This window comes from Janthinobacterium sp. 344 (assembly GCF_900112025.1).
GTDB lineage: Bacteria > Pseudomonadota > Gammaproteobacteria > Burkholderiales > Burkholderiaceae_D > Janthinobacterium.
Genome location: NZ_FOKL01000003.1, coordinates 226538 through 601242, shown reverse-complemented (window position 1 = coordinate 601242; position 374705 = coordinate 226538). Strand labels below are relative to the sequence as shown.

Here is a 374705-nt window from a genome sequence, read left to right as displayed (position 1 = left end):
CTGAGGCAAAAGCGGTAGCTGAGGCAAAAGCGGTAGCTGAGGCAAAAGCGGTAGCTGAGGCAAAAGCGGTAGCTGAGGCAAAAGCGGTAGCTGAGCATGTAAAAAATGTTCACTCAACTGAAATTGTTGAGGTTTCAGTGGACGTAGATTTTAATGCGGAGGTAAAGATGAGAAAATCATCAAGATGTAATGTAGTGAAATTTGTAGCAGAAATTGCAGTAGCAATGGCAGTGAGTGTGAGCATGCTTCCGTAAGCTGATTAGAATAGAAAAATTCCCGCGCTGCGGGTTTTTTTTTGCATGTATGACATAGAGCCGAAGGTTGAAAATTTCTTCCCCCGTTCGGTGTGCTTTTCTCATGACAGATACGAATTTCGCGCCAATCTGCGAGACAGCCCCATGCAGGGCGCCCTTCCGCCAACGCAATATGGTTCGTCCACCAATAGCTAGTTCGCTGAGCTTTGGAGATTGTAGTCGGTGAATTGGTTTGATCTAGCGATGCTGGAAGGGCATAGTAGTAGGAGCATACGTTTTATGTCATGCTCGATTACCCGTGGTCTAAGGATGGCGGGCTGGAAATGGCGACTGCTCGTATGAGCCACAAATCCAATGCCTCACGCACCGTTATGAGCAAGCTCGTCACTTCTCATGCACCGCCCAAGTTGGGGCGCAACGATCCCAGTTTTTGTGGTAGCGGCAGGAAAAGCAAGCGCTGTCGCCGACATTAGCGGTGCTGTTCAGCATTTGAAATCGTCGGCCCCGTCCGCGATAGTGTCAACAATCAAGACATGTTTGTGTGGGTGGGGAAGCAACTTGCCAGAGGCATATACCGATCGGTAGCGTGATCTATTTGGGGCCTCTGGCACTGTCGATCTACGTGCCACTTAGAACATTTAAAACGATGGCTTAAACTGGCTGTGATGGCGGGGCTGGATGGGTAAGCGAGGGTCAGAGCCCAAGTGCAAATTTGGCGCCACCCATTGTTGGTGCGTATTCCATGCCGATAGCAATAAATTCAGCGGCGAGGTCACCTTTCAAGCCGTTACCCGTTTCACCTCGATAGTCTTTAGTATTCGAAGATACAAAAATTCCTTTACCTTTCCAACCTGCCGAACGCAAGGTTTCGACAATGCTGAGATACGATTCAATTACCACACAATCTTTGCTAGACTCCTTGCCTTTAGTGGCTGGGGTTCTTCCTTGATTGACTCGAAGGAATGCCTTTGAGTGAATGCCGTGTGGCTCATCAAATGTTACAGCTATCTTTATCATGCGATCTACCGCTGCCCTTGATTTTTTAATGTGATTATCAAGATGTTTTAAGTCAGATTTACCGATTGATCCGAATGCTGCCGCAATAGCCTCGACGTTGGAAACTTTCGCCTTTAGCTTTCCAATCGCCTTCGTCGCTTCGTCCTGGACCTTCTGAAGGTTGTCCGTCAGTTCAAACTTAACTTGTGGGGCAAGTAGGCCGATGAGCGCGGACTTTGACTCCATTTTTGTCAATAGGAAAAGAGCGGCTGCCGAATCAGCCGCGTTGATCATATCTCTAGTTGGATCACGCATAGTATCTAAGACCGAACACGTGTCGAGACATAAGATAGGAGCCTGCAGTGCCACAATTCTCTCAATTTCTTGGGTGCTCATTCCCATCAGTGAAGCTCATCATATCGTTGAAGCAAATCGCGTGAGAATGCATAGTCCGACGCTAAGTCGTGAGCGATCTCCTGTGGAAACTGTTCGACTTCATAGAGCCACTTGAAAAGCAAATCGGTGTCCGCCTTACTCTCATTTCGATGTGCCGAAATGATGAAATCTATCCAGCGCTCGGCATCCTTGGGATGCGATGCTCCCGTAGACTTGTTCGCTAAGTTGCTGAATCGTGTAAAGGCATGAGATGTATGGGCATCAAACCAGTCTGTAATAGACTGGGTTGCTGCGCTGAGCGTGGCTGAGCATCCGATGCTGATGGCAGCAGGGGAGGCGACTAGCATCAAGAACTCTTGAAGTATTTGGTTATATAGACCGATGGTAAGAGAGCCAAGACTGGTTGGCACCACGTTTGATACAATATAGCCCACTTCTGTAGGCCACAACATAATTCTGGCTGAAGGAGTGCCTAAAGTCTCGGACCGTTCCATTAGGATTATTTCGCCTTGATCTTGCTGTTCGATAGGGGCATCCGAGACGTGGTTCCACGGCGATTTCGCATGAGAAATCAGTGCCTCTGCAAGTTTGCCGCGTTCAGCTTTATGAACGTAAATGTAAAGGTCTTGGAAAACTTCTAAAGATGATGACATGCCTTTTCCTCTTTCTAAATGGACGTTTATTTTAGCAGTGCATTGATAAAATCGGTGACTTATGGTTTCGCAGAAGGAGGAGGACGTGAAGCATTATTTTTTTGACTAGTCAGGTGCTAAAAGTGAGCCGTCAGACCGAATAAATCTTGCATGATGAATTAGAACGATTGCGCCAATATTGTTGGTTGCGCTGTGGACAACACCTGTAAATCGCCAACTAAAAACACCCGCAGCCGAATCTTGGACGGCAAAGGCCGGCGCACCACTGATACCTCCTAAATCGTATCCCTCGGCAGGAATACCGTGTCCGGTTGTGTCGATCCATTCATCGGGATCTAATGTGCATCCGAATTGCCGCTCACTAGAGGAAGATACAGGAGTGAGTGCCGCGTAAATTCCAAAGTTAATGGTTTCAAAATTAATCTGTTTGCGTTCTTTGCCGGGAAACCCGCCGAAAAAAATTCCGTCAGAAGGAGTAACGTCTTTTGGTGGCCAGTCCTTTCCATCAGATACAATCATTTTCCCCAATGTGGCTATCTCGTCCGCTTCAATTTTGAAAGTAGCGATGTCTAGAGTTTTCGATCCTAAGCTACAGATCAGCCTAGCCTCTAAATCAAATTCAGTTTGGCCCAGTTGGCAACGTAAGATAGATGATGACCTCTTGGCTTCTAGATATCCTTCGTATACATGGGCTGCTGTCACTAAGAACGGACCTTGACCGCAATCAAGAATGAAAGCTGTGCCGGCGTTCATCACCTGCCACTTAGAGTTATCAAACTTTCCCCATGCGATCGAGGTAGCATACCTCATCATAGTCCTGAGCAGTTCTCGCCCAAAATCCCCCCTCAGTAGGGATTGGGCCTCATTTTCTGTCATGTCATGTCCTAATGGTAACGGTAGCCTTTAGAAATATTCTGGATGGCTCTGTTAGGTTGGCTCGTAGAATGGTGTAAAGTGAGTTGCTAGCGTGTAATTTTTAAAGTCCATATTTTTGTTTACGATTTTTGAAGGCGGGTTCTGTTCCTTCGAGAATCTCAACTACTCTGGCCTTGATGGCGGGCGACTCAATGCCTCCTGAAATGTAGGTAAACCTGTTGCTCGCCTTATCGCAAGTCGCGCTTATGATTTGCTCAGCGTCACACACCACGGCGAGATTGGGGTTGTGCGTGACCATGATGACCTGGCGGCGCTTCTTGGCCGCCTTGATGCACTTGACTAGAACTTTGAAGATGGTTTGGTTGTCGAGATTCTCCTCGGGCTGGTCGACGATGATCGGGATGTCGTCCTTGTCCACCAAAAGATAGAAGACGAGTAGAAGAAGCCCACGCTCGCCGGGCGAGAGTTGGCTGATTTCCTGGTTGTCGAATGTGAGCGAATACCTAGGAACAAGATAGCCCATGCCGAAGATGTAGTCGAGCACCTCCTGCGGCTCGATCCCGCTGCGCAGTTGGTCGGATAGCTTAGCTTCGCGGCCTGCGGCCGAATCCCTGCGATCAAAGTGGAGCCTGTCATCGACCATGTCGAGAAATTTTAGTGTGGAGTCCACATCGTCGAAATCTGTCTCTGTTAGCAGAGCGCGCATGAGTTGGTTGCTTTCATCTTTGCCGTAAAAGCTACCACGCGACTGCCGACTGATTTTTGCGAAAAATTGATCTTGGAAGTTGGACTCCTCGATGCGCACGTCGAAATCCAACGGAAGATGCATGTCCATCTGAGCGGCGGATTTTACAAACGCCCGCACAGGCTCGTAGAGCCTGCGATACTCTTCAACGGTCTTGACGATCTGATCATGAACTCTTTTAGCCAATTCCACGCGGGTAGCTTTTAGATCGACAAGTTTCGCCGGCAAGAATTCGAGGGTGGCGATTTCATCCTTGAACCACTCGATTGACTGGACTTTGTCTTTGTTGCCCAACAGCTCCTGCTTGGCCAACTCCCATTTTGTCACTTGCTCTTTGTATATGATAAACAGTCGCTGCTTTTCTCCAAGCTTGCCTTTGATTTCGGTGACTCCGGCCTCAGCGATTTCGCGTCGCTTGTTAATTCCAGTTGGTTCCTGGCTGCTGAGGGCTGCATCGACGCTCGAGATCGAGTCCTTCAACGTCTTGCTGAGCTCTTCGATTTTTTTCGTATCGATCTTCAAATCCACCAAGTCCGACGCTTTCAAGTTTCCATCGACATCGGCCAGCATCACCGCCAATTCGGAAACAAATTGATCATGAGCCTTTCTGTGATTGCTGATAGCTTGGGTGACGCGGATTAGGACGGCTTGGCGCTTAGCCTGTGTTGCCTTTTTATCACGAAGCAGCCTCTCTTCTTCACGCATCTTTTTGAGCTCTGCTTCTAAGGCTTCGATTCTCTCCGTCGCTGCGTGGGACGCTTCCTTCGCTGCGTCCGAAGCCGTAGGGTCCTCGACCTGCGCCGGTCTTGCGCTATCGAGAGCCGTCAGCTCGGCGATCTTCATGTCGAGCTGTTGTTGAAGAGATTGTTTGAAATCCGGGGAGAGTCGTTTTTCAGCTTGTAAGATTTCGGCGTTCGTCTTTGACATTTCCTTGATGACCAGGGCACGCTCTGCCTCGATTTCCGCCACTTTAAAGTTGAGCAGCTCGTCCATCGAGTTGTAGCCTAAACGGGCGTCCTCCGGAACGTGCGTGTAGATAATTTTGCGGAGCTCAGTATCGAAAGTTGATGAGCCGCCATCGCCGAGTTCGTTGCACAGCGTTTCTAGATAGCTTTGCGGCAGATACTTGACTCTCTCCACACTGGTGTCCGATGGGTCTTGGTCCAACGCGCGCTCTGAGTGTGTTCCATCCATCCAGCCCAAGGCTCCGTTGAAATGGGACGCGAGCTTGTTGCGCCCATTTCTGAAGCGCTTCTCGTTGAGGAACGAAAAGCCCTTAAAATTCTTCGTGTCGCCCGCGAGGGCCGCAATGTCTGCGAGGGCGCTCTTGCCACTCCCCTTGTTCCCAATGATCGCGACCAGATCGTGGCTCAGTGGCATGTCCACATCGAACCATGTTTGGGCTATTGTCGAGCCTGGTTTTTGGCTGACGCGGATGCTGGATATATATTTTGTGCGATTGGCTTCGACCAATAGCCGCTTGGGTGGCATGTCGCCGACATACACCCGATCCTCGAATTCGGTGAGGGCTTGTTGGAGCCCCTCGAAGGTCGCGTCCGCCTTGATCCATGTGAAGCAATTGCCCACACGGTCCTTATCTGGAGAGTTGCTCAATGCGTGGGCGTCTGAACAGTCGAGCAGGGCGTTCTTGACGTTGGATTCAATTAGCTTCTTCCTTGCTGAATCGTATTTGGCGGGGTTTTCCGAGGCGGTGAAAACCAAGTCGGCCCTGTTGATGATGTTGCGTTTTTCCGCGATTGATTGATCGTCCCACTTCAGATTATCCCACTCAGTCTTGCCGACGGCGATCAAATACCTTCCAGCGAGGGCATGTTTGTTGAGGGCCTCCATGACCTTTTCCAAGCTTACGCACAGATTGTTGAATCCCTCATGGAGGGGCGGGGCGTAGGCAGCCCTCTTGTCGGCTGGCGCCGATTCGAGGATCATCGCGCCGAGCTCGGCAAGACTGTCGCGGGTGATGACGCTTTGCCACTTTCCTTTCCAGTCTGAAGAATCTGGGATCAAATCGTAGCTGGGCGCGAGAGAGCCAAGGAATTGCTGCCGAATGAGTTCGGGGTCCAAGGCATCGAAAATCACATGGAGGTTGATGCGGTTCCACCCGGATTGGGAATAGCTGCCATCCTTTTCCTTCTTGACAACGCCAGCAAACTTGTCCAGGCGCAGCTCGATCACGGGTAAGATCAGGTCGATATTTTTGAGCCGGCCATCTTCAAGCTTGGCCTTGCGCACGCGCTCATAGCCATCGATAAAAATGTAGTCATTGATCCCGACAACCTTAAATTCAGGGGGGAGGGCTTCAAGGTCTAGAAGAAATGCTTCCCACGCTTCTTCCTGCGATCCGGGATAATTGTGGACGACCGACGCCGGCGTGTGGACATGCAGGTCCCATTTTTTCCAAGTTGAGCCGGCTGGATCATTGGCCATTGATGCGTCCTTAATTTAGTAAGCGAGATTTGCAAATTACCGAACTATAACGTTGCAATATATTTTTAAACAATAATAGTTTATGGTTGTCCTTAAACACAACAACTATTGGCGAAACCTTATTAGTCATTTGTAGACGACCTAATCTAAGTATTGCTGTCCATGGGGAATCAATGAAAGCGATTGCCGTCTTCGGTGTCGCGCACGTAGCAGATCGAACTCCGGGGACTTGCTACGCGGCCCTGGTTTCAACAATAGCGGGCGGCGCTTAGCTCCCGGCGGCAACGGTTCCGCTGGACCGTCGGTACGCATACTGATGCTAAGCGGATCTGGCGTGGTCTCGGGCGTGGAGTAGGGAGCGCTTTCATCGACTTTGATCCAACAATGGTCGATGCCTCGGTGCATGGCCAAAGTGGTGAAAGCCCTTCTTGCTGGATCAAGAAGAATGCAGCCGGTTACTCCACCATTTCTGGCCTGGTAGGCGCTGAAAATGGGACTGCGTTCGAGTGACAGGGTATAGAGCTCGAATTGGCGCTGGCTGATCGGGGTGAGAAGTCGAGTCTCTCCGATTGGGAGCATGACCAGCCTGGTGGCCCATCATCTGTTTGGAACGCTCGATTAGATCGAGGATTTTGCAACCTGCTGGCTGTGGACTTACAATCACGACCGGCCCAACATGGCACTTGGCGGCATTACACCAAAACAGAAGCTTGCCTTGGCCGCTTAACCTCTACCTTTAGCACGATCTAAAAATGTGGGGATTACCGTAGTAACTATAAAACGAGTTTGGCCAGCGCTACAGCGGCGACGTCACTACGTAAATGACCATAATGCTTCTCGATCATTGCGACTGATGTGCCGCTAATTTGCGCAACGGTTAGAAGATCCAGCCCCCCATGGACAAGATCGCTGATAACACTGTGACGCAATGTGTACGCACTTGTTTCTGCCGGCAGAGCTGCGTTTTTTGCTGCGTTTTTGATGGGATCTTTCCAGGAGTCCTTGTTCCAGGCTTGTCCGTCGGCACGCGCCAGTAGGGGGGCGGTCGCTGTTTTGTTTGCGGCGGCCATCTCGAATAGCTGAGAAATTTCCGAAGGAAGTTTAATTTTCCTGTCCTTGCCGCCCTTGTCTTTGCCAATTTTCAGTACGCTCAGGCGCTGGTCAAAATCCGCCACGGTGAGGGCAGCAAGAGCCCCCGGGCGAAGTGGCAGTATGGATAATCCTCGCAGGAATGCTGCGAGATCGTCTGGCGCATGTCTGATGAGATTTCGCCGCTGCTCGCGATCCAGATATAAATCCCTTCGTTTGGCGACGTTCTTGAATGCTTTCAGAGTTTCGCTCCAGGAAAAGTTCGAATTGACCTTGCCGTCAGCGAATGCACAATTGAGGGCTGCGCGTACCGCCGCAATATCGCGATTGACGCTGTCCTTGGAACGCTCCCGGACATCACCAGCCTTGTTAATGGTGACGGGTTTAGCTACCATGCGACGACGAAAGTCGTTCATGTGGTCCCGGGTCAATTTCATCAGTTCTATCTTGTGTATAGGGTCCTGCGTGATCCACCGGCGATAACGTGCGGCGAGGTCTTGTCCTGGCTTGCTACCCTTCAGCTCCTGGATCCGCTTCACATACGCGTTACAGGCATCCAATACAGTTGTCGGTTGATGAAGGGCACCAATGTCACCTGTGGCCGCGTGAGAAAACCATTCACGTGCGGCTGCGACAGCCCTGTCAAAACGTTCATGATGCAAATGTTCATCTAACGTGCCGAGACTACTTTCGACTTCCTTTCCTGTCTCATCACGATGTCGAAGCAGCCACGTTCCGCTTGAGCTATCTGACATTTTGCGAAACCCGATATAGAAGCCTTTGCTGATTCTGTGCCAATACGGTTCACGCCGGGTTTTCAGCTTGTTGCGCGCTGTAACTGTATCGATTTTGTTGGCCATGCCATCCTCCGTAACGTGCAAGAATGTTGTATGTGTTCAACCGTAGAATCAGTGCTCAATGTACGGGAAAAGTACGGGAAACAGTAGCACATTTCGGCGGACGTTAGCAGATCAAGATGATGCTTTCTCCTATGAAGGAATAGTCCAGTGACATCCAAGCAGATGCACGTTTTCGTCATTCACACTGCAGGGGTCGCAAGTTCGAAACTTGCACTTCCCACCAAAATTTTCGTTTTTATTCAATGACTTAGGACTTCATATCTTGTCTGAATAAGAACTTGGGGCAAACTTGGGGCAATGGGATGTTCGTCCATTGTCCAGCCCAAAATGATACGGCCGCTTCCTGCGGCCGTTTTCACATCTAGCTGGTTTCAAGTGCCTATCCAACCTCCCCCTTGCTCTCAAAGCAACAGGTTCGTACACTAAGCCATGCAGGTCGTCCGCTATCGGTCAACAGCGGACCGCGTGGACGAGTACCTGCCATGGCATTTGCTTCGGCATTCAAACCCTGCCTGACCAACACCCGGCTTCCAGTGCTTGGAGGCCATCGGTCACATTGAATCACCGTTCAAGACGGTTGTGGTCCGACGCTTAGACGACGGAAAGGACCGCCGGATCCCCAGAACGCCAGACGTTGTCGACAGTGGTCTTCGTGATGACCCAGACGTTGTCGCTTCTTTTTAGCTCAACATCGTAGCGGTTCTTCATCAGATAGTGGCGAGTCGGATCTTGCCGTGGGACATGCTGGGCCTCTACGAGCACATCCAGTCGCGCTGTGTCGCCGTCGATGGTGACACGTGGGTTGGTCACGCAATGACTCGTATCCAACGCCGCGAGAGAGGCGGTGAGGGCAGCAACGATATAGTCTCTACCCTCGATCACAGGATATTCAAACCCGGCCTTGGCGGCAGCTGGGCGAAAGTCCGAAATGGCATTTTCTGCCAGTGCGGACGATAGAAGGTTCTTGTCTCGAAGGTCGATGCCAGCGGCGAAACGGTACAGAGTATCGACTACCGCAAGCTGGTCTGCGACCTCGTTGGCAAGTGATGGTGACATGGTCATAAGTAATTCCTTTGCTGACCCGGCGGCTTGCGAAATGCAGCCAGTCCCGGCATCGGCACCCTTGAAGGCGCCAATCATTGTTTTCTCTAATGGTTACTCGAGATCGGCGTCGATGCGTTCGATCAGACCGGCGGCGTTGGCCTGGATTCGGAGAGACCCAATCTCGTGGCCAAAGGTGCCGGTGAAGTCAATGCGAACAAGCGCCACCAGGTTGTGTGGTTGCTCTAGCGACAACAACTTGCTCGCAGTGTTATAACCGACGAAGAATTGTTCGAGGTAGCGACGAATACCTTCGATGCCGGCGAAAGCATTGCCAACCGAAACGTCTTCGATGACCGCATCGGACGTGAAGAGAGCCAACGTTCCCTCGACGTCAAAGGCATTGGCGAGTTGTATAAATTGATTAATTAGCTTTTCCATGGAATGCTCCTCAAGCATCGACGATCGTGGTGTCGGCGATGGTCTCGGCAAAACCATTGCCGAAAAGTATTGCAGGGGTCTGAAAACCAGAACGGTACTCGCCGCCGAGAACGCGCCGTCCTGCCTCGGCGGCGGCAGTAGCGGTGAACGTGTAGCCGTTGACTGTGTCGAGCACCGAGCGGACAACACTGCCATCTGAACTGGTGACCTCGGCGACGGCCTGATAACGATGGGCCAACCGTTCCTGCTCACTCGGCCCATCCGGCAGTGCCGAGAGATCACCTTGAGGGAATCCGTCACCGGTAACGTGGACGAACGTTTCAATGTCAGGAATGCCAGTTGACTTCCAGATCGTAATCAGATCGGGAAGGGTGACCTGAAAGCAATCCACTGCCCCCTTGCCAAAGTCGAGTTTTCGGACCGCTCCGTGCGGCCGCGCAACCAGCCCTCCGCCGTGGCGCGCAAGCGTCTCTGCGGTGACGCTGCCCATGGCGCTGACGGCCGATCCTCGCGACAAACCACCTGATACATGCATCGCCACTTGAATGCTCGATGGATTATTTGCCTTTGCGACGGCGTGTCCGGCAAGGCAGCCCAGCAATGCCACGCTGCCGCCACTGCCCGGCAGTAGCATCACACCTGCGGCTTTAGCCTCGCCGTCGAGCACTTCGGCCAGACGATAGCTGTCGAGTTCTGCGGCGACGTCAAGATAGTGCACACCTTGGCGAATACAGGCGTGCATCAGAACATTGGCAGTCCTTGCGAACGGACCTGCGCAATTGAGGAGGACACCGACATCGCCGAGTGATGATTCAACCACCGCGGTGTCTTCGAGTGCGAAGACGCGGTACTCCAGGCCGAGCATCGCGGACATTGAAACGAGCGTCGCCTCAATACGTCCAGCAAGGATAAGCGGCGTTTCTGCCGCTACGGCGTACTGCGCCGCCATGCGGCCGGTGTAGCCGGTCGCGCCATAAATCATTAATTTCTTCATATCAGTGCTGCCATTGCTTGTAGACGAATTCCAGGCTATAGCCATCCGGGTCGCGCACCTGCGCGGCGTAATAGCGTGGGTCATAGTGCAACTGCGGTCCGGGCGGATGGATTTCGGTGGCGCCGGCGGCCATCGCCGCGGCAAAGGCCGCGTCGACCATGCGCTGGCTATCGGCGACGAAGCCCACATGGGCGGCGCGGCCGTCCACCGTACCTTCGCGCAGCCAGAAGAACACGCGGCCGTTGGCGCCGAAACCCTTCAGGTCCGGGTGACCTGCCGGGCCTTGGCGGCCGTCGTAGTCAAGTGCATGGGCAATGCACAGCGGCGCCAGTGCTTTTTCGTAAAAGGCAATCGAGCAAGCGATATCGCTGACGCAGATAAAAACGTGATCGAGCATGATGCGTTCTCCTTGATTCAGATGATGTAGCCGCCCGCGACTTCGATGTTCTGAGCATTGATCCAGCGGTTCTCATTGGACAGCAAGCTGGCGATAACACCGCCGACTTCTTCCGCCTCACCGACCCGGCCGAGCGCCGTTTGGTCCGCCAGCATAGCCTCGAATTCCGGTGTCAGTCCACCGCCCAGCTCAGTACGGATCGCACCCGGCGCGATCGAGTTGGCCCGAATGCGGCGCGCGCCAAATTCCTTGGCCATGTAGCGCGTAAGTACCTCCAGACCTCCCTTGAAAGCGGCATACGGCGCCACGCCAGCCGTAGCTACCCGGCTCGTTGCACTGGTGATGTTGACCAGGTGGCCGCCGTCCTCGATGAGCGGCAGCAGCGCCTGAGTCAGGAAAAACGGTCCCTTGAGGTGGATGTTGAACAGACCGTCGAACTGCGCCTCGGTGACCTCTGCGATCGGCGCATACAGCCCGTATCCGGCGTTGTTGACAAGGAAATCGAAGCTGTTTCGGCCCCAGACGGCGGCCAGCTGGCCAGACAACGCCTGGCGGAAATCGGCGAACGATTGGCTGTTGCCAACGTCCAGCTTCAGCGCAACCGCCTTTCCGCCCATCCCGGTGATGGCTTGCACGACCGCTTCCGCTTTTTCCCGATTGCTGTTGTAAGTGACGACCACGCCCATGCCGCGCTTGGCGCATTCTAGTGCAGTGCTGGCGCCGATACCACGGCTGCTGCCCGTCACGATGACAATCTTCATTCGATTCCTCCAGTCGATTAGTGAGATCCATGGTAAGACTGCCGCCAGCAACGGACTCACCCGATCCTCCTCAAAACTTGCCTATTTCTGCTTTCCCATTGCATCCGGGGATGGCCCCTGTTAGGGTTTCAACATGGAACAGCAAATGCAAGAATTGAGAGCGCTGGCCGCAGGGGCCGAGAATCGCCGCACCGAAACCGGCATCCCACGTGTCGCCATGGTGCAGGGCGAAATTCCGGAGCATCTGCTTGCTGCCGTCTACGATCCAATGGTCAACTTGATACTGACGGGATCGAAAACGATGACGATTGGCGACCGCACTTTTCATTATGATCCGGCCACCTACTTTGTGATGTCAGTGGATCTCCCTGCAGTGGGTGCTGTACATCCTGCCGCGACAGGCGAACCGTATCTGGCTGTTAGCTTGACGCTTGATCCCGCTATCGTCGCCGCGCTTATCCGTGACTTGCCGGTTCGGGTATGTAGTACGCTGCTTGGTTCAGGATTCTCGGTTGCGCCGGTCAATGGTGAACTGCTCGACGCGTGGATCCGTATGCTGCGACTAATGGAGCGGCCGGACGAGATAGCCGTGCTCGCTCCTGCTTATGAGCGTGAGATATTGTTTCGTGTGCTTCAGGGACCTCTCGGTTGGATGCTACGAGACATCGCATCGCCTGACACGGCACTTTCACGTATTAGTGTTGCAATCAACTGGATACGTCGTAACTTTACCGAACAGATAAAGGTGGAGGCACTCGCTGAGATGGCGGCGTTCAGCGTTTCTGCATTCCATCGCCATTTTAAAGCGGTGACGGCATTGAGCCCCTTACAATATCAAAAACGTCTACGTTTGTTACATGCGCGCTCACAACTCATCTCCGGCCAAGGCAGCGCGACTTCGATTGCGTTCAGTGTAGGCTACGAGAGCCCTAATCAGTTCAGCCGGGAATATGCTCGCTTGTTCGGCCTACCACCTTCTAGAGATCTTGTGAAAGCCACCCGAGAGCTGCGGGGGGAATAGTAATCGAGCCGACAACCCTGGATGTTTGGCAGGCTTGGTCTTGGTCTATCAGATGGTGATTTAAAATTGCTCTCACCAAGCGGTTAGTCGGTCACCAGCCATTTGAAGGTCGGATCAATACGGTGCTGGGCTTACGCTTTCGGTTAAGCGGCCATGGCAAGCTTCTGTTTTGGCGTGACACCGTTTGGTGCCATGTCGCGCTGGCCATGAGCGCAACTCAACCGCCAGCGCGCAAAGTCCCCGATCTGGCCGAGCGCACGAAGCAGAAGACGGGCTAGTTTATCGTAGCCAACTGTGCCGCTATGGCGCGAAAAGCAGGCGCTCTGCCGCTGCCTCGATCGGATAAACCATCCTTCGCCGGCAGTTTTGGCTAGGGAAGGCCTGCTTGTGCTAGGGTGCGGCAGGAGTCTCTGCAGGGCAGGGGATAGACTGGCCAGCCCCGACATCGTCGTCGGGGCAAACAGCTACGAGATCGCACATCAGGTGCATGGCAGGACGTCCATGCCCAACACGATCTATCGGTTTTTCATCTTTCAAGAACTGTGGGTCAGAAGTGTCTTAGCTACTGGTGGCTATTCATATCTCCTATGTGACAAAAAGGAAATGTATGTTCAAGAGGATATTATTAGTTGTTTCGGCAATGACACTTGTCTCAAGTGCTTGGGCCAATGACGGAATATGCAAAACGATGGCAACGCTAGCCAAAACCTCTGCCGAGCAGCGAGATGCTGGAATAGCGCGCGTCGCTCTACTCCGACGTTTGGTTCAGGAAGGCAAGCTCGAAAAGGGAGACGCTGCTACACCGTTCGTCTTTAATACCGTGGTGTGGATCTACGATGAGAATATCTCTGCAAAAACGGCATATAGACAAATGTATGATAAATGCTTCAAGGCTCTTGCGAAAAGGCGTTAAATGTTAAATGTGTTGGGCTTGTCGTAAGCGTCTTGCCTGAGCCTTCTTGAGTTGAGCGTGGTATTGCGAGATGATGGCATCACACTGCAGGGAAGAGGCGTGTTTCAAACCGTTGGAACCTGCGCGGCGAAGTGCCAGTATAGGAATTCGTCGACCCGGTTGGCCCAGTGGTCAGCGATGCGCGCGAGCACATGGCGTAGCCAGGCCTCAGGATTGACACCATTGAACTTGGCCGCCCCGAACAACGAGCAGATCAGGCCGGCGCGCTCGCCGCCACTGTCGGCGCGTTCAATGAGCCCCGTGCAGTAACAACTACCCTTCATCCTCCCGTAATGATTTGACCTAAGATAGCTGCAAAGAAGATCCGGAAGCCAGACGTTCGCTATGTGATGACAATAGTATTTGATCGAGATCCTGACGTAGTCGCCGAAGTTTTAGAGCGCGCATGCGGTAAATGTGAAGGCTATGGGGCATTGGCGCCATTTATTAAAAAGGCGAATGGGGAGCCATACCTAGAAGTTCATCACATTGTCCCACTCGCAGAACATGGCGACGACATGCCCGAAAATGCACTAGCGTTATGTCCAAATTGTCATCGTCAACGACACTACGGGAAAAAGCCGTGGAGATCAATTTTCGTGGGAAGTTGTTAGTTGGGATGAAATCGACATTCGTTGTTGCGGCGCGCAGAGGCGTTGGTGCGGCAAAGAAGCACCAACGTGTGAATGAAAGCCCTGTTAAGCAAAATGGGAGATCGAGGTGTTTCGCGGCATCAGCGCGCTTTGGATATCAGCCCCCCCGCACTGTGCACATGCGTCTCGAAATGCTTTCCGCAAGTTGGACTGTTTGACGAGTGCTGTGGCTACGTTCAAGGTGCCGGCACTTCGGCTTCGGTGATACGGGCGAGGGCTGGGCTCAGTTTGTGATCCCGTGCGATTCTGTGCACACGCTATTTTTCGTCATAGGTTATGAATCGATGTCCTGCTGCGGTCAGCAGCGGTAACGCACGTTCGAGATCGCGTCTCTGAAGCAATAGATGATCGCCGTCGAAGGTTGATACAACGAAGATGCCGATCCCGCCGCGCGAGAGCGGCTCGATAACTGACAAGACAATGCCCGTGGCGCCGAAAGCGAACGGACCGACGAAACGCCAACATACCCAATCCTGTTCGGACTGAATGCCTGCGGGTACGCGGTCGGCCCTGCAGACGATCGATAGCTCCTGGCGCGAGCGGCTGATGGTGACAAAGCCTTTTCCGTCGACCCAATCGGGAATTACCGAATCATGCGCGAGGCGGCTGACTGCATAGGAGTATGGATCTTGTTCGAGTGTTATCTGATGCATATTAATCTTTGCCCCTGGAATGATGTTGAAGCCAGCATATACGATCGGGTGGCCTCTTGTAGTGAATAGTTTTAATCATCCATTCACGACTCTGATGGTAATCCCCCCATTTTTAGATTGGACTAAAAGTAGAGGTTAAGCGGCCAAGGCAAGCTTCTGTTTTGGCGTGACACCGTCTGGTGCCATGTCGCGCTGGCCATGAGCGCAACTCAACTGCCAGCGTGCAAAGTCCCCGATCTGGCCGAGCGCACGAAGCTAATGACGGGCTAGTCTATCGTAGCCAACTGTGCCGAGGTAGCGCTCAGAAGCAGGCGCTCTGCTGTTGCCTCGGCCAGCTATGCCATCCTTCGCCGGCAGTTATGGCTAGGGAAGGCCTGCTTTTGCTAGCGCGCGGTAGGAGTGTCTGCAGGGCAGGGGAGATAGACTCAGCCCCGATCTCGCCGTTGGATCAGGCAGCTAGGAGATCGCGCGCCAGGAGTCTGGTAGGACACCCAGGCTCCAAACACGATTCATCGGTTTTTCAACGCTCAAGACCTATGGATCAGGAGAGTCCAAGCGACCGATGGCGTTTTACCCTAATGGCACCGTCCGCTTCCACCCGGTAGCGGTCGTTCGCCACTTCTGCTTATTTGGCCTTCAAACGCAGCGCGTCTAGCACAAGCAAAAACGCCTGCGACGCATTGCGCCGGCTCGGATAGTACAAATGGTAGCCGGGATAGGTCGGACGCCAGTCTTCCAGCACCTGCAACAGGTGGCCAGATGCGATGTGCCGGTCAGCAACATCCTGCGGTATATAGGCCAAGCCATACCCTTCCAGCGCAGCTGTCACGATTTCCGGCGACGTATTCAGGATGATCTGGCCTTGCACGTGAACGTTCAGCTCCTTACCTGCTTTCTCGAACTCCCATGCAAACAGCCCACCATGTGTCGGTAGGCGCAAGTTGATGCAACTGTGTTCCGTCAGGTCTTGTGGGGCCAACGGCGGTTTTCGCGCCAAAAAATAAGAAGGCGAGCCGACCACGGTCATATTGAAATCCGGGCTGATCCGCATAGCGATCATGTCCTTGGCTACCTGGTCGCCTACTCGCACACCTGCATCGAATCGTTCGGCAACGATGTCGATCAGCCCGTAGTGTATCGAAAACTCGACTTTTAGGTCTGGATAAGCGGGGAGCAGTTTGGATAGCTTCGGCCAGAGGATCGTTCGAACCGCATGATCGTGCGAACTGATCCTGATCGTGCCAGCCGGCTTGTCGCGCTCCTCACTCAGTGAAGCCAGCTCGGACTCGATGGCTTCGCAGTAGGGGCCGACGCTAGCCAACAGGCGCTCCCCAGCCTCGGTGGGTGACACACCGCGCGTCGTCCGGGTCAGTAAACGCATCCCCATCTTCGCTTCCAGCGCGCTGATCGTATGGCTCAAGGACGACTGAGATAGACCGAGCTGGGCGGCCGCCCGGGTAAAGCTGCGCTCCCGCGCAACGACGACAAACGCTGCCACATTGTTGAGATTAATTCGTTCCATTTATCGAAATTTTGCATATCAGCAATCGAAGTATATGGCTTCTCGCAGGGATCGTGCAAGCTTATAGTTCGTTCATAGGTTCTGCCGGCTACCTCCACACCTCCTTAGCCGGCACTTTCAGGAGTACGGCATGCAACAACGTAAATTGGGAAATAGTGGTTTGGAAGTGTCGGCGATCGGACTCGGTTGCATGGGTTTGACGTTTGGTTACGGCCCGGCCACCGATAAAAGTGATGGCATCGCTTTGATCCGTGCTGCTTACGAGCGCGGCGTGACCTTGTTCGATTCCGCCGAAGCGTATGGCCAGGCCAACGAAGAGATGGTCGGCGAAGCAGTCGCGCCGTTCCGCGACAAGGTCATTATCGCCACGAAGTTTGGCTTCAAGGACGGCAACCCTGCCGCAGGCCTTGACAGCCGCCCCGAACGTATCCGGCAGGTCGCCGAAGAGTCGCTCAAGCGCCTGAAAACGGACTGCATCGACCTGTTCTACCAGCACCGTGTCGATCCAAACGTGCCGATGGAAGATGTGGCTGGCGCCGTACGCGACCTGATCGCCGCGGGCAAGGTCAAGTATTTCGGTATGTGCGAAGCCGGCGTGGATGCCATCAGCCGTGCCCATGCCGTGCAGCCGGTATCGGCCCTGCAGAGCGAATACTCGATGTTCACTCGTGAGCCAGAGCACGAAATCCTGCCGCTGCTGGAAAAGCTGGGTATTGGCTTCATTCCATTCAGCCCGCTCGGGAAAGGCTTCCTGACCGGCAAGATCGATGCCGGCACGACCTTTGCAACAGGCGACGTGCGCAACAACTTGCCGCGCTTTGCCGATGAAGCCCGCGAGGCCAACCATAATCTCGTGACCCTTATCGGGGAAGTCGCCGCACGCAAGAATGCTACGCCGGCACAGGTAGCCCTGGCTTGGCTGCTGGCCCAGAAGCCGTGGATTGCGCCGATTCCTGGCACAACCAAGCTGCACCGCCTAGAAGAGAACGTCGGCGGCGCCGATGTTGTTCTCACCCCGGAAGACCTCAAGGCGCTGGCAGACGTGCTTGCAAGGGTGCCGGTACAAGGCGAGCGCTACAACGCGCAGATGATGAAGTCCATCAACCGCTAAGCAGTCCCATTTACCGCGCGTCTGGCCTGACAGTAGTCACCGCAGGGCGCGCACCGCTCTCTTCCACTCTGGGAAATATCATGGTTACAAATACCCTCAACGGGCGCATCGCGCTCGTCACTGGCGGCACGACGGGCATCGGCTTTGGCGCGGCCCAATGCCTACTCGAAGCTGGCGCCACCGTCTACATCACCGGTCGTCGCCGCGAAGTGCTCGACTCCGCCGTGGCAAAGCTGGGCAAGGGCGCCGTCGGCGTCCAGGCCGATGCGTCGGTCAAGGCGGATATGCAGCGCGTGGCCGACACCATCAAGCAGGCGCATGGCCAGCTCGACATTCTGTTCGCCAACGCAGGCGGCGGACACGCCACACCACTGGTGGAACTGACGGAAGAGCAGATCGACAGCGAGCTGTCGATCAACGTCAAAGGCGTCGTGCTGACGATGCAAACTGCCTTGTCGGTGCTGCGCGACGGTGCATCCGTCATCCTGAACGCCTCCATCACCGCCGATATGGGCCTGAAAGGCTTCAGTGTCTACGCCGCGACCAAGGCGGCAGTACGCTCGCTCGCTCGCAGCTGGACCACAGACTTGCGCGACCGCGACATCCGCGTCAACACCGTCAGCCCCGGCGTTGTTCCCACCGAGGGTTACGGTAAGGAACAGAAAATGAGCGACCAGGACGTGGCCGATTACGTGGCCCGTGTGTCCACGGAGATCCCGGCGGGACGGGTCGGCACCACGCGCGACATCGGTAATGCCGTCGTGTTCCTGGCGTCCGATGCGAACAACTACATTCGCGGCATCGACCTAATCGTCGACGGCGGCATGACGCGCGTCTACGCTGGCAAGAACTGAAAGGCGAGCCATGAACAATGCTAAATCATACGAACGCCACATCATTTGCGAACTGCGCTGCGACTCGAAGGACCGCGAGCGCGTACGCGACCTGATTCTGCGATTCGTGGAGCCGGCACGTGCAGAGCCGGGGTGTCTGTATTACGACCTGTACCAGCGGCTCGACACGCCGAACACCTTCTTCATCCTGGACGGTTGGGTCGATGAGGCGGCGGTCAACAGTCACGCGACGCATCCCCATGTTGCCGACGTGATGAAAGAACTTGGACCGCTGTTGACTTTCGGACCGTCCATTACATTGGCCACGCGCACCAGCGATTAATCATTCATTGAAAGGCATTCCATGACAGACCTGAATCAACAAACGAACGCCGCAGCGTCGGAAGCGCGGCAAGCCACGCAGGCCATTTCACCAGCACTTGACAGCTACAGCGACAATGTCTTGTTCGGAAACTTATGGGAACGGCCGGACCTGTCGAAACGTGATCGCAACTCCACCGCCAGCGCGCAAAGTCCCCGATCTGGCCGAGCGCACGAAGCAGAAGACGGGCTAGTTTATCGTAGCCAACTGTGCCGCGATCGCGCGCAAAAGTAGGCGCTCTGCTGCTTCGGTCAGCTATGCCATCCTTCGCCCGCAGTTATGACTAGGGATGGCCTGCTTTGCTAGCACGCGGCATGAGTCTCAGCAGGGCAGGGGTGATAGACAGCTCAGAACCGATCTCGTCGTTGGATCGGGCCACAACGAGATCGCACGCCAAGCGCCTGGCAGAATACCCAGGCCTCAACACGATCCATCGGTTTTCATCTTTCAAGAACCATGGATCGGGAGAGCCTAAGCTACTGATGACGATTCAGTCCAAAAATGCCCGGTTCGCTCAGTAGTTAGGCGTCTCGCGGCCGGAGACGCCATGCGGTGTCTACATTGGCACAGTCTTTCAGAGGCGGTACAGACTGCCGGAGCCAACGCTGTCCACCGGCGTGCCGTCCGTGCAGCCGGCCATCGGCAAACCCTGTGCCCATCCTGCTGCCAAGGCATACACGTCACGCAAGGGATCGGACGCCTTGGCGCGTTCATTGCGAATGCGGCAGGTTTCAGGATCAGTGGCAAACAGCCCGCGCGCGAAAACGCGACCCTGCTCGGCCAGCTTCGCGGTCTTCGGCCCGCGGAGCTCCGCGAAGCGCAGCAAGGCTTCATCGAGGCAGCCGTCCGTCCCAACCAGACACCGAGCCAGATGCCAGGCGTCTTCCAGCGCCTGACAGGCGCCCTGGCCAGATGTCGGCAACGGCGCGTGCGCCGCATCCCCCACGAGCAGCACATTCGCCCGGCTCCACGTGTGCAGCGGCTCCAGGTCGTGCACGGCGATCAGTCGGACGGCATGCGCCGGTGTCGCCTGAATGATGCGGGTGACAGGCTCCGGCCATCCCGCGAACAGATCCTCAATCTCCTTACGCATATCCGCTACGGGCGCCGCCCCCGGCAATGGCCGTGCCTGCGCCGCCGCCCAGTAGACCAAATCCGGCCGGACCGCCACGCAACCGAAGCGATCACCCGAACCCCAATAATCCCGAATCGCGATATCGCCCACTAATGCACGCTCCCCCTGCGCCACACCCACCCAGTTCACGAAGCCCTGATAAACTGGCGTGTTGTCCCCCGCGACGAACCGGCGTGCCACCGAGTCCATGCGGCCATCGGCGCCGATCAGCAGATCTGGACGAATGCTTACCCCGTTTTCGAACCGCGCCAAGGCTTTGCCGCTAGCATCGAGGTCGATCGCCACCGCCCGATGCCCGAATTCTACGGGGATCCCGGCCTGTGCCGCATGATCCAGCAGTACCGCCTGCAAGTCCCGGCGCAAAATCGTATGGGTCGGATGTCCCATAATCTGGTCTAGCAGCGCAATATCGATGCCCCCCAAAGAATTGCCCGCGGCATCTTGACGGTGCATGGCCAATGGCCGGCCTCCCACTGCAGCTATGTCTTGCAGCAGCCCGAGTTCCTCTAGCACAAAGCCGGCGTTGGGCCAGAGCGTAACGCCAGCCCCCATCGTCGCAGGCCCCGTCCGGCGCTCATATACCCGGGGACTGTACCCCCGCTTGCTCAAGGCAAGCGCCACGCTCAACCCTGCAATGCCGCCGCCAAGTATTCCGATTTCCATGTTGAAACTCTCCTATTCAATCCGTCCCGATGCGCCGCCGGCGGCGATCCATCGGACGAGACGGCATCTTAGATTCCGCCACTGTGGAACACTAGTATGTGAAAATGGGCAGCTTTCATACCTTAATCGGGATAATCATGCGCAATGCCCTCGACCTGAATACCGTCCGTGTCTACGTGGCGGTCGTCGATGAACAAAGCTTTGCCGGCGCGGCCCGCCTGCTGACCCTGCCATCGTCCAACGTCAGCCGCCACGTCGCCTCGCTGGAACGCATGCTGGGCGTCCGCTTGCTGGAACGCAGCACCCGTCACCTGCGCATGACGGAAGCTGGCAGGCTACTCTACGAACGCGCAAAACCCTTGCTCGACGCCTTACTCTCCACTGAGGAAGAGCTTGGCGCAGTGCAGCGTGAACTTCGTGGCCCCCTCAGGATGTGCATGCCAGGCGAAGCGCCAAGGCTGCTAGCTCCTATCCTGGCCGAATTCTGCAGCCTCCATCCCGGCGTCGAGCTGGAATGCGATACGCGCCTGACCGGTCTCGAAGCTCTCCGGGAAGACATGGACCTGTCCATCGTCTTCCATCGTGGGCGCCAGGATGACAGTACCTTCATCACCCGCGAACTCGCTACGCTGCCCAGCATCGTGGTCGCGGCGCCCGCCCTGCTAGCCAAAACTGGAATACCGCGCCACGTGCGCGAACTTAGGTCATTGCCTTGCATTACCACCTTGAGCGCGTTAAAGGGCCAGCCCTGGCAGTTTCTCGACGCCACAGGCGAAGTCGTGAAGGTATCCGTGCGTAGCCGCTATCGTGTTAACAGCGGAGAACTGGCATTGGCGGGCGCGCGGCAAGGCATCGGCTTTGCGATAATGGCGGCCTATCCATGCCAGGAAGATCTTGCCGCAGGCCGATTGCAGGAGGTGCCGCTGGACTTGATCCCTGCGCCGCTGCAATTGCTTGGCGTGTACAGCCATCGGCATTCCGTGACTGCCCGGGTTCGGGCTTTACTGGAATTGATACAGGTGCGGTTGGAAGGAGTCGGGAGCGGCTCAAGATGAAAAACGAATTGAGGAACGCGCCCGAATAGCCGAATGTCTGCTCCGCAACTGCGGACTCAATCGATCAACGGAACACTTTAACTTAAATGCATCATTGCAGAATGGAACGATGAAAAAAAGAACTCGAATCGATTTCTCCGCGCCCCGCGAAACCCGAGATTAACGTTACAACGCGCTTTGCCATGGGAAAGTTAGTGTAGGAACGCGCCGAAGCCCAAGCAACTCTTGTTTGAGCGCTGCTGAAGTCTCTACAGGGCAGGGAGATAGACAGCTCAGACCCGGTCTCGTCGTTGTATCAGGCAGCTACGAGATCGCACACCAGGAGCGTGGCAGGACACCCAGGCCCCAACACGATCCATCGGGATCTCATTTCCCAAGAAATATGGATCCAGGGTTGCCGCGAAGTTCCTCGTCATTCACGCGACACTTCAAAAAAGGCAATATTTCCAGGTGTATTTTTGCACTGGATAACATTTTTTTTGTTATAATTATTGCACTATTTTCGCTTGCTGGAGCCATTATGAAACATCAACAATATGATGTCGACTTGCTGATAGCAGTCGTAACATCAACATTTCCAAACGCCACGCAAAGAGTACTTGGAGAAGTTGTTAATGCCCTGAATGCACTTGCAGCACCCAATGAAAGTGATGCTTGGAAAGAATTAGGTAATCGTTTCTTCGACAATGCTAAGGAAGCACGGGTAAATTCCGAGGCGTTCACCTATTGCCTATTTGGTGGAGTCTGCCTGGGACGCTCTGTTGACTTGGCCCGTGCTAAAAATGTGGCAGCGGGTGGTCAACACTAAGGCAAAGAGACTATTGCCGATAGGCTGTACCGGTTATGCCGCGGCAAGATCATCGCTACCAGCGCCGCCAAATACAGCACAGCTCGAACTGAGGCCTAGCCGGCAGAGCGCGAGGCGTCGAGCGCTTGCTGCAAGTGGTAGCGCGGCAGGCCACAGTCGCAGTCATTGAATCGGGGCTGGTCGGCACGCGGCCTTTGGTGACCAGCACGATGTGGCTTATTTCGCGGCAAGCACCGGCGCGGGGATCTGCCGCAGCATCAGGTTGCGGATAAGGATGGACGCGAAGGTCAGCGCCAGGAAGAGCAGGCCACCCAAGATGATCGACCGGATACCCATGCCAGCAATGAACATGCCGCCGATGGTGGTACCCAGCGTGATCCCGATATTGCCGAAGGACAGAAACAGGCCCGTCGCCAGTTCGGGGCTGTCGGGTAGAGCCGAGGCGATCCAGTATTGCTGGAAGTTGTTGCCGGCGCCGTAGACCACACCCCAGAGGCAGGCCAGCACGAGCATCGTCAAGGTGGAGGGGCCGACGAAATACAGGGCGATATAGATGACGCCCAGCACGAACGGGAAGAGAAACACGGCGCGCAGCGGGTTGGTGCTCAGTAGCCGGCCCGCCACTGGATTGCCGCAGATGCTGGCCAGGCCGAACAGCAGCAGGGTGAGGCTCAGCGTGTGTGGCGCCAGCTGCGCGACGTTTTTCAGATAGTCGGCCACGTAGCTGTACACGCTGGCCATCGAGGCGGCGATCAAGGCCACGGTAGCCAGGGAAATCCACGTCAGTCGGCTACGCAGCAGGCTCAGCTGCGTGCCGTAGGCAACCCTGGAACCCACCGGCATCGACGGCATGGCCAGCAGGGTGAGCATGAAAGCGACCGCATTGACGGCGGCGAAAAATAGCATGACGGCGGAAAACGAGGTCGCGCCTGCGAGCAAGCTGCTGACCGGCACCCCGAATACCATGCCAGCCGAGACACCCATCATGATCCTGGCCACAGCCTTGGAAGCGTCGCGCGGGCCTGCCGTTTCTGCCGCGATGGTGAAGGCCAGGGTGCAATAGACGGGGTGGCATAGCGCTGGGATCAGGCGCGCCAGCAGCAGTACGGTGAAATTGTCTGTCACCATGCAGACCAGGTTGCTGAGTACAAAGATCCCTTGTACCCCTAACATGGCTGTTTTCCGGTTGACGCCGGAGAACAGCAAGGGCATGACCGGTCCCGCCAGCGCCACGCCCAGCGCGAAGATACTCACCAGCCATCCCGCCTGCGTCACGCTGACGTGAAAGGTGTCCGCGATCAGCGGCAGGATGCCGACGACGCCCAGTTCCGTGATCAGGATGCCAAAAATACCAAAACTGAGTTTCCAGACCAGCGCCTTGTGATGATTTTCCATAATTTACATATCAATGTAAGAATTAATACCGGTCGGCCGGAGCCATGCTGGCGCCGTACTGTGCCTCGCTGACCTGCTCCAGCCAGGTGACGTTGTTGCCATCGACGGTGCCGGTCAGCGCCAGATGGGTCATGGGCGCCGATGGCGTGGCGCCGTGCCAGTGCTTGACGCCGGGAGCGCACCACAGCACGTCACCGGGCTGCAGCTCGATCACCGGTCCGCCCCACGCCTGGGTCCGGGCGGTGCCGGCCACGATCACCAGGCGCTGGCCGGTGGGGTGGGTATGCCAGGCCGACCGCGCGCCCGGCTCGAACGTGACGAAGCCGCCGGTGAGCGGTGCCTCGCGGGTCGGCTCAAACAGGGGCGTGATGCGCACTCGGCCCGTAAAAAAGCGTGCCGGCGCGTCGATGGTGGGACGCGTGGCTGCTGGTGAAATTTCCTGCCGCAGCGCTTGCGCGCTGGCGGCGAGAGGCGCGGACAGCAAGACGGAGACAAGCAGGGCGACACTGCCGGGGAGGTGAAATGGCATGCGCTTTCCTTTCTGTTAATGAGTATGCTGCGCGAACACTTGCTTGACGACGGGCAGTGCCGAAAAGACGCTGGGCCAGCCAGCGTAGAACGCCATCTGCGTCATCGCCTCTGACGCCTGCTCTTGCGTCAAGCCGTTGTCCAACGCGCGGTTCAGGTGGTAGCTCAATTGCGCCACCTGACCGTTGGCGACCAGCGCGCTGACCGTCACCAGGCTGCGGTCGCGCGGCGCCAGGCCTGGACGCCGCCACAGGTCGTGGAACACCACGTCGGTGGTGTATTCCACCACGCCCGGCGCCGTGGCACCGACGCTCTGCATCACGGCGGCCTCGCGCTGCGCCTCGCTTTCCAGGTCGAGCGGCAGTAGTTCGGGCCGGGCCGGCGGCAGTTGCGCCGGCCCGACGCCGCGCTGGGCGAACACCTGTTTGGCCGCCGTCACGGCGGCTGTGGCATTGCCCCAGCCGCAGTAAAAGGCCAGATGGGTGATGATTTCGGAGACTTCGCCTGGCGTCACACCATTGTCGAGCGCCAGGTTCAGCTGATAGGGCAAGTCGGCGGACTGGTTGCGGGCAATCAGCACGGCCAGCGTGACGACGCTGCGGTCCCGTGGCGACAACTGCGGGCGCGCCCATAGCCCACCATGCACGGTGTCCGTGGTGTAGCGGGCCAGGCCCGGCGACACTGCCTGCATGTCCTCCAGCGTGGACGCGTGCCGGGCGTCAAACGCCGTTGTGTGCTGCGGCATGGGGGCGCAGGCACCCAGGCTCAGGCAGGCCGCGATGGCAGGGGTTGCGTAGGATTTCATCACGCGCTCAGCAGGCATGGTCGGCGCACTCGACAGGCAGGCCGACGGCATATTCCGCGTCCGTGACTTTCTCCAGCCACACGACCGCTACGCCGTCGAGTGCTTCCTGCACCGCGATATGCGTCATGGCCGTGGTCGGCGTGGCGCCATGCCAGTGCTTGTGGCCAGGCGGACACCAGACCACGTCACCCGCCTGGATCTGCACGATCGGCCCGCCTTCGCACTGGGTCCAGCCGCAACCGGCCGTAACGATCAGCGTCTGGCCCAGCGGATGGGTGTGCCACGCCGAGCGGGCGCCAGGCTCGAATGTCACATTGCCGCACGAGGTGCGGGCGGGCGCCGCCGGGTTACTCAGCATTTGTACACGTACCTGGCCAGTAAAACAGGCCTCGGGACCCGCGACCGAGAGAAGCGTTGCTGCACGTTTCAGTTCCATGGAATGTCCTCTATGAATGAGTCGGCGAAACCGCCGCTATGTCTTATTTACTATAGGGACAAGGCGCTGATGCGACTAGTGGCTATAATCGGCAAATACTTATGAAAATGAATCATAAATGGCTCGCACAAACAATTTCAACGATCTGCTTTTCTTTATCGCGGTGGCGCGCGAGCACAGCTTTACGCGCGCCGCGGCGCAGCTGGGCGTCTCGCAGTCTGCCCTGAGCCACAGCGTGCGTGCCCTTGAGGCGCGGCTCGGCGTGCGCCTGCTGACGCGAACCACGCGCAGCGTTTCGGCCACCGAGGCAGGCGAGCGCTTGCTGCAAAGCGTGCCGTCGCACTTCGACGACATCGAGGCAGAACTGGCTGCGGTGGCCGAGTTTCGCGACAAGGCGGCCGGCAGCATCCGCATCACCTCGACCGATTACGCCACCCGCACCATCCTGCTGCCGCGCCTGGCACCCGTCCTGCGCGACTATCCACAAATCCGGGTAGAGATCATTAACGACTACGGCCTGGCTGACATTGTTGCCGAACGCTATGACATCGGCGTGCGCCATGGCGACCAGGTGGCCAAGGACATGATCGCGGCACGCATCGGTCCTGACCTGCAGATGGCGATCGTCGGCGCGCCCACTTATCTGCACGGAAGGCAAGCGCCGATGACGCCGCAGGACCTGATGATGCACAACTGCATCAATCTGCGCCTGCCCACGCACGATGCGTTTTATGTCTGGGAACTGGAAAAGGACGGGCGCGCCATCCAGGTCCGGGTCGAGGGGCAGTACGCATTCAATGGCGCCTATGAGATCCTCGATGCGGCCCTGGCCGGCATGGGTCTTGCCTACGTGCCGACGGACCTCGCCGAGCCGTATGTGGCGAGCGGCCGCCTGCGCCGCGTCATGGAGGACTGGTATCCGCGCGTGCCGGGTCTGCACGTGTATTACGCCAGCCGCCGGCAATCGTCGCGGGCGATGCAACTGGTGGTCGAGGCCTTGCGCTACCGTCCTGAACAAGCGTAGGGGCCTGGATCCGCCTGGCAGCTCGTTTCATGAGCCATTTTCATAAGTGCATGCGCTTTACCCGAATTGATCAATGTTCAGGATCTGGCTAACATCGTCCGCTGATGACAGTCAGGGGAAATGACATGGAGGGGGCAACGCAACACTGGAGGGTAGCGAGCGGCCCGCAGTCGCTGCGCACGGTGGCGATACTCGGCGTCCTGATGGCGTTTGCGTCGATCTCGACGGACCTGTATCTGCCCGCGATGCCGTCCATGGCCGAGGCGCTGGGCACCGACGCCGGGCACATGGAGTGGAGCATTGCCGCCTACCTGGCTGGCTTCACCCTGGGTCAGCTGGCATGGGGGCCACTGTCCGACCGCCATGGCCGGCGGCGGCCGGTCGCTGGCGGTCTGCTGGTGTTTATCCTTGGCTGCGCGGGCTGTGCCATGTCGGGCTCGGTGGGCGCGCTGGTCTGCTGGCGCGCCGTGCAGGCCGCCGGTGCCAGCGCCAGCGTGGTCATCGCCCGGGCCATGGTGCGCGACTTGTACCGGGGCCCGCGCGCGGCGCGGCTGATGTTGACCCTGATGACGGTGATGGCGGTGGCGCCGCTGCTCGGCCCCAGCGTAGGCGGCCTGATCCTGCAGGTGGCGTCGTGGCGGGCGATTTTCTGGACGCTGGCGGCGTTCGGCGGCGCCACGCTGGCGGCACTGTCATGGTTGCCGGAAACGTTGCCCCCGGCGCGGCGCACTTGCGCACCGCTATCGGCAGCGTTGGGCGCCTATGGCCAATTACTGCGCCATCGCGCCTTGCTTGGCTATGCCGGCGTTGCCGGATGCTATTTCGGCGCCTGCTTCGCCTACGTCGCAGGTTCGCCGTTCCTCTACATTGCCTATTTCCATGTATCGCCACAATGGTACGGCATGCTCTTCACGGCAGGCGTGTCGGGGATCATGCTGGCCAACCAGATCAACATACGGCTCCTGAAACGCTTTTCCGCCGACGCGCTGATACGTTTCGGCACCGGCATGGCGGCCCTGGCAGGCGCCGTTGCCGCGCTCGACGCATTCGAAGGCTGGGGCCACTTGTGCGGCGTCGCCATTCCCCTGGTTTTTGTGGTGGCGGCGAACGGTTTCATTAGCGCCAATGCCATTGCCGGCGCCTTGAGCCATTTCGACGAGGGCGCCGGTGCCATCTCGGCGCTGCTTGGCAGCGTGCAGTACGGCACCGGCATGGTTGGCTCCGTACTGGTGGGCATGTTCGCAGGCGCCCGCTCGACCTTGAACGTCATCGCCTGGATGTGCGTCGCCAGCATGCTGTGCGCGTGGCTGTTTCTGCCTGGCCGGGCAGGGAAGCGGCACGCGATTACATCGCCAGTGCCGACGCGGTGAGGTGGCGCGGCCCATGCGGGCGGCCGGAAAACAATTCCATGAATGAAGCGGAGAATATGCATGTCGACTGACAAAACCATGAAAGCAGCCGTGCCAGCGTTGATTTTGCTGGGCCTGCTGATCCTGCTGTACGGGTTCGCCATGCTGGCCGGCGGGGTGTATCTCATAGCGCTCGGCGGTTCCTGGTTCTTCGCCCCGGCGGGACTGGCACTGGCGTTGGCCGGCTGGCTCATTGTTCGGCGGAACCCGCTGGGAGCCGCGCTGTACCTTGCCGTGTTCGCCGTCACGGTCGCTTGGTCGTTGTGGGAAGCCGGCCTCGCTTTCTGGCCCCTGTTTTCGCGCCTGTTCGCCATGGCGGTGCTGGCTCTGCTGCTATTGCTGTTCATGCCAGCCTTCCATCGGGGCGGTGACGCGTTCCGGCGCCGCCCGGCCCGGCTGTTGGCCGCAGCCCTGGCAACTGCGCTGGGCCTGACTTTTTATGCCAGCTTGCAGCCGCGTCCTCTTGCCACGGCACAGTTGACACCGGCACCGGTGGCGGGCCTGGCTGTCGGCACGGTCGCGGCGGCAAGCTGGCCGTACTTCGGACGTACCGCCTCCGGCACCCGGCACGCGCCGCTTGAGCAGATCACCCCCGCCAACGTTGCCAGCCTGACAGTCGCCTGGACCTACCGCACGGGCGAGATTCCCAGCGGCAGCGCGGCGCACGTGGTGACGCCCCTGCACATCGACGGCACCCTGTATGGCTGCACCCAGTCGAGCAAAATCTTCGCCCTGGATGCGGAGACGGGCAAAGAGCGCTGGCGCTTCGATTCCCATGCCGCGCCGAATAAGGTCTATCCACGCTGCCGCGGCGTGGCCTATCACGATGCCGGCGCCGATGGCAGGGCCGCTGCGGGCGCGTCGGCGCCGGCATGCACGCGCCGCATCATTGCCACCACGGTCGATGCGCGCATGGTCGCGGTCGACGCCGCGAGCGGCAAACCTTGCGAGGATTTTGGCGAGCATGGCGTGGTCAGCCTGCGCCCGGGCATGCAAAATCCGAATCCCGAGCTGTATTTTCCCACTGCCGCGCCAACCGTGGTGCGTGATCTGATCGTCGTCGGCGGGCTGGTGTGGGACAACCAGAAGGTAGGCGAACCGTCTGGCGTGGTGCGCGCGTTCGACGTACGCAGCGGCGCCCTGGCCTGGGCCTGGGACCTGGGCAATCCCGCCATCACCCGACTGCCGCCGGAAGGCGGTTCGTATACACCGGGCACGCCGAATGTCTGGTCGATTCCGTCGTTTGACGAGAAGCTGGGTCTGATCTATCTGCCGACCGGCAATTCGACGCCCGATTTCTGGGGCGGCCATCGCAGCGCGGCCAGCGACCGCTATTCGTCCTCCGTCGTTGCGCTGGACATCGCCACGGGCCGGGAGCGCTGGAGATTTCAGACCGTGCACCATGACTTGTGGGACTATGACGTGCCATCACAGCCGGCGCTGTACGATGTCGCCGACGGCCACGGCGGCGTCATCCCGGCCCTGATCCAGACCACCAAGCGCGGCGAAATTTTCATGCTTGACCGCCGCAACGGCAAGCCGGTCGCAGCGGTCGAGGAGCGCCCCGTGCCGCAGGGCGGCATGGCGGACGACCGGCTTGCGCCCACCCAGCCGTTTTCGGTGGGCATGCCGTCCATCGGCACCGAGCCGCTCAGTGAAGCGCGCATGTGGGGACTGACCTTGGTCGACCAACTGGCGTGCCGCGTGGCGTTTCTCCAGTCGCGCTACGAAGGCATCTTCACGCCGCCTGGCGAACGCCAGACCATCCAGTATCCAAGCTGGCTGGGCGGCATGAACTGGGGTTCCGTCAGCATCGCCGAAAACCTGGGCTACCTGATCGTCAACGATACCCGCGTGGCCGTGACCAACAAGCTGGTGCGGCGTGAAGACTATGACCGCAAGGTGCAAGCCGATGGCGGGCACGAGGGCAGTGCGCCCCAGGCGGGTACGCCGTGGGGCGTCGAGCAGCGACGGTTCCTGTCGCCGCTGGGCATTCCCTGTCAGCAGCCGCCATACGGCACGCTCACAGCGATCGACCTGACAACGCGCCAGATCGTCTGGTCGGTGCCGTTAGGCACCACGCAGGAAACCGGCCCCTTGGGCATCGCCACCCGCATGCCGATCCCGATCGGCATGCCTACCCGCGGCGGACCATTGACGACTGCGTCAGGTCTCGTATTCATCGGTGCTAGCCAGGATTTCCGGCTGCGTGCTTTCGATGTGCGCACTGGGGCGGAGCGCTGGAGCGCGCAATTGCCGGTAGGCGCGGAGGCCACGCCGATGACCTACCTGTCACCGCGTAGCGGGCGCCAGTTCGTCGCCATCAGTGCAGGTGGAAACTCCGCGACTACGCAGAAGGGCGACTATATCGTCGCCTATGCGCTGCCGCGCTAGCTCCGTTTGGCGCCTGGCGTCGACCTGGTGCGGCAAGTGCCGCCAAGTTCCACGTCGGGCCGCCCCTGATCGCCAGCCCCCGGTCGCCGCCAGCGCATGACATCCGAGATTGAATCGCCGCGACCATCGCAGACCCTCCTGAGCCATCACGATCCTGTGATGGTTCCTGCAGATCGGGACTCGCCGTTTGCCAGCAAGGACTGGCGCGATTGCTTGCCTGCGCATCGGCTGGAAGCAAGCGTGCGCCGGCTTGGAAACCGTCACGACAATGCTGTCGCTGAAAGCCTCTTCCAGCTGCTGAAGCGTGAGCGCATGCTGCGCAAGCCGGTGCGTCCTAGAATATATCTTGCCCGAAGCCACCCTATCGCCACTTGGGCACATCATGGGGAAGGGGCGACGGCGCATCGAACGGCAGCAATTACCGCAAACCAAATCACAAATCAAGAAGGACCTTGGACAACGTGGGCGAGAATGGGATAGACGCGAGGGCAAAGGATTGGCTACAGGCCTCGCGGGCGTGTATTGCCCGGCGCGGCGATGGCGATTGGATCGATCCCCGCCACTGCCTGGTATGGTTGGTAATTCTCGCGTCAAACAGGCATTGCCGGTACGGGGCGGCTCAGCGTTGGCTGGCCCCGGCGTCGAATCGCCTGAAGCTCACGTCACGTCGCCGGGAGGCGGCGTGTATTTGGGCAGGTGCCAACTGCCCCGCGCAATACCAGGGCAGGAACTCGTCGACACGGATGACGCGGTGATCGGCGATGAGGGCTGGCACATGGCGCAAGCAGGCGTCGGGCCGACAGCGTTCAGCTTGGCCATCCGTGGAGGGATACCCACAGCTGAATACGCCGGATGGGCGGCGTGCTGAAACCCTCCGGCAGCTGAACCCATCGCGCGAGCGGCGAGCCGTGGGCGGGAGCTAGCTCAAGCCCGGCGATCCGTGTCTGGCGCTCCCGTACTCGCTCAGGGAAGGGGCTGTGAGCGATTTCACGTTGATGGATGGCCAAGGAGTAGCAAGTTCTTTTTTTCGTAGAGCACCAGCATGGCGGCACAGACGAACTCGATGTGCGACTGCAGGCTGATCGCCTTACTGCGGTCGCCACGGGCAATGGCAAGTTCGAATGGGGCCAATGAGGTGTCGAGATCGCGATACAGGCTGCGTAGCAGGCCGTCTGTGTCGTAAAGGCGGCCGCCCGCTTTGTTTGCCGGTGCAAGGTTTTCCACGGTTATGCCGGCAGGCTTTCGCCGAATTCCAAGTCGAACATGGCGCGCTGCACGGCGATATCGACAGCCGCTTCGCCGCAGGGGTAGCTATCGGTCGAAACAGCATCACGCATCGGCTCGTGGTCGCGTTTGTGGTCGAGGATCCTGTATTGCGGATACCAGGCCGACTCCAGCTTGTGGGCCGTGGCTTCGATGGTGAATTTTCCGTATTGGGCGAGGCGGGTAAATAATGTGGTGTCCATATGGTTCGCTTCCTTGTTGTTTGATTAAATTTTGAGGTGAAAGCCGTCGCTGGTCTGTGCGTTTCAACACATAGACCGCTGCGCCGCTATTTTTGGGGGATGGCATGAACGTGACGGTTGTCATTCCCGGCCAGCGTATGGCCTAGGGCTGGCCGAGGTGTCGCGCCGTCGTGCTGTGCTTGCATGACGGCTGGCGCTGCCGCCAGCGCGGTGCCGTAGCCGCTCTTCCGCCCGAAATCTTCGGCCCGAACAGCGTGGCGGGGTGTCGGCCCCCGGCCGGCCCACAGGTGCTAGAACCGCGAACGGGTGCCTGGCACTTGCCAGGAACAGGGAATGGTGGACGGCCGGCCGCTGGCCTTTACGCCGGTCCCGGCCATGGGTAATGGATGAAATGGATGAATATGCGCGGCGCCGGGTACCCGGGATTCGGCCGCCACCGGCAACGGGGAGCGTCCCCGCTGAAGGCCAGCGGCCGCAGCCCGCCGCGCCGCCGGTGACTCAGCCGGCTTTCGCGCGGTGCGGCTGCTGGCGCGCCGTGATGCGGAACAGGCTGGGCGTCTGGCCCACTTCCTTGCGGAAGAAGCGCGTAAAGTAGGCGGCGTCCGAAAAGCCCAGCAAAAAGGCGATCTGTTCCATCGACTGGTCGCCAAAGATCAGGTGGCGCTTGGCTTCCGTGATCAGGCGCGCATGGATCATCTTGGTGGGGCTTTGCCCCGTCGCCGAGGCGCAGGCGGCGCGCAATTGCACCAGCGACACGGCCATCATCGAGGCGTAGTCCTGCAGCGGCAAGCCTTCCTGGTAATGTGCGTCGATGAGCTCGCGGAAACGGTCGGCCAGGCGGATCTCGCTGCGCGTCGTGCCTTCATTGTCGACCTGCTCCAGGCGCGTGCCGCGCACCAGCATCAGCAGAAGCGAGGTCAGCAGCGCTTCCGTGCCGATCACGTGGCCGGTGGCGCGCAAGGCTACTTCCTGTTCCAGCCGTGAAATGAGGCTGAAGAATTCCGCCGCCGCCTCGTCCGCATACGAGAGGGGAATCACGCGCGGCATGGCCCATAGCTGGATGAATTCATGCAGTTTGCTGTTGACCTGCGTCAGATAGGCCACTTCGATGGTGACTACCCAGCGGTCCACGTCGACTTCGTAATCGAGGCCATGCACGCATTCGGTGGGCAGCAGCAGCGCGCATGGGCCTTCGAAGGGCACGCTGCTGCCTTCGAGGTTCATCACGCCGCGGCCATTGCGCACGAAGATCACCTGGCCATACTTGGGATGCGCATGCGGCTCGGTGCGCCAGCGGCCCCGTTCCGTGACGTGGCCGATATGCACGAACCAGCCCTCGCGTTTTTCCTGGCGTTCCACGTACAGCCGCACTTTCGGCACGGTGGTCAGGGTGACCCTGCCACCCGCATGATATTGATTCTTTGCTACCGCATTGTGTGTCATCTGGTCTCCTGGGCAAGGCGCAGCGGGATCGTTGTGTCGCAGCCGGCCATGCTGGCACCGGGCTGCGCGGGCCGATTTCTCGCGCTGGTCGGCGTCCATCATAGCCCTCGGGGCAGGCGAGGGCAAGCGCCCGGCGGCATCTGTGGCGATTGCACAAAAGTGCCAGAAAAAGTCCCAGCGAATCTCAATTTTGTCTAGGGACGGGGGCGCGGCCATCTCCTATTCTTGATTCCTCAAGACATGACGCCGGCCGGCTGGAGGTATTTTCAGCCCGAGGCGCGAGACATCCACAGGAGAATCAAGTTGGCCAAGAAAGTCCCCCTCAAGATCGCCATCGCCGAGCATCCGCACACCTCGGCCATCCGCAACGGCTCCATTCCCATCGAGGGCGTGGAGGCGGAATTTGTCACCGTGCAGCCGCAGATCGGCGCGTTTCGCCGCATGGTGCGCGACGTCGAATTCGACGTGTGCGAACTGGCGCCCACCACCTACATCATCGCCCGCGCCCATGGCGCGCCCTTCGTCGCGCTGCCGATCTTCGTCGTGCGCCGTTTCCACCACGGCGGCCTGCTGGTGCGCCCGGATGCCGGCATTGGCCACCCGAAGGAGCTGGAAGGCAAGCAGGTCGGCGTGCGCGCCTATTCCGTCACCACGGGCGTGTGGAACCGGCAGGTGCTGATCGACGAATTCGGCCTGGACGCGTCGAAGGTGACGTGGGTGGTCGATGACGAGGAACACGTGACGCAGCTGAAACTGCCGGGCAACGTCATCCACGCGGCGCCCGGCACCTCGCTGGCCGACATGATGGCCAGGGGCGAGCTGGTGGCCGGCCTGGAAGGGGCGGCGGGCATCGGCCGCACGGGCGCGCCGACGGGCGGCTGGAAGGAGGTCGAGGCCGACTACCCTGACCTGTTGCCCAACGCGGCCGAGATCGAGGCGGACTATTACCGGCGCACGGGCGTGTATCCCATGCACGGCACCATCGTGGTCAAGGATTCGGTCCTGGCCGAGCATCCGTGGATCGCCAAGTCCCTGTACGACGCCTTCGAGCGGGCCAAACAGGAATGGCTGGCGCGTCTCGACGCGGGCGAGGCCACCAGTGCCAGCGACAAGAAATACCTGGCGCTGCGCAAGATCGTTGGCCACGACCCGCTGCCGTACGGCTTGCAGGACAACCTGAAAACCATCGAAACACTGGAAGCGACGGCCTACCAGCAAGGCTTGACGCCGCGCCGCATGTCGATCGCCGAACTGTTTGTCGATCCGCTGGCACCTTGATCCGCAAATCCGCTGAACCGAACCGAGAGAACACCATGATTATTGATTGCCACGGCCATTTCACCACCGTCCCCGCCTCGTTTCGCAACTGGCGCGCGAAACAGGTCGAGTTTGCCAACGACCCCGTCAACGGACCGTCGCGCGCCGAAGCCTTTGTCTCCGACGATGAAATCCGCGAGGCGGTGGGCAACGGCCAGCTGCGCCTGCAGCAGGAGCGGGGCGGCGACCTGACCCTGTTTTCGCCGATCGCCGGCCTGATGAGCCATCACCTGGGCAACGAGCGCACCAGCCTGGAATGGGCGGAAATCTCGAACGACCTGGTGCACCGCGTGACGGAAATGTATCCGGAGAACTTCGCCCCCGTGTGCCAGCTGCCGCAGTCGCCGCTGGCGCCGCCGAAGAACAGCATTGCCGAACTGCGCCGCTGCGTCGAGGAGCTGGGCTTCGTCGGCTGCAACCTGAACCCTGATCCGACGGGCGGTTACTGGACCGGCACGCCCGTCACGGACCGCGAATGGTATCCGCTGTACGAGGCGCTGTGCGACCTCGACGTGCCGGCCATGATCCACGTGGCCGCCTCGTGCAACCCGTGCTTCCACGGCACGGGCGCGCATTACCTGAATGCGGATACCTCGGTCTTCATGCAGATCTTGCAGTCGGACCTGTTCAAGGATTTTCCCCAGCTGCGCCTGATCATCCCGCATGGCGGCGGCGCCGTGCCTTACCACTGGGGCCGCTACCGGGGCATGTCGCTGGAAATGCAGCAGCGTCCGCTGGAAGGGCTGCTCGACAACATTTTCTTCGACACTTGCGTGTACCACCAGCCGGGCGTGGAGTTGCTGACCAAGGTGATTCCGGCGGACAACGTCCTGTTCGGCTCGGAAATGATCGGCGCCGTGCGCGGCAAGGACCCGGCCACGGGCCAGTATTTCGACGACACCAAGCGCTATGTGGATGGCATCGCCTCGCTGACCGAGGAAGACCGCTACAAGATTTTCGAGGGCAATGCGCGCCGCGTCTTCCCCCGTCTCGATGCGCGCCTGAAGGCGCAAGGCAAATAAGGAGCCAGCATGACCAGCATCATCGATATTCACCCGCACATCATTTCCGGCGACGAAAGCCGCTATCCGCCGGCTCCCCTGTTCGGCAAGCGCTCGGACTGGTCGCAGGAGCGGCCCAGCACCGTCGAGGCGCTGATCGCCCAGATGGACGCGGCCGGCGTGGCCAAGGCGGCCGTCGTGCATTCGTCCACCACGTATGGCTTCGATAACAGCTATGTGGTGGAAGGCTGCGGCCAGTACCCGGGCCGCCTGGCGGCCGTCGGCTCCGTCGACGTGCTGCAGGAAGACGCGCCGCAGCGCATCCGCGCGTGGCAGGCGCGCGGCCTGGCCGGCTTGCGCCTGTTCACCGGCGGCAGCACCAAGGACTTCGATCCCAGCGAACTGGACGATCCGCGCTCGTTTGCCGCGTGGGAACTGTGCGCCGAGCTGGGCCTGACGATGTGCATCCAGACGGGACCCGTCGGCCTGCCGCAGGTGACGGCGCTGGCCAAGCGCTTTCCCACGGTGCCCATCATCCTCGACCACCTGGGCCGCCCGGACGTGGCCGACGGCGCGCCATACGCCCGGGCGCACAGCCTGTTCGAGCTGGCCGCCTTGCCCAGCATTTACCTGAAGCTGACGCCGCGCATCTTCAACGACGTGAGCAAGGACAAGGCCAGCGCCGAAACCTTCTTCCCCCGCGTGGTGGACGCCTTTGGCGCGTCGCGCATGGCCTGGGGCTCGAACTACCCCACTTCGCCGGGCAGCCTGGCCGACATCCTGGCCACGGCGCAGGCGGGCCTGGCCTGCCTCGGCGACGCCGACCGCGCCTGGATCTTCGGCAAGACGGCGCAGCAGCTGTACCCCGGCCTGGCCTGACGCCGGCGCCACGCCACTTTAACTCCGGGCAAGCCGCCGCAGAGCGGCCCGAAAACAGCACACATCAAGCACACATCACCGAAAGAGATAGATGGAGACAAGTAAGGCAAAAGGCGCAGGCGCCGTCAACCCCTGGGGCATCTTGCTGCTGCTGGCGCTGGGGCTGCTGATTTCCTTCGTGGACCGCACCAGCCTGTCATCGGCGCTGGCGGACAAGAATTTTGTCGCCGAATTCGCCCTCACCAGCGTCGAGCGGGGCTGGCTCAATTCGTCCTTCTTCTGGTCGTACGGCCTGTGCCAGCTGGGCATGGGCTGGGTGGTCGACCGTTACGGCGTGAAGTGGCCCTACACCGTGTGCTTCACCCTGTGGTGCCTGGCCTCGGCCGCCACCGGCATGGTGACGACGCTGGGGGCGCTGATCCTGATGCGCCTGCTGGTGGGCGCCGCCGAAGCGGTGGTGATCCCGGCCAGCTACCGCTGGATGGGCAACAATTTCCGCGAAAGCCAGAAAGGCCTGGCCGTCGGCATCTTCGCCATGGGCGGCAAGTTCGGCCCGGCCATCGGCGCGCCCATCGCCGCCTGGATCATCGTCAACCATTCGTGGCAGCTGATGTTTGTCGCCACGGGCCTGGTGGGCCTGCTGTGGCTGGGGCCGTGGCTGCTGATGGTGAAGAACGATTTTCCCTCGAAGGCGGAACTGGTCACGCGCCGCGACACGGCCGCCTCCGTCACCTTTGGCAGCCTGCTGGCCAGCCCCGTGGTGTGGGGCGGCATGATCAATAACTTTTGCTACGGTTATTTCACCTTCTATTGCATGACCTGGATGCCGGCCTACCTGGTCGAGCAGCGCGGCCTGTCGCTGGAAAAGTCCGGCCTGTACACCTTCTTCAGCTTTGCCGGCATCGCCATCGTCGCCACCATCGCCGGCTGGGCCGCGGACCGCCTGATTGCGCGGGGCAGGGATGCGGTGCGGGTGCGCAAGAGCTTTGTCGTCGCCGGCTTCATCGGCGGCACCACGGTCCTGCTGGGCGCGTATGCGCCGACCTTGCAGCAAGCGCTGTTCTGGAACGTGCTGTCGCTGTCCTTGCTGGGCCTGGTCACGGCCAACAACACCACCCTGTGCAAGCTGACCCTGATCCCCAAGCCGGCCATCGGCCTGAACACGGGCTTGCAGCAGGTGGCCACCAGCCTGGCCGGCGGCATCTCGGCCAGCCTGTCGGGCTGGCTGCTGCATGTCAGCGGCAGTTACACGGCGCCGATGCTGGCGATTTTCGTCTTCCTGCTGATCGGCGCCGGCAGTTCCGTCATCTTGCTGCAGCGCAAATGGGCACCGAAGGTCGGCGAAGCGGCGGCGCAGGAAGCGAAGGAAGCGCCGGCGCCGCTGCAGGACGCGCTGGGCAAGCTCTGATCTCCCATATAAAACACCTACACGAGGAACACGATGGCAAAAATTGTATTCGGCATGGCGGTACCGCATAGCGGCATGCTGGGCCAGAAGCCGGAAGACTGGCTGACGAATGGCGAGCGCGACCGCAATAACCCGGAACTGTGGTTCCGCAACCGCACCTGGACCTACCCGGAACTGGAAGCGCACCGCGAGGCGGCCTTCGAGCGCTACCTGACGCTGGAGGAGCGCACCGGGCGCGCCGCACGCTGCCGCGCGGCGCTCGACACCATGGCGGCGGCCTACCGCGAGGCGAAGATCGACGTGGCCATCATCCTGGGCAAGGATCAAAAGGAGATCTTTACGCAGTTCTCGCCCTCGATCGCCATCTACACGGGCGCCGAGGTGCACAACGGCCCGCCGCAACGCGCCGTGTATGCGCCGGACCAGCACGTGACGCACCCTTGTCATCCGGAACTGGCCGCCTACCTGGTCGATGCCTTCCAGAAGGAGGGTTTCGATTTGACCGACCTGTTCGCCTGGCCGGACAACGTGTGGATGAAGCCCTTGCCCGAGTATCCGGTGGCGCCGCACGCCTACAGCTTCGTCTACCACCAGATCATGCAGGACGAGGTGCCGCCGCACGTGCCCGTCATCATGAACTGCTTCTATCCGCCCACGCAGCCATCGATGGCGCGCTGCATCGAATTTGGCCGCGTGCTGCGCGACGCCATTACTGCCTGGCCGGCCGACGTGCGGGTCGGCATCTTCGCCTCGGGCGGCCTGTCGCACTTCGTCAATGACGAGGAGTTCGACCACAAGGTCATGCAGATGCTGGGCGACTACGACTACGACGGCCTGGCCGCCATCCCCGACGGCTACTACCAGTCCGGCACCTCCGAAATCAAGCTGTATGTCAGCGTCATGAAGGCCATGCAGGACACGGGGGCCGCCATGACGCTGGTCGACTACGTGCCGTGCTGGCGCACGCCGGCCGGCACGGGCGAGGGCATGGGCTTCATGTACTGGGACAGCAAACAGTAATCATCCACTTCAGACAACGAGGAACAGCATGAGCAACAACCGCCTGAACGGCATCATCCGCGCCTGGGAACAGGGCAAGCCCGCTTTCACCGCCTTTTCCAAGATCGACAAACAATCGGCCATCGACATGAGCGAGGCGCCGTACGACGGCATCGTGTTCGAGATGGAGCACAATCCCTACGATGTGGCCGCGCTCGGCGACGCGCTGCAGTACATGCTCAACCGCAAGCAGATCGCTGGAGCGGCGTCCGTGGCGCCAGCCGTCACGCCGCTGGCGCGCATTCCCGCCAACGGCGTCGAGATGAACCAGTCGTTCGCCAAGCAGGTGCTGGACCGCGGCGTGTATGGCGTGATCACGCCGCACGTGGCCACCGTCGAGCAAGCCTGGAACGCCGTCGCCTCCTGCCGCTATGCGCGGCCGAAGAACGCGCCGCTGTACGAACCGCGCGGCGTGCGCGGCGACGGCCCGGCCAATGCGGCCCGCTACTGGGGCTTGAACCAGCAGGAATACTATGCCAAGGCCGACGTCTGGCCGCTGGCGCCGCACGGCGAGATCCTGTGCGGCCTGATGATCGAGAGCACGCAGGCCATCGAGAACCTCGACGACATGCTGGCCAATGTGCCGGGCGTGGGCTTCGTGCTGATCGGCGAGGGCGACCTGTCGCAGGAACTGGGCCTGGCGCGCCAGTACGAACATCCGGAAGTGCTGGCGGCCATGGCGCAGATCGTCGCCACCTGCCACAAGCACCAGGTCAAGGTGGGCAATCCGCACGTCACGGGCAGCAATTACGAGCGCTTGCTGAAGGAAGGCTACGGTTTCCTGATGTCGGCCCCGCAGCGCAGCTACGGCGTGATCGGCAAGGCGCGCGAGATGGCGGGGTACTGACATGAATGGCGCTGAAAGCCTGGTCCAGACGCTCACCGAACAGGGCGTCGACATCTGTTTCGCCAATCCGGGCACCTCGGAGATGCATTTTTTGAAGGCGCTGGAAAACCCCCGCATGCGCAGCGTGCTGTGCCTGTTCGAAGGCGTCTGCACGGGCGCCGCCGACGGCTACTACCGCATGAAGGACACGCCGGCGTCGACCCTGCTGCACCTGGGGCCGGGCCTGGCGAACGGCCTGGCCAACATCCACAATGCCAAGCGGGCGTCGTCGGGCATGCTCAATATCGTCGGCGAGCATTCGGCGGCGCACCTGCAATACGATCCGCCGCTGATGTCCGATATCGAAGGCCTGGCGCGGCCCCTGAGCCACTGGGTGCGCCGCGTGGAATCGGCCGGCAGCGTGGCCTGGGACGTGGCCAGCGCGGTGGCGAAGGCCAGCGAGCAGCCGGGCCAGATCGCCACCCTGATCCTGCCCGGCGACGCCTCGTGGCAGCAGGCGGGCGCGCCCGCCGTGCCGGCCCAGGCGCTGCCGCGCGCCGACAGCCTGGCCAGGCTGCCGGACGCGGCGCGCATCGAGCACGTGGCCAGGGTGCTGCGCTCGGGCGAGCCGACGCTGATCATCCTGGCGGGCCGCGCCACGCGCGGGCGGGCGCTGGCACTGGCGGGCAAGATCAAGGCGGCCACGGGCTGCCGGCTGGCCACGCAGTTCTTCACGTCGCGCATCGAGCGCGGGGCGGGGCGCGTCACGCTGGAGCGTATTCCGTATGCGGTCGGCCCGGCCATCGACTACCTGAAGGGCTACAAGCACATCATCACGGTGGACACGACGGAGCCGATCGCTTTCTTCAGCTATCCCGACAAGCCCAGCCTGCTCAAGGCGCCCGGCACCAGCGTGCATGCGCTGGTCGAGAGCGGCGAAAGCTGCGAGGCGGGGCTGGAAATGCTGGTCCACGCGCTGGGTGCCACGCATACGCCGGCCGTGTTCCAGCCGCGCGCCGAGGCGGTGGCCCCCAGCGGCGCGCTGACGCCGGCCAGCATCGCCGCCGCGCTGGCCGCGGCCTTGCCGGACAACTGTATCCTCGTCGACGAATCGCTGACCACGGGGCGCGAAACCATGGGCCTGACGGTGGGCGCCGCGCCGCACGACCTGATCAACAACATGGGCGGCTCGATCGGCTACGGCACGCCGGTGGCGACGGGCGCCGCGCTGGCCTGTCCCGAACGCCGCGTGTTCTGCATGGTGGGCGACGGCAGCGCCATGTACACCATCCAGTCGCTGTGGACGCAGGCGCGCGAAGGCCTGGACATCACCACCATCATCTTCGCCAACAACAGCTACGCCATCCTGAAGGCCGAATACGCCAACATGGGCGCCGGCGCGCCGGGGCCGCAGGCGCTGGCCATGATCGACATCGACCGTCCGCGCATCGACTGGCAGGCCATGGCGAAAAGCATGGGCGTGCCCAGCGTCGCCGTCGACACGGCCGAAGGCTTCCACCAGGCCATGCTGGACCTGGCGCGCGAGCCTGGCCCCTCGCTGATCGAAGTGCGTTTATAACTCTCTTGAAAGGAAACCCCATGAGCCACGACTATAGCGGCGTGCCGACCTTGCGCATCAACCTGTCCGACTATCCCGTCACGCGCGCGCTGCGCGACGGCCGCGTCACCTCCGCGCTGTTCCAGCTCGATTTCTGCGGCCCGACGCCCGCGCACAACGGCTTCAAGGCGATGGTGCGCGAGAACGCCTTCGACGCGGGCGAACTGGCCATCGTCACCTTCCTGCAGGCCAGGGCCTACGGCAAGCCCTACGTGATGCTGCCGGCGCCCATCTCGGGCCGCTTCCAGCACCATTGCGCCGGTTTCAACAGCGATTTCGGCCACCTGGAGCCGAAGGATATCGAAGGCAAGAAGGTCGGCGTGCGCACCTACACGCAGACGACGGCGCTGTGGATACGCGGCATCCTGCGCCACGAATACGGCGTCGACCTGGACAAGGTGACGTGGATGACCCTGGGCGACGGCCACCTGGCCGAGTACAGCGACCCGGCCAATTGCGAGCGCCTGCCCAAGGGCGCGTCGATTCCCGACATGATGCTGCACGGCGAACTGGCGGCCGCGCTGCTGGGCGAGGACATGCCGAAGGATCCCCGCGTGCGCACCCTGGTGCCCGATGCGCATGCCGCCGCAAAGGACTGGTTCGCGCGCGAAAACGTGGTGCCGATCAACCACATGTTCGTCGTGCACGCGGAACTGTCGCGCCAGCGGCCCGACATCGTGCGCGAACTGTACCGCATGCTGGCCGAGAGCCGCGCGCTGGCCGAAGGCGTGCCGGCCGTCTTCCCCCCGCTGGGACTGGAAGCGAACCGCAAGGGCCTGCAGCTGGCCATCGACTGGTCGCTGGACCAGAAGATCATCCCGCACCGCCTGGAAGTCGATGCGCTGTTCGACGACGTGACGCGCGCGCTGGGGTGAAGCGTATCCAAAAGTGCCAGTGAATCTGTCTTTTGTGCAGAGACGCTGGCCGGCGCGTCCCCTATTCTATCCCTGCAGGACCGGGCCACCCGCCCACAGAGGCGGCGCTCGCCGGTGCAGTACCCAAAACTATAAGAACGATCAAGGAGACACGATGAAACAGCACGCAGGAAGCCGCACGTCCGCAGCACCGCGCCACGCGCTCACAGTCCTCGCCGCCATGCTGGTGGCCATCGGCGCGCCGGCCGGCGCGGCCGACCTCAATCCTGGCGGCGAGTGGCAAATCCGCTGGGACAACACCATCAAATACAGCGCCGGCTACCGCATCGACTCGCCTTCGACGGCCCTGATCAGCGGCGCCGCCAAGGTGAACAACGACGATGGCGACCGCAATTTCAGCAAGGGCCTGATCTCGAACCGCGCCGACCTGCTGTCCGAATTCGACGTGCAAAAGGATGGCTTCGGCCTGCGCCTGAGCGCCGCCGCGTGGTATGACACGGTCTACAACAGCGGCACCTCGAACACGTCCAAGGCGACCAGCAACAACGTCTCGGCGCCCTACAATGCATTTTCCCCTGACACGCGGCGCATCGGCGGGCGCAACGCGGAAATGCTCGACTGGTTCGTCTTCGGCAGGAACCAGCTGGGCGACGCCACCTTGTCCTACCGCCTGGGCCAGCATTCGCTGATCTGGGGCACCACGCTGTTCTTCGGCATGAACGGCATCGCCAAGGGCATGGCGCCCATCGACCTGTACAAGCTGTCGATTCCCGGCGCGCAGGCGAAGGAAACCACCATTCCCGTGCCGCAATTGTCGAGCACCTTGCAACTGAGTAACGACACCAGCGTGGAAGCCTATGTGCAGTTCAAGTACCGGCCCACGCGTCTGCATCCGGCCGGCAGCTACCTGAGCGCGACCGACATGCTGGGCGACGGCGCCGAATCGATGTATGCGGGTCCCTTGAAACTCAAGTATGCGGGCATGGCCAAGGGCGACTTGCCGAACAACTTCGGCCTGGCGCTGAACACGCGCAGCGAGCTGCTCGACGCCGATATCGGCCTGTATGCGATCCGCTACAACGATACCTCGCTGCAGATCGTCACGCAGGCGGCCAGCCAGCGCTACTTCCTGGCCGTGCCCAACCAGGTGCGCGCGTTTGGCGCCAGCATCTCGCGCCTGGTCGGCAGCGCCAACCTGGGGCTGGAAGCGTCGATGCGCTACGGCCAGCCGCTGGTGGCGCGCTCGGGCACGGTGAGCTTGCCGGCGGGCGCGGGCAGCAGCTGGCTCACCGACAATACGCCGTATCCGACGGGCCGCACGGCGCACCTGAACCTGTCGGGCACCATGATAGGCGGCGCCTCCAGCCTGTGGGACGGCTCCAGCCTGGTGGGCGAACTGTCGGCGAATCACCTCAACAGCATCGAGCGCAACGCGGCCAAGGTCGATACCACACTCAACAAGACCAGCTATGGCGGGCGCGTGGTATTCACGCCCACCTGGTACCAGGTGGCGCCGGGCCTGGACCTGAGCGTGCCGCTGAACCTGGGCTGGTCGTTCAAGGGCCGCTCCGTGATCGACACGGCGTTTCCGTTTTCCGGCAGCCCCGACCACGGTGGCGAATGCATCGTCGGCGTCACGGGCGTGTACCTGACCAAGTGGACGGGCAACCTGTCGTTCATCAATTACCGGGGCAAGGCCACGTCGCAGGCGCTGCTGGACCGCGATTACTTCCGCTTCAGCCTGCAAACCAGCTTCTAAAAAATACCAAGGAGACCAACCATCATGAACGCGTCCATCATGCATACCGCCAGCCTCGTGCTGGCCCTGACCCTGGCCGCCGGCGACGCCGCGGCGCAAGCGGGCGCCAGCCTGAAAGCGGGTACGCTCACGCCGTATGGCGCCGAACGTGGCGCCAGCAAGGATGGCAGCATTCCCGCCTGGGACGGCAAGCCCGTCGCCACGGCGGTCGGCGCCGACAACAAGCGCGCCGACCCGTATGCGGCGGAAAAGCCGCTGTTGTCGATTACGTCGGCGAATGCCGCCCAGCACGCGGAAAAGCTCACGGATGGCACCAAGGCGCTGCTGGCCAAGTGGCCGGGCATGCGCATCGATGTCTATCCCAGCCACCGCAGCGCCGTGTTCGCGCCGGCCGTGTACGACGCCGTGGCGCAGAACGCCACGCGCGCCAAGCTGGCCAATGGCGGCCTGACAGTGGAGGGCGCCTACGGCGGCATCCCATTCCCCGTGCCGAAGAATGGCCACGAAGCCTTGTGGAACCACATGCTCAGCTACCGTGGCCAGTTGACCAGCTTTACGGCCGATAAATACGTGATGACGGCCAGCGGCGACCGCGTGCTGACCAACCGCCAGCGCACCAGCCTGGCGTATCCGTATTACGACCCGAAGGGCAAGCCGGAAGCGTTCAGTGGCGAGTGGGCGCGCGCGCGCCTCGATATCACGGAGCCGCCCGCCAATTCGGGCCAGGCCATGATGACCATCGACTACGTCGACAATTACGCCAAGCCCAAGGATGGCTGGCAGTATGTGCCGGGCCAGCGCCGCGTGCGCAAGTCACCGTCATTGGTGTACGACACGCCCGACGCCTCGGCCGCCGGCCTGGCCAATTTCGATGACGTCAACCTCTTCATCGGCGCGCAGGACCGCTACCAGGTGCAACTGCTGGGCAAGAAGGAAATCTACATCCCGTACAACAACAACGGCCTGTTCCGCAAACCCGTCAACGCCGTCATCGGCAAGGGCACCTTGAACCCGGACGCCGTGCGCTGGGAGCTGCACCGCGTCTGGGTGCTGGAAGCCACGCTGGCGTCCGGCAAGCGCAACGTGGCCGCCAAGCGCCGCCTGTATCTGGACGAGGACACGTGGCAAGCCGTGCTGGCCGACACCTGGGATGCGCAGGGCAAGCTGTGGAAGACGGGCCAGGCCTACACCTTGCTGGCCGGCGACGAGCCGTCCGCCAGCACCCTCAGCTACACCTGGCACGACCTGCTGTCGGGCGGCTGGGTGTATGCGGCGGCCATCAATGAAACGGGCGGCGTGTCTTACCAGGACTTCGACAGCAAGCAGCTGAGCCGCTTCACTTCGGGCGCGCTGGCCAGCGGAGGCGTGCGTTGAGCAGCATGTCCTTCCTGTGCGCCGGCATGCTGGCGCTGCTGGCCGCTGCCGCCCCGCTGGCCCAGGCGGCTGGCGCCTTGCCGGCGGCCCTGCAGCGGCCCGCCCTGACGGTGGCCCGGCCGACGGCCGCCCATCTGCTGGCCATCGCGCGGGCCGGCGAGCGCCTGGTGGCTGTGGGCGAACGGGGCCTGGTCATCTACACGGACGATGCGGGCCGCCACTGGACGCAGGCGAAAGTGCCCGTCAGCGTCAGCCTGACGGCCGTGCGCTTTGCCAATGGCAGGGAGGGCTGGGCGGTGGGCAACATGGGTGCCGTGCTGCGCACCACGGATGGCGGCGCCAGCTGGACGCGCGTATTCGACGGCCTGCGCGCCGCCGCGCTGGCCGCACAGGCGGCACGGCAGGCATGGGATGCCGTCAAGCCGGATCCGGCGCAGGCCGACCACCCGCTGAATCTTCTGCTGCAGGATGCGCAGCGCTTTGTCGACGAAGGCGCCGACAAGCCCTTTCTCGACATCGGCTTGCGCGCCGACGGCAGCGTGCTGGTGGTGGGCGCCTACGGCCTGGCGTTTTCCAGCAGCGACGGCGGAGCCAGCTGGCAGGCGCAGATGCGCCACCTGCCGAACCCGGAGGGCGGCACCTTGTACGGCATCGCCGAACGCCAGCACGAACAGTTCCTGTTCGGCGAGCAGGGCTTGCTGCTGCGCGCGGCGGGGCAGGGCATGCCGGACGCCACGCCGTTTGCCGCGCAAGCCTCGCCGGCGAAAGGCAGCCTGTTCGGTGCCCTGTCCCTGCAAGACGGCACCCTGATGCTGTTCGGCCTGCGCGGCAAGGTGCTGCGCAGCGCCCGGCCCGGCGCGCCGTGGCAGGAAATGGCCACGCCCGTCGACGCGTCGCTGCTGGCGGGCCTGCAATTGCCCGATGAAACGGTGCTGCTGCTGGGCGCCGCCGGGCAGGTACTGGCCAGCCGCGACCAGGGCCAGACGTTCGCCGCGCTGCCCATGACCACCCGCTTTCCCTTCACGGGCGCGGCCCTGGCGCCCGATGGCGGCCTGCTGATCGTCGGCACGCGCGGCCTGCTGCGCCTGGCCCCGGCCGAACTGGCCCGCGCGCTGGCGCCGCAAAGCGCCAGCGCCAGTCTCACGAAAACCGCACAACCATGAACGCCATGCATCCCGATACTGAAGCAGCGCAAGCTGCATGCAATACGCCTTTCGATCCGCGGTCCGGCAGCCGCCTGGAGCGGTTCGTCTTCGGCCACCGCCGCTGGCTGCTGGCGCTGTGCCTGCTGTTGACGGTACTGCTGGGCTGGCAGGCGGCCACCATCGTGCCCAATGCCAGTTTCGACGGCATGCTGCCGATGAACCACCCGTACCTGCAAAATTACCAGGCCGAGCGGCAAAAACTCATGTCGCAGGCGAACAGCCTGCGCATCGTCGTCGAACACCAGGACAGCGGCGGCATCCTCGATGCGCGTTACCTGGAAATCCTGCGCCACGTGAATGACGACGTGTTCCTGCTGCCCAGCGTCGTGCGCGGCCAGCTCAAGTCGCTGTGGACGCCGTCCACGCGCTGGACGGCCGTCACGGAGCGCGGCTACGAAGGGGGCACGGTGATCCCCGACGATTACGACGGTTCGCCCGCCGCCTTGCAGCGCGTGCGCCTGAATATCGAGCGTTCCGGCGAAGTGGGGCAGCTGGTGGCGCGCGATTTCCAGTCCAGCGCGCTGATCGTGCCGCTGGCCGAGCGCGACGAGGCGGGCCATGAACTCGACTATGCGGCCCTGTCGCGGCAGCTGGAAAGCCTGCGCGCCAAGTACGCGGGCCAGCACGTGGCGCTGCACATCACGGGGTTTGCCAAGGTGGCGGGCGACCTGCTGGACGGCCTGCGCCAGGTGGCGCTGTTCTTTGGTCTGGCCGCGCTGATCGTCACGGTGGTCGTGTTCTGGTACACGCGCTGCCTGCGCAGCACCCTGCTGGTGGTGGCTTGCTCCCTGGTCGCCGTCGTCTGGCAGCTGGGCATGCTGCCGCTGCTGGGCTTTACCCTGGACCCGTACGCGGTGCTGGTGCCGTTCCTCGTGTTTGCCATCGGCATGAGCCACGGCGCGCAAAAGATGAACGGCATCATGCAGGATATCGGCCGCGGCATGCCGCGCCTGGTGGCGGCGCGCTTTACCTTCCGCCGCCTGTTCATGGCCGGCTTCACGGCCCTGGCCTGCGACGCCGTGGGCTTTGCCGTGCTGATGATGCTCGACATCGCTTCCATCCGCCGCCTGGCCATCACGGCCAGCCTGGGCGTGGCCATCCTGGTGTTCACCAACCTGATCGTGCTGCCGGTGTTGCTCAGCTATACGGGCGTCAGCCCCCGCGCCGCGCGCCGCGCCGCGCTGGCCGACAGCCAGGACGCGGGCGGGCGCACCCTGTGGACTTTCCTGTGCAAGTTTACGGGCCGGCGCTGGGCCGTCGCCACCATCGCGGCGGCGGTCTTGCTGGGCGGCTATGGCTTGCATGCCAGCCGCGCACTGCAGGTGGGCGACCTGGACGCGGGCGCGCCCGAGCTGCGGCCGCAGTCGCGCTACAACCTCGACAACGCCTACCTGACGCGCCACTACAGCACCAGCAGCGACATGCTGGTGGTGATGGTGCGCACGCCCGCGCAGGGCGCCATGCGGCACGCGGTGCTGGCGAAGGTGGACGAGCTGGAATGGCGCTTGCGCCAGGTCGAGGGCGTGGAAACGACGCAGTCGCTGGCCTCGCTGGCGCGCCAGACGGCCGTGGGCATGAACGAAGGCAATCCGCGCTGGTACGAGCTGCAGCCGAACCAGGCGGCGCTGAACACGGCCAGTTCGCGCGCGCCGCGCAGCCTCGTCGATGCGGGATTTTCCTTGTTGCAATTGCAGGTGTACCTGAGCGACCACAAGGCGGCCACCCTGCGGCGCGTCAGCGGGGAAGTGGCGGCGTTTGCCAAGGATAACGACAGCGCCGATGCGCAATTCCTGCTGGCGGCCGGCAATGCGGGCTTCGAGGCGGCGACGAATGCCGTGGTGGAAAAGGCCAACCATGAAATGCTGCTGCTCGTGTATGCGGCCGTCGTGGCACTGGCGTATTTCACCTTCCGTTCCTGGCGCGCCGTGGCCTGCGCCATCATCCCGCTGGCGCTGACCTCGGTGCTGGCCGAAGCCTTGATGGTGTGGCTGGGCATCGGCCTGAAAGTGGCCACCTTGCCCGTCACGGCGCTGGGCGTGGGCATCGGCGTCGACTACGCGCTGTATGTGCTGAGCATCATGCTGGCGCAGATGCGCCTGGGCTTGCCGCTGGCGCAGGCATATCACCGCGCGCTGCTGCTGACGGGCAAGGTCGTCATGCTGACGGGCGTGACCCTGGCGCTGGGCGTGGCCACCTGGGCCTTCTCGCCCATCAAGTTCCAGGCCGACATGGGCATCTTGCTGGCCTTCATGTTCATCGTCAACATGGTCGGCGCCCTCGTGCTGCTGCCCGCGCTGGCCTGTTTCCTGCTCAAGCCGCAGGCGGCCGTACAGGCGCGCAATGATGCGGTGCACGATGTTTATGACACAGTAAATACGTATAGTGGGGCACGAAAATAGTGCGCCAAAGCAATACCGTGAATTTAACAATGACTATAAAGGAGCACTTCATGGATCGTCGAAAAGTCTTGCGCCTGTTCGGCTCGGCCGCACTGGCCAGCCAGCTGCCGTTTGCCGCCCTGGCCAGGGCGCAGGGTATCGCCAGCGCGGCCGTAAAGAAGAAGGGCGTGATGCTGATGAACCGCATCGCCCCTTCCGTTTCGCAGCTGTTCATCGCCAGCCTCGATGGCAGCAACGAGCGCAAGCTGCTGGGTGACACTGCCTTCGAATACAACGCCAGCCTGTCGCCGAACGGCGCATGGCTGCTGTTTACCTCCGAGCGGCGCGGCGACGGCCAGTCCGACGTCTACCGCGCCTGGCCGGACGGCAGCGCCATCACGCCCGTGGTGGCCAGCGATTCCGTCGATGACGCGGCCGTGCTGTCGCCCGATGGCCGCACCCTGGCCTTCGTTTCCACGCGCAATGGCTACCGCGCGAATATCTGGCTGCAGGACATGGCGACGGGCCAGCTGCGCCAGTTGACGGGTATCGGCGCCGTGCAGGGCAAGGCCGGCAAGCCCGATTGTTATTTCCGCCCGGCATGGTCGGCGGACGGCCAATGGCTGGCCTTTTCCAGCGACCGCGACACGGAATGGACGGGCCACGACCAGGGCCACGGCTGGGAGCACACGCAGGAATTGAGCATTTATATCATCCGTCCCGACGGCAGCGGTTTCCGCCAGGTGGCCACGCGGCCCGGCTATTGCCTCGGTTCGCCGAAATGGTCGCCGGACGGCAAGCGCATCGTCTTCTATGAAATGACGGTGGAGGCGACCTGGGGCGCGCGGCGGCCGAACTACATCGGCAAGGCGTATTCGCAGATCGTGTCCGTCGATGTCGCCAGCGGCGCGCGCCAGGAGCATACGACGGGCACGGACCTGAAGCTGCAGCCGCAATACCTGGCCGATGGCGAGATCGCCTACCTGATCAAGTACGGCCCGAACGAGGGGCTGGCCTACACGTCGCAGCGCGCGCCCGTGAAGCAGGCCTTCATCCGCTCGCCGAGCTGGACGGCGGACGGCAAGTCCGTCATCTATGAAAAGGTGGCCTTCAAGCCCGTGCGCCCCTTGCTGAAACCGCTGTTCAGCTGGGACCAGGAGTGGGATTACCGCCATGTCGACGTGTATCCGCTGATGTCGCGCGATGGCTGGGTGGTGTTTACGGACAAGCAGCTGGGCAACAGTTCCATCTACGTCATGCGTCCGGACGGCAGCGAGAAGCGCAAGGTCTTCGAATCGCAGGGCAATGGCTTGAACGAGGCGAAGGTGCGCATGGGTCTGGCCGGCGCCTTCCAGCCGTGCTGGTCGCCCGATGGCGAGTGGATCGCCTTCGGCCTCGGCTACTGGTTCGCCGAGCGCAGCACCATGACGGCCGCCCTGTGGCGCGTGCGCCGCGACGGCACGGGCGCGGAACAGCTGACGGACGGCAGCCTGCACTCGGGCTTCCCCAGCTATTCGGCCGACGGCAAGGAGCTGGCCTACCGCGTCTTCAGCGCGCAGGAAAAGGGCATCCGCGTGCTGCACCTGGACACGCGCAAGTCGCGCGTGCTGACGACGGCGCTCGACAACATGCCGGGCTGGTCGCCGGACGGCCAGCGCATCGTGTTCACGCGCCGCGACGACACGGGCAACTACGATGTCTACACCATCCGCCCGGACGGCACGGGCCTGTACCGCTGCACCGACCATGAATCGAGCGATGGCCATGCCGTGTGGAGCGCCGACGGCCGCATCCTGTGGAGCGGTTCGCAGCACGGCTTCCGGGACGAGGCGGCCCTGTACGAGCAGACGTTCCAGCAGTATGGCCAGATCTATGTGATGAACGCCGATGGCTCGGATAAACGCATCGTGACGGACAGCAAGTGGGAAGATTCCATGCCGCTGTACCTGCCGCAGGGCTGAGCCGTGCCATCGGAGAAGCGGGCGGGGCTGGCGCACAGTCCATTGCGCACACGGGCGGCGGACAATCCCTGGGCCGTCCTGGCATTGCTGGCGCTGGGGCTGATGATCGCCTTCGTCGACCGCACCAGCTTGTCGTCGGCGCTGGCGGACCCCGGTTTCGTGCGCGAGTTTGGCCTGACGAACGTGGAGCGGGGCTGGCTCAGCTCGGCCTTCTTCTGGTCGTATGGCCTGGTGCAGCTGCCCATGGGCTGGATGGTCGACCGCTATGGCGTCAAGCGGCCGTACGCCATCTGCTTCGTGCTGTGGTGCCTGGCCGCCGCCGCCACGGGACTGGTGACGACCCTGTCGGCGCTGATCCTCATGCGTCTGCTGATCGGCGTGACGGAAGCGGTGGTGGTGCCCGCCACCTACCGCTACCTGGCCAACAACTTCGATGAAACGAAAAAGGGCACGGCGCTGGGCATCTTTTCCATCGGCGGCAAGATGGGCCCGGCGCTGGGCGCGCCGCTGGCGGCATGGATGATCGTCACGTATTCCTGGCAATGGATGTTCATCGTCACGGGGCTGGCCGGGCTGCTGTGGCTGGTGCCATGGCTGCGCCTGGTGCGTGACGATTTCCCCACGCCGGGTCAGCTGGCCGCGGCGGGCCGGCGCGCCGCCTGCGTGCCGCTGTCGAATCTGCTGGCCAGTCCCGTGGTCTGGGGCGGCCTGGTGAATAACTTTTGCTATGGCTACTTTACCTTTTACTGCATGAGCTGGATGCCCGCCTACCTGGTGGAGCAGCGGGGCCTGTCGCTGAAGCAGTCGGGGCTATATACCTTCTTCAGCTTTGCCGGCATCGCCATCGTGGCCGCCATCGCCGGCTGGGCGGCGGACCGCATCATCGCGCGCGGGCATGACGCCGTGCTGGTGCGCAAGTGTTTCGTTGTCGCCGGCTTCATCGGCGGCACCAGCGTGCTGCTGGGGGCGTATGCGCCCAGCCTGCCGCTGGCGCTGTTCTGGAACGTGCTGTCGCTGTCCCTGCTGGGCCTGGCCACGGCGAACAACCTGGCGCTGTGCAAGCTGACCCTGATTCCCACGCAGGCCGTGGGCCTGAATACGGGCTTGCAGCAGGTGGCGACCAGCCTGGCGGGCGGCGTCTCGGCCAGCCTGTCGGGCTGGCTGCTGCACGTGGGCGGCAGCTACGAGCTGCCCATGCTGGCCATCTTCGGCTTCCTGCTGACGGGGGCGACCAGCACCGTGGTGCTGATGCGGCGCAAATGGGCGCCCCGCGCCGACGAGCTGGCGCCGGAGGCCGCGACGCCAGCCATGCCTTTACCTGGAACCTACTAAATGACCATTCTCTCTTCGCCGGGCATCGCCCGGCGCCTGCATCTGGTGGCCGGCGCCTTGTCGCTGGCGTTCGCCGGCGTGGCCCTGTACGCCTGGCTGAACCTGAACCACGTCACGGCCGTGGCGCAGCGCACGCAAAGCGTGCGCGTGCCGCAACTGCAGCGCGTCTCGTCCACGGAGCTGGAAGTGACGCGCGTCCTGCTGCTGTTGCGTCACGCCGTGCTGGCGCGCAATGCGCCGGAGTTGCGGCGCGCGCTGGCGGGCATCGCCGAAAAGCGCGGCCAGGTCACGCAAACGATGGCCGACTACCAGCGCAATCTGTTGACGGACGCGGACCGCGCCCGCTTTGCCACGGTACCGCCCCTGCTCGATACCTTCTGGGCCGTGGCCGCGCAAGACGTGGCGCTGATCGAACAGGGGCAGGCGGCCGAGGCGTTCGCCTTCCTGGTCGACAAGACGGTGCCGGCCCGCACGCAATTGCTGGCGGCCCTGCGCGACGCCGTCAAGGCGCAGGAGGGCGCGCTGCGCGGCGAACTGGGCGAGGTGGTGGACGAGGCGCGCCGTACCCTGGTGGTGCTGCTGGCGCTGGCCGCCGGTGCCATCGCCGGGCTGGGCCTGTTGTCCTGGCACGTGGCCAGCGTGCTGGGGCGCCGCGTGGCCGTTTCGCGCGCCGTGGCCGAACGCGTGCGCGACGGCGACCTGACGGTGGCCGTGCACGACGATGCGCGCGATGAATTTTCTCCCTTGCTGGCGGCCCTGCACGACATGCAGGAAGCGCTGGCGCGCGTGGTGGGCGAGGTGCGCGGCAATTCGCAGGCCGTGGCCAGCACCAGCGCGCGCATCGCGCAGGGCAGCCTGGCCCTCAGCGAGCGCACGGAACAGCAGGCGGGCGCGCTGCAGCAGACGGCCGCCAGCATGGAACACCTGGGCGCCACCGTGCGCCACAACGCCGGCCACGCGCAGCAAGCCCGCCAGATGGCGCAGGGCGCGTCCAGCGTGGCCGAGCGCGGCGGCGCACTGGTGGAGCAAGTGGTGCAGACCATGCACGGCATCCAGGGCAGTGCCGCCAAGATCGCCGAGGCCATCGCCGTGATCGACGGCATCGCCTTCCAGACCTACATCCTGGCGCTGAATGCGGCCGTGGAAGCGGCGCGGGCGGGCGCACAGGGACGCGGCTTTGCCGTCGTGGCGGGCGAGGTGCGCAGCCTGGCGCAGCGCAGCGCGGCGGCCGCCAGCGACATCAAGACCCTGATCAGCGGCAGCGTGGCCCAGGCGGAGCGGGGCGCGGCCCTGGTGGGCGAGGCGGGCGCCACCATGCAGGAAATCGTATGGTCGATCCGCCGCGTGACCGACATCGTCGCCGAGATCAGCACGGCCAGCGCGCAGCAGGCCGGCAGCGTGGGCGACGTGGGGCAGGCGGTGGCGCAGATGGACAAGACGACGCAGCAAAACGCCCTGCTGGTGGAAGAAAGCACGGCCGCCGCCGCCGGCCTGCAACGCCAGGCCGCGCAGCTGGTGCAAGCCGTCGCCGTCTTCCGCCAGGCGCCGGCCAGGCATCTGCCCGATCATCGCTGGTTGACACTGGAGCTGCCATGAACATGTCTTATTGTCAGAAAATGCTGGCCCGCTGCGTCTGCCTGCTGGCCTTGGCCCTGCCGCTGATGCCGGCCGCGCAGGCCGAACTCGTGTATGTCGGCTCGCAGGGCCGGCAGATCCAGGCGCTGCGCTTCGACCCCGCCAGCGGCAAGCTGGAACTGATCGGCCCCGTGGCCGAGGGCTTGCGCCCCACCTGGACCCTGGCGCACCCGCGCCTGCCCATCCTGTACGCCGTCGATGACGACAGCGGCAAGGAAGGCACGGTCAGCGCCTTTGCCGTGCAGCGCGCCAGCGGCGCCTTGCGCAAGCTGAATCAGGCGCCCACGGGCGGCAACGGCGCCACGCACCTGTCGCTGGACCTGACGTCGCACACGCTGTTCGCCGCCAATTTCGCCGGCGGCTCCAGCGCCAGCATCGCCGTGCGGCCCGATGGCAGCCTGGGGCCGCTGGTCTCCGTGCTGAAGGCGCAGGGCGCCGGCCCGCACCGGCGCCAGGCCAGCGCGCATGCGCACGCCAGCGCCATCGACCCTTCGGGCAACTACCTGCTGGTGCCGGACCTGGGCGCCGACCGTGTCTTCGTGTATGGCTACGACGCCGCCACGCGGGTACTGTCGCCCGGGCAGGCCTTCAGCGCGCCGCCCGGCAGCGGCCCGCGCCATCTGGTGTTTGGCGCGGACGGGCGCTTCGTCTACCTGCTCAATGAACTGAGCGCCGACGTCATGGCGCTGGGCTGGGAGGCGGACGCGGGCCGCCTGTCGCTGCTGCAGACCGTGGCGACCAGCAGCGACGGCTTCGCCGGCGCGAAGAGCGGTGCGGAGCTCGCCCGCTCGGCCGATGGCCGCTTCCTGTATGTCGCCAACCGGGGCGAGCACGCGCTGCTCGTGTATGGCGTCGATGCGACCTCGGGCCAGCTGGCCCTGCTGCAGCGCATCGGCTCGGGCGGCGAGACGCCGTGGAGCTTCGCCCTGCATGCATCGGGAAAATGGCTGCTGGTGGCCAACCAGCGCAGCGGCGGCGTGCACGTCTTCGGCGTCGACGCGGCCAGCGGCCTGCTGTCGGACGCCGGCATGTCGGTGGCCGTGGCCACGCCCGTCAACCTCAGTTTCATGCCCTGAGTGGCGCACGATTTGGCGCACGATTTTATTTCACTGAAAGAAAATATGTCTGTTTCGACTGATTTACTCATCGGCGCCCGCCGTGTTGCGGGAAGCAACGGCGTCATCCACGCCACCGATCCCGCCACGGGCGCCATCCTGGAGCCCGCTTTTGGCGGCGCCACCCTGGATGACCTGGAACAGGCGTGCGCCTTGGCGTGGCAAGGCTTCGACGCCTACCGCGAGACCACGCTGGAAGAGCGGGCCGTCTTTCTGGAGCAGATCGCCGCCAATATCCTGGCCATCGGCGATGTACTGATCGAGCGCTGCATGGCCGAAAGCGGCCTGCCGCGCGCCCGCCTGGAAGGCGAGCGCGGCCGCACGGTGGGCCAGTTGCGCCTGTTCGCCGCCGTCGTGCGCGCGGGCGATTTCCTCGACCTGCGGGTGGACCCGGCCCAGCCCGCGCGCCAGCCGCTGCCGCGCGTGGACTTGCGCATGCGCCAGATCGCGCTCGGTCCCGTGGCCGTGTTTGGCGCCAGCAATTTCCCGCTGGCGTTTTCCGTCGCCGGCGGCGATACGGCCTCGGCGCTGGCGGCCGGCTGTCCCGTTATCGTCAAGGCCCATTCCGCGCATCCGGGCACGTCGGCGCTGGTGGGCAGGGCGATCCAGCAAGCCGTGTTCGACTGCGGCTTGCCGGAAGGCACGTTTTCGCTGCTGTTCGACAGCGGCCGCCAGGTGGGCCAAGGTCTCGTCAGCGACCATCGCATCAAGGCCGTGGGTTTTACCGGCTCGCGCAGCGGCGGCACGGCCCTGATGCGGCTGGCGGCGGCGCGGCATGAGCCGATCCCCGTGTATGCGGAAATGAGCAGCATCAACCCGGTGCTGCTGTTCCCGCACGCGCTGGCGGCCCGTGCCGAAGCCATCGGCACGGCGTTCGCCACGGCGCTGACCATGGGCGCCGGCCAGTTCTGCACCAATCCCGGCCTCATCCTGGCCGTCGACGGGCCGGACCTGGAGCGCTTCCTCGGTGCCGCCGTGGCCGCCTTGTCCGATATGCCGGCCGCCACCATGCTCACGCCCGCCATCCACGGCAGCTATGCGGCGTCCGTGGCGGCCCTGGCGAGTCATGCGGACGTGCGCGTCGAGGCGCGCGGCAAGGACGGCAGCGGCTGCCAATGCCAATCGGCCCTGTTTTCCACCACGGCCCAGGCATTTCGCCGCGACCCCGCCCTGCAGGAAGAAGTCTTTGGCGCGGCGTCGCTGCTCGTGCGCTGCCCCGACTTTGCCAGCATGCACGCCATCGTCGAGGCGCTGGAAGGCCAATTGACGGCGGCCCTGCACATCGATGCGGACGACCATGCGGCTGCGGCGGCGCTGCTGCCCGCGCTGGAACGACGCGTGGGCCGCATCCTCGTCAACGGCTTCGGCACGGGCGTGGAAGTGGGGCATGCCATGGTGCATGGCGGGCCGTTCCCGTCGACCTCGGACAGCCGCACTACCTCGGTGGGCAGCCATGCCATCGCGCGCTTTCTGCGCCCTGTCAGCTACCAGGACATGCCGGACGCGCTGCTGCCGGCCGCCTTGCAGGAGGACAATCCGCTGGGCTTGAACCGCCGCGTGGACGGGGTGCTGCGGCTGGCCGGCGGCCCGTGGCGCTGACGGACGCGTGGGGCGGCGCCTGCCGGTAGCGCCCCGGCCATTGCGCCGGCGAACGACAGGGTGTATGGTCTGCCCGCCTGCGGGCATTTGATTGCATCACCTGCGTAATAGATTAACGATGAAAAACACCAACAAGGCCACCCTGACCGGGCTGGTTGCCATCCTGCTGTGGAGTTCCATTGTCGGCCTGATCCGCAGCGTCAGCGAGCTGCTGGGACCTACGGGCGGGGCGGCGATGCTGTACAGCGTGGCCTCGGTGTTCCTGCTGCTGTCCGTGGGCTACACCCGGCCGAGCGAATTTCCGCGTCGCTACCTGCTCTGGGGCAGCGTGCTGTTCGTCACCTATGAGCTGTGCCTGGCCCTGTCGATCGGCCATGCCAGCACGGCGCGCCAGGCCATCGAGGTGGGCATGGTGAACTATCTGTGGCCCACATTTACCATCGTCGCGGCCATCGTGTTCAATGGGCAGAAAAGCAATTTCCTCATCGTGCCGGGTTTCCTGCTGTCCGTCGCCGGCATCTGCTGGGTGCTGGGCGGCGAACAGGGCTTCGACCTGGCCGGTACCGTGGCCAACGTGCGGGGCAACCCGCTCAGCTATGGCCTGGCCTTTGCCGGCGCGCTGATCTGGGCCGCGTATTGCACCGTGACGGCGCGCAGCGCGCAGGGCAAGAATGGCGTGACCCTGTTCTTCCTGCTCGTTTCGGCCAGCTTGTGGATCAAATACCTGCTGCAGGGCGGCGGCCCCATGGCGTTCAGTGCCGAGGCCGTCATGTATCTGCTGCTGGCCGCCGGCGCCATGGGCTTGGGCTACGGCGCCTGGAACGTGGGCATTTTGCACGGCAATGTCACGCTCCTGGCCGGCGCCTCGTACTTTATTCCCGTGCTGTCGGCCGCGCTCTCGTCGCTGCTGCTGCGCACGCCGTTGTCCTGGGCCTTCTGGCAAGGCGCGGCGATGGTGTGCGGCGGCGCCGTGCTGTGCTGGCTGGCGACGCGCACGAGGCGTGCCCGCCCGGTCATCGGCTGACGCCGCCCCGGGTGGGCAGGATCAAGCTAGCATCATCAGACAGTGTGGCAATGGGGGCCAGGCGCCGGTCTTGTTCACGCACCAGTGCTTGCTTCTGTCCGGCTCGCTGGCGTTAAAGCCGATGCCGCGCGCGTAATCGCCAACAGCCAATCGCCAATCGCCGTCCGGCGCAATGGGCTGCCAGCAGCACATGTCCCTGGGGTTTTTGGCGCCCCTGTCATGGATGGGAAAACTGACGCCCTGCGGATGACCCAGGGCGGACCTTGTGACTAGCTGTGCCCGCCAGCCTGGCCGGTGGTCCGCTGCCGGATCCAGCGCGCAATGTCCGCCACCACCTGTTCATCGCCGTAGATCTGCGAGTGACCCATGAGCAGCGCGGATGCCCCGACCGATTGCAGGCTTTGCGCGTGTTCCCACCGGCCTGGCGGCGTCTCGCTTGAACTGATCGCCACCGTGGCCGCCGCCAGTGCCGTGCTGGTGCCGACGACACGATGCAGCACCGTCATGCACGCCGCGCCCGCCAGCAGCTTGAGGAGATACTCGCACTGGGTGAGCGTGCCGACCTTGAAGTTCATGGGGTCAAACCGCGCCAGGCGCATCTGCTGGCTGATCCAGCCACTGATCAGCGCTGCAACCTTGATCGCGCCATCCGCTTCGTCGCCGGCCCGCGTGCAGATCAGGGTGCGGGAAGCCAGCGGCATGATCTTCCCGGGATCGGGCGTGGCCCGCAAGACGCGTTCCCGGTCGGTGTCAATGGCATCCCAGTCCCTGGCAAAAATATACAGTATCAGTATGAACATGATAAAGCCCGCCGCCAGCGATGCCAGGCCGAATGGCGCCATGCCGTACAGCGGTGCGATGAGTGCGAGCAGCAGCCAGCCGGCCAGGAACGAGACGATGACGCAGCAGCATCCCACGACGGAGATCAGGCGTTCCGCATCGGGACGGGGCTGGGCAAACAGGAATGGCGTTGCCATCGTGACAATATGCAGATTCTTGTGCCGGGTGAACGATTCCGCCGCCTTCAGGGCGATGTTGCCGCCGTGGCTGTGCGCCAGCAGGATCACGGGCCGCTCGGGACTGGACGTCAGCACGGTGTCGAGCGCCGCGTGCAGCAGGGCGACGGCCTGGTTGCGGTCCGTGACCCGGTTGCCGCCCGTCCAGGACAGGCAATGCCAGGCCAGCGTGCGTCCCTTGTTTTCAATGCCCGCCCTGATTTTCTTCGACAAGGCTGACGTCGTCTTCGTCCACTGCGCGCCTTGTGCGAACGTGCCGTGGATGGCGATCACGGTAATATCCGCAGTGGACTGGTCGAGGGGCAGCCCGTCCTCGCTGTGCACGCCCAGGCGCTGCTGTTCCCTGTTGCGCAAGAACAGCGTTTTCAGGCGGGTGTAGCAGCCGAGTCCGGCTGCCAGCAGGGCAGCGACGATCAGGAAGGCCGATATCAGCAGGTTCAGCAGGATCAGTCCGAGAATTTTGGGAATTTGCATACAGGGCGTGGCGAAGGAGTCAGGGGAAATCCAGGTCTGCATGCCGCTTGCGCATTGTTTAAAAGCGGCAACGTTGCAGAAAAGCACAAGTTTAAAGGAAATTGCGCGCCAGAATTGACCGGCTTGACGAATTTTCAATTTCCCGCACTGCCGGCATAAGGTCGCTGGCAAGATCGCCACCCGCGACAACAGGAGGAAACATGTCCGACCTCATCGCATTATTGCAATGGCCAGCCATGGCCGCCTCGCTGCTGGCGGCCTGGCTGGTGGGATCGCGCACGGCCGCGCGGCGCTTTGCGGGCTTCTGGGTTTTCTTGTTCAGCAACGTGCTATGGGTCTGCTGGGGCTGGCAAGACGAGGCCTGGGCGCTGATCGTCCTGAACGCCTGCCTGGCGCTGACGAATGTGCGCGGCATCGTCAAGAACGAGCGCTCGTGATACGGTTTGCGTGAATTTATTTTCAATAAAGCATTGGTTTCCAATGTCTCGCACATGCCGTGGCGGGCCGCTTGCACCTATTTCCCGGCGGAAAACCGTCACTGGGGCCTGTTAGCCCGGCATATTTGCTGTCTTATATAAGATTCCTCGCCATCGGATACACAAACAGCGGCAGGACAGTCTAAAATACGTGGTGGGCAAGCACGGCGTCACCGCCGGCACACTAGCCGTCCAAAGCAAGGCTAACCGTCCTGTGTTTGGAATGAAGAAAGTTAACCACCAGGCATCACCGCATACAAGGGAATGAACATGGCAACACAAAAATCCAAAATCATCTACACGCTGACTGACGAGGCGCCGCTGCTCGCGACGTATTCCCTGCTGCCAATTATCAAAAAATTCACCGCGCCGGCCGGCGTGGACGTCGTTTCCAGCGATATTTCGGTGGCGGCGCGTGTACTGGCTGAGTTCCCGGAATTCCTGACGGACGCGCAAAAAGTCCCGAACACCCTGGCTGAACTGGGCAAACTGACCCAGCTGCCGGACACCAACATCATCAAGCTGCCCAACATCAGCGCCTCGCAAGGCCAGCTGATCGCCTGCGTGCGCGAACTGCAAAGCCGTGGCTACAAGCTGCCGGATTACCCGGAAGACGCGAAAACGGACGAAGAAAAAGCCTTGAAAGCGCGCTACGGCAAGTGCATCGGCAGCTCCGTCAACCCGGTTCTGCGTGAAGGCAACTCCGACCGCCGCGCACCGAAGGCCGTCAAGGAATACGCGCGCAAGCACCCGCATTCGATGGGCGAGTGGAGCCAGGCGTCGCAGACCCACGTCTCGCACATGCACCATGGCGACTTCTACCACGGCGAAAAATCGCTGACCCTGGAAAAAGCGCGCGACGTCAAGATGGAACTGGTCACGGCCTCGGGCAAGACCATCGTGCTGAAACCGAAGGTCTCCCTGCAAGCGGGCGAGATCATCGACAGCATGTTCATGAGCAAGAAAGCGCTGCTGGAGTTCTACGAGAAGGAAATCGACGACGCCTTCAAGACGGGCGTGATGTTCTCGCTGCACGTCAAGGCGACCATGATGAAAGTGTCGCACCCGATCGTCTTCGGCCACTGCGTGCGCATTTTCTACAAGGACGCGTTCGCCAAGCACGCCGAACTGTTCGACAAGCTGGGCGTGAATGTCAACAATGGCATGAGCAACCTGTACGACAAGATCGAAACGTTGCCGGCGTCGCAAAAGGATGAAATCCTCAAGGATCTGCACGCCTGCCACGCCAACCGTCCGGAACTGGCCATGGTCGATTCGGCCAAGGGCATCACCAACTTCCACTCGCCGAACGACATCATCGTCGACGCGTCGATGCCTGCCATGATCCGTATCGGCGGCAAGATGTGGGGCGCCGATGGCCGTCCGAAGGACGTCAAGGCCGTGATGCCGGAATCGACGTTCGCGCGCATCTACCAGGAAATGATCGGCTTCTGCAAATGGCATGGCAACTTCGATCCGAAGACCATGGGCACCGTGCCGAACGTGGGCCTGATGGCGCAGCAGGCGGAAGAATACGGTTCGCACGACAAGACCTTTGAAGTGCCGGAAGGCGGCATCGCCAACATCACCGACCTGGAAACGGGCGAAGTGCTGCTGACGCAAACGGTGGAAGAGGGCGACATCTGGCGCATGTGCCAGGTCAAGGACGCGCCGATCCGCGACTGGGTCAAGCTGGCCGTCACGCGCGCGCGCAACTCGGGCATGCCAGCCGTGTTCTGGCTGGACAGCTATCGTCCGCACGAGAACGAAGTCATCAAGAAGGTACAGGTTTACCTGAAGGATCACGACACCAGCGGCCTGGACATCCAGATCATGTCGCAGACGCGCGCCATGCGCTACACGCTGGAACGCGCCTTCCGCGGCCTGGACACCATCTCCGTGACGGGCAACATCCTGCGCGACTACCTGACCGACCTGTTCCCGATCCTGGAACTGGGCACCTCCGCCAAGATGCTGTCGATCGTGCCGTTGATGGCCGGTGGCGGCATGTACGAAACGGGCGCCGGCGGTTCGGCACCGAAGCACGTCAAGCAGCTGGTGGAAGAGAACCACCTGCGCTGGGATTCGCTGGGCGAGTTCCTGGCGCTGGCCGTGTCGCTGGAAGACATGGGCATCAAGACGGGCAATGCGAAGGCCAAGATCCTGGCGAAAACCCTGGACGAAGCCACCGGCAAACTGTTGGACAACAACAAGTCGCCATCGCCACGCACCGGCGAGCTGGACAATCGCGGCAGCCATTTCTACCTGGCCATGTACTGGGCGCAAGCCCTGGCGGCGCAGAAGGATGACGCGGAACTGGCGGCCCACTTCGCGCCAGTGGCCAAGGCCCTGGCCGACAACGAAGAAAAGATCGTTGCCGAACTGAAGGCCGTGCAAGGCAAGGAAACGGATATCGGCGGCTACTACCTGCCCGATCCGGCGAAGACGGAAGCCGTCATGCGTCCGAGCGCCAGCCTGAACGCCGTGCTCGACACCATCTGATGTAATCTTGATCGGCAGTAAGTTCTTTACTGCTGCTGGATTAAAAAACGCCGCCGGAAGCGATTCCGGCGGCGTTTTTCATTTCCACGGCTTATTTATGGGTAGTGCTTGTAGACCGTGGTGCTGCCATTGTTTTTCACCAGCAGCACGTCGTAGGCGTCCTTGTGCGGGCCTTCCATGCCGGGCGAGCCCATGGGCATGGCGGGCACGGCCAGGCCTTTCGCCTTGGGCTTGTCGCGCAGCAGCTGCTTGATGTCGCTGGCGGGCACGTGGCCTTCGATGGCGTAGCCGTTGACGATGCCCGTGTGGCAGGAGCCGAGCGCGTCCGGAATGCCGGCCAGCTTGCGGTATTGCGCGGGCATCTCCACGTTTTTCGCGCGCACCGTGAAGCCGTTCGCTTCCAGGTGCCGTATCCATGCGGAGCAGCAGCCGCACGAGGCGCTTTTGAAGACTTCGATGACGGGCGTGGCCGCCATGGCGAGTACGGGCAAGCCCAGCATGCCGGCGAAGGCGGCGCGCAGTAACAACTGTTTGATCATGTTTTTACCTGCTCAAGTAAGAGAAAAGTGCAGTCGATGCAAGGGAACAAAGCGTGCCACGAGGCACGCTGGTGGCAGCCATCGCCGCGCGCGGCGTGCGCGCTGCGCTGGCGCAGGTCTCAGGCGCGCAGGCGCCGGGGAGGGCGGCGCAAGCCGTCGGGGATGATTCCGGTATGCAGGGGCATGGCGGCGATGCTGACGCGTTCCGCGCCGCGCAGGATGGGCAGCGCGCCAGGCATGGGCGGCGCCATGAAGGCGCCCATGCACAGGGCGGAGCAGGCGCTGCAGGCGGTATGCTGGTTTTGCCCGTCACTGTCGCCGGCGCGCTTTGCGGCCTCATCTGTCGAGGCCGGCATGACGGCATGGCGGTGGCACGGGGCCATCGGCATGGCCGCGACGGCCTGGGCCGGGGCGGATGCGCAAGGCAGGCCGAGGCCGGCAGTGGCCGCGTGCAGCGGGACCGCCGTGATCAGGAGCAGGATCAACCATGTTTTGAAGAGTCTGAGCATCGGCGCGCAGTATACCATGGGCGGCGGTGCGGTTTTCCTGCCGCCCGCGTACGTGTCAGCCGGCCGTGCGCGAGGACTTGGCGTCGTACATGGCGCGGTCGGCGTGGCGCAGCAGTTGCTGCATGGTTTCGCCATGCTCGGGATAGTGGGCGACGCCGACACTGACGGCGACGGGCAATTGCCGCCCATCGCCGAGGTGGACGGGCGCCGCCAGCGCCAGGTGGATCTTCCGCTCGATGCAGGCGACGTCGCTGTCGAGCGTGTGATGCTCGACAAGGATGACGAATTCGTCCCCGCCAAGGCGGGCCAGGGTGTCGCTTTCTCGCAAGCAATCCTTGATCTTGCCCGCCACCGCTTGCAGCAGCAAATCGCCGCAGGCATGGCCATGCTGGTCGTTGACGAGCTTGAAGTTGTCCAGATCGAGAAACAACAGCGACAAGCGGCCTTGCTGGCGCAGCGCGCGCGCGAACGCCGTCTGCAGGCGGTCGTGGAACAGGCGGCGGTTCGGCAGCCGGGTCAGTTCATCATGCATGGCCATGAAGTGCATCTGCTGCTGCAACTGCTGGCGTTCGATGGCGGTAGCCAGTTGCTTGGCGATGAACTGCAGCAAGTCCTGGTCTTGCGCCGTGCAGGCGGCGCCGTCCTGCGTGCATTGCAAGGCCAGCGCGCCGATGCAGCCGTGCGAGGCCTGCAGCGGTACGCCAAGGCAGCTGGGCGCCCGGGGGCCTGCTGCGGCCTGCAACGCCGCTGGCAGGTGCGCCATCCGTTCCGCGGGCAAGTGCAGTGGATTGCCGCTATGCAGGACTTCATCGCACAGCAAGCTGGCCAGTGGCGTGGGCGGCGGCGCCACGCCGGCATCGGCGCGGCTGGACAGCCTGACGGGGCGGCCGTGTTCATCCTGCAAAACAAGGGTCAGTGTGCCCACGGGCAAATGTTCGCCGATGATCTGCTGTATGGCGTGGAGCAAGTCGGGCAGCGCTTGCGCGGCATGTACCGCCTCCGAAATGGCATACAGCGCAGCCTGTTTTGCCTGCGCCTGCTTGAGCGCGCTGACATCGCGCGCCACGGCGACGCGCAGCTGGTCGGCGGCGGACCAGCGGGCCGACCACATGATATGCACGAGCCGGCCATCCTTGCGCAGGTAGCGGTTTTCAAAGTGCGTCTGCGCGTGGCCATCCATGATGGCCCGGGCGGCCGCCAGGGTGCGCGCGCGGTCGGCGGGGGCGACCAGATCGATCATTGGCAGGCCCACCATTTCCTGCTGCGTGTAGCCAAAGATGCGTTCGCAGGCGGCGCTGACGAACACGAAGCGGCCGTCCACGTCGACCATGCACACGGCGTCGAGCAACAAGTCGGTAAAGCTGGCCAGCGGCGCGCGCAGAATCTTGTGTTCCATAGACTTTCATTTTGAGACATTCCCAGCCGTGGCGCAACTTGTTCGGGGCCGCCGCGTCCGCCAGCATGAAAATGTTTCATTTCCCCGACGCTCAGGTTTTACAGTTTGTTGCCGTTAATACAGTATTGCCATGCAATGCGCGCCGCTACGCCGTACAACGGGGTGGATGATGTGCTTGCCATAGTTAATTGCAAAATATTTAACGATATCAATAGATTATCCATGCACCCACTTTTCCTTTGCCAGGCGACAGCGCCATGACGTCCATTTCCCCCCTCAACAGCTGGAGCAACCCTGCGGCGCGCGCCTCCGCCACCGGCAACCGGGTCGAGGCGCCGGCGGCCTCACGCGTGTCCACGCCATCGACCATCGTCGCGCTCAGTCCCGCAAGCGGGAACGCTGACGGCGCGGCCGCGCCGCAGCCGTCGCCGCTGGTGTGGGAGAGCGGCACGCGCGACAAGGTCAGCGAGGCCATGACGAAAAGTTTTGCGTCGTATGCGTTTGGCGGCCGCTTCAGCGGCCTGGGCGAGGCCATGCTGGGCCAGGTCAAGCTGGGCAACTACAATATGTCGCAGGCGCTGCGCCAGCCGCCGCCAAGCACGACACCGAATGTCTATGCGGCGGCCGCCATCGCACCGGGCGACCTGCATGGCAATGGCGAAGACAATGTGTCCCTCAGCATCACCACCCGCAGCGGCGTGGAAGTCAGGCTGTCGCTCGACAGCCAGGGCGATGGCCTGGCCGTGAAGATCACGGCGAGCGGCGACCTCAATGATGAAGAGAGCCGGGCGATGGGCGACCTGGCGAAGGGCTTCCAGGAAGCCATCGATGGCATGGGGCAGAGCACGCCAAGAATCGCGCTGGCGGGCCTGATGCAATTCGACCCGCAGGTGCTGGCGTCCGTCAAGCTGCATGCGGAAGTGAAGGTGCGCGGCGAACCGGAAAGCGTGCAAACCCTCGATTTCCAGGCCGACGGCGCGCAGCGCTCGGTCAGCTTCAGCGGCGAGGCCGGCAGCCTGGAGTTGAAAGTCGACGCCAGCCAGCTCGCCACGCTGGGCAGCAAGGAACGGCAAGCCAAGGCCTTGAACAGCTACATGAAGCAGTTCGACCAGGCGGCGTCGCGCGGCCATGGCGACGCGGGCCTGGTCGCCATGCTGAAGGACAGTTTTACCGCCTTGCACAGCAGTGCCGCCGCGCCCGAAGCCGCGACGGCCGTGCCCGCGACTGGCAAGTGGCGCCTGGCGGCCGAGGATACGGCCATCTTGACGGGGCTGGCCGATTTCAGCGCTTCCGTATCGCAGGCCGTGAAATTCAGCAATCCCATGCGCAGCACGGAGAAGGATGGCTTTGACTATGAGGTGTCGCAGAAGACGACGCAGGCCGGCCCCAGCCAGGATGAGCGGTCCATCCGGCAACAGCAGCAATCAAAGCTGAGCGCCAGCTACCATGAATCGCTGGTCGCCGGCGTGCCGCTGCGCCTGACGACCAACACGCAGTCGCAGAACTACACCTACCACCAGATCGAGGACTCGGCCAGCAGCGATGCGCAGGTGGCGTACAGGGATGGCAAGCTGGTGAAGGCGAGCTTGCGGCAGGAGGCCAGCCAGTCCGAGCACGTGATGAAATATTTCCTCGGCAAGCTGGAATCGGACAAGACGACGCCGGGCAACTATTCCGTGCTGCGCGACCTGCTGCCCGTGCTGGGACCGTACAAGACGGGCGAGAAGGACACGACGCCCGAGGCGCGCATCGAACAGCGCAAGCAGGCAATGTCTGCCTTGCGCGATGACGTGCTGCTGCAGTCGTATCCGGGCCGGACGATCGGCCTGTGGCTGGCCGACGCGCCGCCCGCCGATGCGGCCGGCCAGGCGAAGACTGCCGCCTGAGAATGAACAAGCCCGCCATGTAGGCGGGCTGGTTGAGCGCTGCGGCGTGACGCCGCCTATGCCTTGGCCTTGCTCTGCTTGATCGCGTAGCCGATGCCGAGGGCGGCCAGCCACACGGGGATCAGGTAGACGGAGATGCGCAGGCCCGGTGTCAAATACATGATCACCAGGATGCCGGCCAGGAACACCAGGCACAGGTAGTTGGTGAACGGGTAGCCCAGGCTCTGGAACAGGGTCGTCTTGCCCTCGGCCTTCTTCTGCGCGCGGAAGCGCAGGTGGATCCAGCTGATCATGGCCCAGTTGATGATCAGTGCCGAGACCACCAGGCCCATCAGTACTTCAAACGCTTCGCCCGGCATGAAGTAATTCACCACCACGCAGGCGCCCGTCGCCAGCGCCGACACGCCCAGCGCCACCAGCGGCACGCCGCGGCGGTTCAGGTGCAGCAGCGCCCGCGGCGCGTTGCCTTGCTTGGCCAGGCCGAACAGCATGCGCGTGTTGCAGTACACGCCGCTGTTGTAGACGGACAGGGCCGCCGTCAGCACCACCACGTTCAGCGCCGTGGCCACCAGGTTGCTGTCGAGCGCATGGAAGATCAGCACGAAGGGGCTGCCGCCGGTGACGACGTTTTGCCACGGATACAGCGACAGCAAAATGCCCAGCGCGCCGATGTAAAAGATCAGGATGCGGTAGATGGCCTGGTTGGTGGCGCGCGGTATCGTCGTGCTCGGATCATCGGCCTCGGCCGCCGTGATGCCCACCAGCTCCAGGCCGCCGAACGAGAACATGATGACGGCCATGGCCATCACCAGGCCCTGCCAGCCGTTCGGGAAGAAGCCGCCGTGCTGCCACAGGTTGGCCACCGACGCCTGCGGCCCCGCGTCGCCGGAGGCGAGCAGGTAGGCGCCGAAGACGATCATGCCGATGATGGCGACCACCTTGATGATGGCGAACCAGAATTCCATCTCGCCAAACGCCTTGACATTCAGCAAACTGATGGCGTTGATGGCGCAAAAGAACACCAGCGCCGAGACCCAGGTGGGCACGCCGGGCCACCAGTACTGCACGTAGATGCCGACGGCCGTCAGTTCGGCCATGCTGACGAGCACATACAGCACCCAGTAATTCCAGCCCGACAAAAAGCCGGGCAGATGGCCGCAGTATTTGTCGGCGAAATAGCTGAAGGAGCCGGCCACGGGTTCGTCGACCACCATCTCGCCCAGCTGGCGCATGATCAGGAAGGCGATGACGCCGGCGATGCCATAGCCCAGCAGCACGGAAGGGCCGGCCATCTTGATGGTTTGTGCGATGCCCAGAAACAGGCCGGTGCCGATGGCGCCGCCCAGGGCGATGAGCTGGATGTGGCGGCTCTTCAGTCCGCGCTTGAGCTCTTGTGGCTCGGTAGTCCCGACTGCCGTCATAGTGTGTGATCCTGATTTGCGGGGATAAAGTCGCTGATTCTAAAGCATGGCCGCGCAAAGCAGGAGCTAAATGCATGTTGCACTGCGGTGTCATCAGCGCCCAGGACCCTCCAGCGCATGGAACACCGCGTGCGCATCGTACTGGCGTCGCAAGCGCTGCAGCCGCTCCCAGCTCTGCGCGGAATAACAGCGCGCGATCCGGGCCTGTCGCCCTTCGAGGTCGAACTCGTTGACGTAGCTGCCCGTCGACAGGGGCGCCAGCCGGTCATACACGCGCGCCAGCCATTGCCGGTTGCGCTCATCGTCGGCATCCTCGTTCCATTGCAAATACGTGGAGATGAAGCAGCGCCCGCTGACCGAATACGCGGCATCGGGCAGGGCCTGCCGCCCGCGCCAGATCATCAGGGTCATGCCGGCGACGGCGGGCATGGCGGGCAAATGGCTGGCGAGGATGTCGGCGGCATCCTGTGGCCGGTCCGTGAATACATTGTCGGTGCGGTAGTTTTTCGACACCAGCATCGCTTCGCTCTGGCGATAGATGTCTTCGAAGCTGACCTGCGGCAGGGCCGCCAGCACGGTGAACAGGGATGGCGGCAGGCGCTTGGCCAGCGCCGCCTGCATGGCATCGGCGTCGGCGGCGCTGTCGCCGAAGGCCAGCACGTTGAGCACCAGCGCGTGCGGGTCGTTCTCGCCTTGCGGCCGGCCCATGCCAAGCATGATTTGCAGGCGCGGGTCCCAGTCGTGGCCGTCGATGGCGTCGATCAGCTGTGGCAGCGCGCGCGCGGGCAGGCCGTAAATGTGGTTGCTGATGGCGCGCGGCAGTGCATGGCAGCGCAGGTAAAAGCCGGTGACGACAAAAAACAGGCCAGGCCCGCCGCCGCGCGCGGCCCAGAAGAGATCCGGGTGTGCGTCGGCGCTGGCGTGCCTGACACTGCCGTCGGCCATGACGACGTCGACGCCGATGATGTTAAAGACGCTCATCGGACCCCATGCCGTGGAATTGATGCCCAGGCCGCCACCGAGCAGGAAGCCGCTCAGGCCGACATCGCCGCCATGTCCCGTGGGAAAGGCCAGGCCGTGCGGTAGCAGGGCGTTGGTCAATTGGCGGCCCGTGACGCCCGGCCCGATGCGGGCGACGGCGCGCTGCGGATCGACTTCGATTTCGCGCAATGCCGAGATGTCGAGCAGGATGCCATTATCCTGCAGGAAGCAGCCCGCATAGCTGTGACCGCCGGCGCGCACGCTCACGCGATGCTGGCGCTGCGCGGCAAATTTCACCGTGGCGACGATGTCGTCCACCGTGGCCGCGTGCACGATCAGCTCCGGGTAGCGTGAAAAATGGCGGCCGTTCCAGCTGGCCTGCCGGTGCCAGCTGGCGTATTCCGGATGGTAGCGCGAGCGTACCTTGCCTGGCAGCTGCGCGACAAAACGTCGGTATTCATCGGCGAATGCCGTTGCGGGGACTGCGGACATGGGAGTGCTCCTATAGACAGGCCGGGGCGGCGCTGGTGGCGGGTTGGCGCGCGTGATGCACGGCGGGTCGTGCGGGCAGGCGTTCGCTGGTGATGGCGTAGATCGGTTCGGGCACGAAACCCAGGCGCAGCTTGATGCGCGCGTTCAGGCGGCCCGCCTCGATGCGCTGCAAGCTGTGCGCGAACGCATATTCATAGGCCTTGGCGACGCCCACGGCGTAGGGACTGAAGTCGCTGCTGTCGTAGCGCATCCCGGCGGACCACAGGTGCAGCGTCTGGCGCTCCTCGAAGCAGATCATGCCCGAGACCAGCCGGCCCTCGTGTTCCATCACGTTCAGGCGCACCAGATCGCCGCACAGCCGGGCAAACCTGGCCAGCGGGACGGCGGGGAAGTACTGCGGCGTGCCGTGCTTTTCCGTCGTTTCAAAGCACATGCGGCACAGTTCTTCCAGGCGCGCGTCGAACGGCGGCGCGAGAAACCGCGCTTCGATGCTGCTGTCGGCGAATTTGCGTAGTTGCCGGTGCATCTTTTGGCGTGGTTCGCGCGGGAGGTTCCCGATGAAGTGGTCGAGGTCGCGGAACGGCGTCAGGTCCGCGTAAAAGCGGTCGAGCATGTGATTGACGCGCAGGCCCAGGCCGGCGGCGTGCTGGCGCAGGCGCGCATCGCCCACATTCAGGATGCCGTAGTAACTGGCGCCGGCGTCGCGGGCCAGGTCTTCGAGGGCGCGGAAAAATGCGCCGCAGATGGCGGCATACGCGTCGCCGTCGGCCACGCTGGGAATACTGCTGTCGAAACAATGCATGATATGGCTGAACAGCCCCGTGTCCGTGCCTTCATTCATGATATTCGCCGTCTCTTTTAATACGCCAAAAGGATCGACGACGGCAAGGTCCTGCAAATAGGACGGCATCAGCGCGCATAATTCGCCATTATCTGTTGCCATTATGTACCACGTTTTCTTCGTGGTTAATAGCGGTGATTTTTCGGCGGCCTGCAGAAAGCGCCAGTCATAAAAAAAGGATGCGCGACTCTTTTCATGAAAGCGAATATACGCATCGCGTGGAATATCATCGAGCGTATCGAGTATATGAATGGAAATGCTCATATTGTTATGCGGGGAATGAATGTGGTTGAAATGATTTCATTTTAATTAGGCGCATAACGACAATTGATCAGTATCGTGTGCGGTTTTTCCAGATAAGCCTGCAGTTCCGCTTGCGGGTTGGCGAGCGCACCGGCCGGCAGCGGGTCGGTCCAGGTGATGTTGTCGAAACCGGACTGCCGCAAGGCCTGCTCGAGGGTCGGCGCCGACCAGTACCAGGCGGTAATGTCGATCAGCGCCGTCGCCGACGGCAGGTGCAGATGCACTTCGGCGCCATCGGCATGGGGCTGTTCGCTGCTGAGCGAAAAGCCATACGGCGCGTAGTAGTTCTCCGGCAAGGCATAGCGGGGATGGATTGGCAGGGTCAGCAGGCGGCCACCGGGCTTGAGCAGGCGTGCCATGGCATCCGTCATGTCCGCCAGTTTGGCCCGGCTGGTGGCATAGGGCAGCACATACACGCCCAGCACGAGGTCGAATTGCCCGTCGAATGCTTCTGGCAGGCTGGCGCAATATTCGATACCCAGCTGTTCCTGCTGCTCGCGCCGGCGTGCATGGTCAAGCATGCCGCCGGCCGCATCGTAGCCCACCACGCGCGCGGCGCCGTGCTTTCTCAGCAGTCGCGCATAGTGTCCCGCGCCGCAGCCGAAATCGAGGACATGCATGCCCGCCATCTCGCCCAGGCTTTCCATGACGGCCGGTATTTCGATCTGGCGCCTGAATGGCAAGGTCACCATATGTTCATATTCCTCTGCCAGGCTTTCGAATTGTTCCTGCGGCGCCACTATATTCATCGTAGTAACTCTTTCTGCCGGATGGTATAAACCACTTTAATTCTGGCGTGCAATGGCATCACCAGTCCTGGGTGAAGATAATATGGTGCGCGCGGTGAGGCGGATGCTGTCGGTCGCGATAGGCAAGCGGGGTGCAAATGCGGAGTGCAAGATGAAACATAAGGTTTCTTCTGCTGAGTTAATTGTAGGGCTTTTTTTGAAAAGTAAACTCACCTATATTCACGCATCAGGAAATGGGCGGTTTTCGGGGAATATCCATACGCCTATGTCATTCTCATGACCGGCGGGCAGCGGGCAGCCTGGCTTGACGCATGCCAGCGACGCCACCACAGGTGCATGTATGATCTGCCTACTTTATTGACTGGAGCATTTATGAATGTTGCGCAGCGCAGCCGCATGCAGGGCATCAGCCTGGGATTTCTGGCCGGCTATGTCGATACCCTGGGCTTTGTCGCCCTGTTCGGCTTATTTACGGCCCACGTCACGGGCAACTTCGTGCTGATCGGCGCGGCGCTGGCGAAGGCCTCGCATGCCTCGATCGCATTGAAACTGCTGGCGTTTCCCGCCTTTATCCTGGGCGTGGCGGTGGCGCGGCTGTTGAGCGTGGCGGCGGAACGGCGCGGCGGGTCGGCCCTGCGCGTGGCGCTGCTGCTGGAGCTGGTGCTGCTGCTCGGTTTCATGGTGTGCGGCATGCTGGCCGAACCGCTCACCAGCGAACCGGGCGCGCTGGCCATGGCGGCCGGCCTGTTTGGCGCGGCCGGCATGGGCGCGCACAGCGCCATCAGCCGGCTGCTGCTGGCGCACCTGGCGCCCACCTCCATGATGACGGGCAATGTCACGCAGGTGGTGATCGACACGGTCGACGTGCTGCGCGGCGCGGCCGACGGTGCCACGCGCGAGCGCTGCGTGAAGTTCTTCTGGCCCCTGCTGGGCTTTGCCGTGGGCGCCGTCCTGGCCGCCTTTGCCTACCTGGCCGTGGGCTTTGTCGCGCTGGCCGTGCCGCTGGCGATCCTGCTGGTGCTGATCGCGCTGGAGCCGGCGCGCGGCGGCGCCGCGGTCCATTAACCTGGCGCCGCAGCAGTGCCTGCGGCGCCTGTTCCAGCGTCGGCGCGCGCGGCGCGAATATCCCATACGGCGTTTTCCATGCACCAGGCCGCGCGCAGGAACAGCGAGGCGCGGCTGCCGGAGGGCAAGCTGGTGGCGCTGTGCGCCGACTGGCGCGACGGACCCTTTCCCTGTACGCGGCATCCGTCGCGCCCCCATCCGCCGGCCAGGACGCGGGCCTTCCTCGATTGCGCGGTGGCGCTGCCGGCGCGCTCAAGGCGAGCGGCTAGCCGGCGGCCGTCACGATGGCCGGCTCGTACACGGCGAGGAATTGCGCCGGCAGGCGGCGCGCGCGGCCGCTGCTCAATTCGATGCAGATCAAGTCCCAGCGTCCGCGCACGACGGTGGCGCCGTCGCTGTCGCGGATCAGCTGGAAGCGCCGCTCCATGCTGGAGCGGCCATCGCTGGCGCTCAGCCAGGTGGCCAGGGTCAGCGCCTCGCCCGCGCGGGTGGGCAGCAGATAGTCGTACTCGCCGCGGCGTATCGCCATGGCCCGGTCCAGGCGGCGGTAGTCGTCCAGGTCCAGCCCCAGGCTGGCCGAATGGTGCCAGGCGATATGCTCGCACCAGCGCACGTAGACGGCGTTGTTGGTGTGCTGCAGGCCGTCGATGTCGGCCGCCTCGGGCGTGACGGGCAGGGTATGCGCCTGCGGATAATCCCAGTTCAATTCATGTCCTTTCGGTGGAGAGACGGCAAATTGTACGTGCCGGCGGCGTGCCGCGCCGTTGCCGCACGTTTGCAAGACAGTGTTTTTTTGCTTGATGTATGATGCATCATCATTTCAGGGAATGCCGCCACGCATGCACAGACCACTCGACACTCTCTTGCACGTCAATCTGGGCAAGTCCGTCTACGCCACGCTGCGCGAAGCGCTGGCGGCGGGGCGCTTCCAGCCCAACGACCGGCTGCGCATCCGCGCACTGGCGCTGCAGCTGGGCACCAGCGTCACGCCCGTGCGCGACGCCATGCTGCAGCTGGTGCAGGAAGAGGCGCTGGTCCTGCGTTCGCCGCGCGACTTCCGCGTGCCCGTGCTGAGCGTGGCGCGCTACCTGGAAATCCGCGCGCTGCGGTTGGAGCTGGAAGGGCTGGGCGCGGCGGAGGCGGCCCAGCGCATCGATGACGCCAGCCTGGCCGACCTGGAGCTGCTGCTGCAGGCGAATGAAGACGCCATCGCCCGGCACGACCTGGCGGCCGCCCTGCAATGCAACCAGGCGTTTCACCTGGGCCTGGCGCAGGCGGCCGGCATGCCGACCCTGAAGCGCTTCGTCGACCATTTGTGGATGCAGACGGCGCCCCTGATCGCCGCCGGCTACGCCGCCTTTACGCCGGACATGCGCGTGGGCCACCACCGCGCCATCATCGCGGCGCTGCGCCAGCGCGACAGTGCGGCGGCGCGGCGCGCCATCGAACAGGACATCCTCGACGGCGGGGCGCAGATGCTGGCGTATGTGATGCGCCTGGAGCGCAGCCACGCCGGCGCCGTTGAACATGACAAGGAAGCACATGACGCATAAGACCGAGCACAAGACCGAACAGAAAACCGCCATCGTCACGGGCGCCAGCCGCGGCATCGGCCACGCCGTGGCGGAGCGCTTCCGCAGCCTGGGCTGGCGCGTCATCACCGTCTCGCGCGGCCCGATACCGGGCGGCTGTCCGCGCAGCCAGGAGCACAACACGCACTTTTGCATGGATCTGTCCGACCTGAGCCAGATCGGGCAGATGGTCGACATGCTGCGCCCCATGCTGGGAGAATCGAAACTGCATGCGCTGGTGAACAATGCGGGCGTGTCGCCGAAGGGGCCGGGCGGCTCGCGCGTCAATTCGCTCACCACCGACATGCAGACCTGGCAAGCCATGTACAACACGAATTTCTTCGCGCCGCTGGCGCTGACGCGCGGCTTCGCGCAGGAACTGTCGAACGCGCGCGGCGCCGTGGTGAACCTGTGCTCGATCGCTGGCTACCGCGTGCACCCGTTTGCCGGCTCCGCCTACGCCAGCTCGAAGGCGGCGCTGGCCTCGCTGACGCGCGAAATGGCCAACGACATGGCGCCCATGAACGTGCGCGTGAACGCCATCGCGCCGGGCGAGATCGACACGGCGATCCTGTCGCCCGGCACCTCGCACATCGTCGACACGCAAATCCCGCTGCGCCGCCTGGGCACGACGGCCGAAGTGGCGGATCTGGTGGAGTTCTTGTGCAGCGAGCGCGCCTCCTACATCACGGGCGCGGAAATTCCCATCGACGGCGGCCAGCGCATTTAAGGAGCTTCATCATGACGCGGCATATCGGTATCGTCGGCTGTTCGGCCGAAGGCGCGGCGCTGTGCTACCGCACCATTTGCGAGGAGGGCGCGCATGCGCTGGGGCCGTACGCGCATCCGGAAGTATCGCTGCACACGCCATCGCTGGCGCGCTACGTGGCGTGCCTGGACGCGGGCGACCTGGCCGGCGTGGCCGGGCTGATGCTAGCCTCGGCGCACAAGCTGGCGGCCGCCGGCGCCGATTTCCTGATCTGCCCCGACAACACGATTCACCAGGCGTTTGATCTGGTGGCGCCCCGTTCGCCGCTGCCATGGCTGCATATCGCCGATGTCGTCGCTGCCGAAGCGCAGGCGCGTGGTTTCCGCAGCGTCGGCTTGACGGGCACGCGCTGGCTGGTCGACAGTGCCGTGTATCCGGACATGCTGGCCGCGCGCGGCATCGCCTGCGTGCGCCCCGGACAGGATGCGCGCAGCGACATCAACCGCATCATCATGGAAGAACTGGTGCCGGGCGTGATCAAGCCGGACAGCGTGCAGCGCTTTCAGGCCGTCATCGGCGGCCTGCGCGAGCAGGGCTGCGATGCCGTCATCCTGGGCTGCACGGAAATCCCGCTGATCATCGGCGACGCCAATTCGCCGCTGCCGACGCTCGATTCCACGCGCCTGCTGGCGCGCGCCGCCCTGCGCAAGGCGCTGGCAGCCTAGCCATTGCACGCAATGGCGCGGCTGTGGCGTCAGTGCGCGTCCAGCTGCGTCTGCAGCGCGGCCACCACCAGCGCGTGGTCGTCGGCCTGCGCCAGGCCCGAGACGGTGACGGTGCCGACCAGCCCCACGCCGCGGATCAGCAGGGGGAAGGCGCCGCCATGGCCCGCGTACTCGACGTCATCGAGGTATTTCACGTCCTCGAAGGTGCTGCCGCGGCTCTTGTAGGAAATGCCCATGTAATACGAGCTGCGGCAAAAGCGCCGTACCGTGTTGTTCTTGCGGCGTATCCAGTCCGCCTGGTCCGGCGTGGCGCCCGTCATGGCGTGATGGAACAGGACCTGGCCGTTGCGCGTGATATCGACGGTGACGGCCTTGCCCCGCCTGCGCACTTCCTCGACGATCCACAGGCCCACGGCCAGCGCGGTATCGTTGTCGAAGCGGTCGAACTGCAGGGATTCTTCCTGCTGCGCCAGGGTTTGCAGCAAATCGGCGTAGTGATCCATCGGAATAAAAGGCAAGAGTGGCTGGAAGCGCTACTGTAGCGCACCAGCGGGCCGGCGCGCGCGCTTTTTCTGCCGCGCGGCTAAAATACGCGGCATGAACCTGTCCCTGTTTGCCGATGAAGACATGGCACCCGCCGCGCCCGCGCCGCTGGTGCCGGGCACGAGCGCGTCGATGCTGCTGCGCGGTTTTGCGCTGCCGTACGTGGGCGAGCTGCTGCCGGCGCTGGACGCCGTCGCGCGCGCCGCGCCGCTGCGGCACATGCTCACGCCGGGCGGCCTGGCCATGTCGGTGGCCATGAGCAGCTGCGGGCTGCTGGGCTGGGTGACGGACCGGCGCGGCTACCGTTACGCCGCGCTCGATCCCGCCAGCGGCCAGCCCTGGCCGCCGATGCCGGCCGCGTTCCTGCGCCTGGCCCACGAGGCGGCGCTGGCGGCCGGCTATGCGGACTTCGTGCCCGATGCCTGCCTGGTCAACCGCTATGCGCCCGGCGCGCGCATGGCCCTGCACCAGGACCGCGATGAACGCGATTTTGCGGCGCCCATCGTCTCCGTCTCGCTTGGCCTGCCCGCCACCTTTTTATTCGGCGGTGGGGCGCGGGCCGACAAGGCGGCGCGCATCCCCCTGCTGCATGGCGACGTGGTGGTGTGGGGCGGCGTGGACCGTTTGCGTTTTCACGGCGTGGCGCCGCTGAAGGACGGAGAGCACGCGCTGCTGGGCGCGCAGCGCATCAACCTGACCTTGCGCAAGGCAGGCTAAGCCGCCTGGTCAATTCGCCGGTGTTTCGCGCGCCGCTGGCAGCGGGCCGGCGGCACGCCACGGGGCGCCCGGCCGCAGCACATACTGCGCGTAGACATGGCGCCACGGGATGGCCAGGTACACCAGCACCACCAGCGAACATTCGACTGCCGTGGCTGCCGTGGCCGGATCGACCTGGCCATTGAGCCATTGCGGCAGCGGCACGAGCAGCAGCCAGATGGTCTTCCACAGCGCTTCCCACAACAGCACGGGCAGCATCTGCAGCGGATAGCGCACACCCAGCAAGCATAGCAGCGAGAATGCGGCCAGCATGCAGTTGACGGTGCCCTGCGCCAGGCCCCATGGCTGGTGCGGCATGACAATGCCGGGCCACAGCACACTGCCCAGCCCCGCGACGACAAGCAGATACATGGCGCGCAGCGCATACAAACGGGCGGTCGATACAGTATTCATGGTCATGCTCCTTGGCGTGGGCTTGCGTGGGGTGTGAATTACTCGACTTCCTTGAGGATCTTTTCCAGGCCGCCCATGCGCGTTTCGATGTGCGCCAGCGAAGTCGCCAGCGCCGCCAGGGCGGCCGCCGTTTGCGCCTGCGAGGCGGCCAGGGACTGGGCCAGTTCCTGGTAGGCGCTGTCCTGCGCCAGCCGCGCGCGGGCCTGCGCCACGCCCGATGCGTATTTGAAAGCGAAGATGAGGACGGCGGCGGTGCAGCTAAAGAAGAACGCCGCGAAAAAAGCATTTTCAGTCATGATGGCCTCGGTTATTCAGGGTTGGGGGTAAGCGACGATGCCGCGGCGGCAATGCTGGCCGGCGTGAGCCGCAGGTCAAATGGGCTGGCTTCAAAGAAATTGAGAGCCTTGCCGTCGGGCGACAGTTCCAGCTGGCTGCTGACCAGGCCCGCGCTTTCCAGCTTTTGCAGGTGCAGGTGCAGCAGGGGCCGGCTGATGCCCAGGTCGCGCGCCAGCTGGCTGATGTAGTTGCGCCCGCCGGTCGCCAGCGCGGCGATGATGCGCAGCCGGTGCGGATTGTCGAGCGCCGCCAGCATGGCCAGCAAGCGGTCTCCAGTCGGTGGTGTGTTTGGATCTGTCATGTGTCAACATTATCTGACACATGACAGCGAGTCAAGCGAAATATGCGCGGAAGGGGCGCCTGCGGTAGCTAGCGGGCCATCGTGTGATCCAGCGCCTGGGCGAACGCGAGATGGTTGCCGTCCGGGTCGGTGAGCATGATGGTGCGCACCTGCGCCGTCTTCGTCAGCGCGCCATGCGCCACGTTCAGCTGCTGCAGATGCGTGGCCAGCAGGTCGATATCGTCGACGGCCAGGGTCACGGAGCCGCCGCCGGCACGCTCGGGCTGCTGGTACAGCTGCAGCCAGCCGCCACGGTCAAACTTCCATTCGGCAACTTCCGGCATGGGCCGCGCATCGGCTTCCCTGTCCAGCAGGCTGGCATACCAGGCGCTCGCCGCGTGCAGATCGCGCACGGGCAGGCTGGCGATGGCGTTCAGGATGGGCATGATGGTTCTCCTTGAGCGAGGGGGAGTCTCAGGATAGCGCCGGGATGCGGGCCACCTCCGTGCGCGCGCGCACGGTGGTTTTCTTTTACATGCAACTCACTTGCAAATATGGCGCGACTTCGTCATCATATGCAATTAACTTGCATATTCAGGATGGCCTTGCATGAAACGCGATAAACACATGGCCCCTTTGCCCGATGTCGCCGCCAGCGGCAATGCGGGCAGTCTCTTGCCGCTGGAATGGGTCGGCATGCAGGGCATCGCCTTGCCCTTGTGGCTGGAAGAGGGCGGTCAGGCGCAGCAAGTGCATGCCTGCGCCGACGTGCACGTGGATGTGCCCGACCCGCGGGTGAAGGGCATCCACATGTCGCGCCTGTACACGCTGCTCGACGCGTTTGCCGCCGCTGGGCCGCTCGACGCCGCCGAGCTGGCGGCCTTGCTGCGGCGCATGGTGGTCAGCCATGCCGATTGCGCCAGCACGCAGGCGCGCCTGGCACTGTCCTTCCCCTTGCTGCGGCGCCAGCCGGCGTTGCTGACAGCGGGGCTGGCGGGCTGGAAGGCGTATCCCGTGCGCCTGCAGGCCACGCTGTCGCCGCACGGCTTTGCCATGACCCTGGCGCTGGAGGTGGGCTATTCCTCGACGTGCCCGTGTTCGGCGGCGCTGGCGCGGCAATTGCTGGCCGACGGCTTTGCGGCGCAGTTCGGTTCCGGCCGGATCGACGCTGACGCCGCGCGTGGCTGGCTGCTGGAGCACGCCAGCCTGGCCACGCCGCACAGCCAGCGCAGCACGGCCACTGTCACCGTGCAACTGGCGCAAAATGCGGAGCTGGACCTGTTTGCCCTGATCGACCTGGTCGAGGCCGCGCTGGCGACGCCGCTGCAGACAGCCGTGAAACGCGCCGACGAACAGGCCTTCGCGCGCCTGAATGGTGCTAATCTGATGTACGTGGAAGATGCGGCGCGGCGCGTGCAGGCGGCGCTGGCGCCACGCTACGCGCAAGCCAGCGTTGCCGTACGGCATATGGAAAGCTTGCATCCGCACGATGCCGTGGCCCGGACGGGCGCTTTTTAATCACTCCCTGAAGAGGACAGCATGCCGGACAACATCAAGCAGGACGCCAGCGATGACAGCCTGGAGCACGAATTGGCCCAGGACCTGGAGCGCGAGCGACGCGAGCACGCGCTGATCGACGAGGAAAAGCTGGGGATGGACGAGCTGGAGGAAGAGCGCCTGAAACATGAGCGCCTGCCGCCGGCGCCGGCAAGCCGTCCTTAGCGCGCTTGGCCGTGCCCTCGCACGCCAGCGTACGCCTCCTTGAAACGCCTTGCCAGCCTGGACAACAAGCCGGCAGGCGTGCTGCACAGCTGCGCCATGTCGCTGGCGCCGCCGAAGTACAAAAAGCTTGGTGAAAAGCCCAGGTCGAGCGCGAGTTCCTGCCTTTCCCGGTTGGTCGCCGGAAACCAGAATTCGCCGATGCCCTGCACGCCCATCGCTTCCAGCTGCGCACGCTCAAGGGCCCACATCTGGACGGGCGGGCAGCCTTCGAATGCGGCTTCTTTTGCGGCAATGGTTTCTATGCCGAAATTGGCCTTGCGGTTGGCCAGGTAGCGCAGGTAAGCCTGGTAATTGTCCTGCCGTATGCCCAAGTCGCGGTAAAACGCCTGTTCGCGGCGCTGCGTGCGCTGGAATTGTTTGAGGCTGTCCATGTCGCCCCTGCTTTGAAACAGCCGGGCAGCATCGGTGGCCGGCACCAGGGCGACGGTACCCTTGTCCTGATAGGTGACGCGGATGTTGTGGATGCCGACGACGGAGCCGGGCAGCACGGTCTTGCGCGCGGCGGTGGGAAACAGGTAGTTGGCGCAGGCGGACAGGCAGCGCCCGTCGACGATCAGGTCGAGCTTCTTCGCGCGCAGGATGGCGGCGATATCCATGGCGCTGTCGATATTGCCGCCATAGGAGTCGACGACGACGGCGCGTAGGGGATAGCGGTCGGCATAGTCCTTGACGGCCTGCGCCATGCGCGCGTCGATGGTGCCGATCAACACCAATTCCATGCTGTCCTGCTCGATGCCAACGAGGCTGATGTTGAGGTGGCGCAAGCCATTTTCCCGCATGTGATGCGGTGAACGGACGTGGCTCCGTTGCGCGACCGAGTCGGGCGGCACGCTGTAGGCGGCGCCTGCCGTGGTACTGGCCAGCGACAGCAGCAGGGCGGGCAGCAGGGTTTTCATGCTTTGATGTTAGCAATAAAGTAAATTTCTGCATAGTATTAATTTCTTTTTATGCATCGCATTAACGCTCGCCTGCCATATCTTGCGCACGGGTGTTTCTTCACTGCCGCCAGCGCTTATAATTCTTGCGATTCCAATCTGGCACGCAGGCCAGCTGGGCGCGGCAGTGTCGGCCGCCCGCAGGCCTGGCGACCGACTTTATAGATGAGAACCCATGCCCATGCCACATTTGCGACTGATTTCCCTGGCGGCCTTGTCCGCCTTCCTCGGTACTGCGCCTGCCCAGGCCGCCACTATCTGCACGGCCATGGCCGATGCCAAGGCAGGCACGGTCCTGCTGCAGGAAGGTAATTGCATCGACCGCGTCACGCCCGCGTCCACGTTCAAGATCGCCCTCAGCCTGATGGGCTACGACGCGGGTTTCCTCAAGGATGAACACAAGCCGGTCTTGCCGTACCGCCAGGGCTATGTGGATTGGGGCGGAGCGGCGTGGCGCCAGGATACGGACCCGTCGCGCTGGATGCAGTATTCCGTCGTCTGGTATTCGCAGCAGATCACGCAGGCGCTGGGCGCCGAGCGTTTCCAGAAGTACGCCAGGGCTTTGCGTTACGGTAACGCGGACGTGTCGGGCGACCCGGGCAAGGACAACAGCCTGGAGCGCTCGTGGATCAGCTCTTCGCTGAAAATCTCGCCGCTGGAACAGCTGGGCTTCCTGCGCAAGCTGGTCAATGATCAATTGCCCGTGAGCAAGCAGGCGATGGAACACACGCGCCGCTTGACGCGGCTGGAAGACGTGGGCGGCTGGCAAGTGCATGGCAAGACGGGCGCGGCCTACCCGCGCAAGGCGGACGGCAGCGTCGATGAGGAACATGGCTATGGCTGGTTTGTGGGCTGGGCCAGCAAGGGCGAGCGCACGATCGTCTTCGCGCGCCTGGTGCAGGACGAGAAAAAGGGGACGCAATCGGCCGGCCTGCGCACGCGTGAAACCATGCTGAAAGAGTTGCCGGCATTGCTGGAGCAGGCGCAGAAGTGACAGCGCGCGAGGTGACGGCGACCTTCATCGCCAGCGACGGCGCCTATCTGGAAGCCATCATCGAGGTGGACGGCCAGCGGCTGCACGTCATGGACGAGTTCGGCGGTTCGCAACTGGCCGCCGGCACGCCATTCCAGGTCGAACTGTGGCCCATGGCCAGCGGGGACGATGACTGGGACGCAATCTTCAGCGCCAATCCCGCGAAAGAAAAAGCCTTGCGCCGCATCGACGGCTGGCGCTACCTGGCGCTCGGCGTCATCGTCAGCGTCGATCCCGTCGTCTGCGACTGTGGCGTGCTGCGCGTGGAAGACGCGTTTCATACGCGCGACGCGCGCTGCGTGGGCGCGTATGTCGGCGTGACACTGGCGCGGCTGGATGCTTGCCTGCCGTAAATTCCGGCCCGCTTTGTTGCCCGCCCTATATACTTGCTGAAACGGATCATCCGGCATCAGACAAGGTTACAAGCATGGCATCAGGCATGGAGCAGTTTCAGGAAAAAGCACGGCAGGCATTCACATGGGCGCGCGTGCAGGTCGTTCGCGTGGCGCGAATGGCATGGGTCAAGGCAGTGGCGCTGTACCGGCGCGGCCATGCGCATTTGATGACTTTGCCGCCCGTGCGGCGCGCGCTGGTGCTGGCCTTATGGTCGTTCCTGGCCCTGCTGGCGCTGGTCATCGTGTACATGCTGCTGCTGATTCCCTTGACGCCCAGCATCCACGACTTGCGCCAGGCGCGCGCGGCCGCGCCCAGCACCATGGTCAGCGCCGATGGCAAGGAACTGGTGCGCTTCGACCAGGGCTTGCAGGAAAGAGTCACCCTGCAGCAGATTTCGCCGAATGTGATCAGCGCGCTGATCGCGACGGAAGACCACCGTTTCTATGCACACCACGGCATCGACTTCACGCGCACGGCCGGCGCCATCGTGCACAGCCTGCAGGGCAATGCCCAGGGCGGTTCCACCATCACGCAGCAGCTGGCGCGCAATATGTTCCCAGAGGAAATCGGCCGCTCGCGCAACCTGAACCGCAAGCTGAAGGAACTCATCACGGCCCTCAAAATCGAGGCCACCTACAGCAAGACGGAAATCCTGGAAGCGTATTTGAACACGGTGCCTTTCCTGTACAACACCTACGGCATTGAAATGGCGGCCCGCACGTATTTCGACAAGCCCGCGTCGCGCCTCGATATCCTGGAAAGCGCCACCCTCGTTGGCATGCTCAAGGGCACGAATTACTACAACCCCGTCGGCAATCCCGAACGCTCTTTGCAGCGCCGCAATGTGGTGCTGGGGCAGATGCGCAAGCACGACGTCATCGACGAGGCGCGCTACAAACAGTTGATCAAGCGTCCCCTGCGCCTGCATTTCGAGCGCCAGAGCGAGCGCGTGCAGTCGGACAGCCACTTCACGGCCTATGTGCGCAAGTGGCTGATCGACTGGGCCGATGAAAACGACTACAACCTCGAGCGCGACGGCCTGGTCGTGCACACCACGCTGGACCACGATCTGCAGCAGGCGGCCGAACGCGCCGTCGAGCGCCAGGCGAATGCCCTGCAGGCGATCGCCGACGTGGAATGGAGCCGCGCCGGCGTGCCGTCGTCCACCTCGACGGGCATGTATGCGGGCATGCAGGCCGGCAGCGTGGCCTTTGATTATTTCTGGAAATCGCATCCGGGCTTGCTGGACAGCTTCGTGCGCGAGTCGGGCGACTACCGCAAGCTGACGGCGGCCGGCAGCACGCCCGACGAGGCGCTGGAAAAATTGAAGGGCGACCGCGCCTTCATGGCCGCCTTGCGCAAGTCGAAGACGCGCCTGGAAGCGGGCTTCACGGCCATGGACCCCGCCACGGGCGCCGTGCGCGCCTGGGTGGGCAGCCGCGACTTTGCGCGCGAGCAGTTCGACCACGTCTCGCAGGCGGCGCGCCAGCCCGGTTCCACCTTCAAGCCCATCGTATATGGCGCGGCGCTGGAAAAGGGCCTGAGCCCCGACCACGTCTACCGCGATGCCGTGATGGATATCAAGACGGCCGACGGCACCAAATGGCGCCCGACGGACATGAGCGGCACCACGGGGCGCGACATGACCATGCGCGACGGCCTCGTGTATTCGAAAAACACGATCACGGCGCAGGTGATGCAGGACGTCGGCTTGCCGCCGATCATCAAGCTGGCGCGCGCGCTGGGCATCCGCGACAGCAAGCTGGAAAAAGTGCCGTCGCTGGCGCTGGGCACCAGCCCCGTCACCTTGCTGGAAATGGTCAACGCCTACGCCAGCATCGCCGCGCAGGGCGAGGCGCGCCTGCCCTTCGTCGTCACGCACATCACCGACCGCGAAGGCAAGACCATCGCCCGCTTCGGCGAGGATAAACCCCAGCGCGCCATGAAGGCGGAGTCGGCCGCCACCCTGACGGACATGATGCGCGGCGTCATCGACCGCGGCACGGGCACGGCCATCCGCAGCCGCTTCGGCATCCGCTCCGACGTGGCCGGCAAGAGCGGCACCACGCAAAACAATGCGGACGGCTGGTTCATCCTGATGCACCCGCAACTGGTGGGCGGCGCCTGGGTGGGCTTCAACGACGCCCGCGTCACCATGCGCAGCAATTACTGGGGCCAGGGCGGCCACAACGCCGTGCTGGTGGTGGGCGACTTCTTCAAGACGGCGCTCGACACGGGCAAGCTCGCGCGCGACGCCATCTTCCCCGGCGGCAAGCCGCCACCGCCGCTGCGCCATGTGGAACCCGTCGAGGAACCGCAGGACGAGCCCGTGGAAGAGCCGGGCGACCTGGTGCCCGAAGGTGCGCCGCCGGCGCCGCTGGCCATGCCGGCCGAAGGCGAGGGCGGGCAGGAAGCGCATGGCAAGGCGGTGCCGGAGCCCGCGCCTGTCCCGGCGCCGCAGCCTATGCCGCAAGGCTAGCGGCCACGATGTAATTTGATACAGGACAATCATGTCACCGAAGCCCACCTTGCGCCTGATACTGGGCGACCAGCTCAATGCGCAGCACCGCTGGTTCACCGAAGTCGATGACGCCACCATCTATGTGCTGATGGAGGTGCGCCAGGAAACGGATTACGTGCTGCATCACGCGCAGAAAATCCTCGCCGTCTTCGCCGCCATGCGCGACTTTGCGCGCCAGTTGCGCCAGCTGGGCCACACCGTGCACTACATCGCCATCGGCGACGCGGCAAGCACGCGTTCGATACCGGAGAATATCGAAGCGCTGCTGGTCCAGTATGACGCCGGCGCCGTCGAGTATCAGGCGCCCGACGAATGGCGCCTCGACCAGCAGCTGTACCAGGCCGGGCGGCGCTCGCGCATCGCCTGGCTGATGGTCGACAGCGAACATTTCTATACGGCCCGCCACGAGGCGGCCGATATGTTCGCCGGGCGCAAGCAATGGCTGATGGAGTTTTTCTACCGCCAGATGCGCGGCACGTATCAGGTGTTGATGGAGGACGCGAAAAAACCCGTCGGCGGCCAGTGGAATTTCGATCACGATAACCGCAAGCCCTGGCGCGGCACGCCCGCCGAGCCGCAAGACCCGCGCACCGTGCATGACCATACGCGTTTATGGGAAAGCATCGTCGCCGCCGGCGTGAAAAGCTTCGGCGCGCCCCGTGCCGACCGGCTGGCGTGGGCGCTGAACCGCGCTGAGGCGCTGCAGCAGCTCGATGCCTTCATCGAGCGGGCTTTGCCGCATTTTGGCGATTTCCAGGATGCCATGAGCAGCAAGGCATGGCGCTTGTTCCATTCCTTGCTGTCGTTCGCGCTGAACGTGAAAATGCTCAACCCGCGCGAAGTCGTCGAGAGGGCGCAGGCCGCCTATCACGCCGGCCATGCTCCCCTGGCCGCGGTCGAGGGCTTCATCCGCCAGATACTGGGCTGGCGCGAATATGTGCGCGGCGTCTACTGGGCGCAGATGCCCGGCTATGCCGAGAAGAATTTTTTTGGCCACACGCGCCCGCTGCCGGCGTGGTTCTGGGATGGCAAGACGAAGATGCATTGCCTGTCGCAGGCGATCACGCAGTCGCTGGAGCAGGCGCATGCGCATCATATCCAGCGACTGATGGTGATCGGCAATTTCGCCCTGCTGGCCGGCCTCGATCCCGCCGAGGTCCACGGCTGGTACCTGGGCATCTACATCGATGCCTTCGAATGGGTGGAGTTGCCCAATACCGTCGGCATGAGCCAGTTCGCCGATGGCGGCCTGCTGGCCACCAAGCCCTATGTCTCCAGCGCCGCGTATATCGACCGCATGGGCGATTATTGCAAGGGATGTTATTACGACAAGAAGACGCGTATCGGCGAGCGCGCCTGTCCCTTCAATGCCCTGTACTGGGATTTTTTCCACCGCAACGCGGACACGCTGGCGCGCAATCCCCGCATCGGCATGGCATATCGCCAGCTTGAGAAAATGGACGAGGAGGCAATCGCCGCTTTCCGGCAGCAGGCGGCCACCATGCTGGCCAGGCTCGACGCGCTGTAAGGCAGGGCAACGGGGCAGGCGATGCGCCTGAACGCGATGGCGCCGCCGGTCCGCCTGCCGCACGAACCCGTGCCGGCAATGGCTGCATGGCCAGCGCCAGGCTATCCCCCTTGCCCAGCGGATACGCCGGATGGCGCATGGACGCGCCGTTTTCCACGGGCGGCCTGCCGATGTGGGCACGCCGTATCAGCGCCAGGTGCCGCATGTTCAGCACGATGGGCGGCGCATGGGATGGCGCAGGCGCGAGATCACTGTGCCGTCAAGTCCTGGCGCTGGAACTCGATGCGGTTTTTCTGATAGTCCCATGTGTCATGGGGGCCGAAGACGCGCCGGTTTTCCTTGCTGTTGGCATTCGAGACTTCCCGTTTCATGCGCCGCACCAGCGTCGCATCGGTGAGCGGCGCGGTCGTTGCGCTGAAGACGTCATGGCGCACGCTGGCCTTGGCATCGGCGCCGCGCGAAATGATGGTCAGCTTGCGCGACGCCGGATCGAAATACAGGCGCATGGCGAAGGTATTCATGTCCTGCAGGTACAGGCCGTCATCGCGCTGCTGGGCATAGAAATAATCGCCGCAGACGGCCTTCGGTTCGCGTTTCCATTCGCACGACAGGACGATCAGCAGGTGCCTGTCGTCGAGCGGCCGGATGGAAATGCGTCCCTTGGAATAGCCCCAGCTGCTGGCCGGCACGGTGGCCGACGAGGCGAGGTTGTAGTCGCCCAGCAGCGCGGACATGGGCGCTTGCGCCGCGGCGCCCGTGCAGACAGTAAAGGCGGCGGCCGCAGCGGCGGCGCGGAGCATGGAAAATGGTGTCATGATGGCCGTCAAAAAAAAAGTTGCCATATTATAAGTGGCAACTTTCTTTGGGCATCGCGCGATTGAACACGCCCGTGGCCTTTACTTCAGCTTGCTCAATTCCGCCACGTCGATCTTGACGGCCTTGCCTTCGGTGGCGGCCACCAGCGCGAGGAAGTGAGGCGTCGCGTAGTGCGCCGTCAGGGCCGCGTGGTCGGTCCATTCTTCCAGCATGATGAAGCGCGTGGGAATCTTGTTGTCGACATGCAGTTCGTAGCGCAGGCAGGCGCTTTCCGCGCGGCTGGGCGCCACGACGGCTTCCAGCGCGGCGCGCACGGCGTCGATATGTTGAGGTTGGGCATCGATGGTGGCGACGACGATCAGGGTCATGGTGGTCCTTGTGGAGTAAGAGGGCGGATGCAGCTTAGCGCAGTTTGCCCTTTCTTGTGCGCCATGCCCAGTCTGGCTGCGCCGAAACAGTTTCCGGCGCAGCCAGAGAATCCAGCCGAACCTATGCCGCCTGCAGCGCCCCGATCTGTTCAAACGCGGCGCTCAGGGCTTGCGCCCTGGCTTCATCGCTGACCTTGACGCCTTCGGCGCGCACGATCTCGAGCTGCGTGATGCCAAGGAAGCCGAGGAAGCTGCGCAGATGGCTTTCCTGGTGTTCCAGCGCGGCCATCGGCGTGTCGGCGCCGTAGTAGCCGCCGCGCGTCGAAGCGATGATCACGCGCTTGGCGCCCAGCTATGCGCTGACGGACCTGGGGCGTTCGCTATTGATTCCCATCAGCGCGCTGGGCGCCTGGGCGTATGGCCACCGCGACGCCATCAATGCGGCGCGCCAGGCGTTCGATGCCAGGGCCGCGCACCTGTTGCCTGCCGACGATTAAGCGAGGTCGATGACGGCCAGCATGTCGCAGCCATCGGCATCCAGGCCTTTTTCCACGAAACCCATGCTGGCATAGAACTGCTGCGCGTTTGCATTGCCGGGCTTGTAGCAGATTTCGATGCTGCGCGCATCGGGCCGGGCGCGGATGTCCGCCAGCGCCAGGGCGAGGGCGGCGCGGCCATGGCCTTGCCCCTGGCGCCGGTGGTCGATCATGAAGCGCCAGATCTGGTAGTGGCCGGGCGGGTCGTCGGCGTCGGGCGAGACGAACATCAGGAAGCCGATCACCTCCTCATCGCCATACACGGCGCGCGTATGCAGGATGGCGGGATGGAAACTCGCTTGCGCGATGGAATAGTCGTTGCTGGCCAGATACTCGCGTTGCTGCGGCAGCAGGGGCAAGTCGCTGATGAGGTCGAAATTATCGACGGTGACGGGGCGCAGGCTGATGAGCATAGGGGAAGGCAATGAGAGGCGAAGCCTGGCAGTATGCGGAAAAATTACCCAATTGGCAACACTGTCGCGTCCCCCGCCCCGAACAGCTGCGCCATCGTCTGGCGCAGCCAGCGGTTCGACGCATCCTGGTGGTAGCGCTCGTGCCAGTGCTGCTTGACTGAAAAGCTGGGCAGCTGCACCGGCAGGGGCAGGATCTGGAACGCTTCGTGGCCCTGCATTTGCAGCGCGTAGCGGTACGGTACCGTGACGATGTACTCGGTTTCGGCGACGATGCGCGACACGCCCAGGAAGCTGGGCAGTTTCAATACGATGCGCCGCTGCACGCCGGCCGCCGCCAATACCTTCTCGACGATGGAATGCCCGGTGCCCGAGCTCTTCACTTCGATATGTCCCTCCGCCAGGAACGCCTCCACCGTGATGCTGTCGCGGATGCGCGGGTGGCTGCTGGCCACCAGGCAGACAAAGTGCTGGTCGAACAGTTTCTGCTGATAAAACCCCGATTCTAGGTGCGGCATGAAGCCCACGGCCAGGTCCACTTCACCGCCTTCCAGCCGCGCCGGCGTGTCGGTGGCGATCTTCGACACGTCCAGGGTGATGCGGGGACCGGTCTGCTGCAGGTGGTTGAGCAGGGTGGGCAGCAGCACGATCTCGCTGATGTCCGTCATGCAGATGGCAAATTCGCGCGTGCTGGCGGCCGGGTCGAACACGGGCTGGTCGGCCAGCGCATGCTGCCAGGCGGCGATCGCGGCGCGCACGTCCTGCACGGCGTTTTGCGCGCGCGGCGTGGGCTCCATGCCTTTCGAGGTGCGCGCGAACAGGCGGTCGCCGAAATGCGTGCGCAGCTTGCCCAGGCCGATGCTCACCGTCGATTGCGGCAAGCCCAGGTTTTCCGCCGCACGCGTGACATTGCGGCTTTTATAGATCTCGTCAAAGATGAACAGCAGTTCGATATCGAAGCGCGACATAGGGAGCATTCCACCATTATTTAAAAAACTGATGACAGTTATTGTATTCCATCACTTTACCAAATATTGAGCCGTCCGGCACACTGTTCGCCATACCAAGAGCACCGCCAAGGTGCCTTGCACAAGCACACAGATCAATTGGAGGAAAGAAATGGAAACCACCCACAAGCCGTCCGTGCTGATCGTCGGCGGCGGTATCGGCGGCATGGCCGCCGCCCTGTCCCTGTCGCGTCTCGGCATGGCTGTCACCGTGCTGGAACAGGCGTCGACCCTGGGCGAGATCGGCGCCGGCATCCAGCTGGCGCCCAACGCCTTCGCCGCGCTCGATGCCCTGGGCGTGGGCGAACGCACGCGCGCCAAGGCCGTGTTCACGGAGCGCCTGGTGATGATGGACGCCGTCGATGCCGCCGAAGTGGGCACCTTCGTCGTCGACGCCGCCTTCCGCGAGCGCTTCGCCAACCCCTACGCCGTGATCCACCGCGCCGACATCCACGGCGCCATCCTCGATGCCGTGCGCAACTCGCCCCTGATCACGTTTGTCACGTCGTCGCACGTGACCGGCGTGGAAGAAGATGCGGACGGCGTCACCGTCACGGACGCGGCGGGGCGCAGCTTCCGCGCCGATGTGCTGATCGGCTGCGACGGCGTCAAGTCCGTCATCCGCGAGCGCATCGTCGGCGACACGGTGCGCGTCTCCGGCCACGTGGTGTACCGCGCCGTGGTGCCGGCCGCCGACATGCCGGCCGACCTGCGCTGGAACGCGCCCGTCGTCTGGGCCGGGCCGAACTGCCACCTGGTGCACTACCCGCTGCGCAACGGCGAGCAATACAACCTGGTGGTGACTTTCCACAGCCGCGAGAAAGAGGAATGGAGCGTCACGGACGGCAGCAAGGAGGAAGTGCTGTCCTACTTCGACGGCGTGCACGCGCAGCCGCGCCAGCTGCTGCACAAGCCGACGACTTGGCGCCGCTGGAGCACGGCCGACCGCGACCCCGTCGCCAACTGGAGCACCAAGCGCATGACCCTGCTGGGCGACTCGGCCCACCCGATGCTGCAATACCTGGCGCAGGGCGCCTGCATGGCGCTGGAAGACGCCGTGACCCTGGGCGAAGCCGTCAAGGCCTGCGACTTCGACATGGCCGCCGCCTTCCAGCTGTACCAGCGCTCGCGCATCGCCCGCACGGCGCGCGTGGTGCTGTCGGCGCGCGAAATGGGCCGGCTGTACCACGCCAAAGGCGTCGAACGCCTGGTGCGCAACGATTTATGGCGCGGCCGCACGCCCGCGCAATTCTATGAGGCGCTGGCCTGGCTGTATGGCTGGACGGCGCAAACCTGCCTGGCCGCCAACGAGAAGGAGGCAGCATGACTACCCATCAGACGCCCGAACGCGAAGCCCTGTACCAGGCCCTGAACGCCATGCATCTGTCGCCGCTGTGGCAGTCGCTGCACACGCTGGTGCCGCCGCACCCGACGGCGCCGTATGCGGCCGCCCTGTGGCGCTATGCCGATATCGCGCCGCAGCTGGCGCGCGCCGGCGAAGTGATCACGGCCCACGAAGCCGTGCGCCGCGTCCTCGTGCTGGAAAACCCGGCCTTGCCGGGCCGCGCGTCGATCACGCAATCGCTGTACGCGGGCCTGCAGCTGATCCTGCCCGGCGAAGTGGCGCCATCGCACCGCCACAGCCAGTCCGCGCTGCGCTTCGTCGTGAGCGGGCAGGGCGCCTACACCACCGTGGCGGGCGAGCGCACCACCATGCACCCGGGCGACTTCATCATCACGCCGTCGTGGACCTGGCATGACCATGGCAATGTGGGCGTCGATGGCGTGAGCGAGCCGGTGGTCTGGCTCGATGGTCTCGACATTCCCATGCTGCGCTACTTCGACTCCGGCTTCGCGGAAAACGACACGCAGGACAGCCAGACGGTCAGCCGGCCGGAAGGCCAGAGCTTCGCCCGCTACGGCTACAACATGGCGCCCGTGAAGCAACTGCACCAGGGCGCCACCTCGCCCATCTTCAACTACCCGTATGCCCGCTCGCGCGAGGCGCTGGACCTGCTGTCGCGCACGGACGCCCTCGACGACTGGCACGGCTACAAGCTCCAATACGTCAATCCGCTGACGGGCGGCTCGCCCATGCCCACCATGGCCACCTTCATGCAGCTGCTGCCCAAAGGTTTCAAGGGCAAGCGCGCGCGCAGCACCGACGGCACCGTCTACAGCGTCGTCGAGGGCCGCGGCACGGTGACGATCGGCGGCCAGGTATTCGACTTCGCCCCGCGCGACACGTTTGTCGTGCCGTCGTGGGCCCTTGTCTCCTTCGACTGCCCGCACGACGACGTCGTGCTGTTCAGTTTTTCCGACCGCCCCGTGCAGCAAGCGATGGCCGTGCTGCGCGAGCAGTTTTTAGATTAACTGCCGGGGTCAGACCCGACGGGTCTGACCCCAGATTTCAATTTCCCTCAATGGACCACTGAAAACCATGACCAACTTCATCTTCGCCCCCCAAGCCATCGCCGGCCTGCCCATCGTCGGCACCGACAGGCAGTTCCCCGTGCGCCGCATCTACTGCGTGGGCCGCAACTATGCCGCCCATGCGCGCGAAATGGGTTTTGACCCGGACCGCGAACCGCCATTCTTCTTTTGCAAGCCGAATGACGACAAATCCGTCGTCCCCGTCTTCCCCGGCGTGACGGCGACGGTGCCGTATCCGGCGCAGACCTCGAACTACCACCACGAGATCGAGCTGGTGGTGGCCATCGGCAAGGGCGGCAGCAACATCGCGCTGGAAGACGCGGCATCGCACATCTTCGGCTACGGCGTGGGACTGGACATGACGCGGCGCGACCTGCAGATGCGCATGCGCGAACAGGGACGTCCGTGGGAAATCGGCAAGGCCTTCGACTATTCCGCGCCCATCGGCGCGCTCACGCCGATCGCCGACAGCGGTGAAATCACCACGGGCGCCATCGTGCTGGAAGTCGATGGAAAAATCGTGCAGACGAGCGACCTGACGCATTTGATCTGGTCCGTCAATGAAGTCATCGCCAACCTGTCGACCCTGTTCGAGCTGCAGCCGGGCGACATCATCATGACGGGCACGCCCGAAGGCGTGGGCGCCGTCACCAGCGGCCAGACCATGGATGCGCGCATCGCCGGCCTGACGCCAATCACCGTCGCCGTCAAGTAAACAACACGGGACCAGCGCGGCGCAGACCGCGCAGTCCACGCGAACCATAACAACGGAGACAAGACCATGACTACCCGCGCCGGCACCGACGTGCAGCACTTCCTCGACACGCAGCCGTTTTCCCGCTACCAGAAGCTGATCCTCTGGCTGTGCTTCCTGATCGTCGCCATCGATGGCTTCGACACGGCCTCGATCGGCTTCATCGCGCCCGCCATCCGCGCCGAATGGAGCTTGACGCCGGCCGCGCTGGCGCCCCTGTTCGGCGCCGGCCTGTTCGGCCTGATGGCCGGATCGTTCCTGTTCGGCCCCCTGGCGGACCGCTATGGCCGCCGCCCCGTGCTGATTTTCTCCGTGGCGTTCTTCGGCGCGGCCAGCCTGCTGTCGGCCTGGTCGACGGATTTGACGATGCTGCTGGTGCTGCGCTTCTTGACGGGCCTGGGCCTGGGCGGCGCCATGCCCACGTCCGTCACCATGACCTCCGAATACTGCCCGCAGCAGCGCCGTTCCGGCCTCGTGACCCTGATGTTCTGCGGCTTTACCATCGGTTCCGCGCTGGGCGGCCTGGCGTCGGCGCAGCTGCTGCACCTGATCGGCTGGCGCGGCGTGCTGATGCTGGGAGGCGCCTTGCCGCTGCTGCTGGTGCCCGTGCTGCTGCTGGCGCTGCCCGAATCGCTGCGCTGGCTCGTGCTCAAGGGCCGCGACGGCAGCCAACAGATCATGCGCCGCATCGCGCCGACCCTGGCCAGCCTGCCGCATCTGGTGGTCAGCGACAAAAAGCTGGCCGGCTCCCCCATGGCCGAACTGTTCCGCCCCGGCGTGATCGGAGGCACCCTGCTGCTGTGGTCCACGTTTTTCATGAGCCTGCTCATTATCTATCTGCTGTCGAGCTGGATGCCGACACTGCTGAGCGGCAATGGCCTGTCGCTGTCGAACGCCTCGCTGGTGACGATGATGTTCCAGGTGGGCGGCACGGTGGGCGCCATCCTGCTGGGCCGCTGGATGGACCGCCATAGCCCCCACAAGGTGCTGAGCATCGCCTATCTGGCCGCCGCCGGCTGCATCGTCGTCGTCGCCCTGTCGGGCAGCAGCCTGGCCCTGCTGGTGCTGGCTGTGTTTGGCGTGGGCTTTGGCGTCAGCGGCTCGCAGGTGGGCGCCAATGCGCTGGCCGCCGCGTTTTACCCCACGTCGAGCCGCGCCACGGGCGTCAGCTGGGCGGCCGCCGTGGGCCGCAGCGGCTCCGTGCTCGGTTCCATGGCCGGCGGCCTGATGCTGACCCTGAAACTCGATAACGAAACCATCTTCTTCCTGCTGGCCATTCCCGCCGTGCTGGCATCCCTGGCCTTGCTGGCCATGGGACGCCTGATGCGCGCCCGGACTGCGGCCGGCGCCGTTCCCGCCACCCTGAAAGAAAGCACCGTATGAAATTGCATGGCTATTACCGCAGCTCCGCGTCCTACCGCGTGCGCATCGCGCTGAACCTGAAGCAGCTGCACCCCGACACGGCCTATGTGCACCTGAGCCGCAACGGCGGCGAGCAGTTCACGCCCGCGTTTTCCAGCCTGAATCCGCAGCAGCTGCTGCCCGTGCTGGAGGATGGCGGCGCCGTGCTGACGCAGTCCCTGGCCATCATCGAGTACCTGGACGAGACGCAGGCGGGGCACAAACTGCTGCCCGCCGACGCCCTGGGGCGCGCCAGGGTGCGCCAGCTGGCCATGATCTGCGCCTGCGACATCCACCCCTTGAACAACCTGCGCGTCCTCAATTACCTGACGGGCCCCCTGGCCCTGTCGCAGGAACAGAAGAACGCCTGGTACCGGCACTGGACGCACCTGGGCCTGGCCGCGCTGGAAGCGGAACTGGCGCATGGCCCGCACACGGGCTTGTTCTGCCATGGCGACACGCCGACCCTGGCCGACTGCTGCCTGGTGCCGCAGGTGTATAACGCGCTGCGCTTCCAGTGCGACCTGGCGCCATATCCGGTGATACGCCGCATCGTGGCGCAGTGCGAAGCGCTGCCGGCATTCCAGGATGCGCATCCTGAGCGTCAAGCAGACGCCGAATAAAAAGACAAAACCAAAAACGGAGACACGCATGAAAAAACTCAACGCCATCACCGTGGCGCTGCTGGGCGCGTGCGCCTGCGGCACGTGCATCAGCGCCTGCGCGCAAAGCGGCGTCACGCTGTATGGAGTGCTCGACAGTTCCGTGGCCTACACGAGCAATGTCAATGCGGCCGGCGACAGCCAGGTGAAAATGCCGACATTGACGGGTTCATTGCCGTCGCGCTTCGGCTTCAAGGGCGTGGAAGACCTGGGCGGCGGCTTGCAGGCGATCTTTGCGCTGGAATCGGGCTTCGGCGTCGACACGGGCATCGCGGGGCAGGGCGGGAGACTGTTCGGCCGCCAGGCCTGGGTGGGCCTGAAAGGGCGCTATGGCAGCGTGATGCTGGGGCGGCAAATGAACATGTCGTTCTGGGCCACGCAAAAGTCCGACATCATGGGGCCGGCCCTGTTTTCCATCAGCAGCCTTGACCTGTACCTGCCGAATGCGCGCAGCGACAACGCCATCGGCTACCTGGGCACGTTTTCCGATGTCACCTTGGGCGCCACCTACAGCCTGGGACGCGACGGTTCGGCGGCAGGCGGACCGGCCGCCACGGGCTGCGCGGGCGAAGTGGCGGGCAATGCCAAGGCTTGCCGCCAGATCACCGCCTTGCTCGGCTACGACACGGGCCGCTACGGCGCCACGGCCTCGTACGACATCCTGCATGGCAACGCGGGCGCGGCCAACGGCCTCACGTCGAGCCGCCATTTCGACCGCCGCGTGATCGCCAGCGCCTACGCCATGGCGGGCCAGCTGAAAATCGGCGGCGGCGTCATCGATCGCACGATCCGCGCCGCCACGGGGCCGGTCGACTCGCAGCTGCTGTACTTCGGCGCCGCGTATCCGCTGGCCCCCGCGCTGGTGCTCGATGGGCAGCTCGCCAAGCTGGCCGTCAAGGCCAGTGCGAACGATTCCACCCTCGCCACCGTGCGCCTGACGTATCATTTATCCAAACGCACGGCCGTCTACGGCGCCATCGGCCGCATGGACAACAGCGGAGCGGCGGCCGTGGCGCTGGACGCGGGCGGCAGCGTGGGCGCGGGCCGCACGCAACATGGCGCGATGGCCGGGATGCGCCACTTCTTTTGACGCGGCGCGTCTAATTGCTCTGCATGTCGTGCCGGTAGCGCGCCGGCGGCAGTTCGAACTGGGTCTTGAAGAAGCGGGTAAATGCGCTTTGCGAGGAAAAGCCGAGGCGCTCGCCGATTTCGGCCACGCTCATGCTCGTTTCGCGCAGCAGGCGGCGCGATTCGCGGCTCTTGGCACGCAGTTCCAGCGCGCGGAACGAGGTCTGCTCCTGCTGCAGCTGGCGCTGCAAGGTCCAGCGGTTCATCGCCAGGCCGTCGCACAGGGCCGGCAGCAGCGAGGCGCCGTCCGTGTCCGCGTGCCGGCCCAGCAAATCGATGATGGCTTGTTCCACGCGCGCCGAAAACAGCTGCGCGCCCCGCAGTTTCTGCAATTGCCCCTGCGCGTGGCGCAGCGCGTGCGGCGCCAGCATGGCGTTGAACTGGCCGAAGGGCTGGTCCAGGCCCGGCGCGTCGAACACCAGGGTATTGCGCGCCTGGCCAAATGCGGCGCCGGCGCCGAAGCACTCGGAAATGGCCGGCGCAAAGCGGGGCGCCTTGCCGCGAAAACTGGCGCGAAAGGCCGTTGTCGCGCCCGTATCGTAGGCGCGCGTCACCAGCGACAGCATGCGGAAATTGGCCAGCGCCTGCATGGCGCCGCCCACCGGGCAGAATTCGGACAGGTATTCGATCTCGATGCGCGTGCCGCTTTCACTCATCAGCATGAAATCGAACTCGCCGATCAATCCCCGCAAATGCAGCAGCTCGTGCAGCGCGCTGCGCAGGGTGGGGCGGTTGAAGCAGACGTGGGCGATGCCGGAAAAATGCGCGAACCAGTGCGTCACGTCGAGCTCGAGGATGCCGCGGTGCGGCGCCAGATGCTGGGCGTAGGCCGTCATGCGGCGGTGCCGCTCGGCGTTGATGCGGCCACCCGGCTGGTCCAGCTGCGCCGCGGTGATGCCCGTCTGGCGGAAAAAGTCGGCGGGGTCGTGGCCATCGGCCTGCCTGGCGCGCGCGAACTGCTGCGCGATGCGGTTTGAAACCGTGCGCGTGTCGGGTTTGTGCAAGGGTGTCTCCTGCTTATGCTGCTTGTTGTAGTAATTTTTCACAAATATTAGCACTTTGTAGGAAATTGTTGGTTGTCCTGCCACCTAACCAAAAATTGTTTTCGCGGGTACAAAACGCGTGCTGCGCAGTCAAGAAACTCACGCATTCTCACGCTATATTGATTCCGGGCCGGTCCTGATACCGCCCGGATACCTACAAAAACAGTCTTGGAGATAATGATGAATTGCACAATGAAACCGATGGCCCGCGTGGTCGCCGGCTGCGTCGCCGCGCTTGCCCTGGCCGCCTGCGGCAACGATACCGTCAGCGAGGAATACACGCAGCCCGTGTTCGGCGCCACCACGTTCAATCTGCTGAAGGTCGACGGCTACACCTTCAAGGACATGAACCGCAACGGCAAGATCGATCCGTACGAGGATTGGCGCCTGTCCGCCGAGGCGCGGGCCGACGACCTGCTGTCGCGCATGAGCCTCGATGAAAAGGCCGGCCTGATGATGCATGGCACGGCGCCCACCGTGGCCGACCCCTCCGGCATCGGCCTCGGCGGCGCATACGACCTGGCGGCCCTGCAAGAGCTGGTCGTCAAACAGTACGTGAATACCTTCATCACGCGCATGGCGGGTGACACGGCCAACATGGCGGCCCAGTACAACAAGCTGCAGGCCCTGAGCGAAACGTCGCGCCATGGCATCCCTGTGTCCATCAGCACGGACCCGCGCCACCATTTCCAGTACACGGTGGGCGCCAGCGCGGCTACCTCCGGCTTCTCGCAGTGGCCGGAAACCCTGGGGCTGGCGGCCATCGGCGACGATGCGCTGGTGCGCCGTTTCGGCGACATCGCGCGCCAGGAATACCTGGCTGTCGGCATCACGCAAGCGCTGTCGCCGCAGGCGGACCTGGCCACCGAGCCGCGCTGGTCGCGCATCAACGGCACCTTTGGCGAAGACGCCGACCTGGCCAGGCGCATGGTGCAGCACTATATCGAAGGTTTCCAGGACGGGAACACGGGCCTGCATGACGGCAGCGTCGTGGCCGTCGTCAAGCACTGGGTCGGCTACGGCGCGACGAAGGAGGGCTTCGACGGCCACAATTACTATGGCCGCTACATGACCTATCCGGGCAATAATTTTGCGTACCACGTGAAGCCGTTCGAAGGCGCGTTCACGGCCAAGGCGGCTTCCGTCATGCCGACCTATGCCCTGCCGGACGGCAATATCACGATCGACGGCATCACGCTGGAGCAGGTGGCGGCCGGCTTCAGCAAGACCATGCTGACGGATCTGCTGCGCGGCAAATATGGTTTCGAGGGCGTGATCCTGTCCGACTGGGGCATCACCTCCGATTGCGACGCCAACTGCCGCAACGGCACGGCGCCGGGCGTCGCGCCATCGTTCATCGGCTTTGGCACGCCGTGGGGCATGGAAGACGCCACCAAGGCCGAGCGCTACGTCAAGGCCGTCACGGCGGGGATGGACCAGTTTGGCGGCGTGACGGAAGCGCCGTACCTGACGCAAGCCGTGCAGCGCGGCCAGCTGACGGAAGCGCGCATCAATGCGTCGGCGCGGCGCATCCTGGTGCAGAAATTCAAGCAGGGCCTGTTCGAGCATCCGTTTGTCGATACGGCCAAGGCGGCGGCCACGGTGGGCAAGGCGGACTTCGTCGAGGCGGGCCTGGATGCGCAGCGCCGCTCGCTGGTGCTGCTGGAAAACAAGGACAAGGTCTTGCCGCTGGCGGCCAGCGTCAAGAAAGTCTACCTGTACGGCATCGACGCCGCCGTGGCGAAGCAGTATGGCTACACGGTGGTGGCCACGCCGCAGGAAGCCGACGTGGCCTTGCTGCGCGTGTCCGCGCCGTATGAAACCCTGCACCCGAACTACATCTTCGGCAGCATGCAGCACGAGGGCCGCCTCGATTACGTGGACGGCAACGCCGACTACGAGGCGATCAAGAACGCGGCGAAATACGCGCCGAAGACGGTGGTCACCGTGTACCTGGACCGTCCGGCCATCCTCGGCAACGTGCAGGACAAGGCCAGCGCCATCCTCGCCAACTTCGGCGTGAGCGACGGCGCGCTGTTCGATGTCCTGACGGGCAAGGCCAAGCCGCAAGGCAGGCTGCCGTTCGAGCTGCCGTCGTCGATGGCCGAAGTGCAGGTGCAGAAGTCGGACGTGCCGTATGACACGGCCCATCCGCTGTACAAGTTCGGCTACGGCCTGGCTTACTAACAACGCCTAACAAAACCGTGGCGAGCGGAAGGGAGGCTCGGCGCCCCCGTTGGTTCGAGAAGCGCAACTGTACGAAGGTGGGGGGGCGCCGAGCCAGTGAGCATCGGAGGCCGTAAATCACGACGCGCAGCAGGTTTTGACAGGTGTTCAGCGCAGGGTAATCCAGCTGCGCTCTTGCACGGAGCGCAGCGCGGCGTCGATCACCTTGTCCACTTCGTAGCCGTCGCGGAAGGTGGGCCAGACCGGTTCGCCGCTGGCGATGGCGTGCAGGAAATCGCGCGCCTCGATGACGATCTGCTCGTTATAGCCCGTGCCATGCCCCGCGCCCTGGGAAAATGCCAGGTAGTCGGGGTGGGCAGGGCCCATCAGCAGGCGCTGGAAGCCCTGGCGCTGGGCGGGACGGCCGGCGTCGTACAGCCACAGCGCATTCTGGTCTTCCTGGTCGAAGGCAATCGCGCCTTTCGTCCCCGTGATGCGGTAGGTGTAGCCCATCTTGCGCCCGGCCGCCACGCGGCTGAAGGTCAGCGCGCCCAGCGCGCCGCTGGCAAAGCGCAGCATCAGGTTCCCCTGGTCGTCATTTTCCACCGCTTCCATGTCCTGCGGGCCCTGGCGCCGCGCGTGCACGGTGTTCATGTCCGCCACCAGCGCCTCGACGGGACCGCCCAGGCGCAGCGCCAGGTTGATCACATGGGAACCCACGTCGGCCAGCGCGCCCGCTTCGGTCGCCGTCGCCGCGCGCGTGCGCCACGAGGCAGGCGCGCGCGGGTCGTGCAGATAGTCTTCCACGTGTTCCGCGGCGACGTGGATGATTTCGCCTATCTCGCCCGATGCGATGATCTGCCTGGCCAGCTGGCTGGCCGGCGTGCGGATGTAGTTATAGCCGACCATATTGGCCACGCCCGCGCTTTCCGCCGCCTGCGCCAGCTGCAGCGATTCGGCGGCGGAAAAGCCCAGCGGCTTTTCGCAGAACACGGGTTTGCCCAGGGCCAGCGCGGCCAGCACGATCTCCTTGTGCGTGGCGGGCGGGGTGGCGACGAGGATGGCGTCTATGGCGGGATCATGGACCAGCGCGCGCCAGTCGCCCGTGGAGCGCCGCCAGCCCAGTTCCCGCGCGCTGCGCGCCGCGCCTGCGTCGCTGCTGGTGGCGATGCAGTCGCACACGGGGTTCAGGGCCGAGGGAAAAATGCTGCGCACGGCCTTGTAGGCGATGGTGTGGGCCTTGCCCATGTAGCCGGCGCCGATCAGGCCGATGTGGATGTCTTGCATATGCGGATACTCCGATGGTGATGTGGTGGGGCTCAGGCTTGCTGGCGCCAAGCGTGGCTGTCCAGCGCATCGCTCAGGCGCGCGGCGGGCCAGTCCTGCGCCAGCGCCTGCAGCATGAGTTGCTGCTGCGTGGGCGGCGCCATGCCGGCTATGGGCTGGTCGCGATCGAGGTTGCAGGGAAAGGCATAGCCTTCGGCGCAGGCGGCCACCGCGTGCGCGATGCCGTCGGCGGACAGGGTGCCTTGCTTGCGCAAGGCTTGCAGGGCGGGGTACAGGGCGGCGCTCATGGCGCGCCGGTCCAGCGCTTCCATGGCACGGCCGAATGGCGACGACACCTGCAGCAGCGTGGCCATGCGGTGGATATCGGGCGAGCGGTTATGCCCGGCCGCGTGGAACAGGGCGGGGTTGAAGAACACGGCGTCGCCTTTGGCGAGGGGCAGCTGCACGCAGTGCCGGGCGAAATAGTCGCGGAACGGCCGCTGCTGCCAGGCCAGGAAGCCAGCGCGATACCGCTGCGAATACGGCAGGTACAGGGTCGGGCCGGATGCCAGCGGCATGTCGCAGTGGGCGACGGCGCCTTGCAAGGTGAGCAGGGCGGACATCTGGTGCACGGGAGCGGGATAGGCTTCGCAACTGGCCGCGCTCTGGAAGCCCAGGTGATAGTCGCGGTGCGGCGCCTGGGCGGCGCCACCGGGATTGACGACATTGACCTGCGCCGTCATCTGGTAGGCGGGACCCAGCCAGGCCTGGCAGATCCAGGCGAAGACGGGATTGGCGTAATAACGGGCGAACGCTTCCGGCGCGCGCAGGCACAGCTTTTGCTGGGCGTTCCAGATGCGGTCATTCGCGCCCGGCTTGGCGAAATGGTCGCCGCCCGCCTGGCCGCTGGCATGCTGTTCGGCGATTAGCGCGTGAAACACGCGATTCACCTGTTCCAGGCACACCATGTCGGCGACGGCGCGTTTCAGCACGACGACGCCCGGGCCGTCCAGCAGGGCCTGGCCCCATTCGGCCTGCAGCGCGCGCAGCGCTACCGGGTCGCTGGCCAGGGCGCGCACCTGGTCGCAATCGTAGACGAGGATATTTTCCTCCACTGCGGCGGCGTGGGGATAGGCGGCCAGCGCCGTGCGGCGCTCGACGGTGCGGATGAACTCATCGAGGTGGCAGTCTTGCTGCGACAGCCAGAAGGGGGCGGGCGGCGCGGCGGCGTCGGTGGTGTGCATGCGGTGTCTCCGTTGTTTAAACTGTAGAATCAGTATAGGGATGGAAAGCAGCATTTTTCATCAAGAAATCCATCAAAAAACCATCAATTCGAATTGGACACCGCATGACCCATCCTTTCCCCGTCAAGGTGGTGGCGCTGCAGGCCGGCGTCAGCGTGGCCACCGTCGACCGCGTGATCAAGCAGCGCGGCGGCGTGCATGCCGGCACCGTGCGCCGCGTGATGCAGGCGCTGGACGAACTGGCGCGGCAAAGCACGCAGGTGGGACTGTCCGGCAGAAAATTCATGCTCGACGTGCTGATGGTGGCGCCGCGCCGCTTCACGGATGCCGTGCGCGCCGCGCTGGAAGCGGAACTGCCGTCGCTGCAGCCGGCCGTGCTGCGGTCGCGCTTTCACCTGCACGAAACCCTGGCGGCGGAGGGCATCGTCGGCCTGCTCGATCGCTTCCGCAAGAACGGCAGCCACGGTGTGCTGCTGAAAGCACCGGACTTGCCGGCGGTGGCGGAAGCGGTGAACCGGCTGGCGGCGGCCGGCATTCCCGTCGTGACCCTGGTGACGGATTTACCCGCTTCCGCGCGCCGCAGCTACGTGGGCATGGATAACCGCGCGGCGGGCGAGACGGCCGCCTACCTGCTCGGCCAGTGGCTGGGCGGCCGTAAAAAACAGCAGGTGCTGGTGACTCTGAGCAGCAACCGTTTTCATGGCGAGGAAGAGCGCGAGATCGGCTTTCGCCGCGCGCTGCGCGAGCGGCACCGGCATGTGAGCATCGTCGAAGCGAGCGAAGGGCAGGGCATCGATGGCGCCACAGGGGCGCTGGTGCGCCAGGCGCTGGCCGCGCATCCGGGCATCGCCGCCGTGTACTCGATCGGCGGCGGCAATGCCGCCATCGTGCAGGCATTCGCGCAGGCGGGGCGGCGCTGCCAGGTCTTCATCGGCCATGACCTCGATGCGGATAACCTGGCGCTGCTTGAGGCGGGCGCCATCCACGCGGTGCTGCACCATGACCTGGGCCAGGACATGCGCCGCGCGTGCCAGGAGATATTGCGGGCGCAGGGCGCGCTGCCGGCCCTGGCGCAAGCGCCGCCACTGTCCGCCATCCAGGTCGTCACGCCCTGGAATCTGCCGCCCCTGAATGGTCTGAATTGACAGGCATGCGGCGCTGGCCGATACTCGTCGCTTCGCTCATCGCTCACCTCAGGAAGGAATCCCCCGATGTCCGTCATCCCGAAATTGCACCAGACCGTACTGGCCGCCTTGCTCTCCACCGCGTTTGCCATGCCTGCCATGGCCGCTGCCCCCGCAACCCCGGCCGCCGCCAGCGCGTCGTCCGCCTGGGTCGACGCCAGCAACCGCAATGCGGCCATCGTGCTGGCGGCGCAGGCGCGGTTCTCGCCTGAAAACGCGTCGGACACGGGCTTGATCGAATATGACGGCCTGGCCGCCGACCTGGGACCGAAGATCACGGAGCGCTACGTGGCCGCCATGCAGCAGGCGCGCGCGCAGCTGCAGCAAAGGCTGGCGGCGGAAAAGGATGAGCGCATCCGCCAGGACCTGCAGATCCTGACGAACGCCGTCGACCAGGAAATCGCCGGCGCCCAGCTCGAAGCCAAGCACAGCTTGCCGTGGGTCGACGTGCCGCAAATGGTCTTTGGCAGCATGCAAAGCCTGCTGCAGGAGCAGCGCCCGGCGGCGCGCCGCGCCAAGGCGCTGGAAAGGCTGCAGCGCTACGTGGGCCAGTATCCGGGCAGCACGCCGATCACGCAGCAGGCGAAGGCGCGCTTCACGGAGAAAATCGGCCAGAAGGGTCTGGCAGGGCCCGTGCGCCTGCAGGTGGAGCAGTCGCTGGAAAACGTGCCGACCTATGTCGCCGGCATCCGCAAGCTGTTCGCCGACATGAAAATTGCGGGGGCGGACAGCGCGCTGGCGGCCATGGAGCAGCAGCTGAACGATTATGCGGCATGGGAAAAGCAGGTCGTGCTGCCGCTGTCGCGCACGGATTTCCGCATGGCGCCCGAGCTGTATGCATTCCGCCTGAAGCAGGTGGGCATCGACATTGAGCCGCGCGCGCTGGTGGAACGGGCCGAGGTGGCCTACCTGGAAACGCGCGCCGCCATGCAGGCGCTGGCGCCCGTGGTGGCGGCCAAGCTGGCGCTGAAGGGCGTCGATGGCAGTGACTACCGCCAGGTGCTGCGCGCGCTGAAAAGCGATTCCATCCCCGACGCGCAGCTCGAAGCGCACTACAAGGGCGTCAATACGCAGCTGGAAGAACGCATCCGCGCGCAGCGCGTGGTCGACGTGCCGCAACGCGCCATGACCATGCGCCTGGCGTCAAGCGCCGAATCGGCGGCCCAGCCGGCGCCGCATATGCGTCCGCCTCCGCTGATCGGCAACACGGGGGAACACGGCCAGTTCGTCCTCCCCGTCAGCAATCCGACCAGCAGCGGCAAGGGCGAAGCGTATGACGACTTCAATTTCGCCGGCGCCGCCTGGACCCTGAGCGCGCACGAGGGCCGTCCCGGCCACGAGCTGCAGTTCAGCGCCATGGTGGAACGGGGCGTGTCGCAGGCGCGCAGCCTGTATGCGTTCAACAGCGTCAACGTGGAAGGCTGGGCCCTGTACGCGGAAGCGGAGATGATCCCCTACGAGCCGGCCGAAGGCCAGTTCATCGCGCTGCAGTTCCGCATGCTGCGCGCGGCGCGCGCCATGCTCGACCCGATGCTGAACCTGGGGCAGGTCACGCGCGAGGAAGCGGGGCGCATCCTGACGGACGAAGTGATGCTGTCGAAACCGATGGCGCGCCAGGAACTGGACCGCTACACCTTCAACATGCCGGGCCAGGCGGGCAGCTACTTCTATGGCTACACGCGCATCCTGCAGTTGCGCGCGGAAACGGAGCTGGCGCTGGGCGACAAATTCGACCGCCTGGCCTTCAATAACTTCCTGCTGGGCCAGGGCTTGCTGCCGCCGGACCTGCTGGCCAAGGCCGTGCGCGAGCATTTCATCCCCGAGCAGAAAAAAGCCAGGGGCTGACGCGCTGACCGCACGCGGCGCGCCGCGTGCGGTCAGCGCGCCGTAGACAGGACGAGGGCAGGCGGCGTGCGGGCAGCGGGCGTATTGCTCCGCCGTATTGCCGCGCATTTCCGCCTGCCATTCCCCCCGGGCGAGTCGTATAATGACACCCATTCGCTGGCCACCCCGGGAGTTCCGCTTGCAGTTACCGATCCGTTATCCGAACATGCCGCAACTGCTGCTGAAGGCGCGCGAAAGCCTGCTGCAGCACTTTCGCCCCATCCTCAATCACTTCGGGGTGACGGAGCAGCAGTGGCGCATCATGCGCGCGCTCAATGAAAGCCCGACCTTGGAGCCGCGCGAGCTGTGCGACATCTGCCAGATCTCCAGTCCCAGCATGAGCGGCATCCTGGCGCGCATGGAAGAAATCGGCCTGATCGGGCGCAGCAAGTTCGAAGGCGACCAGCGCCGCCGCAAGGTGCACCTGTCGGAGGCGGGCGCCAGCCTGTTGCTGCAGATGGGCAAGCTGATCGACTTGCAGTATGCCAGCCTGGAGGCGGCCTACGGCAAGCAGGTGTTCGACGACATGCGCCGCGCGCTTGACGCTTTTATCGCCCTGGAAACCTTGCCCGTGGCGCCCGCCATCCTGCGCTGAGCGCCCCGCCGCCGCGCCCCGTTTTTCTCCCTTCCCGGATCTGCCCGGCGCGTGGTTTTCGACACGCGCCGCCGCTGCTTTTTCCATGCTGTTTTTGATAATTTCCACGCCCTGCGGGGCTTGCGCCCGTGCGTTCGCATCTTTTGCTATAAGACAAAGGAATGTTTTGCTATAAGACTATGCCTTACAGTCAATCACTTATATGTGAGTAAATCAGCGTATAATTTGCCTCACTTGATCCAAATCAAGAAGAAAAGCGGACCTTCCCGTCGTCAGGCGGGATGGCAATGCGGCGCCTCAGCCCGTATTTCCGCATCAGGCGGAAACACTCGGCCGGCGTACAATAAAACAGGAAAGTCAGGAAAAATGAAAAATACTCGCATGCGCACCATCGCGCTGGCCCTCTCCACGCTCGTCGGCGCAAACGTTTGCGCGCAGGGCAATGTCAGCATGTATGGCGTGGTCGACGCGGCCATGGCGTACACCAGCAACCAGGGTGGCAACTCGAATACCTACATGCGCAGCGGCAGCTTGTCCGCCAGCAAAATCGGCTTCCAGGGCGTGGAAGACCTGGGCGGCGATATGAAGGCGCTGTTCTTGCTGGAAAGCGGTTTTGAAAGCGACACGGGCGCGCAAAGTTCCGCCGGTTCGCTGTTCAACCGCCAGGCCTATGTGGGCTTGCAATCGCATGCCTACGGCACCGTGACGGCTGGCCGCCAGTACACGCCGTACTACCTGCTGGTCGGTTCCCTGGCGTCGAGCAATATCCTGACGGGCGCCACCGGTGCCCATCCTGGCGATATCGACGGCCTCGATACGACCGTGCGCATCAATAACTCCGTGAGCTACAGCATGCCCGCATGGCGCGGCCTGCAGGCCAGCGCGCAGTATGGCTTCGGCGAGGCATCCGACGGCAACGCCGTGGGCAGCAGCTTTAGCGCCGCCGTCAAGTACAGCACCGCGCCGGCCGAATTCGCGCTCGGCTACCTGAAACTGAAAAATGGCGAGAACGGCACGGGCTGGAGCAGCAACGCCTCGGGCAGCTTCGGCATCTCCGCCCTCAACGAGGGCTATGCCACGGCCGACAGCATCGAGTTCATCGCCGCCAGCGCGCGCTACACCATGGGCAAGTGGATGGTGGGCGCGAACGCCAGCAACGTGCAGTACCAGGCCGGCACCCGCTCCGCCTTCCGCGACACGGCCATCTTCAACACGGCCGGCCTGATTGCCAGCTACCAGCTGACGCCGCAGTGGTTCCTGGCCGCCGGCTACAGCGATACCTTCGCCAGCCGCGCCAACGGCATCAGCGACCGCGCGCGCTACCGCCAGCTGTCGTTCGAGCAGAACTATGCGCTGTCGAAGCGCACCGCGATCTACCTGATCGAAGCGCGCCAGGTGGCGCGCGGCCAGACCCTGGGCCAGAACGGCGCCATCGTCGATGCCGTCGCCTCGGTCGGCGATTCGCAAAACGGCACGCCATCGTCGAACGGCGGCCAGACGGTGGTCATGGTCGGTCTCAAGCATTCTTTCTGAACGGTTGCTGAACTCACGGGAGCTTCAATTGGACGCTACACATCACAAGGAGGGCCGCGGCCCTCTGAATCCCGGCCGCCGCATGGTGCTGGCCGGCCTGCTGTCGGCTTCGGCCGCGGCGCTGATTCCCTGGGCGCTGGCCGAACCGGTCGCCAACGCGGAGCAGGGCGCCTTCCTGGGCGTGTCGGCCATGCTGGTCGGGCGCCAGGTGCTCGACCCGGCGCTGGCCCGGCGCCTGTACGACGCGCTGGTGGCGCAGGACGCCGCCTTCCCCGCCAACGTGCGCGCGCTGCTGGCCCTGATCAACGCGCAGGGCTTGCAGGCGGCCGGCCTGCAGCAGGCGCTCGATGCGCTCGATCCGGCGCAGTCGCCGCTGGCGGCCTTGCCGCGCCAGATCGCCAGTGCCTGGTACCTGGGCATCGTCGGCACGGGCGAGGCGGCCGTCTGCGTCGCCTATGAGCAGGCGCTGAACGCGGCCGTCGTGGCCGACGTGCTCAAGCCCCCCACGTATTCCTACGGCGCCTACGGCAGCTGGGCCAGAAAACCAATTTAAGGAGCCATCATGGCTGAACAACTCTCCGCCGATTACCTCGTGATCGGCTCCGGCATCATTGGCTCCCTGGCCGCGCGCAAGCTGGCGCTGGCGGGCGCCTCGGTGCTGATCCTGGAAGCGGGGCCGCGCGTGTCGCGCGGTGAAATCGTCGCGCGTTTCCGCAACACGACGCGCCGCAGCGACTGGATGTCGCCGTATCCGTCGGTGGCCACGGCGCCGCATCCGATCTACCAGCCCAAGGACAACGGCTACCTGGTGCAGGCCGGCCCGTATCCGTACCCTGCCGAATACATCCGCCAGTTCGGCGGCACGTCGTGGCACTGGGCCGCGCAGGCCTGGCGCAACGTGCCGAACGATTTCCGCATCCACAGCCTGTACGGCGTGGGCGTCGACTGGCCGATCAGCTACGAAGACCTGGAGCCGTTCTATCAGGAAGCGGAAGAAATCATGGGCGTCTCGGGTGCCGAGAATACGGGCTCGCCGCGCAAGCAGCCCTTCCCGATGGATTCCGTGACGGAGCCGTACGCCATGCGCCGCATCCGCGAACGCCTGGACCCGTCGTTCAAGGTGGTGGGCAACACGGTGGCGCGCAACAGCGTCAGCTACGATGGCCGCCCGGCCTGCTGCGGCAACAACAGCTGCCAGCCGATCTGCCCCATCGACGCGCAATACCACGGCGGCATCGCCGCGCAGCAGGCCGAAGCGGCCGGCGTGACCATCGTCTGCAATGCCAACGTGTACAAGCTGGAGCACGACGCGCAGGGCCGCATCACGGCCGCCCTGTACTACGACGTCGACAAGAAGAGCCACCGGGTCACGGCCAAGACCTTCATTCTGGCCGCCAACGGCATCGAAAGCCCCCGCCTGCTGCTCGTTTCCGCCTCGGAGAAATACCCGAACGGCCTGGCCAACAGCAGCGACATGGTGGGCCGCAACCTGATGGACCACCCGAGCACCTCGATCACCTTCGACGCCGATGAAGACCTGTGGCTGGGCCGCGGCCCGCAAAGCCCGAACTCCATCAACACCATGCGCGATGGCGATTTCCGCAGCCAGCATTCGCCGTACCGCCTGGACTTCACGAACATCTCGCGCGTCGATGGCGCGACCAAGGAGCTGATCGGCAAGGGCGTCTTCGGCGAGGAATTCGAACAGCAGCTGCGTTTCCGCTCGGCCCGTGAAATGAGCCTGAAGAACGTGCTGGAAGTGCTGCCGAACCCGGAAAACCGCATCGCCCTGAGCAGCGAAAAGGATGCCATGGGCATCCCCAAGCCGCAGGCGCATTACTCGATCGACGAGTACACCCGGCGCGGCCACGAGCGCTCGAAGCAGGATTTCGAGCAGATCGCCAAGCTGATGGGCGGCACCAACCTGCGCCACAGCAAGGAAGGCGTGTTCGCCAACAACCAGCACATCTGCGGCACCCTGTCGATGGGTTCCGATCCCGCCAAGGCCGTCTGCGACCAGTGGGGCCGCACCTTCGACCATGCCAACCTGTTCCTGTGCAGTACCGGCGTGCTGCCCACGTCCGGCACCTGCAATTCGACGGAAAACGGCCTGGCCGTGGCGCTGCGCACCGTCAAGCATATCCTCGACGAACAACAGGGAGGCACAGCATGATGGCGACCTTCAGAATGGCGGCCGGCGCCGCCTTGCTGTCCCTGGCCTTGCCCGTGCTGGCGGCCGATGTGGCCGGCGCGGCCGGCCCGGATGCGGCGGCGATCGAACGTGGCCGCTACCTGGCCACGGCCGGCGACTGCATCGCCTGCCACAGCGTGCCAGGCGGCAAACCGATGGCGGGCGGCCTGGCCCTGGCCACGCCGCTCGGCGACATCGTCGCCACCAATATCACGCCGTCGAAAACGCACGGCATCGGCAACTACACGCTCAAGCAGTTTTCCGACGCCGTGCGCCATGGCGTGCGCGCCGATGGCGCCAACCTGTACCCGGCCATGCCCTACACGGCCTATGCCAAGGTGACAGACGAGGACACGGCGGCCCTGTATGACTACTTCATGCATGGCGTGGCGGCCGTGGATACGGCGCCGGCAAAGCAGACGGACTTGCCGTTCCCGTTCAACATCCGCCTGTCGATGGCGGGCTGGAACCTGCTCTTCCTGGACAAGAAGCCGTTCGTCGTCGATACGGCCAAGAGCATGGAGTGGAACCGCGGCGCCTACCTGGCGCAGGGCCTGGCCCACTGCACCACCTGCCATACGCCGCGCAATGCGCTGATGGCCGAGCAGCTGTCGAAGGAGCTGGGCGGCGCCGACCTGGGCACCTGGTATGCGCCGAACATCACCTCGGACATCCACAGCGGCGTGGGTGGCTGGAGCCAGCAGGAACTGGTCGACTACCTGCGCACGGGCCGCGCGGCCAACAAGGCGCAGGCGGCGGGACCGATGGCCGAAGCCATCGACCATAGCCTGAAGCACCTGAGCGACGCCGACCTGAACGCCATCGCGCACTATGTCAAGGGCGTGCCGGCCATCCGCGACAAGGCGGACACGCAGCCGGTGACGCAATGGGGCAAGGCGGGCGACGAGCTCAGTTCCATCCGTGGCGTGCCGCTGCCGCAGAACCTGAACAAGATGTCGGGGGCGCAGTTGTACGATGCGCAGTGCGCCAGCTGCCACCAGGCCAAGGGCGAGGGCAGTTTCGATGGCAGCCTGCCGCCGCTGTTCCACAACTCGGTGACGGGCCGCAGCAACAGCAACAACCTGGTGATGGCCATCCTCGATGGCGTCGAGCGGCAGGATGGCAAGGGGAGCCATGCCGGCCACCGGATGCCCGCCTTCCGCCAGACGCTGTCGGACGAGCAGATCGTCACCCTCGGCAATTACGTGCAGAAGATGTACGGCAATCCCGACGTCAAGGTGACGGCGGAACAGGTGACGACCCTGCGCAACGGCGGTCCAGCCTCGAACCTGATCGGCCTGGCCCGCGCCGGCATCATCGTCGGCGTGCTGGTGCTGCTGGCATTGCTGCTGTGGTGGCGGGGACGGCGGCGCAAATCGGTGTAAAGGCGATGTAAGCACAAACCCTGCGGCAAAAGCCGGGGTCAGGCCCATAGGGTCTGGCCCCTTTTTTTGTTTACGCCGCGAAGCCGCCGTCGATCTTCAGTCCGGCGCCCGTGACGAAGGCCGCCTCGTCGCTGGCCAGGTAGGCCACCATGCCGGCGATTTCTTCGGCCGTGCCGTGGCGGGGCAGCGCCATCAGGCCATGCATCAGGTCGGCGAAATCGCCCGTCGGCGGGTTCATGTCCGTGGCGACGGGGCCCGGTTCCACGTTGTTGATGGTGATGCCGCGCGGCCCCAGGTCGCGCGACAGGCCTTGCGTCAGGCCGCTCAGCGCCGATTTGCTCATGGCATACGCGGCCGCGCCGCCGAACGGCATGCGGTGCGCATTCGTGCTGCCGATGTTGATGATGCGTCCGCCCGTCTGCATGTGCGCCACGGCCGCCTTGATGGCGACGAACACGGCGCGCACGTTGACGGCCACGGTCTTGTCGAAGTCTTCCAGCGAAAAATCGTCGATGGCGCCGGGCAGGAATACGCCCGCGTTGTTGACGAGGATATCGATCCGGCCGAACTGCGCCGCCACCTTGGCGATGGCCGCCGTCAACACGGCGGCGTCTGCCGCATCGGCCTGCACGCCCAGGGCCTTGCCGCCCGCCGCTTCCACTGTCGCCGACAGCGCCTGCGCTTCGGCGGCGGAATGTTGATACGTGAAGACGACGGTGGCGCCCTGGCGCGCCAGGCGCTGGACGATGGCGGCGCCGATGCCGCGCGAGCCGCCCGTCACAAACGCGATCTTGTCGTGCAGTGGCTGGGTGGCGGTGGTGCTGCTGGTGGCGGTTTGCATGATGGGCTTTCTGTGTGAGGAGTCGAGAAGCTCAGTATCTGCCTTTCATTCCTGCGGCACTAGCCATGAATCGCTACAATCACTTTCAACCATTCGGATCAAATACGCGGGTAGAATAGGGCATGGACGCATTCAATCACTTGCCATCATTCGTGCTGTCGGCCGAGCTGGGCAGCTTTTCGGCGGCCGCGCGCCGCCTGGGACAGACGCCGGCCGCCGTCAGCAAGAACGTGGCGCGCCTGGAAGCGGGCCTGGGACTGCGGCTGTTCCAGCGCAGCACGCGCCGCCTGACCCTGACGGAAGGGGGCGAGCGCTTCCTGCAGCAGATAGGCGGAGCCCTGTCCACCCTGCAGGAGGCCATCGCCGGCGTGGCGGAAGAGGGCGGCCAGCCGGCCGGCGTCTTGAAAATCAGCCTGGCGCCGTCGTTCGGCCGCAGTTACGTGGTGCCCTTGCTGGGCGAGTTCATCGCGCGCTATCCGGGCGTGGTCCCCGACTGCCATTTCGACAACCGCCAGGTGGACCTGATCGGCGAAGGCTTTGACGTCGCCATCGGCGGCGGCATCGAGCTGACGCCCGGCGTGGTGGCGCGCGAACTGGGACACGCCCACATCGTCGCCACGGCGTCGCCCGCCTTCATGCAGGGCAAGGCCATGCCCGCGCATCCATCGGAGCTGGCGCAATTCGATGGCGTGGTGCGCCGTTCGGCCGGCAGCGGGCGCTTGCGCAGCTGGATACTGCGCGATGGCCAGGGCGGCGAAGGCGTGGCCGAATCGCGCCCGCGCGCCATCTTCGACGACCCGGAGGCGATGGCGCAGGCGGCCATCCTGGGCGTCGGCGTGGCGCTGCTGCCCATGCCGCACGCGCTGGCGCATTTGCGCAGCGGCGCGCTGATCCGCTTGCTGCCCGGCTGGCATGCCGATTCCGGCCCCCTGTCCGTGTACTATCCCAGCAAGAAGCTGCTGCCCGCGAAGACGCGCGTGTTCGTCGATTTCCTGCTGGAGCAGTTCCGCCAGCGCGATTTCGCCGCGCAGGTGCGGCCCGATTAAACGAGAAATCATTGCCATGCATAGCAACTACAGCCTGTTCTATACCTTCGACGGCGACCAGCCGGCCCGCTTCCAGGAAGCGCGCGTGTTCGGCACGACCGTCTGGACGGCCAGCGGCGCCGCCATGACCTGGGGGGAGGCGGCGCGCAAGGACTACGCCAGCGCAGCCGCGGCGCACGCCGCCTACCTGGCGCATTGCCAGGCCGCGCTGGCCGATGGCCATGTGCTGGCGCGCGCAAGTCTGATCGACCCGGCCGTGTTCGATTTCGCGCTGCTGCAAACCCTGGTGACGGATGCCGCGCGCCTGGCTGTCGCGGCCGTGCGCCGCGCGCATCCGGACCAGCACATCGACGCGTTCGCGCTGGTGAGCGACGACAGCGCCATGACGATAGCATGCATGGCGAACAGCCGCGAGGCGCTGGCCGCCTCGGAATACGGCGAAGAGATGCTGTGGAATCCGGCCGAGTGGGCGTTCGACGACGGTGGCGCGTATTTCGACAGCGCCTACCGCTTGCTGCTGCAGGCGCACCGCGAGCTGCCGTTCGACGTGGACTTCGCCACCTTCCGCAGCGGCGTGTTCGACGCCTGCATCGCGGCGCTGGCGCGGCTCGACACGGAAGGCATCCTCGGCACGGGCGCGCAGCGCGACGGGAGCGTGCTGCTGTTCGAGGTCAGCGACAGCGAGCCGGTGGAAGGAGGCGCGCTGGCGCGTTTGAATCCGCCGGCCGTGGTGGCGCGTTACGAGGCGTGGATGGCCAGCTGGGCGCAATAGGCTTACGCCGCCACCAGCCTGAGTCGCGTAATCTCCGCCGGCGCGCCGATACGTTTCGGCGGGCCCCAGTAGCCCGTGCCGCGGCTGACGTAAATCCACAGGCGGCCTTGCCGGTGCAGGCCCGCCACGTAGGGCTGCTGCAGCGGCACGAACAGATTCCAGGGCCAGAACTGGCCGCCATGCGTGTGGCCGGACAGTTGCAGGTCGTAGCCGGCCGCTTCCGCCTCGGACGCGCTGCGCGGCTGGTGCGCCAGCAGGATGCGGGGAATGCCGGCCGGCGCGCCGGCGATGGCGCCTTGCGGGTCGCTCGCCTGCGCCGGATCGAAGGCGGCCGCATTGAAGTCGGTGACGCCGGCCAGGGCCAGGCGCGCGCCATCGTGCTCCAGCACGGCGTGCTCGTTCATCAGCACGCGCAAGCCCAGGCGGCGAAATTGCGCCACCCACGGCGCGGCGCCCGAATAGTATTCGTGGTTGCCCGTCACCAGAAACACGCCATGGCGCGCGCGCAGCTCGCCCAGCGGCGCCGTGTGACTGCCCAGTTGCTCCACCGTGCCGTCGACGACGTCGCCCGTGATGGCGATGATGTCCGCCTGCAGGCCGTTGGCGCGCGCGACGATGGCCTCCACGTAGGCGCGCTTGATGGTGGCGCCCACGTGGATGTCGCTCAGTTGCACGATGGTGAAATTGTGCAGGGCGGCCGGCAGGCCGGCGATCGGCACGGTGACTTCGCGCACGCGCGCCACCTTGCGGGCATTGATGAAGCCGACGACGGTGGCCAGCAGCGCCAGGAGCAGGACGGCCACGGCGGACGCCTGCGCGTGCGGGCGCAGGGTGGGAATCAGCATCAGCAGGGCGCGCAGCAGCGTGAGCACGAACAGCGAGGAAAAAAAGCCCATGCACAGCGAGCCGGCCCAGCTCAGGCGGTCGGCCAGGCGCCCGTCATGGGTGACGGCGCGGGCAAAGATCGTCATCGGCATCAGCATGGTCGAGGCCAGCAAGACCAGGCCGCCCAGCAGCCAGCCAGCCAGGCCGACGGGCAGCGCCGGCAGCAGCAGCCAGCCCAGCAGGGCGTGCAGGGCGCCGAGTATCATGGTGATGCGCAGCAGGGGCGTGCGGGTTTTCATGTCATGGTTCCAGAAGTGGGGTGCCCAGATAGGCGGAAGTGATGCGCGCGAAACTGCCATCCTGGCGCATGCGCCGGAACGCGCGGTCGAAGGCGGCGGCCAGCGCCGGCGATGCCGCGTTCTTGCGAAACACGATATAGGTATCGAAGCGCATGGATGGGGAGGCGGGTGTCGCCACGCGCGCGATGCCCTCCAGTTTCAGCTGCTTCACCGTGTACTGGCCGACGACGCCGTCCGCCAGCACGGCGTCGATGCGGCGCAGCGCCAGTTTCTGGAAATTGGCGGCGTCCGTCGGCACTTCGGCGATGCTCCAGCGGCCTTGCGCGGCGCCGCTGGCAATGGCCTCGGGCAGGCGAAAGCCCGCGCGCACGCCGATCACCTTGCCTGCCAGGTCATCGAGCCTGCTCACGGCCGCCGAAGCACCGGCCTGGCGCACGAACAGCGCATACTCGGTCGGCTGCAAGGGCACCTTGCCAAATTCCAGGTACTGCTCGCGCGCCGGCGTGCGGCTCATGGCAAAGGCGCAATCGACCGTGCCCTGCGGCCTGGCCAGTTCACTTTCCAGGCGCCGCCATGGCATGGCGCGAAATTCGATGGCGATGCCCAGGCGCGATGCGGCCTCGCGCAGCACATCCACATTCAAGCCCTCGATGCGTCCCTGGTTCTGCATGAAGTAGGGCACGAAGACATCGTCATGGCATACCAGCCGGGCCGGCAGCGTATCGTCGGCGCCGGCGGGCGCCGCGCATAGCAGGGCCGCGGCGGCCAGCGCGGCGGCCAGCGGCCACGCACGGCGGTGGCGGCGCCCCGGAGCAGGCGCAAGGACGCCATCGTACATCGGTTGAAGCTGCAATTGATCATCCCAGGTGTCCCGAAACTGTCGCGTTTCGCACGGCCCGATTATAGCCGAAGCGTTATATAAAAAACCAGGCGCGCCACGGGACGGGCATTACTGGCCGATATGCAGTCCCAATGCGGCGAGCTTGCCGAAGTCGACAGGCTTGGCAAAGTGTTCGTTGAAACCCGCCGCCAGCGCCGACTGCCGGTCGTGTTCCTGGCCGTAGCCCGTCAGCGCGACGAGCAGGAACTGTTGCGGGATCGGCAGCTGGCGCAATTTGACGGCCACCTCGTAGCCGCTCATGTCGGGCAGGCCGATGTCGAGGAAGACGATGTCGGGCTTGAATTCCAGCGTGCGTTCGGTGGCTTGCGCGCCCGTGTAGGCCGTGCGCACCGTGTGGCCGTACATTTCCAGCAGTTCGGCCAGCGTGTCGGCCGCATCGCTGTTGTCGTCGACGACGAGGACGCGCTGGCTGCTGCCGTCGGCCGCCGGCGCCGGCGCGGCGGCGGGCAAGGGCACGTTGGCGTCGAGCGGCAGATGGACCTCGAAGGTACTGCCCAGCCCCACGCCGGGGCTGCTGACGCTGACCTGGCCGCCGTGCAGTTCCACCAGGGTGCGCACCAGCGACAGGCCGATGCCCAGGCCATCCTGCACCCGGTCCGGCGAATGGCCGCTCTGCGCGAACAGGCCGAAGATGCTGTCGATGCTGGTCGCGGCGATGCCGATGCCATTGTCGGCGAGGCGTATGCGCACGTTGTCGCCGTCGCGCGCGGCGCCGATGGCGATGCGCCCGCCCGGCGCCGTGAACTTGGCCGCGTTGAGCAGCAGGTTGGCGACGATCTGCGACAGGCGCACGGCGTCGCCGCAGACCCACAGTTCCTCCTTGGGCAGGTCGATGTCGATCGCATGGCCGCGCGCCTCGATGCTGTGCGAGCTCGTTTCCAGCGCGCTGCGGATCACGCTGGCCAGGCTCACGCTTTCCCACTGCAGCGAGATCTTGCCCAGCGAAATGCGCGACACGTCGAGCAGGTCGTCCACCAGGCGCACCAGGTGGTCGGTGTGGCGGGCGATGGTGCGGCGCGCGTTGTCCTGCATGGCCGGCACGACGGGATCGAGCTTGCACAGCAGGGCCAGCGCCGTGCGGATGGGGCCGAGCGGATTGCGCAGTTCATGCGCCAGGGTGGCGAGGAATTCGTCCTTGCGGCGGTCGACTTCGCGCAGTTCGCGCTCGACCTGGCCCAGGCGCAGCAGCGCCCGCACGTTGGCGATCAGTTCGTCCGCCTCGATCGGTTCGACCAGATAATTGTCGGCGCCGCCGTCGAGGGCGCGGATCTTGTCGGCCGTGCCGATGCACGAGGCCGACGTTTGCAGCACCAGGATGGTGTTCGTCTCGGCGCCGCCTTTCAATTGGCGACACACTTCGAGGCCGTTGATGTCGGGCAGCTTGACGTCGAGCAGGATCAGGTTGGGGCGGTCCTGGCGCGCGCGCAGCAGCGCGTCGCCGCCATTCGAGGCCTCGATCACCTTGAAGCCGGCGCGCGTGAGGATGCGCGACTTGGCGTAGCGTGCGCCGTCGCTGTCATCGACGTTGAGGATCAGAGCATCGCTGTTGTTATCCGGTAGCATGCGCATTATCCCTGGTGGTGGTGCCTTGCGGCGGTGCCGGCTCTTGCCGGTGGTGGGTGTGGCCGATCAGCGCGCGCAGGGTCGACAGCAGTTGCTGGCGCAGCAGGGGCTTGACGTAATACGCGTCCGCGCCCAGCGCCAGGCCCTTGCGCTTGTCGTCGATCTCGGTGGCGACGATGACGGGCACCTGGCGCCGCAGCGGGTCGTTTTTCAGTTCCGCCAGCCAGTGCCAGGCATTTTCGCCGTGCAGCAGGATGTCGAGGATGACGGCGGCGGGGCGCTGCTGTTCCCAGCGCTCCTGCGCTTCGCGCACGCTGCGCGCGGCCACCACGCGAAATTCGCTGCCGGCCAAAAATTTCTCGTACAGCAGGCGGATGGGCGGGTTGTCTTCCACCACCAGCACGGGGATGCGCTGGTCGTTGCCATTGTCGTTGGCAGGCGCGCACGGCGACTGGCTGCCTTCGGGCGCCTGGTAGCTGACGGGCAGGACGACGGAAAACAGCGAACCCTTGCCCGGGGTGCTTTGCACCTCCACCGTGCCATTGAGCAGGGTCGCCAGGTTGCGGCACAGGGGCAGGCCCAGTCCAGTGCCCCTGACCTTGCGCTGCATGTGGTTTTCCACCTGGCTGAATTCCTCGAAGATCACCTGCACGTCGTCGTCGGCGATGCCCAGGCCCGTGTCGGAGACGGAAAAGCGGATCGCGTCCCGCTCCGGCAGCGGCGTGGCGCTGACGATGATGGCGCCCGCTTCCGTGAACTTGAGGGCGTTGGAGATGAAGTTGCGCAGGATTTGCGACAGCTTGCCTTCGTCCGTGTGGATGTGCAGGGCCGGATCGGGAGCGATGAAGGTCAGCGTCAGCGACTCGGACACCAGCAGCGGGCGCAGCATGCCGCGCAGGGCGCTGAACAGGTCGGCCACCTGGAAGCTGTTGGCGTGCACGTCGACCTTGCCCGCCTCGATCTTGGCCAGGTCCAGCAAGTCGTTCACCAGGTCGCTCAGGCTGACGGCGCCCTGCAGGATGAACAGCACCTGCTTTTCCTGCTCGTCCGTCAGCTCGCCGTCGACGCGGTCCAGCAGCAGCTTGGACAGGGCGCGGATGGAACTGAGGGGCGTGCGGAATTCATGGCTCATGTTCGACAGGAAGCGCGACTTCATCTGGTCGGCGCGGCGCAGGTGGTCGGCTTTTTCATCGAGTTCCGCGTACAGGGCCACCACGCCGCGATTGGTGTCTTCCAGTTCGCGCGTCAGCTGCAGCAGGTCTTCCTGGCGCGTTTTCAGCTCGTCCAGGGTGGCCAGCAGCTCGCGGTTCTGCTGCTGCACTTCGGCCACCGTGATGTCCGAGGGCAAAGCCTGCAGGCTGCCGCCCAGGGCGCCGATCTTTTGCCCGTCGAGCAGGGGTGCGTCGCGCGGGAACAGCTTTTGCAGGGTGATTTCCGTGCCTGCGCCCGGCGCGCTGCGGATGTGGCAGCGGTCCATCAGGCGCTGCGCGCCCAGGATGCCCAGGCCCATGCCCGTCTGCGAGCGGTAGGTGCCGGCCAGCACCTGCTCAAGCTGGGCGATGCCGGGACCCTGGTCTTCGATGCGGATGCTGAACAGCTGCGGCGCCGTCTGGCCATCGATGGCGAAATGGATCTTGCCGCTGCCCGCGTAGTTGTAGACATTGCGCGCCAGTTCCGATACGGCCGTGGCGATGCGCACCTGGTCCTGCACGCCGAAGCCGCACAGGGCCGCGATCTGCCGCGCGCGCTGGCGCGCTCCCACCACATCGAGTTCGCTGGCGATATTGGCTGTCAATATGCGTTGTGTCATACGCTACCTTTCCTCATGCCGTGTCTTGTCCCGCCACGGCGTCATGTTCCTCGTGTTCGCGCAGCACCACCACGGTGACGTCGTCGCGTCCGCGCGAAAAATCGCGGTACAGCACGGCGGCGATCAGGCTGGGGTGGCAGTGCGCCAGGCCCGGATACTGCTCCAGGTCCCAGCGCGTGTGCAGGCCGTCCGAATGCATGATCAGCATGGTGCCCAGCTGCCATGGATAGCGGAATTCCTGCACTTTGCGCAGATTGCTGCCGACGATGCCGTTATGCGACAGCAGATGGCGCCGCTGGTGGGCATCGAAGGCGCAGGCGGCGATATTGCCCACGCCGGCGAAGCGCAGCTCGCGCTGCGCGCTGTCGATGTGCGCCACGGCCAGCGCCGCGCCGCGCGTGGCGCGCAGGGCGCCGTGGGCCAGATCGATGAACGGGGCAGGCAGGGGCGGCAGGCCGGGCGAGCTGTCTTCCAGCAGCGCGCTGGCCCGCTCCGACGCCTGCGCCGCGAGGGGGCCGTGGCCCAGGCCATCGGCCACCATCAGGCTCAGTTCATGCCCTTCGCAGACCACGTTCCAGGCGTCGCCGCACACGTGTTCCGAGGCCAGCGGCAGGCACACGGCGCCGATCTGCCAGTTCGGGCTGGCGGGGATGGCGCTGCTGGCGTGCGGTCCCCATATCACCATCATCAGCGCCGTGCCCTTGCCGGGCGCCGTGTACAGGTCGAATTCCTGGCTCAATCGGCGTATCGCGCCCAGGCCCACGCCATACGTGCCCGTGGTGGAATGGCCGTCCTGCATGTGCTGGCGCACGTTCGCCATGCCGGGGCCGCTGTCGATGGCCAGCACTTCGATGCCGCTGGTGCCGCCGCGCAGCACCTTGCGCAGCAGGATTTCACCGTGCCGCGCGTGCTTGACGATATTCGTGGCCGCCTCGCTGATGACGATGGCCAACTGGCCCGTGCGCACGTCGTCGAAGCCGATGTGGCGCGCCAGCTCGTTGCCGGCCCGGCGCGCCGCGGCGATCTCGCTCGGTTCGCCGATGGAAAAACGTTGTTGCCTGCGCGGGGCAGGGTACGGCTCCAGGTGATTCAAAACAGCTTCCATTTCGCGATGGTGACGGTGGTGCCCATGCCGGGCGCCGTGTCGATGTGAAATGCGTCGGCCAGGCGCTTGGCGCCACCCAGCCCCAGTCCCAGCCCGCCGCCGCTGGTATAGCCATCGGTCAGCGCCAGGGGGATGTCTTCGATGCCGGGTCCCTTGTCGATAAAACTCAGTTCAAGACCCAGGCGCGCGCCGTCGCGCACGCGCTCGATGTGCGCTTCGCCGCCGCCGCCGTAGCGCAGCGTGTTGCGCGCCAGTTCGCTGGCCGCCGTGATGATCTTGGTTTGTTCGATCAGGCCAAAACCCATGGCGACCATGCTGTCGCGCACCTGCTTGCGCAAGCGCACCACGTCTTCATCGGTGTGCAGCGGCAGCACCTGCGCCGCTTCCTGCGCACCGGCCTGCGTGCGCTCCTGCAGGCCAAGCCGCGCGCCCGCGCCTAGCACGCGGCACCTGTGCGCGTCATTCCCACAGGCTGCCCCGTTCCAGCAGCTTGATGCCCAGCTCCACGTTCAGCGCCGTGCTCACGCCTTCCAGCGCCAGGCCCAGCTCCACCAGGGTGATGGCGACGGCGGGCTGCATGCCGACGACCACGGTGCGCGCGTCGAGGATCTTGGCCATCGCCGCCGTGTTGCTGATCATGCGGCCGATGAAGGAGTCGACGATGTCGAGCGCCGAAATATCGATCAGCACGCCCGTGGCGCGGTCCTTGACGATGCGCGTCGTCAGGTCGTCCTGCAAGGTCATCGCCAGGCGGTCATGCATGTCCACCTGGATCGTCACCAGCAGCAGCCGGCCCATGCGTAAAATGGGGATTCTCTCCATGCGCGCCTCAGTGTTGCTGCTGCTGGTAAGTGATGGTGGAACCCGTGCGTTTCAGGGCCACGACAAAGGCGTCGGCCAGGGTGGCCTTGGTGATCACGTCTTCCAGGTTGACGCCCAGGTGCACGATGGTTTGCGCGATCTGCGGGCGGATGCCGCTGATGATGCAGTCGGCGCCCATCAGGCGCGCCGCCGCGATGGTTTTGAGCAAATGCTGCGCCACCAGGGTGTCGACGGTGGGCACGCCCGTGATGTCGATGATGGCGATCAGGGCGCCCGTGTCGACGATCTTTTGCAGCAGGCTTTCCATCACCACTTGCGTGCGGGCGCTGTCAAGCGTGCCGATCAGGGGCAGGGCCAGCACGTTTTGCCACAGCTGCACCACGGGCGTGGACAGCTCCAGCAATTCCTGCTGCTGGCGCAGGATCACCTGTTCGCGCGCTTTTTGATAGATGGCGATGGTCAGCAGGCCCAGCTCGTCGAACAGCTTGCTGGTGGCAACGACGGCGTCGCCCAGCTGCTGTGGCTGCGCAGCAAGTTCCGTGCGCAGGTAGCTGAACAGTGGTTCCTTGAGGGAAAACACGAAGCTGGCCGTGTCGATCGGCGAATAGCCCTGGCGCACGCGCGACTGCGATATTTCACTGAGCAGCTGCCGCGTGTCGTCCCAGGCGCCGCCTTCGATGTCGAAGGAGTCGCCGCTTTCCAGCGCGCTCACCAGCAGGGGCAGGAATTGCGATGCCTGCTGGCGCAATTCATTTTCCGCAATCTTGTCGCGCCTTACCAAACGCGAGATGAGGCCGGCCATCCAGCCGTCCAGCAATTCCGTGTGGTGTTCGCTGATGATGCTGGCCAGCTGCTGCGGCTGGCCCATGCCCGTCTTGTTTTTCATGCTCATCCTTGGCTGGAGTGGAGGGTGCGGCGCGGCCGCAACGACGCCGCGCTGTGTCCATAAATTATAAGCAGACATGACCATATTGTTATGTTCTCTGGCGCACATAATGGCTAGTTGGATCAACATTTCCTTGGCTAACGATGCCGGTTTAAAGATGTATATGATTTGCATGTTTAAGGAAATTCCGCTACACTCGCCTTACTCAACAAGAGAAGAACGCCATGAATATCGACAAATTCAAACAGCAGCACCTGGCCATCCTGGCCGCCATCGATGACTTGCGCCAGCTGGCGCGCGGTGGCGTGGCGGCCCAGGCGCAGGCGATCGCCAGCCAGATCATCGCCATGAGCGGCTTGATCAAGCTGCACCTGGCCGTCGAGCAGCGATATCTGTATCCGGCCGCACAGGCGTGCGGCGTGGCAAAAATTGCCCAGCTGGCGCGCCAGTATGAACACGAGATGGAGGGCATCGCCGGCGCCTACCTGGCATTCGCCAGCCGCTGGAACACGCCGGTGCGCCTGGAGGCCGAGCCCGATGCCTTCCGCAGCGAAGCCAATGCCGTGCTGCACGCGCTGCACCAGCGCATGCGGCGCGAAGACCACGATCTGTATCCCGCCATTGCATCATTGGCCTGATTGACTATTTCCACCTGACACAGGAGTTCCACATGCTGACCCAAGCACAACGCGCCATCATCACCGCCACCGTCCCCATCCTCGAGCAGGGCGGCGAAGCGCTGACCCGCCATTTCTACCAGAACCTGTTCCGCGACCATCCCGAAGTGCTGCCGTACTTTAACCAGGCGCACCAGCACAGCGGCGAGCAGCAGCGCGCGCTGGCCAATGGCGTGCTGATGTATGCCAAGCATATCGACCAGCTCGATGCGCTGGGCGGCCTGGTGTCGGTCATCGTCAACAAGCACGTGGCCCTGCAGATCCGCGCCGAACACTATCCGCTGGTGGGCGCCAGCCTGCTGCAAGCCATCCGCGAAGTGCTGGGAGAAGAGGTCGCCAGCGACGCCGTCATCGATGCCTGGGGCGCGGCCTACGGCCAGCTGGCCGAGATCCTGGCCGGCGAGGAAGGGCGCATCTACAAGGAAAAGGCCGCCGCGCCCGGCGGCTGGAGCGGCGCGCGCGACTTTATCGTGCAAAGCAAAATCGTGGAAAGCGCCGAGATCACCTCGTTCCTGATGGCGCCCGCCGACGGCCGGCCCGTGCTCGACTTTGCGCCGGGCCAATATATCGGCGTGCTGGCCACGGTCGATGGCGTGTCCATGCGCCGCCAGTATTCCCTGTCGGCCGCCAGCAATGGCCAGACCTACCGCATCAGCGTCAAGCGCGAGCAGGGCGGCAAGGTGTCGAACCATTTCCACGACCACGTGCGGGCGGGCGACACGGTGCAGCTGACGCCGCCCTCGGGCGACTTCGTGCTGCAGGATGGCGACAAGCCGCTGGTGCTCATCAGCGGCGGCGTCGGCATCACGCCGACCCTGGCCATGCTGGCGGCGGCCCTGCGCGGCAAGCGTCCCGTGCACTTCATCCACGCGGCACGCCACCAGGGCGTGCATGCGTTTCGCCAGCAGATCGACGAGCTGGCCGCGCGGCACCCGCAATTGACGCGTTATTACTGCTATGCGGAACATGCTGGCGCGCACGATGCGCCGGACGCCGTCGGCTTGCTGAGCAAGGAGCGCCTGGCGCAGTGGCTGCCTGCCTCGCGCGACGTCGACGCGTATTTCCTCGGGCCGCAGCCATTCATGCGGGCGGTGAAACAGTACCTGCGCGAACTGGGCGTGCCGGAACAGCAGACGCATCATGAATTCTTTGGCCCCGCTGCCGCGCTGAACTGACGTCGCCCGCTTTGTGTTGTCCTGGCGAGAAATTTTCTTGCCGTAAGGGGCGGGTAAGCCTCGCGCTGTACTGTGAATCCAAGCTCGACAACAAAAGAGCAGCTTTTACATAACAGGAGGCAACACAATGCATGACGATCTGGTGCAACAAATCAAGCGCGACCCCAGCTATCACGAGCTGGTCAGGGTGCGTTCCCGCTTCGGCTGGACGCTGACGGCCCTGATGATGCTGGTGTATTACGGCTACATCCTGCTCATCGCCTTCAACAAGGAATTCCTCGCCTCGAAAACGGGCGCCGGCGTGATGACCTGGGGCATGCCGATCGGCCTGTTCGTCATCGTGTTTACCGTGCTGATCACCGGTGTGTATGTGCGCCGCGCCAACAAGCAGTACGACGACCTGACGCAAGCCATCCAGGCGCGGGTGCAGGCATGAGCGGCGCCGTCCTGACGCAGCGCAAACTGTCCCGCCTGGCGGCCCTGACCTTGCTGGGCGCGACCGCCAGCAATGGCGTGCTGGCGGCCGGCGCCGACCTGGGCCAGGCCCAGCAGCAGCCCACCAACTGGACGGCGATCATCATGTTCGCCGTCTTCGTCGTCTTTACCCTGTTCGTCACCAAATGGGCGGCCGCCAAGACCAAGTCGGCCTCCGACTTCTACACGGCCGGAGGCGGCATCACGGGCTTCCAGAATGGCCTGGCGATCGCCGGCGACTTCATGTCGGCCGCATCCTTCCTCGGCATTTCCGCCGCCGTCTTCCTGAACGGCTACGATGGGCTGATCTACGCCATCGGCTTTCTCGTCGGCTGGCCCGTCATCACCTTCCTGATGGCCGAACGCCTGCGCAACCTGGGCCGCTTTACCTTTGCCGACGTGGCCGCCTACCGCTTCAAGCAGGCGCCGATCCGCATCTTTTCGGCCTCCGGCACCCTGGTGGTCGTGGCCTTCTACCTGATCGCGCAGATGGTGGGCGCGGGCCAGCTGATCAAGCTGCTGTTCGGCCTGGAATACTGGATCGCCGTCGTGCTGGTCGGTACCCTGATGATGATTTACGTGCTGTTTGGCGGCATGACGGCCACCACCTGGGTGCAGATCATCAAGGCCGTGATGCTGCTGGGCGGCGCCAGCTTCATGGCCATCGCCGTGCTGGCGCAATTCAACTTCAGTCCGGAAGCCTTGTTCGCCAAATCCGTGGAAGTGCATGCCACCAAGGACGCCATCATGGGCCCTGGCAGCTTCATCAAGGACCCGATTTCCGCCATCTCGTTCGGCATGGCGCTGATGTTCGGCACGGCCGGCTTGCCGCATATCCTGATGCGTTTCTTCACCGTGCCGAATGCCAAGGAAGCGCGCAAGTCCGTGTTCTGGGCCACCACCTGGATCGCGTATTTCTATATCCTGACCTTCATCATCGGCTTCGGCGCCATCGTGCTGGTGAGCACCAATCCCGAGTTCAAGGATGCGGCCGGTAAATTGTTGGGCGGGAATAACATGGCGGCCGTGCACCTGGCCAAGGCTGTGGGCGGCAACGTCTTCCTCGGCTTCATGTCGGCCGTCGCGTTCGCCACCATCCTGGCGGTGGTGGCAGGCCTGACCCTGTCCGGCGCCTCGGCCGTGTCGCACGACCTGTACGCCACCGTCATCAAGAAGGGCAAGGCGACGGGCGCCAATGAATTGAAGGTGTCGCGCGTGACCACCATCGTGCTGGGCATCATTGCCGTGGTGCTCGGCATCGCCTTTGAAAAGCAGAACATCGCCTTCATGGTGTCGCTGGCCTTCGCCATTGCCGCCTCGGCCAACTTCCCCGTGCTGTTCATGTCGGTGCTGTGGAAAGACTGCACCACGCGCGGCGCCACCATCGGCGGTTTCATGGGCCTGATCACGGCCGTGGGCTTGACGGTGGTGTCGAAATCCGTGTGGGTCGACGTGCTGGGCCACGGCGAGGCGCTGTTCCCGTACGCCTCGCCCGCCATCTTCTCGATGACGGCCGGTTTTGTCGGCATCTGGCTGTTCTCGGTGCTCGACAAGAGCCCGCGCGCGCGCATCGACCGTGCCGGCTACGAAGCGCAGCAGATGCGCTCGGAAACGGGCATCGGCGCGGCAGGCGCCAGCGCGCATTGATGTTGTAGGTAAATACTGCAGGAAACAATGCCCGGTTCGCCGGGCATTGTTGTTTCTGGCGCGCTTACGTTGCCACGCGCAGGGGAATCACGCCCGGCGCCAATGCCGGCGCGTCCGGTGCCGGTGCGAGGATCGCCGCCAGGGTCACGGTATCGAGCACGGCCAGGAAGGCGGCCGTGGCCTGTCCCAGCCTGGCCTTCAAGAGGCAATCGGGCGTCAGCGGGCAGGTGTTGCTGTCCGGGTTGAAGCACTCGGCCATGAAGAAATCGCTTTCCGTATCGCGCACGACGGTGCCGATATTGATCTCGGCGGGGTCGCGCGCCAGGCGCAGGCCGCCATTTCTGCCGCGCACGGTTTCCACGATGCCGGACAAGCCCAGCTGGTGCACCACCTTCATCAGGTGATTCTTCGAGATGGAATGCAGGTCGGCGATGTCCTGGATGGTCACGAGCCGGTCGCGGTGCGTGCCCAGGTACATCAAGGTGCGCAAGGTGTAATCAGTATAGGCAGTCAGTCGCATCGGCAGTGGGGTCGGTAAAGATGTGGATGACATCCTTGTTTCAAGCCGCCAGCATACAGGAAAAGCGCCTGCGCCGAGCCCACCGGCGGCGCAGGCAGGCGTCACTTTTCCGCCTCGAAAGACAAAAGTTGGTTGCCTTCCGTTCAAATGCGTAGTAAATTTTCATATTGTTGCCCAGTCAAATAGCTCGCATGCCCTTTAAAGCCCTTGGGGTGGCAATTTTATTGATGGAAATCAAGAGGATGGTGAAACAATAAGGTAAATTTACTACAAATTTGGATGATGGGCGTTTCCCGGCCGGGGAGCGCGTACTACGCAATCTGTGCGGTGCCGGCACGGTGGCCGCCCCAGGAAATGAATACCATGCAAATGAATGAAGTGAAAGACGAGCTGCTGAGCAGCGATATCCGCCAGCTGGGCCGTCTGCTGGGCGACGCCATCCGCAACCACCTGGGCGACCCCGCCTTCGAGCGCATCGAGCACGTGCGCCAGCTGGCCATCCGTTTCCGCCGTGACAATGACCAGGATGCCCGCGCGCAACTGTCCGACGCGCTGCAAGCGCTGTCGCAGGAAGAGACCACCCAATTGACGCGCGCCTTCAGCTATTTCTCGCTGCTGGCCAATATTGCCGAAGACCAGCACCACATCCGCCGCACGCGCGCCCACCTGATCGCCGGCTCGCCGCCGCGCCAGGGGAGCCTCAGCCATGCCGTCGGCAATGTGCTCGACGCGGGCCAGGCCGATGCGCTGGAAACCTTCTTTGACGATGCCTTTGTCAGCCCCGTCTTCACGGCGCATCCGACGGAAGTGCAGCGCAAGAGCATCCAGAATTGCCAGATGGCCATCGCGCGCCTGTTGAACGAGCGCGACCGCGTGCAAATGACGCCGGAGGAAGCCGAGCAGAACGAAGAAGCGCTGGGCCGCGGCATCGTCACCTTGTGGCAAACGCGCTTGCTGCGCACGAGCAAGCTGTCCGTCATGGATGAAGTGGCCAATGGCCTGTCGTTCTATGACCACACGATCCTGCGCGAACTGCCGAAATTGTATTCATCGCTGGAAACCATGCTGGCCCAGCGCGATGCCCGCTGGGAAGACGTGGAATTGCCGAATTTCATGAAAGTGGGCAGCTGGATCGGCGGCGACCGCGATGGCAATCCCTTCGTCACGGCCGACATCCTGCGCAGCACCCTGCAGACGCAAGCCGACAAGGTGCTCGACTTTTACCTGGGTGAATTGCGCAAGCTCGCTTCGCAACTGTCGCTGGCGCAAATACTGAATTCCTGCAGCGAGCCGCTGCGGGCGCTGGCCGAGCGCTCGGCCGATGCCTCGCCGCACCGTGTGGACGAGCCGTACCGCCGCGCCCTGCACGGCATCCATGCGCGCCTGGAAGCCACGCGCGTGCTGCTTTCCAACAAGGCTGGCAACGGGGGCAAGCCGGCCGACGGCGTGCAGGCGTACGCGGCCGCCGCGGAGCTGCTAGCCGACCTGGACGTGGTCCAGCATTCGCTCGTCAGCAATGGCTTGCGTTCGCTGGCGCGCGGCCGCCTGCGCCAGCTGCGCCGCGCCGTCAAGGTATTCGGCTTCTCGCTGGCGCCGCTCGATTTGCGCCAGAATTCCGACGTGCACGAGCGTGTCGTGGGCGAACTGTTCGCCGGCGCCCAGCCTGGCCTGGTCTACCTGGACCTCGACGAAGAGCAGCGCATCGCCGTGCTGCTGGCCGAACTCGCGTCGCCGCGCCTGCTGGCGTCGCCGTATGCGCAGTACTCGGAAGAAACGACGTCCGAACTCGACATTTTCCGCGCCGTGCGCGAGGCGCACGTCAAATATGGCAAGGAATCGGTGCCGAACTGCATCATCTCGAAGGCGGCCAGCGTCTCGGACTTGCTGGAAGTGGCCTTGCTGCTGAAGGAAGTGGGCTTGCTGCGCCAGGACAGCGGCGAAGTGGACGTCAACATCATTCCCCTGTTTGAAACCATCGACGACTTGCGCGCCGGCCCGGCCATCATGGCGCGCGCGTTCGGCCTGCCGTTCTACCGGGGCTTGCTGGCCTCGCGCGCGGACCAGCAGGAAGTCATGCTCGGTTATTCGGACAGCAACAAGGACGGCGGCTTCCTCACGTCCGGCTGGGAACTCTACAAGGCCGAGATCGAGCTGGTGAATGTCTTCAAGCAATACCGGATCAAGCTGCGCCTGTTCCACGGGCGCGGCGGTTCCGTGGGACGCGGCGGCGGCCCCAGCTACGAAGCCATCCTGGCCCAGCCGGCCGGCGCCGTGCAGGGACAGATCCGCCTGACGGAGCAGGGCGAAGTCATCACGGCCAAGTATGCGAACCCGGAAGTGGGGCGCCGCAACCTGGAAGTGCTGGTGGCCGCCACCATCCAGTCGACCCTGCTGCCGCAGGCACAGCTGCAGCCGAAGGCATCGGCCGGCGCGGGCCACCTGGCCGCCATGGAAGAACTGTCCGGCACGGCCCTGAATGCCTACCGCGACCTCGTGTATGGCACGGACGGCTTCGAACAGTATTTCTGGGAATCGACGGTGATCGCGGAAATTGCCGCCCTGAACATCGGCAGCCGTCCCGCCTCGCGCAAGAAGTCCACCTCGATCGAGGATTTGCGCGCCATCCCGTGGGTCTTGAGCTGGGCCCAATGCCGCTTGATGCTGCCGGGCTGGTTCGGTTTCGGTTCCGCCGTGCAAGCCTACCTGGCCGCCCATCCCGCCGACGGCGCGGACGTGCTGCGCGGCATGTACACGGACTGGCCCTTCTTCACGTCCCTGCTGTCGAACATGGATATGGTGCTGGCCAAGAGCGACATCGCCATCGCCGGCAAGTATGCGGAACTCGTCAAGGACAAGGCCTTGCGCGACGCCATCTTTACGCGTATCCGCGCCGAATATGCGGCCACCCTGGACGCCTTGAAGCTGATCACGGGCCAGGAAGAATTACAACAGGCCAATCCGCTGATGCAGCGCTCGATACGCAACCGCTTCCCGTACATCGATCCGCTGAACCACGTGCAGGTGGAGCTGTTGAAGCGTTTCCGCGAGGGTAAACAGGATGCGGCGGCGCGCACGGGGATTCATTTGTCGATCAATGGGATTGCGGCGGGTTTAAGAAATAGCGGTTAATGAAAATCAAACCCAACAGCTAGGGCTGGGGTCGTACCCTCAGGGTACGACCCCGGCTTTGCACTTGGGTTGGCTTTACGAACTCAGTAGAAAACAACAAGGAGACAGCATGACCATCAAAGTTGCCATCAATGGCTATGGCCGCATCGGCCGCAATGTCTTGCGCGCGTTTTATGAGGGCGGCAAGCAGCAGGATATCGAGATCGTCGCCATCAACGACCTGGGCGACGCCAAGTCGAATGCGCATCTGACGCGCTACGACACGGTGCACGGCAAGTTTCCCGGTGTCGTCACCATCGATGGCGAGAATATGCTCGTCAACGGCGACCGCATCCGCGTCTTCGCGCAGCGCGACCCGGCCCTGATCCCCTGGGGCGAACTCGGTGTCGATGTCGTGCTCGAATGCACGGGTTTCTTCACCACCAAGGAAAAAGCCTCGGCGCACCTGAAGGGCGGGGCAAAGAAAGTCATCATTTCCGCGCCGGGCGGCAAGGACGTGGACGCGACCATCGTGTTCGGCGTCAACCAGCATGTCTTGAAGGCATCGGACACGGTCATTTCCAACGCCTCGTGCACGACGAATTGCCTCGCGCCTTTGGTGAAACCGCTGAACGACGCCATCGGCATCGAATCGGGCCTGATGACCACCGTGCACGCCTATACGAACGATCAGGTATTGTCCGACGTGATGCATGAAGACTTGCGCCGCGCCCGTTCGGCCACGCATTCGATGATCCCCACCAAGACGGGCGCGGCCGCGGCCGTCGGCCTCGTCCTGCCGGAGCTGAATGGCAAGCTCGATGGCTTCGCCGTGCGCGTGCCGACGATCAACGTCTCGCTGGTCGACCTGTCCTTCATCGCCAAGCGCGACACGACGGTGGTCGAAGTCAATGCCTTGCTGAAGGCGGCCTCGGAAGGCGCGCTGAAAGGCATCCTCACGTACCAGACGGAACCGCTCGTTTCCATCGATTTCAACCATAACCCCGCGTCGTCGAACTTCGATGCGACCTTGACCAAGGTCTCGGGCCGCCTCGTGAAAGTGTCGTCGTGGTACGACAACGAGTGGGGCTTCTCGAACCGCATGTTGGACACCACGGTCGCCCTGATGGCGGCCAAGTAAGAACGTAGTACCGCTGATCCAGCGCACCAGGACGGCCGGCCCACAAGGCCGGCCCTTGTAGCAGCACGAACTTTATAGAAAGCAGCACACCATGACCATGCAAGTACAGCAACGCGCCACCAAGATCGTTTCCACCATCGGCCCCGCCTCGAACGATATCGATACCCTGGTCCGCATGTTCAAGGCCGGCGTCGACGTCGTGCGCCTGAATTTCTCGCATGGCAAGGCGCAAGACCATATCGACCGCGCCCGCATGGTGCGCGAAGCGGCCGCCCTGTGCGGACGTGAAGTGGCCATCATGGCCGACTTGCAAGGCCCGAAAATTCGCGTCGGCAAGTTTGAAGAAGGCAAGATTTTCCTCGTCAATGGCGCGAAGTTCATCCTCGACGCGAAGTGGGGCGAGAACGGCGAACTGGGCAACCTCGAGCGCTGCGGCCTCGATTACAAGGAATTGCCGCGCGACTTGCGCACGGCCGACGTGCTGCTGCTCAACGATGGCCTGATCGTCCTGACGGTGGATAAAGTCATCGGCAGCGAAATCCACACGACGGTAAAAATCGGCGGCGAGTTATCGAACAACAAGGGCATCAACCGCCAGGGCGGCGGCTTGTCGGCGCCGGCCCTGACGGCCAAGGATATGGAAGACGTGAAAACGGCGATGAGCTTCCAGGCCGATTACGTGGCCGTTTCCTTCCCGAAAAACGCCACCGACATGGTCATGGCGCGCCAGCTGGCCAATATCGCCGGCGAAGCGTGGGACCACAAGCCGATGATGATCGCCAAGATCGAACGGGCGGAAGCCATTCCCGCGCTGCAAGAGATTCTCGACGCCTCCGACGGCATCATGGTGGCGCGCGGCGACCTGGCCGTGGAAGTGGGCAATGCGGCCGTGCCGGCCTTGCAAAAGCGCATGATCAAGATGGCCCGCGCGTCGAATAAATTAGCCATCACGGCCACGCAGATGATGGAATCGATGATCGTCAACGCCGTGCCGACCCGCGCGGAAGTGTCCGACGTGGCCAACGCCGTGCTCGACGGCACGGATGCCGTCATGACGTCGGCCGAGACGGCGTCGGGCCGCTATCCGATCGAGACGGTGGAAGCGATGGCCGCCATCTGCCTCGACGCGGAAAAGTGGGATACCTGCAAGCTGGACGCCGATTTCCTCAACGCCACGTTCTCGCGCATCGACCAGTCGATCGCGTATGGCGCATTGTTTACGGCCCATCACCTGCGCGTGAAAGCCATCGCCACCCTGACGGAATCGGGTTCCACGGCCCTGTGGATGAGCCGTTGCAACATCGATATCCCCATCGTGGCCCTGACGCCCAGCGTGGGCACGCGCCGCAAGCTGGCCCTGTACCGCAACGTCAGCACCCTGGAACTGACGTCCGGCACGGACCGCGACAAGGTCTTGCAACAGGCGGAAGACTTGCTGCTGGAGCATAAAGTCGTGGCCAAGGGCGACACCGTCGTGCTGACCTGGGGCGAGCCGATGGGCAAGGTGGGCGGCACGAATGCGCTGAAGATCATGAAGATCGGGCAGCACTGAGCGGTGATCGCCCGCTGATGCCCGCCAGGCCCTAGGTCGGCCTGGCGGTATCGCATTCCGCCATGGTGCACTCTGGCGCAGGCTGGCTTGGCGCTTGGTGCCCAGGCCGGCCGCCGCGGCCGAGGGCCGCTGCGCCGTGAATCGGCGGCGTCCCATTCGCTTGCCGGCGCAAAAAACTCGCGGTGGCGGTCGCCATCGCATGGTGCTGGCAACGCGGCGCATGAATGGACGTTAATTCCCCATATGTGCGAAAGCGCATATAAGAACCGTCGCTACAATCTTACTATTCAGGCATCCCCACGATTCGTCACGAAGGGTTTGCCATGGATACCCGTTCAGCCATTTCTCCGCTTGCCTCCCGCCAGGCCGCGCCACCCGTCCCACTGTATCCGCTCAGCCTGGGTGTCAATGGCCAGCGGCATCAATTGTATGTGGAAGCCTGGGTCAGCCTGCTCGACCTGCTGCGCGAGCGCCTGGGGCTGACGGGCACCAAGAAGGGCTGCGACCATGGCCAGTGCGGCGCCTGCACGGTGCTGGTGGACGGCAAGCGCATCAATTCCTGTTTGACCCTGGCGCTGATGCAGGAAGGGCGCAGCGTCACCACGGTCGAGGGCATGGCCGACGGCGCGCAGCTGCATCCGCTGCAGCAGGCGTTCATCGCGCACGATGCTTTTCAATGCGGCTATTGCACGCCGGGCCAGCTGTGTTCGGCCATGGGACTGATCGCCGAAGGGCAGGCACGCACGCGCGCGCAAGTGCGCGAACTGATGAGCGGCAACCTCTGCCGCTGCGGCGCCTATCCGCAAATCGTCGAGGCATTGGCCGAGGCCATGCAGTTGCCAGCGGACTCGCAGGACGGCGGGGCCAGCGCGCCGGCCGGCATGGTGCCGGCATGAATCCGCTGTCGTTCGTGGTGCCGTTCGACGTGCCCGCCGCGCTGGCGCAGATCCGCGCGGAAGGCGCGCGCTTTGTTGCCGGCGGCACCAATCTGATCGACCTGATGAAGGAGCGCGTGATGCTGCCGCAGCGGCTGATCGACATCAATCGCCTGGCGCTCGACAGCATCAAAGAGGATGACCATGGCGGCTTGCTGCTGGGCGCGCTGGCGCGCAATGCCGCCACGGCCTACCACCCGCTGGTGCTGGAGCGCTATCCGCTGCTCAGCGCCGCCATCCTGGCCGGCGCCTCGCCGCAGATCCGCAACATGGCCAGCAATGGCGGCAACCTGCTGCAGCGCACGCGCTGCCACTATTTTTATGACGTGGACGTCGCGTGCAACAAGCGCGAACCGGGCAGCGGCTGCCCGGCCATTGGCGGCCTGTCGCGCCAGCACGCCATCCTGGGCGCCAGCGACAGCTGCATCGCCACCCATCCATCGGACATGTGCGTGGCCCTGCGCGCGCTCGACGCCGTCGTGCACGTGGCCTCGCAGGAGGGCGAACGGGCGATCGCCTTCGGCGATTTTCACCGCCTGCCCGGAGACCAGCCGCATATCGACACGACGCTGGCGCCCGATGAACTGGTCACGCACATCGCGCTGCCGGCGGCGCCGCAGTTTGCCGCCCATGCGGTCTACTTGAAGCTGCGCGAGCGCGCCTCGTATGCGTTCGCGCTCGTGTCGGTGGCCGCCATGCTCGATATCGGCGAGGACGGCTCGATACGCGAAGCACGCGTCGCGCTGGGCGGCGTGGCGCACAAGCCGTGGCGCGTGCCGGAAGCGGAGGCGCTGCTGCGGGGCGCGCCCGATCCTGTCCGCTTCGGCGCTTTTGCCGACCGCCTGCTGGAAGGGGCGCACGGGCAGGGCGGCAACGATTTTAAAATCGTCATGGCGCGGCGCGCCATCGTGCGGGCCCTGGCGATGGCGGTGGCGGGCACGCACAACAACACGGGCCATGCCAGCACCGTGATGGCAAGGGGCGCGGCATGAACGCCTCGACGCCGGGCTTGATTGCCGAACTGCGCACGCCGACGGCCGACATGGGCACCGGTTACGTGAAGACGGGCACGCCCGTCGCCCGCGTCGATGGGCGCGACAAGGTCACGGGCGCGGCGCGCTATGCGGCGGAATTGCCGGTGGACGGCCTGCTGTACGGGGTGGTGGTCAACAGCGCCATCACGCGGGGCCGCATCGTGTCGTTCGATACCGGCGCGGCGCTGGCCCAGCCCGGCGTGGTCGATGTCATCACGTACCAGAACCGGCCGAAGATGCGCAGTTACGACCTGTTCTACAAGGACATGACGGCGCCCGGCGGCGCGCCGTTCCGGCCCCTGTACGATGCACAGATCGTCAGCAACGGCCAGCCCGTGGCGCTGGTGCTGGCCGAGACCTTCGAGGCGGCGCGCCATGCGGCGGCGCTGGTGCAGGTGGAATACGCGGAGCAGCCGCATGCGACAGGCTTGCTGCGGCACCTGGCGCGGGGGCACAAGCCGAAGGGGCTGAAGGCGGGCTACACGCCGCCGCCCGGCGAGAAGGGCCATGCGGAACAGGCCTGGCAGGGCGCCGACTGCAGGATCGACGCCGAATTTTATAGCGGCGCCGAGCACCACAACCCGATGGCGCTGTTCGCCTCCACCGTCATCCGTTCCCCCGACGGCCACCTGACCATCTACGACAAGACGCAGAGTTCGCAAAACAGCCGCTGGTACGTGTCGCGCGTGTTCGGCCTGCCGAAATCGACGGTCACGGTGCGCAACCCCTATGTGGGCGGGGCCTTCGGTGCCGGCTTGCGGCCCCAGTACCAGCTGCCGCTGGCGGTGATGGCGGCGCTGAAATGGCAGCGCTCCGTGCGCGTGGTGATGACGCGCCAGCAGATGTTCACCTTTGGCCACCGCCCCGAGACCTGGCAGCGGGTAAGGCTGGCGGCCAGCCGCGACGGCGTCCTGCAGGCCATCTGGCACGAGGCGGTGGCGGAAACGTCGCGCTTTGAAGATTATGTGGAAGCGGTGGTCAACTGGTCCGGGCAGCTGTATGCCTGCGCGCATATCCGCCTGGGCTACCAGCTGGTCGCGCTTGACCAGTTCAGTCCCATGGACATGCGCGCGCCCGGCGCCGCCCACGGCGTGCATGCGCTGGAAGTGGCGATGGATGAATTATCGTACGCGGTGGGCATGGACCCGCTGGCCTTCCGCCTGAAAAATTACGCGGCAGCCAATCCCGTCGACGGCTTGCCGTATTCGACCAAGGAACTGCGCGCCTGCTATGCGCAGGGCGCCGAGCGCTTCGGCTGGAGCGGCCGGCCGTTGGCGCCGCGCAGCCGCCAGGAAGGCACGCAGTGGGTGGGCTGGGGCATGGCCACCGGCATCTGGGATGCGATGCAGATGTTCGCGCGCGCCAGCGCCGTGCTGCATGCGGATGGCCGCCTGGTGGTCAGCAGCGCGGCCAGCGATATCGGCACCGGCACCTACACCGTCATGGCCACCATCGCCGCCGAAGAACTGGGCCTGCCGCTGGAAATGGTCGCGTTCCGGCTGGGCGACTCGACCTTGCCGGTGGCGCCCGTCGAGGGTGGATCGTCGCACGTGGCCACCGTGGGGTCGGCCGTGCAGGGCGCCTGCGGGAAACTGAAAAAATCCCTGTTCAAGCTGGCCTGCCAGCTGCCCGACTCGCCGTTTCCCCACGCGCGCCTGGCCGACGTGGAGTTCGCGGAAGGGCGGATACGCCTGCGCCGCGCGCACGACGCTGGCATCGGCCTGGCGGACCTGCTGCGGGCGGCGGAGGTGGCGCAGATCGAGGAAAAATACCTGCTGCTGCCGAACCTGCTCAAGCAGCGCAACTATACGCGCGCCGTGCATTCGGCCGTGTTTTGCGAGGTGCGCGTGGACGAGGAACTGGGCACGGTGAAGGTCACGCGCGTGGTCAGCGCCGTGGCGGCGGGGCGCATCCTCAATCCGCGCACGGCCGCCAGCCAGGTCAGCGGCGCCGTGGTGTGGGGCATCAGCCAGGCCCTGCACGAGGAAACCCTGATGGACCATGCACTGGGCCGCTACATGAACCACAACCTGGCCGAATACCACGTGGCCGTGAACGCCGATATCCACGCCATCGACGTCATCTTCGTGCAGGAAGATGACCGCGTCGTCAGCCGCCTGGGGGCCAAGGGCGTGGGCGAGATCGGCATCGTCGGCGTGGCGGCCGCGATCTCCAACGCCATCTACCACGCCACGGGCCGCCGCCTGCGCAGCACGCCGATGACGCCCGACAAGGTGATGCGGCCCTGAACGTCAGGTGCGGCCGGCGCGCGTGGCCGTTTGCTATAGTCGGCGTTTTAGCCGGAAGAGAACCCCATGCAGCGCAGCGCACCCCTGTTGTTGATCACCATCCTGTCCCTGTGCGGCGTCACGGCCGCGTCGGCGGCGCAGCCGGCGCAGCGTTTGCAGCGCGCGTCCGGGCTGTGGAAAGTCACGCCCGCCACGTCGCCTTTTTCCTGGGAAATCTGCGTCGACCACGAGCGCGACCGCCTGATCGAGGACGACCTGTGGAGCGACTTCGAGCAGGAATGCACGATCGAGTCGCAACACCGCGATGGCGACCGTTACGATTTCCAGTCCAGCTGCCCCGGCGCCAGGCTGGCGGGCCACTTCAAGGGAGATCTCGCCAAGGCCTACACGCTGAGCAGCGACACCACCATGGAACTGAACGGCAAGGCCGAGGTGCAGCATCTGGCGCTGGCGGGCGTGTTTCTGGGCGCTTGCCCGGCCGGGCTGGCGCCGGGCGCGAAGAAAATGCGCGGTGGCATGGTGATGAAAAGTATCTATAGCAACCGTTAACCGCGGCGCGAAACAACAGTTTTCAGGCATGCAGGGACGCCGGCATTGACGCCGGGCGCGATGATTTGTGATAATGAGAACTATTATCAATTGGGTTGGTTGCTGTGCAGCCGGCCATCATCCCACGCAGCGCCTCGCATCGGGCGCAACGGAGTCCCAGTGAGCATTGCCCAGTCCAGCGAATCGATCGCCGTCATCTACAGCAACCATCATGGCTGGCTGATGCGCTGGCTGCGCGCCAAGCTGCAATGCGCCGATCACGCGGCCGACCTGGCGCAGGATACCTTCATGCGCCTGCTGTCGGCGCCGCACGACAATCGCCAGAGCTTGCGCGAACCGCGCGCCTATCTGACCACCGTGGCGCAGCGCCTGCTGATCGACCATTACCGGCGCCTGTCGCTGGAGCAAGCGTGGCTGGAAACCCTGGCGCAGCAGCCGGAGCTGCTGATGCAGTCGCCGGAGGAGCGCTTGATCGTGCTGCAAGCCTTGCAGCGCATCGACGCCATGCTCGACGGCCTGGCGCCGCTGGTGCGCAGCGCCTTTCTGCTGGCGCACGTCGATGGCCTGGGCTACGCGGACATCGCCCAGCGCCTGGGCGTGAGCGAGCGCAGCATCAAGCGTTACATGGTGCAGGCCTTCGAGCGCTGCATCCTGCTGATCCTGTGAACGCGGGGATGGTGATCGTCGACCCGCGCGCCGCCCGCGAGGCGGCGCAATGGCTGGTGCGCCTGCATGCGGGCGCCTTGAAGCCGGACGAGCAGCTGGCGTTCCAGGCCTGGCGCGCCGGCGACCCTGCGCATGAGGCGGCGTGGCAGCGGGCCGAGCTGGTGTGCAGCACCCTGGCCAGCGTGCCGCCCGCCTTGCGCCAGGCGGCCGAGGAGACGCCGCGCGCGCCGCAGCGGCGCGCCCTGGTGCTTGGCTTGGCCGGGCTGATCGTGGCGGGACCCGCGCTGTGGCTGGCCAGCCAGTCGGCGCCGTGGCTGGCGTGGCGCGCCACCATCCGCACGGCCAGGGGCGAGATTCGCCACATCAACTTGCCCGATGGCACGCAACTGGTGCTCAACACGGATACGGCCATCGACGTGCATGTCGATGCGAAGGCGCGCGCCATCGTGCTGCATGCGGGCGAGCTGCACGTCGGCACGGCGCCTGACCTGCTCACGCCGGCGCGCCCCTTCCTCGTGCACAGCCGCAATGGCGTCGTGCGCGCGCTGGGCACGCACTTCAGCGTGCGCCACGGCGGCAGCTTGCTGGCGCCGCGCACGCAGGTGGGCGTCAGCCAGGGCGCTGTCGAGATTCAGCCGGCCCAGGCGCCGCAGGCCTTGCGCCTGGTGAATGCGGGGCAGCAGGGCAGCTTCGACGACACGGCTGTTTCCCCCCTGACGCCGCTGGCGCCGCATGCGGGCGCGTGGCTGCAGGGCGTGCTGATCGCCGAGCGCATGCCGCTGGGCGAGGTGCTGGAGTCCGTGGCGCGCTATCGCTACGGCGTGATCCGCTGCGATCCGGCGCTGGCGGCCATGCCCGTCGATGGCATCTTCCAGTTGCAGGACCCGGAGAAGATCCTCGCCTTGCTGCAGCATTCCCTGCCGATACGCATGACACGCCGCACCCGCTACTGGATCAGCGTCGAGGCGGCTTGAGCCGGCATGTGCTGACGTGTGCGTCTGTCTGGTCGCGTCGATGGTCAACGTGGCGCTGGCTGGGCTTGTCGGCTGACGCGCGGCCTTGCCCCGCCAAGCCGGCCTGCGCATTATTTCCAGCTTGCCTGTCCCTTTTTGCGGCGTCCTTCGTCATACAAGGTAGAGAAGGAATCATCCGAACCACCGAAAGGGTAGCCATGGCTTTGCAGCACCGTATTTTTGCACCAGCACGATTGACGCTCCATCCGACCACGGGCGCCGTGCGCGCCGCGCTGCTCCTGTTCCTCGCCGTGGGCGCCGCCGGCGCCAGTTTGCCGCCCATGGCACTGGCGGCCCAGGCCAGCGAGGCGGACGGCGTGCGCGACTACCATATCCCCGCCGGCAGCCTGCGCAATGCGCTGTCCTCGTTCGCCATCGCCGCCGGCGTCAACCTGTCGACGCAGGGCGTGGCGCTCGACGGCCTGGCGACGCCGGGCTTGCAGGGCCGCCATGGCGTCATGGCCGGCCTGCAAACATTGCTGCAAGGCAGCGGGCTGGAAGTGAGCGATGGCGGCAATGGCAATTACCTGTTGCGCAAGATCACTGCCAGCACGGCCGATGGCGGCCTGGCCAGCATGCCGGCCGTCGTCGTCAGCGCCGAAGCCGACCGCGCCACGGAAGGCACGGGCCTGTATACGGCGCGCAATATGTCGACGGCCACGGGCTTGAACCTGTCGCAGCGCCACACACCGCAAACGGTGAGCATTATTTCGCGCCAGCAAATGGAAGACTTTGACCTGACGACCTTGCAGGACGTGGCGCGCGCCACGCCTGGCATCTATGGCAAGTCGCAGGGCGTGTCCGACCAGGAAACCACGTATTTCGCGCGCGGCTTTGCCCTGAGCCACGTCAACGTCGATGGCTTGCCGCTCGATGTCACGGGTTTTAATGAACGCAACGTGTCCGCCGACATGCTGATGTATGACCGCGTGGAAGTGGTGCGCGGCGCCACGGGCCTGATGGAAGGCGCGGGCGCGCCCTCGGGCAGCATCAACCTGCTGCGCAAGCGTCCCACGGCCACGCCGCTGCTGAACCTGTCCGCCCACCTGGGCAGCTGGCAGGACCGGCAATTGACCGTGGACGCTGGCAACGCGCTGAATGAATCGGGCAGCGTGCGCGGCCGGGTGGCGGCCAGCTGGCGCGACAGCGACAGTTTCGTCGACGTCGTCAAGAATCGGAACGGCACCGTGTATGCGATCGTGGAAGCGGACCTGACGCCGTCGACGACGGCCGGCATCGGTTTTTCGCGCCAGCACAGCCGCACGGATGGCGTGTTTGTCGGCTTGCCCACCTTTGCCGATGGCCGTCACATGCCATTGCCACGCTCGACGTTCCTGAACAATGCCGACTCGTTCCAGAAGCGCGACAACAACGTCGTCTTCGCCGACCTGGAAACGCGGCTGGCGCAGGGCTGGCGCAGCCGCTTCGCCATCACGCGCATCGATGCCTCCTCGTCGACGCGCAACACCACCAACAGCCGCATCGATGATGAAGTCTACCGCTTCAGCCAGTCGGAAACCGGCTGGAAGTACGGCACGCAACAGGTGGTGGCGGACTGGCGCCTGAGCGGTCCCGTCACCTGGTTCGGCCGCCAGCATGACGTCATCGTGGGCGCCAGCTACCGCCACGACGATTCCGACGCGGGCCAGAGCTGGGAGGGCGCCGGCACGCGCGTGATCGACATCCGCCACTGGAATCCCTACGCCTACCCGATGCACGGCACGGCGTTCGAGCCCTACAACTGGGGCCGCAAGACGAACGAGAAGGGCCTGTATGCGGCTGGCAATTTCAGCCTGGCCGATCCGCTGCGCCTGGTACTGGGCGGGCGCTTCGGCTGGTACGCGCAGGATGTCACGGGCTGGTATGCCACCCATCCCGTCTGGCGCCGCAGCCTGACGGAAAAGGCGAAATTCACGCCCTATGCGGGCCTCGTCTACGACGTCGACCGGCACCATTCCGTGTATGCGAGCGGCACGCAGATTTTCGAGCCGCAAAGTTCGCTCGATGCCAGCGGCAATACCTTGCCGCCGCTGAGCGGCACCAACCTGGAAGTGGGCGTCAAGGGCGAGTATTTCGGCGGCAGGCTCAATGCCAGCGGCGCCGTGTTCCGCATCAAGCAAAACAACCGCGCCATGGCCGACGAGCAGAATTGTCCCACGGGCGGGGCCATCTATTGCGCCCGCGCGGCGGGGCAGGTAAACAGCGAAGGCATCGACTTGCAGCTTGGCGGTTCGCCCTTGCCGGGATGGCAGATCAGCGGCGGCTACACCTATGTGCTGGCCAAGTACACGCAGGACAGCGTGGCGGCGAATATCGGCCAGCGCATCGCCACCGACGAGCCGAAGCAGCTGTTCAAGCTGTTGACGAACGTGCAGCTGGGCGGCAGCCTGGCGCGCTGGAACGTGGGCGGCTCCGTGTACGCGCAGGACCAGATCTACCGCCGCGATACGGGCTACCTGACGCGGCAGGGCGGCTACGCGCTCGTCGGCCTGACGGCAGGCTACCGCCTCAGCGAGCAGCTTCAATTGCGCGTGAATGTGGAGAACCTGTTCGATCGCCGCTACTACCAGGCGCTCGGCTATGCCTGGTCGGGCGGCCTGGAGCGCTATGGCGCGCCGCGCAGCGTGCTGGTGTCGCTGAACTACAAGATGTAAGGGCGGGTAGCGGAGGCGCGTAGCGGAGCGCGCCCTTTGCGGCGCCTCTGCTACACTGCCGCCGTCCCCACTTTTTCACGCTTCCCATGTCCGCGACACCCGTCCTTACGCCCCTGAAAAACGCTTTCCAGCAATCGCGCGCGCAGAACAACATCGAGCTGATCCTGCCAGAGCTGCTGGCCGCGCAATTGCACGTCGTTATCGGCGGACAAAGCGAGCAGATCGACCTGTTCCTCGTGCCGTCGCCGAATCCCGAGCGTCAGTGCGTGACGGTGGCGGAAGACCCGGCTTTCCTGGCGGGCATCGCGTTTCCAAAGATTCCCGTGACGGGGGCGCAGTTGATCGCATCGATTCCCTCCGAGGTCGAGATCGTCCTGCTGCATGGCGATGGCGCGAATTACCTCACGCGCGAGCAGCTGGCGTGGTTCCGCCGCATGCCAGCCATGGCCGCTTGAGCGGCAGCGCCGCATCGGCGCTGCAGGCGCGCGCCGAGTGGATCTGTTTTTCGCCCGCCGAGGACGCGGCGGCCCAGGCGGCGCTGCTGGCCAATGCGCGCCCCATGCTGTGGCGCAGCGTGCTGCTGGCCGGCTGCGCGCTGATCCTGGGTGTTGTCGCGCAAGCCGTCTGGCGCGACGCGGCGTATGCGGGCGAGGCCGTGCTGCTCGGCGCGCTGGCGCTGCCTGCCTGGATCGCCGGCCTGGTCGTATTTCCAGGGCGCAATTTTCTCTTCCATGTCGCATTCGACGACGCTGGCCTGCACTTGCGGCGCCAGGCACGGCGCTTGCCGGGCTGGGACAAGACGGTGCAGCTTGATTTGGCGCAATTGCGCCGGCTGGAGCTGGTCGCGCATGGGGGCGTGCAGCAAGTCTACCGGGGCGCGCCGCCCATGGCGCGCGTGGAAATGCTGCTGCACACGACCCTGGCCGACTATCCGCTGATCCGCGTGGTGGGCCTGGACTTGCGCATGCCGCAGCGCTGGTCGTTGCTGCAAATCAAGGAAGAACTGCGCCGCCGCTGTAAGCTGGCCGCTGTCCCTGTCGGCGAGACGGCCGGCGCGCCCGGTCAGCAATCCGGCGCCATCCGCGCAGGCTGGCCGCAGGCTTGAACGGCGATGCTATGATGGGCGGGAGCCGGCTCCTTGAACCGCCGGTAAAAAGGAAATGCCATGCGTTTTTGCTTGCCTCGTCCCTTCCTGTCCGTGTGCGCCGTGCTTGCCGGCTCCGCCTTTGCCATGCCCGCCAGCGCCGCCGAGCCCACCCTGGAAGCGACCATCGTGGCGCTGGACGCCAAGGCATTCGATGCCTTCAATCACTGTGCCGAAGCGGGACGCCTGCAGGAGCACGCCACGTACTTTGCCCCCGACGTGGAGTTTTATCACGACCAGGGCGGCGTCACGTGGAACCGCGACGCCATGCTGGCCAACACGCAACAACATGTGTGCGGCAAGTTCCGCCGCGAAATTGTCGCCGGCTCCCAGCGTGTCTATCCCATCAAGGACTTTGGCGCCATCGAGCAGGGCGCGCACCGCTTTTGCCAGTTTGATACAGGCAGTTGCGACGGCCTGGCCGATTTCACCATCATCTGGAAGCACAATCCCGCAGGCTGGCAAATGACGCGCGTGCTCAGCTACGGTCACCGCGAGAATAAATAATGCCGGCGCGGCTGGGCGTGCCATGCCTGTCGCTGCGTCCCGTCGATGCGGCCAATATCGATGCGGTGCGCGCGCTGGCGCCGCAGGCAGCGCAGCAAGGCTTTATCGCCAGCAATGCCGATTCGCTGGCCATGGCTGCGGGGCACGCCCATATGCATGCGCGCGCCATCCACGCCGGCGAGGTGCTGGTCGGCTTTGCCCTGTATGCGGAACCGGGCCCCGCAGGCCGGCAGGATACCCACGTGCTGTACCGGCTGATGATCGCCGCCGGCAGCCAGGGGCAGGGCCATGGCCGCCGGGCGCTGGACCTGCTGCTGGCCGACATGCGGGCGCGCGGCGCGGCCCGGGTGGCGCTGTATTACGCGCCGGACAATCAACTGGCGCGGCAACTGTACGCTTCCGCCGGCTTTGTCGAAACGGGCATCGACCCGGATGGCGAGATGATGGCGGTGCGCGCGCCGGCGTGACGGCGGTGCGCCAAGGCCGGCGACGGGCAAGTGTCGCAGGATGGCCGCGGAATATGTTCTTTGTGGCAATTGTATTGCTGAAGTCCTATGAATATTTTCGTAAAGCAACTATACTCATGACTCTTGAAAAAATCATCGTCACGCTGGCGGCCAGAAATCCGCGCCAGAGTTTGACCGCAATCCGCTTTTTCTGTCTGAAATAGCACCTTTCCCCCGCGCGGCAGGCGCGGGCGTGATGACCGAGCCTTGCCCTGGTCGACTGCTACCGTTGTCATTTCCGCTGTGTTGCCGCTTTGGTAAAAGCCTGGCGCCGGCGCGCGGTGCGCCGTCATGTTTTGCGACGTCCGTTTTCACCCTACTTATGCCACGACCGTATGTTAAGTTCCATGTTTGACGTCTCCGACACTGCGCTGCCCTACATCTATGGCACGCATGATTACTGGCTGGTGCTGTTTTCCATCGGCATCGCCATCTTTGCCTCGTTCATGGCCCTGCAGATCGCCGGCATGGCGCGCAGCAGCGAGCGCGGCTTCCAGCGCCAGACGGCCATCGTCACGGGCGCCATCGCCCTCGGCGGCGGCATCTGGTCGATGCACTTCATCGGCATGCTGGCCTTCGACATCTGCACGCGCGTCTCGTTCGACCCCGGCCTGACCCTGCTGTCGATGCTGCCAGGCGTGGCGGCGTCGTGGGTGGCGCTGCACCTGCTGGCGCGCCCGCGCATCAGCTGGCGCCAGCTGGCGGTGGGCGGCGTGCTGGTGGGCCTGGGCATCGGTTCCATGCACTACAGCGGCATGGCCGCCATGCAAACCTCGCTGACCCTGCATTATCAGCCGTGGCTGTTCGCCTTGTCGCTGCTGGTGGCCGTCGCCATGGCCATGCTGGCGCTGTGGATACGCTTTGGCCTGAACGCCTTGCGCGTGCGGCTGAGCCCGCTCGCTTCGCTGCTGGTCAGCAGCGTGGTGATGGGCCTGGCCATCTCCGGCATGCATTACACGGGCATGCTGGCGGCGCGCTTTTCCGGCACGCCGACCATGGGCGAGAACACCATCACCGTGCAGGCGTCGTTCGTGGCGCTGGCCGTGGCCCTGATCACCGTTACCCTGACCGTCTTCGTGGCCGCCGCGAATGGCCTGCTGCGCTACCGCCAGCTGCTGCGCCATGCGAATGCCAGCGAATCGCGCCTGCGCGCCATCGTCGACACGGCTGCCGATGGCCTGATCACCATCGATGGCCAGGGCAAGGTACGCTCCTTCAATCCGGCCGCCGAAGCGCTGTTCGGCTGGCGCGAAGCCGATATCGTGGGCCGCGACGCCAGCATGCTGCTGCAGCCTGCCGACGCGGCCCGGTACCTCGGTTATCTGCGCGACTACCTGGAAACGGGCACTTCGCGCATCCTCGACACGGGCCGCGAACTCGATGGTTGCCACCGGGACGGCGCCGTCCTGCCCATGCGCGTGGCGATCGGCAAGATCGAGACGCCGGGCCAGCCCCTGTTCGTGGCGTTTGTCACGGACATGCGCTCGTCGCGCAACATGGAGCAGGCGCTGAAGGACAGCGAGCGTCAGTACCGCACCCTGATCCGCAACATCCCCGGCGTCTCCTTCCACTGCAGCTTTGCGCCCGAGTGGAAGATGATCTTCATCAGCGACGCCGTCTTCAACCTGACGGGCTGGATGCCGCAGGACTTCATCGAAGGCCGTGTCCACGTGTTTGACCTGGTGCACCCTGACGACCGCCAGCGCGTCAACGACACCTGCGTGCAGGCGGCCAATGACAAGCGCGACTTCGAGAACGTCTACCGCATGATCCACCGCGACGGGCGCGAGCGCTGGGTGCGCGAAAGCAGCGGCCCCGTGCTCGATAACGACGGCGTGGTGCGCTGGATCGACGGCGTCATCCTCGACATCACGGAAAGCGAGTTGCGCAACGCCGAATACGAAGGCAAGGTGACGGCCATCTCGCGCGCGCTGGCGGTCATGGAATTCGACCTGCAGGGCCGTATCCTGGCAGCCAACCAGAATTTCCTCGACCTGGTCGGCTACCGGCTGGAGGACGTGCTGGGCCTGCACCACAGCATATTCTGCGAGCCGGCATACGTGACGTCGCCCGCCTACGGCGCCTTCTGGCAGCAGCTGGCGCATGGCGAGTTCAACGCGGGCGAGTACAAGCGCATCGGCAAGGATGGCAAGGAAGTGTGGATACAGGCTTCGTACAACCCGATCTTCAACACGGACGGCAAGCCGTTCAAGGTGGTCAAGCTGGCCACCGACGTGAGCGAACGGCGCGCCATGCAGGAAAACCTGCGCGCGGCGAAAGACCGCGCCGAGCTGGCCGCCGAATCGAAGACCAGCTTCCTGGCCAACATGAGCCATGAAATCCGCACGCCAATGAACGCCATCATCGGCTTCACGGAAGTGCTCCTGGGGACGGCCCTGGACAGCCTGCAGCGCCGCCACCTGGGCACGGTGCGCCAGTCGGCGCGCTCGCTGCTGGAGCTGCTCAACGACATCCTCGACACGGCCAAGCTGGAAAAGGGCGCCACCGAGCTGGAACTGGTGGACTTTTCGCTGCCGGACCTGGTCGACCACGTGGCCGCGTCGCTGCGCATCACGGCGCATGCGCGCGAGCTGGTGCTGCATGTCGACATTGACCCGGGCATGGGCCAGTTCTTCCTCGGCGACGCGCGCCGCATACAGCAGGTGCTGACGAATTTGATCGGCAACGCCGTCAAGTTCACGGAAGTGGGGCATGTGCGCGTGGCGGTCGGCATGCAGGGCGAGCAGGTGCACATCGCCGTGCATGACACGGGCATCGGCATTCCCGCCGACCGCCTGGACAAGATCTTCGCGCCATTCACGCAGGCCGATTCGTCGATGAGCCGACGCTTTGGCGGCACGGGCCTGGGCACGACGATTTCGCTGCAGCTGGTCGAACTGATGGGAGGCACCATCACGGTGGAAAGCACGCTGGGCGTGGGCAGCGTGTTCCACGTGCTGCTGCCGCTGGCGCCGGGCAAGGCCGTGGCGCGCCGCAGCGAGCAGCCGGCGGTGGCCTTGCCGCCGCTGCGCATCCTGGCGGCCGACGACGTGCCGCAGAACGTCGAGCTGCTGCTGATCAGCCTGGGCGCGGCCGGCCACCAGGTGATCACGGCCGGCGATGGCGAGAGCGCCGTGCGCGAGTTTGGCAAGGGCAGTTTCGACATCGTGCTGATGGACGTCCAGATGCCGCGCATGGACGGCCTGGAGGCGGCGCGCCTGATCCGCGTGCACGAGCGCGAGCAGGGCCTCAAGGCGACGCCCATCATCGCCCTGACGGCCAGCGTGCTGGAACAGGACCGGCGCGCCGCGCAGACGGCCGGCATGAACGGCTTCGCCTCGAAGCCGCTGGAGATGCACAAGCTGACGGCGGAAATCGCCCGCCTGCTCGATATCGCCGTGGCCATGCCGCCCCCGGCGTCCGGCGCGGCGGCGCGGGCCGGCTCCGGGCAGGTCGACTGGCAGCGCGGCATCGCCCTGTGGGGCGGGCGCGCGACCTTGCAGCGCGCCATCGCGCGTTTCGTGCAGGCGAATGGTGATTGCGCCGCCATGCTGGCGGCCGAGCTGGAACGGGGCGGCAGCAGCGTGGCCGGCCATCTGCTGCACCGTATCAAGGGCGCGGCCGGCAACCTGTGCCTGGTGCAGGTCGAGAGCCTGCTGGGGCGCATCGAGCAAGCCATCGCGCGCCAGCTGCCCGTCACCGAATTGCTGGTGCAGCTGGGTGCCGCCTTCATGGCGCTGGCCGGCGAACTGGAAGAGGGCGTGCCGGCGCAGTCCGGCGCCACGCCGGATGTGGCCGCGCCGCTTGACGGCGCCGCCGCCGGCAGCGTGCTGCGGCAAGCCATCGCCAGCCTGGAAGGCGGCCAGCTCGACGACGCGCTGATGGCGCGGATCGCCGCCATGCTGGCGCCGCATGGCCAGCAGCAGCGCCTGCAGGCGCTGGCCGGCGCCATCGACGACTTTGAATTCGCGCGCGCCGTGGCCGTGCTGCGGCAATTGCTGGAGTGGCTGGAGGCGCCTGTGCCTGCCGCGCTTTCCTGATCTGGAACGAGACATGACCTTACACGAAGACAAACCGATCCTGCTCTTGGTCGACGATGAAGCGACCAACCTGCAAGTGCTGCGCCAGATCCTGCAGGACGATTACCGCCTGCTGTACGCCAAGGATGGCGACAAGGCGCTGGAACTGGCGCAGAACAATCCTGTCGAGCTGATCCTGCTCGACATCATGATGCCCGCCATGACGGGCTATGAAGTGTGCCGCCAGCTGAAAGCCATGCCGGCCACTGCCGCCATTCCCGTCATTTTCGTGACCGCCCTGTGCGACGTGAAGGACGAGGCGGACGGCTTTGACGCGGGCGCCGTCGACTACATCACCAAGCCGGTCAGCCCGCCCATCGTGCGCGCCCGCGTGCGCACGCACCTGTCGCTGGTCGATGCCGAGGAATTGCGCCGCTCGCGCCTGCAGGTGATCCAGACCCTGGGCCAGGCGGCCGAATACAAGGACAACGAGACGGGCATGCACGTCATCCGCATGAGCTATTACGCGCGCCAGCTGGCGCTGGCGGCCGGCTACAGCGCGGCCCAGGCGGAAGATTTATTGAACGCGGCGCCCATGCACGACGTGGGCAAGATCGGCATTCCCGACGCCATCCTGCAAAAGCCGGGCAAGCTCGATGCGGACGAGTGGCAGGTCATGCGCAGCCACGCGGAGATCGGCGCGGCCATCATCGGCGAGCACGCGGGCGGCCTGCTGAAAATGGCGCGCACCATCGCCCTGACGCACCATGAAAAATGGGACGGCAGCGGCTATCCGCAAGGCCTCAAGGGCGAGGACATCCCGCATGAGGGCCGCATCGTCGCCATCGCCGACGTCTTCGACGCCCTCACCAGCGAACGCCCGTACAAGCGCGCCTGGACGGTCGACGAAGCCATCGCCGCCATGCGGCGCGACAGCGGCACCCACTTCGATCCGGACTTGCTGGCCCTGTTCATCGAGCAGCTGCCGGCCATGCTGGAAATCAAGGACAAGTGGCGCGAGCCGGCGTAGCGAGCATCTGCTCAGGGCGGGTCCACGCGCAGGCGATCCGCCAGCAACCGTGCATACGCAGGGCTGTCGCCGAATGCCAGCTGTGAGCACGCCATGGCCTTGCCCAAGGTTGCCATGTGGCGTGATGACATGGCATAGGCAAGTTTGCCGGGTTGTCGGCGCGATGGATACATGAAGCCGTGAATCGCGCCTGCCTCCTGCGCAATGATCTGGTCCAGCTGCCAGCCCAGCCATTGGCACCAGGCGTGGTCGGGACTGTGCAATTGGTCATAGATACCCAGCCGGCTGGCGGCCAGCCCGGTCAGATCGAGCAATGGCAGCGGGGCGCTGAATGACAGGGTTGCAATCAGCGCTTGTTGCGCGTTGTGATCAATGTAAAAGGTGCCCGGGCGCGTGACGTCGTTACGGCAAAGCTGGGCTTCCCAGGCCGCCGTGTAGCCATCGTCCGCAAGATACACCCAGTGATAGGGGAAGCCGCTCGGACCAGCCAACTCGGCGGGTGGACCGAAGCGATATGTGCGCTGGACGGTCAACGGCCAGATCGATGCCGTGTTCCACGCCGCGCGCACCAGGAGCTGGCCCGATGGAATGGTGACGATATTGCTTAATAATTGCGTGCGCAGCGATTCGAGCGCCGGCAGGCGCGCGGTCATTTCTGACGGGATGGGCGTCTCTTTCAGTTGTAGCGTCATGCGGGGCTAGCCTGCGATGTCGGCCATGTCCCTATGCTGCCACTTCGCCGCCGCCAGCACCTTGCGCAATCTCTCGCTGGCGGGCAAATCCAGCAGCGCCTGCTGACTGGGGTGGATGTCGGCCCGCGTTTCGAATGATTTTCCTGCGAGCATCTCTGCCGGCGAAAGTTCGTTGAGTTCGTCTGCGCTGCTGATCCAGAAGGCATGGATGTCACTACCGGGCTGGCCCGCGAGGACGGCCAGCACGGGCGCGATCAGTTCCGGCACGGGCTGGACAAATTGCCAGGCCGGAAACGCCTTGCCGATACTGCGCCCCTTGGGCGTCACGCAATAGAACCGCCGGCTTTCCACGGCGCGATACAGCGACGCCTGCGACAGTTCCACCCATCCTTGCCCAATGACATCGGATACCTTGAGTTTTGACACGGGAAGCTGGCGTGGCATGCCCGGCGGCGATGCGCCCAGGGAGGCGCGTGCCTCGTCGAGGGCGCGCGTGACCAGGCCGATCACACGCTGGCGCTCGGGACCTTGCGCCAACAGGTCGAGTTGTGCGCTCACCAATTGCGAGAATTGTTCCACTACCCGCAGGTCGTTGTCGGTCCATTCCCGGTGCTCGGGCGCCAGGGTGTCGTGATGCGGATGCGCTGTCATGTTCGCTCCTCGGATATATGCGCCAGGCGTGCTGCACACAAGATTATCATGTTTCGCAACTTTATCAAGCGAAAAGCGCATGTTTCCTGCATCGGATAGCGAGATATAGGCGGCCGATCAGGGCAAGCTGTCCGGCAGCCGCAAGATCCGCCGTATCTCCAGGATCGCCTGCGGACTTTCCTGCACGCTGTGCCAGGACGGGATGACTTTTTCCGACACGGCGCCGTCGAGGTGGGCGCTGGCGTAGGGCACCACGCCGTCGCTCGATTCGGCCAGCGGCAGGTCCGGCGTGTCGTTGCCCATGATGGAGTGGTAGCGCACTTTCGGGCTGATGGGCAGGTCGGCCACCAGGCGCACGAACGGGTCCTTGTCGCTGAGGTTATCGATGCTGTTGGGGATGCGCAGCGGTTCGCTGCCGCCCGTGTCGAGCTGCGCCAGGCTGCCGGCCGCGTCCGACAGCTGGTCGAGCATGGTGATGGGCAAGGTGACGAGGTTGGCGATCCAGCGCGCCACCTTGTGGTTGGCGAACGAGGTGCCGCGGTGCGGCGCGGCAATGAAGATGGCGCGGTTCACTTGCGGCATGGCCGTGAAGTTCAGGTAGGGCGCCAGGCCGGCGCGCACTTTTTCCGCCTTCCTGCCCTTCAAATGGTATTCTTCCGTGATGGCGTCGAGCAGCGTGTTGCTGGCGTCGGACACCATCAGGCGCGCCAGCACGCCGCCCATGCTGTGGCCGATCAAGACCATGTCGTTTGCCGCGTCGGCCTTGCCCGCCGGGTCGAACTGCGCCAGGGTGGCGGCCAGCGCCTTGCGGATGGCGGCGTTATTCGCGGCCAGCGGCGCGTTGCTGGGGTAGTACACCTGCCAGATCTGGTAGCGCCGGCGCAGCTGCTCGTCGCCCATCAGTTCATTCGCCACGTTGATCCACGCTTCCGGGCTGCTGGCCAGGCCGTGCAGCATGACGATGGTGCGCTTGGCCGGATCATACGGCTGCATCAGGTGCACCTGCGGGCGCGAGATGCCGTCGGCGCGGCCGAACAGGGTGCGCAGCGCCTGCACGCCGAAGCCGGAGCGGGCCAGCCACAAGCCATAGCCGGCCGTGAAGTTGGCCGCCACGGGCAGTTCCTGCCCGGCCATGCGGATGCTGGCGCTGCGGTAGGGATCGACCAGCATGACCATCAGCTGCTGGGTGGCCAGCACTGCCTGCAGGCTGTCGCCGTCGAAGCGGATCAGCGCCGTGACGACGGGGAAGCGGGTTTCCTGGAACGCCATCTCATTGGCCTGCGCGGCCTTGGGCATGACGGCCACCAGGTCGGCGCCGAAACCGTCGCGCCGGTACACATTGCGCAGGCCGGAAAACGACAGCGAGGTGGCGGGCAGCAGTTCCTCGGGCAGGGTGCCGTCCTCGGGCAGGCGCAGCGCCGACAGTTCGCTGTCGATCTGCCAGCCGGCCACGTGGATGACATGGCCATCGGGGCGGTATTCGCCGCGGTGGCGGAACAGGTTGCCGACGGCTTTCTGCACGGCGTAGTTGTAGTAGTCGCGGATTTGCGTCTGGCGTTCCTCGAAGGCGCGCTGTCCCGGCGTGCGGGTGGTGTAGAACAGGTAGGCGTAGGCGTAGCGGGCCGATTCGAGCCAGGCGGCCAGCAGTTCGGCGCTGGGGTGGCCGCCCTGTTTTTCCTCGGCCAGCGCGCTTTCCAGCCACAGCTCCGAGAGGGTGGCCAGGCGCTGCTCGTCGCTGAGCAGCTCGGAGCGGGCCAGGTCGGCGCGGCAGCTGCCCGCATTGGCCTCGCAGGCGGCGATGTCGCCGCCGATGATGCGCAGCACCTCGCTGGCCGCGGCACTCAATTTCCCCGTGGTGAGGATGTCGCCGCGCCGCTGCTGCAGGTATTCTGCCGGTGAGATGGCGCTGACGGTGACGGCGGCGCAGCCGCTCAGCAGCGCCGCCGCGCACACGAGGGCGCCCAGGCGCAGGCGCCGCATCAGCATGGCCGGCATGTCAGAATGAGTAGACCAGGGTCAGCGACGTTTGCGTATCCGTGTTCTTTTTGTCATCGGGCACGCGCGTGTCGTTGCGGGCGCTGAAGGCGGCCTTCATCTGCATGGTGCCGTTGATCTTGGTGCTGAGGGCCGTTTCGGCGATCGAGTGGGTATTCGACGTGCCCCGTTCCACGCTGACCGTTTGCGTAAACATGGCCGACTGGCTGATTTTCCATTTCATGGCGGCCGCGCCGCGCACCGTCAGGCCGTGTTCCGATTCGCCCGTGTCGTTGGTGCCGCTGAAGTAGCCCGGACCGACTTCCACGTCGACGCTCTTGTCGCTCGACTGGTACCAGCGCGAGCCATGACCGACGGCCAGGGTCGAGTACTTGGTGTAGGCGCCGAACTTGTCGTTCACGTGCGACGCCAGCACGAACAGTTTTTCATTGTCGGACATCAGCTTGTAGGCGGCCTTGGCGGAGGCGGAAAAGCGCTCGGCCGAGCGTTCGCGGATCTTCGTGCCATCATCGTTCGTCGTTTCATCTTCCTTGAAGTAGCCGCTGAAGATGTATTGGTTGCTCCAGTCATCGAGCTCCTGGCGCGCGTCGATCTTGCCCGTGACGGAAGTGCCGACCGTATTGCCCGAGGTGGTGATGGCGCCCAGTTCGGCGGAGGTGCTCCAGCTGCCGATGGGGATTTCATCGAACAACAGGCTTTGCTTGGTGTCTTTGGCGGCGGCGCCGCCGCAGGTGATGGCCAGGGCCAGCGCCAGTGCGAGAGAGTGGGTCGATTTCATGGCTGTATTTGTGTGTGGCGCGCGCCAGGCGCGCCTGCTGTTCGTTAGTGGCAGTGATGGCTATGCGGGCCGCGGCAAGCCGGGCGGCGCCTGAAACAGGCGCGCGCGGGCGCGGTCTTACATTGTCGAGGCTGTATTGTACCCGACCCTGTCATCGCCCGCCGCACGCTGCGGCGCGCCCGGATGCCGCCATATTCATGGCCCGAGCCTGCGCCAGGGCTGGCAAGCAGCGCGCGCCTGGCGTATGCTGCGCCTAATTGCCCCCGATTTTTACAAGGAACCACCGTGCGCTGCCTGGTCATCGAAGACGAAGCCGAAACTTCCCGCTATATCTGTGCCGGCCTGCGCGAGGCGGGCCACGACGTGACCGCTTGCGACAATGGCATCGACGGCATGCGCCTGGCCTGCGGCGAGGACTGGGATGCGCTGGTGCTGGACCGCTTGCTGCCCGGCGAGATCGACGGCCTGGCCATCGTCGCGCGCCTGCGCGGCATGGGCCGCAACACGCCCGTGCTGGTGCTGTCGGCGTTGTCCAGCGTCGATGAGCGCGTGCGCGGCCTGCGCAGCGGCGGCGACGATTATCTGTCGAAGCCGTTCGCCATCGCCGAACTGCTGGCGCGCATCGAGGCGCTGCTGCGCCGCGCCGCGCCCGTGCCGGAATCGACGCAGCTGCAGGTGGCCGACCTGGTGCTCGACATGCGCACCATGCGCGTGACGCGCGCCAACCGGCAGATCGCGCTGCAGCCGCGCGAATTTCGCCTGCTGGAATACCTGATGCGCCACCAGGGGCAGTCCGTCACGCGCGCCATGCTGCTCGAAGCCGTGTGGGACTACCATTTCGACCCGCAGACGAATGTCATCGACGTGCAGGTCAGCCGCTTGCGCACCAAGGTGGACAAGGAATTTTCGCCGCCGCTGATCCACACCGTGCGCGGCGTCGGCTACACCCTGGGCGTGCTCGACAGTGCGTAAGCTGCACCGCTCGATCGCGGCGCGCCTGGCGCTTGGCTATGGCGTGCTGGTGGTCGTCTCGATCAGCATCGTCTGCGCCGTCTTCTATTTCGGCACCATCGGCGTGCTGGACCGCAGCGTGGACCGCAAATTGACGTTGCTCTCGGAGCGGCTGGCCGCCCTGTACCGCCCGGACGATGCCAGCGGCACGATGGCCGAAATCGCCCATTTGCTGACGGACCGCACCGACAGCGACACGGAAATTTTCCTGCTGACGGACGCCAGGGGCCGGCGCGTGGCCGGCAATTTGTCGTCCTGGCCCGATGCGGACAGCCCCGTGGGCCTGCTGCTGCACCGCGACGTCACGCGCGAAGGGCGGCGCGTGCCCGCGCGCCTGCTGATCCGCGACCTCGATGGCGGCGCGCGCCTGTACGTCGGGCGCGACATGGAAGAGGGCAAGTCGATCCGCGCCCTGGTGCTGCGTTCGCTGGCGTATGGCGGCGGCGTGGCCATCCTGCTGGTGGTGGCGGGCGCCTGGCTGTTCCGCCGCCAGCTGGAGGCGCGCATCGGCCAGATCCGCCGCACGGCGGGCGAAATCGAGGCCGGCGACTTGAGCCGGCGCATTCCCGTGACCAGCGAAGATGAATTCGGCCTGCTGAGCCGCGACATCAACCGCATGCTCGACCGCATCGAACACTTGATGGAAGGCGTGCGCCACGTGTCGAACGCCATCGCCCACGACCTGCGCACGCCGCTGGGGCGCATCCGCAACAAGCTTGATGGCGCCTTGCGCCAGCAGCAGGACGTGGCCGGCCATGAGAGCGCGGCGCAGGCGGCCATCGACGATATCGACGACCTGACCCGCGTATTCGACAAGCTGCTGCAGATCGCGGCGGCCGAATCGGGCATGCGTCCCGAGAACTTCAGCGGCATCGACCTGCAGCAGATCGGCGCCGACATCGTGGAAATGTACGAAGCGACGGCCGACGAGCAGGGCGTGCTGCTGGTGCAGATGTACGGCGACGGCGTGCCCGCGCGCGGCGACCGCAACCTGCTGGGCAGCGCGCTGGCCAGCCTGGTCGACAACGCCATCAAATATGCGGGGCGGGGCGCCACGGTGGAGGTGTCGGCCGGCAGCGATGCGCATGGCAGCTGGCTGGCCGTGCGCGACAATGGCCCCGGCGTGCCGGTGGAGGAGCTGCCGAAACTGACGCAGCGCTTCTACCGCCTCGACAAGAGCCGCCATTTGCCCGGCAATGGCCTGGGCCTGTCCATCGTCGCGGCCATCGCCGCCCTGCATGGCGGCAGCCTGGAAATCGAGGATGCGGCGCCGGGCTTGCGGCTGCGGCTGCGGCTGCTGCACTAAGTTGCCGGTGCCGGTGGCTTGCCGGCACATTACCAACTTGTAACCCCCGTCATTTTCACCTCCCCCTATCATCCGCTCTACCCGGCGTAGAGCGGCTGCCCGCGTGCAGCCGCCTGTTCCGGGCTGCCCGCGGCTTGCCGCGGATTGCCTGTTTCACTCCGTCGCAGAACCGTTCGCATGCACACTCTTACCGCCAGCGGGGAACCGTCCGCGCCGCCGCAGCCAGCAACGCGCCAGCATGGCCATCGCCTCAAGGCCGCCCTGGGGGCCCTGGTGTTTCCCCTGCAGCGCGCGCGCTGGCAAGCCTTCATCGCCGCTACGCCGGGCCTGGCCGCGCTGGCGCAAGCCCATCCCAGCCTGCTGTATAAAATCTACCGGCCCTACGCGAATCGCCAGCTGGCCTGCGCGGCGAGGGTGGACCTGCTGTGCGGGCATTACCGTTTCCTGTGGCAGGCGGGGGCCCGTCCGCTGGTGGAATACGCGGCGCGCCGCGCGCTGGTGCTGGCCAGTATCGAGGGCAAGGATGGCGCCACCTACCGCGTGCAGCTGACGGCCATCCACGAAAGCCACCGCGAGGGCGAGCTGTGCCTGCGCCTGACGCGCGACGGCGTCTCGCTGTACCTGGCCAGTTTCCTGTTCCGTCCCCAGCCCGGCGGCGGCGCCATCGCGCTGGGCGCGCTGCAGGGCTTGCGTTCGGCGGCCGGTGCGCAGGCCGTGCGCGACGCCACGCGGGCGCTGCATGGCTGCCGGCCGAAAAACCTGATGGTGGCGGCCTTGCGCGACTTCGGCGATTTTTTTGGCTGCGACCATCTGAGCCTGGTCAGCAATGCCAACCGCATCGCGCTGAACTGGCGCCGGCGCCGCCACATCTCGTGCGATTACGACCAGGCGTGGCAGGAACTGCATGCGCTGCCCGCCAGCGACGGCAATTACCGCCTGCCGTGCGGCCCGTGCAAGATGCCGGACCTGGCGCTGCTGCCGTCCAGGAAGCGCGCCGATGCGCGCCGCCGCGGCGCCATGCTGGTGCAGCTGGCGGCGGACCTGCGGCGCCAGCTGGGCGTCTTGCTGAACCAGCCGGCCGTCGCGCCGGGCGGCCATTTGGCGCCGCTGTGCGCCGGCGTTTCTTGACCTGCGCGGCTTTTTTGCCAGGCGGCCCGGCGCAACCGGCGCGATGGGCGTATACTTACCGGCGTTCTCAACCTGAAGCCAGTTACCATGCCAGCACAATTCCCCACTTCGCGCATGCGCCGCCTGCGCGCGACCCCGCAGCTGCGCGAGCTGTTCCGCGAAACCGAGATCAACCCGCGCGACCTGGTCCTGCCCATCTTCGTCGACGAGGGCGCCAGCGATTTCATCGACATCACCTCCATGCCCGGCGTGCGCCGCATTCCCGAAGCGAAGCTGGCGCAGGAAGTGGAGCGCTATGCGCGCGCGGGTCTGCGTTCGGTCATGACCTTCGGCATTTCGCACCACAAGGATGGCCATGGCAGCGATACGCTGAATCCGGACGGCCTGGTGGCGCGCATGTCGCGCATCATCAAGGACGCCGTGCCGGAAATGGTGGTCATGTCCGACACCTGCTTCTGCGAATACACGGACCACGGCCATTGCGGCATCCTGCATGGCGACACGGTCGACAATGACAGCACGGTGCTGAACCTGGGCAAGCAGGCCGTCATCGCCGCCCAGGCGGGCGCCGACATCATCGCGCCGTCGGCGGCCATGGATGGCCAGGTGGCGGCGATCCGCAGCGCGCTCGATGCGGCCGGTTTCCACGACACGCCCGTGATGGCATATTCGACCAAGTTCGCTTCCGGCCTGTATGGCCCGTTCCGCGACGCGGCCGGCAGCACCCTCAAAGGCGACCGCAAGACCTACCAGATGGACCCGATGAACCGCCGCGAAGCGATCCGCGAGTCCCTCATCGACGAAGCCGAAGGCGCCGACGCGCTGATGGTCAAGCCGGCCGGGGCGTATCTGGACATCATCCGCGACCTGCGCGAAGTGACGCGTTTGCCGATCGGCGCCTACCAGGTCAGCGGCGAATACGCGATGATCAAGTTCGCCGCGCAGGCGGGCGCCATCGACGAGCGCCGCGTGGTGCAGGAAACCCTGGGCGCCATCAAGCGCGCGGGCGCGGACATGATCTTTACGTATTTTGCGATGGATGTGCTGAATAATCCGTATTGAGCATTTCCGGCGTTTTTCTCACCCCAAAGGCAAAGTCTGGGGTCGGACCCTCAGGGTCCGACCCCGGTATTCATGCTGTTGGGTATTCTTAGCTTTCCCCCATGCCCCTGAAAATCTCCCGCATCCTGCACGCCGGCTATGTCTTCGAATGCGAAGGCACGGCCATCGCCTTCGACCCCATCGTCGAGAATCCGTTCAGCCGCAACTGCCACGCCTTTCCCTCCGTGCGCTTCGACCTCGACGCCGTGCGCCGGCTGCGCTGGGATGCCGTCTTCATCTCGCACTTCCACGACGACCACTGTTCGCTCGACAGCCTCGATGTGCTCGACCGCGCCACCCCCATCTATCTGTACTGCGTCTTCGACGAACTGTTCGCCATGCTGCGCGCGCTGGGTTTTTCGCGGGTGGAAAAGCTGCAGGTGGACGTGCCCGTGCGCGTGGGCGCCATCGAAGTGATCCCGCGCCGGGCGCTCGATGACGATGTCGATTCGCTGTTCCAGGTGCGCGCGGCGGGCATGAATGTGCTCAATGTCGTCGATTCCTGGATCGGCCCGGAGACATTGGCGCAGCTGGCCGCGTTCGCGCCGTGGGACATGGTCTTGTGGCCATTCCAGACCATGCGCGAGATCGCCGTCATCGCGCCGTCGCTGGCGGCGCGAGGCCCGGTCGAACTTCCCGACGACTGGGTGCCGCAGCTGCGCGCGCTGGCGCCCCGTTACCTCGTGCCCAGCTCGTGCCAGTTCGTGCAGGAAGACTGGTCGTGGTACAACCATGCGATGTTCCCCATCAGCTACCGCCGCTTTGCAGAGGAAATCGGCACCGCGCTGCCCGAGACGCACATTTTCCGGCTCGACCCGTCCATGGCCGTGCGGCTCGACGCGCACGCAGCGAGCAGCGCCGACCCCTTGCCCTGGGTGCTGCCCATGGGGCCGCAGGACGTGGATTTCGACTACCGCCCCGAGGCGCTTGCGCCCGCCACGGCGGAGATCGCGCGCCGCTTCGCGCCCCTGGGCGCAGCGGAAGCAGCGCTGGTGCTGGACTTCTGCCGCCACGGCCTGCTCGAACGCTACCGCGACATGGAACTGCCCGAGGACAGCTACTTCCAGCAGCCGCGCCTGTGGCGCCTGGCCCTGTACGGCCATGACGGCGCCGCCACGGTCCTGCATTACCGCACGCATGGCGACTTGATCGACCTCGTGCCGGAGACGGGCGAAGCGCCGGGCTGGACCACCGAAGTGCCGCTGGTGAAATGCCATGCGGCGCTGGTGCTGGGCGAATCGCTGACGTCGATGTACATGCGCATCAACGATGGCCCGTTCGACGCCGCCACGCGGGCCGAACTGGCGCAGGCCGACATCGTCGACGACCCGCTGATCCGCTGCCTGTTCAACGACGCCATCGGCGCCTACCAGGCGGCGCAGCTCAAGCGCTTGCTGGCCCGCTGAAGAAAGTCGCGCGACAGAGTAAGATAGCTGCTTCTGAATGAACGGGAAAGACACCATGGCACACGACAACGACACCGCGATCCTGGCCGGCGGCTGCTTCTGGGGCGTACAAGACTTGCTGCGCCGCTATCCGGGCGTGCTGGCCACGCGCGTGGGCTACAGCGGCGGCGACGTGGCCAACGCCACCTACCGCAACCACGGCACGCATGCGGAAGCGATCGAGATCATCTTCGACCCAAAGCTCATCAGCTACCGCAAGATCCTGGAATTCTTCTTCCAGATCCATGATCCCAGCACGGAAAACCGCCAGGGCAATGACCGCGGCACCAGCTACCGTTCGGCCATCTTTTACACGAGCGACGAGCAGCGGCGCGTGGCCGAAGACACGATCCGCGACGTCGACGCCTCGGGCCTGTGGCCCGGCAAGGTGGTGACGGAAGTGGCGCCGGCCGGCCCGTTCTGGGAAGCGGAACCGGAACACCAGGATTATCTGCAGCGCTTGCCGCACGGCTACACCTGCCACTACATCCGGCCGGACTGGGTCTTGCCGCAGCGCGGACAATAAGCGCGCGGCGACGGGGGAGGCGCTCATGCGCTACTGGCGGGTGGAACGGCGGCAGGCCGATGGACAGCTGGATCTGGGGCGCGCCCTCGACCTGGTGTCGGCCATCGGCCACGCGGATGTCAACACGATGGCGGGCGCCATCCTGAAAACCGCCAGCACGGCCGCCTCCATCGCCCAGTGCACGATCTTTGCGTATGAATTTGGCAACCGCCCGCGCACGGTGGCCGTGGCCGACCGGCGCGGCGGACGCTTTTTGCAGGATATCGCCGACAGCTACGCGCGCCATTACTATGCGCTCGACGGCAACCAGAGCATCATCGCGCCGGCGCCAGGCGTGAAAAGCGATCCCGCCATGGTGCTGCACCAGCAGGCCAGCGACGAGATCCGCCATCCCGGCTACCGCGCCGCGTGCTACCAGAAACCGAACGTGTCGGACCGCTTGTCCCTGCTGGTGCAGCCGGCCAGCGATATCTGGCTTTCCGTCAATTTCTACCGCGACAGCGGCGAGGGCCAGTTCCAGCCCGGCGAAATCGCCGCCATCGAAACCCTGTCGCCGCTGTTCGCGTATGCGGCCAGGCACCACTACAGCCTGAACGGCCAGCCCGCGCAAGGCGTCTCGCCCATGATGCTGGCCCGCTTGCGCCAGCATGGCCCGCAATTGAGCAAGCGCGAACTCGACGTGCTGCGCGGCGTGCTCGAAGGCTTGACGGCCGCGGAGATCGCCGAGACCATGGGCGTGCAGCCATCGAGCGTGATCACGTATCAAAAGCGCGCGTATAAACGCCTGGGCATTTCCAGCCAGCGGCAATTGTTTGCGCTATGTCTAGGGCCGCATGCCGCATGAATGCTAGCGCACGCCGCATGCCGGGCACAGCATAAAATTGCCAGAATTCAAGGCAATAATGTGAGCATATTGCTATGAAAATGCGGACTATGCTGTCTGCAGAGTGTTGATGCGCTGAAGCATGAGGGCCATCAGCAAGGCTGACAGCCAGTGCCTGTCGCACCCCCGCGATCTCTGTTTTCATGGCTCAGGAAACTTTCCCCGAAGGAGTGCATTGTGTCCTCAACTGAATTGAATGCGGTAGAACACGTCTATCTGATCGCCGGCAACCTCGGCTTGCCTGGCGCACCCATCCTGAATCTGGCCCTGTTCTACAATCCCGACGACGGCACCGTGAGCGGCGAAGCGCTGATCACGCAATCGATCGCCCCACCGCATGGCCGCGTGGTGATCCGCCCCGTCAGCGGCCCCGTGCACGGCCTGGGCATTGGCGGCGCCACGCGCGTCTTCAGCCTGAGCGGCGAATACGTCGTCTCCGTGCCGCCGCCGGCCATCGGCAGCTACCTGGCCAAATTCGACGCCACCTTTGTCACCGACAACAACTGGAGTGGCCATGGTTCCTTCAGCTATGACCAGCAGAAAATCGATAACGTGCCGATCAAGAAGCGCGGCTAAGCTGGCCCGCTGACGGCGGCCTGCCTGGACGGCGGCGCTCTTGCCGGGGGCGCCGCCGTTTTTGCCTGCGCCGGGCAGTGCCGCCCGCCAGGTCGTCCGGCCGGCGCTTGTCCCCAAAATGGGGACAGCCGCCGGCGTCGTCGTCTGCATACTGTGTGTCACGCCGGAGTAGCCGGCCGCTCTCACCCAAGAACAATAAACAGGGGAGGGCGACACCTTATGGAGACCAGCATGACCATCGCCCAGGGGGCAACCCCCGCCATCGGCGCCGCCCCGGCGCCCGTCCTCGACGCGGCCAGCGTACAACTGGAACAGCAGGTGATGCGCAAGGTATCGCGCCATCTGCTGGGATTCCTGTTCCTGCTATTCGTGTTTTCCTTTCTTGACCGCATCAACATCGGCTTCGCCGGCCTGACCATGATGCAGGATCTGGGCTTGTCGGGCACCCAGTTCGGCTTTGCCACCACGCTGTTCTACATCGCCTACATCGCCTGCAGCATTCCCAGCAACATCGTGCTGGCGCGCATCGGCGCCCGTAAATGGATAGGCTCCATGATGATCGCCTGGGGCCTGGCCTCGACGGCGACCCTGTTCGCCAGCGGCCCGGCCAGCCTGTATGCGCTGCGCTTTTTGGTCGGCGTGGCGGAGGCGGGCTTCCTGCCCGGCATGCTGCTCTACCTCACCTACTGGTTTCCCAGCGCCTACCGGGCGCGCGCCAATGCCCTGTTCATGATCGCCATGCCCGTGACGGCCGCCATCGGCTCGGCCCTGTCGGGCCTGATCCTGGGCCTCGATGGCCACTGGGGCTTGAAGGGCTGGCAATGGCTGTTCCTGCTCGAAGGCATGCCGTCCGTGCTGCTGGGCCTGGCAGTGTATGGCTACCTCGACGATGCGCCCCACAAGGTGAACTGGCTGGGCAAGCTGGAACAGCAGGTGCTGGCGCGCATGCTGGCGGCCGAGCACAAGCCGGATGCGCCCCCGCAAAAAGTCCCGGTGCTGGCGGAAATGTGTTCGCCCACCGTGCTGAAATTCGGCATCGCCTATTTCTGCCTGGTCAACACCCTGGCGATGGTGGCCGTGTGGACGCCGCTGATCGTGAAAAGTTTTAATAGCAACGCCAGCAACACGCAGATCGGCTTGCTGGCGGCCATCCCGCAAGTGTGCACCGTGATCGGCATGATCGCCTGGGGCCGCCGCTCGGACCGCCTGCAGGAGCGCCGCTGGCACATCGTCTGGCCCATGCTGCTGTCGGCCGCCGGCTGGCTGTTCACCGCGTATGCCGGCAATCCCGTGGTGCAGCTGCTGGGCGTGTGCATGGCCTCGACGGGCGCGTATACGGCCATGTCCGTCTTCTGGACCACGCCGGACCGTGCCCTGAGCCTGGGCGCGCGCGCCATCGGCATCGCCGTCATCAATGCCACGGGCAATATCGGCTCGGCCCTGAACCCCGTCGTCGTGGGCTGGCTGAAGGACTTGACGCACAGCTTTGCCACCGGCCTGCTGTACGCCAGCGTGCTGCTGGTGGCGGGCGCGGCCATCGTGCTGACCCTGCCCATCGCCCGCGGCGGCAAAAAACCAAGTTGAAAGGAAGCATCATGAGCGACACGTTCCACCCTTATCCCCATGTGCCGACAGTGTATCCGCCCGGCAAACCCGCCGCTGGAGGCACCCAGCATGTGCCCGTATTGATCGTCGGCGGCGGCCCCGTGGGACTGGCCACGGCCCTGGGCCTGGCCCGCCACGGCGTGCGCTCGGTGCTGATCGAGGCGGACGACGGCGTCTGCACGGGCAGCCGCGCCATCTGCATCTCGCGGCGCAGCCTGGAAATCATCGAACGCCTGGGCGCGCTTGACGGTTTCCTGGCCAAGGGCTTGCCGTGGGCGGGCGGGCGCAGCTTTTACCGCGACGAGGAAGTGCTGCACTTTACGATGCCGCAAGACGCGCACCAGAAACTGCCGCCGATGGTCAACCTGGCGCAATACCATATCGAGCAATTCCTGCTCGATGCGGCCGAACGCCAGCCGGAGCTGATCGATATCCGCTGGCAGACGCGCGTCACGGGCGTGCAGCGGCGCGCCGATGGCGCCACCGTCACCGTGGCCACGCCCGATGAAACCTACCAGATCGAGACGGACTGGCTGGTGGCGGCCGATGGCGGGCGCAGCGTGGTGCGCGAGGCGCTGGGCCTCAAATTGCAGGGCACCAGCTACGAGGGCCGCTATGTCATCGTCGATATCCACCTGAAAAGCGAACGTCCGACGGAGCGGCTCGCGTATTTCGACCCGGCGTCGAATCCCGGCTCGACCGTGCTGGTGCACAAGCAGCCCGACGATATCTGGCGCATCGATTACCAGCTGCGCGACGACGAGGATGCGCAGGCGGCCGTGCTGCTGGAAAACGTGGCGCCCCGCGTGGACAGCCTGCTGGCCATGATGGGCGAGACGGCGCCGTGGCACCCCGTGTGGATCACCATCTACAAGGCCAACGCGCTGACCCTGGAGAAATACCGGCATGGCCCCGTGCTGTTCGCGGGCGACGCCGCCCACCTGGTGCCCATCTTCGGCGTGCGCGGGGCCAATTCCGGCATCGACGACGCGGACAACCTGGCGTGGAAGCTGGCGTATGTCGTCAACGGCCAGGCGGAGCATGGCTTGCTGGACAGCTATTCGGACGAACGCGTGTTCGCCGCCCATGAAAACCTGCGTCACGGCACGAAGAGCACGGAATTCATGGCGCCGCCTACCTTCGCCTTCGAGCTGATGCGCACGGCCGTGCTGGGGCTGGCGGGCAAGCATGCGCACGTGCGCTCGCTGATCAACCCGCGCCAGACCAGCGCCATCGCGTATGCGCAGTCGGCCTTGAGCGCGCCCGACCAGGACGGCTTTGCCGGCGGTCCCGCGCCGGGCACGGTCCTGCCCGAATGTCCGTTGGCGCTGCCGCACGACGGCGGGCAAAAAGCGGGGTATATTAGCGATTTGCTCAAGCGCGACGATGGCCATTTCACGGGGCTGTACTTCAGCGACGATGGCGCGGCGCCGGCCGAACTGCTGGCACTGGGCGATGCCTGGCCCTTGACGACTGTGGCGATCGCCCGCAGCGGGACGCAAGGGGGCGCCTGGGACCATGCGGGGCAGGCATGCTCGCTGTTCGGCGCCCGGCCCGGCACGTTTTACCTGGTGCGCCCGGATGGGCACGTGCTGGGGCGCTGGCGGCAAGTGCAAGCAGGGCAGGTGGCGCGGGCGCTGGCGGCGGCCGGCATCGCCCAATCAAAGTAACAAGGAGACAACATGACCGACATCGAACTGGATAATTTGTACACCGAGCTGTGCCACACCATGGGCGGCCTGGGCGAGCAGCGCTCGTCCCTGTTCCTGGCCCGCTTCGCCCTGCTGGCCATGGGCGCCATCGGCCAGGCGGACGTGGTGCAGGGCTTGCTGCGCGACGCGGCCGACGGCCTGGCGGAGAGCGCATGATAGGCGCCGGCTACCAAAGCGGCTTCGGCAACGAGTTTGCCACGGAAGCCATCGCCGGCGCCTTGCCGCAGGGGCAGAATTCGCCGCAGCGGGCGCCGCTGGGTCTGTACGCGGAACAACTGTCGGGCACGGCCTTCACGGCGCCGCGCGCGCAGAACCGGCGCTCGTGGCTGTACCGCATCCGTCCCGCCAGCCAGCATCCGCCATTCACTTTGCTGCAGAATACCCGCATCGTCAGCGATTTCCACGCCATGCCGCCCACGCCGCCGAACCAGCTGCGCTGGGACCCGCTGCCGCCGCCCGACAGCGCCACGCCGGTGGACTTCATCGACGGCTGGCAAACGATGGCGGGCAATGGCAGCGCCGAAGCGATGAGCGGCTGCGCCATCCACGTGTATGCCGCCAACCGCTCCATGCAGCGCTTTTTCTATTCCGCCGACGGCGAATTGCTGGTCGTGCCACAGCAGGGGCGGCTGGCGATCGCCACGGAACTGGGCCTGATCGAGTTGGAACCGCAGGAAATCGCCGTCATCCCGCGCGGCGTGCGTTTCCGCGTGACCCTGCCGGATGGCCAGGCGCGCGGCTATGTGTGCGAAAATTTCGGCACGGCCTTCCGCCTGCCGGACATGGGACCGATCGGCTCGAACGGCCTGGCGAACTCCCGCGACTTCCTCACGCCGCACGCGGCGTATGAAGATATCGACGGCGAGTGCGAGCTGCTGGCCAAGTTCGGCGGCCACCTGTGGCGCACGACCTTGGACCATTCGCCGCTGGACGTGGTGGCCTGGCATGGCAATTATGCGCCGTACAAATACGATCTGCGCCGCTTCAATGTCATCGGCTCCATCAGCTACGACCATCCGGACCCGTCGATCTTCCTCGTGCTGCAGGCGCCGAGCGAAAACCCGCTGTTCGGCGCCATCGACTTCGCCATCTTCCCGCCGCGCTGGCTGGCCGCCGAGCATACGTTCCGGCCGCCCTGGTTCCACCGCAACGTGGCCAGCGAGTTCATGGGACTGATCCACGGCGTGTACGATGCCAAGGCGGCCGGTTTCGTGCCGGGCGGCGCCAGCCTGCACAACTGCATGTCCGGCCACGGCCCCGATGCGCAGACCTTCGAACGTGCCTCGCACAGCGACACGGCCACGCCCGTGAAAGTGGCGGACACCATGGCCTTCATGTTCGAGACGCGCACCATCCTCAAGCCCACGCCGTTCGCCTTGGACAGCGAGTTGCTGCAACAGGATTATTTCGAGTGCTGGCAAGGCTTGCGCAAGCATTTCGACCCGGACCAGTGATCGTCAGGCGGCCCGCGCCCGCGTCCCCGTATGCGGGTTGGCCGGCCGCGCCAGGCCCAGGTGGCCGCGCAGGGTGCTGGCCGCATACTCGGTGCGGAACAGGCCGCGCCGCTGCAGTTCCGGCACCACCAGCCGGGTAAAGTCCTCGAAGCCTTGCGGCAGCAAGGGTGGCACGATGTTGAAGCCGTCCGCGCCCCGTTCCACGAACCATTGCTCCATCACGTCGGCCACGGTCTTGACGGAGCCGACGGCTTGCAGATGGCCGCGCGCCACGCGAAAGCGCAGCACCAGCTGGCGCAGGGTCAGGTGCTCGCGGCGGGCAAGCTCCAGCTGCTGCCGGAAGCGTCCCTTGCCATTGTCGCCCGCCACGTAGGGCAGGTCGGGCAGGGGGCCGTCGAGCGGATAGCCGGACAAGTCGAAGCCGCCAAATTCCAGATTGCTGAAGTCGACCAGCGCCTGCAGTTCGTCAAATTGATCCTGCGCCTGCTGGTCGCTTTCCGCCACCACCACCGACAGCCCCGGCGTCACCTTCAACTGATCTTCCGCGCGGCCGTATTTGGCCATGCGGCCCTTGACGTCCGCGTAATACGCCTGCGCCACGGGCAGCGAGGTGGCGGAGCAGTACACCATCTCGGCCAGCCGCGCGGCAAATTCGCGGCCCGTCTCGGAATTGCCCGCCTGGACCAGCACGGGGTGGCCCTGCACGGGACGGGGCAGGTCGAGCAAGCCTTGCGAGGCGAAATACTCGCCCTGGAAATCGAGCGCATGGCCCGCCGTCGGCTGGTAGAACTGGCCGCCGGAGCGGTCGGGCCGGTCGAAGGCATCGTCGTCCCAGCTGTCCCACAGGGCCTTGGACAGGGCGACGAATTCATCGGCGCGCGCATAGCGCTGCGCGTGGCTGCGCGGCGCATCGATGCCGAAATTGCGCGCCGTATGCTCGGCGAACGAGGAGACGATATTCCAGCCCGCGCGCCCGCCGCTCAGGTGGTCGAGCGAACTGAATTTGCGCGCCACGTGATACGGGTGCTCGTAATTCGTGTTGACGGTCGCGATCAGGCCGATATGGCGCGTCACGGCGGCGATGGCCGACAGCAGGGTGTAGGGTTCGAAGGGCAGGCCGATGGCGGCGCGGCCCGTCTCCGGCGTGACGTCGCCCGAGCGGCCGATGAAGTCGGCGATAAAAAAACTGTCGAACTTGGCCGCCTCGGCCAGCCGGGCGGCATGCAGCCACCAGGCCAGGTCGGGCCGCCCGCTGGCGCTTGCCGACGGATGGCGCCAGGCGGCAGGGTGGTGGCCGTGGCGTTGCAGGAAGACGTTCAGGACTAGCTGGCGTGCTGGCATGGGCGAAGCTCCGTGGTGGGGTGGCGACAGGGTTTGCCTCAATGTGGATGCAAGCTTCGGGCCAGCAGGGGAGCGGCGGCGCGCATATGCAAAATCCGGATAAGCTAGCGCGGCACCATTCGTTCACGCCTGCAGATGGCGCGCGGTATAGTCGGCCCATGGAACTCTTAGCCCACAATTTCAGCAGCGATTTCGCGCGCAGCGCCCACCTTGCCCGTGGCGCCGGCGCCGACGATGACGGCGCGCTGGTCGCCTTCCGCGATCCGCAGCAAATGAGCTTGCTGGTGCGCGCCACGGCCTTCGTCTTTGCCGACCCCCGTTCGCGCCAGTTGCACGAGCTGATCGAGCGCATCGCCCCCAGCGAGGCGACGGTGCTGATCACGGGCGAGACGGGCACGGGAAAAGAACTGATCGCGCGCCACGTGCACGGCTTGAGCGGGCGCGCCGAGCAGACTTTCGTGGCGATCAACTGCGGCGCGTTTTCCGAAACCCTCGTCGAGAGCGAACTGTTTGGCTATGAAAAAGGGGCTTTCACGGGCGCCCAGCAGGGCAAGCCCGGCTGGTTCGAGACGGCCAGCGGCGGCACCCTGTTCCTCGATGAAATCGGCGACTTGCCGCTGGCGATGCAGGTCAAGCTGCTGCGCGTGCTGCAGGAGCGCGAAGTGGTGCGCCTGGGCGCGCGGCGCGCCATCCCCATCGACGTGCGCCTGATCGCCGCCACCAATGTGGACCTGGCCGAAGCCGTGCGGGCCGGGCGCTTCCGCGAAGACCTGTATTACCGCCTGCAGGTGATCGGCCTGCCGCTGCGCCCCTTGCGCGAGCGTCCGGGCGACATCATGCCGCTGACGCGCCACTTCATGGCCATCTATGCGCAGCGATTGCACCTGGGCGAGGTGGAACTGGGACCTGACGCCCAGCAAGCCTTGCTGGCCTATCCGTGGCCGGGCAATATCCGCGAACTGGAAAACGTCATCCACCGCGCGCTGCTGGTGTGCCGCAGCGGCGAGGTGCGCGCCGATGATTTGAGCCTGTCGGGCTGGCACCGCGCTCCGGCGCCCGCATCCGCCCCTGTGCCCGTGCCGGACGCCTGGGCCGGCGGCGCCGACATCGCCTGCGCGGCCCACGGCGCGGCCGGCCAGGACGACGTGCTGGCCACCGAACGCTTCGCCCGCGCCTGGCAAGCCCTGCTCGACTCGGGCGAGGCCGTGGCGTTCGAAGCCTTGCAGCAGGAACTGGTCTGCGCCGCGTGGGAGCGCAATGAGCGCAACCAGGTGCGCACGGCCAAACACTTGCATATCAGCCGCAACATCCTGCGCACCTTCCTGAAAAAGGCGGGCGCCATCGATTAGGCCCGCAACACGCCAGCCCCTTCGTGCCGGACCCGCAGCGATGCGGCTCCGGCTTTTTTATGGCTGCTGCGCGCGCAGCACCTTGCTGCCGTGGCCGCAGCGGATTGCTGCCAAATCAACAGCGCATGGTGCTGGCGGGGCTGCTGCGCATGGCATGTTTTCTGCGAGGAGGGAAGGGCAGATCGCTGCGCGCGATGCGCCGCGCCCTTTTTTTTGACCCACGACAGGAGTCCATGCATGACCATCGAATTCATCTGGCAATTGCCCACCGGCGGCGACGGCCGTTACGCGGCGCCCGGCATCACGCGCCGGGGCGAACGGGCCGCCGGCGCGCCCAGCCCCCTGCAGGCGGGCGTGAGCGACCCGCGCGGCGCCCACCCGCCGTTCAATTACTTCGACTACCTGCACCAGATCGCCCGCGCGGCCGACCTGTCCGGCTTCGACGGCATCCAGGTGCGCCACGATACGCAGGGCGATGAAAGCTGGATCGTCGCAGGGTATCTGGCGCGCAGCACGCGCCACCTGAAGCTGATCGCCGAATTCGACGCGGCCTGGGGTTCGGCCGTGTACGCGGCGAAGAACGCCGTCAGCTTCCAGCGCTTCACGGGCGGGCGCTTCGCCTGGCAGATAAGCCACGGCGGCGATGCGGCCGCGCGCCGGCGCCAGGGCGATGCGGCGCCGGATGCCGATATTCTGCCCCGCATCGATGAATTCATCACGGTGGCGCGCGGCGTGCAGACCAGCTCTCCGTTCAGCTTCAAGGGCAGATACTTCGAAGTGCAGGATGGCGGCTTCAAGGGCCCGCTGGCAAACCACCCTGTCAACAGCATCTACCTGACGGGGGAGACGCCCGAGGCGCTGGCCCTGTCGGCGCGCCAGGCCGACGTGCACGTCTTCGATGCGGCGCCCGTGGCGGATTTGCAGCATTCCATCGACAGCCTGCAAACGCAGGCGCGCCAGCAGGGCCGCGCCGTGGCGGCGGGCTTGCGCATCGACGTGCTGGCCCGTGAAACGTTCGACGAAGCCTTGCGCGATGCGCGGCGCTACCGCAACGGCGCGGGTCTGCCTGACGATGTGCCCTTCGATGACCGTGCCGCCGCCTTCTGGCCCGGCTTTGCGCAGGCGCAGACGGGCGCCCACGGCGCCCTGGTCGGCAGCCATGCACAGGTGGCCGCCGCGCTGGAAGCCTATGCGCAGGCGGGCGTGGCCAGCTTCGTGCTGGCGGCGATCCCCCATTTCGAGGAAGCCTACCGCATCGGCGAGTACGTGCTGCCGCTGGTGCGGGCAGCGCTGAACCCGCAGCAGCGGGCCGCTTGAATCCAACTTACCAAGGAGTACCCTACATGGCAATCGATTTTTTCTGGCGCATTCCCACGCATGGCGAACCGAGTTCGCACCGCGCCCGCACGCCGTTTCGCGGCGACTGGTTTCCCGGCAATGACAACCTGCGCCAGGCCGGCCTCGGTGGCGGCGGCGCCGACGGTTTTACGTACATCGACTACCTGGCGGAAATCGCCCGCGCGGCCGAATTGTCGGGCTTCCAGGGCGGCCTGATTCCGTCGTTTCCCATGACGGACGAACCGTGGGCCATTTCCGCGCTGCTGGCGCGCGAGACGCGCACCTTCCGCTTCATGATCCCGTTCCAGCCCGGCTTTTTGAACCCCGTGGTGGCCGCGCGCATGACGGCCAGCCTGCAGCGGGCCACGGGCGGCCGCGCCCTGTACAACGTCATCACGGGCGGCGGCGGTCCGGCGCAGCTGTGGTGGGGCGATTCGGCCGGCCACGACGACCGCTACACGCGCACGACGGAATTTCTCGATGTGGTGCGCGGCGTGTGGCGCGGCGGACCGTTTTCCTACCAGGGCAAGTTCTACCAGGTGGAAGACGCGGGCCTGGCCACGCCCCTGTCGGAGCAGGATTTCCCCGAGATTTACTTTTCCGGTTCGTCCGACGCGGCCCTCGGTTCCGCCTCGAAGCACGCCGATTACTACCTGACGTGGCTGGAACCGTTCGAGCAGCTGCGCGAGAAATTCGCCCGCGTGCAGGAAAAGACGGCGCTGCTGGGGCGCAAGATCAAGTGCGCCGTGCGCGTCGATATCGTGGCCCGCGCCACGGAAGAAGAGGCGTGGGACGAGGTGCGCAAGGGTTTTGACGCCGTGGACGCCGCCACCCTGCGCCAGTTCCTCGGCACCGATGGCGGCGACTCCGTGGGCGCGGCGCGCCAGCGCGGCAACCGCCCGACGACCCTGAACAGCTACAAGGACTTGATCACGGCGCCGAACATCTGGTCCGGTTTTAATTTGCTGCGCGGCGGGCAGACGCAGGGCATCGTCGGCAGCTACCAGCAGGTGGCCGAGCGCCTCGACGAACTGGTGCAGCTGGGTGCCGACGCCTTCATCCTGGCCAGCACGCCGCACCTGGAAGAAGCGTACCGGGTGGGCGAGGAAGTGCTGCCGCTGGTGCGCGGCCATACGGCGGCCCTGCTGCGCGCCGCCTGATCCTTTCCCCTGTTGCCGCGACAGCAGCGCCACCGCCTGCTGTCGCGCAGGCAGCACGCGGCGGCGCCGCTGCTGCCAAATCAACAGCGCTATCATCTCGATAGTCTTCCTTTGAAATCAATCACTTAAGTTCAATTTTGCTGCGCTGCGGCAGCGGGCATGCCCCTTGCAATGTAGGTCATCACCATCTCGCGTTTTGACTTTACTCAAGGATAATCACCCATGCGCCGTTCCACCGCCCCCGCCGACTCTTCTCCATTTCCTTTCCACCTGACGCCCGTGCGCCGCGCGCTGCGCTCGGCCTTTGCCATCGGCGGCCTGATGCTCGCGCCCGGCCTGGCCCATGCGGAAACGCCTGCCGCCGATGTCATTGCCACGGCCGACGCGAATGGCTCGGGCGAGGGCGCTTCCCTGCAATCGGTGACGGTGACGGCGCAAAAGCGCGAGGAATCGGCGCAGAAGGTGCCGAGCGCGATTACCGTCCTCGGTGGCAAGGAGCTGCTCGACACGGGCATCGGCCGTTCGGCCAGCGAAATCCTCAACTACGTGCCGAACGCCTCGGCCGGCACGCAGCAGCACGGCCGCCCGCGCTGGTGGATACGCGGCGTGGGCGCGGGCCAGCAGCAGATCGACTTTCCGAATCCCGTCGGCTTTTACCTCGATGACGTCTACCTCAGCAATTCCAGCGCCACGGGCTTTCCCCTGTTCGACCTGGACCGGGTGGAAGTGCTGCGCGGCCCGCAAGGCACCCTGTGGGGCAAGAACACGACGGGCGGCGCCATCAACGTGATTTCGCGCAAACCCTCGTTCAAGTCCAGCGGCTACGCCAAGCTCGATTACGGCAGCTACGACACCACCCTGGCCGAGGGCGCCATAGGCGGCGCGCTGGTCGACGAGGTGCTGGCGGGGCGATTGTCCTTCCACACGGAGCAGCAGGACAAGGGCCGTTTCCACAACCTGTTTACGGGCGAGCGCGATGGAAAACTCAAGGACAGCGCCATCCGCGGCCAGCTCAAGGCCCTGATCGGGCGCGACCTGACGGCCAATTTGAACCTGCATTACCGCGACTACACGACCAAGGGCGCCACCACCACCGTGGCCAGCTACGGCGCGAATGGCGTGTACCGCAACGGCTACATCCCCAGCACCAATCCCGATGATGTGAGCACGAACGCACCGGCCGACAGCGACGTGCAGCAGGGCGGCGCGCAGCTGAACCTGGAGTATGCGCTGGGCGAGCTGACCCTCACTTCCATCACGGGCTATGAAAACTTCCGCAACGAAGCGACGGGCGACAGCGACAACACGCCGCTGGAAGTGGGGCGCAGCCGCTCGAAGGCGAGCAGCCGGCAAGTGTCGCAGGAGCTGCGATTGACGTCGCCGCAAAACGGCACCCTGAGCTGGGTGGCGGGCCTGTTCTACTTCAATGAAAAGATCGATTCCGATTCAGCCGGCGCGCGCCTGCCCAACGGCACGGTGCCGGCGCTGGCGGGCAGCACGCAGCCTGTCGGCTACAACCGCAGCATCTACCAGCACAAGGCGCGCAGCGCGGCCATCTTCGGCAGCACCACCGTCAACTTCAGCGAGCAGTTCCTGTCCACGTTTGGCTTGCGCTGGACCACGGAAACCAAGGACCTGGACTTGCGGCGCGTGCAGGCCGCGTCGAACACGGTGACGTTCGGCGACCCGGCCAACTGGTGGAACACGGTCCAGGGCGGCAATTACACGGCCGCCTCGGTCGCCAACAACAACTTCACGTCGACCCAGTCCACCACGTGGAATGCGCTGACGTATGACGTGACGCCCGAATATCGCTTCAGCCGCACCCTGCGCGGCTACCTGAAATACGCGCATGGCATCAAGTCGGGCGGCTACAACACCAGCGCCACGGACGTGCGGGCGCTCAATACGGTGAAGCCGGAAACCCTGAACTCGTTCGAGGCGGGCCTCAAGTCCGAATGGCTGGACGGGCGCCTGAACTTCAACGCCAACGTTTTTCATTATGATTACAAGGACGTGCAGGTGAATATCACGGGCGTGTACAACGGCGACCCCACGCAGAACGTCAGCTATCTGCAGAACGTGCGCAAGGCCCACGTGAACGGCGCGGAATTCGAGATCGAGGCGCAGCCGACGGACAACCTGCACATCAACGCCAATCTGGGCCTGCTGCGCACGGAGTTCGACGATTTCGCCATCCAGAACAACGGCGGCGACCGCTCCGGCAATGAGTTCGTGCGTTCGCCCCACGTGACGGCCCTGCTGGCGGCCGACTACCGCTACCCGCTGGGCAACGGCGCGCAGCTGGTCTTCAGCGGCGACGTGCGCTACACGTCGAAGCAGTACTACTATGTGGACCCGCAAAGCGCCGCGCGCGACCTGCTGAACCAGGGCGGCTTCGCCCTGGCCAATGCGCGCCTGTCCTATGTGCTCCCGGGCGGCAAGCAGCGCATCACGGCATACGCGAACAACCTGGCCGACAAGGTCTACCGCAACCACACGCTTACCAGTTTCGTGCCCGGCGCCGTCAACGGCGACACGGTCATCATCGGCCAGGGCCGCACGGTGGGCGCGTCGTACACGCTGCAGTTCTGAGCGTGACCGCCTGATGTGAAAGGCCGGCAAACTCGCCGGCCTTTGTATTTTCGCGCAGGTCGGCTCAGGCTGGAGTTGTCGGCTTAGGCAGCGGTAGGCCGGCTCAGCGCAGCGTAAGCCGACAACACCGCTACACCCCCATCAAGCCGCCACCCGCAGCAGCGCCTCCAGCCGTCGCTGCGCCTCTTCCAGCGGCCGGCGGTCGATCCAGCTGTCGATATCGACGTCGCGGTCGAGGAAGCCGTGCTGCAATTGAAAATCCTTCTGCTGGCGGAACAGCGCCACTTTTTCTTCCGACAGGTCGGGCGCCAGGGTCAGATGAAAACCGTCGCGGTAGGCTTCGGCCACGGCGTCGGCGCCGGCCCGCGTCTCGCCCTGCAGGATGGCCAGCACGTCGGCCGGGTGGCTGCGCGCCCAGTGCGCGGCGCGCAGGGTCTGCGTCAAAAAGCGCACGACCAGCTCGAAATGCTCTTCCAGCATGGAGGCATGCACGGTGATCGGGCGCGGCGTGCCGTTGTTCACGCGGAAGCGCCGGTCGGGCAGGGCGTCGATGGCGATGCCCACTTCCAGCCCCGCCGCGCGGGCCGCCTCGGCCGCCGCCGCGCCTTTCACGTAGACGGCATCGACCTCGCCGCGCAGCAGCGGCGCGATGCCTTGCCACAGGCCCGCACCGAGATTGGCCGATGCCGGCGCGTCGCCTCCCACTTCCACCAGCCGCACATCGTCGAGGGAGAGGCCGGCGGACGCCAGCACGCCCTTGTAGCCGGCCAGGCTCATGCCGCGCGCGATGCTGCGTCCGCGCCGGTTTTCGCGCAAGTCTTCGGGGCGGAACACGGGCAGCGCCACACGCTTGCCCTGCAGCTGCGCGGGCGTCGTGATGCCGGAACCGGGGCGCACGAGGATGGCTTGCCATTCGTCGATCCACGTCAGGCCGATCAGCCGTGTGGGCGCGCCTTGCGCGCGCGCGGGCAGGGCCAGCAGGTTGCCCCCTTCGCGCACGAGCGTGGACAGGCCATGGTCGTAGTGGTGGCGCGCCAGCTCGCCGCCCACTTCCTGCAGGGTCTTCAAGGCGATGCCGTCGCGGGCGAATTCTTCATCCAGCCAGCCCAGTTGATAGGCCAGGCCCGTGGCCGTGGGCACGGGGCAGCGGGTGAACCAGACGGTATCGACGGCGGGGGAGGTTGCGGTAGTCATGGGATTCCTTGGTCAAGGTGAGGAAGACCGAACGCTGCACAAAACATGCCTGCTGCCGGAGCCCGAGACGCCGGGTCAGCCCCAGGACCGCGCTTGCTGGCTGGGCCACAGCACCCGCGTCCAGCGCTGCTGCCGTGCCAGCAGCCGCTGTTGCGCCAGCAGCAGCGCTCCAGCATTTCCCCGGCCCCGGCGCTGGCACGCGTCTTGCGAAAGTAGAGGCATGACTGATTCGTACCTCAACCTCAAGAATGGAGCATGACATGACGGACGTGGCACAAGCGGAAGCACAACAAGTACAGGCACAGGATCTGACGGCCGCCGAACTGGCCTTCGTGGAGCAGGTGCGGCGCGACGCGCAGACCGCCTTCGACGGCTTGCGCGAGACGGGCAGCCTGACGGCCAATGGCACGGTGGGCTTTGTCGAGCGCACCCCTGGCGGCGACAAGGTGGTGGTGGTCAACGACCCGGGGCCGTTCCGCCGCGGCCAGCCCCTGAAGGCGGCCGTGCTGGCGCTGGACGGCACGGTGCTGCTCGGCGACGCGAATAACGGCGGCGCGCGCTATTTAAAACTGTTCCGCGAGCGGCCCGAGGTCACGTCGATCTCGCACGTGCATTCGCCGTCGCTGGGCGCATGGGCGCAGACGCACCGCACCCTGCCGATCCGCTACGTGCCCGTGCAGCGCTACCAGCTGGTGCGCGAAATTCCCGTCTATATCGACCGCCGCCAGCCGGAAGTCGATTTCATCCTCGGCGAAATCGCCCGCAACACGCATGCCACGGCCATCCTGGAAGCGAACGGCGGCGCCACCGTGTGGGGCAAGCAGGGCTTGCTGAAGCTGGCCGAGTTCATCCTGCTGCTGGAAGAGGGGGCGAAAATCCAGATCGCGGCCGAAGCCATCGGCGGTTCGCGCGACTTCGGCCCCGGCGTGCTGCTGCAGCAATGGAAGATGAGCAAGCTGATCGACACGGCGCGCGCCTTGTCGCTGCTGCCTGCCACCGACCTGGTCAACACCTGACCACACCTGCTGCGCGTCGCGCCTTGCTGCCTGTGATGCTCGCTGTGCCCAGGCACCGCTGCGCTTCCCGGCCACAAATCGCTGCCGCTCGCGACGGTTTTGTCAGGCGTCGCTGTTTGAATGATCCTTAATCAGAACAGGTCCGCAATGTCATTGAAATTCTTACGTTTGAGGTGGCGCAAGCTGTCGGCCGCCATCGTGGTGGCCAGCCTGCTGGCGCCAGCCATCGCGGCGGCGGCCGAGCCGCTGCCGGCCGCCGTGCGCATCGCCGTCGTGGCGCGCGCGGCGCCGTCCGGCAAGACCGTGTTTGCCGGCTCGGCCGCCCAGGTGGCCGCGCAAGGCTGGCTGGCGGCCGAACTGGGCAAGCTGGGCGTGAAGCTGGAATGGGTGCCCGTCACCACCAATTCCGTGGCGACACAAGTCAACGAAGCGTTTGCCAACCATTCGATCGACCTGGCCCAGTATGGCGACTTGCCATCGATTATCGCCAATGCCTCGGGCCTGCAGACGCGGCTGATCCTGCCCGGCGGCAGTTTCAGCAATACTTACCTGGTGGTGCCGAACGGCTCGACGGCCCGCTCGATCAAGGACTTGAAGGGCAAGAAGATCGCCCTGCACCGTGGCCGGCCGTGGGAATACCCGTTCGCGCGCCTGCTGGAAGCAAACGGCATGACCTTGCGCGACGTGAAGATCCTCAACCTGAACCCGCAGGCGGGCGCGGCGGCGGTGGCCACGGGCGGGGCCGACGCCTTCTTTACCCTCAGCGACGCCTTTTTGCTGGAAGATAAAAAGGTGGGCAAGATCATCTGGTCCAGCAAGGCGCCGCCGCAGGACTGGAAGATGCGCGCCGAACTGTGGGCCGACAGCGGTTTCCTCAAGGCCTATCCGCAGCTGGCCCAGCTGGTGGTGACGGCCTATGTGCGCGAGCACCACCGGGCCGCCGGCGCCGGCGGCGAAGACGAATACGTGCGCACCGAGGCATCCGCGGGCCAGGTGGAAAGCGTGGTGCGGCGCGAACTGGTGGGCGACCACACGCCGTGGCAGGCGCGCTGGTCGCCCTTGTTCACGGCCGGCCTGCGCCAGCATTATGTGGGCGAGGCGGCGTATGCGAAGAGCGCGGGCCTGATCGCGCGTCCGCTGCAAGTCGACAGCCTGTTCGCGCCCCAGTTCGTCAACCAGGCGCTGGCGCAGCTGAAATTGCAAACCTACTGGGCGCCATGACTACCCTCACCATCGCCTTGCCGCGCTCTTCCGCGCCGGCGCGCACCGCGCACAGTCCGTGGCTGCGGCGCTTCGTGCGCTCGCCCTGGTCCGTGTGGGCCTCGCCGCTGGCCTTGCTGCTGCTGTGGACGGCCGCCACCACTTTCGAATGGATGCCCGCGCACATCTTGATGTCGCCGTGGCAAGTGCTGCTGACGGCCCGCGACCTGGCCGAGAGCGGCGAACTGGGCCAGCACCTGGGCATCAGCCTGTTCCGCCTGCTGGCCGGTTTTGGGCTGGGCGCCAGCGCGGGCCTGGCGTTCGGCGTCGTGCTGGGCCTGTCGCCGGGCTTGCGCAGCTATGTCGATCCCACGTTCAATGTCCTGCGCCAGCTGCCGACCGTGGCCCTGATCCCTTTGTTCATCTTGCTGTTCGGCATAGGCGAGAGCTTTAAAGTGTTTATCGTGGCCAAGGCCAGCTTCTTCATCGTCGCGCTGGCCGTGCATGATGCCATCCGCAACCTGTCGCAGCGTTATTTTGAGGTGGCGCAAGTGTATTGCTTTTCGCGCTGGCAGCGCATCCGCCTGATCGTCCTGCCCGCCATCGTGCCGGCCGCGCTGACGGGCATGCGCATCGCCCTGTCGCGCTCGTGGATGGTGCTGGTGGGGGCGGAATTGCTGGCCGCCGACAGCGGCCTGGGCCAGATGATGGAAATGGGCCGGCAAATGTTCCGCCTCGACGTGGTGATGGTGGGCGTGGTGCTGACGGGCGTGATCGGCTTCGGCCTGGACCGGGCGTGCCACGCCCTGGAAGCGCGATTGATGCGCTGGAAGCGTCATGGGGATGGTAAGGGAGGCGCCGCATGAGGCAGCGTTTAGTGTTAATCATCAAGGGCGCGCTGCTGCCGCTGGCCTTGCTGGGGGCCTGGCAATGGGCGTCCGGCCAGGGCGCTGCCGCCGCCTACATCTTCGTCTCGCTGGGCGATCTGGCGCACAGCCTGCGCGACCTGGTGATCACGGGCGAACTGTGGGTGCACCTGCGCGCCAGCCTGGGCCGCACGCTGGCCGGCTTGCTGCTGGGCGGCAGCGCGGGCATCGTCACGGGCGCGCTGATGGCGCAGTCGGCGCTGGCCGACCGGCTGATCGGCCCGCTGTTCCACAGCATCCGCCAGGTTCCCTTGCTGGGCCTGATTCCCTTGCTGGGCTTGTGGGTGGGCAATGGCGACGGCGCCAAGCTGCTGGTGATCGCCATCGCCGCCTTGTATCCCACCGTGCTCAACACCTATGCGGGCATGCGCCAGGTGGAGGGGCGCTTGCGCGAAGTGGGGCAGGTACTGACCCTGACGCCCTGGCAGACCTTGCGCCAGATTTTGTTGCCAGGCGCCATGCCGGCCATCGTTACCGGGGTCACGCATGCGCTGGCGTTCGCCTGGCTGGCGTGCCTGGGCGGCGAACTGCTGTTTGCGGCCGGCCCCGGCATGGGTTCCTTATTGCTCAACGGGGAAGTGTCGGGCCGCATGGACGTCGTGCTGCTGGCCGTGCTCGTGATCGCCTTGCTGGCGCAGGCCATGAACGTGGCGTTTGCGCGTCTCGCGCGTTTGCTGGTGAAGGGGCGCAGCAGTGAATAAATCCCTGCCACTCCAGCCAGATGCGGCCGCCAGCGCCCGCGAGGGGGAGTTGCGCGCCTTCCTGCTGCGCTTTATCGGCTTGACCCTGCTGTCGGGCGTGACCATCGGCATGAACAAGGTGCTGGCCACCTTGCTGGGCTTGCATCTGCACGTGAGCAACTTCCAGCTGGCCACGATCAGCAGCGCGGAAACCCTGGCCATGGCGCTGGGCACCATCCCGGCCGGCTACATTCTGTCGCGCGGCAACCCGAAGCATCTGTATGCGGCTGTCAGCCTGAGCCTGGCGCTGGCCTTTTGCGTGCTGCCGTGGCTGCCCGGCTGGCAATGGGTGGCCCTGATGATGTTTCTCGTGGGACTGTGCATCTCGCTGCGCATCGTGGCCATGAGCACCGTATTTCTCGTGCGCCTGCCGGAACTGGGGCAGGGCAAGGCGGGCTGGTACAAGGGAACCTTGATCCTCGGCATGCAGTTCCTGGGGCCTTTGTGCGGCAATTACCTGATCGCGCAGCTGGGCCTGAAGGCGGGCTTCCTGATCTCGGCCCTGATGTTTGCCATCCTGGCCGTGCTGGGCTGGCAAGTGTTGCCTGACAATACGGCACCGCGCAAGCAGGCGGGACAGGGGGCGCCGCCCGGTGCGGCCAGCCTGCGCGAACTGCTGCGCCTGCCCATCGTGCGCAGCACGTATCTGTTCGAGATACTCGCCAGCTTCACGGCGTCCAGCGTGGGCGTGTTTTCCATCCTGCTGGCCATCCGCGTGCTGCATTGGCCTGCGCACCACTCCGTCTGGCTGATGGCCGTGCAGGGACTCAGCTGCGTGCTGGTGCTGCTGTTCCTCGGGCGCTGCGTGCTGGCCAGCCGCTACCGGGAGCAACTGTACGGCGGCGCCCACCTGGCCATCATGGCGGCCTTGCTGATCCTGGGCCTGTGGCCGTCCAGCATCGCCTACCTGGCCGCCTCCGTGCTGCTGGGGCTGGGGCTGGGCGTGAATAACCTCGTCAATACAGATAATATCGCCCGCGCTCCCGTCGACAAGGCCCGCGTTTCCGCCCATTTGACGCTGTTCGGCATGGTGGGCGGCACGGCCGGGGCGCTGGCGGCCGGCCACCTGGCCGACGTGACGGGCTTGCGCAATGTATTCCTGATCTGGCTGTTTCCCTGGCTGGCCGCCTGGCTCTGTTTCCACGGCAGCCGCTGGCTGCGCCGGGCGCCGCCCGCCGCCATTCCTTCCCTTGCCCCCACCGCAGAGAGTGTGCCATGAATGATGTTGTTTCCCCATCGACCTTGCTGCCGCAGCGGCAGCACCTGAGCGGCGGCTTGCAGGTGCAGCACGTGAGCAAGTCGTTTGCGCTGAAAGGCGCGCCGCTGCCCGTGCTCGACGATATTTCCCTGACGATCGCGCCCGGCGAATTCGTCGCCATCGTGGGCGCCTCCGGCTGCGGCAAATCCACCTTGCTGCGCCTGCTGGCGGGTCTCGATACGGACTACACGGGCTTGCTGCTGCACGACGGTGTGCCGATTCGCGGCACGGACTTGCGCCGGGGCCTCGTGTTCCAGGACCACCGTTTGTTTCCTTGGCTGACGGTACAGCAGAACGTGGCCGTGGCGTTCAGCAATACCAAGGTGCCGCTGGCCGAGCGCGAGTCGCGCGTGGCGGCGGAAATCACGCGCGTGGGCCTCGACGGCTATGCGGATGCGTATCCGCATCAGTTATCGGGCGGCATGTCGCAGCGGGCCGCCATCGCGCGCGCCCTCGTCGGGCGGCCCGACGTGCTGCTGCTGGATGAACCGCTGGGCGCGCTCGACGCGCTGACCCGCTTGCGCCTGCAGCAGGAGCTGCGCCGCCTGTGGCAGGACGAGGGCATCACCATGGTGATGGTCACGCATGACATCGATGAAGCCGTCTACCTGGCCGACCGCATCGTCGTGCTCGATGCGCGGCCCGGCAAGGTGCGCCGGGTGCAGGAGGTGCCGCTGGCCCATCCGCGCCAGCGGGGATCTCCGGGCTTTGTCGCCATCCGCGACGGGCTGCATGCGGATTTCAGCGACCTCGACGAGTCGCATGCGCCGGCGGCGCACGATGTGCATCCCAGCAGCTTGTGGGATGGCAATGAATGGGCGCGCAGGATGGCGCTGTAAACGACATAGTTGACCGATCCACCCACCAGGAGATACCAGATGAGCAATGACACACTTGACACCCTGTGGTACACGCGCTGCCCCGTGCCGACGGGCTTGGGGATTGCCCTGCAGCAGGGCTGGCTGGAACAGGCCTTGCGCGCCGATGGCACCAGCTTGCGCTCGCTGCGCGAATCGGACCAGGAAGCCGTGCGCGAATCGCATTTCGACCATACCCTGCAGAATTCCGTGCGCCACGGCGGCAATATTCCCGCCCTGTGGGCCAGGGCGGCAGGGCGCGACACGCGCGTCATCGGCTTGTCGTGGTCGGACGAGACGCAGCTGATATTGACCCTGCCCGGCAGCGGCGTCGAGACGGTGCGCGACTTGAAGGGACGGCGTTTCGGCTTGCCCCTGTGGGCCAGGGCGCAGATCGACTTTGCGCGTGCGCAAGCCTTGCGGGGGCTGGAAAACGCCCTGAGCCTGGAAGGCTTGAGCGTTGCCGACGTGGAACTGGTCGATTATGTGATCCAGGCAGGCCAGAGCGAGGCGCCGCCGGAGCCGGGCGCGGCAACGAATCTGTTCAGCGGCGCGCGGCGCGGCGGGCAAAGCCCGGAGCTGCTGGGCCTCCTGCGGGGCGAGGTCGATGCCATCTTCCTGAAAGGCGCCTCGGCCGCCCAGCTGGCGCAGCAATTCGGCCTGCATACGGTGATCGACACGGGCAGCCATCCGGAACCCTTGATCCGCGCCAACAATGGCACGCCGCGCACCCTGAGCGTCGATGCGCACTTGCTGGAGCATCATTTCAGCTCGGCCGTGACCCTGGTCGAGCAGGTGCTGCGGGCCGAAGCGTGGGCGCGCGGCCATGCGGACGAGACGCGGCGTTTCCTCGCGCGCGAATCGAATGCCAGCGAGCACTGGGTGCAGGTGGCCTATGGCAAGGATGCGCATCTGCGCCTGGACACGGACCTGGCGGAAACGTCGGTCGCCGGCTTGCAGGATTTCAGCGACTTTTTGTTCCGCTGGAACTTCCTGCCCAACAAGGTCGACGTGCGCGCGTGGATCGATCCCCGTCCTTTCGACGCGGCGCTGGCGCAGACGCGCCGCGCGGCCTGAGCGGGAAGCACGTCAACGGTGGCCATGTTCGATGATGAGGAGAATGCGATGCGGCGACGCACGGTGATGGGCGGGCTGGCCTTGCTGCCCCTGGCGGGACAGGCGGCCGCGGTGGCGGCGAAAACAGCGGGGGCGCCGCCAGCGGCCCTGCGCATCGCCTCGACGGGCTTTGCGGAAAACGGCAGGGCGGAGCTGGGCGGCATCGCTTACCGGGTGCAGCAGGAAGGCTGGCTGGCCCGCGAACTCAGGCAGCGGGGAGTGCGGCTGGAATGGCTGCCCGTCACGGGCGACACGGGCGCGACCATGAACGAGGCGTTCGCCAGCGGGCGCATCGACATGGCCGCGTATGGCGACTTGCCGTCCGTGATCCTCAACGCGGGCGGCGTGCGCACGCAGGTGATCGTGCCGGCGGGGCGGGGCACGGACCAGTTCCTGCTGGTGCCCACCAGTTCGCGCGCCACTTCGCTGGCTGAACTGAAGGGCAAGCGCATCAGCGTGCACCGGGGGCGGCCGTGGGAACTGGGCTTGCGCCAGCTGATCGCCGACCAGCGCATGTCGCCCACGGATTTTCGCCTGATTAACATGGATCTCAAGCCGGGCACGGCCGCGCTGGCCACGGGCGCCGTCGATGCCTTGTTCATGATCAACGGCTATCCGCTGGAAGACAAGGGCATCGGCCGCATCATCTGGTCCAGCAAGGGCTTGCCAGAGAGAAAAATGCGCGCGGAGCTGTGGGCGCGGCGCGACTTTACGCAAGCCCATCCCGATATCGCCGAACTGGTGGCCACGGCCTGGCTGCGGGCCCAGCATTGGGCCGCGCTCGATGGCAACCGCGAAGCCGTGATCAAGGATGGCACGCGCAATGGCACGCCCGACAGCGTCGTGCGGCGCAGCTACGACGATCCGGGCCTGCAGTGGAAGGAGCGCTGGTCGCCCCTGTACGACGACGCCGTGTACCGCCATTACCGCCGGGTGCTGGCGTTTGCGCAGGAACAAAAGCTGATCCGCCAGCCATTGACGGCGGAAGAATTGCTGGAACCGCGCTTCGTGGCGGCCGGCTTGAAAAAGCTGGGCCTGGCCAATTACTGGGAGCCGGCCAAGGTGTGATGCGGGAACAGGGGCGCGTGGATTAATGCGGCAGGCACACGCGTCCTACCAGCTTCAGTACGCCATCGCCCGCATGCGCGCGCAATTGCAGCAGCATCAGTGCCATTCCCAGCATCAGCGCAGCGGCGCAGAGTTTCTTGTGCATCGTCGTTCCCGTTGTCACGTCATTGTGAGTGTGCGGCCGTATTATTGCTCAAATTCAGCGTGCGGGATGAGCATTTTGCCAAGCGTGCTCTACAATTATGCATCGTGCGCATCCGCGCCATCCGAATTGTATGCATAGTATGTGAAGGGAATGACAAGCCTGTGACTTCCAAGCCGATCAAGATCGCCGCCACCGTCGTCGTGGCACTCGCCGCTGGGGCCGGCATTTATACGTTTACCCGTCCCGCCGCCACCGCCACGCCTGGCACGCCAGCATCGGGCAGCCCGGCCGCCACGCCGCAGGCCGCCGATACTGCCGCCGTGGCCAGCCAGTTCCGCGACTTGCTGGCCAATTTCCGCAAGATCATCGTGCTGCTGGCCGACGAGCAAAGCTTGCCGGAAGGGGCGCGCGACGAGGCCCGTAAAGTGGGGCAGGCGCTGTTCCATGAAAACCAGGAACGCATCGCCAAGCTCGATCTTGCGCTGGACCAGCTGATGGCGCCCACCAATCCGGGCCGCTTCGAGGCGCTCGACAGCCTGCTCACCTACATCGAATCCGATCCCGGCCTGTACGACGCCGACCGCCTGGCTTTCCGCGAACTGCTGCAAAGCATGCTGGCCGACGTGGCCAAGGATAGCTCCTTGCCGGCGATCAAGCTGCACAAGCGCATTTCCGAAGACCTCGATGCACTGGGCGAGATCGAGCGCAATTACGAGAAGGAAATCCGGCAAATCTTCGGCAACCTGGGCCAGCGCGCCATCGAACTCAAGCGTGAACGGTGGGACGATTACGTGGCGCAGCTGAAAAAACTCTACAGCCGCGAGCAGATCCTCAAGGAAAACGGCATCGTCGTGCCGTATGCCGTACCCCCGGCTGGCACGGTGCCGGAAGCCAAGCCGGCGCCCAAAAAAGAGGAAGCGGAAATCTTCGGCCTCGGTTTGCCGAAGAAAACCATCGTGCTGACCTTCGACGACGGCCCGCACCGCCGCTACACGGAAGAAATCAGCGCCATCCTGAAACAGTATGGCGTGCCGGCCGTGTTCTTCAACGTGGGCCGCAACCTCGGTTCGCTCGATGCGCAAGGCCACGCCAAGCTGGGCGCGGGCGCGGAAGTGAGCCGCAAGCTGATGCAGGAAGGCTATGCCGTGGGCAACCACAGTTTCAGCCACGCACAGTTATCCAAGCAGACGGGCGACAAGCTGAAGGGCGAAATCCTCGGCACCGACACTTTATTGAAGGCCATCAGCCCCGAGCGGGCCGCGCTGTTCCGCTTTCCGTATGGCGCGCGCAACAGCGAAGGCATGGCCGCGCTGGCCGATGCGCATTTGAAATCCGTGATGTGGAATATCGATTCGCTGGACTGGGCCGACCCCGTGCCCAGCTCGATCACCAACCGCGTGCTGGCCTCCGTCGACAAGGCGGGGCGCGGCATCGTGCTGTTCCACGACATCCATGAGCGCACGGTGAAAGCCTTGCCGGCCGTGCTCGACAAGCTGATCGCCGAAGGCTATCAATTCGCGGGCTGGGATGGCACCAGTTTCCAGGTGGCGAAGAGCGCGGCGCCCGCGCCGGACAAAGTGCCCGTTTCCACGGGCTATGCCAATTCCTGGGCCGTGGTGATCGGCATCGACGATTATGCCAAGTGGCCGAAGCTGCAATACGCGGTGCGCGACGCGCAAGGCATCCGCGAAACCCTGATCGAGAAATTCGCCTTTGCGCCCGAGCGCGTCGTGACCCTGAAAAACGGCGAAGCGACGCGTAACAACATCCTGGCCGCCTTCCACGACAAGCTGGCCCATGGCGGCGTGCAAAAGAATGACCGCATCTTCGTCTTCTTCGCCGGCCACGGCGCCACGCGCAAGCTGAGTTCGGGGCGCGACCTGGGCTATATCGTGCCTGCCGATTCCGACCCGGCGCAGTTTGCCACGGATGCGATTCCGATGACGGAAATCCAGAATATCGCGGAAAGCCTGACGGCCAAGCATGCCTTCTTCGTCATGGATGCCTGCTACAGCGGACTGGGCCTGACGCGCGGCGCCGGTTCCACCAACTTCCTGCGCGACAACGCCAAGCGCATCGGCCGGCAAATGCTGACGGCCGGCGGCGGCGACCAGCTGGTGGCCGATGGCGGCCCGAACGGCCATTCCGTGTTTACCTGGACCCTGCTGCAGGGCCTGGCCGGCAAGGCTGACCTGAACGGCGACGGCCTCATCACGGCCACGGAACTGGCGGCCTACGTGGCGCCCGCCGTCTCCAGCGTGTCGAACCAGACGCCCGCCTTTGGCAGCCTGCCCGGTTCGGAAGGGGGCGACTTCGTCTTCGAGCTGCCGGGCGAGACGGAATTCCTCAGCCCGACGACGACGCAATTGTCGACGGAAGCCATCGCCCTGAACAGCAAGCTCGACGCCAAGCCGGCGGCGGCCAGCGTGACGGTGAAGGATTTGCAGGGCGGCGAACAGAAGATCGTCACGCCGGGCGCCGTGCCGACCTCGGCGCGCCAGCTGGCGCAGCGGGCCAACGACCGGGGCTTGCAGTTGTACAAGGAGAAACAGTATGCGGCGGCGGAGGCGCAATTTACGGAAGCGCTGAAATTGCGTCCCGACTTCGCGCTGGCGGCCAACAACCTGGGCTTTGTCTTCTACAAGCAGGAAAAATACCGCGAAGCGGCGCGCTGGTTTGAAAACACGGTCAAGATGGACCCGTCGCGCGCCATCGCCTACCTGAACCTGGGCGATGCGTATGCCAGGGCCGGCGATGCGGCGAAGGCGAAGGCGGCGTACAAGACGTATCTGGAGCTGGCGCCGACGGCGTCGATGGCGCCGGCCGTGCGGCAAAAGATGGACAAGCTGTAGTTGGCCGCCGCCTTACCCATCGTCCATGTGTTCGCCTGCAGCGGGCGCTTTGCCAGCAGGGAAGCGCTGCAGGCCTACCTGGCGCCCAGCTGCACGGACGATGGCGACGCGCTGCCGTCGCCATTCATGCTGGAAACGGGCCTGACGGACTACGAGCCAGCCTGCATGGAAAGCGCCATGCTGGCGTCGCCCGTGCCGCTGGCGCAGTTGCTGGACGGCGTGTCATATGGCGACAGCTGGCTGGCGCAGGCGTGCGCGGATGCGCAGGGCATGCTGGCCGACACCGGCGTCTGCGTGTTTGCTCCGAATCAGCTGGCGCATCCGCGACGCAGTTCGCTGCGGCATGTCGGCAGCTATCCCTATCGCGTGGAAGACTAGCCACCGGCCGCGCGTTCCTCGTGCAACAGCTTGTTGACGGCCGCCAGCAAGCTGGTGCCCGAGGTGGTGATGAAGCGGGCGCCGGCCGCCTCCGCTTCCGTGCCATAGCTGGCCACCGTATCCTTGCTGCAATACACGATGATGGGCAGCGCGGCATGCGCCTGGCGCACCTCGCGTACGGTGCGCACGCCCGCATCCTTCAGGCGCCGCCCGTTTTCCGCCCGTGCCATGTCCGTGATCAGCAGCGCATACGGCTTCTGCTGCAGCATGGCCAGCGCCTGCCGCATCGAGACGGCCTGGTCCACCTTGATGTTTTCCCGTTCCAGCTGTTCCACCAGCAAGGTGTTGTTGCGTGGATGGTCGTCCAGCCACAGCACCAGGCTGGCGGGCTTTTGCGCCGTCGGCATGCCGGCCAGGGCCGTGACGGCGGGCGAACCGTCCGGCGGATGGGCCAGCAGCAGCTGGGTGACGGCTTCCTGCATGTCGTCCAGCGACTTTTGCTGCAAACGGCTCAGTTCCGTGACTTCAATTTCCTTGCCGCTTTCCAGGCGCACCGACTCGTTCTTGACGAGGCTGTCGGCGCGCTTGATCATGATGGATAGATAAATGCGCGTGAGCAGATAGCCGATCAGGAAACCATGCACGGAAAAGAACAGCATGATGCCGCCCACCACAGCCATGGCCGTGGCCGTATCGATGGCCAGGCTGGGCGCGATGAAGGCTGCCATGCTGCGCGCGCTGCCGGGCAGGCTTTTCAGCTCGATCAAGCCCACGCCGACGATGATTTTTGTCAGCCAGTCCGACACTTCCACCAGGTTGGAATTGATTTCCATGGGCGTGGGCGTGCCGAGGAACAGGGTATTGCTGGCAGTGGCCGGATTCGGCTCGGCGCCGCCGGCCGTGGCAGGGAGCTCGTCCGTGGCCCGGCCCTTGCCGTCGCGCCGGTCGTCCGGCGCCATGTTGACGGTGCCCGAGGGCAGGGTGCGGGGGATGCCGAACAGAAATCCCAGCAGCATGCCGCTGACGCAGAAGCCCAGGCTCCACAGCAGCGCCGGCACGGCATCATAGTAGGGCGGCAGCATGGCGCCCGCCAGCACGGCCAGCAGGCCCGCCAGCAGGATGAACAGCAGGATGTAGGGCAGCACGTCGCGCTTGCGCACGGCGGCGGCGACGGTTTTTGTTGTCTTGCCGGCGCTATCGGTCAAGTCCACGGTGTGTTCCTTGAAAAAACTGAATCCGGACAGGCGTTTGCCCGCGTATATGAAACACAGGGGCCCGTACTGACATCATAAAAACTGGAGACGCGATGCGATTGAGAAAAAGCAAACTGGCGGCAGCTTGTGCGCTGGCATTGTCGAGCATGGCGTTCCAGGCGGGGGCGCAAGCGCCGGACGAGGCCGCGCCAGTGGCCGACGAGTCGCGCACGGTGCGCGTGGCGGGCCACTACGACAACGCCGTCGGCACCTCGGATGCGGCCAGCCAGGGCGTCATCACCAGCGAACTGATCGTCAACCGGCCCGCCTTGCGCACGGGCGAATTGCTGGAATTCGTGCCGGGCCTGATCGTCACCCAGCACAGCGGCGACGGCAAGGCCAACCAGTATTTCTTGCGCGGTTTCAACCTCGATCACGGCACCGATTTCGCCATGTATGTGGATGGCATGCCCGTCAACATGCGCACGCATGCGCATGGACAAGGCTATTCCGACCTCAATTTCCTCATTCCCGAACTGGTGCAGCGCATCGATTACAAGAAGGGGCCGTATTTCGCCGGCGAAGGCGATTTCGCCTCGGCCGGTGCGGCGCGTATCCGCCTGGCCGACAAGTTGCCGCAGGGCCAGGCCAGCATGTCCGTGGGCCAGCACGGCTATGTGCGGGGCGTGCTGGCCGATTCCATCGACGCCGGGCCGGGCACCTTGCTGGTCGGGCTGGAAGTGAACCGCAACAACGGTCCCTGGGACGTGCCGGAGCGCGTGCGCAAAGTCAGCGGCGTGCTGCGCTACAGCCAGGGCACGCAGGACGACGGCTTCAGCGTGACGGCCATGGCCTACAAGAACAGCTGGAACGCCACCGACCAGGTGCCGCTGCGCGCCGTGGCGTCCGGCCAGATCGGCCGCTTCGGCAGCCTGGCGCCCAGCGATGGCGGCGACACCTCGCGCACCAGCCTGTCGTACGCGCAGCGCCGGCGCACGGAGAACCGCCTGTTCGAATTCGACGCCTACGTGATCCGCTCGCAGCTGGAACTGAACAGCGATTTCACCTATTTTCTCGCCAAGCCGGCGGCAGGCGACCAGTTCCAGCAGAGCGAACGGCGCACGGTGGCGGGCGTGAACGCCAGCGAAAGCTGGAACACGCAGCTGGCGGGCCTGGCCCTGCGCAACAAGCTGGGCGTGCAGGCGCGCTTCGACCGGCTCTCGCCCGTGGGCCTGTACGACACGGTGGAACGCATCCGGCAAAGCACGGTGCGCGAAGACAGGGTGCGCGAGAGCAGCCTGGGCCTGTATGCTGAAAACACCGCGCAATGGCTGCCTTGGCTGCGTTCCGTGGCGGGGCTGCGCTATGACGCCTACCGCTTCAAGGTGGCCAGCAGTATCGAAGGCAACAGCGGCACGGCGAACGACCAGGTGGTGTCGCCAAAACTGTCGTTGATACTGGGGCCGTGGAGCAGGACGGAGTTTTTCGTGAATTACGGCAAGGGTTTTCACAGCAACGATGCGCGCGGCACGACGCAGACGCGCCTGCCGGACGGCGAAGCGTCCACGCCCGTGACGCCGCTGGTGCCGACGAAGGGCATGGAGCTGGGGGCGCGCACGGAGTGGCTGCCTGGCCTGCAAAGCTCGCTGGCCCTGTGGCGCCTCGACATCGCCTCGGAACTGCTGTTCGTCGGTGACGCGGGCGAGACGCAGCCGAGCCGCGCCAGCCGCCGCCACGGCATCGAGTGGAACAACCATTACATTGCCGCGCCATGGCTGCTGTTCGACCTGGACCTGGCCGCGTCGCGCTCGCGCTACACGGAAAACGATGCGGCCGGCAATTATATTCCCGGTTCGATCGACAGGGTGGCCTCGTTCGGCGTGACGGTGACGGACCAGGGCCCGTGGTCGGGCGCCTTCCAGCTGCGCTACTTCGGCCCCCGTCCCCTGATCGAGGACAACAGCGTGCGCTCCGCGTCAACGACCCTGGCGTACGCGCGGGTGGCGTACCAGCTCAACCGCAGGACGCGGCTGTCGCTCGACGTCTTCAACTTGCTAAATAAACGCGCCAGCGACATCGATTATTACTATGCGTCGCGCCTGCCAGGGGAAGCGGCGGATGGGGTGAGCGACCGGCATTTTCATCCCGTCGAACCGCGCTCGGTGCGCTTGACACTGGCGTATGCGTTTTAATTGCCCGGCGCAAGAATGCAGGCGAAGCGATCCTCAAGCGCTGCCACCGCCACCGCCACGTTGAAAACGTCCTTTAATCGCGAGCAGAAGAAGGGCGGCGATGCCGACCGAACCTATGCTTTGAAGCAAGGAGAGGGCAAGCAGCGTGATGCTATTTGCGTTGAGGAACGCATTGCTGGCAAAGATGGACAATGGATTGAGCGCGTTCTGCATGGCAATGGTCAATGCAGGATGCTCCGAAAAAATCTTGCTTTCTAAATTTTTGTTAATCAGGAAGCATTGCTTGTTATTGCAAAAAAATATTTCGAAAATATAAAATACACACCAGTAGGCGAAGTTCCATAGAATAAACGATAGCAGGGCGCGCCAGATGGAGGTGCCGAAGGCAGAAATCTGATCATAGATCCATGATATGGCAATTTCTGCCATATCCATCGTGATATGCGAGTCGGAAGAGAGGGCGGCGCGGCGCCGTGAGCGTAATTCCTGGGAAAAAAATTCTGCTTCTTCGTGCTGCGCGCCAGCTTTTTTCATGGCGATACGCAAAGCCCGAAAGCGGCCGGGGGTGTCGTTCATGATCTGTTTATTTGAAATGAAAACTTCAGACCGCTTTTTATCCTTGGCCAAACCATACTCAGTGTGTAAAAAAGTCGTTTCGCTGGGTGCGGAAACATCATGAAAGTCTGGCGGTAACTCAAATTTACAATCTTCGAATGTTGCAATTAATTTTATTCTGGATTCGCGAAATGAAATATCTTCCAGAATTGTTACTCTGCGTATCCGTATTCCATCGGATATATTGCAATTGATGATGTGTGCCCGTCGTATTCTTGCGCCATGAATTTCCAGAAATGCTATTTCTGATCTTTTTATTTCAATCAGATTGAAACTTCCTGAGGTTCTGAAAATTTCTTTGACGGAAAAATCAGTTGCATATATTGTTGCTGATGATTTCAGCGGCCAGATCTCGCCATTTCCCAGGATGGTAGTTGCATTGAGAATAAATTCCACTCTCCTTGCGTATGACTCGAAGCGTATGGACATGTGCTTGAAGATCGAGCGGGAAAAATCGAACTCGATGTAGTACCAGCCAAAATCCGCCAGGATATTTTCTTCCATGCTGAAGCTGTCGGGGATGTGCAAGCTTGTGCAATCGATCAGCAAGCCTCGGGGCGGGTTGGCGCCGATATGAAGCAAGTCTTCCGCCGTAAATCCCCATTCGTCTTCATGCTGATGTGCCAACGATATCGATTCTTGAATGAAGGAAAGCAGCTCCGCTGCCATGGTCACATGTAACAATGGCAAGCCATCGTGCCCTTCGCACGCAGAAAGGCGACCCGATGGAAAGGTTGATTCGCGCAGGGCCGCGAGTTCCCATTCGACTCGATCCATGAGATCACTGTGATCCTGTGCAGCGTTCATGTATTTGATACATCAGTGGAAGTGAATGAATCAAGCCATCTTGCGCGCAGCGACTGGCTGTGTATTCAGTCATTCAATATCGCTTGATGGATTTCAAGAAGACGGTAAAGTGCGCGCACTTTACCGTGGCAAGTGAGGTCGCTGCCATGGCGGCGCGGCCTCTGCTACACTGCAAGCATGGTGCACGGCTGTGCGTGCGCATCACAAAAAGATTGAATGACAGATCATTTAGTACAAACCAGTAAATTCCTTTCCCTTATCCTGCGCCACGCTCCGGAAAAAATCAGCCTCGCGCTCGATGCCCAGGGCTGGGCCGACATCGGCCAGCTGCTGGCGCAATCGGCCAGCCACGGCCGTTCCATTTCTCGTGAACAATTGAACGACGTGGTGGCGCGCGACAGCAAGCGGCGCTACGCCATCAGCGATGACGGCTTGCGCATCCGCGCCAACCAGGGGCATTCCTTGGCCGCCGTCGATATCGCTCTGCCGCCCGCCACGCCGCCCGCCATGCTGTACCACGGCACGGCCAGCCGCTTTGTCGAGGCGATCCGCGCGGCCGGCCTGCTGCCGGGAGCGCGCAAGCACGTGCATCTGTCAAGCAACCGCGAAACGGCCGTGGCCGTGGGCGCGCGCCATGGCAAGCCGGTCGTGCTGGCCGTGGATGCGGCCGCCATGCAGGCGCAGGGCCGCGTGTTTTATGTGTCGGCCAATGGCGTGTGGCTGACTGACACTGTGCCGCAGGTCTTCATCGCGTTTGCTTGAAAGGCGCCTCCACGCCCGAATAGGCCAGCACGGCATCGGGCAGCCTGGCGCCTTGCACCGTGATGGCCGCCACGGCCTGGTTCAGCTCGGCCACTTCCGCTGACGTAAAATGCACGCCCGCCGCGCCCAGATTGTCTTCCAGGTGCGCCATCTGCGTCGTGCCGGGGATGGGCACGATCCACGGCCGCTGCGCCAGCAGCCAGGCCAGGGCGATACGGGCTGGTGTCGCCTGCTTGCGCGCCGCCCAGTTGTTGATCAATGCCACCAGCGCCAGGTTGTGCGGCAGGTTTTCCGCTGCAAAACGCGATTCCACCTGGCGGATGTCGCCGTCGGCAAAACGGGTTTTCGCGTCGATGGCGCCCGTCAAAAAGCCCACGCCCAGCGGGCTCCACGGCACGAAGCCGATGCCCAGCTCCGCGCACAGGGCCAGCACGCCGTCTTCCGGCCCGCGCCACAGCATCGAGTATTCGCTTTGCACGGCGGAAACGGGCAGGGCCGCATGGGCGCGGCGCAGGGTCTGCAAGCCCATCTCCGACAAGCCCCAGTGCAGCACTTTGCCTTCGCGCATCAGGTCCTGCACGGCGCCGGCCACGTCCTCGATGGGTACTTGCGGGTCGACCCGGTGCTGGTACAGCAGGTCGATGCGGTCCGTGCGCAGGCGCTTGAGCATGCCGTCGACGACCAGCTTGATGTGCGCGGGGCGGCTGTTCAGGCCGGGGCGGCGCTGGCCCGTCTGCTGGTCGATGTTCCAGCCGAACTTGGTGGCGATGACGATGTCGTTGCGGAACGGCGCCACGCCCTCGCCGAGAATGCGCTCCACCTCATGCGGACCGTAGGCTTCGGCCGCGTCGTACAAGGTAGCGCCCCGTTCGTAGGCCGTGCGGATAATCCTGTGCATCTCCGGGCGGCTGGGGATCGTCGTCTGGTAGCTGCGGCTCATGTTTTGCACGCCCAGGCCCAGGCTGGACACGTCCAGGGTGCCCAGCTTGCGCCGCCCCGTCAGGGGAGCCGGGGCCGTTGCGCAGGCAGCGGCGGGCGCCTGGCCCTGCGCCTGGCCTATCATGGACGTGGCGGCCAGGCCGCCCGCCGCCCGCAGGAAACCGCGGCGACCCGTGGCCGTCGTGTGTGTCGTTGACATGGCTTTTCCCTTAAATATCAAGCTTGCGTTCGGCCATCCATTGGACGATGGCCGGGTCGCGGTGCGAAAAGAAGCTGCTGGTGCTCGTTTCCAGGGTGGCGATGGCGGCCATGTCCGCCTCGTCGAGGTCGAAGTCAACGATGGCCAGGTTTTCCGCCATGCGCTCGCGGCGCACGGTCTTGGCCAGCACGGCGATGCCGCGGTGCGTGAGCCAGCGCAGGACGATTTGGCCCACGGATTTGCCGTATTTGGCGGCGATGCCCAGCAGCACCTCGTTCTGGAACAGGTTGTTGCGGCCTTCGGCGAACGGCGCCCACGCCTGCGGCTGCACGCCGTGGTCGAGCATGAAGGCCACGCTGTCGGCTTGCTGGTGGAAGGGATTGATTTCGATCTGGTTGACGGCGGGCGCGATGTCGTTGAAGGCGATGATATCCATCAGGCGGTCGGGCTGGAAATTGCTCACGCCGATGGCACGCAGCTTGCCGCTGCGATACGCATCCTGCATGGCGCGCCAGGAACCGTGCACGTCGCCAAACGGCTGATGGATCAGGTACAGGTCCAGGTAATCGAGGCGCAAGCGCCGCAGCGAGTCGTCGATCGCCTGCGCCGTGCGTTCGTAGCCCGTGTCCTGCACCCACAGCTTGCTGGTGACGAACAGGTGCTCGCGCGGCACGCCGCCGTGGGCGATACCCTGGCCGACGGCCGCCTCATTCAGATAGGAGGCGGCCGTATCGATCAGGCGGTAGCCGGCGGCGATGGCGTCGATCACGCTGCGCTCGCATTCGGCCGGGTCGGGGATCTGGAAGACGCCGTAGCCGGCGATGGGCATGGTGATGCCGTTGTTGAGGGTGACGTGTTCCATGGCGGGGCTCCTTCGGTTATTGACAGGAGCTACTCTACGGCCTAATCCCTTCCTTGATAAGCCACTGGAATCGGCATGCACTTATTAGTGGCGCTAATGAGTGCCCCGCTCATGCGCTGATCAGCTTGATATCGGCAATTCTCTCCACCAGCCACACGGCCGCCACCAGCGCGATGGCCAGCGAGCCGACGGTCAGCACCTGGCGGTAGAACCAGGTCTTGCGCAGCAGCCAGGCGACGGGTAAAAAGGCGGCGACGATGGCCAGCTGGCCGATCTCCACGCCCACGTTGAAGCCGAACAGGCTGGCCAGCAATGCACCCTGCGGCAAACCCAGGTCGCGCAGCACGCTGGCAAAGCCGAAGCCGTGGATCAGGCCAAAGGCGAAGGCGGCCACGGGGCGCCTGCCGCGGAACAGGGGCAGCAGGTTGTTCAGCGCCGCCAGGATCACGGAAGCGGCGATGGCGGACTCCACCCAGCGCGAAGGCAGCGACACGAGGGACAGGCTGGCCAGGGTCAAGGTGATGGAATGGGCCAGCGTGAAGGCCGTGACGACTTTGAAAACGTCAATAAACGCCGCCTTCAAACCCGGAGGCACAGTCTGGGGTCGGGCCCTCGGGGGGAATATGCCCCAATGGGGCACATTCCGCTCCTGGAAGGACAGACCCCGGCTCTGTGCCGTCGGGTGTAAACGGTCCGTGTCATCCGGACTTTTCAGCAGCACGGCCGGCAGCAGCAGCGACAGCAGGAACAGGATGTGGTCATAGCCGATCCAGATATGCCAGATGCCGTGTTTCACATACGCGCGGAACTGCGCCAGGCGGTCGGGCGCGGCCAGCGAGAGGCGCTGGCGCGGGCTGTCCGGGTCGAAGATGGCCGTCTGCGTGTTGCCGCCATGCGCGAGTTTCAACAGGCCCTTGTGCTGCGGATCGAGGTCGGCGAACAGCGTGTAGCCGATGGACAGGCTGGCAGGCGCGGCGCCGGGGCAATCGGCCTGGAAGCGCAGCACGTTGTAGGCGCCATCCGTGTGGCTGTCGATCAGCTGCTGCGTGGCGCGCAGCGGGCACACGCCCCGGTCGCTGGCCACCTGCAGGCGCTGCAGGGCGTAGGCGGCGATGGCGGCGTGGCGCGCACGCACCTCATCCCACGTCAGCGCGCCGTCGCCATTGCCATCGAGGCCGATGGCGAAATCGAGGTCGCGCAGGGCGATATCCCACTGGCCCTCGATCCGCTGGCCATGCACGCTCAGGCTCAGATAGCTGTCGCTGGGCTTGTGCGCCTGGGCCGGAGAAAGCCAGGCGCACAGCAGCAGCAGGCACAGGGCAAGGCGGGCGCTCACAGGGCACCCGCCTTGCGCGCGGCGCTGAGCTTCTGGCCGTCCTGCGGCCCCAGCTGCCTGACGAGGCGCTGCAGGGCCACGTCTTCCACGCCGTTCGCCGCCACCCAGGCCAGCACGGGCTGCGCGGCGGCGTAATTGCGCGCGGCCAGCGCCGCTTCGAGCAGGATGCGCATGTCCGGCACTTCCTTCTGGATGGCCCAGTTTTTCTGCGCCAGTTGCACGGCGGCCGGCACATCGCGCTGCAGGAACAGGGCGAAACGCGCCTGTTCGCGCTGGTGCACCGTGTCGCCGCGCTGCATGGCGGCGTTGAAGCGGGCCGCCAGTTCCGCTGTCGCGGCCTGGAGTGCCGTCTGTTGGCCGGGCAGCGCCTGCAGCGCCAGCGCGTAGCGCAGCAGCAGGGCGTCGATGCGCTGCTGGTCCTTGAGCAGCTTGACGACCTCCTGCGGACGGCGCTGGTCGAGCAGGAAATCCGCATACGCGCCCAGCAGGTAGCTGTCGCGCGGCTGCCGCGCCAGGGCTGTTGCGTAGCGTGCCTCGGCCAGGGCCATCTCGCCGCGCCGCGTGGCCATTTCCGCCAGCAGCGTCAAAGCCCAGCTTTCCAGCTCGGGCGCCGCGCCGGCGCTGCGTTGCAAGGTCAGGTCCAGCAAGCGCTCGCTGGCGGCGGCGCGGCCTGTGACGCTGGCCACGTTGGCGATGCAGGTGACGGTGACGAGTTGCGTGCTCAAGGCGGACAGGCGCGCGCAGCTGGCCGTCGCCTTCGCATAGTCGCCCTGCACGGTGAGCACGGTGGCCCGCGTCAGCCAGGCCTGGCCATTGGCCGGTTCCTGCGCGATCACGGCGTCGAGATCGTGCAGCGCGGGGCCGAACTGGTGCGTGCTTTGCAAAATGGTGGCGCGCAGCAGGCGCACGGGCACGGGCGGCGCCGCCTGCCGCCACCACGGCGCCAGCGCCGCCTGCGCGTAGCCCAGATAGCGCGGATCCGTCTCGCTGCGCGCCAGCGCGATATAGCGCTGCGCCAGGCCGGCGGCCAGCGCCAGGTCTTGCGGATTGTCAGTCAGTTGCTGGCGCAGGCCGCGCAGTGCCAGCTGCGTGGCGTCGGCGCGGCGCGGCAGCTGCTCGATGACGGTGCCGCCATCTTTCGGCGTGTAGGGCGCGGCAGGTGCCAGCACGGGCAGGCAGGCGCACAGCAGGGAAATGGCTATTTTCATCGCGGATGCCGTGGACAGGGATGGAAGGAATCGACAGGGGCGCCGGAAAGCCGTGTTGCCGGCGCCCGCCCGGATTTACAACGGCACGGGTTCCGTGGTTTCCGGGGACGTCGCCATGATGGCGTCGATGCTGACGCCTTCCTTGTCCTCGCTGGTGGTCAGGATGACGTTGCTGACGGCCACATAAAACGCATCGAGCATGGCCACCGGTGGCGGATTGACGCCGCCGCTGCCGCTATCGGTGCTGCTGCCACCGCCACCGCAGCCACCGAGCAGGGCCGCGAGCGCCAGGGCGCTGATTGCATAGAGCTTTTTCATCGCGTTCTCCTGTCGGCTTATTGCTGCGGCGAACCGGCCACGGGGTTTTTCAGATAGGGGAAGCCTGCCGTGAAGAAGGTTTCATCGAGATAGGCGCCGTCCGTGAAGTGCAGGCCGCCGGCGGGGGCGTCGGCCGGGGCGCAGCCGATGTTCAGCGTGCACAGCTTGCCCATGGCCACGCGCAGCACCACGTCGACCACGTCGTCGCCGGGACGCCGGCCGTTCGGGAAGCCCGCGTTATCGCCGCCGATGACGCCGAGGCGGTTTTGCGCGCCCACCGCGGTGGCGGCAATCGAGGTGTTCAGGCGCAGCATTTCCGATGCCGTCACGGTGACGGGCTGGTTCACGCCCTTGATGCCTGTCAGGAAGGTGGCCACCAGGTCATTGCGGGGGAAGTTGGTGGGCGCCTTGGCGCCGGCCGAGCCGTACAGCACTTCCACCAGGGCCGGTGCCGTGGGATTGGTTACGTAGTCGGCAAATTGCGCGTCGCCCGATGGCTTGCTGGCGTTGAAGCGGTCCTTGTCCTTCAGGCCGATCACCAGTTCATTGACCAGGGGCATGCCCAGGCGCGACACTTGCACCCAGGCGCCGCCTTCCTTCGACGCCGTGGTGCTGGTGCCCGGCGCCGGGTTCAGCAGGCGGCCCTGGCGCAGGCTGGCCGTGGTCCAGCCGCCGATGACGGGGTCGCTGCCCGCCGTCAGGCAGGCGGTCGGCACTTCCATTTCGATGGCCGTGACGTTTTTCCTGGCCAGGTCATCCTTGGCGGCCGATTCCGCGTTCGCGGCGAACTCCGTGGCGGGCGCCTTGATGTTGATCAAGTCGAACGTTTCGCCCAGGTTGACCACGAACGGGTCCTTGCGCTGGCCGACGAACATGCGCGCCGGCGTGGCGCAGCCGGGAATATTCACGGCATACACGTGCTGCGCGGCATACGCGGCGTAGTTGGGGATGGCCTTGTTGCCGATATTGTCGACGGGCTTGTCGAAGGTCGTGCCGCCGCCCGTGGCATTGGTCACGCTGCTGCGCGTGCCGCTGCGGCGGTCGCCCCGCACCACGGTGACGCTATACGTTTCGCGCACGTTCAGGCCGGCCGGGTTGACCGTGTCGATGGCGCCGCCGTTGATGACGAGCGGAATCGAGACTTTCTTGCCGCCCACGGTGAACTGGCCATCCTTGATGGTGTTGGTGAAGCGGAACTGGAAGGTGATGTCTTCCTTGCCGTCGCCATTGTTGTCGATATGGATTTCGTACAGGGCGTTGGGGTCCATGGCGAAGTAGTTCGGCCCGCCATAGGCGTCCTGCAGCGGCACGTAGTCGGCCACCAGGGTCGTGTAGGCGCCGCGGCCCGCTTCATAGCTGCGGAACAGATAGAAGTCGGTGGCGTCGACTTTCGGGTTTTGCGTGATGAACGGCGCTTCGCGGTGGCTGGAAGCGTGGGCCGATGGCGCGAGGGTCACGGCGAGCAGGTTGCCCAGGATGGCGGCGCCCAGTGCGGTTTTCGAGCGGAACAAAGACATGTCGATTCTCCCTGAATTGTTATACGCGGTGACAGGACTTGCAGGAATTACGGGACTGCATCACTTGTACGGGGCGCCAGCACGATCAGATTCACTCTTTACAATTTATTTTTGGTAGAAGAGTGAACGGCCGTCGATCGTCAGGGGGCTGGCGCACGAGATCGACTCTACGTGGATATTGCGCTTCAGCAAGAATAAATATTTTGTGGACAGGAAAAGACAGGCCAGCGGCCAGCCGCGCCAGCCGGTTGCGCTATGCCGGGGGGCAGGCGCGCACGGGCGGCGCGCGCGTGGGAATGCGTGACTTTGCGGATATGAAGTCGATAGACGCGGCTGCCCTCGCCGGGCAATGCGTTACCAGGCCAGCACTTTGGGGCCGACGGCGGCGCCAAGGGCGGTCGGTACCAGCATGCCCAGCACGTACCAGAAGCCGACGAAGCTGGCGGCCAGTTCCGGGCAGTGCAGGCAGTAGACGAGGGCGGCCATGGCGCCGGCGGCGAACCCGGCGGCCGCGCCCGCCAATCGCAGGCGCGTGGGTGCCAGCTGGCGCATCAGGCGCAGCACGGCGGCCAGGATGGGCAGCGACAGCATGGCGATCAGCAGGGGACAGCTGCGCCAGGTGGCGCCCCAGAACAGTTCGGCCCGCTGTTCGGCTGGCGCTTCCTGCAGGATGATGGCGCCCAGCGCCCACATCAGGAACAATGGCATGGCGATGAGCAGGGGCAGGGCGCGCGTGCTGGCGCCCGGCACGCACAGGCGGTGGCTGACATGCCAGGCCGCCAGGCAGATGCAGAGGACGAAGCCGACCTTGATCCAGAAGTCGGGCAGCAGGGCGAGCTGGTCCAGGTTGGGGCGCACGCCCAGCAGCAGCGCCATCAGCGCGATACTGGCCAGCAGGCCGGCGCCCAGGGTGGCGGCGGCGCGCCACGGTGCGCCGGGCGGCGGGGCGGCGGCCACATCCGGGCCGCTGGCCAGCATGGCGATCAAGTCATCGGTTTTCATTCTGCGTTTGTCCTCAGCTTGGCCGCCAGTGTCTTCAGGCCGCGATGCACGGCCACTTTGACGCTGGCTTCCGAAATATTCATGGCCTTGGCCGTGTCGCGCACGGCCCAGCCGTCGAGCTTGGTATGCACGATGGCGTCGCGCTGCTGCGCCGGCAAGGTCTGCAGCAAGGCCGCCAGGTCGCGGCTGGCTTCGGCCGCCTCGGCATCGGCGCTGGAAAACAGTTCCTGCGTACTATCCTCCTCATCATACGGCAAGTGCTGCGCCTCGCGCCGCGCATGCCGGCGCAGCCAGTCGATCAGTTTATAGCGCGCGATCGCATGGATCCACGACGTCAGCGGCACGCCAGTGTCATACGTCAGGCGCTGGTTGTGGATGGCCAGCAGGCACTCCTGCACCAGGTCTTCCACGTCGTCCGGCCAGCGTTGCAGGCGGCGCCGCAGGAAGGCGCGCAAGTGGGCGCTCGTCGCCTGCAAGAAACTGCGGTACGCCGCCGCATCGCCGTCGAGCCCGCGCAGCATCAGCCCATGCAGCCGCAATTCCGTGCCATGCAGGTGTTCGCTTACCGGTATTCGTTGCATGCAGGCCTTTGGTGACAGGCGTTGAAAAAAATAAATTGAAAAATAATCGCGGATGGCTGTAACCAATCCGCCGGTGGCGGCGAATTGACAGGCAAGCACAGTGCTTCACTCCACGCTTCTTAATTCACTATAACGGTTAGTCATCATGATTATCAAGTCCCGTCTCGCCGCCTGTTTTCTTCCTGCCTGCCTGTTGCTCGCGGTGGCTCCGGCTGGCGCGCAAATGGCGGCCGGCCAGCGCTGCGCCGTGAAAAGCGGGCCGCAGACGGCGGCGCTGGTGGAACTGTACAGCAGCGAAGGCTGTTCCAGCTGCCCGCCCGCCGACCAGCGCCTGAGCGCCTTGCGCCGGGAGGTGGAGGCGGGGACGGGCGCGGCCAGCCTGATCGTGCCGCTGGCGCTGCACGTCACCTACTGGGACCAGATCGGCTGGAAAGACCCGCTGGCGCAGCCGCAATTCGATGCGCGCCAGGCCGAGCTGCTGCGCCACCAGCCCCGCCATGTGGCCTACACGCCACAGTTTTTTGTCGGCGGCACGGAATTGCGCAGCTGGGATGCCCAGTTGCCGACGGCCATACGCCGCATCAACGCGACGGGCGCGCCCGTGAATATCAGCCTCGCCGCCACGCCGGGGCCGGGCGGCACGCTGCTGCTGGAAGCGCAGGCGGCGGCGCCCGATGCGCAGACCGGCGGCGACTTGTATCTGGCCGTCAGTGAAAGCGGCATCGTCTCGAAAGTGCTGCGCGGCGAAAACCGCGGCGCCACCCTGCACCACGACGCGGCCGTGCGCCTGTGGCTGGGGCCCGTGGCGCTGGCGCAGGGCCACGCCAGTCTGCGCCGTGAAGTCAGGCTACCCGCCAGCTGGCGCCCGGAGCAGCTGCAAGTGGTGGCCTTCGTGCAGCGGGCCGACAGCAGCGCCATCCTGCAAGCCGTCAGCACGGCGCAATGCGCCAAGGGAGTCCTGTGATGTCTGCCCATGCCATGTCGACCGCGACGATCCATCCCGCCTGGCTGCGCCTCACGCACTGGCTCAATGCCGTGGCCGTGGTGCTGCTGGCCACCAGCGGCTGGCGCATCTATAACGCGGCGCCGTTCTTTCCCTTCGAACTGCCGCGCGCCCTGACCCTGGGCGGCTGGCTGGGCGGCGCGCTGCAATGGCACTTTGCCGCCATGTGGCTGCTGGTGGCCAATGGCTTGCTGTATCTGGTCATCAATATCGTCTCGGGACGGCTGCGGCGCCAGTTCTTCCCCTTGTCGCCGCGCCTGCTGCTGGCCGATTTTCTCGCCGCCCTGAAAGGCAAGCTGGCGCATGCCGATCCGCGCCACTACAACATGGTGCAGCGCGCCGCCTACCTGTTCGTCATGCTGGATTGCATCGTGCTGGTGCTGTCAGGGCTGGTGCTGTGGAAATCCGTGCAGTTTCCCCTGCTGCGCGAGCTGATGGGCGGCTACGACAGCGCGCGCCGCGTGCATTTCATCGCCATGGCGCTGCTGGTGGGCTTTGTCGGCGTGCACCTGGTGATGGTGGCGCTGGTGCCGCGCACCCTGCTGGCCATGCTGCGCGGCCGCTGACGGACACTGGAGAATCCCATGAAAAAAACCATCATCGTGCAGGAGCAGGGCCAGGCCATGCTGGCCGACGCCCTGCGCAAGATCGAACAGCCGTCGCGCCGCCTGTTCCTGCAGCGCGGCCTGACCCTGGGCGGCCTGTCGCTGCTGACGGGCTGCAACGTCAGCGACGAGGCGAGCATCGACAAGGCCCTGACTGCCGTGTCGCGCATGAACGACCGGGTGCAGGGCTGGCTCTTCGACCCGAACAAGCTGGCGCCGACCTATCCCGATTCCATGATTGCCCGGCCGTTCCCCTTCAATGCGTTTTATGGCGAGGATGAGGTGGAAGCCGTCGATGGCGACGCCTGGCGGCTCGAGCTCAGTGGCTTGATCGCGGATAAAAAGCCATGGAGCTTGCCGCAGTTGCGCGCCTTGCCGCAGGAAACGCAAGTCACGCGCCACATCTGCGTGGAAGGCTGGAGCGCCATCGGCAAGTGGGGCGGCGTGCCTTTCGCCCACTTCCTGAACCTGGTCGGCGCCGACAAGACGGCGAAATACATCGGCTTCAAGTGCGCCGATGATTACTTCACCAGCATCGACATGGCCACGGCCCTGCATCCGCAAACCATCATGGCCTTGACCTACGACGGCCAGCAATTGCCGCCCAAGTACGGCTACCCCATGAAGCTGCGCATGCCGACCAAGCTGGGCTACAAGAACCCCAAGCATATCCAGGCCATATTCGTCACGAACACCTACCCGGGAGGGTATTGGGAGGACCAGGGATACAACTGGTTCGGCGGCTCTTGAACACCTTAGCAGCACCGGCAGTACCGCAATAGTTTTAACCCCGGGCATGTGCCCATTCAACCCAGAGACAAGGACTCATCATGAAAACCACCATCACCGCCATCATCGCTTCCGCCATCCTCATGTCGGGGACCGCGTTCGCCCAGGATGCCATGAAAAAAGACGCCATGGCCAAGGACGCCTCGGCCGACGCCATGCACAAGGATGCCATGGACAAGCCGATGGACAAGCCGATGGCCAAGAAGCACATGAAGAAGGATCACATGGCCAAGGACGGCATGGCGAAAGATGCCATGGCAAAAGACGGCATGGCGAAAGACGGCATGAAGAAAGATGAAATGAAGAAAGATGGCATGGCCAAGGATGCCATGGGCAAATAATGGCAAGGCATGGCCACTGAGGCAGTTTGCCTGGCGCCGCCGCCAGCTTCGACCGAAGCTGACGGCGGCGCCGAATGGCATTCCGGCGGAGTCTGCAACCGTGTTGTCAAATCAAGACGATACGCGGCGATTGGTGTAAGCTGATGCCTTCCGATTTTCCGCATGCACTGTCATGACAGAACCATCCGCCACCGCGCTCGCTTCCGCATCTCCCCCTTCCGATAAATCCCTGCGCCGCCGCTCGCTGTTCGCCGCCTGCGGCGCGCATGCCGTGCACGACGGCTTGACGGACGTGATCTATGTGCTGCTGCCCATCTGGCAGGCGCAATTTGCCATCAGCTACGCCATGGTCGGGCTGCTGCGCGGTTCCTACTCGGGCATGATGGCCGGTTTTCAGTTGCTGGCCAGCCGCCTGGCGAAACGCTGGGGCCGCGAGCGCATGCTGGTGGGCGGCACGGCGCTCGCTGGCATCGCCTACTTGATCGCGGGGCAGGCGGGCGGCCTGGCCGTGCTGCTGCTCGCCTTGCTGCTGGGCGGCCTGGGCGCCAGCACCCAGCATCCGCTGGCCTCGTCCATCGTCACCGACACGCACGAGGCGGGCGGCGGCGTGAAGGAGGCGCTGTCGCACTACAACTTCGCCGGCGATATCGGCAAGACCCTGATTCCCGCGCTGGTGGGCTTGCTGCTGGTCGTCTGCAGCTGGCAAGCCAGCGTCTCCCTGCTGGGCTTGCTGGGCCTGGCGGCCGCCGGCTTGCTGTGGTGGCTGCTGCCGAAGCCGGGCGACATCCAGGCCAGCCAGAAAAAAGTGGCCAAGCCTATGGCGGGCGGCGGCTCCAAAGCAAGCTTTCGTGCCTTGCTGGCCACGGGCACCCTGGACAGCGCCGTGCGCATGGGGTTCCTCACCTTCCTGCCATTCCTGCTGAAAAGCAAAGGCGCGGGCACGGCCGGCATCGGCGTGGCCTTGTCGCTGCTGTTTGTGGGCGGCGCCTTCGGCAAGCTGCTGTGCGGCTACCTGGGCGCGCGCATCGGCATGATGAAGACCGTGTGGCTGACGGAATCGATGACCTCGCTGCTCATCGTGGCCGCCCTGTGGCTGCCGCTGGCCGGCGTCATGGCCATGCTGCCCCTGCTGGGGCTGGCGCTGAACGGCACCTCGTCCGTGCTGTACGGCGTGGTGCCGGAACTGGCCGAACCCGGCAAGCGCGAGCATGCGTTCGCGCTGTTTTATACGGGCAGCATCGGCGGCGGCGCGCTGTCGCCCGTGCTGTTCGGCGCGCTGGGCGACCATACCAGCGTGCCCACGGCCTTGCTGGTGCTGGCCGCCTTGCTGCTGCTGACCTTGCCGCTGGCGTGGCAGGTGCAGCGGGGTAAAGCCGGCTGAGACAGGGACCGCCGGCATCTGGCCGCCGCTCCCTGCCTGACTTCGTATTTGCCAAAAGTAAATCATTTGATGCCTGCGGAGCGCGATAAGGCCAAGTCAAGGGCATGCAGCGGGCATGCGCGGGCGCATGTGTCGTCAAGCCCCGTTCGCCTCTTGCCCGGCAGTCCCCCCATCGTCTACACTCGCCGCATGAAAAATTTTGCAAAGCGGCGCGACCGCTACGATTTGTTCCGCGCGTTCGACAATCCCCTCGTCAACATCAATTTCCAGCTCGACGTGCCGGATTTTCGGCCCTGGTGCAAGGCGCGCCAGATTCCCGTGTTTCATTTCTTCCTGTTCTGCCTGCTCAACACGGTGCGCGACATCGATCATTTCATGTACCGCATCTACCAGGGCGAGGTGATCAAAATCGACGATTTCCCCGCCTCCTACACCGTCATCAACGGCGACGAGAACCTCAACTACACGCGTTTTACCATGACGGACCAGCTCGATGTATTCATCGCCCGCAGCCTGGAAGCCAAACGCGTGGCCGAAGCGAGCAGCGCGCTGATCAACACGGGCGAAGGTGAAAGCGAACGCGAGCGGCGCAACAATATCTACATCACCTGCCTGCCATGGCTGGAACTGGCGGCCATCGAGCACCCGATCTGCCGCCACCGCGATGCCGACATCCCGACCTTTACCTGGGGCAAGTTCGGCCCGCCGCAGGACGATGGCCGCATGCGCATACCGTTTTCCGCGCAGGCGCACCATGGCTTTGTCGATGGCTACCATGTGCAGAAACTGGCGCAGGCCTTGTCGCAGCGCATCGCCGCCATGATTTCCTAAAGCAGGTATGCGCTGGGCGCACGGCCCAGCACGCGGCGGAAGGCGGCCGTGAAGGCGCTGGGGCTGGCATAACCGAGATCGAGCGCCACGCGGGTGACGGCTTGGCCTTCGGCCAGCCGCGTGATGGCGGCCAGCAGGCAGGCTTGCTGGCGCCATTGGGCAAAGGCCAGGCCCGTCTGCGCGCGGAATTGCCGCGTGAACGTGCGCCGGCTCATGCCCGCCTGCGCCGCCATCGCGTCCAGGCCGCTGTCCAGGCTGGGCTGTTCGAGCAATTCCATGCACAGCCGCGCCAGCCTGGCATCCTGCGGCAGCGGTGCGCTCAGGGGCAGGGGACTGGCAGCGGCGATTTCATCGAGCAGCAAGGCCATCAACCGCCCGGCGCGCGACGCTTGCCCATACAAGGCTTCCACGGTCACGGCTTCGGCCAGCAGCTGGCGCAGCAGTGGCGTGACATCGAGCACCTGGCAATCCGCTGGCAAGCCCATGCTGTCGATGGCGTGTGGATCGACAAACACATTGTGCATGGTCACGGCGCCATGCATGCGCATGCCGTGGTCGAGCCCGGCCGGCACCCAGCACGCGCGTTGCGGCGGTACCAGCCAGTTGCCTTGCGGCGTGTGCACGCTGATGACACCGCGCGCCGCATAGGCGAATTGCCCGCGCGCATGGCTGTGACTGGGAAAGATGGCGCCGGGGCCATAGTCGCGCGCCGTGGCGATCAGTGGTCGCGGCACATCCGTATAAAAATCATCCATGGCCCGTACTCTACAGCATTTGACCTGCCATCGAAGGCGGGCCACCGGATGCGCGTTTACCATGCACTCTTTTTGAGGAGCATGTATGCCGAATACCTATCATCGCGTGGGCCATGGTCCCCACGCCGTCATCGTCCTGCACGGCTGGTTTGGCGACGCGCACGCGTTTGCGCCCATGGAGGTGGCCCTCGATGGCGGCGCCTTCAGCTATGTCTTCATGGACAATCGCGGCTATGGCGGCATGCGCGGCGCGGCTGGCGCGTATTCGATGGAGGAGGTCGCCCGCGACGCGCTGGCCCTGGCCGATGCGCTGGACTTTGCCACCTTCAGCGTGGTCGGTCATTCCATGGGCGGCATGGCGCTGGAACGGCTGGCCTTGCTGGCGCCCTTGCGCTTGCGCAAGCTGGTGGCCGTGGCGCCCGTGCCCAGCTGCGGCGCGGCATTCGACTCTGCGTCACGGCAGCGGTTTCTCGACGCCAGCGGCGATGTGCAGGCGCGGCGCGCCATCATCGCCCGCAGCACGGGCGGGCGCTTGCCGGCCGCCTGGCTGGACTGGAAGGCGCGGTACTCGTGGGAGAGGTCGGATCAGGCCGCGTTCGCCGCCTATTTTCTGGCGTGGAGCGACACGGATTTCAGCGGCGAAGTGCAGGCAACGGCGTCGAACCTGCCCCTGCTGGCGCTGGTGGGGGAGCACGACCCCCGCTTCGATGCGCACTTGATGCGCCGCACGTATCTGGCGTGGTATCCGCAAGCCCGGCTGGAAGTGCTGGGCAATGCGGGACATTATCCGATGAATGAAACGCCGCTGGTCCTGGCGGCCAGCATCGAGGCGTTCCTGTCGGCGTCGTGACTTTACGCGGCCTTGGCGCGCAGGCGCAGCAGGCTCAAGCCCAGCAGCACGAAGGCGCCGCCGGAGATGCGGTTGAACAGCCTGGCGCGGCCCGGCGTGGCCAGCTGGCTTTTCAGCAGGCGCGCCAGGTTGGCGTAGAACAGATGGGCCAGCATGGCGCAGGCGACAAACGAGGCCGTCAGCACGGCGAACTGGATGCCGACCGGTTCGCCTGGCGTGATGAATTGCGGAAACAGGGCCGAGAAGAACAGGATGGCTTTCGGATTGGTCAGCGCCACCGTCAAGCCCTGGCGGAAGAGTTTCCAGAATGAATTGGGATTGGCGGCGCCCGGCGCCACGGGCGCGTCGGCCACGATACTGGTCTTGCTGCGCCATTGCTTGATGCCCAGGTACACCAGGTACAGGGCGCCAGCCAGTTTCAGCAGCATGAAGGCGGTGGCCGAGGTGGCCAGCACGACGCCCATGCCGGCCATGGCCACGCCGGAAATGATGAACAGGCCAAAACCATTGCCCATGCTGCTGATCATCGCGCGGCGCGGGCCGACGGCGATGGCATTCGAGATGGCCAGCAGGACGGCCGGGCCGGGAGAAAACGTGACGAGCAGGGCAACGCTGCAGAAAAGCAGCCAGTTCGAGAGATGCATGGGTGTTCCTGGATGGGGCCGGAGCCGGATTGAGAGTCAAAACACGCTTATTGTACGAAGTTTTCGGCTCCCGCGCCGGCCCGCTCGGTGTCAGATGGACGCTCAGGCGAACAGGCCCGTCACCACGTGGTTGATGGCGGCGCCACCGGCGATCAGCCAGCAGAACAGCAGGCCGGCCAGCAGCAGGGGCTTGATGCCGGCGCGGCGGATGGCCGACATGTGCGTCGTCAAGCCCAAGGCCGCCATGGCCATGGCCAGCAAGGCCGTGTCGAACTCGGTGATGGCGGCCACGACGCCGCCCGACAGCAGGCCCAGCGAATTGAAGGCGACCACGGCAATGAAGATGAAGGCGAACCAGGGGATGGCCAGCCTGGCCGCCTTGTCGCCACCGCCGGCCTTGGCCTTGCCGCGCGCCAGCACGGCCGACAGGATGACGAGGAAGGGCGCCAGCATCATCACGCGCACCATCTTGGCGATCACGGCCGCATTCGCCGTCTCTTGCCCGATCGACTTGCCAGCCGCCACCACCTGCGCCACCTCATGCACGGTCGAGCCGATGTACACGCCAAAGGCGGACGGCGTTGCCGCCAGCACATGCCAGCCCAGGTTCAGCTGATACAGCAGCGGGTACAAAAAGATGGCGATGGTGCCGAACACCACGACGGTGGAGACGGCCACGGTGACGTCCTCGCTGCGCCCCTTGACGACGGGTTCCGTCGCCATCACGGCCGCCGCGCCGCAGATCGAACTGCCCGCGCCGATCAAAATGGCGCTGTTGCGCTCCAGCTTGAATACCTTGGTGCCGAGCAACATGGCCAGGCCGAAGGTCGACGTCAGTACCAGCGCGTCGATGGCGATGCCGGCCAGGCCCACCTGGCCGATGTCCTGGAAGGTCAGGCGGAAGCCGTACAGGATGATGCCAAGGCGCAATAAGGTCTGCTTGGAAAACGCCACGCCCGCGCCGCAGGTGGGCGCCAGGCGCGCATACACGCTGTTGCCGAGGATGATGCCGAGGATGATGGCCAGGGTCAGGGCGCTCATGCCGTGGTTTTGCATCCATTCCAGCTTGCCCAGCGCAATGGCGCCCCAGGCGATCACGCCGCTCAGCAGCAGGCCCGGCAGCAATCGGCCATAACGGTCGCTGATACTGTTTGAAGTCGTTGTTGATAAGGATGACATGCCGTGCTCCATGGTTCTTGGTTCGTATGGCATGACTGTACAGTTCGTCGATTAAATGGTAAAACGGATTGTTTTTGTATGTTTGACCTGAAAAATAGGTAACTGGGGAAGGGGAACGGCATGGCATTGACCTTGCGGCAATTGCAGATTTTCCTGGCCGTGGCGGACACGGGCAGCACCAGCGCGGCTGCCGGGCAGATTGCGCTGTCGCAATCTGCCACCAGCGCGGCGCTGAACGAGCTGGAAACCTTGCTGGGCGCGCAACTGTTCGACCGGGTGGGCAAGCGTCTGGTGCTTAATGACAATGGCCGATTGTTATTGCCGCAGGCGCGGCAGATGCGCGATGCGGCCGCCAGCATCGAGCGCCAGTTCGCGGGTGCCGACCCGTCCGTGCCTGTCAGCCTGCAGATCGGCGCCAGCACCACGATCGGCATCTATCTGCTGCCGCAGATCCTCGCGCAGGCGGCGCAGCAATACGGGCGCAGCATTCCGCAAGTGACGATCGCCAACACGGCCGACATCGCCGCCGCCGTGGCCGCGTTCAAGGTCGATATCGGCCTCATCGAAGGGCCGTGCCATGAGGCCGGCTTGCTGGTCGAACCGTGGCTGACGGACCAGATGCTGATCGTGGCCGCGCCCACGCACCCGCTGGCGCAAGTGCGCCACCTGCTCAGCTTTGCGGAGCTGAACCAGGCGGGCTGGCTGCTGCGCGAGGCGGGCTCGGGCACGCGCGAAGCCGTGGAGCAGGCCCTGGTGCCGTATTTGCACTATCTGCGCGCCGCAGGTGAATTCAGCAATTCCGAAGCCATCAAGTATGGCGCGGCGGCGGGGCTGGGCATCGCCTGCCTGTCGCGCGTGGTGGTGGCCGATCTGCTGGCCAGCGGGCAACTGGTGGAACTCGATACCATGCTGCCGCCGTTGGAGCGCAACTTTTATCTGATCCGCCAGTCTAAAAAGATCCTCTCGCCCAGGTTGACGGGTTTCCTGGAGTTGTGCCGGCACGCCTCGCGCATGGCGGCATAACTAGGCGGGGCGCAATGCCTCGCTGCATGTTGGGCCACGGCCTGGTGCCCGCATCGACCAGGCCCGTCCAGTGCGGCCCGTCCGATAGTCTCCGGCGCACGCCGGCGCACGCCTGCGATGCCGGCCACATCGCCATGCGCGACGAGACCGTAGGCGCGTCCCGCCAGGTGTTGCGGATAATCCCGGCCAGGCAATCATGGGTGGTCTTGGGGGAGTGGCGGGCATGGCGGCGCCTTGGGGCGACCGCGCCACCGGGCTTGACGTTCCCCGGCCGGTCCGCGCGATGGACAAGGTGCCGCTCAGGCTTGCGCAGATTCCGTTTATGGGATAAATTCCCATATATGGAAAATATAGAAGCAAATAATACCGAGCAGCGCCTGGCGCAGCGCTTGAAACAGTTGCGTGTGGAGCAGGCCTGGTCGCTGGACCAGCTGGCGAAGGCGAGCGAGGTCAGCCGCGCCACCTTGTCGCGCCTGGAAAATGGCGAAGTCAGCCCCACGACAGCCGTGCTGGGCAAGTTGTGCGCCGCGTATGGCCTGGCCATGTCGCGCCTGCTGCGCATGGTGGAAGACGATTTTCCGCCCGTCGTGCGGCGCGCGGCGCAAAGCGTGTGGAGCGATCCGGACACGGGCTTTCGCCGCCGCTCCATCTCGCCCCCCGCGCGTGCGCTGGCTGGCGAAGCGCTCGAATGCGAGCTCGGTGCCGGCGTGTCGATCGCCTATGCCGCGTCGCCCCGGCCCGGCATGGAACATCACCTGCTGCTGCAAGAGGGCAAGTTGCGCGTGACGGTCGACGGTCATTCGCATGACTTGCTGTCCGGTGATTGCCTGCGCTACCAGTTGCAGGGCGCCAGCGCCTTTGTCACGCCGCCCGACAGCGGCGCCCGCTATTTTTTATTCCTCGTCTGAGACCATCATGCCCCCCTCACTGCATCTGTTTACTGCCACCGATATACGCGATCGCCTGCCGGAACTGGGCGCCTTGCTGCAGGCGTGCGTGCACGATGGCGCCAGCATCGGTTTCATCCTGCCCTTCGACATGGCCGCCAGCCAGGCCTTCTGGACGGAAAACGTCTTGCCCGCCGTTACGCGCGGCGTGCGTCTGCTGCTGGTGGCCGAAGTGGAGGGCAAGCTGGCGGGCGCCGTGCAGCTGGACTGGGATACCCAGCCCAACCAGGCGCACCGGGCCGAGGTGCGCAAGCTGCTGGTCGCCCCCGCGCTGCGCCGGCGCGGCATCGCCCGCTGGCTGATGCAGGCGGTCGAAGCGCAGGCGCGCGTATTGCCGCGCAGCCTGCTGACGCTCGATACGCGCAGCGGCGACCACGCCGAAGCGCTGTACCTGTCGCTGGGCTATCGGGTGGCCGGCAGCATACCCGCGTATGCGCTGGCGCCAGCAGGCGACAGGCTGGACGCCACCACCATCCTGTACAAGCAGCTGGAGCAATGAGCTAGCCACGGGAACTCAGGCTTTCAGGCGCGCTCTGACGGTTGCCGAGCGTGCTGCTTGCGTACGGCTGACAGTGCGTTCCTGTGCCGCGGCGAGGCTGATGGCGGCTGCCGCAGGGGCAGGCGCCGCAGAGCGGCCCGGCGCGTGGCCTGTGACAACACCCGCTTCGTGGCCCAGCTTGAAAATGCTGACCGTGCCCGACAGCTCGGAGGCGCGCTGCTGCATGCCATTCGCGGCCATCGATGCCTGTTCCACCAGCGCCGCGTTTTCCTGCGTCACGTGTTCCATCTGTACGATGGCCGCATTGACTTGCTCGATGCCGGACAATTGCTCGCCGCTGGCCAGGCTGATTTCGCCCATGATAGCGGTGACGCGGTGCACGCTGGCGACGATCTCGCGCATGGTGGCGCCGGCCGTGTCCACCAGGCGCGCGCCCGCATCGACGCGCTCGACGGAGTCGCCGATCAGCTGCTTGATTTCTTTCGCCGCGCCGGCCGAGCGTTGCGCCAGGTTGCGCACCTCGCTGGCGACGACGGCAAAGCCGCGCCCCTGCTCACCGGCGCGCGCCGCTTCCACGGCCGCATTCAGGGCCAAAATATTCGTCTGGAAGGCGATGGCGTCGATGACGCCGATGATGTCGACGATCTTTTTCGAGGAGGCATTGATCGACGACATGGTCTCGACCACTTGCGCCACCACCGTGCCGCCTTTGCCGGCCACCTCGGCGGCCGATTGCGCCAGCTGGTTGGCTTGCCGCGCGTTATCGGCATTTTGCTTGACGGTGCCAGTCAGCTCTTCCATCGAGGCGGCCGTCTGTTCCAGCGAACTCGCTTGCGCCTGCGTGCGCTGCGACAAGTCGCGGTTGCCGGCGGCGATGTCGCCCGAGGCGCCCGCGATGTCGTGCGTGCCACCGCGCACTTCGCCGACGATATTGATCAGGCTGGCATTCATTTCCTTGAGCGCCTGCAGCAACTGGCCCACCTCATCGGCGGATTCGACGCGGATATTGCCGCTCAGGTCGCCGCCAGCCACCTTGCGCGCCACCTTGACGGCATGCCGCAGGGGCCGCACGATGCCGCTGCTGATGAACCATGCCGTGACCAGGCTGAGTATGCCGCCGACCACCCCCAGCGCGATGACCAGCCGGTTGGTGTTCTGCGCCCGCCGGATGGCCGCGTCGGCCGCCGCGCGCATCTGCGCCGACTGCGCCGCGATCTGCTGGTCGATGCCGCGCACGGCGGCCTCGCCGCTGGCCTGGGCTTGCCCGCGCAAGGCGTGCAGTTGCTCGATGCGCGCATAGCGCTGGTACACGCTGGCATCGATTTCCCCGCTTACCGTCGACAGTTGCCAGGTGCTGATCGTCACCACGACGGCCAGCAACAGCGACGTGAGCAGAAAGCCTGTGGTCAGGCGTACACCGATGCGTATGTTAGAAATATTCATGTCCCCTCAGCGGTTGTCCCGTGGTGGCCGCCAGCCATTGGCACGGCAAGTCGCGGCGCGATCGCCCCTAAGTTGCTGGGGTGAAATGAGTGTAGCAGTGCGGTACTAAGTAATCTATAAATATTTCCATATTGGAATGTGTTACTGATTATTCAGCAACACAAGGGCCATCCCATGTCGGCATCCATCACGCTGGAGAATCAGGAGTTTTCCTACTCATCATGGCGGGATTGTCCGACTAGCCATTTCGCCGGCCGTGCCTACACTCCAATCCTGACCTGCCAGCGCCTGCTGGCGGCGTGATATCGATGGACTACCTGGGAGGCCGAGATGGCGAATATACAATCGGGAACGGATGGAACAGTACGCACGGAACTGACGGCCATGCGCCTCAATGCGCTGGACTGGGTTGCGATGGTGCTGCTGATCGTGGGCGGTTTGAACTGGGGCCTGGTGGGCCTGTTCGATATCGACGTGGTGGCGCGCATCCTCGGCGTCATGACGACGGCGTCGCGCACCGTGTACATCCTGGTGGGGCTGGCCGCCATCTATTCGATCTACCTGTGCGTGCGCAAGCTGCCTGCCAAGCCCTAGGGGGAACCGATGCCTGTTGGTGCCAACCCCAAGCGTGAACGCGAATTCAAGAAGCTGGAAAAAGAGTTGACGCAGGAAGGACGCTATCCGGGCCGCGAAGAAGAGGTCGCTGCCCGCATCGTGAACAAGCAGAGGGCGCAGGCGGGCGAGACGCAGATGGCGCAAAACAGGCAAAAGGCTGGCAAGGCTGCGCGTCCGGCCGACGGAAGCGCCTTGCCTATCGACGGCTACCAGCACCTGACGGTGGCGCAGATACGCGACAAGCTCGGTGGACTGTCCTCCGCCCAGCTTCAGCGGCTGCGCGTCTATGAGGCGGCGCACAAGAAGCGCAAGGGGGTGTTGCAGATGCTGGGAGAGTGAGGTGGCAAGGGCCTGCGGGGCGGGCAAGGCAACGCCCGGCCATGGCTCGCCGCCATAGTGGCCAGTGCAGATGGCCTTGCGCTGTTTTTTTTAGTGTATTTTTTCCGGCAGCGTCACTGCGTGCGCAGATAGGCCAGCAAATCGGCGACCTGCTGTGCGTTGCCGATGCCCCAGAAGCGCATGTTATTGCCGGGGATGAAATCGCTGGGCGCCTTCAGGAAGGCGCCCAGGTTTTGTTCGGTCCACACGATATTCGCATTTTTCATGGCGGCCGAATAGCGGTAGTCCGACGTCGAACCGGCCCTGCGGCCAATCACGCCCGACAGCTTGGGGCCGAAGCCGCCGCGTGCCGAAGGGCCCACCTGGTGGCAGGAGGCGCACTTGCGAAACGCCGCCTTGCCCGCTTCGGCATTGCCCTTGAGGGCGGCAGGCACGGCAGGGGGCGTTGCGGCCTGGCCAAGGGCGCTTTGCGCCAGCAGCAGTGCGGCCGTGGCGAGAGCGCAGGGCAGGCGTGAATGGAACGGTGAGCTGAACGGTAATGTCATCGGGAATCATCGGGAATCATCAGGAAGGCGTGCACGCAGTCGGGCGGGTACGACATGGCCAGGATGGCCTATTTTACAGCCCAGCCTTAAAACCTGCCTGCCAGCATGAACCTGCCGGCCAACATCCACCCGCCGGTCGGCACGTGCGGGCGCAGGCCCAGGGGAAGGGGGGCAGGCATGGCAAGGCGCGATGCTGGCATCCGCACCGTTGCCGGCCTTGCCGCCATCCGCATAGCTGCCATCCGCACCGTTGCCGGCCTTGCCGCCATCCACATAGGTGCCATCCGCATAGCGAGCGGCTAGCTAGCTGTTATCTACCTAGCGGCTATGTACCTAGCGGCTATGTACCTGGCGGTTATCTACATAGCTGCCATCTGCATGGCTGTCTGAACAGGCGCTGAAGACCGCTTGCGCGCCGTCAGCGCTTGCCGCCTTGCGCCCCCAGCGCCGCCATGGCGGAAGCAAACACGATGCAGGCGATGGCCAGCCACTGGGTCAGGCTCAGCATTTCTCCCAGCACCAGCATGGCGGCCAGCGCGCTGACGGCCGGTGCCGCGCTGCTGAACATGCCGAACACGCCTTGCGGCAGGCGGCGCAGGGCAAAGATTTCCAGTGAGTACGGTAGAGCACTGGACAGCATGGCAATCGCCAGGCCCAGCAAGGCAATCGACGGCACCAGCAAGGCCGTGCCCGCATAGCCGATGCCGATGGGGACCGTCACCAGCGCCGCCACCGTCATGCCCCAGGCCACGGCCTGGCCGCCCTGCAAGGTCGAGGCGCGCTTGCCGAAGATGATGTACAGCGCCCAGCACAGGGCCGCGCCCAGCGCATACGCCACGCCGACCGGGTCCAGGCTGCCGGGGCTGCCCTGCAGCGGCAGCAGCAAATACAGGCCAAACACGGCGCCGGCCACGGCCAGCAGGTCGCGCGGCCGGCGCGATGACAGCATGGCGACGGCCAGCGGCCCCGTCACCTCGATCGCCACCGCGATGCCGATCGGTATCAGCGCAAACGCGCGGTAAATCAGCAAATTCATCAAGCCCAGCACCGAGCCATACACGAGCAGGTTCAGCACATCCTTGCGCGTCAGGCGGAAACGCCAGGGACGGAAGATGGCCAGCAGGATCAGCGCCGAAAAACCCACCCGGTACGCCGTGATGCCTTCCACGCCGATGACGGGAAACAGATTCTTTGCGATCGCCGCCCCCAGGTTGACGGAAATCTGGCCTCCCAGCACGGCCAGGGAAGGGAGCAGGATGCTGTCGGGCAGGGAGGAGGTCGGGGCGGGGGAGGTCATGGGGCGACATTTTAATGGGCTATGTCTTCTTTAGATAGGGGACATGCGGCCATCTTGGGCCGGCGCTCGCTACGCGATGCCCGGCGCATCCCCCGCCAGGAACATTGTTGGCAGCAACGGCGCCCCTGCTTGCCCGGTGGCGCCGCGAGCGGCGCAGGCTGGATGACGCGATAGGTGATGCGTAAAAGAAACAGTTTATCTAAAAAAAACGGCGTCCATGCCAGATATGAAAAAGTAATTTTTATTGTAATGGCTGAAATTCATGTTCAAAAAAAGCATGAGGCCGCTGTGTGCTCTGAAAATCGGCAATCACGGGTTTATGCCAATTTTGGAAAGTAATTTGTCAATAGGCGTATTTATTTTATATCTAGTTAATGCCGGACATGCGTGAACATGGAAAGTACGCCTGGCCGGCAGGCATCGGATATACGGCCGAAACAACAAGGTTTTTATTTTGCCCACATAAGATGGATATGCGAAAATAAAAAAGTCAATTAGTAAATATTCCAATAACAACCACGTATTGCGTATGTTGACGCTGGACCCGGCGCAAGCCAGGCCCAGTCTGGCCGCGCCGTCTGGCGGCCGGGGCCTGCGTGCGTCCAGCCATACCCTGGGTAAATGCGTGCAGGGTATGGACGCACTCGATATCGTTGGCTGGCTGTAATAAAAGCATTGGATATATAAAAAATGCAATTGAATGCATGCTAAATATCATAATTGATTTGATTTTATGATATCGCATCTGCGGTTGAGATGTGGATTATGAAGGCGTCGCATGAAAGGCGCGGAATAATCATTGATTTGCACGACCATGTTTTAAATTGAATATAAAACCTATAAATCAGTGCTTGCTGAAAGAGGCGGAACGGTCATCAGCCTGTCCGTATCGATTGGCGTAGCAACTCAGGGAAAGCAAATGAAACAATCTTGTAAAATCGCCATGGCGCTGGCCATGGTTTCCTCCCTTGCCGCGTGCGGCGGCGGCGGCGTGGGCGACAGTGATGCGACCAATCTTGCCGGAAGCGGCGCCAGTAATGTTGTCTCCGGAAACGCCGGCAACATTGCTGGCGCGGGCACTGGCGCTGAAGCAACACAAGGCGGCGATAGCGGCACGCAGACCGCTCCCGGTACCGGAACCGGTACAGGAACCGGCTCCGGCACCGGCAACGACGCTGGCGCCAGCGATAGCGCTGCCGCCCGGCGTATCGGCGATGCATTGAGCAGTGGTAATCCGGCCGGCCTGCAAGGCACTGACGCGAACAGTCTGCTGGAACAAGCCATTGCCGAAGCCAGCGGCAGGAATGCGCGCCACATGAGCGTGCTGCGCTCGATCTATGGCAGCGGCGAGGATGGTATCAGCCAGGCATTGAACGTCGGCACCAGCACCAGCGCCATCATCGGTGTGCTCGCGTCCACCACGGCGATGCCGTATATCGTCTCGGACAGCGGCGCCGGTATCGCGGCAGTCAGCAGCGACGGCGCCGGCCGGGGCATGGCCTACGGCGCCGATGTGCTGCAATGGATGGCAGGCACGAGCAAGGAACAGCAGCACTACCCGCAGTTCCTGCGCGCCTTTACCTGGCTGATGACGGGCTCGGGCAGCGGCGCGCTGCCGGCGAAGATCAGTTATGCCAGCGCCGGCTACAACGCCTCCTACGTGAAGAACTTCATCAGCCGCACGGGCAAGACGCCGGCTGCGCTCGACTGCGCGGTGGCCGACAGCAACAACACGTGCTGGGTCAACGCGGATCTCATCGTGTTCGGCGCCAGCGTTGCGCCAAGCGCGGGCCTGAGCGCGCTGGTGCAGAAATACCTGGCGGCCGGCAAGGCCGTGATGTATATGCATCCGAACTGGACACAGTCGGCCGGCGGCATCCAGGTGCTCGCGGCCATGGGCATGACCCTGGGCGGCTATCCGGGCAATTATTATGCGGCGCCCGCCGGCGTCACCGTGTCGGGCAGCCGCACCGTCGCGCAATCGCTGGCGGCGGCCGACAAGCTGGGCGCCCTGGCGTCGTCGCTGGCCATGCTGCGTCAGGGCGCGCCGTCAGTGAACCTGGCGGCCGACACTTCCGTTGTTACACCGTTCAAGACCATGCTCGGCGAACTGGGCGCGCTGAATAATGCGGGCGTGCGCATTTTCGCCGGCGACAGCGCCTATCTGCTGCAGCGCCTGCTGGTGCTGTGGGCCGATACGCAGCGCAGCGCCATTGCCTACGGTAATATCAGCCGCGGCAATGCGGCAGCGTTCCTGAACACCTATGCCAGCGATTCCTTCCTGTGGTTCGCGCGCGGGGAGACCACGGCGGCGACGGCGGGACAGGGCGATTACATGCCTGCCGCCGCACAAACGCTGGTGCCCGGCAGCGACTGGGAAGAGATCCAGGTGGTCTTGCCGCAAACGAGCGGCATCACGCTGATCGGCCGCGGCGCCTTGCCTGCCAAGGGCGTGCAGATTGAAGTCGTCGACACGGCGGGCGCCAGCAACCTGGGCATCCAGACCAGCTACCTGCGCAGCTGGGGCAATCCGCTCACGGATGCCGCCAACAACTACGCGCGCCCGCTGCGCCCCCACTCGTTTACCGTGCCGCTGGGCAGCGGCAGCACGCAATTCGTCACCCCCAATGGCGGTCCGCTCATGCTCAGCTACAGCGGCGCGACGCCTGACACGGTGCTCAAGCTGCGCGTCAAAGGCGTGGTCAGCTATGCGCACTTCGACTACACGCGCAACATGGGCAACAGCGAACTGGCGCAGGCCTCGGCTGCCTTGAAGGCGGGCACGTTTGGCTGGCAAACCACCAAGGTGACCGGCGGCGAAGTGCAGCAGATCATCAAGTTTGCGCAAAAGGTGATCGGCGAGACGGCGCCCGAGGTGTATGCGAACAAGACCATCCGCGACGGCTTGTTCATGAGTAACCATATCACCAATGGCTACAACGATGCCGGCATGACTGCCATGGTCTCCTCGCTGTGCGCCAGCCTGTCCTGGACTTGCGACGGCAGCGTGCACAATCAGCCGCTGGTGCAGCACTTCGTCGGCTGGATCGCCACCTGCGGCTTCCTGTGTTCGGGCAATCCCATCGATGGCGCCGCCGGCATCGACCTGGGCTGGGGCTATGCGCACGAAATGGGCCACAACACCGTGCAGCGCGTCATGCGCATCATTCCCGACGGTACGCATGGCTGCGGCACCGAATGCGACAACAACATCCTGGCCGGCGCCACGGCCTTGCGCGTCTTCGACCTGCATGGCCTGGAAATCAGCAGCGGGCATCCGCTTGATCACGCGGGACTGTACCGGGCGGTTGCCGCCAACCGTGCCACGGGCTTGACTGGCGCGGCACTGCTGGGCGACATGCAAAAGCGCGTCTGGAGCGACAGCGGGCAGGATGTCATGCGCGCCGTGCATTTCCAGCTGGCGTTCCTGTTTGCCCGCTACCGCAGCGGTCTTGCCACGCCGACCGCGGCGTCGACGCTCGATTATTTCAGCCTGCTGACCAAGGGCGACCGCCTGGTGGCCAAGAATTTCAGCCCCGCCACGGCCGCGCAATACGGCATGGGCCGCTACGCGACGAACAGCATCAGCAATCACGATTTGCTGTACGTGCTCAGCTCGAAGATCATGGACCGCGACCTGCGCACGCTGTTCGCGATGTACGGCCTGCCCCTCAGCAACGAGGCGCTCGGTTCGATCGCCGACCTCGGCCTGCCTGTCGTGCCGCGCAGCTTCTATGCGCTGCCAGCAGGCAAGCATAACCAGCTTGCCACCGGCAAGTGGGTCAACCTGGAAAGCGGCACGCCTGCCTGGCCCTACTGATAGCGGCATGCATCCGGCTCTCCCGCGCGCCACAGGGGAGGCCGGATTTGCTATGATCACGGCCCGGCCCGGCCAGGCTAGGCCAGGCCAGCCGCAGACATAGAGGAGCAGTGGCGCATGCGCGTTTTCAGTATTGGCAGCACCGATTTTGCCGTAGACGGGACGAAATCGCGTATCCGCCTCGATGTGCAGGGCGATGGCATGCTCGAGGTGCATGTCGATATCCATGGCGACGAAGCGGTGTTCGAGCGCCTGGCGGACGTGGAGGATGGCGAGTGGTCGTGGGCGCTGTATCCGCCCGTGTTTTTCCTGCACGGCCTGCGCGTGGCGCAAGGCCAGGCGGGCGCGGCCGCAAGCGGGCGGCCAGGGCCGCAGGCCGCTGACGATGCGGCTGAATCGGGCATCTACATGATGCAATACCGCGACATCGCCGCGCTGGACATCATCGAATTGTCGGCGCGGCGCCTGGCCATGTCGGGCCTGGTTGATTTCCACGGCAGGCAGTTGCCGTTTCAGATAGACATCAGCCGCTCCGGGCCGTGTCCCTGATCCGCGCTGCCGCGCCGCAGACGGGCTGGGCGACGCCCGGCGATGGCGGGGGCGGGTCTTGCAGGCCCGCCCCTTTTTTACCCACGCTCGCCGCTATTCCAGCCTGAGCGCCTTCGCCACCGCTTCCCACGCCACGTACTTGAAGTTCTGCGGTCCGTCGGGCAAGCGCTTGTAGCCGTCCTGGATCACCAGCATGCCTTGCGCATACGCGCCGCCCAGGTTGGCGGACGTGACGTCGAGGCCATCCGTTTCCGACGTGCCGTCTATGCCGGCCGGCAAATTGAATCCCACCTTGAAGCGGCCGCGCACCTTGTAGGGCGCGTGCGCGTCGAGCACCACGTAGCTGCTGTCGCCCTGGCTGGAAACGACCAGGTAGCCCTTGTCCGGCGCGCCGCCGGCCTGGCGGTAGATGGCCATGCCTTCCACGTCGGCCGCCAGGTTCGCGCCCACCGGCAAGACCATGGCCAAGGCGTCCGGCTTGGCGGCGTCAGCGGACGTGGTCCACACGCCGCGCGTTTCCTCGCCCAGGAACAGGCGGGCGTTGGCGTCGTCGGCCACGCAGCCCTCCGGTTGCGTGGCCACCTTGAAGCTGCGCAAGAGGGTCGCCGTGAACTTGTCGCCACGCATGTCGACCTTGTATTGCTGAAAGGTGCCGTCCTTGTCGTTGAGGAAGGCTTGCACGCCGCCGCTGGCCGGCTGGTACAGGCACATGCCGTAGATGCTTTTCAGGCCGGTGGGAAACCGGCCCGCTTCGGCCACGACGCCATCGGCATTGATGGTAAACAGCATCATGCTGTTGTCGTCGCGCTGCGTGGCCACGGCCAGGTCGACCTTGCTGCCGCCGAACCGGATGTTCTGGCGCACGTCGACGTTGTTCAGGCGGCCCACTTCCAGCAGCTGCGTTTGCTTGCCTTGCAAGTCATAGACGAGCAGACCTTGCTTCTTGTTGGTGCCCAGGATGCGCGCATCGGCCGGGTTGCTGGACAGCCAGATGGCCGGGTCGTCGGCCGCATCGCCCTGGCGCGCCATCGGTTCTGTCTGCGCCTGCGGGGCGATGATGGCCACCGCCGCCCGGGTTTCCGCCTGGCCGGTCCATTTCAAGGGACGCGCCTGCCAACCGCTCTTGCCGCGCAGCAGCAAGGTATTCGCGTCGAGCGCCAGCTGGCTGTCGCCCTTGCGCACGTTCAAGGCGACCGCCTGGGCCGGCTGCGCCGTCCATGTCGCTCCCTGATGGGTATACAGGTGCAGCTTGTCCGCCTTGCCATCGAGCACGGCCACGCCGCCGGGCAGCACGGCCAGGGCGCCGGCGCCGCCCTCCAGCTGGCCATACGGCTTGCGCAGGGCCACCACTTCACGCTTGCCCATGCCTTCGGACTCGGCCTCATACGCCCACACGCCCATATTGGCCTCGCTCACCAGCAGGCGCTGCGCGCCATCGTCGACGCGGCAGTGTTTGGCGTGCGGCGGCAGGGCCAGCTTGCGCACCAGCTGGCGCTGCTCGCCCTGCATCACCCATTGCTCCGCCTGCCCATCCTTGCCGATCAAAAATAAATGATCGAGCTGCTGGGCATCGCGGTACAGGCACGACGCTTCCACGGAAAAGGTAGGGACGGGAAACGGCGCCAGTTTCACGAGCTTGCCCGCCTGCACATCGACGGACACGGGCAGCGGGCGCTGCGTGTCCGCTTCCAGGAAAACGGCCAGGATGCGATTGCCATCCATGCGCGTGTCGAGCTGCTTGGCGCGCACGGCGATGCGGTCCTGCTCCTGGCCGGCGGCATTGAACAGGCGCAAGCCGTGCTTGTCCAGGGTCAGCCAGCCGCCGCCGGGCAGGCGCGCCAGCTCTTCCGCATCCTGCGTGAAGGAAGGCAAGGCGTTGGCGGGCGCGGCCTGCGCGATGCCGGCGAGGCAGAAGGCGGCCAGCAAAGTGCTGCAGAGTACGGTTTTTTTCATGGTATTTATAGTCATCATCAGAAGGCGCTGGCTTTCAGGCTCAGCTTGAAGGTGCGGCCGTATTGTTCGTTCTGCACGTTGTATTGCTTCGTGCCCTGGTAGACATAGTATTTTTCATTGTTCAGGTTAGCCGCCTCGAACGTCACCTGGAACTGTTTGCTGATCTGGTAGGACAGCGAGAAATCGAGCTGCTTCTGGCTGTCGACGAGATGATCCTGGCTCTGGTCGAGGATGTCGCCGCCCATTTCCAGCAGATACGGCGACTTGTAGTTGAGGGCCAGGCGGGCGCTGACGGGGCCCGTTTCATAGCCCAGCATCAAGTTCATCACCTGGTTCGACTGGCCCGGCAGGCGGATGTCGCGGTGCATCTGCTGCTTGCTCGCCTTGTCGTAGCGGCCGATCTGCGCGCTGGAGGTGCTCAGGGTGCCGTTGATGCCCACGAGGAACTTGTTGAACGGCGCCGGCAGCATGCGCAGCGGCTGCATGTAGGCCAGTTCGATGCCTTTGACTTTGGCCGCGTCGCCATTCGCATACGAGGTGGCCGTCGTGTAGCCGGCCCACTGGCCCGTGCCGGCCAGGTTGGTCGTGTAGGTGAAATTCTTGATGTCCTTGTAGAAACCGTAGGCCGACATCACGCCGTCGTTGCCCAGGACTCGCTCGATACCGAGGTCCAGGTTGTTCGCCTTCAAGGGTTTCAAGTCCGGGTTGCCGATCACGGCTTCCGTGTTGCTGGCCAGGCTGATGCCGGGCGCCAGCTGGCTGAAGTTGGCGCGCACCACGGCTTGCGTCCAGGCGGCCCGCACGCTGGTCTTGTGATCGAGGTCATAGCGCGTTTGCAGGTTCGGCAGCCAGTTGGTGTACGACCGTTCGCGCGTCAAGGGCGAGGCCACGCCGGCGCTGTCCACCTGCGAGCCGGCCGCGTCAAAACTGGTGCGTTCGGCGCGCACGCCGCCGAGGATGTGCCAGGCGTCGAAGTCATAGCTGTTCTGCACATACATGGCGTTGATGTCTTCATGCATGCGGTAGTCGTTGATGATGGATTCCGTGGCCAGGCGCGCCTTGTCGCGGTCCAGCCCCGCCACGCGGGCGCGGATGAGGCGTGGATCGAGCGCCACGCCGATGTTGCCCAGGTCATAGTCGAGCGTATGTCCCTGCACGAAATTGCTCATCGAGGTGGAGCCGGCGCCCCAGTAATTGCCGCTCGTCGCCTTGCTGCTGTTGTAGGCCCATTGATCCGTGTCATTGGTCTTTTCGCGGCGGCTGACTTTCGCGCCGAATTTCAGCGTGGCGATGTCGAACTTGCGCGCCAGGTCGATGCGCAGGTGGTGCTCGTTGTCCTTCGAATAGCGTTTTTGCAGGGTGATGGCGTTCAGGGCGTAATTGGCCGGGTCGTACAGGGCGGCGGGGCCGCTCAATAATGGTTGCTCGGTGCCATTGAAGCTGATGCCGCTAAAGTTGCTGGTGCCGCGGAAGCGGCCGTCGTTCAAGGATTCCGGCGTGTCTTCCGTAGCGCGGCTCAGGCCGCCTTTCACGTCGAGGGTCCAGTCGCCCGATTTCTGCTGCGTGCCCAGCACCAGCGAGCGCACTTGCTGCGTGTACTTGCGCTGGCGGATGCGGCGCTCGGCGCGCGCGCTGGCCGTTTCTCCCTCGGCCAGGCTGCCGCCGGCGATGTTGCTGATGGTCAGGCGGTCGCGCACTTCATCGTCGGAAAACTCGCTGACAAACGAGCGCAGGAACCAGCTGTTGCCCGCCTCCGGGCGGTAATCGAGGTTGACGGCCAGCGCGCCGCGCTTGCGCACGGGCAGGTAGTCGCGCAATTCCAGGCTGGACAATTTACCCTTGCTCCAGGAACCGCCCGTCTCCACGTCATCGGAACCGAACGAGCGCTTTTCCGCGCTCAGGCCGGCGGCCACGCCCAGTTTGCCGTCCAGAAAACGCTGCGCCCACAGGGCGCCGCCGCTGGGGCTGGTCTTGCCCGTCTTTTCATCATGGCTGGCGGCCACGTTGGCCGACAGCAGCTTGCCCGGCAAGTCGAAGGCGGACAGCGATTTCACTTCGATCGTGGCGCCCAGCGAGTTGGCATCCATTTCCGGGAGTAAAGTTTTCGAGACTTCCAGGGTGCGGATCAGGCCGGCAGGCAGGATGTCGAGGGCCACGGCGCGGCGGCCCGCTTCCGGCGACGGCACCAGCGCGCCGTTGATGGTGACGGCATTCAGGTCCGGGCCCAGGCCGCGCACGGTGATGTAGCGGCCTTCGCCCTGGTCGCGCTGCACGGACACGCCCGGCAGGCGGGCCAGCGCCTCGGCCGCGTTTTTATCGGGCAAGCCGCCGATATCGTCGCTGCTGATGACGCTGATGATGTTGTCGGCTTTCTCTTGCGCAGCGATGGCATTGCGCAGGCTGGCGCGCTGGCCGCTGACGACCACGGTGGCCGCCGGCTGGCCGTCCGCATCTTGCGCATGGCTTTGACCGCTGAAGGCGGCCATGATGCCGATGGCCAGGGCCGTCAGGCGCAGCGGGGAGGGGAAGGAAGTGTGCATGGTTTTCATGAAGAGCTCGGTTAGGGAGAAGGAACCGGGCGGATTCTAGGCAGCAAATATGACGGTTGCGTGACAGGCAAGGGCTTGTCGCTCTGAAAACAACGGTAGGGAGACGCTTTCCGGTAGGAAATGAAGCGGGGTGAGCTGAAATGACCTGCCGGCGCAGGGCGCACGGGCCAAGGCTTGCCGGATTTGCACGGGCCGCGCAGGCAATGTTGAGCCGTTTGCACCTGTCGCGCGCCGCGCCCGCGTGTCATCGTGCCGTCATGGGCGGGCGCTATCGTGGCGGCAGCACCACTTTTAAAGGTTGACCCCAATGCTGCCATTGCACCGTAACAGCCTGATCGCCGCCGCGCTGGCCTTGCCCCTGTTCTTCATCCTGTACGCTACCCTCGGACAGCCGAAACCGATTGCCATCTGGAAGTGGATGGATATCGTCTGCGAAGGCGGCACGGCCGTCATGGCGGGCGTGTGGTTCCTGTTTACCTTGAGCAGCCGGCCCCGTGGCCTGGTGACGAGGCTGATCGCCGGCGGCCTGTGCGCCATCATGCTGGGTTCCTGGGCCGATTGTCTGGATGAATTCTTTGCCGTCGACAAGCGCGAAGTGTGGGACAACTGGCTCGAGGCGCTGATTCCCTTTGGCATGCTGGTGTTGACGATCGGCATGTACTATTGGCGTCAGGAACAATTTCGCCTGAACGAGCATTTGCAAAAGCGCGAACGCCTGTTCCGCGACCACCGCGCCTTCGACCGCATCACGCAGCTGGCCGATGCCAGCTATCTGCGCACGCAGATGCGCCTGGAACAGGAACGCCGCCCCGGCCTCGACTGCGCGCTGGTCCTGCTCGACATCGACAGCTTTCATTTGATTAACCGCGAACACGGCCACCGCGAAGGCGACCGCGTGCTGCAAGCCGTGGGCCACATGCTGCTGCTGAATTTGCGCAATGACGACTTGCTGTGCCGCTACGCGGGCGACCGCTTTGCCGTGCTGATGCCGGGCGTGTCGCGCGAGGATGCGGCGGCGCATGCGCGCCACCTGTGCGCCATGGTGGGGCAGATGCGCCATCACACGAACGACAACCGCGAAATCCGCCTGAGCCTGCGCCACGCCTGTGCGCTGACCGCTGGCGTGCCGGAAGTGGTGCTGGCCGAACTGAGCCGGGCCGTCGAGTCGCCGGAGCGTGGCGGCAGTCCCGGGGCCGGCGCCAGGACCCGAAGCGCCGCGCCCGCCTGATGCAGCTGAACCAGCAAGGCGACCCCGGCATTGCGGCGCGGCACCAGCCGGCGCTGGTGCTCGACTATGCGCGCAGCCGCGAACTGGCGACGGCGCCGCTGCTCAAGGGCACGGGCCTCGACGACGGCGCGCTGCCGGCCGAGGAAAGCCAGATCAGCGCGGCGCAGTACCTGCAATTGCTGGCCAATGTGGCGCGCGGCCTGGACAGCTTTGACACCAGTTTCATGCTGGGCCAGCAGATGCTGCCGGGCCACTACGGCGCCGTCAGCCACGCCTTGCTGCAGGCGCAGAACCTGCGCCAGGCCTTATCCATTCTGTGCGATTTTCATACCTTGCTGTGTCCGTTGCTGCAGCCGCGCTTGCGCGAGGCGGGCGACATGCACGTGCTGTACTGGGTCGATGCGTTCGGCGCGCCCAGCCAGCTGCCCTTCCTGGTGGAGATGCACATGACGGCGCTGGCGGCCATGTGCCGCTGGCTGTCCGGTGTCGCCTTGCCGTGGCGCTTCTGTTTCAACCGCGCGCGGCCCCGCCACGTGGAGCAGCATGAAGTGCACCTGGGCCAGGCGCTGCGCTTCGATTGCCAGGTCGACGCCATGCTGATCGATTCCGGCTGGCTCGACAAGCCCTGGCCGCGCGGCAATGCCACGGCGGCCGCGCTGGCCTTGCGGGCGGCGGCGGCGGCGCCCGTGCCCGCCGCCAGCCTGCTGGGCGCGCTATACGATTATCTGCTGGCGAACATCCGCTGCACGCCCACCCTGGAGCGCACGGCGCAGGACTTCGGCGTCAGTCCCGCCACCTTCAAGCGCCACCTGGCGCGCCATGGCACGCACTTCCAGGCCGAGCTGGACCAGGTGCGCGCGCACAAGGCGATCTACCTGTTCCAGGCGCATGGCTACGACAATGACGCCGTGGCCGCCTATCTCGGCTTTCATGATGCCACCAACTTTCGCCGATCGTTCAAGCGCTGGACGGGGCAAACGCCGCAGTTGCTGCGTCACGCGCTGGCACTGTTCGTAGCCGGTTGAAGGCATTCGCGCGGCAACGTTGCGCGCCAGCGCCAGAGCAAGTCGTTCCAGAGGGAACAATTGCCCGTTCTGCTACATCCATAGTACACTCGATCAGAGAGCGAACAGACGCGCTTTGAGGCGGTCCGGCAACCGTGGCGTCACACGACGCCGCAGCGCCCCATATCGATGGCGGCCGGCGGCAAACGACCGGTTTGCCTTGCCTTAACCCAGTCTGGCCACTGGCGCCCCCAAGCAATTGGCGCGCCGGGAGCCGGGCACTTGATAATGCTCAATCGTGTATTCACAATCGCAAATCGATCCAGTCGTCAGTTTCCGCAACACCCAGGGTGAGGCGGTGCGCGGCACGATTTTCAACCTGCAGCGTAATTCGCTGGTGATGGAAATCTACAATCCCTACTCGATTGTGCAGGTCAGCGAGGTGCTCAACGAGCTGACGGTGCGCATGGGGGCGAAAAATGCCTACGTCGGCAAGGCCGTCGTCATCAGCAGCGTCAACACGGGCTTGACGGCCATCGTTTCCGTCACCCTGATCGACGAGTGGCGCGAACTGAGCGACGTGGTGGTGGTCAAGGGCGCGGTGGCGAAGGAGTCCAGCGCCTTCGTGGCCGGCTGGGGCGAGCGCTTCCGCATCCGCCGCGACTACCAGATCGTCGTCAATGAAATGCGTGCCTTCCTGTCGGAGGTGGCGCGCTGGGTCGAACAGGTCGACTTGTCCGATTCGCTGCCCAAGGAAAACGGCCGCCTGCGCGCCGATATTTTTGACGAGCTGGCCTTGCCCCTGATGGAGCAAACCCAGCTGTACTTGCGCCAGCTGGAAGTGGAAGCCTCGCTGGTCGAGGAGGAGCGGGCGCCGGCGCACCGCGCGTTTGCCCAGACGGCGCTGCATCCGCTGATCCTGCGCGCGCCGTTCGTCTTCCGCACGTTTACCAAGCCGCTCGGCTATGCGGGCGACTACCAGATGGTCAACCAGCTGCTCGACGATCCGCGCCAGGGGCCGAGCACCTACTTTCAAATTGTCAATGCGGCCTTTCTGCAGGCGGCCGTCGCCACGGCGCACCGCAACCGCATCGATATCCTGACGGAATTCCTGGCGCAGAAGGCGGCGGCGGCGCGCGCGGCCGGGCGCGTATATAAAGTGCTCAACGTGGGCTGCGGTCCGGCCATCGAAGTGCAGCGCTTCCTGGAAACCTGCCCCGATGCGCAATGGCTGGCATTCGAGCTGGTCGATTTCAGCAGCGAGACGCTGGACTGGACGCGCGCGCGCCTGACCACCATCATGCAGCGCACGGGGCGCGTGGTGGAGATCGATTACGTGCATGACTCCGTGCACAATCTGCTCAAGCGCCGCCACGGCTCGGGCGCCACGGGCTTGCCCGGCAGTTTCGATGCCGTGTACTGCGCCGGCCTGTTCGACTATCTGTCCGACAAGGTGTGCGCGCGCCTGCTGCTGCACTTCGCCTCGCGCGTGGGGCCGGGCGGGCGCCTGCTGGTGACGAATGTGCACGCCGATAATCCCGGCAAGTTCGGCATGGAGCATTTGCTGGAATGGCATTTGATCTATCGCAATGAAGCCAGCTTGTCGGCCTTGCTGCCCGAGCATGCGACAGACCACCATATTTATGTCGACGCCACGGGCGTGAATGTGTTTGCGGAAGTGAGCATTCCTTGATGGATAATCCGGGCCTGCAGGCCGGCTACTCGGCCGTTTTGCGCGATTTCCGCCTGGAGTTCAGCCGCGGCGGCGCCTACACGGGCATCGTCCTGATCCTGCTGGGCATGGGCCTCGACTCGGCCCTGTATCCGGACATGCAGTCGGCGTTTACCAGCGCCCGCGTGCTGGTTTCCGTGCTGATCTTTATCGTCGTGCTGGCCATGCGCACGCGCTGGGCGCAAGACCGCATCCAGGGCCTGACCTTTGTCTGGCTGATCCTGCCGCAGATCATGATCGCCTGGATGATCGCCGTCACCGAAGGCGCCACCTCGATCTATTACGTGGGCATGACCCTGGCCATCTATTCCTCGGGCATCGTGCTGGCCTTCGGCCTGTGGCAAAACATGGTCTTCGGCGCCATTTCCTGCCTGCTGTACGTGGGCGCCTGCGTCTGGCACGCGGGCGGTGTCGACTTGCCGGGCACGTTTGTCGTCAATTGCCTGTTCCTCATCATGTCGGCCAGCATCAGCGCCGTGTTTACCTATTTTAACGAGCGCGCCCGTTTCATGCTGTTCCAGCTGAAAGCGGAAGTGGCGCTGAAAAATACGCAGCTGGAAGAAACCAACAAGAGCCTGGCCGATATCAAGGGCCAGATGCTGCAGCAGGAAAAGATGGCCGCGCTCGGCACCCTGGCCGCCGGCATGCTGCATGAAGTGAACAATCCCGTGAATTTCTGCATGATGGCCATCGAGGTGGCCATCGAAGACCCGGCCGCCAAGCAGAGCGCGCTGGTCAGCGAATGCCTGGCCGACGCCAAGCAGGGCATGCTGCGGGTGCAGCACATCGTCTCGGACCTGAAGACCTTTGCCTACCGCAAGAGCGGCAACCAGCTGGAAACGGGACACTTCCAGTTCCGCAGCGCGCTCGACGCGGCCATCCGCCTGGTGGGCCACGAAACGAAGAATGTCAGCATCAGCCACGATTTGCCGATCGACACCCTGGTGCGCGGCGACGAGGCGGCCATCGTGGGCGTGCTGATCAACCTGCTGGGCAATGCCGTGCTGTCCATGCGCAAGGGCAATGCGCAGCCGTTCGAGATCCGCATCACGGCCCACTGGCAGGAGGACCGCCTGCGCATCAGCGTGCGCGACAACGGTCCCGGCATCGCGCCGGAAAACCTGGCGCGCGTCTTCGAACCGTTTTTCACCACGCGCGAAGTGGGGCAGGGCCTGGGCCTGGGCCTGAGCATCAGCTATGGCGTCATCGAGCGCCACGGCGGCACCCTCAGCGCCGAAAGCGTGCTGGGCGAGTGGGCCAGCATGAACTTCGACCTGCAGCGCTCGGACTGGGAGGGCCGCTAGCATGGATAACGATAGCCGCGCCAGCGTGCTGTACGTGGACGACGAGCCACTGGCCTGCAAGTATTTCGAGCGCGCCTTTGCCCCGCGCTACCGCGTGCTGACGGCGCAGAGCGTCGATGCGGCGCTGGCCCTGCTGGACGAGGACGCCGGCCACGTCGACGTGCTCGTCACCGATTACCGCATGCCCGACCGCCTGGGCAGCGAATTGCTGCAGGAGGTGACGCAGCGCTATCCGCACATCGTCTGCATGCTGGTGACAGCGTATGCGGACAAGGACGTGCTGCTTGAACTGATCAATGGCGGCACCCTGTTCCGCCTGCTGGAAAAGCCGCTCGACATGGCCGCCATGCAAACGGCGCTGCAGCTGGCCGTGCAGACGGGCCGCGAGCGCGCGGCGCGGCGCCAGGGCCTGGTGGCGATGGAAGAGTCGCTGGCGTTTCTCGCGCATGAATTGAATACGCCGCTGGCGGCCATGGCCAACTTCGCGCGCGGCATCGAACGGCGCGCGCAGGCGGCCGGCGGGCCGCAGGCCGAGATAGGCGAGGCGGCCTCGCTGATGCACGACAATGCGCGCTATTGCCTGTCCGTGCTGGCCAGCTTTGTCGACACGGTGCGCCTGGCCAGTGCCGGACCCGGCATGCAGGGCGGGCGCGGTGCCGGCAGCGCGCGCCAGCTGCTGGCCACCTTGCTCGACAGCTACCCCTTGAGCGCGGAGCAGCGCGCCGCCATCACGCTCGACGATGGCGAGGATTTCGCCATCGCCGAGTCGCCCAATTGCGTGGCGCTGATCCTGTCGTCCGTGCTGAGGAATGCCTTGCGCTCCGCCGAAGAGCGGACGCAGCCGGCGATCCGCATCCGCATCGGTGCCGGCCGCATCCAGGTGCGCGACAATGGCGCCGGCATCGCCCCCGAAATAGTCGAGCAGCTGTTGATCGACCCCGTCAGTGCCAGCGGCGAGGAAGGCAAGGGCTGGGGCATGGTATTTTGCCACCGCATGATGCAATCGTTCGGCGGCAACCTCGACATCGCCACCGAGTTTGGCAGTTCCACCACGGTAACCCTGAATTTTCCAGTACATATAAGGAACGAGCATGATTGACGCCAATCTGCGTTTACCGGCTCAGCGTGAGTCGGCGCAAGGCTTGCCGACGATACTCTATGTCGATGACGAGGCCAACGCCCTGAAATACTTCCAGCGCGCCATCGCGCCGCTGGCCGACGTGCTGACGGCCACCTCGGTCGAGGAGGGCAAGCGCATCCTCGACGAGCACGCGGACCGCATCGCCGTGCTGGTATCCGACCAGCGCATGCCTGGCGCGTATGGCAATGAGTTGCTGTCCTACGCCTGGGACCGCCATCCGCACATCGTGCGCATCCTGACCACCGCGTATTCCGAGCTGGAGCACACGGTGGAAGCCGTCAACCAGGGGCAGATCCACCGCTATATCCAGAAGCCGTGGGATATCGCGGCCCTGCGCATGGAATTGAAACAGGCGCTGGAACTGGCGCGGCTGCGCAATGAACACGCGCAATTGCTGCGCGAAAAACTGATGGTGCGCCAGCGGCAAGCCGTCGCCAACCGCATCGGCACGCTGTACACCCTGTGCGCCAGCCTGGCGGGACCGGAGCAGCAGCTGCCCGTGGAAGCCTACCTGTCGGCGGCCCTGACGGCCGGCGTCACGCCGCCCGAGCCGGACTGGCTGCTGATGGATTATGCCGACCTGGTCAGTTCCGAAGCGTTCCGCAGCACCGCCTTTGGCGCCGCCGTGCGCCAGCAGCTTGAAACGCTGGAACGCGAGCATCCGGGGCGGGGCGTGGAACAGGCGATCGACATGCTGCTGCCCGTGTTCGGACCGGCGCTGCAAAACCAGGGCGGCACGGCGCTGTTCCTCGATGGGCGCCTGCTGACGGAATTCCTGGAAACGCCGACCACGACGCCCGTCTCGGCCATCCACGCCTTTTGGCTGGCAAGCCTGCTGTGGCTGGCGCGGCGCGGCTGGTCGCTGCAGTTGAACAAGGCTGAACAGGGCTTGCAGGGCAAGCTGGTGCAGGCCGAACCGGCCCTCACGCCCGACCACCTGGCGGCGTGGATCGAGCAGTTCTGACCTTTGCCGCCGTGGCGGGCGGTGCAATGCAAAACAGGGCCGCGCGGGCCCTGTTGCCGTGATGGCGGCCGGTGCCTAGCGCTCGGCCGCCGCCTTCAGGCTGTTCAAGCCCTTCTCGAAGTCCTTGCCGATCATGCGGTCCATGCTGACGAAGACGGTCATGACCTTGCTGACGTAAGGGCTGGGGCCCGTCATGGTCCAGTTGACCTTGGTGCCCGCGCCTTCGGGCGTCATGCTGAAGGTGGTCGTGTTGTGGCTTTCGAACGGTTTCAGGAAGTCCAGCTTGATGACGGTGCGTTCGGGCTGGGCCGCCTCGGTGATTTCCATGCGGCCGGCACCGACCTTGTCGTTGCCTTGCCACGCATATTGCGCGCCCACGCCGCTGGCGGGACCGGTAAACGTGCGGCGCATGGCCGGATCGAGTTTCTCCCACGGCGACCAGGCGGCCCAATAGTGGAAGTCCGTGATCAGGTGGGCGATTTTCTCGGGCGGTGCGTTGATGGTGATTTCGCGCTGGACACTGAAGGTGTCGGGCTTGGTGGTGGCATAGCCGAGGATGGCGGCGACGACGACAACGATCAGCAGCAGGGTTTTTTTGATCATATGCTCTCCAAATCTTGAATGGTCGATGCGAACGAATCAAGGCAATCTTAGCAGATATGAATGGCTGTGCGCGAGCGCCTGGCCTTTATTTGCGCCAGCGCGTGGGCGCACCGCTTGCAGCCTGGCGCACGGGCGCACGGCAGGTTTGTCGCGGGGCACCATCCTCCGCTAGAATGCTGGCCTGCAAAGATTTCAATTAGGGAAATATGATTCAACGATCGATCGCCAGACTGACCCTGGCGTGCGGCGTGCTGGCCACCGCCTTTGCCGCGAACCTGGCGCATGCCGATGCCTGTCCCTCCCATTATGTAGACGGGCGCAAGCCGGAAATCACCAACCCCAAGCTGGAGGTGGCGACGAAAGAGCTGTGCTACAACGTGTTTGGCGTGATGCACTCGGGGATCACCCGCACGCCCTTGTGGTCGGCCGAGCACCTGAAGGCGGCCAATCTGCAAGCGGCGCAGGATCTGTCGCGCGAAAACTCCTTCCATGCCGAGCGCAAGCTGCCCGCCGCCCAGCGCGCGGAACTGGCCGACTATGCGCGCAGCGGCTTCGACCGTGGCCACATGGCGCCGAACGGCGACATGCCGGACCGCCAGAGCCAGCGTGACAGCTTCACCCTGGCCAACATGGTGCCGCAGGATGCGCGCAACAACCGCTATGTGTGGGCCGGCATCGAAGGCGCCGTGCGCAAGATGGCAAAGAAAGAGGGCGACCTGTACGTGATCACGGGGCCGGCCTTTATCGGCGGCAACCTGCGCAAGGTGGGGCGCGTGATCGTGCCCAGCCATTTATACAAGGCCGTCTACAGTCCGCGCCAGCGCGCCGGCGCCGCCTATTTTATTGCAAACACCGATACCAAGCAGTACGAGGTGCTGAGCATCGCGCAACTGGAAGACAGGATCGGCATCGATCTGTTACCGTCGCTGACGCGGCAGCAGAAGCTGCGCATGCTGAGTTTGCCGAAGGTGAATAGCAAGTCCCGGAAATAATCCGTCTGAAGAGGAAGCCTTATGTGTGCAAAGAAATTCGTTCCCTACGCCAATGAAAGCGATGTGCTGGAAATTGGCAATCTGAGCATTGAAAACCGCATCGACCGCGTCAGCCTCAGCGGCGACATCGACCTGACCCTGGACAAGCCTGGCCTGGCGCTGGCAAAGCAGCTGCAAAAACTGCTGGGCGACGTGGTGGCCCAGCTGGAAAAGCAGGCATTGCCGGACCAGCTGCCGCCGCCGGCCGTGACATCGGTGGCCAATCCGTTTGCGTAGCGCAGGCTGCCGCCCTTAGCGCGCCGGGCTGGCGTCGCGGTAGTAGCCCGTCCTGCCGATGTCTTCCGGCGCATTCGCCACGGCATAGGCGGTGAGGGCGATGGCGATGGCGGAATACTGCTGGGCCGCGCTGAATGGCAGCACGCTTTCATAGGTGTCGAGCACCGTGTGGTGCACGCGCGCATAGTCGAAATCGCCGAGCATGGTGAAGCGCGGCGTGGGCACGCCGTTCACGGTGAAGACGGCGTCGTCGCTGCCGGTGCTCGCGCGCATCGCCTGGCTGGCATCGCGCGGCACATCGTTGAGCGTCATGGCGTAGCCGAATACGGGGTGGACGCCGTCCAGGTCCTGCTCCACGCGCTGAAAGACCGTTTTCCAGGCCGAGGGAACCGTGATGCCGCTGATGGCGCCGGGCCGGCCATCGCGGTTCAGCATCATGACGATGTTGCCCAGCTCACCGGCATGCTGCCCGGCAAAGGCGAACGCCCCCTTGCGGCCCAGTTCCTCCGCGCCAAAGGCCACCATCATGATGGTGCGGCGCGGTTTCGCGCCGGACGTGGCCAGCAGGCGCATCGCTTCCATCATGCTGGCCACCCCGGCGCCATTGTCGGCGGCGCCCGTGCCGCCATCGTAGCTGTCCAGGTGGGCGCCGAGCAGCACGATTTCCTCGGGTTTTTGCGTGCCGGGAATGCGCGCCACGACATTGTGATACGTCACCGGGCCGGGGTAGAACCAGTTGCGGATGTCAAATTCCAGCGTGACGGGCTCGCCGCTGGCCAGGCGCTGGCGGATGTCCGCATACTGGGGCGCGGCCAGCTTGATGTCCGGCAGGCCGGGCAGTGACTCCCAGCTGGTGGGCGCCGCGCTGGCGCAATACAGCGGTTCTTCGCCGGACTGGATGGTGCCCAGCGCGCCCGCCGCCAGCAGCAGCCTGGTGATGGCCCTGGGTTGGTGGATGAACTCGCCGTCGCGCCCGCTGCCGCCGTTCTCGCCGCCGATCAATACCCACTTGTCCTTGAATTGCGCAAAGCGTTCCTGCGCCTCTTCCAGGGTGGCCGGTCCGAGAATGGCCAGGCCCTGCTGCACGCCCCGCGTGCCCGCCGTGTAGGCGGGCGTGGCCATGCGCAGGGGCTGCGCCAGCGGCGCGAGCATGCGCGCCGACCACGGGCCGCGATTGAATCCCAGCGGCATCTGGCCCGCTTCTTCGAGTTCGGCCTGCAGGCCCCATTGCCGCATCTGCAGGCGGGCCCACTGCGCCGCGTGCGTATAGGCGTCGCTGCCAGCCATGCGGCCGCCGAAACGGTTGCTGAGGATGTCGAGCCAGTCCATGACGCGCGGTTCGCGGGTGCCCAGCGCCACGATGCGCCGCGCCGTGGCATCGGGCGAGCGCGATGGCGCGCCGGCGAGCGTGGCGTTCCTGCCGGACAGGGCTGCCACGAACGCCGGCAGGCTTCCCTGCTGGCGCGCCGCCAGCGCCAGGTCCAGCTTGGCGGAACGGTATAGCGGATCCTTGCGCAGCAGCGTCTCGTAGGCGCCCAGCACGCCTTCCATGCCCGCCAGGTCGCTGGCCGGCCGGTCGTTGGCCAGCTGCGGCTGGCGGATCTGCAACGCCATCACGCTGGCCAGGTACTGAAAGCCGGCAAGCTCGCGCATGGCGGCGGCGGGTGCCACATCGAGCCAGCTCTCCAGCGGACTGGCCGGCAGGGTAAGGTCGGGAACGCTCTCGATCCAGGCCGTGAGCCAGGCGCCATCGCGCCGCAGCACGCCCAGCGGATCTGCTTGCGCGTCCAGGGCCATCTGCACGACGCGCGTGCGCTCGGCCGGCGTCGATGGGCCCCGTTGCGTGCTGTCTGCCGCTGTTTTCGCTGGCGCGGGCGGCAGCGCCGCGGGCACATCCGCCTGCTTGCGGCGCGTGCCCGTGACGGGCTTGGGTTCGTTCTCATCCGTTTCAACCAGGCGCGTGCCGCTCAGCACGTCGCCGTGCGCCTGCAAGGTCCAGCGTATCGTCACATCGGTAGTGAGTTCCTTGCCATGGCGTCCGGTGCTGACGCGCTTGCCAGCATGCCGGAAGACGGTGCCGGCCGGGCCCGGCGTCCCCTGCACCAGGCGCGGTGCCGTGGGCTGGCCCCGTTCGTCGAGCCAGGCGATGCTTGCCGTCAGGCGGCCGCCCACGTCGCTGATGTCGAGCACGCCCTGGTCGATCAGGTCGACCGTCACGCCATTGTTCGTCGTGCTGCCGGTGGCCGTCTGGAAACTCCAGTGCCCGGCCAGCGCGGGCGCCTTGGCGTGCAGGGTGCCGGGCAGCGCGGCGGCGGCAAGAAAACAGCTGGCGTAAAGGAAGGGGGCGAGCGTCAGGGGGCGCGGCGGATGCATGGTTATCCTTGTCATGGTTTTCTCTCGGCTGGAGTGAAAAACAGTATGCGGATAACTGGCTTGCCTTGATGCTATTTTCCGACCAAGGCCCGGTTTTGCGGCCTGAAGGCGGGGATGACCGTGCTGAAGGGGGGAATGCACCCCATCCGACCGCCTGCATCGGATGAGGTTGCTGTGGCAAGCGTGTTACTTGGCGAACGCCTGCGCCGCAGGCGTGATCGTCACCGCTTCCGGCTTGATGCCGAGTTTCATCGCGCCGATGACCTTGTCTTCGTCGAGCAAGGCCTGCGGCTTGTTGCCGTCATACTTGATGGGCGAGAAGGCGTCGCTGACCAGCTTCTCCTTCAAGCCGGCCGCATCCTTGGCGACGATCACCACGGACAGGTTCTTGGCCGACAGGTGCTGGCCGATGGCGCGGTTGACGTCGGCCACGGTCAGCTTCGACAAGCCGTCACGCATCAGCTTGGTGAATTCCGGCGTGCCATACCATTGCGAATCGAGCGCGTAGCCGAGCTGCTGGTTCTGCGTCGAGGTCATGACGAAGACGTTCTTCATCAGATAGTCGCGCGTGGTGGCGAAGTCTTCCTGCGTCAGGCCGTGGTCGACCAGCTTGCCCAGTTCCGTCAGGGCCACGCGCAGCGCGAAGTGGGCGTTGTCCGGCGCCACGGGGCGGATCCAGATCTCGAACAGCTGCGCCTTGCGGCCCAGGTTCGGGTCGGGGAAGAACTGGTACATGCCGCGCGGGAAGGCCTCGATATACGCATAGTCGCCATAGTTCATGCCGCGGATTTCACGGATGCGCTGATACAGGTAGGAGTTCGAGGCGCGGTGCTCGCCCAGCCAGGTCTTCGCCAGCCACAGGGCGGGGAAGTCCGGGTGCGTGCGCGTCACCTCCAGAGGCAGGCCGAAGGAAATCGCCGTGGCGCGCGTGTTTTTCTCGAGGATTTCCACTTCCAGGCCGTTCGCCTTGTGGCCCACGGGTTTGACCGTGGCCGGCAAGCCGCTGCCGGCCGGCAGCTTGCCCAGCGCCTGCGTCAGCGAGGCCGTCATGGCGTCCGTCACGTCGCCGGAAATGCCCACCTTGACGGCGCCTTGCGCATACGCCGTCTTCCAGAACTGCTTGACGTCGTCCAGGGTGATGGCGTCGATGCCGGCCACGGTGCCCAGCACCGGGTGGCCGTATGGCGTGCCAGCGTAGACATTCGTCTGCAGCCGCTCCTTGGCGAACTCCTCTTCGTTATTGTCCTTCAGGTCCAGCAGCAGCGCATTCTTTTGCGCATCCTTCAGGCGGCGGAAGTCGTCTTCGCGGAAGCCGGGCGAGAGCAGCAGGGGCAGGGCGATGGCGTTGAACTGGGTCCAGTTATCCTTGTGGATGGAACCCGTAAACGTCGTCATTTCCTTGTCCGTCTGCTGGCTGAAACTGCCGGCCAGCGGGAACAGGGCGGCGTTGATTTCGTCGATCTTGCGCTCGGACGAGCCGCCCGACGCCACCATGGCCGCCGTCAGCGCGGCCAGGCCTTCCTTGCCTTGCGGGTCTTGCGCGGAGCCGGCCGTAAACAGCAGCTTGTAGCGGATTTGCGGCAGCGCCGATTTTTGCACCAGCACGTCGAATGTCGCGCTGGACTTGGCTGGCAGCAGGCTGGCCAGTGTCGGCGTGGTGGCGATGGCGGCCGCCATCGGCGCGTTCGACAGCGTGGTGATGACCAGGCCCTGGTCCGTCAGGTACTTGCGCGCGGCCGCCTGCAGGTCGGCTGGCGTGAGCGCGTCGATCAGCCGGTAGTACTGGTTGATGGTGGCGTAGGAGCGGTCGAAGTGCACGAAGGAAGCCAGGGTGCCGGCGATCTGCTCCGTGTTGTCGAGGGTGCGGATCAAGCCGTATTTTTCCGCCGACTTGGCGTCCGCCAGGTCCTTCTCGCTCACGGGCGTGTCGCGCAACTGCGCCACGGTGGCCAATATCGCGTCGCGCACGTAGACGGCGTCGTCGATGTTCTTCACGCGCGCGCCGATCAGGGCCAGGGTCGGGTCGACCCGGTCCGGCGTCATCTCGATCAGCTGGTCGACCTTCTGTTCATTCTGCACCAGGCGCTTGTATAGCGGCGAGGTGGGGCCGAACGACAGCGCCAGCAGGGTGGCTAGCGCCGCCTGGTCCTTGTCCTTCACGGAGAACGCGGGCGCATGGAAGCCGATGGCCACCCACGGCAGGGTCGGCGTGGGCCAGGCCACGTGCTTGTAGACGGGGCCTTGCGGCTTCGGCTCGACGGGCACGGCCGCCTGCTGCTTGCCGCGCTGCCAGGCGCTCCAGTATTTTTCCACCAGCGCGATGGCTTTTTGCGGCTCCACGTCGCCGGCGATGATGATGGTGGTGCGCTCGGGACGGTACCAGCGGTCGAAGAAGATCTTCGAATACGCGTACTGGTTCGGCATGTCCTCGATGTCCTGGATGAAGCCCATCGTCGTATGCTTGTAGGTGTGCGTCGTGTAGGCGCTGTCGCGCATCACCTCGAACAGTTTCGACACGGGATTGGCGCTGTTCTTGTTGTATTCGCCCAGCACGGCCCGCGATTCCGTCTTGAACGCGTCTTCCGCATAGTCGAGGTGCTGGAAGCGGTCCGCCTCCACCTTCAGCACGGTTTCCAGGTCATCCTTGGCAAACGTCGTGTGGTAATTGGTCAGGTCGTCGCTGGTGTAGGCGTTCTGGCGCGCGCCGGCCTTGGTGATGATGGCCTGGTATTTCTCGGGCGGATACGCCTTGGTGCCACGGAACATCATGTGTTCGAAGAAATGCGCGAAACCGGACTTGCCCGGTTCCACTTCATTGCGCGAACCCGTCTGCACGGGAATCTGCAGCGAGACGATATTCGGGAAACCGGTCGGCACGATGATGATTTTCAAGCCGTTGGCCAGGGTTTTCTCCGTGGCCTTGAACGGCAGCAAGTCAGCCTGGGCGGCGGTGGCGCTGTGGCCGGCGGCCGGCTTGACGGGCGCGGCGCCCAGGTTCGACGACGCCATGGCCGACAGGGCCAGGGCGAACGCGGGTAATAAAGCGGGCATGATTCTTGACACGAGGGCTCCTTCTTTTTTGGATGTTATGAAAGTGCAACACCGCAGCATAGAATATTCATGCCGCCGTGCATAGGGGCAAGGCGTGGTGGCATGAAGGGGCGGCCCCGTCAGGGCAGGCAAGCCGTGTCGCGGGGACAGGGGCTCAGGTCAGCGTCGTTTCGGGCAGGCTGATGCGGTTGCGGCCCAGGTGCTTGGCGCGGTACAGGGCGCAGTCGGCCGTGTGGATCAGCTGCCCCAGTTCCGTGCCCGCGCCGGGCAGGGCGGTGGCGGCGCCGATGCTGACGGTGACGCAGGCGCCGTCGGCGCGCTTGCGCGGCAGTTGCAGCCGTTCCACGCGCTGGCGGATGCGTTCGGCCACGATGGCCGCGCCCTTGAGCGACTGGTTCGGCAGGATCACGGCAAATTCTTCGCCGCCATAGCGGGCCACCAGGTCGTTCGTGCGCATTTCGCTGGCGACGGCGCCGGCCACCTTGCGCAGGCACAGGTCGCCGCCCTGGTGGCCATGGCTGTCGTTGTATTCCTTGAAATTGTCGACGTCGACCATCAGCAGCGACAAGGGCTGCCGCTGGCGCTGGGCGCGCTGCCACTCGGCGTGGATGGTGTCGTCAAAGCAGCGCCGGTTCGCCAGGCCCGTCAGGCCGTCGCGCGTGGCCAGGCGTTCCAGCGCCACCTGCGCGCGTTTTTCATCGGTCATGTCGCGCAGGGTCTCGACCACGGCGATCAGTTCGCCGCTGTTGCCGTAAATGGGGCTGGCATCGACGGCCAGGTAGCGCCGCCTGCCCGTGCGGGGCATGTCGCACCAGTTTTCTGCGCACAGGTTGTCGCCCGTGCTGCCACGGTATTGCTGCTGCTCCAGCAGGGCGCGGGCGTCGCCGCCATGCCCGGCCAGCAGCAGGTCGGCCAGCGTGGCGCGCTGGTCCGTGTAAAAGCAGCGCCCTGGCTGGCGCGTGCCCAGCACTTCGGCGGCCGGCACGCCAGTGAGTTGCTCGCAGGCGCGGTTCCAGATCATCAGCTTGCCTTGCACATCGAGTACGAAAGTTGGCACGACCAGCAATTCCATCATTTTGACGGCGAATCCCTGGGCTTCCCCATAGGGTGATGCGCTGGCGTGGGCGTGGCTGTCCGGCATGAATGCGTCCTTGTTGGGCGTGAATGGGGCGGGCTCGATGGCCATGATGCAGTGTGGCGGGTGGTGAGTGTTGATATAGAGCAATATTTATCCATGATCGCTGGCGGCATCGTCCAGGGCGGGCGCTGGCGACAGTGGCAAGCTCAGCTGCAAGGTGGTGCCGCCGCCAGTGCGGCTGTCGATGTGCAGGCAGCCGCCGGCGCAGGCCAGGCGCTCGTGCATGCCGGACAGGCCGCAGCCCAGGCGCGTGCTGGCCGGCATGCCGCTGCCATTGTCGCTGATGCGCAATTCCAGCGCGGCGGCATGCCGCCGCAGCGCGACCTGCACGCGGCTTGCCTGCGCATGACGGGCGATATTCGCCAGCGCTTCCTGCAGCGCATGGTACAGCAGCACCTCATGCACGCCTGCGGCCCCGTCGGCCAGCCCCGTGTCGCAGGCGTAGTCGCACACGATGCCCGTGCTGCGGGAAAACTCGGCCAGCAAGCCATCGAACGCGGCTTGCAAACCGTGCTCGAGGGCTGGCGGGCGCAGGTCGTGGATGACGCAGCGCAGCGCCGCGATGCTCAGGTCGACATTATGCGAAATCATGGCCAGCTTCTGCGCCAGCAGCGGCGCCGTGCCGGACACGCTGCTCTGCAGCATGGACAGGTCGATTTTCAAGGTCAGCAGATGCTGGCCCAGGTCGTCATGGATGTCGCGTCCGATGCGCAGGCGTTCCTGCAGGCGCGCCTTGTGCTGTTCGCCGGCGATGCGGCTTTGCTCCGCGCCGTTGCGTCGCTGTTCCTGCACGTGCAGGCGCACGGCCAGGCGATGCTGGCGCCACAGCAGCAGGGTGGCCAGCACGCCGAGGAAAACGGCGCAGGCCGTCACCAGGTTCAGCGGCGTGGTGTCCAGCGCCAGCGGTTCCGCGGCCTGGCCCGCATGCAGGGAAAGGGCGGTGCCCGCCGCCAGGCAGGCAAGGATGCCAAGGCGAACCGGCAGGCGTGTGCGGTGTTGCATCATCTCCTCGCTCCCCAAATGTTTTCCAACAGGCAATGCTCTTACAGAAAATATATTAGCTTTGGAGTATTTATATTGTCTAAACGCAAAAACTCGGCACATAGGCTTGCCGCTGTCGCATTCCTGGGCGCTTTTCGCGCCGCTCGGCGGCATGCCCGTTGGCAGGCGCGGCATTTGCACGGAAAGTGTCGTGGCGGCATATAATAGAGGGTTGTCAACCGGCTCTACGGCCCCGGCCCTGCTTTTTTGCGCCGTGCGCGTCCGCGTCCATGCGCCCGCCTGCGCGGTGGCGCCAGCCAGCTCTTAGGAAATACTGTGACTTATAGCATCAAAGAGATTTTTTACACCCTGCAGGGCGAAGGTGCGCACGCGGGCCGTCCGGCCGTGTTTTGCCGCTTTTCCGGCTGCAACCTGTGGACGGGCCGCGAAAGCGACCGCGCCACGGCCGTGTGCCAGTTCTGCGACACGGATTTCGTCGGCACGGACGGCGAACTGGGCGGCAAGTTCAAGACGCCGCAGGAATTGGCCGCGCTGATCGACAGCCTGTGGCCGGCCAGCTATGCTGCCAGCAAATACGTGGTGTTTACGGGCGGCGAACCGCTGCTGCAGCTGGACGTGGCCCTGATCGACGCCATGCACGCCGTCGGTTTTACCATCGCCATCGAAACCAACGGCACCTTGCCCGTGCCGCCGGGCGTGGACTGGATCTGTGTCAGCCCGAAGATGGGTTCCACGTTGGTCGTGCACAAAGGCAATGAAATCAAGGTGGTGATTCCCCAGTTCCAGCAAGACCTGGCCGCCTACGAACAACTCGATTTCGAGAACTTCTTCGTGCAGGCGATGGACGGCCCCCTGGCCGCGCACAATATGAAGCTGGCCATCGAGACATGCAAAAGCAACCCGAAGTGGAAGCTGAGCCTGCAAACCCATAAACTCCTGCAAATACCTTAACAAAACAATATGCTGACTATCACACGCAAGCTCGAATTCGACGCGGGCCACCGCATTCCCGACCATAAAAGCCAGTGCCGCAACCTGCACGGCCACCGCTACACGGTGGAAATCACCCTGGTCGGCAAGGTCATCGAAGCGGAAGGCAATTCCGACAATGGCATGATCATGGACTTTTCCGACGTGAAAACCCTGGCCAAGCAGCATCTGGTCGATGTGTGGGACCACGCCTTTCTCGTCTACGAGAAAGACACGGCCGTGCGCGATTTCCTGGCCAGCCTGCCTGACCACAAGACCGTCGTCATCGACCGCATCCCGACGGTGGAAAACCTGGCGCGCATCGCCTTCGAGATCCTGAAAGCGGCCTTTACGGACCATTTCGGCACCGGCTTGCACCTGCATAAACTGGTGCTGCACGAAACGCCGAATTGCTGGGCAGAAGTGACCGATGACTGACATGCCTGACAGCGCCGCGCCAGCCGTGAACGGGGCCGACGCGCGCTACATGCAACTGGCCCTGGAACAGGCCCGGCATGCGTGGGACCTGGGCGAAGTGCCTGTCGGCGCCGTCGTCGTCAAGGATGGGGAAGTCATCGCCGTGGGCTACAACCAGCCCATCGGCCGCCACGACCCCACGGCGCATGCGGAAGTGATGGCCTTGCGCGCGGCCGCCGAAAAGCTGGGCAACTACCGGCTGCCCGGCTGCGAGCTGTACGTGACCCTGGAGCCGTGCGTGATGTGCTCGGGCGCCATGCTGCATGCACGGCTGGCGCGCGTGGTGTACGGCGCGGGCGATCCGAAGACGGGTGCCTGCGGTTCCGTGCTGAACCTGTTCGAACAGCCGGCGCTGAATCACCAGACGGCCATCGTTGGCGGCGTGCTGGCCGACGAATGCGGCGATTTCCTGCGGCGCTTCTTTGCCGAGCGCCGCCGCGCGCAGGCCGAGGCGCGCAAGCTGGCCCATCCCGCCGCCTGACGCCAGCCCCGGCGGCAGGGCGGGGCTGTGCTCTGCTCTGCGATCACTGCATGCCAGCCCATGCCAGCCCATGCCAGCCCCTAAGCTGGCATTTTTTACAACTGTTGCGAAATAACATCTATCTAGACCACTTTGCCATTCTCAAATGAGAATGATTCGTGTTACAGTATTGTTTTCGCCAGCAAACTTCCCTTACGTATCGCTAACACTATCGTTATCGATCCGGGTTCAAGAGCCAGCCTTCACTCTTTCACCGGATCATCATGACTACAGTGCCTCCACAGCGCTCCGCTGCGCCCGTCGTACCCGCCATCCAACTTCCGCGCCGCCATAACCTGGTGCTGCGCGCCGCCTTGCTGGGCCTGTTCGCCGCGCCCCTGCTGCCTGCCGTCGCGCAAACGGCCGCCGCCGTCAATGCGGGCACGGCCGCCCAGGAACCGGCCAAGCTGCCCGTCTTCCCGGAAATCGTCGTCAACGCCAAGCAGGATTACGAGCGCCGCGCCGGCACCAAGACCGTGATCAGCGGCGAAGACCTGGAAAAGCGCGGCGTGACGGACATGGGCGGCATCGTGCGCTACCTGCCATTGATCAGCGCACCCATGGCCGCCTCGGGCGCCGGCAACGTGTGGGATGGTTCGGGCAACACGGGCTACAACATCCGCGGCCTGGAAGGCAACCGGGTCAGCCTGGACGTGGATGGCATCTCGCTGCCGGACGCCGCGCCGAAGCCGGACGGGCAGACCTTGAACGCGTTTGCCACGGGCCGTGATTATTTCGACCCTGAAACCTTCCGCGAAGTGCGCATCGATTCGGGCACGACGGCCGTCAGCGGCGCCAGTCCCGGCCTGGGCGGCGGCGTGGCCTTCATCACCAAGTCGCCCGAGGATTACCTGGGCGAAGGCGTTGACCATTACGTGGCCTATAAATATGGCCGCGCCACGGCCGACCGCAGCAATGCGCATACCTTGACGGGCGCGGCGAAGATCGGCGGCCAGCTGCAAGGCCTGGCCGTCTACGTGCACCGGGACGGCGAGCAGCTGGACAGCCGCGGCAGCGCACCCATCAATCCAGACGACTGGCATTCGAATGCCTTGCTGTCGAAGCTGGTGTGGGCCTTGCCGGGTGAACAGAAGCTGGACCTGACGCTCGACATGTTCGAGCGCAAGAACAAGCGCGATGTCGACAACAAGGCGGGCGCTTCGTATCCTGACGGCGTGAAGCAGGATTCCACCACCAAACGCACCCGCGTCAGCCTGGGCCATGACATCGTGCTCAAGGATTTCGCCCTGTTCGACCGCCTGACCTCGAAAGTCTATATCCAGAACGCCAAGGTCGACGACAAGACGAATGCCCGCTACATCACGGGCGGCAAGCAGTACCAGCGCGCCATCGACACCACGTTCAGGAACGACAGCATCGGCCTGACGTCGGAAGCGTTCAAGCAGCTCAACGCCGACAATGCGCTGGTGTATGGCGTGCAGCTGGAACAGACCGAGTCGCGCCGCCCCTGGGTGGAAGACCGCACGGTGATCGCCACGGGCGAGCACCAGATCACGCGCAAGAACCGCATGGCCGACATGGACGGCACCAAGGTGGCGCTGTATGCCCGCGATGACTATAGTTTCAAGCTGGCTGGCAAGAAGGCCGTGCTGACGCCGGGCCTGCGTGCCGATTACCGCAAGCTGGAGCCGAAGAACCTGCAAAACTACGTGATCGCCGTGCCGGACGCGGCCAAGGAAGTGCGCACGGAGAGCGATACCTACCTGACGCCAAGCCTGAGCCTGTCGGTGGAAGTGCTGCCGCAAATAAACGCCTACGCCACCTATACGCGCGGCACGCGCCTGCCGACGGCGGCCGAACGCACGGGCACCTACGATTCCTTCAGCTATACGGGCACGGGCGCCGGCTACGCCATCCTGGGCAACGCCAATTTACGCAAGGAAACCAGCAATGCCTACGAGCTGGGCCTGAAGGGCGACGTTGCCAGGGGCTTGAGCATGCATGCCTCCGTCTACCAGACGCAATACAAGAACATGATCGAGTACGTGGCGCAAGAGCCGGATCCGGTGAATTACCCGACCCTCAGCTGGGGCCTGTTCCGCCCGGAAAACATCGGCAATGCGCGCACCTGGGGCGCCGAGCTGACCCTGCGCGCCGAACTGGGCGCCTGGGCGCCGGTCATGCAGGGTTATCACGTCGACCTGGGCACGGGCGTGGCGAAAGGCCGCTCCTTCAATACGCGGACGGGCGACAGCGCCGGCCTGGCCTCGGTGGCGCCGGCCAAGACGTCGCTGAGCCTCGGCTACGACCACACGAACCAGCTGTTCGGCCTGGCACTGACGGCCCTGCATGCGGGCGAGAAACAGGCGCCGGACGATATCATCCTGGGCGTCACCACGCCGCGCTTCACCGTGCCGTCGTACACCATCTTCGACTTGACCAGCTACTGGAACGTGCACAAGAACGCCAAGATCATCGTCGGCGTCTACAACTTGAGCGACCGCAAGTACTGGGACTACGCCGCCTCGCGCAGCCTGGCCGCCGGTACCACGGCCGCCGAGCGCGCCGAGATCGAGCGCTACGCCAAGCCGGGCCGCAACGTCGCCGCCAGCCTCAGCGTCAGTTTCTAAGTTTCACCGGGGAGGCGCACCCGCGCCTCTTTTTTTCCATGTTTGATTGAATGGTCTCTCTATGAAGTTATCCAAACTCGTTCTATCCCTGCTAGGCAGCCTGCTGATTGCAAACGCATACGCGGCCCCAGCCACCTTGGCGGAACGCTGGTCCACCTTGCGCGCGGAACAGCCGAAGCTGCAGATCCGCGATGCGGCGCGCGCACTCGGGGTGTCGGAAGCGCAATTGCTGGCAACTAACATCGGCAACGGCGTCACGCGCTTGCAGGCCGACGGCAACCAGCCGCGCGAAATCATGCGCGCCGCGCTGGACCTGGGCCTGGTGCAAGGCATCACGCGCAATGAAAACGGCGTCATTGAAACGACGGGCACCGCCAGCAAGTTCAAGCAGGCGGGCGACAAGTCGGAACAGGCCGGCGCCAAGGATCCGGAAACGGAAGCGCGCCAGCGCAATATCGCGGGCGGCTACCTGGGCGGCGCCATCGATTTGCGCTTCCACTTTGAAAACTGGAAATACGCATTCGCCGTGGTCCAGCCCGGCCGCGACGGCAAGCCGACGCGCAGCCTGCAATTCTTTGACGCCAACGGCACGGCCGTGCACAAGATCTACCTGCGCAACGAGCCGGGCGTGGCCGTCTACGACAAGCTGGTGGCGACTTTCCGCCTGCCGCAGCAGAGCGCCGACTTGAACGTGCTGGCCGTGGCGCCGAAGGCGGCGGAAAAACCCGATAGCGAGATCGACGTCAAGGAATTCCAGCTGGCCTGGAAAGACATGACGGACGTGCACCAGTTTGCGCAAATCATGCGCGAATTCCATGTGTCGCGCGAACAGGCCCTGCGCCTGGCGCCGGCCGGCGTGGTCGAGCGCGTGACGCCGGAAGCGCTGCGCACCCTGCTGGAAAACGCGGCGAAGAACAAGGTCGCCATCATGGTCTTCCTGGGCAACGAGGGCTTGACGCAGATCTACAGCGGCAAGATCGAAAAAACCATGGCCGCCGGCGGCTTCTTCAATGTGCTGGACCCGGACTTCAACCTGCACATCCGTGACACGGCCCTGCGCAGCGGCTGGGTCGTCAAGCGCGGCGGCGTCACGTCCGTCGAATTCTTCGACAAGGACGGCACGCAAGTGGTCTCCTTCTTCGGCGTGCGCGAGCGGGGCAAACCGCAGCCGCAAGCGTGGGTGGACCTGGCTGATTCCTTGCCTAAGGCCAAGTAGGTAGCAGCAGAGTTGCCGCGCGCCGTACCGGCGCGGCAACACTTCAGTTTGGGTGCCGCGTGCCGGCCTCATGTCTGAAGCACAATAGTGGTATGCTGATTGCAAGGCCGCAGCGATCGTGCCTGCGTGCTGGTTCCTGAAGAGAGGCAATCATGGCAACCATCATGGCGAACGGCCTCAACATAGCTTATGAAAGCCACGGCGACCCGGACGATCCGTGCGTGCTGCTGGTGATGGGCCTGGGCATGCAGCTGATCGCCTGGCCGGCCGACTTTGTCGAAGGCATCGTCGAGCAAGGTTTTCGCGTCGTGCGTTTCGACAACCGCGACAGCGGCCTGTCGAGCAAGATGGCGCAGGCGGGCAAGCCGTATCTGCCGCTGGCCTACGTAAAAAGCCTGCTGGGCTGGCCCCTGAAGACTTCCTATACCCTCGATGACATGGCGGACGATGCGCTGGGCTTGCTGGCGGCCCTGCGTATCGCGCAGGCGCACGTCATCGGCGTGTCGATGGGCGGCATGATCGCGCAAGTGATGGCGGCGCGCGCGCCGCGGCAAGTGCTCAGCCTGACCTCCATGATGTCGAGCAGCGGCCGGCGCGGCTTGCCCGGCCCCACGCGGGCCGCGCGCCGTGCGCTGTTGCAACGTCCGAAACGCAATGCCAGCCGCGCCGAACTGATGGCGCACATGGCCGCCACCACGCGCGTCATCGGCAGTCCCGCCTATCCCGTCTCGGAACGGCTGCTGTACCAGCGCATCGAAGCGGCTTTGACGCGGGGCAGCTGCCCGGAAGGCGTGGCGCGGCAGATGGTCGCCATCGCCGCCTCGGGCGAACGCACACAGCTATTGCCCAGCATCAGCTGTCCGGCGCTGGTGATCCATGGCGCGGCCGATCCCCTGATCCCCGTCGCCTGCGGCATCGATACGGCGGCGCTGATCCCGGGCGCCCGGCTGGAAGTGATCGAGGGCATGGGGCACGACATGCCGCCGCAGCTGATCGAGCGCCTGCTCGCCTTGATCGATGGACATCTGCAAGGTAAGATGGCGCCCCAGATGCGCTCCCAGCCAGCTTGACAGTAAGCTTGACAGTAAGCTGGCGCGCCCACCACTAGACTAGCCAGGCATATTTTGAAGACACCTGAGATTGGCATCGCCATCGTGGCGCCGGGCGGTTATGCGCCCGACGACGCGGCCCTGGCGCGCGGCATCGCCCGCCTGCAGGCGCAAGGCGCCACCGTCCACAATTACTACGACCCCGAGCACAAATTCCAGCGCTTCGGCGGCACGGACGCGGGCCGCCTGGCGCAGCTCAATGCGGCCGCCGCCGACCCGGCCGTGCAGGTGGTGCTCGCCTTGCGCGGCAGCTACGGCATCAGCCGCATCTTGCCCGACATCGATTTTGAACGCATGGCCGCCAGCCGCAAGCTGTTCGTCGGCTACAGCGACTTCACGGCCTTCCACATGGGCTTGATGGCGAAAACGGGGTGCGCCAGCTTCGCCGGTCCCATGATCTGCGATGATTTTACGCGCGACGAGCCCGAGCAATTTACGCTCGACCAGCTGTGGTCATGCCTGGCCGGTCCCACGCACGCGGTCACAGGCGTGGCGGCAGGCAACCCGCAGGTCGAGTTGGAAGGCAAGTTGTGGGGTGGCAACCTGGCCATGCTGGTGCACTTGCTGGGCACGCCGTATTTCCCCGCGATCGATGGCGGCATTTTGTTCCTGGAAGACGTCAACGAGCACCCGTACCGGGTCGAACGCATGCTGCTGCAATTGCTGCACGCGGGCGTCATTGGCCGTCAACAAGCCGTGATACTCGGTGATTTTTCCGCCTATAAACTGAGCCCCATGGATAACGGCTACGATTTCGACGCCATGCTGGCCTACGTGCGCCAGCGCTTGCCCGTGCCCGTGCTGACGGGCCTGGAATTCGGCCATATCCGCCGCCGTGTCACCTTGCCGTTCGGTGGCCAGGCGCGGCTGCAATCGGATGCGTCCGGCTTCAGCCTGCAGGTGCGCGATTACCCGACGCTGGCGCGCCCCTGAACTCCATGCGCGCCCAACCCGGCAGGCTGTTGCAGCTCGATGTGTTGCGCGGCATCGCCGTGTTTGGCATCCTGCTGGTGAATATCTGGGGCTTTGCCTGGGGGACGCTGTCCTTGCGCTACGGCACCTTGCCCGCGCAGCCGCCGGCGCTCGATCAGCTGGTGATTTTTCTCGTGGCGGCATTCGCGCAGTTCAAGTTCTATCCCATCTTCGCGTATCTGTTCGGCGCCGGCTTTGCCTTGCAGACGCGCTCCCTGCAACGCCGGCTGGGCGGCTGGGAAGCGGCGCAAGCGGCCTATCGACGCCGTTTGCGCTGGCTGCTGGCGTTCGGGCTGCTGCACGGTTTCCTCATCTGGAGCGGCGACGTGCTGACTTCGTATGCCGTCGCCGGCATGCTGATCCTGCCGCTGGCTGCCGCCAGGCTGAGCCTGGTGCGCAACCGCGCCTGGCTGGTGGCGGGCGGCTTTTTGCTGTTCATGTGCCTGCTCATTCCCGTGGGACAGCAGGGTGGCGCATCCGACACGGCGAAAGAGCTGCAAAGCTTTGCCGCCCGTTACGCCATCTATACGCAAGGCAGCGTGTGGGCCGTGGCCAAGCTGCGCGCCAACGATTTCCTTGTGTCGCTGCTGTATGCCATCGTCATGCTGCCGCACATCATCGTGCTATTCCTGCTGGGTATCTTGTCCGTGCGCTGTGGCTGGCTGACGCAGCCGTGGCGCCACCGGCGCCTGTGGCGCTGGGTCTGCGGCGTGGGGCTGGGGGCGGGACTGCCGTTCAACCTGCTGGCGGCCTGGGCCATCACATGGCAAGTCGCTGAGCCGTATCAGCAGGTGTTCGATGCGGCCCTGTTCGAGGCGGCCATGTTCGCCGGCGGCCCCGTGCTGGCGGCCGGCTATGTGGCGGCGCTGATGCTGGCCGGCCCGTTGCTGCTGCGCCGGCTGGGGGCATGGCTGGCGCCCGTGGGACGCATGGCGCTGAGTAATTATCTGCTGCAATCCTTGATCGGCACCTGGCTGCTGCAGGGGCCGGGCCTGGGCTGGGGCGCCAGCTTGCGTCCGGCCGCGATGCTGGGCCTGGCGCTAATCATCATGGCGGGGCAGGTGCTGCTGAGCCGCTACTGGCTGCGGCACTTCCGGCAAGGACCGATGGAAGCGCTGTGGCGCCGGCTGGCGAGATTGCATTAATCCGATCCCCAGTCGAAGGCGCCTTGCGCCGCAGCCGCTGGCGGGGCCTTGGCCTTGGCCGATGGCACCAGCGGATTATCCACGGCATGCCATTCGAACAGCTCCACGTCGAGCATGCACGTGCGCGCCAGGTGCAGCGCCTGCTCGGGCGTCAGTGCGGGGTCCAGCCAGCGGTGCGCGTCCGCCAGGCTGACAGCGACGGGGCGGCGGTCGTGGATATCCACCATGCCGCCGAGGCTATCGGCCGTCACCAGCACGAAGCCCGCTTCCTCGCGGTTGAGCTTGTACGCGCCGAAGTGCGCCAGGGCCAGCAGGAACAGCCGCGCGCGGTCGTGGCGGTGGATATGCCACGGCTGCTTGCTGCCTTTTTCTCCCGTCCATTCATACCAGCCATCGACGCAGACGATGCCGCGCCCCGCGCGCAGCAGCGGTTTCCAGTAGGCGCCGGCGAGTTTTTCCAGCCGGGCATTGATGGCGATGGGGATTTTTTTCTTGCCCGGGGCGGGCGTGGCGGCGGCGGCCCAGGCGGGGCGGTAGCCCCAGAAGACATCGTCGACCCGGCGCACGCCATCCTGGATATGCAGCACGGGCCGGTACGTGCCGGGCGAAACATTCAGGTGCGGCTCGGCCTCGCTGTCGAACACCGCGTCGGTCCAGCCGAAGGACGACGCCAGCACGCGCGCCGTGTCATTTTGATCGAATCGTCCACACATGGCGAAATCATACCCGATCGCCTGATCGCGCGGGCGTGGCGCCGGCATATGGCGTGAGTGTGGTCAAACGTACAGACGTTGACGGCGGCAAGGCGCACAGTGGAGTCCAGTCAGGTCACTGACGCTTTTTGCAGCGGAGCAATTATGCCTATCGGAGGAATTATGCCTTTTGAAAATCCCACCATCCACAAGGGTTTCACCATCAGCGCCACGGCCAGCCAGCGCCGCGACGGCCGCTGGGTCGGCTCCTACGTCAGCCAGAATCAGGCATGCGGCGCGTATGCGGACACCTGCGATTACGACGATTGCAGCAATGAAAAAGAAGCGCAGCAACTGGCCTTGTCGATAGGCTGGCGCCTGGCAGACGGCGCGCAGATGCGCTGAAGCGAAGTCAGGCGTAAGGCGTAAGACTTAAAAGCTTAAGGCTCAGGTGTCTGGCCTGGGCGCTTGGGCCGCAAGGCCAGCAGCAGGCCGGCCAGCGGAAAGAGCAGGGCGGCGCCCAGCCGTACCGGGGTCAGCGAGGCGATGTCCACGCCCAGCACATGGGGCAGGGCCAGCAGCAACAGTGGCGCCGGCACGGCGACGGCAAAGAAGAACAGGTACCACGAGTAGCCATTCTTCTTGGCCAGCAAGGCGATCAGCGCACAGCCGACCAGGAAAACCAGCGGTAAATTGACAGAGTCCATTGTTGTGAATGTGAGCCAGGGAAGCGCGTGATTATACGCGTCCCACCTGGGCGGCAGGCCCGGTATCGCGGGCTTGATTGCCTGCCTTAGTTGGCTACCTTAGTTGCCTACCTTAGTTGCCTACCTTATTTACTGACCTTACTTGCCCACCTTACTTGTTCACCTTAATTGCCCACCAAGTCCGGCGGCTGGGGCGCCCCTTTGCCGCCGGCAGGCAGCTCCGCAGGCAATAAGGCCTTGATGGCGCCGTTGTAGATGATTTCCTGGGCATACGCCGACGCCTCGATCAGGGCCGCGTGCACGGACTTGAAACTGCTGGCCGTCTCGATCAGCACGGGCTTGGCATACACTTGCTGCGTATCGCCGCGCTTGCTGATCAAGATCATGCCCCGGTAGCGTCCATCCTTCTCCAGCGCGCCGGCGACATGAAATTCATAGCCCCTGATCTGGTGTTTCTGTTGCTGATCCATATTTGTCGCCTCCGGCACCAATTGTCGCGGCACGCGATGGGCTGCACGGTTGAAACAGATGAGTGTTTGATTTGCATCAATACGTGAATCGACATCGTTCACCTGGCGTATCGGCGCTTGCCGCAAGCGTCGCGGGCGCAGGTGATTTGTGGCCGGGCAGCGCAACCTTGCGCGAGTACGGTGAGCGTCGCCGGCCGCAAGGCACCCTGCGCAGCAGCTTGCGGCAGCCGCCGTCACCCAGCGCGGATGGCGCGCAGCTGCTGTGCGGTTTCCTCGATCTCGCGGTAGGCTTCCTGGATATAGCCGTCGATCGGATGCCCATCCATCCATTCGTAATAGGCGCGTTCGTCGTGTTTGATGGCAAAAGGGACGTGGTGGTCGCGGATCGATTCAGCCGTATCGCGCACCAGCGAGGCAAAAAGCAGCTCCAGAGTTTCCATGGCGGTCACCTAGCGAGACATGAATGCAGAGCGTTTAATGTAGCATAAAGCGGCCTGCGTCCCATGTCGTTCGCCGCTGGCGTGCGCGCGGGACGTCAGGCTTCGCGCGGGAAGCGCCGCCGTTCGTAACGGATGATGTCGAGCGCATATTCCGGATAGGCTTGCTCAAACAGATAATGGTCTTTTTCGTACACGCAAAAGACCGCCGTGCGGTTATCTTCCTGGGCGAAATAATCGCCGTCGACGCACAGCACCGTCATCTCGGGGCCGCCGCATTTGACGCGCACGATATCGCCTTCGCTAAATTGTTTCATCACTGCTTTCAGGCCGGTTGGAGCGCCAGGGGAGGACAGGGCGCCATCATACTCCAGCAACAGTTTTGCGCGCACCCGATTGGCGCACCGCCTTGGCGCGCCGCCTTGGCGTGCCGCCCGCGGCTATCATGATGGCAGGCAGCGTTGCCGCGGCTAGGCCGCAGGGTGGCCGATATGCTCGTACAGGATGACGCAGCCGATGATGATCAGCACCAGGCCGCCCACCAGTTCGGCGCGCCGGCCTGCCACCGTGCCCAGCACGCGGCCCAGCATCACGCCCAGGGTGACCATGACGAAGGTGGAAAAGCCGATGGCGGCGGCCGTCACGACGATGTTTGCGCCCAGCAAGGCCAGGCCCGCGCCCACCACCATGGCATCGATGCTGGTGGCCAGGCCCGTCACGGCCAGCACCCAGAACGAGTGCGATTGCGCCGGCGCTTCGTCCTCGTCGGCGTCCGACAGGGCGTTGCGTATCATTAACAGGCCGATGATGCCCAGCAGGCTGAAGGCGATCCAGTGGTCCCACGCCGCCACGTACGGCGCGGCCACGCTGCCCAGCGCCCAGCCGATGACGGGCGTGATGGCCTCGATGACGCCGAAGATCAATCCCGTGCGCAGCGCTTCGCGCCATTGCGGTTTGTGCAGGGCGGCGCCCTTGCCCACGGCGGCCGCGAAGGCGTCGGTGGACATGGCAAGCGAGAGGGCGGCGGTGGCGGCAAAATTCATCGGTGGCTTTCTGTGGAACCTGGCTGGGATGGGTAGGTCAAACTACAAACCCGGCGATTTTACCCCAGGTACAGCACCACCAAGGCGGCCAGCAGGCAATACGCGCCAAAGAAATGCCAGCGCCCCTGTTCCAGCCAGCGCGACAGCCAGCGCAGGGCCAGCAAGCCGGCCAGGAAGGACAGCAGCATGCCCAGCAGGCTGGGGCCGATCAGGTGCAGCAAGCTGTTGCCGTGCTGCAGATGGTCCAGGCTGCCATTGGAGACGGCCTGGTAGAAGCGCCAGCCTTCCTTGACCAGCACGGCAGGCGTCAGCACCACGGCCAGGGCGAAGCTGAACTCTTCGGCGCGGCGCTGCGGCACGCCCATGGCGATGCCGGCCGAAATGGTGGCGCCCGAGCGCGAAAAACCGCGGAAAGGCAGGCACAGGCCTTGCACGGCGCCGATCACCATCGCCTTGCCGATGGACAAGGTTCCGCCTTCGCGCGCGGTCAGGCGCGCGGAGGCGATGATCAGCACGCCGGCGGCCGCCAGCGCGGCGGCCATCAGCTTCGCGTTGCCGAACAGGTGCTCGATCTCAAAGCCGGGCGCATCCTTGCTCATGATGTGGGTGATGCCCTTCAGCAAGCCAAAGCCGACGATGCCCGTCAGGGCCGTGGCGGCCACGAGCAGCAATGCGTTGCTGCGGAAGGCGGCGGCCGAACTGAAATAGGTGGCGCGCCAGGATTTCCAGAAGTACACGATGACGGCGAACATGGTACCGGTGTGCAGCATCACCAGCAGCATGGTCAGCTCGGGCGACGTGGGGTCCAGGCCCATCAGTTTTTCCGCCATGATGACGTGGGCGGAGCTGGACACGGGCAGCAGCTCAGCGAAGCCCTGGACGATGGAGAGGATAAATAATTGCAGGAAGCTCATGGGGGATCTGGACTCAGGTGGGCAAAAAAAGGCTGCCGAAAAGGGCAGCCGATTTTACCTGCCGGCTCCCGTGCGCGACCCTCGCACAGGATTACAGTTTGTCCATGTTTTACGGCTTCGCCGGCGCCTGCGGCTTGAACACGGCGCGGAACGCTTTCAATGCCGCCGGATGGTAGATCGTGCCATGGGTTTCTTCCGGCAGCTTTTCCACATGCCACTGCAAGCCTGCTGGCGCCTGCTGTTGCAGGACGTCGGCCAGGCGCTGCACTTCGACGGCGATGCCCGCTTCGCTGCTGGACGCCAGATACAGGCTGTGCTTGCCCGGCTTGCCCTTGGCCAGCAGCGCTGCCGCCTGGCGCGGCAGGGCGCCATGGTTCCACCACAGGCTGGGGTCGAAGGCCAGGTAGTGGTCGAACAATTGTGGTTCCAGCAGATAGGTTTCCACCACGAACAGGCCGCCCAGCGATTCGCCGACAATGGCCGTCTCGCCCGTCGTGCGGTAGCGGCGGTTGACTTCCGGCATCAGTTCATCGCGGATGAAGTTGCGGTAGGCGGGCGCGCCGCTGACCACGGGGGCGATCTTGCGGTCTTCCGCATTCTCGGTCGGGCCCGTCAAGTCGCGCCGGCGCTGCGTATTTTGCATGCCGACCAGCATGAAGGGACGCATCGTGCCATTCGCCACCGACACTTGCAGCAGGCCGGCCACATGCAGAAAGTCTTCGGCCACGCCGCCGTCCGGCATGTACAGCACGGGCAGCGGGGCGTCTGGCGGGGTATCCCAGGCGCGCGCCACGTAGACATTGATGTGGCGCTTTTCCTTCAGCGCCTGCGAATCGATGGTAAAGCTTTCGCCGATGACGAGGGGCGTGGCCGCGCTGGCGGTGGCGGGCGCGGCGCTGGCAAGCTGGAAGGCGCCGCTGGCGGTGAACAGCAGGGCGGCGGCAAGGTGCAGTGCGAAACGTGTATGGCGCATGTTTTCCTGTGATAAGTAAATGGATCGATGGCGTGCGACTCGTATAGACATGCCATCCGGCAATTTTAACTTATCTTTGACACAGTATTACTTGATCGCCAATAGTTTTCGTTCGCGCACCACGCCGTCCTTGTCGATGGCGTACGCGACCAGCAGGGCGCCATCGTCGGCGCAGGCGTGGCACGTCTTCATGGGGGTGGAAAACAGCACGCTGTGGCCGCCATCCCCGGTGGCCGTCATGCCAACGAAGTCAGCGGGCGCGAACGGCATGGCATCGGGATGGGCGGCGGCAAAGGCGCGCCAGGCGGGCGTGGCGCGGTCTTCCTCGCGCACGGACCCCTCGTCGACGTCGATGGCGGCCCCGTCGCTGCCGATCAGCAGAGTGCCTTCATTCGTGTTGGCACGGAAAGGATAGGTGACGGTGGCCAGCGCCGCCTTGCCCAGCGGACGCCAGGCGGAAATGAAGCCGGGCTTGTTCGCCTGGATGAGCATTCTGGCGGCGGCGACAGCTTGTGGACGGGCACCGGAGCGCTGCATGGTGCGCAGCAGGCAGACGTCGGGCGCGGTGGCGGAGGTGTCGCTGCGGCAGGCCGACAGCGGGCGTTCCTGCCACACGGCGCGCGCATCGATGGGGCCGATTGGCTGGGCGCTGGCGGCTGGCAGGCCGGCCAGGCTGCTTGCGGCGAGCACGGCAAAGGTCAACAGGTGGCGGAAAAGCGGCGTGGGCATGGAGAATCCTTTCATTGGCACAAACACGGTAGTGCCCTGATTATAGGAGGGCGACGGCGCGCCACCGCGCACCGCAGGGTGGCTGCCTGACGCCGCGCCTGCGTGCGTCGCTTGCGCCCCGATTAGCGCCCCGATTAACGCTTTTTCGCCGCCGCCTGGCGCAGGGCCCTCGCTTCCGGTTTGTTGAGGATGTGCGGGCGCGTGGCCAGTTCCGCCTTGACGGCGGCGATGGCGGCGCCGAACTGCTGCTGCGCCTGCGCCGGGCTGGCACCCGCATAATGCTGCTGGTTCGATTGCGCGGCGCGCAGCCTGCGCAGCAGCGCCAGCAGTTGCTTGCCGTGCAGGCTGGCCAGGTCTTGCGCCAATGCCTGGCTGACCACTGCGCCGTCCACATGGTCGCGATCGAGCAGGCGCAGCAAGGCCAGGCCTGCGGGCTGTGCTACCGGAGTCGGCGTCAATTTGTTCATCCAGTCATTCTCAACGAGGCCAGAATTACAGGTATTCCCAGATTTCGTCGAACGTTTCGCGCGCAAAGTCATTGCGCCACGCTTCCGTATCTTTTTCGCGGCTGACGGCAAACACGGCGCGCCAGGCCTGTTTCGGCGACGTCGCATACGTGGCGGCGATTTTTTGCAGGCCGGCCACGCATTGGTCCACCTTGCAAGCACTTTTCGCCAGTTGCTGAGCCGCAGGCGCCCAGGCGACGGGGACTTTGACCAGCTCGCATTCGAAGCTGACGACGGCTGTCTGCATGCCGTTTTCCACCGTCACCGGGTCAGCCTTGGTGGCCTTGCAGGCGGCGCCGTTCTTGGCGGCGATGACATTTGCGGCCAGCAACTCGGCGGCCGGCGTCACTGCCGCGCGCATGCTGGCGGGGAACAGGTCGGCGATCAGCTTGCCCGTCTCTTTCGGGAATTTCGCCGTGGTGTCCTGCAGCGCGCTGTATGACGCGTACTCTGCAGGCTGGTGGCCTGCCACCCGCGTGGGGCGCAGATAGGCGTTGAGCTTGGCGACGCTCGCCTCATCCTGGTTGATGACGGTCTTGATGTACAGATCGGCCACCTCGACCGGGGCCAGGTCGATGGCGGCGGACTCGGCTGCCACGGCGGGCTGCATCAGCGCGGCGGTGGCGAGGGCGGCGGCCAGCAGGGTGGCAAGCGGGTAGGGTTTCATTTGTTGCATAGGTTTTCTCCACGATTCAATATCAGACGCCAGAAATGCCTTACGGCAACTCTGGCGCAGCGCATTGTATATGGTGAAAGTCATAACGTTGCGCACATTAGGTATCGGCCTTGCCGGCGGCCGCGATCAAGGCCAGCAGCAGCTCCTGGCGCCGGCCCTGCGCCTTGCGCGCCAGCGCGTCCAGCTTTTCCCGCTTGCCCCAGATGGCGTACAGCACGTGCTCCACCAGGTAATCTTGCATGCCCTGCAATTGCCGCAACAGGCATGCAAGCTTTTCCACGTCCTCGAAGTCCGCCTGGATCTTGAGCTTCACGTTGTCCGTGCAGGCAAATAGGCAAGTCACGAGCACGGGGATGCTGTCCGGCGTGACGCCATGCTGCGCGGTCAACGCCGCCGTGTAGGCATCCTGCACCGATTGGTGTTCTTCATCCACCTGCGCCATATAGTGCTGGATCAACGGGAAGTAGCGGGCATCCAGCAAGCCCAGCCCGAATGCGGCGTAGCTGCCCGGCATGCAATTCTTTTCCCCTTCCGTATCGGCATAGAATTCATATTGCTGCATGGCGGCGCGCGCATACGTTTCCAGGGCCGCATGCAGGGCGGGGAAGGCGAGGGCGTTGGCAAAGAAGCGGTGCGTGTCGGATTTCGCCAGGCCTTTGACGGGCAGGTATTGCTTGACCTTGGACTTGAGCTTGATCTGGTAGCTTTTCGGGAAACCGTGATCGAGCAAATGCGTGATGAACGCCAGCGCCTGCGCATATGCGCTGTCGCTTTCGTCGGCAATGGCGATGGTGATCGTCGCAAAGACGTCGTTGGCGCGGCATTCCAGCTGCGCATTTTTCAAGTGGATGGCGTCATCGCCGAAGGTGCCGCTGCCGTCGGTCAGCATGCGCGCGGCCCGTTCGCTGCCCAGTTCGCGGGCGATTTCAAGGAATGTCAGACCCTTCGATTTGGCATAGCTGGCGTCATGGCGCAAGATCAGCACGGCGCCGTACAGCAGCAAGTCGATCGGCTGCAGCGCCTGCGCATCGGCACCGGGCGCGGCGCCCGCCTTCAAGGTGTATGCCGTGGCGCGGTAGGCGGACTGGGCGCGGTCATAAAACTGCGGCAGGAAAACGTTTTCCGCCCATTGCGTGATGGCGCGGATGATGTCGTGGCGGTGTTCGGCCAAGGTATCGGGCTGGGTCTTGTTCAAGGCCTGGATGCGCTCGTACTGGGCGATGGTCCATGCCGCGTCGAGCTGCGGGAACAGCAGCCCGTCGAGCAGGTGGCGGGCCAGGAAGAACGTTTCCAGCGGTGTCGTCGGCGCGCTGCCGTGCGTGAGCCGTTGCTCGACGTAGCTGTGTATGCGCGCCAGCAAGTCCTGGCGTTTGTCGTCGTTGACGTGTTCCAGCAAGGTCACGTGCAGCTTGCCCTGCGCCGTCTGGAACTTGCCGCGGCACGTGAAGCGGTAATCGATCATCGGCGTGTCCACCAGCGGCGCCAGCCGGGCCCGCACCACGGCCGCCAGTTGCGGCACGACCAGCTCGCGCATCTGCGCATCATCGAGGCGGGCCGACGCTGTTGGACGTGCATCGTCACAGTCCAGGCCCAGGTCGATATCGTCGGCCGTGGCGCGCCCTGGCTTGTAGTCGAGCATGAAGTCGTTGAAGATGCCCACTTGCAAGCTTGTCCTGTCGACAGATTGCTGCAGGTCCGTGCGTTGCAAACGCTCATCAAACCAGGCGTGGATGGCCGCGCTCATTTCTGCCGTTATCTGTTCTTGCAGTGTGCTCATCGTGTGTTGCCTCTCCATTCATATTGCGTTTGTGCCATTAGTGCGCGGCAGTATAAATCATGGTCTGGTCCAGTGCCGCGCACCAGGCCGCACGGCGGCGAACGCGGTTCGTGATCTTTCACGCAATGTTGCATGGCAAGCCGTGTCGCGGGGTATTTCGCCTGCGCTTTTGCATTTCCGCACAGATCATCAAGTAAATGCAGGTATGGCTGGACGGAAATGTTACATCTGGGTATTCTGCGCATCTGATACTTATTTCTATACAGAAAAAAGTAAGAATAGGGAATAGGGCGGCGATCAGCGCAGTTGATCGCCGCCACGCACCATCTGGCAGGGAAGCTGTGCTGTCATCTAAAAAAGTAAGAGAGGTTGTTCATGGATCAGGAAAAGGCAGTTGTGTACGGTACAGAAGATTTGTTGATGAGTTTGTGTAACTCGGTCGTGCGGGTGCTCAACGTGGCGACGCAAAGCAAGGTGAATTATTCGGGCATGGTGCAGCGCATCACCAAGACGGGCCTGAAGCCGGACATCGGCTGCTTCGTGATGTTCGACGGCGGTTTCACCGGCCTGGTGGTGCTCAATTTCGCCGCCGATACGGCGATGGAAATCTACGAGCGCTACATGCTGCACATGGGCATGCCGAAGTCGGAGCTGGCCAGCTTCTACACGTCGGACGAAGTGTCGAACATCATGGGCGAACTGATGAACCAGATCGTCGGCGATTTCACGGGCAAGGTGCGGCGCGAACTGCAAACGAATATCACGCAGAACCAGCCGAAGATGCTGGTGCTGAACAAGCAGGTGATGCTCAGCGTCGACACGCCGCTGGACCGCCCGGAAATGCGCCGCGTGACGTTCTACACGGAAAAGAACAACATTTTCTATCTGGAGCTGGCGATCGACCGCACCGAGTTCATCAAGCTGCACGATTTCGATTCCAAGGAATACGACACCGATGCGCTGATGGCCACCGAGCACGCCAGCCAGGCCAGCCAGGCCGCCGCCCCGGCGCCGGCCGCGCCGGACGAGGACGACAACTCCGACCTGCTCAAGTCGCTCGGCATGTAAGCCAGTGTGCCGCGGTGCTTGCCGGAAAGGCCGGCAGCGCGGCGTCATCGCTCACGGCGCCGCAGCGGGCGCCGGCGGCAGCGATGTCAGTTTCTCCAGCCGCCGTTCACCGGCCATGCCAGGCAGCTGCGCGTCATCGAGCGACCAGTAGGCCAGCATATAGACCAGGTCGCCATCGGCGATCGTCAGTATTTCCTGCTGGCGTCCGCTGGGCGCCTTGTAATACAGGCGCCGCGCCGGCTTGCCGGCCACCGTCTGATTGAATGCCTGCGGTGAAATGCCGACCCTGTTGCCCGTCTTGCCCTCCATCGACATGGCCGAAATCGTCAGGTAGGCGCGGTCCGGGCATCGGGCCAGCAAGTGTCCACCGTTCAGCACGCTGGGCCGTTCGCGCGCCACGGGGAAGCCCATGGGCTGCACCCCGATAATATCGTGGCAACCGATCTGCTGCGCCATGCCGGTCAGCAAGGTCAAGTCGGTCGCGCTGGAGTAGTGCTTGGCATCGGCTTGCGCCTGGGTCAGGGCCCAGCGGCGCTCCAGTTCGGCCAGCGAGATGTCGGTCGAGATGGGCAATGGCGCGGGAGCCTCCGGATTGGCCGCCTTCGATACCTCCTCCTGCATCAGGGCCTCGGCGGCCCGCATGCGCTCGACCTGCCTGGTGACCAGCGGCTCGGCGGCCTGGGCCGCGTTGGCGAGGAGGGCGGCGGTGGCCAGTGTCAGAATATGGTTTGTCAGCATAGGGCCTCGGTGATGTTGCGCATGCAGCGCTTGGGGAACGGTACGGCTGACCGGCATTCTGGCACTGAATGGCGCATTTGCCTATGGGCGCACGCCTGGCAACGCTGCGTACTTGCCATCCTATCGCCCGGCCACCGCCGGCGCCAACTCGATACCGCTCAGTTTCCAGCCCCATATGCCATGGCGTTGAAGGACCAGTCCGCCTTCCTTGTCGCCCTCTTTCGCGCGGACGATGAATGTGTTCAGTCCCGCATAGCCGGCGGCATAGTCGGCCTTGGTCTGCTTGCCCTCGGCGCTGGCGCCGTCGTCCGCCTCCGCTTGCGGGCTGACTGCGCTCTTGTTGACCAGGGCCACGACGCCGGCGGGCGAGACCATGGCATCGACCATCTTGCCCAGCATCGCGCCGGCGATCGACTGGCCCAGCGCGGCGAACGGATTGTCGCTGCCGGCCACCGCCGCGATGCTGCTGGCCATATTCGCTTCCAGCTGGGTCTTGACGCTGTCGCGCAGGGCGGGGAAGTCCACGTGGCTGGCCAGGGCTTCGGCGTCGCGCGCGGCCACGGCGGTCTTGATCTGATGCAAGGCATAGTAGGGCGACGTATAGGCGGTGGCGGCGATGGCGATGGCCGCCACGGCGGCGGCGATGGTGATCTTTTTCAAGTGAGGCCCGTCTGGTGAGTAGAGAAAAATGCAGTCGCCGCAGCGTAGCGGTTAAATGGAAGTTCAGCAATAATATTTTCTTGCCATTATTTGCCCCTTGTATTTTGCCGTTGTCGCACCAGATGCTCTTGTCGGACCACTATAGAGTGGATGAGGGTGGGTGCTGTATAATGGGAGAAAAGTACCTAACTAGCTGTTTTAACTGAATAAAGACTTAATATCACATGCTTTCAACCGCAAATATTACGATGCAGTTTGGCGCCAAGCCATTGTTTGAGAATATCTCCGTCAAGTTCGGCGACGGAAACCGCTATGGCTTGATCGGCGCGAACGGCTGCGGCAAGTCGACGTTCATGAAGATCCTCGGTGGCGACCTGGACCCGTCCGGCGGCAACGTCATGCTCGATACCAACGAGCGCCTGGGCAAGCTGCGCCAGGACCAGTTTGCGTTTGAAGACATGCGCGTGCTCGACGTCGTCATGATGGGCCACACGGAAATGTGGGCCGCCATCCAGCAACGCGACGCCATCTACGCGAACCCGGAAGCGACGGACGACGACTACATGCAGGCGGCCGAGCTGGAAGGCAAAGTCTCCGAATACGACGGCTACACGGCCGAATCGCGCGCCGGCGAACTGCTGCTGGGCGCCGGTGTCGCCATCGACCTGCATCAAGGCCCGATGAGCAATGTCTCGCCAGGCTGGAAGCTGCGCGTGCTGCTGGCGCAGGCCCTGTTCTCGAACCCGGACATCCTGCTGCTCGACGAGCCGACGAATAACCTGGACATCAACACGATTCGCTGGCTGGAAGACGTGCTCAACGAGCGCAACTCCACCATGATCATCATTTCCCATGATCGCCACTTCCTGAACCAGGTGTGCACCCACGTGGCCGACATGGATTACGGCACCTTGAAGATTTATCCGGGCAACTACGACGAATACATGTTCGCCTCGACCCAGGCGCGCAACCAGCAGCTGGCCAACAACGCGAAAGCGAAAGACAAGGTTGCCGAGCTGCAGGAATTCGTGCGCCGCTTCGCCGCGAACAAATCGAAGGCCCGCCAGGCCACGTCGCGCGCCAAGCAGATCGAAAAGATCAAGGTCGACGACATCAAGCCATCGTCGCGCGCCTATCCCTTCGTGCGTTTCGACGGCGAAAAGAAATTGCACCGCCTGGCCGTGGAAGTCGAGAATATCTCGAAAGGTTTCGACCGCCAGCTGTTCAAGAATTTCAGCATCATGGTCGAGGCGGGTGAACGCATCGCCATCATCGGCGCCAACGGCGCCGGCAAGACCACCATGCTGCGCTGCATCGCGGGCGATATCGCCGGCCTGCAGCCGGACCAGGGCCGCGTGAAGTGGGCGGAAAACGCCAACGTGGGCTACATGCCGCAAGACCCGACGGAAGATTTCGCCAAGGATACGAACCTGACCGACTGGATCGGCCAGTGGACGAAAGAGGGCGACGACGACCAGGCCGTGCGTTCCATCCTGGGCCGCTTGCTGTTCGGCGGCGACGATGTCAAAAAGGCCGTCAAGGTGCTGTCCGGTGGTGAAAAGGGCCGCATGATGTACGGCAAGCTGATGCTGGGCCGCCACAACGTGCTGATGCTCGATGAGCCGACCAACCACATGGACATGGAATCGATCGAATCCTTGAACATCGCGCTGGAAAAATACGCGGGCACCCTGATCTTCGTGTCGCATGACCGCGAATTCGTGTCCTCGCTGGCCAACCGCATCATCGAGATCAAGGAAGATGAAGTGGTCGATTACCGCGGCAACTATGAAGACTACCTGAAGAGCCAGGGTATTGATTAATATCTAAGGCAATATGCCGGATGGCGCGCCAGTCGCCCATCCGGCAGCACCACACCGACGCGCCGCGGTCCTTTCGTTCCGGCGCACTGCTTCATTGCAATCGTGCCGGTCTATCCCGTTTTTGTTTGACACAGCCATGCAAACTTTAGCCATCAAATCCGTCGAGTACGAACATCCACAAGACGGAGCCAGCTGCACTGCCCACGCCTGGGCGCGCACGCCAGCGACGCCTTCCCCGGCCGAAAAAGCCGAACTGATCACGCGCATCAAGCGCCTGCTGATCGAGCGCGAAGCCGTGCTCGTTGCCCACTATTACGTTGATGCTGACCTGCAAGACCTGGCGGAAGCCACGGGCGGCTGCGTCTCCGACTCGCTGGAAATGGCCCGTTTCGGGCGCGACCATCCGGCCAAGACCCTGGTCGTGGCCGGCGTGCGCTTCATGGGCGAGACGGCAAAAATCCTCAGTCCCGAAAAAACCGTCCTGATGCCCGACCTCGACGCGACCTGTTCGCTCGACCTAGGTTGCCCGGCCGATGAATTCACGGCCTTCTGCGATGCCCATCCGGACCGTACCGTCGTCGTCTACGCCAACACCAGCGCGGCCGTCAAGGCGCGCGCGGACTGGATGGTGACGTCCTCCATCGGCCTCGATATCGTGGCCCACCTGCATGCGCAGGGCAAGAAAATCCTCTGGGCACCGGACAAGCATCTGGGGTCGTATATCCAGAAGCAGACGGGCGCCGACATGCTGCTGTGGCAGGGCAGCTGCCTCGTGCACGACGAGTTCAAGGGCATCGAACTCGATTTGCTGAAGGAAGAGTATCCGCAAGCCAAGGTGCTCGTGCATCCGGAGTCGCCCGCCAACGTGGTGGCGCTGGCCGACATGGTGGGCTCGACGTCGCAAATGATCGCGGCGGCGCAAACCATGGACACGGACACTTTCATTGTCGCCACCGACAACGGCATCCTGCACAAGATGCGCGCGGCTGCGCCGGGTAAACGCTTCATCGAAGCGCCCACGGCCGGCAACAGCGCCACCTGTAAAAGCTGCGCACATTGCCCGTGGATGGCCATGAACGGCTTGCTGAATCTGGCGCAAACGCTGGAAGCCATGCACAACGAAATCCACGTCGATCCCGCCGTCGGCCAGCTGGCCGTGCGCTCGATCAATCGCATGCTCGACTTCGCCGCCGCCAAGAAGGCGGGCCTCCAGCCGGGCGCGGACCTGGCAAAAGAAACCACATTGTTCCAAGGAATCGGTCCAGCATGAGTACCCTCGTTAATTCTTTCGCTCCCTTCGATCCCGCCCTGGCGCGCGCCTTCGAGGGCAATCTGCTGGCCGCCTTGCTGGAAGACGTGGGCCAGTGCGACCTGACGGGCGAGCTGGTGCCGCCCGACCATATCGTCACGGCCCGCGTCATCGTGCGCGAGGCGGCCGTGCTGTGCGGCGCGCCGTGGTTCGAAGGCATCATGAAAAGCCTGGACCGCAGCATCGACATCGCCTGGCATTACGCCGAAGGCGACATGATGGCGGCCGACAGCGTCGTGTGCACGATTGAAGCGCCGGCGCGCGCCTTGCTCACGGCCGAGCGCAGCGCCCTCAATTTCCTGCAGCTGCTGTCGGCCGTGGCCACCGCCACGCGCCGCTACGTGGACGTGGTGGCCGGCACGAAGGCGTCCATTTTAGATACGCGCAAGACCTTGCCGGGGCTGCGCCTGGCGCAAAAGTATGCGGTGCGCGTGGGCGGCGGCAAGAATCAGCGGCTGGCCCTGTACGACGGCATCCTGATCAAGGAAAACCATATCGCGGCCGCGGGCGGCGTCAGCCAGGCCCTGGACAACGCGCGCGAGCTCGACGCGGGCGTGCCCGTGCAGATCGAGGTGGAAACCCTGGCGCAATTGCAGGAAGCGCTCGATGCGGGCGCCGTCTCCGTCTTGCTCGACAACTTCAGCAACGACATGATGCGCGAGGCCGTGGCATTGACCCAAGGCCGCGCGCTGCTCGAGGCGTCGGGCGGCATCAATGCCGACACCGTGCGCGCCATTGCCGAGACGGGCGTGGACCGCATCTCGATCGGCAGCCTGACCAAGGATGTGCGGGCCACCGATTACTCCTTGCGCATCGTCGGCTGATGAAAAAAGCAGGGCGGCGCCTGCTGGCCCTGGCCCTGCTGGGGCCGGTCTTGGCCTTGCCCCTGCAGGCGCCGGCGCGCGAGCTGCTGGCCGTGGGCGCGCAGTTCGAGCGCGTGTTCGAGTACCAGGTCAGCGGTGAATATGGCGGCCTGGGCGCGGAATTGCTGCGCCTGATGGCGGCCCGCACGGGCAATACCGTGCGTTTCCGCATGGTGCCGTGGGCGCGCGCGCAAGCCATGCTGGTGCAGGGCCAGGCCGACATCCTCATCGGTCCCTACAAGTCGCCCGAGCGCATCGCCAGCATGGCGTTTTCCGAGAAGCCGTTCTACCAGGACCAGATGGTCTTTTATACGCGCCAGGATGCCAGCTTTGGCTGGGATGGCGATTACAGCGTGCTGAAAAACCGCCGCGTGGTGCTGCTCAATGGCTGGGCCTACGGCGCGGACTGGGAAAGGGTGCGGCCCGGCTTGCAGGTCAGCGTGGCCAACAACGTGGAAAACGGCTTGAAGATGCTGGTGCACAACCACGTCGATGTGTTCGTCAGCAACCGCCGCAATACCGACCCCGTCATCGCCCGCCTGGGCTATGCACGCCAGGTGAAACCCCTGCCCAGGGTCGTGGAAACGCAGAACGGCTATTTCGCCTTTCCCCGCTCGCCCGCCTTCGACAGGCTGCGCCTGCAGTTCGACCAGGAATTGAACAGCCTGATCGACAGCGGCGAACTGAAAAGACTGGGCAAGCGCTACGACGTCAGCGTGCCCTGATGCCGCGTTTTTTTGCCGCGCTTGACCTGCCGCAAACGTCCGGCTAGGTCCGGTTGTACCCTGAAGACAGGCTGCGCGACCTTGCGCGCCACGTCGAAGGGGAACGCCATGAAACCGCATTCCATCAGCCAGCTTGGCTGCGCCGCGCTAGCCGCCATGCTGGCCTTTGTCCTGTTTGCTTGCGGTGGCGGGCATCACCACCACAAGCCCCCCGTCCAGAGCGCCTACGCGGCGACCAGCCTCGTGTCCGACACGGCGGCGCTGCCTGCCGCGCATATCGATCCCAACCTCGTCAACGCCTGGGGCGTGGCCTTCAATCCGCGCGGCTTCGTCTGGGTGGCCGCGAATGGCACGGCGAAGTCCACCTTGTACGACGGAAACGGCGTGCCGCAAACGCTGGTGGTCAGCACGCCGGCGGGGCCGACCGGCATTGTTTTCAACGGCACGCAGGATTTCAAGCTGAGCCAGAACGGCGTGACGGCACCCAGCCCATTCATTTTCGCCAGCGAGAGCGGCAGCATCTCGGCCTGGTCGCCGACGGTCAGCCCGACGACCGCCCTGGTCGTCTTCGATGGCAGCGCCGGCGGCAGCGTCTACAAGGGCTTGGCGATCTCCGCCTATGCGGGCGCCAATTACCTGTATGCGGCCGATTTCCATAACGGGCGCGTGGATGTCTTCGACGCCAGCTTCGCCAGGGTCAGCCTGCCCGGCGGGTTCAGCGATCCCAGCTTGCCGGCCGGCTATGCGCCGTTCGGTATCCAGGCCATCGGCGAGCGCATCTATGTTGCCTACGCCAAGCGGGAACCGAGCGGCGACGATGAAGAAGCTGGCGCCGGCCTGGGCATTGTCAATGTGTACGACAGCGCCGGCACCCTGCACAGGCGCCTGGTGACGGGCGGGGCCTTGAACGCGCCCTGGGGCATGGCGCTGGCGCCGGCCGATTTCGGCATGGCCAGCAATATGCTCTTGATCGGAAATTTTGGCGACGGCAGGATTAACAGCTATGACCCGTCCACGGGTGCCGCAGGTGGGCCGCTGCGCAAGGCCGATGGTACGCCGCTGGTGGTCGATGGCTTGTGGGGCATCGCCTTCGGCAATGGCTTGAACAGCCAGCCCACCAATACGCTGTTCTATGCGGCCGGGCCGGACGACGAGGCGCATGGCCAGTATGGCCGCATCGACTTGAAATGAGGGAAGAGGGAGGCCCGCGCGGCCGGCAAGGCGGCGCGGGCGTATGCGCTGCCTTACAGCTGGCGCGCCTCGAAGGTATTGCACTGGCTGATCTGGCCGCTTTCGATGCCCTTGCTGAACCAGCGCACGCGCTGTTCCGACGTGCCGTGGGTAAACGAGTCGGGCACGACATGGCCTTGCGCCTGGCGCTGCAGCGCATCGTCGCCGATGGCCGTGGCCGCTTTGAGCGCCGCTTCCACGTCGCCTTGTTCGAGGATCTTGCGGTCCTGGTTCGCGTGGAAGGCCCACACGCCGGCGAAGCAGTCGGCCTGCAGTTCCAGGCGCACGGACATGGCGTTGGCTTGCCGCTCCGACTGCGTGCGGCGCGCGTTGTCGACCTTCTCGGACAAGCCCAGCAGGTTTTGCACGTGGTGGCCCACTTCATGGGCGATCACGTACGCTTCGGCAAATTCACCCGAGACCTTGAAGCGCTGCTGCATCAGGTTAAAGAAATCGAGGTCCAGATAGACTTTCTGGTCGCCGGGGCAATAGAAGGGCCCGCTGGCACTCTGGCCCGTGCCGCAAGCCGTCGGCGTGCTGCCCGAATACAGCACCAGCTTGGGCTTTACATAGGTGCCGCCTTCCGCCTTGAACAGGGCACTCCACGTATCTTCCGTGTCGGCCAATACCGTTTTCACGAAGCGGGCCATCTCATCGGACTCGGGCGGCTGGCGCGCCGGCGACTGGCTTTGCTGGGTGCTCACCTGGCCGCCGCCACCGCCGCTGAGCAGATTGAGCAGGGTCAGGGGATTGACGCCCAGCACGTATGATCCCACCAGTGCGATGACGATGGTGCCGATGCCGATCGAGCGCCCGCCAAAACCGAAGCCGCCGCCCCCGCCGCCACCGCTTTCACCACGGCGGTCTTCCACATTGTCGCTTTCGCGGTTGCCATCCCATTTCATGATATTTACTCCTGCTGCAATGATTTTATTGATGCCGCACACGACGCTGCGGCTGTTTTTGTAACTACATGTTGTGATTATCTCAGCAAACGTGCTTGCACAGCGTCCTGTTGCAGGGCTTTTTTCAGGTAGGGCGCCGTGCGGCTGGCGCGGTTTTTCGCCACCTGCGCCGGCGTGCCGCTGGCCACGACGGCGCCGCCGTCAGCCCCCGCGCCGGGGCCGATATCGATGACCCAGTCGCTGGCGGCCAGCACCCGCATGTCGTGCTCGACGGCGATGACGGTATTGCCGCCAGCCACCAGGGTATCGAGCTGGGCGACCAGCCGGTCGATGTCGGCCGGGTGCAGGCCCGTCGTGGGCTCGTCGAGGATGTACAGGGTGTCGCCGCGCTGCGGCCGCTGCAATTCGGTGGCCAGCTTGACCCGCTGCGCTTCGCCGCCCGACAGTTCGGTGGCCGACTGGCCCAGCCGCAAATAGCCGAGGCCCACTTCCGCCAGCACGGACAGGGGGCGCTCCAGTGCCGCTTCGCCCGCGAAGAAGGCCAGCGCCGCATCGACCGTCAGTTGCAGCACTTGCGCGATATTCTTGCCCCGGTAGTCGACTGTCAGGGTTTCCGCGTTGTAGCGCGTGCCATGGCAGGCGGGGCAGGGCGTGTAGACGCTGGGCAAGAACAGCAGTTCCACCATGACTTGTCCCTCGCCTTCGCAGGTGGCGCAGCGCCCCTTGCTGACGTTGAAGGAAAAGCGTCCCGCGTCGAAATGCCGGCGTCTTGCGGCCGGCGTGGCGGCAAACAGCTTGCGCACATGGTCGAACAGGCCCGTGTAGGTCGCCAGGTTGGAGCGCGGCGTGCGGCCGATGGCTTTCTGGTCCACCGTCACCAGGCGGCCGATGGCGTCCAGGCCGCCCGCGATACGCCCGCCCGTGGGCGCGGCCATCTGTGCCAGCGGCGAGTCGTCTGCGTCGCCCGCCGCCATGTCCTGGCCCAAGGCGGCCGCCACCAGTTCCACCAGCGCCTGGCTGACGAGGGTGGACTTGCCCGAGCCGGAGACGCCCGATACGCTGCACAGCACGCCCAGGGGGAAGCGCGCATCGAGGCCGCGCAGGTTGTTGCGCGTCACGCCGGCCACTTCCAGCCAGCCGGCGGGCGCGCGGGGCGCGCGCCGCTGCGCCGCATCCTGGCCAAACAGGTAGCGCCGCGTCTGTGACGCTGCCACGGCGCGCAGCCCGGCGGGCGGCCCGCTGTAGAGGATATGCCCGCCATGTTCGCCCGCCTGCGGGCCCACGTCGACGATCCAGTCCGCCTTGGCGATCACGTCCAGGTCGTGTTCGACGACAAACAGCGAATTGCCCGATGCCTTCAGGCGCGCCAGCGCGCGCAGCAGCGCCTGCGTATCGGCTGGATGCAGGCCCGCCGACGGCTCGTCGAGCACGTAGACGACGCCAAACAGGTTCGAGCGCACCTGCGTGGCCAGGCGCAGGCGCTGCAATTCGCCCGGTGACAGCGTGGGCGTGCCGCGCTCCAGGCTCAGGTAGCCGAGGCCCAGGTCCAGCAGCACCTGCAGGCGGCCCGCCAGGTCGTGCGCGATGCGCTGCGCGACGATGGCTTTTTCCGGATGTTTCTTGCCGTCGCGCAGCGTGGCCTTGCCGGCCGCGTAGGGGGCCATCAGTGCCGCCAGCGCTGCCAGGCTCAGGCGCGACATGTCGGCGATATCGAGGCCGGCAAAGCGCACGGACAGCGACTCCTGCCGCAGGCGCTTGCCGTGGCACACGGAACAGTCCGCACCCAGCATGTAGCGGGCCACGCGCTTTTTCATTTGCGCGCTGGGACTGTTGGCGAAGGTTTGCAATACATACTTGCGCGCGCCCGTAAACGTGCCCATGTAGCTGGGCGGCAGCCCGGCCTTGAGCGCGGCGCGCGTTTGCTTCGGCGTCAGGCCCGCATACACGGGCACCACGGGCTGCTCGTCGGTAAACAGGATCCAGTCGCGCAGGTCCTGCGGCAGCTCGCGCCATGGCGTATCGACGTCATGGCCCAGGGAGGTGAGGATGTCGCGCAAGTTCTGGCCATGCCAGGCCGTCGGCCAGGCGGCGATGGCCCGCTCGCGGATGCTCAGGCTGTCGTCGGGCACCATCGAGCGTTCGGTGACGGCATACACGCGGCCCAGGCCATGGCAGGCGGGACAGGCGCCTTCGGCGGTATTCGGCGAGAACGATTCCGCGTACAGCAGCGGCTGGCCCCGGGGATAGTCGCCGGCGCGCGAATACAGCATGCGCAGCAGGTTGGCGACGGTGGTGACGCTGCCGACGGACGAGCGCGTGGTGGACGCGCCGCGCTGCTGCTGCAAGGCCACGGCGGGCGGCAAGCCGTCGATGCGGTCCACCTCGGGCACGGCCATCTGGTGGAACAGGCGGCGCGCATACGGCGAGACGGACTCCAGGTAGCGCCGCTGCGCCTCCGCGTACAGCGTGCCGAAGGCCAGCGAGGATTTGCCCGAGCCGGACACGCCCGTGAAGACCACCAGCGCATCGCGCGGGATATCCACGTCCACATTCTTGAGGTTGTGTTCGCGCGCGCCACGCACGCTGACATGGCCGGCCAGGGGCGCGGCGGAAGATCGTTGTCGGGGCATGGAAGGGCCTCATCGCTGTAAAAGACCAGTGTGGCGGCTGCCTGCAAGTGCGTCCGTACTCCCACGCACAGAAGCGCATTGTAGATGGGAAAGAAAACATTGTAAAATCAGCTATCTTTGACGGAGCCGCGCCATGACCGACCTTCCCAGCCCCACACCCGCCGCCATCGTCCAGGCCCAGCTCGACGCCTACAATGCCCACGATGTGCCCGCCTTGCTGGCCATCTACGCGGACGATGCGCAGCAGTTCCAGCATCCCGACACCTTGCTGGCCACGGGCGGCGCGCAGATCGGCCCCCGTTTCACGGCCCGTTTCGCCGCCAGCAAGCCACGGGCGCAGTTGCTCAACCGCATCGCTTGCGGCAAGCTGGTGATCGACCATGAAATCGTCCACGGCGAGACGGACGACGGCGTGTCGGCGCAGGAACTGGTGGCGACCTATGAGGTGGAGCAGGGCCGCATCGGCCGCGCCTGGTTCAGCTTTGGCCCGCTGACGGCCCTGCGCGTGGCGCTGCCGGCCGACGTGGACGCCATGAATGCGCTGATCGCCCGCTCCGGCGTGCAGCTCAGCGCGGGATTTTATACGCCGGAACAGGCCGAGGCCGTGACGCGCCACGTGTTCGGCGTCGATACGCAGCTGGTGGCGGACCAGACGTATTTCGTCATCGAGCGCGATGGCGCCATGCTGGCCTGTGGCGGCTGGAGCCGCCGCGCCACCCTGTACGGCGCGGACCGCGCCAAGAGCGGGCCGGACCCGCTGCTCGACCCGGCTAGCCAGGCGGGACGCATCCGCGCCTTCTTTGTCGAGCCAGGCGCCGCGCGCCAGGGGCTGGGCAGCATGCTGATGCGCCATTGCGAACGCCAGGCGCGCGCCGCCGGTTTCAGCGCACTGGAACTGGCGGCCACCTTGCCCGGCGTGCCGCTGTACCGGGCCAGCGGTTTTGCCGTCACGCAGGAGTTTCACCTCGACTTGCCGGGTGACATCCAGTTGCCGCTGGCGCGCATGCACAAGCGGCTGTAGGGCAGCCTACCAGGGCAGCGGCGCCTTTTCTCCATTGGCATGCTCGCCGTAGTACAGCGACGGCAAAAAGCGCGACAAATAGGTAAATTCGCTGTAGCAATGGCGCAGCAAATTCAGGCCCAGCACGTCGGGCACGTCGCGCACGGGATCCGCGCTATTGCGCCCGAGCAGGAAGCGGCTGCGCAGCACGCAACCGGTGGGCGTATCGCGCGTCAGGTGCAGCATTTCGCCATCGAGCGGGTCGCCGTGCGCGTCGAGCACCACGTGCTCGCCGAAGCCGATGCGCGCGCAGATGGCCGCCGACAGCGCGCCGCTGTCGCGCGCCTGCTGCAGCTGCAGCGGGTCGAAGACTTCCTTTGGATCATGGAACTTCAGCTTGGCTTTCACGGGTGGAATATCGCCCAAGGACTCCACCGCCTCGATCGAGGCACCGTAATAACTCTCTCCCTTTTTCCACGCGCTGTTCCAGCCGTGATGGGCCACATGGTCGTGCGGATGCCACCATTTGATGTGCTGCGTCGTCTCGAAAAACGTGAACCACCAGTCCAGCATGCGCCCGCTGCAGCCATGCAGTTCCGTGCGTGCCGCCACCAGCAGGCAGCCGTCGGGCAGGCGCGTGATGCCCGTCTCCAGGTGCAGCGGAAACGGCGCCAGCAGGTCGCCCGTGCGGGCTATGCTCCAGGGGTGGTCGTGCGCGGTTGTATCAGCCATGTCGTTCTCCTTTGTTTGGGTGGGACAATTATATATTAAAGAAACGTATTGCGTTTCCCAAATATGTTTCAGTGTAAAATCGCCCATCGATCATTTTGGAGCGGGCATGCAGGAAGCGGACAGCAAGACCACGCGGGGACGGGGCCGCCCGGCGCGCCCGCCCGAAGAGGCGCGCGACGCGGCCGTGCAGGCGGCCACGTGGCTGCTGCTGCACGAAGGTTATGCGGCCACGACCATGGAAGCCGTGGCGCGCCATGCGGGCATGGCCAAGAAATCGCTGTATCAGTATGCGGCCAACCGCGAGGAGCTGGTGGCGCTGGTGGTGCGCGGCTGGACGGATGCGTTCCTGCCCGCCATGGCGCACGATGCGGCTACGCCGGGCGAGGTCCTGCCGCTGTTGAAGGAGATCTTGCAGGCGATGGCGGCGCGCGTGCTGACGGCCGACGCCGTGGGCCTGTTCCGCCTGCTGTGCACGGAATTTCCCGCGCGCGCCGATTTGCTCGCCGTGTACCAGCGCAACGGCATCGAGCGGGGCACGGCCCTGCTGGCCGACTGGTTGCAGCGCCAGGGCGCGCGCGGCCATCTGCTGCTGCAGGATGGGCACGATGGGCATGATGGGCATGAAATGGCCGGCTTGCTGCTGGCCATGGTGATCGCCGAACCGCTGCGGCAGATGGCGCTGGGCTTGCTGGCGCCCGTGCCCGCCTGGGATGCGGCGCCGCGCATCGATGCCGCGCTGCGATTGCTGGGTGGCCAGTCGTTCAAGGTCGCTGGTGCTTCAGCGCTTCGCGGTAGCTGAGCGGCGATAGTTGCTGGCGGTGTGCGCCGGCAAACGCCGCCACGGCTGCGGGTGCGTGGCGCGCGTAATCGCGCAGGGCCCAGCCGATGGCCTTGCGGATGAAAAACTCGTCTTCGTGGGCCAGCGCCAGCGCCGCGCCGAACAGCCAGCCGGCATCCGTGTCGGCGCGCCAGCCCAGCTGGTGCAGCATGGCGATGCGGCGCAGCCAGAAGTCTGCGTGGCGCAAGGTGCCATCCATGTGCGCATGGCCATCGCCGCCGCGCTGGTGCTCCGCTTGCAGCACCTCGCCCACGATGCCGGCCATGCCGTCGACGCTGTCCCACCACGCGCGCTGGCGCGCCAGTGCCAGCAGGGCGGGAAGGTGTTCGACGCCCAGTTGCCGCCGGTGCAGGGCCAGCATGTCGAGCGCCACATGCTGGTATTCGCGCTCGGGCTGCTGCCACAGCAGTTGCGCATGTTTCAGCAGCACCTCGGCCCCCACGCCTTGCAAGCCCGCCAGCAAGCCCCTGGCGGCCAGCCGCCGCTGCGGCGCCGCCACGCCCAGGAACACGAACTGGCCGCGCATGTAGGCCTGCATGGGCCCGGCACGAGCCGGGTCGGCGGCCGCTTTCAGCGCGATTTTTAATTCTTGATGTAGATTCATGGCATCTCGCTTTCCTTCAGGCGTAAAAAAAGCGCTCACAGGGAGCGCTTTTTCATGCTGATCCAATATTATTGAATCTTGGCCTTCTTCAGCAATTCATCGCGGTAGGCGGCGAGTTTTTTCTGTTGCAGCGACTCAGCCACTTGACCCTTGACTTCTTCCAGTGCCGGCAGCTTCGTCGGACGGGTTTCTTCCAGCTTGATCACGTGGTAGCCGAATTGCGTTTGCACGGGCGTTTGCGTGATCTGGCCTGGTTTCAGGGCCACCATGGCGTCGGAGAATGGCTTCACGTACGAAGCGGGGCTAGCCCAGTCCAGGTCGCCGCCATTGGCTGCGGAACCGTCTTTCGATACTTTGGCCAGCTCTTCGAACTTGGCGCCGCCTTTCAGCTTGGCGATGATGTCTTTCGCTTCCGCTTCGGTGGCCACCAGGATGTGGCGTGCATGGTATTCCTTGTCGCCCGCTTGCGCCTTGAACTTGTCGTATTCGGCCTTGATTTCAGCGTCCTTGACGGGGTTCTTCTTCACGTAGTCGGCCAGCAGGGCGTTGATGATGATGCTTTGACGGGCATTGTCGATCTGCGACTTGACTTCCGGACGCGTACCGTAGCCTTGCTTGTCGGCTTCCTGGATCAGCACTTCGCGGCCGATCAGGTCTTTCTTGATGGCTTCGCGCAGTTGCGGCGAATCGGCTTGCTTGCCTTGGGCGACGACTTGCTTGACGACCTGGTCGACGCGCGACGATGGGATGGCCTTGCCATTCACGGTGGCGACGTTTTGCGCGAACGCAGGGATCGCAACGACGGCGACCAGGGCTAAGATCAGGCGGGCTGGCTTCAAAATCATGTTCATTCCTAATAAATATACTAAAAATCGAGATGCGCGACTGTCGCGCAGTGCGCATTCAGGCGCAGAATACACGACCGGCGCCGAAAAGGGCGCCGGGGAGGTCGGTTCTTATTGAACTTTCGCTTTTTTGATCATTTCTTCCTGATACGCTTGCAGTTTCTTTTGCTGCAGCGCTTCGGCGATCTGTGGCTTGACTTCTTCCAGGGTCGGCAGTTTTGCCGCGCGGGTGTCGTCCAGCTTGATCACGTGGAAACCGTTAGGCGTTTGCACCGGGGTCTCCGTGACTTGCCCTTTTTGCAGTTTCACGAAGGCGTCCGAGAACACTTTCGGGAAGGACGACGGGGCTGCCCAGTCCAGGTCGCCGCCATTGTCGGCCGAACCGGCATCTTTCGATTGCTTGGCCAGATCTTCGAACTTGGCGCCGCCTTTCAGCTTGGCGATGATGTCTTTCGCTTCGGCTTCGGTGGCCACCAGGATGTGGCGTACATGGTATTCCTTGTCGCCCGACTGCGCCACGAAGCGGTCGTATTCCGCCTTGATTTCAGCGTCGGTGACGGGATTCTTTTTCAGGTAGTCGCCGACCAGGGCGTTGATGACGATGGCCTGGCGTGCGTTCTCGATTTGCTGCTTGACGGCTGCATCTTTACCGAAACCTTTGTTTTCCGCTTCTTGCATCAGCACTTCACGGCCGATCAGGTCCTTCTTGATCATTTCGCGCAGTTGCGGCGAATCCGGTTGCTGGCCTTGGGCGACGACTTGCTTGACGACTGCATCAACGCGCGACGATGGAATAGGCTTGCCATTAACAACAGCAACATTTTGCGCAAAAACAGGTACCGCGACAACGGCGAGTAGTGCGATCAGCAAGCGGGCTGGCTTAAAAGTCATTATTAAATCCTGTTAGGGAAAGTTTCGTAAAAAACGCATGGGTAGAAATGCATGCCAAAGCGCAAGTTGCCGCGTACCCAAGTGGTCCGGGTACGCCAAAAACGCCATCCTTACACTACTTCGGACGGCGCCAATGCAACAATCGCCAATGCATGTATCTCATTATGCATCATATCGTGCACGGAATCATACACCAGACGATGGCGCATGACGAGTCTGAGGCCCTCAAATCGGCTAGAAATAATGCGTAGATTGTAATGGCCTCCGCCCGAGGCGGCGCCCGCGTGGCCCCGGTGGCGCGCCGAGTCGTCTTCCAGCACGCATTCCACTGGGGAAAGTGCCGTTTCCAGGCGCGCACGGATGCGCTCCATGCGCGTTGCCGGCGTGGCGGTTTGGTCGGTATGCATCATGCGTCTTCCTTGATATGTTTGGCCAGGAACAGGGTTTGCGCCACGATGAAGGCAAAGAAGATGCCTGTCGCGCCAAACGCCTTGAAACTGACCCAGGCCGCCATGTCGCCCTTGTACAGCACGAAGGCGACGAACAGGTTCAGCGCGCCGATGGCGCCGAAGAAGATGATCCACGCGGCCAGCAGCTGGTTCCAGACGGCATCAGGCAATTGCACTTGCGCTTCCATGGTCTTGCGGATCAGGTTTTTCTTGAAGCCCACGTGGGCGATCAAGAGGGCCAGGCCGGACAGCCAGTAGATCAGGGTCGGCTTCCACTTCAGGAAGAAATCGTCATGCAGGTAGATGCTGGCGCCGCCGAACACGACAAAGATGAACAGCGACAGCCACAGCATGCCATCGACCTTGCGCCCGCGCAGCAGCAGATAGCTGACCTGGCAGGCGGTGGCGACGATGCCGACCAGGGTGGCGAGGATCCACGGCGCCTGGTCAGCCTTGATCAGGCCGCCAGACACGAAGCCGGACAGGTATTGCTGCACGAAATCGTGCGTGGCCGCTTCATACATGCCGCCCAGTTTGAAGGCGGCGAAGAAGGCGATCAGGGGGAAGAGGTCGAATAGAAATTTCATGGCGAGACTTTACACGGGTCTTGTTAAATTCATCTTAGGAATGGCTTAGGAGCAAGGAGTTCGCACGCCATCCCGGTGTCTCACGGTTGCGGATCGAAGCGCAAGGATGCCGAATTGATGCAATAGCGCAAGCCGGTCGGCGGCGGGCCGTCCGGGAAGACGTGGCCCAGGTGGGCGTCGCAGACGGCGCAGACGATTTCCGTGCGCAGCATGCCGTGGCTGCGGTCGACAATTTCCGTCACGTTGGCCGGGTCGAGCGCCTGGAAATAGCTGGGCCAGCCGCAGCCCGAGTCGAACTTGGTGTCCGACGCGAACAGGGGCGTGTTGCAGCAGACGCAGGTGTAGATGCCGTGTTCATGGTGGTCCCAGAACTTGCCCGTGAAGGCCCGTTCCGTGGCCGCGTGGCGCGTGACTTCGTATTGCATGGAATCGAGCATGGCGCGCCATTCGGCGTCGGTTTTCTTGACTTTATTCGTGGTCATAATGACTCCTTAGGATGAGCAGCTGACTTCAAGGTGGCTGGCCCAGTCGGGCGGCAGGGCCGCATAGTGCTGGTGTTCGGGCTGTTCGTCAAATGGCTTTTGCAAAATCTCCAGCAAGGTCGCCACTTCCGTGTAGTCCTGCCGCTGGGCTTTCTCGATGGCCACTTGCGCCAGGTAGTTGCGCAGCACGTATTTCGGGTTGACCCCGTTCATGGCCGCTTGCCGCTCGGCATCGACACTGTTTTCCAGCAGCAGGCGCGCGCGGTACTGCGCCGCCCACGCATCGAAGGCGGGGCGGTCGATGAACAGGTCGCGCAGGGCCGTGTCGTGTTCCGGCGCCGCCACTTGCAGGGTAGACAGGGCGCGGAAGAAATTTGTGAAATCCACGTGATTGGCTTGCATCAGCGCAAACATGCTGTCGAACAGCGCCGTATCGTCGTCCTGGCTCGTCTGCAAGCCCAGCTTGGCGCGCAGCAAGCTGTTCATCTTCTCCGCGAACGCCGGCTGGTAGCTGTCCAGCGCCGCCTGCGCCAGCGCCACTTCGCCGATCAGCGGCAGCAGCGCCTGGCCCAGCGCGTAGCAATTCCAGTGACCCACCTGGGGCTGGTTGGCGTAGGAGTAGCGGCCCTGCTGGTCCGTGTGGTTGCAGATGTGCTCGGCGTCGAACGCTTCCATGAAGCCGAAGGGACCGTAATCGAGCGTCAGGCCGAGGATGGACATATTGTCCGTGTTCATGACGCCATGCATGAAGCCGACGGCTTGCCATTGCGCGATCATGTGCGCCGTGCGCACGCAAACCTCGGCCAGCAAGGCTTGATATGGATTTGCTGCGGCGCGCAAATCGGGATAAAAACCGTCGATGACGTAGTCGGCGAGGATTTTCAGCTCGTCCGGCTTCTTGCGGTAAAACCAGTGCTCGAAGGAACCGAAGCGCACAAACGTGGGCGCCATGCGTGTGACGACGGCCGCCGTTTCCACCGTTTCGCGCATGATGCCCTGTTGCGACCCCATGATGGCCAGCGCGCGCGAGGTGGGGATGCCGAGCGCCGCCATGGCTTCCGAACACAGGAATTCGCGGATGGACGAGCGCAGCACGGCGCGGCCATCGCCCATGCGCGAATACGGCGTGGCGCCGGCGCCTTTCAATTGCAGCTCCATCGGACCGCTTGCCGTGGCGATATCGCCCAGCAGGATGGCGCGGCCGTCGCCCAGCTGGCCGGCCCAGACGCCGAACTGGTGGCCCGAATACACGGCGGACAGGGGCGTGGAGCGCTCGGCCACGGCATTGCCGCTCAGTAGCGCGACATAATCGGCATCGCGCAGGCGCGCCGGATCGAGGCCCACCAGGGCCGCGGCTGGCGCGCTGGCCGCCACGAAATACGGCGCGGGCAGGGGCGTGGGCATCAAGCGCGTGTAGAACGCGGGCGGCAAGGCCGCAAATGCATTGTCCAGTGGTAAGGTATGAGCGGTAATGGCAATTCCATTCAAGAAGAGGTGCCGGCAGGAAAGGGAAGACAGGCGCCAGCCAAAAGACGATTTTACCGCACAGCGCCAGGGCGTGCGTCGGGTGCCCCGGAGGCTGCCGTGGCGGTGGCTGGCAGGCGCAAAAACGGAATCAAAAATTCCATGCTGCGCCGCAATATCGAAATGCGTTGACGATTTCCGCACGACCGTACGAAACTAGTTCATCTTAGTTAAAACTCAAGAAGAAAGGCGGGCCATTCCCGGCCACGTCCCATTCGTTTACCAGGAGACACGATGTCGGCATTTCCCATGAGTCCAGTGATGGGCCAGATGATGAACCAGCCTCTGCTGATTTCCAGCATTATCGAGTTTGCAGCGCGTCATTATGGCAGTGGCGAGATCGTCTCGCGGCGGGTGGAAGGCGATCTGCACCGCTACACCTACCGCGAATGCCACCAGCGCACGCGGCGCCTGGCGAACGCGCTGCACGGCCTCGGCGTCGGCATGGGCGACCGGGTCGCCACCCTGGCCTGGAATGGCTATCGCCACCTGGAAGCCTATTACGCCGTGTCCGGCTCGGGCGCCGTCCTGCATACGATCAATCCGCGCTTGTTCCCGGAACAGATCGCCTACATCTCCAACCATGCGCAAGACCAGGTGCTGTTGTTCGACCTGACCTTTTTGCCCGTGGTGGAAAAGATCGCCGCCGACTGCACTTTCGTGCGTCATTTCGTGCTGATGTGCGACCGCGAGCGCATGCCCGCCAGCAGCACGATCCCCGACCTGCTGTGCTATGAAGACCTGATCGCCACGCATTCGGACGAGTACGCATGGCCCGTGTTCGATGAAAACTCGGCCGCCGCCCTGTGCTATACGTCGGGCACGACGGGCAATCCGAAGGGCGCGCTGTACTCGCACCGCTCGACGGTGCTGCACGCCTACGCGTCGGCCATGCCCAGCGCCCTGAACGTGCGCGCCACGGACACGGTCCTGCCCGTCGTGCCCATGTTCCACGTGAATGCCTGGGGCTTGCCGTATTCCGTGCTGCTGTCGGGCGCGCGCATGGTATTCCCCGGCGCGGCGCTCGATGGCAAGTCGCTGTATGAACTGTTCGAATCGGAAAAGGTGACGTTCTCGGCCGGCGTGCCCACCGTCTGGCTGGGCCTGCTGAACTACGCCTTGCAGAACGATCTGAAATTTTCCACCTTCCGCCGCACGGTGATCGGCGGTGCGGCATGCCCGCCCGCCATGATGGATACCCTGATCGACAAGTTCGACGTGGAAGTCATCCACGGCTGGGGCATGACGGAAATGTCGCCGCTGGGCACCACGGGCGGCTTGCAGACCAAGCATCTGGCCATGAGCAAGGAAGCCCAGCGCGACATCCTGCACAAGCAGGGCCATGCCATCTACGGCGTGGACATGAAGATCGTCGATGACGACGGCAAGGAATTGCCCTGGGATGGCGTCGCCTATGGCCACCTGCTGGTGAAAGGGCCGTGGATCATTTCCTCGTACTACAAGAACGAGGGCGGCGACGCGCTGCAGGACGGCTGGTTCCCCACGGGCGACGTGGCCACCATCGATGAAGACGGCTACATGCAGATCACGGACCGCAGCAAGGACGTGATCAAGTCGGGCGGCGAGTGGATCGGCACCATCGACCTGGAAAACCTGGCCATGGCCCACCCGGCCGTGCTGCAGGCGGCCTGCATCGGCGTGTTCCACCCGAAATGGGACGAGCGGCCCGTGCTGGTGGTGGTGTTGCGCCCCGGCATGGAGGTCACGCGCGAAGCGCTGCTGCACTTCTTCGAGGGCAAGATCGCCAAATGGTGGACGCCCGACGACGTGCTCTTCATCGATGCCTTGCCCATGGGCGCAACGGGCAAGATCCAGAAGAACAAGCTGCGCGAGCAGTTCAAGGGGCACAAGCTGCCGGGGCTGTGAGGCATCAGCGCGCCTGATCAAGCCGGCAGCAAGGGCAGGGGGCGGCCCATCAGCTCACCCCGCAGCGAGGGCCGGGGTCGGACCCTCAGGGTCCGACCCCGGTATTTTGACGCCGTTGGGTTAATGCTTGTTTGTCAGGCCGCCTGCGGCAGCGCCGACCCCAGCTTTTCCAGCAGATGATCGCACTGGAAGACGGACAGGGTCTGGCGCTGTTCCGCCGTGCCGATGTCGATCATCTCATCCATTTCGCTGCGCAGGTCGTCGTGCGTGCCCGTGCGGATGATCTGCGGCGCCGCGAAGCGCTGGCTGTCGGAAATCGTCATGATGTTGTCGACATGGTCGACGAGGAAACCGTAGCGCTCCGCCCCCCGTTCCACGATCAGGATCTTGCCGGCGCCCGTGTTCGCCAGCGGCGGCATGGCGTACAACTGGCGCAAGTCGATGATGCTGATCATTTGCTGGCGCAGGTTCAGCATGCCGCGCATGCAGGACGGCATGCCCGGCGGCGTCGTGATGGCGCCGCTGAAATCGATGATCTCGCGCACTTGGCCGATTTCCACGGCGAACTGCGTTTCCACCGTAAACGTGATGTACACGCGGCGCTGCGCCTTGTGCGTGCCGGCCGCCGTTTCCGTCTCGGCCGGATACAGCCGCTTGTGGCCGTCGCGCATCTCGACGATTTCGCCCTGCGACAGGATCTGCTGGTGGTCGAGGAAAATGATGTCGCCCAGGCCTTCCTTGGTGATGCAGCCGGCAAACATGGCCGCCCGCGCCTTGCTCAGCAGGGGAATCGGCAGCACCTCGTCGCCAAAGAAATGCACGATGCTGTCGACGGAATCGACGAGAAAGCCGATCGTCGTATCCTCGAGCCGCACGACGATGATGCGCTGCTCCGGCGTGGCCGCCTTGCCGGGCTCGGCCGCCTGCAGCAGGGCGGCGAAATCGACGACGGCCACCTGGCTGCCGCGAAAATGCATGCGTCCCAGGCACAGCTCGCTGTTCAGGATGGAGCTGTGCAGTTCCGGTACCTTGATGATTTCCTGGATGGCCAGCATTTCGAAGGCAAACGTGGCGCCGGCCGCGTGGAAGCTGACGCACTGGCGCCGGTCGGTTTGCGCGTGGTAGCGGGCCGTGCCGAGCTTGGCGCCGCTGGCCTGCAGGGCCAGCACGTGGGGCACGTTCTCGATGCGCAGCAGGGCGTGCGGGTCGAGAATTTGCAGCAGGCGCGCGCCGCCATCCAGCAGGATGGTGCCGGCGATCACGGCATGGCTGTCGCCGGCCGCGTAGTGCAGGGCGCTGCGCCGGGAGGCGGGCACGCGCAGGATCTCGCCCGTGTCCTGGAAAACGATGCCGACCAGCACTTGCTGGAAATCCAGGATGGCGATCTTGTCCGTGTCCACGGCGCGGGGCGCGTCGGCGCGGAACAATCGACCCAGGTTGACGACGGGTATGACGCTGCCGCGCAAGGTGAACATGCCTTCCAGATACGCCGGCGCCAGGGGCAGGGCGGTCACTTTCGCGGGATAATTCACCACTTCGCGGATGCAGCTGGCGGGCAGGGCGAATTCATCGTCGCCCAGATAGAAGGAACCGAACAGTTCCGTGGCGGCATCGCCTTCCGCCTGGCTGTGCAAGCCTGTCGCTTCATGCATGTGCATACGCGCCTTCCTTGCCTGCAGGTAAAACAACGGCGTGTGCCACGACATCCGTGACGGCGTAGCTGAGGTGGGCGCAATCGATCAGCAACTGGCGTCCATGGCGCCCGCCCAGCGCGCAGAAGCTCACGCGCAAGCCGCACTGGTCCAGATATTTTTGCGCCGCTTCCGCGTTTTGCCGGCCCACCTGCAAGCGTCCATTGCGGGGGCCGAACATGCTGGCGCCGCCCGCCAGCACTACGTCGATGTCCGCGTAGTCGGCCTGGCGCACGCCCATCAGGCGCAGCAGCGACGGCACGGCCTGGCTCACATAACGCGCCCCCAGGCCGCTGTCGGCGCCCGGCGCTTCCGGCAGCAAGCAGTGGGCCAGGCCGCAGCAATGGCCTTTTTTCCAGATGAAGCCGATGCCGATGCACGAACCGAGCAGCGCCTGCAATTGCTCGCCGTGCGTGCCCACGCTGAGCTGCCCCATGCCCACCAGATGCAGCGGCGGCGCATCATCGATCGCCAGTGTTCCCTTCATGCCACCCCCGCTTTATAAATCATGGGAAACTCGAATTGATAGCCCGTGCCGAGGCGGGCGATGGTTTCCGATTCGCCCAGGATCAGCCGGCCCTCGTCCTTCAGGCTCAGCCTTGCCTGGCGCAGCACCGTTTCCTGGTGCTCGGCATCGAAATAGATCAGCACATTGCGCAAAAATACCAGGTCGAACTGCTGCGCCGGCCGCAGCGCTTCGAGCAGGTTGTGCTGGGAAAAGCTGACGTGCTGGCGCAGTTCCTCGTTGACCTTGACGCCGTACGGCGACGGCGTGAAGTATTTGCGCAGCAAGTCCGGATGCGACAGGCGGATGCGCTCGACGGAGCGGCCGCTGTACTGGCCGGCCCGCGCCGCGCCGAGGATCTGCTGCGAAATGTCGCTGGCCAGGATCTGGTAGCGGAACGCGGGCGATTGCAAACGGAACTGCTCGCACAGCATGGCGATCGAATACAGCTCCTCGCCGCTGGCGGCCGCCGCCGACCAGATCTTCAGGCAGCCGCCCGGATGGGCGCGGGCCCAGGCGGGCAGGTAGCGGTCGCGGAAGTAATCCCAGATCTGCGGCGTGCGGAAGAACAGCGTGTCATTCGTCGTCACCAGATCGATGAAATGGACCACCTCGTCGCGGTCGCTGGCCACCCGGTCCAGGTAGGCCTGATAGCTGTGCAGGGACAGCGCCTGCAGCCGGGGCTGCAGGCGGCGTTCCAGCAGGACGCTCTTGCGCGCGGTCATGGCGATGCCCGTATGCTGGCGCACCAGCGCGATCAGGGTGGTCAGCACCTCGGGCGTCAGGGTGGCCGCGTGGCTCATGGCCTACACCACGAAGCCGGAGACAGTCTGGTTCAGGCTGCCCGCGCGGTCGTTCAGGCTATCCGTCGAGCGGGCGATGCTGTCGCAGTTGGCGGCCGATTTCTCCGTTTCCTCGGCGATGTACTGGATCGCCGTCGACACTTCGCGCGCCGTCAGCAGCTGCTCGTTGGCCGCTTTCGAGATATCCGAGATGGCCAGCGTGGTTTTCGCCACGCCCGAGACGATCTTGTCGAAGGCATCGCTGGCCTGGCGCGAGATTTCGCTGCCCGTGGAGACGCGCTTGACGGACTCGTTGATCAGCTTGGAAATTTCCTTGGTCGCCTGCGACGAGCGTTCGGCCAGCTTGCGCACTTCGTCGGCGACGACGGAAAAGCCCAGGCCGTGCTCGCCCGCGCGCGCCGCCTCGATGGCCGCGTTGAACGCCAGCATGTTGGTCTGGTTGGCGATCTCGCTGATAACCTTGACGATTTCGCCGATGTCTTCCGACGAGCGGTTGATCAGGTCCATCGCCTCGATCGACTTGGCGACGGCGCGCGCGCCCGCCTCCGCTTCCTGCTGCGTGGCTTTCGCCAGGTAGTCCGCGTTCGAGGTGTTCTCGGCGATGGAATTGATGGAAAACGTCAGGCCGTCGATGGAGGCGTTCATTTCCTCCACCGTGGCGCCCAGCGCCTGCGTGCCCACGGCCACGCCCGTGGCCCGCTCGGCGATGGCGTGCGAGGCGTCGGCAAAGCCGTTCGCCGCCGCCACCACGTCGCCGATCACGCCGCGCAGGTCGACGATCATCTTGCTGATGCCGCCGGCCAGCAGGTCGATCGGCTCGTCGCCTTCGGGCACGATATCGCAGGTCAGGTCGCCCTGCGCCGCGCGCGCCACGCAGGCCAGCAGCGCCTCGACCTTGCGGCTGTCGTTGGCCGCCTTGGCGTGGATGCTGTTCTCCATGTTCACCTGATCCGTGATGTCGATGGCGAACTTGACCACTTTGTACGGCTTGCCGTTCAGGTCGAGGATGGGGTTGTAGGTGGCCTGTATCCACACCACCTTGCCATGGTTGCCCAGGCGCTTGTAGCGGCCCGCGTCGAATTCGCCGCGGTTCAGCTTTTGCCAGAACTTCTTGTACTCGGCGCTGCTGGCGTAGTCCGCTTCGCAGAACATGCGGTGGTGTTCGCCCTGGATGTCGCTCAAGTCATAGCCCATGACGGCGAGGAAATTGTCGTTCGCATCGAGCACATTGCCCTGCATGTCGAATTCGATCACGGCCTGCGCCTTGCCGATGGCGCTGACCTTGCCCTCGTATTCGGCATTGCGCTTTTTCAGCGCCGTGACGTCGTTGGCGAACTTGACCACCTTGAAGGGGCGGCCTTCCGCGTCAAAGATCGGGTTGTACGAGGCGTTGAGCCAGATTTCGCGGCCGTCCTTCTTCACGCGCTTGTACTCGCCCGCGTCGAATTCACCCTTGCCCAGCTTTTGCCAGAAGCGCGCATAGTCCTCGCTCTTGGCATACTCGGGTTCGCAAAACATGCGGTGGTGCCTGCCTTCGATCTCTTCCAGCGTGTAGCCGGTGGCTTTGAGGAAGTTGTCGTTGGCGCCGATGATGGTGCCGTCGAGCTTGAACTCGATCACGGCCTGCGTCTTGCCGATCGCATCGATCTTGCCTTCGTAATCGGCGTTGCGGCGCTTGCTGGCCGTGATGTCGGTGGCGAACTTGATGACTTTATACGGCTTGCCGTCCGCGTCGAGGATGGGATTGTAGGAAGCATTGATCCACACTTCGCGGCCATCCTTGGCGCGGCGCTTGTATTCGCCCTGGTCGAATTCGCCGCGCGCCAGCTTGGCCCAGAAGTCGCGGTACTCGGCCGTCTTGACAAACTCGGGGTCGCAGAACATGGCGTGGTGCTTGCCTTGCACGTCGGCCAGGGAATAGCCGACGACGCGCAGGAAATTGTCATTCGCATGCAGGATGGTGCCGTCGAGTTCGAATTCGATCACGGCCTGGACACGGTTGAGCGCAGTATTGATCGCTTGTAAGTCCAGATCCTGGGAGAGGCTGACATGGCTGGCTGCGTCCATAAAATTTCCTTCAGTGTGGGTCGAAGAATGGGTGGCGCTAGTACGGCATGAGAATATAAGACGCTTTAATAAGTTGATTCAGCACGGTTATGCATCTGGCGCAAAGTGATAATCGGTGAGAATTTGTCCGATAAGGTGTCAGATATGGTGTCCGATAAAGGCAGGCGATATCCGGCGACCGCTGACGCCTTATATTAAATCAATTGCAGAGTATTGATTTGAATCAATAATTTTATTATTCCCCAGCGTCTGGAGAAAAACAAGGGGCATGCATAAATAATGCGGAAACTGTCGCTATTGGCCCGTGCGCGGATATGCGGGCACATAATCCGAAGAATAAAACGGTGTTTTTCTTATTGCGGTTTTATTATCTGCCTGAATATCCATGTGATAGCTGCTGGCCCCCCGCAACGCCGAGCGCGGCCATCGGCAGCGGGCGATGTTGTACCATGACGGCCGATGCGGGCGCCTGGCGCGCCACGACAAAAATAATACGAGCGTTCTTTTATGCGGTATAGTGAAGCTTCATCCCTTGCAACCACCTCATACGTTGAGCAAAACCAATAAGGAAGAGACATGAGCGCTGAATATCAAGTGAACGGTGCCGTTGCCGTCATTACCCTCGCCAATCCACCCGTCAACGGCCTGGGCCTGGCGACGCGCACGGCCGCCGTGGCCGGCATCCGCCAGGCGCTGGCCGACGCGGCCGTCAAGGCCATCGTCATCACGGGCGCCGGCAAGGCTTTTTCCGGCGGCGCCGATATCAAGGAATTCAATTCGCCCAAGGCGCTCACGGAGCCGACCCTGCACACCCTGATCAACGTCGTCGAACAGTCGACCAAGCCGGTGGTGGCGGCCATCCACAGCGTCTGCATGGGCGGCGGCCTGGAGCTGGCGCTGGGCTGCAACTACCGCGTGGCCGCGCCCGGTGCGCAGATGGCCTTGCCGGAAGTCAAACTCGGCATCTTGCCGGGCGCGGGCGGCACGCAGCGCCTGCCGCGCGTACTGGGCCTGGAAATGGCCCTCAACATGATCGTCTCGGGCACGCCTGTGGCGTCGGAAAAGCTGGCCGGCACGGCCCTGTTCGATGAAGTCACCGCGCCCGGCGCCGACCTGCTGGCCGCCGCCGTGGCCTTTGCCACCAAAGTGGCGGACGTGCGTCCGCTGCCGAAAGTGCGCGAGCGCAAGGTCGATTATCCGAACCACGAAGCGTTCCTGCAGTTTTCGCGCAATACGGTCAAAGCCATGTCCGGCCCGTTCCCCGCGCCCCTGAAATGCGTGGACGCCGTGGCGGCCGCCGTGACGATGACATTCGATGAGGGCTTGAAGTACGAGCGCGAACTGTTCATGCAGCTGGTGCAGTCGCCGGAATCGAAAGCCCTGCGCCACGCCTTCTTTGCCGAACGGATCGCCGGCAAGGTGCCGGACGTGCCGGCCGACACGCCCGTGCGCACGGTCAGGCAGGCGGCGATCGTGGGCGCCGGCACCATGGGCGGCGGCATCGCCATGAACTTCGCCAACGCGGGCATCCCCGTGATCCTGCTGGAAACGAAGCAGGAAGCGCTGGACAAGGGCCTGGCCACGATCCGCAGGAATTACGAAAACACGGTGAAGAAGGGCAAGCTGACGCAGGACAAGGCGGAGCAGCGCATCGCCCTCGTCAGCGGCACGTTGGCGTATGCCGACATCGCGCAGGCCGACATCGTCATCGAAGCCGTGTTCGAGGAACTGGGCGTGAAGGAAGCCGTGTTCAAGCAGCTCGACGCCGTGATGAAGCCGGGCGCCATCCTCGCCTCGAACACGTCCACGCTGGACCTGGACAAGATCGCCGCGTTCACCCAGCGTCCGCAGGACGTGATCGGCACGCATTTCTTCAGCCCCGCCAATGTGATGAAATTGCTGGAAATCGTCCGTGGCAAGGAAACGGGCAAGGACGTGCTGGCCACGGCGCTGGCGCTGTCGAAAAAGCTGAAGAAAACCGGTGTCGTCTCGGGCGTGTGCGACGGCTTCATCGGCAACCGCATGATCGAGCAGTACAGCCGCCAAGCCGGTTTCCTGCTGGAAGAAGGCTGCCTGCCGGAACAGGTCGACAAGGCCGTGGAGAAATTCGGTTTCGCCATGGGCCCGTTCCGCATGGCCGACCTGGCCGGCAACGACATCGGCTGGGCCATCCGCAAGCGCCGCTATGTGGAAAAACCGGACGTCACGTATTCGAAGACGGCCGACCTGCTGTGCGAACTGGGGCGCTTCGGCCAGAAGACGGGCGCCGGCTGGTATGACTACAAGGCGGGCGACCGCAAGGCGTATGCTTCAGAGCAAGTCAACGCCATGATTGTTCAGCACTCGGCCGACATCGGCGTGGCGCGGCGCAAGATCAGCGACCAGGAAATCGTCGAGCGCCTCGTGTATGCGCTGGTCAACGAGGGCGCGCGCATCCTGGAAGAAGGCATCGCCCTGCGCGCCTCGGACATCGACATGGTGTATTTGACGGGCTACGGCTTCCCATTGTTCCGTGGCGGCCCGATGTTCTACGCCGATAGCGTCGGCTTGCCGAATGTGCTCGACAGCATCAATGGCTACGCCAAAGGCCGCCATGGCGAAGCATGGACGCCGGCGCCGCTGCTGGTGAAGCTGGCGGGCGAGGGCAAGGGTTTCAATAGCTAAGAAACCCGACGGCAGAGACCGGGGTCGGACCCTCAGGATCCGACCCCGGCTGCCGGGGTTACATGCCAGCGATATTTATTATTTCTTCTTCACCACCATCTTGACCGCCTCGTTGACGATGACGGGGTTGTCTTTCTGGATGTAGTAGCCGGCGCCCGTGATGCGCTCGATGGCCGGTGCGCCGCTCAGGCGTTGCCAATCCTTTTCCTGCGCCCGCACCACGCTTTCAAACGACCCCGTTTCCTCGATGCCGAACTTGTCGCGCACCAGCAGCATGGCGGGCACGCGCAGCGGGCTGGCCATGTCGACATGCTGCAGGCACTGGGTCTGGGCATCGAATTCGGCCGATTCCGTACTGTTGAACATGAGTTTGCGCCGCGTCTTCACGAGCATGGCGTAGGCGGACGCGTCCGTCTGCATGCGGCTCCATTGCTGCGGGTGCGTGGGGTCGAGCAGGATCAGGCCGGCCACGTCCTGCGGGTACAGCTTCGCATACACGTACTGGTACAAGCCGCCCAAGCCGTGGCCGACCAGCACGAACGGCGGTTTCAGCCCCGCCTGCGCCAGCAGGGCGCGCTGCTGGGCCGCGATGGTGCAGGGATCGCGCGGCGTGGTGGTCTTCTTGCTGTCGCCGTAGCCGGGGCGGTCGTACGCGAGCACGCGGTGCTGCCTGGCGACTTCGGGCATCACCTTGGCCCACACATCCTTGCCGTCGCCCATGGCCGACTGGAACACCACGGGCAAGCCGCCTTGTCCGCTCAGGGTATAGGCGATGCTGGCATCGGGCAGGGCGGCCGTGGCCGGGATGCCTGGCGTGGCCGGGGACGTGGGCAGCAAAGAGCAGCCGGACAGCAGCAAGCCGACACTGCCCAGGAATAGAGTGCGCGCGGGGCGGCCGACGAATAGATGATGCATGAATCTCCTTCTTGGTGCGGGAACCGGGGACCGGCATGGCGTGCCAGCCATTATAGGCACATCAGGGAAAAGTGAAAATGCTGAACAGGACGCGGTATCCCCGCCTGTCAGCCGGCGTTCGCGCGGTGGCAGACGGCTTCGATGCGGTTGCCGTCCGGATCGAACAGGAAGGCGGCGTAATAGCTGGCGTGATAGTGGCGCAGGCCGGGGGCGCCCAGGTCGAAGCCGCCATGGGCCAGGCCCGCCTGCCAGAAGGCTTCCACGGCCGCGCGCGTGTTCGCCTTGAAGCAGCAGTGGCGGCGCGGCGCGTCATCGGGCGCGGGGCCCAGGCGCACGGAAAAATAGCTGCGTTCGGGATGCTCCGCATCGCTGCGTTCGCCGTAGCCGATCCAGGCATTGGCATGGTCGCTGCCCACCTTGGGGACTTCCAGCGCGGCGAAGATGGCGTCATAGAAGCGTTCCGCGCGTGCCAGGTCGGCAACGGTGAGGGAAACGAGATCGAGCATGGACACTCCACTGTAATCAAGGACGGCCATAGCATAGCCCGGATCGGGGCGGCTGTGGGCATTCCGGGCGTGAAGTGACCGAGTGACGCTGCCGGCGGCAAACCGGCGGTTAAGCGGGCATCAGCTGGCGCAGGAGCAGCTGGTCGTGGCGGCGCACACGCGGCAGGCCGGCGCTGCGGCGGGACGGGCCAGTTTCGCCACGATGGCGCGGCTGATCAGCTGCACGCGCGGTGCGAACAGCATCACGGCAACGAAGGCCACGGGCCAGGCGGCAAAGAAGGCATGGCGCCAGCGCGGCAGGAAATCGGCCTGCAGGCCGATATTGAGCCAGGTGACCCAGGCGCTCATCAGCAAGGTCATCACGAGCGACATCAGGAAGGCAAACACGCAGCGCAGGCGCAGGGCATCGGACATGGGGCGCTTTCAAATAAGTTGGAAAGAAGACAGCGTAACGACTTGCGCCAATCTATACTAGAGGCATATTTTTAATTTCAAATTCCGAAAATGCAATCATGGAGGGCGATGCATGCTCGATGACTTAGCTTTGTTTGTTGCCATCGTGGAGGCGGGCAGCCTGCATGCGGCGGCCGTGAAGGAAGACTTGCCCGCCGCGACCGTCACGCGCCGGCTGCAAAAGCTGGAAAGCCAGCTGGGCTACCGCTTGCTGAACCGCAGCGCGCGCCGTTTGCAGCCGACGGCGGAAGGCTGGCAATACTATGAGCAATGCCGGGGTCTCGTGCACGCCCTGCGCCAGGCCACGCGGCAGCTCGACGCCAGCCTGGGGGCCGTGTCCGGCACCATCCGCGTGCTGGCGCCCGTGAATTTCGCCAGCGGCCTGCTGACGCCCGCCTGGGTCAGCTTCATGCAGCAGTATCCGGATATCCGCCTGGAGCTGGAACTGTCGAACCTGCTGCAAGACCTGGTGGGCAGCGGCGCCGACCTGGCCATCCGCGTGGGCGCGCTCGATGATTCCTCGCTGATGCAGCGGCGCCTGGGCAGCGCCTCGCTGGTGATGGTGGCCGCGCCCGGCTACCTGGCGCGCGCCGGCGTGCCGCGCGACTTGCAGGAACTGGAACGGCACGAATTGATCGTCGCCGAGCCGCTGCGCAGCTGGCGCCTGCGCCGGCCCGGCGATGGCGCCGAGATGGTGATCCAGCCGCAGGCGCGCCTGCGCGTCAATGAGATGCGCCTGGCCGTGGAGATGGCGGACGCCGGCATCGGCATCTTGCTGTGTCCGCTATTGCAGTGCCGCGACGAGGTGGCGCGCGGCTCGCTCGTGCGCGTGCTGCCCGACTGGATGCCGCAGCCGCGCCATGTGTATGCCGTGTGGACGCAGCGGCGCTACCTGCCGGCGCGCGTGCGCGTGTTGCTGGAGCACCTGGCGGCATTCGCGGAAGGCAATCCCCTGCTGAACGAGGAAAGGGGGGAGCCGGGCACGCTGGCGCCGCCCGCTGTTCCCATCCTTTCCATCAAGTAATAACCGAGCGCTTGTACTTTGCGCCGTGATCGCGTTAAGATAAGCCGCTCGCTTATCAAGTGGGCAATCTGGTGTTTTTTTCGCGCAATTCCGTCCCTATCCATGAGAGTAGCAATGAAATATCTGATCGTTCCCTTTCTGTTGACCATTACCGGCTGCGAGGTACTGTATGACGCGAACCGGGACAAGATCGGCGAGTACTGCAACAGCTTGAATAATTTCGACGACCGCAATGCCTGCCGCAAGCGCAACCAGACCAGCTATCAGGAATACGTGCAGCACCGCGACAGACAGCAACAGGGCGCCAGCGGCAAGTAAGCTTGCACGCCGCCGCGCCATGAAAAACGCCGCTGACATGTCAGCGGCGTTTTGTTTTGCAGGCCCCGGCAGCGCGGCCGGGGCGGGGTGACGCTCAGTCGTCGGCGTAGATATTGTTGTCCTTGGTTTCGCCGACAAACAGGGTGCCGATCACCACAGTCGCCAGGGCGACGACGATCGGATACCACAGGCCGTAATAGATGTCGCCCTTGAAGGCCACCAGCGCGAAGGCCGTGGTGGGCAGCAGGCCGCCGAACCAGCCGTTACCGATATGGTAGGGCAGGGACATCGACGTGTAGCGGATGCGGGTCGGGAACATTTCCACCAGCATGGCGGCGATCGGGCCGTACACCATGGTCACGTACAGCACCAGGATGAACAGCAGCAAGACGACCATCGGCTTGTTGATCTGTTCCGGATCGGCCTTGGCCGGGTAGCCCGCTTCCTTGATGCCGGCGCCCAGTTCCTTCTTCAGCGCCGCTTCGTGGGCCTTGCTTTCCGCATCGAAGTTCAAGCCGTCGGCCGTCATGACGGCGTTGAACGAGGAAAACTCCTTCGTGCCGATGCGTACCTTGGCGATGGAGCCGGCCGGTGCGTCTTCCTTCGTGTAGTTGACCGAGCTGTTCGACAGGAAGCCGGTGGCGATGTCGCACGACGACGGGAATTTCTTCGTGCCCGTCATGTTGAACTGGAAGTGGCACGAGGCGGGATCGGCCACCACCACCACTGGCGAGTTCTTCAGTGCTGCTTCCAGCTGCGGATTGGCGAAGTGCGTCAGGCCGTTGAAGATCGGGAAGTAGGTCAGGGCGGCGATCAGGCAGCCGCCGAGGATGATGTACTTGCGGCCGATGCGGTCGGACAGGCTGCCGAAGAACAGGAAGAACGGCGTGGCCAGCAGCAGGGCGATGGCGACCAGCACGTTGGCCGTTGCCAGGTCCACTTTCAGGGTCTGGATCATGAAGAACAGGGCGTAGAACTGGCCCGTGTACCAGACGACGGCCTGGCCGGCGGTCAGGCCGATCAGGGCCAGGATGACGATCTTCAGGTTTTTCCACTTGCCGAACGCTTCCGTCAGCGGGGCTTTCGACGTCTTGCCTTCGGCCTTCATCTTGGCGAATGCCGGCGATTCATTCATGGCCATGCGGATCCAGACGGAAATACCCAGCAGCACCACGGAGAGCAGGAACGGCACGCGCCAGCCCCACGCCTCGAACGCCTGCTCGCCCGTCGCCAGGCGGGTGCCCAGGATGACCATCAGCGAGAGGAAGAAGCCCAGCGTGGCCGTGGTCTGTATCCATGCCGTGAACGCGCCGCGCTTGCCTTCCGGCGCATGTTCCGCCACGTAGGTGGCCGCGCCGCCGTATTCGCCGCCCAGCGCCAGGCCTTGCAGGATGCGCAGGATGACGAGGATGATCGGCGCGGCGATGCCGATCGAGGCATGGCCCGGCAGCAGGCCGACGATGAAGGTGGAGCCGCCCATGATGATGATGGTCACCAGGAAGGTGTACTTGCGGCCGATCATGTCGCCCAGGCGGCCGAAGACCAGCGCGCCGAACGGACGCACGATGAAGCCGGCGGCAAACGCCAGCAGCGCGAAAATGAAGGTGGTGGTGGGGTCGCCGATGAAGAATTGCTTGGCGATGATGGATGCCAGCGAACCGTACAGGTAAAAATCGTACCATTCAAAGACAGTGCCTAGCGAGGACGCGAAGATGACCTTGCGTTCCTCAGGCGTAATCGGAGTTCCCTTGGTGGAAATTTTCCGTACGTCGGCCGAGCCGGATGGTGTTGCCATGGTTTGTCTCCCTATATTTATAGTGAACTGGTGCCGAGGTCTTTTTTGACCATTCTTGCAACAGCTGGAGGCGAGTGTGTTCTCCGAACCTTACGTCATGCTTGCTTGAAACTTACATCAAACTTACAGTGAGCGGCATTTCCCGCCGGCGGAAAGTGCGCGCAACTTTGCGAACGACCGTACTTAAATGTGCTATTCTGATTGCGCAGATTTCCCACCCAATAATATGCCCACAAGGAGACACAGCATGAATGAAGCCGTCATCGTATCGACCGCCCGCACGGGCCTGGCCAAGTCCTGGAAAGGCGCGTTCAACATGACGCATGGCGCCACCCTGGGCGGCCATGTGCTGGCGGCCGCCATCGAGCGCGCGCGCATCGAGGCGGGCGAAGTGGAGGACGTGCTGGTCGGCTGCGCCTTTCCCGAAGGCGCCACGGGCGGCAACATCGCGCGCCAGGTGGCCTTGCGCGCAGGCTGTCCCGTCACCACGGCGGGCATGACCGTCAACCGGTTCTGTTCCTCGGGCCTGCAAGCCATCGCCCTGGCGGCGCAGCGCATCATCGCCGGCGAAGGCGATATCTATGCGGCGGGTGGCGTGGAATCGATTTCCTGCGTGCAAAACGAAATGAACACGCATATGTACCGGGAAGTCTGGCTGCAGCAGCACAAGCCGGAAGTGTACTGGCCCATGCTGCAGACGGCCGAGACGGTGGCCAAGCGCTACCAGATTTCGCGCGAGCGCCAGGATGCGTATGGCGCGCAAAGCCAGCAGCGCGCAGCAAGCGCCCAGGCCGCCGGCCTGTTCGACGCGGAAATCGTGCCGATGACCACCGTCATGGGCGTGGCCGACAAGGCCAGCGGCATGCTGGTGTCGCGCGAAGTGACGATCGCCGCCGATGAAGGCATCCGCGCCGACACGACGTATGACGGCGTGGCGAAGATCCGCCCGGCCATTCCCGGCGGCGTCATCAGCGCCGGCAATGCCAGCCAGTTTTCCGACGGCGCTTCGATGGCCATCGTCATGAATGCGAAAGTGGCCGAAGCGAAAGGCTTGCAGCCCTTGGGCATCTTCCGCGGCTTTGCCGTGGCCGGCTGCGAACCCGATGAAATGGGCATCGGCCCGGTGTTTGCCATCCCCAAGCTGCTGAAAAAGGCGGGCTTGACGGTGGCCGACATCGGCCTGTGGGAACTCAATGAAGCGTTCGCCGTGCAAGTGCTGTACTGCGCCGATACGCTGGGCATTCCGCTCGACCGCCTGAACGTGAACGGCGGGGCGATCGCCGTCGGCCACCCGTATGGCGTGTCGGGCGCCCGCCTGACGGGCCACGCCCTGATCGAAGGCAAGCGCCGCGGCGTCAAATACGTGGTCGTGACCATGTGCATCGGCGGCGGGCAGGGCGCGGCCGGTCTGTTCGAAGTGCTGTGATGTTTGCGTGACCCCAGTCTGCGGGCGGCCTGGGTGCCGCCCGTTTGCGTTCTGTGTCCGGTTCCTGCACGGCGCGCCGATAGCGGGTACAGTAATGCTTCATTGATAAACAACCTGTCTGCCACCATGATCAAGCACATCGTTTTCTGGAAACTCAAGGACCACGCCGAAGGCGCCGACCGCGCCACCAACGCTCTGAAGCTGAAAGCCTTGCTCGATTCCTGTTCCAACCTGGTGCCCGGCATCCTGAAATTCGAAGCGGCCGTGGCCCAGCCGGGCCTGGAAGCGACCTACGACATCGTCCTGTACAGCGAGTTCGCCAGCCGCGCAGCGCTCGACGCCTACCAGAACCACCCCGAGCATGTGAAGATCAAGCCGTTTTTTGGGGCCGTGCGGGAAGCCAGACAGTGCATGGACTACGAAGTGTGAAAACCCGTTAACCCCAAACGAAGGGCGGGGGTCGGACCCTCAGGGTCTGACCCCGGCATTTGCTCTGGGGTTTAGATTGTTCGTCCAACAAGGAGCCTTCATGACCACCTACCAACGCATCGTCCTCGCCTCGCGCCCCACGGGCGAAGTGCAGCCGGATAATTTCCGTCTGGAAACCAAAGACATTCCCGCCATTAAGGATGGTGAATTGCTGGTGCGTAACCAGTATCTGTCCCTGGATCCCTACATGCGGGGGCGCATGAGCACGAATAAAAGCTATGCGGCGCCGCAGGCGCTCGATGAAACCATGATCGGCGGCACGGTCGGCGTGGTGCTGGAATCGAAGCATCCGAAGTTTGCCGTGGGCGACACCGTCGTGGGAACCTTGGGCTGGACGGAAGTGGCCGTATCGGACGGCACGATGCTGCGCAAGGTCGATACGACGCATATCCCGGCCTCGGCCTACTTGGGCGCCGTGGGCATGCCGGGCATGACGGCGTGGTATGGCTTGAACCAGATCATGGCGCCGAAAGCGGGCGAGACGGTGGTGGTGTCGGCCGCCAGCGGCGCCGTCGGCAGCGTCGTGGGCCAGCTGGCCAAATTGAAAGGCTGCCGGGTGGTCGGCATCGCCGGCGGCGCGGAGAAATGCGCGTATGTCGTCAAGGAACTGGGTTTCGACGCCTGCGTCGACTACAAGGCGGGCAATTTGCAAGATGACCTGGCGGCGGCCACGCCGGACGGCATCGACGCCATCTTTGAAAACGTGGGCGGCGCCGTGTTCGATGCGGCGCTGGCGCGCACCAACGCGTTTGGCCGCGTGGCCCTGTGCGGCTGGATCGCCGGCTACAACGGCGAGCCGACGCCGATCGACAACGCGCGCTTCATCCTCACCAACCGTCTGACCGTGCGCGGCTTCATCGTGTCGGAGCAGCCGGAATTCTGGCCGCAGGGCCTGGCGGAGCTGGGTAGCCTGGTGGCGACGGGCAAGCTGGCCTTCCGCGAATCCGTGGCCGAGGGCCTGGCCAGCGCGCCGGACGCCTTCATCGGCCTGCTGAAGGGCCGTAACTTCGGCAAGCAGCTGGTCAAGCTCGGCTGATCTCGCTCTGGAAAGGCAGGCCGTGCGACAATGATGGCCTGTCTTTTTCTACCGCACACCATGACCATGCACACCATCCGCCTCGGCGACTGGGCCACCCTGGGCCCTGACGCCACCGCCATCCGTTTTGAAGTCTTTGTCGATGAACAGAAAGTGCCGGCCGAGATCGAACTCGACGACATGGACGCCGTCTGCCTGCACGCCGTCGCCTATGACGCGGCTGGCGCCGCCATCGGCACGGGCCGGTTATTGCCGGACGGCCATATCGGCCGCATGGCCGTGCGCCAGCCGGGCCGCGGCACGGGCGTGGGTGGCGCCATCTTGACCTTGCTGATGGACAAGGCGCGCGAGCGCGGCGATGCCGCCGTGGTGCTGAATGCGCAAACCGTGGCCGCGCCATTCTATGCGCGCCACGGTTTCGTGCAGCAGGGGGAACAATTTGAAGAGGCGGGGATTGCGCATGTGGAGATGCGGCTGCAGTTTTAACTGCTGGGGTCAGACCCCCGATAACGTTGGCGCAGAGCTTTGCGTTAGCGGTGTTGAGGGTCTGACCCCGGATGTTAATTCTGCGCGTGGCTCTGGCGCCATTTATCCAGAATCACGGCCAGCACGATCACCACGCCTTTCGCCACATACTGCCAGAACGACGACAAGCCCAGGATCGTCAAGCCATTGTTCATCACGCCGATGATCAGGGCGCCGATGACGGTGCCCCAGACGGAACCGACGCCGCCCATCAGGCTCGTGCCGCCCAGCACCACGGCCGCGATGGCGTCCAGTTCATAACCGGTACCCCAGTTGCCGTTGGCCGCATACAGGCGGCTGGCCGACATGGCGCCGCCCAGGCCCGCGAACAGGCCGCTGATGGTGTAGACAAACATCAGCACGAGGCCGACCTTGATGCCCGTCAGGCGTGCCGCCTGGATATTGCCGCCGACGGCGTAGATATGCAGGCCCAGCGTCGTCTTGCGTAAAATAAACCAGGTCAGCAGCACCACGGCCGCGGCCAGCCAGATCAGCCAGGGCACGGCCAGGAAGCTGCCGTTGCCCATCCATTCGAAGCTGGGGATTTCCGTGTTCAGCACGCTGGTGCCGTCGGCCAGCAGATAGGCCGCGCCGCGCAGCGCCGTCATGGTGCCCAGGGTCACGACGAACGGGTTCAGGCCGACGAGGGCCACCAGCACGCCGTTCAGCGCGCCCAGCAGCAAGCCGACGATGAGGAAGGTGGGAATCGAAAAGCCGGCGAACTGGGCCGACAAGGACATCAGCATGCCTGCCACGGCCGAGACGGCCAGCACGGAGCCGACGGACAGGTCGATGCCGCTGGTCAAAATGACGAAGGTCATGCCCGAGGCCAGCACGATATTGATCGACACCTGGCGGAAGATGTTCATGGTGTTATTGCTGGTCATGAACGTCGACGTGCCATCGGCCGAGAAATACACGGTCAGGCCATACATGGCCAGGTACAGCACCACCAGCACGGGCAGCATGCCCAGGCGGCGCATCAGGTTCGAGGCATTGAAGGGGTCACCGGCGCGCGCGGCGCCACCTGTGGTAGTAGTTGTCATGTTGAATCTCCTGAATGATTATTCTTATGCCGCTTCCAGCTGGGTGGCGTAGGCGAGGATGTTTTCCTGCGTGATGTCGTCGCCCGTCACTTCGCCCGTCAGCCGTCCTTCGCACATCACCATCACGCGGTCGCAGATGCCGACCAGCTCGGCCAGTTCGCTGGAAATGCACAGCACGGCCGTGCCCGCATCTGCCAGCTGGTGGATGATCTTGTAGATTTCGCTCTTCGCGCCCACGTCCACGCCCCGCGTCGGTTCGTCGAGGATCAGCACTTTCGGCGCGATGGCCAGCCAGCGCGCCAGCAAGACTTTCTGCTGGTTGCCGCCGGAAAGCCCGCCCACGATGCCGTCCGGTCCCGAGACCTTGACGTTGAGGTTGGCGATCGCCTCGCGCGTGAGCTGGGTCAAGGCGCCACGGTTGACCACGCCCGCCGTCGCATGCCTGGACAGGATGTTCATCGACATGTTTTCCATGGCCGACAATTGCATGAACAGGCCCAGGCTCTTGCGGTCTTCCGGCAGGTAGCCGATGCCGTGGCGGATGGCCGCCAGCGGGCGCTGGATATGCACTTCCTGGCCGTCGAGCCATACTTGCCCCGATGCTTTCTTGTCGGCGCCAAAGATCAGGCGCGCCAGTTCCGTGCGGCCCGCGCCGACCAGGCCGGCCAGGCCCGTCACTTCGCCCGCGTGCAGGCTGAACGAGGCGGGCTTGACCTTGCCGCCGCCCACGTTTGCCACGCGCAGGCGCTCGGCGCCCCGCGTCGTGCGGCGCTGGTGCGCATAAAAGTCGTCGGCGGGACGGCCCACCATCATTTGCACGACTTTCTTTTGATCCAGCTCATCCTTGCCCAGCTCACCCACATAGGCGCCGTCGCGCAGCACCGTGATGCGGCGCGCCAAACGCTCCACCTCGGCCATGCGGTGGCTGATGTAGAGCACGGCCAGGCCCTTGTCGCGCTGCTCTTCGATGATGCGGAACAGTTGTTCGGTTTCCCGGTCCGACAGGGCGGCAGTGGGCTCGTCCATGATCAGGATGCGGCTTTCGTGCACGAGGGCGCGGGCGATTTCCACCTGCTGCTGCTCGGCGATCGACAGCGTCGATACCATGGTGTCCGCGTTGAAGCGCGAGCCGAGGTCGGCCAGGATGGCGTTGGTGCGCGCGCGCATTTCGCCGCCCTTGACGGTCCAGAACGGGCCCTGCGGTTCGCTGCCCATGAAGACGTTCTGCGCCACCGTCATGTTCTTGGCTACGCTCAGTTCCTGGTAGATCAGGTTGATGCCCAGCGCGCGGGCCTCGCCCGGGTTGCGGATCTTGATCGGCTTACCGTCGAGAATGATTTCACCGGCGTCCGGCGTGTAGACGCCCGATAAAATCTTCATCAGGGTGCTCTTGCCGGCGCCATTCTCGCCCATCACGGCATGGATTTCGCCGCTGCGCACCGTCAGGTGCACGCCGCGCAGCGCGCGCGTGGCGCCAAAGCGCTTCTCGATGCCGCGCATTTCAAAAATAATATCGTCGCTCATGACTGTCCTTCCTTGCTGGTGAAACTGGCGCCGCCTGCCGGCTGGCCGGCGGCGCCACGTGGTTCAGGTCAGGCAGATCAGTTCCGTACCCAGCCCGTGTAGGTGGCGACGTTTTCCTTGGTGATGGCCGGCGTCGGCAACAGCACCATGGTCTGCTTCGGCGTGCGGCCGTTCATGATGTCGTAGCCCATCTGCACGGCATCGGTCGCCATGCGGTACGGGTTTTGCGCCGAGGTGGCGGCAAACAGGCCGGCCTTGTTTTTCAGGGCGTTCTGGCCATCGGGCGCGCCGTCGACGGCCGTGATCAGTTTGACGTCCGTGCGCTTCGATTGCTTGATGGCCAGTTCGGCGCCGATGCCCGTCGGATCGTTGATGGCGAACACGGCGTCGATCTTCGGATGGGCCGTCAGCAGGTTCGACATCACGGTCATGCCGCCGTCGCGGCTGCCGCCCGCGTTCTGGTTGTCGGACAGGATCTTGATGTCCTTGAACGCGGCCAGGGTCTTCTTGCAGCCATTCACGCGGTCGATCACGGACGTGACGGGCGGGCCGTTGAGTATCACCACATTGCCCTTGCCGCCGATCTGCTTGGCCAGGTAGGCGCACGACACGTCGCCGGCCATGGTGTTGTCGGACATCACGGTGGCCGACGCGCCCACGGCGCCCACGTCGACGGCGATCACCACTACGCCCGCGTTGCGCGCTTTCTTGATGGCGGGCGCGATGCCCTTCGAGTCGACGGCGTTCAGGATGATAATGTCGGTCTTGTTGGCGATGAAGTTTTCAATCTGGTCCACCTGCGTGTTCAGGTCATACTTGCTGGACACCGTCGTGACTTTCACGCCGGGGCCGCCGATTTTCTTCGCGCTTTCTTCCGCGCCGCGGCCGATCGCCACGAAGAACGGGTTGGCCAGGTCGCCCACGCTCACGCCGATCGATTTCAGCGGTTTGTCGGCGGCGAAGGCGCCGCAGGCGGCGGACAGCAGCAGGGTGGCGGTAATGACTTTTTTCATGAGGATCTCCAAGGGTTTTTATTGTAAAAACAGACGGTGCTACGGGGTGAAAACTCAGTGACTGCGCAATTTCTCGATCATGGCGTCCAGCTTGCCCGCATCGACGGCGAAGCCGCGGATGCCTTCGGCCAGTTTCTCGGTCGCCATCGCATCGTCGTTCAGCGCGTAGCGGAAGGCCGCTTCATCGTAGCTGACGGCCGGCTGCGGCGCGCCCAGGTCCGCGCCCAGCGCGCGCTCGAACGGGGCGTCAAGCGCTTCCAGCTTGGCCAGCAGGTCCGGGCTGATGGTCAGCAGGTCGCAGCCGGACAGGGCCGTGATCTGCCCCACGTTGCGGAAGCTGGCGCCCATCACCTGCGTGGCGATGCCATGCTGCTTGTAGTAATTGAAGATGCGCGTGACCGATTGCACGCCTGGATCGTTGGACAAGCTGCGCGCCGCTTCGTCCCATGCCGGACCCTGCGACTTCTTGTGCCAGTCGTAGATGCGGCCCACAAAAGGCGAGATCAGGCGCACGTGCGCCTCGGCGCAGGCGACGGCCTGGCAAAACGCGAACAGCAGGGTCAGGTTGCAAAAGATGCCGTCCTGCTCCAGCTCGCGCGCCGCCTGGATGCCTTCCCAGGTGGCGGCGATCTTGATCAGCACGCGCTCGCGTGTTACTCCGGCCTGCTCGTACAGGGCGATCAGGCGGCGCGCGCGGGCCACGGTGGCGGCGCGGTCAAAGCTCAGGCGGGCATCGACTTCCGTCGATACGCGGCCCGGCACCACCTTCAGGATTTCCAGGCCGAAGCGCACCAGCACCTGGTCGACGATATCGTCCAGCGCCGCGGTTTTGTGCGCGGCGACCGTGCTTTCCAGCAAGGGCGCGTAGTCGGGCTGCAGCACGGCTTTTAAAATCAGCGACGGGTTGGTGGTGGCGTCTTGCGGCGCGAAACGGGCCAGTTGCAAAAAGTCGCCCGTGTCGGCGACGACGGTGCTGTGTTGCTTCAATCGCTGCAGTTGATTCAGTTGCGTCATTGCTGCTTATCCTTCGCTAAGTTGGTGCAAGGCTTGCACGGCAGGAAACAGGCTACGGTAACGGCCGTAGCGGATACTCAAGGCTGCGCTGTGCGCGGCATCGGGCAAAAAGGTATTTTTGATGGGCAAGCCGGTGGCCAGCAGGCGCGTGTCGCCGATGGCGGCAAAACCCAGCTTGGCCGCGCCCAGGCTGGCGGACAGTTCGCTGTTGTGCAGGGTGCGCATTTCGCGCCCCAGCACGTTGGCCAGCAATTGCGCCCAGTACTGGCTGCGCGCGCCGCCGCCCACCAGCATGCAGTGCGGCACGACTGCTCCCGTCGAGGTGACTGCCGCCATGGCGTCGCGCAAGGCAAACGCCACGCCTTCGAGCACGGCGTAACCGAGCTGCGCCGTATTGCTGTCGTGTCCCAGCTGCAAGAAGGCGCCGCGCACCTGCGGGTCGTTGTGCGGCGTGCGCTCGCCCGACAGGTAGGGCAGGAACAGCGGTGCGGAGGGCGCGATGGGCATGTCGAGCGGCAAGCCCGCTTCCACCACTTGCAGCAGGGCGGCCTCGTCGGGCAAGCCCAGCACGCCAGTCGCCCAGCGCAAACAGCTGGCGCCCGACAGAATCGCGCCCATCGCGTACCAGCGCCCGGGCAGGGCGTGGCAAAAGCTGTGCACGCCGCCGGCCGGATTGCCCAGCGGCGCCTCGGTCACACTGACGATGGCGGCGCTGGTGCCCAGCGAGATAAAACTGTCGCCCGCGTTGACGGCGCCGATGCCCACGGCCGAGACGGGATTGTCGCCCCCGCCGCCGGCCACCACCACGTCCGCCGGCAAGCCCAGCTGGTTGGCGACTTGCGCCAGCACCGTGCCCGTGGCGGCATCGCCTTCGGCCAGCGCCGGCATCTGCTCCAGGCCCAGGCCGCAGGCGGCCAGCATGGGGGCGAACCAGGCGCGCCTGGCTTCGTCCAGCCACAGGGTGCCGGCCGCGTCGGACATGTCGGTGAGTTTTGTGCCCGTCAGTTGCAGGCGCACATAATCCTTGGGCGACAGCACGCAGGCGATGGCGGCGAAGTTGGCCGGCTCATGCCGTTGCAGCCACAGCAGTTTCGGCGCCGTCAGGCCCGCCATCGGCAGGCTGCCCGTCACGTCGGCGTAGGCGGGATAGTCGCGCGCCAGCGCGGCCGCTTCGGCATCGGCGCGCGCATCGTTCCACAGGATGGCGGGGCGGATCACGGCATCGCTGGCGTCGAGCAGCACGGCGCCGTGCATCTGGCCCGACAGGCCGATGCAGGCGATCTGTTCATATTCCTGCGGCCAGCCGGCGCGCAATTGCGCCAGCGCCTGGACGCAGGCGGCCCACCAGTCGTGCGGCGACTGTTCGGACCAGCCCGGCTGCGGGCGGCTCACGTCGATGCGCACGGATGCCTGGCCGCGCACGCTGCCGTGGCGGTCCATCAGCACGGTTTTCAATTCGGAAGTGCCCAGGTCGATGCCGAGGGAAATGGCTGGATGCATAGGAGGTACAGTCAAAGGTCAGGGGCAGCCGCAGGAGTTGCGCACGCGCAAGGCTGGCGACAGGCGCTGCACGTGCTGGGCGCGGCCCGGGTTGGCGATACGTTCGATCAACAGGTCCACGGCCATGGCGCCCAGCTCTTCCAGCGGCTGGGCCATCACGGTCAGGCGCGGACTGAAGTAGTCGGCCCAGTCGAAATCATCGAAGCCGGCCAGGGCCACGTCTTGCGGCACGGCGATCTGCGCATCGCGCAAGGCGTGCATGGTGCCGATGGTCATCAGGTTATTCGCCGCCACGATGGCCGTCGGGCGCTGTGGCAGGGCCAGCAATTCCAGCGTGGCGGCGCCGCTGCGCTCCAGGTTCGAGTCGCCCGAGCGCAGCAGCGCCGGGTCAAAGGCGATATTGGCGCGCTGCAAGGCCAGGCGGTAGCCTGCGATGCGCTCATCCGTCGTCGACAGGCCGGGCGCGCCGCTGATGAAGCCGATGCGGCGGTGGCCGTGCACCGTGATCAGGTGGCTGACCAGCTCGGCCGTGGCTTGCGTGTTTTCCACGCCCACCTGGTCGAACGGCTGCGGCGACATGCGGTCGACCAGCACGGAGGCGATCTTGTTGCTGGTCAAGTAATCGAGGGCGTGGTTGTGCGCATCGCCCGAGGGCGCCAGCACGATGCCGTCGACGCGGCGCTGGTGCAGGTTTTGCACCACCTTGAGTTCCTGCGCGGGGTCGTCATGCGTGTCGGAAAACAGCATCATCAAACCATGCCGCGTGCAGGCGGCCTCGATGGCGCGCACGGTTTCGCTGAAGTAATGATTGGTGAAGGCGGAAATGGCCACGCCGATGGTGCCCGAGGAGGAACCGGCCAAGGCGCGCGCCAGCATGTTCGGCACATAGCCGATCTGCTGCATGGCCGCGTTGACGGCGGCGACGGTTTTCGGGCTGACCTTGCGGGTGCCGTTGAGTACGTGCGAGACGGTCGACAGCGATACGTCCGCCGCCCGCGCTACATCTTCCATGGTGGCCATGGTGTCTCCTGATGGTTTTATTCTTCTTGTGTGCTGCGATTGGATGCGGCTGTGTCGCCGCGTTGGAATCCATCGTAAACAAAAGAAAGCGCTTGCGCAAGCGCTTTCTTTTTTGTGCGCGCCAATTTTTCAGGGAGACAAGGGACGCTGAACGGGAGAGGAGAGGCGGTGGTGCATGGGGTCTGGCCCGGCGGGTCAGACCCCGGTATTGGCTTACTGGATCACCAGCTCATGCAGTTCGCCCGGTGAATCCGGGAACAGTTTCACGACGGTGGACGTGCGCGTGCCGTAGCCTGGCGTGTCGATGCAGACGGCGGACAGCACGCGCTCGAGGTCGAGCGGCACGCCTGTGTCCGGCAAGCGGAAGTCGGGCGCGCGCGTGGTGTCGGCCAGCATGTCGAAATAGGCGTCGTCGGGCGCACCCTGGCATAGCAGGCTGGCGAACTGGGCTTTGGTTTTCAGGACTTTCGGCCATGGCGCATCGAGCAGGGCGTTCGACAGGCCGTAGATGCCCGGCGCCAAAGGCTGTCCGTTGCGCGCATCGCCATCGCCCCGGTTGGAAAACCAGATCAGCGTAGTGGCGTCGCCCAGCACCAGGTTGAAACCGTTATACACTTTGCAGCCGGGGCGGATTTGCGCGATGTAGTCCTGCGGCGACATGTTGCCGGCCAGGTAGTCGGCCACCAGGGCGCCGCGCGAAGGGGCGTCCGGATCGCGGTCTTGCGGACTGCGGATATTCGTGATGGCGGCAAAGCGCGAACTGCCGCTGCCGGCCTGGGTGATGCCCATCCAGCTGCCGCCCGCCTGCAGGTCGCGGCCCGCGTAGACCTGCGGGTGTTCGGGCCAGGCGCCGGCGGGGGCGCTGGCGCGTTCATAGAATTCGTCGCGGTTGGCGGCGGCAATCAGCGGGATGTGCGGATTGACTTTCCAGGCAAAAACGATCAGGCACATGGAGGCAAATCCATGAACACTTCCGTATGGCGCGCGCCTGCCGTCAGGGACAGCAAGCCCGCCTCATCGGCCGCGCCGGCCAGCAGCTCGGCAAAGCCTTCGCCGACGACAGGGTAGATTTCCATCCAGGTCTGCAAGCCATCCTTGGCTTCCGGACGGCGCTTGAGTTGCGGCGCCACGCCGGAGGCGTCCGCCAGTTTCGCCTGCATGGCGCGCACGCGCGCTTCCAGCGCCTGGGCGTGTTCTTCTTTTACCTGATAGTAAACGTACAGATCTTTCATGGCATTCTCACAAGTCGAGTGCGTCGAGCACGTAAGGCATGGGCAGGAAATGCACGGCAGCCCCCTGGGCCGAACCGTAGCGCACGGCGCCGGCGGCGCTTGAACCTTCCTCGATCGCCCCCAACTTCATTTCAACGAGGGCGTCAAAGCCGCCCACGCCGTTCGGCGCGGCGTTGACGACCATGCCGCAAGGCTGCTCGGGATCGCTGACGGCAAACAGCTCGCCGCCGGCCACGGCCGAGGCATCGGCGATGCTGACGAGGGTGGTACGGCGCTTGAGCTTGCCCAGATACTGGCTGCGCGCGACGATTTCCTGGCCCGGGTAGCAGCCTTTCTTGAAGTTGACGCCGCCCAGCAGCTCGAAGTTGACCATCTGCGGCACGAATTGCTCTTGCGTGGCGGCCGTGATCTGCGGAATGCCCGCATGGATGTCCGACAATTGCCAAGCGTCATTACCGCCCTTGGCCAGTTGTTCCGCCAGCTGCGGCCAGACATCGCGCGCCGTGGCGGCGGATGTCAGCCATTGATAGCGGGGGCTGCCAAACGCGTCGGCCACGCGCAGCAGGGTGCCCAGCGCATGGTCGAGCTTGCTGAACGGCGTGGCCGGCAAGGTGGCGAACCAGGCGGACAGGGCCGCGTTGGCACGCTGGCCGCCCAGGCCCAGCACGACCTGGTTCGCTTCATCAAGCGCGGCATCGTGCAGCTTGGCCTTGGCGCGCAGCACGAACATCTGCAGGCGCTTCTGGATGGCCGGCTGTATGGCGCGCGGCAATTGCAGATAAATGGTGGTGGCGTTGCGCCACATCAGGAAACTGGCCAGCAGGCGGCCCTTCGGCGTGCAGTAGCCGGCCAGGCGCACTTGCTCCTGGTTCAGGTGTTCGACATCGTTGGTCAACTGGCCGTGCAGGAAACTGGCTGCGTCGTCGCCGTTCAAGCCGATCAAGCCCTGGTCCGTGATGGCCGCGACAAAACCTTCTTGCAGCTGGGGCACTGTCAGGGACTGGCCGAAATCGTGGAGAAGGGCGCCATCGGTGGCAGGGGGGCGGGCGCCTTGTGCTGTTAAAAATTGATTCCAGTTATTCATAATTTCCATTAGATCAGCGATTAAGCATTATCATTACGGGTTCATTATAGTGATGTCGGGCAGATCGCGTCGGCAGCGGCAAGTTTCCACGTATTCGTGCCGCTTTGCGCGGGCTTCATTCAGTAATGAACGATCACAACAAGCACACGCGGAGCAGCAACGCGCGCATAACAAGAATCGGAACAATGGCTTTCTTTAAAAAACTTGTAGTCAGTTCAGTCATCGCCGCCATCGGCGTCGGTGCCACATTTGTGTACTGGGCGCAGCAGCCCATCACCACGGAGGGCGAGGCGATTCCGTTCTCGATCACGCCAGGCAGCGGCGCGCATGCCGCCGGGCAGCAGATCGCGGATGCCGGCGTGCCCATCGTGCCCATCCTGTTCAACCTGCTGGCGCGCATCGAAGGCAAGACGTCGAAGATCAAGGCCGGTTCCTATGAATTGAAACCGGGCACCACGCCGCAGCGCCTGATCACGCAACTGGCACGCGGCGAGTTCGCTCAGGAATCCTTGACCATCATCGAAGGCTGGACGTTTAAACAGATGCGCCAGGCGATGGCCAGCCATCCCGGCCTCAAGCACGATACCGTGGGCTTGAGTGACAAGGAGCTGATGGCGAAAATCAGCCCCGAATACATGTTGCCGGAAGGCCTGTTCTTCCCGGACACGTATCTGTTCGCCAAGGGCGCCAGCGAAATGCAGATTTTCAAGCAGGCGCACACGGCCCTCATCGGCCGCCTGTCCGAAGCGTGGTTCAAGCGCGACCCGGCCTTGCCGTATAAAAATCCGTACGAGGCGCTGATCATGGCGTCCATCGTGGAAAAGGAAACGGGGCAAAAGTCCGAGCGGGCCATGATCGCCGGCGTCTTCGTCAACCGCATGAAGACGGGCATGCTGCTGCAGACGGACCCGACCGTGATCTACGGCATGGGCGACAATTACCAGGGCAAGATCCGCAAACGCGACCTGGAAGCGGACACGCCGTACAATACCTACACGCGCGGCGGCTTGCCGCCCACGCCGATCGCCTTGCCCGGCGCGCAATCGCTGACGGCGGCGCTGGCACCGGCCCGCACGCAGGCGCTGTATTTCGTCGCGCGCGGCGATGGCACCAGCCAGTTTTCGGCCAACTTGCCCGACCACAACCGCGCCGTGAACCAGTACCAGCGCTAATCTCATTATCAGATCAAGAGTTTCATGACACAACACTATCAACCGCGCTTCATCACCTTCGAAGGCATCGATGGCGCGGGCAAGTCGACGCATATCGGCTTTGTCGCCGATTACCTGCAACAACGGGGCGTGACGCTCGTCTCGTCGCGCGAACCGGGCGGCACCAGCCTGGGCGAAAAGCTGCGCGAACTGCTGCTGCATGAAAAGATGCACCTGGAAACGGAAGCCTTGCTGATGTTCGCCAGCCGCCGCGAACACATCGCGCAAGTCATCGATCCCGCGCTGGCGCGCGGCGAGTGGGTCATTTCCGACCGCTTTACCGATGCCAGCTTTGCCTACCAGGGCGGCGGGCGCGGCATGGACTTGCGCAAGATGGAGGCGCTGGAAGCGTGGGTCCATCCGCATCTGCAGCCGGATCTGACGTTCCTGTTCGACGTGCCGCTGGAAGTGGCCCGGGCCCGCCTGGACGCCACGCGCGCGCTGGACAAGTTCGAACAGGAGCAGGCCGACTTTTTTGCCGCCACGCGCAACGAGTATTTGCGCCGCGCGGCCCAGTTCCCCGACCGGTTCCGCATCATCGATTCCACGCACAGCATCGCCGACATTCAGGTGCAGCTCGCAAAACTGCTTGATGTATTGCTTGAGAAAAGTGCTGTAACACGTTGATTGACAAAGAATAATATGACAAGTTCTCTCTATCCGTGGCAGCAGGACGCGTGGCAGCAATTGCAAGCCCTGCGGCCGCGCATGCCGCACGCCATCCTGTTCCACGGCGCGCAGGGCATCGGCAAGGCCGACTTCATCGAGCACTTTGCGCAAGCGCTGCTGTGCGAAGACGTGCGCGCCGATGGCCATGCCTGCGGCGCTTGCGTCTCATGCGGCTGGTTTAGCCAGGGCAACCATCCCGACTACCGCCGGGTGCGCCCGGAAGCGCTGGAAGACGAGGTGGCCGACGAGGGCGAAGACGGCGAGGGCGCGAAGAAAAGCGCCAAGAGCAAGACGCCGTCAAAGGATATCAAGATCGAGCAGATCCGCAACCTGGCCGACTTCATGAACATCTCGACGCACCGCCAGGGTTTGCGCGTGGTGGTGCTGTACCCGGCCGAAGCGCTCAACACGCCCGCCTCGAATGCCTTGCTGAAAACGCTGGAAGAGCCGCCGCCGGGGACCCTGTTCCTGCTGGCCTCGAACAGCCTGGACCGCTTGCTGCCGACGATTCTCTCGCGCTGCAGGAAGTTCGCCCTGCCGATGCCCAGCCACGAGCAGGCGTTGACGTGGCTCAAGCAACAAGGCTTGAACGATGCGGACAGCTGGCTGCGCGAGCAGGGCGGCGCGCCGCTGGCCGCGCTGGCCCAGTCCGAATCGGGCGGGCGCGAAGAGACGGAACAGTTGCTGCAGGTGCTGGCCCATCCCGGCGTGGAAGCGGCCCTGAAGGCGGCCGATAAATTGCAGAAGGCGCCGCTGGCGCCGCTCGTGGCATCGCTCCAGCGCTGGCTGTACGACGTATTTTCCGTCAAGCTGTCCGGCACCATCCGCTATTACCCGCGCCACCGGCGCGAACTGGAAGCGCTGGCCGGGCGCATCAATGTGAGTCGCCTGATGGCCGCCATCAAGGCCGCCAACGAGCGGCGCGCCATCGCCGAGCATCCGCTGTCGCCCAAGCTGTTCCTGGAAGACATGCTGCTCGACTATGCAGCCAGCTGCCAGTAAAAAATCAATCTAATCAATCGCTTGTCATTACTAGTTAATTAAACACATGAGCTACCGTCACCGCCTCGCCACGCTTGCCGACCTGCCCGCCATCGTCGCCATCTACAACACCACGATTGCTTCGCGCGAAGTGACGGCCGATACGGAACCAGTGACGGTCGAGTCGCGCCTGGCCTGGTTCCATGAACACCATCCCGAGCGCCGTCCCTTGTGGATCATCGAGGCGGCCGACGATACGGCCGCCCGGCCAACGCCGCTGGGCTGGCTGTCGTACTCGAATTTCTATGGCCGTCCCGCGTATTCGGGCACGGCGGAACTGTCCGTGTATATCGCGGAGGAAGCGCGCGGCAAGGGCATTGGCGCCTACGGCCTGACGCAGGCCATCGCCCATGCACCGTCGGTGGGCGTGCACACGGTGCTCGGTTTCATCTTCGGCCACAACGCCCCCAGCCTGGGCCTGTTCAAGAAGTTCGGCTTCGAGACGTGGGCGAACCTGCCGAAAGTGGCCAACCTCGATGGCGTGGAACGCGACCTGATTATCCTGGGCAAGCGCGTCGGCTAAGCGCCTTCAGCCGCAGCTGCGCGTGCAGCTGCGGTACTGCACCTCGCAGGTTTGCAAGCGTTCGGCACGCCGCTCGCGGAAGGCCTGGGCCTCGGTAGGACGCAACTGCTGTGACTGGGTGCCGTTTTCCCTGGCGGCGGCAGCGTAGCGATTGCTGCCGGGCTTCATCGACAAGACGGGGCTGGTATCGCTTTCCGTGGCTGCTTGCACCTGTGCCCGGCAATCCTGGCGCGCCGAGACGCAGACGGGCTTGCACAATCCCCCTTCGGGCAGCTTGTCTTGCGCCAGGGCTGGTTGCGTCACGCAGGCCAGCAATCCCAGCAGTAACGGGGTGGCCAATGAGGTGGCAAGTTTCGGCATGAGAGCACTCCAGGTAGTCGCGCGCCGCCCCATGGCTGCGCATCAGGCACGCACCATACATCTTGATAACGTTGCTGCCTAGCAATGCCAGGCTGGCCCCGTGAAATTGCCACCCATGCCGCCCATGCCGGTTTGCCATGCGCTTGCCCCGGTGCTACAGTCAAGTCCTGTTTGCAAACCATGCGGGCGCTGTCCCGTACCGGAGGCGTCAATGAAACGTGTGACTGGCATCGGCGGCATCTTTTTTCACGCGCAAGACCCGGCCGCGCTGCGCGCCTGGTATCAGCGCCACCTGGGACTCGACGTGCAGCCCTGGGGCGGCGCCGCCTTCAGCTGGGCGGACGCCGACGGCAAGCCCACTGGCGGCACGACCATCTGGTCGGTCAGCGCGCCCGACGCGGGGCAATTCGCTCCCGGCAAGGCTGCGTTCATGATCAATTACCGCGTCGACGACCTCGATGCGCTGTTGCAAGCCTTGCGCGACGAGGGCTGCAATGTGCTGGAAAAGGCGCCCGACTCCGAGTATGGCCAGTTCGGCTGGGTCATCGATCCCGAGGGCAACAAGGTGGAGCTATGGCAGCCGCCGCAGGGCCAGTAGCCGGCAGTGGCGCAGGCGCTGCCAGGTGAGCGCAGCGCGGGCCCCATTTTGGCGCTTGCCGCCTGGACTCAAGGTTCGCGGCAGCCGCCAGGTGGCGAATTGGCCGGGCATTTCCATTGCCAGTCGACGTAGGCCTGCTGGCTCAATCTGACCGAAAAGCTGATCGAAGGCGAGGTAATGGAAAGCGTCACGACGTTTTCATCAAACTTCGTGATTTGCGGCGCGCTGGTGCCAGGCACGGTTCTGGGATTCATGCCCAGCCCGAATTGCAGGTCGATCTGGCTATTGCCGAGCAGATAGGTCAGATTGTTGGCGACAATCTGGCCGATGTTGAAGGTCCTGCCATCGGCCGCCGTTATCTGCATGGGCGCCGGCGAAACGGCGTCGTGGCGCGAGCCGCGTCCGTGATGGCGCAGCAGGCCACTAGCTAAGGCCTGCCAGCCGGCACGTGGGCCGCAGCTTGCCGCTTTCCCCTGCCAGATTCCGCCCGCTCCGGTACAATCTCGCCTTATGTATATCGACTCCCATTGCCATATCAATTTCCCCGAGCTGGCCGCTCGCATGCCCGAAATCCTGGCCAAGATGGCCGAGAACAAGGTGACGCACGCCCTGTGCGTGTCCGTCGACTTGCCGGACTTTCCCCAGGTGCTGGCGCTTGCCGAGCAGTATCCGCATATCTTTGCTTCCGTCGGCGTGCATCCCGATTACGAGGACACGCCGGAACCGTCCGTGGAAGACCTGGTGCGCTTGGCCGACCATCCGAAGATCATCGCCATCGGCGAGACGGGTCTCGACTATTTCCGCCTGACGGGCGACCTGGAGTGGCAGCGCGAACGTTTCAGAACTCACATCAAAGCTTCAAGAATCACGCGCAAGCCCTTGATTATTCACACAAGAGCGGCCAGCGAAGACACGATCCGCATCATGCGCGAAGAGGGCGCCGGCGTGGCTGACGGCGGTGTGGCCGGCGTCATGCATTGCTTCACTGAATCGCTGGAAGTGGCGCGCGCCGCCATCGACATGGGTTTTTATATTTCGTTCTCCGGCATCGTCACCTTCAAGAGCGCCAAGGATTTGCAGGCCGTGGCCCTGGAAGTGCCGCTCGAGCGCATTTTGATCGAGACAGATTCGCCGTACCTGGCGCCCGTGCCATTCCGCGGCCGCATGAACGAGCCCGGCTACGTGGCCCACGTGGCGGAATACCTGTCGACCCTGAAAGGCATCCCTTTGGCCCAGGTGGCACAGCAGACGACGGATAATTTCTTCAAGCTATTCAATCAGTTGCCGTAATTACTTAAGGTCAGACATGATGAAAAAACTCGCTGCCGCGATCGTGCTGTGCTGCGCTGCCGCCAGCCAGGCGGCGCCGTCGCCCGATGCATTCTTCCGCGCCGTGTCGGTCGACAACGCCAGCGGCGTGCGCGGCATGCTGCTTGACGGCATGAATCCGAACCTGCCGGACACGCAGCGCGGCGATATTGCCCTCGTGCTGGCCCTGCGCGACGACGCCGACAAGGTGTTTGCGCTGTTGCTCGATACGCCCGGCATCGACCTGGAAGCGCGTTCGACGAATGGCAATACGGCGCTGATGATGGCGGCCTACAAGCACAAGCTTGACGCCGTCAACGCCCTGCTGGCCAAGGGTGCCAAGGTCAACCAGAGCGGCTGGACGGCGCTGCACTATGCGGCCTCGGCCGGCGACTTGCCCATCATGAAGATCCTGCTCGAGCGCGAAGCCGTGGTCGATGCGCGCGCCCCGACCAACATCACGCCGCTGATGTTCGCCGCCCGCGAGGGGCAGGAGGGCGCCGTCAAGCTGCTGCTGTCCTGGGGCGCCGATGCCGGCCTGAAGAGCGACCATGGCTGGACGGCCGCGCAGTTTGCCCAGGCTGCCGACAAGCCGGGCGTGGTGGCCATCATCACGGCGGCGCAGCAGGCGCGTGCGGCACGTAAATAAGTCCACGCACAAGTCCACGCAGGTAATATCTTTCTAGCAATGCTTTCCATGCCAGCGCTCAAACTGGCATGGAATTGCCTCTCACCTCAGCCCTTTGTTCCCGCTCCCGATTCACGATAATGGTCGTGTCGCATTAATCAGGAGATCATTCGCATGGGCAATCACATCAACGTCAGGCGCCGGCTGGTTTGTCGCCGCCCCTCGCGCAGCCCCTGCGATATCACTGCTTTCTGGAATGACAAAACCGATCGGCCATCGGAGCCAGACTCCAAGAGGACAGACATGCTGAATGAACGAGAAATCGAGAGTTGTTACCTGGGGCAATTTATCCCCGTCCATTACCACCACAATATGCTGATGGACCAGAACCGCATGCACGGGTTCAAGTCGGCCATCGATTACGCCGTAAAACCCGGCATGAAAGTGCTGGAGCTGGGCGGCGGCACGGGCGTGCTGTCGTGGTTTGCGGCCGCGCGCGCCGACAAGGTCTGGTGCGTGGAGTTCAATCCGGACATGGTCAAGGAAGCGCGCAAGATGCTGGCGCTCAATCCGAACGGTGAAAAAGTCGAAGTGGTGCACGCGGACGCCTTCGAATACCTGCCGCCTGAGCCGGTCGACGTGGTCATTTGCGAAATGATCCACGTGGGCATGCTGCGCGAAAAGCAGGTGGAAGTGATCGAGGCGTTCAAGCGCCGCTACCTGGCCCGCTTTGGCGGCCCGCTGCCCATCTTCCTGCCCGAGGCCGTCATCATGGCCGTGCAGCCGATGCAGCAGGAATACGATTTCGAGGGCTTCTATGCGCCCATCGTGCAATTCCAGGAAACCACGGCCATCCATCCCGGCGTGCAGGAACTGGCGCCGCCTTCCGTCTACAGCATCATCGACTTCAGCCAGCCGACGGACAGCGTGTTCGGTTTCGACGGCAAGTTCGTCGTCGAGCGCAGCGGCACCCTGAACGCCTTGCGTTTCGTCACGAAGAACATCCTGGCCGTCGTGCCCGAACGTTCGACCACCATCGACTGGCTGAATCACTACATGTGCCTGCCACTGGCCGCGCCCCTGGCCGTGAAGGCGGGCGATGTGCTGCAAGTGAGCTTCCAGTACCGCGCCGGCGGCTCGATTCCCTCGCTGGAAGCATCGATGCGCGCGCAGGTGATTTACGATGTGACTCTTCAGCCTGTCGTGCAGAACGCCGTGTACGCGTAAGTCTCATGCGGGGAAAGGCAACGCCGCAGCGATTTCGTCCTGCGGCGTCGCGCCATTCAGGGTATATTTCGTCTTTTACCCACCGGACAGCTTTACTATCATGGAACAGATCGATCAGCGTTACCTCGTGCAACAGAACAAAATCAGCGACGGCGAGACCAGGCCGCCCGTGTTTGCCAAGGTAATGCGCAGCAAGGAAGGCGTGTTTGAAGGCGTGTCCTTCATCAAGTCCAAGGACAAGGCCACCGTCATGACCATCGAGGATGCCAACCAGGCCATCCAATGGGCCACCAAGAAGAAGCCGAACGCGCACGAGTACGTCACCAAAGTCATCTGCGTCGGCCAGTAAGCGCGCCAGCCACCGTTCATTCCCCCCTTAGACCCGTCCATCGCCGCAGCGTGCAGTTTGTCGCATGGCGATGGACGCCATGGCGGCGCCTGGCTATAGTGCTCTCACGGTAGCGGGGCAAGCATGGCTTGCTCCGCACATTTCATTCGAGGGGGACGACATGCTGGGATTCGTGCTGTGGCTGTTATTGCTGATGCTGTGCTGGCCCCTGGCCTTGCTGGCCTTGCTGCTGTATCCACTGGCCTGGCTGTTCCTGCTGCCCTTCCGCCTGATCGGCGTGGGCGTGGAAGGCGTGCTGGAATTGCTGCGCGCCATCGTCATGCTGCCGGCCCGCGTGCTGGGCGGCGGCCGGCGCTAACGGGCTATTTCGCATAAAAAATGGCGCCGTCAGGCGCCATTTTCATTTGTTGCCAAGCTGCTTACAGGTCGACCATGAAACCGGCGCCGATCGATTTTTGCGAATAGTTGTAATCGATCAAGCTCTGGCCATAGCCGGAGAACAGTTGCAGATAGCCTTTCAGGTTGGCTTTCAGCGGGAAAGCCCAGCTTGCCTGCATGGAACCGTGCTTCTTGCTGAAGTTGCGGCGCGCCGTCACGGCGTATTCATGGCCCTTGTTGCGGTAGCTCAAGCGCAAATCGCCATGGCCCATGTAGTCGATGATGTCGATATTGTCATTGTCGACCGCGCTATTGTCCAGGCGGTGCCAGACACGGGCCGTGACGGCCAGGTTGTCTTTTTCCATGCCCAGTTCCGCGTACACGCGGTTCCAGCTGCGCGACAGGGTCGACGTCTGTCCGTTGGACTGGTGCACCAGGCCGAAGTTCAGGTAATTGAATTCGAGACCGGCGAAGTTCTTGTTGATCGGCATGACCAGCATCAGCTCCGGCTGGTAATTGGTCTCGCGGAACGGGCTCGATGCCTTGCGGTTATACGCCTGCCAGAAACTTTGCTGCGTGTAGCCGAACCACATGTCGATCGGCGTGCCGGCTATGTCTTCCAGCAATTTCATCTTGAAGCTCAGCTGGAAGGTCAGTTCCACGTGCTGGCTCTTGATGCCGCCCGGCGTGAAATCCTGGAACGGCTCGTCGTTGGACGCATCGCTGTAATTGGCCAGCAACAGATAGGTGTCGCGGTGCGGGCGGAAGTTGAACAGGCCGCGCTTGGACGCATCGTTCAGCTCCCACGACTGCTGGGTACGCGAAATCGGGGCTTCCGGTGGCGCCGCGCCAGCTTGCGCGATGGCCGGGATGGCGGCATTGACGGCTTCCGGCGTGGCCACGCCTGGCGGGCTGACGGGCGTGATGGGCGCGACTTCGGCGGCCGCTGCCAGGGCCACGGCGGCCGTGGCGGGATCGCCGCCGGCGGCGATGGTGGCCTTTTCCGCCGCCTTGGCCAAGGTATCAAAGCAGCCCAGGCGGGCGCTGGCATCGCCGAGCACGGCGCAACGCTGCATTTGCTGTTCCAGTTCGCCGGCCATGGCCAGCGCTGGCGAGACCAGCAGGGAGGAGAGAATTATTTTTCTTAGTTGGATAGTCATAGGCTGAGTGGGGCATGTCGTTCGGTGCGCACCTGGGCTGCATGCCGGCGGCGTCGCCTTGCACGGCAGGATGCCATGCGTATTGATACTGATTAATGTTTGTTGAATTAATACATATGAAAGTATAGCTGAATCCGCAATTTGCCCCGCGCACCTGACGTGCGCGCCCCTGTCAGTGTTGCGCGCATGGTAAAAACCGGTCACTGCCTGCCGTCCAAATCGATGTCTGCTACACTGGAAAACCGGGCGCCGGGACTAGCCATGGAGATTGTGATGACCCGCAAAACACCTATCGAGCGCTACCGAAATATCGGCATCAGCGCCCATATCGATGCCGGCAAGACCACCACCACCGAGCGCATCCTGTTTTATACGGGGGTCAATCACAAGATCGGCGAAGTGCACAATGGCGCCGCCACCATGGACTGGATGGAGCAGGAGCAGGAGCGGGGCATCACCATCACCTCGGCCGCCACCACGGCATTCTGGAAGGGCATGGCGGGCAATTTCCCCGAACACCGCATCAACATCATCGACACGCCCGGCCACGTGGATTTCACGATCGAGGTGGAGCGCTCGATGCGCGTGCTCGACGGCGCCGTGATGGTCTACGATGCCGTCGGCGGCGTGCAGCCGCAATCGGAAACCGTCTGGCGCCAGGCCAACAAATACCATGTGCCGCGCATCGCCTTCATCAACAAGATGGACCGGGTCGGCGCGGACTTCCTGCGCGTGCGCCGGCAGATCGCCGAGCGCCTGAAAGGCGTGGCCGTACCCGTCCAGCTGCCCATCGGCGCGGAAGAGCATTTCACGGGCGTCATCGACCTGCTGAAAATGCGCGCCATCACGTGGGACGACGCCAGCCAGGGCGTGCAGTTCCGCTATGGCGAGATTCCCGCGGAACTGCAGGCGCAGGCGCAGGAATGGCACGAGCACCTGGTCGAACACGCGGCCGAGGCCACCACGGAGATGACGGAGCGCTACCTGAATGGCGACACGTTCACGGAAGCGGAACTGAAACAGGCCTTGCGCGCGCGCACCATCCGCAACGAGATCGTGCCCATGCTGTGCGGCAGCGCCTTCAAGAACAAGGGCGTGCAGGCCATGCTCGACGCCGTCATCGAATACCTGCCGTCGCCGCTGGAAGTGCCGCCCATCATGGGCCATGACGAGCACGACAACGAGGTGGAGCGCCACCCTGCCGACGACGAGCATTTTTCCGCCTTGGCCTTCAAGATCATGACGGACCCGTTCGTCGGGCAATTGACGTTTTTCCGCGTGTATTCCGGCGTGGTGAACTCGGGCGACATGGTCTACAACCCCACCAAGAGCGCGCGCGAGCGGCTGGGGCGCATCTTGCAGATGCATGCGAATGAACGCAAGGAAATCAAGGAAGTCTATGCGGGCGACATCGCCGCCGCCGTGGGCCTGAAAGCCGTGACGACGGGCGACACCCTGTGCGCCATCGACCACATCATCGTGCTGGAAAAGATGATTTTTCCGGAACCCGTGATTTCCCAGGCGGTCGAACCGAAGACCAAGCCGGACCAGGAAAAGATGGGCATCGCCCTGAACCGCCTGGCGCAGGAAGACCCGTCGTTCAAGGTGCATACGGATGAAGAGTCGGGCCAGACCATCATGTCGGGCATGGGCGAGCTGCACCTGGAAATTCTGGTCGACCGCATGCGCCGTGAATTCGGCGTGGAAGCGAACGTGGGCAAGCCGCAGGTGGCGTACCGCGAAACCATCACGCGCACGGTGGAAGATGTCGAAGGCAAGTTCGTCAAGCAGTCGGGCGGACGGGGCCAGTACGGCCATGTGGTGCTGAAACTCGAACCCCTTGAGCCGGGCACCGGCTACCAGTTCGTCGACGCCATCAAGGGCGGCGTGGTGCCGCGCGAATTCATTCCGGCCGTCGACAAGGGCATCGTCGAAACGCTGAAGGCGGGCGTGCTGGCCGGCTATCCCGTGGTGGACGTCAGGGCGACGCTGACCTTTGGTTCCTACCACGACGTCGATTCGAATGAAAACGCGTTCCGCATGGCCGGCTCCATCGCCTTCAAGGACGGCATGCGCAAGGCCCATCCCGTGCTGCTGGAACCGATGATGCAGGTGGAGGCGGAAACGCCGGAAGAATTCATGGGCAACGTCATGGGCGACCTGACGGCCCGGCGCGGCATGGTGCAGGGCGTCGACGACATCCCCGGCGGTTCGGGACGCATCGTCAGGGCGCTGGTGCCGCTGGCGGAAATGTTCGGCTACTCGACCACCCTGCGTTCGCTGACCCAGGGCCGCGCCACCTACACGATGGAATTCAAGCACTACGCTGCCGTGCCCAAGCATATATTGGAGCAGGTGGCGGCGGCGGGGAAGGCGAAGTGAAGTGGCGGCTGCTCGACAGGGTCGTGTCTGCGGATGAGGCAAAGTAAGGCTGGGGTCAGACCCGTCGGGTCTGACCCCGGATTTCGGGGGTCGTACCCTGCAGGGTACGACCCCAGTCGTCGCAGTGGGGTTTAGAGTAAGGCCGGGGTCAGACCCGCCGGGGGAATACGCCCCAGTGGGGCGCATTCCGATTCCGAAGGAACTGACCCCGGATGGCGTTTGCGTTCAACGGACGGTTCAGTGGGCGAGGTTTTGCGCAATAATCGCATCGGCCATCTTCTCCGCCTCGTCCACGGGCTGGCTCAGCGCCTTGGTGGTGTAGACAGTCGAGGCGACCATCGGCTGGTCCAGCGTCGCGCCCTCGCCATGGCTGGTATCGACCGTCACCGTGGTCGACAGGCCGATGCGCAGCGGGTGGGCGGCCAGTTCCTTCGGATCGAGCGTGATGCGCACGGGCACGCGCTGCACCACCTTGATCCAGTTGCCCGTGGCATTTTGCGCCGGCAGCAGGGAAAACGCGCTGCCCGTGCCGGCCGACATGCCCAGCACCTTGCCGTGATACACCACCTTGCTGCCATACAAGTCCGTCTCGATGCTGGCCGCCTGGCCCACGCGGATGTTGCGCAATTCCGATTCCTTGAAGTTGGCGTCAACCCACAGCTGGTCCAGCGGCACGATGGACATCAGGGGCGTGCCCGGCGTGACGTGCGTGCCCAGCTGCACGCTGCGCTTGGCCACATAGCCCGAGACGGGCGCGACCACGGCATTGCGGCGCACGGCCAGCCACGCCTGCAGCACGTCGCCCTTGGCCGACAGCACGGCCGGATGGCTGGCCAGGGTCACGCCGTCCACGCCCGATTTGGCGGACTCGGCCTGGCGCTGCGCCACGATCAAGGCCGCTTTGGCGTCGTCGACGGCCTGTTTCGCATGAACCAGGTCTTCGCCCGAGATCGTGTGGTCCGCCGCCAGCGGCGCGCGGCGCGCCAGGTTGCCCTGCGCCGTGGCCAGGGCCAGGCGGCGCTGCTCGATGACGGCGTCGTACTGCGCCACGCTGGCATAGCGCTCGCGCTCCTGGCGCACGATGTTGCCCAGGCGTGCCTGCGCCTGGCGCAGCGCCAGGTCCGCGTCGATGCCGTTCAGGGTGATCAGGGGCGCGCCCGCCTTCACCATTTGCGTTTCGTCGGCGCGGATGGCGTCGACGTTGCCCGTCACTTGCGCGGACAGGGTGACCATATTGCCGCCCACATAGGCATTGTCCGTGACTTCTTCCCTGGCCAGCACCAGCTGGTAGTAGGCGCCCCAGGCCACGCCGGCCACGAGAAAGGCGGCCGTGATGGCGATGAGGACGGTCTTGCGCTTGCCCGGCTGTTCTGTGGAAGGGGCGGTGGTGGTGTTATCGCTGCTCATGATGTGTTCCGTAGTCAAATGGTGGATTTTTTATTGTTGGGCGCTGGCCGTAAAATCGCTGCTGCCCCGGTAGCCGCCGCCCAGCGCCACGTTCAGGTTGATTTCCGCGTTCTGGCGCTGGTTTTGCAGCTGCATGCCCAGGTCGACCTGGCCGCGCACGGTCATTTCCGCGTTGAGCTGGCTGGCCCGGTCGGCCAGGCCCTGTTGCATGCGGGCATGCGCGTTGCGCAGCTGCGCCTCGCTGGCGCGCAGGTTTTCCTGCTGCAGGCGCAGCTGGTTTTCCACGCCCTGCACCCTGGCGCCCGCCTGCGCCACGTCGCGCACCACGTTGAAGACGTTCTGGTTGTAGTCGGCGATCAGCGCGTTGCGTTCGCTGCGCGCGCCACCGAGCTGCGCCTGCAGCCGGCCGCTGTCGAACAGGGGCAGCGACAAGGCGGGACCAATGAACAGGGTGCGGCTGCCGGACTGCAGCAGCTTGCCCAGCTTGATCGCATCGAGGCCGAACGAGGCGCCCAGGTCGATATCGGGATAGAACGCCGCCTGCGCCGCCTCGATGTTGCTCAGCGATGCCTGCACGCGCCAGCGCGCCGCCTGCAAGTCGGGCCGGCGCGCCAGCAATTCCATGCCCAGCTTGCCGGGCAGGGCGTGCGGCAGCGCTTGCGCCTGTGCCGGCCGCAAGCTGGTCAAAGCGCTCGCATCCGCACCGAGCAGCGCGCGCAAGGCTTCGCGCTCCGTGACGACCTGCGTTTCCAGCAGCGCAATTTGTTGCTGCAGCAGGCTCAGGCGTGTTTGCGCGGACAGATGGTCGTCGCTGACGCCGAGGCCGTTGGCGATGCGTTTTTCCTTGTCCAGCACCAGCTGGCGCTGCAGCTCGACCAGCGCCTGCAGGTTGTCCATGCGCGCCCAGCCATTTTGCATGCTGAAGTAGTGGCGGGCGATCTCGGCCGCCAGCATCTGTTCCGCCATCGCATATTCGGCGCGCCGCGCATTGACTTCGCCCAGGCTGGCGGCGATCTGCGCCTTGTGCCTGCCCCACCAGTCCAGGTCGTAATGGGCTTGCACGCCCACGGTGACTTCATTGTAGACATTGCCGCCGATGGGGGCCGGCATCAGGCCATTGCCCGAGTAGCGCTGGCGGTTGGCATTGGCGTCCAGGTCCACCCTGGGACCGCGCTGCGCATGCTGTGCATCGAAGGCGGACAGGGCCGAGCCGATGCGGGCATTCGCCACGTCCAGGCTGGGGCTGGCCGATAGCGCCGTGTCGATCAGCTGGCTCAGCTGATCATCCTGGAACTGGTGCCACCAGCGGGCGGCCGGCCAGCCTTCGCTGGCCAAGTGAAGGTCGGCCGCCAATTGCACCTTGGCCAGGTCTTGCTGCGGCAACTGTTGCGTGTCGGGTGGAATGCTGGCGCAGCCGGCGAGGGCCAGACTCAACGCGAGTACGGTAAGGGAAAGTTTCATGTTGGTTCGCATGGTGGTTACTCCATCGCCGCGTGGTCGACCACGACAGGCGCATTCTTTTGTGGGGGTTTGATCAGGAGCAGCAGCGGCAGCACGAGGATGGTCAGCCACATCATCAACCAGAAGTCATCGAGGTAGGCGATCATCGAGGCTTGCCGCGTGATCTCGCCGTTCAGCGCCGCCATGCCCGTGCCGGTGCCCAGGTTGTAGACGCTGGCGATGGCGGGGTCGTGCAGGGCCGGATTGGCGATAGTGATGTGTTCCGTCAACGAGGCATGGGCGATCTGCGTATTGCGCACCAACAAGGTTTGCACGAGGGCGATGCCGATGCTGCTGCCGATGTTGCGCACCAGGCTGTAAATCGCCGTGCCTTCCGCGCGCATCTCGGGCGACAGGGTGGCGAAGGTGGCCGCGCTCAATGGCACGAACACGAGCCCCAGGCCGATGCCCTGGATGATGCCGTTCCACACGACCGTCTTGGGAACCAGGTCCAGGGTGAAATTGGCCATCTGCCACAGCGAAAACGCCGTGATGGAAAAGCCCACGCCGAGCAGGATGCGCGTGTCGATCTTGCCCGTCAGCTTGCCGACTATCAGCATGGCCATCATGGTGCCCAGGCCGCTGGGCGCCGTCACCAGGCCGGCAATGGCCGCCGGGTAATTCATCAAGCCCTGCAGCATCGATGGCGTCAGCGCGCGGGTGGCGAACAGCACCAGGCCGACGATGAAGATGAACAGCAGGCCGCTCACATAGTTCGAGTTTTTCAACAGGCGGTAGTCGAGGAAGGACTTGCCGGCCGGGCGCAGCGCCGTGTGCGCGATGAAGTAGCACAGGCTCATGGCCAGCACGATGGCTTCGATCCACGTTTCCGTCGACGAAAACCAGTCATTCTGCTCGCCCCGGTCCAGCAGCATCTGCAGCGCGCCGATGGACAGGCTCAGGGTGGTGAAGCCGAACAGGTCAAAGTTCATGCGGCCCTTCGGCGCATCCTTGCGGATGTAGCGCCAGATGCCGTAGAAGGCCATGGCGCCGATGGGGATGTTGATGAAGAAGACCCAGCGCCAGCTGTAGCTGTCCGTCAGCCAGCCGCCCAAGGTCGGGCCCAGGATGGGGCCGATCATCACGCCCATGCCCCAGATGGCCATGGCCGAGCCGTGCTTTTCGCGCGGGTTGATGTCGAGCAAGACCGCCTGCGACAGTGGCACCAGCGCCGCGCCGAACACGCCCTGCAGCAGGCGCGCGGCGACGATCTCGGACAGGGTGCCCGACAGGCCGCACAGCACGGAAGCGAGCGTAAAGCCGGCGACGGAGACGAGGAAGGTGTTTTTCTGGCCGTAGCGGTCGCACAGCCAGCCCGTCAGCGGCGTGGCGATGGCGGCGGCGACGATGAAGGAGGTCAGGACCCAGGTGATCTGGTCTTGCGAGGCGGACAGGCTGCCCTGCATGTGGGGCAGGGCGACGTTGGCGATGGTGCCGTCGAGCGCCTGGATGATGGTGGCGAGCATGATCGATATCGTGATCATGCGCCGGTTCAGGGTGGGATCCTGTGAAGCGGGCAGGGCCGCTGTAGCAGAGGCGGAGGCGGAACTCATCAGGCACATCCACCCTGGTCCGTGCCGCCGATTTCCGTCGTGCGCTGCAGCGCTTCGAGCAGCTCGGTGGCGGCCAGCAGCTGCGCCGGGTTGATGCCTTGCAGCAGCTCCTTGCGGAAGCCATCGGCTTCCTTGCGCACTGTGTCATACACGCGCATGCCCGCCTCGGTGAGCACCACCAGTTTCACGCGGCGGTCCGTTTCGGAGGGCTGGCGCTGCACGAAGCCCGATTTCACGAGCCGGTCCAGCATCGACACCATGGTGGGATTTTCCACCCCCAGCAGGTGCGCCAGTTCGCTTTGCGAGGGCGGTTGCGGCGATTTGGCGATCATGGCGATGCACATCCAGCTTGCTTGCCCCAGGTCCAGGTCTTTCAGGCGCCGGTCGATGGCATGGCGCCAGCCCCGCGCCGTCTTGTGCAGCGCGGCGGAGAAGCGCTCTTCGATAGAAGTCATAAAGTGAGTCGTCTAATAGTTAGGTATCGAACTAATATTTTAGCATGCTGTCTTGCAACCCGTGCAGGCCTTTCCGTTTTTCGACCGCACTGGTACATTAGGTGCCAGTCCACCCCAAGCACGCCAATGAGGAGAAGGTATGAGCACAGCAGAGCAGAAGCAAGAAGGACAGCACCGCGACAGCAGCGACTTTGTCATCACGCACACGTTCGACGCGCCGCGCGAACTGGTGTTTCAATCGTGGGTCGAGCCGGAGCGCCTGGCCCAATGGTGGGGCCCCGTGGGGTTTGAGCTGAGCGTGCTGGCGCTGGATTTGCGCCCGGGCGGCGTCTTCCACTACGGCATGCGCGCCGACAATGGCTACGAGATGTGGGGCAAGTTCACCTATCAGCAGATCGAGGCGCCGGAAAAGATCGTCTCGATCCTGTCGTTTGCCGACCAGCAGGGCAACCCCGTGCAGCATCCCGTCAGCGCCACCTGGCCGCTGGAATCGTTCAACACCATGACCCTCACGGAGGAAAACGGCAAGACGACGATGACCTTGCGCTCCACGCCGCACAAGGCGACGGATGAGCAGCATGAGACGTTCAAGCAGGGGTTTGAGTCGATGAAGGAGGGGTTCAAGGCGACGTTTGGGCAGCTGGCGCAGTATCTGGCGCGTGTGCAGTGAGTTTGTAGTTGTATTAAAGGCTTGGAACGGCGGGCCGCAGTCGCTAGGCCCGGGGCGCCTGGGTTGGGGGCTTGGGCCTAGTCGTCTCGGCCTTCTGTCTGGCGCTTGTTGACAGACTGTCGCTCTCTATCTCTCTATCTCTCTATCTCTCGATCTGTGTCTATGTGTGCGAGAGAATATTAATGAGCTTGTCGAAAGGGTCGCGCACGTAGAAGCGCCTGACGCCCCAGGGTTCATCGGCAGGGCCATATTCAATGGCAAAGCCTGCAGCAGACATGCGTGTCCATGCGCCATCCACGTCATCGACTTCGATCGACAGGTCAGGCACGGCCGTGTTTGAGCCTCCTTGCGTCGCGAAGCTCAGCTGGACGTCCATCGTGGCGTGCAAACCATACGTTCTGATCCAGCCATGGTCCATCAGCAGGTCCAGGCCTAATATGTCTTGATAGAAAGACCGGGCCAGTTCCAGATCCGGCGCGGAAAAATTGGCGACTATTCGCTTGACCTGCATATCGTTCCTCCATGCCTTGCCCGGCTTGTCATCTATGCAGCACTGACCAGCCAATGATAGCGTTGCGAAAAATCCGCTTCCAGGCAAAACCTGTCGTCAGCCATGAAATGAGGACCAGAAAAAAAGCGCTGAGATTCATACTTTTCCTTTCGGATGGCGTGCCTGGCGTAGCACCTCCATGCAGAATATACAACAAGCCGTAAGCGGCCGACCTTTCCCGCTTTCGCGCGGCTATTGTCCGGCAACTAGCTGTCCGGCAACTAGCTGGTTTCCCGCTCCGCATCGCGTTCGCGGCAGCTCAAGGACGCATAGTGCGCCTTGGGAAGCCTGTTCTTGATCGCCACCTCGCGCAGTTCATGCGCCAGATCAACGTTGTCGGTCAGGGTGCAACGGTGGGCCTGGGCAAACTTTTCCAGGTTCTGCGTGCCGCCCCGCACCTTCACGGTCACGCCCAAGCCAGGGCTGACGCAGCAGCCGATGTACTGCGTGATGTATTCCTCTTCGATCAGCACCAGTTCGTGGCCGAGGAAGGTTGCCGGTTTCTTGAGCAGGTAGTAATCGGTGTAGTCGTAGCGCTGGTTCGGTTTCTTGTCCAGCAGGCCCGCGCGCACATAGGCCTCGATGGCCTTGCCGGACGTGCCCGTGCGCTCGGTCGTGCCTGGCTTGAGCTGCATGGCATGCAGCAAGCCGCTTTCCAGCGACGGGGCGTCGGCGGCGACGGCCAGGGCGGACGATGCGGCCAGCAGGGCGAAGACGATAGCTTGCTCGATAGCTTGCTCGATAACTTGCTTCATTGCGTCTCCATCCCCAGCATTTGCCGGATCACCGGCAGGATCATGCGCCACGCGTTCGAGCTTGCCGCGATCTCGTCGTAGTGGCTGGCGCCGGGCAGGATCAGCACTTCCGCATGGTCGCCGGCCTTGATCGCCCTGGCCGCGTAGTCGTACGCCACGCGGGGCGGGGAGATGGTGTCGAGCTCGCCCGTGGCCAGCACGGTGCGGCTGCCGTTGGGCAGCAGGTCGGCCGCGTTGGTGTCGCTGTAGATGTCGGGCCGTTCGATGCTGGCGCTGCCTGCCAGTTGCGCGATGTCGCGCTCGCAGCTGTTCTTGATCACGTCTTTCTCGTGGCGCAGGTCGGCCAGGCCGCCCAGGCTGAGGATATTCTTGATCGGCAGATACTGTGCGCGATACAGGGGGCTGGTCGTCGGCAGCTTTTCGCGGCCGGCGATCCATTGCACCAGCTGCCCGCCCGCCGAATGGCCCATGGCGAGTATGCGGTTCGTGTCGAGCTGGTACTGGGGCGCGTGCCGCTGCAGGCTGTCGAGCGCCGCGTGCATGTCCTGGTAGGTGCCCGGATAGCCGCCGCCCGGCTCATCCACGCGGCGGTACTCCACATTCCACACGGCGATGCCTTGCGCGGCGAGGGCGCCGGCCACGTTGCGCATCTGCGTGATGCCGCCGAACTCCACCGTCCAGCAGCCGCCATGCACGAGCACGACGACGGGGAACGGTCCGCTGCCTTCGGGGCGGAACAGCTGCGCGTACTGCGACGGCGCCGCGCCATACGCGATCTGGGCGGTGGGCGCGGGGCCGGTGAGGGCCAGGTAAGCGTCGAGGCTCATGGGCGCGGCGACGGCGCCGTTGATCGAGGCGAGCAGGGCGGTGGTGATCAGCGAGGGGGACAGGGACATGGTATGGGGGCGCTTGAGAGGATGGCAACACTCTAGCATAGGCATCTTGCTCTGGAACAGGGGGTGGCAGCCGGGCGCGCAATAATATAAAACACCGTTCCAATGCGCCCTCAAAAAGCGTTGCCACATGGTATATTCCGGGCATCAGTTATCCGCATATCGACACGGTGCAGCCAAACAACATACTTTCATTGCTGGACGCCGAGCATAGTGCGCTGGGAAGCATCGCGGCTGGCGTCGATCTGGCGCATGCCCTGGAACATTTACTGCTGTCGCTGGAGTCGCAGTCCGATGAGGCGATGCACGCCTGCCTGGTCCTGATCGACGACGCCGACCGCTTCTGCGGCTTGTCCGCGCCGAACCTGCCACAAGATCTGTGCCTGGCCTTGCGCCATGGCGGCGAGCAGCCGTCGCCGTTCAGTGCGGCCGCCTTTTCCGGCGCGCCCGTGTATTGCGGCGACATCACGCGCGACCTGCAATGGAGCGCCGGCCGCATGGAGACCATGCTGCACGGCTACCGGGCTGGCTGGGTCGCGCCCGTGTTTGGCGCCAGCGGCCATATCCTGGGCGTGCTGGGCTTGCTGTTCCAGGCGCCATGCCACCCCACCCAGCCCGAGATCGACTTGCTGGCGCTGGCCGCGCGCGCCGCTTCGCACGTCATTGAACGGGGCCAGCTGGAAAAGAGCCTGCGCGACAGCCGCGAACATTTTCATTACGCGATCGAACTCAATACCCAGGTGCTGTGGACGGCCGACATCGACGGCAAGCTCGATTACGTGGCCCAGCGCTGGCGCGAATGGACGGGCAACAGCGGCCTGGGCACCAACTGGCTGGAATCGATTCATCCCGATGACATTGCCCAGTCGCTGGCTGCGTGGAGTGAATCGGTGGGCAGCAGCCAGCCGTTCGATGCGGAAATGCGGGTGCGGCGCCAGGATGGACAGTATCGCTGGGTGCATTCGCGCGCGTATTGCCGGCAGGACGAGTCCGGCAATCCCGTGAAATGGTACGGCTCCTGCGAGGATATCGACGAACACCGGCAGGCCCGCAACGCTTTGCTCGACAGCGAGGCGCAGTTCCGTTCGCTCGCTTCCACCATGCCGAACCAGGCCTGGCTGGCCGATGCGAACGGCGCCACCTACTGGGTCAACGAGCAGGTGTGCGATTACACGGGGCAGAGCATGCAGTCGCTGGTCGATGGCGGCTTTCGCCACTGCGTGCATCCGGACGACCAGCGGGCGACCCAGCAAAGCTGGCAACGGGCCCTCGCCGCCTGCTGCGCCTACGAATATGAATTCCGCATGCGCGGCGTCAGCGATGGCCAGTACCGCTGGTTCCTGGCGCGCGCCTTGCCGCTGTTCGACGAGGCGGGCAAGGTGCTGCGCTGGGTGGGCACGAATACGGACGTGCAGGAACAGAAGAATTTGCTGGAAAAGATGGCCTACCTGAATTCCTCGCTGGAAGTGGAGATGGCCAACCGCACGGCCGACCGCGACCGCATGTGGCGCTTGTCGACCGACATCATGCTGGTGGCCGACATGCGCGGCATCATCATCGCCGTCAATCCGGCCTGGACGAACATCCTGGACCGCCCCGAGATCGAATCGCTGGGCATGGATTTCATCAGCCTCGTGCATCCCGACGACCGCATGGCGGCCTTGCAGGATTTGTCGCGCCTGGCCCATGGCGCGCCGACCCTGCGCATGGAAAACCGCTACCGGCGCCGCGACGGCGGCTACCGCTGGATTTCCTGGACGGCCGTGCCGGCGCAAAAACTGATCCACGCCATCGGCCGCGACGTCACGGATGAAAAGGACGCGCGGCTGGCGCTGGTGCGCAGCGAACAAGCCTTGCTGCAGGCGCAAAAACTGGAATCGATCGGCAAGCTGACGGGCGGCGTGGCCCACGATTTCAATAATGTGCTGCAAATTATCTCGGGCAATCTGCAACTGCTGAAACTGACCGTGGCCGACAACCCGCAGGCGGCCAGCCGGCTCGATTCGGCCGCCTCCGCCGTCGAGCGGGGCGCCAAGCTGTCGTCGCAACTGCTGGCCTTTGCGCGGCGCCAACCGCTGAAGCCGCTGGTGACGGACCTGGGGCACTTGCTGCGCCGCATGCATGAACTGATCCGCCGCGCGCTGGGCGAGGATATTTTCGAGGAAACCTTCATCAGCGACGGCCTGTGGCATACCCTGGTCGATCCGAACCAGATGGAAAACGTGCTGCTGAACATGGCCATCAATGCGCGCGACGCCATGCAGAAGGGCGGGCGCCTGACCTTTACCTTGAGCAATGTCACGCTCGATGCCGCCTACGCGAGCCTGCATGCCGACGTGCTGGCGGGCCAGTATGTGCTGCTGACCATCACGGACACGGGCCACGGCATGGAACGCGACGTGATCGACCAGATCTTCGAGCCGTTCTTTACCACCAAGCGCGAAGGCGAGGGCACGGGGCTGGGCCTGTCCATGGCGTATGGCTTCATCCGCCAGAGTGCCGGCCACATCAAGGTGCACAGCGCGCCGGGGGCCGGCACGACCTTCAAGATTTATCTGCCCCGTTCGCTTGAAAAGCTGGCCGAGCCGCCGCCGGGCCTGGGCGGCCCCGTGCTGGGCGGCGGCGAGACCATCCTCGTGGTGGAAGACGATGCGCCCGTGCAGCAGACGGTCGTCGACATGCTGCGCGGCCTCGGCTATGACGTGCTGCACGCGGACGACGGCGCATCGGCCCTGTCCCTGCTGCGCACGGGTGTGGCCGTCGACCTGCTGTTTACGGACGTGGTCATGCCGGGTCCCGTCAGCAGCAAGCAGCTGGCGCAGCAGGCGCGCCTGCTGCTGCCCGAGCTGGCCGTGCTGTACACCTCGGGCTATACGCACAATGCCATCATGCAAGATGGCAAGCTGGACCCGGGCGTGGAACTGCTGAGCAAGCCGTACCGGCGCGAAGACCTGGCGCGGCGGTTGCGCCACCTGCTGGCCGACCGCCGCCTGGTGGGCGCGCCCGACCCGTCCGGCCGGCGCATCCTGCTGGTGGAAGACAACGACGATGCGCGCGGCATGACGACGGAAATGCTCAACATGCTGGGCCACACCGTGCATGGCGTGGCCAGCGCCGAGGATGCCTTGCCCATGCTGGCGTTGCCGGGCCTGGACGTCTTGGTGACGGATATCAGCCTGCCCACCATGTCGGGCCTGGACCTGGCGCGCCATGCGCGCGAGCACTGGCCGCGGCTGGAAGTGATTTTTGCCTCCGGCCATGACTGGGGCGCCAGCCTGATGCAGGACGCCAGCGCGCGCTTCCTGCGCAAGCCCTTCAGCCTGGAAGAGCTGGCCGGCGCCCTGAAGGTGCGCCCGCCCGCCGATTGATCAGCGGCCTGGCGCCAGCAAGGCTTGCTGCAGCTGCTCGATGGTGAACGGTTTCACGAGGAAACGCGCCTGCGGGTCGCTGACGCCGGAATTGGCGGGGGCATGGCCGGTGGAAAACACCACTTCCAGCTGCGGATAGTCGCGCGCGGCGACCTCGGCCAGCTGCACGCCCGACATCTGCGGCAGGCTGATATCGGTCAGCAGCAGTTCCAGTCCCGGCGTGCCCAGCAAGTTCAAGGCTTCCTCGGCCGTGCCCACGGCCATCACCACATGGCCCAGCATGGCCAGCAGCTCGCTGGTCATGGCGCGCGCGTCCCCGTTGTCTTCCACCAGCAGAATGTGGCGCGCGTGCGGCGCGGCGGGTTCCGCCGCCGCGTCTGGCTGCGGCGCCAGTTGCGCGCGGTATTCATGCAGCGCCGTCACATGCTGGCCGTTGGCCAGCAAATGGCGGATGCGCCGCGCCAGGTCTTCGCGCCGGTAGGGCTTGCTCAACAGCTCGACACCGGGCTCCAGCCGGCCGCCCTGCATGATGGCGTCCTGCGTGTAGCCCGAGGTAAACAGCACGGCCAGCTGCGGCAGCATCAGCCGGGCCTGGCGCGCCAGTTCCGTGCTGGCCACCTTGCCCGGCATCACCACGTCCGTAAACAGCAGGTCGATGGGGATGCCGCTGCCGATGATGTTCATGGCGCTTTCGCCGTCGCTGGCGCGCAGCACGAAATAGCCGAGGCCGCGCAGCATGTCGACCACCGTCGTTTGCACCTGCACGTCGTCTTCCACGACGAGGATGGTTTCCTTGCCGCCCAGTACGGGACCGCTCAGTTGCAAGGGCAGTTCCGTTTCCGCTTCGAGCGAACGCGGCAGGTAGATGCGGAAGGTGCTGCCATGCCCGGGCACGCTGTCCACCTTCAGGTGGCCGCCGCTCTGGCGCAGGAAGCCATACGCCATGGACAGCCCCAGTCCCGTGCCTTCGCCCTCGCTCTTGGTGGTGAAGAAGGGCTCGAAGATCTTGTCCAGCAGTTCGGCGGGAATGCCCGTGCCCGTGTCGGAAATGGCCAGCTGCACGTAATCGCCGGGCGCCACATCCGCATGGCGCGCCGCGAAGGCGTCATCGAGCACGATATTGCCCAGTTCAATGGTCAGCTGGCCCGTGCCATCCATGGCGTCGCGCGCATTGATGGCCAGGTTGAGGATGACGTTTTCCAGCTGGTGCGGGTCGACCAGGGCGCACCAGCTGTCGTCGGCCAGCAGCAGCCGCGTCTCGATGGTCTCGCCGGTGGCGCGCCGCAGCAGGTCTTCCGTCGAGCGCAGCAGGTGCGCCAGGTCCGTCACCAGCGGTTTTAATGGCTGGCGCCGGGCAAAGGCCAGCAGCTGGGCCGACAGTTTCGCGCCCCGCTCCACGGCCGCCGTGGAGCTGGCGATGCGCTTGGCGGCCGCCGGATCGTCGCCCACCGTCATGTGCAGCAGTTGCAGATTGCCGGAAATAATTTGCAGGACGTTATTGAAGTCGTGGGCCACGCCGCCCGTCAGCTTGCCCAGCGCTTCCAGCTTTTGCGACTGCAGCAGGGCCATTTCGCTGTGGCGCAAGGATTCCTGCATGCTGCGCAAGGTGCTTTCCGCCTCTTTTTCCAGGGTGACGTGGCGGCCCGTGGCGAAAATCAGGTCGCCCTCGATGGCCGCCACCCAGGACAGCCAGCGGTAGCCGCCGTCGCGGTGGCGGTAGCGGTTCTCGAAGCTGGGCATGGCCGTGTTCGATACTTGCTGCAGCGCCAGCCGCGTGGCCGGCACGTCTTCCTCCAGCACGAACTCGTCCAGGCCGCGGCCCAGCATTTCCTCGGGCAACCAGCCCAGGATGGCGCTGGCGGCGGGGTTGACGGCGGCGAAGCAGCCGTCGGTATCGATGGCCACCATCAGGTCTTGCGCGCTGCGCCACAGCCGTTCGCGCTCGCTGTTGCGCGCCGCCAGCTCCGCTTCCAGCTTCTTTTCCACGGTGATGTCGCGCGCGCTGCAATACACCTTGTCGCCTTCGGGCACGGCCACCCACGACAGCCAGTGCCATCCGCCCAGCTTGTGGCGATAGCGGTTCTCGAAACGCAGTGCCGGCTGGCCCTGGTTGGCCGCATCCCATGCCGCATAGGTGCGCGGCAAGTCGTCGGGGTGGATCAGATTGAAGAACTGCGTCGCGCGGATTTCCTCGGCCGACCAGCCCAGGGTGGCTTGCCAGGCGGGGTTGGTGTGCTCGAAATAGCCATCAAGGTTGAGCACGCCCAGCAAATCCGGGCTGACCTGCCAGGTGCGGCCAAATTCGCGCGTGCGCTCGGCCACTTGCCGCTCCATGCTGGCACTGAGCAGGCGCAGCTGCTCTTCCGCCTGGGCCCGCAGGATGGTTGACCAGACCCGCTCCGACACTTGCACGGCCAGTTCGATCTCGGCCGCCTGCCACACGCGCGCTGCGCGGCTGTGCACGACGAACAGGGCCGCCAGCTGGCCATCCTTGGCGATGGGAATGTTCAGAAAGGCGCGGATGCCCAGGCGGGCAAAGGTGGCCAGCGCGGCCGGCATGGCCGTGCGTGGGTCGATGGCCACGTCGCTGACGGCCAGCGCGTGACCGGCAGCCAGCGCATCGGCCAGGCCGGCCGCATAGTCGCCGAGAAAATATTCGCCGGCCGCAGCCGTCTCCAGGCCATCGCTCCACGCGTGCTGGAGGGTAGGGCAATGCAGGCTCTGGGCGATGTCGAAGCATGCCACTTGCTGCGCGCCCAGGCGCTGGCCCAGCATCTGCGCCGACAGCGCGAGGATGTCGCCCGTCTCGTGCAGCAGGCGCAGGCGGCGCTCCAGCTGCAGCAGGAAGGCCACGCCGCTGGCGCCGGTGCTGTGGACGCTATGCATGCGCGCCTCAGCTGCCGGCCAGCGGCAGGGTGACGCTGAACAGGGCGCCATTGCCGGGCTGGCTTTGCAGGGTGATGGCGCCGCCGTGCGCGTCCACCAGCTGCTTGGTGATGAACAGGCCCAGGCCCAGGCCGCCCGTGCGGTCCTGGTGCATGACGCGCTCGAAGGCGTCGAAGATGCGTTCCTGGTCGCGTGCATTGATGCCGATGCCATGGTCGCGCACTTCGATGACGGCGCTGTTCTGCGTCTGGCCCAGGCTGATTTCCACGGGCTGGCCCTGGCCATAGCGCACGGCGTTGCTGATCAGGTTGACAACAATCTGCTCGACGCGGAAAGCGTCCCAGTAGCCGTTGATCGGTTCGAAGGCCAGCACTTCCAGCACGCTGCCGGTGGCGGCCGCGTACGGCGTCAGGTCGTCGGCCACGCGGCGCACCAGGGTCGTCAGGTCAACGGCTTCGCGGCGGATCGACAGCTTGCCGCTGCTGATGCGCGAGACGTCGAGCATGTCGTCGATCAGGCGCACCATGCTGCGGATCTGCCGGCCGTCGCGCGCCACCATCTTGCCCAGCTTGTCCGGCTCGAAGGCGGCCAGGTTGCCCCGTTCCAGGTTGACGGTGCGCATCTGGGTTTCGAGGAACAGCGTATTCAAGGGCGTGCGCAATTCGTGCGCCACCATCGACATGAACTCGTCGCGCAGGCGCAGCGAACGCTGCAGCTCGGCCTGGGTGGCGCGCAACTCCTTCAGCAGTGCTTCCTGCTGCTGGCGGCTGTATTCCAGCGCCTGCACCTGGCGCCGCGTTTCGCTGCGCTGCTGGTGCAGGGCCACGAAGACGTTGACCTTGCTTTGCACGGCATTGATGTCGAGCGGCTTGTGCAGGAAGTCGACGGCACCGCTTTCATAGCCCTGGAAGGCGAAATTCATTTCCTTGCCGGCCGCCGTGACGAAGACGATGGGAATGTGGCGTGTCTTTTCCGTGCCGCGCATCAATTGCGCCAGTTCAAAGCCATCCATTTCCGGCATTTGCACGTCGAGGATGGCCAGCGCGAAATCGTGTTCCAACAGCAAGGCCAGCGCTTCTTCGCCGGACGACGCCTGGTAGACGCTGCGGTCGCTCTCGCGGATCAGCGCATTGAGCGCGCGCAAGTTTTCCGGCAAGTCGTCGACGATCAGCAGTTTGGTGCTTGTTTCATTCATCATGTTTCATTCCTGGCAAAACCTTGCCGTCCAGCGTAGTAGGATGCGGCGCGCGATGGCGCACGCTTGCGGTAGAGTTTTTCCGGCCCCGGCAATGGCTCGAAGTCGCTGGCAAAGCGCGTGAACTGCACGCTTTCCTTGCTGCCCAGCCCCAGGAAGCCTCGGTGGCACAGCGATTCGTGGAACAGTCCCAGGGCCCGCTCCTGCAAGGTCTTGTTGAAATAAATCAGGACGTTGCGGCAGCAAATTAATTGCGTTTCGACAAAGACACTGTCCGTTGCCAGGCTGTGGTCGGAAAAATTGATCTTGTCGAGCAGGCGCTGCTGGAAGCGCACGGTGGCGTGCTCGACCGTGTAATACTCGCTGAGCTGGCCCATGCCGCCGGCGGCCACGTAATTGTCGCCATATTCCGCCAGGCGGTGCAGCGGATACACGCCGCTGGCCGCCGTGGCCAGCGCTTGCGGATTGATATCGGTGGCATAAATGCGGCTGCGCTCCAGCAAGCCTTCCTCGTGCAGCACGATGGCCAGCGACAGCGCTTCCTCGCCCGTGCAGCAGCCGGCCACCCAGATCGTGGGCGACGGATAGGTTTTCAGCACGGGCACCACCTGCTCGCGCAAGGCGCGGAAAAACGCCGGGTCGCGGAACATTTGCGTGACGGGCACGGTCAAAATCTGCAGCAATTCGCCGAACGCGGCCGGGTCGCCCAGCACCAGTTCCTGCAGGGCGTCCAGATGCGCGCAGCGGAAACGCTCGATCGCGTGATTCAGGCGGCGCCGCTGCGAGGGCAGGGTGTAGTCGCGGAAATCGTAGCTGTAGCGCTGATAGAGAGCCTCCATCAGCGCCTGCAGTTGCGCGTCCGTGTAGCGCGTCGGCATCAGTTGCGCTCCATGTGTTGCCACTCCATTTGTTTCATCAAAAAACTGCCATCACATGCGTTCCATCTTTGGCATCCACACGCGCAGCAATGAATACAGGCGGTCCAGGTCGATCGGCTTGGCCAGGTAATCGGACGCCCCCGCCTGCAGGCATTCTTCCTGGTCGTTCTTCATGGCCTTGGCCGTGATGGCGATGATGGGCAGCTTGTTGTAGCGGCCATCGGCGCGAATCAGGCGCGTCGCTTCCAGGCCATCCATGCCCGGCATCATGACATCCATCAGGACCAGGTCGATATCATCCACGCTATTGAGCTTGCTGATGGCTTCAAAGCCGTTGCGGCCGATTTCCACCACCACGCCTTTTTGTTCCAGCGCATTCGTCAGCGCGAAGATGTTGCGCACGTCGTCGTCCACCAGCAGGATCTTGCGTCCTTCGAACACGCGTTCGCGGCTGCGCACCTGCTGCAGCATGCCCTGGCGCTCGCTCGACAGCTCCGACTCCACCTTGTGCAGGAAGAGGGTGACTTCGTCCAGCAGGCGCTCGGGCGAACGGGCGCCCTTGATGATGATCGAGCGCGAATACTTCATCAGGTCGGACTCTTCCTCGCGGCTCAGGTTGCGGCCCGTGTAGACGATGACGGGCGGGAACGAGCACAGTTCCTCGTGTTCCATGCGTTCGAGCAATTCGTTGCCCTGGATGTCGGGCAACTTCAAGTCGATGATCATGCAGTCGAAAATCTGCGTCTTGAGCAATTCCAGCGCCTGTTCGCCCAAGGCCACGGCCGTGATTTCCACGTCGTCGTCGCTGATCAGGTGGACCACGCTTTCGCGCTGGCGTTCATCGTCCTCGACCAGCAGGATGCGCTTCATCTGCTGCGTGAACTTCGATTCGAGCTTGCGGAACACTTCTTTCAGTTGCTCGCGCGTGCGCGGCTTGGTGGCGTAGCCGATGGCGCCCAGCTGCATGGCTTCCTGGATCTGGTCATTGCCGGAGACGATGTGCACGGGGATATGGCGCGTCAGCGGGTTTTCCTTGAGTTGCTGCAAGACCAGCAAGCCGGGACGGTCCGGCAAGCCCATGTCGAGCAGGATGGCGTCGGGCAGGAATTCCTCCGCCAGGCGCAAGCCTTCCTCGGCGCCATGCGCCACCAGGCAGCGGTATTGCATTTCATGCGCCAGGTCGAACAGGATGCCGGCAAACGATGGTTCATCCTCGATCACCAGCACGGAACGCTGGCCGCTCTTGCCTGGCGGCGTGCTGTCGCGGTCATCCTGGAAGGTGGGCAGCGGCACGGGCTTGACGGCGGGCGCGGCTTTTGGCGCGGCAGGGGCGGCCTGCGCCGCATGCGCGGCGGCCTTTGCCGTCGGCTGGAACGGCGCCGCTGGCGGCACTGGCGGCGCGGCCGGCGTGGCGCGTTCCGGCATGGCCGGCGGCAGTATCAGGCTGAAGGTGCTGCCCTGGCCTGGCGTGCTGGACAGTTCAATGGTGCCGCCCAGCAAGGCTGCCAGGTCGCGTGAAATCGACAGGCCCAGGCCCGTGCCGCCATAGCGGCGGCTGGTGGTGCCGTCGGCCTGGTGGAAGGCATCAAATATCTTTTGCTGCTGGTCGTCGGCGATGCCGATGCCGGAATCCTGCACCTGGAAGCGCACGTTGCCCGCCTCATCCGTATCGACGTGCAGGGCGACCGTGCCCGCATCCGTGAACTTGATGGCGTTCGACAGCAGGTTCTTCAGGATCTGTTCGAGGCGCTGGCGGTCGCTGACGAACGAGGCGGGCGCATCGGGCGCCACGCTGACGCTGAAGGCCAGTTTCTTTTGCTGCGCCTGCGGGCCGAACAGCATTCTCATGCTGCTCAGCAGTTCATCGAAGGGCACGGCTTCCGGGTTCAGCTCCAGCTTGCCCGCCTCGACCTTGGAAATGTCGAGGATGTCGTTAATGAGGGTTAATAAGTCGTTACCGGCCGAATAAATGGTTTGCGCAAAGGTCACTTGCTCCGGCGTCAGGTTGCCACTGCTATTGTCTGACAGCAGCTTGGACAGGATCAGCGAGCTGTTCAACGGCGTGCGCAGTTCGTGCGACATGTTCGCCAGGAATTCGGACTTGTAGCGGCTGGCCCGCTGCAGCTCTTCGGCACGCGCTTCGAGCTGGGCGTGCGCCTGGCCGATGGCCATGTTTTTCTGGTCCAGCGACAGCGCCTGCACGGCCAGCTGCTCGTTCGATTGCTCCAGCGCCGCCTTTTGTTCTTCCAGGTGCGCCTGCGACTGCTCCAGCACGCGCGACTGCTCGCCCAGTTCTTCATTGGCCGTGCGCAGCTCTTCCTGCTGCACTTCCAGCTCCTCATTCAATTGCTGCGTTTCTTCCAGCACGTTTTGCAGGCGCTGGCGGTACAGGGCCGCTTCCAGCGAGGTGCCGACATTCGCCGCGATCAGGTTCAGCAATTCCTTGGCGCGCTGGCTGACGGGATGCGTAAAGCCCAGTTCGATCACGCCATTCACGTCGCCTTCGTTGTTGACGGGCGTCAGAATCAGCTCCAGCGGCGCGCCGCGGCCCAGGCTCGACGTCACCGTCAGGTAATTCTCGGGCACTTGCTTGATGTGCTTGAGCTTTTTCTCGCGTGCCGTCTCGCCCACCAGGCCTTCGCCCAGCTTGAACACTTGCTTGTCCTTCACGCCTTCCCCGTTGAAACCGTACACGGCCGTGCGGCGCAGGCTGCCGTCGTCATCGGTCACATACAGGGTGGCGACGGCCACGTCCAGGCGGTTGGCGAGGAAATCGAGCACTTGCCGTCCCAGTTGCGGCAGGGCCAGCTGGCCGCTCGTGTGCGCGGCCAGTTCCGTCTGGCCCATGCGCAGCCAGGCTTGCTCTTGCAGCACGTCGTTATCCTTGCCGCGCTGCTCCAGCGCCTCATTGTAGATGTCGGACAGGCGCAGCAGTTCGCGCCGGCCCAGGTAGGCCAGCATGCCGGACAAGCCCAGGCTGAGAATCAGGAAGATCACCACGGCCAGCATGGTGCGGCCCTCGGCCGTGTCGGCCCGTTCCTGGCGCAAGCGCTGTTCCATGGACAGGAAGGTGAGGAATTCGCGGCGGATTTCATCAAACTCCAGCTTGCCTTCGCCCTGGCGCACGCGCGCGAGGAATTCCTGGTTGTTGCGGCGCTGCCCGATCACGCTTTCCGCGTATTCCAGCCACTGGCCCTGCAGCGCGCGGATGCGGCGCAAGCGGTCCACCTGGATGGGGCTATCCTGCACCAGTTCCAGCAAGGTATTCATTTCAACGCTGATCTTGGCCTTGCCGGATTTGTACGGCGCCAGGAACGTTTCATCGCCCGTCAGCAGATAGCCGCGCATGCCCGTTTCCAGGTCGACGGACAACTTCATGACTTCGTTCGCATTGCCGATGACCCGCTCCGAATGCTCGACCGAGCGCAGCGCGGAAAGCAGGTAGGCGATCAGGCCAACGAAGACCAGGGCGGTGACGACCCCGATGACCAGCGGCAAGGTGACGTTGCGCGCCAGGATGCGGCGAAAGCTGAAGGAGTCGATCGGTGTCTTGGTATTCATAGGTCCGGGGTAGGTGCTGTCACAAAAAATCAATTTTAACTGAATTGCAAGTTATTCTGGGCGCCATGCGTGGCGAGCGCTAGCATAGCAGCCTTGCAGGGGATTGCGGCCTTGTGCACCAGCTAAATGCGAGGCAGCACACAGAGCCCATTATCAGGAAGTCAAGGTCTTCACCATTGAGGCAAGTCAAGTCAAGCCTGACTTCGCGGCCTAAAATACAGCATGGTGGCATCGCGCAGCCAGTTCGCCGCCGCTTGTGCCACCGCGCTTTTGCCGCGTTTTTGACTCAACAGGTCTTTGATTTAACAGCCTAGCCAGGAGGACACCATGGCCAATCACCTGATCCACCGCGATGCGCTGCATCCGCTGGGACGTTTTGATCCCTTCAGCGAGATGGAGGACTTGATGCACGATTTCTTCGCGCCCGCCTTGCGCCTGCGCGAAGGCGCCGCGCCGCGCATCCGCATCGACATTTCCGAAACCGAGCAAAGCTATCTGGTGCAGGCGGACATCCCCGGCGTCAGCAAGGACGATATCCGCGTCTCCATCGACGGCAACCGCGTTTCCATCAGCGCTGAACTCAAGGATGAACGGGTAAGGCGCGATGGCGGCGGCAAGGTCGTGCGCAGCGAACGCGAGTACGGCCAGCAATCGCGCAGCTTCATGCTGCCGCATGAAGTGGACGAGGCCGGCGCCCAGGCCCGCTACCAGGATGGCGTGCTGCTGCTCGATTTGCCGAAAAAGGCGGGCACGGGCGGCAAGCAGCTGGCGATACAGTAATCAGACGGAGTAATCAGACGGGAAGGACGGGGCGGCCATGCAACCATGCGCCAGACGTAGCCGGGGTTGAAATAGATAATAAAAAAGCGCCGGACGAATCCGGCGCTTTGTGACTGCAGCTGCGCGACGCTCACTAACCGCTATGTCAGTCGCGGATTTCCAGCGCCCGGTTCAGGCTCAGTGCGGCCAGCGAGGCGACGGCGCCCGACAGCAGGTAGAAGCTGACATAGGCCAGGCCGAAGTTGGCCGAGAGGCCCAGCGCCACCAGCGGGGCGAAACCGGCACCCACCAGCCAGGCCAGGTCGGACGTCAGCGCCGCGCCCGTATAGCGGAAGCGGGCAGGGAAGTTGGCCGTCACGGCGCCGGCCGCCTGGCCGTACGACAGGCCCAGCAGGCTGAAGCCCACCAGGATGAACACGTCCTGGCCCGTATTGCCGCCGCCCATCAGGGTCGGCACGAAGGCGCTGAAGATGGCGATCAGCACGGCCAGCACGCCCAGCGTGGTGCGGCGGCCCACTTTGTCTGCCAGCAAGCCCGAGATGACGATGCCGATGGCGGCCAGCACGGCGCCCAGCATCTGGATTTGCAGGAAGTCCGAGGCCGACCGCGTCTGGTAGACGGAAATCCACGACAGCGGGAACACCGTGACCAGGTGGAACAGGGCGTAGCTGGCCAGCGCGGCGAGGGCGCCGATCAGCACGTTGCGGCCCTGGCCGCGGCCCATTTCAAACACGCTCACGGGCTGCAGTTCGCGCTCGTCCAGCAGGCGCGCATATTCATTCGTCGATACCAGGCGCAAGCGGGCAAACAGGGCTACCACGTTGATGGCGAAGGCGACATAGAAAGGATAGCGCCAGCCCCAGTCGAGAAACTCCTCATCCGTCAGGGTCACGAGCATGAAACAGAACAGGCCGGCGGCGATCAGGAAGCCGACGGGCGCGCCCAGCTGGCCCAGCATGGCGTACCAGCCGCGCTTGTTTTCCGGCGCGTTCAGGGCCAGCAGCGACGGCAGGCCATCCCAGGAGCCGCCCAGGGCCACGCCCTGGCCGATGCGCAGCACGGACAGCCAGATGATGGCGGCAAAGCCCAGGTGCGCGTAGGTCGGCAGGAAGGCGATGCCGGCCGTCGACACGCCCAGCAGGAAGAGGGCGAACGTCAGCTTGGCGCTGCGCCCCATGCGGCGCTGGATCTCCATGAAGATCACGGTGCCGAACGGCCGGGCGATGAAGGCGAACGAGAAAATCAGGAACGCATATAATGTGCCCTCCAGGCGCTCTTCAAACGGGAAGAAGACGCGCGGAAATACCAGCACCGAGGCGATGGCGTAGACAAAGAAGTCAAAGTATTCGGAAGCGCGGCCGATAATCACGCCGACGGCGATCTCACCGGGGTCGATATGCGATTCGACCGTGCCGGCCCCGCGTGCGTCGCGCAGGGAGTGGGGGGAAAAGTCGGCGGGTACATCCCCGCTGTGTATGCGCGTGCTGGACATGATGATCGTCTCCAATATAGTTTCGAGTTCGGCCAACGCGTAACATACCCCGGGTGTCTCACGCCCGGAGTAGGACTATTCATCAGGTAGTCGTAGGAATACTCCTCACGTACCGAGTGAAAATCCGAGCAAGGGGTAGGACAAAACGTCCAATTGCCAACGCGCTCCAGTGAGAATACAGTACCATATCTTCATCCCCTGTACTGGACTTTCCTGTATGTTTTCATTAAAAGTTCGTCGCGGACTGCTTCTTTTACCTCTCGCATTGTTGGCTGGTTGCAATACGGTGGTACTGAATCCGTCCGGAGACATCGCAGTTCAGCAAGGCAATCTGATTGTCATCTCGACATTGCTGATGCTGTTGATTATCGTTCCGGTAATCGCCCTGACCCTGCTGTTCGCATGGCGCTATAGAAAAAACAACACCGCGGCCAAATACGAGCCGGACTGGGACCACTCGACTCGCCTCGAGCTGATTATCTGGGGCGCGCCCCTGCTGATCATCATCGTGCTGGGCCTGCTGACCTGGATCAGCACCCACACCCTCGATCCGTACCGCCCATTGAGCCGTATCGACGCCAACCGCCCGATTCCCGCCAGCCACAAGCCGATGATCGTCGAAGTCGTGGCGCTGGACTGGAAATGGCTGTTCATCTACCCGGAGCAAGGCATCGCTTCCGTGAATGAACTGTACGCGCCCGTCGATCGTCCGATCCGCTTCAAGATCACCGCCTCGTCCGTCATGAACTCGTTCTTCATCCCCGCACTGGCAGGTCAGATCTATGCCATGCCGGGCATGGAAACGCAGCTCAATGCCGTCATCAACAAGCCTGGTGAATACAAGGGCTTTTCCGCCAACTACAGCGGTGCCGGTTTCTCGGGCATGCGCTTCAAGTTCCATGGCGTGAATGATGCGGACTTCGACAAGTGGGTGGCCACGGCCCGTGCCGGCGGCGGCGCGCTGAACCGCGACGACTACCTGTCGCTGGCGCAGCCGAGCGAACGCGACCCGGTGCGTCATTACAGCGCCGTTCCTAGCGATCTGTACAAGGCAATCCTGAACCGCACCATCGTTTCCGACGCCCTGTGCGTGACGCCGGTCGAGCCATACAAACTGGCGGTGGCAAATAGCCCGGTAGCGGCCGTAACGGCAGTAGTCGCTAGCGATGCAGTAGTTGAAAAGGGCGTTCAAGCCAAGTAACGACTGCATGAATCCCGCAGCGCAGGGTGTTAGCGCTGCAGATACTGGCGCCGCTTGCCTGGCGCCTCCCTTTTTTCTCTGAGAGTAACAATGCTAGACCATATTGATCTGACGAAGCTTATATTCGGCCGTCTGACTTGGGATGCAATTCCATTTCACGAACCTATCCTGCTGGCGACCTTTGCGATGGTTGCCCTGGGCGGCATCGCACTCGTTGCGGCGCTGACGTATTTCCGCGTCTGGGGTACCCTGTGGCGCGACTGGATCACCAGTATCGACCATAAAAAAATCGGTATCATGTACATGATCCTGGGCCTGATCATGCTGCTGCGCGGCTTTGCCGACGCGCTCATGATGCGTACCCAGCAAGCCATCGCCTTTGGCGACAATGCCGGCTTCCTGCCGCCGCATCACTACGACCAGATCTTCACCGCCCACGGCGTGATCATGATCTTCTTCGTCGCGATGCCGTTCGTCACGGGCCTGATGAACTACGTGGTGCCGCTGCAAATCGGCGCGCGCGACGTGGCGTTCCCTTTCCTGAACAACTTCAGCTTCTGGATGACCACCATGGGCGCCGTCCTGGTGATGGCCTCGCTGTTCGTCGGCGAATTCGCCCGCACGGGCTGGCTGGCCTATCCGCCGCTGTCGGGCATCGTCGGCAGTCCGGACGTGGGGGTAGACTATTACATATGGTCGCTGCAGATTGCCGGGGTCGGGACGCTATTGTCCGGTGTCAACCTGATCGCCACCATCGTCAAGATGCGCGCGCCGGGCATGACCTGGATGAAAATGCCGGTCTTCACCTGGACCGCACTGTGCACCAACATCCTGATCGTCGCCGCCTTCCCGGTGCTGACGGCTGTATTGGCCATGCTGTCGCTGGACCGCGTCGCCGGCTTTAACTTCTTCACGACGGAACTGGGCGGCAACGCCATGATGTACGTCAACCTGATCTGGATCTGGGGCCACCCTGAGGTCTACATCCTGATCCTGCCGCTGTTCGGCGTGTTCTCGGAAGTCGTTGCGACCTTCAGCAGCAAGCGCCTGTTCGGCTATGCGTCGATGGTCTACGCCACCTGCGTCATCATGATCCTGTCGTACCTGGTATGGCTGCATCACTTCTTCACCATGGGTTCTGGCGCCAGCGTCAACTCCTTCTTCGGCATCACGACGATGATCATCTCGATCCCGACGGGCGCGAAGATCTTCAACTGGCTGTTTACCATGTACCGCGGGCGTATCCGCTTTGAACTGCCGATGCTGTGGACGATCGGCTTCATGGTCACCTTCACCATCGGCGGCATGACCGGCGTCTTGCTGGCCGTACCACCAGCGGACTTTGTATTGCACAACAGCCTGTTCCTGATCGCCCACTTCCATAACGTGATTATCGGCGGCGTGGTCTTCGGCGTGTTTGCCGCGATCAACTACTGGTTCCCGAAAGCGTTCGGCTACAAGCTTGACACCTTCTGGGGCAAATGCTCGTTCTGGTTCTGGTTCGTCGGCTTCTACCTGGCCTTCATGCCGCTGTACGTGCTGGGCCTGATGGGCGTGACCCGCCGTGTCAACCACTTTGAAGATCCATCGCTGCAAATCTGGACCATCATCGCCTGGTTTGGCGCCGTCTCGATCGCCCTGGGTATCGGCTCCCTGCTGATGCAGTTCTATGTGAGTTTCCGCAACCGTCACGCGCTGCGCGACGTCACCGGCGACCCATGGGGCGGCCGTACGCTGGAGTGGGCGACCTCGTCGCCACCGCCAGACTATAATTTCGCCTTCACGCCGCAAGTGCATGAACTCGATGCATGGACTGACATGAAGAAACACGGCTACCAGCGTCCGACGTCCGGTTTCACGAAGATCCACATGCCGAAGAACACCTGGGCCGGTTTCGTGATCGCCGCACTCTCCGCTGTGGTCGGTTTCGGCCTGATCTGGCAAATGTGGCTCGTCGCCAGCGTCGGCTTCGTGGTCATGATGGTCGCCATCATCGTCCATACCTTTAACTACAAGCGCGATTACTACATCCCTGCGGAAGAAGTCATCCGTACCGAAGACGCTTATACTAAATTGCTGAGCAGCCATGTCTGATACCATCGCCCATAACACCGGCGCCGCTGGCGCCGCACCAAGCTCGCGCAGCTACTTCGTGCGCGAACACCACCCGGAAAACGGCAGCCTGCTGGGTTTCTGGCTCTACCTGATGAGCGATTGCCTGATCTTCGCCTGTCTGTTCGCCACCTATGCGGTGCTGGGCCGCAGCTACGCGGACGGCCCGACGGGCGCCGCGCTGTTCGACCTGCCGCTGGTCGCCGTCAACACGGCCATGCTGCTGTTGTCGTCGATCACGTATGGCTTCGCCATGCTGGCCATGCAGCGCAAGCAATTGCGCAGCACCCTGGTCTGGCTGGCCATCACGGGCCTGTTCGGCCTGGCCTTCCTGTCGCTGGAAATGTATGAATTCATGCACCTGATCCACGAAGGCGCCGGTCCGCAGCGCAGCGCGTTCCTGTCCTCGTTCTTCGCCCTGGTCGGTACCCACGGCTTGCACGTGACGTTCGGCGTGATCTGGCTCGTGACCCTGATGTTCCAGTTGAACAAGCATGGCCTGACCCCGGAAAACGGCCGCCGCATGATGTGCCTGTCGCTGTTCTGGCACTTCCTGGACGTCATCTGGATCGGCGTCTTCACCTTTGTCTACCTGATGGGAGTGCTGCCATGAGCGACCACCACACACACGGCGATAGCCACCACCATGACCAGCACGACCATGGCAGCCTGAAAAGCTACGCCATCGGTTTTATCCTGTCGGTGATCCTGACGGCCATTCCTTTCTGGCTGGTGATGACGAAAGCCATCACCAACTCGGGCACCATGGGCCTCGTCCTGCTGGCGTTCGCGGCCGTTCAAGTGGTGGTGCACATGGTGTACTTCCTGCACATGAACACCAAGTCGGAAGGCGGCTGGAACATGATGGCGCTGATCTTCACGATCATGATCGTGGGCATCGCCATGGCCGGTTCCCTGTGGGTCATGTACCACATGAACCACAACATGATGCCGGATCTGATGCCTGAGTACATGCATACGAAAACGGCTCCATGATGAGTCCTACGCGCCCTAGCAACACCGGGCGCGCCCCTGGCGCCGCATCGCAAGATGCCGCGCCAGGCCCACGCGGCATGGCCGTGCAGTATTCAAAAATTGCACTGGCCTTGCTGGCGGGGATCTTGTTTGCCGGTTTCTGTGCCCTGGGCACCTGGCAAGTCAAGCGCCTCTTCTGGAAGCTTGACCTGATCGAGCGCGTCGAACAACGCGTACATGCGCCCGCAACGGACGCACCTGGACCCGCAGCCTGGGCCAGCATGACGCCACAAACGGATGAGTACCGCCATGTGCGACTTTCCGGTACGTATCTCCCCCTATTCAATACCCTGGTGCAGGCAACGACGGCACTGGGCAGCGGTTACTGGCTGATGACGCCTTTGCGCCTGGCCGACGGCAGCACCGTGCTCATCAACCGCGGCTTCGTGCCCAAGCGCGCCGGCATCGGCGCCAGCACGCCGGCCGGCATCGTGCAGGTCGAGGGCTTGCTGCGCATCAGCGAGACGGGCGGCGGCTTCCTGCGCGAAAACAGTCCTGCCACGCAGCACTGGTATTCGCGCGACGTGGCCGCCATCGGCGCCTCGCACATGCTCAGCAATGTGGCGCCATATTTTGTCGATGCACAAGCAAAATCCGAAACGGCCGAGGACGCCCCCGTCGGCGGCCTGACCGTGGTCTCGTTCCACAACAGCCACCTCGTGTATGCGCTGACCTGGTTCGCGCTGGCCTTGATGGTGGCGGGCATCAGCTGGTGGCTCGCGCGCGAAGACAAGCGCCGCCGCGCGCGCCGTGCCGGCGGCAACAGTACCCAAGAAAGCGATCATGCCGGGCAGGATTGAGATCCTGCCCAACCGCGAAGTGCTGGAACGCGGTGCGGTGGCGGCCGAGATGGAACATCCGGCCGGCCACCAGAACATGAAGCTGCTGATCCAGCTGCGCTGGCTGGCCGTGATCGGCCAGATCAGCACGATCTTCGGCGTGGGCGTGGGACTGGGCATCGCCTTGCCCGTGCCCTACATGCTCGAAGTGCTGTCCTGCCTCATCGCTTTTAATTTAGCCAGTCTGCTGCGCTGGCACGAACGCCAGCCCGTGTCCAACACGGCCCTGTTCCTCGCCCTGCTGGTCGACGTGACCGTGCTGACGGCCCAGCTCTACCTGAGCGGCGGCATCAGCAACCCGTTCGCCTTCCTGTACCTGTTACAAGTCATCCTCAGCGCCGTGCTGCTGGAAGTGTGGTCGACGTGGATCATGGTGGCCATCACCAGCCTGTGCCTGGCCGGCCTGGCCTTGCTGCCCGGCCCCCTGATCCTGCCGATCGACCCCGAGCGGGGCTTTTCCAGCCTGTACGTGCAGGGCTTGCTGATCTGTTTCATCCTCAACGCGGCCTTGCTGGTGGTCTTTATTACGCGCATCAACCGCAACCAGCGCGCCGGCGACGCCAAGGTGGCCGACCTGCGCCAGCGCGCGGCGGAAGAGGAGCACATCATCCGCATGGGCTTGCTGGCCTCGGGCGCCGCGCACGAACTGGGCACGCCGCTGGCAACCTTGTCCGTCATCCTCGGCGACTGGCGCCGCATGCCCGAATTGAGCAAGAACAGCGAATTGCTGGAAGAAATCACGGAAATGCAGGCGCAATTGCAGCGCTGCAAGAGCATCGTCAGCGGCATTCTGTTGTCGGCAGGCGAGGCGCGCGGCGAATCGTCCGTGAAAACGACGATTAACACCTTCCTCAACGACCTGGTCGACGAGTGGCGCAGCAGCCGCCCGATCCACGATTTCGAGTACGATAACCGCATCGAGCACGACGTGCCCGTGGTCTTCGATTCGACCCTGAAACAAACCATTTGCAACGTGCTCGACAATGCGTTGGAAGCGTCGCCCGACTGGCTGCGCTTCGAAGCCACGCGCGAAGCGGATGCCTTGCACCTGGTCATTACCGATGCGGGCCCCGGCTTCGAACCGTCGATGCTGACGCACCTGGGCAAGCCGTATCAAAGCAGCAAGGGCAAGCCCGGCGGCGGCCTGGGCCTGTTCCTGGTGGTGAATGTCGCGCGTACCTTGGGTGGTACGGTGACGGCACGCAACCGGGTGCAGGGCGGGGCGGTGGTGCACCTGGCCTTGCCGCTGGCGGCCATCAAACTGGAAAGAGAAAGCGACCACCATGCAGGATGAGCGTCTGTTACTGATCGTGGAAGACGATGCCGCGTTTGCCCGCACCCTGGGCCGCTCGTTCGAACGGCGCGGCTACCAGGTCATCCTGGCCACGAATTTCGACGAGGCCAGCGCCTTGCTGGAGCAGCATTGCCCCGACTACGCCGTCGTCGACCTGAAGCTCAATGGCAACACCTCGGGCCTGGCCTGCGTGCAGATGCTGCACCAGCACGACCCGGAGATGCTGATCGTCGTGCTGACGGGCTACGCCAGCATCGGCACGGCCGTCGAAGCCATCAAACTGGGCGCCTGCCAGTACCTGGCGAAACCGTCCAACACGGACGACATCGAGGCGGCCTTCGGCCACGTGGCCGGCAACGCCGACATCGAACTGACCAACCGCGCCACCAACATCAAGACCCTGGAATGGGAACGCATCCACGAAATGCTGGCCGAGACGGATTTTAATATCTCGGAAACGGCCCGCCGCCTGGGCATGCACCGGCGCACGTTGGCGCGCAAGCTGGAAAAGCAGCGGGTGAAGTAGACGCCGCGCCGGCTAGTCGTCGGCGAACGTCAGGTCGAGCACGCTGTCGTCGCTCCAGTCCTGCTCCCGCAACGGCGGCGTGAACGACGAGCCGCTGAAGGGCACGGGCGCGCTTTTGCCATTGAAGCTGATCGTCGCGGCCGTGATGCGCCGCCCTTCGGCAAAGCTGTAGGTGCCTTTTTGCGACACGAAATTGCACGGCCCGCCCATTGCGCTCATCATGGTGCGCATGGCGAAAGGCAAGGTCTCCTTGTCGATGGCCCAGTGGACTTCGCACGCCAGCCGTAGGTCGCCCAGGCGGCGGATGGTGTCGCTGGTCGCCGCGCTCCTGACGTAGGGTATCCACCGTACCGAGCCCGCCTTGCGGTTCACGGTCAGTTCGGCCTTGTCGTACAGCGGCCCCTGCCCGACGGGCAAGCTGAAGATATGGCGCTCGCCCAGCGGTATCGCCAGGCCCGCCTCGTCGCCTTCCAGCCGCAGCGCGATGCCCTGCATGTCGACATCGGCACGGCGCGGCTCGAGGATGAAGCGCAACTGCGCGCCAGGCGCCAGCGCATGCTTTTCCTCGAAGCGTGCGACGCCCTTGAGCATGGCACTGTAGGGCTTCCAGTCCGGATCGCGGATGCCTTTGACATTGACGGACGCCGCCGCATCCTGCGCGGCCTGTTCCACGGCTGGTTCCGTCTCAGCGCAAGCTTGCGCCGCGGCGCTGCACAAACACAGCAGAAGCCCCGCTCTTTTAATGGCACGCATACCCGATCTTTCTATTCATCAATGAAAACGTGAGTATAGAAAAACCGACAGGGGCGAGCAGGTTTTTAAGACAGGGCGTCAATGGGGATGAATGAAGTGTTTGAAACCGCTGCTTTTCCGGGAGTCGTTTGCAAGCTATCGCATAGCCGCCGGATTGGCCGGATACGTAACAAAGTCTGGCCGACAATCATGCTCTCATGCCGGCGCCCGCCACTCCATCTTCTGCACCTGAATATGCGGATGGCTTTCCAGCGCCTCCCATTCCGGTAAAAAGACAAAACCCTGTTTCCGGTAAAACGCCGCCGCGCGTACATTCTCGGGCGCCACGTCGAGTACCAGCCGGGAATGGCCGTTGTCCACGGCGCATTGTTTCACGGCCTCGACCAGCTCCTGCGCCACGGCCATGCCCCGATAGTCGGACTGTACCCACATGGCGATCAGGTGGCACTCGCCATTGCCGGCCACCACTTGCGCGGCCAGGCCGATGGCTTGTTCTCGATCAAAGGCGAGGAAAAACGTGCGCTGCCGCGTGCTGATGGCGCGCTGCCGCCAGTCGTCATCGGAAAAAGCGGCCGCGCTGGCGTGGCTGGCGCCAAAGGCCATGGGGGCATCGAGCAGGGCGGCCAGGCGCGCGGCTTTCAGGGCCGGCCAGTCGGCGGCGCTGGTGGGGCGGATGATAATCTTGTTCAAAATGTCAATATTTTTGATGCGACAAGGGCAGTCATTGATGTATTTGGCAATATTAACAGGAACACTGGCTTGCGCATCCGTATTGCTTGCATGCGACTTAAGACTGTCCCACACTTCGATCGTCAGCAGCTGGCCGGGTGCGCAGGCGGCGATGCGCTCCGCATGCACGGTGATGCTCCCGGGCCAGCCCGTGAGTTGGTCCTGCGGAAACTCGCCATCCTGCGCTTCGGCGATGCCCGCCAGCAGCAGGGGCGCGATGACGTCCGCCGAGGCCGTGTAGCGGTTGGGAAAGCCGTTGAACGCCAGCTGGGTCGCCTTGCCTTGCTCACACAATTGAGCGATCCAGCCGGCGCCGAACAGGCCCGCTTCCCACGTGGCGAGAAACGCCTCCTTGTTGACTTTCGTCATATCGGCCAGTTGGTCCGGCGTTTCTGTCGAGATAATCGTCCACCAGCCTGACATGGGTATTCCTTGTGAAAAGTGAAAATCAACGGGTCATGGCGCGGCGCAGCAGGTAGCTGAGGCCATCGACGGCGGCCACCATCAGCAGCATGGCGACGATGACGGTGGCGGCCGGCTGCATCTGGAACAGCGACAAGTGGTACTTCAGCATCTGTCCCAGGCCGCCCGCGCCGACGACGCCGAGGATGGCGGCGGCGCGGATATTGTTTTCCCAGCGGTACAGGGTGTAGGACATCATTTGCGGGCCGCACTGCGGCAGGGTGGCGTACAGGAACGCCACGGCGGGACGGGCGCCGTTGATGCGCAGGGTGGCGGCCGGCAGGGGCGGACAGTTTTCAAACGCATCGGCAAACAGGCGGCCCAGCACGCCCACGGTGTGCAAGGCCAGCGCCAGGGTGCCCGCGAACGGCCCCAGGCCTGCGGCGATCAGCAAAATCGAGGCCCACACCAGTTCCGGGATCGAGCGCAGCACATTGAGCACGCCGCGCGTGGCATTGCGCGCCACGCGGCCGAAACGCCCGCTGGCGGGCAGGGCCAGCAGCGCGCCCAGCAGGGCGGCGATCAGCGTGCCGATGGCCGACATGGCCAGCGTCTCGAAGGTGGCCACGCCGACCTTCATCAGGAAGGCCGGCGCCAGCTCGGGCGGGGCGAAGCCGTGCAGGAAGTCGGCCGTCGTGCGCACGGCGTCGGCGCTGAAGAACTCGCCCCATTTCAGGGGCAGGGTGGCGAAGCTGGCGATGACCAGCAGCAATAAACCGGCCAGCAAGGCCCAGGTGGACCAGCGCACGGGCGCAGGGATGGGCAACATCGGCTCCGTCTTTGCAGTCTTCATGCCAGCCTCCGGCGCAGCATGGCGGAGACGGCATCGGCGCCCGCCACCAGCAGCACGAAGACCATCAGCATGGTGGCCAGTTCATTGCCTGCCATCATCTTCATGGATTCATCCATGCGCTGGCCCAGGCCGCCCGCGCCGACAAAACCCATGACGACGGAGCCGCGGATCGCGCATTCCCAGCGGTAGATCGTGTACGACACCAGTTCGGCGGCCGATTCGGGCAGGGCGCCGTACAGCAGGGCTTGCAGGCGGCCGCTGCCGTTGTGCAATAGCGCGTTGCAGGCGGCCGCGTCCGACGATTCGAGGATTTCCGCGTAGACCTTGCCCAGCATGCCGCAATACGTGAGGGCGATGGCGATCACGCCCGCCGTCGGGCCCAGGCCGACGACGCGCACCAATAGGAGTGCCCAGACCAGTTCCGGCACGCTGCGCAGCAGCACCAGCAGCGCGCGTACGCCATGGCGCAGGGCGGCGGCCAGCGGCGACACCTTGCCGGAGCCGATGCGCGAGATGGACAGGCGCTCCGTCACCAGCAGGGTCAAGGGAATGGCGCCCAGCATGGCCAGCGCCATGCCGGCCGTGGCCATGGCGATGGTTTCCCAGCTCGCTATGGCCACCAGTTGCAGGAATTCCAGCGAATGAGCGGGCGGCACGAAGCTGGCAAGGAATTGCCCCGTGGCCGCCAGGCTTTGCGCGTCGAATAAAATCCACGGCTTGAATTCAGCCTGCACCAGCATCGGCCATAGCACGATGAGGATCATGGCGGCACCGGTCAGGCGGCCGCGCCAGGCCGGGTCGCGCGGCATGGCGGTGTGCGCGGTCTTCAGCAACGGGGCCTCGCCGCGTGGAGATCGACGTCGACGGGCTCGAAGGCGGGCGAGGTGTCCGCCTGGTTGCGGTACAGCGCGGCGATCATGGCGTCGCTGACTTCGCTGCTGGGCAAGTCGAAGACGACCTGGCCGTCGCGCAAGGCGATGATGCGCGCAAAGCAGGCGCGCGCGATCTCCACCTGGTGCAGGCTGCAGATCAGGGTCGCCTCGCGTGCTTGCGCTTCCGCCTGCAGCACGTGGATGGTCTGCAGGGCCAGCGTGGGGTCGAGCGCGGACAGCGGTTCGTCGACGAGGAAGACCTCGGCATTCGAGACGAGGGCGCGGGCCATGCCGCAGCGCTGGCGTTCGCCGCCGGACAGGCGGTCGACACGCGCATACAATTTATCCTGCAGGTTGAACTTGCCCAGGGCCTCCCACGCGGCGCGCGGATCGACGGGCGCGACCAGCGAGCGGATGGCCGTCCACAAGCGCCATTGCGGCAAGCGGCCCGCCAGCACGGCGTTGACCACGCGCTGGCGCGGCGGCAGGGGCGGCGTTTGCGGCGCCAGGAACAGGCGCGCGCGCAAGGCGTGGCGTTCACGACTGGCGAGTTGCCAGGGGGAAGTGCCGAGGATGGCCAAGGTGCCGGACGCGGGACGCAGCGCGCACGCCAGGGTGTGCAGCAGGCTGGTCTTGCCGGCGCCGGAAGGGCCGATCAGGGCGATCTGTTCACCTTGGGCCACGTCCAGGCTCAGTTCGCGCAGCGCCAGCGCATGGCTGGCGGCACCCGCGTGGTGGACGCTGACCTTGTGAAGTTGGAATGTCATTCTATGTGTTGGTGCAAATGAGGGCTGGGGTCAGACCCGACGGGTCTGACCCCGGATTTCTGCTGCGTGTCGAAAATTACTTCAACAACTTCGCATCGCGCGCGGCCGCCTCGATATCCTTGTAGTTCTCGGCCTTGGTGGGGATGAACTTGGTGGCGCGCTGCAGTTCGAGGATTTCCTTGCCTTCCGGCGTGGACGGGTCCAGGGCCAGGAAGGCGTCCGTCAGCTTCTTGCGCACGACGGGGTTCATGTCGGCGCGCACGCTCCAGTTGTAGTCGTAGTAGCCGGGCGTCGTGTAGAACACGCGCACCTTGGCTGGATCGACCTTTTTCGCCTCGACCAGTTTTTCCCAAACGGAAATGTTCAGGGTGCCCGCATCGACCTTGCCGCCGGCCACTGCCGCCACGGTGGCGTCATGCGCGCCCGAGAACGCGATGCGCTTCATGTCCGTGTCCGGGTTGATCTTGGCGGCCAGCAAGTAGTAACGGGGCATCAAGTGGCCCGAGGTGGACGATTCCGAGCCGAACGTGAAATTCTTGCCTTTCAGGTCGGACAACTGATTGATGTCCTTGCTGGTGGTCACAAACACGGAGCGGAACTTCGTGTCTTCCTCGCGCTGCACCAGCGGCACGATCTTGCCGCCGCTGCGCACGTTGGCTTGCACGAAAGTAAAACCGCCGAACCAGACCATGTCCAGCTTGTGATTGATCAAGCCTTCCACGGAGGCCGCGTAATCGGTGACGGGCGTAAATTCCACCTTCATGCCCAGCTTCTTCTCCAGGTAGCTGCCCAGCGGCTTGAACTTGCGCTGCAATTCCGTCGGCGCCTCGTCGGGGATGGCGGAGACGCGCAGCACTTGCTGCGCCTGCGCCAGGCCGCTGTGGATGGCCAGGGTGGCGGCGACGGTGGCCAGGATGGCGGGGAACTTGTTGGAGAACGTGGTCATGGGAGTGCCTTTGCAAAAAATTGGTTCATTAAATGACGGAAACCCCGGCCGTGCCTTCCAGCACGTCGCCGATCACCGTGGCGTCGGCAAAGCCTTCGGCGCGGAAAATCGCCAGCACGTGCTCGACGGCTTCCGGCGCGCAGGCCACCAGCAGGGGGCCGGCCGTCTGCGGGTCCGTCAGGATGGCCTTGTCGATGGCATTGACACTGTCGGCCAGCGCCACTTGCGCGCCATAGCCCTGCCAGTTGCGCCCGGACGCGCCCGTGATGTTGCCGTTTTCGGCCAGCTGCCGCACCTGCGGCAGCAGCGGCACGTCAGCCATGGCGATGCGCGCCTGCACCTTGGCGCCGCGCGCCAGCTCCAGCGCGTGGCCCAGCAGGCCGAAGCCCGTCACGTCCGTCAGCGCATGCACGCCGTCCAGCAGGGCCAGCTTCTTGCCCGGGGTATTCAATTTGGTGGTGGCGCCGATCAGCGAAGCGTAGCCATCCTTGTCCAGCGCATTTTTCTTCAGCGCGGCCGACAGGACGCCCACGCCGATCGGTTTGCCGAGGATCAGTTTGTCGCCGGGACGCGCGCCCGCATTGCGCTTCACCTGCGACGGGTGCACCAGGCCCAGCACGACCAGGCCATAGATCGGCTCGACGGAATCGATGGTGTGGCCGCCCGCGATGGGAATGCCGGCCTCGGCGCAGATGCTTTCGCCGCCCTTTAAAATCAGGCCGATGGTTTCCACCGGCAGCTTGTTGATCGGCATGCCGACCAGGGCCAGCGCCATGATGGGCGTGCCGCCCATGGCATACACGTCGGAAATGGCATTGGTGGCGGCGATGCGGCCGAAGTCGAACGGATCGTCGACGATGGGCATGAAGAAATCCGTGGTGGCGATCAGCGCCTGCTCGTCGTTGAGCTGGTAGACGGCCGCGTCATCGGAGGTTTCTATGCCGACCAGCAATTCCTTTGGCAGGGGAAAGCCGCCGCTGCCTTTCAGGATCTCGGCCAGCACGCCGGGCGCAATTTTGCAGCCGCAGCCGCCGCCATGGGCAAATTCGGTCAATCGGATGGGGGTATTTGGTGTTACTGCGCTATCTGACATGGGAGTTCCTGCTGATGTTGTGTACTGCTATGATCATTTTTACCCCAGACGCAAAATCTGGGGTCGGACCCTCAGGGTCCGACCCCGGTATTCTGTCTTGGGTTCATTGCTTTCCGTCTCCGACGATAGCACATAATGCCCGTGCGGCTTGCTCAAAAGCATGTTCGGAAATATCGGGCAAGACCAGCGGCGTCGCCTGCGCGTAGCGGCTGAAGTTGCGCGCGATCGATTGCCGGTAGACGGGGTCGTAATGCTGCACCAGCAATTCCTCCACCAGCTCGGCCATGCGGCCCGCCGTCGCCAGCTGCTGCCAGTGAGCAATTTTCTCCTTGCCATGCAGCTGCGTCAATAACGCCAGCTGCACGTTCAGGCCCGTCGGGTCGGCCACGTAATGGGCATAGTCCTGCATCAGCAGCTGCACGCGCTGGGCCGTATCGAGCTGCACGTCGGTGCAGGCGGCCGCGCGCATCTTTTCCATCAGCGCGTCGGGCACGCGCAGCCGGCCCACTTTCTTGCTTTCGGACTCGATGAAGACGGGCAATGCCGGGTCGAAATGGCGCAGCTGCTGCCACAGGGCGCTCTCGAAGGCCTTTTGCGACGGCTGTTCTTCTTCCGGCAAGCCGCCCAGCACGGAGCCGCGGTGGGCCGCCAGTTGCTCCAGGTCGATCACTTGCGCGCCTTGCTGGTCCAGCACTTGCAGCAAGCGGCTCTTGCCGCTGCCGGTGGGACCGCACAGCACGTTGATGAAGTCGAATTGGACGGGCAAGGTGGCCAGTTCGGCGTTGACGTGGCGCCGGTATTCCTTGTAGCCGCCGTCGAGCTGCGTGACGGGCCAGCCGATGCGCGCGAGGATATGCGCCATGGCGCCGCTGCGGTTGCCGCCGCGCCAGCAATAGACGAGCGGTTTCCACTGCTGCGGATGGCCGAGCAAACCGTCCTCGATATGGCGCGCGATATTTTTCGCGATCAGTGCCGCGCCCAGTTTTTTCGCCTCGAAGGCGCTCGTCTGTTTATACAGGGTGCCGACGCGCACGCGCTCGTCATCGTCAAGCACAGGCAGGTTGATGGCGCCCGGCACGTGGTCTTCCGCGAATTCGGACGGGCTGCGCACGTCGATGATGGCGTCAAATTCGCTCAGGCGCGGCAGGATATCGCTGAAGGGAAGCACTGCAGGGTATTTCATCGTGGTACGGACGCTAGCGGGGAAACGCGTATTATCCCCGATAAACGCGGCCGGCGTCGGTGTTTGCGCCGCCAGGCCCCGCAATCGCCTCAGCCGGGCTCTTGCTGGGCAGCAAAGACATTGAGCAGGCTGTGCGGCGCTTCGTCGCCAAAGCATAGCCGGAAGACCCGCAGCGACTCGGCCGCCGCCGCGCCACTGCGCGCAAACAGCGCCGTTTCATACGCCAGCAGGGCCGTTTCCACGTCGCCGGGATGGGCGGCGAGCGCCTGCGCCAGCTCGGCGCCGTCGAACATGGCAAGGTTCGCCCCTTCGCCGGCCGGCGCCATCAGGTGCGCCGCGTCGCCCAGCAAGGTCACGCCCCGCACGCGTGGCCAGCAGTGGCCGATGGGCAGCATATGCACGGGACGGGGCAGGGGCGGCGTGTCGCTGTCGGTGATCAAGGCGGTGAGCGCCGGCGCCCAGCCGGCAAATTCCGCGGCGACGCGGGCCCGGGCGGCGGGCGCATCGGCGAAATCGATGCCGGCGAGCCACTCTTCCGGCTTGCTCAAGGCCACATACGCATGCAGCACGCCATCGGGTTCGCGGTGAGCCTGGATGCCCTTGCCGGGCGCCAGCGCGAACAGCGCGCCATCGCCGACGGCTTGCGCGCTGGCCCGGTGGCGGCGGTCGCTGTCGTGCAGATACGTTTCAATGAAGGCCATGCCCGAGTACACGGGCCGGGCGCCGGACAGCAAGGGCCGCACCCGGGACCAGGCGCCGTCCGCGCCCACCAGCAGCGTGCTTGTTACCGTGCTGCCATTCGCAAAGTGCGCAAGGTGCCGGCCGCCGTCCAGCGTCGTGACGCCAGTCAGCTTGTGGTCCCAGCGCACGGTGCCGGCCGGCAGCGCATCGAGCAGGATGCGGCGCAATTGGCCACGCGGCACTTCCGGCCGCTCGCCCGTGCCATCGTCGGGCTCGTCGAGCAAGACCGTGCCGTGCTTATCGAGCACGCGGCTCGCTTCGCCGCCCGCGTGGATGATGGCGCGAAACGCTGCGGTCAGGCCGGCCGCCTGCAGCGCGCGCTGGCCATTGTCTTCGTGGATGTCGAGCATGCCGCCCTGGCTGCGCGCCTGCGGCGACGCATCCGCCTCATAAATGGTGGCGGCGATGCCGTGCACGTGCAGCACGCGGGCGAGCATCAGCCCGCCCAGGCCCGCGCCGATGATGGTGATATGCATGATGCTTCCTTGTATGTGGACAGAGAGGTGGGCGAAGCGCCGATATAATTGAAGTGGAACGACGTTCCAGAAGAATTCTGCGGCATGGCCGCATCTGTGTCAAGATAAGCGATGCTGAAAAATGTAGCGAACCCACCAAGACGCGCCGCTTCGCTGTCGCGCGACACCATCATCGATACGGCCATCGCCCTGCTGGATGCGGATGGCGAGAGCGGCCTGACCTTCCGCGCCCTGGCAGCGCGCCTGGCCACGGGGGCGGGCGCCATTTACTGGCACGTGGCCAACAAGGAGGATTTGTTTACGGCCGCCAGCGACGCCGTGGTCGCGCGCGCCATGGAGGACGCCCCGGCAGGCGATACGCCGCAGGCGGGCATCCGTGCCGTGGCGCTGGCCGTGTTCGCGGCCATGGATGCGCATCCATGGCTGGGCTCGGCCCTGTCGCGCGCGCCGGGCCAGTTGCCCACCGTGCGCATCCTCGAACGCCTGGGCCGGCAAGTGGAAGCGCTGGGCGTGCCGCACGAGAAACAGTGGGTGGCGGCGTGCGCCTTGCTGAACTATTTGCTGGGCGTGAGCGGGCAGAATGCGGCCAACGCCGTCAATGCCAGGGGCGCGGGACTGGAGCGCGCGCATTTCCTCGACAGCATGGCCGCCACCTGGTCGCGCCTCGATGCGCAGGCGTTTCCATTCGCCCGCAAGGTGGCGGGACAGCTGCGCACGCACGGCGACCGCGAGGATTTCCTGGCGGGCATCGATTTGATCGTGCAGGGCATGCAGGCGCCGCAAGCGGGCTGCTAGCCCAGCACATGCCCCAGCAGCGGCGCCAGCAGCACCGTCACGACGCCGGAAAAGATCATCGTCAGGCTGGCCACGGCGCCTTCTTCCGTGCCCACGCGGCGCGCCACGGATAAGCCAAAACCATGCGCGGCCGCGCCATACGGGGCGCCGCGGGCGATGCGCATGCGCAAGGGCAGCAATTTTAACAAGGGCTTGCCCAGCATCAGGCCGAACAGGCCCGTCATGACGACGAAGATGCCCGTCAGCTGGGCCGAGCCGCCCATGTGGCGCGACGCTTCCAGGGCGAACGGCGTCGACACGGAACGGGCCAGCAGGCTGCGCGCCATGTCGCCGTGCACGCCCAGCAGGCGGTCCAGCAGCAGCGTGGCGGCCACGGAGGCGACGATGCCGGCGCAGCTGCCCAGGGACAGGGCCAGCCAGTGTTTGCGGATCAGCTTGCGTTCCTGGAAGATGGGCAGGGCGAACGCGACGGTGGCCGGCCCCAGCAGCCACGGCAGCCAGCGCGTCTCGCCGAAATACGTGGCGAACGGCGTCGACGTGGCCTGCACGATGACGATCAATATCGCCGAGGTACAGATGGCCGGCGTCAGCAAAAAGTGCGGATGGCGCTTGTGCAGCGCCTGGTTGGCATAGAACAAGACCAGCGTCAGCAGCAAAAACAGCAGGGACAGCAGCAAGGTGTTCATTGCACCACCCGCATCGCGCGCTGGCGCAGCCGTTTTTTCAGGCGCAGCTGGCGTTCGTAGCGGCACACCCATTCCACCGTAAACGCCGTGGCCAGCATCACGCTGGCAAAGCCCAGGCCGATATTCAGGAACAGGGTCAGGCCCTGGGTTTTCAGCAATTGCGTAAATTGCACCACGGACACCACCAGCGGGATGAAGAACAGCAGCATGTTGGCCAGCAGCCAGTTGGCGCCCAGCTCGATGGCCGAGGGCCGCACCCAGCCGGCCAGCAGCAGCGCCACCAGCAGGCCCAGGCCCACCACGCCGCCGGAAAACGGCAGGTGCAGGGCGGAGGCGGCCGCGTCGGCCAGCCACCAGGCGGCGATCAGCACGCCCACTTGCCATACGGTCTGCGCGGGCTGGCGCCAGGCCGGGGCGGGGTTCACGACAAGGGGGCGATGCTGCAAGGCTTTCACGGCAAACTTTCCAACGGCAACAGGGAGGTTTCATTGTAGAGAGCCAACATCAAAAGATAAAATGACTTAAACTCATGATTATCATTCGATATTGGAATGCATCATGGATATCCGCTCCCTGCGCTACTTCGTCGAAGTGGTCGAGCAGAACAGTTTTACGCGCGCGGCCGCCAGGCTGCACGTGACGCAGCCCACCGTCAGCAAAATGATCGCCCAGCTGGAGCAGTCGCTGGACCTGGCCTTGCTGGACCGCGCGGGCAAGCGTTTTACCTTGACGGATGCGGGCCAGGTGGTGCTGTCGCGCGCGCATGAGCTGCTGGCCCTGCATGCGGAACTGAAGGTGGAGCTGCGCGACCTGCAGCGGCTGGAGCGGGGCGAATTGCGCGTCGGCGTGTCGCCGCAGACGCATGCGACCCTGGCGCCGTGGCTGGCCGAATACCACCAGCGCTATCCCGGCATCGAGCTGAAGATGTATGAAAGCGGCACGCAGGCGATCGAGCGCGACCTGCGCACCGGCACGGTGGAACTGGGCACCATGCTCGACTATCCGGGCAACGCGGCCACGTGGCAGGATTTCGAGGCGCTGCCCCTCGTGCGCTCGCCCCTGTGCCTGCTGGCCGCGCCCGATTCGCCATGGCAGGGCCGCCGCTCGGTGGCCCTGGCCGAGCTGGCCGGCAGTCCCTTCATCTTCTACGGCGCCGCGTTCGCCCTGAACGATATCGTGGTGGACGCCTGCCAGCGAGCCGGTTTCGCGCCGCGCATCACGGGCCGCAGCGGCCAGTGGGATTTCATCGCCTCGCTGGTGCGCCTGGGCGTGGGCGTGTGCCTGCTGCCGCAGATGTATTGCGACACGCTCGACCAGGCGCAGTTTGCCGTCATTCCGCTCGATGGCCCGCCCGTGGAATGGAACCTGATGCTGGCCTGGCGCCGGGGCGGGCGCCTGTCGTTCGCGGCGCGCGCCTGGCTTGAGCTGGTCAGGGCGCACGTGGAGCGGCGCGGGCGATTACAATAGGCGCTCGCCAACCACCGCCACGCATATGAAGAACACCGGTAACGCCAGATTGAAACGCACCGCAGGCTCTTTGCTGCTGGGAATCTTATGCACCGTGGGCCTGATGAGCGAAATGGGCCATGCCCAGGCCGCCATTCCCGTATATGGCTATTTTGTCAAGAATGCCTATCCGCACGACCCCCAGGCATTTACCCAGGGCTTGCTGTTCAAGGATGGCCATCTGTATGAAAGCACGGGCCAGAATGGCCAGTCATCGTTGCGCAAGGTGGAGCTGACGACAGGCAAGGTCTTGCAGAAAACCATGCTCGACAAGGATGTGTTCGGCGAAGGCATCACGAACGTGGGGGATGAACTGATCGGCCTGACGTGGGTGTCGCAGACCGGTTATGTCTTCGACCAGAAAACCTTTAAGCTGAAGCGCACCTTCCGCTACAAGGGCGAAGGCTGGGGCCTGGCCAGCGATGCCAGGGCCGTCTACATGAGCGACGGCACGTCCGCCATCCGCGTGCTGAACCCGAAGACCCTGGCCGAGGTGCGCCGCTTCGAGGTGACGGCGGAAGGCCGTCCCATCGAGCGCCTGAATGAACTGGAAATGGTCAACGGCGAACTGTTTGCCAATGTCTGGGGCGCCGACGTGATCGCCCGCATCGATCCGGCCAGCGGCAAAGTCGTGGGTTGGATCGACCTGACGGGCTTGCTGCCGCCCGGCATGCGGGGCACCTCCAATCCCGACGCCGTCCTCAACGGCATCGCCTGGGATGCGCGGGGCAAGCGCCTGTTTGTCACGGGCAAACTGTGGCCGCAGCTGTTCGAGATCGAACTGATCGAGATCCAGCGCCATTGATGTTTCCAATAGGACAGTGTTGCTGACACCGACTCGTTTATGATGGCGCGATGTTGATCTCCCTTCGCCCCGCGCCATCCATGGCTTGCTTGCCTTTCCCCCTCCGTCGCTTGGCGGCCGCTGCCGTGCTGGCCGCCGCCATGGTGCCCATCATCGTGCCTGCCGCGCAGGCGCAAACGCCGTCCGTGCCGGTGGTCAGGCAATATGGCGACTTCGTCGTCACGCAAGACCGCCATTCGACGCAAGTGACCCTGGCTTTCCGCCAGCACGGCTATTGGCCCGGCGGCGCGCGCGAGGTGATGGAAGTGCGGCCGCTGGCCGCCACGCGCGAAGGCCAGCCCATGCTGCTGGCGTTTGCCAAAGGTTTCACGGGGCAGGGCACCATGCTGATCCATGTGCAAAATGGCGAACCGCTGATGCGGCCCATCAGCCCGCTGCAGCCGAACAACAGCGTGCGCACGGAGGGCGACCCGGAATGGGGCGTGCCGCAGCCGGGCCGTCCTGACGTGCTGCTGTTTGCCCGCGACGGCCGCGCGCTCGACACGCGCACGGGCGAGCTGCTGTGGTTTGACGTGCCTGGCAACGTCACGGGCGATCATGCGTCCGCCATGCTGGTCTCCGTCTCGCCCGACGGGCGGCGCGGCGCGTATTTGACGAATGCGCTGACGAAGGTGGGGATGATCGTCGCCACGCGCGACGATGGCGTGGCCGGCGTGCTGGACTTGCCGCCCGATACCTGGCAACGGTGGCTGAAACCGCTGTCGGATGCCGCTTCCGCGCAGGCGGGCGCCGCCATCAAGGCGCGCCAGGGCCGCACGGATTCGAACCGCATCCGGCGCGAACTGGAACTGGCCTGGTTCGGCCAGCAATTTCAATGGAAAGATGGCAAGAACGGCTGGCAAGTGACGGGCTTGGGCCGCAGTTCCGCGCCGCCGCAAGGAAAACAGCCATGACCCACCCTGAACTCATGGCCGGCTGTCTCGCCGCAGTCCTGCTGGCCGGCTGCGTGCACAGCGAGATCGCGCCCAGGGATTATCTGGCGCAAGACATCGACAAGAACCACGCGCTGGTGGAGGTGGACGTGGTCTTCGCCCAGGCGCCCGACGACAGGCTGACGTCGCGCACCACTGCGCGCAACAGCGTGGAATACGCGGGCGCGCCGCATATCGTCGTGCCGTTCTACCAGAAGGGCCTGGGATTCGACCAGGGGTTCGCGGGAACATACCTCTTCGCCGTCGTGTATCCGGTCGCCAAGGTGGAAACGGCCACGGCCAGCACCCGCGTGTTCGGCCAGCACCTGGAGGGCCAGCGCTACCGCTTCCGCGTGCCGGGCAAGGCGCAGTGGAACAGCAATGAAACCTTCATGCTGGGCTTTAGCCGCAAGGGTCGCCGCGAAGCAATCAGTTTCCGCTTCAGCAACGCGCACAGCTGCCCGTCCGCCTTCCAGGCCATCACGCCCACGTATGGCTTCCCCATCGAGGTCAGCGCCACGTTCAAGGAGGGCAAGGGCTGCCTGAAAGTGTGCGACAGCCGCGACGGCTATCCGGGCTTTTGCGCCTTCCAGCCGCCGCCAGGCGCCTGACTATCGATATGCCAGCCACGCGCCGTCGCGTGCCGGCGCGGCGTATACACGCCCCAATTTTGCACAATCTATTCAATTGTCATGTTTGGGAGGCAAGAAATGCCTGTTTTCCAGCGTTTCTCATCAATAAATTGACCCAAATCAATTCTTGTCGCGGCAAGTAAAACTTGCCGCAAAAATATCTTTCTCAGGCGTATTATGTTTCAGCCGTCGTCCAGCCATTCCCAGCGCCACGCAGCCGGGCGCGGGCACGGCATCCCCCGAAACGCATCCTTCCTGTGGAGAGACAAGAATGAAAATGCCCGTTTTAGGAAGCACCCAGCCGCCCATCACCAGGCAGCCGCTGGACCAGCTGGCCACCGACACGGCCGCCGTGCGCGCCATCGCGCAGGCGGCCGTCAGCGTGGAATTGTTTACCATTCCCCTGTACATGGCGACCATGTATTCGATCCAGGGCACGCACCAGATCAACGCGAAAGACATCAGCTACTACAAGGGCCGCCAATGGCCGGGCATGAGCACCAGCGCCCATCCCGCCTCGCCGGAAGAGGAGGCCTTCAATATCATCTTCAGCGTCTTCATCCAGGAAATGCTGCATCTGCAGATGGCGGCCAACCTGGCCACGGCCATCGGCGCGGCACCGTGTTTCACGGGCTCGGAGCTGCAATCGCTGGAGCATGGCTGGACGTGCTACGGCAAGGCGTGCACGGTGATCCCGCACATCGTCGACTTGCAGGATACGTCCGGCTACCGCCATGTGCGCGTCAACCTGGAAGAACTGAACAGCAACCAGTGCGACCTGTTCCTCGCCATCGAGCAGCCGGAAGAGCAGGCGCGCGCGCAGCTGGCCGAGTTCGACATGCACAACCACACCAAGTATTTCCCCGAGGTACCGTTCGACGGCTGGACGCCGGGCAAGCACGTGCATGACTTGCCCCTCTTCGGCACCATCGGCTACATGTACGAGTGCTATGCGCGCTATATCAGCATCGAGTACGAGGATGGTGAAACCCTGTGGCAAAAGCTGTTCGTCAATGGCTCGGTGCAGCAGGATATGTTCAACAGCCAGGTCGATGGCCACACCAAGGCGGAATTCCCCCGCTTCGACACCAGTTTTGGCCCGCAGGACCAGGATGGCGGCCAGATCCGCTCGTTCAACAAGGCCATCGACATGATGGCGGCCATCACCGACCAGGGCGAGGGCAGCGACACGGCCATCACGCGCTACCGCCGCCGGCTGCAGGCCCAGCTGATGGCCGTGAAACCCGATTACCGCGAAGACCTGGCGGCGTTGAAGGTGGATTACCCGTCCTACACCGAAGGCGGGGAGGATGCCGACTCGCGCGACGCCACCGCCCGCCACGACAGCGCCGCGTACGACCATTACGAACGTTTTGGCCAGGTCAAGGCTAAGCTGCCCGTCAAGACCTGGGCGCAATGGCACCAGGACGGCCATTCCTGGGATGAAAAGATGCTGACCAACGCCAGCTATGACAAGGCCACGGCGCCAAAGAATATCCCGGGGCCGGACGTGGTGGCGGGCGCCCTGAACCGCCTGAAGGACAAGGGCGATACCCTCAAAATGCTGAGCACGGTGGCCACGGGCGCCATCTATGGCATCACCTCGGTGCTGGATACCTACTGGCAAAAGCAGGACACGACCTTCCCATATCCCTCGATGGTGGGCGCGGGCGACCGCATGGCCATCTGCTGGGCCGTGCTGGGCCAGGCGCCGAACCTGGCGACGGGCGTGCCGAAGGCCGAGAAAGACGTGCTGTACCACGCCTGCCAGGGCATGCACCTGGCGGGCGAAGCGTCGGCCACGTGCGCGGCGCTGGCCGTGTATCACACGTGCCGCGGCTCCAACGGCTGCCATGCGCAGGGCGGCTGCGGCTTTGCGCAGCTCGATGCGGGCGGCCCTTCCGGCTGCGGCCATGCCGTCAAGGTGGCGCAAGTGGCCGGCAACCTGTGCGGCGCGCCCAAGCCCGCTCCCGGGGCGAACATCTACAGCGCGCCCAGCGACAATAAATGCGGCGGCTTCGGCGGCTGCGCCGTGCCGATCTCGGCCTCGCAGCTGTTTCCCAAGACCCTCGATGGCAAGCCGGCCACCATGACCCTGTACGACTTCGGCCCGGCGCCTGGGCACCACAACCTTCCACTGGGCCAGACCATCACCTTCGACCTGGGCGAAAGCGTCTACGAAAAGGCCTGGGAAGCGTACGGCAAGGTGATGGCGGCGCGCGGCACGCCCGTGGGGGCGGCGCCGGCGCCCACCGACCTGCGCCTGGCCCTGCCGCCGTCGACTTGATGGCGGCCACCAAGCCAGCGGTGCTTCCGCGCCTGGGCCTGCCGCATCTGGGCCTGGGCGTGGGGCTGCGCCCGCCCCATTATGCGCACATCCTGGAACATGGCCCGCAAGTGGACTGGTTCGAGATCATCAGCGAAAACTTCATCGGCAACCATGGCTATGCGCGCCACGTGCTCGATGTGGTGGCGGCCCAGGTACCCATCGTCATGCATGGCGTCTCGCTGTCGATCGGCAGCAGCGACGCCTTGAACCTGGGCTACCTGCGCCAGCTGCGCCGGCTGGCCGAGGAGATCCGCCCCGCGTGGATTTCCGACCACCTGTGCTGGACGGGCGCCGCCTCGCTCAACAGCCACGACTTGCTGCCCCTGCCGCTGGACGAGGCCAGTCTGCGCCACGTGGCGGGCCGCGTGCGGCAGGTGCAGGAGTTCCTGGGGCGGCCATTGGTCCTGGAAAACCCCAGCAGCTATGTCGAGTTTGCCCAGTCCAGCATGCCGGAATGGGAGTTCCTCGGCCGCCTGGCCGAGGACACGGGCTGCGGCCTGCTGCTGGACGTGAACAACGTCCACGTCTGCGCGCACAACCATGGCTATGACGCGGCCAGCTATCTGCGCCAGTTGCCACACGACCACATCGTGCAACTGCACCTGGCCGGCCCCACGCAGTGCGGCGAGGTGCTGATCGATACGCACGATGCGCCCGTGCCGGCCGCCGTCTGGCGGTTGTACGCGCTGGCGCAGCGGCTGACGGGCGGCGTGCCGGCCCTGCTGGAGTGGGATGCGAATATTCCCGCCTATCCGCAATTGCTGGCGGAACTGGACAAGGCGCGCGCGGCCGAACGGGGCGCGTTCGCGGACGATGCTTGCCTGGCCACGGCCAGCGCTGCCGTGGCCGTTTCCGCGCCGCTGGCGTTTCATGCGGGGGCCGTGCATGGCTGAGCGCGATCGCGATCTGCCTGGCGCGCCGCTGGCGCAAGTGCAGGCGTGGTTCCTGACGGCCATGACGGCGCCCGGCGGCGCGGCGCGCGGCGTGGAACTGGCGGACCAGCGCCACGGCTTGCAGGCGGCTCAGGTGCTGAAGGGCGCGGCCCGCCTGCACATCTACGCGGATGGCTACGTGCTGCGCCTGCTCGAATGCCTGCAAGCCGATTATCCCGTCCTGCGCCGCGTCATGGGTGACGCGCTGTTCGGTTTTTTTGCGCGCGCCTACATCTGGCGCCACCCGTCCGTCTCCACCACCTTGCATGACCTGGGCGGCGGCTTTGCCGATTTCCTCGCCGCCAGCCAGGCGCGTGCGGGAGAGGGCGCGCAAGGCGCCGCTTTGCGTTTCCCCGTCGAGCTGGCCCGGCTGGAGCGGGCGCGCGGCGAGGCGAGCCGGGCGCCGGGACTGGAAAAATTGCCACGGCCGCTATTGCCCGTGTTGCCATCGGGCCTGGCTTTGCTGCTGGGGCAGACACCAGCGTGGCGGCTGGCGCCGTGCACGCGGCTGCTGGCCTTGACGTATCCCGTGCAGGCCTACTGGCAACAGGCGCAGGCGGCGCCGGACGATGCCGTGCCGCCCCAGCCCGGGGAAGCCCCCGGCTTCGTCGCCATTGCCCGCCTGCATTACCGGCTGGCCATGCACGACTTGCAGCCGTGGCAATTCTATTGGCTGCAGGCGCTGGCCGGTGGCGCGCCGCCGCCCGACTGCGCGCGGCAGGCGGCCCAGGCCAGCGGCCGTTCCCTGGACGAGGTGCTGGCCGACGCCATGCTGTGGCTGCCCATGGCGGCCGCGGCTGGCATGATCACTGGCGCGACTGCGGATTAAAAAACCCCGCCGCTGCGGGGCAGGGCGGGAAAGAGGGGGTAACAGGGAGAATTGCTGGCAGTACTCAGGGCGCCGTGATCACCGTGCTCAGCGGAATCTTCATGAAACGGATGCCGTTGCTGCCGTTTTCATACAGGATGCCGATGTTGCCGGCGTCCACCTGCGTCAAGTCGCTGTAGGCGGAGGCGCCCGCCGTGATCAGCAGGGAAAACGGCCAGCTCTGGCCGTCGTCTTTGCTGGCGCGCACGGTCAGGTTGTTGCGGCTGGTGGTGGAGGCGGGATTCGCGTGCAACAGGTATTGCTTGCCATTCCAGCCCAGGTTCAGCAGGCTGCCTTCGCACACGGGGTCGATCAGCGTGGCGTTGGCGAAGCCGGCGCTGAAGTTGGCGCCGCCATCGGAGCTGACGGACACGATGCGTTTTTTCGTCAGCCCGCTCTGGTCGCGGCTGTTGAGCATCAGCTGGCTGGTGCTCAGCTCGGCCGCCGTCGATTCATTCGCCGACGGATAGCCCGTGTCGTTGCCGATCTGGTAGCTGGCGCCATGGTCGTCCGAATAAAACACATACGCGCGGCCATCGGCATAGCCCGTCTGCGGCGGTCCCGCCGTGAAATTGCCCGGCACCACGATGCGTCCCGAACGCATCTGCACGCCGTGGCCCGGTCCCATGGCCAGCGTGCGCCAGCCGGCCCCGTTGTTGTACGGCGCCGCGCCGATCTTCGCCGTCTGCGCCGTGATGTTCGAGGGCGTGCTCCACGTCGCGCCGCCATCGGTCGACGTCACCACCCATTGCTCGCGCACGCCCGCGCCGCCGTTGCGGATGGTGCTTTCGCTGGCATTGCCCGTGTTATAGAACAGGAACAGGCGGCCGCCCGGATGGGCGGGATCGAGCGTGTCGAGCACGGGCACGGGGTTGCCCGCCTGCAGGGTGCCATTCGACGCCACGACGGACAGGGCCGACCAGGTGCTGCCGCCATCGAGGCTTTTCTTCATCACCACCTGGATATTGCCGAAGTCGGCGCAGCCCGAGGGCCGGCCTTCGGCGAAGGCGAGGATGGTGCCGTTCTGCAATGTCACGACGGCGGGGATGCGATAGCAGCCGTAGCTGGCATCGGCTGCGGGAAACGGCGTGCTGGCGGAAATGGCCGCCTGGGCCACGGGCGCGGCGCCCAGGCCAAGACCGAGGCCGAGGACGCAGGCGGCGGCCAGGCGTTGCAGTGATTGAATCGGCAAGACAGTTGACATTGCGGTGATTCCTTTCCCGGGACCGGGCGCGCAGCGCGGTCCCAAACCATCCCGTACTGGGGAGATCCCGCGCGCCTGACGGGTGGCAGGCGCGCGTCCCGTGTTCATGGCTGCCTAGTCGGCCAGCGGCACGCTGCGCGCAGCACTGGCATCGTGGCTGTCGGCGACGGCGCGCCAGCTCACGCCGCGGATGGCCCAGGCGGCGGGGATCGTCGCGCTCCAGTGCCGCCCGCCGTCCTGCGCGCCCGTTGCCGCGGGCGGCGCCAGGGCCACGCGGCCCAGGGTGCGGCCCGCCGCCTGCAGTTCCAGCGCGGGATTCTTCACGTCCGCCTGCTGCAGTTCCAGCACGACGGGCACGGGCGCATAGGCATGCGGGGCGCCCGGATATTCCACATAGCCGACGCGCAAGGCGCTGCGCGCCACCCTGGCGGGTTCGGCGGCATCCACGGCCGCGACGGCAGGCCGCTGGGCCACGCGCGGCGCGGCGGCCTGCGGTGGCGCGGCATCGCCGCCGCAGGCGGACAAGGCCAGCGCCAGGCCGGCGGCGCTAACCGTGCGCGGGCGCAATGCGCTCTCCCTCGGCCACCACGCCTTGCAGCGTCAGTTGCTCGTCGACAATGACGATATCGGCCCAGGCGCCCGCTTGCAGGCGGCCCCGGTCCGTCACGCCCAGGTAGTCGGCCGGATAGGCGGACAGGCGGTGCGAGGCGTCGGCCAGGTCCAGGCCCACGGCAACGAGATTGCGCAGGGCCTGGTCCATGGTCAGGCAAGAGCCGGCCAGCGTGCCGTCGGCCAGGCGCACGCCGCCCAGGCATTTGTGCACGGTGTGCGAGCCGAGGCGGTAATCGCCGTCCGCCATGCCCGTGGCGGAGGTGGAATCGGTGACGCAGTACAACTGCGGAATGGCGCGCAGGGCCGTCAGCAGGGCGCCCGGGTGCACGTGCAGCAGGTCGGGGATGATTTCCGCATAGCGCGCATGGGCCAGCGCGGCGCCGACGATGCCGGGCTGGCGGTGGTGCAGTCCCGTCATGGCGTTGAACAGGTGGGCGAAGCTGGTGGCGCCGTGGCGCAGGCCCGCCACGCCATCGTCGTAGCTGCCGCTCGTGTGGCCGATCTGCATGCGCACGCCGTCCTCGCTCAGCGCGCGGATGATGTCGAGGTGGCCGGCGATCTCCGGCGCGATGGTGATGACGCGGATGGGCGCCAGGCCGCGCAGCCGGCGCAGGCTGGCCAGCACGGCCACGCAGGCATGGTCGGGCTGGGCGCCCAGCTTTTCCTGGTTGATGAACGGGCCTTCCAGGTGTACGCCCAGCACGCGGGCGGCGCCCGGCTGGCGCGCGCCGCAGGCGTGTCCCAGTCCCGCCAGCACGGCTTCCAGTTCCGCCATCGGCGCCGTCATGGTGGTGGCCAGCAGGGAGGTGGTGCCGTGGCGCGCGTGGGCGGCGGCGATGCGGGTGGCCGCGTCGCCTCCCTGCATGATGTCGGCGCCGCCGCCGCCATGCACGTGCAGGTCGATAAAGCCGGGCAGCAAGGTGGCGCCAGTGGTGCCGGCGCGCTCCTCGATGGCGGCGATGCGCCCGTCCGGCGCCACCGTCAGGGTGCCCGTGATCCAGGCGTCGCCGCACAGGATGCGGCCGTGATGTTGGCGGTAGGCTTCAGTCATGATGTTTTCCAGGTCAATTCGGAGAAAGGCCCCCGGCAGCGGCGCTGCCTGGCCGCTGCCGGGGGCCAGCGCTTAATGGACTAATGGACGAGCCGCACGGCCTTGCCATCCCACTGCAGCAGGAAGACGTCCTTGCTGGCGGCGCCGCCGTCCAGCTCGCCGCCAATGAGCAGCACGCCATCGTCGAGCTGGATGCCGGTGCCGTAGCCCATGCCGGCCGGCAGCTTGCCCGCGTGCCACCACTTGCCGTCGCGGCGCGCATAGATGTCATCGCGCCAGGTCTTCTTCAAGCCCTTGTGCGCGTAGTTCTGGCCCGCGTCGAACTGCTGCCAGGCGCCGGGGAAATTGGCGCCGCCCGCCACCAGCAGCACGTTGTTGCTGTAGCCGGCGAACGATCCCGCCACGCCTTCCTGGCGCGCGGCGCCCGGCGGCGCCGGCAGCTTGCCGCCTTGCTTCCACGTCAGCTTGTCGCCGTCGACGCTCACTTCCTTGACGTTCGGCGAGCGCAGGCCCGGCTTGATTTCGCCATTCACCATGGTCACTAGCTGGCCGTGCACGGCCACGCCCGCGCCCACAGTGGGCAGCTGCGGGTCCGTGCCCAGGTTGCGCCACTGGTTCGTTTGCGGGTTGTAGCTCATCACTTGCGCCGTCCACAGATAGTCTTGCGGGCGCTGGTCGAAGTAGTGGCCGGCCACCACCGCCTGGCGTTCCTTGTTGTCGGCCGCGCCCACGGCGTAGTCCTGGAAGTAGCCGTCGAAGATGGCCTTGTTGACGCCGCCAAAGAAGACGATGTTCCGCTGGTCGACGGACACCACGCTGGCCGTGAAGATGCCCAGCGGCGCGCGCGTGGGCAGCTGGCGCCAGCTGTTCGCCGCCGGATCGTAGACATAGGCCGTGTCGAAGACCGTCAGGGCCTTGTCCTCGGGCGCGTTCTTGCCCGAGCCGCCGAAGATATACACCAGGCCGTTGATGGCGACGGCGCTGGCCGCGTCGCGCGCCGCGTCGGGAAACGGCGCCAGCGCCACCCATGGGGCGCCCGGCTTGCCCGTGTCGAGCGCATACCAGGCCTTGCCGGCCGAACCGAGGCCCGCATACACGGTGGCGCCGATGCGTGCGCCGGCGCCATTCTTGATGGGGGCGGGGAAGTCGGGCCAGCGCGGGGCGGTGTCAGCCGCCTGGGCGGAGAAGGCGAAGGCGGCGCCAAGCAGCAATGCACAGCTGAGTTTTTTCATGATTCGTCAATCCTGAGTAAGTGGATGGGAACGCGGCGAGGGCCAGGCTCAGAAATTCGTCGTGAAGCCGGCGCGCAATTCCGTAAACTTGTTGCCGCTGGTATCCCACTTGCGGTAGGTGGGGCGGAACCAGAACGAGGTCGACCCGCGCGCCAGGCCAATATTCATCTTGTAGGCCAGTTCCACGCGCAGCTGCTTGTAGTCGTTGGCGTCGTTCGGCACCGTGTCGACCTTGTGGATCATGAATACGGGACGCAGGTGGAAGTTCGGCGTGACGCTGTACTGGCCGCCCAGGATCAGCTCCTTATCCTTGATGCTGCTGCCGTTCGGGCGCTGCGTCTTGTCCTGCACCAGCAGCGCGCGCACCGAGTGCGTGCCGAGTGGCACCATGCCGCCGATCATGATTTGCGTCGTGTCATACACGCCGTCGGCCAGCGGGCTGTTGTCGCTGGTGGCCAGCGCATTTTTCAGGTTCTGCTTTTGCGAGCCATAGTTCAGGTCGATGCGGGCGGCCGGGTAATCGAGGCGCGCGCCCAGGATGTAGCCGTTGGCCGCCTTGGTGTTGGGGGCGATGTTGGGCGCCGTGGCCGAGACCAGCTTTTCATCCGTGAAACTGCTGCCGTTCCAGTAGAACTGCGCGCGCAGGGTGGCGATGCCGGCCACTTTCGGGCTCGTGTAGGTGAGCGAATTGTCGGCCCAGATGGCGTTCGAGATGCGCGTCAGGCCCGCCGGATAGCCCTTGCCGGCGCCCGTGCCCAGTTCGCTCATCTCGCCGATGTTGCCGCCCGAGGCATACGGATCGAGCACGTTGATGTAGCTGTCCAGCCATTGGCGGCCGAAGCGCACCGAGCCGTACTGGCTGTTGATGCCGCCCCACGCTTCGCGGTTGCCAAAGGAATTGCTCCAGGCCGGCGTGGCGTCGCCCGTGGTCAGCTTGGTCGAGACGAACAGTTCGGCGCTGAGGCCAGAATTGTCGAGCGGCAGCACGCTGCCAAAAGCCAGCAGCACGCCCGGGTGGCTGCGCTGGCGGTGCTCGTTGTCGCCTTGCTCCGTCAAGCCCTTGCGATCGCTGATCGAATACTCGAACTGACCACTGATGTTGATGGGCGGCAGTGTCACCTGCGCCGAGGCGGAAATGGTGCAGGCCGCCAGCGGGACAGCGATGAGCAGGGTGCGCTTAACTTTCATTGACTTCTCCAGTTGTTTGAGACTTGTTTTTGTTGGAAAGAATTTCAATACATGAGCATTTGGGTGGGTTGCTGCTTGGCTCGAAAATCAGTGTAAAGATATATGATATCTAATGTCAAACAAGTTATAAGCTTGTTGCTTTTTTGTTCGATCAGGGTGTTTTCAGCGTCGGGACGAACGGCTGCAGCCCGCATGGCGCGGGCCTTTGCAGCCTGGCGGGCAGGTTCAGGCGGGGCAGGCGGCCGCTCCCAGCAAGCCCGCATCCGCCCCCAGCCACGCGGTGCTCAGCGGTGGCGGGCAGGGTAGCGGCAATCCCGCCAGGGCGGTGCCGATGCGCGCCAGCATGCCCGCCGCCAGGCCCACGCTGCCGCCGATGACCACGGCGTCGAGGTCGACGCTCATGTGCAGGCCGGCGATGGCTTCGGCCACGGCCAGGGCCGCGTTGTCGAGGATGGCAGCCGCTTGCGGCTCCGTGGCCGCCAGGGCGAACAGGGCCGCGCTGTCCAGCGGCCGCCGGAAGATGGCGCTGGCCTGGCGCGCCAGCGCCGTGCCCGAGGCCAGCATTTCCAGGCAGCCCAGCCGGCCGCAGCCGCACAGGGCCACGCCGTCGGCGCTCGCGAGCCGGGCCGGGGCATGGCCCACGTGGCCGGCCAGGCCGTGCGGTCCCGCGCGCAGGCGGTGGTCGAGCACCAGGCCGCCGCCCACGCCCGTCGACAGGGTAATAAAGAGCAGGTTGGCGGGATGGCCGGCCTCGCCCCTGTCGCGCCGCGCGCAATACTCTCCCCACGCGGCCGCCTGCGCATCGTTGAACAGGGCCACGGGACAGTCAAAACGCTGGCGCAGCAACGGTTCCAGGGGAAAACCATTCCAGAACGAGATGATGGCGCGGTTGACGGGATACACCTTGCCGCCGTCGATATAGCCGGTGGTGGCCACGCTGACCTGCGCGGGCGCGGGCCAGCCGTCCACCAGGGCGTCGAGCGCGGCGGCAAATCCTGCCGCGTCCGCCGCCATGGGCACTTGCCGTCGCGCCACGATCACGCCGTGGTCCACCAGGGCGGCCGCCAGCTTGGTGCCGCCGATGTCGATCGCCAGCAGCATCTCAGGCCTCGCCCGCCAGCGGCGCGCCATGCAGCGCGGCGGCGAACCACTGCGTGATGTGCTCGATGCGCGTGATGGCCGAACCGACCGTCACGCAGCAGGCGCCCGCGCGCAGGCAGTCGGCGGCGTCTTGCGGCGTGCGGATGCGCCCTTCGGCCATCACGCGCACGCCGCGCTGCGCCAGCTGGCCGACCAGCGCCGTGTTCGGGCGGTCTTCCGGCAGATAGGCCGTGTCTTCCGTGTAGCCGGACAGGGTCGTGCCCACCAGGTCGCAGCCCAGCGCATGGCAGGCCAGGCCGTCTTCCAGGGTGGAGCAGTCGGCCATGGCCGCCTTGCCGGCCGCGCGCACGGCCGCCAGCAGGGTCGCCACACGCACGGGGCGCGGGCGGTCCGTGCCGTCGAAGGCGATGATGGCGGCGCCGGCGTCGGCCAGCGCGTGCACGTCCTCGATATACGGCGTGATGCGCACGGCGCTGTCGGCCAGGTCGCGCTTGACGATGCCGATGATGATGGCGTGAGGCAAGGCGTGCGCCACGGCGCGCACGTGGTCCGCGCCTTCGATGCGCAGGGCCGTGGCACCGCCGTTCATGGCGGCGCGCGCCATGGCGACGATGATGTCAGGCGTATCCATGGGGCTGCCGTCGAGCGGCTGGCACGACACCACCAGGCCGCCTTGCAGGCGGGAAAACAATTGCGTCGGATGTAAGTCAGTCATGGATCAATTCATTCAAGCGTGGACAGGGGACGGCGCCAGCAGCAGGCAGGCGGCGTCGTGATTGTGTTCGATAGGGAGCAGGGGCGGCACCTGCTGCCGGCAGGCCGGCTGGGCCTGCGGACAGCGCGTGTGGAAGACGCAGCCCGGTGGCGGCGCCAGCGGACTGGGGATTTCCCCGCCCAGCACGTCCTCGGGCGCCATGCGGCAAGCCGGGTCGGCGGCGGGCGAGCTTTTCCACAGTGCCCGCGTGTACGGATGCGCGCCGCCCGTGGCGATGGCCGCGCGCGGCGCCGCCTCCATCAGCCGGCCCAGGTACAGCACCAGCACCCTGTCGCACATGGCTTGCACCATGGGCAGGTCGTGCGAAATGAAAATGATGGACAGGCCGAACTGCTGCTGCAAGTCCAGCAGCAGGTTGATGATCTGCGCCTTCACCGACGCGTCCAGCGCGGCGACGGCTTCGTCGGCGATCAGCACTTTCGGCTTCAGGGCCAGGGCGCGGGCGATCACCACGCGCTGTTTCTGGCCGCCCGACAGTTCATGCGGATAGCGGCGCAGGGCCGTGGCGGGCAGGCCCACCACGTCCAGCAGGCGGGTGATCTCGGCCAGCTGCGCGTCCTTGTCGCCGCGCCGGTGCAAGATAAACGGTTCGCGCAGGCACTGTTCGATGGTCAGGCGCGGGTTCAGGCTGGCGTTCGGGTCCTGGAACACCATCTGCACCTCGCCGCGCAGGCGCCGCAGCGCCTCGCCCCGGTAGCTGGCCAGCGGCTGGCCTTCGTAGCGGATCTGCCCGCTGTCGGGCCGCAGCAGCTGCATCGCCAGCTTGGCCAGGGTCGACTTGCCGCTGCCCGATTCGCCCACGATGCCCAGCACTTCGCCGCGCCGCAGGCCGAAGCTGGCCTCCTGCACGGCTTTCACGGACTGGCGCTTGCCCAGCAATCCGGCGCGGCTGTGGAACGCCACGCCCACGTGCTCGAAGGACAGAATCTCGTTACCAGCTTCAAGCGATGGCGGCTTCATGCACGCTCCCTGTATTAATAGTTGCAAAATGGCAGCGCACCTGCTGTCCCGGCGCGACCGTGCGCAGCGCGGGCACCTCGCTGGTGCAGCGCGCCTGCGCCATGGGGCAGCGGCCGGCGAAACGGCAGCCGGCCGGGTCGCCGTACACGGTCTCCACCTGGCCCGCGATGCCCGCGAGCCTGCCGCCCTGGCCGGGACGGGGCACGGCGGCCAGCAAGCCCTGCGTGTACGGGTGGGCGGGCTGGCGGAACAGATCGGCCGTGGCCGCCGTTTCCATCAGCTGCCCGCCGTACATCACGGCCACCCGGTCCGCCACCTGCGCCACCACGCCCATGTCGTGTGTAATGAAGAGCACGCCCATGCCCACTTCCTGTTGCAACTGTTTCAGTAGCCGCAAGATCTGTGCCTGGATCGTCACGTCCAGCGCCGTCGTCGGTTCGTCGGCGATCAGCACCTGCGGCTTGCAGGCCAGGGCCATGGCGATCATCACGCGCTGGCGCATGCCGCCCGACAATTGATGGGGATACTGGCGCGCCCGCACCTCGGGCGCGGAGATGCCCACCAGGCGCAGCAGCTCGACGGCGCGTTCCTGCGCCGCCTTCTTGCCGCACACGCCATGCACCGTCATGGCCTCGGCGATCTGCCTGCCCACCTGCTGCAGGGGATTGAGCGAGGTCATCGGCTCCTGGAAGATCATGCCCATCTGGTTGCCGCGCACGGCCTGGCGCGCCTGCGGCGACAGGCCCAGCACGTCGCAGCGGCTGCCGTCGGCCGCCGTCAGCCAGGCCTGGCCTGCGATCCTGGCGCGGCTGGACAGCAGCCCCATCAGCGAGAACGACGTGACCGACTTGCCACAGCCCGATTCGCCCACGATGGCCAGCGTCTCGCCGCGCCGCAGCGCGAACGACAGGCCATTGACGGCCTTGACGACGCCCGCGGGCGTCTGGAACGATGTCGTCAGCCCCTGCACATCGAGCAATACTTCAGCATCGGTCATCACAGCTCCTTGCGTTGAGAATTACAGCAGGCCGGCGGCGGCCACGATGGTGCGCACGCGCTCGACGGCGGCATCCGGCAGCAGGCGGTTCGGCTTGCTCATCAAACGGTTGTCGATGATGCCCATCAGCTGCATGGCCGTCTTGAAGCCGCCCACGCCCGAGGCGTTCGGGCTGGTGTAGGGCACGCCGTGGAAGACGATGTCGAACAGGGCGATCAGGCGTTCCTGCTCGGCGCGCGCGCCTTCCCAGTCGCCGGCGCGGGCCAGCTCGTACAGGCGCACATAGCCGGCCGGATCGACGTTGCCCAGGCCCGGCACGCAGCCGTGGGCGCCGCCCAGCAGGGCGTAGTCGACCGTCGTTTCGGACCCCGTGAGGATGGCGAAATCGGGCGCGTCGGCGAAGTCGCGCATCAGCATGCGCATGTTGCCGTCGTCGCCGCTGCTGTCCTTGACGGCGCAGATCAGGCCTTCGTCGTACATGGCGCGCAGGGTCTCGCGGCTCAGCTTGCTGTGCACGCAGACGGGAATGTCGTAGGCGATGATGGGCAGGTCGACGGCTTGCTGGATGTAGCGGAAATGGTCGATGGTTTCGGCCGGGCTGGTGCGCGTATAGAACGGCGCCGTCACGACCAGGCCCTGCACGCCCAGTTCCTTGGCCTGCTTCGCGTGTTCGATGCAGCGCTCGGTGGTCGGGTCGATCACGCCGGCCACCAGGGGCACGGCGCCGGCCGCTTCATCGACGGCGATGCGGATGGCTTCGGCGCGCTGGGCGCCGTTGAGGAAAATCACTTCGCTCGTCGAACCCATCAGGAACAGGCCGTGCACGCCGCCATCGATCAGGTGGCGGATCACGCGCCGCAGCGACGCTTCGTCGATCTTGCCGTGCTGGTCCAGCGGCGTGACGACGGGAGGGATGATGCCGTGTAATTTCAGTGCTGACATGATTATTCCTTGCTATGTTTAGGGTCAAAGGCCTGGCGCAAGCCATCGCCGATAAAGTTGGCGGCCAGGGCGGTGACAACGATCAGCACGCCAGAAGGGAGCCAGATCCACGGGTATTGCTTGAGGACCGAGGCCTCCCGCGCAATACTGATCAGGCTGCCCCAGCTGGCGTCCGGCAATTGCACGCCCAGGCCGAGAAAACTCAGTCCCGCTTCGGCCATGATGGCCGAGACGAAACCAAGGGAAGCGAACACCGCCAGCACATCGATCGTGTTGGGCAGGCAGTGCTTGAAAATCAGGTAGGTATGGCCGGCGCCCAGGGTGCGCGCGGCGGCGACGAATTCCATCTCGCGGATGCTCATGATGCGGGCCCGCACCAGGCGGCAGGCCAGCGGCCACGACAGCAAGCCGATGACGATCACCGTCTTGCCCGTGCCGGAGCCGAGCACGGCGGCCAGGGTCATCAGCACGATGACGGGCGGAAAGGTCATCACCATGTCGACGAAGCGCATGGTGAGATTGTCGATCCAGCCGCCGAAGTAGCCGGCGATGGCGCCCAGCAAGGTGCCGATGACGAGGGCCAGCGCCACGCTGGACACGCCCACGGCCAGCGAGATGCGCCCGGCCGCCAGGGTGCGGGCCAGCATGTCGCGCCCCGTCTGGTCCGTGCCCAGCCAGTGCTGGCGCGATGGCGGCTGCAGGGCGGCGCCCAGGTCGATGGCGTTCGGGTCGTAGGAAAACAGCAGACCGGAGGCGGCGCACAGCACGGCGATCAGCACGAACAGGCACAGGCCGGCGAAGGCCACCTT

General features: G+C 64.4%; 348 protein-coding genes and 3 pseudogenes (1 of these 351 cut by a window edge). 188 read left to right on the top strand and 163 right to left on the bottom strand.

Going from position 1 to position 374705, the window contains the following annotated elements; translation table 11 throughout:
* Nucleotides 1–254, top strand: a 254-nt coding sequence (locus tag BM193_RS28765; protein WP_175533256.1) for a hypothetical protein, incomplete at its 5' end; no start/stop codon positions are given.
* A 693-nt stretch (nucleotides 255–947) separates the two neighbouring features.
* Here the strand turns inward: BM193_RS28765 and BM193_RS28335 are convergent.
* From BM193_RS28335 to BM193_RS12315, 4 genes are all read right to left on the bottom strand, one after another.
* Nucleotides 948–1646 carry a PIN domain-containing protein gene (locus BM193_RS28335; protein WP_139176130.1) on the bottom strand — a complete coding sequence of 233 codons (699 nt, stop codon included), beginning with the start codon at nucleotides 1644–1646 and terminating at the stop codon, nucleotides 948–950.
* A 5-nt stretch (nucleotides 1647–1651) separates the two neighbouring features.
* Nucleotides 1652–2299, bottom strand: coding sequence for a hypothetical protein (locus tag BM193_RS12320; protein ID WP_092832344.1), 648 nt, complete (start codon nucleotides 2297–2299; stop codon nucleotides 1652–1654).
* A 105-nt stretch (nucleotides 2300–2404) separates the two neighbouring features.
* Nucleotides 2405–3175 carry a serine protease family protein gene (locus BM193_RS28330; protein WP_139176129.1) on the bottom strand — a complete coding sequence of 257 codons (771 nt, stop codon included), beginning with the start codon at nucleotides 3173–3175 and terminating at the stop codon, nucleotides 2405–2407.
* A gap of 100 nt (nucleotides 3176–3275) precedes the next feature.
* Nucleotides 3276–6365, bottom strand: a complete 3090-nt coding sequence (locus tag BM193_RS12315; protein WP_092797993.1) for a TrlF family AAA-like ATPase — start codon at nucleotides 6363–6365, stop codon at nucleotides 3276–3278.
* A gap of 589 nt (nucleotides 6366–6954) precedes the next feature.
* Here BM193_RS12315 and BM193_RS28325 point away from each other — a divergent pair.
* Nucleotides 6955–7092 (top strand): annotated as a pseudogene (locus tag BM193_RS28325) (integrase core domain-containing protein); the annotation flags it as partial.
* Nucleotides 7093–7138: 46 nt separating this feature from the next.
* Here BM193_RS28325 and BM193_RS12305 read toward each other — a convergent pair.
* The 6 genes from BM193_RS12305 to BM193_RS12280 form a co-directional block, all read right to left on the bottom strand.
* Nucleotides 7139–8314 (bottom strand): tyrosine-type recombinase/integrase, encoded by a 1176-nt coding sequence (locus BM193_RS12305; protein WP_092832342.1) that lies wholly within the window; start codon nucleotides 8312–8314, stop codon nucleotides 7139–7141.
* Between the two features lie 591 nt (nucleotides 8315–8905).
* Complete coding sequence (locus BM193_RS12300; protein ID WP_254786090.1) at nucleotides 8906–9454, bottom strand: nuclear transport factor 2 family protein; 549 nt, start codon at nucleotides 9452–9454, stop codon at nucleotides 8906–8908.
* A 15-nt stretch (nucleotides 9455–9469) separates the two neighbouring features.
* On the bottom strand, nucleotides 9470–9796 hold the full coding sequence (locus tag BM193_RS12295) for a nuclear transport factor 2 family protein (protein ID WP_092797990.1): 327 nt from the start codon (nucleotides 9794–9796) through the stop codon (nucleotides 9470–9472).
* A 10-nt stretch (nucleotides 9797–9806) separates the two neighbouring features.
* Nucleotides 9807–10790 (bottom strand): saccharopine dehydrogenase family protein, encoded by a 984-nt coding sequence (locus tag BM193_RS12290; protein WP_092797989.1) that lies wholly within the window; start codon nucleotides 10788–10790, stop codon nucleotides 9807–9809.
* A gap of 1 nt (nucleotide 10791) precedes the next feature.
* A complete protein-coding gene (locus tag BM193_RS12285) occupies nucleotides 10792–11187 on the bottom strand; it encodes a VOC family protein (protein WP_092797988.1) in 396 nt (131 codons plus the stop codon).
* A 17-nt stretch (nucleotides 11188–11204) separates the two neighbouring features.
* Nucleotides 11205–11948 (bottom strand): SDR family NAD(P)-dependent oxidoreductase, encoded by a 744-nt coding sequence (locus BM193_RS12280; protein WP_092797987.1) that lies wholly within the window; start codon nucleotides 11946–11948, stop codon nucleotides 11205–11207.
* A gap of 133 nt (nucleotides 11949–12081) precedes the next feature.
* Between BM193_RS12280 and BM193_RS12275 the strand changes: the two genes are divergently transcribed.
* Nucleotides 12082–12969 carry an AraC family transcriptional regulator gene (locus BM193_RS12275; protein WP_092797986.1) on the top strand — a complete coding sequence of 296 codons (888 nt, stop codon included), beginning with the start codon at nucleotides 12082–12084 and terminating at the stop codon, nucleotides 12967–12969.
* A 607-nt stretch (nucleotides 12970–13576) separates the two neighbouring features.
* Entirely contained in the window at nucleotides 13577–13882 is a 306-nt protein-coding gene (locus tag BM193_RS12270; protein ID WP_139176128.1) for a hypothetical protein, read from the top strand.
* Nucleotides 13883–13986: 104 nt separating this feature from the next.
* On the opposite strand, the pseudogene BM193_RS12265 reads toward BM193_RS12270, so the two are convergent.
* Nucleotides 13987–14166 (bottom strand): annotated as a pseudogene (locus BM193_RS12265) (transposase domain-containing protein); the annotation flags it as partial.
* Between the two features lie 105 nt (nucleotides 14167–14271).
* Here BM193_RS12265 and BM193_RS29355 point away from each other — a divergent pair.
* Nucleotides 14272–14535, top strand: a complete 264-nt coding sequence (locus tag BM193_RS29355) for an HNH endonuclease (protein WP_092797985.1) — start codon at nucleotides 14272–14274, stop codon at nucleotides 14533–14535.
* Between the two features lie 296 nt (nucleotides 14536–14831).
* On the opposite strand, the gene BM193_RS12255 is transcribed toward BM193_RS29355, so the two are convergent.
* Complete coding sequence (locus BM193_RS12255; protein WP_092797984.1) at nucleotides 14832–15227, bottom strand: ACT domain-containing protein; 396 nt, start codon at nucleotides 15225–15227, stop codon at nucleotides 14832–14834.
* Between the two features lie 625 nt (nucleotides 15228–15852).
* Complete coding sequence (locus BM193_RS12250; protein WP_092797983.1) at nucleotides 15853–16749, bottom strand: LysR family transcriptional regulator; 897 nt, start codon at nucleotides 16747–16749, stop codon at nucleotides 15853–15855.
* Between the two features lie 130 nt (nucleotides 16750–16879).
* Between BM193_RS12250 and BM193_RS12245 the strand changes: the two genes are divergently transcribed.
* The 4 genes from BM193_RS12245 (at nucleotide 16880) to BM193_RS28760 (ending at nucleotide 19309) form a co-directional block, all read left to right on the top strand.
* Nucleotides 16880–17860 (top strand): aldo/keto reductase, encoded by a 981-nt coding sequence (locus BM193_RS12245; protein WP_092797982.1) that lies wholly within the window; start codon nucleotides 16880–16882, stop codon nucleotides 17858–17860.
* 80 nt (nucleotides 17861–17940) lie between these two features.
* Nucleotides 17941–18714, top strand: a complete 774-nt coding sequence (locus tag BM193_RS12240; RefSeq protein ID WP_092797981.1) for an SDR family oxidoreductase — start codon at nucleotides 17941–17943, stop codon at nucleotides 18712–18714.
* 10 nt (nucleotides 18715–18724) lie between these two features.
* The gene (locus tag BM193_RS12235; RefSeq protein WP_092797980.1) at nucleotides 18725–19036 is read left to right on the top strand and encodes a putative quinol monooxygenase; all 312 of its coding nucleotides are present in this window, start codon (nucleotides 18725–18727) and stop codon (nucleotides 19034–19036) included.
* Nucleotides 19037–19057: 21 nt separating this feature from the next.
* A complete protein-coding gene (locus tag BM193_RS28760; protein ID WP_175533255.1) occupies nucleotides 19058–19309 on the top strand; it encodes a hypothetical protein in 252 nt (83 codons plus the stop codon).
* A gap of 340 nt (nucleotides 19310–19649) precedes the next feature.
* Here the strand turns inward: BM193_RS28760 and BM193_RS12225 are convergent, their stop codons facing one another.
* Entirely contained in the window at nucleotides 19650–20873 is a 1224-nt protein-coding gene (locus BM193_RS12225) for an FAD-dependent monooxygenase (RefSeq protein WP_092797979.1), read from the bottom strand.
* 137 nt (nucleotides 20874–21010) lie between these two features.
* On the opposite strand from BM193_RS12225, the gene BM193_RS12220 reads away from it, so the two are divergent.
* Nucleotides 21011–21928, top strand: a complete 918-nt coding sequence (locus BM193_RS12220; protein WP_092798085.1) for a LysR family transcriptional regulator — start codon at nucleotides 21011–21013, stop codon at nucleotides 21926–21928.
* A gap of 520 nt (nucleotides 21929–22448) precedes the next feature.
* Entirely contained in the window at nucleotides 22449–22736 is a 288-nt protein-coding gene (locus BM193_RS28320; RefSeq protein WP_139176127.1) for a hypothetical protein, read from the top strand.
* A gap of 216 nt (nucleotides 22737–22952) precedes the next feature.
* Here BM193_RS28320 and BM193_RS12215 read toward each other — a convergent pair whose 3' ends face one another.
* From BM193_RS12215 to BM193_RS12200, 4 genes are read right to left on the bottom strand one after another with little or no spacing between them, the layout of a single operon-like run.
* Nucleotides 22953–24131: an MFS transporter gene (locus tag BM193_RS12215; protein ID WP_092797978.1), complete on the bottom strand. Its 1179-nt coding sequence runs from the start codon at nucleotides 24129–24131 to the stop codon at nucleotides 22953–22955.
* A 22-nt stretch (nucleotides 24132–24153) separates the two neighbouring features.
* Nucleotides 24154–24660: a (R)-mandelonitrile lyase gene (locus BM193_RS12210; protein ID WP_092797977.1), complete on the bottom strand. Its 507-nt coding sequence runs from the start codon at nucleotides 24658–24660 to the stop codon at nucleotides 24154–24156.
* Nucleotides 24661–24675: 15 nt separating this feature from the next.
* Nucleotides 24676–25464 (bottom strand): carboxymuconolactone decarboxylase family protein, encoded by a 789-nt coding sequence (locus tag BM193_RS12205; RefSeq protein WP_175533254.1) that lies wholly within the window; start codon nucleotides 25462–25464, stop codon nucleotides 24676–24678.
* A 7-nt stretch (nucleotides 25465–25471) separates the two neighbouring features.
* Entirely contained in the window at nucleotides 25472–25900 is a 429-nt protein-coding gene (locus BM193_RS12200) for a (R)-mandelonitrile lyase (RefSeq protein ID WP_092797976.1), read from the bottom strand.
* A 118-nt stretch (nucleotides 25901–26018) separates the two neighbouring features.
* Here BM193_RS12200 and BM193_RS12195 point away from each other — a divergent pair, with 118 nt between their 5' ends.
* From BM193_RS12195 to BM193_RS29105, 4 genes and pseudogenes are all read left to right on the top strand, one after another.
* Entirely contained in the window at nucleotides 26019–26924 is a 906-nt protein-coding gene (locus BM193_RS12195) for a LysR family transcriptional regulator (protein WP_092797975.1), read from the top strand.
* A 125-nt stretch (nucleotides 26925–27049) separates the two neighbouring features.
* On the top strand, nucleotides 27050–28294 hold the full coding sequence (locus BM193_RS12190; protein ID WP_092797974.1) for a multidrug effflux MFS transporter: 1245 nt from the start codon (nucleotides 27050–27052) through the stop codon (nucleotides 28292–28294).
* Nucleotides 28295–28354: 60 nt separating this feature from the next.
* Nucleotides 28355–30727, top strand: a complete 2373-nt coding sequence (locus tag BM193_RS12185) for a membrane-bound PQQ-dependent dehydrogenase, glucose/quinate/shikimate family (RefSeq protein ID WP_092797973.1) — start codon at nucleotides 28355–28357, stop codon at nucleotides 30725–30727.
* A 156-nt stretch (nucleotides 30728–30883) separates the two neighbouring features.
* Nucleotides 30884–31051 (top strand): annotated as a pseudogene (locus BM193_RS29105) (IS3 family transposase); the annotation flags it as partial.
* A 663-nt stretch (nucleotides 31052–31714) separates the two neighbouring features.
* On the opposite strand, the gene BM193_RS12180 reads toward BM193_RS29105, so the two are convergent.
* The 3 genes from BM193_RS12180 to BM193_RS12170 form a co-directional block, all read right to left on the bottom strand.
* A complete protein-coding gene (locus BM193_RS12180; RefSeq protein WP_092797972.1) occupies nucleotides 31715–31951 on the bottom strand; it encodes a hypothetical protein in 237 nt (78 codons plus the stop codon).
* A 2-nt stretch (nucleotides 31952–31953) separates the two neighbouring features.
* The gene (locus BM193_RS12175; RefSeq protein ID WP_092797971.1) at nucleotides 31954–32193 is read right to left on the bottom strand and encodes a hypothetical protein; all 240 of its coding nucleotides are present in this window, start codon (nucleotides 32191–32193) and stop codon (nucleotides 31954–31956) included.
* A 498-nt stretch (nucleotides 32194–32691) separates the two neighbouring features.
* On the bottom strand, nucleotides 32692–33636 hold the full coding sequence (locus tag BM193_RS12170) for a helix-turn-helix domain-containing protein (RefSeq protein ID WP_092797970.1): 945 nt from the start codon (nucleotides 33634–33636) through the stop codon (nucleotides 32692–32694).
* Between the two features lie 303 nt (nucleotides 33637–33939).
* Between BM193_RS12170 and BM193_RS12165 the strand changes: the two genes are divergently transcribed.
* The 18 genes from BM193_RS12165 to yddG all read left to right on the top strand — a co-directional run bounded on the left by BM193_RS12165 (nucleotide 33940) and on the right by yddG (nucleotide 58001).
* Nucleotides 33940–34914 carry an ABC transporter substrate-binding protein gene (locus BM193_RS12165; protein WP_092797969.1) on the top strand — a complete coding sequence of 325 codons (975 nt, stop codon included), beginning with the start codon at nucleotides 33940–33942 and terminating at the stop codon, nucleotides 34912–34914.
* 35 nt (nucleotides 34915–34949) lie between these two features.
* The gene (locus BM193_RS12160) at nucleotides 34950–35975 is read left to right on the top strand and encodes an amidohydrolase family protein (RefSeq protein ID WP_092832337.1); all 1026 of its coding nucleotides are present in this window, start codon (nucleotides 34950–34952) and stop codon (nucleotides 35973–35975) included.
* Between the two features lie 9 nt (nucleotides 35976–35984).
* Entirely contained in the window at nucleotides 35985–36833 is an 849-nt protein-coding gene (locus tag BM193_RS12155; RefSeq protein WP_092797967.1) for an amidohydrolase family protein, read from the top strand.
* A 91-nt stretch (nucleotides 36834–36924) separates the two neighbouring features.
* Entirely contained in the window at nucleotides 36925–38241 is a 1317-nt protein-coding gene (locus BM193_RS12150; RefSeq protein ID WP_092797966.1) for an MFS transporter, read from the top strand.
* A gap of 33 nt (nucleotides 38242–38274) precedes the next feature.
* Complete coding sequence (locus BM193_RS12145) at nucleotides 38275–39261, top strand: DODA-type extradiol aromatic ring-opening family dioxygenase (protein ID WP_092797965.1); 987 nt, start codon at nucleotides 38275–38277, stop codon at nucleotides 39259–39261.
* 28 nt (nucleotides 39262–39289) lie between these two features.
* Nucleotides 39290–40147 carry an HpcH/HpaI aldolase family protein gene (locus tag BM193_RS12140; protein ID WP_092797964.1) on the top strand — a complete coding sequence of 286 codons (858 nt, stop codon included), beginning with the start codon at nucleotides 39290–39292 and terminating at the stop codon, nucleotides 40145–40147.
* 1 nt (nucleotide 40148) lies between these two features.
* Nucleotides 40149–41705: an acetolactate synthase large subunit gene (locus tag BM193_RS12135; protein ID WP_092797963.1), complete on the top strand. Its 1557-nt coding sequence runs from the start codon at nucleotides 40149–40151 to the stop codon at nucleotides 41703–41705.
* A gap of 20 nt (nucleotides 41706–41725) precedes the next feature.
* Entirely contained in the window at nucleotides 41726–42619 is an 894-nt protein-coding gene (locus BM193_RS12130; protein WP_092797962.1) for a substrate-binding domain-containing protein, read from the top strand.
* Nucleotides 42620–42773: 154 nt separating this feature from the next.
* Nucleotides 42774–44378, top strand: coding sequence for a DUF1302 domain-containing protein (locus BM193_RS12125; protein WP_092797961.1), 1605 nt, complete (start codon nucleotides 42774–42776; stop codon nucleotides 44376–44378).
* Nucleotides 44379–44402: 24 nt separating this feature from the next.
* Nucleotides 44403–45752 (top strand): DUF1329 domain-containing protein, encoded by a 1350-nt coding sequence (locus BM193_RS12120; protein WP_092797960.1) that lies wholly within the window; start codon nucleotides 44403–44405, stop codon nucleotides 45750–45752.
* 5 nt (nucleotides 45753–45757) lie between these two features.
* On the top strand, nucleotides 45758–46915 hold the full coding sequence (locus BM193_RS12115) for a WD40/YVTN/BNR-like repeat-containing protein (protein WP_175533263.1): 1158 nt from the start codon (nucleotides 45758–45760) through the stop codon (nucleotides 46913–46915).
* 5 nt (nucleotides 46916–46920) lie between these two features.
* Nucleotides 46921–49356: an efflux RND transporter permease subunit gene (locus BM193_RS12110; RefSeq protein WP_092797959.1), complete on the top strand. Its 2436-nt coding sequence runs from the start codon at nucleotides 46921–46923 to the stop codon at nucleotides 49354–49356.
* Nucleotides 49357–49406: 50 nt separating this feature from the next.
* Nucleotides 49407–51296, top strand: a complete 1890-nt coding sequence (locus tag BM193_RS12105; RefSeq protein ID WP_092797958.1) for a PD40 domain-containing protein — start codon at nucleotides 49407–49409, stop codon at nucleotides 51294–51296.
* A 27-nt stretch (nucleotides 51297–51323) separates the two neighbouring features.
* Nucleotides 51324–52628 (top strand): MFS transporter, encoded by a 1305-nt coding sequence (locus BM193_RS12100; RefSeq protein ID WP_368087086.1) that lies wholly within the window; start codon nucleotides 51324–51326, stop codon nucleotides 52626–52628.
* Complete coding sequence (locus BM193_RS12095; RefSeq protein WP_092797957.1) at nucleotides 52629–54224, top strand: methyl-accepting chemotaxis protein; 1596 nt, start codon at nucleotides 52629–52631, stop codon at nucleotides 54222–54224. It abuts the gene before it with no gap.
* A complete protein-coding gene (locus BM193_RS12090) occupies nucleotides 54221–55339 on the top strand; it encodes a lactonase family protein (RefSeq protein ID WP_254786086.1) in 1119 nt (372 codons plus the stop codon). The genes BM193_RS12095 and BM193_RS12090 overlap by 4 nt, the downstream gene beginning before the upstream one ends.
* A gap of 45 nt (nucleotides 55340–55384) precedes the next feature.
* Complete coding sequence (locus BM193_RS12085) at nucleotides 55385–56977, top strand: aldehyde dehydrogenase (NADP(+)) (protein ID WP_092798081.1); 1593 nt, start codon at nucleotides 55385–55387, stop codon at nucleotides 56975–56977.
* A gap of 118 nt (nucleotides 56978–57095) precedes the next feature.
* Nucleotides 57096–58001, top strand: coding sequence for an aromatic amino acid DMT transporter YddG (gene yddG, locus BM193_RS12080; protein WP_092797955.1), 906 nt, complete (start codon nucleotides 57096–57098; stop codon nucleotides 57999–58001).
* Nucleotides 58002–58270: 269 nt separating this feature from the next.
* On the opposite strand, the gene BM193_RS12075 is transcribed toward yddG, so the two are convergent.
* Complete coding sequence (locus BM193_RS12075; RefSeq protein WP_139176126.1) at nucleotides 58271–59629, bottom strand: esterase/lipase family protein; 1359 nt, start codon at nucleotides 59627–59629, stop codon at nucleotides 58271–58273.
* Between the two features lie 62 nt (nucleotides 59630–59691).
* On the opposite strand from BM193_RS12075, the gene BM193_RS12070 reads away from it, so the two are divergent.
* Together BM193_RS12070 and BM193_RS12065 are read left to right on the top strand one after the other, a co-directional pair.
* Nucleotides 59692–59928: a hypothetical protein gene (locus BM193_RS12070; protein WP_092797953.1), complete on the top strand. Its 237-nt coding sequence runs from the start codon at nucleotides 59692–59694 to the stop codon at nucleotides 59926–59928.
* A gap of 309 nt (nucleotides 59929–60237) precedes the next feature.
* A complete protein-coding gene (locus tag BM193_RS12065; protein ID WP_092798080.1) occupies nucleotides 60238–62469 on the top strand; it encodes an NADP-dependent isocitrate dehydrogenase in 2232 nt (743 codons plus the stop codon).
* A gap of 95 nt (nucleotides 62470–62564) precedes the next feature.
* Here BM193_RS12065 and BM193_RS12060 read toward each other — a convergent pair whose 3' ends face one another.
* The 3 genes from BM193_RS12060 to BM193_RS12050 form a co-directional block, all read right to left on the bottom strand.
* Entirely contained in the window at nucleotides 62565–63008 is a 444-nt protein-coding gene (locus BM193_RS12060) for a DUF411 domain-containing protein (protein WP_092797952.1), read from the bottom strand.
* 119 nt (nucleotides 63009–63127) lie between these two features.
* Nucleotides 63128–63517, bottom strand: a complete 390-nt coding sequence (locus tag BM193_RS12055) for a hypothetical protein (protein WP_092832335.1) — start codon at nucleotides 63515–63517, stop codon at nucleotides 63128–63130.
* Nucleotides 63518–63572: 55 nt separating this feature from the next.
* Nucleotides 63573–64913, bottom strand: coding sequence for a sensor domain-containing protein (locus BM193_RS12050; RefSeq protein ID WP_092797950.1), 1341 nt, complete (start codon nucleotides 64911–64913; stop codon nucleotides 63573–63575).
* A gap of 257 nt (nucleotides 64914–65170) precedes the next feature.
* Between BM193_RS12050 and BM193_RS12045 the strand changes: the two genes are divergently transcribed.
* Nucleotides 65171–66799, top strand: coding sequence for a hypothetical protein (locus tag BM193_RS12045; protein WP_092832333.1), 1629 nt, complete (start codon nucleotides 65171–65173; stop codon nucleotides 66797–66799).
* A gap of 56 nt (nucleotides 66800–66855) precedes the next feature.
* Here the strand turns inward: BM193_RS12045 and BM193_RS12040 are convergent, their stop codons facing one another.
* From BM193_RS12040 to BM193_RS12025, 4 genes are all read right to left on the bottom strand, one after another.
* A complete protein-coding gene (locus BM193_RS12040; RefSeq protein ID WP_092797948.1) occupies nucleotides 66856–68220 on the bottom strand; it encodes an amino acid permease in 1365 nt (454 codons plus the stop codon).
* A gap of 93 nt (nucleotides 68221–68313) precedes the next feature.
* The gene (locus BM193_RS12035; protein ID WP_092797947.1) at nucleotides 68314–69693 is read right to left on the bottom strand and encodes an FAD-binding oxidoreductase; all 1380 of its coding nucleotides are present in this window, start codon (nucleotides 69691–69693) and stop codon (nucleotides 68314–68316) included.
* A 10-nt stretch (nucleotides 69694–69703) separates the two neighbouring features.
* Nucleotides 69704–70603 (bottom strand): GNAT family N-acetyltransferase, encoded by a 900-nt coding sequence (locus BM193_RS12030; RefSeq protein ID WP_175533253.1) that lies wholly within the window; start codon nucleotides 70601–70603, stop codon nucleotides 69704–69706.
* A 236-nt stretch (nucleotides 70604–70839) separates the two neighbouring features.
* Entirely contained in the window at nucleotides 70840–71586 is a 747-nt protein-coding gene (locus BM193_RS12025) for a class I SAM-dependent methyltransferase (protein ID WP_092797945.1), read from the bottom strand.
* A gap of 372 nt (nucleotides 71587–71958) precedes the next feature.
* Between BM193_RS12025 and BM193_RS12020 the strand changes: the two genes are divergently transcribed.
* On the top strand, nucleotides 71959–72651 hold the full coding sequence (locus BM193_RS12020; RefSeq protein WP_092797944.1) for a YoaK family protein: 693 nt from the start codon (nucleotides 71959–71961) through the stop codon (nucleotides 72649–72651).
* Nucleotides 72652–72916: 265 nt separating this feature from the next.
* Here BM193_RS12020 and BM193_RS12015 read toward each other — a convergent pair whose 3' ends face one another.
* Nucleotides 72917–73357, bottom strand: a complete 441-nt coding sequence (locus tag BM193_RS12015; RefSeq protein WP_092797943.1) for an acyl-CoA thioesterase — start codon at nucleotides 73355–73357, stop codon at nucleotides 72917–72919.
* A gap of 133 nt (nucleotides 73358–73490) precedes the next feature.
* Between BM193_RS12015 and BM193_RS12010 the strand changes: the two genes are divergently transcribed.
* Genes BM193_RS12010 through BM193_RS12000 form a run of 3 tightly spaced genes read left to right on the top strand, consistent with a single transcriptional unit; the run spans nucleotide 73491 to nucleotide 75656 of the window.
* Nucleotides 73491–74204, top strand: coding sequence for a GntR family transcriptional regulator (locus tag BM193_RS12010; RefSeq protein ID WP_092798079.1), 714 nt, complete (start codon nucleotides 73491–73493; stop codon nucleotides 74202–74204).
* Complete coding sequence (locus BM193_RS12005) at nucleotides 74194–74952, top strand: SDR family NAD(P)-dependent oxidoreductase (RefSeq protein ID WP_092797942.1); 759 nt, start codon at nucleotides 74194–74196, stop codon at nucleotides 74950–74952. Before BM193_RS12010 ends, BM193_RS12005 begins: the two co-directional genes overlap by 11 nt.
* Nucleotides 74953–74963: 11 nt before the next feature.
* A complete protein-coding gene (locus tag BM193_RS12000; protein ID WP_092797941.1) occupies nucleotides 74964–75656 on the top strand; it encodes an aspartate/glutamate racemase family protein in 693 nt (230 codons plus the stop codon).
* Between the two features lie 29 nt (nucleotides 75657–75685).
* Here BM193_RS12000 and BM193_RS11995 read toward each other — a convergent pair whose 3' ends face one another.
* Entirely contained in the window at nucleotides 75686–76159 is a 474-nt protein-coding gene (locus tag BM193_RS11995) for a heme-degrading domain-containing protein (RefSeq protein WP_092797940.1), read from the bottom strand.
* A 124-nt stretch (nucleotides 76160–76283) separates the two neighbouring features.
* Here BM193_RS11995 and alkB point away from each other — a divergent pair, with 124 nt between their 5' ends.
* Nucleotides 76284–76916 (top strand): DNA oxidative demethylase AlkB, encoded by a 633-nt coding sequence (gene alkB, locus BM193_RS11990; protein WP_254786095.1) that lies wholly within the window; start codon nucleotides 76284–76286, stop codon nucleotides 76914–76916.
* Between the two features lie 9 nt (nucleotides 76917–76925).
* Here alkB and BM193_RS11985 read toward each other — a convergent pair whose 3' ends face one another.
* The 4 genes from BM193_RS11985 to BM193_RS11970 form a co-directional block, all read right to left on the bottom strand.
* Nucleotides 76926–77369: a hypothetical protein gene (locus BM193_RS11985; protein WP_092797938.1), complete on the bottom strand. Its 444-nt coding sequence runs from the start codon at nucleotides 77367–77369 to the stop codon at nucleotides 76926–76928.
* 38 nt (nucleotides 77370–77407) lie between these two features.
* The gene (locus tag BM193_RS11980; protein ID WP_092797937.1) at nucleotides 77408–77665 is read right to left on the bottom strand and encodes a hypothetical protein; all 258 of its coding nucleotides are present in this window, start codon (nucleotides 77663–77665) and stop codon (nucleotides 77408–77410) included.
* An 11-nt stretch (nucleotides 77666–77676) separates the two neighbouring features.
* A complete protein-coding gene (locus tag BM193_RS11975) occupies nucleotides 77677–78006 on the bottom strand; it encodes an ArsR/SmtB family transcription factor (RefSeq protein WP_092797936.1) in 330 nt (109 codons plus the stop codon).
* A 68-nt stretch (nucleotides 78007–78074) separates the two neighbouring features.
* A complete protein-coding gene (locus tag BM193_RS11970) occupies nucleotides 78075–78431 on the bottom strand; it encodes a VOC family protein (protein WP_092797935.1) in 357 nt (118 codons plus the stop codon).
* Between the two features lie 163 nt (nucleotides 78432–78594).
* Between BM193_RS11970 and folE2 the strand changes: the two genes are divergently transcribed.
* Nucleotides 78595–79503 carry a GTP cyclohydrolase FolE2 gene (gene folE2 / locus BM193_RS11965; RefSeq protein WP_092797934.1) on the top strand — a complete coding sequence of 303 codons (909 nt, stop codon included), beginning with the start codon at nucleotides 78595–78597 and terminating at the stop codon, nucleotides 79501–79503.
* Between the two features lie 21 nt (nucleotides 79504–79524).
* On the top strand, nucleotides 79525–79707 hold the full coding sequence (locus BM193_RS11960; protein WP_092797933.1) for a hypothetical protein: 183 nt from the start codon (nucleotides 79525–79527) through the stop codon (nucleotides 79705–79707).
* On the opposite strand, the gene BM193_RS11955 is transcribed toward BM193_RS11960, so the two are convergent.
* Complete coding sequence (locus BM193_RS11955) at nucleotides 79704–80663, bottom strand: hypothetical protein (RefSeq protein WP_092797932.1); 960 nt, start codon at nucleotides 80661–80663, stop codon at nucleotides 79704–79706. The genes BM193_RS11960 and BM193_RS11955 overlap by 4 nt on opposite strands.
* A 220-nt stretch (nucleotides 80664–80883) precedes the next feature.
* Here BM193_RS11955 and blaOXA point away from each other — a divergent pair, with 220 nt between their 5' ends.
* The 4 genes from blaOXA (at nucleotide 80884) to BM193_RS11935 (ending at nucleotide 86180) form a co-directional block, all read left to right on the top strand.
* Nucleotides 80884–81696 (top strand): class D beta-lactamase, encoded by an 813-nt coding sequence (blaOXA, locus tag BM193_RS11950; protein WP_092798078.1) that lies wholly within the window; start codon nucleotides 80884–80886, stop codon nucleotides 81694–81696.
* Entirely contained in the window at nucleotides 81693–82088 is a 396-nt protein-coding gene (locus BM193_RS11945; RefSeq protein ID WP_092797931.1) for a hypothetical protein, read from the top strand. The genes blaOXA and BM193_RS11945 overlap by 4 nt, the downstream gene beginning before the upstream one ends.
* 158 nt (nucleotides 82089–82246) lie before the next feature.
* Complete coding sequence (locus tag BM193_RS11940) at nucleotides 82247–84610, top strand: penicillin-binding protein 1A (protein ID WP_254786085.1); 2364 nt, start codon at nucleotides 82247–82249, stop codon at nucleotides 84608–84610.
* Nucleotides 84611–84641: 31 nt separating this feature from the next.
* Nucleotides 84642–86180 carry a cryptochrome/photolyase family protein gene (locus BM193_RS11935; RefSeq protein ID WP_092797929.1) on the top strand — a complete coding sequence of 513 codons (1539 nt, stop codon included), beginning with the start codon at nucleotides 84642–84644 and terminating at the stop codon, nucleotides 86178–86180.
* Nucleotides 86181–86428: 248 nt separating this feature from the next.
* Here BM193_RS11935 and BM193_RS11930 read toward each other — a convergent pair whose 3' ends face one another.
* The 3 genes from BM193_RS11930 to BM193_RS11920 form a co-directional block, all read right to left on the bottom strand.
* Nucleotides 86429–86995: a hypothetical protein gene (locus tag BM193_RS11930; RefSeq protein ID WP_092798077.1), complete on the bottom strand. Its 567-nt coding sequence runs from the start codon at nucleotides 86993–86995 to the stop codon at nucleotides 86429–86431.
* An 81-nt stretch (nucleotides 86996–87076) separates the two neighbouring features.
* Nucleotides 87077–87364 carry a putative quinol monooxygenase gene (locus tag BM193_RS11925; RefSeq protein ID WP_092797928.1) on the bottom strand — a complete coding sequence of 96 codons (288 nt, stop codon included), beginning with the start codon at nucleotides 87362–87364 and terminating at the stop codon, nucleotides 87077–87079.
* Nucleotides 87365–87485: 121 nt separating this feature from the next.
* A complete protein-coding gene (locus BM193_RS11920) occupies nucleotides 87486–87701 on the bottom strand; it encodes an NAD(P)H-dependent oxidoreductase (RefSeq protein WP_175533252.1) in 216 nt (71 codons plus the stop codon).
* Here BM193_RS11920 and BM193_RS28755 point away from each other — a divergent pair.
* Nucleotides 87694–87861 (top strand): hypothetical protein, encoded by a 168-nt coding sequence (locus BM193_RS28755; RefSeq protein ID WP_175533251.1) that lies wholly within the window; start codon nucleotides 87694–87696, stop codon nucleotides 87859–87861. The genes BM193_RS11920 and BM193_RS28755 overlap by 8 nt on opposite strands.
* Here BM193_RS28755 and BM193_RS11915 read toward each other — a convergent pair.
* Both BM193_RS11915 and BM193_RS11910 read right to left on the bottom strand, forming a co-directional pair.
* Nucleotides 87858–88313 (bottom strand): GNAT family N-acetyltransferase, encoded by a 456-nt coding sequence (locus BM193_RS11915; RefSeq protein ID WP_092797926.1) that lies wholly within the window; start codon nucleotides 88311–88313, stop codon nucleotides 87858–87860. The genes BM193_RS28755 and BM193_RS11915 overlap by 4 nt on opposite strands.
* A gap of 44 nt (nucleotides 88314–88357) precedes the next feature.
* Entirely contained in the window at nucleotides 88358–89278 is a 921-nt protein-coding gene (locus tag BM193_RS11910) for a LysR family transcriptional regulator (protein WP_092797925.1), read from the bottom strand.
* Nucleotides 89279–89429: 151 nt separating this feature from the next.
* Between BM193_RS11910 and BM193_RS11905 the strand changes: the two genes are divergently transcribed.
* The 6 genes from BM193_RS11905 (at nucleotide 89430) to BM193_RS11880 (ending at nucleotide 95657) form a co-directional block, all read left to right on the top strand.
* The gene (locus BM193_RS11905; protein ID WP_092797924.1) at nucleotides 89430–90644 is read left to right on the top strand and encodes a 3-hydroxybenzoate 6-monooxygenase; all 1215 of its coding nucleotides are present in this window, start codon (nucleotides 89430–89432) and stop codon (nucleotides 90642–90644) included.
* Entirely contained in the window at nucleotides 90641–91690 is a 1050-nt protein-coding gene (gtdA, locus tag BM193_RS11900; protein WP_092797923.1) for a gentisate 1,2-dioxygenase, read from the top strand. The genes BM193_RS11905 and gtdA overlap by 4 nt, the downstream gene beginning before the upstream one ends.
* A 67-nt stretch (nucleotides 91691–91757) precedes the next feature.
* A complete protein-coding gene (locus BM193_RS11895) occupies nucleotides 91758–92465 on the top strand; it encodes a fumarylacetoacetate hydrolase family protein (protein ID WP_092797922.1) in 708 nt (235 codons plus the stop codon).
* A gap of 66 nt (nucleotides 92466–92531) precedes the next feature.
* Entirely contained in the window at nucleotides 92532–93887 is a 1356-nt protein-coding gene (locus tag BM193_RS11890) for an MFS transporter (RefSeq protein WP_092797921.1), read from the top strand.
* Nucleotides 93884–94528 (top strand): maleylacetoacetate isomerase, encoded by a 645-nt coding sequence (maiA, locus tag BM193_RS11885; protein WP_092797920.1) that lies wholly within the window; start codon nucleotides 93884–93886, stop codon nucleotides 94526–94528. The genes BM193_RS11890 and maiA overlap by 4 nt, the downstream gene beginning before the upstream one ends.
* A gap of 28 nt (nucleotides 94529–94556) precedes the next feature.
* Complete coding sequence (locus BM193_RS11880) at nucleotides 94557–95657, top strand: porin (RefSeq protein WP_092798076.1); 1101 nt, start codon at nucleotides 94557–94559, stop codon at nucleotides 95655–95657.
* Between the two features lie 10 nt (nucleotides 95658–95667).
* On the opposite strand, the gene BM193_RS11875 is transcribed toward BM193_RS11880, so the two are convergent.
* Nucleotides 95668–96699 carry a helix-turn-helix transcriptional regulator gene (locus tag BM193_RS11875; protein ID WP_175533250.1) on the bottom strand — a complete coding sequence of 344 codons (1032 nt, stop codon included), beginning with the start codon at nucleotides 96697–96699 and terminating at the stop codon, nucleotides 95668–95670.
* A 231-nt stretch (nucleotides 96700–96930) separates the two neighbouring features.
* Between BM193_RS11875 and BM193_RS11870 the strand changes: the two genes are divergently transcribed.
* A complete protein-coding gene (locus BM193_RS11870; protein WP_092797918.1) occupies nucleotides 96931–98925 on the top strand; it encodes a glycoside hydrolase family 3 protein in 1995 nt (664 codons plus the stop codon).
* A gap of 147 nt (nucleotides 98926–99072) precedes the next feature.
* Here the strand turns inward: BM193_RS11870 and BM193_RS11865 are convergent, their stop codons facing one another.
* Together BM193_RS11865 and BM193_RS11860 are read right to left on the bottom strand one after the other, a co-directional pair.
* Complete coding sequence (locus BM193_RS11865) at nucleotides 99073–100191, bottom strand: Gfo/Idh/MocA family protein (RefSeq protein WP_092797917.1); 1119 nt, start codon at nucleotides 100189–100191, stop codon at nucleotides 99073–99075.
* 32 nt (nucleotides 100192–100223) lie between these two features.
* Entirely contained in the window at nucleotides 100224–101414 is a 1191-nt protein-coding gene (locus tag BM193_RS11860; RefSeq protein WP_092797916.1) for a phytanoyl-CoA dioxygenase family protein, read from the bottom strand.
* Nucleotides 101415–101518: 104 nt separating this feature from the next.
* Between BM193_RS11860 and BM193_RS11855 the strand changes: the two genes are divergently transcribed.
* The 7 genes from BM193_RS11855 to BM193_RS11825 all read left to right on the top strand — a co-directional run bounded on the left by BM193_RS11855 (nucleotide 101519) and on the right by BM193_RS11825 (nucleotide 110186).
* A complete protein-coding gene (locus BM193_RS11855; protein WP_092797915.1) occupies nucleotides 101519–102559 on the top strand; it encodes a LacI family DNA-binding transcriptional regulator in 1041 nt (346 codons plus the stop codon).
* A 66-nt stretch (nucleotides 102560–102625) separates the two neighbouring features.
* Complete coding sequence (locus BM193_RS11850; RefSeq protein WP_217649395.1) at nucleotides 102626–104443, top strand: DUF885 domain-containing protein; 1818 nt, start codon at nucleotides 102626–102628, stop codon at nucleotides 104441–104443.
* A gap of 178 nt (nucleotides 104444–104621) precedes the next feature.
* The gene (hpaR, locus tag BM193_RS11845) at nucleotides 104622–105077 is read left to right on the top strand and encodes a homoprotocatechuate degradation operon regulator HpaR (RefSeq protein ID WP_254786083.1); all 456 of its coding nucleotides are present in this window, start codon (nucleotides 104622–104624) and stop codon (nucleotides 105075–105077) included.
* Between the two features lie 366 nt (nucleotides 105078–105443).
* Nucleotides 105444–106610 carry a porin gene (locus BM193_RS11840; protein ID WP_254786082.1) on the top strand — a complete coding sequence of 389 codons (1167 nt, stop codon included), beginning with the start codon at nucleotides 105444–105446 and terminating at the stop codon, nucleotides 106608–106610.
* A gap of 28 nt (nucleotides 106611–106638) precedes the next feature.
* Entirely contained in the window at nucleotides 106639–107163 is a 525-nt protein-coding gene (locus tag BM193_RS11835) for a sorbitol dehydrogenase family protein (RefSeq protein WP_254786080.1), read from the top strand.
* Between the two features lie 9 nt (nucleotides 107164–107172).
* On the top strand, nucleotides 107173–108783 hold the full coding sequence (locus tag BM193_RS11830) for a GMC family oxidoreductase (RefSeq protein WP_092797911.1): 1611 nt from the start codon (nucleotides 107173–107175) through the stop codon (nucleotides 108781–108783).
* Nucleotides 108780–110186 carry a c-type cytochrome gene (locus BM193_RS11825; RefSeq protein WP_092797910.1) on the top strand — a complete coding sequence of 469 codons (1407 nt, stop codon included), beginning with the start codon at nucleotides 108780–108782 and terminating at the stop codon, nucleotides 110184–110186. The genes BM193_RS11830 and BM193_RS11825 overlap by 4 nt, the downstream gene beginning before the upstream one ends.
* A 70-nt stretch (nucleotides 110187–110256) precedes the next feature.
* On the opposite strand, the gene BM193_RS11820 is transcribed toward BM193_RS11825, so the two are convergent.
* Nucleotides 110257–111027 (bottom strand): SDR family oxidoreductase, encoded by a 771-nt coding sequence (locus tag BM193_RS11820; protein WP_092797909.1) that lies wholly within the window; start codon nucleotides 111025–111027, stop codon nucleotides 110257–110259.
* Between the two features lie 122 nt (nucleotides 111028–111149).
* Between BM193_RS11820 and BM193_RS11815 the strand changes: the two genes are divergently transcribed.
* A complete protein-coding gene (locus BM193_RS11815; protein ID WP_092797908.1) occupies nucleotides 111150–112073 on the top strand; it encodes a LysR family transcriptional regulator in 924 nt (307 codons plus the stop codon).
* A 16-nt stretch (nucleotides 112074–112089) separates the two neighbouring features.
* Entirely contained in the window at nucleotides 112090–112845 is a 756-nt protein-coding gene (locus BM193_RS11810; RefSeq protein ID WP_092797907.1) for a DUF4303 domain-containing protein, read from the top strand.
* A 2-nt stretch (nucleotides 112846–112847) separates the two neighbouring features.
* On the opposite strand, the gene BM193_RS11805 is transcribed toward BM193_RS11810, so the two are convergent.
* From BM193_RS11805 to BM193_RS11770, 8 genes are all read right to left on the bottom strand, one after another.
* Nucleotides 112848–113969: a metallophosphoesterase gene (locus BM193_RS11805; RefSeq protein ID WP_092797906.1), complete on the bottom strand. Its 1122-nt coding sequence runs from the start codon at nucleotides 113967–113969 to the stop codon at nucleotides 112848–112850.
* Nucleotide 113970: 1 nt separating this feature from the next.
* Nucleotides 113971–114822: a substrate-binding periplasmic protein gene (locus BM193_RS11800; protein WP_139176125.1), complete on the bottom strand. Its 852-nt coding sequence runs from the start codon at nucleotides 114820–114822 to the stop codon at nucleotides 113971–113973.
* Between the two features lie 96 nt (nucleotides 114823–114918).
* On the bottom strand, nucleotides 114919–116433 hold the full coding sequence (locus tag BM193_RS11795) for an ATP-binding response regulator (protein ID WP_092798074.1): 1515 nt from the start codon (nucleotides 116431–116433) through the stop codon (nucleotides 114919–114921).
* Nucleotides 116420–118243 carry an ATP-binding protein gene (locus BM193_RS11790; RefSeq protein ID WP_092797904.1) on the bottom strand — a complete coding sequence of 608 codons (1824 nt, stop codon included), beginning with the start codon at nucleotides 118241–118243 and terminating at the stop codon, nucleotides 116420–116422. The genes BM193_RS11795 and BM193_RS11790 overlap by 14 nt, the downstream gene beginning before the upstream one ends.
* 13 nt (nucleotides 118244–118256) lie before the next feature.
* Nucleotides 118257–119336, bottom strand: coding sequence for an ATP-binding SpoIIE family protein phosphatase (locus BM193_RS11785; protein ID WP_254786078.1), 1080 nt, complete (start codon nucleotides 119334–119336; stop codon nucleotides 118257–118259).
* Nucleotides 119333–119764, bottom strand: a complete 432-nt coding sequence (locus BM193_RS11780) for an anti-sigma regulatory factor (RefSeq protein WP_175533261.1) — start codon at nucleotides 119762–119764, stop codon at nucleotides 119333–119335. The genes BM193_RS11785 and BM193_RS11780 overlap by 4 nt, the downstream gene beginning before the upstream one ends.
* Nucleotides 119765–119807: 43 nt before the next feature.
* On the bottom strand, nucleotides 119808–120170 hold the full coding sequence (locus tag BM193_RS11775) for an STAS domain-containing protein (protein WP_092797902.1): 363 nt from the start codon (nucleotides 120168–120170) through the stop codon (nucleotides 119808–119810).
* 7 nt (nucleotides 120171–120177) lie between these two features.
* Nucleotides 120178–121056, bottom strand: coding sequence for an STAS domain-containing protein (locus BM193_RS11770; protein ID WP_254786077.1), 879 nt, complete (start codon nucleotides 121054–121056; stop codon nucleotides 120178–120180).
* Nucleotides 121057–121280: 224 nt separating this feature from the next.
* On the opposite strand from BM193_RS11770, the gene BM193_RS11765 reads away from it, so the two are divergent.
* The 4 genes from BM193_RS11765 (at nucleotide 121281) to BM193_RS11750 (ending at nucleotide 125029) form a co-directional block, all read left to right on the top strand.
* The gene (locus tag BM193_RS11765) at nucleotides 121281–121694 is read left to right on the top strand and encodes a hemerythrin domain-containing protein (RefSeq protein ID WP_092797901.1); all 414 of its coding nucleotides are present in this window, start codon (nucleotides 121281–121283) and stop codon (nucleotides 121692–121694) included.
* Nucleotides 121695–121726: 32 nt separating this feature from the next.
* Complete coding sequence (hmpA, locus tag BM193_RS11760; protein ID WP_092797900.1) at nucleotides 121727–122908, top strand: NO-inducible flavohemoprotein; 1182 nt, start codon at nucleotides 121727–121729, stop codon at nucleotides 122906–122908.
* Between the two features lie 127 nt (nucleotides 122909–123035).
* Nucleotides 123036–123344, top strand: coding sequence for a DUF485 domain-containing protein (locus BM193_RS11755; RefSeq protein ID WP_092797899.1), 309 nt, complete (start codon nucleotides 123036–123038; stop codon nucleotides 123342–123344).
* A complete protein-coding gene (locus BM193_RS11750) occupies nucleotides 123341–125029 on the top strand; it encodes a cation acetate symporter (protein WP_175533249.1) in 1689 nt (562 codons plus the stop codon). The genes BM193_RS11755 and BM193_RS11750 overlap by 4 nt, the downstream gene beginning before the upstream one ends.
* A gap of 64 nt (nucleotides 125030–125093) precedes the next feature.
* Here BM193_RS11750 and BM193_RS11745 read toward each other — a convergent pair whose 3' ends face one another.
* Nucleotides 125094–125549, bottom strand: a complete 456-nt coding sequence (locus BM193_RS11745) for an RrF2 family transcriptional regulator (protein WP_092797898.1) — start codon at nucleotides 125547–125549, stop codon at nucleotides 125094–125096.
* 363 nt (nucleotides 125550–125912) lie between these two features.
* Between BM193_RS11745 and ppc the strand changes: the two genes are divergently transcribed.
* The 16 genes from ppc to BM193_RS11665 all read left to right on the top strand — a co-directional run bounded on the left by ppc (nucleotide 125913) and on the right by BM193_RS11665 (nucleotide 147656).
* Complete coding sequence (gene ppc / locus BM193_RS11740) at nucleotides 125913–128678, top strand: phosphoenolpyruvate carboxylase (protein WP_217638457.1); 2766 nt, start codon at nucleotides 125913–125915, stop codon at nucleotides 128676–128678.
* Nucleotides 128679–128787: 109 nt separating this feature from the next.
* Entirely contained in the window at nucleotides 128788–129798 is a 1011-nt protein-coding gene (gap, locus tag BM193_RS11735; RefSeq protein WP_092797897.1) for a type I glyceraldehyde-3-phosphate dehydrogenase, read from the top strand.
* Between the two features lie 91 nt (nucleotides 129799–129889).
* Nucleotides 129890–131350 carry a pyruvate kinase gene (gene pyk / locus BM193_RS11730; RefSeq protein WP_092797896.1) on the top strand — a complete coding sequence of 487 codons (1461 nt, stop codon included), beginning with the start codon at nucleotides 129890–129892 and terminating at the stop codon, nucleotides 131348–131350.
* A gap of 323 nt (nucleotides 131351–131673) precedes the next feature.
* Nucleotides 131674–132246, top strand: a complete 573-nt coding sequence (locus BM193_RS11725; RefSeq protein ID WP_092832330.1) for a (2Fe-2S)-binding protein — start codon at nucleotides 131674–131676, stop codon at nucleotides 132244–132246.
* On the top strand, nucleotides 132243–133277 hold the full coding sequence (locus BM193_RS11720; protein WP_092797894.1) for an FAD binding domain-containing protein: 1035 nt from the start codon (nucleotides 132243–132245) through the stop codon (nucleotides 133275–133277). Before BM193_RS11725 ends, BM193_RS11720 begins: the two co-directional genes overlap by 4 nt.
* The gene (locus BM193_RS11715) at nucleotides 133274–135568 is read left to right on the top strand and encodes a xanthine dehydrogenase family protein molybdopterin-binding subunit (RefSeq protein ID WP_092797893.1); all 2295 of its coding nucleotides are present in this window, start codon (nucleotides 133274–133276) and stop codon (nucleotides 135566–135568) included. The genes BM193_RS11720 and BM193_RS11715 overlap by 4 nt, the downstream gene beginning before the upstream one ends.
* Nucleotides 135569–135634: 66 nt before the next feature.
* Nucleotides 135635–136117 carry a DUF3617 domain-containing protein gene (locus BM193_RS11710; RefSeq protein ID WP_092797892.1) on the top strand — a complete coding sequence of 161 codons (483 nt, stop codon included), beginning with the start codon at nucleotides 135635–135637 and terminating at the stop codon, nucleotides 136115–136117.
* A 159-nt stretch (nucleotides 136118–136276) separates the two neighbouring features.
* The gene (locus tag BM193_RS11705) at nucleotides 136277–136783 is read left to right on the top strand and encodes a sigma-70 family RNA polymerase sigma factor (protein WP_254786076.1); all 507 of its coding nucleotides are present in this window, start codon (nucleotides 136277–136279) and stop codon (nucleotides 136781–136783) included.
* A complete protein-coding gene (locus BM193_RS11700) occupies nucleotides 136780–137757 on the top strand; it encodes a FecR domain-containing protein (RefSeq protein WP_139176124.1) in 978 nt (325 codons plus the stop codon). Before BM193_RS11705 ends, BM193_RS11700 begins: the two co-directional genes overlap by 4 nt.
* A gap of 233 nt (nucleotides 137758–137990) precedes the next feature.
* A complete protein-coding gene (locus BM193_RS11695) occupies nucleotides 137991–140450 on the top strand; it encodes a TonB-dependent siderophore receptor (RefSeq protein ID WP_254786074.1) in 2460 nt (819 codons plus the stop codon).
* Nucleotides 140451–140536: 86 nt separating this feature from the next.
* Nucleotides 140537–140905: a hypothetical protein gene (locus BM193_RS11690; RefSeq protein WP_092797888.1), complete on the top strand. Its 369-nt coding sequence runs from the start codon at nucleotides 140537–140539 to the stop codon at nucleotides 140903–140905.
* Nucleotides 140872–141555: a hypothetical protein gene (locus BM193_RS11685; protein ID WP_092832327.1), complete on the top strand. Its 684-nt coding sequence runs from the start codon at nucleotides 140872–140874 to the stop codon at nucleotides 141553–141555. The genes BM193_RS11690 and BM193_RS11685 overlap by 34 nt, the downstream gene beginning before the upstream one ends.
* A gap of 60 nt (nucleotides 141556–141615) precedes the next feature.
* The gene (locus tag BM193_RS11680; RefSeq protein ID WP_092797886.1) at nucleotides 141616–142101 is read left to right on the top strand and encodes a nuclear transport factor 2 family protein; all 486 of its coding nucleotides are present in this window, start codon (nucleotides 141616–141618) and stop codon (nucleotides 142099–142101) included.
* Nucleotides 142101–142568, top strand: coding sequence for a GNAT family N-acetyltransferase (locus BM193_RS11675; RefSeq protein ID WP_092797885.1), 468 nt, complete (start codon nucleotides 142101–142103; stop codon nucleotides 142566–142568). The genes BM193_RS11680 and BM193_RS11675 overlap by 1 nt, the downstream gene beginning before the upstream one ends.
* Before the next feature lie 386 nt (nucleotides 142569–142954).
* Nucleotides 142955–146647, top strand: a complete 3693-nt coding sequence (locus BM193_RS11670) for a PAS domain S-box protein (RefSeq protein ID WP_254786072.1) — start codon at nucleotides 142955–142957, stop codon at nucleotides 146645–146647.
* 13 nt (nucleotides 146648–146660) lie between these two features.
* Complete coding sequence (locus BM193_RS11665) at nucleotides 146661–147656, top strand: HD domain-containing phosphohydrolase (protein WP_092797883.1); 996 nt, start codon at nucleotides 146661–146663, stop codon at nucleotides 147654–147656.
* Between the two features lie 11 nt (nucleotides 147657–147667).
* Here BM193_RS11665 and BM193_RS11660 read toward each other — a convergent pair whose 3' ends face one another.
* From BM193_RS11660 to BM193_RS11645, 4 genes are all read right to left on the bottom strand, one after another.
* Nucleotides 147668–148348 carry an RES family NAD+ phosphorylase gene (locus BM193_RS11660; protein WP_139176123.1) on the bottom strand — a complete coding sequence of 227 codons (681 nt, stop codon included), beginning with the start codon at nucleotides 148346–148348 and terminating at the stop codon, nucleotides 147668–147670.
* 6 nt (nucleotides 148349–148354) lie between these two features.
* Nucleotides 148355–148999 carry a hypothetical protein gene (locus tag BM193_RS11655; RefSeq protein WP_092797881.1) on the bottom strand — a complete coding sequence of 215 codons (645 nt, stop codon included), beginning with the start codon at nucleotides 148997–148999 and terminating at the stop codon, nucleotides 148355–148357.
* A 117-nt stretch (nucleotides 149000–149116) separates the two neighbouring features.
* Complete coding sequence (locus BM193_RS11650; RefSeq protein ID WP_368087083.1) at nucleotides 149117–150994, bottom strand: esterase/lipase family protein; 1878 nt, start codon at nucleotides 150992–150994, stop codon at nucleotides 149117–149119.
* A gap of 1 nt (nucleotide 150995) precedes the next feature.
* Complete coding sequence (locus BM193_RS11645; protein ID WP_092797880.1) at nucleotides 150996–151772, bottom strand: DUF481 domain-containing protein; 777 nt, start codon at nucleotides 151770–151772, stop codon at nucleotides 150996–150998.
* A gap of 285 nt (nucleotides 151773–152057) precedes the next feature.
* On the opposite strand from BM193_RS11645, the gene BM193_RS11640 reads away from it, so the two are divergent.
* From BM193_RS11640 to hmgA, 12 genes are all read left to right on the top strand, one after another.
* Complete coding sequence (locus tag BM193_RS11640) at nucleotides 152058–152744, top strand: winged helix-turn-helix domain-containing protein (RefSeq protein ID WP_070218452.1); 687 nt, start codon at nucleotides 152058–152060, stop codon at nucleotides 152742–152744.
* Complete coding sequence (locus BM193_RS11635; RefSeq protein WP_092797879.1) at nucleotides 152737–154089, top strand: sensor histidine kinase; 1353 nt, start codon at nucleotides 152737–152739, stop codon at nucleotides 154087–154089. The genes BM193_RS11640 and BM193_RS11635 overlap by 8 nt, the downstream gene beginning before the upstream one ends.
* Nucleotides 154090–154266: 177 nt before the next feature.
* Nucleotides 154267–155217, top strand: coding sequence for a VirK/YbjX family protein (locus BM193_RS11630; protein ID WP_092797878.1), 951 nt, complete (start codon nucleotides 154267–154269; stop codon nucleotides 155215–155217).
* 87 nt (nucleotides 155218–155304) lie between these two features.
* On the top strand, nucleotides 155305–156279 hold the full coding sequence (hemB, locus tag BM193_RS11625) for a porphobilinogen synthase (protein WP_092797877.1): 975 nt from the start codon (nucleotides 155305–155307) through the stop codon (nucleotides 156277–156279).
* A gap of 101 nt (nucleotides 156280–156380) precedes the next feature.
* Nucleotides 156381–157724, top strand: a complete 1344-nt coding sequence (locus BM193_RS11620; RefSeq protein WP_092797876.1) for an MBL fold metallo-hydrolase — start codon at nucleotides 156381–156383, stop codon at nucleotides 157722–157724.
* A 55-nt stretch (nucleotides 157725–157779) separates the two neighbouring features.
* Entirely contained in the window at nucleotides 157780–158289 is a 510-nt protein-coding gene (gene msrA / locus BM193_RS11615) for a peptide-methionine (S)-S-oxide reductase MsrA (protein ID WP_092797875.1), read from the top strand.
* Nucleotides 158290–158314: 25 nt separating this feature from the next.
* Nucleotides 158315–159133: a helix-turn-helix domain-containing protein gene (locus BM193_RS11610; protein ID WP_092797874.1), complete on the top strand. Its 819-nt coding sequence runs from the start codon at nucleotides 158315–158317 to the stop codon at nucleotides 159131–159133.
* A 216-nt stretch (nucleotides 159134–159349) separates the two neighbouring features.
* The gene (locus BM193_RS11605) at nucleotides 159350–159748 is read left to right on the top strand and encodes a DUF1842 domain-containing protein (protein ID WP_092797873.1); all 399 of its coding nucleotides are present in this window, start codon (nucleotides 159350–159352) and stop codon (nucleotides 159746–159748) included.
* A 231-nt stretch (nucleotides 159749–159979) separates the two neighbouring features.
* Nucleotides 159980–161332 (top strand): MFS transporter, encoded by a 1353-nt coding sequence (locus BM193_RS11600; protein WP_254786070.1) that lies wholly within the window; start codon nucleotides 159980–159982, stop codon nucleotides 161330–161332.
* Nucleotides 161333–161343: 11 nt separating this feature from the next.
* Nucleotides 161344–163023: an FAD-dependent oxidoreductase gene (locus BM193_RS11595; protein WP_092797871.1), complete on the top strand. Its 1680-nt coding sequence runs from the start codon at nucleotides 161344–161346 to the stop codon at nucleotides 163021–163023.
* 12 nt (nucleotides 163024–163035) lie between these two features.
* Nucleotides 163036–163221, top strand: a complete 186-nt coding sequence (locus tag BM193_RS11590) for a DUF2783 domain-containing protein (protein ID WP_092797870.1) — start codon at nucleotides 163036–163038, stop codon at nucleotides 163219–163221.
* Entirely contained in the window at nucleotides 163218–164519 is a 1302-nt protein-coding gene (hmgA, locus tag BM193_RS11585) for a homogentisate 1,2-dioxygenase (RefSeq protein ID WP_092797869.1), read from the top strand. Before BM193_RS11590 ends, hmgA begins: the two co-directional genes overlap by 4 nt.
* Nucleotides 164520–164522: 3 nt before the next feature.
* Here hmgA and BM193_RS11580 read toward each other — a convergent pair whose 3' ends face one another.
* Nucleotides 164523–165860: an LLM class flavin-dependent oxidoreductase gene (locus BM193_RS11580; RefSeq protein ID WP_092797868.1), complete on the bottom strand. Its 1338-nt coding sequence runs from the start codon at nucleotides 165858–165860 to the stop codon at nucleotides 164523–164525.
* 158 nt (nucleotides 165861–166018) lie between these two features.
* Here BM193_RS11580 and BM193_RS11575 point away from each other — a divergent pair, with 158 nt between their 5' ends.
* The 4 genes from BM193_RS11575 to BM193_RS11560 all read left to right on the top strand — a co-directional run bounded on the left by BM193_RS11575 (nucleotide 166019) and on the right by BM193_RS11560 (nucleotide 172302).
* The gene (locus tag BM193_RS11575) at nucleotides 166019–167209 is read left to right on the top strand and encodes a sigma-54 interaction domain-containing protein (protein WP_092797867.1); all 1191 of its coding nucleotides are present in this window, start codon (nucleotides 166019–166021) and stop codon (nucleotides 167207–167209) included.
* Nucleotides 167210–167446: 237 nt separating this feature from the next.
* Complete coding sequence (locus BM193_RS11570; protein WP_092797866.1) at nucleotides 167447–168526, top strand: LLM class flavin-dependent oxidoreductase; 1080 nt, start codon at nucleotides 167447–167449, stop codon at nucleotides 168524–168526.
* A 26-nt stretch (nucleotides 168527–168552) separates the two neighbouring features.
* On the top strand, nucleotides 168553–169707 hold the full coding sequence (locus tag BM193_RS11565) for an LLM class flavin-dependent oxidoreductase (RefSeq protein WP_092797865.1): 1155 nt from the start codon (nucleotides 168553–168555) through the stop codon (nucleotides 169705–169707).
* 222 nt (nucleotides 169708–169929) lie between these two features.
* Nucleotides 169930–172302, top strand: a complete 2373-nt coding sequence (locus BM193_RS11560; protein ID WP_092797864.1) for a TonB-dependent receptor — start codon at nucleotides 169930–169932, stop codon at nucleotides 172300–172302.
* Nucleotides 172303–172443: 141 nt separating this feature from the next.
* Here BM193_RS11560 and BM193_RS11555 read toward each other — a convergent pair whose 3' ends face one another.
* A complete protein-coding gene (locus BM193_RS11555) occupies nucleotides 172444–173496 on the bottom strand; it encodes an ABC transporter substrate-binding protein (RefSeq protein ID WP_092797863.1) in 1053 nt (350 codons plus the stop codon).
* A 260-nt stretch (nucleotides 173497–173756) separates the two neighbouring features.
* Between BM193_RS11555 and BM193_RS11550 the strand changes: the two genes are divergently transcribed.
* The 8 genes from BM193_RS11550 (at nucleotide 173757) to BM193_RS11515 (ending at nucleotide 181677) form a co-directional block, all read left to right on the top strand.
* Entirely contained in the window at nucleotides 173757–174512 is a 756-nt protein-coding gene (locus tag BM193_RS11550; RefSeq protein WP_092797862.1) for a class II aldolase/adducin family protein, read from the top strand.
* Nucleotides 174513–174659: 147 nt separating this feature from the next.
* On the top strand, nucleotides 174660–175733 hold the full coding sequence (locus tag BM193_RS11545; RefSeq protein ID WP_092797861.1) for a PhnD/SsuA/transferrin family substrate-binding protein: 1074 nt from the start codon (nucleotides 174660–174662) through the stop codon (nucleotides 175731–175733).
* The gene (locus tag BM193_RS11540; protein WP_092797860.1) at nucleotides 175730–176578 is read left to right on the top strand and encodes an ABC transporter permease; all 849 of its coding nucleotides are present in this window, start codon (nucleotides 175730–175732) and stop codon (nucleotides 176576–176578) included. The genes BM193_RS11545 and BM193_RS11540 overlap by 4 nt, the downstream gene beginning before the upstream one ends.
* Complete coding sequence (locus BM193_RS11535; protein ID WP_092797859.1) at nucleotides 176575–177339, top strand: ABC transporter permease; 765 nt, start codon at nucleotides 176575–176577, stop codon at nucleotides 177337–177339. The genes BM193_RS11540 and BM193_RS11535 overlap by 4 nt, the downstream gene beginning before the upstream one ends.
* Complete coding sequence (locus BM193_RS11530; RefSeq protein ID WP_139176122.1) at nucleotides 177332–178597, top strand: MFS transporter; 1266 nt, start codon at nucleotides 177332–177334, stop codon at nucleotides 178595–178597. Before BM193_RS11535 ends, BM193_RS11530 begins: the two co-directional genes overlap by 8 nt.
* Entirely contained in the window at nucleotides 178594–179475 is an 882-nt protein-coding gene (locus BM193_RS11525) for an ABC transporter ATP-binding protein (RefSeq protein ID WP_092797857.1), read from the top strand. Before BM193_RS11530 ends, BM193_RS11525 begins: the two co-directional genes overlap by 4 nt.
* 39 nt (nucleotides 179476–179514) lie before the next feature.
* Complete coding sequence (locus BM193_RS11520; RefSeq protein ID WP_092797856.1) at nucleotides 179515–180570, top strand: ABC transporter substrate-binding protein; 1056 nt, start codon at nucleotides 179515–179517, stop codon at nucleotides 180568–180570.
* Nucleotides 180571–180618: 48 nt separating this feature from the next.
* Nucleotides 180619–181677 carry an ABC transporter substrate-binding protein gene (locus tag BM193_RS11515; RefSeq protein ID WP_175533248.1) on the top strand — a complete coding sequence of 353 codons (1059 nt, stop codon included), beginning with the start codon at nucleotides 180619–180621 and terminating at the stop codon, nucleotides 181675–181677.
* Nucleotides 181678–181699: 22 nt separating this feature from the next.
* On the opposite strand, the gene BM193_RS29275 is transcribed toward BM193_RS11515, so the two are convergent.
* A complete protein-coding gene (locus BM193_RS29275; protein ID WP_275528112.1) occupies nucleotides 181700–181822 on the bottom strand; it encodes a hypothetical protein in 123 nt (40 codons plus the stop codon).
* 161 nt (nucleotides 181823–181983) lie between these two features.
* On the opposite strand from BM193_RS29275, the gene BM193_RS11510 reads away from it, so the two are divergent.
* Together BM193_RS11510 and BM193_RS11505 are read left to right on the top strand one after the other, a co-directional pair.
* Nucleotides 181984–184674, top strand: a complete 2691-nt coding sequence (locus BM193_RS11510) for a polysaccharide deacetylase family protein (protein WP_092797854.1) — start codon at nucleotides 181984–181986, stop codon at nucleotides 184672–184674.
* Nucleotides 184675–185052, top strand: a complete 378-nt coding sequence (locus BM193_RS11505; protein ID WP_092797853.1) for an immunity 22 family protein — start codon at nucleotides 184675–184677, stop codon at nucleotides 185050–185052.
* Here the strand turns inward: BM193_RS11505 and BM193_RS11500 are convergent.
* On the bottom strand, nucleotides 185049–186263 hold the full coding sequence (locus BM193_RS11500; RefSeq protein ID WP_092797852.1) for a response regulator: 1215 nt from the start codon (nucleotides 186261–186263) through the stop codon (nucleotides 185049–185051). The genes BM193_RS11505 and BM193_RS11500 overlap by 4 nt on opposite strands.
* Nucleotides 186264–186358: 95 nt before the next feature.
* Between BM193_RS11500 and BM193_RS11495 the strand changes: the two genes are divergently transcribed.
* The gene (locus tag BM193_RS11495) at nucleotides 186359–188437 is read left to right on the top strand and encodes a TonB-dependent receptor (protein ID WP_092797851.1); all 2079 of its coding nucleotides are present in this window, start codon (nucleotides 186359–186361) and stop codon (nucleotides 188435–188437) included.
* Between the two features lie 33 nt (nucleotides 188438–188470).
* Here the strand turns inward: BM193_RS11495 and BM193_RS11490 are convergent, their stop codons facing one another.
* The gene (locus BM193_RS11490) at nucleotides 188471–189859 is read right to left on the bottom strand and encodes a hypothetical protein (RefSeq protein WP_092832324.1); all 1389 of its coding nucleotides are present in this window, start codon (nucleotides 189857–189859) and stop codon (nucleotides 188471–188473) included.
* A 216-nt stretch (nucleotides 189860–190075) separates the two neighbouring features.
* On the opposite strand from BM193_RS11490, the gene BM193_RS11485 reads away from it, so the two are divergent.
* Nucleotides 190076–190621 carry an RNA 2'-phosphotransferase gene (locus BM193_RS11485; protein ID WP_092797849.1) on the top strand — a complete coding sequence of 182 codons (546 nt, stop codon included), beginning with the start codon at nucleotides 190076–190078 and terminating at the stop codon, nucleotides 190619–190621.
* On the opposite strand, the gene BM193_RS11480 is transcribed toward BM193_RS11485, so the two are convergent.
* From BM193_RS11480 to BM193_RS11445, 8 genes are all read right to left on the bottom strand, one after another.
* Nucleotides 190605–191759, bottom strand: a complete 1155-nt coding sequence (locus BM193_RS11480; RefSeq protein WP_092797848.1) for an aldo/keto reductase — start codon at nucleotides 191757–191759, stop codon at nucleotides 190605–190607. The genes BM193_RS11485 and BM193_RS11480 overlap by 17 nt on opposite strands.
* Before the next feature lie 10 nt (nucleotides 191760–191769).
* Nucleotides 191770–192621 carry an aldo/keto reductase gene (locus BM193_RS11475; protein WP_092797847.1) on the bottom strand — a complete coding sequence of 284 codons (852 nt, stop codon included), beginning with the start codon at nucleotides 192619–192621 and terminating at the stop codon, nucleotides 191770–191772.
* Nucleotides 192622–192730: 109 nt separating this feature from the next.
* Entirely contained in the window at nucleotides 192731–193957 is a 1227-nt protein-coding gene (locus BM193_RS11470) for a HupE/UreJ family protein (protein WP_092797846.1), read from the bottom strand.
* Complete coding sequence (locus BM193_RS11465) at nucleotides 193954–195165, bottom strand: tetratricopeptide repeat protein (RefSeq protein ID WP_092797845.1); 1212 nt, start codon at nucleotides 195163–195165, stop codon at nucleotides 193954–193956. Before BM193_RS11465 ends, BM193_RS11470 begins: the two co-directional genes overlap by 4 nt.
* A 75-nt stretch (nucleotides 195166–195240) precedes the next feature.
* Nucleotides 195241–195483: a hypothetical protein gene (locus BM193_RS11460; protein WP_092797844.1), complete on the bottom strand. Its 243-nt coding sequence runs from the start codon at nucleotides 195481–195483 to the stop codon at nucleotides 195241–195243.
* Between the two features lie 17 nt (nucleotides 195484–195500).
* Nucleotides 195501–197000, bottom strand: a complete 1500-nt coding sequence (locus BM193_RS11455; RefSeq protein ID WP_092797843.1) for a DUF4331 domain-containing protein — start codon at nucleotides 196998–197000, stop codon at nucleotides 195501–195503.
* A gap of 354 nt (nucleotides 197001–197354) precedes the next feature.
* Nucleotides 197355–198002 (bottom strand): NrsF family protein, encoded by a 648-nt coding sequence (locus BM193_RS11450; protein ID WP_092797842.1) that lies wholly within the window; start codon nucleotides 198000–198002, stop codon nucleotides 197355–197357.
* Nucleotides 197999–198583: a sigma-70 family RNA polymerase sigma factor gene (locus tag BM193_RS11445; protein WP_092797841.1), complete on the bottom strand. Its 585-nt coding sequence runs from the start codon at nucleotides 198581–198583 to the stop codon at nucleotides 197999–198001. The genes BM193_RS11450 and BM193_RS11445 overlap by 4 nt, the downstream gene beginning before the upstream one ends.
* 145 nt (nucleotides 198584–198728) lie before the next feature.
* Between BM193_RS11445 and BM193_RS11440 the strand changes: the two genes are divergently transcribed.
* From BM193_RS11440 to BM193_RS11415, 6 genes are all read left to right on the top strand, one after another.
* Complete coding sequence (locus BM193_RS11440; RefSeq protein ID WP_254786069.1) at nucleotides 198729–199547, top strand: DUF1223 domain-containing protein; 819 nt, start codon at nucleotides 198729–198731, stop codon at nucleotides 199545–199547.
* On the top strand, nucleotides 199547–200152 hold the full coding sequence (locus BM193_RS11435) for a cytochrome b/b6 domain-containing protein (RefSeq protein ID WP_254786067.1): 606 nt from the start codon (nucleotides 199547–199549) through the stop codon (nucleotides 200150–200152). Before BM193_RS11440 ends, BM193_RS11435 begins: the two co-directional genes overlap by 1 nt.
* Nucleotides 200153–200170: 18 nt before the next feature.
* Nucleotides 200171–200941, top strand: a complete 771-nt coding sequence (locus BM193_RS11430) for a molybdopterin-dependent oxidoreductase (RefSeq protein WP_092797839.1) — start codon at nucleotides 200171–200173, stop codon at nucleotides 200939–200941.
* Nucleotides 200942–201021: 80 nt separating this feature from the next.
* Entirely contained in the window at nucleotides 201022–201321 is a 300-nt protein-coding gene (locus BM193_RS11425) for a pentapeptide MXKDX repeat protein (protein ID WP_092797838.1), read from the top strand.
* A 172-nt stretch (nucleotides 201322–201493) separates the two neighbouring features.
* Nucleotides 201494–202702, top strand: coding sequence for an MFS transporter (locus BM193_RS11420; protein ID WP_092797837.1), 1209 nt, complete (start codon nucleotides 201494–201496; stop codon nucleotides 202700–202702).
* A gap of 189 nt (nucleotides 202703–202891) precedes the next feature.
* Nucleotides 202892–203533 (top strand): CatA-like O-acetyltransferase, encoded by a 642-nt coding sequence (locus BM193_RS11415; RefSeq protein ID WP_092797836.1) that lies wholly within the window; start codon nucleotides 202892–202894, stop codon nucleotides 203531–203533.
* On the opposite strand, the gene BM193_RS11410 is transcribed toward BM193_RS11415, so the two are convergent.
* On the bottom strand, nucleotides 203530–204288 hold the full coding sequence (locus tag BM193_RS11410) for an AraC family transcriptional regulator (RefSeq protein ID WP_254786065.1): 759 nt from the start codon (nucleotides 204286–204288) through the stop codon (nucleotides 203530–203532). The genes BM193_RS11415 and BM193_RS11410 overlap by 4 nt on opposite strands.
* Before the next feature lie 85 nt (nucleotides 204289–204373).
* Here BM193_RS11410 and BM193_RS11405 point away from each other — a divergent pair, with 85 nt between their 5' ends.
* Complete coding sequence (locus BM193_RS11405; RefSeq protein WP_092797834.1) at nucleotides 204374–205138, top strand: alpha/beta fold hydrolase; 765 nt, start codon at nucleotides 204374–204376, stop codon at nucleotides 205136–205138.
* A 2-nt stretch (nucleotides 205139–205140) separates the two neighbouring features.
* Here BM193_RS11405 and BM193_RS11400 read toward each other — a convergent pair whose 3' ends face one another.
* Together BM193_RS11400 and BM193_RS11395 are read right to left on the bottom strand one after the other, a co-directional pair.
* Nucleotides 205141–205782, bottom strand: a complete 642-nt coding sequence (locus BM193_RS11400; RefSeq protein WP_092797833.1) for a LysE family translocator — start codon at nucleotides 205780–205782, stop codon at nucleotides 205141–205143.
* Nucleotides 205783–205884: 102 nt separating this feature from the next.
* Nucleotides 205885–206961, bottom strand: coding sequence for a YeiH family protein (locus BM193_RS11395; RefSeq protein WP_254786063.1), 1077 nt, complete (start codon nucleotides 206959–206961; stop codon nucleotides 205885–205887).
* Nucleotides 206962–207081: 120 nt separating this feature from the next.
* Here BM193_RS11395 and BM193_RS11390 point away from each other — a divergent pair, with 120 nt between their 5' ends.
* The 3 genes from BM193_RS11390 to BM193_RS11380 all read left to right on the top strand — a co-directional run bounded on the left by BM193_RS11390 (nucleotide 207082) and on the right by BM193_RS11380 (nucleotide 209430).
* Entirely contained in the window at nucleotides 207082–207984 is a 903-nt protein-coding gene (locus tag BM193_RS11390; RefSeq protein WP_175533247.1) for a LysR family transcriptional regulator, read from the top strand.
* A 341-nt stretch (nucleotides 207985–208325) separates the two neighbouring features.
* The gene (locus tag BM193_RS11385; RefSeq protein WP_092797831.1) at nucleotides 208326–208892 is read left to right on the top strand and encodes a helix-turn-helix domain-containing protein; all 567 of its coding nucleotides are present in this window, start codon (nucleotides 208326–208328) and stop codon (nucleotides 208890–208892) included.
* Between the two features lie 7 nt (nucleotides 208893–208899).
* On the top strand, nucleotides 208900–209430 hold the full coding sequence (locus BM193_RS11380; RefSeq protein WP_175533246.1) for a GNAT family N-acetyltransferase: 531 nt from the start codon (nucleotides 208900–208902) through the stop codon (nucleotides 209428–209430).
* Nucleotides 209431–209445: 15 nt separating this feature from the next.
* On the opposite strand, the gene BM193_RS11375 is transcribed toward BM193_RS11380, so the two are convergent.
* Entirely contained in the window at nucleotides 209446–210873 is a 1428-nt protein-coding gene (locus tag BM193_RS11375; protein ID WP_092797830.1) for a methyl-accepting chemotaxis protein, read from the bottom strand.
* A 330-nt stretch (nucleotides 210874–211203) separates the two neighbouring features.
* Between BM193_RS11375 and BM193_RS11370 the strand changes: the two genes are divergently transcribed.
* Nucleotides 211204–211467 (top strand): DUF378 domain-containing protein, encoded by a 264-nt coding sequence (locus tag BM193_RS11370; RefSeq protein ID WP_217638456.1) that lies wholly within the window; start codon nucleotides 211204–211206, stop codon nucleotides 211465–211467.
* Between the two features lie 9 nt (nucleotides 211468–211476).
* Nucleotides 211477–211827: a hypothetical protein gene (locus tag BM193_RS11365; protein ID WP_092797828.1), complete on the top strand. Its 351-nt coding sequence runs from the start codon at nucleotides 211477–211479 to the stop codon at nucleotides 211825–211827.
* Between the two features lie 113 nt (nucleotides 211828–211940).
* On the opposite strand, the gene BM193_RS11360 is transcribed toward BM193_RS11365, so the two are convergent.
* The 3 genes from BM193_RS11360 to BM193_RS29100 form a co-directional block, all read right to left on the bottom strand.
* The gene (locus BM193_RS11360; RefSeq protein ID WP_092797827.1) at nucleotides 211941–212372 is read right to left on the bottom strand and encodes a c-type cytochrome; all 432 of its coding nucleotides are present in this window, start codon (nucleotides 212370–212372) and stop codon (nucleotides 211941–211943) included.
* Nucleotides 212373–212790: 418 nt separating this feature from the next.
* Entirely contained in the window at nucleotides 212791–213669 is an 879-nt protein-coding gene (locus BM193_RS11350) for an EamA family transporter (RefSeq protein WP_175533245.1), read from the bottom strand.
* Between the two features lie 844 nt (nucleotides 213670–214513).
* Nucleotides 214514–214984, bottom strand: coding sequence for a hypothetical protein (locus BM193_RS29100; protein ID WP_139176121.1), 471 nt, complete (start codon nucleotides 214982–214984; stop codon nucleotides 214514–214516).
* Here BM193_RS29100 and BM193_RS11345 point away from each other — a divergent pair.
* On the top strand, nucleotides 214889–217489 hold the full coding sequence (locus BM193_RS11345; protein ID WP_092797825.1) for an ImpA family metalloprotease: 2601 nt from the start codon (nucleotides 214889–214891) through the stop codon (nucleotides 217487–217489). The two genes, BM193_RS29100 and BM193_RS11345, sit on opposite strands and share 96 nt — an antisense overlap.
* 117 nt (nucleotides 217490–217606) lie before the next feature.
* Complete coding sequence (locus BM193_RS11340) at nucleotides 217607–218038, top strand: hypothetical protein (RefSeq protein ID WP_092797824.1); 432 nt, start codon at nucleotides 217607–217609, stop codon at nucleotides 218036–218038.
* Nucleotides 218039–218131: 93 nt separating this feature from the next.
* On the opposite strand, the gene BM193_RS11335 is transcribed toward BM193_RS11340, so the two are convergent.
* Together BM193_RS11335 and BM193_RS11330 are read right to left on the bottom strand one after the other, a co-directional pair.
* Complete coding sequence (locus BM193_RS11335; protein WP_092797823.1) at nucleotides 218132–219991, bottom strand: phytase; 1860 nt, start codon at nucleotides 219989–219991, stop codon at nucleotides 218132–218134.
* Nucleotides 219992–220008: 17 nt separating this feature from the next.
* Complete coding sequence (locus BM193_RS11330) at nucleotides 220009–222531, bottom strand: TonB-dependent receptor (protein ID WP_254786061.1); 2523 nt, start codon at nucleotides 222529–222531, stop codon at nucleotides 220009–220011.
* A gap of 316 nt (nucleotides 222532–222847) precedes the next feature.
* On the opposite strand from BM193_RS11330, the gene BM193_RS11325 reads away from it, so the two are divergent.
* The 6 genes from BM193_RS11325 (at nucleotide 222848) to BM193_RS11300 (ending at nucleotide 229913) form a co-directional block, all read left to right on the top strand.
* The gene (locus BM193_RS11325; protein WP_092797821.1) at nucleotides 222848–223768 is read left to right on the top strand and encodes a GGDEF domain-containing protein; all 921 of its coding nucleotides are present in this window, start codon (nucleotides 222848–222850) and stop codon (nucleotides 223766–223768) included.
* Complete coding sequence (locus BM193_RS11320) at nucleotides 223768–224793, top strand: AraC family transcriptional regulator (RefSeq protein ID WP_092797820.1); 1026 nt, start codon at nucleotides 223768–223770, stop codon at nucleotides 224791–224793. The genes BM193_RS11325 and BM193_RS11320 overlap by 1 nt, the downstream gene beginning before the upstream one ends.
* 277 nt (nucleotides 224794–225070) lie before the next feature.
* A complete protein-coding gene (locus tag BM193_RS11315) occupies nucleotides 225071–226465 on the top strand; it encodes a class I SAM-dependent methyltransferase (RefSeq protein WP_092797819.1) in 1395 nt (464 codons plus the stop codon).
* Nucleotides 226465–227808 carry a sensor histidine kinase gene (locus BM193_RS11310; protein ID WP_092797818.1) on the top strand — a complete coding sequence of 448 codons (1344 nt, stop codon included), beginning with the start codon at nucleotides 226465–226467 and terminating at the stop codon, nucleotides 227806–227808. Before BM193_RS11315 ends, BM193_RS11310 begins: the two co-directional genes overlap by 1 nt.
* Nucleotide 227809: 1 nt before the next feature.
* The gene (locus BM193_RS11305; RefSeq protein ID WP_092797817.1) at nucleotides 227810–228907 is read left to right on the top strand and encodes a hybrid sensor histidine kinase/response regulator; all 1098 of its coding nucleotides are present in this window, start codon (nucleotides 227810–227812) and stop codon (nucleotides 228905–228907) included.
* Nucleotides 228900–229913 (top strand): response regulator, encoded by a 1014-nt coding sequence (locus BM193_RS11300; protein ID WP_092797816.1) that lies wholly within the window; start codon nucleotides 228900–228902, stop codon nucleotides 229911–229913. Before BM193_RS11305 ends, BM193_RS11300 begins: the two co-directional genes overlap by 8 nt.
* A gap of 75 nt (nucleotides 229914–229988) precedes the next feature.
* Here the strand turns inward: BM193_RS11300 and BM193_RS11295 are convergent, their stop codons facing one another.
* Nucleotides 229989–230516: an SRPBCC family protein gene (locus BM193_RS11295; protein WP_092797815.1), complete on the bottom strand. Its 528-nt coding sequence runs from the start codon at nucleotides 230514–230516 to the stop codon at nucleotides 229989–229991.
* A gap of 206 nt (nucleotides 230517–230722) precedes the next feature.
* On the opposite strand from BM193_RS11295, the gene BM193_RS11290 reads away from it, so the two are divergent.
* Complete coding sequence (locus BM193_RS11290; RefSeq protein WP_092797814.1) at nucleotides 230723–231508, top strand: DNA/RNA non-specific endonuclease; 786 nt, start codon at nucleotides 230723–230725, stop codon at nucleotides 231506–231508.
* Between the two features lie 21 nt (nucleotides 231509–231529).
* The gene (locus tag BM193_RS11285) at nucleotides 231530–231784 is read left to right on the top strand and encodes a nucleotidyltransferase family protein (RefSeq protein WP_092797813.1); all 255 of its coding nucleotides are present in this window, start codon (nucleotides 231530–231532) and stop codon (nucleotides 231782–231784) included.
* 15 nt (nucleotides 231785–231799) lie between these two features.
* Here the strand turns inward: BM193_RS11285 and BM193_RS11280 are convergent, their stop codons facing one another.
* The 4 genes from BM193_RS11280 to BM193_RS11265 form a co-directional block, all read right to left on the bottom strand.
* The gene (locus BM193_RS11280; RefSeq protein WP_175533244.1) at nucleotides 231800–234157 is read right to left on the bottom strand and encodes a M20/M25/M40 family metallo-hydrolase; all 2358 of its coding nucleotides are present in this window, start codon (nucleotides 234155–234157) and stop codon (nucleotides 231800–231802) included.
* A 186-nt stretch (nucleotides 234158–234343) separates the two neighbouring features.
* On the bottom strand, nucleotides 234344–237208 hold the full coding sequence (locus tag BM193_RS11275; protein WP_254786059.1) for a M16 family metallopeptidase: 2865 nt from the start codon (nucleotides 237206–237208) through the stop codon (nucleotides 234344–234346).
* 154 nt (nucleotides 237209–237362) lie between these two features.
* Nucleotides 237363–238349, bottom strand: coding sequence for a sensor domain-containing diguanylate cyclase (locus BM193_RS11270; protein ID WP_254786057.1), 987 nt, complete (start codon nucleotides 238347–238349; stop codon nucleotides 237363–237365).
* An 87-nt stretch (nucleotides 238350–238436) separates the two neighbouring features.
* A complete protein-coding gene (locus tag BM193_RS11265) occupies nucleotides 238437–239351 on the bottom strand; it encodes a sensor histidine kinase (protein ID WP_175533243.1) in 915 nt (304 codons plus the stop codon).
* Between the two features lie 312 nt (nucleotides 239352–239663).
* Here BM193_RS11265 and queE point away from each other — a divergent pair, with 312 nt between their 5' ends.
* The 8 genes from queE to BM193_RS11225 all read left to right on the top strand — a co-directional run bounded on the left by queE (nucleotide 239664) and on the right by BM193_RS11225 (nucleotide 248347).
* Complete coding sequence (gene queE / locus BM193_RS11260) at nucleotides 239664–240299, top strand: 7-carboxy-7-deazaguanine synthase (RefSeq protein ID WP_092797808.1); 636 nt, start codon at nucleotides 239664–239666, stop codon at nucleotides 240297–240299.
* A gap of 9 nt (nucleotides 240300–240308) precedes the next feature.
* The gene (gene queD, locus BM193_RS11255) at nucleotides 240309–240755 is read left to right on the top strand and encodes a 6-carboxytetrahydropterin synthase QueD (protein ID WP_035819191.1); all 447 of its coding nucleotides are present in this window, start codon (nucleotides 240309–240311) and stop codon (nucleotides 240753–240755) included.
* Nucleotides 240748–241275, top strand: a complete 528-nt coding sequence (tadA, locus tag BM193_RS11250; RefSeq protein ID WP_175533242.1) for a tRNA adenosine(34) deaminase TadA — start codon at nucleotides 240748–240750, stop codon at nucleotides 241273–241275. Before queD ends, tadA begins: the two co-directional genes overlap by 8 nt.
* 263 nt (nucleotides 241276–241538) lie before the next feature.
* On the top strand, nucleotides 241539–243905 hold the full coding sequence (locus BM193_RS11245; RefSeq protein WP_092797806.1) for a TonB-dependent hemoglobin/transferrin/lactoferrin family receptor: 2367 nt from the start codon (nucleotides 241539–241541) through the stop codon (nucleotides 243903–243905).
* Nucleotides 243906–243966: 61 nt separating this feature from the next.
* Nucleotides 243967–245121: a hemin-degrading factor gene (locus tag BM193_RS11240; protein ID WP_092797805.1), complete on the top strand. Its 1155-nt coding sequence runs from the start codon at nucleotides 243967–243969 to the stop codon at nucleotides 245119–245121.
* A gap of 152 nt (nucleotides 245122–245273) precedes the next feature.
* On the top strand, nucleotides 245274–246191 hold the full coding sequence (locus BM193_RS11235) for an alpha/beta fold hydrolase (protein WP_092797804.1): 918 nt from the start codon (nucleotides 245274–245276) through the stop codon (nucleotides 246189–246191).
* A gap of 54 nt (nucleotides 246192–246245) precedes the next feature.
* Nucleotides 246246–247163 carry a muramoyltetrapeptide carboxypeptidase gene (ldcA, locus tag BM193_RS11230; RefSeq protein ID WP_092797803.1) on the top strand — a complete coding sequence of 306 codons (918 nt, stop codon included), beginning with the start codon at nucleotides 246246–246248 and terminating at the stop codon, nucleotides 247161–247163.
* A gap of 5 nt (nucleotides 247164–247168) precedes the next feature.
* The gene (locus tag BM193_RS11225; protein WP_092797802.1) at nucleotides 247169–248347 is read left to right on the top strand and encodes a DUF418 domain-containing protein; all 1179 of its coding nucleotides are present in this window, start codon (nucleotides 247169–247171) and stop codon (nucleotides 248345–248347) included.
* On the opposite strand, the gene BM193_RS11220 is transcribed toward BM193_RS11225, so the two are convergent.
* Nucleotides 248344–249060, bottom strand: coding sequence for an SOS response-associated peptidase (locus tag BM193_RS11220; protein ID WP_092798064.1), 717 nt, complete (start codon nucleotides 249058–249060; stop codon nucleotides 248344–248346). The genes BM193_RS11225 and BM193_RS11220 overlap by 4 nt on opposite strands.
* A 162-nt stretch (nucleotides 249061–249222) precedes the next feature.
* Here BM193_RS11220 and BM193_RS11215 point away from each other — a divergent pair, with 162 nt between their 5' ends.
* Nucleotides 249223–249444: a hypothetical protein gene (locus BM193_RS11215; RefSeq protein WP_092797801.1), complete on the top strand. Its 222-nt coding sequence runs from the start codon at nucleotides 249223–249225 to the stop codon at nucleotides 249442–249444.
* Between the two features lie 35 nt (nucleotides 249445–249479).
* On the opposite strand, the gene BM193_RS11210 is transcribed toward BM193_RS11215, so the two are convergent.
* From BM193_RS11210 to BM193_RS11160, 11 genes are all read right to left on the bottom strand, one after another.
* Entirely contained in the window at nucleotides 249480–249746 is a 267-nt protein-coding gene (locus BM193_RS11210; protein ID WP_092797800.1) for a hypothetical protein, read from the bottom strand.
* Between the two features lie 164 nt (nucleotides 249747–249910).
* Nucleotides 249911–250216, bottom strand: a complete 306-nt coding sequence (locus BM193_RS11205) for a hypothetical protein (RefSeq protein ID WP_092797799.1) — start codon at nucleotides 250214–250216, stop codon at nucleotides 249911–249913.
* A 233-nt stretch (nucleotides 250217–250449) separates the two neighbouring features.
* Nucleotides 250450–250656: a hypothetical protein gene (locus BM193_RS11200; RefSeq protein WP_092797798.1), complete on the bottom strand. Its 207-nt coding sequence runs from the start codon at nucleotides 250654–250656 to the stop codon at nucleotides 250450–250452.
* 95 nt (nucleotides 250657–250751) lie between these two features.
* Nucleotides 250752–250970 carry a DUF2158 domain-containing protein gene (locus tag BM193_RS11195; RefSeq protein ID WP_092797797.1) on the bottom strand — a complete coding sequence of 73 codons (219 nt, stop codon included), beginning with the start codon at nucleotides 250968–250970 and terminating at the stop codon, nucleotides 250752–250754.
* Between the two features lie 153 nt (nucleotides 250971–251123).
* Nucleotides 251124–251696, bottom strand: a complete 573-nt coding sequence (gene mntP / locus BM193_RS11190) for a manganese efflux pump MntP (protein ID WP_092797796.1) — start codon at nucleotides 251694–251696, stop codon at nucleotides 251124–251126.
* Between the two features lie 59 nt (nucleotides 251697–251755).
* On the bottom strand, nucleotides 251756–252610 hold the full coding sequence (locus BM193_RS11185) for an undecaprenyl-diphosphate phosphatase (protein WP_092797795.1): 855 nt from the start codon (nucleotides 252608–252610) through the stop codon (nucleotides 251756–251758).
* Between the two features lie 109 nt (nucleotides 252611–252719).
* Nucleotides 252720–253583 (bottom strand): alpha/beta hydrolase, encoded by an 864-nt coding sequence (locus BM193_RS11180; protein WP_092797794.1) that lies wholly within the window; start codon nucleotides 253581–253583, stop codon nucleotides 252720–252722.
* Nucleotides 253584–253670: 87 nt separating this feature from the next.
* A complete protein-coding gene (locus BM193_RS11175) occupies nucleotides 253671–254312 on the bottom strand; it encodes a hypothetical protein (RefSeq protein ID WP_092797793.1) in 642 nt (213 codons plus the stop codon).
* Nucleotides 254313–254446: 134 nt separating this feature from the next.
* Nucleotides 254447–254779 (bottom strand): hypothetical protein, encoded by a 333-nt coding sequence (locus tag BM193_RS11170; protein ID WP_092797792.1) that lies wholly within the window; start codon nucleotides 254777–254779, stop codon nucleotides 254447–254449.
* A gap of 25 nt (nucleotides 254780–254804) precedes the next feature.
* Nucleotides 254805–255494, bottom strand: coding sequence for a hypothetical protein (locus BM193_RS11165; protein WP_092797791.1), 690 nt, complete (start codon nucleotides 255492–255494; stop codon nucleotides 254805–254807).
* Between the two features lie 97 nt (nucleotides 255495–255591).
* Entirely contained in the window at nucleotides 255592–257271 is a 1680-nt protein-coding gene (locus BM193_RS11160) for a DUF6138 family protein (RefSeq protein ID WP_092797790.1), read from the bottom strand.
* A gap of 375 nt (nucleotides 257272–257646) precedes the next feature.
* Here BM193_RS11160 and BM193_RS11155 point away from each other — a divergent pair, with 375 nt between their 5' ends.
* The gene (locus BM193_RS11155) at nucleotides 257647–258339 is read left to right on the top strand and encodes a DUF3334 family protein (RefSeq protein WP_092798063.1); all 693 of its coding nucleotides are present in this window, start codon (nucleotides 257647–257649) and stop codon (nucleotides 258337–258339) included.
* 51 nt (nucleotides 258340–258390) lie between these two features.
* On the opposite strand, the gene BM193_RS11150 is transcribed toward BM193_RS11155, so the two are convergent.
* Both BM193_RS11150 and BM193_RS11145 read right to left on the bottom strand, forming a co-directional pair.
* Complete coding sequence (locus BM193_RS11150) at nucleotides 258391–259077, bottom strand: hypothetical protein (protein WP_092797789.1); 687 nt, start codon at nucleotides 259075–259077, stop codon at nucleotides 258391–258393.
* A gap of 120 nt (nucleotides 259078–259197) precedes the next feature.
* A complete protein-coding gene (locus BM193_RS11145; RefSeq protein ID WP_175533241.1) occupies nucleotides 259198–259737 on the bottom strand; it encodes a DUF2939 domain-containing protein in 540 nt (179 codons plus the stop codon).
* A 224-nt stretch (nucleotides 259738–259961) separates the two neighbouring features.
* Here BM193_RS11145 and BM193_RS11140 point away from each other — a divergent pair, with 224 nt between their 5' ends.
* From BM193_RS11140 to BM193_RS11120, 5 genes are all read left to right on the top strand, one after another.
* Complete coding sequence (locus BM193_RS11140) at nucleotides 259962–261560, top strand: ABC-F family ATPase (protein ID WP_034756044.1); 1599 nt, start codon at nucleotides 259962–259964, stop codon at nucleotides 261558–261560.
* 136 nt (nucleotides 261561–261696) lie between these two features.
* Complete coding sequence (gene nadA / locus BM193_RS11135; protein ID WP_092798062.1) at nucleotides 261697–262830, top strand: quinolinate synthase NadA; 1134 nt, start codon at nucleotides 261697–261699, stop codon at nucleotides 262828–262830.
* The gene (gene nadC / locus BM193_RS11130; RefSeq protein ID WP_092797787.1) at nucleotides 262827–263693 is read left to right on the top strand and encodes a carboxylating nicotinate-nucleotide diphosphorylase; all 867 of its coding nucleotides are present in this window, start codon (nucleotides 262827–262829) and stop codon (nucleotides 263691–263693) included. Before nadA ends, nadC begins: the two co-directional genes overlap by 4 nt.
* Nucleotides 263693–264457 (top strand): substrate-binding periplasmic protein, encoded by a 765-nt coding sequence (locus BM193_RS11125; RefSeq protein WP_092797786.1) that lies wholly within the window; start codon nucleotides 263693–263695, stop codon nucleotides 264455–264457. The genes nadC and BM193_RS11125 overlap by 1 nt, the downstream gene beginning before the upstream one ends.
* Before the next feature lie 108 nt (nucleotides 264458–264565).
* Nucleotides 264566–265648 (top strand): TIGR03118 family protein, encoded by a 1083-nt coding sequence (locus BM193_RS11120; protein WP_175533240.1) that lies wholly within the window; start codon nucleotides 264566–264568, stop codon nucleotides 265646–265648.
* Nucleotides 265649–265701: 53 nt separating this feature from the next.
* On the opposite strand, the gene BM193_RS11115 is transcribed toward BM193_RS11120, so the two are convergent.
* A complete protein-coding gene (locus tag BM193_RS11115; RefSeq protein WP_092797785.1) occupies nucleotides 265702–266592 on the bottom strand; it encodes a KPN_02809 family neutral zinc metallopeptidase in 891 nt (296 codons plus the stop codon).
* A 77-nt stretch (nucleotides 266593–266669) separates the two neighbouring features.
* Nucleotides 266670–269222 (bottom strand): excinuclease ABC subunit UvrA, encoded by a 2553-nt coding sequence (locus BM193_RS11110; RefSeq protein ID WP_092797784.1) that lies wholly within the window; start codon nucleotides 269220–269222, stop codon nucleotides 266670–266672.
* 133 nt (nucleotides 269223–269355) lie between these two features.
* On the opposite strand from BM193_RS11110, the gene BM193_RS11105 reads away from it, so the two are divergent.
* A complete protein-coding gene (locus tag BM193_RS11105) occupies nucleotides 269356–270243 on the top strand; it encodes a GNAT family N-acetyltransferase (protein ID WP_092797783.1) in 888 nt (295 codons plus the stop codon).
* Between the two features lie 6 nt (nucleotides 270244–270249).
* Here BM193_RS11105 and BM193_RS11100 read toward each other — a convergent pair whose 3' ends face one another.
* On the bottom strand, nucleotides 270250–270954 hold the full coding sequence (locus BM193_RS11100; protein WP_092797782.1) for a DAPG hydrolase family protein: 705 nt from the start codon (nucleotides 270952–270954) through the stop codon (nucleotides 270250–270252).
* A 106-nt stretch (nucleotides 270955–271060) separates the two neighbouring features.
* Between BM193_RS11100 and BM193_RS11095 the strand changes: the two genes are divergently transcribed.
* Nucleotides 271061–271753: a TetR/AcrR family transcriptional regulator gene (locus tag BM193_RS11095; protein ID WP_092797781.1), complete on the top strand. Its 693-nt coding sequence runs from the start codon at nucleotides 271061–271063 to the stop codon at nucleotides 271751–271753.
* Here BM193_RS11095 and BM193_RS11090 read toward each other — a convergent pair.
* From BM193_RS11090 to BM193_RS11060, 7 genes are all read right to left on the bottom strand, one after another.
* Complete coding sequence (locus BM193_RS11090) at nucleotides 271716–272396, bottom strand: DNA alkylation repair protein (RefSeq protein ID WP_092797780.1); 681 nt, start codon at nucleotides 272394–272396, stop codon at nucleotides 271716–271718. The two genes, BM193_RS11095 and BM193_RS11090, sit on opposite strands and share 38 nt — an antisense overlap.
* A gap of 68 nt (nucleotides 272397–272464) precedes the next feature.
* The gene (locus BM193_RS11085; RefSeq protein WP_092797779.1) at nucleotides 272465–273241 is read right to left on the bottom strand and encodes a peptidylprolyl isomerase; all 777 of its coding nucleotides are present in this window, start codon (nucleotides 273239–273241) and stop codon (nucleotides 272465–272467) included.
* A 111-nt stretch (nucleotides 273242–273352) separates the two neighbouring features.
* A complete protein-coding gene (locus tag BM193_RS11080) occupies nucleotides 273353–274132 on the bottom strand; it encodes a peptidylprolyl isomerase (RefSeq protein WP_092797778.1) in 780 nt (259 codons plus the stop codon).
* 110 nt (nucleotides 274133–274242) lie between these two features.
* Nucleotides 274243–274539 (bottom strand): BolA family protein, encoded by a 297-nt coding sequence (locus BM193_RS11075; protein WP_092798060.1) that lies wholly within the window; start codon nucleotides 274537–274539, stop codon nucleotides 274243–274245.
* Nucleotides 274539–275168: a septation protein A gene (locus tag BM193_RS11070; protein WP_046682773.1), complete on the bottom strand. Its 630-nt coding sequence runs from the start codon at nucleotides 275166–275168 to the stop codon at nucleotides 274539–274541. The genes BM193_RS11075 and BM193_RS11070 overlap by 1 nt, the downstream gene beginning before the upstream one ends.
* Nucleotides 275169–275248: 80 nt before the next feature.
* Entirely contained in the window at nucleotides 275249–275650 is a 402-nt protein-coding gene (gene msrB / locus BM193_RS11065; protein ID WP_034784618.1) for a peptide-methionine (R)-S-oxide reductase MsrB, read from the bottom strand.
* 9 nt (nucleotides 275651–275659) lie between these two features.
* Nucleotides 275660–277102, bottom strand: a complete 1443-nt coding sequence (locus BM193_RS11060; RefSeq protein WP_092798059.1) for a protein adenylyltransferase SelO — start codon at nucleotides 277100–277102, stop codon at nucleotides 275660–275662.
* Between the two features lie 306 nt (nucleotides 277103–277408).
* On the opposite strand from BM193_RS11060, the gene BM193_RS11055 reads away from it, so the two are divergent.
* On the top strand, nucleotides 277409–279061 hold the full coding sequence (locus tag BM193_RS11055) for a 3-(methylthio)propionyl-CoA ligase (RefSeq protein WP_092797777.1): 1653 nt from the start codon (nucleotides 277409–277411) through the stop codon (nucleotides 279059–279061).
* 134 nt (nucleotides 279062–279195) lie between these two features.
* Here BM193_RS11055 and BM193_RS11050 read toward each other — a convergent pair whose 3' ends face one another.
* From BM193_RS11050 to BM193_RS11035, 4 genes are read right to left on the bottom strand one after another with little or no spacing between them, the layout of a single operon-like run.
* Nucleotides 279196–280719 (bottom strand): chemotaxis protein CheW, encoded by a 1524-nt coding sequence (locus BM193_RS11050; RefSeq protein WP_254786055.1) that lies wholly within the window; start codon nucleotides 280717–280719, stop codon nucleotides 279196–279198.
* The gene (locus BM193_RS11045; RefSeq protein ID WP_092797776.1) at nucleotides 280706–281239 is read right to left on the bottom strand and encodes a chemotaxis protein CheD; all 534 of its coding nucleotides are present in this window, start codon (nucleotides 281237–281239) and stop codon (nucleotides 280706–280708) included. Before BM193_RS11045 ends, BM193_RS11050 begins: the two co-directional genes overlap by 14 nt.
* Nucleotides 281236–282060, bottom strand: coding sequence for a CheR family methyltransferase (locus BM193_RS11040; RefSeq protein ID WP_092797775.1), 825 nt, complete (start codon nucleotides 282058–282060; stop codon nucleotides 281236–281238). The genes BM193_RS11045 and BM193_RS11040 overlap by 4 nt, the downstream gene beginning before the upstream one ends.
* A 3-nt stretch (nucleotides 282061–282063) precedes the next feature.
* Complete coding sequence (locus BM193_RS11035; protein ID WP_092797774.1) at nucleotides 282064–284127, bottom strand: methyl-accepting chemotaxis protein; 2064 nt, start codon at nucleotides 284125–284127, stop codon at nucleotides 282064–282066.
* 576 nt (nucleotides 284128–284703) lie between these two features.
* On the opposite strand from BM193_RS11035, the gene BM193_RS11030 reads away from it, so the two are divergent.
* The gene (locus BM193_RS11030; protein WP_092797773.1) at nucleotides 284704–286791 is read left to right on the top strand and encodes a 3-hydroxyacyl-CoA dehydrogenase NAD-binding domain-containing protein; all 2088 of its coding nucleotides are present in this window, start codon (nucleotides 284704–284706) and stop codon (nucleotides 286789–286791) included.
* Nucleotides 286792–286869: 78 nt separating this feature from the next.
* Here the strand turns inward: BM193_RS11030 and BM193_RS11025 are convergent, their stop codons facing one another.
* The 3 genes from BM193_RS11025 to BM193_RS11015 all read right to left on the bottom strand — a co-directional run bounded on the left by BM193_RS11025 (nucleotide 286870) and on the right by BM193_RS11015 (nucleotide 288626).
* Complete coding sequence (locus BM193_RS11025) at nucleotides 286870–287706, bottom strand: alpha/beta fold hydrolase (RefSeq protein WP_175533238.1); 837 nt, start codon at nucleotides 287704–287706, stop codon at nucleotides 286870–286872.
* A gap of 107 nt (nucleotides 287707–287813) precedes the next feature.
* Nucleotides 287814–288212, bottom strand: coding sequence for a VOC family protein (locus BM193_RS11020; RefSeq protein ID WP_092797771.1), 399 nt, complete (start codon nucleotides 288210–288212; stop codon nucleotides 287814–287816).
* A 120-nt stretch (nucleotides 288213–288332) separates the two neighbouring features.
* A complete protein-coding gene (locus BM193_RS11015) occupies nucleotides 288333–288626 on the bottom strand; it encodes a DUF2798 domain-containing protein (protein ID WP_092797770.1) in 294 nt (97 codons plus the stop codon).
* Nucleotides 288627–288738: 112 nt separating this feature from the next.
* Here BM193_RS11015 and BM193_RS11010 point away from each other — a divergent pair, with 112 nt between their 5' ends.
* Entirely contained in the window at nucleotides 288739–289689 is a 951-nt protein-coding gene (locus BM193_RS11010) for a LysR family transcriptional regulator (protein WP_092797769.1), read from the top strand.
* A gap of 114 nt (nucleotides 289690–289803) precedes the next feature.
* Nucleotides 289804–290007, top strand: a complete 204-nt coding sequence (locus tag BM193_RS11005; protein WP_092797768.1) for a hypothetical protein — start codon at nucleotides 289804–289806, stop codon at nucleotides 290005–290007.
* Nucleotides 290008–290101: 94 nt separating this feature from the next.
* On the opposite strand, the gene BM193_RS11000 is transcribed toward BM193_RS11005, so the two are convergent.
* A complete protein-coding gene (locus tag BM193_RS11000; RefSeq protein WP_092797767.1) occupies nucleotides 290102–291802 on the bottom strand; it encodes an MFS transporter in 1701 nt (566 codons plus the stop codon).
* A 247-nt stretch (nucleotides 291803–292049) separates the two neighbouring features.
* On the opposite strand from BM193_RS11000, the gene BM193_RS10995 reads away from it, so the two are divergent.
* The 4 genes from BM193_RS10995 to BM193_RS10980 all read left to right on the top strand — a co-directional run bounded on the left by BM193_RS10995 (nucleotide 292050) and on the right by BM193_RS10980 (nucleotide 295239).
* On the top strand, nucleotides 292050–293228 hold the full coding sequence (locus BM193_RS10995; RefSeq protein ID WP_092797766.1) for an acetyl-CoA C-acyltransferase: 1179 nt from the start codon (nucleotides 292050–292052) through the stop codon (nucleotides 293226–293228).
* A gap of 126 nt (nucleotides 293229–293354) precedes the next feature.
* Entirely contained in the window at nucleotides 293355–293657 is a 303-nt protein-coding gene (locus BM193_RS10990) for a Dabb family protein (RefSeq protein ID WP_092797765.1), read from the top strand.
* Nucleotides 293658–293757: 100 nt separating this feature from the next.
* Nucleotides 293758–294753, top strand: coding sequence for an NADP-dependent oxidoreductase (locus BM193_RS10985; RefSeq protein ID WP_092797764.1), 996 nt, complete (start codon nucleotides 293758–293760; stop codon nucleotides 294751–294753).
* Between the two features lie 60 nt (nucleotides 294754–294813).
* A complete protein-coding gene (locus BM193_RS10980; RefSeq protein ID WP_092797763.1) occupies nucleotides 294814–295239 on the top strand; it encodes a GNAT family N-acetyltransferase in 426 nt (141 codons plus the stop codon).
* A gap of 74 nt (nucleotides 295240–295313) precedes the next feature.
* On the opposite strand, the gene BM193_RS10975 is transcribed toward BM193_RS10980, so the two are convergent.
* From BM193_RS10975 to BM193_RS10935, 9 genes are all read right to left on the bottom strand, one after another.
* Nucleotides 295314–296324, bottom strand: coding sequence for an ABC transporter permease subunit (locus tag BM193_RS10975; protein WP_092797762.1), 1011 nt, complete (start codon nucleotides 296322–296324; stop codon nucleotides 295314–295316).
* Nucleotides 296325–296348: 24 nt separating this feature from the next.
* Nucleotides 296349–297848 (bottom strand): sugar ABC transporter ATP-binding protein, encoded by a 1500-nt coding sequence (locus tag BM193_RS10970; RefSeq protein WP_092797761.1) that lies wholly within the window; start codon nucleotides 297846–297848, stop codon nucleotides 296349–296351.
* A 77-nt stretch (nucleotides 297849–297925) separates the two neighbouring features.
* Nucleotides 297926–298861, bottom strand: a complete 936-nt coding sequence (locus BM193_RS10965; RefSeq protein ID WP_092797760.1) for an ABC transporter substrate-binding protein — start codon at nucleotides 298859–298861, stop codon at nucleotides 297926–297928.
* A 54-nt stretch (nucleotides 298862–298915) separates the two neighbouring features.
* On the bottom strand, nucleotides 298916–299875 hold the full coding sequence (gene tal, locus BM193_RS10960) for a transaldolase (protein ID WP_175533237.1): 960 nt from the start codon (nucleotides 299873–299875) through the stop codon (nucleotides 298916–298918).
* 6 nt (nucleotides 299876–299881) lie between these two features.
* Complete coding sequence (gene xylB / locus BM193_RS10955) at nucleotides 299882–301363, bottom strand: xylulokinase (RefSeq protein WP_217638474.1); 1482 nt, start codon at nucleotides 301361–301363, stop codon at nucleotides 299882–299884.
* A gap of 30 nt (nucleotides 301364–301393) precedes the next feature.
* Nucleotides 301394–302395: a LacI family DNA-binding transcriptional regulator gene (locus BM193_RS10950; protein ID WP_092797758.1), complete on the bottom strand. Its 1002-nt coding sequence runs from the start codon at nucleotides 302393–302395 to the stop codon at nucleotides 301394–301396.
* A gap of 213 nt (nucleotides 302396–302608) precedes the next feature.
* Nucleotides 302609–303346 carry an NRDE family protein gene (locus tag BM193_RS10945; protein WP_092797757.1) on the bottom strand — a complete coding sequence of 246 codons (738 nt, stop codon included), beginning with the start codon at nucleotides 303344–303346 and terminating at the stop codon, nucleotides 302609–302611.
* A complete protein-coding gene (locus BM193_RS10940; RefSeq protein WP_092797756.1) occupies nucleotides 303337–303627 on the bottom strand; it encodes a DUF4936 family protein in 291 nt (96 codons plus the stop codon). Before BM193_RS10940 ends, BM193_RS10945 begins: the two co-directional genes overlap by 10 nt.
* A 7-nt stretch (nucleotides 303628–303634) precedes the next feature.
* On the bottom strand, nucleotides 303635–304720 hold the full coding sequence (locus BM193_RS10935; RefSeq protein WP_092797755.1) for a CAF17-like 4Fe-4S cluster assembly/insertion protein YgfZ: 1086 nt from the start codon (nucleotides 304718–304720) through the stop codon (nucleotides 303635–303637).
* 176 nt (nucleotides 304721–304896) lie between these two features.
* Here BM193_RS10935 and mltG point away from each other — a divergent pair, with 176 nt between their 5' ends.
* Genes mltG through BM193_RS10915 form a run of 4 tightly spaced genes read left to right on the top strand, consistent with a single transcriptional unit; the run spans nucleotide 304897 to nucleotide 308155 of the window.
* Nucleotides 304897–305883: an endolytic transglycosylase MltG gene (mltG, locus tag BM193_RS10930; protein WP_092797754.1), complete on the top strand. Its 987-nt coding sequence runs from the start codon at nucleotides 304897–304899 to the stop codon at nucleotides 305881–305883.
* A 24-nt stretch (nucleotides 305884–305907) separates the two neighbouring features.
* Entirely contained in the window at nucleotides 305908–306549 is a 642-nt protein-coding gene (gene tmk / locus BM193_RS10925; protein WP_092797753.1) for a dTMP kinase, read from the top strand.
* Nucleotides 306550–306564: 15 nt separating this feature from the next.
* Nucleotides 306565–307593 carry a DNA polymerase III subunit delta' gene (locus BM193_RS10920; RefSeq protein ID WP_092797752.1) on the top strand — a complete coding sequence of 343 codons (1029 nt, stop codon included), beginning with the start codon at nucleotides 306565–306567 and terminating at the stop codon, nucleotides 307591–307593.
* Nucleotides 307594–307639: 46 nt separating this feature from the next.
* Nucleotides 307640–308155, top strand: coding sequence for a GNAT family N-acetyltransferase (locus tag BM193_RS10915; protein WP_092797751.1), 516 nt, complete (start codon nucleotides 307640–307642; stop codon nucleotides 308153–308155).
* 6 nt (nucleotides 308156–308161) lie between these two features.
* Here BM193_RS10915 and BM193_RS10910 read toward each other — a convergent pair whose 3' ends face one another.
* On the bottom strand, nucleotides 308162–308515 hold the full coding sequence (locus tag BM193_RS10910; RefSeq protein WP_092797750.1) for a hypothetical protein: 354 nt from the start codon (nucleotides 308513–308515) through the stop codon (nucleotides 308162–308164).
* A 211-nt stretch (nucleotides 308516–308726) separates the two neighbouring features.
* On the opposite strand from BM193_RS10910, the gene BM193_RS10905 reads away from it, so the two are divergent.
* Nucleotides 308727–309113, top strand: a complete 387-nt coding sequence (locus tag BM193_RS10905) for a VOC family protein (protein WP_092797749.1) — start codon at nucleotides 308727–308729, stop codon at nucleotides 309111–309113.
* A 68-nt stretch (nucleotides 309114–309181) separates the two neighbouring features.
* Here BM193_RS10905 and BM193_RS28750 read toward each other — a convergent pair whose 3' ends face one another.
* Nucleotides 309182–309676: a hypothetical protein gene (locus BM193_RS28750; protein WP_175533220.1), complete on the bottom strand. Its 495-nt coding sequence runs from the start codon at nucleotides 309674–309676 to the stop codon at nucleotides 309182–309184.
* On the opposite strand from BM193_RS28750, the gene BM193_RS10895 reads away from it, so the two are divergent.
* The 5 genes from BM193_RS10895 (at nucleotide 309624) to BM193_RS10875 (ending at nucleotide 312983) form a co-directional block, all read left to right on the top strand.
* On the top strand, nucleotides 309624–310403 hold the full coding sequence (locus BM193_RS10895; protein WP_046682742.1) for a TatD family hydrolase: 780 nt from the start codon (nucleotides 309624–309626) through the stop codon (nucleotides 310401–310403). The two genes, BM193_RS28750 and BM193_RS10895, sit on opposite strands and share 53 nt — an antisense overlap.
* A gap of 16 nt (nucleotides 310404–310419) precedes the next feature.
* Nucleotides 310420–311070 carry an ankyrin repeat domain-containing protein gene (locus BM193_RS10890; RefSeq protein ID WP_092797747.1) on the top strand — a complete coding sequence of 217 codons (651 nt, stop codon included), beginning with the start codon at nucleotides 310420–310422 and terminating at the stop codon, nucleotides 311068–311070.
* A gap of 282 nt (nucleotides 311071–311352) precedes the next feature.
* Nucleotides 311353–312276, top strand: coding sequence for a class I SAM-dependent methyltransferase (locus BM193_RS10885; RefSeq protein WP_092797746.1), 924 nt, complete (start codon nucleotides 311353–311355; stop codon nucleotides 312274–312276).
* A 100-nt stretch (nucleotides 312277–312376) separates the two neighbouring features.
* Nucleotides 312377–312625: a hypothetical protein gene (locus BM193_RS10880; protein WP_092797745.1), complete on the top strand. Its 249-nt coding sequence runs from the start codon at nucleotides 312377–312379 to the stop codon at nucleotides 312623–312625.
* 160 nt (nucleotides 312626–312785) lie between these two features.
* Nucleotides 312786–312983, top strand: coding sequence for a hypothetical protein (locus BM193_RS10875; protein WP_092797744.1), 198 nt, complete (start codon nucleotides 312786–312788; stop codon nucleotides 312981–312983).
* Between the two features lie 61 nt (nucleotides 312984–313044).
* Here the strand turns inward: BM193_RS10875 and BM193_RS10870 are convergent, their stop codons facing one another.
* Nucleotides 313045–314163 (bottom strand): phospholipase A, encoded by a 1119-nt coding sequence (locus tag BM193_RS10870; RefSeq protein WP_254786053.1) that lies wholly within the window; start codon nucleotides 314161–314163, stop codon nucleotides 313045–313047.
* Nucleotides 314164–314436: 273 nt separating this feature from the next.
* Between BM193_RS10870 and fusA the strand changes: the two genes are divergently transcribed.
* Entirely contained in the window at nucleotides 314437–316545 is a 2109-nt protein-coding gene (gene fusA / locus BM193_RS10865; protein ID WP_092798056.1) for an elongation factor G, read from the top strand.
* 237 nt (nucleotides 316546–316782) lie between these two features.
* Here the strand turns inward: fusA and BM193_RS10860 are convergent, their stop codons facing one another.
* From BM193_RS10860 to BM193_RS10845, 4 genes are read right to left on the bottom strand one after another with little or no spacing between them, the layout of a single operon-like run.
* Nucleotides 316783–317952, bottom strand: coding sequence for an HlyD/EmrA/EmrK family protein (locus tag BM193_RS10860; protein ID WP_092797742.1), 1170 nt, complete (start codon nucleotides 317950–317952; stop codon nucleotides 316783–316785).
* A 30-nt stretch (nucleotides 317953–317982) separates the two neighbouring features.
* Nucleotides 317983–319413, bottom strand: a complete 1431-nt coding sequence (locus BM193_RS10855; protein WP_254786051.1) for an efflux transporter outer membrane subunit — start codon at nucleotides 319411–319413, stop codon at nucleotides 317983–317985.
* Between the two features lie 17 nt (nucleotides 319414–319430).
* Entirely contained in the window at nucleotides 319431–321005 is a 1575-nt protein-coding gene (locus BM193_RS10850) for a DHA2 family efflux MFS transporter permease subunit (protein WP_092797740.1), read from the bottom strand.
* Nucleotides 321005–321460: a MarR family winged helix-turn-helix transcriptional regulator gene (locus BM193_RS10845; protein ID WP_092797739.1), complete on the bottom strand. Its 456-nt coding sequence runs from the start codon at nucleotides 321458–321460 to the stop codon at nucleotides 321005–321007. Before BM193_RS10845 ends, BM193_RS10850 begins: the two co-directional genes overlap by 1 nt.
* Nucleotides 321461–321599: 139 nt before the next feature.
* Between BM193_RS10845 and BM193_RS10840 the strand changes: the two genes are divergently transcribed.
* Entirely contained in the window at nucleotides 321600–322130 is a 531-nt protein-coding gene (locus BM193_RS10840; RefSeq protein WP_092797738.1) for an SRPBCC family protein, read from the top strand.
* 160 nt (nucleotides 322131–322290) lie between these two features.
* Here BM193_RS10840 and BM193_RS10835 read toward each other — a convergent pair whose 3' ends face one another.
* The 3 genes from BM193_RS10835 to BM193_RS10825 all read right to left on the bottom strand — a co-directional run bounded on the left by BM193_RS10835 (nucleotide 322291) and on the right by BM193_RS10825 (nucleotide 324331).
* Nucleotides 322291–322641 (bottom strand): VOC family protein, encoded by a 351-nt coding sequence (locus tag BM193_RS10835; protein WP_092797737.1) that lies wholly within the window; start codon nucleotides 322639–322641, stop codon nucleotides 322291–322293.
* Between the two features lie 260 nt (nucleotides 322642–322901).
* Nucleotides 322902–323435 carry a hypothetical protein gene (locus BM193_RS10830; protein WP_092797736.1) on the bottom strand — a complete coding sequence of 178 codons (534 nt, stop codon included), beginning with the start codon at nucleotides 323433–323435 and terminating at the stop codon, nucleotides 322902–322904.
* Nucleotides 323432–324331 (bottom strand): alpha/beta hydrolase, encoded by a 900-nt coding sequence (locus tag BM193_RS10825; protein ID WP_092797735.1) that lies wholly within the window; start codon nucleotides 324329–324331, stop codon nucleotides 323432–323434. The genes BM193_RS10830 and BM193_RS10825 overlap by 4 nt, the downstream gene beginning before the upstream one ends.
* Before the next feature lie 191 nt (nucleotides 324332–324522).
* Here BM193_RS10825 and BM193_RS10820 point away from each other — a divergent pair, with 191 nt between their 5' ends.
* Complete coding sequence (locus BM193_RS10820) at nucleotides 324523–327696, top strand: PAS domain-containing protein (protein WP_092797734.1); 3174 nt, start codon at nucleotides 324523–324525, stop codon at nucleotides 327694–327696.
* Here the strand turns inward: BM193_RS10820 and BM193_RS10815 are convergent, their stop codons facing one another.
* The 4 genes from BM193_RS10815 to BM193_RS10800 are packed head-to-tail and all read right to left on the bottom strand — an operon-like array spanning nucleotide 327697 to nucleotide 336216.
* Nucleotides 327697–330582, bottom strand: a complete 2886-nt coding sequence (locus BM193_RS10815; protein ID WP_175533236.1) for a PAS domain-containing protein — start codon at nucleotides 330580–330582, stop codon at nucleotides 327697–327699.
* Nucleotides 330583–330589: 7 nt separating this feature from the next.
* Entirely contained in the window at nucleotides 330590–331780 is a 1191-nt protein-coding gene (locus BM193_RS10810) for a hybrid sensor histidine kinase/response regulator (RefSeq protein ID WP_092797732.1), read from the bottom strand.
* On the bottom strand, nucleotides 331777–332655 hold the full coding sequence (locus tag BM193_RS10805) for a CheR family methyltransferase (RefSeq protein ID WP_092797731.1): 879 nt from the start codon (nucleotides 332653–332655) through the stop codon (nucleotides 331777–331779). The genes BM193_RS10810 and BM193_RS10805 overlap by 4 nt, the downstream gene beginning before the upstream one ends.
* A 51-nt stretch (nucleotides 332656–332706) precedes the next feature.
* Nucleotides 332707–336216 (bottom strand): response regulator, encoded by a 3510-nt coding sequence (locus BM193_RS10800; RefSeq protein WP_092797730.1) that lies wholly within the window; start codon nucleotides 336214–336216, stop codon nucleotides 332707–332709.
* 327 nt (nucleotides 336217–336543) lie between these two features.
* Here BM193_RS10800 and BM193_RS10795 point away from each other — a divergent pair, with 327 nt between their 5' ends.
* Entirely contained in the window at nucleotides 336544–336996 is a 453-nt protein-coding gene (locus BM193_RS10795) for an Hsp20/alpha crystallin family protein (protein WP_092797729.1), read from the top strand.
* A 145-nt stretch (nucleotides 336997–337141) separates the two neighbouring features.
* On the opposite strand, the gene BM193_RS10790 is transcribed toward BM193_RS10795, so the two are convergent.
* On the bottom strand, nucleotides 337142–338488 hold the full coding sequence (locus BM193_RS10790) for an MFS transporter (protein WP_092797728.1): 1347 nt from the start codon (nucleotides 338486–338488) through the stop codon (nucleotides 337142–337144).
* Nucleotides 338489–338705: 217 nt separating this feature from the next.
* Here BM193_RS10790 and cyoA point away from each other — a divergent pair, with 217 nt between their 5' ends.
* From cyoA to BM193_RS10755, 7 genes are all read left to right on the top strand, one after another.
* Entirely contained in the window at nucleotides 338706–339689 is a 984-nt protein-coding gene (gene cyoA, locus BM193_RS10785; RefSeq protein WP_254786049.1) for a ubiquinol oxidase subunit II, read from the top strand.
* 90 nt (nucleotides 339690–339779) lie between these two features.
* Nucleotides 339780–341783 (top strand): cytochrome o ubiquinol oxidase subunit I, encoded by a 2004-nt coding sequence (gene cyoB, locus BM193_RS10780; protein WP_092797726.1) that lies wholly within the window; start codon nucleotides 339780–339782, stop codon nucleotides 341781–341783.
* Nucleotides 341776–342414 (top strand): cytochrome o ubiquinol oxidase subunit III, encoded by a 639-nt coding sequence (gene cyoC / locus BM193_RS10775; RefSeq protein WP_092797725.1) that lies wholly within the window; start codon nucleotides 341776–341778, stop codon nucleotides 342412–342414. Before cyoB ends, cyoC begins: the two co-directional genes overlap by 8 nt.
* Complete coding sequence (gene cyoD / locus BM193_RS10770) at nucleotides 342411–342797, top strand: cytochrome o ubiquinol oxidase subunit IV (protein ID WP_092797724.1); 387 nt, start codon at nucleotides 342411–342413, stop codon at nucleotides 342795–342797. The genes cyoC and cyoD overlap by 4 nt, the downstream gene beginning before the upstream one ends.
* Complete coding sequence (locus tag BM193_RS10765) at nucleotides 342794–343636, top strand: SURF1 family protein (RefSeq protein WP_092797723.1); 843 nt, start codon at nucleotides 342794–342796, stop codon at nucleotides 343634–343636. Before cyoD ends, BM193_RS10765 begins: the two co-directional genes overlap by 4 nt.
* Nucleotides 343620–344969, top strand: a complete 1350-nt coding sequence (locus tag BM193_RS10760; RefSeq protein ID WP_092797722.1) for an ATP-binding protein — start codon at nucleotides 343620–343622, stop codon at nucleotides 344967–344969. Before BM193_RS10765 ends, BM193_RS10760 begins: the two co-directional genes overlap by 17 nt.
* A complete protein-coding gene (locus BM193_RS10755) occupies nucleotides 344959–345495 on the top strand; it encodes a response regulator transcription factor (protein ID WP_076568590.1) in 537 nt (178 codons plus the stop codon). The genes BM193_RS10760 and BM193_RS10755 overlap by 11 nt, the downstream gene beginning before the upstream one ends.
* Nucleotides 345496–345507: 12 nt before the next feature.
* Here the strand turns inward: BM193_RS10755 and BM193_RS10750 are convergent, their stop codons facing one another.
* The 9 genes from BM193_RS10750 to BM193_RS10710 form a co-directional block, all read right to left on the bottom strand.
* A complete protein-coding gene (locus BM193_RS10750; protein WP_092797721.1) occupies nucleotides 345508–346167 on the bottom strand; it encodes a hypothetical protein in 660 nt (219 codons plus the stop codon).
* Nucleotides 346168–346443: 276 nt separating this feature from the next.
* Nucleotides 346444–347400, bottom strand: coding sequence for a GNAT family N-acetyltransferase (locus BM193_RS29095; RefSeq protein ID WP_254786047.1), 957 nt, complete (start codon nucleotides 347398–347400; stop codon nucleotides 346444–346446).
* A gap of 25 nt (nucleotides 347401–347425) precedes the next feature.
* A complete protein-coding gene (gene phnE, locus BM193_RS10740) occupies nucleotides 347426–348232 on the bottom strand; it encodes a phosphonate ABC transporter, permease protein PhnE (RefSeq protein ID WP_092797720.1) in 807 nt (268 codons plus the stop codon).
* Complete coding sequence (locus tag BM193_RS10735) at nucleotides 348229–349041, bottom strand: PhnE/PtxC family ABC transporter permease (protein WP_092798054.1); 813 nt, start codon at nucleotides 349039–349041, stop codon at nucleotides 348229–348231. Before BM193_RS10735 ends, phnE begins: the two co-directional genes overlap by 4 nt.
* Before the next feature lie 17 nt (nucleotides 349042–349058).
* Nucleotides 349059–349871, bottom strand: a complete 813-nt coding sequence (locus tag BM193_RS10730) for a phosphonate ABC transporter ATP-binding protein (protein ID WP_092797719.1) — start codon at nucleotides 349869–349871, stop codon at nucleotides 349059–349061.
* Nucleotides 349872–349947: 76 nt separating this feature from the next.
* Complete coding sequence (locus tag BM193_RS10725; RefSeq protein WP_092797718.1) at nucleotides 349948–350817, bottom strand: putative selenate ABC transporter substrate-binding protein; 870 nt, start codon at nucleotides 350815–350817, stop codon at nucleotides 349948–349950.
* Between the two features lie 28 nt (nucleotides 350818–350845).
* Complete coding sequence (gene selD, locus BM193_RS10720; RefSeq protein ID WP_092797717.1) at nucleotides 350846–351910, bottom strand: selenide, water dikinase SelD; 1065 nt, start codon at nucleotides 351908–351910, stop codon at nucleotides 350846–350848.
* Nucleotides 351911–352013: 103 nt separating this feature from the next.
* A complete protein-coding gene (gene mnmH, locus BM193_RS10715) occupies nucleotides 352014–353093 on the bottom strand; it encodes a tRNA 2-selenouridine(34) synthase MnmH (RefSeq protein WP_092797716.1) in 1080 nt (359 codons plus the stop codon).
* Between the two features lie 89 nt (nucleotides 353094–353182).
* Complete coding sequence (locus BM193_RS10710; protein WP_092797715.1) at nucleotides 353183–354310, bottom strand: FAD-dependent oxidoreductase; 1128 nt, start codon at nucleotides 354308–354310, stop codon at nucleotides 353183–353185.
* Between the two features lie 111 nt (nucleotides 354311–354421).
* On the opposite strand from BM193_RS10710, the gene BM193_RS10705 reads away from it, so the two are divergent.
* Nucleotides 354422–355105 carry a TetR/AcrR family transcriptional regulator gene (locus BM193_RS10705; protein WP_092797714.1) on the top strand — a complete coding sequence of 228 codons (684 nt, stop codon included), beginning with the start codon at nucleotides 354422–354424 and terminating at the stop codon, nucleotides 355103–355105.
* Here the strand turns inward: BM193_RS10705 and BM193_RS10700 are convergent.
* Both BM193_RS10700 and BM193_RS10695 read right to left on the bottom strand, forming a co-directional pair.
* Complete coding sequence (locus BM193_RS10700) at nucleotides 355102–355791, bottom strand: LrgB family protein (protein ID WP_092797713.1); 690 nt, start codon at nucleotides 355789–355791, stop codon at nucleotides 355102–355104. The two genes, BM193_RS10705 and BM193_RS10700, sit on opposite strands and share 4 nt — an antisense overlap.
* Nucleotides 355788–356246 (bottom strand): CidA/LrgA family protein, encoded by a 459-nt coding sequence (locus BM193_RS10695; RefSeq protein ID WP_092797712.1) that lies wholly within the window; start codon nucleotides 356244–356246, stop codon nucleotides 355788–355790. The genes BM193_RS10700 and BM193_RS10695 overlap by 4 nt, the downstream gene beginning before the upstream one ends.
* Nucleotides 356247–356349: 103 nt before the next feature.
* Between BM193_RS10695 and BM193_RS10690 the strand changes: the two genes are divergently transcribed.
* The 7 genes from BM193_RS10690 (at nucleotide 356350) to BM193_RS10660 (ending at nucleotide 363795) form a co-directional block, all read left to right on the top strand.
* Nucleotides 356350–357258 (top strand): LysR family transcriptional regulator, encoded by a 909-nt coding sequence (locus BM193_RS10690; RefSeq protein ID WP_092798053.1) that lies wholly within the window; start codon nucleotides 356350–356352, stop codon nucleotides 357256–357258.
* 25 nt (nucleotides 357259–357283) lie between these two features.
* On the top strand, nucleotides 357284–358102 hold the full coding sequence (locus tag BM193_RS10685) for a glutaminyl-peptide cyclotransferase (RefSeq protein WP_217638454.1): 819 nt from the start codon (nucleotides 357284–357286) through the stop codon (nucleotides 358100–358102).
* A 50-nt stretch (nucleotides 358103–358152) separates the two neighbouring features.
* Nucleotides 358153–359055 carry a hypothetical protein gene (locus tag BM193_RS10680; RefSeq protein ID WP_139176118.1) on the top strand — a complete coding sequence of 301 codons (903 nt, stop codon included), beginning with the start codon at nucleotides 358153–358155 and terminating at the stop codon, nucleotides 359053–359055.
* Nucleotides 359052–359684: a hypothetical protein gene (locus BM193_RS10675; protein ID WP_139176117.1), complete on the top strand. Its 633-nt coding sequence runs from the start codon at nucleotides 359052–359054 to the stop codon at nucleotides 359682–359684. Before BM193_RS10680 ends, BM193_RS10675 begins: the two co-directional genes overlap by 4 nt.
* Before the next feature lie 292 nt (nucleotides 359685–359976).
* A complete protein-coding gene (locus BM193_RS10670; protein ID WP_092797709.1) occupies nucleotides 359977–361992 on the top strand; it encodes a ferritin-like domain-containing protein in 2016 nt (671 codons plus the stop codon).
* Nucleotides 361992–362927, top strand: coding sequence for an MNIO family bufferin maturase (locus BM193_RS10665; protein WP_092797708.1), 936 nt, complete (start codon nucleotides 361992–361994; stop codon nucleotides 362925–362927). The genes BM193_RS10670 and BM193_RS10665 overlap by 1 nt, the downstream gene beginning before the upstream one ends.
* Complete coding sequence (locus tag BM193_RS10660; RefSeq protein WP_254786045.1) at nucleotides 362920–363795, top strand: HvfC/BufC N-terminal domain-containing protein; 876 nt, start codon at nucleotides 362920–362922, stop codon at nucleotides 363793–363795. The genes BM193_RS10665 and BM193_RS10660 overlap by 8 nt, the downstream gene beginning before the upstream one ends.
* A 64-nt stretch (nucleotides 363796–363859) precedes the next feature.
* On the opposite strand, the gene BM193_RS10655 is transcribed toward BM193_RS10660, so the two are convergent.
* The 11 genes from BM193_RS10655 to BM193_RS10605 all read right to left on the bottom strand — a co-directional run.
* Nucleotides 363860–365038 (bottom strand): sialidase family protein, encoded by a 1179-nt coding sequence (locus tag BM193_RS10655; RefSeq protein ID WP_175533235.1) that lies wholly within the window; start codon nucleotides 365036–365038, stop codon nucleotides 363860–363862.
* Between the two features lie 114 nt (nucleotides 365039–365152).
* Nucleotides 365153–365605 carry a hypothetical protein gene (locus BM193_RS10650; RefSeq protein ID WP_092797706.1) on the bottom strand — a complete coding sequence of 151 codons (453 nt, stop codon included), beginning with the start codon at nucleotides 365603–365605 and terminating at the stop codon, nucleotides 365153–365155.
* Nucleotides 365586–366701 carry an N-acetylglucosamine-6-phosphate deacetylase gene (nagA, locus tag BM193_RS10645; RefSeq protein ID WP_092797705.1) on the bottom strand — a complete coding sequence of 372 codons (1116 nt, stop codon included), beginning with the start codon at nucleotides 366699–366701 and terminating at the stop codon, nucleotides 365586–365588. The genes BM193_RS10650 and nagA overlap by 20 nt, the downstream gene beginning before the upstream one ends.
* An 80-nt stretch (nucleotides 366702–366781) precedes the next feature.
* On the bottom strand, nucleotides 366782–367933 hold the full coding sequence (locus BM193_RS10640; protein WP_092797704.1) for an N-acetylneuraminate epimerase: 1152 nt from the start codon (nucleotides 367931–367933) through the stop codon (nucleotides 366782–366784).
* Between the two features lie 48 nt (nucleotides 367934–367981).
* Nucleotides 367982–369121 (bottom strand): porin, encoded by a 1140-nt coding sequence (locus BM193_RS10635; RefSeq protein WP_092797703.1) that lies wholly within the window; start codon nucleotides 369119–369121, stop codon nucleotides 367982–367984.
* Between the two features lie 225 nt (nucleotides 369122–369346).
* On the bottom strand, nucleotides 369347–370222 hold the full coding sequence (locus tag BM193_RS10630; RefSeq protein ID WP_175533234.1) for an ROK family protein: 876 nt from the start codon (nucleotides 370220–370222) through the stop codon (nucleotides 369347–369349).
* A gap of 1 nt (nucleotide 370223) precedes the next feature.
* Nucleotides 370224–370937 (bottom strand): N-acetylmannosamine-6-phosphate 2-epimerase, encoded by a 714-nt coding sequence (locus BM193_RS10625; RefSeq protein WP_092797701.1) that lies wholly within the window; start codon nucleotides 370935–370937, stop codon nucleotides 370224–370226.
* A gap of 12 nt (nucleotides 370938–370949) precedes the next feature.
* A complete protein-coding gene (locus BM193_RS10620) occupies nucleotides 370950–371957 on the bottom strand; it encodes an ABC transporter ATP-binding protein (RefSeq protein ID WP_092797700.1) in 1008 nt (335 codons plus the stop codon).
* Nucleotides 371938–372954 (bottom strand): ABC transporter ATP-binding protein, encoded by a 1017-nt coding sequence (locus BM193_RS10615; protein WP_092797699.1) that lies wholly within the window; start codon nucleotides 372952–372954, stop codon nucleotides 371938–371940. The genes BM193_RS10620 and BM193_RS10615 overlap by 20 nt, the downstream gene beginning before the upstream one ends.
* 21 nt (nucleotides 372955–372975) lie before the next feature.
* Nucleotides 372976–373896, bottom strand: coding sequence for a dihydrodipicolinate synthase family protein (locus BM193_RS10610; protein WP_092797698.1), 921 nt, complete (start codon nucleotides 373894–373896; stop codon nucleotides 372976–372978).
* Between the two features lie 2 nt (nucleotides 373897–373898).
* Nucleotides 373899–374705, bottom strand: partial view of an ABC transporter permease gene (locus tag BM193_RS10605; protein ID WP_092797697.1) — the 3' portion only. It continues 51 nt past the right edge of the window; 807 of the gene's 858 nt are visible here — the last part of the coding sequence; its start codon lies beyond the right edge, outside the window; its stop codon occupies nucleotides 373899–373901.

Excerpts from the sequence above, each read along its gene's own strand:
- BM193_RS28335 (WP_139176130.1), bottom strand. The coding sequence starts at position 1,646 with ATGAGCACCCAAGAAATTGAGAGAATTGTGGCACTGCAGGCTCCTATC.
- BM193_RS12320 (WP_092832344.1), bottom strand. The coding sequence starts at position 2,299 with ATGTCATCATCTTTAGAAGTTTTCCAAGACCTTTACATTTACGTTCAT.
- BM193_RS28330 (WP_139176129.1), bottom strand. The coding sequence starts at position 3,175 with ATGACAGAAAATGAGGCCCAATCCCTACTGAGGGGGGATTTTGGGCGA.
- BM193_RS12315 (WP_092797993.1), bottom strand. The coding sequence starts at position 6,365 with ATGGCCAATGATCCAGCCGGCTCAACTTGGAAAAAATGGGACCTGCAT.
- BM193_RS12305 (WP_092832342.1), bottom strand. The coding sequence starts at position 8,314 with ATGGCCAACAAAATCGATACAGTTACAGCGCGCAACAAGCTGAAAACC.
- BM193_RS12300 (WP_254786090.1), bottom strand. The coding sequence starts at position 9,454 with ATGATTGGCGCCTTCAAGGGTGCCGATGCCGGGACTGGCTGCATTTCG.
- BM193_RS12295 (WP_092797990.1), bottom strand. The coding sequence starts at position 9,796 with ATGGAAAAGCTAATTAATCAATTTATACAACTCGCCAATGCCTTTGAC.
- BM193_RS12290 (WP_092797989.1), bottom strand. The coding sequence starts at position 10,790 with ATGAAGAAATTAATGATTTATGGCGCGACCGGCTACACCGGCCGCATG.
- BM193_RS12285 (WP_092797988.1), bottom strand. The coding sequence starts at position 11,187 with ATGCTCGATCACGTTTTTATCTGCGTCAGCGATATCGCTTGCTCGATT.
- BM193_RS12280 (WP_092797987.1), bottom strand. The coding sequence starts at position 11,948 with ATGAAGATTGTCATCGTGACGGGCAGCAGCCGTGGTATCGGCGCCAGC.
- BM193_RS12275 (WP_092797986.1), top strand. The coding sequence starts at position 12,082 with ATGGAACAGCAAATGCAAGAATTGAGAGCGCTGGCCGCAGGGGCCGAG.
- BM193_RS12270 (WP_139176128.1), top strand. The coding sequence starts at position 13,577 with ATGTTCAAGAGGATATTATTAGTTGTTTCGGCAATGACACTTGTCTCA.
- BM193_RS29355 (WP_092797985.1), top strand. The coding sequence starts at position 14,272 with ATGACAATAGTATTTGATCGAGATCCTGACGTAGTCGCCGAAGTTTTA.
- BM193_RS12255 (WP_092797984.1), bottom strand. The coding sequence starts at position 15,227 with ATGCATCAGATAACACTCGAACAAGATCCATACTCCTATGCAGTCAGC.
- BM193_RS12250 (WP_092797983.1), bottom strand. The coding sequence starts at position 16,749 with ATGGAACGAATTAATCTCAACAATGTGGCAGCGTTTGTCGTCGTTGCG.
- BM193_RS12245 (WP_092797982.1), top strand. The coding sequence starts at position 16,880 with ATGCAACAACGTAAATTGGGAAATAGTGGTTTGGAAGTGTCGGCGATC.
- BM193_RS12240 (WP_092797981.1), top strand. The coding sequence starts at position 17,941 with ATGGTTACAAATACCCTCAACGGGCGCATCGCGCTCGTCACTGGCGGC.
- BM193_RS12235 (WP_092797980.1), top strand. The coding sequence starts at position 18,725 with ATGAACAATGCTAAATCATACGAACGCCACATCATTTGCGAACTGCGC.
- BM193_RS28760 (WP_175533255.1), top strand. The coding sequence starts at position 19,058 with ATGACAGACCTGAATCAACAAACGAACGCCGCAGCGTCGGAAGCGCGG.
- BM193_RS12225 (WP_092797979.1), bottom strand. The coding sequence starts at position 20,873 with ATGGAAATCGGAATACTTGGCGGCGGCATTGCAGGGTTGAGCGTGGCG.
- BM193_RS12220 (WP_092798085.1), top strand. The coding sequence starts at position 21,011 with ATGCGCAATGCCCTCGACCTGAATACCGTCCGTGTCTACGTGGCGGTC.
- BM193_RS28320 (WP_139176127.1), top strand. The coding sequence starts at position 22,449 with ATGAAACATCAACAATATGATGTCGACTTGCTGATAGCAGTCGTAACA.
- BM193_RS12215 (WP_092797978.1), bottom strand. The coding sequence starts at position 24,131 with ATGGAAAATCATCACAAGGCGCTGGTCTGGAAACTCAGTTTTGGTATT.
- BM193_RS12210 (WP_092797977.1), bottom strand. The coding sequence starts at position 24,660 with ATGCCATTTCACCTCCCCGGCAGTGTCGCCCTGCTTGTCTCCGTCTTG.
- BM193_RS12205 (WP_175533254.1), bottom strand. The coding sequence starts at position 25,464 with ATGAAATCCTACGCAACCCCTGCCATCGCGGCCTGCCTGAGCCTGGGT.
- BM193_RS12200 (WP_092797976.1), bottom strand. The coding sequence starts at position 25,900 with ATGGAACTGAAACGTGCAGCAACGCTTCTCTCGGTCGCGGGTCCCGAG.
- BM193_RS12195 (WP_092797975.1), top strand. The coding sequence starts at position 26,019 with ATGGCTCGCACAAACAATTTCAACGATCTGCTTTTCTTTATCGCGGTG.
- BM193_RS12190 (WP_092797974.1), top strand. The coding sequence starts at position 27,050 with ATGGAGGGGGCAACGCAACACTGGAGGGTAGCGAGCGGCCCGCAGTCG.
- BM193_RS12185 (WP_092797973.1), top strand. The coding sequence starts at position 28,355 with ATGTCGACTGACAAAACCATGAAAGCAGCCGTGCCAGCGTTGATTTTG.
- BM193_RS12175 (WP_092797971.1), bottom strand. The coding sequence starts at position 32,193 with ATGGACACCACATTATTTACCCGCCTCGCCCAATACGGAAAATTCACC.
- BM193_RS12170 (WP_092797970.1), bottom strand. The coding sequence starts at position 33,636 with ATGACACACAATGCGGTAGCAAAGAATCAATATCATGCGGGTGGCAGG.
- BM193_RS12160 (WP_092832337.1), top strand. The coding sequence starts at position 34,950 with ATGATTATTGATTGCCACGGCCATTTCACCACCGTCCCCGCCTCGTTT.
- BM193_RS12155 (WP_092797967.1), top strand. The coding sequence starts at position 35,985 with ATGACCAGCATCATCGATATTCACCCGCACATCATTTCCGGCGACGAA.
- BM193_RS12150 (WP_092797966.1), top strand. The coding sequence starts at position 36,925 with ATGGAGACAAGTAAGGCAAAAGGCGCAGGCGCCGTCAACCCCTGGGGC.
- BM193_RS12145 (WP_092797965.1), top strand. The coding sequence starts at position 38,275 with ATGGCAAAAATTGTATTCGGCATGGCGGTACCGCATAGCGGCATGCTG.
- BM193_RS12140 (WP_092797964.1), top strand. The coding sequence starts at position 39,290 with ATGAGCAACAACCGCCTGAACGGCATCATCCGCGCCTGGGAACAGGGC.
- BM193_RS12135 (WP_092797963.1), top strand. The coding sequence starts at position 40,149 with ATGAATGGCGCTGAAAGCCTGGTCCAGACGCTCACCGAACAGGGCGTC.
- BM193_RS12130 (WP_092797962.1), top strand. The coding sequence starts at position 41,726 with ATGAGCCACGACTATAGCGGCGTGCCGACCTTGCGCATCAACCTGTCC.
- BM193_RS12125 (WP_092797961.1), top strand. The coding sequence starts at position 42,774 with ATGAAACAGCACGCAGGAAGCCGCACGTCCGCAGCACCGCGCCACGCG.
- BM193_RS12120 (WP_092797960.1), top strand. The coding sequence starts at position 44,403 with ATGAACGCGTCCATCATGCATACCGCCAGCCTCGTGCTGGCCCTGACC.
- BM193_RS12115 (WP_175533263.1), top strand. The coding sequence starts at position 45,758 with ATGTCCTTCCTGTGCGCCGGCATGCTGGCGCTGCTGGCCGCTGCCGCC.
- BM193_RS12110 (WP_092797959.1), top strand. The coding sequence starts at position 46,921 with ATGCATCCCGATACTGAAGCAGCGCAAGCTGCATGCAATACGCCTTTC.
- BM193_RS12105 (WP_092797958.1), top strand. The coding sequence starts at position 49,407 with ATGGATCGTCGAAAAGTCTTGCGCCTGTTCGGCTCGGCCGCACTGGCC.
- BM193_RS12095 (WP_092797957.1), top strand. The coding sequence starts at position 52,629 with ATGACCATTCTCTCTTCGCCGGGCATCGCCCGGCGCCTGCATCTGGTG.
- BM193_RS12090 (WP_254786086.1), top strand. The coding sequence starts at position 54,221 with ATGAACATGTCTTATTGTCAGAAAATGCTGGCCCGCTGCGTCTGCCTG.
- BM193_RS12085 (WP_092798081.1), top strand. The coding sequence starts at position 55,385 with ATGTCTGTTTCGACTGATTTACTCATCGGCGCCCGCCGTGTTGCGGGA.
- yddG (WP_092797955.1), top strand. The coding sequence starts at position 57,096 with ATGAAAAACACCAACAAGGCCACCCTGACCGGGCTGGTTGCCATCCTG.
- BM193_RS12070 (WP_092797953.1), top strand. The coding sequence starts at position 59,692 with ATGTCCGACCTCATCGCATTATTGCAATGGCCAGCCATGGCCGCCTCG.
- BM193_RS12065 (WP_092798080.1), top strand. The coding sequence starts at position 60,238 with ATGGCAACACAAAAATCCAAAATCATCTACACGCTGACTGACGAGGCG.
- BM193_RS12060 (WP_092797952.1), bottom strand. The coding sequence starts at position 63,008 with ATGATCAAACAGTTGTTACTGCGCGCCGCCTTCGCCGGCATGCTGGGC.
- BM193_RS12055 (WP_092832335.1), bottom strand. The coding sequence starts at position 63,517 with ATGCTCAGACTCTTCAAAACATGGTTGATCCTGCTCCTGATCACGGCG.
- BM193_RS12050 (WP_092797950.1), bottom strand. The coding sequence starts at position 64,913 with ATGGAACACAAGATTCTGCGCGCGCCGCTGGCCAGCTTTACCGACTTG.
- BM193_RS12045 (WP_092832333.1), top strand. The coding sequence starts at position 65,171 with ATGACGTCCATTTCCCCCCTCAACAGCTGGAGCAACCCTGCGGCGCGC.
- BM193_RS12040 (WP_092797948.1), bottom strand. The coding sequence starts at position 68,220 with ATGACGGCAGTCGGGACTACCGAGCCACAAGAGCTCAAGCGCGGACTG.
- BM193_RS12035 (WP_092797947.1), bottom strand. The coding sequence starts at position 69,693 with ATGTCCGCAGTCCCCGCAACGGCATTCGCCGATGAATACCGACGTTTT.
- BM193_RS12030 (WP_175533253.1), bottom strand. The coding sequence starts at position 70,603 with ATGCCGTCCTATTTGCAGGACCTTGCCGTCGTCGATCCTTTTGGCGTA.
- BM193_RS12025 (WP_092797945.1), bottom strand. The coding sequence starts at position 71,586 with ATGAATATAGTGGCGCCGCAGGAACAATTCGAAAGCCTGGCAGAGGAA.
- BM193_RS12020 (WP_092797944.1), top strand. The coding sequence starts at position 71,959 with ATGAATGTTGCGCAGCGCAGCCGCATGCAGGGCATCAGCCTGGGATTT.
- BM193_RS12010 (WP_092798079.1), top strand. The coding sequence starts at position 73,491 with ATGCACAGACCACTCGACACTCTCTTGCACGTCAATCTGGGCAAGTCC.
- BM193_RS12005 (WP_092797942.1), top strand. The coding sequence starts at position 74,194 with ATGACGCATAAGACCGAGCACAAGACCGAACAGAAAACCGCCATCGTC.
- BM193_RS12000 (WP_092797941.1), top strand. The coding sequence starts at position 74,964 with ATGACGCGGCATATCGGTATCGTCGGCTGTTCGGCCGAAGGCGCGGCG.
- BM193_RS11995 (WP_092797940.1), bottom strand. The coding sequence starts at position 76,159 with ATGGATCACTACGCCGATTTGCTGCAAACCCTGGCGCAGCAGGAAGAA.
- alkB (WP_254786095.1), top strand. The coding sequence starts at position 76,284 with ATGGCACCCGCCGCGCCCGCGCCGCTGGTGCCGGGCACGAGCGCGTCG.
- BM193_RS11985 (WP_092797938.1), bottom strand. The coding sequence starts at position 77,369 with ATGAATACTGTATCGACCGCCCGTTTGTATGCGCTGCGCGCCATGTAT.
- BM193_RS11980 (WP_092797937.1), bottom strand. The coding sequence starts at position 77,665 with ATGACTGAAAATGCTTTTTTCGCGGCGTTCTTCTTTAGCTGCACCGCC.
- BM193_RS11975 (WP_092797936.1), bottom strand. The coding sequence starts at position 78,006 with ATGACAGATCCAAACACACCACCGACTGGAGACCGCTTGCTGGCCATG.
- BM193_RS11970 (WP_092797935.1), bottom strand. The coding sequence starts at position 78,431 with ATGCCCATCCTGAACGCCATCGCCAGCCTGCCCGTGCGCGATCTGCAC.
- folE2 (WP_092797934.1), top strand. The coding sequence starts at position 78,595 with ATGAAACGCGATAAACACATGGCCCCTTTGCCCGATGTCGCCGCCAGC.
- BM193_RS11960 (WP_092797933.1), top strand. The coding sequence starts at position 79,525 with ATGCCGGACAACATCAAGCAGGACGCCAGCGATGACAGCCTGGAGCAC.
- BM193_RS11955 (WP_092797932.1), bottom strand. The coding sequence starts at position 80,663 with ATGAAAACCCTGCTGCCCGCCCTGCTGCTGTCGCTGGCCAGTACCACG.
- blaOXA (WP_092798078.1), top strand. The coding sequence starts at position 80,884 with ATGCCACATTTGCGACTGATTTCCCTGGCGGCCTTGTCCGCCTTCCTC.
- BM193_RS11940 (WP_254786085.1), top strand. The coding sequence starts at position 82,247 with ATGGCATGGGTCAAGGCAGTGGCGCTGTACCGGCGCGGCCATGCGCAT.
- BM193_RS11935 (WP_092797929.1), top strand. The coding sequence starts at position 84,642 with ATGTCACCGAAGCCCACCTTGCGCCTGATACTGGGCGACCAGCTCAAT.
- BM193_RS11930 (WP_092798077.1), bottom strand. The coding sequence starts at position 86,995 with ATGACACCATTTTCCATGCTCCGCGCCGCCGCTGCGGCCGCCGCCTTT.
- BM193_RS11925 (WP_092797928.1), bottom strand. The coding sequence starts at position 87,364 with ATGACCCTGATCGTCGTCGCCACCATCGATGCCCAACCTCAACATATC.
- BM193_RS28755 (WP_175533251.1), top strand. The coding sequence starts at position 87,694 with ATGATCACGCGCTTGGCGCCCAGCTATGCGCTGACGGACCTGGGGCGT.
- BM193_RS11915 (WP_092797926.1), bottom strand. The coding sequence starts at position 88,313 with ATGCTCATCAGCCTGCGCCCCGTCACCGTCGATAATTTCGACCTCATC.
- BM193_RS11910 (WP_092797925.1), bottom strand. The coding sequence starts at position 89,278 with ATGTCGCGCTTCGATATCGAACTGCTGTTCATCTTTGACGAGATCTAT.
- BM193_RS11905 (WP_092797924.1), top strand. The coding sequence starts at position 89,430 with ATGGAAACCACCCACAAGCCGTCCGTGCTGATCGTCGGCGGCGGTATC.
- gtdA (WP_092797923.1), top strand. The coding sequence starts at position 90,641 with ATGACTACCCATCAGACGCCCGAACGCGAAGCCCTGTACCAGGCCCTG.
- BM193_RS11895 (WP_092797922.1), top strand. The coding sequence starts at position 91,758 with ATGACCAACTTCATCTTCGCCCCCCAAGCCATCGCCGGCCTGCCCATC.
- BM193_RS11890 (WP_092797921.1), top strand. The coding sequence starts at position 92,532 with ATGACTACCCGCGCCGGCACCGACGTGCAGCACTTCCTCGACACGCAG.
- maiA (WP_092797920.1), top strand. The coding sequence starts at position 93,884 with ATGAAATTGCATGGCTATTACCGCAGCTCCGCGTCCTACCGCGTGCGC.
- BM193_RS11880 (WP_092798076.1), top strand. The coding sequence starts at position 94,557 with ATGAAAAAACTCAACGCCATCACCGTGGCGCTGCTGGGCGCGTGCGCC.
- BM193_RS11870 (WP_092797918.1), top strand. The coding sequence starts at position 96,931 with ATGAAACCGATGGCCCGCGTGGTCGCCGGCTGCGTCGCCGCGCTTGCC.
- BM193_RS11865 (WP_092797917.1), bottom strand. The coding sequence starts at position 100,191 with ATGCAAGACATCCACATCGGCCTGATCGGCGCCGGCTACATGGGCAAG.
- BM193_RS11860 (WP_092797916.1), bottom strand. The coding sequence starts at position 101,414 with ATGCACACCACCGACGCCGCCGCGCCGCCCGCCCCCTTCTGGCTGTCG.
- BM193_RS11855 (WP_092797915.1), top strand. The coding sequence starts at position 101,519 with ATGACCCATCCTTTCCCCGTCAAGGTGGTGGCGCTGCAGGCCGGCGTC.
- BM193_RS11850 (WP_217649395.1), top strand. The coding sequence starts at position 102,626 with ATGTCCGTCATCCCGAAATTGCACCAGACCGTACTGGCCGCCTTGCTC.
- BM193_RS11840 (WP_254786082.1), top strand. The coding sequence starts at position 105,444 with ATGAAAAATACTCGCATGCGCACCATCGCGCTGGCCCTCTCCACGCTC.
- BM193_RS11830 (WP_092797911.1), top strand. The coding sequence starts at position 107,173 with ATGGCTGAACAACTCTCCGCCGATTACCTCGTGATCGGCTCCGGCATC.
- BM193_RS11825 (WP_092797910.1), top strand. The coding sequence starts at position 108,780 with ATGATGGCGACCTTCAGAATGGCGGCCGGCGCCGCCTTGCTGTCCCTG.
- BM193_RS11820 (WP_092797909.1), bottom strand. The coding sequence starts at position 111,027 with ATGCAAACCGCCACCAGCAGCACCACCGCCACCCAGCCACTGCACGAC.
- BM193_RS11815 (WP_092797908.1), top strand. The coding sequence starts at position 111,150 with ATGGACGCATTCAATCACTTGCCATCATTCGTGCTGTCGGCCGAGCTG.
- BM193_RS11810 (WP_092797907.1), top strand. The coding sequence starts at position 112,090 with ATGCATAGCAACTACAGCCTGTTCTATACCTTCGACGGCGACCAGCCG.
- BM193_RS11805 (WP_092797906.1), bottom strand. The coding sequence starts at position 113,969 with ATGAAAACCCGCACGCCCCTGCTGCGCATCACCATGATACTCGGCGCC.
- BM193_RS11795 (WP_092798074.1), bottom strand. The coding sequence starts at position 116,433 with ATGCTACCGGATAACAACAGCGATGCTCTGATCCTCAACGTCGATGAC.
- BM193_RS11790 (WP_092797904.1), bottom strand. The coding sequence starts at position 118,243 with ATGACACAACGCATATTGACAGCCAATATCGCCAGCGAACTCGATGTG.
- BM193_RS11775 (WP_092797902.1), bottom strand. The coding sequence starts at position 120,170 with ATGGAGAGAATCCCCATTTTACGCATGGGCCGGCTGCTGCTGGTGACG.
- BM193_RS11770 (WP_254786077.1), bottom strand. The coding sequence starts at position 121,056 with ATGAAAAACAAGACGGGCATGGGCCAGCCGCAGCAGCTGGCCAGCATC.
- BM193_RS11765 (WP_092797901.1), top strand. The coding sequence starts at position 121,281 with ATGAATATCGACAAATTCAAACAGCAGCACCTGGCCATCCTGGCCGCC.
- hmpA (WP_092797900.1), top strand. The coding sequence starts at position 121,727 with ATGCTGACCCAAGCACAACGCGCCATCATCACCGCCACCGTCCCCATC.
- BM193_RS11755 (WP_092797899.1), top strand. The coding sequence starts at position 123,036 with ATGCATGACGATCTGGTGCAACAAATCAAGCGCGACCCCAGCTATCAC.
- BM193_RS11750 (WP_175533249.1), top strand. The coding sequence starts at position 123,341 with ATGAGCGGCGCCGTCCTGACGCAGCGCAAACTGTCCCGCCTGGCGGCC.
- BM193_RS11745 (WP_092797898.1), bottom strand. The coding sequence starts at position 125,549 with ATGCGACTGACTGCCTATACTGATTACACCTTGCGCACCTTGATGTAC.
- ppc (WP_217638457.1), top strand. The coding sequence starts at position 125,913 with ATGCAAATGAATGAAGTGAAAGACGAGCTGCTGAGCAGCGATATCCGC.
- gap (WP_092797897.1), top strand. The coding sequence starts at position 128,788 with ATGACCATCAAAGTTGCCATCAATGGCTATGGCCGCATCGGCCGCAAT.
- pyk (WP_092797896.1), top strand. The coding sequence starts at position 129,890 with ATGACCATGCAAGTACAGCAACGCGCCACCAAGATCGTTTCCACCATC.
- BM193_RS11725 (WP_092832330.1), top strand. The coding sequence starts at position 131,674 with ATGGATACCCGTTCAGCCATTTCTCCGCTTGCCTCCCGCCAGGCCGCG.
- BM193_RS11720 (WP_092797894.1), top strand. The coding sequence starts at position 132,243 with ATGAATCCGCTGTCGTTCGTGGTGCCGTTCGACGTGCCCGCCGCGCTG.
- BM193_RS11715 (WP_092797893.1), top strand. The coding sequence starts at position 133,274 with ATGAACGCCTCGACGCCGGGCTTGATTGCCGAACTGCGCACGCCGACG.
- BM193_RS11710 (WP_092797892.1), top strand. The coding sequence starts at position 135,635 with ATGCAGCGCAGCGCACCCCTGTTGTTGATCACCATCCTGTCCCTGTGC.
- BM193_RS11690 (WP_092797888.1), top strand. The coding sequence starts at position 140,537 with ATGTCCGCGACACCCGTCCTTACGCCCCTGAAAAACGCTTTCCAGCAA.
- BM193_RS11680 (WP_092797886.1), top strand. The coding sequence starts at position 141,616 with ATGCGTTTTTGCTTGCCTCGTCCCTTCCTGTCCGTGTGCGCCGTGCTT.
- BM193_RS11675 (WP_092797885.1), top strand. The coding sequence starts at position 142,101 with ATGCCGGCGCGGCTGGGCGTGCCATGCCTGTCGCTGCGTCCCGTCGAT.
- BM193_RS11670 (WP_254786072.1), top strand. The coding sequence starts at position 142,955 with ATGTTTGACGTCTCCGACACTGCGCTGCCCTACATCTATGGCACGCAT.
- BM193_RS11665 (WP_092797883.1), top strand. The coding sequence starts at position 146,661 with ATGACCTTACACGAAGACAAACCGATCCTGCTCTTGGTCGACGATGAA.
- BM193_RS11660 (WP_139176123.1), bottom strand. The coding sequence starts at position 148,348 with ATGACGCTACAACTGAAAGAGACGCCCATCCCGTCAGAAATGACCGCG.
- BM193_RS11655 (WP_092797881.1), bottom strand. The coding sequence starts at position 148,999 with ATGACAGCGCATCCGCATCACGACACCCTGGCGCCCGAGCACCGGGAA.
- BM193_RS11650 (WP_368087083.1), bottom strand. The coding sequence starts at position 150,994 with ATGCCGGCCATGCTGATGCGGCGCCTGCGCCTGGGCGCCCTCGTGTGC.
- BM193_RS11645 (WP_092797880.1), bottom strand. The coding sequence starts at position 151,772 with ATGAAATCGACCCACTCTCTCGCACTGGCGCTGGCCCTGGCCATCACC.
- BM193_RS11630 (WP_092797878.1), top strand. The coding sequence starts at position 154,267 with ATGCACACTCTTACCGCCAGCGGGGAACCGTCCGCGCCGCCGCAGCCA.
- hemB (WP_092797877.1), top strand. The coding sequence starts at position 155,305 with ATGCCAGCACAATTCCCCACTTCGCGCATGCGCCGCCTGCGCGCGACC.
- BM193_RS11620 (WP_092797876.1), top strand. The coding sequence starts at position 156,381 with ATGCCCCTGAAAATCTCCCGCATCCTGCACGCCGGCTATGTCTTCGAA.
- msrA (WP_092797875.1), top strand. The coding sequence starts at position 157,780 with ATGGCACACGACAACGACACCGCGATCCTGGCCGGCGGCTGCTTCTGG.
- BM193_RS11610 (WP_092797874.1), top strand. The coding sequence starts at position 158,315 with ATGCGCTACTGGCGGGTGGAACGGCGGCAGGCCGATGGACAGCTGGAT.
- BM193_RS11600 (WP_254786070.1), top strand. The coding sequence starts at position 159,980 with ATGACCATCGCCCAGGGGGCAACCCCCGCCATCGGCGCCGCCCCGGCG.
- BM193_RS11595 (WP_092797871.1), top strand. The coding sequence starts at position 161,344 with ATGAGCGACACGTTCCACCCTTATCCCCATGTGCCGACAGTGTATCCG.
- BM193_RS11590 (WP_092797870.1), top strand. The coding sequence starts at position 163,036 with ATGACCGACATCGAACTGGATAATTTGTACACCGAGCTGTGCCACACC.
- hmgA (WP_092797869.1), top strand. The coding sequence starts at position 163,218 with ATGATAGGCGCCGGCTACCAAAGCGGCTTCGGCAACGAGTTTGCCACG.
- BM193_RS11580 (WP_092797868.1), bottom strand. The coding sequence starts at position 165,860 with ATGCCAGCACGCCAGCTAGTCCTGAACGTCTTCCTGCAACGCCACGGC.
- BM193_RS11575 (WP_092797867.1), top strand. The coding sequence starts at position 166,019 with ATGGAACTCTTAGCCCACAATTTCAGCAGCGATTTCGCGCGCAGCGCC.
- BM193_RS11570 (WP_092797866.1), top strand. The coding sequence starts at position 167,447 with ATGACCATCGAATTCATCTGGCAATTGCCCACCGGCGGCGACGGCCGT.
- BM193_RS11565 (WP_092797865.1), top strand. The coding sequence starts at position 168,553 with ATGGCAATCGATTTTTTCTGGCGCATTCCCACGCATGGCGAACCGAGT.
- BM193_RS11560 (WP_092797864.1), top strand. The coding sequence starts at position 169,930 with ATGCGCCGTTCCACCGCCCCCGCCGACTCTTCTCCATTTCCTTTCCAC.
- BM193_RS11555 (WP_092797863.1), bottom strand. The coding sequence starts at position 173,496 with ATGACTACCGCAACCTCCCCCGCCGTCGATACCGTCTGGTTCACCCGC.
- BM193_RS11550 (WP_092797862.1), top strand. The coding sequence starts at position 173,757 with ATGACGGACGTGGCACAAGCGGAAGCACAACAAGTACAGGCACAGGAT.
- BM193_RS11545 (WP_092797861.1), top strand. The coding sequence starts at position 174,660 with ATGTCATTGAAATTCTTACGTTTGAGGTGGCGCAAGCTGTCGGCCGCC.
- BM193_RS11540 (WP_092797860.1), top strand. The coding sequence starts at position 175,730 with ATGACTACCCTCACCATCGCCTTGCCGCGCTCTTCCGCGCCGGCGCGC.
- BM193_RS11535 (WP_092797859.1), top strand. The coding sequence starts at position 176,575 with ATGAGGCAGCGTTTAGTGTTAATCATCAAGGGCGCGCTGCTGCCGCTG.
- BM193_RS11525 (WP_092797857.1), top strand. The coding sequence starts at position 178,594 with ATGAATGATGTTGTTTCCCCATCGACCTTGCTGCCGCAGCGGCAGCAC.
- BM193_RS11520 (WP_092797856.1), top strand. The coding sequence starts at position 179,515 with ATGAGCAATGACACACTTGACACCCTGTGGTACACGCGCTGCCCCGTG.
- BM193_RS11515 (WP_175533248.1), top strand. The coding sequence starts at position 180,619 with ATGCGGCGACGCACGGTGATGGGCGGGCTGGCCTTGCTGCCCCTGGCG.
- BM193_RS29275 (WP_275528112.1), bottom strand. The coding sequence starts at position 181,822 with ATGCACAAGAAACTCTGCGCCGCTGCGCTGATGCTGGGAATGGCACTG.
- BM193_RS11495 (WP_092797851.1), top strand. The coding sequence starts at position 186,359 with ATGCGATTGAGAAAAAGCAAACTGGCGGCAGCTTGTGCGCTGGCATTG.
- BM193_RS11490 (WP_092832324.1), bottom strand. The coding sequence starts at position 189,859 with ATGAACGCTGCACAGGATCACAGTGATCTCATGGATCGAGTCGAATGG.
- BM193_RS11485 (WP_092797849.1), top strand. The coding sequence starts at position 190,076 with ATGACAGATCATTTAGTACAAACCAGTAAATTCCTTTCCCTTATCCTG.
- BM193_RS11480 (WP_092797848.1), bottom strand. The coding sequence starts at position 191,759 with ATGTCAACGACACACACGACGGCCACGGGTCGCCGCGGTTTCCTGCGG.
- BM193_RS11475 (WP_092797847.1), bottom strand. The coding sequence starts at position 192,621 with ATGGAACACGTCACCCTCAACAACGGCATCACCATGCCCATCGCCGGC.
- BM193_RS11465 (WP_092797845.1), bottom strand. The coding sequence starts at position 195,165 with ATGAAAATAGCCATTTCCCTGCTGTGCGCCTGCCTGCCCGTGCTGGCA.
- BM193_RS11460 (WP_092797844.1), bottom strand. The coding sequence starts at position 195,483 with ATGAAAAAGCTCTATGCAATCAGCGCCCTGGCGCTCGCGGCCCTGCTC.
- BM193_RS11455 (WP_092797843.1), bottom strand. The coding sequence starts at position 197,000 with ATGTCTTTGTTCCGCTCGAAAACCGCACTGGGCGCCGCCATCCTGGGC.
- BM193_RS11450 (WP_092797842.1), bottom strand. The coding sequence starts at position 198,002 with ATGAAAACCGATGACTTGATCGCCATGCTGGCCAGCGGCCCGGATGTG.
- BM193_RS11445 (WP_092797841.1), bottom strand. The coding sequence starts at position 198,583 with ATGCAACGAATACCGGTAAGCGAACACCTGCATGGCACGGAATTGCGG.
- BM193_RS11440 (WP_254786069.1), top strand. The coding sequence starts at position 198,729 with ATGATTATCAAGTCCCGTCTCGCCGCCTGTTTTCTTCCTGCCTGCCTG.
- BM193_RS11435 (WP_254786067.1), top strand. The coding sequence starts at position 199,547 with ATGTCTGCCCATGCCATGTCGACCGCGACGATCCATCCCGCCTGGCTG.
- BM193_RS11430 (WP_092797839.1), top strand. The coding sequence starts at position 200,171 with ATGAAAAAAACCATCATCGTGCAGGAGCAGGGCCAGGCCATGCTGGCC.
- BM193_RS11425 (WP_092797838.1), top strand. The coding sequence starts at position 201,022 with ATGAAAACCACCATCACCGCCATCATCGCTTCCGCCATCCTCATGTCG.
- BM193_RS11420 (WP_092797837.1), top strand. The coding sequence starts at position 201,494 with ATGACAGAACCATCCGCCACCGCGCTCGCTTCCGCATCTCCCCCTTCC.
- BM193_RS11415 (WP_092797836.1), top strand. The coding sequence starts at position 202,892 with ATGAAAAATTTTGCAAAGCGGCGCGACCGCTACGATTTGTTCCGCGCG.
- BM193_RS11410 (WP_254786065.1), bottom strand. The coding sequence starts at position 204,288 with ATGGATGATTTTTATACGGATGTGCCGCGACCACTGATCGCCACGGCG.
- BM193_RS11405 (WP_092797834.1), top strand. The coding sequence starts at position 204,374 with ATGCCGAATACCTATCATCGCGTGGGCCATGGTCCCCACGCCGTCATC.
- BM193_RS11400 (WP_092797833.1), bottom strand. The coding sequence starts at position 205,782 with ATGCATCTCTCGAACTGGCTGCTTTTCTGCAGCGTTGCCCTGCTCGTC.
- BM193_RS11395 (WP_254786063.1), bottom strand. The coding sequence starts at position 206,961 with ATGTCATCCTTATCAACAACGACTTCAAACAGTATCAGCGACCGTTAT.
- BM193_RS11390 (WP_175533247.1), top strand. The coding sequence starts at position 207,082 with ATGGCATTGACCTTGCGGCAATTGCAGATTTTCCTGGCCGTGGCGGAC.
- BM193_RS11385 (WP_092797831.1), top strand. The coding sequence starts at position 208,326 with ATGGAAAATATAGAAGCAAATAATACCGAGCAGCGCCTGGCGCAGCGC.
- BM193_RS11380 (WP_175533246.1), top strand. The coding sequence starts at position 208,900 with ATGCCCCCCTCACTGCATCTGTTTACTGCCACCGATATACGCGATCGC.
- BM193_RS11375 (WP_092797830.1), bottom strand. The coding sequence starts at position 210,873 with ATGAATATTTCTAACATACGCATCGGTGTACGCCTGACCACAGGCTTT.
- BM193_RS11370 (WP_217638456.1), top strand. The coding sequence starts at position 211,204 with ATGGCGAATATACAATCGGGAACGGATGGAACAGTACGCACGGAACTG.
- BM193_RS11365 (WP_092797828.1), top strand. The coding sequence starts at position 211,477 with ATGCCTGTTGGTGCCAACCCCAAGCGTGAACGCGAATTCAAGAAGCTG.
- BM193_RS11360 (WP_092797827.1), bottom strand. The coding sequence starts at position 212,372 with ATGACATTACCGTTCAGCTCACCGTTCCATTCACGCCTGCCCTGCGCT.
- BM193_RS11350 (WP_175533245.1), bottom strand. The coding sequence starts at position 213,669 with ATGACCTCCCCCGCCCCGACCTCCTCCCTGCCCGACAGCATCCTGCTC.
- BM193_RS11340 (WP_092797824.1), top strand. The coding sequence starts at position 217,607 with ATGCGCGTTTTCAGTATTGGCAGCACCGATTTTGCCGTAGACGGGACG.
- BM193_RS11335 (WP_092797823.1), bottom strand. The coding sequence starts at position 219,991 with ATGAAAAAAACCGTACTCTGCAGCACTTTGCTGGCCGCCTTCTGCCTC.
- BM193_RS11330 (WP_254786061.1), bottom strand. The coding sequence starts at position 222,531 with ATGCACACTTCCTTCCCCTCCCCGCTGCGCCTGACGGCCCTGGCCATC.
- BM193_RS11325 (WP_092797821.1), top strand. The coding sequence starts at position 222,848 with ATGCTGCCATTGCACCGTAACAGCCTGATCGCCGCCGCGCTGGCCTTG.
- BM193_RS11320 (WP_092797820.1), top strand. The coding sequence starts at position 223,768 with ATGCAGCTGAACCAGCAAGGCGACCCCGGCATTGCGGCGCGGCACCAG.
- BM193_RS11310 (WP_092797818.1), top strand. The coding sequence starts at position 226,465 with ATGGATAATCCGGGCCTGCAGGCCGGCTACTCGGCCGTTTTGCGCGAT.
- BM193_RS11305 (WP_092797817.1), top strand. The coding sequence starts at position 227,810 with ATGGATAACGATAGCCGCGCCAGCGTGCTGTACGTGGACGACGAGCCA.
- BM193_RS11300 (WP_092797816.1), top strand. The coding sequence starts at position 228,900 with ATGATTGACGCCAATCTGCGTTTACCGGCTCAGCGTGAGTCGGCGCAA.
- BM193_RS11295 (WP_092797815.1), bottom strand. The coding sequence starts at position 230,516 with ATGATCAAAAAAACCCTGCTGCTGATCGTTGTCGTCGTCGCCGCCATC.
- BM193_RS11290 (WP_092797814.1), top strand. The coding sequence starts at position 230,723 with ATGATTCAACGATCGATCGCCAGACTGACCCTGGCGTGCGGCGTGCTG.
- BM193_RS11285 (WP_092797813.1), top strand. The coding sequence starts at position 231,530 with ATGTGTGCAAAGAAATTCGTTCCCTACGCCAATGAAAGCGATGTGCTG.
- BM193_RS11280 (WP_175533244.1), bottom strand. The coding sequence starts at position 234,157 with ATGCATCCGCCGCGCCCCCTGACGCTCGCCCCCTTCCTTTACGCCAGC.
- BM193_RS11275 (WP_254786059.1), bottom strand. The coding sequence starts at position 237,208 with ATGCCCGCTTTATTACCCGCGTTCGCCCTGGCCCTGTCGGCCATGGCG.
- BM193_RS11270 (WP_254786057.1), bottom strand. The coding sequence starts at position 238,349 with ATGCCGGACAGCCACGCCCACGCCAGCGCATCACCCTATGGGGAAGCC.
- BM193_RS11265 (WP_175533243.1), bottom strand. The coding sequence starts at position 239,351 with ATGATGCAACACCGCACACGCCTGCCGGTTCGCCTTGGCATCCTTGCC.
- queD (WP_035819191.1), top strand. The coding sequence starts at position 240,309 with ATGCTGACTATCACACGCAAGCTCGAATTCGACGCGGGCCACCGCATT.
- tadA (WP_175533242.1), top strand. The coding sequence starts at position 240,748 with ATGACTGACATGCCTGACAGCGCCGCGCCAGCCGTGAACGGGGCCGAC.
- BM193_RS11245 (WP_092797806.1), top strand. The coding sequence starts at position 241,539 with ATGACTACAGTGCCTCCACAGCGCTCCGCTGCGCCCGTCGTACCCGCC.
- BM193_RS11240 (WP_092797805.1), top strand. The coding sequence starts at position 243,967 with ATGAAGTTATCCAAACTCGTTCTATCCCTGCTAGGCAGCCTGCTGATT.
- BM193_RS11235 (WP_092797804.1), top strand. The coding sequence starts at position 245,274 with ATGGCAACCATCATGGCGAACGGCCTCAACATAGCTTATGAAAGCCAC.
- BM193_RS11225 (WP_092797802.1), top strand. The coding sequence starts at position 247,169 with ATGCGCGCCCAACCCGGCAGGCTGTTGCAGCTCGATGTGTTGCGCGGC.
- BM193_RS11220 (WP_092798064.1), bottom strand. The coding sequence starts at position 249,060 with ATGTGTGGACGATTCGATCAAAATGACACGGCGCGCGTGCTGGCGTCG.
- BM193_RS11215 (WP_092797801.1), top strand. The coding sequence starts at position 249,223 with ATGCCTTTTGAAAATCCCACCATCCACAAGGGTTTCACCATCAGCGCC.
- BM193_RS11210 (WP_092797800.1), bottom strand. The coding sequence starts at position 249,746 with ATGGACTCTGTCAATTTACCGCTGGTTTTCCTGGTCGGCTGTGCGCTG.
- BM193_RS11205 (WP_092797799.1), bottom strand. The coding sequence starts at position 250,216 with ATGGATCAGCAACAGAAACACCAGATCAGGGGCTATGAATTTCATGTC.
- BM193_RS11200 (WP_092797798.1), bottom strand. The coding sequence starts at position 250,656 with ATGGAAACTCTGGAGCTGCTTTTTGCCTCGCTGGTGCGCGATACGGCT.
- BM193_RS11195 (WP_092797797.1), bottom strand. The coding sequence starts at position 250,970 with ATGAAACAATTTAGCGAAGGCGATATCGTGCGCGTCAAATGCGGCGGC.
- mntP (WP_092797796.1), bottom strand. The coding sequence starts at position 251,696 with ATGAATTTTGCCGCCACCGCCGCCCTCTCGCTTGCCATGTCCACCGAC.
- BM193_RS11185 (WP_092797795.1), bottom strand. The coding sequence starts at position 252,610 with ATGAGCTTCCTGCAATTATTTATCCTCTCCATCGTCCAGGGCTTCGCT.
- BM193_RS11180 (WP_092797794.1), bottom strand. The coding sequence starts at position 253,583 with ATGCGCCATACACGTTTCGCACTGCACCTTGCCGCCGCCCTGCTGTTC.
- BM193_RS11175 (WP_092797793.1), bottom strand. The coding sequence starts at position 254,312 with ATGCCCACGCCGCTTTTCCGCCACCTGTTGACCTTTGCCGTGCTCGCC.
- BM193_RS11170 (WP_092797792.1), bottom strand. The coding sequence starts at position 254,779 with ATGAACAAATTGACGCCGACTCCGGTAGCACAGCCCGCAGGCCTGGCC.
- BM193_RS11165 (WP_092797791.1), bottom strand. The coding sequence starts at position 255,494 with ATGCAACAAATGAAACCCTACCCGCTTGCCACCCTGCTGGCCGCCGCC.
- BM193_RS11160 (WP_092797790.1), bottom strand. The coding sequence starts at position 257,271 with ATGAGCACACTGCAAGAACAGATAACGGCAGAAATGAGCGCGGCCATC.
- BM193_RS11155 (WP_092798063.1), top strand. The coding sequence starts at position 257,647 with ATGGATCAGGAAAAGGCAGTTGTGTACGGTACAGAAGATTTGTTGATG.
- BM193_RS11150 (WP_092797789.1), bottom strand. The coding sequence starts at position 259,077 with ATGCTGACAAACCATATTCTGACACTGGCCACCGCCGCCCTCCTCGCC.
- BM193_RS11140 (WP_034756044.1), top strand. The coding sequence starts at position 259,962 with ATGCTTTCAACCGCAAATATTACGATGCAGTTTGGCGCCAAGCCATTG.
- nadA (WP_092798062.1), top strand. The coding sequence starts at position 261,697 with ATGCAAACTTTAGCCATCAAATCCGTCGAGTACGAACATCCACAAGAC.
- nadC (WP_092797787.1), top strand. The coding sequence starts at position 262,827 with ATGAGTACCCTCGTTAATTCTTTCGCTCCCTTCGATCCCGCCCTGGCG.
- BM193_RS11125 (WP_092797786.1), top strand. The coding sequence starts at position 263,693 with ATGAAAAAAGCAGGGCGGCGCCTGCTGGCCCTGGCCCTGCTGGGGCCG.
- BM193_RS11120 (WP_175533240.1), top strand. The coding sequence starts at position 264,566 with ATGAAACCGCATTCCATCAGCCAGCTTGGCTGCGCCGCGCTAGCCGCC.
- BM193_RS11115 (WP_092797785.1), bottom strand. The coding sequence starts at position 266,592 with ATGAAATGGGATGGCAACCGCGAAAGCGACAATGTGGAAGACCGCCGT.
- BM193_RS11110 (WP_092797784.1), bottom strand. The coding sequence starts at position 269,222 with ATGCCCCGACAACGATCTTCCGCCGCGCCCCTGGCCGGCCATGTCAGC.
- BM193_RS11105 (WP_092797783.1), top strand. The coding sequence starts at position 269,356 with ATGACCGACCTTCCCAGCCCCACACCCGCCGCCATCGTCCAGGCCCAG.
- BM193_RS11100 (WP_092797782.1), bottom strand. The coding sequence starts at position 270,954 with ATGGCTGATACAACCGCGCACGACCACCCCTGGAGCATAGCCCGCACG.
- BM193_RS11095 (WP_092797781.1), top strand. The coding sequence starts at position 271,061 with ATGCAGGAAGCGGACAGCAAGACCACGCGGGGACGGGGCCGCCCGGCG.
- BM193_RS11090 (WP_092797780.1), bottom strand. The coding sequence starts at position 272,396 with ATGAATCTACATCAAGAATTAAAAATCGCGCTGAAAGCGGCCGCCGAC.
- BM193_RS11085 (WP_092797779.1), bottom strand. The coding sequence starts at position 273,241 with ATGATTTTGAAGCCAGCCCGCCTGATCTTAGCCCTGGTCGCCGTCGTT.
- BM193_RS11080 (WP_092797778.1), bottom strand. The coding sequence starts at position 274,132 with ATGACTTTTAAGCCAGCCCGCTTGCTGATCGCACTACTCGCCGTTGTC.
- BM193_RS11075 (WP_092798060.1), bottom strand. The coding sequence starts at position 274,539 with ATGCATACCGACCAAACCGCCACGCCGGCAACGCGCATGGAGCGCATC.
- BM193_RS11070 (WP_046682773.1), bottom strand. The coding sequence starts at position 275,168 with ATGAAATTTCTATTCGACCTCTTCCCCCTGATCGCCTTCTTCGCCGCC.
- msrB (WP_034784618.1), bottom strand. The coding sequence starts at position 275,650 with ATGACCACGAATAAAGTCAAGAAAACCGACGCCGAATGGCGCGCCATG.
- BM193_RS11055 (WP_092797777.1), top strand. The coding sequence starts at position 277,409 with ATGTCGGCATTTCCCATGAGTCCAGTGATGGGCCAGATGATGAACCAG.
- BM193_RS11050 (WP_254786055.1), bottom strand. The coding sequence starts at position 280,719 with ATGCACATGCATGAAGCGACAGGCTTGCACAGCCAGGCGGAAGGCGAT.
- BM193_RS11045 (WP_092797776.1), bottom strand. The coding sequence starts at position 281,239 with ATGAAGGGAACACTGGCGATCGATGATGCGCCGCCGCTGCATCTGGTG.
- BM193_RS11040 (WP_092797775.1), bottom strand. The coding sequence starts at position 282,060 with ATGAGCCACGCGGCCACCCTGACGCCCGAGGTGCTGACCACCCTGATC.
- BM193_RS11035 (WP_092797774.1), bottom strand. The coding sequence starts at position 284,127 with ATGGACGCAGCCAGCCATGTCAGCCTCTCCCAGGATCTGGACTTACAA.
- BM193_RS11030 (WP_092797773.1), top strand. The coding sequence starts at position 284,704 with ATGAGCGCTGAATATCAAGTGAACGGTGCCGTTGCCGTCATTACCCTC.
- BM193_RS11025 (WP_175533238.1), bottom strand. The coding sequence starts at position 287,706 with ATGCATCATCTATTCGTCGGCCGCCCCGCGCGCACTCTATTCCTGGGC.
- BM193_RS11020 (WP_092797771.1), bottom strand. The coding sequence starts at position 288,212 with ATGCTCGATCTCGTTTCCCTCACCGTTGCCGACCTGGCACGCGCGGAA.
- BM193_RS11015 (WP_092797770.1), bottom strand. The coding sequence starts at position 288,626 with ATGTCCGATGCCCTGCGCCTGCGCTGCGTGTTTGCCTTCCTGATGTCG.
- BM193_RS11010 (WP_092797769.1), top strand. The coding sequence starts at position 288,739 with ATGCTCGATGACTTAGCTTTGTTTGTTGCCATCGTGGAGGCGGGCAGC.
- BM193_RS11005 (WP_092797768.1), top strand. The coding sequence starts at position 289,804 with ATGAAATATCTGATCGTTCCCTTTCTGTTGACCATTACCGGCTGCGAG.
- BM193_RS11000 (WP_092797767.1), bottom strand. The coding sequence starts at position 291,802 with ATGGCAACACCATCCGGCTCGGCCGACGTACGGAAAATTTCCACCAAG.
- BM193_RS10995 (WP_092797766.1), top strand. The coding sequence starts at position 292,050 with ATGAATGAAGCCGTCATCGTATCGACCGCCCGCACGGGCCTGGCCAAG.
- BM193_RS10990 (WP_092797765.1), top strand. The coding sequence starts at position 293,355 with ATGATCAAGCACATCGTTTTCTGGAAACTCAAGGACCACGCCGAAGGC.
- BM193_RS10985 (WP_092797764.1), top strand. The coding sequence starts at position 293,758 with ATGACCACCTACCAACGCATCGTCCTCGCCTCGCGCCCCACGGGCGAA.
- BM193_RS10980 (WP_092797763.1), top strand. The coding sequence starts at position 294,814 with ATGACCATGCACACCATCCGCCTCGGCGACTGGGCCACCCTGGGCCCT.
- BM193_RS10975 (WP_092797762.1), bottom strand. The coding sequence starts at position 296,324 with ATGACAACTACTACCACAGGTGGCGCCGCGCGCGCCGGTGACCCCTTC.
- BM193_RS10970 (WP_092797761.1), bottom strand. The coding sequence starts at position 297,848 with ATGAGCGACGATATTATTTTTGAAATGCGCGGCATCGAGAAGCGCTTT.
- BM193_RS10965 (WP_092797760.1), bottom strand. The coding sequence starts at position 298,861 with ATGAAAAAAGTCATTACCGCCACCCTGCTGCTGTCCGCCGCCTGCGGC.
- tal (WP_175533237.1), bottom strand. The coding sequence starts at position 299,875 with ATGACGCAACTGAATCAACTGCAGCGATTGAAGCAACACAGCACCGTC.
- BM193_RS10950 (WP_092797758.1), bottom strand. The coding sequence starts at position 302,395 with ATGGCCACCATGGAAGATGTAGCGCGGGCGGCGGACGTATCGCTGTCG.
- BM193_RS10945 (WP_092797757.1), bottom strand. The coding sequence starts at position 303,346 with ATGTGCCTGATCGTTTTTGCCTGGAAAGTCAATCCGCACATCCCGCTG.
- BM193_RS10940 (WP_092797756.1), bottom strand. The coding sequence starts at position 303,627 with ATGAAAGATCTGTACGTTTACTATCAGGTAAAAGAAGAACACGCCCAG.
- BM193_RS10935 (WP_092797755.1), bottom strand. The coding sequence starts at position 304,720 with ATGGAAATTATGAATAACTGGAATCAATTTTTAACAGCACAAGGCGCC.
- mltG (WP_092797754.1), top strand. The coding sequence starts at position 304,897 with ATGGCTTTCTTTAAAAAACTTGTAGTCAGTTCAGTCATCGCCGCCATC.
- tmk (WP_092797753.1), top strand. The coding sequence starts at position 305,908 with ATGACACAACACTATCAACCGCGCTTCATCACCTTCGAAGGCATCGAT.
- BM193_RS10920 (WP_092797752.1), top strand. The coding sequence starts at position 306,565 with ATGACAAGTTCTCTCTATCCGTGGCAGCAGGACGCGTGGCAGCAATTG.
- BM193_RS10915 (WP_092797751.1), top strand. The coding sequence starts at position 307,640 with ATGAGCTACCGTCACCGCCTCGCCACGCTTGCCGACCTGCCCGCCATC.
- BM193_RS10910 (WP_092797750.1), bottom strand. The coding sequence starts at position 308,515 with ATGCCGAAACTTGCCACCTCATTGGCCACCCCGTTACTGCTGGGATTG.
- BM193_RS10905 (WP_092797749.1), top strand. The coding sequence starts at position 308,727 with ATGAAACGTGTGACTGGCATCGGCGGCATCTTTTTTCACGCGCAAGAC.
- BM193_RS10895 (WP_046682742.1), top strand. The coding sequence starts at position 309,624 with ATGTATATCGACTCCCATTGCCATATCAATTTCCCCGAGCTGGCCGCT.
- BM193_RS28750 (WP_175533220.1), bottom strand. The coding sequence starts at position 309,676 with ATGCGAGCGGCCAGCTCGGGGAAATTGATATGGCAATGGGAGTCGATA.
- BM193_RS10890 (WP_092797747.1), top strand. The coding sequence starts at position 310,420 with ATGATGAAAAAACTCGCTGCCGCGATCGTGCTGTGCTGCGCTGCCGCC.
- BM193_RS10885 (WP_092797746.1), top strand. The coding sequence starts at position 311,353 with ATGCTGAATGAACGAGAAATCGAGAGTTGTTACCTGGGGCAATTTATC.
- BM193_RS10880 (WP_092797745.1), top strand. The coding sequence starts at position 312,377 with ATGGAACAGATCGATCAGCGTTACCTCGTGCAACAGAACAAAATCAGC.
- BM193_RS10875 (WP_092797744.1), top strand. The coding sequence starts at position 312,786 with ATGCTGGGATTCGTGCTGTGGCTGTTATTGCTGATGCTGTGCTGGCCC.
- BM193_RS10870 (WP_254786053.1), bottom strand. The coding sequence starts at position 314,163 with ATGACTATCCAACTAAGAAAAATAATTCTCTCCTCCCTGCTGGTCTCG.
- fusA (WP_092798056.1), top strand. The coding sequence starts at position 314,437 with ATGACCCGCAAAACACCTATCGAGCGCTACCGAAATATCGGCATCAGC.
- BM193_RS10860 (WP_092797742.1), bottom strand. The coding sequence starts at position 317,952 with ATGAGCAGCGATAACACCACCACCGCCCCTTCCACAGAACAGCCGGGC.
- BM193_RS10855 (WP_254786051.1), bottom strand. The coding sequence starts at position 319,413 with ATGAAACTTTCCCTTACCGTACTCGCGTTGAGTCTGGCCCTCGCCGGC.
- BM193_RS10850 (WP_092797740.1), bottom strand. The coding sequence starts at position 321,005 with ATGAGTTCCGCCTCCGCCTCTGCTACAGCGGCCCTGCCCGCTTCACAG.
- BM193_RS10845 (WP_092797739.1), bottom strand. The coding sequence starts at position 321,460 with ATGACTTCTATCGAAGAGCGCTTCTCCGCCGCGCTGCACAAGACGGCG.
- BM193_RS10840 (WP_092797738.1), top strand. The coding sequence starts at position 321,600 with ATGAGCACAGCAGAGCAGAAGCAAGAAGGACAGCACCGCGACAGCAGC.
- BM193_RS10835 (WP_092797737.1), bottom strand. The coding sequence starts at position 322,641 with ATGCAGGTCAAGCGAATAGTCGCCAATTTTTCCGCGCCGGATCTGGAA.
- BM193_RS10830 (WP_092797736.1), bottom strand. The coding sequence starts at position 323,435 with ATGAAGCAAGTTATCGAGCAAGCTATCGAGCAAGCTATCGTCTTCGCC.
- BM193_RS10825 (WP_092797735.1), bottom strand. The coding sequence starts at position 324,331 with ATGTCCCTGTCCCCCTCGCTGATCACCACCGCCCTGCTCGCCTCGATC.
- BM193_RS10815 (WP_175533236.1), bottom strand. The coding sequence starts at position 330,582 with ATGCATAGCGTCCACAGCACCGGCGCCAGCGGCGTGGCCTTCCTGCTG.
- BM193_RS10810 (WP_092797732.1), bottom strand. The coding sequence starts at position 331,780 with ATGATGAATGAAACAAGCACCAAACTGCTGATCGTCGACGACTTGCCG.
- BM193_RS10805 (WP_092797731.1), bottom strand. The coding sequence starts at position 332,655 with ATGCCGACGCGCTACACGGACGCGCAACTGCAGGCGCTGATGGAGGCT.
- BM193_RS10800 (WP_092797730.1), bottom strand. The coding sequence starts at position 336,216 with ATGAATACCAAGACACCGATCGACTCCTTCAGCTTTCGCCGCATCCTG.
- BM193_RS10795 (WP_092797729.1), top strand. The coding sequence starts at position 336,544 with ATGGCCAATCACCTGATCCACCGCGATGCGCTGCATCCGCTGGGACGT.
- BM193_RS10790 (WP_092797728.1), bottom strand. The coding sequence starts at position 338,488 with ATGTCCAGCACGCGCATACACAGCGGGGATGTACCCGCCGACTTTTCC.
- cyoA (WP_254786049.1), top strand. The coding sequence starts at position 338,706 with ATGTTTTCATTAAAAGTTCGTCGCGGACTGCTTCTTTTACCTCTCGCA.
- cyoB (WP_092797726.1), top strand. The coding sequence starts at position 339,780 with ATGCTAGACCATATTGATCTGACGAAGCTTATATTCGGCCGTCTGACT.
- cyoC (WP_092797725.1), top strand. The coding sequence starts at position 341,776 with ATGTCTGATACCATCGCCCATAACACCGGCGCCGCTGGCGCCGCACCA.
- cyoD (WP_092797724.1), top strand. The coding sequence starts at position 342,411 with ATGAGCGACCACCACACACACGGCGATAGCCACCACCATGACCAGCAC.
- BM193_RS10765 (WP_092797723.1), top strand. The coding sequence starts at position 342,794 with ATGATGAGTCCTACGCGCCCTAGCAACACCGGGCGCGCCCCTGGCGCC.
- BM193_RS10760 (WP_092797722.1), top strand. The coding sequence starts at position 343,620 with ATGCCGGGCAGGATTGAGATCCTGCCCAACCGCGAAGTGCTGGAACGC.
- BM193_RS10755 (WP_076568590.1), top strand. The coding sequence starts at position 344,959 with ATGCAGGATGAGCGTCTGTTACTGATCGTGGAAGACGATGCCGCGTTT.
- BM193_RS29095 (WP_254786047.1), bottom strand. The coding sequence starts at position 347,400 with ATGTCAGGCTGGTGGACGATTATCTCGACAGAAACGCCGGACCAACTG.
- phnE (WP_092797720.1), bottom strand. The coding sequence starts at position 348,232 with ATGAAGACTGCAAAGACGGAGCCGATGTTGCCCATCCCTGCGCCCGTG.
- BM193_RS10735 (WP_092798054.1), bottom strand. The coding sequence starts at position 349,041 with ATGCCGCGCGACCCGGCCTGGCGCGGCCGCCTGACCGGTGCCGCCATG.
- BM193_RS10730 (WP_092797719.1), bottom strand. The coding sequence starts at position 349,871 with ATGACATTCCAACTTCACAAGGTCAGCGTCCACCACGCGGGTGCCGCC.
- BM193_RS10725 (WP_092797718.1), bottom strand. The coding sequence starts at position 350,817 with ATGACCACGTTCTCCAACAAGTTCCCCGCCATCCTGGCCACCGTCGCC.
- selD (WP_092797717.1), bottom strand. The coding sequence starts at position 351,910 with ATGTCAGATAGCGCAGTAACACCAAATACCCCCATCCGATTGACCGAA.
- mnmH (WP_092797716.1), bottom strand. The coding sequence starts at position 353,093 with ATGAAATACCCTGCAGTGCTTCCCTTCAGCGATATCCTGCCGCGCCTG.
- BM193_RS10710 (WP_092797715.1), bottom strand. The coding sequence starts at position 354,310 with ATGCATATCACCATCATCGGCGCGGGCCTGGGCGGGCTGATGCTCGCC.
- BM193_RS10705 (WP_092797714.1), top strand. The coding sequence starts at position 354,422 with ATGCTGAAAAATGTAGCGAACCCACCAAGACGCGCCGCTTCGCTGTCG.
- BM193_RS10700 (WP_092797713.1), bottom strand. The coding sequence starts at position 355,791 with ATGAACACCTTGCTGCTGTCCCTGCTGTTTTTGCTGCTGACGCTGGTC.
- BM193_RS10690 (WP_092798053.1), top strand. The coding sequence starts at position 356,350 with ATGGATATCCGCTCCCTGCGCTACTTCGTCGAAGTGGTCGAGCAGAAC.
- BM193_RS10685 (WP_217638454.1), top strand. The coding sequence starts at position 357,284 with ATGAAGAACACCGGTAACGCCAGATTGAAACGCACCGCAGGCTCTTTG.
- BM193_RS10680 (WP_139176118.1), top strand. The coding sequence starts at position 358,153 with ATGTTGATCTCCCTTCGCCCCGCGCCATCCATGGCTTGCTTGCCTTTC.
- BM193_RS10675 (WP_139176117.1), top strand. The coding sequence starts at position 359,052 with ATGACCCACCCTGAACTCATGGCCGGCTGTCTCGCCGCAGTCCTGCTG.
- BM193_RS10670 (WP_092797709.1), top strand. The coding sequence starts at position 359,977 with ATGAAAATGCCCGTTTTAGGAAGCACCCAGCCGCCCATCACCAGGCAG.
- BM193_RS10665 (WP_092797708.1), top strand. The coding sequence starts at position 361,992 with ATGGCGGCCACCAAGCCAGCGGTGCTTCCGCGCCTGGGCCTGCCGCAT.
- BM193_RS10660 (WP_254786045.1), top strand. The coding sequence starts at position 362,920 with ATGGCTGAGCGCGATCGCGATCTGCCTGGCGCGCCGCTGGCGCAAGTG.
- BM193_RS10655 (WP_175533235.1), bottom strand. The coding sequence starts at position 365,038 with ATGTCAACTGTCTTGCCGATTCAATCACTGCAACGCCTGGCCGCCGCC.
- nagA (WP_092797705.1), bottom strand. The coding sequence starts at position 366,701 with ATGACTGAAGCCTACCGCCAACATCACGGCCGCATCCTGTGCGGCGAC.
- BM193_RS10640 (WP_092797704.1), bottom strand. The coding sequence starts at position 367,933 with ATGAAAAAACTCAGCTGTGCATTGCTGCTTGGCGCCGCCTTCGCCTTC.
- BM193_RS10635 (WP_092797703.1), bottom strand. The coding sequence starts at position 369,121 with ATGAAAGTTAAGCGCACCCTGCTCATCGCTGTCCCGCTGGCGGCCTGC.
- BM193_RS10630 (WP_175533234.1), bottom strand. The coding sequence starts at position 370,222 with ATGCTGCTGGCGATCGACATCGGCGGCACCAAGCTGGCGGCCGCCCTG.
- BM193_RS10625 (WP_092797701.1), bottom strand. The coding sequence starts at position 370,937 with ATGACTGACTTACATCCGACGCAATTGTTTTCCCGCCTGCAAGGCGGC.
- BM193_RS10620 (WP_092797700.1), bottom strand. The coding sequence starts at position 371,957 with ATGAAGCCGCCATCGCTTGAAGCTGGTAACGAGATTCTGTCCTTCGAG.
- BM193_RS10615 (WP_092797699.1), bottom strand. The coding sequence starts at position 372,954 with ATGACCGATGCTGAAGTATTGCTCGATGTGCAGGGGCTGACGACATCG.
- BM193_RS10610 (WP_092797698.1), bottom strand. The coding sequence starts at position 373,896 with ATGTCAGCACTGAAATTACACGGCATCATCCCTCCCGTCGTCACGCCG.